General features: G+C 67.0%; 407 protein-coding genes, 5 tRNA genes, 2 pseudogenes and 2 riboswitches (2 of these 416 only partly in view). Of the genes and pseudogenes, 188 read left to right on the forward strand and 226 right to left on the reverse strand.

Annotation, left to right across the window (positions count from 1 at the left end; genetic code table 11):
- Positions 1 to 876 carry the 5' portion of a rod shape-determining protein gene (locus ACZLIF_RS17650; RefSeq protein ID WP_005411077.1) on the reverse strand. The gene continues 171 nt to the left of window position 1, outside the view, so the window shows 876 of its 1047 coding nt (coding positions 1–876); it begins with the start codon at positions 874 to 876; its stop codon lies off the left edge, out of view.
- Between the two features lie 283 nt (positions 877 to 1159).
- On the opposite strand from ACZLIF_RS17650, the gene ACZLIF_RS17655 reads away from it, so the two are divergent.
- The gene (locus ACZLIF_RS17655; protein ID WP_128989981.1) at positions 1160 to 2098 is read left to right on the forward strand and encodes a carbohydrate kinase family protein; all 939 of its coding nucleotides are present in this window, start codon (positions 1160 to 1162) and stop codon (positions 2096 to 2098) included.
- 130 nt (positions 2099 to 2228) lie between these two features.
- Here the strand turns inward: ACZLIF_RS17655 and ACZLIF_RS17660 are convergent, their stop codons facing one another.
- The 4 genes from ACZLIF_RS17660 to ubiE all read right to left on the reverse strand — a co-directional run bounded on the left by ACZLIF_RS17660 (position 2229) and on the right by ubiE (position 6597).
- Positions 2229 to 2849, reverse strand: a complete 621-nt coding sequence (locus tag ACZLIF_RS17660; RefSeq protein ID WP_128990019.1) for an HAD family hydrolase — start codon at positions 2847 to 2849, stop codon at positions 2229 to 2231.
- Positions 2849 to 3580: a hypothetical protein gene (locus ACZLIF_RS17665; protein WP_128989979.1), complete on the reverse strand. Its 732-nt coding sequence runs from the start codon at positions 3578 to 3580 to the stop codon at positions 2849 to 2851. Before ACZLIF_RS17665 ends, ACZLIF_RS17660 begins: the two co-directional genes overlap by 1 nt.
- Positions 3581 to 3672: 92 nt before the next feature.
- Positions 3673 to 5601, reverse strand: coding sequence for a M1 family metallopeptidase (locus tag ACZLIF_RS17670; RefSeq protein ID WP_128989977.1), 1929 nt, complete (start codon positions 5599 to 5601; stop codon positions 3673 to 3675).
- Positions 5602 to 5835: 234 nt separating this feature from the next.
- Positions 5836 to 6597 (reverse strand): bifunctional demethylmenaquinone methyltransferase/2-methoxy-6-polyprenyl-1,4-benzoquinol methylase UbiE, encoded by a 762-nt coding sequence (gene ubiE / locus ACZLIF_RS17675; protein ID WP_053520441.1) that lies wholly within the window; start codon positions 6595 to 6597, stop codon positions 5836 to 5838.
- Between the two features lie 80 nt (positions 6598 to 6677).
- Between ubiE and ACZLIF_RS17680 the strand changes: the two genes are divergently transcribed.
- The 5 genes from ACZLIF_RS17680 to ACZLIF_RS17700 all read left to right on the forward strand — a co-directional run bounded on the left by ACZLIF_RS17680 (position 6678) and on the right by ACZLIF_RS17700 (position 9126).
- Positions 6678 to 7130 (forward strand): nucleoside deaminase, encoded by a 453-nt coding sequence (locus ACZLIF_RS17680; RefSeq protein WP_128989975.1) that lies wholly within the window; start codon positions 6678 to 6680, stop codon positions 7128 to 7130.
- 197 nt (positions 7131 to 7327) lie between these two features.
- Entirely contained in the window at positions 7328 to 7588 is a 261-nt protein-coding gene (locus ACZLIF_RS17685; RefSeq protein ID WP_128989973.1) for a hypothetical protein, read from the forward strand.
- A gap of 74 nt (positions 7589 to 7662) precedes the next feature.
- Positions 7663 to 7989, forward strand: coding sequence for a hypothetical protein (locus tag ACZLIF_RS17690; protein WP_111186202.1), 327 nt, complete (start codon positions 7663 to 7665; stop codon positions 7987 to 7989).
- Between the two features lie 69 nt (positions 7990 to 8058).
- Entirely contained in the window at positions 8059 to 8481 is a 423-nt protein-coding gene (locus ACZLIF_RS17695) for a low affinity iron permease family protein (protein WP_053520445.1), read from the forward strand.
- Between the two features lie 192 nt (positions 8482 to 8673).
- Entirely contained in the window at positions 8674 to 9126 is a 453-nt protein-coding gene (locus tag ACZLIF_RS17700) for an REP-associated tyrosine transposase (RefSeq protein WP_128989971.1), read from the forward strand.
- A 285-nt stretch (positions 9127 to 9411) separates the two neighbouring features.
- Here the strand turns inward: ACZLIF_RS17700 and smeF are convergent, their stop codons facing one another.
- The 3 genes from smeF to smeD form a co-directional block, all read right to left on the reverse strand.
- Complete coding sequence (gene smeF / locus ACZLIF_RS17705; protein WP_128989969.1) at positions 9412 to 10797, reverse strand: multidrug efflux RND transporter outer membrane subunit SmeF; 1386 nt, start codon at positions 10795 to 10797, stop codon at positions 9412 to 9414.
- Positions 10798 to 10894: 97 nt separating this feature from the next.
- A complete protein-coding gene (gene smeE, locus ACZLIF_RS17710; protein WP_478462153.1) occupies positions 10895 to 14017 on the reverse strand; it encodes a multidrug efflux RND transporter permease subunit SmeE in 3123 nt (1040 codons plus the stop codon).
- A gap of 12 nt (positions 14018 to 14029) precedes the next feature.
- Positions 14030 to 15211, reverse strand: a complete 1182-nt coding sequence (smeD, locus tag ACZLIF_RS17715; RefSeq protein ID WP_065175174.1) for a multidrug efflux RND transporter periplasmic adaptor subunit SmeD — start codon at positions 15209 to 15211, stop codon at positions 14030 to 14032.
- A 221-nt stretch (positions 15212 to 15432) separates the two neighbouring features.
- Between smeD and ACZLIF_RS17720 the strand changes: the two genes are divergently transcribed.
- On the forward strand, positions 15433 to 16092 hold the full coding sequence (locus ACZLIF_RS17720; protein WP_065175175.1) for a TetR family transcriptional regulator: 660 nt from the start codon (positions 15433 to 15435) through the stop codon (positions 16090 to 16092).
- 56 nt (positions 16093 to 16148) lie between these two features.
- Here the strand turns inward: ACZLIF_RS17720 and hslU are convergent, their stop codons facing one another.
- The 8 genes from hslU to ACZLIF_RS17760 all read right to left on the reverse strand — a co-directional run bounded on the left by hslU (position 16149) and on the right by ACZLIF_RS17760 (position 23632).
- Positions 16149 to 17522 carry an ATP-dependent protease ATPase subunit HslU gene (gene hslU, locus ACZLIF_RS17725; protein WP_053520175.1) on the reverse strand — a complete coding sequence of 458 codons (1374 nt, stop codon included), beginning with the start codon at positions 17520 to 17522 and terminating at the stop codon, positions 16149 to 16151.
- An 88-nt stretch (positions 17523 to 17610) separates the two neighbouring features.
- A complete protein-coding gene (hslV, locus tag ACZLIF_RS17730; protein WP_053520176.1) occupies positions 17611 to 18162 on the reverse strand; it encodes an ATP-dependent protease subunit HslV in 552 nt (183 codons plus the stop codon).
- Positions 18163 to 18345: 183 nt separating this feature from the next.
- Entirely contained in the window at positions 18346 to 19218 is an 873-nt protein-coding gene (gene xerC / locus ACZLIF_RS17735) for a tyrosine recombinase XerC (RefSeq protein ID WP_053520177.1), read from the reverse strand.
- A 16-nt stretch (positions 19219 to 19234) separates the two neighbouring features.
- Entirely contained in the window at positions 19235 to 19909 is a 675-nt protein-coding gene (locus ACZLIF_RS17740; RefSeq protein WP_065175177.1) for a DUF484 family protein, read from the reverse strand.
- On the reverse strand, positions 19906 to 20757 hold the full coding sequence (gene dapF / locus ACZLIF_RS17745) for a diaminopimelate epimerase (RefSeq protein ID WP_128990377.1): 852 nt from the start codon (positions 20755 to 20757) through the stop codon (positions 19906 to 19908). Before dapF ends, ACZLIF_RS17740 begins: the two co-directional genes overlap by 4 nt.
- Positions 20750 to 20995 carry an LPS translocon maturation chaperone LptM gene (lptM, locus tag ACZLIF_RS17750; RefSeq protein ID WP_053520180.1) on the reverse strand — a complete coding sequence of 82 codons (246 nt, stop codon included), beginning with the start codon at positions 20993 to 20995 and terminating at the stop codon, positions 20750 to 20752. Before lptM ends, dapF begins: the two co-directional genes overlap by 8 nt.
- An 84-nt stretch (positions 20996 to 21079) precedes the next feature.
- Positions 21080 to 21502: a YbaN family protein gene (locus tag ACZLIF_RS17755; RefSeq protein ID WP_128990379.1), complete on the reverse strand. Its 423-nt coding sequence runs from the start codon at positions 21500 to 21502 to the stop codon at positions 21080 to 21082.
- Between the two features lie 54 nt (positions 21503 to 21556).
- Positions 21557 to 23632, reverse strand: a complete 2076-nt coding sequence (locus ACZLIF_RS17760) for a S9 family peptidase (RefSeq protein WP_478462155.1) — start codon at positions 23630 to 23632, stop codon at positions 21557 to 21559.
- Between ACZLIF_RS17760 and ACZLIF_RS17765 the strand changes: the two are divergent.
- A pseudogene (locus ACZLIF_RS17765) lies at positions 23610 to 23675 on the forward strand (hypothetical protein); the annotation flags it as partial. The gene ACZLIF_RS17760 and the pseudogene ACZLIF_RS17765 sit on opposite strands and share 23 nt — an antisense overlap.
- A gap of 145 nt (positions 23676 to 23820) precedes the next feature.
- Positions 23821 to 25005 carry a pyridoxal phosphate-dependent aminotransferase gene (locus tag ACZLIF_RS17770; protein WP_128990383.1) on the forward strand — a complete coding sequence of 395 codons (1185 nt, stop codon included), beginning with the start codon at positions 23821 to 23823 and terminating at the stop codon, positions 25003 to 25005.
- Positions 25006 to 25079: 74 nt separating this feature from the next.
- Here ACZLIF_RS17770 and ACZLIF_RS17775 read toward each other — a convergent pair whose 3' ends face one another.
- Together ACZLIF_RS17775 and ACZLIF_RS17780 are read right to left on the reverse strand one after the other, a co-directional pair.
- The gene (locus ACZLIF_RS17775; protein WP_128990385.1) at positions 25080 to 27176 is read right to left on the reverse strand and encodes a prolyl oligopeptidase family serine peptidase; all 2097 of its coding nucleotides are present in this window, start codon (positions 27174 to 27176) and stop codon (positions 25080 to 25082) included.
- Between the two features lie 68 nt (positions 27177 to 27244).
- Positions 27245 to 27565 (reverse strand): hypothetical protein, encoded by a 321-nt coding sequence (locus ACZLIF_RS17780; RefSeq protein WP_053519814.1) that lies wholly within the window; start codon positions 27563 to 27565, stop codon positions 27245 to 27247.
- 128 nt (positions 27566 to 27693) lie between these two features.
- Between ACZLIF_RS17780 and ACZLIF_RS17785 the strand changes: the two genes are divergently transcribed.
- Entirely contained in the window at positions 27694 to 28296 is a 603-nt protein-coding gene (locus tag ACZLIF_RS17785; RefSeq protein ID WP_128990387.1) for a lipocalin family protein, read from the forward strand.
- 84 nt (positions 28297 to 28380) lie between these two features.
- On the opposite strand, the gene ACZLIF_RS17790 is transcribed toward ACZLIF_RS17785, so the two are convergent.
- From ACZLIF_RS17790 to ACZLIF_RS17800, 3 genes are all read right to left on the reverse strand, one after another.
- Positions 28381 to 29070: a methionine ABC transporter permease gene (locus ACZLIF_RS17790; RefSeq protein ID WP_053519816.1), complete on the reverse strand. Its 690-nt coding sequence runs from the start codon at positions 29068 to 29070 to the stop codon at positions 28381 to 28383.
- On the reverse strand, positions 29067 to 30074 hold the full coding sequence (locus ACZLIF_RS17795; RefSeq protein ID WP_128990389.1) for a methionine ABC transporter ATP-binding protein: 1008 nt from the start codon (positions 30072 to 30074) through the stop codon (positions 29067 to 29069). The genes ACZLIF_RS17790 and ACZLIF_RS17795 overlap by 4 nt, the downstream gene beginning before the upstream one ends.
- Before the next feature lie 207 nt (positions 30075 to 30281).
- Positions 30282 to 31178, reverse strand: coding sequence for a DMT family transporter (locus tag ACZLIF_RS17800; RefSeq protein WP_065175182.1), 897 nt, complete (start codon positions 31176 to 31178; stop codon positions 30282 to 30284).
- Positions 31179 to 31297: 119 nt separating this feature from the next.
- Between ACZLIF_RS17800 and ACZLIF_RS17805 the strand changes: the two genes are divergently transcribed.
- Positions 31298 to 31780: a YajQ family cyclic di-GMP-binding protein gene (locus ACZLIF_RS17805; RefSeq protein WP_053519819.1), complete on the forward strand. Its 483-nt coding sequence runs from the start codon at positions 31298 to 31300 to the stop codon at positions 31778 to 31780.
- Between the two features lie 35 nt (positions 31781 to 31815).
- Here ACZLIF_RS17805 and ACZLIF_RS17810 read toward each other — a convergent pair whose 3' ends face one another.
- The 3 genes from ACZLIF_RS17810 to ACZLIF_RS17820 all read right to left on the reverse strand — a co-directional run bounded on the left by ACZLIF_RS17810 (position 31816) and on the right by ACZLIF_RS17820 (position 35641).
- The gene (locus ACZLIF_RS17810) at positions 31816 to 32913 is read right to left on the reverse strand and encodes a helix-turn-helix domain-containing protein (RefSeq protein WP_128990391.1); all 1098 of its coding nucleotides are present in this window, start codon (positions 32911 to 32913) and stop codon (positions 31816 to 31818) included.
- Positions 32914 to 33029: 116 nt separating this feature from the next.
- Entirely contained in the window at positions 33030 to 34157 is a 1128-nt protein-coding gene (locus ACZLIF_RS17815) for an NAD(P)-dependent alcohol dehydrogenase (protein ID WP_053519821.1), read from the reverse strand.
- A 17-nt stretch (positions 34158 to 34174) separates the two neighbouring features.
- Entirely contained in the window at positions 34175 to 35641 is a 1467-nt protein-coding gene (locus ACZLIF_RS17820) for a benzaldehyde dehydrogenase (protein WP_128990393.1), read from the reverse strand.
- 193 nt (positions 35642 to 35834) lie between these two features.
- Between ACZLIF_RS17820 and ACZLIF_RS17825 the strand changes: the two genes are divergently transcribed.
- The gene (locus ACZLIF_RS17825; protein ID WP_053519826.1) at positions 35835 to 36401 is read left to right on the forward strand and encodes a DUF1415 domain-containing protein; all 567 of its coding nucleotides are present in this window, start codon (positions 35835 to 35837) and stop codon (positions 36399 to 36401) included.
- A complete protein-coding gene (locus ACZLIF_RS17830) occupies positions 36398 to 37201 on the forward strand; it encodes an SDR family oxidoreductase (RefSeq protein ID WP_065175185.1) in 804 nt (267 codons plus the stop codon). The genes ACZLIF_RS17825 and ACZLIF_RS17830 overlap by 4 nt, the downstream gene beginning before the upstream one ends.
- An 83-nt stretch (positions 37202 to 37284) precedes the next feature.
- Here ACZLIF_RS17830 and ACZLIF_RS17835 read toward each other — a convergent pair whose 3' ends face one another.
- Positions 37285 to 39315 (reverse strand): M3 family metallopeptidase, encoded by a 2031-nt coding sequence (locus tag ACZLIF_RS17835; protein ID WP_128990395.1) that lies wholly within the window; start codon positions 39313 to 39315, stop codon positions 37285 to 37287.
- A gap of 169 nt (positions 39316 to 39484) precedes the next feature.
- Between ACZLIF_RS17835 and ACZLIF_RS17840 the strand changes: the two genes are divergently transcribed.
- Positions 39485 to 39889, forward strand: a complete 405-nt coding sequence (locus ACZLIF_RS17840) for a hypothetical protein (protein WP_128990397.1) — start codon at positions 39485 to 39487, stop codon at positions 39887 to 39889.
- A 602-nt stretch (positions 39890 to 40491) separates the two neighbouring features.
- On the opposite strand, the gene ACZLIF_RS17845 is transcribed toward ACZLIF_RS17840, so the two are convergent.
- The 5 genes from ACZLIF_RS17845 to ACZLIF_RS17865 form a co-directional block, all read right to left on the reverse strand.
- Positions 40492 to 41604, reverse strand: coding sequence for a PLP-dependent cysteine synthase family protein (locus ACZLIF_RS17845; protein WP_128988984.1), 1113 nt, complete (start codon positions 41602 to 41604; stop codon positions 40492 to 40494).
- A 97-nt stretch (positions 41605 to 41701) separates the two neighbouring features.
- The gene (locus tag ACZLIF_RS17850) at positions 41702 to 43513 is read right to left on the reverse strand and encodes a 2Fe-2S iron-sulfur cluster-binding protein (RefSeq protein WP_128988986.1); all 1812 of its coding nucleotides are present in this window, start codon (positions 43511 to 43513) and stop codon (positions 41702 to 41704) included.
- Positions 43510 to 44202: a PepSY domain-containing protein gene (locus ACZLIF_RS17855; protein WP_065181783.1), complete on the reverse strand. Its 693-nt coding sequence runs from the start codon at positions 44200 to 44202 to the stop codon at positions 43510 to 43512. Before ACZLIF_RS17855 ends, ACZLIF_RS17850 begins: the two co-directional genes overlap by 4 nt.
- Positions 44203 to 44257: 55 nt before the next feature.
- Positions 44258 to 46972, reverse strand: a complete 2715-nt coding sequence (locus ACZLIF_RS17860) for a TonB-dependent receptor (protein ID WP_080375310.1) — start codon at positions 46970 to 46972, stop codon at positions 44258 to 44260.
- Between the two features lie 94 nt (positions 46973 to 47066).
- Positions 47067 to 47441, reverse strand: coding sequence for a CopL family metal-binding regulatory protein (locus tag ACZLIF_RS17865; protein WP_128988988.1), 375 nt, complete (start codon positions 47439 to 47441; stop codon positions 47067 to 47069).
- A gap of 389 nt (positions 47442 to 47830) precedes the next feature.
- On the opposite strand from ACZLIF_RS17865, the gene gloA reads away from it, so the two are divergent.
- Together gloA and ACZLIF_RS17875 are read left to right on the forward strand one after the other, a co-directional pair.
- The gene (gloA, locus tag ACZLIF_RS17870; RefSeq protein WP_128988990.1) at positions 47831 to 48349 is read left to right on the forward strand and encodes a lactoylglutathione lyase; all 519 of its coding nucleotides are present in this window, start codon (positions 47831 to 47833) and stop codon (positions 48347 to 48349) included.
- Positions 48350 to 48496: 147 nt separating this feature from the next.
- Positions 48497 to 48925: a VOC family protein gene (locus ACZLIF_RS17875; RefSeq protein ID WP_053518717.1), complete on the forward strand. Its 429-nt coding sequence runs from the start codon at positions 48497 to 48499 to the stop codon at positions 48923 to 48925.
- 66 nt (positions 48926 to 48991) lie between these two features.
- On the opposite strand, the gene ACZLIF_RS17880 is transcribed toward ACZLIF_RS17875, so the two are convergent.
- Both ACZLIF_RS17880 and glmS read right to left on the reverse strand, forming a co-directional pair.
- Positions 48992 to 49423 (reverse strand): CBS domain-containing protein, encoded by a 432-nt coding sequence (locus ACZLIF_RS17880; RefSeq protein WP_053518718.1) that lies wholly within the window; start codon positions 49421 to 49423, stop codon positions 48992 to 48994.
- Between the two features lie 448 nt (positions 49424 to 49871).
- On the reverse strand, positions 49872 to 51710 hold the full coding sequence (gene glmS, locus ACZLIF_RS17885) for a glutamine--fructose-6-phosphate transaminase (isomerizing) (RefSeq protein ID WP_478462161.1): 1839 nt from the start codon (positions 51708 to 51710) through the stop codon (positions 49872 to 49874).
- A 203-nt stretch (positions 51711 to 51913) separates the two neighbouring features.
- On the opposite strand from glmS, the gene ACZLIF_RS17890 reads away from it, so the two are divergent.
- The 7 genes from ACZLIF_RS17890 (at position 51914) to ACZLIF_RS17920 (ending at position 59705) form a co-directional block, all read left to right on the forward strand.
- Positions 51914 to 53191 carry an efflux RND transporter periplasmic adaptor subunit gene (locus ACZLIF_RS17890; RefSeq protein WP_128988994.1) on the forward strand — a complete coding sequence of 426 codons (1278 nt, stop codon included), beginning with the start codon at positions 51914 to 51916 and terminating at the stop codon, positions 53189 to 53191.
- Between the two features lie 24 nt (positions 53192 to 53215).
- Entirely contained in the window at positions 53216 to 53938 is a 723-nt protein-coding gene (locus ACZLIF_RS17895; protein WP_128988996.1) for an ABC transporter ATP-binding protein, read from the forward strand.
- A 10-nt stretch (positions 53939 to 53948) separates the two neighbouring features.
- Positions 53949 to 55253, forward strand: coding sequence for an ABC transporter permease (locus ACZLIF_RS17900; protein WP_053518747.1), 1305 nt, complete (start codon positions 53949 to 53951; stop codon positions 55251 to 55253).
- 16 nt (positions 55254 to 55269) lie between these two features.
- Positions 55270 to 56493: an ABC transporter permease gene (locus tag ACZLIF_RS17905; RefSeq protein WP_128988998.1), complete on the forward strand. Its 1224-nt coding sequence runs from the start codon at positions 55270 to 55272 to the stop codon at positions 56491 to 56493.
- A gap of 1 nt (position 56494) precedes the next feature.
- Positions 56495 to 56887, forward strand: a complete 393-nt coding sequence (locus ACZLIF_RS17910; protein WP_128988999.1) for a PDZ domain-containing protein — start codon at positions 56495 to 56497, stop codon at positions 56885 to 56887.
- A gap of 122 nt (positions 56888 to 57009) precedes the next feature.
- Positions 57010 to 58356, forward strand: coding sequence for a sigma-54-dependent transcriptional regulator (locus tag ACZLIF_RS17915; protein ID WP_074899853.1), 1347 nt, complete (start codon positions 57010 to 57012; stop codon positions 58354 to 58356).
- Positions 58353 to 59705, forward strand: a complete 1353-nt coding sequence (locus tag ACZLIF_RS17920; RefSeq protein WP_128989001.1) for a sensor histidine kinase — start codon at positions 58353 to 58355, stop codon at positions 59703 to 59705. The genes ACZLIF_RS17915 and ACZLIF_RS17920 overlap by 4 nt, the downstream gene beginning before the upstream one ends.
- 83 nt (positions 59706 to 59788) lie before the next feature.
- On the opposite strand, the gene ACZLIF_RS17925 is transcribed toward ACZLIF_RS17920, so the two are convergent.
- Entirely contained in the window at positions 59789 to 60340 is a 552-nt protein-coding gene (locus ACZLIF_RS17925; protein WP_128989003.1) for a GNAT family N-acetyltransferase, read from the reverse strand.
- Positions 60309 to 61676, reverse strand: a complete 1368-nt coding sequence (glmU, locus tag ACZLIF_RS17930) for a bifunctional UDP-N-acetylglucosamine diphosphorylase/glucosamine-1-phosphate N-acetyltransferase GlmU (protein WP_065175197.1) — start codon at positions 61674 to 61676, stop codon at positions 60309 to 60311. Before glmU ends, ACZLIF_RS17925 begins: the two co-directional genes overlap by 32 nt.
- An 80-nt stretch (positions 61677 to 61756) precedes the next feature.
- Between glmU and ACZLIF_RS17935 the strand changes: the two genes are divergently transcribed.
- Positions 61757 to 62140, forward strand: coding sequence for a GtrA family protein (locus ACZLIF_RS17935; RefSeq protein WP_053518733.1), 384 nt, complete (start codon positions 61757 to 61759; stop codon positions 62138 to 62140).
- A 67-nt stretch (positions 62141 to 62207) separates the two neighbouring features.
- Here ACZLIF_RS17935 and ACZLIF_RS17940 read toward each other — a convergent pair whose 3' ends face one another.
- The 9 genes from ACZLIF_RS17940 to ACZLIF_RS17980 form a co-directional block, all read right to left on the reverse strand.
- The gene (locus tag ACZLIF_RS17940; RefSeq protein WP_005419509.1) at positions 62208 to 62630 is read right to left on the reverse strand and encodes a F0F1 ATP synthase subunit epsilon; all 423 of its coding nucleotides are present in this window, start codon (positions 62628 to 62630) and stop codon (positions 62208 to 62210) included.
- Positions 62631 to 62743: 113 nt separating this feature from the next.
- Entirely contained in the window at positions 62744 to 64150 is a 1407-nt protein-coding gene (atpD, locus tag ACZLIF_RS17945) for a F0F1 ATP synthase subunit beta (RefSeq protein WP_049429233.1), read from the reverse strand.
- A gap of 38 nt (positions 64151 to 64188) precedes the next feature.
- Positions 64189 to 65052, reverse strand: a complete 864-nt coding sequence (gene atpG, locus ACZLIF_RS17950) for a F0F1 ATP synthase subunit gamma (RefSeq protein ID WP_128989005.1) — start codon at positions 65050 to 65052, stop codon at positions 64189 to 64191.
- Between the two features lie 81 nt (positions 65053 to 65133).
- Entirely contained in the window at positions 65134 to 66681 is a 1548-nt protein-coding gene (gene atpA / locus ACZLIF_RS17955; protein ID WP_053518735.1) for a F0F1 ATP synthase subunit alpha, read from the reverse strand.
- A 44-nt stretch (positions 66682 to 66725) separates the two neighbouring features.
- Positions 66726 to 67253, reverse strand: coding sequence for a F0F1 ATP synthase subunit delta (locus ACZLIF_RS17960; protein ID WP_053518737.1), 528 nt, complete (start codon positions 67251 to 67253; stop codon positions 66726 to 66728).
- A 2-nt stretch (positions 67254 to 67255) separates the two neighbouring features.
- Positions 67256 to 67726: a F0F1 ATP synthase subunit B gene (locus ACZLIF_RS17965; protein ID WP_053518738.1), complete on the reverse strand. Its 471-nt coding sequence runs from the start codon at positions 67724 to 67726 to the stop codon at positions 67256 to 67258.
- A gap of 106 nt (positions 67727 to 67832) precedes the next feature.
- Positions 67833 to 68138 (reverse strand): F0F1 ATP synthase subunit C, encoded by a 306-nt coding sequence (gene atpE, locus ACZLIF_RS17970; protein ID WP_005411133.1) that lies wholly within the window; start codon positions 68136 to 68138, stop codon positions 67833 to 67835.
- A 73-nt stretch (positions 68139 to 68211) separates the two neighbouring features.
- Entirely contained in the window at positions 68212 to 69012 is an 801-nt protein-coding gene (gene atpB / locus ACZLIF_RS17975; protein WP_053518739.1) for a F0F1 ATP synthase subunit A, read from the reverse strand.
- 30 nt (positions 69013 to 69042) lie between these two features.
- Positions 69043 to 69408, reverse strand: a complete 366-nt coding sequence (locus tag ACZLIF_RS17980; RefSeq protein WP_180876808.1) for a hypothetical protein — start codon at positions 69406 to 69408, stop codon at positions 69043 to 69045.
- Between the two features lie 460 nt (positions 69409 to 69868).
- Here ACZLIF_RS17980 and ACZLIF_RS17985 point away from each other — a divergent pair, with 460 nt between their 5' ends.
- A complete protein-coding gene (locus ACZLIF_RS17985; protein ID WP_053518741.1) occupies positions 69869 to 70687 on the forward strand; it encodes a hypothetical protein in 819 nt (272 codons plus the stop codon).
- A gap of 1093 nt (positions 70688 to 71780) precedes the next feature.
- Here the strand turns inward: ACZLIF_RS17985 and lpdA are convergent.
- The 3 genes from lpdA to ACZLIF_RS18000 all read right to left on the reverse strand — a co-directional run bounded on the left by lpdA (position 71781) and on the right by ACZLIF_RS18000 (position 76092).
- Positions 71781 to 73589, reverse strand: a complete 1809-nt coding sequence (lpdA, locus tag ACZLIF_RS17990; RefSeq protein ID WP_065175199.1) for a dihydrolipoyl dehydrogenase — start codon at positions 73587 to 73589, stop codon at positions 71781 to 71783.
- 107 nt (positions 73590 to 73696) lie between these two features.
- On the reverse strand, positions 73697 to 75409 hold the full coding sequence (gene aceF / locus ACZLIF_RS17995) for a dihydrolipoyllysine-residue acetyltransferase (protein ID WP_478462165.1): 1713 nt from the start codon (positions 75407 to 75409) through the stop codon (positions 73697 to 73699).
- A 167-nt stretch (positions 75410 to 75576) separates the two neighbouring features.
- Positions 75577 to 76092 carry a DNA-deoxyinosine glycosylase gene (locus tag ACZLIF_RS18000; protein ID WP_128990603.1) on the reverse strand — a complete coding sequence of 172 codons (516 nt, stop codon included), beginning with the start codon at positions 76090 to 76092 and terminating at the stop codon, positions 75577 to 75579.
- Between the two features lie 187 nt (positions 76093 to 76279).
- Here ACZLIF_RS18000 and ACZLIF_RS18005 point away from each other — a divergent pair, with 187 nt between their 5' ends.
- The 3 genes from ACZLIF_RS18005 to glpK all read left to right on the forward strand — a co-directional run bounded on the left by ACZLIF_RS18005 (position 76280) and on the right by glpK (position 80148).
- Entirely contained in the window at positions 76280 to 76915 is a 636-nt protein-coding gene (locus ACZLIF_RS18005) for an OmpW/AlkL family protein (RefSeq protein WP_053520322.1), read from the forward strand.
- Positions 76916 to 77073: 158 nt separating this feature from the next.
- On the forward strand, positions 77074 to 78585 hold the full coding sequence (gene glpD / locus ACZLIF_RS18010) for a glycerol-3-phosphate dehydrogenase (RefSeq protein ID WP_128990605.1): 1512 nt from the start codon (positions 77074 to 77076) through the stop codon (positions 78583 to 78585).
- Between the two features lie 63 nt (positions 78586 to 78648).
- Positions 78649 to 80148: a glycerol kinase GlpK gene (glpK, locus tag ACZLIF_RS18015; RefSeq protein WP_128990607.1), complete on the forward strand. Its 1500-nt coding sequence runs from the start codon at positions 78649 to 78651 to the stop codon at positions 80146 to 80148.
- A 73-nt stretch (positions 80149 to 80221) separates the two neighbouring features.
- Here glpK and ACZLIF_RS18020 read toward each other — a convergent pair whose 3' ends face one another.
- Together ACZLIF_RS18020 and ACZLIF_RS18025 are read right to left on the reverse strand one after the other, a co-directional pair.
- Positions 80222 to 81016, reverse strand: coding sequence for a MetQ/NlpA family ABC transporter substrate-binding protein (locus ACZLIF_RS18020; protein ID WP_053520324.1), 795 nt, complete (start codon positions 81014 to 81016; stop codon positions 80222 to 80224).
- A 25-nt stretch (positions 81017 to 81041) separates the two neighbouring features.
- Positions 81042 to 82013, reverse strand: a complete 972-nt coding sequence (locus ACZLIF_RS18025) for a helix-turn-helix transcriptional regulator (protein ID WP_053520325.1) — start codon at positions 82011 to 82013, stop codon at positions 81042 to 81044.
- 83 nt (positions 82014 to 82096) lie between these two features.
- On the opposite strand from ACZLIF_RS18025, the gene ACZLIF_RS18030 reads away from it, so the two are divergent.
- Entirely contained in the window at positions 82097 to 82699 is a 603-nt protein-coding gene (locus tag ACZLIF_RS18030; protein WP_065175203.1) for a LolA family protein, read from the forward strand.
- A gap of 106 nt (positions 82700 to 82805) precedes the next feature.
- The gene (locus ACZLIF_RS18035; protein ID WP_065175204.1) at positions 82806 to 83582 is read left to right on the forward strand and encodes a DUF481 domain-containing protein; all 777 of its coding nucleotides are present in this window, start codon (positions 82806 to 82808) and stop codon (positions 83580 to 83582) included.
- A 68-nt stretch (positions 83583 to 83650) separates the two neighbouring features.
- On the opposite strand, the gene hemC is transcribed toward ACZLIF_RS18035, so the two are convergent.
- From hemC to ACZLIF_RS18065, 6 genes are all read right to left on the reverse strand, one after another.
- Positions 83651 to 84562, reverse strand: coding sequence for a hydroxymethylbilane synthase (hemC, locus tag ACZLIF_RS18040; RefSeq protein ID WP_065181615.1), 912 nt, complete (start codon positions 84560 to 84562; stop codon positions 83651 to 83653).
- Between the two features lie 559 nt (positions 84563 to 85121).
- On the reverse strand, positions 85122 to 85853 hold the full coding sequence (locus ACZLIF_RS18045; RefSeq protein ID WP_053517196.1) for a LytR/AlgR family response regulator transcription factor: 732 nt from the start codon (positions 85851 to 85853) through the stop codon (positions 85122 to 85124).
- A 10-nt stretch (positions 85854 to 85863) separates the two neighbouring features.
- Positions 85864 to 86907 (reverse strand): sensor histidine kinase, encoded by a 1044-nt coding sequence (locus ACZLIF_RS18050; protein ID WP_053517194.1) that lies wholly within the window; start codon positions 86905 to 86907, stop codon positions 85864 to 85866.
- Positions 86908 to 86910: 3 nt separating this feature from the next.
- Positions 86911 to 87570, reverse strand: coding sequence for an alpha/beta hydrolase (locus ACZLIF_RS18055; RefSeq protein ID WP_065174484.1), 660 nt, complete (start codon positions 87568 to 87570; stop codon positions 86911 to 86913).
- 50 nt (positions 87571 to 87620) lie between these two features.
- Positions 87621 to 89546, reverse strand: a complete 1926-nt coding sequence (gene mdoH / locus ACZLIF_RS18060; RefSeq protein ID WP_053517189.1) for a glucans biosynthesis glucosyltransferase MdoH — start codon at positions 89544 to 89546, stop codon at positions 87621 to 87623.
- Between the two features lie 383 nt (positions 89547 to 89929).
- Positions 89930 to 90100, reverse strand: a complete 171-nt coding sequence (locus ACZLIF_RS18065) for a hypothetical protein (protein WP_164972337.1) — start codon at positions 90098 to 90100, stop codon at positions 89930 to 89932.
- 215 nt (positions 90101 to 90315) lie between these two features.
- Between ACZLIF_RS18065 and ACZLIF_RS18070 the strand changes: the two genes are divergently transcribed.
- Positions 90316 to 90702 carry a DUF2628 domain-containing protein gene (locus tag ACZLIF_RS18070; protein WP_128987754.1) on the forward strand — a complete coding sequence of 129 codons (387 nt, stop codon included), beginning with the start codon at positions 90316 to 90318 and terminating at the stop codon, positions 90700 to 90702.
- A gap of 79 nt (positions 90703 to 90781) precedes the next feature.
- Here the strand turns inward: ACZLIF_RS18070 and ACZLIF_RS18075 are convergent, their stop codons facing one another.
- Together ACZLIF_RS18075 and ACZLIF_RS18080 are read right to left on the reverse strand one after the other, a co-directional pair.
- Positions 90782 to 93322, reverse strand: coding sequence for a methyl-accepting chemotaxis protein (locus ACZLIF_RS18075; protein WP_128987753.1), 2541 nt, complete (start codon positions 93320 to 93322; stop codon positions 90782 to 90784).
- Positions 93323 to 93532: 210 nt separating this feature from the next.
- Entirely contained in the window at positions 93533 to 94426 is an 894-nt protein-coding gene (locus ACZLIF_RS18080) for an NAD-dependent epimerase/dehydratase family protein (protein WP_053517184.1), read from the reverse strand.
- A 204-nt stretch (positions 94427 to 94630) separates the two neighbouring features.
- Between ACZLIF_RS18080 and ACZLIF_RS18085 the strand changes: the two genes are divergently transcribed.
- Positions 94631 to 94918, forward strand: a complete 288-nt coding sequence (locus tag ACZLIF_RS18085; protein WP_053517182.1) for a hypothetical protein — start codon at positions 94631 to 94633, stop codon at positions 94916 to 94918.
- A gap of 10 nt (positions 94919 to 94928) precedes the next feature.
- Here ACZLIF_RS18085 and ACZLIF_RS18090 read toward each other — a convergent pair whose 3' ends face one another.
- Positions 94929 to 95279, reverse strand: coding sequence for a VOC family protein (locus ACZLIF_RS18090; protein WP_128987752.1), 351 nt, complete (start codon positions 95277 to 95279; stop codon positions 94929 to 94931).
- A 223-nt stretch (positions 95280 to 95502) separates the two neighbouring features.
- Here ACZLIF_RS18090 and ACZLIF_RS18095 point away from each other — a divergent pair, with 223 nt between their 5' ends.
- Positions 95503 to 98856, forward strand: a complete 3354-nt coding sequence (locus tag ACZLIF_RS18095; protein WP_478462169.1) for an autotransporter domain-containing protein — start codon at positions 95503 to 95505, stop codon at positions 98854 to 98856.
- A gap of 83 nt (positions 98857 to 98939) precedes the next feature.
- Here the strand turns inward: ACZLIF_RS18095 and ACZLIF_RS18100 are convergent, their stop codons facing one another.
- Positions 98940 to 99392: a PA2169 family four-helix-bundle protein gene (locus tag ACZLIF_RS18100; RefSeq protein ID WP_053517176.1), complete on the reverse strand. Its 453-nt coding sequence runs from the start codon at positions 99390 to 99392 to the stop codon at positions 98940 to 98942.
- A gap of 458 nt (positions 99393 to 99850) precedes the next feature.
- Here ACZLIF_RS18100 and ACZLIF_RS18105 point away from each other — a divergent pair, with 458 nt between their 5' ends.
- Positions 99851 to 100348 carry a YciE/YciF ferroxidase family protein gene (locus ACZLIF_RS18105; protein ID WP_065174478.1) on the forward strand — a complete coding sequence of 166 codons (498 nt, stop codon included), beginning with the start codon at positions 99851 to 99853 and terminating at the stop codon, positions 100346 to 100348.
- 50 nt (positions 100349 to 100398) lie between these two features.
- Positions 100399 to 100677, forward strand: a complete 279-nt coding sequence (locus ACZLIF_RS18110) for a hypothetical protein (protein WP_053517173.1) — start codon at positions 100399 to 100401, stop codon at positions 100675 to 100677.
- Here ACZLIF_RS18110 and ACZLIF_RS18115 read toward each other — a convergent pair whose 3' ends face one another.
- The 4 genes from ACZLIF_RS18115 to ACZLIF_RS18130 form a co-directional block, all read right to left on the reverse strand.
- Positions 100678 to 101439 carry a DNA-formamidopyrimidine glycosylase family protein gene (locus ACZLIF_RS18115; protein WP_065174477.1) on the reverse strand — a complete coding sequence of 254 codons (762 nt, stop codon included), beginning with the start codon at positions 101437 to 101439 and terminating at the stop codon, positions 100678 to 100680. It abuts the gene before it with no gap.
- Entirely contained in the window at positions 101432 to 102202 is a 771-nt protein-coding gene (locus tag ACZLIF_RS18120; RefSeq protein ID WP_065181609.1) for a DUF72 domain-containing protein, read from the reverse strand. The genes ACZLIF_RS18115 and ACZLIF_RS18120 overlap by 8 nt, the downstream gene beginning before the upstream one ends.
- The gene (locus ACZLIF_RS18125) at positions 102199 to 102672 is read right to left on the reverse strand and encodes a BLUF domain-containing protein (protein ID WP_053517167.1); all 474 of its coding nucleotides are present in this window, start codon (positions 102670 to 102672) and stop codon (positions 102199 to 102201) included. Before ACZLIF_RS18125 ends, ACZLIF_RS18120 begins: the two co-directional genes overlap by 4 nt.
- A 253-nt stretch (positions 102673 to 102925) precedes the next feature.
- Entirely contained in the window at positions 102926 to 103264 is a 339-nt protein-coding gene (locus tag ACZLIF_RS18130; protein WP_241685920.1) for a hypothetical protein, read from the reverse strand.
- A 191-nt stretch (positions 103265 to 103455) separates the two neighbouring features.
- On the opposite strand from ACZLIF_RS18130, the gene ACZLIF_RS18135 reads away from it, so the two are divergent.
- Positions 103456 to 103848, forward strand: coding sequence for a response regulator (locus tag ACZLIF_RS18135; protein ID WP_053517160.1), 393 nt, complete (start codon positions 103456 to 103458; stop codon positions 103846 to 103848).
- Positions 103849 to 103890: 42 nt separating this feature from the next.
- Here the strand turns inward: ACZLIF_RS18135 and ACZLIF_RS18140 are convergent, their stop codons facing one another.
- From ACZLIF_RS18140 to ACZLIF_RS18150, 3 genes are all read right to left on the reverse strand, one after another.
- On the reverse strand, positions 103891 to 104319 hold the full coding sequence (locus ACZLIF_RS18140) for a BLUF domain-containing protein (protein WP_128987750.1): 429 nt from the start codon (positions 104317 to 104319) through the stop codon (positions 103891 to 103893).
- Between the two features lie 123 nt (positions 104320 to 104442).
- Complete coding sequence (locus ACZLIF_RS18145) at positions 104443 to 104937, reverse strand: hypothetical protein (protein WP_065181605.1); 495 nt, start codon at positions 104935 to 104937, stop codon at positions 104443 to 104445.
- Positions 104938 to 104944: 7 nt separating this feature from the next.
- Entirely contained in the window at positions 104945 to 106108 is a 1164-nt protein-coding gene (locus ACZLIF_RS18150; RefSeq protein ID WP_128987749.1) for a zinc-dependent alcohol dehydrogenase, read from the reverse strand.
- A gap of 157 nt (positions 106109 to 106265) precedes the next feature.
- Here ACZLIF_RS18150 and ACZLIF_RS18155 point away from each other — a divergent pair, with 157 nt between their 5' ends.
- The 5 genes from ACZLIF_RS18155 (at position 106266) to ACZLIF_RS18175 (ending at position 109498) form a co-directional block, all read left to right on the forward strand.
- A complete protein-coding gene (locus ACZLIF_RS18155) occupies positions 106266 to 106460 on the forward strand; it encodes a hypothetical protein (RefSeq protein ID WP_053517152.1) in 195 nt (64 codons plus the stop codon).
- A gap of 100 nt (positions 106461 to 106560) precedes the next feature.
- The gene (locus tag ACZLIF_RS18160) at positions 106561 to 107199 is read left to right on the forward strand and encodes a DUF6766 family protein (RefSeq protein WP_065174469.1); all 639 of its coding nucleotides are present in this window, start codon (positions 106561 to 106563) and stop codon (positions 107197 to 107199) included.
- A 3-nt stretch (positions 107200 to 107202) separates the two neighbouring features.
- Positions 107203 to 107775: a cysteine hydrolase family protein gene (locus tag ACZLIF_RS18165; RefSeq protein ID WP_128987748.1), complete on the forward strand. Its 573-nt coding sequence runs from the start codon at positions 107203 to 107205 to the stop codon at positions 107773 to 107775.
- A 74-nt stretch (positions 107776 to 107849) separates the two neighbouring features.
- On the forward strand, positions 107850 to 108491 hold the full coding sequence (locus tag ACZLIF_RS18170; RefSeq protein ID WP_128987747.1) for a glutathione S-transferase family protein: 642 nt from the start codon (positions 107850 to 107852) through the stop codon (positions 108489 to 108491).
- 251 nt (positions 108492 to 108742) lie between these two features.
- On the forward strand, positions 108743 to 109498 hold the full coding sequence (locus tag ACZLIF_RS18175; RefSeq protein WP_128987746.1) for an SDR family oxidoreductase: 756 nt from the start codon (positions 108743 to 108745) through the stop codon (positions 109496 to 109498).
- A gap of 52 nt (positions 109499 to 109550) precedes the next feature.
- Here ACZLIF_RS18175 and ACZLIF_RS18180 read toward each other — a convergent pair whose 3' ends face one another.
- On the reverse strand, positions 109551 to 109958 hold the full coding sequence (locus tag ACZLIF_RS18180; protein ID WP_065174466.1) for a hypothetical protein: 408 nt from the start codon (positions 109956 to 109958) through the stop codon (positions 109551 to 109553).
- A 234-nt stretch (positions 109959 to 110192) separates the two neighbouring features.
- Between ACZLIF_RS18180 and ACZLIF_RS18185 the strand changes: the two genes are divergently transcribed.
- Complete coding sequence (locus ACZLIF_RS18185) at positions 110193 to 110534, forward strand: DoxX family protein (protein ID WP_219631776.1); 342 nt, start codon at positions 110193 to 110195, stop codon at positions 110532 to 110534.
- Between the two features lie 178 nt (positions 110535 to 110712).
- On the forward strand, positions 110713 to 111330 hold the full coding sequence (locus tag ACZLIF_RS18190; RefSeq protein WP_111186239.1) for a hypothetical protein: 618 nt from the start codon (positions 110713 to 110715) through the stop codon (positions 111328 to 111330).
- Here the strand turns inward: ACZLIF_RS18190 and ACZLIF_RS18195 are convergent.
- From ACZLIF_RS18195 to ACZLIF_RS18215, 5 genes are all read right to left on the reverse strand, one after another.
- Entirely contained in the window at positions 111302 to 111679 is a 378-nt protein-coding gene (locus tag ACZLIF_RS18195) for a hypothetical protein (RefSeq protein ID WP_128987745.1), read from the reverse strand. The genes ACZLIF_RS18190 and ACZLIF_RS18195 overlap by 29 nt on opposite strands.
- Positions 111676 to 113880, reverse strand: coding sequence for an RHS repeat-associated core domain-containing protein (locus tag ACZLIF_RS18200; protein WP_128987744.1), 2205 nt, complete (start codon positions 113878 to 113880; stop codon positions 111676 to 111678). Before ACZLIF_RS18200 ends, ACZLIF_RS18195 begins: the two co-directional genes overlap by 4 nt.
- A complete protein-coding gene (locus ACZLIF_RS18205; RefSeq protein ID WP_241685919.1) occupies positions 113880 to 117107 on the reverse strand; it encodes a DUF6531 domain-containing protein in 3228 nt (1075 codons plus the stop codon). The genes ACZLIF_RS18200 and ACZLIF_RS18205 overlap by 1 nt, the downstream gene beginning before the upstream one ends.
- A 244-nt stretch (positions 117108 to 117351) precedes the next feature.
- The gene (locus ACZLIF_RS18210) at positions 117352 to 118134 is read right to left on the reverse strand and encodes an SDR family oxidoreductase (protein WP_128987743.1); all 783 of its coding nucleotides are present in this window, start codon (positions 118132 to 118134) and stop codon (positions 117352 to 117354) included.
- On the reverse strand, positions 118131 to 118457 hold the full coding sequence (locus tag ACZLIF_RS18215) for a nuclear transport factor 2 family protein (protein WP_128987742.1): 327 nt from the start codon (positions 118455 to 118457) through the stop codon (positions 118131 to 118133). The genes ACZLIF_RS18210 and ACZLIF_RS18215 overlap by 4 nt, the downstream gene beginning before the upstream one ends.
- A 99-nt stretch (positions 118458 to 118556) precedes the next feature.
- Here ACZLIF_RS18215 and ACZLIF_RS18220 point away from each other — a divergent pair, with 99 nt between their 5' ends.
- A complete protein-coding gene (locus ACZLIF_RS18220) occupies positions 118557 to 119492 on the forward strand; it encodes a LysR family transcriptional regulator (protein WP_128987741.1) in 936 nt (311 codons plus the stop codon).
- Positions 119493 to 119497: 5 nt separating this feature from the next.
- Here ACZLIF_RS18220 and ACZLIF_RS18225 read toward each other — a convergent pair.
- From ACZLIF_RS18225 to dtd, 4 genes are all read right to left on the reverse strand, one after another.
- Positions 119498 to 119573 (reverse strand) — tRNA-Ile (locus ACZLIF_RS18225).
- Positions 119574 to 119638: 65 nt separating this feature from the next.
- A complete protein-coding gene (locus tag ACZLIF_RS18230) occupies positions 119639 to 120469 on the reverse strand; it encodes a HipA domain-containing protein (protein ID WP_128987740.1) in 831 nt (276 codons plus the stop codon).
- A gap of 425 nt (positions 120470 to 120894) precedes the next feature.
- Positions 120895 to 122748 (reverse strand): RNA polymerase sigma factor RpoD, encoded by a 1854-nt coding sequence (gene rpoD, locus ACZLIF_RS18235; protein ID WP_053517130.1) that lies wholly within the window; start codon positions 122746 to 122748, stop codon positions 120895 to 120897.
- Between the two features lie 92 nt (positions 122749 to 122840).
- Positions 122841 to 123281 (reverse strand): D-aminoacyl-tRNA deacylase, encoded by a 441-nt coding sequence (gene dtd, locus ACZLIF_RS18240; protein ID WP_053517128.1) that lies wholly within the window; start codon positions 123279 to 123281, stop codon positions 122841 to 122843.
- Positions 123282 to 123343: 62 nt separating this feature from the next.
- On the opposite strand from dtd, the gene ACZLIF_RS18245 reads away from it, so the two are divergent.
- The 4 genes from ACZLIF_RS18245 to ACZLIF_RS18260 all read left to right on the forward strand — a co-directional run bounded on the left by ACZLIF_RS18245 (position 123344) and on the right by ACZLIF_RS18260 (position 127570).
- Positions 123344 to 124264, forward strand: a complete 921-nt coding sequence (locus tag ACZLIF_RS18245) for a lauroyl acyltransferase (RefSeq protein WP_065174456.1) — start codon at positions 123344 to 123346, stop codon at positions 124262 to 124264.
- 74 nt (positions 124265 to 124338) lie between these two features.
- Entirely contained in the window at positions 124339 to 125475 is a 1137-nt protein-coding gene (gene ribA / locus ACZLIF_RS18250) for a GTP cyclohydrolase II RibA (protein WP_065174455.1), read from the forward strand.
- 74 nt (positions 125476 to 125549) lie between these two features.
- Positions 125550 to 126050, forward strand: a complete 501-nt coding sequence (locus tag ACZLIF_RS18255; RefSeq protein ID WP_128987739.1) for a PH domain-containing protein — start codon at positions 125550 to 125552, stop codon at positions 126048 to 126050.
- Complete coding sequence (locus tag ACZLIF_RS18260; RefSeq protein WP_128987738.1) at positions 126047 to 127570, forward strand: PH domain-containing protein; 1524 nt, start codon at positions 126047 to 126049, stop codon at positions 127568 to 127570. The genes ACZLIF_RS18255 and ACZLIF_RS18260 overlap by 4 nt, the downstream gene beginning before the upstream one ends.
- Positions 127571 to 127670: 100 nt before the next feature.
- On the opposite strand, the gene ACZLIF_RS18265 is transcribed toward ACZLIF_RS18260, so the two are convergent.
- The gene (locus ACZLIF_RS18265) at positions 127671 to 128729 is read right to left on the reverse strand and encodes a CDP-glycerol glycerophosphotransferase family protein (protein WP_065181628.1); all 1059 of its coding nucleotides are present in this window, start codon (positions 128727 to 128729) and stop codon (positions 127671 to 127673) included.
- Between ACZLIF_RS18265 and ACZLIF_RS18270 the strand changes: the two genes are divergently transcribed.
- Positions 128728 to 129534 carry a glycosyltransferase family 2 protein gene (locus ACZLIF_RS18270; protein ID WP_128987737.1) on the forward strand — a complete coding sequence of 269 codons (807 nt, stop codon included), beginning with the start codon at positions 128728 to 128730 and terminating at the stop codon, positions 129532 to 129534. The two genes, ACZLIF_RS18265 and ACZLIF_RS18270, sit on opposite strands and share 2 nt — an antisense overlap.
- Positions 129535 to 129804: 270 nt before the next feature.
- On the opposite strand, the gene ACZLIF_RS18275 is transcribed toward ACZLIF_RS18270, so the two are convergent.
- The 5 genes from ACZLIF_RS18275 to def all read right to left on the reverse strand — a co-directional run bounded on the left by ACZLIF_RS18275 (position 129805) and on the right by def (position 135841).
- On the reverse strand, positions 129805 to 131070 hold the full coding sequence (locus ACZLIF_RS18275; protein WP_128987755.1) for an O-antigen ligase family protein: 1266 nt from the start codon (positions 131068 to 131070) through the stop codon (positions 129805 to 129807).
- 143 nt (positions 131071 to 131213) lie between these two features.
- A complete protein-coding gene (locus ACZLIF_RS18280; protein ID WP_128987736.1) occupies positions 131214 to 132926 on the reverse strand; it encodes an ArnT family glycosyltransferase in 1713 nt (570 codons plus the stop codon).
- A 22-nt stretch (positions 132927 to 132948) separates the two neighbouring features.
- Positions 132949 to 134280: a 16S rRNA (cytosine(967)-C(5))-methyltransferase RsmB gene (gene rsmB / locus ACZLIF_RS18285; protein ID WP_128987735.1), complete on the reverse strand. Its 1332-nt coding sequence runs from the start codon at positions 134278 to 134280 to the stop codon at positions 132949 to 132951.
- Positions 134281 to 134283: 3 nt separating this feature from the next.
- Complete coding sequence (fmt, locus tag ACZLIF_RS18290) at positions 134284 to 135207, reverse strand: methionyl-tRNA formyltransferase (protein WP_053517116.1); 924 nt, start codon at positions 135205 to 135207, stop codon at positions 134284 to 134286.
- A gap of 121 nt (positions 135208 to 135328) precedes the next feature.
- Positions 135329 to 135841, reverse strand: a complete 513-nt coding sequence (gene def / locus ACZLIF_RS18295; RefSeq protein WP_053517114.1) for a peptide deformylase — start codon at positions 135839 to 135841, stop codon at positions 135329 to 135331.
- A 126-nt stretch (positions 135842 to 135967) separates the two neighbouring features.
- On the opposite strand from def, the gene ACZLIF_RS18300 reads away from it, so the two are divergent.
- The 9 genes from ACZLIF_RS18300 (at position 135968) to ACZLIF_RS18340 (ending at position 145433) form a co-directional block, all read left to right on the forward strand.
- Positions 135968 to 137098, forward strand: a complete 1131-nt coding sequence (locus ACZLIF_RS18300) for a LysM peptidoglycan-binding domain-containing protein (RefSeq protein WP_128987734.1) — start codon at positions 135968 to 135970, stop codon at positions 137096 to 137098.
- 79 nt (positions 137099 to 137177) lie between these two features.
- Positions 137178 to 138305, forward strand: coding sequence for a DNA-processing protein DprA (gene dprA, locus ACZLIF_RS18305; protein WP_128987733.1), 1128 nt, complete (start codon positions 137178 to 137180; stop codon positions 138303 to 138305).
- Between the two features lie 43 nt (positions 138306 to 138348).
- Complete coding sequence (locus ACZLIF_RS18310) at positions 138349 to 138822, forward strand: DUF494 family protein (RefSeq protein ID WP_053517108.1); 474 nt, start codon at positions 138349 to 138351, stop codon at positions 138820 to 138822.
- 39 nt (positions 138823 to 138861) lie between these two features.
- Positions 138862 to 139599: a pilin gene (locus tag ACZLIF_RS18315; protein ID WP_053517106.1), complete on the forward strand. Its 738-nt coding sequence runs from the start codon at positions 138862 to 138864 to the stop codon at positions 139597 to 139599.
- A 48-nt stretch (positions 139600 to 139647) separates the two neighbouring features.
- Complete coding sequence (locus tag ACZLIF_RS18320; protein ID WP_053517104.1) at positions 139648 to 140580, forward strand: RDD family protein; 933 nt, start codon at positions 139648 to 139650, stop codon at positions 140578 to 140580.
- Between the two features lie 191 nt (positions 140581 to 140771).
- On the forward strand, positions 140772 to 143258 hold the full coding sequence (locus ACZLIF_RS18325; protein WP_128987732.1) for a DNA topoisomerase I: 2487 nt from the start codon (positions 140772 to 140774) through the stop codon (positions 143256 to 143258).
- Positions 143259 to 143363: 105 nt separating this feature from the next.
- Entirely contained in the window at positions 143364 to 143954 is a 591-nt protein-coding gene (gene tsaC / locus ACZLIF_RS18330) for an L-threonylcarbamoyladenylate synthase type 1 TsaC (protein WP_080375246.1), read from the forward strand.
- Between the two features lie 56 nt (positions 143955 to 144010).
- Entirely contained in the window at positions 144011 to 144685 is a 675-nt protein-coding gene (locus ACZLIF_RS18335) for a DUF4124 domain-containing protein (protein ID WP_128987731.1), read from the forward strand.
- 25 nt (positions 144686 to 144710) lie between these two features.
- Positions 144711 to 145433 (forward strand): hypothetical protein, encoded by a 723-nt coding sequence (locus tag ACZLIF_RS18340; protein ID WP_111186263.1) that lies wholly within the window; start codon positions 144711 to 144713, stop codon positions 145431 to 145433.
- Between the two features lie 38 nt (positions 145434 to 145471).
- On the opposite strand, the gene ACZLIF_RS18345 is transcribed toward ACZLIF_RS18340, so the two are convergent.
- A complete protein-coding gene (locus tag ACZLIF_RS18345; RefSeq protein WP_065181584.1) occupies positions 145472 to 146248 on the reverse strand; it encodes an SDR family oxidoreductase in 777 nt (258 codons plus the stop codon).
- 111 nt (positions 146249 to 146359) lie between these two features.
- Between ACZLIF_RS18345 and ACZLIF_RS18350 the strand changes: the two genes are divergently transcribed.
- On the forward strand, positions 146360 to 146572 hold the full coding sequence (locus ACZLIF_RS18350; protein ID WP_128987730.1) for a hypothetical protein: 213 nt from the start codon (positions 146360 to 146362) through the stop codon (positions 146570 to 146572).
- Between the two features lie 99 nt (positions 146573 to 146671).
- On the opposite strand, the gene sppA is transcribed toward ACZLIF_RS18350, so the two are convergent.
- From sppA to ACZLIF_RS18370, 4 genes are all read right to left on the reverse strand, one after another.
- Entirely contained in the window at positions 146672 to 148594 is a 1923-nt protein-coding gene (gene sppA / locus ACZLIF_RS18355; RefSeq protein WP_128987729.1) for a signal peptide peptidase SppA, read from the reverse strand.
- A 109-nt stretch (positions 148595 to 148703) separates the two neighbouring features.
- Complete coding sequence (locus ACZLIF_RS18360; RefSeq protein WP_053515745.1) at positions 148704 to 150068, reverse strand: MATE family efflux transporter; 1365 nt, start codon at positions 150066 to 150068, stop codon at positions 148704 to 148706.
- Positions 150069 to 150193: 125 nt separating this feature from the next.
- Positions 150194 to 150763 carry a DUF3106 domain-containing protein gene (locus ACZLIF_RS18365; RefSeq protein WP_053515743.1) on the reverse strand — a complete coding sequence of 190 codons (570 nt, stop codon included), beginning with the start codon at positions 150761 to 150763 and terminating at the stop codon, positions 150194 to 150196.
- Positions 150756 to 151763 carry a hypothetical protein gene (locus ACZLIF_RS18370; RefSeq protein ID WP_128987728.1) on the reverse strand — a complete coding sequence of 336 codons (1008 nt, stop codon included), beginning with the start codon at positions 151761 to 151763 and terminating at the stop codon, positions 150756 to 150758. Before ACZLIF_RS18370 ends, ACZLIF_RS18365 begins: the two co-directional genes overlap by 8 nt.
- 413 nt (positions 151764 to 152176) lie before the next feature.
- Between ACZLIF_RS18370 and ACZLIF_RS18375 the strand changes: the two genes are divergently transcribed.
- Positions 152177 to 154354: a primosomal protein N' gene (locus ACZLIF_RS18375; RefSeq protein WP_111186295.1), complete on the forward strand. Its 2178-nt coding sequence runs from the start codon at positions 152177 to 152179 to the stop codon at positions 154352 to 154354.
- A 59-nt stretch (positions 154355 to 154413) separates the two neighbouring features.
- On the opposite strand, the gene ACZLIF_RS18380 is transcribed toward ACZLIF_RS18375, so the two are convergent.
- Both ACZLIF_RS18380 and ACZLIF_RS18385 read right to left on the reverse strand, forming a co-directional pair.
- Positions 154414 to 155034, reverse strand: a complete 621-nt coding sequence (locus ACZLIF_RS18380; protein ID WP_053515737.1) for a glutathione S-transferase family protein — start codon at positions 155032 to 155034, stop codon at positions 154414 to 154416.
- 106 nt (positions 155035 to 155140) lie between these two features.
- Complete coding sequence (locus tag ACZLIF_RS18385; RefSeq protein WP_128987727.1) at positions 155141 to 155935, reverse strand: NYN domain-containing protein; 795 nt, start codon at positions 155933 to 155935, stop codon at positions 155141 to 155143.
- A 119-nt stretch (positions 155936 to 156054) separates the two neighbouring features.
- Between ACZLIF_RS18385 and ACZLIF_RS18390 the strand changes: the two genes are divergently transcribed.
- Positions 156055 to 157335 (forward strand): NAD(P)/FAD-dependent oxidoreductase, encoded by a 1281-nt coding sequence (locus ACZLIF_RS18390; protein ID WP_065174438.1) that lies wholly within the window; start codon positions 156055 to 156057, stop codon positions 157333 to 157335.
- A gap of 67 nt (positions 157336 to 157402) precedes the next feature.
- On the opposite strand, the gene ACZLIF_RS18395 is transcribed toward ACZLIF_RS18390, so the two are convergent.
- Positions 157403 to 157678 carry a GIY-YIG nuclease family protein gene (locus tag ACZLIF_RS18395; RefSeq protein WP_053515731.1) on the reverse strand — a complete coding sequence of 92 codons (276 nt, stop codon included), beginning with the start codon at positions 157676 to 157678 and terminating at the stop codon, positions 157403 to 157405.
- A gap of 39 nt (positions 157679 to 157717) precedes the next feature.
- Positions 157718 to 157807: riboswitch (glycine riboswitch) on the forward strand.
- A gap of 13 nt (positions 157808 to 157820) precedes the next feature.
- Positions 157821 to 157926, forward strand: a riboswitch (glycine riboswitch).
- Between the two features lie 82 nt (positions 157927 to 158008).
- On the opposite strand from ACZLIF_RS18395, the gene ACZLIF_RS18400 reads away from it, so the two are divergent.
- On the forward strand, positions 158009 to 158626 hold the full coding sequence (locus ACZLIF_RS18400) for a trimeric intracellular cation channel family protein (protein WP_053515730.1): 618 nt from the start codon (positions 158009 to 158011) through the stop codon (positions 158624 to 158626).
- 66 nt (positions 158627 to 158692) lie between these two features.
- On the opposite strand, the gene ACZLIF_RS18405 is transcribed toward ACZLIF_RS18400, so the two are convergent.
- From ACZLIF_RS18405 to ACZLIF_RS18415, 3 genes are all read right to left on the reverse strand, one after another.
- A complete protein-coding gene (locus ACZLIF_RS18405) occupies positions 158693 to 159739 on the reverse strand; it encodes a hypothetical protein (protein WP_164972335.1) in 1047 nt (348 codons plus the stop codon).
- A gap of 112 nt (positions 159740 to 159851) precedes the next feature.
- Positions 159852 to 160925, reverse strand: coding sequence for a 3-deoxy-7-phosphoheptulonate synthase (locus ACZLIF_RS18410; protein ID WP_053515727.1), 1074 nt, complete (start codon positions 160923 to 160925; stop codon positions 159852 to 159854).
- A 257-nt stretch (positions 160926 to 161182) separates the two neighbouring features.
- Entirely contained in the window at positions 161183 to 161443 is a 261-nt protein-coding gene (locus ACZLIF_RS18415) for a hypothetical protein (RefSeq protein WP_128987725.1), read from the reverse strand.
- 509 nt (positions 161444 to 161952) lie between these two features.
- Between ACZLIF_RS18415 and ACZLIF_RS18420 the strand changes: the two genes are divergently transcribed.
- Positions 161953 to 162309, forward strand: coding sequence for a hypothetical protein (locus ACZLIF_RS18420; protein WP_065174435.1), 357 nt, complete (start codon positions 161953 to 161955; stop codon positions 162307 to 162309).
- Positions 162310 to 162368: 59 nt separating this feature from the next.
- On the opposite strand, the gene ACZLIF_RS18425 is transcribed toward ACZLIF_RS18420, so the two are convergent.
- On the reverse strand, positions 162369 to 163103 hold the full coding sequence (locus ACZLIF_RS18425; protein WP_128987724.1) for a DNA alkylation repair protein: 735 nt from the start codon (positions 163101 to 163103) through the stop codon (positions 162369 to 162371).
- Positions 163100 to 163600 (reverse strand): MarR family winged helix-turn-helix transcriptional regulator, encoded by a 501-nt coding sequence (locus tag ACZLIF_RS18430; protein ID WP_128987723.1) that lies wholly within the window; start codon positions 163598 to 163600, stop codon positions 163100 to 163102. The genes ACZLIF_RS18425 and ACZLIF_RS18430 overlap by 4 nt, the downstream gene beginning before the upstream one ends.
- A gap of 166 nt (positions 163601 to 163766) precedes the next feature.
- On the opposite strand from ACZLIF_RS18430, the gene ACZLIF_RS18435 reads away from it, so the two are divergent.
- On the forward strand, positions 163767 to 164924 hold the full coding sequence (locus ACZLIF_RS18435; RefSeq protein ID WP_128987722.1) for a serine hydrolase domain-containing protein: 1158 nt from the start codon (positions 163767 to 163769) through the stop codon (positions 164922 to 164924).
- A gap of 32 nt (positions 164925 to 164956) precedes the next feature.
- Here ACZLIF_RS18435 and ACZLIF_RS18440 read toward each other — a convergent pair whose 3' ends face one another.
- The 4 genes from ACZLIF_RS18440 to ACZLIF_RS18455 form a co-directional block, all read right to left on the reverse strand.
- A complete protein-coding gene (locus tag ACZLIF_RS18440) occupies positions 164957 to 165685 on the reverse strand; it encodes a Fic family protein (protein ID WP_128987721.1) in 729 nt (242 codons plus the stop codon).
- The gene (locus tag ACZLIF_RS18445) at positions 165678 to 166148 is read right to left on the reverse strand and encodes a hypothetical protein (RefSeq protein WP_128987720.1); all 471 of its coding nucleotides are present in this window, start codon (positions 166146 to 166148) and stop codon (positions 165678 to 165680) included. Before ACZLIF_RS18445 ends, ACZLIF_RS18440 begins: the two co-directional genes overlap by 8 nt.
- 142 nt (positions 166149 to 166290) lie before the next feature.
- Positions 166291 to 167940, reverse strand: coding sequence for a chaperonin GroEL (groL, locus tag ACZLIF_RS18450; RefSeq protein ID WP_053515717.1), 1650 nt, complete (start codon positions 167938 to 167940; stop codon positions 166291 to 166293).
- 81 nt (positions 167941 to 168021) lie between these two features.
- On the reverse strand, positions 168022 to 168309 hold the full coding sequence (locus tag ACZLIF_RS18455) for a co-chaperone GroES (protein WP_006396661.1): 288 nt from the start codon (positions 168307 to 168309) through the stop codon (positions 168022 to 168024).
- Between the two features lie 312 nt (positions 168310 to 168621).
- Here ACZLIF_RS18455 and ACZLIF_RS18460 point away from each other — a divergent pair, with 312 nt between their 5' ends.
- The 4 genes from ACZLIF_RS18460 to ACZLIF_RS18475 all read left to right on the forward strand — a co-directional run bounded on the left by ACZLIF_RS18460 (position 168622) and on the right by ACZLIF_RS18475 (position 173757).
- On the forward strand, positions 168622 to 170412 hold the full coding sequence (locus ACZLIF_RS18460; RefSeq protein ID WP_065174432.1) for an endonuclease: 1791 nt from the start codon (positions 168622 to 168624) through the stop codon (positions 170410 to 170412).
- 68 nt (positions 170413 to 170480) lie between these two features.
- On the forward strand, positions 170481 to 170819 hold the full coding sequence (gene cutA / locus ACZLIF_RS18465) for a divalent-cation tolerance protein CutA (protein WP_478462180.1): 339 nt from the start codon (positions 170481 to 170483) through the stop codon (positions 170817 to 170819).
- Positions 170816 to 173194 (forward strand): protein-disulfide reductase DsbD family protein, encoded by a 2379-nt coding sequence (locus tag ACZLIF_RS18470; protein WP_128987716.1) that lies wholly within the window; start codon positions 170816 to 170818, stop codon positions 173192 to 173194. The genes cutA and ACZLIF_RS18470 overlap by 4 nt, the downstream gene beginning before the upstream one ends.
- Positions 173191 to 173757, forward strand: coding sequence for a redoxin family protein (locus ACZLIF_RS18475; RefSeq protein ID WP_128987715.1), 567 nt, complete (start codon positions 173191 to 173193; stop codon positions 173755 to 173757). The genes ACZLIF_RS18470 and ACZLIF_RS18475 overlap by 4 nt, the downstream gene beginning before the upstream one ends.
- A 37-nt stretch (positions 173758 to 173794) precedes the next feature.
- Here the strand turns inward: ACZLIF_RS18475 and ACZLIF_RS18480 are convergent, their stop codons facing one another.
- Positions 173795 to 174715: a bifunctional helix-turn-helix transcriptional regulator/GNAT family N-acetyltransferase gene (locus tag ACZLIF_RS18480; protein ID WP_065181626.1), complete on the reverse strand. Its 921-nt coding sequence runs from the start codon at positions 174713 to 174715 to the stop codon at positions 173795 to 173797.
- Positions 174716 to 175011: 296 nt separating this feature from the next.
- Here ACZLIF_RS18480 and ACZLIF_RS18485 point away from each other — a divergent pair, with 296 nt between their 5' ends.
- Complete coding sequence (locus tag ACZLIF_RS18485) at positions 175012 to 177558, forward strand: TonB-dependent receptor plug domain-containing protein (protein WP_128987713.1); 2547 nt, start codon at positions 175012 to 175014, stop codon at positions 177556 to 177558.
- A 161-nt stretch (positions 177559 to 177719) separates the two neighbouring features.
- Positions 177720 to 180236, forward strand: coding sequence for a PepSY domain-containing protein (locus ACZLIF_RS18490; protein WP_128987712.1), 2517 nt, complete (start codon positions 177720 to 177722; stop codon positions 180234 to 180236).
- Between the two features lie 36 nt (positions 180237 to 180272).
- Here the strand turns inward: ACZLIF_RS18490 and ACZLIF_RS18495 are convergent, their stop codons facing one another.
- Positions 180273 to 182807: a methyl-accepting chemotaxis protein gene (locus ACZLIF_RS18495; RefSeq protein WP_128987711.1), complete on the reverse strand. Its 2535-nt coding sequence runs from the start codon at positions 182805 to 182807 to the stop codon at positions 180273 to 180275.
- Between the two features lie 203 nt (positions 182808 to 183010).
- Here ACZLIF_RS18495 and ACZLIF_RS18500 point away from each other — a divergent pair, with 203 nt between their 5' ends.
- Positions 183011 to 183850, forward strand: a complete 840-nt coding sequence (locus ACZLIF_RS18500) for an arylamine N-acetyltransferase family protein (RefSeq protein ID WP_128987710.1) — start codon at positions 183011 to 183013, stop codon at positions 183848 to 183850.
- A gap of 23 nt (positions 183851 to 183873) precedes the next feature.
- Here ACZLIF_RS18500 and ACZLIF_RS18505 read toward each other — a convergent pair whose 3' ends face one another.
- The gene (locus ACZLIF_RS18505) at positions 183874 to 184029 is read right to left on the reverse strand and encodes a VOC family protein (RefSeq protein WP_164972334.1); all 156 of its coding nucleotides are present in this window, start codon (positions 184027 to 184029) and stop codon (positions 183874 to 183876) included.
- An 81-nt stretch (positions 184030 to 184110) separates the two neighbouring features.
- On the opposite strand from ACZLIF_RS18505, the gene ACZLIF_RS18510 reads away from it, so the two are divergent.
- The gene (locus tag ACZLIF_RS18510; protein WP_128987709.1) at positions 184111 to 184827 is read left to right on the forward strand and encodes a transporter substrate-binding domain-containing protein; all 717 of its coding nucleotides are present in this window, start codon (positions 184111 to 184113) and stop codon (positions 184825 to 184827) included.
- A 51-nt stretch (positions 184828 to 184878) separates the two neighbouring features.
- On the opposite strand, the gene ACZLIF_RS18515 is transcribed toward ACZLIF_RS18510, so the two are convergent.
- The 3 genes from ACZLIF_RS18515 to ACZLIF_RS18525 form a co-directional block, all read right to left on the reverse strand.
- Complete coding sequence (locus ACZLIF_RS18515) at positions 184879 to 185775, reverse strand: LysR substrate-binding domain-containing protein (protein ID WP_065174425.1); 897 nt, start codon at positions 185773 to 185775, stop codon at positions 184879 to 184881.
- A gap of 315 nt (positions 185776 to 186090) precedes the next feature.
- Positions 186091 to 186657 carry a GIY-YIG nuclease family protein gene (locus tag ACZLIF_RS18520; RefSeq protein WP_065174424.1) on the reverse strand — a complete coding sequence of 189 codons (567 nt, stop codon included), beginning with the start codon at positions 186655 to 186657 and terminating at the stop codon, positions 186091 to 186093.
- A 61-nt stretch (positions 186658 to 186718) separates the two neighbouring features.
- A complete protein-coding gene (locus ACZLIF_RS18525) occupies positions 186719 to 188269 on the reverse strand; it encodes an alkaline phosphatase (protein WP_128987707.1) in 1551 nt (516 codons plus the stop codon).
- A gap of 120 nt (positions 188270 to 188389) precedes the next feature.
- Between ACZLIF_RS18525 and ACZLIF_RS18530 the strand changes: the two genes are divergently transcribed.
- Positions 188390 to 189178, forward strand: coding sequence for a D-alanyl-D-alanine carboxypeptidase family protein (locus tag ACZLIF_RS18530; RefSeq protein WP_128987706.1), 789 nt, complete (start codon positions 188390 to 188392; stop codon positions 189176 to 189178).
- Positions 189179 to 189191: 13 nt separating this feature from the next.
- Here the strand turns inward: ACZLIF_RS18530 and ACZLIF_RS18535 are convergent, their stop codons facing one another.
- Positions 189192 to 189785, reverse strand: coding sequence for a TetR/AcrR family transcriptional regulator (locus ACZLIF_RS18535; RefSeq protein WP_128987705.1), 594 nt, complete (start codon positions 189783 to 189785; stop codon positions 189192 to 189194).
- Positions 189786 to 189801: 16 nt separating this feature from the next.
- Positions 189802 to 190356, reverse strand: coding sequence for an NAD(P)H-dependent oxidoreductase (locus ACZLIF_RS18540; RefSeq protein ID WP_478462653.1), 555 nt, complete (start codon positions 190354 to 190356; stop codon positions 189802 to 189804).
- Between the two features lie 220 nt (positions 190357 to 190576).
- Between ACZLIF_RS18540 and ACZLIF_RS18545 the strand changes: the two genes are divergently transcribed.
- Complete coding sequence (locus tag ACZLIF_RS18545; protein WP_128987703.1) at positions 190577 to 192625, forward strand: TonB-dependent receptor domain-containing protein; 2049 nt, start codon at positions 190577 to 190579, stop codon at positions 192623 to 192625.
- A gap of 64 nt (positions 192626 to 192689) precedes the next feature.
- On the opposite strand, the gene ACZLIF_RS18550 is transcribed toward ACZLIF_RS18545, so the two are convergent.
- Entirely contained in the window at positions 192690 to 193517 is an 828-nt protein-coding gene (locus ACZLIF_RS18550; protein WP_128987702.1) for an isocitrate lyase/PEP mutase family protein, read from the reverse strand.
- A 153-nt stretch (positions 193518 to 193670) separates the two neighbouring features.
- Between ACZLIF_RS18550 and ACZLIF_RS18555 the strand changes: the two genes are divergently transcribed.
- The 4 genes from ACZLIF_RS18555 (at position 193671) to accC (ending at position 196998) form a co-directional block, all read left to right on the forward strand.
- Entirely contained in the window at positions 193671 to 194405 is a 735-nt protein-coding gene (locus ACZLIF_RS18555; RefSeq protein WP_065174419.1) for a DOPA 4,5-dioxygenase family protein, read from the forward strand.
- A 232-nt stretch (positions 194406 to 194637) separates the two neighbouring features.
- Positions 194638 to 195081 carry a type II 3-dehydroquinate dehydratase gene (aroQ, locus tag ACZLIF_RS18560; protein WP_053515684.1) on the forward strand — a complete coding sequence of 148 codons (444 nt, stop codon included), beginning with the start codon at positions 194638 to 194640 and terminating at the stop codon, positions 195079 to 195081.
- Positions 195082 to 195140: 59 nt separating this feature from the next.
- Complete coding sequence (accB, locus tag ACZLIF_RS18565) at positions 195141 to 195620, forward strand: acetyl-CoA carboxylase biotin carboxyl carrier protein (protein ID WP_053515682.1); 480 nt, start codon at positions 195141 to 195143, stop codon at positions 195618 to 195620.
- 10 nt (positions 195621 to 195630) lie between these two features.
- Complete coding sequence (gene accC / locus ACZLIF_RS18570; protein WP_014648613.1) at positions 195631 to 196998, forward strand: acetyl-CoA carboxylase biotin carboxylase subunit; 1368 nt, start codon at positions 195631 to 195633, stop codon at positions 196996 to 196998.
- A gap of 132 nt (positions 196999 to 197130) precedes the next feature.
- On the opposite strand, the gene ACZLIF_RS18575 is transcribed toward accC, so the two are convergent.
- Together ACZLIF_RS18575 and ACZLIF_RS18580 are read right to left on the reverse strand one after the other, a co-directional pair.
- Complete coding sequence (locus ACZLIF_RS18575; protein WP_065174417.1) at positions 197131 to 197505, reverse strand: hypothetical protein; 375 nt, start codon at positions 197503 to 197505, stop codon at positions 197131 to 197133.
- On the reverse strand, positions 197502 to 198476 hold the full coding sequence (locus ACZLIF_RS18580) for a hypothetical protein (RefSeq protein ID WP_053515678.1): 975 nt from the start codon (positions 198474 to 198476) through the stop codon (positions 197502 to 197504). The genes ACZLIF_RS18575 and ACZLIF_RS18580 overlap by 4 nt, the downstream gene beginning before the upstream one ends.
- 151 nt (positions 198477 to 198627) lie before the next feature.
- Between ACZLIF_RS18580 and prmA the strand changes: the two genes are divergently transcribed.
- The 3 genes from prmA to fis all read left to right on the forward strand — a co-directional run bounded on the left by prmA (position 198628) and on the right by fis (position 200734).
- The gene (gene prmA / locus ACZLIF_RS18585; protein ID WP_053515676.1) at positions 198628 to 199548 is read left to right on the forward strand and encodes a 50S ribosomal protein L11 methyltransferase; all 921 of its coding nucleotides are present in this window, start codon (positions 198628 to 198630) and stop codon (positions 199546 to 199548) included.
- A gap of 42 nt (positions 199549 to 199590) precedes the next feature.
- Complete coding sequence (locus ACZLIF_RS18590; RefSeq protein ID WP_128987701.1) at positions 199591 to 200343, forward strand: DUF3426 domain-containing protein; 753 nt, start codon at positions 199591 to 199593, stop codon at positions 200341 to 200343.
- 115 nt (positions 200344 to 200458) lie between these two features.
- The gene (gene fis / locus ACZLIF_RS18595; RefSeq protein WP_005419706.1) at positions 200459 to 200734 is read left to right on the forward strand and encodes a DNA-binding transcriptional regulator Fis; all 276 of its coding nucleotides are present in this window, start codon (positions 200459 to 200461) and stop codon (positions 200732 to 200734) included.
- Positions 200735 to 200763: 29 nt separating this feature from the next.
- On the opposite strand, the gene ACZLIF_RS18600 is transcribed toward fis, so the two are convergent.
- Genes ACZLIF_RS18600 through ACZLIF_RS18625 form a run of 6 tightly spaced genes read right to left on the reverse strand, consistent with a single transcriptional unit; the run spans position 200764 to position 206571 of the window.
- Positions 200764 to 201759: a phosphatidate cytidylyltransferase gene (locus tag ACZLIF_RS18600; RefSeq protein WP_053515673.1), complete on the reverse strand. Its 996-nt coding sequence runs from the start codon at positions 201757 to 201759 to the stop codon at positions 200764 to 200766.
- Complete coding sequence (locus tag ACZLIF_RS18605; protein WP_111186286.1) at positions 201756 to 202385, reverse strand: lysophospholipid acyltransferase family protein; 630 nt, start codon at positions 202383 to 202385, stop codon at positions 201756 to 201758. Before ACZLIF_RS18605 ends, ACZLIF_RS18600 begins: the two co-directional genes overlap by 4 nt.
- Positions 202386 to 202397: 12 nt before the next feature.
- Positions 202398 to 202835 (reverse strand): hypothetical protein, encoded by a 438-nt coding sequence (locus tag ACZLIF_RS18610; protein WP_065181556.1) that lies wholly within the window; start codon positions 202833 to 202835, stop codon positions 202398 to 202400.
- Positions 202832 to 204166 carry a phosphatase PAP2/dual specificity phosphatase family protein gene (locus tag ACZLIF_RS18615; protein ID WP_478462182.1) on the reverse strand — a complete coding sequence of 445 codons (1335 nt, stop codon included), beginning with the start codon at positions 204164 to 204166 and terminating at the stop codon, positions 202832 to 202834. The genes ACZLIF_RS18610 and ACZLIF_RS18615 overlap by 4 nt, the downstream gene beginning before the upstream one ends.
- The gene (locus tag ACZLIF_RS18620) at positions 204166 to 205929 is read right to left on the reverse strand and encodes a bifunctional alpha/beta hydrolase/class I SAM-dependent methyltransferase (protein ID WP_128987699.1); all 1764 of its coding nucleotides are present in this window, start codon (positions 205927 to 205929) and stop codon (positions 204166 to 204168) included. Before ACZLIF_RS18620 ends, ACZLIF_RS18615 begins: the two co-directional genes overlap by 1 nt.
- A 24-nt stretch (positions 205930 to 205953) precedes the next feature.
- On the reverse strand, positions 205954 to 206571 hold the full coding sequence (locus ACZLIF_RS18625) for a CDP-alcohol phosphatidyltransferase family protein (RefSeq protein WP_128987698.1): 618 nt from the start codon (positions 206569 to 206571) through the stop codon (positions 205954 to 205956).
- 210 nt (positions 206572 to 206781) lie between these two features.
- Between ACZLIF_RS18625 and purH the strand changes: the two genes are divergently transcribed.
- Both purH and purD read left to right on the forward strand, forming a co-directional pair.
- Positions 206782 to 208365 (forward strand): bifunctional phosphoribosylaminoimidazolecarboxamide formyltransferase/IMP cyclohydrolase, encoded by a 1584-nt coding sequence (purH, locus tag ACZLIF_RS18630; protein WP_128987697.1) that lies wholly within the window; start codon positions 206782 to 206784, stop codon positions 208363 to 208365.
- Between the two features lie 61 nt (positions 208366 to 208426).
- Positions 208427 to 209713 carry a phosphoribosylamine--glycine ligase gene (purD, locus tag ACZLIF_RS18635; RefSeq protein WP_128987696.1) on the forward strand — a complete coding sequence of 429 codons (1287 nt, stop codon included), beginning with the start codon at positions 208427 to 208429 and terminating at the stop codon, positions 209711 to 209713.
- Positions 209714 to 209794: 81 nt separating this feature from the next.
- Here the strand turns inward: purD and rpoH are convergent, their stop codons facing one another.
- The 6 genes from rpoH to rhlB all read right to left on the reverse strand — a co-directional run bounded on the left by rpoH (position 209795) and on the right by rhlB (position 215996).
- Positions 209795 to 210670, reverse strand: a complete 876-nt coding sequence (gene rpoH / locus ACZLIF_RS18640) for an RNA polymerase sigma factor RpoH (RefSeq protein WP_128987695.1) — start codon at positions 210668 to 210670, stop codon at positions 209795 to 209797.
- Between the two features lie 277 nt (positions 210671 to 210947).
- Positions 210948 to 211661 (reverse strand): uracil-DNA glycosylase, encoded by a 714-nt coding sequence (gene ung, locus ACZLIF_RS18645; protein ID WP_128987694.1) that lies wholly within the window; start codon positions 211659 to 211661, stop codon positions 210948 to 210950.
- On the reverse strand, positions 211658 to 212500 hold the full coding sequence (locus ACZLIF_RS18650) for a response regulator (RefSeq protein ID WP_053515655.1): 843 nt from the start codon (positions 212498 to 212500) through the stop codon (positions 211658 to 211660). The genes ung and ACZLIF_RS18650 overlap by 4 nt, the downstream gene beginning before the upstream one ends.
- A 7-nt stretch (positions 212501 to 212507) precedes the next feature.
- Positions 212508 to 213455 carry a permease-like cell division protein FtsX gene (gene ftsX, locus ACZLIF_RS18655; RefSeq protein WP_053515654.1) on the reverse strand — a complete coding sequence of 316 codons (948 nt, stop codon included), beginning with the start codon at positions 213453 to 213455 and terminating at the stop codon, positions 212508 to 212510.
- 3 nt (positions 213456 to 213458) lie between these two features.
- Positions 213459 to 214145, reverse strand: coding sequence for a cell division ATP-binding protein FtsE (gene ftsE / locus ACZLIF_RS18660; RefSeq protein WP_053515652.1), 687 nt, complete (start codon positions 214143 to 214145; stop codon positions 213459 to 213461).
- A 123-nt stretch (positions 214146 to 214268) separates the two neighbouring features.
- Positions 214269 to 215996, reverse strand: coding sequence for an ATP-dependent RNA helicase RhlB (gene rhlB / locus ACZLIF_RS18665; protein ID WP_065174408.1), 1728 nt, complete (start codon positions 215994 to 215996; stop codon positions 214269 to 214271).
- A 523-nt stretch (positions 215997 to 216519) separates the two neighbouring features.
- On the opposite strand from rhlB, the gene trxA reads away from it, so the two are divergent.
- Positions 216520 to 216849, forward strand: coding sequence for a thioredoxin (gene trxA / locus ACZLIF_RS18670; RefSeq protein ID WP_025878607.1), 330 nt, complete (start codon positions 216520 to 216522; stop codon positions 216847 to 216849).
- 230 nt (positions 216850 to 217079) lie between these two features.
- A complete protein-coding gene (gene rho / locus ACZLIF_RS18675; protein ID WP_128987693.1) occupies positions 217080 to 218831 on the forward strand; it encodes a transcription termination factor Rho in 1752 nt (583 codons plus the stop codon).
- Between the two features lie 78 nt (positions 218832 to 218909).
- Here rho and ACZLIF_RS18680 read toward each other — a convergent pair whose 3' ends face one another.
- Positions 218910 to 221441 carry a glycoside hydrolase family 3 protein gene (locus tag ACZLIF_RS18680; RefSeq protein WP_128987692.1) on the reverse strand — a complete coding sequence of 844 codons (2532 nt, stop codon included), beginning with the start codon at positions 221439 to 221441 and terminating at the stop codon, positions 218910 to 218912.
- Between the two features lie 341 nt (positions 221442 to 221782).
- On the opposite strand from ACZLIF_RS18680, the gene ACZLIF_RS18685 reads away from it, so the two are divergent.
- The gene (locus ACZLIF_RS18685; RefSeq protein WP_053515642.1) at positions 221783 to 222790 is read left to right on the forward strand and encodes a LacI family DNA-binding transcriptional regulator; all 1008 of its coding nucleotides are present in this window, start codon (positions 221783 to 221785) and stop codon (positions 222788 to 222790) included.
- Between the two features lie 20 nt (positions 222791 to 222810).
- Here ACZLIF_RS18685 and ACZLIF_RS18690 read toward each other — a convergent pair whose 3' ends face one another.
- Positions 222811 to 224088: a sugar MFS transporter gene (locus ACZLIF_RS18690; protein ID WP_111186562.1), complete on the reverse strand. Its 1278-nt coding sequence runs from the start codon at positions 224086 to 224088 to the stop codon at positions 222811 to 222813.
- Positions 224089 to 224497: 409 nt separating this feature from the next.
- On the opposite strand from ACZLIF_RS18690, the gene ACZLIF_RS18695 reads away from it, so the two are divergent.
- The 3 genes from ACZLIF_RS18695 to ACZLIF_RS18705 all read left to right on the forward strand — a co-directional run bounded on the left by ACZLIF_RS18695 (position 224498) and on the right by ACZLIF_RS18705 (position 230317).
- Positions 224498 to 227491, forward strand: a complete 2994-nt coding sequence (locus ACZLIF_RS18695; protein ID WP_128987691.1) for a TonB-dependent receptor — start codon at positions 224498 to 224500, stop codon at positions 227489 to 227491.
- A 122-nt stretch (positions 227492 to 227613) separates the two neighbouring features.
- Entirely contained in the window at positions 227614 to 228630 is a 1017-nt protein-coding gene (locus tag ACZLIF_RS18700) for a cupin-like domain-containing protein (RefSeq protein WP_128987690.1), read from the forward strand.
- Positions 228631 to 228742: 112 nt separating this feature from the next.
- Positions 228743 to 230317, forward strand: a complete 1575-nt coding sequence (locus tag ACZLIF_RS18705) for a sensor domain-containing diguanylate cyclase (RefSeq protein ID WP_128987689.1) — start codon at positions 228743 to 228745, stop codon at positions 230315 to 230317.
- A 17-nt stretch (positions 230318 to 230334) separates the two neighbouring features.
- On the opposite strand, the gene aceK is transcribed toward ACZLIF_RS18705, so the two are convergent.
- From aceK to ACZLIF_RS18755, 10 genes are all read right to left on the reverse strand, one after another.
- Entirely contained in the window at positions 230335 to 232065 is a 1731-nt protein-coding gene (gene aceK, locus ACZLIF_RS18710; protein ID WP_128987688.1) for a bifunctional isocitrate dehydrogenase kinase/phosphatase, read from the reverse strand.
- Positions 232066 to 232157: 92 nt separating this feature from the next.
- Positions 232158 to 232517 (reverse strand): hypothetical protein, encoded by a 360-nt coding sequence (locus ACZLIF_RS18715; protein WP_111186564.1) that lies wholly within the window; start codon positions 232515 to 232517, stop codon positions 232158 to 232160.
- Between the two features lie 53 nt (positions 232518 to 232570).
- On the reverse strand, positions 232571 to 232987 hold the full coding sequence (locus ACZLIF_RS18720; protein WP_128987687.1) for a roadblock/LC7 domain-containing protein: 417 nt from the start codon (positions 232985 to 232987) through the stop codon (positions 232571 to 232573).
- On the reverse strand, positions 232980 to 233528 hold the full coding sequence (locus ACZLIF_RS18725) for a GTP-binding protein (RefSeq protein WP_065174394.1): 549 nt from the start codon (positions 233526 to 233528) through the stop codon (positions 232980 to 232982). The genes ACZLIF_RS18720 and ACZLIF_RS18725 overlap by 8 nt, the downstream gene beginning before the upstream one ends.
- Complete coding sequence (locus tag ACZLIF_RS18730; protein ID WP_053515628.1) at positions 233521 to 234486, reverse strand: hypothetical protein; 966 nt, start codon at positions 234484 to 234486, stop codon at positions 233521 to 233523. Before ACZLIF_RS18730 ends, ACZLIF_RS18725 begins: the two co-directional genes overlap by 8 nt.
- A 308-nt stretch (positions 234487 to 234794) precedes the next feature.
- Positions 234795 to 237017, reverse strand: a complete 2223-nt coding sequence (locus tag ACZLIF_RS18735) for an NADP-dependent isocitrate dehydrogenase (protein WP_128987686.1) — start codon at positions 237015 to 237017, stop codon at positions 234795 to 234797.
- A gap of 295 nt (positions 237018 to 237312) precedes the next feature.
- Entirely contained in the window at positions 237313 to 237819 is a 507-nt protein-coding gene (locus tag ACZLIF_RS18740) for a hypothetical protein (RefSeq protein WP_053515624.1), read from the reverse strand.
- Positions 237820 to 237866: 47 nt separating this feature from the next.
- Positions 237867 to 238160, reverse strand: coding sequence for a LysM peptidoglycan-binding domain-containing protein (locus ACZLIF_RS18745; RefSeq protein WP_053515622.1), 294 nt, complete (start codon positions 238158 to 238160; stop codon positions 237867 to 237869).
- 287 nt (positions 238161 to 238447) lie between these two features.
- Positions 238448 to 239266, reverse strand: coding sequence for an NADPH-dependent 7-cyano-7-deazaguanine reductase QueF (gene queF / locus ACZLIF_RS18750; RefSeq protein WP_065181541.1), 819 nt, complete (start codon positions 239264 to 239266; stop codon positions 238448 to 238450).
- 542 nt (positions 239267 to 239808) lie between these two features.
- A complete protein-coding gene (locus ACZLIF_RS18755; protein ID WP_128988411.1) occupies positions 239809 to 241128 on the reverse strand; it encodes a M20 family metallopeptidase in 1320 nt (439 codons plus the stop codon).
- Positions 241129 to 241313: 185 nt separating this feature from the next.
- Between ACZLIF_RS18755 and ACZLIF_RS18760 the strand changes: the two genes are divergently transcribed.
- The 9 genes from ACZLIF_RS18760 (at position 241314) to ACZLIF_RS18800 (ending at position 256790) form a co-directional block, all read left to right on the forward strand.
- Complete coding sequence (locus ACZLIF_RS18760; protein WP_053515617.1) at positions 241314 to 242555, forward strand: efflux RND transporter periplasmic adaptor subunit; 1242 nt, start codon at positions 241314 to 241316, stop codon at positions 242553 to 242555.
- Positions 242556 to 242629: 74 nt separating this feature from the next.
- The gene (locus tag ACZLIF_RS18765; RefSeq protein WP_053515615.1) at positions 242630 to 245863 is read left to right on the forward strand and encodes an efflux RND transporter permease subunit; all 3234 of its coding nucleotides are present in this window, start codon (positions 242630 to 242632) and stop codon (positions 245861 to 245863) included.
- Between the two features lie 31 nt (positions 245864 to 245894).
- A complete protein-coding gene (locus ACZLIF_RS18770; protein ID WP_478462185.1) occupies positions 245895 to 249017 on the forward strand; it encodes an efflux RND transporter permease subunit in 3123 nt (1040 codons plus the stop codon).
- A gap of 222 nt (positions 249018 to 249239) precedes the next feature.
- Entirely contained in the window at positions 249240 to 251297 is a 2058-nt protein-coding gene (locus ACZLIF_RS18775; RefSeq protein ID WP_478462186.1) for a TonB-dependent siderophore receptor, read from the forward strand.
- A gap of 96 nt (positions 251298 to 251393) precedes the next feature.
- Positions 251394 to 253574 carry a YccS family putative transporter gene (yccS, locus tag ACZLIF_RS18780; RefSeq protein ID WP_065174388.1) on the forward strand — a complete coding sequence of 727 codons (2181 nt, stop codon included), beginning with the start codon at positions 251394 to 251396 and terminating at the stop codon, positions 253572 to 253574.
- A gap of 75 nt (positions 253575 to 253649) precedes the next feature.
- Entirely contained in the window at positions 253650 to 255539 is a 1890-nt protein-coding gene (locus ACZLIF_RS18785; protein WP_065181538.1) for an MFS transporter, read from the forward strand.
- Positions 255540 to 255721: 182 nt separating this feature from the next.
- Positions 255722 to 256009 carry a CD225/dispanin family protein gene (locus ACZLIF_RS18790; RefSeq protein ID WP_053515606.1) on the forward strand — a complete coding sequence of 96 codons (288 nt, stop codon included), beginning with the start codon at positions 255722 to 255724 and terminating at the stop codon, positions 256007 to 256009.
- Between the two features lie 30 nt (positions 256010 to 256039).
- Positions 256040 to 256318 (forward strand): CD225/dispanin family protein, encoded by a 279-nt coding sequence (locus ACZLIF_RS18795; RefSeq protein ID WP_065174386.1) that lies wholly within the window; start codon positions 256040 to 256042, stop codon positions 256316 to 256318.
- Between the two features lie 52 nt (positions 256319 to 256370).
- The gene (locus ACZLIF_RS18800) at positions 256371 to 256790 is read left to right on the forward strand and encodes a DUF2752 domain-containing protein (protein WP_053515602.1); all 420 of its coding nucleotides are present in this window, start codon (positions 256371 to 256373) and stop codon (positions 256788 to 256790) included.
- Positions 256791 to 256858: 68 nt separating this feature from the next.
- Here ACZLIF_RS18800 and ampE read toward each other — a convergent pair whose 3' ends face one another.
- The 5 genes from ampE to ACZLIF_RS18825 form a co-directional block, all read right to left on the reverse strand.
- On the reverse strand, positions 256859 to 257746 hold the full coding sequence (ampE, locus tag ACZLIF_RS18805; RefSeq protein ID WP_053515600.1) for a regulatory signaling modulator protein AmpE: 888 nt from the start codon (positions 257744 to 257746) through the stop codon (positions 256859 to 256861).
- Positions 257747 to 257890: 144 nt separating this feature from the next.
- Positions 257891 to 258796, reverse strand: a complete 906-nt coding sequence (nudC, locus tag ACZLIF_RS18810; protein ID WP_065174519.1) for an NAD(+) diphosphatase — start codon at positions 258794 to 258796, stop codon at positions 257891 to 257893.
- A 118-nt stretch (positions 258797 to 258914) separates the two neighbouring features.
- Entirely contained in the window at positions 258915 to 259307 is a 393-nt protein-coding gene (erpA, locus tag ACZLIF_RS18815) for an iron-sulfur cluster insertion protein ErpA (protein WP_053515598.1), read from the reverse strand.
- Between the two features lie 31 nt (positions 259308 to 259338).
- A complete protein-coding gene (locus ACZLIF_RS18820) occupies positions 259339 to 259803 on the reverse strand; it encodes a bactofilin family protein (RefSeq protein ID WP_053515596.1) in 465 nt (154 codons plus the stop codon).
- A 4-nt stretch (positions 259804 to 259807) separates the two neighbouring features.
- On the reverse strand, positions 259808 to 260551 hold the full coding sequence (locus ACZLIF_RS18825) for a DUF6776 family protein (RefSeq protein WP_053515594.1): 744 nt from the start codon (positions 260549 to 260551) through the stop codon (positions 259808 to 259810).
- Positions 260552 to 260730: 179 nt separating this feature from the next.
- Here ACZLIF_RS18825 and ACZLIF_RS18830 point away from each other — a divergent pair, with 179 nt between their 5' ends.
- The 3 genes from ACZLIF_RS18830 to ACZLIF_RS18840 are packed head-to-tail and all read left to right on the forward strand — an operon-like array spanning position 260731 to position 265434.
- Positions 260731 to 261348 (forward strand): DUF4126 domain-containing protein, encoded by a 618-nt coding sequence (locus tag ACZLIF_RS18830; RefSeq protein WP_128988415.1) that lies wholly within the window; start codon positions 260731 to 260733, stop codon positions 261346 to 261348.
- Positions 261349 to 261392: 44 nt separating this feature from the next.
- Positions 261393 to 263270, forward strand: a complete 1878-nt coding sequence (locus ACZLIF_RS18835) for an EAL domain-containing protein (RefSeq protein WP_128988417.1) — start codon at positions 261393 to 261395, stop codon at positions 263268 to 263270.
- Position 263271: 1 nt separating this feature from the next.
- Positions 263272 to 265434: an ATP-binding protein gene (locus ACZLIF_RS18840; protein ID WP_128988419.1), complete on the forward strand. Its 2163-nt coding sequence runs from the start codon at positions 263272 to 263274 to the stop codon at positions 265432 to 265434.
- Between the two features lies 1 nt (position 265435).
- Here the strand turns inward: ACZLIF_RS18840 and bfr are convergent, their stop codons facing one another.
- The 3 genes from bfr to ACZLIF_RS18855 form a co-directional block, all read right to left on the reverse strand.
- Positions 265436 to 265906: a bacterioferritin gene (gene bfr, locus ACZLIF_RS18845; protein ID WP_005414691.1), complete on the reverse strand. Its 471-nt coding sequence runs from the start codon at positions 265904 to 265906 to the stop codon at positions 265436 to 265438.
- Between the two features lie 143 nt (positions 265907 to 266049).
- A complete protein-coding gene (locus ACZLIF_RS18850) occupies positions 266050 to 266259 on the reverse strand; it encodes a (2Fe-2S)-binding protein (protein WP_032951724.1) in 210 nt (69 codons plus the stop codon).
- A gap of 108 nt (positions 266260 to 266367) precedes the next feature.
- Positions 266368 to 266985, reverse strand: a complete 618-nt coding sequence (locus ACZLIF_RS18855; RefSeq protein WP_053515586.1) for an RNA pyrophosphohydrolase — start codon at positions 266983 to 266985, stop codon at positions 266368 to 266370.
- Between the two features lie 121 nt (positions 266986 to 267106).
- On the opposite strand from ACZLIF_RS18855, the gene ACZLIF_RS18860 reads away from it, so the two are divergent.
- Positions 267107 to 267183: transfer RNA gene (locus ACZLIF_RS18860), tRNA-Met, on the forward strand.
- Between the two features lie 52 nt (positions 267184 to 267235).
- Positions 267236 to 267310, forward strand: a tRNA-Gln gene (locus ACZLIF_RS18865).
- Between the two features lie 276 nt (positions 267311 to 267586).
- Here ACZLIF_RS18865 and rpsI read toward each other — a convergent pair.
- On the reverse strand, positions 267587 to 267979 hold the full coding sequence (rpsI, locus tag ACZLIF_RS18870) for a 30S ribosomal protein S9 (protein WP_053515585.1): 393 nt from the start codon (positions 267977 to 267979) through the stop codon (positions 267587 to 267589).
- 2 nt (positions 267980 to 267981) lie between these two features.
- A complete protein-coding gene (gene rplM, locus ACZLIF_RS18875; protein WP_005414692.1) occupies positions 267982 to 268410 on the reverse strand; it encodes a 50S ribosomal protein L13 in 429 nt (142 codons plus the stop codon).
- A gap of 195 nt (positions 268411 to 268605) precedes the next feature.
- Between rplM and coq7 the strand changes: the two genes are divergently transcribed.
- Positions 268606 to 269250 carry a 2-polyprenyl-3-methyl-6-methoxy-1,4-benzoquinone monooxygenase gene (gene coq7 / locus ACZLIF_RS18880; RefSeq protein WP_053515583.1) on the forward strand — a complete coding sequence of 215 codons (645 nt, stop codon included), beginning with the start codon at positions 268606 to 268608 and terminating at the stop codon, positions 269248 to 269250.
- Positions 269251 to 269311: 61 nt separating this feature from the next.
- On the opposite strand, the gene ACZLIF_RS18885 is transcribed toward coq7, so the two are convergent.
- The gene (locus tag ACZLIF_RS18885) at positions 269312 to 269632 is read right to left on the reverse strand and encodes a DMT family transporter (RefSeq protein ID WP_005411314.1); all 321 of its coding nucleotides are present in this window, start codon (positions 269630 to 269632) and stop codon (positions 269312 to 269314) included.
- Between the two features lie 167 nt (positions 269633 to 269799).
- Entirely contained in the window at positions 269800 to 270594 is a 795-nt protein-coding gene (gene speD, locus ACZLIF_RS18890; RefSeq protein WP_019661504.1) for an adenosylmethionine decarboxylase, read from the reverse strand.
- Between the two features lie 149 nt (positions 270595 to 270743).
- On the opposite strand from speD, the gene crp reads away from it, so the two are divergent.
- A complete protein-coding gene (crp, locus tag ACZLIF_RS18895) occupies positions 270744 to 271433 on the forward strand; it encodes a cAMP-activated global transcriptional regulator CRP (RefSeq protein ID WP_010482649.1) in 690 nt (229 codons plus the stop codon).
- Between the two features lie 62 nt (positions 271434 to 271495).
- Positions 271496 to 272257 carry a sulfite exporter TauE/SafE family protein gene (locus ACZLIF_RS18900; protein WP_065181533.1) on the forward strand — a complete coding sequence of 254 codons (762 nt, stop codon included), beginning with the start codon at positions 271496 to 271498 and terminating at the stop codon, positions 272255 to 272257.
- A gap of 312 nt (positions 272258 to 272569) precedes the next feature.
- Here ACZLIF_RS18900 and ACZLIF_RS18905 read toward each other — a convergent pair whose 3' ends face one another.
- The 9 genes from ACZLIF_RS18905 to ACZLIF_RS18945 all read right to left on the reverse strand — a co-directional run bounded on the left by ACZLIF_RS18905 (position 272570) and on the right by ACZLIF_RS18945 (position 280649).
- Positions 272570 to 273286 carry a haloacid dehalogenase-like hydrolase gene (locus ACZLIF_RS18905; RefSeq protein ID WP_053515578.1) on the reverse strand — a complete coding sequence of 239 codons (717 nt, stop codon included), beginning with the start codon at positions 273284 to 273286 and terminating at the stop codon, positions 272570 to 272572.
- Positions 273283 to 274077 carry an indole-3-glycerol phosphate synthase TrpC gene (gene trpC, locus ACZLIF_RS18910; RefSeq protein ID WP_065174378.1) on the reverse strand — a complete coding sequence of 265 codons (795 nt, stop codon included), beginning with the start codon at positions 274075 to 274077 and terminating at the stop codon, positions 273283 to 273285. The genes ACZLIF_RS18905 and trpC overlap by 4 nt, the downstream gene beginning before the upstream one ends.
- A 74-nt stretch (positions 274078 to 274151) precedes the next feature.
- A complete protein-coding gene (trpD, locus tag ACZLIF_RS18915) occupies positions 274152 to 275183 on the reverse strand; it encodes an anthranilate phosphoribosyltransferase (protein WP_128988929.1) in 1032 nt (343 codons plus the stop codon).
- 18 nt (positions 275184 to 275201) lie between these two features.
- A complete protein-coding gene (locus tag ACZLIF_RS18920; protein WP_074900025.1) occupies positions 275202 to 275789 on the reverse strand; it encodes an anthranilate synthase component II in 588 nt (195 codons plus the stop codon).
- A 106-nt stretch (positions 275790 to 275895) separates the two neighbouring features.
- The gene (trpE, locus tag ACZLIF_RS18925; protein WP_128988927.1) at positions 275896 to 277371 is read right to left on the reverse strand and encodes an anthranilate synthase component I; all 1476 of its coding nucleotides are present in this window, start codon (positions 277369 to 277371) and stop codon (positions 275896 to 275898) included.
- A gap of 175 nt (positions 277372 to 277546) precedes the next feature.
- Positions 277547 to 278476 (reverse strand): lipid kinase YegS, encoded by a 930-nt coding sequence (gene yegS, locus ACZLIF_RS18930; protein WP_128988925.1) that lies wholly within the window; start codon positions 278474 to 278476, stop codon positions 277547 to 277549.
- 638 nt (positions 278477 to 279114) lie between these two features.
- Positions 279115 to 279600: a GNAT family N-acetyltransferase gene (locus ACZLIF_RS18935; protein ID WP_053515753.1), complete on the reverse strand. Its 486-nt coding sequence runs from the start codon at positions 279598 to 279600 to the stop codon at positions 279115 to 279117.
- A gap of 12 nt (positions 279601 to 279612) precedes the next feature.
- Complete coding sequence (gene rpe, locus ACZLIF_RS18940) at positions 279613 to 280290, reverse strand: ribulose-phosphate 3-epimerase (protein ID WP_065174373.1); 678 nt, start codon at positions 280288 to 280290, stop codon at positions 279613 to 279615.
- Between the two features lie 29 nt (positions 280291 to 280319).
- Complete coding sequence (locus tag ACZLIF_RS18945; RefSeq protein WP_005411327.1) at positions 280320 to 280649, reverse strand: J domain-containing protein; 330 nt, start codon at positions 280647 to 280649, stop codon at positions 280320 to 280322.
- A 141-nt stretch (positions 280650 to 280790) separates the two neighbouring features.
- On the opposite strand from ACZLIF_RS18945, the gene ACZLIF_RS18950 reads away from it, so the two are divergent.
- The 8 genes from ACZLIF_RS18950 to ACZLIF_RS18985 all read left to right on the forward strand — a co-directional run bounded on the left by ACZLIF_RS18950 (position 280791) and on the right by ACZLIF_RS18985 (position 288559).
- On the forward strand, positions 280791 to 281717 hold the full coding sequence (locus ACZLIF_RS18950; RefSeq protein ID WP_053515559.1) for a phosphoribosylaminoimidazolesuccinocarboxamide synthase: 927 nt from the start codon (positions 280791 to 280793) through the stop codon (positions 281715 to 281717).
- Between the two features lie 117 nt (positions 281718 to 281834).
- Entirely contained in the window at positions 281835 to 282320 is a 486-nt protein-coding gene (locus ACZLIF_RS18955; RefSeq protein WP_128988923.1) for an Mpo1 family 2-hydroxy fatty acid dioxygenase, read from the forward strand.
- A gap of 331 nt (positions 282321 to 282651) precedes the next feature.
- Positions 282652 to 285480 (forward strand): monovalent cation/H+ antiporter subunit A, encoded by a 2829-nt coding sequence (locus ACZLIF_RS18960; protein WP_128988921.1) that lies wholly within the window; start codon positions 282652 to 282654, stop codon positions 285478 to 285480.
- Positions 285480 to 285857, forward strand: coding sequence for a Na+/H+ antiporter subunit C (locus ACZLIF_RS18965; RefSeq protein ID WP_053515553.1), 378 nt, complete (start codon positions 285480 to 285482; stop codon positions 285855 to 285857). The genes ACZLIF_RS18960 and ACZLIF_RS18965 overlap by 1 nt, the downstream gene beginning before the upstream one ends.
- Complete coding sequence (locus ACZLIF_RS18970; RefSeq protein WP_128988919.1) at positions 285854 to 287389, forward strand: monovalent cation/H+ antiporter subunit D; 1536 nt, start codon at positions 285854 to 285856, stop codon at positions 287387 to 287389. Before ACZLIF_RS18965 ends, ACZLIF_RS18970 begins: the two co-directional genes overlap by 4 nt.
- Positions 287386 to 287892 (forward strand): Na+/H+ antiporter subunit E, encoded by a 507-nt coding sequence (locus ACZLIF_RS18975; RefSeq protein ID WP_128988917.1) that lies wholly within the window; start codon positions 287386 to 287388, stop codon positions 287890 to 287892. The genes ACZLIF_RS18970 and ACZLIF_RS18975 overlap by 4 nt, the downstream gene beginning before the upstream one ends.
- Positions 287889 to 288173, forward strand: a complete 285-nt coding sequence (locus ACZLIF_RS18980) for a K+/H+ antiporter subunit F (RefSeq protein ID WP_053515548.1) — start codon at positions 287889 to 287891, stop codon at positions 288171 to 288173. Before ACZLIF_RS18975 ends, ACZLIF_RS18980 begins: the two co-directional genes overlap by 4 nt.
- On the forward strand, positions 288170 to 288559 hold the full coding sequence (locus ACZLIF_RS18985) for a Na+/H+ antiporter subunit G (protein ID WP_074900035.1): 390 nt from the start codon (positions 288170 to 288172) through the stop codon (positions 288557 to 288559). The genes ACZLIF_RS18980 and ACZLIF_RS18985 overlap by 4 nt, the downstream gene beginning before the upstream one ends.
- A gap of 64 nt (positions 288560 to 288623) precedes the next feature.
- Here the strand turns inward: ACZLIF_RS18985 and ACZLIF_RS18990 are convergent, their stop codons facing one another.
- A complete protein-coding gene (locus ACZLIF_RS18990) occupies positions 288624 to 289589 on the reverse strand; it encodes a sodium:calcium antiporter (RefSeq protein ID WP_128988915.1) in 966 nt (321 codons plus the stop codon).
- 73 nt (positions 289590 to 289662) lie between these two features.
- Positions 289663 to 290319: a hypothetical protein gene (locus ACZLIF_RS18995; RefSeq protein ID WP_053515542.1), complete on the reverse strand. Its 657-nt coding sequence runs from the start codon at positions 290317 to 290319 to the stop codon at positions 289663 to 289665.
- Between the two features lie 121 nt (positions 290320 to 290440).
- Between ACZLIF_RS18995 and ACZLIF_RS19000 the strand changes: the two genes are divergently transcribed.
- Entirely contained in the window at positions 290441 to 290965 is a 525-nt protein-coding gene (locus ACZLIF_RS19000; protein WP_128988913.1) for a hypothetical protein, read from the forward strand.
- 3 nt (positions 290966 to 290968) lie between these two features.
- Here the strand turns inward: ACZLIF_RS19000 and hmgA are convergent, their stop codons facing one another.
- A complete protein-coding gene (hmgA, locus tag ACZLIF_RS19005; protein WP_053515539.1) occupies positions 290969 to 292267 on the reverse strand; it encodes a homogentisate 1,2-dioxygenase in 1299 nt (432 codons plus the stop codon).
- An 83-nt stretch (positions 292268 to 292350) separates the two neighbouring features.
- Positions 292351 to 293463 (reverse strand): 4-hydroxyphenylpyruvate dioxygenase, encoded by a 1113-nt coding sequence (hppD, locus tag ACZLIF_RS19010; RefSeq protein WP_227255313.1) that lies wholly within the window; start codon positions 293461 to 293463, stop codon positions 292351 to 292353.
- A 129-nt stretch (positions 293464 to 293592) separates the two neighbouring features.
- Here hppD and ACZLIF_RS19015 point away from each other — a divergent pair, with 129 nt between their 5' ends.
- Positions 293593 to 294087 carry a MarR family winged helix-turn-helix transcriptional regulator gene (locus ACZLIF_RS19015; protein WP_065174367.1) on the forward strand — a complete coding sequence of 165 codons (495 nt, stop codon included), beginning with the start codon at positions 293593 to 293595 and terminating at the stop codon, positions 294085 to 294087.
- 43 nt (positions 294088 to 294130) lie between these two features.
- Here ACZLIF_RS19015 and ACZLIF_RS19020 read toward each other — a convergent pair whose 3' ends face one another.
- The 4 genes from ACZLIF_RS19020 to ACZLIF_RS19035 all read right to left on the reverse strand — a co-directional run bounded on the left by ACZLIF_RS19020 (position 294131) and on the right by ACZLIF_RS19035 (position 298572).
- Positions 294131 to 295270 (reverse strand): hypothetical protein, encoded by a 1140-nt coding sequence (locus ACZLIF_RS19020; RefSeq protein ID WP_128988911.1) that lies wholly within the window; start codon positions 295268 to 295270, stop codon positions 294131 to 294133.
- Positions 295271 to 295401: 131 nt separating this feature from the next.
- Entirely contained in the window at positions 295402 to 296001 is a 600-nt protein-coding gene (locus ACZLIF_RS19025) for a thioredoxin family protein (RefSeq protein ID WP_053519849.1), read from the reverse strand.
- A gap of 16 nt (positions 296002 to 296017) precedes the next feature.
- Positions 296018 to 297517, reverse strand: a complete 1500-nt coding sequence (locus ACZLIF_RS19030; RefSeq protein WP_053519850.1) for a peptide MFS transporter — start codon at positions 297515 to 297517, stop codon at positions 296018 to 296020.
- A 179-nt stretch (positions 297518 to 297696) separates the two neighbouring features.
- Positions 297697 to 298572, reverse strand: a complete 876-nt coding sequence (locus ACZLIF_RS19035; protein WP_053519851.1) for a tryptophan 2,3-dioxygenase — start codon at positions 298570 to 298572, stop codon at positions 297697 to 297699.
- Positions 298573 to 298907: 335 nt separating this feature from the next.
- Between ACZLIF_RS19035 and pdhA the strand changes: the two genes are divergently transcribed.
- From pdhA to ACZLIF_RS19055, 4 genes are read left to right on the forward strand one after another with little or no spacing between them, the layout of a single operon-like run.
- Positions 298908 to 299990, forward strand: a complete 1083-nt coding sequence (pdhA, locus tag ACZLIF_RS19040; protein ID WP_053519852.1) for a pyruvate dehydrogenase (acetyl-transferring) E1 component subunit alpha — start codon at positions 298908 to 298910, stop codon at positions 299988 to 299990.
- Positions 299983 to 301050, forward strand: coding sequence for an alpha-ketoacid dehydrogenase subunit beta (locus tag ACZLIF_RS19045; protein ID WP_053519853.1), 1068 nt, complete (start codon positions 299983 to 299985; stop codon positions 301048 to 301050). The genes pdhA and ACZLIF_RS19045 overlap by 8 nt, the downstream gene beginning before the upstream one ends.
- Position 301051: 1 nt before the next feature.
- A complete protein-coding gene (locus ACZLIF_RS19050; RefSeq protein WP_053519854.1) occupies positions 301052 to 301405 on the forward strand; it encodes an SH3 domain-containing protein in 354 nt (117 codons plus the stop codon).
- Positions 301402 to 302787 (forward strand): dihydrolipoamide acetyltransferase family protein, encoded by a 1386-nt coding sequence (locus ACZLIF_RS19055; protein ID WP_053519855.1) that lies wholly within the window; start codon positions 301402 to 301404, stop codon positions 302785 to 302787. The genes ACZLIF_RS19050 and ACZLIF_RS19055 overlap by 4 nt, the downstream gene beginning before the upstream one ends.
- Positions 302788 to 302956: 169 nt before the next feature.
- On the opposite strand, the gene ACZLIF_RS19060 is transcribed toward ACZLIF_RS19055, so the two are convergent.
- The 3 genes from ACZLIF_RS19060 to ACZLIF_RS19070 form a co-directional block, all read right to left on the reverse strand.
- The gene (locus ACZLIF_RS19060) at positions 302957 to 303343 is read right to left on the reverse strand and encodes a VOC family protein (RefSeq protein ID WP_065174364.1); all 387 of its coding nucleotides are present in this window, start codon (positions 303341 to 303343) and stop codon (positions 302957 to 302959) included.
- Between the two features lie 122 nt (positions 303344 to 303465).
- Positions 303466 to 304173, reverse strand: coding sequence for a helix-turn-helix transcriptional regulator (locus tag ACZLIF_RS19065; RefSeq protein WP_065174363.1), 708 nt, complete (start codon positions 304171 to 304173; stop codon positions 303466 to 303468).
- A complete protein-coding gene (locus tag ACZLIF_RS19070) occupies positions 304173 to 304808 on the reverse strand; it encodes a Rossmann-fold NAD(P)-binding domain-containing protein (protein ID WP_128988909.1) in 636 nt (211 codons plus the stop codon). Before ACZLIF_RS19070 ends, ACZLIF_RS19065 begins: the two co-directional genes overlap by 1 nt.
- A 105-nt stretch (positions 304809 to 304913) precedes the next feature.
- Between ACZLIF_RS19070 and ACZLIF_RS19075 the strand changes: the two genes are divergently transcribed.
- Complete coding sequence (locus tag ACZLIF_RS19075) at positions 304914 to 306452, forward strand: GGDEF domain-containing protein (RefSeq protein ID WP_053519859.1); 1539 nt, start codon at positions 304914 to 304916, stop codon at positions 306450 to 306452.
- A gap of 52 nt (positions 306453 to 306504) precedes the next feature.
- On the opposite strand, the gene ACZLIF_RS19080 is transcribed toward ACZLIF_RS19075, so the two are convergent.
- Positions 306505 to 307431 (reverse strand): DUF808 domain-containing protein, encoded by a 927-nt coding sequence (locus tag ACZLIF_RS19080; RefSeq protein ID WP_128990269.1) that lies wholly within the window; start codon positions 307429 to 307431, stop codon positions 306505 to 306507.
- A gap of 210 nt (positions 307432 to 307641) precedes the next feature.
- Here ACZLIF_RS19080 and ACZLIF_RS19085 point away from each other — a divergent pair, with 210 nt between their 5' ends.
- Positions 307642 to 309285 carry an ABC1 kinase family protein gene (locus ACZLIF_RS19085; RefSeq protein WP_241686012.1) on the forward strand — a complete coding sequence of 548 codons (1644 nt, stop codon included), beginning with the start codon at positions 307642 to 307644 and terminating at the stop codon, positions 309283 to 309285.
- A 283-nt stretch (positions 309286 to 309568) separates the two neighbouring features.
- On the forward strand, positions 309569 to 311674 hold the full coding sequence (locus tag ACZLIF_RS19090; RefSeq protein ID WP_128990265.1) for a phosphoglycerol transferase I: 2106 nt from the start codon (positions 309569 to 309571) through the stop codon (positions 311672 to 311674).
- Between the two features lie 396 nt (positions 311675 to 312070).
- Here ACZLIF_RS19090 and ACZLIF_RS19095 read toward each other — a convergent pair whose 3' ends face one another.
- Positions 312071 to 314464, reverse strand: coding sequence for a DUF3772 domain-containing protein (locus tag ACZLIF_RS19095; RefSeq protein WP_128988407.1), 2394 nt, complete (start codon positions 314462 to 314464; stop codon positions 312071 to 312073).
- Positions 314465 to 314604: 140 nt separating this feature from the next.
- A complete protein-coding gene (locus ACZLIF_RS19100; protein WP_053520409.1) occupies positions 314605 to 314853 on the reverse strand; it encodes a hypothetical protein in 249 nt (82 codons plus the stop codon).
- Positions 314854 to 315035: 182 nt separating this feature from the next.
- Here ACZLIF_RS19100 and ACZLIF_RS19105 point away from each other — a divergent pair, with 182 nt between their 5' ends.
- From ACZLIF_RS19105 to ACZLIF_RS19115, 3 genes are all read left to right on the forward strand, one after another.
- Positions 315036 to 315530: a lipocalin family protein gene (locus ACZLIF_RS19105; protein ID WP_053520408.1), complete on the forward strand. Its 495-nt coding sequence runs from the start codon at positions 315036 to 315038 to the stop codon at positions 315528 to 315530.
- Positions 315531 to 315539: 9 nt separating this feature from the next.
- On the forward strand, positions 315540 to 316748 hold the full coding sequence (locus tag ACZLIF_RS19110) for an NAD(P)/FAD-dependent oxidoreductase (protein ID WP_128988317.1): 1209 nt from the start codon (positions 315540 to 315542) through the stop codon (positions 316746 to 316748).
- Positions 316749 to 316873: 125 nt separating this feature from the next.
- Positions 316874 to 317356 (forward strand): hypothetical protein, encoded by a 483-nt coding sequence (locus ACZLIF_RS19115; protein WP_053520406.1) that lies wholly within the window; start codon positions 316874 to 316876, stop codon positions 317354 to 317356.
- 86 nt (positions 317357 to 317442) lie between these two features.
- Here the strand turns inward: ACZLIF_RS19115 and ACZLIF_RS19120 are convergent, their stop codons facing one another.
- Positions 317443 to 317877: a PepSY domain-containing protein gene (locus ACZLIF_RS19120; protein WP_128988319.1), complete on the reverse strand. Its 435-nt coding sequence runs from the start codon at positions 317875 to 317877 to the stop codon at positions 317443 to 317445.
- A 147-nt stretch (positions 317878 to 318024) separates the two neighbouring features.
- On the opposite strand from ACZLIF_RS19120, the gene ACZLIF_RS19125 reads away from it, so the two are divergent.
- From ACZLIF_RS19125 to ACZLIF_RS19135, 3 genes are read left to right on the forward strand one after another with little or no spacing between them, the layout of a single operon-like run.
- On the forward strand, positions 318025 to 318315 hold the full coding sequence (locus ACZLIF_RS19125) for a PepSY domain-containing protein (protein ID WP_053520369.1): 291 nt from the start codon (positions 318025 to 318027) through the stop codon (positions 318313 to 318315).
- A complete protein-coding gene (locus ACZLIF_RS19130) occupies positions 318315 to 318974 on the forward strand; it encodes a response regulator transcription factor (RefSeq protein WP_053520370.1) in 660 nt (219 codons plus the stop codon). Before ACZLIF_RS19125 ends, ACZLIF_RS19130 begins: the two co-directional genes overlap by 1 nt.
- Positions 318971 to 320314, forward strand: coding sequence for a sensor histidine kinase (locus tag ACZLIF_RS19135; RefSeq protein ID WP_128988321.1), 1344 nt, complete (start codon positions 318971 to 318973; stop codon positions 320312 to 320314). The genes ACZLIF_RS19130 and ACZLIF_RS19135 overlap by 4 nt, the downstream gene beginning before the upstream one ends.
- Positions 320315 to 320341: 27 nt before the next feature.
- Here ACZLIF_RS19135 and ACZLIF_RS19140 read toward each other — a convergent pair whose 3' ends face one another.
- Both ACZLIF_RS19140 and speA read right to left on the reverse strand, forming a co-directional pair.
- On the reverse strand, positions 320342 to 320662 hold the full coding sequence (locus tag ACZLIF_RS19140) for a DUF6122 family protein (protein ID WP_065174355.1): 321 nt from the start codon (positions 320660 to 320662) through the stop codon (positions 320342 to 320344).
- A 43-nt stretch (positions 320663 to 320705) separates the two neighbouring features.
- On the reverse strand, positions 320706 to 322595 hold the full coding sequence (speA, locus tag ACZLIF_RS19145) for an arginine decarboxylase (RefSeq protein ID WP_053520373.1): 1890 nt from the start codon (positions 322593 to 322595) through the stop codon (positions 320706 to 320708).
- 206 nt (positions 322596 to 322801) lie between these two features.
- On the opposite strand from speA, the gene speE reads away from it, so the two are divergent.
- A complete protein-coding gene (gene speE / locus ACZLIF_RS19150; RefSeq protein WP_128988323.1) occupies positions 322802 to 323653 on the forward strand; it encodes a polyamine aminopropyltransferase in 852 nt (283 codons plus the stop codon).
- Positions 323654 to 323728: 75 nt separating this feature from the next.
- Here the strand turns inward: speE and ACZLIF_RS19155 are convergent, their stop codons facing one another.
- Positions 323729 to 324634, reverse strand: a complete 906-nt coding sequence (locus tag ACZLIF_RS19155; protein WP_164972362.1) for an aspartyl/asparaginyl beta-hydroxylase domain-containing protein — start codon at positions 324632 to 324634, stop codon at positions 323729 to 323731.
- A 447-nt stretch (positions 324635 to 325081) separates the two neighbouring features.
- Here ACZLIF_RS19155 and ACZLIF_RS19160 point away from each other — a divergent pair, with 447 nt between their 5' ends.
- The gene (locus ACZLIF_RS19160) at positions 325082 to 325741 is read left to right on the forward strand and encodes an RIO1 family regulatory kinase/ATPase domain-containing protein (protein WP_128988327.1); all 660 of its coding nucleotides are present in this window, start codon (positions 325082 to 325084) and stop codon (positions 325739 to 325741) included.
- A gap of 147 nt (positions 325742 to 325888) precedes the next feature.
- Here the strand turns inward: ACZLIF_RS19160 and ACZLIF_RS19165 are convergent, their stop codons facing one another.
- A complete protein-coding gene (locus ACZLIF_RS19165) occupies positions 325889 to 326227 on the reverse strand; it encodes a P-II family nitrogen regulator (RefSeq protein ID WP_005411374.1) in 339 nt (112 codons plus the stop codon).
- Between the two features lie 154 nt (positions 326228 to 326381).
- Here ACZLIF_RS19165 and ubiK point away from each other — a divergent pair, with 154 nt between their 5' ends.
- Entirely contained in the window at positions 326382 to 326633 is a 252-nt protein-coding gene (gene ubiK, locus ACZLIF_RS19170) for a ubiquinone biosynthesis accessory factor UbiK (RefSeq protein ID WP_053518135.1), read from the forward strand.
- Positions 326634 to 326758: 125 nt separating this feature from the next.
- Positions 326759 to 327193: an NAD(+)--rifampin ADP-ribosyltransferase gene (gene arr / locus ACZLIF_RS19175; protein ID WP_065181514.1), complete on the forward strand. Its 435-nt coding sequence runs from the start codon at positions 326759 to 326761 to the stop codon at positions 327191 to 327193.
- A 93-nt stretch (positions 327194 to 327286) separates the two neighbouring features.
- Here the strand turns inward: arr and ACZLIF_RS19180 are convergent, their stop codons facing one another.
- Positions 327287 to 327895, reverse strand: coding sequence for a DUF998 domain-containing protein (locus tag ACZLIF_RS19180; protein WP_128988329.1), 609 nt, complete (start codon positions 327893 to 327895; stop codon positions 327287 to 327289).
- A gap of 585 nt (positions 327896 to 328480) precedes the next feature.
- Here ACZLIF_RS19180 and ACZLIF_RS19185 point away from each other — a divergent pair.
- Positions 328481 to 328837, forward strand: coding sequence for a hypothetical protein (locus ACZLIF_RS19185; protein WP_128988331.1), 357 nt, complete (start codon positions 328481 to 328483; stop codon positions 328835 to 328837).
- Positions 328838 to 328904: 67 nt separating this feature from the next.
- Here ACZLIF_RS19185 and ACZLIF_RS19190 read toward each other — a convergent pair whose 3' ends face one another.
- The 3 genes from ACZLIF_RS19190 to ACZLIF_RS19200 all read right to left on the reverse strand — a co-directional run bounded on the left by ACZLIF_RS19190 (position 328905) and on the right by ACZLIF_RS19200 (position 332713).
- Positions 328905 to 331898 (reverse strand): TonB-dependent receptor, encoded by a 2994-nt coding sequence (locus ACZLIF_RS19190; protein ID WP_128988333.1) that lies wholly within the window; start codon positions 331896 to 331898, stop codon positions 328905 to 328907.
- Positions 331899 to 332211: 313 nt separating this feature from the next.
- On the reverse strand, positions 332212 to 332415 hold the full coding sequence (locus ACZLIF_RS19195; RefSeq protein ID WP_128988335.1) for a hypothetical protein: 204 nt from the start codon (positions 332413 to 332415) through the stop codon (positions 332212 to 332214).
- Positions 332416 to 332419: 4 nt separating this feature from the next.
- Entirely contained in the window at positions 332420 to 332713 is a 294-nt protein-coding gene (locus ACZLIF_RS19200; protein ID WP_128988337.1) for a hypothetical protein, read from the reverse strand.
- Positions 332714 to 332801: 88 nt separating this feature from the next.
- On the opposite strand from ACZLIF_RS19200, the gene ACZLIF_RS19205 reads away from it, so the two are divergent.
- On the forward strand, positions 332802 to 334307 hold the full coding sequence (locus ACZLIF_RS19205; protein WP_128988339.1) for a YifB family Mg chelatase-like AAA ATPase: 1506 nt from the start codon (positions 332802 to 332804) through the stop codon (positions 334305 to 334307).
- Between the two features lie 354 nt (positions 334308 to 334661).
- Positions 334662 to 334952: a hypothetical protein gene (locus tag ACZLIF_RS19210; protein WP_128988341.1), complete on the forward strand. Its 291-nt coding sequence runs from the start codon at positions 334662 to 334664 to the stop codon at positions 334950 to 334952.
- 21 nt (positions 334953 to 334973) lie between these two features.
- On the opposite strand, the gene ACZLIF_RS19215 is transcribed toward ACZLIF_RS19210, so the two are convergent.
- The 3 genes from ACZLIF_RS19215 to ACZLIF_RS19225 are packed head-to-tail and all read right to left on the reverse strand — an operon-like array spanning position 334974 to position 342482.
- Complete coding sequence (locus ACZLIF_RS19215) at positions 334974 to 335786, reverse strand: hypothetical protein (protein WP_459062405.1); 813 nt, start codon at positions 335784 to 335786, stop codon at positions 334974 to 334976.
- An 11-nt stretch (positions 335787 to 335797) separates the two neighbouring features.
- Entirely contained in the window at positions 335798 to 339820 is a 4023-nt protein-coding gene (locus ACZLIF_RS19220) for an RHS repeat domain-containing protein (RefSeq protein WP_128988342.1), read from the reverse strand.
- A 13-nt stretch (positions 339821 to 339833) separates the two neighbouring features.
- Positions 339834 to 342482, reverse strand: a complete 2649-nt coding sequence (locus ACZLIF_RS19225; RefSeq protein WP_478462197.1) for an RHS repeat domain-containing protein — start codon at positions 342480 to 342482, stop codon at positions 339834 to 339836.
- Between the two features lie 347 nt (positions 342483 to 342829).
- Between ACZLIF_RS19225 and ACZLIF_RS19230 the strand changes: the two are divergent.
- A pseudogene (locus tag ACZLIF_RS19230) lies at positions 342830 to 343207 on the forward strand (magnesium chelatase subunit ChlI family protein); the annotation flags it as partial.
- Between the two features lie 25 nt (positions 343208 to 343232).
- On the opposite strand, the gene ACZLIF_RS19235 reads toward ACZLIF_RS19230, so the two are convergent.
- The 4 genes from ACZLIF_RS19235 to yidA all read right to left on the reverse strand — a co-directional run bounded on the left by ACZLIF_RS19235 (position 343233) and on the right by yidA (position 347692).
- Entirely contained in the window at positions 343233 to 343667 is a 435-nt protein-coding gene (locus tag ACZLIF_RS19235; RefSeq protein WP_128988346.1) for an NUDIX hydrolase, read from the reverse strand.
- Positions 343668 to 343731: 64 nt separating this feature from the next.
- On the reverse strand, positions 343732 to 344151 hold the full coding sequence (locus ACZLIF_RS19240; RefSeq protein WP_128988348.1) for a hypothetical protein: 420 nt from the start codon (positions 344149 to 344151) through the stop codon (positions 343732 to 343734).
- 109 nt (positions 344152 to 344260) lie between these two features.
- Complete coding sequence (locus ACZLIF_RS19245; protein WP_128988350.1) at positions 344261 to 346579, reverse strand: TonB-dependent receptor; 2319 nt, start codon at positions 346577 to 346579, stop codon at positions 344261 to 344263.
- A gap of 279 nt (positions 346580 to 346858) precedes the next feature.
- Positions 346859 to 347692 (reverse strand): sugar-phosphatase, encoded by an 834-nt coding sequence (gene yidA, locus ACZLIF_RS19250; protein ID WP_128988352.1) that lies wholly within the window; start codon positions 347690 to 347692, stop codon positions 346859 to 346861.
- Between the two features lie 149 nt (positions 347693 to 347841).
- On the opposite strand from yidA, the gene ACZLIF_RS19255 reads away from it, so the two are divergent.
- Positions 347842 to 348504 (forward strand): exopolysaccharide biosynthesis protein, encoded by a 663-nt coding sequence (locus tag ACZLIF_RS19255; RefSeq protein WP_128988354.1) that lies wholly within the window; start codon positions 347842 to 347844, stop codon positions 348502 to 348504.
- 130 nt (positions 348505 to 348634) lie between these two features.
- Here ACZLIF_RS19255 and ACZLIF_RS19260 read toward each other — a convergent pair whose 3' ends face one another.
- On the reverse strand, positions 348635 to 349945 hold the full coding sequence (locus ACZLIF_RS19260; RefSeq protein ID WP_128988356.1) for a PQQ-dependent sugar dehydrogenase: 1311 nt from the start codon (positions 349943 to 349945) through the stop codon (positions 348635 to 348637).
- Complete coding sequence (locus tag ACZLIF_RS19265; protein ID WP_128988358.1) at positions 349938 to 350378, reverse strand: DUF2231 domain-containing protein; 441 nt, start codon at positions 350376 to 350378, stop codon at positions 349938 to 349940. The genes ACZLIF_RS19260 and ACZLIF_RS19265 overlap by 8 nt, the downstream gene beginning before the upstream one ends.
- Before the next feature lie 286 nt (positions 350379 to 350664).
- On the opposite strand from ACZLIF_RS19265, the gene ACZLIF_RS19270 reads away from it, so the two are divergent.
- The 6 genes from ACZLIF_RS19270 to ACZLIF_RS19295 all read left to right on the forward strand — a co-directional run bounded on the left by ACZLIF_RS19270 (position 350665) and on the right by ACZLIF_RS19295 (position 356611).
- Positions 350665 to 352440 (forward strand): S8 family serine peptidase, encoded by a 1776-nt coding sequence (locus ACZLIF_RS19270; RefSeq protein WP_128988360.1) that lies wholly within the window; start codon positions 350665 to 350667, stop codon positions 352438 to 352440.
- Positions 352440 to 353036 carry a S8 family serine peptidase gene (locus ACZLIF_RS19275; RefSeq protein WP_053518156.1) on the forward strand — a complete coding sequence of 199 codons (597 nt, stop codon included), beginning with the start codon at positions 352440 to 352442 and terminating at the stop codon, positions 353034 to 353036. The genes ACZLIF_RS19270 and ACZLIF_RS19275 overlap by 1 nt, the downstream gene beginning before the upstream one ends.
- A gap of 180 nt (positions 353037 to 353216) precedes the next feature.
- Entirely contained in the window at positions 353217 to 354041 is an 825-nt protein-coding gene (locus tag ACZLIF_RS19280; RefSeq protein ID WP_128988362.1) for an AraC family transcriptional regulator, read from the forward strand.
- Between the two features lie 30 nt (positions 354042 to 354071).
- Positions 354072 to 355160 (forward strand): alpha/beta hydrolase family protein, encoded by a 1089-nt coding sequence (locus ACZLIF_RS19285; RefSeq protein ID WP_128988364.1) that lies wholly within the window; start codon positions 354072 to 354074, stop codon positions 355158 to 355160.
- Between the two features lie 90 nt (positions 355161 to 355250).
- Positions 355251 to 355934 carry a VOC family protein gene (locus tag ACZLIF_RS19290; protein WP_128988366.1) on the forward strand — a complete coding sequence of 228 codons (684 nt, stop codon included), beginning with the start codon at positions 355251 to 355253 and terminating at the stop codon, positions 355932 to 355934.
- A gap of 59 nt (positions 355935 to 355993) precedes the next feature.
- Positions 355994 to 356611 carry a YiiX/YebB-like N1pC/P60 family cysteine hydrolase gene (locus ACZLIF_RS19295; protein ID WP_128988368.1) on the forward strand — a complete coding sequence of 206 codons (618 nt, stop codon included), beginning with the start codon at positions 355994 to 355996 and terminating at the stop codon, positions 356609 to 356611.
- A gap of 52 nt (positions 356612 to 356663) precedes the next feature.
- On the opposite strand, the gene ACZLIF_RS19300 is transcribed toward ACZLIF_RS19295, so the two are convergent.
- The 3 genes from ACZLIF_RS19300 to ubiA form a co-directional block, all read right to left on the reverse strand.
- Positions 356664 to 356828 (reverse strand): hypothetical protein, encoded by a 165-nt coding sequence (locus ACZLIF_RS19300; RefSeq protein ID WP_164972363.1) that lies wholly within the window; start codon positions 356826 to 356828, stop codon positions 356664 to 356666.
- A gap of 241 nt (positions 356829 to 357069) precedes the next feature.
- Positions 357070 to 358494: a short-chain fatty acid transporter gene (locus ACZLIF_RS19305; protein ID WP_206733971.1), complete on the reverse strand. Its 1425-nt coding sequence runs from the start codon at positions 358492 to 358494 to the stop codon at positions 357070 to 357072.
- A gap of 105 nt (positions 358495 to 358599) precedes the next feature.
- Complete coding sequence (gene ubiA / locus ACZLIF_RS19310) at positions 358600 to 359493, reverse strand: 4-hydroxybenzoate octaprenyltransferase (RefSeq protein ID WP_128988370.1); 894 nt, start codon at positions 359491 to 359493, stop codon at positions 358600 to 358602.
- A gap of 149 nt (positions 359494 to 359642) precedes the next feature.
- Here ubiA and ACZLIF_RS19315 point away from each other — a divergent pair.
- Positions 359643 to 359719, forward strand: a tRNA-Arg gene (locus ACZLIF_RS19315).
- Between the two features lie 93 nt (positions 359720 to 359812).
- On the opposite strand, the gene ACZLIF_RS19320 is transcribed toward ACZLIF_RS19315, so the two are convergent.
- The 3 genes from ACZLIF_RS19320 to ACZLIF_RS19330 all read right to left on the reverse strand — a co-directional run bounded on the left by ACZLIF_RS19320 (position 359813) and on the right by ACZLIF_RS19330 (position 367682).
- Entirely contained in the window at positions 359813 to 361168 is a 1356-nt protein-coding gene (locus tag ACZLIF_RS19320) for a Gfo/Idh/MocA family protein (RefSeq protein WP_128988372.1), read from the reverse strand.
- 65 nt (positions 361169 to 361233) lie between these two features.
- A complete protein-coding gene (locus tag ACZLIF_RS19325) occupies positions 361234 to 364209 on the reverse strand; it encodes a TonB-dependent receptor domain-containing protein (protein WP_128988374.1) in 2976 nt (991 codons plus the stop codon).
- 119 nt (positions 364210 to 364328) lie between these two features.
- Positions 364329 to 367682, reverse strand: coding sequence for a TIM-barrel domain-containing protein (locus ACZLIF_RS19330; RefSeq protein WP_128988376.1), 3354 nt, complete (start codon positions 367680 to 367682; stop codon positions 364329 to 364331).
- Positions 367683 to 368004: 322 nt separating this feature from the next.
- On the opposite strand from ACZLIF_RS19330, the gene ACZLIF_RS19335 reads away from it, so the two are divergent.
- From ACZLIF_RS19335 to ACZLIF_RS19360, 6 genes are all read left to right on the forward strand, one after another.
- The gene (locus ACZLIF_RS19335) at positions 368005 to 369171 is read left to right on the forward strand and encodes an SIS domain-containing protein (protein WP_128988378.1); all 1167 of its coding nucleotides are present in this window, start codon (positions 368005 to 368007) and stop codon (positions 369169 to 369171) included.
- Positions 369164 to 370102, forward strand: a complete 939-nt coding sequence (locus tag ACZLIF_RS19340; protein WP_053518015.1) for an ROK family protein — start codon at positions 369164 to 369166, stop codon at positions 370100 to 370102. Before ACZLIF_RS19335 ends, ACZLIF_RS19340 begins: the two co-directional genes overlap by 8 nt.
- A 17-nt stretch (positions 370103 to 370119) precedes the next feature.
- A complete protein-coding gene (locus ACZLIF_RS19345; protein ID WP_128988380.1) occupies positions 370120 to 371454 on the forward strand; it encodes a D-tagatose-bisphosphate aldolase, class II, non-catalytic subunit in 1335 nt (444 codons plus the stop codon).
- 34 nt (positions 371455 to 371488) lie between these two features.
- Positions 371489 to 372265, forward strand: a complete 777-nt coding sequence (locus ACZLIF_RS19350) for a DeoR family transcriptional regulator (protein WP_053518011.1) — start codon at positions 371489 to 371491, stop codon at positions 372263 to 372265.
- Positions 372262 to 373377, forward strand: a complete 1116-nt coding sequence (locus ACZLIF_RS19355) for an N-acetylglucosamine-6-phosphate deacetylase (RefSeq protein ID WP_065181471.1) — start codon at positions 372262 to 372264, stop codon at positions 373375 to 373377. The genes ACZLIF_RS19350 and ACZLIF_RS19355 overlap by 4 nt, the downstream gene beginning before the upstream one ends.
- 102 nt (positions 373378 to 373479) lie before the next feature.
- Positions 373480 to 375267 (forward strand): MFS transporter, encoded by a 1788-nt coding sequence (locus tag ACZLIF_RS19360; RefSeq protein ID WP_128988382.1) that lies wholly within the window; start codon positions 373480 to 373482, stop codon positions 375265 to 375267.
- A gap of 59 nt (positions 375268 to 375326) precedes the next feature.
- Here ACZLIF_RS19360 and ACZLIF_RS19365 read toward each other — a convergent pair whose 3' ends face one another.
- From ACZLIF_RS19365 to ACZLIF_RS19380, 4 genes are all read right to left on the reverse strand, one after another.
- Positions 375327 to 376502 carry a hypothetical protein gene (locus tag ACZLIF_RS19365; protein WP_478462205.1) on the reverse strand — a complete coding sequence of 392 codons (1176 nt, stop codon included), beginning with the start codon at positions 376500 to 376502 and terminating at the stop codon, positions 375327 to 375329.
- Between the two features lie 266 nt (positions 376503 to 376768).
- Positions 376769 to 377320, reverse strand: a complete 552-nt coding sequence (locus ACZLIF_RS19370; protein ID WP_053518003.1) for an HdeD family acid-resistance protein — start codon at positions 377318 to 377320, stop codon at positions 376769 to 376771.
- Positions 377321 to 377378: 58 nt separating this feature from the next.
- Positions 377379 to 378074, reverse strand: coding sequence for a ComF family protein (locus ACZLIF_RS19375; protein ID WP_128988386.1), 696 nt, complete (start codon positions 378072 to 378074; stop codon positions 377379 to 377381).
- Between the two features lie 183 nt (positions 378075 to 378257).
- Complete coding sequence (locus ACZLIF_RS19380) at positions 378258 to 379598, reverse strand: chloride channel protein (RefSeq protein ID WP_128988388.1); 1341 nt, start codon at positions 379596 to 379598, stop codon at positions 378258 to 378260.
- Positions 379599 to 379801: 203 nt separating this feature from the next.
- Here ACZLIF_RS19380 and bioB point away from each other — a divergent pair, with 203 nt between their 5' ends.
- The 5 genes from bioB (at position 379802) to bioC (ending at position 384639) form a co-directional block, all read left to right on the forward strand.
- Complete coding sequence (gene bioB, locus ACZLIF_RS19385) at positions 379802 to 380845, forward strand: biotin synthase BioB (RefSeq protein ID WP_128988390.1); 1044 nt, start codon at positions 379802 to 379804, stop codon at positions 380843 to 380845.
- Positions 380846 to 380912: 67 nt separating this feature from the next.
- Complete coding sequence (gene bioF, locus ACZLIF_RS19390) at positions 380913 to 382136, forward strand: 8-amino-7-oxononanoate synthase (RefSeq protein WP_128988392.1); 1224 nt, start codon at positions 380913 to 380915, stop codon at positions 382134 to 382136.
- 18 nt (positions 382137 to 382154) lie between these two features.
- Positions 382155 to 382934, forward strand: coding sequence for a pimeloyl-ACP methyl ester esterase BioH (gene bioH / locus ACZLIF_RS19395; RefSeq protein WP_065181465.1), 780 nt, complete (start codon positions 382155 to 382157; stop codon positions 382932 to 382934).
- Positions 382935 to 382963: 29 nt separating this feature from the next.
- Positions 382964 to 383743 (forward strand): SDR family oxidoreductase, encoded by a 780-nt coding sequence (locus tag ACZLIF_RS19400; protein ID WP_128988394.1) that lies wholly within the window; start codon positions 382964 to 382966, stop codon positions 383741 to 383743.
- An 11-nt stretch (positions 383744 to 383754) separates the two neighbouring features.
- Positions 383755 to 384639 (forward strand): malonyl-ACP O-methyltransferase BioC, encoded by an 885-nt coding sequence (bioC, locus tag ACZLIF_RS19405; protein WP_053517990.1) that lies wholly within the window; start codon positions 383755 to 383757, stop codon positions 384637 to 384639.
- Positions 384640 to 384805: 166 nt separating this feature from the next.
- Here the strand turns inward: bioC and ACZLIF_RS19410 are convergent, their stop codons facing one another.
- Entirely contained in the window at positions 384806 to 385438 is a 633-nt protein-coding gene (locus tag ACZLIF_RS19410; protein ID WP_111187213.1) for a YdcF family protein, read from the reverse strand.
- A complete protein-coding gene (locus ACZLIF_RS19415; RefSeq protein WP_128988396.1) occupies positions 385435 to 386397 on the reverse strand; it encodes a pyridoxal-phosphate dependent enzyme in 963 nt (320 codons plus the stop codon). Before ACZLIF_RS19415 ends, ACZLIF_RS19410 begins: the two co-directional genes overlap by 4 nt.
- 156 nt (positions 386398 to 386553) lie before the next feature.
- Between ACZLIF_RS19415 and ACZLIF_RS19420 the strand changes: the two genes are divergently transcribed.
- From ACZLIF_RS19420 to ACZLIF_RS19460, 9 genes are all read left to right on the forward strand, one after another.
- The gene (locus ACZLIF_RS19420) at positions 386554 to 387030 is read left to right on the forward strand and encodes a hypothetical protein (protein WP_053517985.1); all 477 of its coding nucleotides are present in this window, start codon (positions 386554 to 386556) and stop codon (positions 387028 to 387030) included.
- Between the two features lie 490 nt (positions 387031 to 387520).
- Positions 387521 to 389410, forward strand: coding sequence for a tRNA uridine-5-carboxymethylaminomethyl(34) synthesis enzyme MnmG (gene mnmG / locus ACZLIF_RS19425; RefSeq protein ID WP_065181463.1), 1890 nt, complete (start codon positions 387521 to 387523; stop codon positions 389408 to 389410).
- Between the two features lie 90 nt (positions 389411 to 389500).
- Positions 389501 to 390031 carry a gamma carbonic anhydrase family protein gene (locus tag ACZLIF_RS19430; protein ID WP_053517982.1) on the forward strand — a complete coding sequence of 177 codons (531 nt, stop codon included), beginning with the start codon at positions 389501 to 389503 and terminating at the stop codon, positions 390029 to 390031.
- A gap of 122 nt (positions 390032 to 390153) precedes the next feature.
- Entirely contained in the window at positions 390154 to 390843 is a 690-nt protein-coding gene (locus ACZLIF_RS19435) for an RDD family protein (protein WP_128988398.1), read from the forward strand.
- On the forward strand, positions 390840 to 391832 hold the full coding sequence (locus ACZLIF_RS19440) for a stage II sporulation protein M (protein ID WP_053517980.1): 993 nt from the start codon (positions 390840 to 390842) through the stop codon (positions 391830 to 391832). Before ACZLIF_RS19435 ends, ACZLIF_RS19440 begins: the two co-directional genes overlap by 4 nt.
- Positions 391822 to 393411: a DUF4129 domain-containing protein gene (locus ACZLIF_RS19445; protein ID WP_065181462.1), complete on the forward strand. Its 1590-nt coding sequence runs from the start codon at positions 391822 to 391824 to the stop codon at positions 393409 to 393411. The genes ACZLIF_RS19440 and ACZLIF_RS19445 overlap by 11 nt, the downstream gene beginning before the upstream one ends.
- Positions 393408 to 394592, forward strand: coding sequence for a DUF4350 domain-containing protein (locus ACZLIF_RS19450; protein ID WP_128988400.1), 1185 nt, complete (start codon positions 393408 to 393410; stop codon positions 394590 to 394592). The genes ACZLIF_RS19445 and ACZLIF_RS19450 overlap by 4 nt, the downstream gene beginning before the upstream one ends.
- A complete protein-coding gene (locus ACZLIF_RS19455) occupies positions 394589 to 395575 on the forward strand; it encodes an AAA family ATPase (protein WP_053517976.1) in 987 nt (328 codons plus the stop codon). The genes ACZLIF_RS19450 and ACZLIF_RS19455 overlap by 4 nt, the downstream gene beginning before the upstream one ends.
- Positions 395572 to 396870, forward strand: coding sequence for a DUF58 domain-containing protein (locus tag ACZLIF_RS19460; RefSeq protein WP_478462208.1), 1299 nt, complete (start codon positions 395572 to 395574; stop codon positions 396868 to 396870). Before ACZLIF_RS19455 ends, ACZLIF_RS19460 begins: the two co-directional genes overlap by 4 nt.
- Before the next feature lie 92 nt (positions 396871 to 396962).
- On the opposite strand, the gene ACZLIF_RS19465 is transcribed toward ACZLIF_RS19460, so the two are convergent.
- Both ACZLIF_RS19465 and ACZLIF_RS19470 read right to left on the reverse strand, forming a co-directional pair.
- On the reverse strand, positions 396963 to 398141 hold the full coding sequence (locus tag ACZLIF_RS19465; protein ID WP_128988403.1) for a glutathionylspermidine synthase family protein: 1179 nt from the start codon (positions 398139 to 398141) through the stop codon (positions 396963 to 396965).
- Between the two features lie 7 nt (positions 398142 to 398148).
- Positions 398149 to 398721 (reverse strand): DUF1190 domain-containing protein, encoded by a 573-nt coding sequence (locus tag ACZLIF_RS19470; RefSeq protein ID WP_053517972.1) that lies wholly within the window; start codon positions 398719 to 398721, stop codon positions 398149 to 398151.
- Positions 398722 to 398955: 234 nt separating this feature from the next.
- On the opposite strand from ACZLIF_RS19470, the gene ilvD reads away from it, so the two are divergent.
- Complete coding sequence (ilvD, locus tag ACZLIF_RS19475) at positions 398956 to 400794, forward strand: dihydroxy-acid dehydratase (protein WP_128988405.1); 1839 nt, start codon at positions 398956 to 398958, stop codon at positions 400792 to 400794.
- 368 nt (positions 400795 to 401162) lie between these two features.
- Here ilvD and dinG read toward each other — a convergent pair whose 3' ends face one another.
- The 3 genes from dinG to aroE form a co-directional block, all read right to left on the reverse strand.
- The gene (gene dinG, locus ACZLIF_RS19480; protein WP_478462209.1) at positions 401163 to 403265 is read right to left on the reverse strand and encodes an ATP-dependent DNA helicase DinG; all 2103 of its coding nucleotides are present in this window, start codon (positions 403263 to 403265) and stop codon (positions 401163 to 401165) included.
- A 214-nt stretch (positions 403266 to 403479) separates the two neighbouring features.
- Positions 403480 to 403836 carry a hypothetical protein gene (locus ACZLIF_RS19485; RefSeq protein WP_053517969.1) on the reverse strand — a complete coding sequence of 119 codons (357 nt, stop codon included), beginning with the start codon at positions 403834 to 403836 and terminating at the stop codon, positions 403480 to 403482.
- A 3-nt stretch (positions 403837 to 403839) separates the two neighbouring features.
- Positions 403840 to 404685, reverse strand: a complete 846-nt coding sequence (aroE, locus tag ACZLIF_RS19490) for a shikimate dehydrogenase (RefSeq protein ID WP_065174307.1) — start codon at positions 404683 to 404685, stop codon at positions 403840 to 403842.
- A gap of 48 nt (positions 404686 to 404733) precedes the next feature.
- On the opposite strand from aroE, the gene ACZLIF_RS19495 reads away from it, so the two are divergent.
- Positions 404734 to 405597: a TolB family protein gene (locus ACZLIF_RS19495; RefSeq protein WP_128990708.1), complete on the forward strand. Its 864-nt coding sequence runs from the start codon at positions 404734 to 404736 to the stop codon at positions 405595 to 405597.
- 21 nt (positions 405598 to 405618) lie between these two features.
- Here the strand turns inward: ACZLIF_RS19495 and ACZLIF_RS19500 are convergent, their stop codons facing one another.
- The 4 genes from ACZLIF_RS19500 to ACZLIF_RS19515 all read right to left on the reverse strand — a co-directional run bounded on the left by ACZLIF_RS19500 (position 405619) and on the right by ACZLIF_RS19515 (position 408218).
- Positions 405619 to 405888, reverse strand: coding sequence for a hypothetical protein (locus ACZLIF_RS19500; RefSeq protein WP_053517966.1), 270 nt, complete (start codon positions 405886 to 405888; stop codon positions 405619 to 405621).
- Positions 405889 to 405921: 33 nt separating this feature from the next.
- Positions 405922 to 406911: a porphobilinogen synthase gene (gene hemB, locus ACZLIF_RS19505; RefSeq protein WP_053517964.1), complete on the reverse strand. Its 990-nt coding sequence runs from the start codon at positions 406909 to 406911 to the stop codon at positions 405922 to 405924.
- A gap of 19 nt (positions 406912 to 406930) precedes the next feature.
- Positions 406931 to 407848: a bestrophin family protein gene (locus ACZLIF_RS19510; protein ID WP_053517963.1), complete on the reverse strand. Its 918-nt coding sequence runs from the start codon at positions 407846 to 407848 to the stop codon at positions 406931 to 406933.
- A 121-nt stretch (positions 407849 to 407969) separates the two neighbouring features.
- A complete protein-coding gene (locus ACZLIF_RS19515; protein WP_006475755.1) occupies positions 407970 to 408218 on the reverse strand; it encodes a hypothetical protein in 249 nt (82 codons plus the stop codon).
- A gap of 182 nt (positions 408219 to 408400) precedes the next feature.
- On the opposite strand from ACZLIF_RS19515, the gene ACZLIF_RS19520 reads away from it, so the two are divergent.
- Together ACZLIF_RS19520 and ACZLIF_RS19525 are read left to right on the forward strand one after the other, a co-directional pair.
- The gene (locus ACZLIF_RS19520) at positions 408401 to 408859 is read left to right on the forward strand and encodes a hypothetical protein (protein WP_053517962.1); all 459 of its coding nucleotides are present in this window, start codon (positions 408401 to 408403) and stop codon (positions 408857 to 408859) included.
- A gap of 73 nt (positions 408860 to 408932) precedes the next feature.
- A complete protein-coding gene (locus ACZLIF_RS19525) occupies positions 408933 to 409400 on the forward strand; it encodes a hypothetical protein (protein WP_478462211.1) in 468 nt (155 codons plus the stop codon).
- Here the strand turns inward: ACZLIF_RS19525 and ACZLIF_RS19530 are convergent.
- From ACZLIF_RS19530 to ACZLIF_RS19545, 4 genes are all read right to left on the reverse strand, one after another.
- Entirely contained in the window at positions 409346 to 411148 is a 1803-nt protein-coding gene (locus ACZLIF_RS19530; RefSeq protein WP_128990830.1) for a DUF885 domain-containing protein, read from the reverse strand. The two genes, ACZLIF_RS19525 and ACZLIF_RS19530, sit on opposite strands and share 55 nt — an antisense overlap.
- Positions 411149 to 411227: 79 nt before the next feature.
- On the reverse strand, positions 411228 to 411746 hold the full coding sequence (locus tag ACZLIF_RS19535) for a Coa1/Tim21 domain-containing protein (RefSeq protein WP_053519580.1): 519 nt from the start codon (positions 411744 to 411746) through the stop codon (positions 411228 to 411230).
- A gap of 25 nt (positions 411747 to 411771) precedes the next feature.
- Positions 411772 to 414000 carry a S9 family peptidase gene (locus ACZLIF_RS19540; protein WP_128989911.1) on the reverse strand — a complete coding sequence of 743 codons (2229 nt, stop codon included), beginning with the start codon at positions 413998 to 414000 and terminating at the stop codon, positions 411772 to 411774.
- A gap of 193 nt (positions 414001 to 414193) precedes the next feature.
- Positions 414194 to 414883 (reverse strand): glutathione binding-like protein, encoded by a 690-nt coding sequence (locus ACZLIF_RS19545; RefSeq protein ID WP_128989913.1) that lies wholly within the window; start codon positions 414881 to 414883, stop codon positions 414194 to 414196.
- A 109-nt stretch (positions 414884 to 414992) separates the two neighbouring features.
- Here ACZLIF_RS19545 and ACZLIF_RS19550 point away from each other — a divergent pair, with 109 nt between their 5' ends.
- Positions 414993 to 415598 carry a TIGR00645 family protein gene (locus tag ACZLIF_RS19550; protein ID WP_053519577.1) on the forward strand — a complete coding sequence of 202 codons (606 nt, stop codon included), beginning with the start codon at positions 414993 to 414995 and terminating at the stop codon, positions 415596 to 415598.
- A gap of 201 nt (positions 415599 to 415799) precedes the next feature.
- Positions 415800 to 416798, forward strand: coding sequence for an energy transducer TonB (locus ACZLIF_RS19555; RefSeq protein ID WP_053519576.1), 999 nt, complete (start codon positions 415800 to 415802; stop codon positions 416796 to 416798).
- Positions 416799 to 416857: 59 nt separating this feature from the next.
- Here ACZLIF_RS19555 and ACZLIF_RS19560 read toward each other — a convergent pair whose 3' ends face one another.
- Positions 416858 to 417112 (reverse strand): hypothetical protein, encoded by a 255-nt coding sequence (locus ACZLIF_RS19560; RefSeq protein ID WP_128989915.1) that lies wholly within the window; start codon positions 417110 to 417112, stop codon positions 416858 to 416860.
- Between the two features lie 77 nt (positions 417113 to 417189).
- Here ACZLIF_RS19560 and ACZLIF_RS19565 point away from each other — a divergent pair, with 77 nt between their 5' ends.
- A complete protein-coding gene (locus ACZLIF_RS19565) occupies positions 417190 to 417975 on the forward strand; it encodes an AraC family transcriptional regulator (RefSeq protein ID WP_065181450.1) in 786 nt (261 codons plus the stop codon).
- Between the two features lie 156 nt (positions 417976 to 418131).
- On the opposite strand, the gene ACZLIF_RS19570 is transcribed toward ACZLIF_RS19565, so the two are convergent.
- Genes ACZLIF_RS19570 through ACZLIF_RS19580 form a run of 3 tightly spaced genes read right to left on the reverse strand, consistent with a single transcriptional unit; the run spans position 418132 to position 421582 of the window.
- Positions 418132 to 419316 (reverse strand): ABC transporter permease, encoded by a 1185-nt coding sequence (locus ACZLIF_RS19570; protein ID WP_128989917.1) that lies wholly within the window; start codon positions 419314 to 419316, stop codon positions 418132 to 418134.
- Entirely contained in the window at positions 419313 to 420059 is a 747-nt protein-coding gene (locus tag ACZLIF_RS19575; protein WP_128989919.1) for an ABC transporter ATP-binding protein, read from the reverse strand. The genes ACZLIF_RS19570 and ACZLIF_RS19575 overlap by 4 nt, the downstream gene beginning before the upstream one ends.
- Positions 420056 to 421582, reverse strand: coding sequence for an alpha/beta fold hydrolase (locus ACZLIF_RS19580; RefSeq protein ID WP_128989921.1), 1527 nt, complete (start codon positions 421580 to 421582; stop codon positions 420056 to 420058). The genes ACZLIF_RS19575 and ACZLIF_RS19580 overlap by 4 nt, the downstream gene beginning before the upstream one ends.
- 211 nt (positions 421583 to 421793) lie before the next feature.
- Between ACZLIF_RS19580 and ACZLIF_RS19585 the strand changes: the two genes are divergently transcribed.
- The gene (locus ACZLIF_RS19585) at positions 421794 to 422294 is read left to right on the forward strand and encodes a DUF1203 domain-containing protein (protein WP_053519570.1); all 501 of its coding nucleotides are present in this window, start codon (positions 421794 to 421796) and stop codon (positions 422292 to 422294) included.
- 213 nt (positions 422295 to 422507) lie between these two features.
- Positions 422508 to 423677 carry a lytic polysaccharide monooxygenase gene (locus tag ACZLIF_RS19590; RefSeq protein ID WP_128989923.1) on the forward strand — a complete coding sequence of 390 codons (1170 nt, stop codon included), beginning with the start codon at positions 422508 to 422510 and terminating at the stop codon, positions 423675 to 423677.
- Between the two features lie 50 nt (positions 423678 to 423727).
- Here ACZLIF_RS19590 and ACZLIF_RS19595 read toward each other — a convergent pair whose 3' ends face one another.
- A complete protein-coding gene (locus ACZLIF_RS19595) occupies positions 423728 to 424477 on the reverse strand; it encodes a ferredoxin--NADP reductase (protein ID WP_128989925.1) in 750 nt (249 codons plus the stop codon).
- Positions 424478 to 424561: 84 nt separating this feature from the next.
- On the opposite strand from ACZLIF_RS19595, the gene ACZLIF_RS19600 reads away from it, so the two are divergent.
- The 4 genes from ACZLIF_RS19600 to ACZLIF_RS19615 all read left to right on the forward strand — a co-directional run bounded on the left by ACZLIF_RS19600 (position 424562) and on the right by ACZLIF_RS19615 (position 428257).
- A complete protein-coding gene (locus ACZLIF_RS19600) occupies positions 424562 to 425530 on the forward strand; it encodes an ABC transporter ATP-binding protein (protein ID WP_164150561.1) in 969 nt (322 codons plus the stop codon).
- Positions 425527 to 426318, forward strand: a complete 792-nt coding sequence (locus ACZLIF_RS19605; protein WP_128989927.1) for an ABC transporter permease — start codon at positions 425527 to 425529, stop codon at positions 426316 to 426318. Before ACZLIF_RS19600 ends, ACZLIF_RS19605 begins: the two co-directional genes overlap by 4 nt.
- Positions 426319 to 426389: 71 nt before the next feature.
- Positions 426390 to 427328, forward strand: a complete 939-nt coding sequence (gene panE / locus ACZLIF_RS19610) for a 2-dehydropantoate 2-reductase (RefSeq protein WP_128989929.1) — start codon at positions 426390 to 426392, stop codon at positions 427326 to 427328.
- A complete protein-coding gene (locus ACZLIF_RS19615; protein WP_128989931.1) occupies positions 427325 to 428257 on the forward strand; it encodes a Rossmann-fold NAD(P)-binding domain-containing protein in 933 nt (310 codons plus the stop codon). The genes panE and ACZLIF_RS19615 overlap by 4 nt, the downstream gene beginning before the upstream one ends.
- Here ACZLIF_RS19615 and ACZLIF_RS19620 read toward each other — a convergent pair.
- Positions 428248 to 429060, reverse strand: a complete 813-nt coding sequence (locus ACZLIF_RS19620; protein WP_065174512.1) for a TatD family hydrolase — start codon at positions 429058 to 429060, stop codon at positions 428248 to 428250. The genes ACZLIF_RS19615 and ACZLIF_RS19620 overlap by 10 nt on opposite strands.
- 67 nt (positions 429061 to 429127) lie before the next feature.
- Between ACZLIF_RS19620 and hrpB the strand changes: the two genes are divergently transcribed.
- Entirely contained in the window at positions 429128 to 431632 is a 2505-nt protein-coding gene (gene hrpB, locus ACZLIF_RS19625) for an ATP-dependent helicase HrpB (RefSeq protein ID WP_128989933.1), read from the forward strand.
- Between the two features lie 118 nt (positions 431633 to 431750).
- Positions 431751 to 432140 carry a hypothetical protein gene (locus tag ACZLIF_RS19630; protein ID WP_053519564.1) on the forward strand — a complete coding sequence of 130 codons (390 nt, stop codon included), beginning with the start codon at positions 431751 to 431753 and terminating at the stop codon, positions 432138 to 432140.
- A 59-nt stretch (positions 432141 to 432199) separates the two neighbouring features.
- Here the strand turns inward: ACZLIF_RS19630 and ACZLIF_RS19635 are convergent, their stop codons facing one another.
- The 3 genes from ACZLIF_RS19635 to ACZLIF_RS19645 all read right to left on the reverse strand — a co-directional run bounded on the left by ACZLIF_RS19635 (position 432200) and on the right by ACZLIF_RS19645 (position 434011).
- The gene (locus ACZLIF_RS19635) at positions 432200 to 432739 is read right to left on the reverse strand and encodes a pseudouridine synthase (RefSeq protein WP_128989965.1); all 540 of its coding nucleotides are present in this window, start codon (positions 432737 to 432739) and stop codon (positions 432200 to 432202) included.
- Positions 432740 to 432807: 68 nt separating this feature from the next.
- On the reverse strand, positions 432808 to 433068 hold the full coding sequence (locus tag ACZLIF_RS19640) for a hypothetical protein (protein WP_128989935.1): 261 nt from the start codon (positions 433066 to 433068) through the stop codon (positions 432808 to 432810).
- 85 nt (positions 433069 to 433153) lie between these two features.
- A complete protein-coding gene (locus tag ACZLIF_RS19645; RefSeq protein WP_128989937.1) occupies positions 433154 to 434011 on the reverse strand; it encodes a class I SAM-dependent methyltransferase in 858 nt (285 codons plus the stop codon).
- 170 nt (positions 434012 to 434181) lie between these two features.
- On the opposite strand from ACZLIF_RS19645, the gene ACZLIF_RS19650 reads away from it, so the two are divergent.
- The 4 genes from ACZLIF_RS19650 (at position 434182) to ACZLIF_RS19665 (ending at position 438617) form a co-directional block, all read left to right on the forward strand.
- Positions 434182 to 435138 carry an aldo/keto reductase gene (locus ACZLIF_RS19650; RefSeq protein WP_128989939.1) on the forward strand — a complete coding sequence of 319 codons (957 nt, stop codon included), beginning with the start codon at positions 434182 to 434184 and terminating at the stop codon, positions 435136 to 435138.
- A gap of 647 nt (positions 435139 to 435785) precedes the next feature.
- Positions 435786 to 435859: transfer RNA gene (locus ACZLIF_RS19655), tRNA-Gln, on the forward strand.
- 356 nt (positions 435860 to 436215) lie between these two features.
- On the forward strand, positions 436216 to 437340 hold the full coding sequence (locus ACZLIF_RS19660) for a slipin family protein (protein WP_128989941.1): 1125 nt from the start codon (positions 436216 to 436218) through the stop codon (positions 437338 to 437340).
- A gap of 56 nt (positions 437341 to 437396) precedes the next feature.
- The gene (locus ACZLIF_RS19665) at positions 437397 to 438617 is read left to right on the forward strand and encodes an RtcB family protein (RefSeq protein ID WP_128989943.1); all 1221 of its coding nucleotides are present in this window, start codon (positions 437397 to 437399) and stop codon (positions 438615 to 438617) included.
- A 49-nt stretch (positions 438618 to 438666) separates the two neighbouring features.
- Here the strand turns inward: ACZLIF_RS19665 and ACZLIF_RS19670 are convergent, their stop codons facing one another.
- Both ACZLIF_RS19670 and ACZLIF_RS19675 read right to left on the reverse strand, forming a co-directional pair.
- Entirely contained in the window at positions 438667 to 439569 is a 903-nt protein-coding gene (locus ACZLIF_RS19670; RefSeq protein ID WP_128989945.1) for an NAD(P)/FAD-dependent oxidoreductase, read from the reverse strand.
- Complete coding sequence (locus ACZLIF_RS19675) at positions 439559 to 440014, reverse strand: Rrf2 family transcriptional regulator (protein ID WP_065181437.1); 456 nt, start codon at positions 440012 to 440014, stop codon at positions 439559 to 439561. The genes ACZLIF_RS19670 and ACZLIF_RS19675 overlap by 11 nt, the downstream gene beginning before the upstream one ends.
- Positions 440015 to 440198: 184 nt before the next feature.
- Between ACZLIF_RS19675 and ACZLIF_RS19680 the strand changes: the two genes are divergently transcribed.
- On the forward strand, positions 440199 to 442319 hold the full coding sequence (locus ACZLIF_RS19680; RefSeq protein ID WP_128989947.1) for a methyl-accepting chemotaxis protein: 2121 nt from the start codon (positions 440199 to 440201) through the stop codon (positions 442317 to 442319).
- Positions 442320 to 442411: 92 nt separating this feature from the next.
- Here ACZLIF_RS19680 and ACZLIF_RS19685 read toward each other — a convergent pair whose 3' ends face one another.
- On the reverse strand, positions 442412 to 443314 hold the full coding sequence (locus ACZLIF_RS19685) for a LysR family transcriptional regulator (RefSeq protein WP_053518115.1): 903 nt from the start codon (positions 443312 to 443314) through the stop codon (positions 442412 to 442414).
- Positions 443315 to 443418: 104 nt separating this feature from the next.
- On the opposite strand from ACZLIF_RS19685, the gene ACZLIF_RS19690 reads away from it, so the two are divergent.
- Both ACZLIF_RS19690 and dkgB read left to right on the forward strand, forming a co-directional pair.
- Complete coding sequence (locus ACZLIF_RS19690; protein WP_053518114.1) at positions 443419 to 444633, forward strand: MFS transporter; 1215 nt, start codon at positions 443419 to 443421, stop codon at positions 444631 to 444633.
- 128 nt (positions 444634 to 444761) lie between these two features.
- On the forward strand, positions 444762 to 445571 hold the full coding sequence (dkgB, locus tag ACZLIF_RS19695) for a 2,5-didehydrogluconate reductase DkgB (protein ID WP_128989949.1): 810 nt from the start codon (positions 444762 to 444764) through the stop codon (positions 445569 to 445571).
- Positions 445572 to 445685: 114 nt separating this feature from the next.
- Here the strand turns inward: dkgB and ACZLIF_RS19700 are convergent, their stop codons facing one another.
- The 3 genes from ACZLIF_RS19700 to mgtE all read right to left on the reverse strand — a co-directional run bounded on the left by ACZLIF_RS19700 (position 445686) and on the right by mgtE (position 450658).
- Positions 445686 to 446387, reverse strand: a complete 702-nt coding sequence (locus ACZLIF_RS19700) for an alpha/beta fold hydrolase (RefSeq protein ID WP_053518111.1) — start codon at positions 446385 to 446387, stop codon at positions 445686 to 445688.
- A gap of 76 nt (positions 446388 to 446463) precedes the next feature.
- Positions 446464 to 449190 (reverse strand): bifunctional acetate--CoA ligase family protein/GNAT family N-acetyltransferase, encoded by a 2727-nt coding sequence (locus ACZLIF_RS19705; RefSeq protein WP_128989951.1) that lies wholly within the window; start codon positions 449188 to 449190, stop codon positions 446464 to 446466.
- A 97-nt stretch (positions 449191 to 449287) separates the two neighbouring features.
- Positions 449288 to 450658: a magnesium transporter gene (gene mgtE / locus ACZLIF_RS19710; protein WP_128989953.1), complete on the reverse strand. Its 1371-nt coding sequence runs from the start codon at positions 450656 to 450658 to the stop codon at positions 449288 to 449290.
- A 317-nt stretch (positions 450659 to 450975) separates the two neighbouring features.
- On the opposite strand from mgtE, the gene ACZLIF_RS19715 reads away from it, so the two are divergent.
- Positions 450976 to 452429 carry the 5' portion of a monovalent cation:proton antiporter-2 (CPA2) family protein gene (locus ACZLIF_RS19715; protein WP_065181433.1) on the forward strand. 334 nt of this gene lie beyond the right edge of the window, so 1454 of the gene's 1788 nt are visible here — the first part of the coding sequence; it begins with the start codon at positions 450976 to 450978; its stop codon lies off the right edge, out of view.

Genomic DNA, 452429 nt, shown 5'->3' on the forward strand with positions numbered 1-452429 from the left:
GATGCCGCGCTCGGCGACGTCGGCGCACAGTTCCGGCGGCGTCTGCTCCAGGGCCAGCTTGACCGCGCTGACGATGCCCGACAGGGGTTCGTGCAGGGCTTCGAGCACTTCGTTGGAGCTGATCTTGATCATCTTCGGCACGCCCTCGGCGAGGTTGCGGCCGGAAATCTCCAGCTCCTGCACCTCCGCCTGCGGGTAGGCACAGCCCAGCTCCACCTTGATGCGCTCGGCCGTGGCTTCACCGATCAGCATGCCGTGGTTGCGGCGCACGTAGTTGGTGATCGACTCGTCGAAGCGGTCGCCACCGATGCGGACGGAGGCCGAATAGACGATGCCGTTGAGGGAGATGACCGCCACTTCGGTGGTGCCACCGCCGATATCGATGACCATCGAGCCACGGGCTTCGGTGACCGGCATGCCGGCGCCGATCGCAGCGGCCATCGGCTCTTCGATCAGGTACACGTCACGGGCACCGGCTTCCTCGGCCGATTCCTTGATCGCACGACGCTCGACCTGGGTCGAGCCGGCCGGCACACAGACCAGCACGCGCGGACTCGGGCGCAGCACGCGGGACTTGTGCACCTTCTTGATGAAGTGCTTGAGCATCGCCTCGGTATAGGTGAAGTCGGCGATGACGCCATCCTTCATCGGGCGGATGGTGGTGATGTGGCCCGGGGTACGGCCCAGCATCTGCTTGGCCTCGGCACCGACGGCTGCCACCGAGCGGGTGCCACCGATGGCACGGTCCTGGCGCACGGCCACGACCGAAGGCTCATTCAGCACGATCCCCTGCCCGCGCACGTAGATGAGGGTGTTGGCCGTGCCCAGGTCGATGGACAGGTCATTGGAGAACATGCCACGGAGTTTCTTGAACATCTGAGGAAGGAGTCCTGAGGGGTGTCGTGCCCGCCGCGGGATGGCGAAAAAATGGGCAGAAATCGAGGCCGACAAGCCTAGCAACCCGCCTGCCGCCGAGCAAGGAAAAATCCAGCTGAACCCGCGTCTTCACAGGCTTTGGGCCTGATCCGGCATCACCCGCTTCTGGCCCTGAGCGGCACCAGCGGGTAACCTTTGCGCCGTCGGGCGCCCAAGGGCGCCGTTTGCTTGCCCGTCGAAGCGGGCAGGCCCACCCCAAAATTCACCGCATAGGCTTACATCGATGTCCGCTCTGATCTGTGGTTCTCTTGCCTTCGACACCATCATGGTGTTTCCGGACCAGTTCAAGAATCACATCCTGCCGGACAAGGTGCACATCCTGAACGTGTCGTTCCTGGTCCCGCGGATGCGCCGCGAGTTCGGCGGCTGCGCCGGCAACATCGCCTACAACCTGCATCTGCTGGGCGGCCACCCGATCCCGATGGGCACGGTCGGCTCGGACTTCGGCCCGTACCGCGAGTACTTCGATGGCCTGGGCATCGACCTGTCGCGCGTGCGCGTGATCGATGAGCTGTTCACCCCGCAGGCCTTCATCACCACCGACCACGACAACAACCAGATCACCGCCTTCCACCCGGGCGCGATGATGCGTTCCTACGAGAATCACGTGCGTGGCGTGCCGGGCGTGACCCTGGGCCTGGTCGGCCCGGACGGCCGCGAAGGCATGATCCAGAACGCGCTGGAATTCCACGAGGACGGCATCCCGTTCATCTTCGACCCGGGCCAGGCCATGCCGCTGTTCAACGGGCCGGAGCTGCGCCAGTTCATCGAGCAGGCTGACTACGTGGTGGTCAACGACTACGAGTCGAACCTGCTGCAGGAACGCACCGGCTGGGACGAGAAGGAAATCGTCAGCCGCGTGCAGGCCTACATCACCACCCGTGGCCCGAAGGGTGCGGTCATCCACACGCCGGACAAGAGCTACGACATCCCGCCGGCGCACGAGCGCCGTGTGGTCGATCCGACCGGCTGCGGCGATGCCTTCCGCGCCGGCCTGATCTACGGCATCCAGAAGGGCTACGACTGGCTGACCATCGGCCGCATGGGCAACCTGATGGGCGCACTGAAGGTCGAGCACCCGGGCACCCAGAACCAGCGCTTCACCTTCGATGAGTTCAACGAGCAGTTCAAGCAGCAGTTCGGTTACGCGCTGAACGCGTAAGCCTGCCGGCACTACCGGAACTTCCGACCGACACGTTGCCTGCTCTCTGTACAGCCGAGCCATGCTCGGCTTGCGCGCGCCAGCGCGATCTGACCGCAGAGCAGCCGAGCGTGGGCTCGGCTCTACACGGTCATGCGCCCTGCCACGCTGCCAACAGCGCGCGGCAATCGGCGAAATGCCAGTCGGCCCGGCCCGGCCATGGGTTCTCCGGCAGATTGACCAGCACGGTGTGCGTGCCTGCGGCACGGCCGCACTCCAGATCATAGGCATGGTCACCCACCATCACCGCCTGCGCGGCGGCAATGCCCCAACGCCGCAGGTGCTGCTGCAGGCCATCCGGCGAAGGCTTGGGCACCGCTTCTTCGCGGCCGATGATGTCGGCATCGTCGAACAATTCGCCGACCCCGATCGCCTCCAGCGTCAGCTTCGCCAGCGCATGGTCGTTGCGGGTCAGGATGCCCAGCCGGCAGCCAGCCGCCGCCAGCGCGCGCAGCAGCTTCACCGCGCCCGGTGCCGGCAACGCCTCCTCGGCCAGCCCGCGCTCGTGGTCCAGCAACCACTCACGCTTGGCCTGCGCCGATGCGTCGGGCAGCGCCGCGATATGGTCGAGGATGTCTTCCTCGGCGGCGATCTCCAGTGCGCGGCGGATCGCGGCAAAATCATGCACGGCCACGGTCAGCGTGCCGTCCATGTCGAACACCCAGTGGCGGATCGCGGGCAGCGCCTGCGCGGCCGTGGCCGCGCCCGGCATCACTGCCACCACGACGGCATGCGGCTTGCGTCCACGCCCCCGGTCTCGAACACCGCCGTGCGGGTGCCGCCGGCCTTGACCGGGAACTCGATGCTGATCGACCTGCCCTTGCGGGCAAGCTTCCACAGCGCCTTCTGATCGGTGATGAACAGCGCAATCGCTTCATCGGTCTGCGGCCGCCAGGCGGCCATCGACACCGGCTTGCCGTCGTCCACGGTCACCTTCACCGTGCACTTCGGGCAGCGGAAATCGCCCGCCTGCAGCACCAGGTAGGCGTGCCGCTTCCACTCCGGATGATCGCGGAACACCAGCTGCACCGGCTTGGCGCCACTGCCATCCACGTCCACCCGCTCCTTGCTGTAGATCTGCGCCGACACCTGGTTGCCCTTGTTGCCGACCGGTATCTGGTTGTACTGCCACAGCGCCTGCATGCGGCGCAGGTCGCGCGCGGCATCGCCCTTGGCCTTGACCTCGTCGAAGCCTGCGGCGATGCGCTCGGCGGCGGCCGTGTCCTTGTACTCATCCAGCAGCGCGGCGCCATGCAGTCGCGCGCGCTCCCAGTCCTGCGCGGCGACGGCCATGTCGTACTGCCTGGCCACGTCCTCGGCCTTGGCTTCCTTCTGCGCCTGAACGGCGGCCGCGGCGGCTTCCTGCGCCTTGCGCTCTTCTTCGGGATTGCTGCAGGCGGCCAGGGCTAGGGTGCAGGCGGTGAGCAGGATCAGTCGTTTCATGGCAGAGGTCCTTCGTGTTTTTCGCATGCTTGCAAAGTCGCGCATGGCTCGACTCTACAAAAAAAGCGCCGGGCAGTGCCCGGCGCTTGTTCTTACTTGGCTTCGGCCTTGGCCAGCATGTCCTGGACCGAGGCGGTGGTGATCGGGTGGTAGCCCGGCTTGGCCTTTTCAAAGGCCTGCTTGGCCAGCTGCAGCCCCTTCGGCGTCTTCACCAGTTCGGCGTAGATCGGCAGGATCAGCTTGCGACGGCCGACACGCTCGATGAATGCCGCCGCGGCCTCATTGGCCGGCTCGTAGCCGCTGCGGATGGCCAGCGGATACCAGCGCATGGCGATCTCGCCATTCGGCGTGCCCGTGAAGTGGAAGGCCTTGTCCAGCGTGGCCAGCGTGTCCAGCGGCTGGGTCGTGCCCAGGCCGTCGATGAAGCGCACCCACTCCTGGGTGCTCCAGTCAGCGATGACCTGGCTGCTGGGCACGGTGCCTGCGCTGGTGAAGGCGATGCGCGCGGTATCGACGCTGCTGAAGTTGCGCGACTGCGCCTTGGCCGCGAACGCCGGGATGCCCGGCTCATCCAGCCATGCCTTCAGTTCGGCTTCCGTCACTGCCGACGGGTTCTTCGGCAGCAGGTTCTTCTTCAGGTACTCGACGAACTGGTCGGTATTCGCGCTCTGGAAGGCGTGGTCATCGAACCAGCCGCGCAGGAACGGATCGAAGGTCTCGCGGCCGAAGCGCTGTTCCAGGAACTCCAGGAACCAGGAACCCTTGACGTAGGCCACCTGGCTCAGGGCTTCATCGGGGTCACGCTCGTTCAGCGGCGGCAGCGCCAGTGCCTGGTCGGCGGGGCTCATGTCCTTCACTTCCGCCAGCAGATCGGTCTGGTCGATCTGCCGCTCCATTTCGGCCATCTCCTTGCCGTACAGCGCTTCGGTGATGCGGCCCTGGACGTAGGTGGTGAAGCCCTCGTTGAGCCAGATGTCCTTCCAGCTCGCGTTGGTCACCAGGTTGCCCGACCAGCTGTGCGCCAGTTCGTGGGCGACCAGCGACACCAGCGATTTGTCGCCGACGATCACGGTCGGGGTGGCGAAGGTCAGGCGCGGGTTCTCCATGCCGCCGAACGGGAACGACGGCGGCAGCACCAGCATGTCGTAACGGCCCCAGCGGTACTCGCCGTACAGCTTCTCGGCGGCACCGATCATCTTCTCGGTGTCCTCGAATTCCTTGGCCGCCTTGCCGACCATGGTCGGTTCGGCCCAGACGCCGGAGCGGCCGGAGATCGGCTCGAACACCAGATCGCCGGCGGCGATCGCCAGCAGGTAGGACGGAATCGGCTGCGGCATCTTGAAGGTGTAGTCACCGTCACGCGCGGCCTTCGGATCGTTGTCGGCGCTCATCAGCACCATGACGTCAGGGCGCGAGACCACGTGCGCGCTGTAGGTGAAGCGCACGCTCGGGGTGTCCTGCAGCGGCACCCAGGAACGGGCATGGATGGCCTGCGACTGGCTGAACATGAAGGGCAGCTTCTTGCCTTCGGTCATCGAGGGCGCCAGCCACTGCAGGCCCGAGGCGGTCGGCGCGGTGTGGTAGGTCACCTCGACCTTGGCCGGCTGCTGCGGGGCCTCGATGGTCAGCTTGCTGCCGAACACCTTGTCGGCCGCCGCCAGCTCGAACTTCAGCGGGCTGCGCGCGCCGTCAGCGGCAACGGCTTCGACCTTGGACACGGTCAGCTCGCGGGTGTCGAGCACCAGCTGCGTGGCGTCCTTCTGCTTCCATTCCAGGGTGTAGGTCGCGGTACCGCCGATCTGCTTCTGGTCGAAGTCGAGCTTCAGGTCCAGCGCGATGTCCTTGATGACGACCTTGTCCGGCTCGGCGTACGAGCTTTCGTCGTGGCTGCGGTTCTCGGCGTTCACGGGAGCGGCGGGGGCCTTTTCGGCAGTCGGGGCGGCGGCGGGCGCGGCCGCCTCCTGGGAGCAGCCAGCGGCCAGGGCCACGGCCAACGGAAGGAGCATCAGCGGATTGCGCATGAATCGGGACCGTTACGGGGAGCAAACCCCAATGGTACCTCCCTCCGGCCCCGCAGGCGTTGCGCGGTGCGGGGTAAGGCAGGGCGGCCGGCGTTGCCGGGTAGCGCCGGGCCATGCCCGGCGAGCGCGCAGCGCGGCCTGCGTCGGACCTTGCGACCGTCTGATCGAACAGCCGCCGGGCATGGCCCGGCGCTACCGACGGATGCCGGGCCACGCCCGGCGGCCCTGGATGCCTTACAGCTTGTAGCCGGAGTGGATCGACACGATGCCGCCGGTCAGGTTCTTGTAGTGGCAGCGCTCGAAACCGGCCTCGCCCATCATGGCCTTCAGCTCGTCCTGCGGCGGATGCTTGCGGATGCTCTCGGCCAGGTACTGGTAGCTGTCCGAATCATTGGCGAACAGCTTGCCCAGCTTCGGCAGGATCTTGAACGAGTGGAAGTCGTAGATGGGCTTGAACCAGTCGGCGGTGACCTCGGAGAACTCCAGCACGCGCGCCTGGCCGCCGACCTTGAGCACGCGGTACATCTCGCGCAGGCCGGCATCCTTGTCGGTCACGTTGCGCAGGCCGAAGGCGATGGTGACCAGGTCGAAGCTGTTGTCGGGGAACGGCAGGGCCTCGGCATTGCACTGGACGTAGTCCAGGCCCAGCACCAGGCCGCGGTTGGTGAGGCGATCACGACCCACCGACAGCATGCCGGCATTGATGTCGCCCAGAACCACCGAACCTTCGGCGCCGACGCGCTCCTTCAGCAGGGCGGCAATGTCGCCAGTGCCCCCCGCGAGGTCAAGCACGCGGTCACCCGGCTTCACCTGCGCGGTGGCCACGTAGTAACGCTTCCACGCCCGGTGCACGCCCAGGCTCATCAGGTCGTTCATCAGGTCGTAGTTGCGCGCGACCGAGGTGAACACCTGCCCGACCAGCTTCTGCTTGTCCTTGGCGGCGACGTCGCGGAACCCGAAATGGGTGGTACCGGATTTGTAGGGGGATTCGCTCATGCCCCGATTATCGCACCGCCAGGGCCGCTGCGGGGGAATGGCGCCTTATCATGGCAGCCCATGACCTTCCGGAGCCCCGCATGATCACCACACCTGATTACCAGGCCCTGTTGCAGACCGCCATCGCCGAAGCCCGCCAGGGCCTGGCCGAGGGCGGCGTGCCGATCGGCGCGGCGCTGTACCACAACGACGGTCGCCTGCTCGGCTGCGGCCACAACCGCCGGGTGCAGGAAGGCGATCCCTCCGTGCACGGCGAGACCGACGCCTTCCGCAAGGCCGGGCGCCAGCGTCGCTACCGCGACACGATCATGGTGACCACCCTGGCCCCGTGCTGGTACTGCTCGGGACTGGTGCGCCAGTTCAACATCGGCACCGTGGTGGTCGGCGAGTCCCGCACGTTCCAGGGCGGCATCGACTGGCTGCGCGGAAACGGCGTCAATGTGATCGACCTCGACAGCCAGGAATGCGTCGACCTGCTCGGGGGCTTCATTGCGCAATATCCCGAGATCTGGAACGAAGACATCGGCGAATGAGTGCCGTGGACTGACCCCAGCCCGCGTTTAATGAATGCTTCATCCGCGGCAGGCCCTTGTGCAGTCAGCGTCTGCGGCGTTCGATGTGACGCGCTGCGCACTCAGTCAGCACGCATGCACACGCTGCGGTAACACCCCATCGCTCCGGTGCGCCTACGGTGGGGTTACCGGGGCCTCCTACCCCGGCGGAGCCAGCCATGTGCGCGCACGCCGCAAGCCCCACGCCCGATCCGATCCTTGACGCAATCCGCACCCGGCTGCGGAACCAGTATCGGCTGCACCGGCGCGGTGCGCTGTTCTGGACCGCTTACCAGGGCATGCAGCTGGAACTGGTGCGCGACCATCCACACGACCACGTCCGCCTGTGCAACGCGATGGCGGACATCGCTGAAGACCTCGGCGTGGTCGAGCACGCCCAACTGATCGGTCATCGCAACGCTGTTTCCACATTGCGATGACACCGCTTCCACCGGCGGCCGGGGCACACTGCGATGCCCCCCACTCCACGTCCACCTCAACCGATTGGATCGACATGCACACTGAAGTCCCTGCCATTCCCCCGGTCATCGACGTCGATGCGGAACTCGACCACTGGCGCCGCCAGCACGCCGACGGTGCGCTGCCTCACAATTCGTTCGGTTCCTACGTGCCCTGGATCAAGTTCGCCTGCGATTCGCTGATCACCCAGCCGCGCGCCAGCAACGCGCAGCGTGATGAGATGTTCCAGACCCAGTATGCGCTGCAGATCATGCCGCGGCTGAGCGAAGCACAGGCCCGCGAGTTCGTCGACCGCTGTTGGCAGCACGTCTACCAGGCCAGCCGCGTGCGCCTGCAGGACGCTCCGCGCCTGCGCGCCTGAGCAGGCCAGCTCCACGCAGGCTGCACGGCCACGCGCCGATCATCGCGTCACCCCAGCGGGACGACGACGATGAAAGCAAGAAACCTGTTCAATACCATCGCCAAGAAGGCCGCGGCCGCCACCGGCTCTCCGTGGACCTTTCTGGGCGCAGTAGCCATCGTGGTGGTGTGGGGCATTTCCGGCCCGGTGTTCGGTTTCAACGACACCTGGCAGCTGGTCATCAACACCGGCACCACCATCATCACCTTCCTGATGGTCTTCCTGATCCAGCACACGCAGAACGCCGATACCGCGGCGATGCAGATCAAGCTGGACGAGCTGATCCGTGCCACCGCGGAAGCCAACAACGAACTGCTGGATCTGGAAGAACTGGACGAACAGCGGCTCGAAGAGATCCGCGCCGAATATGAGCGGATGGCACGCGAAGCCGGCGACGCGCTGGCCCGTGTGCGGGCCTGCCACACGGTGCGCCGTGATGACGAAGCGGTGTAGCCCTGACGACCTGCGAACACCTGATCGAAGCGCCGCCGGGTATGACCCGGCGCTACCGGAATCCGCGCCGGGCCATGCCCGGCGAGCGCGCAGCGCGGTTCCTCAAGGTAAAGCTGCAACACGGCGGTTCCCCACCTGGTTCATTGGCAATCGCTGATAAACGCATGCATCCCTCCGGCACAGACTGGCCGCATGTCCAGTCGTCACCTAACGCGCGGCCGCGATTCGCGCATCGAAGGCTACTATGTGCTCACGACCGTCGTGCGGCAACGTCGGCGTGTTTTTGCGGATCCCCGTTGTGCTGCATGCCTTGTGGATTCGCTTCGCTACGTCGAACACATGGGACTCAGCCATTCATTCGCATGGGTCGTCATGCCCGATCATCTGCATTGGCTGGTGCAACTCCGTGATGGAACACTTGCGCGCCTGATGGGAACGCTGAAATCACGCAGCAGCAGGCTGTTGGGGCAGCAATTTGGCGTGCAGACGCCGCTATGGCAGCCGAGCTACTTCGATCATGCGGTGCGCACTGAAGATGCAATCAGGCGCCATGCGCTGTACATCCTTGGCAATCCCGTTCGTGCGGGGCTGGCGATTCAGCTGGACGAGTATCCATTCGCCTGGTGCCGCTGGTCCCTGCGGTAGTACCGAGCCCCGCGAATGTCTGATCGAAGCGCCGCCGGGTATGACCCGGCGCTACCGGGATCTCACCGACAGGTGTGGCCTGCGTCAGACTTTGCGAATGTCTGACCGAAAAGCCGCCGGGTATGACCCGGCGCTACCGGGATCCCGCCGACAGGTAGCGCCGGGCCATCCCCGGCGAGCGCACAGCGGGGCCTGCGTCAGGCCCTGCGAACGCCTGATCGAAGCGCCGCCGGGTATGACCCGGCGCTACCGGAATCCACGCCGGGCCATGCCCGGCGCGTCCCGTCAGCTGCGTTCGTGCCAGCCGCCGCCCAGCACCTTGTACAGGGTGATGCGGTTGGCCTGCTGGGCCAGCTGCGCCTGCAGCCGCGTCTGCTGCGCGCTGTAGGCCGTACGACGCGCGTCGAGCAGACTGACGAAGCTGTCCAGGCCGGCGTCATAGCGCGCCTGCGACAGCCGGTTGGCCTGCTCGGCCGCGTCGACCAGACGCTGCTGCGCGCTGACCTGCTCATCCAGGCTGACGTTCATCGCCAGCGCATCCGCCGCTTCGCGGAAGCCGTTCTGGATCGCCTTCTCGTACTGCGCCAGTGCAATGTCACGATCTGCATTGGCGATGTCGAGATTGGCACGCAAACGGCCGCCCTGGAAGATCGGCAGGGTGATCTTCGGCAGGAAGCTCCACACGCGCGTGCCGCTGTCGAAGAGGTTCGACAGTTCATTCGATCCGCTGCCGATGCTGCCTGTCAGCGAAATGCTCGGGAAGAACGCTGCGCGGGCAGCGCCGATGTTGGCGTTGGCGGCCAGCAACTGGTGTTCGGCCGCCATGATGTCCGGGCGCAGCAACAGCACGTCGCTGGGCAGGCCGGCCGGCGGTGGGGCCAGTGCCAGCAATTGCGGCTCGATGCCATCCGGCAGCAGAGCCGGGTCGACCTGGCCACCGGCCAGCAGCGCCAGGGCATTGCGGTCCTGCGCGAGCTGGCCGCGCAGGCGTGCGGCGTCGGTGCGCGCGGTTTCGACCAGGGTGCGGGTCTGGGTCAGTTCCAGTGCTGAACTGCCGCCACGTTCATGGCGTGCTTCTGCCAAGCGCAGTGAATCCTCATAGGTCTTCAGCGTCGCTTCGGCGATCTTCAGCTGCTGGCTGTCGGCGCCGTAGGTCAGCCACGCCGTTGCCGTCTCGGCCACCAGGCTCAGCTGTGCATTACGGCGGTTGGCAGCGATGGCGAAGTACTGCTGCAGTGCTGCTTCGCTGAGGTTGCGCACGCGGCCGAACAGGTCCAGCTCGAATTCGGCCACGCCGACGCCGGCAGTGAACTGCTCGGTGACTCCCGCATCCGTACCCGTGCGCTCCATCTGCCCGGTGATGGCCACACCCGGCACGCGGTCGGCGCGCTGCACCCGGTACTGGCCGCGTGCGCGCTCGACATTGAGCACGGCCACGCGCAGGTCGCGGTTGTTGTCCAGCGCCTGGCCGATCACCTGCTGCAGGCGTGGATCGCTGAAGAAGTCACGCCAGCCCAGCGTGGCCACATCGGCAGCCTGGCCCTGCGTGGCCTCTGCCGGCCATTGCGCAGGAATCGCCGGGGCAACGGCCGTGTCCTTCGGCGCGAGGGTGGAGCAGCCGGCGACCGTGAGCACGGCGGCCAGGGATACAGCAAGAGAAGAGAATTTCATGGCGACACCTTGGGGGTCACGGTGGTAGCGCCGGGACGTTCCCGGCAGCTACGCGGTAAGGCATCCGCCGGGCATGGCCCGGCGCTGCCGGATTCCATCACTCGGCGGTCCTGCGTTTGAACACGCGCTGCACCACCACGAAGAACAGCGGCACGAAGAACACGCCCAAAGCGGTGCCGACGATCATGCCGCCCAGCACGCCGATGCCGATGGCCTGCTTGGCGCCGGAACCGGCACCGGTGGAGATCGCCAGCGGCACCACGCCCATGCCGAACGCAAGCGAGGTCATCACGATGGGACGCAGGCGATCGCGCACGGCATGCATGATCGATTCGATCAGGCCGGCCCCCTTCTCCAGGTTCTCCTTGGCGAACTCGACGATCAGGATCGCGTTCTTGCTGGTCAGGCCCACCGTGGTCAGCATTGCCACCTGGAAGTAGATGTCGCGCTCCAGGCCCTTGAAGGTGTTGGCCAGCACCGCGCCGAGGATGCCCAGCGGGGCAGCCAGCAGCACGGCGGTCGGAACACTCCAGCTTTCGTACATCGCGGCCAGGCACAGGAACACGATCATCAGCGACAGCGTGTACAGCAGCGGAGTCTGCGAGCCGGCCTGGCGTTCCTGGTAGGACATCGCGGTCCACTCGATGCCGAAGCCCGCCGGCAGCTGCTTGGCCAGCTGCTCGATCTCGGCCATGGCGTCACCGGAGGCGACCCCCGGGGCCGGTTCGCCCTGGATTTCCATTGCCGACACGCCGTTGTAGCGCTCCAGGCGCGGCGAGCCGTAATCCCAGTGCTTGCTGGCGAAGGCGCTGAACGGAACCATCTCGCCCTTGTCGTTCTTCACCGACCAGAGATCGAAGTCCTCAGGCGCCATGCGGAACGGCTGGTCGGCCTGCACGAACACGCGCTTGACGCGGCCACGATCGACGAAATCATCGATGTACGCGCTGCCCCATGCGGTGGCCAGGGTGGTATTGACCTGGGCGATCGACAGCCCCAGCGACGTTGCCTTGGCCACGTCGATGTCGATGCGGAACTGCGGCGTGTCTTCCTGTCCGTTCGGGCGGACGTTGGCCAGCTTCTTGCTGCCGGCCGCCAGGCCGAGCAGCTGGTCACGCGCGGCCACCAGCGCATCGTGGCCCTGGCCGCTGTTGTCCTTCAGGAAGAAGGTGTAGCCCGAAGCAGTGCCCAGCTCCGGGATCGCCGGCGGCGGGAAGGCGAAGATGAAGGCGTCCTTGATCCCACCCAGCGCAGCCATGGCGCGGCCGGTGATCGGCATCACGCCGTTGTCGGCGTCACGCTCGCTCCAGTCCTTCAGCTTGACGAAGGCCATGCCTGCGTTCTGGCCCATGCCGGCGAAGCTGAAGCCCTGCACCGAGAACACCGACTCGACCGCCGCCTTCTCGTTCTCCAGGAAGTGGTTCTCCAGTGCCGCGATCGATTCCAGGGTACGTTCCTGGGTGGCGCCGACCGGGGCCTGCACCAGCGCCATCAGCACGCCCTGGTCTTCATTGGGCAGGAACGAGCTGGGCAGGCGCATGAACAGAACCGCCATCAGCACGAACAGCGCGGCGACGATGCCCATGAAGCGCCACGGACGGTTCAGGATGCCGCGTACACCACGCTGGTAGCTTTCGCTGGTGCGGTCGAACCCCCGGTTGAAGCCGTTGAAGAAGCGACCGGCCAGGCCGCGGTGGGCGACATGATGCTCGCCCTTCTTCAGCGGCTTGAGCAGGGTGGCGCACAGCGCCGGGGTCAGTACGATCGCGACCAGCACCGACAGCGCCATCGCCGAAACGATCGTGGCCGAGAACTGCCGGTAGATCACGCCGGTGGAGCCACTCATGAAGGCCATCGGCACGAAGACGGCCGACAGCACCAGGCCGATGCCGACCAGTGCACCGGTGATCTGACCCATCGACTTGCGGGTGGCCTCCAGCGGCGACAGGCCCTCCTCGGACATGATGCGCTCGACGTTCTCCACCACCACGATGGCGTCGTCCACCAGCAGGCCGATCGCCAGCACCATTGCGAACATGGTCAGCATGTTCACCGAGAAGCCGAGCATCGCCAGTACGCCGAACGTGCCCAGCAGCACCACCGGCACGGCGATGGTCGGGATCAGGGTGGCGCGGAAGTTCTGCAGGAACAGGTACATCACCACGAACACCAGCACGATCGCTTCGATCAGGGTCTGCACGACGCCCTTGATCGACACGCGTACGAACGGCGTGGTGTCGTACGGAATCTCGGCCTTCAGGCCGGCCGGGAAGAAGTTCTTCAGGTCGTCCAGCGCAGCATCCACGCCGGCGGCGGTGTCGAGCGCATTGGCGCCGGTGGCCAGGGTGACGGCCAGGCCGCTGGCCGGCTGGCCGTTGTAGCGGGTGACGAAGTCGTAGGATTCCGCGCCCAGCTCGACGCGGGCGACATCCCCCAGGCGCAGTTCGGCACCGTCCTGCGCGCCGCGCACGACGATGTTGCGGAACTGCTCCGGCGTCTGCAGGCGCGACTGCGCATTGATCGTGGCGTTGAGCTGCTGGCCCTTGACCGACGGCGCGCCGCCCAGCTGGCCGATCGCCACCTGTGCGTTCTGTGCCTGGATCGCTGCGGTCACTTCCGGCACCGACAGGCCATAGGTATGCAGCTTGTTCGGGTCCAGCCAGATGCGCATGGCGTACTTGCCGCCGAAGACCTGGATGTTGCCCACGCCCGGGACTCGGCTCAGGCGATCGACGACATTGGAGCCGACGTAATCGGCGATGTCGTTGGCATCCATGCTGCCGTCTTCGGAGACGAAGGCGATCACGTTCAGAAAGCCCGAGCTGGACTTGGCCACGTTGATGCCCTGCCGCTGCACTTCCTGCGGCAGCAGCGGCATGGCCAGCTGCAGCTTGTTCTGCACCTGCACCTGCGCGATGTCCGGATTGGTACCGCTCTCGAAGGTCAGGGTGATGGTCGCCTGGCCGTTGGCCGAGCTGTTGGAGGAGAAGTAGATCAGGCCATCAAGGCCCTTCATGTTCTGCTCGATGATCTGCGTCACCGAGTCTTCGACCACTTTGGCCGAGGCACCCGGGTAGGTGGCGCTGATTTCCACCGCCGGCGGAGCGACGTTGGGATACATCGAGACCGGCAGCTTGAACAGGGCCAGGCCGCCGGCGAGCATGATGATGATGGCGATGACCCACGCGAAGATGGGTCGATCGATGAAAAAGCGTGCCATGGAATTCTCCGCTTACTTCGCGTCGCCGGCCGGAGCCGCAGGCGGGGCAGCGGCCGGCTTGGCCGGTGCGGCGCCCTTTTCGGTGGCGTTGACCGGCATGCCGGGGCCGATCTTCTGCAGGCCTTCGACGATGACCTTGTCGCCGGGCTTCAGGCCATCCTCGACCAGCCACTTGTCGCCGATGGTGCGGCTGACCTTGACCGGGCGGACTTCGACCTTGCTGTCCTTGCCGACCACCATCGCCGTGGTGTCACCCTTGGCATCCCGGGCGATGCCCTGCATCGGCACCAGCACCGCGTCGCTGCGCACGCCGCCACCGATCACTGCGCGCACGTACATGCCCGGCATCAGCAGGCCATCGGGATTTTCCACCTTCACCCGCAGGCCGAAGCTGCCGGTGGCCGGATCGACGCTGACTTCGGAGAACTCCAGCGTGCCCTTGTGCTCGAAAGCGCTGCCGTCTTCCAGCAGGATGCTGACCGGCGTCTGCTGGTTGTCCTGCAGGCGGCCGGCGGCCAGCTCGCGACGCAGCTGCAGCAGCTCGGCCGAGGACTGGGTGAGGTCGACATAGATCGGATCCAGCTGCTGCACCGTGGCCAGGGCGTCGGCCTGGCCGGCGTTCACCAGCGCACCCTGGGTGACGCTGGACTTGCCGATGCGGCCGCTGATGGGCGCGGTGATGCGGGCGTAGCCCAGCGTGACGTTGGCCGAATCCAGCGAAGCCCGGGCGGCACCGACATCGGCCTCGGCCTGCTTCTGCGCGGCTACGGCGTTTTCCAGATCCTGCTGGCTGACCGCATCGACCTTGGCCAGCTCGGTGATGCGCTTGGCACTCAGGCGCGCGGCGTTGGCCGTGGCTTCGGCGCGGGCCAGCTGTGCGCGGGCACTGTTGGCCTGGGCGCGGTAGCTGGCGTCATCCAGCTGGTACAACGGCTCGCCGGCCTTGACCATGCCGCCCTCGGTAAACAGGCGCTTGGCCACGATGCCGCTGACCTGCGGACGGACTTCGGCCACCAGGAAGGCATTGGTCCGGCCCGGCAACTCGCGGGTCAGGCCCACGGTCTCGGACTTCAGCGTGACCACGCTGACCTGGCCGGGCCCCTGTTCGGGGGCCTGGGGTTCGCCGCCACAGGCGGCCACGGTCGTGGCGATGGCCAGCGACAGCGCAAAGGGTCGGATTCGGCTCAGCAACATGGGGAAGGCTCTTGGAAGGAAGAATCTCAGTAGGCACTGATACGGCGGACACTTCCCGGGAACGGGTTGAGGCCTCTCGTACAACGCCCACCCGGGCAGGCATGGGTGCCGGAACAGGACAGCCACGCACACGACGGGAACGATGGAGGTGAAATATACATACATGCGTATTTGTTTGTAACCAGGTACAATTCAGCCACGTTTCACCCGTACTCGTACCCATGGCCCGCAAGACCAAAGAGGACACCCAGGCAACCCGGGAAGGCATCCTTGACGCCGCCGAAGCCTGCTTCCATGAACATGGCGTGGCCCGTACCACGCTGGAGATGATCGGTGCCCGCGCCGGCTATACCCGCGGCGCCGTGTACTGGCACTTCAAGAACAAGGGCGAGGTGCTGGCCGCGATCATCGAACGGGTGCACCTGCCTTTCATGCAGGAGCTGGAGCGCACCTCCACCGAGCAGCGCGATACGCCGGTGCATGATCTGCGCGCGGTGATGATCCATTCCTTCATCGAGCTGTCCGAAGACGAGCGCCTGCGCAAGACCATGGAGATCATGCTGCGCAGCGATGCGTCGGCCGATACCAAGGTGCTGACCGAACTCCAGCAGGCCGGTTTCCGCGACGCGCTGGACCGGATGGAGCGTGCGCTGCGACGCGCGCAGGCGCTGGGCCAGCTGCGCGAAGGCGCCGACCCGAAGATCGCCGCGCGCATGCTGCACGCGACCGTGCTGGGGGTGCTGCATGGCGCGATGGTCGAGCCGGATCTGATGGATCTCCAGCGCGACGGCATGCTCGCGCTGGACATGACCCTGGCCGCCTACGTGAAGGAAGGCGTGTTCGAGCCGGGCACCGTACCTGCGCCGTTGCCGGAGGCCTGAGCGCACAGGGGTCGGATCCCTCAAACAAGAAGGCCGCCTTTCGGCGGCCTTCTGCGTTACAGGATGTAGCGGCTCAGGTCCGGATCCTGCACCAGTTCACCCAGATGCGCATCGACGTAAGCGCTGTCGATGGCCAGGGTCTCGCCATCGCGGTCAGGCGCTTCGTAGCTGAGCGAATCCAGCAGGCGCTCCAGTACCGTATGCAGGCGGCGGGCACCGATGTTCTCCTGGCGCTCGTTCACCTGGAAGGCGATCTCGGCCAGGCGGTCGATGGCGTCGGCAGTGAAGCTGACCTTGACGCCTTCGGTGGCCAGCAGCGCTTCGTACTGCTTGGTAAGCGCCGCCTTAGGCTCGGTCAGGATGCGCACGAAATCACCCTTGCTCAGCGCGCCCAGTTCCACGCGGATCGGGAAACGACCCTGCAGCTCCGGAATCAGATCGCTCGGCTTGGCCAGATGGAAGGCACCGGAAGCGATGAACAGGATATGGTCGGTCTTGATCGTGCCGTACTTGGTCGACACGTTCGAGCCTTCCACCAGCGGCAGCAGATCGCGCTGCACGCCTTCACGCGAGACGTCGCCACCACCCACGTTGTCACCGCGCTTGGCAACCTTGTCGATCTCGTCGATGAAGACGATGCCATGCTGCTCGCAGGCTTCGATCGCCGCAGTGCGGATATCGTCCTCGTTGACCAGCTTGCCGGCTTCTTCCTCCAGCAGCAGCGGGCGTGCCGCCTTGATGGTCAAGGTGCGCTTGTGCGCCTTGGCACCACCGCCGAGATTGGCGAACATGGACTTCAGCTGCTGGCCCATCTCCTCCATGCCCGGCGGCGTCATGATGTCCATGCTGACGTTGGCGGCCAGATCCAGTTCAATCTCGCGCTCGTCCAGCTCACCATTGCGCAGCATCTTGCGGAACTTGATGCGGGTTTCGTTGTCCTGTGCCGACGGCTCGTTGCGCGCCACTTCCGGGTCGAAACCGATGCCGCCGCTGCGGCGTGGCAGCAGCGCATCGAGAATGCGGTCTTCGGCACGTTCTTCTGCCTGGGTGCGCACGCGCACCTTGGCCTGCTCGCGGTACAGCTTGACCGCGGTATCGGCCAGATCACGGATGATCTGTTCGACGTCCTTGCCGACGTAGCCGACCTCGGTGAAACGGGTCGCTTCGACCTTCACGAACGGCGCATTGGCCAGCGTGGCCAGGCGACGCGCGATCTCGGTCTTGCCGACGCCGGTCGGGCCGATCATCAGGATGTTCTTCGGCATGACCTCATTGCGCAACTCGGCCGGCAGCTGCATGCGGCGCCAGCGGTTGCGCAGGGCGATGGCCACGGCACGCTTGGCGTCGTGCTGGCCGACGATGTGCCGGTCCAGCTCCTGCACGATTTCGCGCGGTGTCATGGTGGCAGAGGAAACTTCGATCTTCGACATGGATGGGCTCACGAATGCGTTGTCGATGACACCGGAACCAGACGGCCCGGCCGGTAGCGCCGGGCCATGCCCGGCGGATCAGGGAGCGTCACAGCTCCTCGACCACCACGTTGCGGTTGGTGTAGATGCAGATGTCGCCCGCGATGTTGATCGCTTCACTGGCGATGGTGCGCGCATCCAGCGCCGTGTGCGCCATCAGCGCGCGGGCCGCCGACAGCGCGTAGGAACCGCCGGAACCGATGGCGATGATGCCGTCTTCCGGCTCGATCACGTCGCCGGTACCGCTGATGATCAGCGAGGTTTCCTTGTCGGCCACGGCCAACAGTGCTTCCAGCTTGCCCAGGCGACGCTCGGTGCGCCAGTCCTTGGCCAGCTCGACGGCGGCACGCTGCAGCTGGCCGTGCTTTTCCAGCTTGGCCTCGAACAGCTCGAACAGGGTGAAGGCATCGGCGGCCGCGCCGGCGAAACCGGCCAGCACCTGGCCATCGCGACCCAGCCGGCGCACCTTGCGCGCATTGCCCTTCATCACGGTGTGGCCGAGCGTGACCTGGCCGTCGCCGGCAATGGCCACATGCTCGCCGCGACGCACGCAGACGATGGTGGTGGCGTGGAAAACGTTGGGGTTCTGACTGGGGTCCATGCGGCCTCCGATAGCTGTTCCCGGGACATGGGGACAGCGCCGGGGCCGATCAAGCCTGCGCGGATGGCTGCCGTTCAGGGCTCGGGCGCCAGCGGCCGCTGCATCCGCCGGGCATGGCCCGGCGCTACCACGGCGATAGCCCACGAAACCGGTAGCGCCGGGCCATGCCCGGCGGACGGTCGGCTACCGGCGGCGCTTGGCGCGCGGATGCGCAGCGTCGTAGACCTTGGCCAGGTGCTGGAAATCCAGATGGGTGTAGATCTGCGTGGTGGCGATGTCGGCGTGCCCCAGCAGTTCCTGCACGCCGCGCAGGTCGCCGGACGACTCGAGGATGTGGCTGGCGAAGCTGTGCCGCAGCATGTGCGGATGCACGTGCTTGAACAGCCCTTGCCGCTGCGCCAGCTGGCGGATGCGGATCTGCACCGCGCGCTGGCTGATCGGCCCGTTGCGGCCCGGAAACACCGGGGTGGCCGGGGCGCCGCCGCTTTCGCTGCGCCAGGCGAGCAGTGCCTCGCGCGCCGGCTTGCCGAACGGTACCCGGCGCTGGCGGTTGCCTTTGCCCATCACGTTGACCAGTCCGCTGGCAAAATCCAGGTCACGCCAGGTCAATGCGCAGACCTCGCTCAGGCGCAGGCCGGAGGAATAGAACAGCTCCAGCAGCGCGCGGTCGCGTCGCCCCAGCTCGCCTTCCGGTTCCAGTTCGACCAGTTGCACTGCTTCATCGGCGTCGAGCACCTGCGGCAGCCTGCGCGGCGCTCGCGGTGCCTTCAGGGTGGCCGCTGGACTGACCTCGATGCGGCCATGCCTGAGCAGCCACGCATAAAAGCTGCGGCAGGCAGACAGCCGCCGCTGCAGGCTCTTGGCCGACAGGCCCCGGCGATGTTCATCGGCGACGAACTGTCGCACGGCGTCAGCATCCAGCGCCTCCACCGGCACGCCCCGCGGCTCGGCCCATGCCGCCAGCGCATCCAGGTCGCGACGGTAGGCGTCCAGCGTATGCGCCGACATCCGCCGTTCCACCTGCAGGTGCTGCAGGAACGCCATGACCGCGCTCATCGCCGCCGCGCTCCGCTCAGTCCTGGAAGCGCTTGAGGCCGGTGGCCAGGGCCTCGCCCATCATGCGCAGGAACAGCGTGCCCATGCCCGGGTAGAAGCGGTTCGGGTCATGGCTGCCGACCGCGATCAGGCCGACACCCGGCAGCGGCAGCAGGGCGGTGGTCTGCACCTCCTCACTGCGCGCGCCATACAGCACCGCGTTCTTTTCCGGCTGCAGGCGGCCGCAGATCGGCTCACCGTCCTTCAGGCAATCACGGAAGGGGCCCAGTCGTGGATCGTCGGCCGCGATGACCTGCAGCCATTCGGCCTGTTCCAGCCCGGCCACCGGCACGTGCACGACCAGCCGCACCAGATCACCCGCAAAATCCTCCTGCAGCGAGGCGGCCATCGCACGCAGGGTATCGGCGGCACTACCCTGCTTCATCAGTGCCAGCGTCAGCTGGTGGGTGCGCACCGCCAGCCGTTCGTTGACCTGGGCGGTCGCGCCCAGATCGGCCAACCGTCGCGCCAGCTCGCGGTTCTTTTCCCGCAGCAGCTCCAGCTGGTAGCTGGCCAGCGATGCGGTCGGGCCGTCATCGCGCGGCACCACCAGGGTCAGCGCCAGGTCCGGAAACTGCTTGAGGAAGGCCGGATGGCGCCGCAACCAGGCAGCGACTTCATGGGCCCCGAGCTTGTCGACGGTCTCAGTCATGCGATCCACTCCCCTTCGAAGACGAATGCGGTGGGGCCGGCCATCACCACGGGCTGCCCCTCGCCCGGCCACTGGATGCGCAGTTCGCCGCCGGGCAGGCTGATGCGTGCATCGCGCTGCAGGCGACCGCGCTGCATGAGGGTGACTGCGGCTGCACAGGCGCCGCTGCCGCAGGCGAGGGTCTCGCCGACGCCCCGCTCGAACACGCGCAACCGCGCGTGGTCCGGCGCGATGACCTGGGTGAACCCCACGTTCACCGACTTCGGGAACGAGGCATGCTGCTGCAGCAGCGCGCCGACCCGCTCGACCGGCGCCGCATCGATCAGGCCCACCTCGATCACGGCATGCGGATTGCCCATCGACACCGCAGCAAACCGCACGCTCTCGCCCTGCAGCGGCAGCAGATACTCCTCGCGCGGGTGGGCAAAGCCGACCAGCGGCACGCTGGCAGGTTCGAATGCGGGTACGCCCATGGTCACCGCATACTGGCCCTGGCCCAGCACCTGCACCGCATGGCTGGCCAGTGGGCTGTCGATGACGAATGCATCGCCCTGGGCACTGCCCTCGCGCACCAGCCAGGCCGCGATGCAGCGCGCGCCGTTGCCGCACTGCTCGGAATTGGAGCCATCGGCATTCCAGATCCGGTACGAGGCGACCGAGCCTTCGGCGCGCGGGGCCTCGATGGTCAGGATCTGGTCGCAGCCCACGCCGGTGTGGCGGTCGGCCAGGCGCGCGGCCAGCTGCGGCGTGGGCGGCGCGATGCCGTCGCGCAGGTCGATCACTACGAAATCGTTACCCGCGCCGTGCATCTTGCTGAAACGCAGCGCGGTGGAACCGGTCTTACTCATTCCCGTCGTCCACCTTCTTCACCGGGTCCGGGGTCACCGACGGACTGCCGTCACCCGTGTCCTGGGTGGCAGGCGGGGTGGCTTCGCCGTCGGCATCGGTGGCCGGCTCGACGGTCTCTTCCACCGGCACCGGCTTCTGCGGCAGCACCAGCGGGCCCTTGTTGCCGCAGGCGGACAGGAACAGCAGCGAGGCCGCTGCCAGCGGAATCAGGATGGCGTTTCGATGGGGAATCTTCATGCCCCGAGTATAGCCACTGCCGGCTGAGCGGTTGGTGGAGGGTACGGCCCCCATGGCAGCGCCGGGCCATGCCCGGCGGAAGGGTCAGTCCTGCGGCGGCAGCGGCCGCGTCCACAGCCAGATCGCCACCACGGTCATGCTGCCGATGGAAAACCATTTCACCCAGGCGATCGGCACGCACCACAGCATGATCCCGGCGCAGACCGCCATGGTGATCGTGGCCATCCATTTGCCGTAGCGGCTGACCGCGCCATGCGCCTGCCAGTTGCCGATGGCCGGCCCGAATCGCGGGTGCTGCAGCAGCCAGGCGTGCAGCCGCTCGGAGCCGCGCGAGGCGGCCCATGCCGAGATCAGGATGAATACGGTTGTCGGCAGTCCCGGCACGAAGATGCCGACAATGCCGGTGCCGAGACTGACATAGGCGAGCAGCCACCACGCCCAGCGGAAACGCACCGGCCGGCGGGTCGGGGCTGCGTCCTGGGCGGCAGGCGGTTCAGGCAGGCTCATGACCGCAAGGATAACGGTTCGGGGTGCCCGGCAACGCCCGGCACCCCGCCGCGATCACGGTGCTGCGATACCCAGCTGCTGCAGCACGAAGGCATACGATTCGGACAGCTCGCGGTAACGCTGGAAGCGACCCGACTTGCCGCCATGGCCGGCCTCCATGTTGGTGCGGAACAGGATCGGGTAATGGCCAGTGTTGTCGTCGCGCAGCCTGGCCACCCACTTGGCCGGTTCCCAGTACTGCACCTGCGAATCCCACAGGCCGGTACCGACGAACAGCGCCGGATAATCCTGCTTCCTGACATTGTCGTAGGGCGAGTACGAGAGCATGTAGTCGTAGTACTGCTTCTGCTCCGGGTTGCCCCACTCGTCGTACTCGTTGGTGGTCAGCGGGATGGTCGGATCCAGCATGGTGGTGACCACGTCCACGAACGGCACCTGCGCCACCATCACCCGGTAGTCCTGCGGCGCCTGGTTGGCCACCGCCCCCATCAGCAGGCCACCGGCACTGCCACCGGACGCGGCCACACGATCCTTCGCCGCCCAGCCCTGCGCCACCAGTCCACGGGTAACGTCGATGAAGTCGTTGAAGGTGTTCTGCTTGTGCAGCAGCTTGCCGTTCTCGTACCAGTCGCGGCCCATCTCCTGGCCACCGCGGATGTGGGCGATGGCATACACCACGCCGCGATCGAGCAGGCTCACTGCCGTCTGGTTGAAGTACGGGTCCATCGACATGCCGTAGCTGCCGTAGGCGTACTGGAACAGCGCGCCCTTGCCGTCCTTCTGGTAGCCCTTGCGGTAGACCAGCGACACCGGCACCTTCACGCCATCGCGCGCGGTGATCCAGACGCGTTCGGTTTCGTACTTCGATGCGTCATAGCCGATCACCGGCTGCACCTTCAGCTGGCGGCGCTCGCCGGTGGCGGTGTTCAGCTCGAACACGGTGGTCGGGGTGGTCATCGAGGTGTAGACGTAGCGCAGCCATGGCGTATCGGCCTCGGTGTTATCGCCCAGGCCCATCGAGTACGCTGGCTCATCGGCCTTCACGTAGTCGCTGCGGCCATCCTTGAACAGCAGGCGGATGCGCTCCAGGCCTTCGGAGCGCTCGGCAATGGCGGTGAAGCCATCAAACAGCTCGAAGCCTTCGATGAACACCGCATCGTCATGCGCGATCCAGTCCTTCCACTGCGCACGCGAGGTGGCATCGGTCGGTGCGGTGACCAGTTTGAAGTTTTTTGCACTGTCGTTGGTACGTATCACCCAGCGGCCATCGTAGTGGTCGGCGTCGTACTCGACGTCGCGCTGGCGTGGCGCCAGCACGGTGAACGTGGTCGGGTCGCTGGCCGGCGCGTAGCGCTCTTCCGACGACACCGTGCTGTGCACGCCGATGGTGATGAAGCGGTCGTCGCGGGTGCGGCCGATGCCCATGTAGAAGCTGTCGTCCTTCTCTTCGTAGACGACGGTGTCGGCGCTGGCCGGGGTGCCCAGCACGTGCTTCTTCACGCGCACGGTCAGCAGCGTTTCCGGATCGTTCTCGACGTACAGCACGGTGCGGTTGTCGTCGGCCCAGACCAGGTCGCCGGAACTGCCGGTGATCACGTCGGGCAGCACCTGCCCGGTCCGCAGGTCCTTGAAGCGGATCGTGTACTGGCGACGGCCCACGTCATCGTCGGCCCAGGCCAGCAGCTGGTTGTCCTGGCTGACTTCCATCGAGCCGACATTGAAATAGCCCTTGCCGGCGGCCATTGCGTTGACGTCCAGCAGCACTTCTTCGGCAGCGTCCATGCTGCCCTTGCGGCGTGCGTGGATCGGGTAGTCCTGCCCGCTCTCGAAGCGGCTGTAGTACCAGTAGCCGCGCTCGCGCGCCGGCACGCTGGAATCATCCTGCTTGATGCGGCCGACGATCTCCTTGTACAGCGCGTCTTCCAGCGGCTTCAACGGCGCCAGCACCTGGTCGGCATAGGCGTTCTCGGCCTGCAGGTAGGCCAGCATGTCCTTGTTCGCGCGCTTGTCGTCACGCAGCCAGTAGTAGTCGTCGTTGCGGGTCGCGCCGAACGGGGCCTTGACCTCGTGCGGATGCCGGGCGGCGTCCGGCGGAACAGGCAGGGGGGCGGCGGTAGCGGTGCTGGTCATCAGGCTGGCGAGCAACAGGCAGAGGGTGGACTTCATGAGATAAGGCTCCAGGCGCTTCAATGCAATGGTCTTCGACGGGATCGGTTCCCTTCCCCGAACAGCGATCTGACCCCAATCCCGTCGGCACCACAACCCTGCAGGTCGTCACGGTGCGGACCCGCCGGCAGCGGTCGGCGTACCATGGGCGCATGAGTACCCTGCCCCACCCGCCGGTCTACAGCCGGCGCAGCCATGAAATCGCTCCGTTCCACGTGATGTCCCTGCTGGCCCGCGCGCAGGCGCTGGAACAGGCCGGCCACGATGTCATCCACCTGGAGATCGGCGAACCGGACTTCACCACGGCCGGGCCGGTGGTGCGTGCCGGCCAGGCGGCCCTGGCCGCCGGGCACACGCGCTACACCGCCGCACGCGGCCTGCCTGCGCTGCGCCAGGCGATCAGCGGTTTCTATCGCAGCCGTTACCGGCTGGATGTGGATCCGGAACGCATCCTGGTCACTCCTGGCGGCTCCGGCGCGCTGCTGCTGGCCAGCAGCCTGCTGGTCGACCCGGGCCGGCACTGGCTGCTGGCCGATCCCGGCTATCCCTGCAACCGGCATTTCCTGCGCCTGGTGGAAGGTGCCGCACAGCTGGTCCCGGTTGGTCCGCAGACCGCCTACCAGCTCACACCCTCGCTGGTGCAACAGCACTGGAACACGGACAGCGTCGGCGCACTCGTCGCCTCGCCGGCCAACCCCACCGGCACGGTGCTGTCGGCCGATGAACTTGCGGCGCTGTCACGCACACTGCACGCACGCGGCGGGCACCTGGTGGTGGACGAGATCTATCACGGCCTGACCTACGGCGTGGACGCCGCCAGCGTATTGCAGGTCGATGACAGCGCGTTCGTGCTGAACAGTTTCTCGAAGTACTTCGGCATGACCGGCTGGCGCCTGGGCTGGCTGGTGGCGCCGCCCGCAGCGGTGCCCGAACTGGAGAAGCTGGCGCAGAACCTGTACATCAGTGCGTCGAGCATCGCCCAGCATGCAGCCCTGGCCTGTTTCACCGATGAATCGATGGCGATCTTCGAACAGCGACGGGAGGCCTTCCGCCAGCGTCGCGATTTCCTGCTGCCGGCGCTGCGCGAGCTGGGCTTCCGCATCGAGGTGGAGCCGCAGGGCGCGTTTTATCTGTATGCCGATGTCAGTGCGTTCACCGATGATGCCCAGGCGTTCTGCGCACACTTCCTCGAAACCGAGCATGTGGCGTTCACCCCGGGCCTGGATTTCGGCTTCCACCGCGCCAACCAGCATGTGCGCCTGGCCTATACCCAGGAAATACCGCGGCTGCAGGAAGCGGTGGAGCGCATCGCGCGCGGGCTGCAACATTTCCGCTAGCGCCGGGCCATGCCCGGCGAGCGCGCAGCGCCGCCCATGAAAAACGCCGCCCGGGGGCGGCGTTTTTCATTTCGTCATTTACCGCCCAGGCGCTCCCACAGGAAGCTGTAGGCCAGGGCCGCCATGTGCGCGGCCTGCGCGTTGTTGGCTGCGCCGCCATGACCACCTTCGATGTTCTCGTAGTAGGTCACGTCCTTGCCGGCGTCGATCATCTTCGCCGCCATCTTGCGGGCATGGGCCGGGTGCACGCGGTCATCACGGGTAGAGGTGGTGAACAGCACCGGCGGGTAGTTCTTCTTCGCGTCGAACAGGTGGTACGGCGAGAAGGCCTTGATGAACTCCCAGTCGCTGGTATCGGGGTTGCCGTACTCGGCCATCCACGATGCGCCGGCCAGCAGGTGGCTGTAGCGCTTCATGTCCAGCAGCGGAACCTGCACCACCACCGCACCGAACAGCTCCGGGTACTGCGTCAGCATGTTGCCGGTCAGCAGGCCGCCGTTGCTGCCGCCCTGCACGCCCAGGTGCTTGGCACTGGTGATCCTGCGCTTGACCAGATCCTGTGCCACCGCGGCCATGTCCTCGTAGGCCTTGTGACGATTCTGCTTCAGCGCCGCCTGGTGCCAGCGTGGGCCGTACTCACCGCCACCACGGATGTTGGCGACCACGTACACACCGCCCTTCTCCAGCCAGGCGCGGCCCATGCCACCGGAATAGCTGGGTGTCAGCGAAATCTCGAAACCGCCGTAGCCGTACAGCAGGGTCGGATTGGAGCCGTCCAGCTTCATGTCCTTGGCATGCACCACGAAGTACGGCACACGGGTGCCATCCTTGCTGGTGGCGAAGTGCTGCTCGATCACCTTGCCCTCGGCATTGAAGAAGGCCGGCATGGTCTTCAGCGTTTCCGGTGCCTTGCCGATCTCGGCCAAAGCCAGGGTGGTCGGCGTCAGATAGTCGGTGGCGGTCAGCCAGACCGCATCGCTGTCGTCGCTGTCCACTGCGCCCACGGCCAGAGTGCCGAATGCCGGCGCGCCGACAAACGCGCTCTTCTGCCAGCCATTGGCGCCCGGGGTCAGCACGGACAGGCGATTCTTCACATCGTCCAGCACGTTCAGGACGAGGTGGTTCTTGGTCCAGGTCGCACCGGCCAGCGAGGTGGTCGCGGTCGGGGTGAACAGGACCTCGAAGTCACGCTTGCCGGCCAGGAAGTCATCGAGCCGGGTCGCCAGCAGCGAGCCGGACGCGTAGGTCTTGCCGCCCACGGTCCAGGCGTCGCGCAGCTCCAGGGTCAGCCACTGCTTGTGCAGGCCCTTCTCGGCGGAGTTCGGCGCATCGATCTTGGTCAGCGTGCCATCGTCGCCGCGCAGGTAGACCTCATTGTTGTAGAACGCCAGCGTGCGGCTGACCAGGTTGCGCTCGAAGCCCGGGGTGTCATCGTGCACCGCCGCGATGTACATGTCCTCCGGCTTGCCTTCGTACACCACGCTGGCCGACGACATCGGCGTCCCACGCTTCCACAGCTTGGCCACGCGCGGGTAGCCAGAGGTGGTCATGGTGCCGGCACCGAAATCGGTGTAGACGAACACGGTATCGCGATCGATCCAGTTCAGGCCGCCCTTCGACTCGGGACGGAAGAAGCCATCCTCGATCCAGCGCTTCGTCGACAGATCGAACTCGCGGGTGACATCGGCATCCGCGCCGCCGCGTGACAGCGCGATCAGGCAGCGGCTGTAGTCCGGGCGCAGGCAGTCGGCGCCGTGCCAGACCCAGTTCTCGCCCTCGGCCTTGTTCAGTGCGTCCAGGTCAAGCACGGTTTCCCACTGCGGCGAGGCCTTGCGGTACTCGGCCAGGGTGGTGCGCCGCCACAGGCCACGTTCGTGCTGCTTGTCCTTCCAGAAGTTGTAGTAGTAGTCGCCGATCTTCTGCACGCCGGGAATCTTGGCATCCGAATCGAGCACCTCACGGATGCTGGCCTCCATCTGCCTGAAGGCCGGAGTCTGCGCCAGGCGCGCCTCGGCCTTGGCGTTCTGCTCCTTGACCCAGGACAGCGGCTTGTCGCCGGTGACGTCCTCCAGCCAGGCATAACGGTCGGTATCTTCAGCAGCCACGGCGGTCCCCACCGAGGCAGCGGTCATCATGCCAGCCAGCAGGCAGGCGGAAGCGAGTCGTGACATTGCAGCTCCAGGCAGTCATAAGCCGTGGAACGCTAGCACGGATCCGGACACCGCCCCCGTGTCGAAGGTCAGGCCGCCGCCGTTGCGCCGCGCCGGCCGCGCGCGCCGGCTGCCCTGCGGCGGCGCGCCTGTCCACCGGTACGACGCGACGACCGCCGCCGCAGCGACGGCAATGGGCAGCGCAGCAACGCCCACCAGGCCACCAGCGGCATGCCGATCAGCCACAGGGGCAGCCAACCCAGCCAGGCACTGCTGCCACGGGCGGCCGGCCACACCAGGACCAGTGCGACGCCGGCCAGTGCCAGATGCTGTACACCCCGCAGCAGGCGCGGATCGGCGCGTTCGCTGACGCGTTCAGTCGAGGGGCGGCGTGTGAGGCGTGCGCTCATGCGGGTTTCTCCGGTGGACAATGCAACACAGCTTGGGCAAGGGCCTTCTCATACGCTGCGACACCATTGACGGACCGCGTGCACACAGTCGACCATGCGCGTGCAAGCCCACTGGAGCCCGCTCCCGCATGACTTCGATCCGCCCGCTCTGCGCCGTGCTGCTGGCCCTGTCCCTGGCGGGCCCGGTGCTGGCTGCCAGCGATCCGCCGTCGCCGCGTGCCGCGGCGCCCCGCGCCCCCGATCCGAACGCGCCGATCGACCTGCAACGTTTCATGGGCACCTGGTATGTGATCGGCCGCGTGCCGAACTTCGTCGAGCGCGGTCACGTTGCCAGCGTCAACGAGTACGCGCTGCGCGACGATCACAAGGTTGCCATCACCTACCGCTACCGCAACGGCTTCAGCGAACCGCAACAGGAGATCCGCGCCCGTGCCAGCGTCGACCCGGACAGCGGCAACCATGGCTGGCGGACCTGGTTCTACCGCGTGGTGCCCACCCATTCGCGCGTTCTGGAAGTGGCGCCGGATTACTCCTGGGCACTGATCGGCTATCCGGGCCGCGAGATGGCGTGGATCTTTGCCCGTCGGCCTGACATGGACAAGACGCTGTACAAGGAGCTGGCCGAGCGCCTGCGCGACGAGTACGGAGTGAATACCGACAAGCTCAAGCGGGTGCCGCAGCGCCCGGACCAGGTCGGCAAACTGGGCTATGAAGTGCCCAACGCGCGGTGAGACGGCGCCGCCGGGCATGGCCCGGCGCTACTGGAACGTCCGCGTGGCAGGGTAGCGCCGGGCCATGCCCGGCGGACGTGCCGGTTACCTGCGGGTGTAATGTGCGACCAGCCGGTCGCCGAGCATCTGCAGCAGCTGCACCAGCACCAGCAGCAGCACCACGGTCACCAGCGCGACGTCGGTGTGCGAACGCTGGTAGCCATCACGGAACGCCAGATCGCCCAAGCCGCCCGAGCCGATCGCACCGCCCATGGCGGTGAAGCCGATCAGCGCAACGGTCGTGACCGTGGCACCTGCGATCAGGCCCGGCCGCGCTTCCGGCAGCAGCACACGGGTGACCAGCTGCCAGGTGGTTGCGCCCATCGCCTGGGTCGCCTCGATCACCCCACGGTCCACTTCGCGCAGCGCGGTTTCCACAAGCCGCGCATAGAACGGTGCGGCGCCGATCACCAGGGGCACGATCGCACCGCGAACACCCAGCGACGTCCCCATCATGAACAGCGTCACCGGAATCAGCACGATCATCAGGATGATGAAGGGCACCGAGCGCAGCAGGTTGACCACCAGCGCCAGCACGCCATAGGCGAACGGACGACGCTTCATCTGCGGCGCACCGAACAGGTACAGCAGCACGCCCAGCGGCAGCCCGATGGCCAGGGTCAAGGGCAGCGAACCGGCCAGCATCAGTAGGGTGTCGATGGTGGCCTGGCCGATATCGGCCCACTTGCCGGCGTCCAGGTGGCGGAAGAATCCGTCCGCAGCAGCAATGATCATCGACGCAGTTCCTCGACATGCACGCCAGCGGCCACGAACGCGGCCTGCGCGGCGGCGTGATCGCCACCGACCAGGGCTACGACCAGTTGGCCATACGGCGTGTCCTTGATCCGGTCGATACGCCCGGACAGGATGTTGTAATCGACCCCGGTCTGGCGCGCGATGCTGCCCAGCAGGGGTTCGTAGGTATCGCCACCGAGGAAGGTCAAGCGCACGATGCGCCCACTTACGGCGTCGAAATCACGGTGCAGCGTTCCTTCGTCCACATGCTCCGATTCGCTGACGAAACGGCGGGAGGTGGGATGCTGCGGATGCAGGAACACCTGGGTGACCGGACCGGTCTCCACCAGCTGGCCGGCATCGAGCACCGCCACCCGGTCGCAGACGCGGCGGATCACATCCATCTCGTGGGTGATCAGCACGATGGTCAGGCCCAGCTCGCGGTTGATCTTCGACAGCAGCGCCAGCACCGACGCGGTGGTCTGCGGGTCGAGAGCACTGGTGGCCTCGTCGCACAGCAGGATCTGCGGGCGGGTGGCCAGGGCACGGGCGATGCCCACGCGCTGCTTCTGGCCTCCGGACAGCTGGGCCGGGTACTTCTGTGCGTGTGCCTGCAGGCCGACGGTCTGCAGCAGCTCGGCCACCCGGCTGTCGATCTCCGCCTTCGGTGTACCGGCCAGCTCCAGCGGGAAGGCGACGTTGCCCGCCACCGTGCGCGAGGACAGCAGGTTGAAGTGCTGGAAGATCATGCCGATTCGCCGGCGCAGCGAGCGCAGGCCGTCGGCATCCAGCGCGGTGATGTCCTCGCCTCCGATCAGCAATCGGCCACCGGAAGGCTCTTCCAGGCGGTTGATCATGCGGATCAGCGTCGATTTGCCGGCACCGGAATGACCGATGATGCCGAAGACCTCGCCGGCCTCGATGGTCAGGTCCAGCGGTTGCAGCGCGCTGACCGCGCGGCCGGCAACGGCATAGGATTTGTGCAGGCGCTGGAACTCGATCACGGGAGCGGCTCACCGGCAGGCGACAGAAGGGGGCGTGCAGCCTACCAGCGCCGGCGGTCGCGCGCCCGCGCCATGGGCCAGAATGTTATTCCTTTTGGTTCTAAGACACCTACTCCGGCCGGGTTCCGGGGCCAGAGCCCCTGTGGGATCTGACCCCGGGGTCGGATCCCCGCAGGGGCTCCGACCCCGCTCCCCGGCCAAACCGGTTCAGGGATGATCCAGCGGCTTCGGCGGCTGCTGGCGGTTCACCCGCTCGCGGTGCAACAGGTACAGGCCCGACGCCACGATGATCGCCGCCCCCACCCAGGTGTAGCCATCCGGCAACTGCCCCCAGAAAGCCAGATCCCATCCGATCACCCAGACCAGGCCGCTGTACTCCAGGGGCGCGATCATGGATGCCTCGCCCAGCTGGAAGGCCTTGGTCAGGGCGATCTGACCCAGCGCACCGGCCAGCCCCATGCCCGCGATCAGCGGCGCGTGCGCCAGCAGCAGCGGCCTCCAGCCGGGAATCGCCAGCAGGCCCGCGCCGATCGCCATGATGACCAGGAACCAGACCACCATCGACTGCGAGGTGTCGGTACGGGTCAGCAGGCTGACCGTGATCGCGGCAACGGCGTAGGCGGTGGCCGCGGCCAGCACCATCAGGCCCGGCACCGAGATGAACCCATCCACGCCGGGCCGCAGCACCACCAGCACGCCGACCAGGCCGATGCCGATGGCCACCCAGCGACGCGGTCCGACCCGTTCGCCCAGCAGCGGCACCGACAGGGCCGCGATCAGCAGCGGCGCGACGAAGTAGATGGTGTAGGCGGTGGACAGTGGCAGATCGCGCAACGCGAACACGAAGCAGCCGATCATCGCCATGCCCAGCGCGCCACGCAGCAGATGCAGGCCCCAGCGACGTGGCACCAGCGAACGCGGGCCCGCGCTGACCAGCACCCAGACCAGCACGAACGGCAACGACGCCGCGCCGCGCAGGAAGGTCACCTGCAGGGTGGGATAGCTGGCCGCCAGCTGCTTCATGCCGGCGTCCATCAGGGAGAAGCAGGCGACCGCGGCCACCATCCAGGCCACCGCGCGCGAGGGGGAGCGTTGCACGTTCATGGCCCATTATCGCCGAGCCAGCGGCGGGATGCCGCTGCAGCGACGTCCGGCGCCACGGAAGGCGGGCAGGCTGGCCGGCGCGATAGAATGTCCGCACTGAATTCTGTGGAGCATCGCCCATGCCTTCCTTCGACGTCGTTTCCGAAGTCGACACCCACGAGCTGACCAACGCCATCGACCAGGCCAACCGCGAACTGAGCACCCGCTTCGATTTCAAGGGCGTGGACGCCAAGTTCGAGCGTGATGGCGATGTCATCAACCAGTTCGCGCCGACCGAGTTCCAGCTCAAGCAGATGAACGACATCCTGCGTGCGCGTCTGGCAGCGCGCGGCATCGACGTGCTGAGCCTGGAGTTCGGCGACATCGAGACCAATCTGGCGCAGGCGCGGCAGAAGATCACCGTCAAGCAGGGCATCGAGCAGAAGGTGGCCAAGAAGATCGCCGCCGCACTGAAGGACGCCAAGCTGAAGGTGGAAAGCCAGATCAATGGCGACAAGCTGCGCGTGCAGGGCAAGAAGCGCGACGATCTGCAGGACGCGATCGCAGTACTGAAGGCCGGCAAGTTCGAGCTGCCGCTGCAGTTCAACAATTTCCGCGACTGACTGCTCCGCCGGGCGTGGCCCGGCACCGCGCTCGATCAATCACGCAGCAGCTTGTACAGCGTGGTGCGCGAGATGCCCAGCTGACGTGCGGCCAGACTGAGATTGCCGTCCGCCGCCTGCGCCGCCCGGCGCGCCGCTTCACGCTGCTGATCGCGCAGCGCCGGCGCCGCCATCGTCGCCGGTGAAGACCGTCGCACGCTGTTGCCAGCGACCTTGCGCGGCGCCTGCACATGCTGCAGGTAGACCGCACTGCCCTCGCCCAACCGGACCCGATGCGGCGCCCCCGGCTGCAGCAGGCGCCGCCGCTGTGCGGCACTGGCGCCGGCAAACACCGCTGCAATATCCAGCAACGGCAGTGGCCCGCGCCGCGGCAGGCCCAACAGACGCCGGGCCACACGGTTGGCGGCGCGCAGCTGGCCATCCTCCTGCACCGCCAGCAGCCCCTGCAAGGGTGACGCCAGCCAGCGCGGATCATGCTGCAGCGCCAGCAGGTGCACATCGGCAAGCGTGTGGAACAGGCGATTCTCGCTGGCCAGTGCGGCCTGCCGGAAATAGCCCTGCAGCAGCGAAGGATCGCGCTCACCCAGCCCGGTGATATCGATCACTCCGCATACCCGCCCGTCGAGATCGTGCAGGGGTTCACTGAGGCAGAACACCGGAGCGAAACGCTGCAGGTAATGTTCATTGCCGCGCACCAGCGCTGGCAGGTCGTCGGCCAGGCTGACCGCCGGCGCGGTGGTGCCGATCTCGCTTTCGCCCAGCCGCCGCCCGACCTGGATCGGCCGCAGCAGGGGCGAGTCTTCCAGGCCATGCGCCTGCTGCGCGATCACCATGCCCTCGCGGTTGGCGCAGAACATCGTCCAGCCACGTCCGCCGAAAGCGGCCCACAGCTGTTCCAGCTCCGGCTGCACGCAGCGTGCCAGGCGACGGTCGTCGCGCTGTGGCAGATGCCGGCCATCGCTCTGCAGCGGCAGGTAGACCGGTTCCTGCCCGGGCTGCAGGCCAGCCGCGCGCGAGCGCATCCACGACTGCTGCAACGGCTGCGGCAACACGCTCAATGAACGCGCGTCGCCCTCGGCAAAGGCCGCGCGTGCCGCTACCAGCTGCTGCTGCCCGACGGAGGTTGCGATCATGGGTGCAGCGTACACCCGCCAGCGGCAACGCCACGTTACGCTCCGATGAGGCATTGGCCTGCGGTTGCCGCCCATCCGGCAGGTGCAGGGCGAAGCCCTGCAGCCCTGCCCTCAGATCACGCTGCGATGCGCAGGATCGGCTTCAGGGTGATGCCCCGGGTGCTGTCCTCGGCCGCCTGGTTGATCTGCTCCAGCGGGTAGAACTTCACCAGCCTGTCGAACGGGAAGCGGCCCTGCTGGAACAGCGTGACCAGCTGCGGAATGAACACCTGCGGCACACTGTCGCCTTCCACGATGCCACGGATGCTGCGGCCACCCAGCAGCAGGTTGTTCACGTCGAAACTGGCGGTGGTGCCCAGCTTTGGTGCACCGACCACGCCCATCATGCCCAAGCCCCCCAAGGCCTCGATACCCGCAGAGAGCACCTCCGGGCGACCGGTCGATTCCAGCGCGAAATCAGCGCCACCGCCGGTGATGGCGCGCACGGCCTCGACTACATCGGTCTCGCGGCTGTTGACCACGTGGGTGGCGCCCAGCTCCAGCGCGAGTGCCAGCCGCGACGGCACCACATCGATGGCGATGATGGTCGTGGCACCGGCCACCTTGGCCGCCATCACCGCACTCAGACCGACTGCGCCGGCACCGTAGCTGGCAAAACTGCTGCCCGAGCGTACCTTCAGCGAATTGAGTACCGCGCCGGCACCGGTCTGGATGCCGCAGCCCAGCGGGCCCAGCAGTTCCAGAGGCGCATCGTCGGGCACTTTGATCGCATTGATCTCGCGCGCCAGCGCATAGGTGGCAAACGAAGACTGCGCGAAGAAATGGTCGTGCAACGGCTGACCCTGCGCATCGGTGATGGCGGTATGGCCGTGGCCATCATCGCCCCCGAAGTTCAGCGCGAAGAAATCCCTGCAGTAGGCGCCATGACCGCCCCGGCACGGATTGCAGTGGCCGCAGGCGCCATAGGTCAGCACCACGTGATCCCCTGCTTTCAGTTCCTTTACGTTGGGGCCGACCGCCTCCACGACGCCGGCGCCTTCGTGACCCAGCACCGCGGGCAACGGCACCGGGTAGTACTGATCGCGCACGATCAGGTCGGTGTGGCACAGGCCGGTGGCTACCACCTTCACCAGGACCTCATCCTCCTGCGGGCCGCGCAGCCGGGCCTGCTCGATGACGAAGGGTTGTTCCTTGCCGCGGACCACTGCGGCGGTGATCTCGCGTGTTGCCGTATTGTCGTTCATCGTGATGGCTCCTTCGGTCAGATCGGGTAAGCGGGCGCCTCGCCCTTGACGGTCAACCACTGCCACTGCGTGAACTCCTCCCAGTTGGCGGGGCCGCCGATACTGGTGCCATTGCCGGATGCTCCGACGCCGCCAAAGGGATTGATCACCTCGTCGTTCACGGTCTGATCGTTTATGTGCAGCAGCCCGGTACGCAGGCGCTCACCGAGCTTCAGTGCGCGGCCGACATTGCTGGAAACGATGGCCATCGACAGGCCGTACTCGCTGTCGTTGGCCAGGCGCACGGCATCGTCGTCATCGTCGAACGGCACCACCACCGCCACCGGCGCGAAGATTTCTTCGTTGAACGCCGGATTGTCAGCAGATACGTTGCCAAGCACGGTCGGCGCGAAGAACAGATCGCGATGGGTACCTCCGGCCTCCAGCGAGGCACCGGCCTGCACTGCCTGCTCGACCACGCGCGTGGCGTGGTCGCGCTGGCCGGCATTGATCAGCGGACCGATCGCCACGTCTTCGCGCGCCGGATCGCCCACCTTCAATGAATTGGCCTTGGCCACCAGCTTCTGCAGGAACGCGGAGTGGATCTTCCGCTGCACCAGCACGCGGCCGGTCGCCATGCAGATCTGGCCCTGATGCAGGTAGACCCCCCACGCAGTGTTGGCCACCGCCAGGTCGAGGTCGGCATCATCGAGGATGATCAACGAGTTCTTGCCGCCCAGCTCCAACGAGACCTTCTTCAGATGCTTGCCCGCCGCTTCTCCGACCTTGCGCCCGGCGGCGGTGGAGCCGGTGAACTGGATCATCGCCACGTGCGGATCGCTGGTCAGCGCAGCGCCGGCCACGCCATCACCGGGCAGCATGTGCAGAACGCCTGCCGGCAGGCCGGCCTGCTCGAACAGGCGTGCGATCACCGCCCCGCCGCACACCGCTGTGCGCGGGTCAGGTTTGAGTACCACCGCGTTGCCCAGCGCGATGGCCGGCGCCACCGCGCGCATGGCCAGATACAGCGGGAAGTTGAAAGGCGAGATGACCCCCACCACACCCAGCGGTCGGCGCCGCGCCAGATTCAGCCGGCCCGGCTCGGAAGGCAGAATCTCGCCGGTGCTGCGCGACGGCAGCGCCGCAGCCTCGTGCAGTGCCTTGATGGTCACCTTGGCTTCAAAACCTGCCTTCAGGCGGGTGGAGCCGCTTTCGCGTACCAGCCATTCGACCAGGGTGTCGATGTGTTCTTCGGCCAGGCGTGCCGCTTTGCGCAGCACTTCAGCGCGCTGTTCGTACGGAGCCGCCGCCCACGCCTGCTGCGCCTGCGCAGCGGCCGCCGCCGAGCGCGCCACCTGCGCCGCGTCGGCCAGGCCGATCTGGCCGAGCGTGTTACCGGTGGCCGGCTCGATCACCGGCTGCCGTTGCGCGGCCGCCTGCCACCGGCCATCGAAGAGGGCGCCGGCCCAAAGGGCGTCCGGCAGCCACGGAGAAGATGCAGTCATGGGTGTCCTCCTGTGTCGTGCGTCCATTCCACGCCTACCGCCCGCAGCAGGCAATCGGCCATCTGCCGGTGGCCTGCAAAGGTTTGAATCGGCGGGGATTTGCAGCATGGCGACTGTCCAGTTCCTGCACAGTGAACAGCGCAGCGGCGGCACACTGCCTACAATGGCGACCTCGCCCGCCGATGTGCCCGCCATGACCGATATCGCCCTGCCCACCGACGACCCGATCGCCGCCACCCGCCTGTGGCTGGAGCGCATCGTCATCGGCCTGAACCTGTGTCCGTTCGCCAAGGCCGTATATGTGAAGGACCAGGTCCGCTTCGTGCTCAGTGATGCCACCACCCCCGAAGCATTGGTCGAACAGCTGGCCGAGGAACTGGTGCTGCTGCGGGACACGCCGGCCGAGCAGATCGACACCACCCTGATCGTGCACCCGCAGGTGCTGACGGATTTCCTGGACTACAACGACTTCCTCGACAACGCCGACGCGGCGATCGAGGCGCTCGATCTGCAGGGCATCCTGCAGGTGGCCAGCTTCCATCCGGACTACCAGTTCGAAGGCGTGGCCGCCAACGACGCCAGCAATTACACCAACCGCGCGCCCTATCCCACGCTGCACCTGCTGCGCGAGGACAGCGTGGCACGCGCGGTGGACGCCTTCCCCGATCCGGACGTGATCGTCGAGCGCAACATCCAGACGCTGGACCGCATCGGCGTGGACGGCTGGCATCGCCGCCTGCGTGGCGAAGACCTGTCATGAGCGCGGTTCCGCCGATCGCTGCCTGGCCTGCCGCGCCGCTGGCGGGCAAGGTGGTGCTGGTCACCGGTGGCGCCAATGGCATCGGCCGCGGCATCGCCCAGGCCGTGCTCGGTGCCGGCGGCCGCGTGCTGATCGGTGATCTGGATACGGAAGCCGGCCACGCCTGCCTGGCCGAATGGCAGCGCGATGACGATGCGGCGTTCCAGCCCCTGGACATCACCGACGAAGCCAGCGTGCGCGCGTTCATCGCCACGGCGGTGCAGCGGTTTGGCGGCATCGATGGCCTGGTCAACAATGCCGGCATCGCCGGTGCGCACGGTACGCCGCTGCAGGACATGGCGTGGGACGAATGGCAGCGCCGCCTGTCATCGCTGCATGGCGCTTTCCTGTGCAGCCGGCATGCCCTGCCGGCACTGTCATCCGGTGGCGCCGGCGCCATCATCAACATCGCCTCGACCCGCGCCCGGCAGTCCGAAGCCCATAGCGAAGCCTATGCCGCGGCCAAGGGCGGACTGGTGGCATTCACCCACGCGCTGGCAATCAGCGCCGGACCGGCGGTACGGGTGAACAGCATCAGTCCGGGCTGGATCGGCACCAGCGAGTGGCAGGCGCCCTCCCGGCGCCATGCGCCCGAGTATTCGGCCATCGACCACGCACAGCATCCGGTCGGCCGCGTCGGCCGCCCGGAAGACATCGGCGCGCTCGCGGTGTATCTGTTGTCGCCGCTGTCCGGATTCACCACCGGCCAGGATTTCATCGTCGACGGCGGCATGACCCGCAGGATGATCTACGCCGAATAGAGCACCGCTTTCCGGTGGGTGCGGACCTTGGTCCGCACCATTGCCAGGAAGTGCCAACCAAGGTTGGCACCTACCAGAGCGGCTTACGCCATGCCCGAATGGCGCAGTAGCGCATCGATCTGCGGCGCACGGCCACGGAAGGCCTTGAAGTTCTCGGCCGCTGGACGGCTGCCCCCGCGCGAGAGGATCTCGTCGCGGAAACGCGCACCGGTGGCGGCCAATGCCTGCGGTGCTTCCTCGAACGCCGCATAGGCATCGGCACTGAGCACCTCGGCCCATTTGTAACTGTAGTAGCCGGCCGCATAGCCACCGGCGAAGATGTGGCTGAACTGATGCGGGAAGCGGTTCCAGGCTGGCGGATGATTCACCGCCACTTCGCCGCGCACGCGCTCCAGCAGTGCCAGCACACTGTCCTGCGTGGGCTCGAACTGGCTGTGCAGCAGCATGTCGAACAGACCGAACTCCAGCTGGCGGACAGTCGCCATGCCGCTGTGGAAATTGCGCGCGGCCAGCATGCGCTCATACAGCGCCCGTGGCAGCGGTTCACCCATCTCCACGTTCGCAGTCATGCGCTGCAGGTGGTCCCATTCCCAGCAGAAGTTCTCCATGAACTGGCTGGGGAGCTCCACCGCATCCCACTCCACGCCATTGATGCCGGCCACGCCCAGCTCACCAATGCGGGTCAGCAGCTGGTGCAGGCCATGGCCCATTTCATGGAACAGCGTGGTCACTTCATTGTGGCTGAACGTAGCCGGCCTGCCGCTGGCACCGCGACCGAAGTTGCACACCAGATACACCAGCGGCGTCTGCACGCTGCCATCGGCACGCTCGCGCCGGTTGCGGCAATCGTCCATCCACGCACCGCCGCGCTTGCCCTCACGGGCGTACAGATCCAGGTAGAACTGGCCTACCAGCGCGTCCCGCGCATCGACCAGGCGGAAGAAGCGTACGTCCTCGTGCCAGACCGGCGCGCTGTCCTCCTGCACGCGCAGGCCATACAGCTGCTCGATCACCGAGAACAATCCACCCAGCACCTTCGGCTCGGTGAAGTACTGTTTCACCTCCTGCTCGGAATAGCTGTAGCGCGCCTGCTTCAGGCGGTCGGCCGCGAACGCCAGGTCCCAGGCCTGCAGGCTGTCGATGCCCAGGTGGTCACGCGCGAATTGCTCCAGTTCGGCACGGTCCCTGGCCGCAAACGGCTTGGCGCGCGACGCCAGGTCACGCAGGAAGCCCAGCACTTCGGCCGGGTCCTGCGCCATCTTGGTGGCCACCGAGTAGTCGGCGTAGGAATCAAAGCCGAGCAGTGCGGCCAGTTCGGCCCGCAGGGCCAGGATGCGGTCGATGTTGCCGCTGTTGTCCAACGCGTCATCGCCGAATTCGGAAGCGCGCTGCGCGCTGGCCCGGTACAGGATCTCGCGCAGGTCACGATCTTCGGCCCAGGTCTGTACCGGCAGGTAACACGGCATCTGCAGCGTCAACTTCCAACCGTCCCTGCCATCGTTCGCCGCTGCCGCACGCGCGGCAGCCTTCACGTCGTCCGGCACGCCGGCCAGGCGTGCTTCGTCTTCCACGATCAACGACCACGCATCGGTGGCGTCCAGCACATTCTGCGAGAACTTCGCGGACAGCGCCGACAGTTCTTCCTTGATCGCGGCGAACCGCTGCTGGGCGTCCGGCGCCAGCTCCGCGCCCCCCAGGCGGAAGTCGCGCAGCGTATTGTCCAGCACCTTGCGCCGGGCCTCGTCGAACGACCCCGCCTCCGGGCCGGTGGCCAGTGCCTGGTACTGGCGGTACAGCGCCAGGTTCTGGCCCAGCGCACTGGCGAAGCGGGTCACCCGCGGCAGGTTGCTGTTGTAGGCCTCGCGCAGTTCCGGCGTGTTGACCACGCCCTGCAGGTGGCCGACCAGGCCCCAGGCGCGCCACAGCCGCTCGGTGGCATCGTCCAGCGGGACCACGAAGGTGTCCCAGCGGACCGGCTGCACCTGCTCGGCTGCGTTGACGGCGGCCTCGGCCTCGGCCAGCAGCACGTCCAGCGCCGGCGCCACGTGCTCGGGGCGGATCGCCTCGAAGCGGGGCAGGCCGGAGAAATCGAGCAGGGGGTTGGCAGCGGTCACGGCAGATCTCCAGTTACGGGCCCGAGGGGCGGGCAGCCCAGTGGATATGGCGCTGGCCGGGGCCGCAGACAAGGGGGGCGCGCCGATCATTCACGTCGGCCTTACGGTGTCGCGCGGAAGCTCTGGCTGCGGGGGAGTCCGCAGCGGAACATGCCGATAGAGGCCCCACATGGAAGGTCTGGCTCAGGTTGCAACCGCATTGCCGGCCCGGTCGCTGGCGCTGTCTGCCAGCGCGGAGGAGTTGTCCTGGATCGCCACATTGTGCGATCCCGGCGATGATGCCCCGCGCCATCTGCAGCAGCTGCAGGTGCTCATGCAGCAGGGCGGCATCCTCAACGATGAGCAGGAGTGGTACCCGTTCGAGGTGATCGAACGCGGTGCCCGCCACCTGCACCCGGGGCACGAGCGCGAGTTCGTGATCTGCGTGCTGCTGTGGCTGCAGGCGCTGGCCCAGGACCGCATCAGCAGCCTGGACCCACGGCTGCACCTGGATGATCGCGCGATGGACATCGAGGCGCTGCCTGATGCGCTGCGCGATGTGGTGCTCGACGCGTTCACTGCGGCGGGATACTGATCGGGATGCGCCGCTGCGCTCGCCGGGCGTGGCCCGGCGCTACCGCGATCGACGGGCTCTGATACGCCGCTGCGCTCGCCGGGCGTGGCCCGGCGCTACCGGGATCGACGGGCCCTGATGCGCCGCTGCGCTCGCCGGGCATGGCCCGGCGCTACCGCGATCGACCGGCTCTGATGCGCCGCTGCGCTCGCCGGGCATGGCCCGGCGCTACCGCGGTTGACGGGCCCTGATGCGCCGCTGCGCTCGCCGGGCGTGGCCCGGCGCTACCGCGGTTGACGGGCCCTGATGCGCCGCTGCGCTCGCCGGGCGTGGCCCGGCGCTACCGGGATCGACGGGCTCTGATACGCCGCTGCGCTCGCCGGGCGTGGCCCGGCGCTACCGGGATCGACGGGCTCTGATACGCCGCTGCGCTCGCCGGGCGTGGCCCGGCGCTACCGGGATCGACGGGCTCTGATACGCCGCTGCGCTCGCCGGGCGTGGCCCGGCGCTACCGGGATCGACGGGCCCTGATGCGCCGCTGCGCTCGCCGGGCGTGGCCCGGCGCTACCGCGGTCGACCGGCTCTGGTAGCGCCGGGCCATGCCCGGCGGACGCAGCGCAGGCTTACAGCGCTTCCAGGCTGCAGCACGGCAGCGCAGGCAGGCCCTGCCCGGCCACCGCCGCGGCCAGCTGCGCATCGGCAGCGTCCACATCGATGCCCTGTCGTGCGTACCACGCCGGGTCGTAATAGCTCTGCGCGTAGCGCTCGCCACTGTCGCACAGGATGCTGACGATGCTGCCGTGGCGGCCGGCTTCGCGCATCCACTGCGCCGCCTGCAGCACACCGATGAAGTTGGTGCCGGTGGAGCCTCCCACGCGCCGACCGAGCTGCCGGCTGACGTGGCGCATGGCTGCCAGGCTCAATGCATCCGGCACCTTCACCATCGCATCGACGCTGGTTGGAATGAAGCTCGGCTCCACCCTCGGTCGGCCGATGCCTTCCACACGGGAGCCACCGCTGCAGGTCAGGTCACGCCACTGCTGCTCGCCCGCCACCGCCGCCTGGTAGCCCTCGAAGAACACCGAGATCTCCGGATCCGCGCAGAGGATGCGGGTGTCGTGCCGCCGGTAGCTGACGTAGCGGCCCAGCGTGGCCGCAGTGCCGCCGGTGCCTGGGCTGCACACGATCCACTCGGGTACCGGGCTGGGCTCTTCGGCCATCTGCTTGAAGATGGACTCGGCGATGTTGTTGTTGGCGCGCCAGTCAGTGGCCCGTTCGGCGTAGGTGAACTGGTCCATGAAGTGACCGCCGGTTTCGCGCGCCAGCCGTTCCGATTCGCAGTTGAGATCACAGGCGCGCTCGACCAGGTGGCAGCGGCCACCATGGAATTCGATGGCAGCGATCTTTTCCGGCGAGGTCGTGGCCGGAATCACCGCGATGAAGGGCAGCCCCAGCAGGCGTGCGAAATACGCTTCGGACACCGCGGTCGAGCCGCTCGACGCCTCGATCACCGGCCGCCCTTCGCGCAGCCAGCCGTTGGCCAGCGCGTACAGGAACAGCGAACGCGCCAAGCGGTGCTTGAGGCTGCCGGTGGGGTGGCTGGATTCATCCTTCAGGTAGACATCGATGCCTTCGAACCCGGGCAGCGCCATCGGGATCAGGTGGGTATCGGCGGACCGGTTGAAATCGGCTTCGATCTTGCGGATGGCCGCAGCCACCCAGGCGCGCTGGGACATGGAACGCCACTTCGGTGAGTACAGCTGCGCATTCTACTCCGCCCGCACCGCTGCAACGGGCGCCGCGGCCGCCCTGCACGGCCACGGCGCCTCCACTTCAGATCTTGAAATCGTCGTATGCGATCCGCTCTTCCGTCACCCCCAGCCGCTGCAGCAGCTGCCGGGTCGCGGCCAGCATCGGTGGTGGCCCGCACAGGTAGAACTCGCAGCCGGAAAGATCCGGATGCCGCTGCAGCAGATCCTCATGGATGGCGTCATGCACGCGCCGGCCAGTTCCCTGCCCGGACCAGACGGGATGCCAGCTGAAGTTCGCGTGCGCTGCCTGCAGGGCCTGCATCTGCGCCATGTAGGGGCAATCGCGGTCGCTGCGGGCACCGTACCAGTAGTGGATGCGCTCCTGCCCTCCCTCGGAAAGCCGATGTTCGATCATCGCCCGCAGCGGTGCCATGCCGGCGCCGGCTCCGATGAAGATCTTTTCCCGGGACACGCCGCTGAGCGCGAAATCACCGAACGGTCCGCTGTAGCGGACGGGATCGCCGGGGCGCAACGCGTACAGATAGCTGGACCCTTTGCCCGGCGGATGCCGCTTGCCCTGCTGCCAGCCGGGGCTGAACCGGGCCAGCAGCACCAGGCGCCCCGCTTCGGCGGCAACCGGCATCGCCAGCGAGTACGAACGACGCACCGCCGCCTTGTTGTGCAAGGTTTCCGGCAGGGCCAACGGTGCCCAGTCCTGCCGGTGTTCGTCCGGATGCCAGAGCGCGGAACGGGGCAACTCGTATTCGGGCACATGCAGCTGCAGGTAGCAGCCGGGTTGATAGAGTGCGTCGGCGGCTTGGTCGGGACGCAGGTGGATCTCGCGCAGGAACGGGGTCACCGCTTCGATCCGCTCGACCGTTGCCTCATGCTCGGTCCACAGGCTGGCACCGCCGGACACCTCGATCTCCATATCCGCCCCCACCTGCAGGTTGCAGGCGAGCCGGCAGCCGACCTTCAGCCGCGATCCGGCCAGGTGCGCCCGATCTGCGGCGGAAGGGGTTCCGGCCTGTCCACGGACCCGGACTTCGCACAGTCCACAGCTCTGCCCGCCGCCGCAGTTGGAGGGCAGGTTCACGCCTTCGCGGGCCAGCGCCAGGTAAACACTGTCCCCCTGCGCCGCAGCCACCGTGCGCAGGTGCGTGCCTCCTGGGGCGAACACTGCCAACTGCCGGCGGCTGCGCCATCGATGTGGAACGAACTCATGCAGGCGGACGCTCGCCAGCAGCAGCCACGCGCCGGTCAAGGCCATCCACAGCCCCCCCAGCCCCATCCCCACCACCAGCGGATTGTTGAAGTTGGCCCGCGCGGCGTAGTCCATGATGTGCAGCATCCAGAACACATCGAACAGCCGCCACGTTGCGGTGCGATGCTCGAGCACCTGTCCGCTGTCGGCGGAGACGTAGACGGTGGTGTCCTGCGCATCGCCGAAGTCCACCCGCCACACCGCGTCGGGATGGCCGCGCGTCTCCAGACTGTGCGCCAGATGCACCGGCGCTGCGGGCACGCCCTGGCCACGGTAGGCGGCCTGCGCGACGCGCAGCGCGATCACCGGATCGATGGTGATGCGCCTGCCATCACGCGCATCGATCACCTCGGTGCCTTCCGCTGACTGCAGTCGATACACCGGCGCCTGCAGCAGCCAGCCGCTGTCCAGGGTCGCGGCCGGCCACCGCGCAGCACGCAGCGCATCGGCCGGTGAGACGGTATCTGCCGGCCATGCCAAGGGCGCCGCGGGCGCAGCCCGCTGCGAAGTGCCGGCGATCCGGTCCGGGTCAAGCAGGCTCATGCCCAGTCCACTGCCGAGCCAGACCAGGAACTGCAGTCCCACCAGCACCCCGATCCACCTGTGCAGCCGGCGCAGCCACGGCGTCATGCGCGCCTCCTCTGGCCGAAGCTGTAGAACAGCAGCCACACGCCACTGAGGCCGAATGCCAGCCCGATCACCGATGCGACGCGCAGCAGGCCATTGTTGACGTCGGTGCGCTGCTCGTAGTCCATGATGTGGAACATCCACAGGAAATCGAACCAGCGCCACAGGCTGTGCCGGCGCGCCAGCAGTTCACCGCTGTCCGGTGACAGGTACAGCGTGGTGCTTCCGCGGTCAGCGAAATGGACGGCCCACATCGGTACCGGTCGCGTCTTCACTTCCGACGGCGCACGGGTCACCCATTCCACCCGCGCGACCTCACCTGCGCCCTGGTACAGCGCTGTGGCCAGCGCGATGGCGCCATCCCGGTCCAGCCGCGGCAGGCGCTCTCCACTGCGGGCATCGACCAGGAAGCGTTCCGGTCCGCGCTGCACGTCGTAGACCTCACGCTCCAGCAGCCGCTTGAGGCGGAACGACTGCAGGCCGGGATAACGCGCGGCCAGCACATCGACGCCGACCCGATCATGCACCGGCGCCAGCGGTTCGCCACGGACATGGGCCAGGTGGTCGCCATGGATCACCTGCAGCGGCACCACGGTCATGTAGACCCCGCTGAGCATCCACAACAGCGCCTGCACACCGATCACCAGTCCGATCCATTTATGGGCGCGGCGCGCCCAGAATGCGGGTTTCATCTACCTTGTCTCCCTTGCGGAGCACCCCCGCCGCAGGCGACGGGGGCGCGTGCGATCACCAGCGGTAGCCGATGCGTGCATACCAGCGACGACCGAGCAGGTCGTAGGTCATGGTGTCTGTGTTGGCGTCGGTATAGCTCTGGATGAACGGCGCCGAGCGATCAAAGACGTTGTCCACGCCCAGCGCCACATCCAGCGCCTTGCTGACCGCGTACCTGAGCTGGAGATTGTGATAGAACACCGATGGCGCATGATCACCGATGTCGCCACGCGCGGCATTGATGTCGTCGGCCCGGCCGATGTACTGGGTGGTCCAGGTACCGGACCATTGCCCACGGGACGCGTTCATCGACATCAGTCCACGCCACTTGGCATAGCTGCCACGGCCGCCGGTGATCCTGCCGGCATACGTGATCACCTCTGCTCCGGCATACGGGCGCACGTCATAACGCTGAAGGTAGGAGATGTCGGCACTGATGCTGGCGTCCATGCCCCACGGCTTGAACTCGTAGAGTGCGCCCAGGTCGTAGCCACTGACCTGCTCATCGGCCGTGTTCACCGGCTGCGATGAGAGGTAGTTCACTTCGCCGGTGCGCGGGTCGCGGGTGAAGTTGCTGGCGTCGCAGAACGGATGCGCCAGCGACGGAGTGTTGTAGCAGATGGCCAGCTTGGTGGAGCCGGCGATACGCTGGATCGCGTTCTCGATGCGGATGCGGTAGTAGTCCAGGGTGAGCGTCAGCCCGGGTGCGAACGTGGGTGTCCACACCACCCCGGCGGTGAAGGAGGTCGCATCTTCCGGCTCGAGATCCGCATTGCCGCCGGACGTGGTCAGGATGGTATTGCCCGGCTGCACGTAACCAGCCGGCACGCCATCGGCCTGGCAGTTCGCACGCACGATCGAGCTGGCCGGCAGTCCGCTCCAGCCACTGCAGGGGTCGGTGGTGGTGAGGTTGCCCTCGGACACGCCACCGAACAGTTCGGGGATGTTGGGAATGCGGAATGCCGTAGCATAGGTGCTGCGCAGCTTCAGCGAAGGGCTGACCTGCCAGTCCAGCCCGGCCTTGTAGTTGAAGTCGCGCCCGAACAGGTCGTAGTCGGACACGCGGCCGGCCAGGTTGAGGTACAGCGAATCTGCGATGACCGCGTCCTGCAGCAGCGGCACCGCCAGCTCCATGTACGCTTCCTTGGCCGTGTATCGCCCGGCGATCGGATCCTGCTGGTTGGTGTTGCCGATGCCGAGCACGGTCAACGGATCCGGATCACGCCAACCGCGCTCCCTGCGCACCTCCACGCCCGCGGCGAATCCCACCCAGCCTGCCGGCAGCTCGAAGATCTGCCCGCTGAGATTGGCGGTGAAGCTCTTCTGCTCGTTTCCGCCGGTATCGCGCGAGGTGTACAGGATGTAATCCAGCACGTCACGGCTCAGGTCCCCGTAGCCGAGATAGTCGCCGCAGGGAATCGCTGCGCCGGGCGCGGTACTGCACAGGGACCGGTCCAGCGTCTGGTCGACGCGATCGAGGTTGGCGACATTGTCCGAACCATCCACGCCGGTGTTGCGCCCCCAGTTGAAGGCCACCGACCAGTCCCAGCTGGTGCCGAACTGGCCTTTCAGGCCCGCTACCACCCGGTAGGTGTCGGTCTCCTGGAAGAAGTGGCGGGGACCGGCCTCTTCCAGGCGCCGGCGCTGCAGCAGCAGATCCTGCCCGGTGGGATTGGTCGGATGGTCGGCGGCGATGTTGATCGGCCGGTAGACGCCCAGCCCACCCGAGGTCGCCAGCTGCCTGGACTGGCGGTTGGTGTACATCGCTTCGATGAACGCGCGTGTGCTGTCATTCAACTGGCTGTCGCCGAACACGCTCAGGCTGAGCCGCTCGATCGGGTTGACCGCGTTGAGCGTGGGATTGCCGTTGTAGTTGTGCTTGGCCGCCGAATAGGGCTCGTAGAAATCGCCGTCGCCTCCGGGCACCTGGTTGAAGTTGACCCGTCGGCCATCCGCCAGCAGTGCACGACCACCGATGGTGGACGAACTGCCGGAGCAGACCAGCCGGCCATCGGATTCGATCAGGCCGCAGGGCGCGCGCGAGGCCATGTTGACCGCGCCGCTGTCGAAGTAGCTGACCGCAGCCATCAGCGAGCCGCGTTCGCTGCTGACACCCCAGCTGACATCGACCGAGGTTTCCTCGCCGTCGCCCTGGCTGGTCTGGCCATAGCGCACCACCGCTTCGGCACCCTCGAATCCCTGCTTGGTGATGATGTTGACCACGCCAGCCACCGCATCGGCGCCATAGATTGCCGATGCACCGTCCTTGAGCACCTCCACGCGCTCGATCAGTGAGACCGGAATGACATTGAGGTCGACCGAACTGTTGGCGCCAGTGCCGCCATTGACGATGCGCCGGCCGTTGAGCAGGACCAGGGTCCGGTTGATGCCGAGACCGCGCAGATTGACCTGGGTGGTGCCGTAGCCGTTCTCGGCCCAGTACGCATTGCTCTGGCTGCCCGCGAACCCTGCCGAGGCCGGCAGGCGCTGCAGCAGGGTTTCCACCGAGGTGGCGCCGGAACGTTCGATGGCCTCGGCATCGACCACGCTCACCGGGCCGACGCCTGACAGCTGCGCGCGCTTGATGTGGCTGCCGGTCACCTGCACGGTATCCAGCGTGCGTGCCTTCGCATCGGGCGACTGCGCATCCTGCGCGGCGACGGAGTGGACAACGCAGACGCACAGCAGACTGCCGATGGCCGCAGCCATGGCATTGGACTTCAGATACATGTTCTCTCTCCCGCAGGAATACTGTCTCTGGGTGCCCCCGCCACGATTCGGGCAAAGGGACACGACGGCGTCATGTCGACGCGGGGACAGCCGCTCAGGCGATGGGAGGTCGGAATACGCGGGAAAGTTTGCTGGCAGGCAGGATCAGTGCCGGCAGCGCAATGTCCAGCGCGATGCGCGGATGGGCGCTGGGCAGCAGCAGCGATGGCATCGGAGGGTAGAGACTCAACAGGCAGCGGCAGTCGCAGCCGGCCGCGTCGACACAGCTGCAGTGATCCTTGTGCACGTCGCCGGCGGCCACCGGCGCCTGATCATGGCGGGTGTGGCCCGACGCCGGTGCCGCGCTGCGCGGTGTTGCCTGGCAGCCCGCAATCGCCCGGCCCGCGGAGCCTGCAGCGTCCCCGCCAGGCAGCGCCATGCGCGTCCCCGCCCACGCTCCGAAGACACCTTCGAAGAGGAGCACGGCCATCAGCAGCAGCGGCAGCCATCGGCGGTAAGGCATGGGACCCCTGAAGACCCTCGGTTATTTGTATATACATACAATCATTAGCGCGGCAGGCAACGGGCTGTCAACCGCCCGCGACAATGCGCGGGCGTCTCGCCATCCCTGCCGGATTCCCCTGCGTCCCACTGCCGCGCCGTACTGCTCTGGTTGCAGGCATTTCACCCGGCGTTGCGGAAGCGCTCATCCCATTGCGGACGCACACCGATTATCCTGCGCTGCAACATGACCCGACGATCCCAGATCGACAACGAGGATGCAAGCGAAGTGCGGGTTCCGGCAACTGCCGGTTTCAGATGCAACTTCCAGCCACTCTCCGCGGGTCATTTCCCCCCATTGCTGACAGGACGCGAATCATGAGCCTTTCTTCCCTCCAACAGGTCCCCGGCGTCGCCGCCCAGCCCCCGGCCGAAACCACCGGCTTCGTGTTCAACCACACCATGCTGCGGGTGAAGGACATCACCGCCTCGCTGGACTTCTACACCCGCGTGCTGGGCTACCGGCTGATCGACAAGCGTGACTTCGCCGAAGCGCAGTTCAGCCTGTATTTCCTGGCCTACGTGCCGTCCGGCGCCGTGGTGCCGGAAGACGATGCCGAGCGCCGCCTGTGGATGGCCGGCCTGCCGGGCGTGCTGGAGCTGACCCACAACCACGGCACTGAAGCCCTGGATGGCCCGGTCTACCACGACGGCAACAGCGATCCGCGCGGCTTCGGCCACATCTGCGTCTCGGTGCCCGAGCTGGAAGCTGCCTGCCAGCGCTTCGAAGATCTGGGCGTGCCGTTCCAGAAGCGCCTGACCGACGGTCGCATGAAGAACATCGCCTTCATCAAGGACCCTGACGGCTACTGGGTGGAAATCATCGCCAACGCCTGATCCGGAAAGGGGCACAATTGCGCTGGCGCCAGGCCATGCCCGGCGGCCTTGCTCCGATATTCATCGCACGGGAAGCAGGCCGCGCTGCGCGCTCGCCGGGCGCGGCCCGGCGCTATCCACACTGTCCCCTTTTCTGTAGAGGTACGCATGGAAACTATGGAACTGCACCGCGGTCGATTGATCGATCACCTGCAGCTGGTGGTGCGCGACCTGCCGGCCAGCCGCCGTTTCTACCAGGCGGTATTCGACACGATCGGCATTCCGGTTGCCGGCGAAGGGCCGGACTATTTCTGGGCTGACGAGCTGTTCATTTCCACCGCCAGCAGCGAAGCCGCTGCCGGCCAGCTGACCGGACGCCACCACCTGGCATTCCAGGCGCGCGATGCGGCGACCGTCGATGCGTTTCATGCTGCCGCCATCGCCGCTGGCGGCACCGACAACGGCGCACCGGGCGAGCGCCCCTATCATCCGGGCTACTACGGCGCGTTCGTGCTTGACCCGGATGGCAACAACATCGAGGTGGTCTATCACGGCCCGGCGCGCTACAGCGCCGACTCGGTGAAGGTGACGTTCTGATTCCATCGATGCCATGAACGAAGAAGCCGGGCAGTGCCCGGCTTCTTTTTTTCTACTGCGCCGGCGTCAATGCGCGGCCATGTAGATGTCCTGCAGCACGGCCTTTTCCAGCTCCAGCTCGCCCAGCAGATTCTTCACGATGTCGCCCAGGCTGAGGATGCCGACCAGGCGCGTGCCATCGGTGACCATCAGATGACGGCGCCGCGAGTACGTCATCAACGACATGGCCTGCTTCAGGGTGGCCTCCGGTGCGATGCCTTCCAGTCCCGTGGACGGCAGGGTGGAAATCACCCGGCGGCCCGCCTGCGGGCCATCGTCAGCCAGGGTACGCACGATGTCTTTCTCGGAGATGATGCCGACCGGCGCATCATCCTTCATCACCACCAGGGCAGCGATCCTGTTCGCGCTCATCTTGTGGGCGGCGGCACCGATGGTGTCTTCCGCATCGATGGTGATGACAGCTTCTTTCTTGGATTGCAGGAGTTCGCGGACGTTCATTCTTGTTTCCTGTTGCAGGTCACTGAAGTCAAAAAAGTGTGCTCTTCCGATTCGCCCCCTCCCCGGGAACAGACCTTTCAGCGCACGTCTGGCGCACCGGTCTGCCCATGGGGAATGCATCGGCAAGGCGAGGTGCTGCAACGCGAACGAGGCGGGTCCGGCAACGCAACCCGTATCTCGGTCGGCTCGATTCTACGACTGCGATCCTCGGTCACTAACGGCATCGATAGGACAGTACGTCGTGGGAACCTGCCGACGATCCAGAGAATGGCACTGCGGCTGAAACCGCCGCTGAACACGCGCGGTGCCGCGCGTTAAAGATTGATGGCCTGCTGCCGAACGCGGACAGAACACCCTGCGGGTGTCCCACTTGGCGCTGTGAGCGGCGCAAACGAAAGGGGGCCACGCGGCCCCCTTCACCTGAAGCATCCCATGCAGCCGATGGCGGTTACTCCACCGTCACGCTCTTGGCCAGGTTGCGCGGCTTGTCCACGTCGGTGCCACGCGCCAGTGCGGTGTGGTAGGCCAGCAGCTGCACCGGAATGGTATGCACCACCGGACTGAGCACGCCCGCGTGGCGCGGCGTACGGATCACATGCACGCCTTCGCTTTCGGAGAAGTTGCTGTCCTGGTCGGCGAACACGAACAGCTCGCCACCGCGCGCACGGACCTCCTGCATGTTCGACTTCACCTTCTCCAGCAGGCTGTCGTTGGGGGCGATCACCACCACCGGCATGTCCTCGTCCACCAGCGCCAGCGGACCGTGCTTGAGCTCGCCCGCCGGATACGCCTCGGCGTGGATATAGGAGATCTCCTTGAGCTTGAGCGAACCTTCCAGTGCGATCGGATAGTGCAGGCCACGGCCCAGGAACAGCGCGTTGGATTTGCGCGCGAAGCGCTCGGCCCAGGCCGCGATCTGCGGCTCCAGGTTCAACGCGTGCTGCACGCTGCCCGGCAGGAAGCGCAGCTGCTCCAGATAGTCGGCTTCCTGTGCGGCATCGACGCGCCCATGCAGCTTGCCCAGCACCACGGTCAGCTGGAACAGCGCGGCCAGCTGGGTAGTGAACGCCTTGGTCGAAGCCACGCCGATCTCGGCACCGGCACGGGTATAGCAGACCAGTTCACTGGCACGCGGAATCGCGCTTTCCGGCACGTTGCAGATCGAAAGCGTATGCCGGTGGCCGAGCGACTTGGCGTACTTCAGCGCCTCCATCGTGTCCAGCGTTTCGCCGGACTGGGAGATCGTCACCACCAGGTGCTTCGGGTTCGCGTACGCCGCGCGGTAGCGGTACTCGCTGGCGATCTCCACGCTGCACGGCAGGCCGGCGATGGACTCGATCCAGTAGCGCGCGGTCAGGCCGGCGTAGTAGCTGGTGCCACACGCCAGGATCTGCACGCCTTCGATGCCCGCCAGCACCGCCTCGGCATTCCTGCCGAACAGCTCGGCCGGGAAGCCACCGGCGTCGATCGCCGCCTCGATGGTGTCACCCAGCGCGCGCGGCTGCTCGTGGATTTCCTTCTGCATGAAATGGCGGTAAGGGCCAAGTTCCAGCGAGGCCAGCGACACGTCGGACAGGTGCACCTCGCGCTGTACCGGATGATCGTGCTCGTCGAAGATGCGCACACCCTCGCGGCGCACCTCGGCCGTGTCGCCCTCCTCCAGGAAGATCACCTTGCGGGTGGCCGAGATCACCGCTGAGACATCGGAGGCAACGAAATTCTCGCCCTCGCCCAGGCCGACCAGCAGCGGGCAGCCCATGCGTGCGCAGACGAAGCGCTCCGGCTCGGCACGGCTGACCACGGCCAGTGCATAGGCGCCGGTGAGTTCCTTCACGGTGCGCTGCAGCGCCACCAGCAGATCGTCACCGCTCTGCAGATGATGATGGATCAGGTGGGCGATCACTTCGGTGTCGGTCTGCGACTCGAAGGTGTAGCCCAGCGCGCGCAGCCGCTCGCGCTGTTCTTCATGGTTCTCGATGATGCCGTTGTGGACCAGGGCCACGCCCTGGCTGATGTGCGGATGCGCATTGGCCTCGGTGACGCCGCCATGGGTGGCCCAACGCGTATGGCCGATACCCAGCTGCGCATTGAACCCCTCGGCGGCGGCGGCAGCGGCCATCTCGGCGACCCGGCCGGTGCGGCGGACGCGGTGCACGTCAGGGCGATCGGTCGCGTCGATCACCGCGATGCCTGAAGAATCGTAGCCGCGGTACTCCAGTCGCTTCAGACCTTCGATAAGCACCGGCACCACGTCGCGATCAGCGATCGCTCCCACGATTCCACACATGTCACGCATTTCCTTGAAGACGGTCGCGGCATTCTAGCGTGCGTGTCCGGTTTCCCCCTCCTGTCCGCTTAATGAATGTGTCCGCACAGGTGTCCGCGGACACCCGGACACCGCCACTCGAATTGCAACTCATTGATGAGAAAGGAAATAAAGTTGGCACGCTACGTGCTTGGTATGGATCACCACCGTCAGGCACGAACCCGATGATCCGCGACACTTCCGCCCAGGACCAGATCGTTTCCTCCACCTCGTCCCGCCCGACCGCCGCCGCCTGGCATCGCTACCGTTGGCCGGCACTGGGCAGCATCGCCCTGCTCGCCGGCATCGGCTGGGCCGTGTACGCCTGGGCCAACGCCAGCCGCTCGTTCGACAGCAGCCGGGTGCGCATCGCCGAAGTGCAACGTGGCGACCTGGTGCGTGACATCGCCGCCGACGGCCGCGTGATCGCCGCCAACAGCCCGGTGCTGTATGCGATCTCCGCCGGCACCGTGGACCTGAAGGTTGTGGCCGGCGACGTGGTCAAGAAGGGCCAGGAGCTGGCGATCATCGACAGCCCGGAACTGCGCAGCAAGCTGGCCCAGGAACAGGCCACCCTGGCTGGCCTGGAAGCCGAGGCCAGCCGCGCCGCCCTGGACGCGACGCTGGCCCGCGCCAAGTCGCGCAAGGAAACCGATCAGGCCACCATCGAGCGCCAGGCTGCCGATCGCGACCTGCAGCGCTACCAGCGCGGCTTCGACGGCGGTGCCGTGCCGCAGATCGACCTGGCAAAGGCCCAGGACAGCCTGAAGAAAGCCGACATCAACCTTGCCAACGCCACCACCGATGCCCGCCTGCAGAGCCAGGGCGCCGACCTGGATGCACGCAACAAGCGGCTGCTGGCCGATCGCCAGAAGGCGGTGGTGGCCGAAGTGCAGCGCCAGGTCGATGCGCTGACCCTGCGCGCGCCGTTTGATGGCCAGGTGGGCCAGGTACAGGCCACCCAGTCCACCAACCTGGCAGCCAACGCGCCGGTGCTCGGCGTGGTGGACCTGTCCAAGTTCGAAGTCGAGATCAAGGTTCCGGAGAGCTTCGCTCGTGATCTGGCCATCGGCATGCCCGCACAGCTCACCGGCGGCAACGGCCAGCCGTTCCCGGGCGAGATCAGCGCGGTGTCGCCGGAAGTGGTGAACGGCGAGGTCAATGCCCGCGTGCGCTTCGCGGACAAGCAGCCCGAAGGCCTGCGCCAGAGCCAGCGGATGTCGGTCCGGGTGCTGCTGGATACCCGCAAGAACGTGCTGAAGGTCGAGCGCGGCCCGTTCGTCGAACAGGGCAACGGCGTGGCCTACGTGATGGATGGCCGCACGGCGGTGCGCCGTCCGGTGGAACTGGGCGTCAGCAGCCTGGGCGAAGTGGAAATCAAGTCGGGTGTGCAGCCGGGCGACCGTATCGTGGTCTCCGGCAGCGACCTGTTCAAGGACGCCGAACGCGTCTCCGTCAACTGATACATCCTGGAGAGAGGACACCCCATGTACATGCTCGAAATGCGTTCGGTCGCCAAGGTCTTCCGCACTGAACAGGTGGAAACCCATGCACTGCGCTCGCTGGAACTGCAGGTCAAGGAGGGCGAGTTCGTCGCCGTCACCGGTCCCTCCGGCTCCGGCAAGACCACCTTCCTCAACATCGCCGGCCTGCTGGAGACCTTCACCAGTGGCACCTACCTGCTTGATGGCGAGGATGTCAGCCAGCTCGGTGATGATGCGCGCAGCCGCCTGCGCAACCAGAAGATCGGCTTCATCTTCCAGGGCTTCAATCTGATTCCGGACCTGAACCTGTTCGACAACGTCGACGTGCCGCTTCGCTACCGCAAGATGAGTGCCGGTGAGCGCCGTGAGCGCATCGAGAAGGCGCTGACCCAGGTCGGCCTGGGCTCACGCATGAAGCACTACCCGAACGAACTGTCCGGCGGCCAGCAGCAGCGCGCGGCGATTGCCCGTGCCCTCGCCGGCAGCCCGCGCCTGCTGCTGGCCGACGAACCGACCGGCAACCTGGATACGCAGATGGCACGTGGCGTGATGGAGCTGCTGGAGGAAATCAACGCGGCCGGCACCACCATCGTCATGGTCACCCATGATCCGGAACTGGCCGCGCGTGCGCAGCGCAACGTGCACATCGTCGATGGCCAGGTCACCGACCTGGTGCGCGAGCCGGTGCTGTCCACCCCGCGCCGCATCGCCGCCGTCAACGAGTGAGGGCATGCCCATGTTCGCCTACTACGCACGACTGGCGGTACGCAGCTTCCGCCGCAACAAGGTACTGACCGCGCTGATGGTGGTGGCCATCGCACTGGGCATCGGTGCCTCGATGACCACCCTGACCGTGTTCCATGTCCTGTCCGGCGATCCGATTCCGGAGAAGAGCGACCGCTTGTTCTACGCGCAGCTCGATCCGCGGCCGCGCTCCGGCTACCTGACGGACGAGGAGCCGGAAGGCCAGATGACGCGGTTCGACGCCGAAGCCCTGCTGCGCGAGAAGCGCGCCGTGCACCAGGCGATGATGAGTGGCGGCAGTGCCATCGTCGAGCCGGAGGGCAGCACCCTCAAGCCGTTCTCGGTGGATACGCGCTGGACCTCGGCGGACTTCTTCCCGATGTTCAACGTGCCGATGCAGTACGGCCGCGCCTGGTCTGCCAGCGACGACGATGCGCACAGCCGCGTGGTGGTGCTGTCCAAGGCCATCAATGAAAAGCTGTTCCAGGGCGCCAACAGCGTGGGCCGCGAGATCCGCGTGAACAGCCAGTCGCTGCGCGTGATCGGCGTGATGAAGGAATGGAATCCCGAACCGCAGTTCTTCGACCTGACCACCGGTTCCTACGGCAAGGACGAGGACCTGCTGGTGCCGTTCTCCACTGCCATGGATCTGGATTTCGGCAACAACGGCAACATGAACTGCTTCCGCGACGGCGGCCCGGGCGGCGACAGCCACTCGCTCAGTGCGGCCTGCACCTGGATCCAGTACTGGGTCGAGCTGGAGCCGGGCAAGGTCGATGACTACCGCCGCTATCTGGTGAACTACTCCGACCAGCAGCGCGCTGCAGGCCGCTTCGAGCGTCCCGCCAACGTGCGTGTGCGCAGCGTCATGGAGTGGCTGGACTTCAACGGTGCGGTGCCCAGCGACGTGCGCCTGCAGATGTGGCTGGCGCTGGGCTTCCTGGGCGTGTGCCTGGTCAATACGGTCGGTCTGCTGCTGGCCAAGTTCCTGCGCCGCAGCGGTGAGATCGGCGTGCGGCGTGCGCTGGGTGCCAGCCGTGGGCAGATCTTCCTGCAGTGCCTGGTCGAAGCCGGTGCCATCGGCGTGGTCGGCGGTGTGCTCGGCATCGGCCTGGCCCTGATCGGTCTGGCCGCAGTGCGCAGGCAGCCGGTGGAGTACGCCCAGCTGGCCCATCTGGACGGCAGCATGCTGCTGCTCGCCCTCGGCCTGACCCTGCTGGCCAGCCTGGCCGCCGGATTCCTTCCGGCCTGGCGTGCCATGCAGGTCACCCCCGCCATCCAGCTCAAGTCGCAGTAAGCACAAGGACACTGCCATGGATATCCGCCCCATCCTCAGCACGCTGCGCCGGCACAAGACCGCCGCTGCCCTGATCGTGCTGGAAATCGCGCTGACCTGCGCCATCGTCTGCAACGCGTTGTTCCTGGTCAGCCAGCGCGTGGAGAAGATCACCCAGCCCAGCGGCCTGGCCGAGAACGAACTGGTGATCGTCCGTACCAGCGGCATCGGCACCCAGACCAATGCCATGGCGCGTACCCAGGAAGACCTGGCCGCGCTGCGCGCCGTTCCCGGTGCGACCAGCGTGACCAAGGTCAACCAGCTGCCGTTCCGCCCCAGCTCGTCCAATACCAGCATCTCGCGCGAGCGCGACCCGGAACGGCCGACGACCTCGGCGACGCTGTACATGTTCAACGAAGGTGCGTTGTCCACCCTGGGCCTGCAGCTGGTGGCCGGCCGTGACTTCCTGCCCGGCGAGTACATCGACTTCGAGGACGCACGCAAGTCGGCCAGCACCACACCGGACAAGGCTTCGGCGGTGATCCTCAACCAGGCCGTGGCCGAGAAGATGTTCCCGGGCCAGAACCCGCTGGGCAAGACCTTCTACATGGGTCGGCAGGCGCTGCACGTGGTGGGCGTGGTTGCCCACCTCGCGCCGCCGACGGACTGGAACAACAACACCACCCTGTCGATGATCCTGCCGGTGCGCACCGACTTCGCCAGCGGCGGCCCGTACATGCTGCGCACCACGCCTGAACGCCGCGATGAAGTGCTGAAGGGTGCCCTGGCGGCCCTGGAACGCAACGATCCCAACCGCCTGGTGCGCGAGAAGCTCAGCTATGAGGACCAGCGCAACGACTACTTCAAGAACGACCGGGCGATGGTCGGACTGCTGGTCACCGTGTGCATCGCCCTGCTGGTGGTGACGGCGCTGGGCATCGTCGGCCTGGCCAGCTTCTGGGTGCAGCAGCGCAGCAAGCAGATCGGCATCCGCCGTGCGCTCGGTGCCACCCGCGGCCAGGTGCTGCGCTACTTCCAGACCGAGAACTTCCTGCTGGCCTCGCTGGGCATCGTGCTGGGCATGCTGGCGGCCTACGCCATCAATCTGTGGTTGATGAACATGTACGAGCTGCCTCGCATGCCGCTGCTGTACCTGCCGCTGGGTGCGGTGCTGCTGTGGGCACTGGGCCAGATCGCCGTGTTCGGCCCTGCGCGCCGGGCGGCCGCCGTGCCCCCGGCCGTCGCCACGCGGGGGGCGTGACATGCGCGCGCGCTTCCTCACGATGATGCTGATGCTGCCGCTGCCGGCCCTTGCCGGCAGCAGCAACCAGCAGACCCTGAGCTGGCAGGACGACGGCGCCCATGTGGCGCTGGCTTCCTCGGGCGGCCACGTGCGGGTCGATGCGGCGCATCCGGAGGCGCGCTTCGGCGTGCGCCGTGGCGACCGCATCCTGCGCGTGGACGATACCGCCGTGCAGCAGGTCGACCAGCTGACAGCCGCGATGCAGGCCACCGACGCATCCAGCGTACGGCTGCTGCTGCAGCGCGATGGAAAGACGCTGACCGTGCCGGTGTCCCTGGCGGGCTGGCGGCCCCTGCTGTCACCGCCCGCCGCACCACCACCGCCGCCGGCTCCGCCGCCGCCACGGCGGTGATCCGGCGTCGCCTGCAGGGCCGCAGGTTTTAGCTATGCTTGATGGGTGGCGCCGGCTCCTGCCGGCGCCCTGGAACCTACGGCTCTCTCCGGCGCTGCCCATCCCTTTTCCAGAACCGTTCCATGCCCGCGATCCTCATCATCGACGACAACGCCAGCGTGGGCACCGCGCTGGACGTGCTGTTCTCCCTGCACGACATCGACACGCTGCAGGCACAGAGCCCGGCCGAAGGCCTGGCCCTGCTCGAATCGCAGCCGGTGGACCTGGTGATCCAGGACATGAACTTCAGCGAGGACACCACCTCCGGCGAGGAAGGCGAAGCCCTGTTCGCGCAGATCCGCGCACGCCACCCCGACCTGCCGGTGATCCTGCTGACCGCCTGGACCCATCTGAGCAGCGCGGTGGACCTGGTCAAGGCCGGCGCGGCCGATTACCTGGCCAAGCCCTGGGACGACCGCAAGCTGCTGACCACGGTCAACAACCTGCTGGAACTGTCCGAAGCACGTCGCGAACTGGACCGTCGGCGCGAACGCGAGCAGCGTCAGCGCACCGCGCTGGAACAGAAGTACGACCTCAGTGGTGCCGTCTTCGCCGATCCTGCCAGTGAACGCGTGATCGCCCTGGCCTGCCAGGTCGCACGCTCCGAACTGCCGGTCCTGATCACCGGACCCAATGGCGCCGGCAAGGAGAAGATCGCGCAGATCATCCAGGCCAATTCGCTGGTGGCAAAGGGACCGTTCGTCACGGTCAACTGTGGTGCGCTGCCGTCCGAGCTGATCGAAGCCGAGCTGTTCGGCGCCGAGGCAGGTGCCTACACCGGTGCCAACAAGGCGCGCGAAGGCAAGTTCGAGGCGGCCGATGGAGGCACCCTGTTCCTGGATGAGATCGGCAACCTGTCGCTGGGCGGGCAGATGAAGCTGCTGCGCGTGCTGGAGACCGGTCGCTTCGAGCGCCTGGGCTCCAACCGCGAACGCCAGGTCAAGGTACGCGTGGTCAGCGCCACCAATGCCGACCTGCCGGCGATGATCCGCGACGGCACGTTCCGCGAGGACCTGTACTACCGCCTCAACACCGTGGAGTTGGTGCTGCCGCCGCTGGCCGAGCGGCCCGGCGACATTCTGCCGCTGGCCGAACGCTTCCTGGCGGGCGGCAAGCCGTTGTCCAGCGCCGCCGCTGCCGCGTTGCAACGGCACCCGTGGCCGGGCAACGTGCGCGAACTGCGCAACGTGATCCAGCGCGCCGAGCTGCTGGCCACCGGCAACCGCATTGAAGTGACCGATCTCAACCTGCCACGCGCTCCGGCTGCGCCACGCCCGGCGCCGAGCGCCGGCAACGATCCGGACCGCACGCGTATCGAGGAGGTACTGGCGCGCAATCATGGGGTCATCGCGCAGGCGGCCGCCGAACTCGGTCTCAGCCGCCAGGCACTGTACCGGCGCATGGACCGCCACGGCATTCCGCGCGAATGAAGCGACGCGCGTTCACCTTCCGCCTGTTCCTGCGCCTGCTGCCGGTGCTGGCGCTGGCTGCCGCGCTGCCCTGGCTGCTGGCCTACTGGCTCGACCACGGCTGGGCGGTGGCCATGGTATCCACGGTGATCCTGCTTGCCCTGATGTGGTGGGCGCTGCGCCGCGCCACCGCACCGGTCCGCTCGCTGATGCGTGCGTTGTCCGGCACCACCAGCAGCTACCGCGATGGCGAGTACAACTTCGGCGTTCACTGGGAAGGCAACGACGAACTGGGTGACCTGGTGAAGGCACATCGCGAGTTGGGCGACGTGCTGCGCGAGCAGCGCCAGGGTCTGGTGCAACGCGAACTGCTGCTGGACACAATGGTGCAGAACACGCCCGTGGCGATGCTGCTGATCGCATCAGGCGGCGATGGCATCGCCCGTGTGGTGTTCTCCAACCTGGCTGCGCGCAAGCTGCTGCATGGTGGCTGGAAGCTGGAGGGCCAGCGCCTGGAGGAGGTGCTGGAGCAGGTGCCGGTGGAACTGCGCGACGCCATCGCCCGCGGCGGCGACAGCCTGTTCGCGGTGCAGGCCGAAGGCGAAGACGGCGACGAGGATGACGAGCAGGTCTACCACCTGTCGCGGCGCGCGTTCCATCTCAATGGACGGCCCCATGATCTGCTGCTGGTGCGTCTGCTCACCGCCGAGCTGCGCAGGCAGGAAGTCCAGACCTGGAAGAAGGTGATCCGGGTGATCAGCCACGAGCTGAACAATTCGCTGGCACCGATTGCCTCGCTGGCGCATTCCGGAGGGGAACTGGTCAAGCGTGAGCGGTTCGACCGCCTGCCGGAGATCTTCACCACCATCGAAGATCGCGCCCGCCACCTGGAGGGGTTCATCCGCGGATACGCACGCTTCGCCAAGCTGCCACAACCCCAGCTGCAGACCGTGCACTGGGCCCCGTTCCTGTCCAGCCTGCGCCAGCAGATTCCGTTCGGCATGGAGCAGGAACCGGACGAGGAGATGAGCAGCCGCATCGATATCGCGCAGTTCGGGCAGGCACTGCTGAACCTACTGAAGAACGCGCACGAAGCCTGCGCGGAAGCCGATCCGCCCAACGATGACGTGCAGGTGCAGTTGACCCGCCTGCCCCAGTGGCTGCGTCTGGATGTGCTTGATCGCGGCAAAGGCATGAACGAGCAGGTACTGCAGAATGCGTTGATGCCGTTCTATTCGACCAAGCGCAACGGCACCGGGCTGGGACTGGCGCTGACCCGGGAGATCGTGGAGGCGCACGGTGGACGGGTGTCGCTGCAGAACCGCAGTGAGGGTGGGTTGTGTGTTTCGATCCTGCTGCCGGCGGGGTGAGGTGACGCTCGGGTGATCGGAAGCAGGAGTGGCCGCTCCGCTCGCCGGGCATGGCCCGGCGCTACCCGACCACGGAACGACCTTCAGCCATCCATCGAAGACAGGACACGCCGCATCGCCACCCGTAGATGCATCGGGAACCCCAATGCGGCTTCCTCCGCCATCACGGCCTGCAGCCCGTCACCCCATTCCTCCTGCGCAAGCCCCACGAATCCCTCGCCGGCATAGAACGGCGCATTCCACGGCACGTCTGCCAGCGTGGTCAGCACCGCAGAGCGATAGCCCTGGGTCCTGGCCAATGCCAACGCGTGCCGCAGCAAAGCACGACCATGGCCACGACGCGCATGCGTCGGGTCCACATCCATCTGCAGCACATGGAATTCGCCGCACAGCCCGCCTGCCAGCAGGTAACCGGCGATGCCGCCGCCGTCGGCGTCATCCACCACCCACAGCTGGCCGCGCCGGAGGCCGTCCCGCAGCGCCTGCAGATCCAGGCCGTGGCCGGCGAACACCGGATAGGCTTCGTGGCCCTTCAGCAGTTCGCCGGCACGCTGTTCGATCGCCGGCAGCACGCCGAGCTCGTCGGCATGCGGAATCCGTGGCTCAGGATTTCTTGACCGGCCGCTTCCAGCCATCGATGGTTTCCTGCCGTGCGCGTGCCAGCGTCAGCTTGCCGTCCGGCGCGGTGCGGGTGATGACCGAACCGGCGGCGATGGTGGCGCCCTCGCCGATCAGCACCGGCGCCACCAGCGAGCTGTTGGAACCGATGAAGGCATTGTCGCCGATGGTCGTGGTCGACTTGTTCACGCCGTCGTAGTTGCAGGTGATGGTGCCGGCGCCGATGTTCACCTTGCTGCCGATCACCGCATCGCCCAGATAGGTCAGGTGGTTGGCCTTGCTGCCCACGCCGAGGGTCACTTTCTTGGTCTCCACGAAGTTGCCTACGTGGACGCCATCGGCGAGCACCGTGCCCGGACGCAGCCGGGCGAACGGGCCGACCGATGCGGCACCTTCGGTGACCACCCCTTCCAGGTCGCAGTGCGCGCGCACTTCGGTGCCCGGCCCGAGCGTCACGTCCTTGAGTCGATTGAACGGGCCGATGGTCACGCCATCCCCCAGCACCACCTTGCCCTCAAGAATGACATCGACATCGATGAGCACATCGCTGCCGACCGTCACGCTGCCGCGGATATCCAGCCGTGACGGGTCCAGCACGCGCGCGCCCTGCGCGCACAGCGCACGTACTGCGCGGCGCTGCCACGCGCGCTCGAGCTGCGCCAGTTGCCAGGGATCGTTCGCCCCTTCTGCTTCCTGCACATCGGCCACCAGAGCCATCTCGGCCGGGGTGAACTCACGGGCTGCAAAGGCAAATACGTCGGTCAGGTAGTACTCGCCCTGCGCGTTGCTGTTGGACAGCTGCGAGAGCCACCGGCGCAGCGCGGTCGATTCGGCGGTGATGATGCCGGTATTGATCGTGCGCACGCGCAGCTGGTCATCGCTGGCGTCCTTCTGTTCGACGATGGCGCCGACCCGGCCCTCGGCGTCGCGCAGCACGCGGCCATAACCGGTCGGGTCATCGACATCGGCCACAAGCACGGCCAGCCGGCCCGGCTGCGCCAGCAGGTCGCGCAGCGTCTGCGCGCGGATCAACGGCACATCGCCGTACAGCACCAGCACCTGCGCGGCGTCGGGCACCTGCGGCATCGCCTGCGCGACGGCGTGGCCGGTCCCGAGCTGCTGTGCCTGCTCGGCCCATTGCAGGTCGGTCTGGTCGGCGAAGTGGCGCCGCACTGCCTCGCCACCATGGCCATACACCACGTGGATCGCAGCGGGGTCGAGCTCGCGGGCGGCAGCGATGACATGCGCGAGCATCGGCTGCCCGGCGATCGGCTGCAGCACCTTCGGCAGCACCGACTTCATGCGCTTGCCGGCACCTGCGGCCAGGATGATCACGTGCAGGGGTTGGGTCATGGGGGGAATCCGTGGTTCGATGACACCGATTCTAGAGCGTGGCCCGTTAACATGGATGCCCCTCCTTCTTCAGCATGCCGATGAGCCTCATCCGCCAGGGAAGCACCTACCTCGTCATCGGGCTCGTGCAGCTGCTGGTCGACTGGGTGGTCTTCGTGGCGGCCACCGCACTGGGGTTGCCGGTTGCACCGGCCAACGTCACGGGCCGGCTGGCGGGGATGCTGCTGGGCTTCTGGCTCAACGGTCGCTACACGTTCGCCGAGCCGGGCACGCACAAGCTGGGCTGGAAGCGCTTTGCGCGCTTCTGCGCGCTGTGGCTGCTGCTGACGGCGGCCAGCACGCTGCTGGTCAGCCTGGTCGACCAGGCTCTGGGCCTGCGCTACGCGTGGCTGGCCAAGCCGCTGGTCGAGGGCGGACTGGCGGCGGTGTCGTTCCTGCTGATGCGCCACGTGGTCTACCGCTGACCGGCGGTGATGGCGCACAAACAAAAACGCCGGCACGAGGCCGGCGTTCCTGTGGGTGTGGCGAGCCTCAGTGCTTGAGGTTCTTGCGCAGGCGCTCCAGCGCCTGCAACTGGACCACGGCTTCGGCCAGCTTCTGCTGGGCTTCGGCCACTTCCATGGCTTCACCACGGTTGGCCAGGATGCGCTCGGCTTCTTCCTTGGCCTTGCGGACCGAGGCTTCGTCGATGTCCTGCGCGCGGATCGCGGTGTCGGCCAGCACGGTCACCACCTGCGGCTGAACCTCCAGGATGCCGCCGGAAATGGCGAAATCCAGCTGCTCGCCGTTCGGCGTGGTCACCACCACCTTGCCCGGCTTCAGGCGGGTGATCAGCGGTGCGTGCTTGGGCGCGATGCCCAGTTCGCCCAGCTCACCGGTGGCCACGACCAGGGTCGCTTCGCCACGGAAGATTTCCTGCTCGGCGCTGACGATGTCGCAACGGATCGTGCTCATGCAAATCTCTTCGCTGTTCGCGGTGGCGCGATGCCACCGTGGAGGTCCACCGGCCCGGGCGGCTGCCCGGCGCCGGCGTCAGGTCGGGCAGGATCGCTCCCGCCCCTCCCGGATCAGGCCTTCTCGGCCATCTTCTTGGCCTTCTCGACCGCTTCTTCGATGCCGCCGACCATGTAGAACGCCTGCTCCGGCAGGTGGTCGTACTCGCCATCGACGATGGCCTTGAAGCCACGGATGGTGTCCTTCAGCGGCACGTACTTGCCCGGCGAACCGGTGAACACTTCGGCCACGTGGAACGGCTGGCTGAAGAAGCGCTCGATCTTGCGGGCGCGCGACACGGCCTGCTTGTCTTCTTCGGACAGTTCGTCCATGCCCAGGATGGCGATGATGTCCTTCAGTTCCTTGTACTTCTGCAGGGTCTGCTGGACGCGCTGGGCGGTGTCGTAGTGCTCGTGGCCGATGACCAGCGGGTCCATCTGGCGGCTGGTGGAGTCCAGCGGATCGACGGCCGGGTAGATACCCAGCGAGGCGATCGAACGCGACAGGGTCACGGTCGAGTCCAGGTGGGCGAAGGTGGTCGCCGGCGACGGGTCGGTCAGGTCGTCCGCGGGAACGTAGACGGCCTGGATCGAGGTGATCGAACCGTTCTTGGTCGAGGTGATGCGCTCCTGCAGGACGCCCATTTCCTCGGCCAGGGTCGGCTGGTAACCCACGGCGGACGGCATACGACCCAGCAGTGCCGACACTTCGGTACCGGCCAGGGTGTAGCGGTAGATGTTGTCGACGAACAGCAGCACGTCCTTGCCCTTGCCGTTCTCGTCCTTCTCGTCGCGGAAGTACTCGGCCATGGTCAGGCCGGTCAGCGCGACGCGCAGGCGGTTGCCCGGCGGCTCGTTCATCTGGCCGTACACCATCGCCACCTTGTCGAGGACGTTGGAGTCCTTCATTTCGTGGTAGAAGTCGTTGCCCTCACGGGTACGCTCACCCACGCCGGCGAACACGGACAGACCGCTGTGCGCCTTGGCGATGTTGTTGATCAGTTCCATCATGTTGACGGTCTTGCCGACGCCGGCGCCGCCGAACAGGCCGACCTTGCCGCCCTTGGCGAACGGGCACATCAGGTCGATGACCTTGATGCCGGTTTCCAGCAGCTCGGTGGCCGGGGACTGGTCTTCGTACGACGGTGCCGCACGGTGGATTTCCCAGTTGTCGCTGGCAGCGACCGGGCCGGCTTCGTCGATCGGACGGCCCAGCACGTCCATGATGCGGCCCAGGGTGCCGGCGCCGACCGGCACCGAGATGCCACGACCGGTGTTGGTGGCGACCAGGTTGCGCTTCAGGCCATCGGTGGAACCGAGGGCGATGGTACGCACCACGCCGTCGCCCAGCTGCTGCTGGACTTCAAGGGTGATTTCGGTGTTGTCGACCTTCAGTGCGTCGTACACCTTCGGCACCGACTCACGCGGGAATTCGACGTCGACGACCGCGCCGATGATCTGAACGATCTTGCCCTGACTCATTGCTGCATCCTCTAAATGTGTGCTTTGAACGAACGCGGTCAGACTGCTGCCGCGCCGCCGACGATTTCGGAGATTTCCTGGGTGATCGCTGCCTGGCGCGCCTTGTTGTAGACGAGCTGCAGCGTACCGATCAGCTTGTTGGCGTTGTCGCTCGCCGCCTTCATCGCGACCATGCGTGCGGCATGTTCGGAGGCGACGTTTTCCAGCAATGCCTGGTACACCAGCGACTCGATGTAACGCGTCATCACGTGCTCGAGCACGGTCGCGGCATCGGGTTCGTACAGGTAATCCCAGTCGTGGTGCGCGACCTGCTTCTCGGCCGCCGGCAGCGGCAGCAGCTGATCGAAGCTGGCCTTCTGCGTCATGGTGTTCACGAAGCGGTTGTAGACCAGGTACACGCGGTCGACCTTGCCTTCAGTGAAGGCGTCGAGCATGACCTTGATCACACCGATCAGCGATTCCAGCTTCGGCACGTCGCCGATGTGGGTCACGCTGCCGACCATGTTGACCTTGACGCGGCGGAAGAAGGTCGATGCCTTCTGGCCGATGGTCACCAGATCCACTTCCGCACCCTTGTCCTGCCATGCCTTGGCTTCGCCCAGCATCCTGCGGAACAGGTTGTTGTTCAGGCCGCCGGCCAGGCCGCGATCGGAGGAGATCACGATGAAACCGACCCGCTTGACCTGCTCGCGCTCGACCAGGAACGGATGCTGGTAATCGGTGCTGGCCTGCGCCAGGTGGCCGATCACCTGCTTCATCGCCTGCGCGTACGGACGCGAGGTCTTCATCCGATCCTGCGCCTTGCGGATCTTGGAGGCCGAGACCATCTCCAGGGCGCGCGTCACCTTGCGGGTGTTCTGCACGCTCTTGATCTTGGTTTTGATTTCGCGTCCGCTTGCCATCTCTTGTTTCCCGTGGCGCGGGGCTGATGCCCCGCGTTGTTCAACGGTGGAACGGGGCCAGGCCCCGTTCCCCATGCGCTGTTACCAGCTGCCGGTGGTCTTGAAGTCGGCGATGCCCTTCTTGAAGGCACCTTCGATATCGTTGTCCCAGCCGCCGGTGGCGTTGACCTTGTTGATCAGCTCGCCCTGGGTGTTGGCGAAGTGGGCGTGCAGGCCCTCTTCGAACGCCAGCAGCTTGTTGACCGGCACGTCGTCGAGGTAACCCTCGTTGACGGCGTAGATCGACAGCGCCTGGTTGGCGATCGACATCGGCGCGTACTGCTTCTGCTTCATCAGCTCGGTGACGCGCTGGCCACGTTCCAGCTGCTTGCGGGTGGCTTCGTCCAGATCCGAAGCAAACTGCGCGAACGCAGCCAGCTCACGGTACTGGGCAAGCGAGATGCGGATGCCGCCCGACAGCTTCTTGATGATCTTGGTCTGCGCCGAACCACCGACGCGCGACACCGAGATACCGGCGTTCACGGCCGGGCGGATGCCGGCGTTGAACAGGTCGGTTTCCAGGAAGATCTGGCCGTCGGTGATCGAGATCACGTTGGTCGGAACGAAGGCGGACACGTCGCCGGCCTGGGTTTCGATGATCGGCAGCGCGGTCAGCGAACCGGTCTTGCCAGTGACCTTGCCTTCGGTGAACTTCTCGACGTACTCCTCGGACACGCGGGCAGCGCGTTCCAGCAGGCGCGAGTGCAGGTAGAACACGTCACCCGGGTAGGCTTCACGGCCCGGCGGGCGCTTCAGCAGCAGCGAAATCTGGCGGTAGGCAACGGCCTGCTTGGACAGATCGTCGTAAACGATCAGCGCGTCTTCGCCGCGGTCCATGAAGTACTCGCCCATGGTGCAGCCCGAGTAGGCGCTGATGTACTGCATCGCAGCCGATTCGGACGCGGTGGCGGCCACGACGATGGTGTGGGCCAGGGCGCCGTTCTCTTCCAGCTTGCGCACGATGTTGGCGATGGTCGATGCCTTCTGGCCGATCGCAACGTACACGCACTTGATGCCGGTGCCCTTCTGGTTGATCACCGCGTCGATCGCCATGGCGGTCTTGCCGGTCTGGCGGTCACCGATGATCAGCTCGCGCTGGCCACGGCCGATCGGGATCATCGAGTCGACCGACTTGTAACCGGTCTGCACCGGCTGGTCGACCGACTTGCGCCAGATCACGCCCGGAGCAACACGCTCCACCGGAGCGGTCACGTCGGTGCCCAGCGGGCCCTTGCCGTCGATCGGCTCGCCGAGCGCGTTGACGACGCGGCCCAGCAGTTCCGGACCGACCGGCACTTCCAGGATGCGGCCGGTGGTCTTGGCGACATCGCCTTCGCGCAGGTGCTCGTAGTCACCCAGGACCACGGCGCCGACCGAGTCGCGCTCCAGGTTCAGGGCCAGGGCGAAGGTGTTGTTCGGCAGTTCGATCATTTCGCCCTGCATCACGTCGGCCAGACCGAAGATGCGCACGATGCCGTCGGACACGCTGGTCACGGTGCCTTCGTTGCGCGATTCCGCGGCCAGCTTGACCTTCTCGATGCGGTTCTTGATCAGTTCGCTGATTTCGGAGGGGTTGAGCGTGGTTGCCATCGTCAAGTCCTAGTGCCGGCAGCGGAGCCGGACGTTAAATGAATTCAGTTAGCGAGCGCGGTCTGCAGGCGGGCCAGCTTGCCCTTCAGCGAACCATCGATGACCACGTCGCCGGCGTCGATCACGGCGCCGCCGATCAGCGAGGCATCGACCGCAGTGGTCACATCGACCTCGCGGTTGAAGCGCTTGCGCAGCGCGACCTTGATCGCGTCCAGCTCGCCGGCCGACAGTTCGGCGGCCGAGGTCACGGTGGCCTTGACCACGTGCTCGGCTTCGGCGCGCAGGGCGTCGAACATGCCGGAGATCTCCGGCAGCAGCGGCAGACGATGCGATTCGGCCAGGATGGCCAGGAAGCGCGAGAAGCTTTCGCCGTGGGTCGCCGGCGCCAGCAGGGCGACAGCGTCGTCACGACCGAGCTCCGGGTTGGCGAGCAGGGCCGCCACGCGCGGGTCGGCGGCGACGTGGGCGGAGAACGCCAGGGCGTCCGACCACGGCGCGAACGCGCCTTCGTCGCGCGCGGTCGCGAACGCGGCGCGGGCGTACGGGCGGGCAAGCGTGAGGGCCTGGCTCATCCTTAGATCTCCGAGGCCAGCTCGTCGAGCAGCGCCTTGTGGGCGTTGGCGTCGATTTCGCGCTTGAGCAGCTTTTCGGCACCGGTCACGGCCAGCGCGGACACCTGCTTGCGCAGATCTTCACGGGCACGGTTGGCGGCGGCGTCGATCTCAGCCTGGGCCAGTTCCTTCTGACGGGTGGCTTCGGTGATCGCTTCGGTACGGGCTGCGTCGACGATCTGGTTGGCGCGCGCGTGGGCCTGGTCGATGATCTCGTTGGCCTTGGTGCGGGCTTCCTTCAGCGCTTCGTTGACCTTCTCCTGCGCCTGGGCCAGATCTTTCTGGCTGCGGTCGGCAGCAGCGAGGCCTTCAGCAATCTTCTGCTGGCGCTCTTCGATCGCGTTCATCAGCGGCGGCCAGATCTTGGTCGCGATGATCCAGATCAGACCAGCGAAGGCGAGCGCCTGCGCAAGAAGGGTGAAATTGATATTCATGGTTAGCTCGATCGCTGGTTTCGGGGTGGACGCGCCGCCGGGGCGGCGCATCCGGCCTTCATCCGAAACCGGGTGCATCAGCACCCGGTCGTCTCAAACCGCTGTATCAGCCGGCCAGAGCCTTGGTGACGGCACCGGCGAAGGCGGCCGACAGCGGGTTGGCGAAGGCCAGCAGCAGGCCGACGGCGACCGAGATGATGAACGCGGCGTCGATCAGGCCGGCGGTGATGAACATGCGGACCTGCAGGACCGGGATCAGTTCCGGCTGGCGGGCGGCCGACTCCAGGAACTTACCAGCCATGATGGCCAGACCCAGACCGGCGCCCAGCGCGGCCAGGCCGATCATGATGCCGACGGCGAGGGCGGTGGAGCTCTGAATCTGCGCGAAGTTGGTCAGGACGGCGAAGTACATGGTTATCTCCAGGAACTTAAGTTGCTAAGGGTGATGAAACGGATGAAGGTTGAAACGCGTTGAAGCTTGAAACTCAGTGAGCGTCTTCCGACAGGCTCAGGTACACGATCGACAGCATCATGAAGATGAAGGCCTGCAGCGGGATCACCAGCAGGTGGAACAGCATCCAGCCGAGGCCGAACGCACCACCGGCAATGGCGCCGAAGAAACCGGCACCACCCAGCACCCAGATCAGCAGGAACACGATTTCGCCGCCGAACATGTTGCCGAACAGTCGCATCGCCAGGGAGATCGGCTTGCTCAGCCACTCGACGATGTTGAGGATCAGGTTGAACGGCATCATCCACTTGCCGAACGGAGCCGTCAGGAACTCCTTGATGAAGCCGCCCAGTCCCTTGGACTTCAGCGCGAAGAACAGCATCAGGAAGAACACGCTGATGGCCATGCCCAGGGTGGCATTGACGTCGGCGGTCGGCACCGGCTTCCAGTAATGGATGCCCGCCAGCTCCAGCGGCTTGGCGATGAAGTCGGCCGGGATCATCTTGATGAGGTTCATCATCAGGATCCAGAAGAAGATCGTGATGGCGATCGGCGTGACCAGCTTGCTCTTGCCGTGGTAGGTGTCCTTGGCCTGGCGGTCGACGAACTCCAGGCAGATCTCCACGAAGGCCTGCCACTTGCCCGGCACGCCAGCCGTGGCCTTGCGGGTGCCCAGCCAGAAGGCAACCACGATCACCAGGCCCATCAGGACCGCGGTGAGGAAGGTATCGACGTGGATATGCCAGAACATCCCGTCGCCGTTGCCGACCGGTGCGGTCAGGTTCTGCAGGTGATGCTGGATGTAGCTGGTAGGGGTTAGAGCCTCGCCCGCCATGTGTCCGGAACCTTAGTTAATTGAATTCTGTCAACGCCTGGCCATCGCCAGGACCTGGAACATCAAGCCGACGGCGATACCGGCCAACAGCGCCAATGCAGGCAGCTTGAAGACCAGGAACCCCACCAGCAGGACGCCGAAAACGACTACCCACTTCGCCACGATCGCAATGATCAGCCGTGCCATTGCCGACCCCGCAGCCAGGGCACCCCCGCCCAGCGCCATCCGTGCCGCGACCCAGCCACCGGCCGAGATCGCCACGCCGGATGCCAGGGCACCGAGCGCGTACTTCGGCCCTACCAGCAGGAAGGCCAGGGCCAGGACAGCCACTGCGGCCAGCGGGTAGACCGCGGCGCGCAGCATCAGTCGCCGACCCGCTTCAACGGAGTTCAGCACAGGACGTCCCGCGTGGTTGCAAGTGGAGGGCTGAGGCGGCTACAGCAGGGGGGCCTCATCGAGCCGCCAAATTATAGCAATGGGACAATTTGCGAGACAACCGCTGCCTGTTCATCCCGGAAGGGCGCAAGTTGCGGTAACGGTTACATTTTTGCGTGCCGCCCAAGGGACAATGACGTCCACATGATGCTGCGGTGCAGCGTATTGAACTTTGGTCGCACGCCTGGGAACTTTCCGCGACCTTGCCGGTCCGACCTTCCGACCTGCCTGCAGCAACCTCGTCGACGCTTCGCCCCGCAGGTCCACGATGGCCCCGAAGCCCGGCTCCGGGGCCATCCTTTTTCATGGTCGTGACAGCGCTGAACCGTGCACACGCCATCGACCATACGTTCACGCATGGTGGACGAGTGCGTCCTGCACAGTGGGCTTCATTCTGATGAACCACTGCAAGGACTCTTCGATGCGCTCCGTCCCCACCCTGCTCGCCCTCTCCCTGCTTGCCGCCGGCGCATCGTTCGCCAGCGCCGCCCATGCCGCCGAAGGCGATGACCGTTTCGCCCTGCGCCTGGGTGCGATGAACATCGATTCGGACAACACGCTGCGCGGCAACACCACTGTCGCCGGCCAGGACGTCGGTTTCTCGGAAGATTTCAAGCTCGGCGGCAAGGAATGGGAACCGCGGGTAGACGGCATGTTCCGCCTCAGCGACCGCCAGCGCTTCCTGTTCAACTACTTCAAGTACGACAAGGACCGCCGCGAGACGCTGGGCCAGGACATCTCCTTCGGCGGCGTCAACGTGCCGGCTGACAGCTTCGTCAAGGCCGAGCTGAAGTATCAGGTGGCCAGCCTGGTCTACGACTACTCCGTTGTCGACACCGACACCTTCGATCTGGGCCTGCAGCTGGGTGCGGAGTACGCCAAGGTCAGCACCAAGGGCTATGCGGACCTGGGCACCGTGTATGAAGGCCAGTTCCTGGACGAGAAGACCGACGGTGTGGCACCGGTGGTCGGTGCGCGCCTGAGCTTCACCCCGTCCGAGAAGTGGATGATCACCCTGCAGGGTCAGTACCTCAACACCCGCTGGGGCAGCTTCGACGACTACAAGGGTGACCTGAGCCGCGCCAATGCCATCGTCGATTACCGCCTGACCAAGAACTTCGGCCTGTTCGCCGGCTACGACTGGTTCAAACTGGATGCGGACAAGAAGGGCAGCGACGGCACCATCGGTCTGAAGCAGGAATTCAAGGGCCCGGTGGCCGGCGTCAGCTTCGTGTTCTGATTCCTGCCCCTTCCATCGCACTCTCTCCTGGCGCGGCCTCCGGAACATCGGGGGCCGCGTTTTTTTGTGCTGCTTTGTCCTGCCGGGGTAAAAGCGGCATGGTCGAAGCGCTGGAGGGAGAGGGGGCTGCATGCGAATGTCCCCCGGCGCCGGCCTGCGGCCGTCACCTCCTCCTTTACTTCGCACGCAGCCCCCTCTCCCTCCGCGTGTCAGGCCTCCACGCGTCTGATGAAGTGGCGCTGTGGCTGGACCCTCCACAAGCCGAGCCGCTGCGTGAGTGGCAGGCGTTTGGACAAAGTAAAGGAGGAGGCGACCGCCGCAGGCGGACGGCGGGGGACATTTGTCCAAGCGCCTGCCGCTCACGCAGAGGCCCGGACGCTCGCGATCACACATGCCGCACTCGCAGGATCGCTGGCGCGCTGGAGGGAGAGGGAGCTGCATGCGAATGTCCCCCGGCGCCGGCCTGCGGCCGTCACCTCCTCCTTTACTTCGCACGCAGCCCCCTCTCCCCCGCGTGTCAGGCCTCCACGCGTCTGTTGAAGTGGCTCTGCGGCTGGACCCTCCGCACGCCGAGCCGCTGCGTGGGTGGCAGGCGTTTGGACACAGTAAAGGAGGAGGCGACCGCCGCAGGCGGACGGCGGGGGACATTTGTCCAAGCGCCTGCCGCTCACGCAGAGGCCCGGACGCTCGCGATTACACAGGCCGCAATCGCAGGATCGCGGGTGCGCAGGAGTGAGAGGAGGCTGCATGCGAATGTCCCCCGGCGCCGGCCTGCGGCCGTCACCTCCTCCTTTACTTCGCACGCAGCCCCCTCTCCCTCCGCGTGTCAGGCCTCCACGCGTCTGCTGAAGTGACTCTGCGGCTGGACCGTCCGCACGCCGAGCCGCTACGTGGGTGGCAGGCGTTTGGACACAGTAAAGGAGGAGGCGACCGCCGCAGGCGGGCGACGGGGGACATGTGTCCAAATGCCTGCCACCCGCGCAGCGGCCCGGAAGCTCGCGACCACAGTCACCGAAGCCACAGAAGCCACCAACAAAAAACCCGGCTTTCGCCGGGCTTTCCGTTTCACCGGGCATGGCCCGGCGCAAGCGCCTTACTTCTTCTTCGGCATGTACAGATCGGTGATCGTGCCGTCGTAGATTTCCGAAGCCATCGCCACCGATTCACTCAGCGTCGGATGGGCATGGATGGTGTGGCCGATGTCTTCAGCTTCCGCGCCCATCTCGATGGCCAGACCGATCTCGGCCAGCAGGTCACCGGCATGCACACCGACGATCGCGCCACCGATGATGCGGTGGGTCTCTTCGTCGAAGATCAGCTTGGTGAAGCCCTCGGTGCGACCGATGCCGATCGCGCGGCCACTGGCCGCCCACGGGAACTTGGCCACGCCGACCTTCAGGCCCTTGGCCTTGGCCTCGGTCTCGGTCACGCCCACCCAGGCGATCTCCGGATTGGTGTAGGCCACCGACGGGATCACGCGGGCCACCCACTCCTTCTTGTGGCCGGCCGCCACTTCAGCCGCCAGCTTGCCCTCGTGCGTGGCCTTGTGGGCCAGCATCGGGTTGCCGACGATGTCACCAATGGCGAAGATGTGCGGCACATTGGTACGCATCTGCCGGTCAACCGGGATGAAGCCACGCTCGGTGACCTGCACGCCAGCCTTCTCGGCATCGATCTTCTTGCCATTCGGCGAACGACCCACGGCGACCAGCACGCGGTCGAAGGTCCCCTGCGCCAGCGCCGGCGACTGCCCTTCCTCGGCCGCCTCGAAGGTCACGGTGATGCCCTTGGCATCGGCGGTCACGCCCGACGCCTTGGTCTTCAGGTGAACGTCGATGCCCTGCTTCTTCAGGCGGTCGGCCAGCGGCTTGACCAGGTCCTTGTCGGCGCCCGGCATCAGCTGGTCCATGAATTCGACCACGGTAACCTTGCTGCCCAGCGCACCGTACACGGTCGCCATTTCCAGGCCGATGATGCCGCCACCGACAACCAGCAGCGAACCCGGCACTTCGGCCAGCTCCAGCGCGTCGGTGGAATCCATCACACGCTTGTCATCCCACGGGAAGTTCGGCAGCTTCACCGCCTGCGAACCGGCGGCGATGATGCACTTCTGGAAGCGCAGCAGCTGCGTGCTGCCGTCAGCGGCGGTGATCTCCAGCTCGTTGGCCGACAGGAACCGACCGACACCCTGCACGTTGCGCACCTTACGCTGCTTGGCCATGCCGGCCAGACCCTTGGTCAGCTGGTTGACGACCTTTTCCTTGTACTGGCGCAGCTTGTCCAGCGTGATCGTCGGCTTGCCGAACTCCACGCCGAAATCGCCGGCATGGGCGACTTCATCGATGACCGCCGCCGCATGCAGCAGTGCCTTGGACGGAATGCAGCCGACGTTGAGGCAGACGCCGCCGAGGCTGGCGTAGCGCTCGACCAGTACCGTATCCAGGCCGACATCGGCTGCGCGGAACGCGGCGGTGTAGCCGCCCGGGCCGGAGCCCAGCACGACCATCTCGCATTCGATGTCGGCCGGCTTGCCGCTGGCCAGTGCCGGCTTCGGTGCGGCCGGTTCGGCCGGGGCACGATGCGACGGGGTGACCGGCGGCTTGCTGGCCGGGGCGGCGGCCGCAGGCGCAGGTGCGGCTGCCTTGGCCGGGGCCTCGGCGGCTCCTTCGGTGTCCAGCAGGACCACCACGGCCCCCTCGGACAGCGTATCGCCGAGCTTGACCTTCAGTTCCTTGACCACACCGGCGGCCGAGGACGGCACTTCCAGCGTGGCCTTGTCCGATTCCAGGGTCACCAGGCCCTGGTCCTTCTTCACCGTATCGCCGACGGCGACCAACACTTCGATCACCGGCACATCGCTGTAATCGCCGATGTCGGGAACCTTGACTTCAATCGTGGCCATGGTGGTTTTCCTCATGCCCGGCCGGGGTGGCCGGCGGGCTGTCACTGCGTTTCGTCAGGCGGCCGCGCCAAGGGCGACGGCCACACGGTGGGGGCGAAGCGGGTGCCTTACAGCAGCACGCGACGCATGTCGGCCAGTACCTGCGACAGGTACGTGGTGAAGCGTGCGGCCAGGGCGCCATCGATGACGCGGTGGTCGTAGCTCAGCGACAGCGGCAGCAGCAGCTTCGGTGCGAATTCCTTGCCATTCCAGACCGGCTGGATGGAGGACTTGGACACGCCCAGGATGGCCACTTCCGGCGCATTGACGATCGGGGTGAACGCGGTGCCACCGATCCCGCCCAGCGAGCTGATCGAGAAGCAGCCGCCACTCATGTCGGCCGGGCCCAGCTTGCCGTCGCGCGCCTTCTTGGCCAGCTCGCCGGTTTCCTGCGCGATCTGCACCACGCCCTTCTTGTCGACGTCGCGGATCACCGGCACGACCAGGCCGTTCGGCGTATCGGCGGCGAACCCGATGTTGAAGTACTTCTTCAGGGTCAGGTTCTCGCCGCTGGCGTCCAGCGAGGCGTTGAACTCCGGGAACTTCTTCAGCGCTGCGGCGCTGGCCTTGATCAGGAAGGCGAGCATGGTCAGCTTGATGCCGGCCTTCTCGTTCTCCTTGTTCAGTGCCACGCGCAGTGCTTCCAGATCGGTGATGTCGGCCTGGTCGAACTGGGTGACGTGCGGAATCATCGCCCAGTTGCGGGCCAGGTTCGCGCCGGAGATCTTCTTGATGCGCGACAGCGGCTGCACTTCGGTCTCGCCGAACTTGCTGAAATCGACCTTCGGCCACGGCAGCAGGTTCAGCCCACCGCCTGCGGCGGCAGCAATGCCGCCCGCGGCCGGAACGCCACCACTGAGCGCGGCCTTGACGAATTTCTGCACGTCACCCTTGGTGATGCGCCCGCCCTTCTCGGTACCGCTGATCTGCAGCAGGTCCACGCCCAGCTCGCGGGCGAACACGCGCACCGCCGGGGTGGCATACGGCACCTTGGCCGGCAGCACGCCATCGGCGTTGAACTGTACGGGCGGGCTGGACGGAGCGCCGGCCGACGCGATCTCACGAGCCGCCAGCTTGTCCGGCTGGGCGGGCACAGCGACCGGCTCGACCTTGGTGGCGGTCTCGGCAGCGGCCGGGGCCGCCGCAGCCGCTTCGCGGGTCGGCGCCGGCGCAGCAGCACCCTCGGCTTCGATGATGGCCACCACATTGCCCTGCGACAGGGTGTCCCCCACCTTGACCTTCAGTTCCTTGACCACACCGGCCACCGAGGACGGCACTTCCATGGTCGCCTTGTCGCTTTCCAGCGTGACCAGGCCCTGATCCTTCTTCACGGTGTCGCCCACGGCGACCAGCACTTCGATGACCGGGATGTCGGTGTAGTCGCCGATGTCCGGCACCCGGGCTTCAACCGCACCGCCACCGGCAGCCGGGGCGGCCGGCGCGGCAGCCGCCGGGGCCGGGGCGCTCTGGGTGGCAGCCGCCGGGGCAGCGGCCTTGGCCGGGGCCGGGGCCGGAGCGGCCGGCGCTGCGGCCTCGTCTGCCGCCACTTCGATCAGCGCCACGACCTTGCCCTCGGACAGGGTGTCACCCACCTTGACCTTGATCTCCTTGACCACACCGGCCACCGAAGACGGCACTTCCATGGTCGCCTTGTCGCTTTCCAGCGTCACCAGGCCCTGGTCCTTCCTGACCGTATCGCCAACGGCGACAAGCACCTCGATTACCGGGATATCGCTGTAGTCACCGATATCGGGGACAAGTGCTTCCTTGATTTCGGCCATGGGGATAACTCCGGCAATCTGGTGTAGGGAAACGTCTATTGTGCGGCCAGCGGGGGCCAGCGCCAACCGTTACAGCTGTTTTCAGTACGCACGCAGCCGGGACACGCTGTTGCCCATGGGGCGCAGGCACCTCCAGTGGGTAGCGTATTGTCCGCACGATGTCCGCTTCATGTCGCCAGTGCATCGGCCACCGGCTGCCAGGCCTGACGCAGGCGCTGCAGCGACCAGGCCGCATTGGCCGGGCTGGTCGAGGGCAGCGCCAGCACACGCGGTGGCGCCCCCAGGACAGGCAGCACCCAGCGCTGGAATGCCTGCATCGACGCAGCACCATTGCAGCCGATCAGCTGCAGCTCAGGCAGCAGGGCGATCAGTTCCGGCAGCGCGTTGGCCACTTCCGTGCCACGCACGATGTCCGCATCCAAGCTGCCCCGGCGCTCGCATCGGCCGATCACATCCCACACCCCGATACCGGCGGCGTTCAGCGCGCGCATGCGTTGCGGATAGGGCAAACCGGCGTCAAAGCCGCAGATATCGGACATGAGCGGCCAGAAACGATTGCGTGGATGCGCGTAGTACTGGCCAGCGTGCAGCGACGCAGCACCCGGCATCGAACCAAGCAGCAACACGCGCGATCGCGTGTTCACCTGCGCGGGCAGGCCGGTGCAGAGCGTTGGCGCGCTCACGATTTGTGCAACTGCATGAACATTCCTCCAGAGCAGAAACCCCATGAAAACAGGCTTTTCGAACTCATCGCTGAACAGAGCGAACTATTTTTTAACGCGCGTCGGATTCGATTCATGTTGAGGCGACTACGGTGTGCTCGCCCCGCAACCGGGGGCCCAAAAACAAGAAACATTAGGAGATACCCCCATGCGCTCCATCCGTATCCTGAGTCTCGCCCTGCTGACCTCCGCCGCCTTCGCGCCGGCCGCTTTCGCCCAGGACAGCAGCACCACCGACACCGCCTCGGGCAAGCATTTTGCCGTGGTTGGCGGCGTCACGCTGCTGCAGCCGAAGAATGACCCGATCACCGGCGTCAAGAAGCTCGATGGCGGCCCGGCGCCGACCGTCAGCTTCAGCTACTACGTCAACGACAACTGGGCCGTTGAGCTGTGGGGCGCTGCCGACAAGTTCGATCACCGCGTCAAGGGTCCGGGCAACACCCGCCTGGGCAGCGTCGAGCAGCAGCCGGTCGCACTGAGCGGCCAGTACCACTTCGGCCAGGCCGACAACGTGTTCCGTCCGTTCGTGGGCGTGGGCTACTTCCAGTCGGCCTTCAGCAACGAATCGCTGGCTGACGGCAGCAGCTCCGACATCCGCCTGAAGGATGCCAAGGGCGTGATCGGCACCGTCGGCGTCGACATGAACATCAACTCCACCTGGTTCGCCCGTGCTGATGCCCGCTACATGCGCGCCCGCCCGGACGTCAAGGTGGGCGGCGAGAAGATCGGCGAAGCCAAGCTGGATCCGTGGACTGTCGGCGTGGGTATCGGCGCCCGCTTCTAAGCACCGCCTGCTTCACTGTCTGTACGCGACGGGCCCTTCGGGGCCCGTCGTCGTTTCCGTCACCCGCGTTCTGTGTAGAGTCGGGCCGTGCTCGACTGCTTTTTTCCGGACGTCGAGCAGGGCTTGACTCTGCAAAGGACGGAAGGCCGGTGATCGGGATGGACAACGTCGACCTGCTGGTGATCGGAGGTGGCATCAACGGCGCCGGCATCGCACGCGACGCTGCAGGCCGCGGCCTGCGCGTGCTGCTCTGCGAGCAGCACGATCTTGCGTCACATACCTCCAGCGCCAGCAGCAAGCTGGTCCATGGCGGGCTGCGCTACCTGGAACAGGGCGAGTTCGGCCTGGTGCGCAAGGCGCTGGGCGAACGCGATGTGCTCCGCAGGCAGGCGCCCTGCCTGGTCCGGCCGCTGCGCTTCGTGCTGCCCTGGGAACCCCACCTGCGGCCACGCTGGATGCTGCGGCTCGGCCTGTGGCTGTATGACCACCTCGGCCATCGCGGCGCAGCGTTTCCGGCTTCGCGCGCACTGCACCTGCCACACGACCCGTTGGGCACGTGGCTGTCGCCATCGTTGCACCAGGCCTTCAGCTATGCCGACGCGCAGGTGGACGATGCACGCCTGGTCCTGCTCAACGCGCTGGATGCCGCGCAACGCGGTGCCCGTGTGCAGGTCCGCACCCGCTGCGTCGAACTGCACGGCGAGCAGGGACACTGGCGGGCGGTACTGGTCGATGCAGCGGGACAGCAGCAGACGGTGCATGCACATGCCGTGGCCAACGCGGCCGGTCCCTGGGCCGGAGGCCTGCTGCAACGCATGCAGGCGCGCAGCGGCACACCGGCCCTGCGCCTGGTGCAGGGCAGCCACATCGTGCTGCGCCGGCCCTGGCCCGATGACAGCGCCTGCCTGCTGCAGCAGCCCGACGGACGGGTCGTATTCCTGCTGCCCTTCACCCACGACCACCTGCTGGTGGGTACCACCGACACCGACTATCAGGGCGATCCGGCGCGCTGCCACGTGCTGCCTTCGGAAGTGACATACCTGTGCGAGGCGGCCAACCGCTATCTGCGCCAGCCGATCACGGCGACGGAGGTGGTCTGGCAGTTTGCCGGCGTGCGCCCGCTGCTGGCCGACCCGGATCCGCGCGCGGCACGACTCAGCCGCGACTATCGCCTGCAGTTGCAGGTGCAGGGCGCGCCCGCCGTGCACGTGCTGGGGGGGAAGCTGACCACCTACCGCGTTCTGGCCGAAGAAGCGCTGGATCTGCTGCGGCCCCACCTGCCGCAGATGGGGCCGGCATGGACGGCAGCCGGCACGCCGCTGCCGGGCAGCGACTGGGGCGATGCCGTGCAGGCACGCTCTCACCTGCGGAGACTCGCACCGTGGTTGCCTGAGGACACTACGCGGCGCTGGGCCGAGGCCTATGGCAGCCGCAGCACCGAGCTGCTGCACGGGGTGCAGGGCATGGACGATCTCGGCGAACACTTCGGCGGTGGGCTGCACGCCCATGAGGTCGTGTTCCTGCGCGATCACGAATGGGCGCATACCGCCGAGGACATACTGTGGCGGCGGAGCAAGCTGGGACTGCGGCTGGACACCGCACAGGTGGCACGCCTGCAGGACTGGTTGGAGGAACAGCAGCACCAGGCCATGCCCGGCCGATCGCGGTGACACCCGACATGGCCCGTCGCTGCCGATGCAGTAGGATTTCCCCATCGCTACCGGAGACGCCGCATGACGCCCCGCTACGTGCTGGCCATCGATCAGGGCACCACCAGTTCGCGCGCGATCCTGTTCGATCACGCCGGCGACATCGTCGGCAGCGCGCAACGTGAGTTCGCCCAGATTTTCCCGCAGCCCGGCTGGGTGGAACATGACCCGCGCGAGATCCTCACCAGCGTCTACGCCACGCTGACCGAGCTGCTGAGCCGCGAACAGATCGACCCGCGCCACATCGCCGCACTGGGCATCACCAACCAGCGCGAGACCACCGTGGTCTGGGAACGCGCCACGGGCCAGCCGATCCACAACGCCATCGTCTGGCAGTCCCGGCAAAGCCAGGCCATCTGCGAGCGGTTGCGCTCGCAGGGGCACGAAGCGCTGATCCGTGAACGCACCGGCCTGCTGATCGATGCCTACTTCTCGGCCACCAAGGTGCGCTGGATCCTCGATCACGTGGAAGGCGCACAACAGCGCGCGGAGCGTGGTGAACTGCTGTTCGGCACCATCGACAGCTGGCTGGTCTGGAATCTCAGTGGCGGCCAGGCACACGTGACGGACTACAGCAACGCCGCACGCACGCTGCTGTTCAACATCCACACCCTGGACTGGGACGACGAGCTGCTCGCGCTGCTGGACATTCCGCGCGCCATGCTGCCGCAGGTGCGTGACTCCAGCGCGGTGTACGCGCACACCCGGCCGCAGTTCTTCTTCGACCACCCGATTCCGATCGCCGGTATCGCTGGCGACCAGCAGGCCGCGCTGTTCGGCCAGGCCTGCTTCCAGCCGGGCATGGTGAAGAACACCTACGGCACCGGCTGCTTCATGCTGATGCACACCGGAACGCAGGCCGTGCGTTCGCACAATGGCCTGCTGACCACCATCGCCTGGGGCCTGGACGGGCGCGTTGAGTACGCACTGGAGGGGTCGATCTTCATCGCCGGCTCGGTGGTGCAGTGGCTGCGCGATGGCCTGCGCATGATCGATCGGGCCAGCGACAGCCAAGCGCTGGCCGCGAAGGTGGACAACAGCGCGGGCGTCTATCTGGTGCCGGCATTCGTGGGCCTGGGGGCGCCGTACTGGCGCAGCGACGTGCGTGGAGCGATGTTCGGCCTGACCCGGGGCACCAGCAGGTCGCACTTCGTGCGTGCAGCATTGGAAGCAATGGCTTACCAGACCCGCGATGTGCTCGATGCGATGCAGTCCGATGCAGGTATCGGCCTGAGCGAGCTGCGTGCCGACGGCGGCGCGATCGGCAACGACTTCCTTGCCAGCTTCCAGGCCGACATTCTCGGCGTTCCGCTGCTGCGGCCACGGCTGACCGAGACCACGGCGCTGGGCGCGGCCTACCTGGCCGGGCTGGCGGTGGGATTCTGGGAAAGCCGCGAACAGATCGCCGCGCAATGGGGACTGGACCGCCGTTTCGAGCCGCAGATGCCGGCAGCACGGCGCGAGGCGCTGTATGCCGGGTGGCAGCAGGCGGTCGCCGCCACTCTGGCCTTCCACGTCGATTGAGGGCGGTAGCGCCGGGCCATGCCCGGCGAATCAATCCCCAATCCGCCGGGCATGGCCCGGCGCTACCCCAACATCAGAACGCCGGCAGCACGGCACCCTTGTACTTGGTCTCGATGAACGTCTTCACCTGTGCGCTGGTGAGCGCCTTGGCCAGCTTCTGCACGCGCGCATCATCCTTGTTGTCGGGCCGGGCCACCAGGAAGTTCACGTACGGCGAGTCCTTGCTTTCGATCGCCAGCGCATCCCGGGTCGGGTTCAGACCCGCATCCAATGCATAGTTGGTGTTGATCAGGGCCAGGTCCACCTGATCCAGTACGCGGGGCAGCATCGCCGAATCCAGCTCGCGGAACTTCAGCTGCTTCGGATTGGAGACGATGTCGCGCTGGGTTGCCAGCGCATTGGTCGGATCCTTCAGCTCGATCACACCGGCCTTGTGCAGCAGGATCAGCGCCCGGCTGTTGTTGCTCGGATCATTCGGGATGACCACATCCGCGCCTTCGCGCAGTTCGGCCAGCGACTTGATCTTGCGCGAGTATGCGCCGAACGGCTCGATGTGCACGCCGATCACCGTCACCAGATCGGTCTTGCGGTCGCGGTTGTAGGCGTCCAGGTACGGCTCGGTCTGGAAGTAGTTCACGTCCACCTGCTTCTGCACCAGCTGGTCGTTGGGCTGCACGTAGTCGTTGAACACGCGCACGTCCAGTTCCACGCCTTCCTGTTTGAGGATCGGCTTGACCACCTCGAGGATTTCGGCGTGCGGCACGGCCGTGGCGGCCACCACCAGCTTCTGCGAAGGCTCGCCGGACTTGCCGCAGGCGGTCAGGGCCAGCGCAGCGGCGAGCAGGGGCAGCAACAGGGTCTTCTTCATGGGCGGAATGATTCTCGGGGGGAGGTCAGGATCTATCGTAGTTGCTCAGGGCCAGCTCGAGCAGTGCCTTGGCCTGCTCGCGCAGCATCGTCGGTTCGACGATCTCGGCATCCGAGCCGTAATGCAGCACATCCATCAGCAGTTCGCGTGACACGCTGTAAGGCACTTTCAGTTCATAGCGGCCGTCGGCCAGGAAACGGCCCTGCTGCTTGGAATGCCAGTGCTCATCGGCGACCCAGCGCGCAGCCTTGGCGCTGAACAGGATGGTGGCCCAGCCCTTCGGCGCACCGGAGAAAATGCCGTAGCTGGCACCCAGCTGCTCGTCCAGTTCGCTGTCGGCCACGTCACGGGCCGTGTGGTCGATCACCCGCGCCTTGTGGATCCGGTCCACCGCGAAGCTGCGGAGGGCCTCGCGGTCGTGGTCCCACGCATCGAGGTACCAGTTGTCGCGGTAGTGGGTCAGGCGCTGCGGCGAAACAGTGCGCTTGGTCGGTTCGTCGGTGGAACGGGCGCGGTACTCGAAGCCCAGCTGGCGCCGCTCGAGCACGGCCGAAGCCACGCTGCGGAAGCTGCCTTCGTCGAATTTGCGGCCGCGATGCGGAATGACCCGCACCCGGTCCACCGGCCAGCTGGAGACCCCCGCCTGCGCGGCCAGCAGGCTTTCGATGCGCTGCTGCAGCGGTGCCAGCACCGAAGACAGCACGCCCCCGCCGGTACGGGCCAGCAGGTGCTGCGATGCCAGCAGGGCATGCAGCTCCTCCGAGCTGAGCCAGAGGCCGGGCAGTTCGAAGCGGTCGCTTTCGTCGGCGTGATAGCGGAAGCCGGCCTCGCCATCGCCCTCGATCGGCGCCATCAGCGCGTCGCGCAGGAACGCCAGGTCGCGGTAGACGGTGGCACGGGAACAACCGAGCTTGTCCTGCAGGGTCGCCACCGTCACCGGATAGCGCGCGGACTTGAGCAGACGATGCAGGGCGGTGATGCGTTCGTATCGGTCCATGCCCCCGATTATGTCCGAGTCGCGGGTCTTGTGTGGGGGGTTTGGGCTATCGTGGGCGCCCCGCCCTCTGCGAAAGCCCTCCCATGCGCCGGTTGCCCGCCCTGCCCCTGCTGGCCTGCCTGCTGCTGGCTGCCTGTGGTCGCCCCCCAGCGCCGTCCGGCGGCGACGCGGTCGTTCCGCAGGCCGACCCGGCGCAGGCGGTACTGGCCGCCAGCCAACGGTTCGCCGCCCTGCGCAGCTTCCACGCGGAACTGGAAGTGCTGGGTACGCCACAGCCGGTCCGCAGTGCGATGGACTTCGTGGCCCCGGACCGATTCCGGGTACAGACGGCGGCCGGTGCACAGACCATCATCGGTGACACGATGTTCCTGCAGGCCGACGGGGCCATCCGCCAGGTGCCGACGCCGCCCGGTCTGCTCGAGCAATGGCGGACGCCGCTGCCGGCCGACGTCGCGCCCGCGGCGCTGCAGGCCGAGGATCTGGGCAGCCAGACGCTGGACGGGGTCCAGACCCGCCGCTACCGGTTGCGTGGCGCCGGCCCCGGCGAGCGCCTGGAGTACTGGGTGGATGGGCAGGGCCTGCCACGCCAGATCGTGCGCAGCGGCAGCAGCAACGGCAAGGTGTTCCAGCTGCGCCTGCGCTATTCGCGCTTCAACGACCCCTCCCTCCGCATCGAGCTGCCCTGAATGGGGAGCGGTGACAACGCCTGCTGAAGCGGCCAGCGCCATGGGGCGGACGGCCATCACGCTTCCAGTATCATCACGGGTTGTTAACCGCTTCGGAGAAGCCTCGATGTCCCTGCGCGTGTCCCTGCTGATTCCCCTGCTGCTCTGCGCCCCGCTGGCATACGCGCAGGATGCATCCGAACTGGCGGCGATGTCCTCGCCCTGGAGCGGCAGCGGCGGCGAGCTCGGCTTCGCCTCGGCACGCGGCAACAGCAGCACCGAGAGCTTCAACGGCCGCCTGCGCCTGCGCTACACCGACGGTGACTGGGTGCACAGCATGGACCTGTTCGGCCTGCGTTCCAGCTCCAAGGTGACCGAGACCAACGACGACGGCACCACCACCCGCCGCAACAACACCACCGCCAACCGCTACACCGGCAGCGCCGGCAGCGCGCTGCAGCTGGGCGAGCACCGCCAGCTGACCGCCACGGTGCGTACCGAGCGCGATGACTTCGCCACCTACGACCGCCAGAGCTCGTTCGGTCTGGGTTACGGCACCCGCCTGTGGAGTACCGAGCGCTTCTATTTCGATGCCCAGGTCGGCCCCGGTGTGCGCCGCACCCACAGCACCGAGGATGATCGCACCCGTACCGGGCTGATCGGTCGTGGCCTGTTCGACATGAAGTACTCGCTTACCGAGAACACCGATCTGGTCAACACGCTGCTGGTCGAATCGGGGTCGTACAACACCTTCGGCCAGAACGATTTCGGCCTGTCGGTGAGCATGAATGAACACCTGGCCTTGAAGGCCGGCTGGCAGGCCCGCTACAACAGCGACGTCGCGGTGGACAAGCGCAAGACCGATACGCTGACCACCATGAACGTGGTCTACAAGTTCAAATAAGCGAAACGGGCGCCTGGCGCCCGTTTTCGTTTCTGTTCCGCAGCGCCTGGCCGAGGGAATCGGCCGGGTCAGGCGTTCAGCAGCTCACCCGCCCCGCCATCGAGCAGCCTCTGCGCCACGCGCTGGCCCAGCGCGTCCGGGTCGCTGGCCGGGCCCACGCCTTCGGCGCGCACCGCACGGCCATCGCTGGCGCTGCCAACCAGCCCCTGCAGGTGCAGGTCCTGCCCCTGCCACTGCGCGATCGCCGCCACCGGCACATGGCAGCTGCCATGCAGCGCGCGGTTCATTGCCCGCTCCGCTTCCACGCAGGCGCGCGTCGCGGCGTCATCGAGCACAGCGAACAGGGCCATCAGCGGCGCATTGCTGCCATCGCACTCCACGGCCACGGCGCCCTGCGCCGGCGCCGGCAGCCAATGCGGCGGCTGCAGGCGCAGCACGATCCGATCACCCAGTCCCAGGCGCTCCAGCCCGGCGACGGCCAGCACGATGGCGTCGTAGCCCCCGTTGTCGAGCTTGGCCAAGCGCGTATTGACGTTGCCACGCAGGTCCAGCAGTTCCAGGTCCGGGCGCAGCGCACGCAGCTGGGCCTGGCGGCGCAGCGAGGACGTGCCGACGCGCGCGCCGATGGGCAACGCATCAAGCGAGGCATAGAGGTTGGAGACGAAGCCGTCGGCCGGGTCATGACGGGGCAGCATGGCCGGCAGCACGAACGGCGCATCCAGTTCCATCGGCACATCCTTCAGCGAATGCACGGCGCAGTCGGCGTCGCCGCGCAGGATGGCCAGCTCCAGTTCCTTCAGGAACAGGCCCTTGCCACCGATGGCGGCCAGCGAGCGGTCGAGCACTTCATCGCCGCGCGTGCTCATCGGGACCAGCTCCACATGCAGGCCGGGATGGGCCTGGCGGAGGCGGTCGGCGACGTGTTCGCTCTGCCAGAGGGCGAGCGGGCTCTTGCGGGTGGCGATGCGGACGGTTTCCATCCGGTCATTATCGCGCCTTCGGCGCGGATACGGCCAACGGCGGAGCCCCTCGTGGCTGGTGCGGACTACTGGATCATTGCGCTTGGCCGGGCGGGATGGGCTGCGCAGGGGCCGCTGCAAGTACGTCCATGTAAGCTCGGTCGCCGCATCCATGCGGCTCACGCCCCTGCGCAACCCACCCCGCCCGGCCTCTGACAGTTTCCGTGTGCGCCAGCCACGGAAGATCAAAAGAAAGAAGCAGAAGCAACAGCCAGCGGCTCCTGGGGTCAGATTGCTTTTCCGCAGGAAAAGGAATCTGACCCCTCTCTCCCATCCGATATCACCAACGCTTTTGCCGTCCGTCACCGGGAAATTCGCGAGGGTGAGTCGGGATGGGCGGGCGGGACCGTTGGCGCCATGGATGGCGCCATCGAGCCCCCATGGATGGGTTTACGGCGTGTCTCGCCCGCCCATCCCGACTCACCCAACACGCAACAACTCAGAGCCGAACACAACCTGCAGTTGCTGTTGCTTCAGACGTTGCCCGCAAGCAGTCGCGGCCGCAGGCCGCGCCGGACACTCACAGATGCCGCAGTTCCTGCTTCAGCGTCGCCACACAGCGGCGGCTGACCTCCAGCGGCTGCTTGCCATGCCGGAGCACCGCCTGCACCTGCCCGCCCACGCCACGACGCAGTTCCACCAGTTCGTGCCGCGCCACCAGACAGTTGCGGTGGATGCGCACGAAGCGGCTGGCGAATTCCTCCTCCAGCGACTTCAGCGACTCCTCGATCAGGTCCTCACCACGCGCGTGGTGCACCACCACGTACTTTTCCTCGGCCTGCAGGTAATGGATGTCATCCAGTGGAATCAGCCGCAGGCTGCCCCGCAGCCGGGCGCACAGCATGCTGCGTGCCTGTTGCCCCGCGTCGTGCTGTGGCTGCCCCCCGCGCCCGGCCAGAAAGGTCCGTGCGCGCGCGATGGCCGCTGCCAGCCGCTCGGCACGCACCGGCTTCATCAGGTAGTCGATGGCCGCCGCTTCGAATGCCGACAAGGCATGCGCGTCATATGCCGTACAGAACACCACCGCCGGGCGTGGCTCGAAGCTGGCCAGGTGACGGGCCGCTTCCAGCCCATCCAGTCCGGGCATCGCGATGTCCAGCAGCACCAGGTCCGGCTGCAGTTCCGCGCAGGCGTGCAGGGCCTGCTCGCCGTTACCGGCCTCGGCCACCACGTCCACCCCCTCCTGCGCGGCCAGCAGGCTGCGCAGGCGCTCGCGCGCCAGCGGTTCGTCATCGGCGATGACTACCCTCACGATCGTTCCCTCACTGGATCGGCACCGTCACCTGGCAGGCATAGTAGCCCTCGCTCCAGCCGGCCGTCATCCGTGCGGCACTGCCGAAGCGCCACGCCAGGCGATGACCGATGCTGTGCTGGGCATGCCCGGCGCCGCGTGCCAGGGCCAGCCCCGGCATCTGTGGATCGGGAGCGGGATTGCGTACGCGGATGTGCAGCTCGTTGCCTTCGCGCGCCACGTGCAGCTCGACGGTGCCACCTTCCGGCAACCGCGAAATGCCATGCAGCACTGCATTTTCCACCAGTGGCTGCAACACCAGCCGCGGCAGCGGCTGCTCCCACGGCAGCGGCTCGTCACGCTGCCAATGCACCTGCAGGCGCTCTCCCAGGCGCAGCGACTCGATCGACAGGTAACGCTCGGCCAGCTCGCATTCGGCCTGCAGGGTGGAATCTCCATCGCCCGCCCCCAGCGCCGCGCGGAACAGATCGGACAGGTCCAGCACGGCGCGTTCGGCCACCGCCGGATCACGATGCAGCAGACTGGCGATCAGATTCATGCTGTTGAACAGGAAATGCGGACGGATCCGGGCCTGCAGTGCATCGGCCTGTGCACGTGCGTTGGCCTGCACCTGCGCGGCCCAGCGGTCGCTCACGTAGAAGTAGCGCAGGGCCAGCGCGCTGATCAGTGCGCTGGTGGCCGCACTGCCAAGGGTGAAGCGCCAGAAGCTGATGCCACGGGCGAAGCTGTCGCCCAGCACGGCATACAGCGCGTGGATGATGCCCGCGCAGACCACGGCGATCAGCGCCGCCAGTGCGATCGCCGCAGCGGCGCCCAGCAGCGGTGGCAGCCTCGACAGCGCCTGCCGCAGCATGCACAGGCTGGCGGTCACCGCCAGCGCCAGCCAGAGTGCGAAACCGCTGGCCGAAAGCAGCTCGCCCACCGTCCAGTGACGGCTGCCATCGGGCGCCAGGGCCAGCAGCACCACCACCAGCTCGGCCAGGCCGAGCATCGCCGCCAGCCGCCGCAGGCGGCACAGTTCCGGCATCCAGGGAGGCGTGCTGGCCGGAGACATGGGTCAGGCGACGCCCAGGCGTTCCTGCAGCCAGTCACCCAGGGCATCGATCTCCTCGGCACAGACCTGGTGCGCCATCGGGTAGCTGTGCCACTGCACCTGCAGGCCCAACGCGCGCAGCGCCTGCGCGCTGTGTGCGGCTACCGCCTGCGGAATGACCGGGTCGCCGCTGCCGTGGGCCATGAACACCGGCACGTCCACTGCGGTAGCCACGCGCTCGGCGCTGTCCGCGTCGGGCAGGTAGGTGGACAGCGCGATCAGCCCGGCCAGCGGCGCCGTGCGCGACAGCGCGGCGGTAAGAATGATCGCGCCCCCCTGCGAGAAGCCGGCCAGGAAGATCTGCTCCGGCGTGATGCCCCGCTCGATCTCGCGGGCGATCAGGGCCTCTACCTGGGCCACCGATTCGCGCACGCCGGCCATGTCGGCGCGGGAACGGAAATCCATGCCGACAATGTCGTACCAGCCGCGCATCGGCACACCGTTGTTGATCGTGATCGGCCGCACCGGGGCGTGCGGGAACACGAAGCGCAGCGCCGGCCAGTGCGGACGCACCAGCTCCGGAACGATCGGGGCGAAGTCATGGCCATCGGCGCCGAGGCCGTGCAGCCAGATCACCGACCACTGCGGCGAGGCGCCGGTTTCCTGTTCCACCGTTTGCAGCATGTTGCGGCTCCTTCAGATGCGAGCCGCATTATGCCGCCGGTGTGGGGCGATCAGTACAGCGGTGGCTGTTCGGCCGCTTCCCGGCGCAGCTGCGCGGCGCGTACCAGCACCGGCGGCGGAATGTTCTCCTCGGGGATGTCGAGCAGGCCCAGCCGGTGCAGGAACGCACCGGGACCGCGCGACGAGGTCAGTGCGACCACCGGGATGGCCAGCACCATGCCGATCACCACCGGCGCCATCCATGCCGCCAGCGACGGCGAGACCAGCCAGGCCAGCACGCCCATGAAGGCGCCGAACAGGCCCAGGCCGCCGTAACCGCGCACCAGCGCCATCCAGGAAATGCCACCGTCGTCGCGCTGCTGGGCGTCCCACCCCGAGTCGCGTCCGGACAGCACTTCGGCCACGCCGCGGGACTGCACATACATGACCACCGGCGCCATCAGTGCCGCCAGCACGGTCTCCACCAGCATCGACACGAAGGCACGGAACGCACCGCCGCAGCCACGACGATCCACCGGGTCCAGCAGCATCGCCAGGTAGCCCAGCACCTTGGGCATCAGCAGTACCGCCATGGTGGCGGCGAACAGGCGCACCACCTGCTGCTCGTCCTGCGCGCGCCAGTACACGCCGGGCGCCAGGTGCAGCACGGCATTGAAGTCGATGCCTTCCTGGAACAGCGGGATGGCGATGCCGATCAGCATCAGCATCGCCCACATGGGCGCAGTGAAGTAGTGGCCGATGCCGATCAGCATGTGCATGCGGCTGATCCAGTGCAGGCCGCGGCTGCCGACCACCTTGCCGTGCTGCAGGTTGCCCTGGCACCAGCGGCGGTCGCGCACCAGCAGGTCGGTCAGGGTCGGCGGGCCTTCCTCATAGCTGCCCCCCAGGTACGGCACCATGTGCGCGGCCCAGCCGCCACGCCGCATCAGCGCGGCTTCGACGAAGTCGTGGCTGAGCACGTGGCCGCCGAACGGCTTGCGCCCAGGGAGCGATGGCAGGCCGGCATGGTCGGCGAAGGCACGGGTGCGGATGATGGCGTTGTGGCCCCAGTAGTTGCTTTCAGCGCCGTGCCACCAGGCCACGCCCCGGGCGATCACCGGCCCGTAGACGCGGCCGCCGAACTGCTGCATGCGGGCGAACAGGGTGCGTCCGCCGATCACCGACGGCAGGGTCTGGATCAGGCCGACGTCAGCGTTGTGTTCCATGCCGGCCACCAGGCGCACGATGCTGTCGCCGGTCATCAGGCTGTCGGCGTCCAGGATCAGCATCTGCGGGTAGGCCCCGCCGAAGCGGCGCACCCAGTCGGCGATGTTGCCCGCCTTGCGGCCGCTGTTGTCGCCACGACGGCGGTAGAACAGCCGCACGCGGCCGTCGGGCACCTGCTCGCGGAGCTCGGCGAAGACCTGCTCTTCGGCCCGCGCGATATCGTCACGGCGGGTGTCACTGAGCACGAAGAAGTCGAAACGCTCCAGCTGGCCGGTGGCCGCCACCGATTCGTAGATCGCACGCAGGCCGGCCAGCAGCCGGCGCGGATCCTCGTTGTAGGTCGGCATCAGCAGCGCCGTGCGGCTGTGCACGGTGGGCAGCGGCTTGTCCGGATCAATGCCCAGGCGATAGCCACGGTCGAACACGGCGGTGAGGAAGCCTGCCACCGCGCTGGCGAACGACAGCGCGATCCAGGCGAACAGGCCCACGAACAGCACCAGCAGGCAGGCTTCGAGCACGCTGATGCCGTTGACCGACAACACCCGCCACATCATCCGGGTGGCCGCTGCGGTCATCACCAGCGTGCCGCCCAGGATGTACAGCCGACGCAGGCCGATCAGGCGTGGCGAGGTGCGGTGCCGGCGCACCCTGAGCTGCCCTTCGCGCAGGGTCTGCTCGGGCATCGGCAAGGGCACTTCGGCAGGCAGCAGCGCCCAGCCGGCGTCAGGCCCGGGCGATTCCGCCTCCGCATGGATGGTCTGCACCCCCATCGGCGCCTACTCCGCGCAGTCGGCATGGCCGGCCGTCCCGGCCAGGCTGCATGCACGAAGGTTCCCGGCGCGCCTTCCCGGCGCCCGCACTTGTCCTGGCTGCGTCGGCCTGAGGCTGCGCAGTCGCTGTCTGTCACTACCGGAACCCACACGATCTCCAACGGGGCGGAATCGAAAATGCGGCCCAGTCTAGGCCGCTACATGTAAGCCGGGTGCGAAGGCCTACGCCGGGATTTCTCCCCATTCAGCAAACAGCAGGCGAGGCTGCCGACGGCCTGCCGGATCGACCACAATTGGATCGAGCAAAACGGGCGGCGGCACATCCCTCGGCGATCGCGCTGGCGACGGGGCCAACGCGATCGATCGTACTTCAGCAGCGCGCGTTACTCGTCCTGCAGGACGACGCCGGCCGCGTCCTGCAGGGCAGCGGTGCGCGCACGGTCCATCGCCACCGCCAGTTGCTGGCGGGCGAGCAGTTGTTGGGCCTGCACCACTTCGGGTGTGGGCAGAAGCACCGGTCCCGGTGCGTTTTCCGGTGTAGCGGGTGTGGTCATGCAACCTCCGTGGACATCCCCGCTGCCGCGCGGGTCCAACCGGGCGGCAGCGGAACTGCGCACCCTATCCTAAAAACAAGGCGGATGGGTGACGTGCAAGCCGGTGAGGCCTGCGCCTGCAAAGGGCATGCGTCACGTTCCAGGCACGCAGCGCTGGATCCTGAATAGGCATTTCCGGTAGCATGAAAACGTTTTCTCACAGGGAAGTTCCTCCCATGAATACCGTCGACCTCACCCACTTCAGCCCCAAGTGGCAATTCCGCTTCAACTTCTACCGCCAGCACGGCGCGCCCAAGGAGCCCGGCTTCAAGCAGGCCTGGCGGGCCCTGTCCTTCGGCGACCGCCTGAAGATCAACCTGAACATCTTTGCCCTGTTCTTCGGCCCCATCTACCTGCTGATCCTGGGCATGTGGCGCAAGGCGCTGGTGGTGATCGGCATCGCCATCGCCCTGGCGGCCATCACGATGTTCCTGCCCGACATCGTCGGCCGCGCGGTGTTCATCGCCTTCAATGTCCTGGTCGCCTCCAGCACCAACTACAGCTATTACCTGGAGAAGGTGGAAGGCCGGACCGGCTGGAACCCGTTTGAAGGAATGTTCTGAGCCACTCAGACCTGCGCACGGACGCGCGGCAAGGATGCAACCGACGCCCGGCCCCCGCCGGGCGTCTTCGTTTCCGGCATCAGGCAGCGCGCAGCGTGGCCGTCGTGCCCGTGCCCGCTTCCGACTGCAGCCGGAAGCGGGACACCGCCACCGCAAGCTGCTCGGCCTGCTCTTCCATCGCGCGCGCGGCAGCACTGGCCTCTTCCACCAGCGCCGCATTCTGCTGGGTGGTTTCATCCATCTGCACCACGGTCTGGTTGACCTGCTCGATGCCGGCCGACTGCTCGCGCGAGGCGGCCGAGATCTCGGCCATGATCTCGTTGACCCGCCCGACCTGGCCGACGATCTCCTGCATGGTGTTGCCTGCACGGTGCACCAGCTGCGCACCGCTGCCGACCTGGGCCACCGATGCGTCAATCAGCCCCTTGATCTCCTTCGCCGCTGCGGCCGAGCGCTGGGCCAGCGCGCGCACTTCGCTGGCCACCACGGCGAAGCCGCGTCCCTGCTCGCCCGCACGCGCGGCCTCAACGGCGGCGTTCAGGGCCAGGATGTTGGTCTGGAAGGCGATGCCGTCGATCACCGAGATGATCTCGGCGATGCGCTGCGATGAGGTTTCGATCTGCTGCATGGTCTGTACCACCTGGCCGACCACCTTTCCGCCTTCGCTGGCCACGTCCGCCGCCGATGCGGCCAACGTGTTCGCCTGCAGGGCATGATCGGCATTCTGGCGCACGGTGGAGGTCAACTCCTCCATCGACGCTGCCGTTTCTTCCAGGTTGGCCGCCTGCAGTTCTGTGCGACGCGACAGATCGCTGTTGCCCGCGGCGATCTCGCCGGCCGCCAGGCGGATGCTCGCCGCTGACTGCTGGATCTGGCCGACGATATGGGTCAGCTGTTGCGCGGTGCTGTTGGCATCGTCGCGCATCACCGCGAACACACCATGGAAGTCGCCCTGCATGCGTGCACTGAGATCGCCGGCGGCGATGGCGCGCAGCAGCGTGGAAAGCGCCGCGAGGTTGTGGTCGCTGGCCTGCATCATCGCGTTCAGCGTGGTCACCATGCGGCGGAAATCGTGCTCGAACCGCTCACTGTCACCACGCACGGCAAAGTCGCCGGCGGCAGCAGCGGCGGCCAGCTGCTGGATCTGCTCGTTGATCGCCGCAAGGTTGCTCTTGGTGGTGGCCATGGCGGCGGTGAACACCGCCTTCTCGCCCGGCAGCGGCTCCATGTCCACGCTCAGATCGCCCACCGCGTAGCGCTGCATCACGTCCACCAGCCGCTGGGTGACCGCATTGCTGGACGCCACCAGCTGATTGCTGTCGGCCACCATGCGACCGTACTCCCCCGGGAAGGCCGCCGCGTCCATCCGGTAACTGAGCTCGCCCGCATCATGGCGGCGTGCCATCTCCGCCTGCGCCGCCATCACAGCCTGCAGCTGTCCCCGCATGCCCTGCATCGCCTCGAGCAGGCGCCCGACCTCATCGTTGCCGCGCGCCGGCAGCGCGGTGTCCAGCTTGCCCGCCGCCACGTCACCTGCAATGCGTACCGCCTGCGCCAGCGGCCGGATCGCCATGTGACGCAGCAGCAGGTAGACGCCGGCGCTCAATGTCAGCGCGGCCAGCACGCCGACCAGCAGCGTCAGCCACAGCAGCTGGCGAGCCTCGGCCACGATCACGGCATGCGGCACCACCACACCCAGCGCGAAGCGCTGCGGGGCATCGCCAACCCGCAGTGGCACGTACAGGCGCACATTGCCGGCGGCATCCGGCTCGAACGCTTCGACGGTCCTGTCGGCCGCGATTGCGGCCAGCATGTCGCGAGTGAAGGCATCGGTGCGCGGCTTGCCGATCTCGGCGGCGTCGGCCGAAGCCAGGACTACGCCCTTGGGCGAAAGCAGTTCAACGCGGCCTGCTCCCATCGGCGCAAGCGTCGCCAGATGCTTCTGCAGCGCCGCCAGCGAGAAATCGACGGTGAACACGCCGAGGAACGTGCCGTTCTCCACGATGGGCGTGCTCAGGGTGCTCATCAGCACCTTCTGGCCGGCGATCTCATAGGCATAGGGCTCGCTCACCTTGGGCAGCTTGTCGCGGCTCGGCCCCATGTACCAGTCACCGGACCCGCTGGCGGTGTCGGTGTAGTCGGTCATCACCGACTGCTGCGGTTTGCCATCCTGCCAGGCCCAGTAGCTCATGTAGCGACCCGTGGCGTCATGGGCCTCGCTGTTGACGAACTCCGCGTCCTTGCCATCGAAGGCATCGGCCTCCCACATGGTGCTCTTGCCCAGCCACTCCGGGTGCGCGCGCAGCTGTTCGCCGAGCACGGCCGCCAGGCTGGCACGATCAGGCTGGTCGCCCCGCGAGCGCTGGGCCAGGACGGCCTCGACCATGGCATCGTTACTGGCGAAGGCGGTGCCCAGATCGGCCGCGACCTGGCGTGCTTCGGCCTGCGCCTCGCTGGCCATGGTCTGCCGCGACGCGTTGATCAGGCTGGCACTGGCCTGGCGGTAGATCAGAAAGGCGGTCAGGCCGAAGCACAACAGCGCGATGGCAGCGGTGCCCAGCATCAGCTTGTGGGCGATGCTGCCCGGACGACGGGCAGCGGCGGAGCGGGAAGACGGCATGGGAGGGTCCGCAAGGCAGGTCAGGACATCCGGCACCGCGTTGGCGCCGCGCTGGTGCGCGATCCCTCGCGCGGCGACCTGTCTGAGCCGGGCGATGCCCGGCACCGCAAGGGCGCACCGGGTTAGCGGCCGTTCCGCGGCGGGGTTGAGTCGTTGCCCTGCGTCAAGCTGAATGCACTCAGTTTGGGATGGCTCATACGTGCGGCGAACCTACTCGACCACCCGGTCCTTCAACCACTGCGTGCGTGGCAGCACTTCGATGCTGCCTGCCGCGTACTGCTGCAGTACATCGTCCGGACCGTAGCGCGGCTGCCAGCCCAGCACCGCAACCGCACGGCTGCCGTCGTACACGCGGTCGATGCTCAGCGGCAGTGGCCAGCCGCGGCGCTCGAACTCGGCCAGCAGCTGCGGTGCGCGCCGCGCCAGCACCCGGCGTGGCTGGGTGGCCAGTTCCAGGCAGTCCTCGCGCCGGAAGGGGGTCGGCGCGCAGGCGATGTAGCGCTGGAACGGTGCGCCCCCGTTGTGCAGCAGCGCGGCATGCGCGCTGGCCACATCGCGTGCATCCAGGCCCCGGTGCAGGCGGAACATCGCCATGCGCTCGGGAGGCTCGGGGAAGCAGCGGCCCATGCGCAGCACGCGCACGGCGAATGCCTCCGATGCCGCGGCTTCGGCCAGCGCCTCGGCCTGCAGCTTGGTGCGGTGGTAGATGGTCCTGGGCAGGGGTTCAGTGTCTTCGTCGATCCAGCGACAACCGCCTGCCACCACGGCATGGCCATACAGGGCGGTGGTGCTGGTCAACACGAAGCGTCCGACGCCGGCGTCACGCGCCAGCCGCAGCAGCTGCGCGGTCGCCTCCACGTTGATCTGCTGGAACACCGTGTCCGGCACCAGCCCGACATGCGGTGCATGCAGCGCAGCGGTGTGGATCACCGCATCCACGCCGCGCACGGCACGCTCCAGTGCCTTCGTGTTGGTGACATCGGCAATGATGCGTGTGGTGGCGAACGGGCTGCGATCCAGCCCGATGACTTCATGGGTGGCCGCCAACGCGCCGAAGATCGCGCGCCCGATCCGCCCGGAACTTCCGGTCAACAGAATCTTCATTGAGTCCATTCACTCAACAGCGCCCGGGAGCTACCGGGATGAACCGATTCTAGGCGTGGCCTGTGTCCAGGGCGATAGCGGCGCTGCGCAAGTGCAGCGTCAACGACAGGCAGGCAGAACGTGAAGACCACGCGCCATCTGCGGACGTACCGTTAGCCTGCCGTCCGCAAGCATGAGGCTCCGCCACGCCGAGAGAGATCCCCTATGGCCAGCAGCAACCGCGGGTTCGCGTCGATGGACCAGCGCATGCAGCGCGCGATCGCCGCCAAGGGTGGGCGCGCCGCCCATGCCTCCGGCAACGCCCATGAATTCAGTCCCGCCGAGGCGCGCATTGCCGGCCGCAAAGGAGGCGAAGCCATCAGCCGCGATCGCCAGCACATGGCCGCGATCGGTCGCGAAGGCGGGCATGCACGCCACGCCCGCGCACAACAGCAGCGCCAGCAGTCCGATCAAGGTCCACAGGGCCGCGACGAACCGGGTCAGCAGGACTGAGCGACGCACCTCAGCCGTGGCTGAGGAGGTTCAGCAGGCGCCCGAACGGGTCGCGGACGAAGAACCGACGCACGCCCCATGGCTCCTCGACGGGGCCATACACGACGTCGATGCCGGCGCTGCGGATCCGTTGCAGGACGTCATCCAGATCGTCCACCTCGATCGACAGGTCCGGCACCGGCGTACCCGATCCGCCCTCGCTGGCGAAACTGAGCTGCGCAGGTGCAGTGTCCTGCCCGGCGTAGGTGACGATCCAGCCATGATCCATCACCACCGGCATGCCGAGGATGCCACCGTAGAACGCGGCGGCGCGCGCCGGATCGGGCGTGGCGATGTTGGCGACGATGCGTCTGACAGCCATGACGTTCCTGTTCAATGAGGGGCAAAAACGAAACTGCGCGACCGGCCGGCACACCGTCAATCTTCAGGGACGCGTGCACAGACTGATGCGGCAGGGTGCGAAAAGTGTGGCTTCCGTCACGAAACATTAACGCGTTAACAAAATTCCCGTCACATCGCTGGGGGTGAAACGCATTCAGGACAGTTAGCGGCTGGGTAGACCGTCAATCAAGGAAGTTTGCCTGATGAATCACCCGCTGCATGGCCGTTCGTCCCGCTCCCGTTCCCCCTTGCAACGCCCGCTGGCACTCGCGGTGGCCAGCTCCCTGCTACTGGCAGCCGCCCTGCCGGCGATGGCCTCCGATTCACTCGATGCCTGGCAGCAGCAGCGCCAGCTGCAGGCGGCGTGGGCCCAGCCGGGCCATGCACAGACGGACGCAACCGTTGGTCCTTCGGCGCAGGCCACGTCCACCCCGGTCCTGGGCAACGCGGGCGATGCCGCCAGTTGGCACAGCGACGAGTTCAATGCCGACTGGGGCCTTGCCGCGATGGGGGCCGACCATGCCTATGCCCGCGGCCTGACCGGCCAGGGCGTACGCCTGGCGCTGTTCGATTCCGGCTCGGCGCTGGCCCACCCGGAATTCGCCGGCCGCAACACCACCAGCATCACCATCGGCCCGGACTGCGCGACGGCGGGGATCGTCGCCGGCGAAGGGGCCTGCTCGCAGACCCGCGGCGAACAACCCGGCTACAACTATTACGGCCTCGGTGCCGGGGTGCCGGCGGCGCTCGCCGGTCGCCTGATCGCGGCCGGCCTGCCCTACGGCTTCAGCTACGCCGATCATGGCACCCACGTGCTGGGCACCATCGGCGCCAACCGCGACGGCACCGGTATGCATGGCGTGGCCTTCGGTGCCGACCTGACGGCAGCGCGCGTGTTCGGTGACACCTACTATGAGTGGCGCCTGGATCCGGATGGTTTCTATCGCCCCCGCGCGGTGTACCGCACCGACCCGGACGACGACGCCGTACTGGACATGTATGCGCAGGTCCAGGCGCAGGGCGTGCGCGCCATCAACCACAGCTGGGGCATCTCGACCCGCAACATGAGTGCCGCGGCGCTCGACCGCCAGTACGCCGCGATTGGCGCGGATTACGACGTCTACGGCAGCATCTACGCAGGCAGCGACGCTGCCCCCGGGTCGACCCTGATCCAGGTGTGGTCGGCCGGCAACGGCAGCGGGGCCGTCGCGGGCATCACTGCGGCCCTGCCGCGCTGGAAGCCGGAGATCGAACCCTACTGGCTGGCCGTGGCCAACGTGCGCCAGCCGGTCGCCGACGATGGCGAAACCGACTATGTGCTCGACGACAGCTCCAGCATCTGCGGTGCCGCCGCCAACTGGTGCATCTCCGCCCCGGGCACTGACATCGCCAGCACCATCGTCTCCGGTGAGATCCAGGGACGCATCGAGGAAACCAGCGAGTACCTGCGGCTGATCATCGACAGCGAGAACACCGAGTACACCTACGGCCTGAAGACGGGCACCTCGATGGCGGCGCCGCACATCACCGGCGCCCTCGGGCTGCTGTTTGAGCGCTTCCCCTACCTGGACAGCGCACAGGTCCGCGACGTGCTGCTGACGACCGCCCGCGATCTGGGCGATCCGGGCATCGATGAGATCTACGGCTGGGGCATGGTCGACCTGCGCAAGGCCATCGAAGGCTTCGGCTCGCTGCGCGTGGACACCGATGTGGTGATGAACCAGAAGGCCGGTGGCCTGAAGGTCTGGGAAGGCGAGGCCTGGGATGACTGGACCAACGACATCGGTGGCCCCGGCAAGCTGACCAAGTCCGGCATCGGCTGGCTGCGCCTGAGCGGCGACAACAGCTTCAACGGTGCGGTGGTGAACGAGGGCGTCCTGGAATTGAATGGCGCCAACACGCTCACCTCGGCAGTGGAGGTGAAGGGCGGCCAGTTCCTGCTCAACGGCTCGCTGGTCTCCACCGCCCTGAACACCACCGGCGGCGTCAGCACGGTCAGCGCCGGCGGCGTGCTGGACCACAGCAATCTGGTGGTCGATGGCGGCGTGATCTCCTTCAACGGTACGCAGACCGGCGGTAATACCACCGTAGGCGCCAATGGCCTGCTGAAGGGTGTCGGCACCCTGGGCACCACCCGGGTCGACGGCATCATCGCGCCGGGCAATTCGATCGGCACGCTGACCGTCAACGGTGACTATGTGCAGGGCGCTACCGGTGTGTTCGCGTCTGAACTGGCGCCGGGAGGCCGCAGCGACCAGCTGCACGTCACCGGCACCGCCACGCTGGACGGCACACTGGTCGCGCTGCCCGAACCGGGCGTGTACTACCTGGGTGAGCAGTTCAACATCCTGCGCGCCGACGGTGGCATCAACGGTCAGTTCGCCCGTACCGACTTCAGTGCATTCTCGCCGTTCCTGCAGTTCAGCCTGGCCTACAGCGCCAATGGTGCGCGCATCGACGTGGCCCGGGGTGCGCTGCTGGCCACCGCGGCCACCACGCGCAACCAGCGCGCCGTCGCTGGCGTAGCCGATGGCCTGGCGATCAACCAGGGCCTGCCCCGGCCGCTGACCCAGCTGTTCCCCGCACAGGTCGGCGCCGCGCTGGACGGCCTGAGCGGCGAGCTGCATGCCGCCACGCCGCTGGTACTGGTCGAGAGCAGCCGCTACGTGCGTGATGCAGCCTTGTCGCGACGTGCGGGCAATGCGTCGCCGGGCAGCACCGGCGACGCGACCGGTGCGTGGGTACAGGCGATCGGCGGCAACGGCAAGCTCGATGGCGATGTCGAAACCGCGCGCACGGACGCCAACAGCAACGGCCTGCTGGTCGGTATCGACCGCGAGTTCGATGGCTGGCAGGCCGGCGTACTCGCCGGCACCGGCCGTACCGACGTCAAGCAACGCGACCGCCGTGCCAAGTCGAAGATCGACAATACCCACTTCGGTGCCTACGCCAGCCACAGCTGGGGCGGCTTCGGTCTGCGCGGTGGCGTGGCCTGGAGCAAGCACGAGGCAGAGAGCACCCGCGAGCTGGCGTTCGCAGGATTCAGCGACACGCTCACCGGCCGTTATGACGCCCGTACCCGCCAGGCTTTCCTCGAAGCCGGCTACCGTTTCGGCTCTGCTGAAGGTGGCTTGGAGCCCTACCTGCAGGTTGCCCGCGTCGAAGTGGACCTGAAGCGCATCAACGAGCGGGGCGGCGCCGCCGCACTGCAGGGCGAAGTGAAAGACACCCGTACTACCGTGGCGACCGCTGGGCTGCGCTTCGACAAGGGTCTGAAGGCATCCTTCCAGCAGGACAGCTGGCTGCACCTGCGTGGCGCGGTGGGTTATCGCCGGGCCTCCGGCGACCGCAGCCAAGTGGCCAACCTCGCCTTCGCCAACGGTGGCGGCGCGTTCGCCGTCAGCGGAGCGCCGATCGCCGACAGCGCTGTCGTGGCCGAGCTGGGGCTGTCCGCGTGGCTGACCCCGCGGCAGTCGCTGGAGCTGGGCTACAGCGGCCAGTTCGGCAGCGAGAGCCGTGACCATGGCGCCACGGCGCGCTGGTCCGTGCGCTTCTGATCCACGTTCAACTTACCTGCTGAAGAGCATTGGGGCGGCCTGGGGCCGCCCCTTTTTTTCTCCGGAGAATGCAGCCCGCGCGATCAGGCTGCCTTCATCGCGTGCTTACGCGCACGCATCACATTGTGGCATTCCTGCACTTCCGGCAGCAGCTGGGTCACTTCCTGGCGTACCGCCGGCGGCAGGCCCTCATCCTTCAGCGCGTCCTTGAAAGCTGCCAGCAGGCGGTCTTCCGATTCTTCCAGCTCGGCCACGTAGCCATAGTTGGTGTCGCCGAACGCTGCGCGCACCTTGCCGTAGAACTGCTGCATCGAGCCGACCAGGGTGCCGTGCTCTGCGGGCTTGCCACCGGTGGCCGCAACCGCGCCACTGAGTGCCGACACGATGCGGCCCTTGACGCCGGCAATGCGGGTGAACAGTGCCGCCAGCTCGGCATCCTTCACCTTCGTGGCCGCCTCTTCGTAGAACGACTTGCCGTCGCGTGCGATCTCGATCAGGTCGTTGAGACGATGTTCGATGGTGGACTGGGTGCTCATGTTCTGCTCCTGAAGTTCAGATTCGTTGGGAACCGACAACGGTGTGCGTTGCCTGCATCACTACCTTGGACAAAGGAATGTGGCCCCGGGGTGAGCGTCGTTTGATGCATGCATCACGTCGCTCAACGCGGCCTGACCGCCGCTACCAGGGCACGAAAAGGATGATCCCGGTAATCACCAGCACGGCGGCCAGCACTCCCAGCAGCACCTTCCCTTGTCGCCAGCTCGGCGTCGGTTTTCCTGGCGTGTTCATCGTGTTTTCTCCTGTCGATGCGGACGCTGGCAGCCTGATGCATACGCCAGCGTCAGCACGTGCACGCCATGTGCATCGCGCGTGCACATGTGAGGGCCCTGCATGGACCATGCCGGTGGACAGCGATATCGCGCTCACCGCATGTACGCCGGGCATCAACGCCGGGACCGCTACGGTCAACATTCCTTCCCGACTGGAGCCGCACATGGCCATCAAGACTGCCGAAGACCTGTTCATCCACGAACTTTCGGACATCTACAGCGCCGAGAAGCAGCTGACCAAAGCCCTGCCCCGCCTTGCCCGTGCGGCCGAGAATCCGGATCTCGCCGCCGCCTTCGAAACCCATCTGGAGGAAACCCAGGGCCAGATCGAGCGGATCGACCAGGTGGTCGAGACGCTGGGCATCCGTCTCAAGCGCATCAAGTGTGCAGCGATGGAAGGGCTGGTGGAGGAAGGCAAGGACGTCATCGACAGCATCGACAAGGGACCGGTGCGTGATGCCGCACTGATCGGTGGCGCCCAGAAAGTCGAGCACTACGAGATTGCGTCGTACGGCACCATCGCCGCGCTGGCCAAGCAGCTGGGCTACAAGGACGCGCTCCCCCTGCTGCTGGAAACACTGGCCGAAGAAAAGTCGACCGACGAGAAGTTGACCCTGCTGGCCAAGGGGGGTGGCAACGCCAAGGCAGCACAGGCCGCCTGAGTTCCACTGCGATACGCCGCCAGGGACGGCGGCGGCAACAGGAGATCCCGATGCATCCGGATATCATCGGCTGGATGGCGACCCTTGTGCTGGTCGCCACCTTGCTCAGGCAGATGGTCAAGCAGTGGCGTTCGCCACATCCCGAGACACTGTCACGATGGTTGTTCGCAGGCCAGATGGTGGCCTCGGCGCTGTTCACCCTCTACAGCCTGATGCTGGGCAGCAGCGTCTTCGTGGTGACCAATCTGCTTCTGTTGGCGACGGCTCTGCTTGGGCAGGTGTTGGCGCGGCATCGCCAGAGGCAGGCCCCCCTCCCTCCCCCCTGTTGATTACCGCTGGCGGATACCGGCCGGCCCGGGATCGCCGAACAGGACCTGATCGCGGGGACAGAAAAAGCTGCGTCGCCGGGTTCTGCCCAGATACTGCTTGCTGACGGGGCCGCCACATCGCGGACAGCTGCGTTTGGCATGCACCTGCCAGTGCCTCTTGAGCTCGTGGCGACGCTTCCATTCCAGGAACTCGTAGCTGTAGGTCCTGGCTTCGCGGATCAGTGATCCCAGCCTGCGCGGCGGCAGGTCACCCACACGCGTGGCCGGGTGTACGCCGATCCGGAACAGCACTTCGTTCTTGATGATGTTGCCAACGCCGGCAAAAACGTTCTGGTCCAGCAGTGCGTCGCACACCAGGACGTCAGCCATCGCTTTCAGGCGGCGGCGCGCGAGCCGGGGGTCCCACGCATCGCTCATCACATCGGTGCGCCAGTCGTAGGCTTCTTCCAACGGGCCGTCGATGAGTTTGACCGAACAGGCATAGAGGTTCAGTTCGCCGGCATCGAACCTCAGCGATACGCGCGGAGGCGAAGGCTTGCGCTCATCGATGCGCCAGCTGCCGAACAGCATCAGATGGATCCGCAAGGTATGCGTGCCGAACTCCAGCAGGAAGTGCTTCCCCCAACTACGCACGGATCGCACGCGCTGCCCTGCAAGCATGGACAGGTCAATCCGGCTGTTGCCCCCGACATGTCGCAGTATCTGGCCGGTGAACATCTCGGCGGCCTCGCGCAGCAGCACGATGGAAGGGCCTTCAGGCATGGCCGTGTTCTCCGAGCAGTGCCTGCAATCGCAGTGCATTGCTGACCGCATGGCCCTGCGCCGTGTTGTCCAGGATCATCCAGGCGCAATGGCCGGCACGCGCGCGGTCCCTGAGCAGCCCGGCCAGCCGTGCCAGTGTGGTCTCGTCATAAGCGCTGCGATAGATATCCGGCTGGCCGTGCCATCGCCAATAGCTCCAGCCGCGGGCCCCGCCCGGCTCGCCCGCCTGCGCGACCCGCGCCGGGTCCGCCGCCACGCGCGCGATGTCATGGACCGCCAGCAGCGCATCCACCTCGGCACTGAACCAGGACGGATGTCGAGGCTCGCACGCCACCTGCCTGCGCGTGCGCCGACGCAGATCGTGCAGAAACGGTTCGACGTGCTGCGGCTCGTACGCCAGGCTGGGAGGCAACTGCAACAGCAGCGCACCTAACCGGCTGCCGAGTTCTTCCACCGCAGCCAGGAACGGGTCGAGCAGCGGGCCGGCACCGCGCAGCCGCTGCTCGTGCGAGATGGAACGCGGCATCTTCACCGTGAAGCGGAAATCGTCCGGAACGGAAGCGGCCCAGCGCCGATAGGTCTGGGGCAGGTGCGGGCGATAGAACGAGGAGTTGATCTCGACCAGAGAAAGGCGCGTGGCGTAGCGCTGCAGCAGACTGTCACCTCCACCGAAACTGGAGCGATCCGCCGCCGACAGGGACCATCCTGCGCAACCGATGCGTATCCGCGTTCCGGCAGGGTGCGGTTCCACCCCAGCGCTCATGACCCGCTCCCACCAGCAGGCGCAGCCTGCATCATCGGTCCGCCCTGATCGGCTCGCAGAAGAGGCGCCGTCAACAGCTGCAGCCTGTCCAGCGCGCTGGTCGGAATTCCGCTGGCCGTGCTGCGCACGAACCCGGTCCAGTCGGACAGGGCCACCCTGCCGAGTGCCGTGTGCTCCACCTGCAGCCAACCCATCCGCCAGTGCGAGAACTGGCGGCGACCGATACGACCACGGTTGAGCTCGACCACACTGTGATGGCTGCTGCTGTCGAGGATGCGCCGCCACGCGGCGTCCACGCCCTGCTGTGGCCCCTCCAGATACTGAAGGAAGCGATGACCATCGAACAGAAGCACGCCGGTGATGTCCGCTGCTTCATTGAATGCCACCGCGTCGTTGACGAGACCGCGCAGCCGTTCCGCGCTCAATGAGGCAACGGCTTCGCTCGCATAGGCAATGGCACGCAGAGGCATGGGGGCACCGACGGTTGCAATAGGCTCTACCTTAGGCTTCGCCGCCGAAGGTCCAGTGACTTCGGCGTGGAGGCTGCGTTCAAGTGTGGGGTCGACTCTGCACTCGAGGAGATGGCACGAGGTATACGGCAGCCCAACACGGGAGACACTCCAGGGTCGCCTCGAACCGGAACCCGGGCAACAGCGATCCCGGTTTCGCTTCGTTGCAGTGGTGCTCCAGCCCGTCACCCTGCCCGTTGCCGCCGATGCGCGCTCAGGCCTGCAACACGGATACGGGAGCCGTAGGCGGCATCGTGTGCATACGCGCGGCATCGGCCGAGCGACCCTCCGCAGCAGACAGCACCTGCATGACCCGATGCTCCGCTCGACGCTGCGCGGCCTCCACGCCCACCACGTAGACGAAGCGGCCATCGAACTTGGCCTGTGCGCCGTCGAGACCGTCTGCCAACAGCAGTGCCCGCTTCAGCAACTTCATCCAGGCGCGGGAGGGCACCCTGTCAAGTTCGACGACAACTGCCATCCCACCGCAGGCGAGCGGCATGCTTTCCACGCGCAGCACCTGGGGCGCAGACAGGGATCCGGAAGCGTTCATTGGGCGACTCCTCGTGCGGGGACGGCGGCAGTATCCACAGTGATCGCCAAGGCATCGTCAACGTTGCCGGCCCATCCGTGCACGCTGCCTGCACGGCACGCGCGGCTTCGCGTCGACACCACATCATCTCCGCATCGCCTTGATGGCCTGCGGCGGACACTGTCGTCCCCACGGCTCTATAGACCTACCTCATGCCTCGCACGACCGGCCAGCCTCCCTGCAATCTGCTTCTGGTGGAGGACCAGTTCGATCTGGCGGCACTGATGGAACAGGCACTTGAGGACAGTGGCGACCACGTCACCCATGCCTACAGCGTGTTTGATGCCCTCGGCCTGCTGGACCGTCAACGGTTCGATGGCGCGGTACTGGATGTGGAACTGCGCGATGGCGTGGTGTTTCCGGTAGCCGACCGCCTGGCCGAACTGAAGATTCCCTACCTGTTCGTCTCCGCGGTGTACGACCAGCTGGTACCTGCACGCCACCGGCGTGCCCCCTTCGTCGCCAAGCCGTTCCACATCGAGGGCCTGCAACGCGCTGTCCGTCAGACACTCTGCAGCGATACGGCGGCGGGAGGCCAGCGCTGAACCAGATCGTGCAGCAGCGAAACGCGCTCCGCCGAGGGCGGCTCAGGCCGCGCGGGCGTAGGGCTCGACCACGGCAAGCAGCCGCTCCATCGCCGTTGCATCCTCGTGACTGTCGGCAGCGCGCAGGATGAAGCTGGTCCAGTCCGCCCGGGCGATGTCCCGCAGGATGTCCGACTCTGTATGCAGGCATCGCATTGGCCAGAACGGCAACCGGCGCTGACCGACTCGACCGTGGGCCAACTCGATGATGCCGCCATGGCTGCTGGCACCGGTCACCCGTGAGTAGGCCACCTCCAGTCCATCCGGTGGGCCTTCCATGTACTGCAGGAACCGCTGCCCATCAAACAGCAGCACACCGGTTACGCCCGCGCCTCGATTGAAACGCGCGGCGTCGGCCATCAGGGATTCCAGCTTCCCGGTCGTGAAGTCCTCGCTGGCCTCACTGATGTAGACGATGGCTCTGTTCGGCACGCTCCGGCTCCTGCTCCCACAAACGCCGAGCGTATCGTGCCTCCCGTTCACCGCCTGTGTACGCGCACCGTGACCCGGTCACACTCCGCTGCATTCATACTCGTGTCGGCGGCCGCAACGCGGTCATCGCGAAAGAGACCGGTCTGCGCGCAGGCAGTGCCGCAGTTCCCACAGCCATGACAACGCAACCACCATCGCCGGCAGCAGCGTGAGCACCCAGTCCTGCGCCGGCGCCGGGCGCCATTGCAGTGCCCACGCCGGTTCAGCGTGATGGGCCACCCAAAGCACGAACAGCCACGGTGCCACATCCAGCACGCTGTGCACATGCTGCTCGGCCGGACTGATGCGTCGCCGGCCATCCGCGCTGGCGGTATCGAGATACCCCGCGATCGCATGGGCGGCCGCCAGCACGGCAAGCAACACCGCCAGCGCCCGCGTATCGGCCAGCAGCAACCAAGCCAGCACACCAGTCCCCACAAGCCCCAGCTGCACCCCATGCAGCGTGCTCTCGCGCAGGCCCGAGGTGTGGGGCAGATCGGTGCGGCGATGAAAATGGAAGTCCAGCGTGCCTGCGGCAAGCCACAGCACGTACAGGACCATCATGGCCGAGGCGCTCATGCTGCTCTCACGGCGTAAGCACGATCTTGCGGCAGTCATCGTCCTTGGCATCGAACATCGCGTAGCCCTGTGCGGCGTCGGCCAGCCGCATGCGGTGGGAGATGATGTCGCCCGGGTCGAGGCGGCCCTCCATGATGGCATCCAGCAGTTCCGGCATCAGGCCCTGCACATGCGTCTGTCCCATCTTGAAGGTCAGGCCCTTGTCAAAAGCATCGCCGAGCAGGAAGCCGTGGATGAAACCGGCATAGACGCCGGGAATACTGATCACGCCGCCTCTTCGCGCGGCCGCGATGCACTGCCGGATCGCCACGCCACTGCTGCCTTCCAGCTTGACGGTGGTCAGCGCTGTTTCCAGTGCACTGCCTTCGGCCTCGAATCCGACGGCCTCGATGCAGGCATCCACGCCCCGGCCACTGGTCTGGCTGAGGATGTAATCGGCAGGATCCGGAATATCCCTGAAATCGATCGGAATGACGCCGTAGGCATCCCGTGCATAGTCCAGCCGGTAGGACAGATGGTCGACCATGAAGATGGTTTCCGCACCCAGCAGGCGGCAGCATGCTGCGCTCATCAGGCCGACTGGACCCGCTCCGAAGATGGCCACGGTCGAGCCCGGCCTGATGCCGGCGTTGAGTGCAGCCTGGTAGCCGGTGGGCAGGATGTCGGACAGGAACAGGACCTGCTCGTCCGCCACACCGTCCGGAATCCGCAGCGGGCCGATGTTGGCCTTGGGCACGCGGACAAATTCAGCCTGCCCCCCGGCCACGCCCCCGTACAGGTGGCTGTAGCCGAACAGCGCTGCAGGAGGCAGCAGGCCTTTCTGGTTGAGCGCCGCCCCCTTGCCGGGATTGGTGGTCTCGCAGGCGGCATACTCGGCCAGGCGGCAATGGAAGCATTCACCGCAGGCGATCACGAACGGGATCACCACGCGGTCACCGGCGCGCACCTGAGTGACGGCGCCGCCGACCTCTTCCACGATGCCCATGAATTCATGGCCGAGCACATCGCCATCATGCAGGTCCGGGATCTTGCCGCGATACAGGTGCAGGTCCGAGCCACAGATGGCTGTCGCGGTCACGCGCAGGATGAGATCGTCATCCTGCGCCAGCACCGGATCGGGAACTGTCTCGACGCGCACATCCCTGCGGCCGTGATAGGTCAGTGCCTGCATGGTGCTTCTCCAGGGGATTGGACCTGCAGGATCGCAGCACTCCCCCTGCGGCCAGAGTGACCACACGGTGTGCAGGATGTTCATTCGGCTGCGCCATTGCGTTAACCCTCACGCGCGCACGCTGCAGCCTCCATCCACCATCCACGGAAAGACTGCCATGAGCAACAAGCTGCCGTTCAACCCCACCGTCGATGTCGATGACCAGGCCAAGGCACATACACCCGACAAGCGCCGCAACGACAACGCCAGATGGAAGGAGCACGACATGCCCGACGATGGCGATGGCCCCAAAGCGCGCCCGGATGACTATGAACGCCTCGATCCGGACCCCACCGGAAAGCGCCATCGCTGAGTCCGCCTCACGGACCGCATGCGCCGGATTCACGGATGTTTCGTGACCGGCCACGCAAGCTCACCGCATCCCCCATAGGATCTGCATGGCGAGGTGCTGCATGTGGAAGCGGAACGGTCTGTCACTGGTGCTGCTGGCTCTGACCGTGCTGTTCATTGCCGGCCAGGCACTGTCAGGACTGCAGGTGCACAACGAGGAGCTGGTCCACCACGGCCGCGCGCCGCTGGATCTGTGGCATTACCTGGCCAGCGGCCACTTCATCAGTGCCACCTTCGAGAACTGGGAAAGCGAATTCCTGCAGATGGGCATGTACGTGCTGCTCACCGTCAGCCTGCGCCAGCGCGGCTCTGCGGAATCGCGCCCGCTTGACCCTGCACAGGAACACGCACGGATCGAGCCCGGCCCGACACCCTGGCCGGTGCTGCGTGGCGGTATATGGAAGACGCTCTATGGACATTCACTGGCGATCGCCTTCGGACTGCTCTTCCTGGTCAGCTTCAGTCTGCATGCCGTCGGCAGCTGGAAGGCAGAACAGGTGGAGCAGCAGTTGCAGGGGCTTCCGCCACCCTCTTTCCTGGAACATCTGACCAGCAGCACGTTCTGGTTCGAGTCCATGCAGAACTGGCAAAGCGAATTCCTGGCGGTACTGGCCCTGGTCGTGCTGACCATCTTCCTGCGGCAGAAGGATTCCCCGCAGTCCAAGCCCGTGCAGGCGCCGCATGCGCAGACCGGAGACTGAGCCATGCCACGCCGGAATGCCACGACCGCACTGCTGGTCATCGACATGTTCAGCCGCTTCGATTTCCCCGACGCTGGCGCGCTGGCGCCCTTGGCGGAGCGGGCGGCGACCCGCATCCGCAGGGTGCGTGACCATTGTGATGCCCGCCGCTGGCCGGTGATCCATGCCAACGACAACTTCTCCGACTGGCAACGGGATTTCCGCCAGCAGGTGGAGCAGTGCAGGCGGGACGGTGGCAGTGCCGCGCGCATCGCGGACATGTTGGCGCCGGCCCCTCACCACTATTTCGTGCTCAAACCGAAGCACTCGGCATTCCTCGCCACGCCCCTGCCGATCCTGCTGGCCAAACTGGGGGTCCGCCACCTGTGGCTCACCGGCATGGCGACCGATTCCTGCGTACTGGCGACCGCGCTGGATGCCAACGCGCGGGAGTTCAAAGTAACCGTGGTGGCTGATGCCACCGCGGCGCTGCCAGCACGCAGGAGAGTGGCACTGCAGACGCTGGAGCGTTCAGGCGCCGCACGGATCGAGACGGTTGCCGGGCTGCTGTCCTCGCCGCGGCGAGCGCAGCGCTGAGCAACGGTCGATTTCCGGTCCTGCCGTTCGTCGAAACAGGGAAGGCAGGCCTCCCGCCGGCCGGAGCACCTCCGATGACCCCGATCCTCACTGCCTTCGCCACCTCGCCCGATCGCGGCCAGGGCCTGGCCCGCGACATGCGCGTGCGCTGGGCACTGGAAGAACTGGGCGTGGCCTATGACGTCCAGCTGCTGTCCTTTGCCGAGATGAAGCAGCCGGCCCATCTGGCGCGCCACCCCTTCGGCCAGATCCCCACCTACCAGGAAGGCGAGCGGGTGCTGTTCGAATCCGGCGCGATCCTGCTGCACCTGGCCGAGCGCCATCGCGGCCTGCTGCCGGCCGGGGACAGCGCCCGCATGCGCGCGATCATGTGGATGTTCGCTGCGCTGAACACCGTCGAGCCGCCCATCGTCGAGCGATCCATGGCATGGCTGCTGGAACGCGAGCAGCCCTGGTATGCGCAGCGGCAGGTGATGCTGGACGAGCGCGTGCACGCACGGCTGTCCCAGCTGTCGGCATGGTTGGGCGACAGGACCTGGCTGGAGGACGAATTCAGCGTTGGCGACCTGATGATGGTGGCGGTGCTGCTGCGTCTTCAAAGCAGCGGCATGATCGGCGGGTATCCGACGCTGGCCGCCTACCTGGCGCGGGCCACGGGACGCCCTGCCTACCAGCGCGCATTCGCCGCCCAGCGGGCGGTCTTCCAGAGCCGGTAGCCCTGCATCGGGCGGGACCCCGATGCGCCGACACGGTTGACGCCTCACCAGGCTGCGCCTACAGTCTGCGCCGCAGCCCCGCAACGGCGCTGCCGCAGGCGTTATCGTCATCCAACGCGCCCACAGCCGGGAGGGCCTCAGCAGAGGAAACCCGGGCGACAGGCGCCACGGTACTGCCCTGCCCTTCGCTCCTGCGGGAGTGGATGCATCACGCCGTGGCCTTTCCCAAGACCCTCTGGAAAGGCACTCCCATGAACCTCACCGGCAACACCATCCTCATCACCGGCGGCAGCCGCGGCATCGGCCGTGCGTTGGCCGAGGCGCTCCACGACCGCGGCAACCAGGTCATCATCACCGGCCGCGACCGGGCACTGCTGCAGGCGATCGGCGAGCAGCGCCCGGGCCTCGTCGCCCTGCCGCTGGAGCTGGGCGATCCTGCATCACTGGCGGACCTGGCCGACATCGTCCATGCCCGCTTCCCCGGCCTCAACGTGCTCATCGCCAACGCGGGCATCTCCCGCCCGGAAAACCTGGCCAGCGGCCACTGGGACGACTTCGATGCCGAAGCCATCATCGACACCAACATCCTGGGGGTGCTCCGCACCGTGGCCACGTTCCTGCCGTTGCTGACACAACAACGCAGCGCCACCTTGATGGCCACCGGTTCTGCGCTCGCCTTCCTGCCACTGGCCAGCTTCCCGACCTACTGCGCCAGCAAGGCGTTCCTGCATTCGTGGCTGGTATCGCTGCGTCATCAGCTTCGCCATCTGCCGGTGGAGGTGCTGGAACTGTCGCCCCCGTATGTGCAGACCGAACTGACGGGTGAGGCGCAGGCGACCGACCCGCGCGCGATGCCCGTGCAGGAGTACGTGCAGCAGGTTCTGCTGAAGCTCGAGCGCGGGGACCACCCGCGGGGAGAGCTGCTGCTGGAGCCGGACCAGGCACGACGCTGGGCCGAACGCGATGGCACCTACGACACGCTCTTCGCACTGATGAATCCAGCCTAGTGCAAGCACGGAATGCAATGGAGGCCGCCGCCGGCAGACGCCGGCGGTGGCTTCAGCGCGCGCTGCGCCGGCAGGCCGCCTGCACCAGCATCAACTGCGCGACCAGGATCAGCATCGCGCATCCCGACAGCAACCACGGGTCGATGTACCACTGCGCGTTGAAGCTGAAGCTGCCTGAGGAAATGCGCTTCCAGCCGTTGAAGTGCTGCATCGCCGCCACCACGAACGCGAAGCCTCCCGCGGAGAAGGAGAGCCAGGGCACGACGATGCCGCCGGGCCGCGCGAACAGGGTCAGCACCCCCAGCACGCCGATGACCGTGCGCTGCACACGGCAATAGGGACAGACGTAGGCCAGCCCGCTCCACTCCACCGACCATGCCAGCAGGCTCACCAGCACAGCCACGGCGCCTGCGATGTACAGGGTCTTCGCTGGAATCGTCATGCCGCCATCGTCTGCCATCCTGTGCCTCCTTCGTCGCCGGACCCGCGCAGGGTAGCGTGAAACGCGCCGTATGACCCAACCCCGCAGCCCTGTGCCCGCAATGCTCTCAACGCGGGCTTCACCGGCTCTGGAGTCCGATCGGCCCATCTCCTGTGCCCTCGCGCACGGCCACCCTGCCTGTCTCCGCCTGAGGATATCGACGTGAACCACTCATCGCCTCCCCTTGCCATCCTCGTTGCACGCGTACTGCTGATGCTGCTGTTCCTGGTCTCCGGCCTTGGCAAACTCGGCAACCTGGCCGGCACACAGAGCTACATGGAGACGATGGGCGTGCCCGGCATCCTGCTGTGGCCGACCATCGCGTTCGAGATCATTACCGGCCTGTGCATCCTGCTGGGCTTCCAGACCCGTCTGGTCGCCGCGGTCCTGGCCGCCTTCAGCCTGGTGACCGCCTTCATCTTCCATCACCAGTTCAACGATCCCACCCAGCAGATCATGTTCCTGAAGAACATGGGCATCGCCGGTGGCTTCATTCTGCTGGCCTGCACCGGCGCCGGCCGCTACAGCATCGATGGTCGCCGGCGTCGCGGATGAGGGCACCCTCGTCCATCTGAGGCTGACGGGGGTGGCAGCGTGTCGTTTTTCACCGCTCCCCCGCCTTCGCGATCTGCGCCGGCGCCCGACACCGCGCCGGTTGCGGGCCCCTGCCTTGCCTGCATCGGCGGGCCTGTGATTACGTGGTGCTCCAGATCGGCAACGCGCAAGGTCCTGCATGAGCGACACGGTGGATACCTTCTGCCCCTGGATCATCGGCCGTCCCTGCCTGCCGGTCGGCGAATGGGCGGACTGGTCACAGGTGCTGGTGGCAGTGGTGATCGGCTTCGCTGCCATCTATGTGCCCTGGCAGATGTCCCGCGCGCAGACCCAGCGCCGCATCACCACCTCGCTGACACTGTGCGGCATCACCCTCTTCCAGTTCCTGCAGGCGGCGAAGCTGGCCACGGATCGATCCGGCGACACGCAGCTGTATCGCTACCACCGCACCTGCGGCATGGACATGCTCAACTCGCTGCGTCAGATTCCAACGCACGAGCTGATCGACTGGGATGTGATCCACGCACGTATCCATCTGGAGATGCGCTGCGTGCAGCTGATCGAGTACGCCGACAACTGGCATATCGAGCAGGAGGGCTTCGCGCGCCTGCCCGACAGTACGCTGGAGGAGCTGGCGCACCGCATCGGCCTGCTCCATGCAAGCCTGGATGAGGTGCGCGGCCTGCTGTTGCGCAGGCGGATGTTCTGGCCATGGCTCTCGCGCCGGGTCGTTGCCTTCGAGCGGCTGCCGACAGCGCCCGGGCCGGTCAGCCGGAGCGCATCAGCGATCCAATGAGGGCGGCCGATGCAAGGCCTCCCCAGGACAACAGCGCCACCGCGATCAACAGCACCTTTCGATACATCGCCTGCGCCTCATTCCGGTAGGGCGCGTCGCGGCTGTACGGCCTGGCCAGACCGAACAGCTCGCCGGTGACCGTCAGCGCCCCCAACAGCAACAGGGCCAGCATGCAGAAGCCGAATACCGTGCCCACGTCGCCCACACGAGCGCCGTCGGTTGCTGCACCGGAATGACCGGCCAGGGCTTCGAAGAACGTCCCGACCCAGCCGGCCAGCAGCCCAGCCAGGATCGCGACGAGCGCCAGGTGGCTGAGAAGATGCACCCAGAAGCGGACCGGCAGTTTCATCGCGTGTTGTCCTTCATCCAGTCACCGGCTGCCTTGGTCATTGCCTCCACTCTCCGGGTTGCGCTGCCATCGGCCGCGAAGATGCCTATGGCGGCGCCGATCACCGTACACGGCTTGATGCCGATCGCGCCTGATACCACCGACATGGCCATGGTTGCCTTGAACGACGCCCCCTGGTCGGAGAAGGCGCTGGCCGCGTCCGCCACAACCCCCGCCGCCTTGGCCAGCGCAGGATTGCTCGCACCGGCACGCGTGGTATCGCTCTTGGCATCCTCGCACGCCTGCTTCTCCGCAGCCTCGGCTCTGGCCTTCTGCATCGCATCGAAATCCTGCTTGGCGGCCTTGATTCCGTCCACCGTCATGTAGCCTCCGGCGGCGCCTGAGATGCACAGCACAACAGATGCCACTGTAGGCTCAAGCCCCAGCGGATCGGTGCGTTGGATTGGGTTTGCGGCAGCATAGGCGTAGGTGTTGAGGCCGCCTGCCAGGCCGATCGGATCGCTCTGGACATAGCGTGCAATGGACGCATCGTAATCGCGGAACCCGTTGTACCAGAGTCCACTTTCGGCATCGTAGTACTGCCCCGGGAAGCCGATGTTGAGGCCTCCAATATCATCCTGCTGCACACTTCGACCGTAGGCATAGTTGTAGGCCTTCCAGACGGTCGCCTGCTGCGGGCTGCTGACGAAATCGGGACGGCCCAGGTGGTCGGTATGGACGAAGTTGAGCTGGCCATTGCGCGAAAGACCCACCAGCTCACCGTTGAACCACAGGTAGTTGGTCCAGGTGTTGTTGCTGAGCTCGGCCAGCATCTGGTTCTGGTCGCTGTAGAAGTATCGGCTGGTAGCGGTGGCATTGGCCTTGGCCACACGCTGCCCCTGCGCATTGATCAGGTAATCGGTGACCTGTCCCGCGATGTTGGCACGGCTCATCCGGTTGAACGCGTTGTATTCATACGTACTGACCCGGCTGCCTGCCGTCTCGCTGATGCGATTGCCCAGCGCGTCATACTGGTACTGCCGTGTCCCATCCTGGTTGGCGTAGCCCAGCACCCGGTTGCTTGCCGGGTCGATGGTGTACTGCGTCAACTGGTTCCCGGCCTGGTAGCGGTCATGGTTGCCACCGGCATCATAGGAAAGCTGGTTGTCGATTCCGAACCGCCTCAACTGGGTCAGCCTGCTGAGCGCGTCGTAACCGATCGTCTGGGTCAGGTCGGGCACTGCGGCATCGATGATTGCAGTCATCTCGCCGTCCGCGCTGTACTGATAATCCCAGTAGCTCAACCGGGCGCTGTTGGGGCCCCACACCGACATCGCGGTCAGTCGGCCATCGGCATCATGATTGTAACCGCGGGCCAGTCCATTGCCGTACGCCAGCCAGCCCGACGCGCCGGTCGCTTTCCAGCTGGCCTGGGCGATGACCGCACGCGAAACGCCGTCGATCGTTGCGGTCATCGACGCCAGTCGTCCGCCGGCGCCGTACGCGTAGTTGACGCGGTCAGCGTTGGGATAGGTGATCTGGTTCGGGCGCCCAATGCCGTCGTAGAGAAATTCCGTGCTGTGATCGGTCTGCTGGCCGGCAACAGTGATGAAGTCCCGCCGGATCCACAACTGCCCGCTTGGAACGTAGGCGAAGTGGGTCGCGGTGTCGGGGCCGGAGAGGCCGCACAGCATGCCCTTGCCCCAGGCACACCAGTCGTAGCTGAAGTCCTGCCGCTGGCCATCACTCTGCATCGATGCCAGTCGACCCAGTCCGTCGTAACCCATCGCCACGGTGCTGCCGTCGCTGCGGGTGGTCGACACCCGCAGCCCGACCGCATCGTACTGATGTAACGTAATGCCCGTATCCGGGCTGGCCTGCTTCCACAAGTTGCCCAGTCCGTCGTACTCGTAGGTCGTCACCAGCCCCCGCGGGTCGCTGACCCGCGCAACGCGGCCACCCGGATCGTAGGAGACGTGGGTGGTGCCATTGGCCGGGTCCACTGCCTGCACCATCTGCCCAAGCGCGTCGTAGCTGAGTTGCCTCACGCGGTTCTGCGAATCCGTGATCTGGACAAGGCGGCCTTCGGCGTCGTAGGCATACCGGATGTTCTGTCCATTATTGCCGCGCTCGCCAATGAGCCGTCCCAGTTCGTCGTAGTCGTAGTTGACGCTGAACGTCACAGCGTTCAATCCCATCAGGGTCAGAGTGATCACAGACATCAGCGGACTCCTTCCTTAGCGTCCAACCAAATGGGCGGCGTGACCCGCATCGGCTCTTGGCAGTTGGGACCATTTGGACCATTGGGGCAATGCCAGTCCCCGTTTTCCACCACGATGGTGACGTAGGGACGGGGGCCCCACGCTGTTCCGCTCGTAGCCATCTGCGCGACATAGGAATAGCCGCCGATGCCTACGCCGTCGTGATAGGGCGCGATATCGAAGCTGAAAGTGGCGATCCCCCCTGGCGGAACAGGTGCCGACAATCCATGTGATTGCGTCGGGAAATCATGGCCCCAGGCGAGATAGGTGTTGCCGTCCCAGGTGACATTGCCGGTGTTGCGCACCTGCGCTGTGAGGGTCACCCGGTCGCCGTTGTAGATGTGATACGAACTGGAGTTGAAGGTGATGAATTCGGCACTGCGCACAATCGATGGAACCGTGAATGCGCCCGAGCGGTTGATGGTCAGGTTGGCCTGGCCGACCGGCGAGATGCCGTGGATGTAGATCGGTTTGCCGCCATGGTTCTGGCGCAGCGCAGCGTCCAGCGGCAGCTTGAACCAATAAGCCGTACCTCTCGCCTGGCAGGCGTTGGCAACGTTGCCATCAGTGGGAAGGTTGGCAGTGCCGGCGATCGCGAATGCGCCGCCGCCGGCGGAACCGCCGACGTAGGCATGCACATCGATGGAACTGTCCACACCCACCGAGCAGGCCCAGCCTTCTACCGCGTAGTTGCCGTTGCCGTCATGAGTGACGCCACCGATGTCTCCCACCACAGTCGCCTGCGGTACCGCGAACACGCCCGAATTGGCGAGCGCACGATTGTGGGCGCCGCCCTGTGGCGACAGGCCGTACAGGGTGATCTTGCGTCCGCCCAGCTGCTGTCGCTGGGCCAGCGACACCGGCAGCTGGAAGCGGTAAGCGCTGCCGCCCGCCTGGCAGGCAGAGGCGACACCCGGTTCACTGGCCAGGTTGGCCTGCGCAGCGGCCAGGAACTGACCTTCCGCGTAGCCATGGACCTCGATGGAGGCGTTGGATCCAGTACTGCAGGCCCAGCCACGCAGGAACCAGTTCCAGTTGCCGTCGTGGGTCAGTTCGTCGATCACGCCGGTAACCGTGCTGCCCAGTGGGAAGTCGGTGTGTGCCACCTCCTTGCGTGTGATGTTCGAGGCGGCGTCATAGCTGTAGCGCGTCCATGCGTAGGTGCCGTCACCCAAGGGAACCACCTCCGCCAGGCGGCGCCGTGCTGCGTCGTACTCGTAGCGCTCGATCACTCCATCGGGCCGGGTGGCGCTGGCCAGATTGCCCGTCGCGTCATAGCCGAAGGTCGTCGTGGCCCAGCTGTCGCCGAAGCTGTCGCGCTGGCTGACCACGCGGCCACGCGCGTCGTAGCTGTACTCGCGAACCTGGCCATTGACCTGGATGATGCGGGCCGGTTGGCCCAACCCGTTGTAACCACTGAACGCAATGCTGTGTCCCAGCGCGTTGGTCACGCTGACCAGATCGCCATTGGCGTCATAGACCGAGGTGGCGTCATCCTGCGCCAACGGGCCATCCACCTTCATGGAGGCCTTCAGCCCATTCGGGTGATACGTGTAGGTCAGCGTGGTCGTACGGCTCTGCCCCGGGGCACCATGACTGGAGAGGTTCTTCTCTGTCACCGATGCAACATTGCCGCGCGCGTCGTAGGTGTAGCTGGTCTCCTTGTCGTTGGCGACCGACACCTTGGTCCGGCGATTGCGTGCCGTGTCCCATTCAAAGGTCGTAGTCCGCTGCACGGCTGTACCTACCGCATCAACACGCTTCAGCAGATAGCCCTGGGGGCTGTAGTCGAAGTCGGTCAGGTTGTCGGCGAAATCGTGGACCAGATCAGGATAACCATTGGCGTCGTAGCTGCTCTCCTTGTAGCTGGCTGCGCAGCGCGGCGAGGCGGCGCCGGTCACCGACACCGGGCGACCATCTTCGTAGGCGTGGGTTGTCCTGCGACCCAGTGGATTGGTTTCGATCGCTTTGATCTTGACAGGGCGCGCCTTGCCTTCAGGTGTCGAGGACAGCTGGATGCTGCCGATTCCCGTGCCGGCGCCCGTGCCTGCCATGGGAACACTGCCACCCGGCAAAGAGCGCGGCTGATAGCACATCATCCCGTTGCGCGTGTCCTCGCACCAGCCCCGCTCTGCTTCCACGAAGATGCCACCCGGCCGTGCCGGCGCGGGTGGCGGCAGCACCTGTTCCGTGCTTTCCACCACGTAGCTGATGGTGTGGCGTTCGACGCCACCGGCATGCTCGGAGAGAACCGCACGGCGATTCTCGTCGTAGGCAAAGGTGGAATAGCGCACACCATTGAAGGACTTTCCGGTGAAGCCGCCGGGATACCGCGCGTCCTCATAGTGATAGGTAATGGTGGTGGCTGGCGCGCCTGGCAGCGTGGTCGATGCCAGACGCCCCCGCCCAGTCCCGAACACGTTGGGTGTATAGGCGTACTGGAAGATGTTTCCGGCCGGATCGGTCACCTGCGTGACCTGGCTGCCGCTCCAGGTGAACTTCACCTGGCGGCCGGAAGAGTGCGTGACCGTCTGCAGGTACTTGTTGCTGTAGACGAAGTTCCAGGCGATCCCCTGCTCGTTGCGAAGCTGGGTGATGTAGCCCTCTGCGTTGTAGTTCTCCGCACCATTCTCATCGTTGTGAAGCGTGAAACTGCCGTCCGCATTCTTGACGATGTAGGCAATGGGCTGTGCCTTGTCCTCGTTCCAGTGGCCGCTGGCGGGATCGCGCTGGAACTTGATCCGGCGACCGTCCGGCCGTTGGTTCCAGAGAGTGTTCTGGCCATCAGAGAACGCCAGCGAGTAATCGAAGTTGCTCAGCCAGTGATTGCCGAAAAGGCCGGTCGCACTCCAGTGATGGTTGTAGCTGCGTCGCAGGAACAAGCCCATCTCACTGGCACTTGCGAAGTCCAGCTCGTGCTCGACCTTGTTGCCGGTGTACAGGACGATCGGATTGCCGGTCGTTCCATCGCACTGCTTCTCGCGGTCGTCGGTCTCCTGCTCCTTGGCGGTCTGGTTGGGGGCTGCACCGCCACCACCACCGCCGAGGAAGTCCCAGCGTCCGCCTCCTCCCCCCATGTCGAACAGATGCCACGGGATGATCTCGTTCTGTATGCGCTTGGCGCGCACTTGAACTGTGTCGATATCGGTGGGCTTTTCCGCCGCTTTCACCGAAGGCGCGATAGCCACGCCGGCGCAGAGGGAAACAAGGGGAAGAAACAACAGTACGTTGGAACGGGACCTGCCTGTCACGCGGAGCTTCATGCTCTCTCCAATTCCTGTATGCGGGCTGTTCAGCGGGGACTTTGGTACCTGAATGAGACGACCTTCCGCCCGGAGCCTAACAGCTGATTCAGGTAGATGGAAGTTTTGTGAAACGGCGGCCCATAGACGCGTGCAGCCTGGCGCCCGATACGACCGCCAAGCCCGTTCATCACACGGTGGGGACCGTACCCCCATCGATCCGATACTCCGTCCCGGCGATCGACGCGGAGCGCGGGGAGGCCAGGAAAGCGATCAGGTCGGCCACCTCCTGTGGCCTGGCAGGTCGACCCACCGGAATCCCGCCCAGCCAATCCATCACGATCTTCCTGCCACCTTCGTAATCCGTTCCGGCCTCTGCGGCCATCCTCGTCGCGAACGCCACGGACGCCTCGGTCTCGATCCAGCCCGGCGCAACGCTCAGTACGCGCACTCCCTTGGGTGTCACCTCTCTGGCAAGCGACTTGCTGTACGTGGTGAGAGCGCCCTTTGCCGCAGCGTACGCCGTGGTGGACTCCGGCAGCGGCAGCACGCGCTGGATGGAGCTGACATGGATCACCACGCCCGACCCCTGGTGCAGCATCGCAGGCAGCAGTGCACGGTCCAGGCGCACCGCGGACATGAGATTCAGGTTCAGCTCGGCGAACCAGTGCGCATCGCTAATGGCAGCGAAGCCACCACCGGGCGTGTTCGAGCCTCCGAGCACATTGATCACGATGTCCACACCTCCCCACTGCCGGAGGACGGCCTGCGCAAGGTGATCCGTGCCTTCCGCGGTCGACAGGTCGGCAGCGACGTAGGTGACGCCCTCGCGCGTCTGGGTGGGAACGGTGCGCGCGGACGTCGTCACGCGCGCTCCGGCCTCCGTCAGGGTTTTCACAACGGCAGCCCCCAGTCCCAGCGTTCCTCCTGTGACCACTGCCCTCAGGTCCTTCAGTTGGAGGTCGAAGTTCATGCCGTGATCTCCAGCGATGCGATCCGGCCGCGCTCCAGTCGAAAGCGGTACGTCAGAACCGTCGGGCTGCCGGGAAAGTCACCGGTGACATCCGCCTGCACCCTGTGGATGTCGTCCTGCCGCTCGATGGCAAACGGCACACTCGTCGCGTGGTACCGGGCCGCTGCCTCGGCCATGAACGCCTTGATGGCGTCGATGCCCACGTAGGTATGTCCGTCGTCCTTCATCACCGCGTGTGTCGTGAAGCACTGCGTCAAGGCGGTCGGGTTCTGCTCTGCCGCGAAGTACGCCGCAATGGGCTCGGGAAGGGTCAAGGCGCTCACGTTTCTGTCTCCTCGGGTGGATGGCCCGTAGGATGCGCACCCCGGCTAATTTATTGAATATCCTAGAATCCGGATGGGCTCTTTAGAAACGAGTACATAATGCGCGGATCCGACTTTGCTGAACTCAGAGCCTTTGTTGCCGTCGTGGAGCGTCAGAGTTTTGTGCGAGCCGCAGAGCATCTTGGCCTGTCGCCTTCGGCGCTGAGCCAGACGATCCGCCAGCTCGAAGGTCGCATCGGCGCCCGCCTTCTGAATCGCACCACGCGCAGCGTCGCACCGTCGGCAACGGGCGAACTGCTCTACAGGCGCATCGCCCCGCTGTTCCGGGAGATGGCTGCTGCAGTGGCGGATGCCGGTGAGGCGACGGGGCGGATGAGCGGCACGCTGCGCATCAACACGCTGGGCATCGCGGCAAGGACGGTCATCGCCCCACGGCTTGCGCGCTTCCATCGCACGCATCCTGATGTCGTGCTCGACATCGTGGTCGACGATGCGCTGGCCGATATCGTCCGGGGCCGCTTTGATGCAGGCATCCGCGTCGGCGGCCAGCTGGAAAAGGACATGGTGGCCGTCCGCCTCACTCCCGACATGAAGATGATGGCGGTGGCATCGCCCGACTACCTCTCACGTCGAGGCACCCCCACCTCGCCGGCCGAGCTGCACGAGCACGCGTGCATCAACTGGCGACTCGAGATGGATGGCAGGCACTATCGCTGGGAGTTCGAGAAGCAGGGGCATCGGCTCGATGTAGCCGTCGATGGCCCTGTCATCACCAATCACGCTGACGTCGGCATTGCTGCTGCGCTGGGTGGGCTCGGCATTGCCTATCACTTCGAGCAGGACGGCGTAGGCGAACTCCTGGCCCAGGGGCGGCTGGTCCGGGTCCTGTCGGACTGGTCGATCTCGCGCCCCGGGCTGTTCCTCTACTACCCGAGCCGGCAGCATCGACCCGCCCTGCTGGGCGCCTTCATCGACTGTCTTCTGGATCAAGGGCCATTCGATGAAGGGAAGCAGACGGAGCTGCGGTTGCGCTGAGAATGTGGTGGGCCCACCAGGATTCGAACCTGGAACCAAAGGATTATGAGTCCTCTGCTCTAACCGTTGAGCTATAGGCCCGTGCAACGGGAAAGTGTAGTTGAGTCAGGCCTTCTCTCGCCACCGACCGGCCGCAGACGCGTGCCTCAGCCGAAACGATTCCCCATGGCCCGGACCCGCGCTGCATTCTGTCCGGCCACCTCCAGCAGCACCTTGGACCGCAGCAGGCCAGACGCTGCAACCCGCTCCCAGAAATCTACCGCGAGCGGAGCCGCCCATTGCAGATGATCCAACTGGCCTGCGCGCCGTGGTGCGACCGGGGGAAGCGGCGTTGTCGCCCGCAGAACGCCCGTTCGCGAGGGGGCCAGGGACATCGGCAGCATGTCGTAGGCAGGGGCAAGCGGCAACGCCCCCCGATCCAGCAGATGGAAGCCGACGTTGCCCTGATGCATATCGGTATTGCCGATCAACTGCCCAAAGGCGTGCAGCCGCGACAGGGCGGTCGCGGTCTCCTGATGGATCCACCGCTGCGCCCGCAACTGCTCATCCGCCTGTCCCCAATCCATGGTCACGTCACCCACATACGCGGAGGACAGGGCCAACAGCGACACGAATCCACGCCGTCCCAAGGTGCCCGGCGAGCGATCAAACCGCTTCACCTCCAGGAAGGTGTGGCTGTCGGTCTGGATGAGCGACGATTCTGCTGCAGACACACCCGCCTCGCGCAGAACCTCAAGCGCCAGATGCTCGCAGGCCAACAGGTCTGCCCACCGCTCGGCAGCCTCCCCCGCGCCGGGCAGGGCGAACTTCACCAGCGCGGCATAGCGGCCGCCATCGTGCTCGACCGTCGCAGTGAACTTGGGCTGTTCGCCGCCGGGCGAGGAGCCGACGTCTTCGCCTTCCAGCGCAGCAGTTGCCCATTCGGGATAGCGCTGCTTCCGATCCTCGCTGCGCACGCGGTCCGGCGGTGTGTCCATCGTCGCAAGAGCAGACGCAACCGCGTCCGCGCCCAGCAGCAGATCGCCGACATCGGTACCACCTGCGCGCGGCCCAGCCGCACGACCGCGCCCCCCGCGTCGGCGACCAGCCGTCCCAGGGTCGGGCGAGTGATCCCAAGGCCCGCCAGAAGATCGCCCGCCGGCACCACCTGCCGGGGGGAAGGCGCTCCAGCAGGTCGTTGACCATGTGAGTGCGGGGACGGGCCCTGCACCGATATCGTTACGAGTTAATTTACGTATTCACGCCACATGATGAGGCCATGTGCAAGGCACAGGTCAAAGCAACCCGTTGATTTTCATGGGGCCACGCGGTTTCACCACCTGAATTAAATTACGAATTAATTTACGAAAAAAGAAAACCCCGCCGAGGCGGGGTTTTCCAGTTCACGACACAACCGCTGGAATCAATCGATATCCAGGAAGCTGCGCAGCTGTTCCGAGCGGCTCGGGTGACGCAGCTTGCGCAGCGCCTTTGCTTCGATCTGGCGGATGCGCTCGCGGGTCACGTCGAACTGCTTGCCGACCTCTTCCAGCGTGTGGTCGGTGTTCATGTCGATGCCGAAGCGCATGCGCAGCACCTTGGCTTCCCTCGGGGTGAGGCCGGCCAGCACGTCACGCACGGTTTCAGACAGATTGATGTTGGTGGTGTTCTCGATCGGGGACTCCACATTGGTGTCCTCGATGAAGTCGCCCAGATGGGAATCCTCGTCGTCGCCGATCGGGGTTTCCATCGAGATCGGCTCCTTGGCGATCTTCATCACCTTGCGGATCTTGTCTTCCGGCATGTCCATTTCCTTGGCCAGCTCCTCCGGCGTGGCCTCGCGGCCGTACTGCTGGAGCATCTGGCGGGAAATGCGGTTCAACTTGTTGATCGTCTCGATCATGTGCACCGGAATACGGATGGTGCGCGCCTGGTCGGCGATCGAGCGGGTGATGGCCTGGCGGATCCACCAGGTCGCATACGTGGAGAACTTGTAGCCGCGGCGGTACTCGAACTTGTCCACGGCCTTCATCAGGCCGATGTTGCCTTCCTGGATCAGGTCGAGGAACTGCAGGCCGCGGTTGGTGTACTTCTTGGCGATCGAGATCACCAGGCGCAGGTTGGCCTCGACCATCTCCTTCTTGGCCTTGCGCGCCTTGGCTTCACCGTAGGCCATGGCACGGCTGATTTCCTTCAGCTCTTCCAGGTCCAGCTGGGTCAGCTTCTCGATGTCGATCGTGGCCTGCTGTTCGGCAATGATCTGGTCCTTCACCTCACGCAGCGCCGACGACCACTTCTGCTTGCGCTTCAGTGCGTCTTCCACCCACTCCAGGTTGGTCTGGTTGCCTTCCCAGGAGCGGATGAAATCCTTGCGCGGCATGCGCGCGGTGACGGTGGCCAGGTTCAGCACGCGGCGCTCATGGCTCTTGATCTCGGCCATGGTGTCGCGCAGCTGCTTGGTCAGCACGTCGGTCAGCGGCAGCGGCAGCTTCAGGGTGACGAACACGGCCGACATCTCTTCGCGCAGGCGCGGCAGGTTCTTCTTGTCGCCCTTGCCGGCGGCCTTCTTGAAGGCATTGAAGGCATCGCTCAGCGCCTGCATGCGCGCGGCGACTTCCTCCGGGTCCGGACCGGTCGGTGCGGCTTCCTCATCGGCGCCGTCGACATCATCGTCCTCGTCCTCGTCGGCTTCGGCGTCGGCATCGTCGCTGTCATCGGCGGCGGCCGCCGGCGGAGCCGGCTCTTCGTCGGTCAGGTCGTTGAAGCCGACGATCACTTCGGCCAGGCGCTTCTTGCCTTCCTTGTGGGCTTCGTAATCGGACAGCAGCGATTCGACCGACACCGGGAACTGGCCCAGTGCGGCCTGTACCTGGCCCAGGCCTTCTTCGATGCGCTTGGCGATGGCGATTTCGCCTTCGCGGGTCAGCAGCTCGACAGTACCCATTTCGCGCATGTACATGCGCACCGGGTCGGTGGTGCGGCCACCTTCGGTGTCGAGCGCGCTCAGCGCGGCAGCGGCTTCTTCGGCCGCGGTGTCGTCGACTTCGCGGTTGCCGGTGTTGCCGTCGTTGAGGAGGAGAGTCTCCACATCCGGCGCAACTTCATGGACATCAATGCCCATGCCGTTGATCATGCCGATGATGTCTTCGATCTGTTCCGGGTCGACCATGTCGTCCGGCAGATGGTCATTGACTTCGGCGTAGGTCAGGTAGCCCTGTTCCAGGCCCTTGCTGATCAGTTGCTTGATTTCGGATTGGGCAGGACGTTCGTTGGCCATGTAGTGCTCGCGCCACCGGCTGGGTAGGAAATAGGGAACGTAGCATTATACCAGCCCGGGGCCCCGCCTGCCGGGCGGTGGTCCCGGCGGCTTCAGGGCCTGAGAAGGAAGGTCACGGGACCATCATTGACCAGGCTGACGATCATATGGGCACCAAAGCGGCCCGTTTCCACCCCTGGCGCGTGATTTTCACGGCAGATGTCGACAAATCGATTGAACCCGCGTTCAGCCTCGGCCGGCGGCGCCGCAGTGGTGAAGCTGGGGCGCATGCCCGACCGGGTGTCGGCCGCCAGGGTGAACTGGCTGACCAGCAGCAGGCCGCCGCCGGTATCGCGCAGCGAGCGGTTCATCTTCCCGGCTTCATCGGCAAACACCCGGTAGCCCAGCAGGCGCTCGGCCATGCGCTGCAGCTGCGGCTCGGTGTCGCCCGGCTCCATCCCCACCAGGGCCAGCAGGCCAGGGCCGATCTGGCCGACGGCCTCGCCATCGACGTGGACGGCGGCCTGGCTGACGCGTTGGATCAGGACGAGCATCTGTGGGTTTCCGGTCAGGGGGGCCGGCCACGATAGCAGCGCCCTTGGCTAAACTTGCGTGGATGAACCCGCAACGCAAAGCCCGGCTGGCCTATCGCGCCACCACCCTGTTCACGCGCCTGCCCTGGCCGCTGCTGCGCGGCGTCGCGCAGGCCCTGGCCTGGGCCTGGATCCGTCTCAACGCCCGTGAGAGTCGCGTCACCCGCCGCAACCTGGAGCTGGCCTACCCGGATCTGGACCCCGTTGCGCGCGAGCGCCTGCATCGCGATCTGCTGCGCTCCACCGCCCTGCAGGCCATCGAGACCCTGCGCCTGTGGAGCCGCCCGCCGGCCGAGAACCTGCGCCTGCACCTGAAGCAGCGCCACGGTGAAGCGCTGTATGACGCGGCGCTGGCCAGCGGCAGGGGCGTGATCGTGGCCGCGCCGCACTTCGGCAACTGGGAGCTGCTGAACCAGTGGCTGGCCTCGCGCGGGCAGATCGCCATCGTCTACAAGCCGCCGGAGGATGAAGCCAGCGACGCTTTCCTGCAGCTGGTGCGGGGTGGCCAGAACGTGCAGCAGGTGCGCGCCGAGGGCCCGGCGGTGCGCCAGTTGTTCAAGGTACTCAAGGACGGCGGCGCCACCGGCATCCTGCCGGACCAGCAGCCGAAGGCCGGTGACGGCGTGTTCGTTCCGTTCTTCGGTGTGCCGGCGCTGACCATGACCCTGGTCAACCGCCTGGCCGAACGCACCGGCGCCATCGTCCTGTATGGCTGGTGCGAGCGCATTGGGCCGGACATGGAATTCGCCCTGCACGTCGAGCCGGCCGACCCCGCAGTGGCCGACCCGGACCCGCAGACTGCGGCCACCGCCCTGAACGCCGGGATCGAACGCATCGCCCGCCGCGATCCGGCACAGTATCAGTGGACCTACAAGCGCTATACGCTGCGGCCACCGGGCAGCGGCGAGGATGATCCCTACGCGACCGAGGAACACCCGCACTGAGTCCCACCGTGCCGCCCTGCGACCGGCGGCCGCAGCACGTTGAATACGACGCCGGCGCCCCCATAGAGACTGCGATGTCCGCCTCCCCCGGTCCTGCCATGCCTGCTGCCTCCTCCCTGTTCGGCGACCCGGCCGCGATCCGCTGCGAGCGCGCGGTCGCGGAACTGCGCGCCGGTCGCCCGGTCCTGCTTCACGACGGCCAGGGCCAACGCCTGGCCGTGATCGCGCTGGACAGCGCCACCGCCAGCAGCTTTGCCGCCTTTGCCAGCGCAGCGCGCGAGCGTCATTACCTGTTCCTGACGGCGACCCGCGCCCGCGTGCTGGGGGTGGAGGCACCTGACGGTGTGCGCCTGCCGCTGGCCGGTATCGCCTTCGACGCCCTGCCGACGCTGGGCTACCTGCGCGAGCCCGGGCCGATGCCGGCTCACTGGACCGCAGGCGATGCCTTCGATGCCGGCGCGGTTGAACTGGCCCGCCTGGGCCTGCTGCTGCCGGCCATGGTCGCGGTGCGCCTGGATGTGGATGATGCGACCTTCGACGGCGCCGCCGACGTCGCCCTGTGCGACCTGGCCGAAGGTGCGGCGCACGCCGCCCACGACTATGAGCTGGTCGCCCGTTCGCCGGTACCGCTGCGCGATGTCGGCATGACCACCTTCGCGGTGTTCCGCGGCGGCGTTGCACAACGCGACCAGGTGGCGATCATCGTCGGCGACCCGGACCTGTCTGCCGTGGTGCCGGTACGCGTGCACTCCTCGTGCCTGACCGGCGACCTGTTCGGTTCGCTCAAGTGCGACTGCGGGGACCAGCTGCGACGCGGTCTGCGCAAACTGAAGGAACTGGGCGGCGGCGTGCTGCTGTATCTGGACCAGGAAGGCCGGGGAACGGGCATCGCTGCAAAGATGCGCGCCTATGGCTACCAGCACGACGGGCTGGACACGATCGACGCCGATGCACAACTGGGCTTCGGCGCCGATGAGCGACGCTATGGCAGCGCCGTGGCGATGCTGCGCGGCCTGGGCATCAGCCGCGTGGCCCTGCTCAGCAACAATCCGACCAAGGCACAGCGCCTGCGCAATGCCGGCATCGAAGTGCTGGACTGCATTCCGGTCACTGGCGAGATCACGGCCGAGAACGAACACTACCTGCGCACCAAGGCCGACCGTGCCGGCCATCTGCTCGATGTCGATGCACTGATCCAGGCGGCGCAGTAGCGCGCCCGACCTGCTACCGTCTGCGCGGTGCGGCTGCGGCCGCCCCGCCTGCCCTGCCGCCCGACGGAGCCCGTGTGACCGACCTGCCCCTTCCTGCTGTGCCCATCAACGACTGGCAGCCGCTGCCGGCCCGCGCCGCACGCCTGGCTGCGCTGGAAGGCGCATTCGGCGGACTCTTCGTGCCAGGCGCACCGCTGGCGGCCGCGTGGTGGTCCTTCGATCTGCCTGCCGGGCTGTGGGGTGCAGCGTCGGGCCTGCTGGTCGGCGCCCTGTTCGGCGCGTGGCTGGGCCATCGCCGCCTGACCCGCACACGCTGGCGCCTGGACGCACAGGGCCTGGGCCTGCGCAGGGACCTGATGTGGCAGACCGAAACGCAGGTACCGGTCTCGCGCGTGCAGCACCTGGATCTGCGCCGTGGTCCGCTGGAGCGGCGTGCCGGCCTGGCGACGCTGATCGTGCACACCGCAGGCACCCGCCTCAGTGCCGTGACTGTCAGCGGCCTGGATGATGCCGACGCCGAACGCCTGCGCGACACCCTGGCCCACCAGCTCGATCAGGACGCCGACGCCCTGTGAGCCAGCCACCGCCCCTGCCGCCCCCGCTGCCACGCGGCGGCGACGAACAGCGCCTGCACCCCTGGTCATGGCTGTTCGTGCTGCTGATGCAGCTGCGGCACTACTTCCTGCCGTTGGTCGCGCTGCTGGTGTTCGGCCGGCGCGGCGACCGCGACCCGCTGTGGGCGCAGCTGATGCCGCTGCTGGCCATCGCCGCGCTGGTGGTGGTCTCGGTGCTGCAGTACCTGAGCTACCGCTACCGCATCGGCAGTGATGCGATCACCGTGCGCAGCGGGCTGCTTGCGCGCAACCGCCGGGAAATTCCCTTCGCCCGCATCCACAACGTGGAAGTGCGGCAGAACCCGTTGCACCGGCTGTTCGGCGTGGCCGAGCTGCGCCTGGAGTCGGCCGGCGGCGTGCGCCCGGAGGCAGAGATGCGGGTGCTGCGGTTGGACCAGGCATTGGCACTGGAGCAGCTGGTGAAGCAGCGCGGAAAGGCGCCTGGCAACGCACCGGCTGCCACCGCCGACCCGACCGATGAAGTGCTGCTGCGCATGTCCACCGCCGAAGTGATACGCCTGGGCCTGCTGTCCAACCGCGGCTGGGTGCTGTTCGCCGCCGCCATCGGTGCGCTGCTGCAGGTGATCCCGCGCCGTTCGCTGGACGGCGTGATCTCCAGCGGAGGACGCGAGGCGTTCGGCTACGCCAGCCAGCTGCACGAGGGCCTTGCCGGCCTGCTGATCCTGGCCGCGCTGGTGCTGGTCGCAGGCTGGCTGCTGATGCGCCTGCTGTCGGTGGTGCTGGCCCTGCTGCGCTATGCCGGCTTCACCCTGACCGAGCAGGAACACCGGCTGACGGTCGCGGCAGGCCTGCTCAGCCGCACGCGCAGCAGCGTGGCGCGCCGGCGCATCCAGGCCTGGACCCTGCGCGAAGGCACCCTGCAACGCTGGTTCGGGCGGCGCCAGCTGCAGATCGACAGCGCTGCCGGCGGCCCCACCCGCGAGGAAGATCGGGCGCTGCGCGAACTCGCGCCGCTGGCACCGGCCGCCGACTGCGATCATCTGGTGCAGCGCCTGCTGCCTCAGCTGCAGTGGCCGCCCGCGCACTGGCAGCCGGTGCCGCAGCGCGGCTGGTGGCGGTTGTGCCTGGGCAGCGTACTGCTGGTGCCGTTGCTGGCCGCCGCGATGTACTGGCGCTGGGGAACACCCGGCCTGCTGGTGCTGGGCTGGCTGCCGGTCGCGCTGTGGGTCGCCCATCGGCAGATGGGCCGCATGGGCTGGCATCTGGATGATCGCTACGTCGCGGTGCGCGGCGGATGGTGGAGGCGCTGGTGGCGCTGGGCGGAACTGGACAAGCTGCAGGGCCTGCGCCTGCAGCGCTCACCGCTGGACAGGCTGCTGGGCACGGCCAGCCTGCAGTTGGACACCGCAGGCGCGCATGGTGATGTGGCCCTGGCGCTGCATTACCTGCCGCACGCACAGGCACGGGCGCTGATGGCGCAGCTGGCCGCCGCGCTGCCGCGCCGCAAGCTGCGCTGGTGACCCGTTGCCGCCCTTCCACGCCTGGCGTGGATCTACTGTAGAGCCGAGCCCATGCTCGGCTTGCCACAGCCGAGCGTGGGCTCGGCTCTACATCCCCCGATCACCGCTGTGATGGCCCCCAGTAGCCCAGATCCCTGCGGATCTGCAGGTCACGCATCCAGCTGCCGAAGGGTTTGCGGCGCAGCGCGCCCATCTCGCCGGACAGGAAATCCTCGGTTGCGGCAATCACCCGCTCACTGGAGCGGCCGTCACGGTACGGATGGATCGCGTCGGCATAGCGCACGATCTCCGCCTGCAGGGCGGCATCCGGGTGCAGCGCGCGCTGCAGCATGACGGGCAGCTGCGCCGGCACGTCGAAATCGATCATGTGCGGTTTCGGGACGCGGTTGCGGAAGGTCACCACCGGCTTGTGCTGGACGATGAACTCCGAAACGATCGAAGACGTATCGGACACCAGCACATCAGCGGCGCGCTGTGCGGCCATGACCTGCTCCGGTTCGATGAAGCGGGCATTGGCGCCGGCCAGCGCACGGTAACGCTCGAACAGCTCCGGCGGGCACTTCGGGTGCAGGGTCAGCAGCCAGTAGCGCTCCCCGGCCGCGATGTCGGCGGCGATCTGCGCATGCAGGTGCGGGGCGGCGCTGAGCCGCTCGGTGAAGGTCGAGCCGAACAGGATCACCGGACGACCGCCCGCCGCTGCGCGCAGCGCGGCGCTTTCGCCACCATCGTCGCGGAACAGCGGGTCCAGCTTCGGCCAGCCGGTCTCGGCCACCGCGAAGTGACCCTGCAGGGCGGCGATGTCGCGGAACGGCGCGGTGGTGGCCGGGCCCTGGGTGCAGTACAGGTCGAACATCCCGCGTACCCGGAAATGGCCACGTGCGCTGTCGCGCTTCTCCACGTTGAAGCCATGGAACAGCTGCACCTTGGCACCGGACAGGAACGTCGGCACCCAGTTGGCCGCGCTGTACACCGCGCGCGGGCGCATCGCCAGGGCCTGCTTCAGGCCGATCACGGGCACGCCCGGCAACTGGCTGCCGGCGGCGCCACCTTCGAACCAGGCAGCCACCTCCTGCCCGGACGCGTGCAAGGCCTGCGCCAACGGGGCGAGAATAGGCAGCGCATAGCGCTCCGTCGCAAACAACAGGTACCCGGCCATCATGTCCTCCACGACCGCTCCCATCGAACGGCCTCGCATCTCGGCGTGCATTATCGCGTTCAACGAGGCCGGCCGCATCGGCGACTGCCTGGCCTCGCTGGCCTTCTGCGACGAGATCATCGTGGTGGACTCGTATTCCAGCGACGCCACCGTGGCCATCGCCGAGGCTGCCGGTGCCCGCGTGCTGCAGCGGCCGTTCGATGGCTTCCGCAGCCAGAAGGCGTTCTGCGTCGAGCAGGCAGCACATGACTGGGTGGTGTGCCTGGATGCCGACGAGCGCATCAGCCCGGAACTGCGCGCCTCCATCGAACAGGCCCGCGAGGGGGGATTCAGCGGCCACGCGGGCTACCGCTTCGCCCGCCTTTCAGAGTATTTCGGCCGCTTCCTGCGCCACGGCAACGCCTATCCGGACCGGGTGATGCGCCTGTTCGACCGCCGCCGCGGCGGCTGGCGCGGCACCCGTGAGATCCACGAGGCCGCCAGCGTCGATGGCAGCGTCGGCACCCTGCGCGGCGACCTCATCCACTACCCCTACCGCTCGCTGCAGCAGCAACTGGCCAAGACCGAGAAGTACGCGCGGATGATGGCCGAGCACGAGTTCGCACGCGGCAAGCGCGCCACCCTGGGCAAGCTGGTGCTGGCACCGGCCTGGCGCTTCTGGCGGGGATTCGTTTTCCGCGGCGGTTTCCGCGATGGTTGGCACGGCCTGGTCTATGCCTACGTGCGTGCCAACTACGTGCGGCAGAAGACCATCATGCTGTGGATGCTCGGCAACGGTCAGGCGGTGGCCGACCCGCCGCAGCCCTGATCCGCCGGGCATGGCCCGGCGCTACCGCTCCCGCGCACCTGCATCCGCCGGGCATGGCCCGGCGCTACCGCTCCCGTGCACCTGCATTCGCCGGGCATGGCCCGGCGTTGCCGCTCCAGTGCACCTGCATCCGCCGGGCATGGCCCGGCGCGACCGCTCCCGCGCACCTGCATCCGCCGGGCATGGCCCGGCGTTGCCGCTCCCGTGCACCTGCGTGCGCCGGGCATGGCGGTGCAGGGGTAGCGCCGGGCCATGCCCGGCGGCGGGGCGTCAACCCGCGTTGGCCACGCGGTGGCGGGCACCTTCCAGGATCGACAACCCGGCCAGCAGGCCGACGATGGTGACGTAGAAGCTGGCCGTCATCTGGTGCGCGAACATCGACTGGGTCAGCCCGCACAGCACGTACGTGGTCACGATCATGATCCCGGCCGCGGCAGGCCCGCGGAACGTACTGCGCCCGCTGCGCCGATGCAGGCGCACGAACACCCACAGCGGAACGCCATACACCGCCAGCAGCAGCAGCAGGCCGGGCATGCCCTGGGTGGCGGCCCATTCGGCTACGTCGTTATGGGCATGGCCAAGGTGGCAGCGCTGTTCGTCCGGGTTCTCGCGGCAGACCGGCACACGCTGCATCGCGTCATCGAAGTGGCCGATTCCGACACCGACCAGCGGGTGGTCCAGGAAGGTATCCCAGGCAACCTGCAGACGCTCCACGCGGGCACCGGCGGAAGAGTCGCTGTCGCCCTGCTCCATGCGCTGCATGTCGCTGTGCAGCTCGCTCAGCCGCACCTGGTGACGCAGCTCGGGCACCGACAGCAGCAGGGTGGCGCCAATCGCCAACATGCCTGCCAGCACCGACAGGCGGGCGGTGCCGGTCCGCCAGCGCAGGCTCAGCGCCAGCACCACCAGCAGAGCCAGCAACGCCGCGAACACGCCACGGCTGCCGGTCAACACGATGGTTCCACAGCCGGCCGCCATGCCGACGATCACCAGCGACCAGCGTCGCGAAGGTCGGCAGAACACCAGCAGTACCATCAGCACCATCACGATGTCGGCCAGCACGATGGCATTGGTGAACAGCTCCGCACGCGGAGCCCCCTGCAGTACCTGCCACAGCGACATCGCGAAGGTGACCAGCAGCCCGGCCAGCGCGCCACGCCAGAGCCAGCGCAGGTCCGGGCGCAACGCGCAGACCCACAGGGCGATCCAGGGGATCACCACGAAGCGCGAGCGGTTGTCGACATCGCGCAGCCCCTGCTCGAACAGCAGCACCGACAGCAGGCCCAGCGCCAGCACCGCGAGCATCAGCCAGGTCAGCACCTTCACCGGCTGCCCGCCCATGTGCCGGGCGCGCCACAGCAGTTCCGGCGCCAGCAGCGTGCTGGCCAGCAGCAACAGTCCATACGGAAGCAGGTTGATCGGCACGGTAAGCACCAGCGCCGGGAGGCAGAACAGACCGATCTGCGCCAGCCAGTGCGCCGCGCGCTGCCGACCGCCGACGGGGGCTCCCGGCAGGTCGCCGGCCGCGGGGTTCAGGTTGTCCGGTGGAGCTGGCACGTCGGAAGTTTCGCTGCGGGTGTGCGGGAAGAACGGGGGCGGCCACAACGGCCGCTCCCAGTGTGCTGTTTTACTGCCTTTGTCGCCTGTTGGGCAGTCTGGACAAGCGTGGACACAGGCCGTTATCCCCGTTCCTGCAAACGCCGTTCACGTTCGCGCTCGCGATCGCTGGCCTGGCAGGGCGCGATCACCGCCTCTGCCGGCACCAGCCACCAGCGGCGACGGTTGGCCACGCCCGCCGGTTCGGCCCGGTCGCGGTCCACGCATGGCAGCAGGGCGTCCTCCTGCACCAGCAGCCAGCGCCGCGCCGGCACCAGCCGCTGCCAGCGCGTCGCCGCCTGCAGTTGTTCATCCCAGGGGGTGTTGAAGCCGAACGTGGCCGCCGGTCGATCGGCCATCAGCAGGTTCTGTTCCTTCCAGGCCACCAGGCCCAACTCGGCCTGCGGGCCGATGCGCTCCCCCACATGGCGCATCAGGCCCCGCGCCGAACCCGAATCGTTCAACAGCGGGTAGCCCACCAGGCTGTACAGCACCCACACCGTGGCCAGGGTCGACACCATGGCCAGATGACGCCGGCCACGGCCAGACAGCAACAGGCTGGCCACACCGCAGGCGCCCATCGCCAGCGCCGCCCAGGCCAACGCATCCATCACGCCCGGTGCCAGACCACGTTCGTGCTCCAGCCTCGACTCGAATCCCGGCTCGCCCAGCAATGCCAGTGCGCCTGCCAGCAGCGTGCCGAGAGCCAGGGCCAGCGTGAACAGCCCCAGCAGTGCCTGCACGTCGCGACGGCGCAGAAGGCCGGGCAGCAGCGGCGCCAGGGCAAGGCAGAACATCGGCAGCGCAGGGAGAATGTACACATCGCGCTTGCCCTCGGGAATCGAGAAGAACAGCACGATCAGCAACCACCACCCCAGCAGAAGCAGGTAGCGCGCGTCGCGTCGCTGCAGCCGGCGGCGCCAGGCCGGAATCGCCCACGGCAGTGCCAGGAACGCGGGAATCCACATCGACGGCATGATCGCCAGGAAGTACCACCACGGCTGGTGATGGTCCCAGGACTGGGCATAACGCCCTGCGGTCTGCTGGAACAGGATGTCGTCCATGTAGGCGCGGTACTCGTCCAGCCCGGTCGCCAGCGCCGCCAGCACCATCGGCAGCAGCCACAGCGCCACGGCCAGCAGGAACGCCAGCGGCGCCAGCCAGAAGCGCAGGTCGCGCGCATGCAGGCGCACACCGTTCCACCGCAGGGCCGAGCCGATCACGGCCGGAACGAGCATCAGCAGGGCGATCACGCCCACGCCCTTGGTGATGACGCCGATCCCGGCGAAGAACCAGCCCAGCCACCACCAGCGCCATGCCGGGCCCAGCAGCAGGTGGCGCAGCAGCCCGTAATTGGCCAGGGTGATGAACAGCACCACCAGCGGATCGATCTGTGCCTTCTTCGCCTGGAAGGTGAACTGCAGTGCGAACAGCAGTGCCCAGCCTGCGTACAGGCCGACGCGTCGCGTCCACAGCCGACCACCGAGATCGACCACGCACCACAACGTGCCCAGCGCGGCGATCAGCGAGGGCAGCAGGAACGCCAGCCGCCAATCGCCGATCAGGTGATAGAGCGTGGCCTGCCACCACATCAGCATCGGCGGCTTGTCCGAGTACAGCTCCAGGCCGCGATGCGGGAACAACCAGTGACCGCTGTCCACCATCTGCTTGGCGACGAGCGCGAAGCGCGGCTCATCCGACGGCCAGGGATCGCGCAGGCCGAGTCCAGCCCCCAGCACCAGCAGGGCCATCACCACGAACAACCACGTCTCTCGCGACGCGCGGGTTTTCAGCATGAGGACTTGAACGGCAGCGGATTCACACCGCTTTTAGCAGACGCGCGTAGAAGAATCCGTCAGCGTCGCTGTCACCGGGCAGTCGTTGGCGTGCAATGCCTTCGCAATCCAGCCCGAACGCCTCGTCCAACGGCTGCGCCACCGCATCCGGGTGCCACCTCAGGAACGCGCGGATCTGCTCGATGTTCTCCGCACGCAGGATCGAGCACGTGGCATACAGCAGGACGCCACCGGGGCGCAGCATCGACCAGCATGCCTCCAGCAGCCGGGCCTGAACGCCGACCAGCGCATCGATGTCCTCGGCGCGGCGGTGGAACATCACATCCGGCTGGCGGCGGATCACGCCCGTGGCCGAACAGGGCGCATCGAGCAGGATCGCATCGAACGGCGTGCCGTCCCACCACGCGCCAGGATCGCTGGCGTCTGCCGCCAGGGTCTGTGCGCCCTCACCGACACCCGTGCGCGCGTACGTGTCACGGGCACGCGCCAGGCGACGGGCGTCGATGTCCAGCGCCAGCAGGCGCAGGCTGGGATCACGCTCCAGCAGGTGCGCCGACTTGCCGCCCGGTGCGGCGCAGGCATCCAGTACCCGCGCCCCGGCGGCCGGCGCCAGCGCATCGGCCGCGCACTGCGCCGACAGATCCTGCACCGAGAGCGCGCCCTCGGCGAAGCCGGGCAGCTGGTTGACAGCGACCGGCGTCGCCAGCCGCAACGCGTCCGCACTGAGCGGACTCGGCTCGGCGACGATACCGGCCTCGGCCAGCACGGCCAGGACTTTCTCGCGGCCACCGTGCTGGCGGTTGGCGCGCAGCCACAGCGGCGCAGGCTGCAGGCTGGCGCTGAAGATCGCCTCGGCCTGCGCCGGCCAGTCGCGCTCGATGGCCTCGGCCAGCCAGGCCGGAAATGCATCGCGGGCCGGCTGTTCCGGGAATCCCTCACGCTGGGCGCGGCGCAGGATGGCATTGACCAGGCCCGCCTGGCGCTCACGGCCCAGCGCACGCGCTGCGTCGACGGTGGCCGACAGGGCCGCGTGCGCCGGCAGTTCCAGCACGTCCAGCTGGGCGAAGCCGACCATCAGCAGCGTGCGCAGGTCTGCATCGCGCGCCGAGAGCGGCTTCTGCATCCACGCCTGCAATGCCGCGTCATAGGTACTGCGACGGCGCAGCACGGCAAAACACAGCGCTTCCAGCAACGCCCGATCACGGCTGTCGGCCAGCTTCGGCAGGGCCCACGCCAGTTCCGCCTTCAGCGAACGGCCACGGGTGAACACCTGGGCCAGCACGCGTGCGGCCAGCATGCGGGTGGCTGCACCCGGCGCCGCCCTGGCGATGGAGAAGTCATTCTGTTTCGTCACCGCTTACGCTCCCACGCGCAGGTCGCGACGGGCGTTGAGGTAATCGGCGGCAGTGATCGCCTTGCCGCCTTCGCGCTGCAGCACGCGCAGGCGCAGCGCGCCCTGGCCGCAGGCAATGTCGATGCCTTCGCGGCCGGCAGCAAGTACCGTTCCCGGTGCCTGGCCGTGCTCCATCGCCTGCGCCACGGCGCCATGGATGCGCACGCGCTCACCGGCCAGCGTTGCTTCGGCGACAGGCCACGGGTTGAACGCACGCACGGTCCGCGCCAGCACCGCTGCATCCTGCGCCCAGTCCAGCTTCGCCTCGGCCTTGTCCAGCTTGTGTGCGTAGGTCACGCCCTGCTCCGGCTGCGGCCGCGCGATCGGCTTGATGCCGGCGCGCAGCAGTCCCAGGCCATCGGACAACACCTGCGCACCCAGCTCGGCCAGCTTGTCGTGCAGCTGGCCACCGGTATCGGTGGCCGCGATCGGCAGCGCCTGGTGCAGCAGCACCGGGCCGGTATCCAGTCCGGCTTCCATCTGCATCAGGCACACGCCCGTGGTCTCGTCACCCGCCTGGATCGCGCGCTGGATCGGCGCCGCACCGCGCCAGCGCGGCAGCAGCGAAGCGTGCACGTTCCAGCACCCGTAGGTCGGGATGGCCAGCACGGCCTTGGGCAGGATCAGGCCGTAGGCCACCACCACCATCAGGTCCGGCTTCAGGTCACGCAGCTGCTGCTGGGCCGCTTCGTCCTTCAGCGATTCGGGCTGGTACACCGGAATGCCGCGGGCCACCGCCTCGAGCTTCACCGGCGAGGGGGCCAGGCCGCGACCACGGCCTGACGGACGGTCAGGCTGGGTGTAGACGGCCACGACCTCGTGGTGGCGCGCCGCTGCGCGCAGCGATGACACCGCGAATTCCGGCGTACCGGCAAAGACAATCCTCATGGCTACCCCACTTGCAGGATGGATTCGTGCAGGAAAGAAAACGGCGCCGTCGGCCGGCGCCGTACAGCCCGCGCGCTGCGCGCGGGCACGGGCCACCCCCGCGGGCGGCCCGGAGCGGCGATCACGCCACGTGCTTGCGCTGCTTGGCCAGCTTCTTGCGGACCATCTCGCGCTTGAGCGGCGACAGGTAATCGATGAACAGCTTGCCGTCCAGGTGATCCATCTCGTGCTGGATGCAGGTGGCCAGCACTTCACCGGCCTCCATCTGCTGTTCCTGGCCATTGCGGTCGAGGAACTTCACGGTGATGGTGTCGGCACGGGTCACGTCGGCGAAGATGCCCGGCACCGACAGGCACCCTTCCTGGTACACCCGGCCCCCGTCCTTGGCGACGATCTCCGGGTTGATGAACACCAGCGGCTGGTTCTTCTCTTCGCTGACATCGATGACCATGAAGCGCTTGTGCACGTCCACCTGGGTGGCGGCCAGGCCGATGCCCGGCGCGTCGTACATGGTCTGGAACATGTTGTCGACCAGTTCCTGGAAGGCCGGCGTGGTCACTTCGGCGGCGTCGATCAACGCGGCCTTGGTACGCAGGCGCGGATCGGGGAACTCAAGAATCGGGAGGAGGGCCATGGCAGTTTCCGGATAGGGGGCCGGCACGCCGGCATACGTCGCAGATTCTAGCTGCAACGCTTGCCTTGCGCCCCGGTTTCTGGACTATAGTGCGCGGACCTGTTGGGGAATCAGGGCTTCACACCTATGTTGCTTCGTTTTCGTACGGTCGTCGCCGCGGCGATGCTGACCGTGGCTGCCTATGCTACCGCCGTGGAAGTGAATGGCGGGCACCCGGATACCTATGTGGTCCGAAAAGGGGACACGCTGTGGGATATCGCCGCGCGTTTCCTGCAGAAGCCCTGGCTGTGGCCGGAGATCTGGCAGGCCAACCCGCAGATCGCCAATCCGCACCTGATCTATCCGGGTGACGTGCTGAGCCTGGCCTACCTGGACCGTGTGACGGCCCAGCCCGGGCCCCGCCAGGAGGCCCCGATCGATGCCATTCCGCTGGCCCAGGTCGAGCCGTTCCTGAAGCAGCTGAGCGTGGTCGACCGCATCGACCACCTGCCCTACGTGGCGGGCCTGGAAGAAGACCGCCTGCGCGCCAGCAGTGGCGAAGCCGTGTACGTGCGCCTGGCCGATGCCCAGGTCGGGCAGCGCTGGGCCGTGGTCCGCCCGACCGTGCGCTATGGCGTGCCCAAGCCCACCGAGGACCTGACCGCCAATGGCGAGGTCACCCCCGGCAGCGGCAACCTGTGGCGGGCCTACAACGCCCCGACGCGACGTGCGCACCAGATGCTGGGCTACGAGCTGATGCAGGTCGGCACGGGCACCATCACCCAGGTTGCCGGCGGCAAGGTCGAGGCATCCACCCTGGTGCTGGACAAGAACAGCGGCGGACGTGAAGTCCGCGCCGGCGACCGGCTGGTGCCGGTGGAGGCAAAGCCCTACGACCTGCAGTTCGTCCCGCATGTGCCGGCAGCGGGCGTCGAGGGCGTGGACGTGCGCGTGCTCGCGGTGACCGACATGTTCAGCGTTGGCGGGCCACGCGATGTGATCGCCATTTCGGCGGGCCGCGCGCAGGGCGTGGACAACGGCACTGTGTTCTCGCTGTGGCGGCCGGGCCGCCACGTCGCGCACCGGATGAAGTATCCGGGGTCCTCGCGCATGGATGATTCGCTCAGTACCGGCGCCGGCCGGGTCTCGCTGCCCGACGAGTACGCCGCGCATGCGATGGTGTTCCGCACCTTCGAAAACGTCAGCTATGCGCTGGTGATGCAGGGTGTGAAGCCCGTACGGGTGGGCTACAGCGCGCTGCATCCGGACGCGAAGTAGGGTTGCCGGGAACATCCCTGACAGCCGCACGCGAAGGCGCCCTAGGGCGCCTTTGTTGTCTGCGGTCGATAGTGGGGGGATGACCAAGCAGGCAGATGAGGCGCTGGTGCGCCTGGTGATGGCGGGAGGCGCGCTGGCGCCGCGGCGGGCACTGCTGCAGGGCGCGGGCAGCGCCGAAGCGGCCCTTGCGCTGGGCGTGGCCGGCTGGCGCGCCCATGGCTGCACCCCGGAGCAGTGCGCGGCACTGGAACGCCCCGATGCGCAGCGGTCGAAAGCCGCCCTGCACTGGCTGCAGGACGACCACCATCACCTGCTGGCCGTTACCGACCCGGCCTTCCCGCCCCTGCTGCCGGAGGTCCCCAACCCGCCGCTGGCGCTGTTCGTGGCCGGCGACCCCGGCCTGGCCTGGCGCCCGGCGGTGGCGGTGGTTGGCAGCCGCTCACCCACCCCGGCCGGTCGTGCACTGGCGGCGCGTTTTGCCGGCAGCTTCGCCGAAGCCGGACTGGCGGTCGCCAGCGGGCTGGCAGCCGGCATCGATGCGGCCGCCCATCTGGCCGTGCTGGACGCCGGCGGCAGTACCGTTGCCGTCATCGGAACGGGTCCCGACCGTGCCTATCCGGACCACCATGCGCCGCTGCAGGCCCGGATCGGCGCCGAGGGTGCCGTGCTCAGCGAGTACCTGCCCGGTACGGCTGCCCGTCCCGGCCACTTTCCGGCGCGCAACCGGCTGGTGGCCGGGCTGGCCCTGGCCACCGTGGTGATCGAGGCGGCGCACCGGTCCGGTGCCCTGATCACGGCGCGCCTGGCCGCCGAGGCCGGTCGCGAGGTATGCGCCGTGCCCGGCTCGGTGCTCAATCCGCGGGCAGCCGGCTGCCATCGCCTGATCCGCGAGGGAGCCGCCCTGGTGGAACGGCCCGAGGACGTGCTGGAGCTGCTGGCCCCGGCCCTGCGCCAGCAGCTGCCGGCCTTGCAATCGCGGCTGGCCACCCCCACTGAACAGGCAGTGCCAGCCGACCTGCCGGCACGCTGGGTCGGCGACCCTGACTACCAGCGGTTGTGGCAGGTCCTGGACCTTGACCCAATCAGTATGGATTCACTGATCACGCGCTGTGGATTGACGGCGCCGCAGGTGTCCTCCATGCTGCTGGCCATGGAACTTGCGGGAATCGTGGTCTGCGTACACGGCCGCTACTGTCGAACTCCCTAGTTTCTTCACCTCCACAGCGTCGCGCGACGCAGGCCGAGGGGCAATGAAAGAGAGCATCCTGGATGTACTGCTGTACCTGTTTGAACACTATTTCAGCGAAGATGCGGACCTGATCCGTGACCGCGATTCGCTCCAGAACGGCCTGATCCAGGCCGGATTCAGCCCTACCGAGATCAACAAGGCATTCGACTGGCTCGATGCCCTGGCGGCACAGCGTCCGAGTGTGGCCCAGGCGCGGGTCGATGGCCCGGTGCGCATCTATCACGGGCCCGAGCTGGACAAGCTGGACGTGGAATGCCGCGGTTTCCTGCTGTACCTGGAGCAGCACGGCATCCTCGATGCCGACCAGCGCGAGCTGGTGCTGGACCGGGCGATGGCGTTGGACCAGGACGAACTGGACCTGGACGATCTGAAATGGGTCGTGCTGATGGTGCTGTTCAACCAGCCCGGCGCCGAGGCGGCTTACGCCTGGATGGAAACGCAGATGTTCATGGACGAGCCAGAACCCCTGCACTGACCGTACACTTGGGGCATAGCGCATTCAGGAGCGTGCCCCGTGAGCGAGTGGTTCCATGCAGAAGGCAACCGGCAGCAAGGCCCGCTGCCGGCAGAACAGCTTGTCGAGCTGTTCCGCAACAATCAGATCAGCCTGGACACCCTGGTGTGGCGCGATGGCCTGCCGCAATGGCAGCCATTGCGCAGCGTGGTGGATGAGCTCGGCCTGATCGTACCGGCCGTCGATGCCGCCCGCGACGACCCCGGGCTGCAGCCCCCTGCCCCGCAGCCTCCGGTACTGCCGGCGGCAACCCCCTATGCCCACAGTGCGCCCGCGGCCGCGTTGCCGCCACCGAAGAAGGGCCTGTCCGGCTGCGCCCTGACCGCCATCATCGGCGGGGCACTGCTGCTGGTGGTGGTACCCATCGTGGCGATCCTGGCGGCCATCGCGCTGCCTGCCTACAACGACTACACCCTGCGCTCCAAGGTCGCCACGTCGCTGACCGCACTGCAACCACTGAAGGACCAGGTGCAGCATTTCGCCGACGAGGAAGGACGCTGCCCGGGTGCCAACGATGCCGGTTTCCCGGCGCCGGGGGACTTCTCCGCCGCAGGCCTGTCAGCGGTCCACATCGGCCGCTTCAACAACGGTCATTGCGGTATCGAAGCCACGCTGGCCGCGCCCGGCAAGACCATCGATGGCGATCTGCTGTGGCTGGAATACGACCGCGACAGCGGCCGCTGGGAATGCAGCGGCGAAAGCAACGACAAGTATCTGCCGCAGCAGTGCCGCGGCTGAGCCATCGGCACTGCACCCCAAGCAAGGACGACCCAGGAGGGACACACAATGACTGAGTGGTATTTCGCCGAAGGACAGCAACGCCAGGGACCGCTGCCGGTCGAGGACATCCGCCAGCGCTTCCAGCGCGGCCAGCTGACACTGGATACGCTGGTCTGGCGTGAGGGCATGGCGCAATGGGCCGCGCTGCGGCAGGTGGTCGACGAGCTCGGCCTGCAGACCCTGGCCAGCGCCACCACGGCCGCTGACAGTGGCGGCTTCGACCTGCGCAGCGACTACCAGGCCATCGACAACGGCACGGCGCCGCTGCCCGGCACCGGCGCGCTCAGCAGTTCGCCCTACAGCGCGCCGGGCACCGCGGCCATGGCCGGCCACGCGCAGCCGGTGATGGGCGGCGAAGTGGTGTACGCAGGCTTCTGGAAGCGCGTGGCTGCCTATGTGATCGACTACTTCGTGCTGCTCATCCCCGGCACGATCATCGGCGTCATTTCCGCCCTGGCACTGGGTGCGGGCATGGGGGCCGCCGGCAGCGGCGAGTCGGCCATCGAGATCATGGGCCAGCTGGTCAGCGGCCTGCTCAACCTGGTGATCTCCATGGTGTACTACACCTGGTTCCACGCCTCGCGCGGAGGAGCCACCCTTGGCAAGATGGCCGTCGGCATCAAGGTCGTGCGCAGCAACGGTGACCGGCTGACCGTGGGACGTGCCTTCGGACGCTACTGGGCCGCCGTGCTGAGCGGCCTGATCCTGTGCATCGGCTACCTGATGGCCGCGTTCACCGAGCGCAAGCAGGGCCTGCACGACATGATGTGCGACACCCTGGTGGTGGACCGCTGGGCCTTCACCGACCAGCCGCAGCTGCAACGCCGCGAGCTGGGCGTGGTCACCATCGCCGTCCTGGTCATCACCGCCCTGCTGGCCCTGGCCGGCCTGGTGCTGATGGTGGCGGCCATCGGATTCATCGCCAAGATGGCCTCCTGACCGGCCATCCTCACGCCTGGGCGCTTGACATGGAGCGTCCGGGCGTGATTCCTCTAATAAGGAAACCTGAACGCCCGGCACCCAACCGGGCGTTCAGTTTATGGATTTGCCCGTGGCCGCTTCACTAATGCGGCCGTTTGCTCCACCCTAGCGGCCCCTCCCCTGCGGCTCGCCCCACAGACACTGCTGCCATGCCCAAGCACCTGCTCATCGTCGAATCGCCGGCCAAGGCCAAGACGATCAACAAATACCTCGGCAAGGACTACACCGTCCTGGCCTCGTATGGGCACGTGCGCGATCTGATCCCGAAGGAAGGCGCGGTCGATCCGGACAACGGGTTCGCCATGCACTACGACGTGATCGACAAGAACGAGAAGCATGTCGATGCGATCGCCAAGGCGGCCAAGGGTGCCGATGACATCCTGCTGGCGACCGACCCGGATCGCGAAGGCGAGGCGATCAGCTGGCACATCGCCGAGATCCTGAAGGAGCGCGGGCTGGTCAAGGACAAGCCGATGCAGCGCGTGGTCTTCACCGAGATCACCCCGCGCGCCATCAAGGAAGCGATCAACCAGCCGCGGGCCATCGCCAGCGATCTGGTGGACGCCCAGCAGGCACGCCGTGCGCTGGATTACCTGGTCGGTTTCAACCTGTCGCCGGTGCTGTGGCGCAAGGTACAGCGCGGCCTGTCCGCCGGCCGCGTGCAGAGCCCGGCACTGCGCATGATCGTCGAGCGCGAGGAAGAGATCGAAGCCTTCATCGCGCGCGAATACTGGTCCATCGCTGCCGAATGCGCGCACCCGTCGCAGCACTTCAATGCCAAGCTGGTGAAGCTGGACGGACAGAAGTTCGAACAGTTCACCATCACCGACGGCGATACCGCCGAGGCCGCCCGCCTGCGCATCCAGCAGGCGGCGCAGGGCTCGCTGCACGTCACCGACGTGGCCAGCAAGGAGCGCAAGCGCCGCCCGGCGCCGCCGTTCACCACCTCCACCCTGCAGCAGGAAGCCTCGCGCAAGCTCGGCTTCACCACCCGCAAGACCATGCAGGTGGCGCAGAAGCTGTACGAAGGCGTGGCGATCGGCGATGAAGGCACGGTCGGCCTGATCTCCTACATGCGTACCGACTCGGTCAACCTGTCTCAGGATGCGCTGGCGGAAATCCGCGACGTGATCGCCCGCGATTACGGCATCGGTTCGCTGCCGGACCAGCCCAACACCTACCAGACCAAGTCCAAGAACGCCCAGGAAGCGCACGAAGCGGTGCGACCGACCTCGGCGCTGCGCACGCCGGCGCAGGTGTCGCGGTTCCTGACCGACGACGAGCGCAGGCTGTACGAACTGATCTGGAAGCGCGCGGTAGCGTGCCAGATGATTCCGGCCACGCTCAACACCGTCAGCGTCGACCTGTCGGCCGGCAGCGAACACGTCTTCCGTGCCAGTGGCACCACCGTGGTCGTGCCCGGCTTCCTGGCCGTGTACGAGGAAGGCAAGGACAGCAAGAGCGCCGAAGACGAGGACGAAGGCCGCAAGCTGCCGGCGATGAAGCCCGGCGACCGCGTGCCGCTGGAACGCATCCTGGCCGAGCAGCACTTCACCCAGCCGCCGCCCCGCTTCACCGAGGCGGCACTGGTCAAAGCGCTGGAAGAGTACGGGATCGGTCGTCCCTCGACCTACGCCTCGATCATCCAGACCCTGCTGTTCCGCAAGTACGTGGAGATGGAAGGTCGCAGCTTCCGTCCGTCCGACGTCGGTCGTGCAGTGTCCAAGTTCCTGTCCAGCCACTTCACCCAGTACGTGGACTACGACTTCACCGCCAGGCTTGAAGACGAGCTGGACGCCGTCTCGCGCGGCGAGGAAGAGTGGATCCCGCTGATGTCACGCTTCTGGGAGCCGTTCAAGGAGCTGGTCGAGGACAAGAAGGAATCGGTCGATCGTGCCGAAGCCAGTGGTGCGCGCGAGCTTGGCACCGACCCGAAGACCGGCAAGCCGGTCAGCGTGCGCCTGGGTCGCTTCGGGCCGTACGCCGCCATCGGCAGCACCGCCGAAGATGCCGAGGAGAAGCCGAAGTTCGCTTCGCTACGCCCGGGCCAGTCGATGCACACCATCACCCTGGAAGACGCGCTGGAGCTGTTCCTGATGCCGCGCGCGCTGGGTGAGGACAAGGGCGAACCGGTCAGCGTCGGCATTGGTCGCTTCGGCCCGTTCGCCAAGCGTGGCAGCACCTATGCCTCGCTGAAGAAGGAAGACGACCCGTACACCATCGACCTGGCCCGCGCCGTCTTCCTGATCGAAGAGAAGGAAGAGATCGCGCGCAACCGGATCATCAAGGAATTCGAAGGCAGCGACATCCAGGTGCTGAATGGCCGCTTCGGCCCGTACATCAGCGACGGCAGGATGAACGGCAAGATTCCCAAGGACCGCGAGCCCGCCTCGCTGACGCTGGCCGAAGTGCAGCAGCTGATGGAAGAAACCGGCAAGCCGGTGCGCAAGGGCTTCGGCGCGAAAAAAGCCGCTGCCAAGAAGGCACCGGCGAAGAAGGCGGCGGTGAAGAAGGAAGCCGCGCCGAAGAAGGCAGTGGCCAAGAAGGCGGCCGCGAAAAAGGCGCCGGCAAAGAAGGCCGCCGCCAAGAAGGCACCGGCGAAGAAAGCGGCAAAGAAGGTCGTCAAGAAAGCCTGATGCGGGACAGCGCCCGGCCATGGGTCGGGCGCAGGCAGTGCAGTACCCGGTCCGTCGCCGCCTCGATGGCGCCGGTCCACCCCATCTGCACGCGGTGGGAGGATAATGAAGGCCCATGCCGGGCCGGTCGCCACCATGAAAGAACTCACCCTGGATTCTGCCGTCACCCTGCTGCGCTCCGGCGGCGTGATCGCCTATCCCACCGAAGCGGTCTGGGGCCTGGGATGCGACCCGTCGCACGAAGCGGCGGTGCACACGGTGCTGCGGCTGAAGCAGCGGCCGATCGAGAAGGGCATGATCCTGGTGGCCGCCGAGCTGGCGCAGCTGGAGGGCTGGGTACGCCTGCAGGCGTTGCCCGACGAGCGTCAGCGTGCAGTGCTGGCCAGCTGGCCCGGCGCCAACACCTGGATTCTTCCTGCCGGATCACGCGCGCCAGGCTGGATCACCGGCGAACACAGCGGCATCGCGGTGCGCATCAGCGCCCACCCGCTGGTGGCGGCACTGTGCCACGCGTGGGGCGGGCCCCTGGTCTCCACCAGCGCCAACCTGGCCGGCGAGCCACCGGCACGCAGCCGCGAGGAACTGGATCCGCGCCTGCTGCGCCTGCTGGACGGCATCCTGGACGGCCCGACCGGCGGCCTGGCCCAGCCGACGCCGATCCGCGATGCGCTCAGCGGCAACGTCCTGCGATCCTGAGCCGCCCTGTGGACGCGCGGATTGCGCCGCTCCGCCGGATCCCGCACGCTGCCTCCATGAGCCCGCTGCGCGCCGCCCTCTGCCTGAGCCTGCTGCTGCCATTGACCGCCACCGCCGGCGACGATGTGCGTGTCTACCGCTGTGTCGGCAGCAATGGCGCCGTGGCACTGCAGGACACGCCGTGCAGCAGCGGCCGCCAGGAAGTGCGCGACCTGCAGCGGCCGCGTGATCCGGCGCCGCAGGTGGTGCGCAGCGACGCCGCGCCCGCAACCAGCACGCCGCCGGCCGTGATCGAGCGCGAGGTCCGGCACGTCTACGTCCAGCCTCCGCAACCGATGTACGAATGCGTTACCGCCGACGGCGAGCGTTACACCAGCGACAGCAACGAAGGCAATCCACGCTGGGTCCCGCTGTGGACCACGGTCTGGTCGCCGCGCGGCCATTTCGGGCCAGGCCATCCCGGGCCCCGCCCGGCCACGGGCGCATCGGCCGGAGGTCCGCCGATCTACCGGCCACCTGCGGTCGGCGTCGGCGTGCAGGTGCCGGCAGGCAACATCCTGGTCCGCGACACCTGCCATGCGCTGCCGCCGCAGGAAGTCTGTTCGCGCCTGCGCGATCGCCGCTGGGAGCTGGACCGCCGCTACAACAGCGCGCTGCAGAGCGAGCGCACCGCGATCAGCAACGAACAGCGCGGTATCGATGCGCGCCTGTCGCGCGACTGCGGGCGTTGAGCCCCTGCCCGTGTAGGCTGCACGCATGAGAAAAGCACTCTGGCTGGTTCTGGCGCTGCTGCCCGCAAACGCGTTCGCCGAGGACATGGTGATCTACCGCTGCACATTCAGCAGCAGCGACGTTCCTACCCTGCAGCGCACGCCCTGCCCCGAAGGCAGCACGCAGCAGATCCAGCGGGTACCGGAGCCATCAGCGACTCCGGCACCGCGCGTGGAGCCGCCCGCCGGCCAGGAAATGGAGCTCGCCCCGTCGTCAGCGCCGCCGCCGGCAGCGGCGGACACGCCGCGCGGGCTCGACCAGGCGCGCACCATCATGGAAGCGGGCATGGTTGAACCCGCTGGCGGCGGCGACGCCATTCTGGACAGCGCAGCGCTGCCGCTGCGGACGGACCCGGCAAGCCGCAGCGACACCGCGCCACGGGCACCGCTGCCGCCGATCTTCCAGTGCAGCAGCGAGGAAGGAAGCCGCTACCTGCACGAGTACGAGGCGGCGCCACCGCACTGCGTGCTGCTCGACGTACAGGGTCTTGGCGGTGTCACCCCGGCCAATGCCGCCAGCTGCGAAGTGGTACGCGACCGCTGCGAGGAGGTTCCCGAGATCCAGCGCTGCGGCAGCTGGCAGCAGCGCCTGCGCGACGCCCGGGGGCGCGAGCGCTTCGCCGCGCCGGAGAACCTCGACGCCGCGCGCAGCGAGCGCGAGCGTCTGCAGGCCGTGCTCGAGGCCAGCGACTGCCCGGTACCGGGGTGAGGACCTGCCGGCGTGGCGCGGGCCCAACGCGGTGACGGTCAGAACCCGTAGCGCAGGAAACCGCCGTCCACGGCGATGCATTCGCCGGTGACATAACTCGCCGCCGGCAGGCACAGGAAGCCCACGGCCGCAGCGACTTCCTCCGGCTCACCGATGCGGCGCATCGGCGTGCGATCGATGACTTCCTCGTAGTAGTCAGGGTCGGACAACGGCCCGGAGGTGCGGCGCGTGCGGATGTACCACGGCGCCACCGCGTTCACGCGGATGCCGTCCTCGGCCCATTCCACGGCCAGGTTGCGGGTCATCTGATGCATCGCCGCCTTGCTCATGCCGTACACCACGCCACTGCGCACATGGGTCAGGCCGGAGACGCTGCCGACGTTGACGATGGCCGACGAGGCGTGACGTGCCAGCAGCGGATGCGCATAGCGCGACAGTTCAAACGCCGAGAACAGATTGGTCTCGAAGATGCCGCGCCACTCGTCCTCGGTATAGTCGATGGCGGCGCGGGTGATGTTGCCACCCGCATTGTTGACCAGCACGTGCAGGCCATCGGCATGGTCCTCGACCCAGTCCAGGATCTGCCGGCGATCCTCGTCGTCGGAGACGTCGGCGGCAAGCGCGCGCACCTGCTGGTCGGGATAGGCGTCGGCCAGCTCGTCGCGCGCGGTTTCCAGCGCGTCGATGTCGCGCCCGACAATCATCAGGTCGGCACCGAAGCCGGCCAGTTCACGCGCGATGGCCAGGCCGATGCCGGCGCTGGCGCCGGTGATCAGTGCGGTCTGCCCGTCCAGTCGCCACCGTTGCTGGGTCATGTGTCCTCCCGGGCTGCGCCCGCTGTGTTCCGATGCAGAAAGGATACGCGCTCACGGCACGCCCCTGCCGGCGGTGCCACACTGGCCGCACGCCCGTCGTGGAGAGCCACCATGCGCATCCTGATCCTGTCCGTACTGCTGTCGGCGACTGTATTGCTGGCCGGCTGCCAACGCCCACCGGCACCGGACCCGGAACGGCCACCGGAGCCCCAGGCCCTGGCCCGTGCAGCCAAGCAACCGATCGATCGCGCGCGCGCCGTGCAGAAGACGGTCGATGATGGCGCCGAGCGCGAGCGCAGCGCGGAGGCCGACGCAGCGCGCTGATCGCAGCGATGGCGCCGTCAGCGGAGCGCCCGAACGAAAACGCCCGGCCAGGGGCCGGGCGTTTTCCGTGAATCCACGCCCCGCGTGGCTGGCCGTGGGTCAGAACCCGCAGAAGCAGTACGCCAGGGTCTTTACCGGAGCACCGTTACCCTTCTCGCGTGCGGCGTTCTCGACGAAACGCAGCTGGGTATCCACTTCCGGCATCGTGCGCGCCAGCATCATCCGCGCCACGCCCGAATCGGACAGCATCCAGGCACCAGTACGGCTGCCGGCAAACCCACTGACGAACTGCGCGAACGGGGTCGCGGCCTTTTCGATGTAACGCACGCGGAACTTGTCTTCGCCGCCCAGCTTGGCGCGGCTGGCGGCGTCGGACACGGCGTCTTTCAGGCCACCGAAGGCATCGACCAGACCACGTTCCTTTGCCTGCGCGCCACTCCAGACACGGCCACGGGCCACCTCATCAATGGCCTCGACCGGCTTCTTGCGTGCTTCGGCGACACGTCCGGTGAAGTCGGCGTAGCCCTTGTTGATGACGGTCTGGATGACCTGGCCCACCGCCGGATCCATCGGACGGGTGACGTCGAACGCACCGGCGAAGCGCGTGGTGCCGACACCATCGGTATGCACGCCGATCTTGTCCAGCGCGCGGCTGAAGTTCGGGATCATGCCGAAGATGCCGATCGAACCGGTGATGGTCGAGGGATCGGCGTAGATGCGATCGGCATTCATGCTGATCCAGTAACCACCGGACGCGGCCAGGTCACCCATCGACACCACCACCGGCTTGCCGGCGGCCTGCAGGGCCACCACTTCACGGCGGATCTGCTCGGAGGCGAACACTTCGCCACCCGGCGAATTCACGCGCAGCACCACGGCCTTGACCTGCTCGTCGTCGCGCGCAGCGCGCAGCAGCGCCGACGTGGACTCACCACCGATGCGGCCGGCCGGCAGGTCACCGCCACTGATCTCGCCGGCGGCCACCACCACGGCCACCTGCGGGCGTGCATCCACCGGACTGCGGCGGGCGTCGAGCAGGGCCATGTAGCGACCGAAATCGACATTGCGGAAGCCGCCCTCAGCGTCTTCATCGGCCACGCCGCGTTCGATCATCAGGTCTTCGAACTCCTCGCGGGTCTTCAGCGCGGTCACCAGCTTCTGCTGCAGGGCGAACTTGGCCAGATCGCCACCGGCAGCCGCCACACCTTCGGGCAGCGTATCGATGCCGGCGGCCAGTTGCGCCGGATCCAGCCGGCGCGCCTTGGCGATGTCGCCCAGATAGCGCTGCCACACGTCGTTCATCCAGTACAGGTCGGCTTCCTTGGCCGCCGGCGAAGCAGCATCAAGCACATAGGGCTCGGCCGCGGACTTGTACTCGCCCACCTTGAACAGGTGCACGTCCACGCCCAGCTTGTCCTGCAGGCCGGAGCGGAAGTACTGGCGGTAGCGGCCCAGACCCTCGAGCACCACCGATCCCATCGGATCCAGGTAGACCTCGTCGGCCTGCGCAGCCAGCAGGTACTGCGACTGGCCCATGCTTTCGCTGTAGGCCACCAGCTGCTTGCCGGACGCGCGCAGGCTCTGCAGCGCGGCGGCGACTTCACGCAGCGAGGCGAAGCCGGAGGGCTGCAGCTTGTCCAGTTCCAGCACCACGCGCTCGATCTTCTTGTCGTCGCGCGCCGACTCGATCACCCGGACCAGGTCACGCAGCTGGACCTCTTCGGCGCTGTTGTCGCCCACGGCCTTGGCCAGCGCGCGGCTGACCGGATCAGCGCTGAACTGCTCGACCAGGCGCCCTTCCGGTGCGATCACCAGGGTCGTGCGGTCCTGCAGCGATTTGCTGGCGCCGGCGCCCATGCCGGCGGCGATGACGAACACCACCAGCAGCAGGAACAGCAGGCCGAAGAACACCAGGTTGAGGATCAACCGGCGGGTGAAATTCATGACGTCCCACAGCCCGATGAAGAAACTGGCGACGGGATTGCGACGCGCCTGGGGCAGCGGGGGCACGGGTTGATTCATGGAGCGCTCCGGATGGCTTCTTGCCGTGGTACCAGCATAGCCGGTGCCGTGTGAGGCGGCATCGGACACAAGTCAGGGGATCGCCCGTCACGGGGTGACGGGCGGAGGGTCAGGACAGCGCGGACTGGCCGATGCGCTGGCTGCTGCGACGCAGGCGCCAGCCCATCAGGATGGCGGCGGCAGTGAGGCCGACGATCAGGCCGATCCACATGCCCTGCGGGCCCATGCCCAGCCCCAGGCCGAGCCCGGCGCCGAGCGGCATGCCCAGGCCCCAGTAGGCGAACATGGCGATGAACATCGGCACGCGGGTGTCCTTCAGGCCACGCAGAGCTCCGGCCGACAGCACCTGGATGCCGTCCGGGAACTGGAAGGTGGCCGCGTACAGCAGCAGCGTGGAGGCCAGGCCGGCCACCGCCAGATCGTTGGTGTACACCCCGACGATGGCATCGTGGCCGAACAGCAGCACCAGCGCGGACAACGTCTGTGTACCCATGATGATCGCGTAGCCGGCCCAGGCTGCACGACGCACACCGAAGCCATCACCCCGCCCCACTGCATGACCCACGCGCACCGTGGTGGCCTCGGCCACGCCCATCGGGATCATGAAGCACAGCTGCGCCACGTTGATCGCGATCTGGTGGGCTGCCGCCTCGTTGGCGCCGAGGCGGCCGATCAGCAGCGCGGTGACGATGAACAACCCACCTTCCATCAGCACGGTGATGCCGATCGGCAGACCGGTGCGCAGCAGGTCCCAGATCGCCTTCCAGCGCGGCCACTCGAAGTGCGAGAACAGCTGCAGATGGGCGAATCGCCGGGTACGCCACAGATAGAGGGCAAATGCGCTTGCCTGCAACCACATCATCACCGCCGAGGCGATGCCCAGGCCCTCGGCACCCAGCTCCGGGAAGCCCAGCTTGCCGTTGGCCAGCACGTAGCCCATCGGCGCCAGCACCACCAGGCCGCCGAAGCCGATCAACATGGTCGGCAGCGTCCAGTGCATGCCCTCGCTGAGATAGCGCATGCAGAAGTACAGCGTCAGCGCCGGCCCGCCCCAGCGCACCGCATGCAGGAACGCTGTTGCGCCGGGCACGATGTCCGGCGCGATGCCGAAGGCGGGCAGCAGCGGCGGCACCACCGTGAGGAAGGTGAACATGATCAGGCCCAGGCCCAGCGCCAGCCACAACGCCTGCCGGAACAGCGGACCGATCTCGCGCTCGCGGCCGGCGCCGTGCAGCTGTGATACCGAGGCGGTCAGCGAGATCAGCGTGCCGATCGGAATCAGCATCGGCAGCCAGAGCAGGGCCGTGCCGATGGTCACGGCCGCCAGGGTTGAGGTGGCGTGATGACCGGCAATCACGTTGTCGACGAAGGAGATCAGGCCGGTGGAGACATGCCCGAGCACGAGCGGCAGGGCGAGCAGACCGGTGGCGCCGACTTCCTTGCTGAAGCGCGGCGTGGAGGTTGCGTTGGACATGGGATGCAGAACGCGAACTGCGGTTGCGCGCGAAGGGCACAGGCACCGGGTTGCGGGCCGTCATCTTACGCGCGCGGTGCGTTCATTCCCATGACATGGCGTGAACGCTGGGTTTGACCGCGCGCTTACTGGCCGGCCTGGCGCTTGAGCCAGGCGTCTCGTTCCGCAGCAGGTACGGCGAGGAACGCGCTGCGCACCGCATCGCGTTCCTGCGGCGGCGTGCGCTGGGCCACCAGCGCCAACTGCGCCAGCTGTGCCGGGCTGAGCTGGTGCAGCACGGCCAGTGCACTGTCGCGCTGCTGCGGTGGCAGGAAGCCGAACAGCCCATGCAGCTTGGGAAACTCCACGCCCAGTTGCGGCCCCAGCCGCCAGCCATCGCGGAACGCCTGGTCCTGTGCCTGGAATTGCGAGCGCAGGCGCTCCTGCTGTGCGGCCGGCAGTGCGGCGAACCGCGTGGCCGCCTGACGGATGCGTTCGCGCTCGCTTTCCGGCAGCGCGCGCCAAGCGGCGTAGTCGGCGCGGCGCTGCCGCTGCTGCTGCGCGTCGAGCTGGACGAACGCGGTGGGTGCCGCCGATGGCGGGACCGCGGGCGTGGCCGCCGGCGCGGGTGGCAGTGGAACATTCAGGGTCTGGGGCGTTGCGGACAGCGACAACGGGATGGCCAGCAGCAGGCTGGTGATCACGGACTTATTCATCGGCGGCGGCGGTTTCCAGCACTGCGCTGGCCGGCTCTGGCCGGCTCGGCTTGGTCTGCGACTCGTCCACCGGCAGCGGACCACCGGCGGCCGTCCAGGCATACAGATCGGCCTCGGCCAGCAACGGATAATCGCGGTCGGCCAGCATTGCTGCGTCATCGCTGGCCGGGGCGCTGTCCGCCTGCGGCGTGGCAGCGACCGTGCTCGGCGGCAGCGCCTCGACCGTGACCGGGCCGGCCTCGGCAACCACCCCCTCCGGCAGCGGCGCATCGCTCACCAGCGACCGACCGCTCCAATGGCGCCAGCCCAGAGCGGCTGCCAGCAGTACTGCCACCGTCAGCAGCAGGATCGCCGGCCCGCGCCAGCGCGGTCGGGCATCGGGGCGCCGGCGCCGGGGGCTGGCAGCGCTCCGTTCATCGCGCTGCGGTGCCCTCCAGCTGGACGTCGGCGCCTGCGGATTGCTGCTGGTGGCAGCTGCCGGCTGCTGCAGCTGCTGCAGCCGCTGCGCCGGCAGGTCGCGGATGCGCTGCTGCACCTGTTCGGCCAGGCCGCGCCAGGCAACGGCATCCGGCTGACCCTGGGCATCACGCGGGCAGGCATCGGCCAGCAGCTGCTGGTAGCCGGCCTCATCACGATCGAGTACCCGCGTGGCGATGTTCTCATCCAGGCTGCCGCCCACCCGCAGCAGCAGGGCCAGCCGTGGCAGCGGTGCCATGCCGCCCAGTGCGGCGAGTGCCGGCGGCCACTGGCCCGGGGCCGGCTCGCGCAGTGCCTGCCGCTGCCCCAGCAGGGTCCAGAAGCGGGTCGGCCACTGTGCCATCGGCAGATCGCTGGCAACGGCCGAGAAGGCGCGCATCACCGCCACCAGGGTCTGCTCGGCCCGGGCCGGGTCGCCGCATTGCAGCTCCGCCACTACCAGGGCACGGCGCTCTACGCCACGCAGAAACGCCGACAGCGCACCGGCCGCGGTCGAGGAAACAGGGGCGGGCACAGCGGTCATCGGTCACTCCAGAGGTCTGCCGGCATGATAGCGGCAGGCCATCGGCGCCCGGCAGGACTTGCGTCCGTGGGCACTTCATGCTGCAGGTTGTGCACAGCACCACGCTGGCGCCCGGCAAAACCGCGACATCTCGCTGAATTCACTCTGTTTCAGCAATGTTTCACATATAACATATTGATTTTAATACATTTTAAAGTATGGCGATTTTTTGACCAACCCAAGGGCGAGGCCGTCGCCATCGGCGTCCTGCGCAGCCGTTGACCGGTAACGCACAGTGTTATCCACAGAACGTGTGGATAAGACTGAATCTCCAATGGACACCGATATTTAGGTGACATTTATGATTCGGCGACGTCCCCCGTGTGGGCCTTCCGGGCGGCATGCGGGTGCACACGGCCCGTTACACTGCCCCGATGCTCGACCCGATTCCGACCCTGCAGGTCGCCCTGCCCGTCCCCCTGCCCCGCCTGTTCGACTATCTGTCGCCGCAGGGCGATGCCCCGGACGTGGCGGTCGGCTGCCGGGTGAAGGTGCCGTTCGGCAACCGCGAACTCATCGGCGTGGTGGCCGGCCACGGCCAGGCCGACGACGGCCAGGGCCTGCGTCAGGCGCTCGCGTGGTGCGACCCCGCGCCCCTGCTGCAGGGCGAACTGTGGCAGAGCCTGCAATGGCTGGCCCGATACACCCACGCGCCGCTGGGCGAAGTGCTGAGCACGGCCCTGCCGGGGCCGCTGCGGCACGGCGAAGCCCTGCCCGACACCCACCATTGGGGCTGGCAGCTGACCGCCGCGGGCCACGCGCAGCGCGGCACGCTGCGCGCAGGCAGCCGCCCGCGGCAGTTGGCGGAACTGCTGGCCGATGCCGTCGTGGACGAGGACGTGCTGGGGGCGCGCATGGAGGACTGGCGCAGCGCGGCGCGCAGTCTCGGCAAGCGCGCACTGGCCGAGCGCGTTGCACTGAGCGTGGCGCCACAGCACGCGCAACCGCTGCCCGGCCCGACCCTCAATCCGGACCAGGCCGAAGCCGTTGCCGCGATCAACGCCGCGGAGGGGTTCCAGCCCTTCCTGCTCGATGGGGTGACCGGCAGCGGCAAGACCGAGGTCTACCTGCAGGCGATCATCCACTGCCTGGCCCAAGGCCGGCAGGCGCTGGTGCTGGTGCCCGAAATCGGACTGACGCCGCAGACCCTGGCGCGTTTCCGCGGCCGCCTGGGCATCGCCGTGCATGCGCTGCATTCGGGATTGAATGACAACGAGCGCGCGCGCGTCTGGGCCGCCGCCTCGCGCGGCGAAGCGCGGGTGATCGTCGGCACCCGCTCGGCGGTGTTCACGCCGCTGCCGCAGGCCGGCCTGCTGATCGTGGACGAGGAACATGACGGCAGCTACAAGCAGCAGGACGGCATCCGCTACCACGCGCGCGATTTCGCCCTGGTGCGTGCCAAGGCGCTGGGGGTTCCGGTGCTGCTGGGCAGCGCGACACCGTCGCTGGAAACCCTGCACAACGCCTATGCCGGTCGTTACCTGCACCTGCGCCTGAAGCAGCGCGCCGGCGACGCGCGGCCGCCACGCGTGCGCATCCTGGATGTGCGCAAGCGTCCCCTGCAGGACGGTCTCTCGGCCGAAGTGCTGGCCGGCATCGGCGAGCACCTGCAGCGCGGCCAGCAGGTGCTGGTGTTCAAGAACCGGCGTGGTTACGCACCGGTACTGCTGTGCCATGACTGCGGCTGGACGGCGCCTTGCCAGCGCTGTGATGCGCCGATGACCGTGCATGGCGGCGGCCGTCGCCTGCAGTGCCATCACTGCGGTGCGCGGCAACCGGCGCCACTGGCCTGCCCCGCCTGCGGCAGCCTGGCCCTGCAGCCACAGGGAATCGGCACCGAGCGGCTGGAGGAGCACCTCACCGCCGCCTTCGCCGAGTACCCGGTGGTGCGCATCGACCGCGGCACCACCGCCCGCCGCGATGCGCTGGAACAGCAGCTGGCCAAGCTGGGGGACCAGGCCGGCATCCTGGTCGGCACGCAGATCCTGGCCAAGGGCCACGATCTGCCCAGACTCACGCTGGTGGTGGTGGTCGGCATCGACGAGGGCCTGTTCTCGGCCGATTTCCGCGCCAGCGAGAAACTCGCGCAGCAGTTGATCCAGGTCGCCGGCCGCGCCGGGCGCGCCCGCGATCCGGGCGAGGTGTGGCTGCAGACCCACCATCCGGGTCATCCCCTGCTGGAGACGCTGGTCAACGGCGGCTACCACCCGTTCGCACAGGCCGAACTGAACCAGCGGCAGGCCGCCGGCTTCCCGCCCTTCGCGCATCTGGCACTGATGCGTGCCGAAGCGCAGCAGGTGGAGCACGCCAACGCGTTCCTGCTGGCTGCACGGCGACTGCTGGGCGAACAGGCGCTGGTGGAGGCGTACGGACCGATGCCGGCACCGATGCCGCGCCGGGCCGGCTACCAGCGCACGCAGCTGCTGCTCTCATCGGCACAGCGCCCGCCTCTGCACGGCGTGCTGGCGCAGCTGGTACCACAGCTGTATGCCTTGCCGGAAGCCCGCAAGGTGCGCTGGTCGCTGGATGTGGATCCGACGGATCTGTATTGAATGCAAGCAGAATCCGCCGGGCATGGCCCGGCGCTACCGTTACCGCGCGCGATTCCCGCTTACGTCAGCGGTGACATCACGCCGCGCTGGTAAGCGGGTCGCTCACGCAGGCGTGCGTACCACTCGGCCAGGTGGGGCAGGTCCGGACGCTGGATCGGCAGTTCATACCAGGCGTACACCAGTGAACCCAACGGGATGTCGCCCATCGCGAATGTCGCGCCCGACAGCCACGGCTGCGTGGCCAGCGTCGCATCGGCCATCGCCAGGTAATCGGCGGCGCGCACGATGGCGGCATTGATGCGCGATTCGTCGCGATCTGCCGGCGCGGTGCGCATGATGCCCCAGATCAGATCGCTGTACAGCGGCGCCATCCGCGAGGTGCTCCAGTCCATCCACTTCTCGGCCTGTGCGCGTTCCATCGGATCCTCGGCGTACAGTGTCCCCAGCGCGTAGCGCGCGCTCAGGTAGCGCACGATGGCGTTGGACTCCCACAGCGGCAGGCCGTGGTCCTCGATCACCGGCACCAGGCTGTTGGGGTTCATCGCCAGGTATTCCGGCGTCTGTGTGCCACCGTGGCTGCCGCCCACTTCGATGGACTCGTAGGGCAGGCCGATCTCTTCGGCACACCACAGCACCTTGCGGACGTTGCTGGAATTGCGACGGCCCCAGATCTTCAACATGCGGGTATTCCTTGCGGGCAATGCGAGCGGCAACGATACGCCTGATCGGTGTACATGTGGGCGTGCGGAATGATGCGCGGGGGCGTCGGCCGGGCATGGCCCGGCGCTACCGGTTCTTCTTCGGCAGCGCGCGCACGTAGGACGACTTGCCATCCTTCTTCAGTTCGAACAGACCGATCGCCGCCAGCAGATCACTCAGCTTTCCATAGCCATAGTTGCGCGAATCGAACGAGGCCTGGTTGGCGATCTGGCTGCCCACCGGCCCGAGGTGCGACCAGCCGTCCTCGCCTTCCGCGGCGGACACAGCGCGGCGCAGCATCTTCACCAGACGTGTATCGCTGCGCATTTCCGCGCCGCTCTTGCGCGGGCGCACTTCGTCGCCGCTGCCCGTTTCACCGATGGCCGGCTCGATGGCTCCCGGCTCTGCCGTGCCCTGTTCCACTTCCGGCACGCTGGCATGGGCCTGGCCCAGTGCTTCCAGATAGGTGAATTTGGAACAGGCATTGACGAAGGGTTCCGGCGTCTTCTTTTCGCCGAAGCCATACACCTTCACCCCGTCGGTCAACAGGCGCATCACCATTGGAGTGAAATCAGCATCGCTGGAGACGATGGCGAAGCCGTCGAGGTTGCGCGCGTACAGCAGGTCCATCGCATCGATCACCATGGCCATGTCCGAGGCGTTCTTGCCCTTGCTGTAGGCGAACTGCTGGATGGGCCGGATCGCGTACTCGTGCAGCACCGCCTCCCAGCCTTTCAGCCGTGGGCTCTTCCAGTTACCGTAGGCACGGCGGACATTGGCCACGCCGTAGCGGGCCACCTCCGCCAGCACTTCGTCGATCTTCGATGCGGGCGCGTTGTCGGCGTCGATCAACAGGGCGATGCGCTTTTCCGGTTCGCTCATGGGCCTCTCGCTGGCGGTTGCCTGAATCCGAGTATCGCCGATCCGCGCGCACGCTGACGTGACAGGCCGCCGCCGTGCGAAGATGCCGGACGGTTCCCCATGCCCCCTGGAGTGAGTCGATGAGTCGTGAGCGCGTTCCCCACCTGGTCGTTGTCGGCGGCGGTTTTGCCGGCCTCTGGGCCACCCGTGCGCTGGCACGCGAACGCATCCGCATCACCCTGGTCGACCGCCGCAACCATCACCTGTTCCAGCCGCTGCTGTACCAGGTCGCCACTGCAGGCCTGTCAGCGCCGGACATCGCCGCACCGCTGCGCCACATCCTCGGCCACCAGCGCAACGTGGAAGTGCGGCTCGGTGAGGTCGTGGCCATCGACAGGCAGCTCCGCCAGGTGCGGCTGGCCGACGGCAGCACGCTGGACTACGACAGTCTGCTGCTGGCTACCGGCGCCACTCACGCCTACTTCGGCAACGACCAGTGGGCCGATGATGCGCCCGGCCTGAAGACCCTCGACGATGCCATTGCCCTGCGCCGCAAGCTGCTGCTGGCGTTCGAGCGCGCCGAAGCCGAACCGGACCCGGCCAGGAAGGCGGCATGGCTCAGCTTTGCCGTCGTCGGCGGCGGCCCGACCGGCGTCGAACTGGCGGGCACCCTGGCCGAGATTGCGCGCCATACGCTGCGCAATGAATTCCGCCACATCGATCCGGCCAGCGCCAAGGTGCGCCTGGTGGAAGCCGGTCCACGCGTGCTGTCCTCGTTCCCGGAAGTGCTCTCGCTGAAGGCGCGCCGGCAGCTGGAAAAGCTGGGTGTGGAAGTGCTGACCGGAACGCCGGTGAGCAACATCGACAGCCAGGGCTTCACGCTGGGTGACCAGTTCGTGCCGGCGCGCACCGTGGTGTGGGCGGCCGGCGTGGCCGCCTCGCCGCTGGCGCGCACGCTGGACGTGCCACTGGACCGTGCCGGGCGCGTGCAGGTGCAGCCGGACCTGACCCTGCCCGGGCATCCGGAACTGTTCGTGGCCGGCGATCTGGCCGCGGTGAACCAGGCCAACGGCAAGCCCGTGCCCGGCGTGGCGCCCGCGGCCAAGCAGATGGGCAAGTACGTGGCCGAGGTCATCCGTGCACGCCTGCACGGCAGGCCGGAGCCCGGGCCCTTCAAGTACGCGGACTACGGCAACCTGGCCACCATCGGCCGCATGGCCGCCATCGTGCACCTGGGGCGCCTGCAGCTGTCGGGCGTGCTGGCCTGGTGGTTCTGGCTGGCCGCGCACGTGTTCTTCCTGATCGGCTTCCGCAACCGCATCGTGGTGCTGCTGAACTGGGCGGTGGCGTATTGGAGCTACCAGCGCAGCGCACGCATCATCTTCGGCGATGACCAGGATGACCGCCGGCCGAAACGGTAGCGCAGGTCTGCAAGGGGTCAGATCCCTTTCCTGCGGAAAGGGATCTGATCCCACGTTGGGCACGGCGCTACAAAGATGCGGAATCCAATGCCTGCAACCACGCCAGCTTGCGCTCGCGCGGCAGCTGTTTGAGCTGCCATTCGGCGCGCGAGGCGGCGGAGCGGTCCGGGTACTCGCGCACGGCCAGGATGCGCAGCGGCGGGCGGGCCCGGGTGTAGCGCGCCCCCGTACCGGCGCGATGGGCGGCGAAACGCGCGTCCACGTCGGTGCTGATGCCAGCGTAGTAGCTGCCATCGCGGCATTCGAGCAGGTACAGGAACCACGGGCGGTGGGACGGGGCCATGCCGGGATTATGCCGTGCTGCACCGCAGCGGATATACTGCGCGCGAATGCAGGAGAGAGGCGCCGCGCTGGCGCCCGCCGAAGGCGCAGGCTCCCATGATCGCTCAGGCCGGTGGGCTGGAATCCCACCAACCATGCATTCGACTCGCCGAGCTGGAGAGAGGTCACCGGGCATGCCCGGTACGATCCGCCGAAGGGGCACGCGGCCTACGCCGCTGAACTCTCAGGCAAAAGGACAGCGGGAGCGGCACCGGTCATCGTCATCCCGTCATTGCGCAGGCAATGGCGGCGTCCGCGCATGGCCGGCCCCACCGCGTCCGGAGCCTGTTCCATGTTGCTGTCCATCATCTACCTGATTGCCATTTCCGCCGAAGCCATGACCGGCGCACTGTCCGCGGGACGCCGCCGCATGGATCTGTTCGGCGTGGTCATGATCGCCTGCGTTACCGCGCTCGGCGGTGGTTCACTGCGCGACATCCTGCTTGGCCACTATCCGCTGGGCTGGGTCAAACATCCCGAGTACCTCGGCTTCACCGTGTGCGCGGCGCTGATCGCCACCTGGGTCGCACGCTGGATGCACCACTTCCGCCGCACCTTCCTGGTGCTCGACGGCCTGGGCCTGATCGCCTTCACCCTGATCGGTTGCTCGATCGCACGCGAGGCCGGTCATGCCACGCCGATCGTGCTGATCGCCGGCATGCTGACCGGCGCGTTCGGCGGCGTGCTGCGCGACATTCTGTGCAACGAAGTGCCCCTGATCTTCCAGAAGGAGCTGTACGCGATCATCGCGCTGCTGACCGGCGCCGCCTATCTGCTGCTGCTGCACTGGAACGTGTCCGATGCCACGGCCATCCTGTGCTGCCTGGCGGGCGGCTTCGCCCTGCGCCTGCTGGCGATCCATTACCGCTGGGAAATGCCGAAGTTCGTGTATCACGACGAAGTGCATTGAACGATGGCGTGTTCGCCGGGCATGGCCCGGCGCTACAGAAGAGCGGTATCCACGCATAGCGTGGATCTAGAGCCTGAACTTCATAGGGCTGCCCCCCGCGCGTATCCGCTCTGGATAGTCATCCGACGGATACAGTTGGGGTTCGCATCCCCAACCGCTGTCGGAATCGTGGGCTTCCAGCAACGCAGGATCGATCCATTCGCACAAGTAGTCGCTATCAGATCGTCTTTCGAAGCCTGGACAGTTCACTTTGCCCTCCACTTCAATGGAGTTGTGGGTGCTGCCGAGGTAGCTAGCGCTCAGGTGCCCCGCCACTTGGGTGTAAGTCCCCGTCTCGAGGAAAGTCTGAACAGTCAGATCGCCACCTACGGCCAAAATCCCATCATTTAGTGAGCACGCGTGGAGATGCTCACACACAAGATCGTCGCGTACGAAGACATAACCACCACAGTCAAGATTGCGGGCGCTGAGACTGCCCAGGACGATCACACACCGCATCTCGCCCAGATCATTGAGCACCAGCGTGCCTTCTACGCTCAGATCTCCGTCAACGATCACGCAGTCCGTTTCCCAGTCCGAGCGCCAGTCGCCAACGAGGGACGCCGCAGGCACCACCTTGTACGAAGAGGGGGACTCACGATCATCGCTCGGTTGGTCGGCAGAGGCCGCGATCATCGCCCTGGCCTTCAACGTCGTACGCAGAAGTGCCTGGTCTCCTTCGTTGCGGTAAAGCTCGATTCTTTCATCAAGCTCCGCCAGCAGACTTGCCGTCGTCGCGGGAGACGAGGGTTCAAACCAGTCCTCGATGACGGAGATCGCATCATCGGCAATCGGGCCGCCCTTCAAGCGAACGAGGGCCGTTGCGGCCTCTCCGGAAACTGATCGGCATTCTGGCCCCAGCGGGCTGTCGTCGGGGAAAACGTACATCGGCGGGGTCCAGCCAGGCGAGGCCCCGATCTTCGGCCCAAGCCGCAAGCAGGTTCCATGCAATTCTTCCGAAATCGTGCCGTGGCCTGCCCCTATCCACGCATGGCGTGGATCTACCGCGTCAACCGCATCGTGAATGGTCGGGGTTCGCACCACCCCGGCGATGGACCTGGCGCTGTCGCTCATGCGCAGCGCCAGGCGCATCGCCGGTGCGGACGGGCCGGTCTCCAACTCCGACCGGCCCTGATCGCGGCCGCACCCCCGCAGGCGCAGGCCGCCATCCACACACATGCCGCGCTCAGGCGGCTTCTGACACCGTCACTTCGCGACGGGCGCGCACGGCCGCAGCCAGTCGCTCCAGCACCGTCACCGTGGTGTCCCAGTCGATGCAGCCATCGGTGATGCTCTGTCCGTAGACCAGCGGCTGGCCTTCCACCAGTTCCTGCCGGCCTCCCACCAGATGGCTCTCGATCATCACGCCCACGATGCGCTGTTCGCCGTCCTCCAGCTGAACGGCGATGTCTTCGATCACCTTCGGCTGGTTTTCCGGGTTTTTCAGGCTGTTGGCATGGCTGGCATCGATCATCAGCCGCGTCGGCAGCCTGGCCTTGGCCAGTGCCTGGCAGGCATCGGCCACGCTGGCCGCGTCATAGTTCGGCTGCTTGCCGCCGCGCAGGATCACATGGCAATCCGGGTTGCCGGTGGTCGAAACGATGGCGGTGCCGCCCTGCTTGGTCACCGACAGGAAGTGATGCGGGTTGGAGGCCGCGCCGACCGCATCGGCCGCGATCTTGACGTTGCCATCGGTGCCGTTCTTGAAGCCCACCGGGCACGACAGGCCGGAGGCCAGTTCGCGGTGCACCTGGCTTTCGGTGGTGCGTGCGCCGATCGCGCCCCATGCCACCAGGTCGGCGATGTACTGCGGCGAGATCACGTCGAGGAATTCAACGCCGGCCGGCAGGCCCAGCTTGTTGATGTCGCGCAGCAGGCCGCGGGCAATGCGCAGGCCCTTGTCGATCCGGAAGCTGCCGTCCAGGTCCGGGTCATTGATCAGGCCCTTCCAGCCCACCGTGGTGCGCGGCTTCTCGAAGTACACGCGCATGACGATCTCGAGCTCGCCGGCCAGCGCGTCGCGCAGAGGCTTCAGGCGCTGTGCGTACTCGATGGCCGCATTCGGATCGTGGATCGAACACGGGCCGACCACGACCGCCAGGCGATCGTCGCGGCCATGCAGGATCTGGTGCAGGGCCGCGCGCGAAGCACTGACGGTGTCGGAGGCTTCATCGTCACACGGCAGCATCGCCAGCAGCTGGGCAGGCGGTGTGAGCGGTTCGATGGTGCGGATGCGCAGGTCGTCGGTATGGGGGGGCATGGGGGAGGTCTCCGGTACGTTGGGGGTCCCCAGCGAGGCGGCATGAAAAAAGCCGCCAGGTTCGCTGGCGGCTTTCGGGAATGCGTCTGAAGCTTTCTTCAGGGTGAGCGCAGTCCTTCCTCCGCCAGTGGCTTCGGAAAGTAATACCAGTAAAAGCGGGTAGCGGCTGCGTTCATGGGATGTATTGATAGCACAGCTTCTGCGCAGCACAAAATGTTTCATCCGCAACTGGGGAAGCGGTTCAGCAGCACGGCGATCTAGCGGCTGCCATGCACTTCCACGTCCAGCAGCAGGCCCTCGTGGATATCGGCCCAGCGCTCCAGCACCTGGTCCAGCTCCCGCCTCGCGTCCTCCAGCTGCTCGGGGTTGAGCAGGGACCGCGCCGTGTAGAGATCGGAGACCAGCCGCCGCAGGGTCGATTCCGGTATCGCCACCGAGGGCCCGTCCACATCCGGCAACTGCAACGCCGGGGTGTCGCCGGGAGGGCCGAACAGCGTGACCTGGAGCGTGCTCTGCATGATCGACTTCCCTGCGGGTGGACGTGGGCAATGCACTGTTTACCGCGTCCGGATGACCGGCGCATGTGCCGATGTGCGGATCGATGGTGTCGCGACTGGACCGATGGTGCCACCGCGTTGAGATCTTCCTTCCAGGCTTCTCACCCTCCGGCCGGGAGGGGCCTGCAGGCGCTCAATGCGCGGTTATACGGGCAACGGCATATGCGATACTTCCTCCGTCTCCATGACGTGTCGCGTACTGCCTTGGCATCCCACGCGGACATGTGCTCAAGATGGTTTGCCACCGGAAAAGGGTGGCCGGGTCGGCAAAGCCCGTGTGTCACTGAAGTTCGCGTTTGTCAGCCGGCGTCGCCTTGGGCGGCGCCGGCTGGCAATCCGTCCGCGTTCCATGGCGGGCGGTGCGGGGGGGCGCTTGCGCCCGCCGGATCAGTGACCCGGTCTTTGCCGCCACGTACCGTCCGCCACCTCTTCCGGTGGCGGTGTCGTCTGTCCTGTACGGAGCACACGCCATGAACACACCACACGTTCCCTTCCCCGGTGCCCACCCCGATCCGGCCAATGCCGATCAGGCGCCGTTCGATCCCAACGGTCTGGTCGCCCACCTGCAACGCATCGGCAGCGGTGCGGCCGCCGATGGCCAACCCTGGCCCGAGCGCCATCCAGCGAACGGCCGACGCATGATGCTGGCCGATGCCGATGGCGCACTGGCCGGCCTGCGCATCGTGCAGGAGGTGCTGCTGGCCGCCGAACGCTGCCGCCAGAATGCCGCGCCCGAACATCACGTGAGCGACCGGGTGATGGAAGGGTTGATGCTGGCATCCCTGGGGCTGGCCACGCATGCGGCCGAACGCCTGCAGCCCCACTAGCCGCGTCCGCGCAATGTGACCGGGCCCGATGGCCCGGTCATGGGCCGGCACCCGCCGGATCACAGTGAACGCAGTGCGCGCCTGCGGATGTAGGCGTTGGCAGGGCTGTCGCGCTCGCGTTGCCAGCGTGTGCACAGGTCACGCAGCCACTGCGGCTGGGTCTTCCCGGCATCGTTGAGCCAGTTGCCGACGGAATCCTGCACATAGCGTTCGGGATCATCAGCCAGTGCCTCCAGCAGCGAATGCGCGTGTTCGGGATGCTGCTTGAAAAGAGCGATGTGCGCCGCCCAGACGCCACGGGGACGCAGTGCTTCACAGGCAAACCGGCGCAGATGCGCGGACGGTTCCTGCGTCCACGGCTGCAGGCATTCAAGCGCCAGCAGTGGCCCGGCAACGATGTCGGTGCGCAGCGCCAGCCACGCCCATTCGCGCACGCCGAAATGCGGATCATCGGCCAACGGGCGCATCTTCTCCAGCTTCACCGGCAGGGAGGCGGTGGCATCGCCACCGATCAGGTAGCAGGCCCAGCCGCGCACGGTGTCGGATGCATGCGACTGCCACTGTGCAGGATCACCCTGCCTGGCCTCACGCAACAGCGTTGCCGCCAGAATCATGCGCTGGGTAATGCCTTTGCTGGCGGCATCGCGCATGCATTGAATGGCAGTCTCCGGCAGCACCGCAACGGTCTGCAGCAACACCGCGAAGTCCACGGCCAGACATTCCGCCAGATGCGTGCTGGCGGCTGCCCCGGTATCCAGCTGATGCTTTCGCGCCGGGCTGATCGCTGCGCTCACTGCAGGTCCTTCCGTCCGCCGCCGGTGTGCTGCCACACCTTGGCCAGCAGCTGTGAGAGCTGCACCTGCTCGGCAGTGTCCAGGCCGTTGAACAGGCCCGCGATCCACTGCGTGTGCTGATTGAAGAGGTCTTCGGCCAGGCGCTTGCCCTGCGCGGTCAGCACGATCTGCAGGCGACGACCATCGTCCGCATCGCTGCGCCGCTGCAGCAGACCTTCGCGCTGCAGGCCATCGAGCAGGCCGCTGATGGTGGCGCGGGTGACGCCGGCGCGCTCGGCCAGCGCATGCGGCGACAGTGTGCCGCCGGCACCGTGCAGCAGGAACAGCACGATGAAGCGGCCCTCACTGAGCCCGTGCGGTGCCAGCCGGCTGGCGCAGTCGCGATCGATCGCCGAGGACAGCGACAGCAGCTGGAAGCACAGATGCAGGAGGGCGACATTGGCGTGGCCACGTCGCCGGGCCTCATCCAGAAGGGCGCCATGTTTTGCCTCAAGCACGGTGATTTCCAATATGTTTAGGTGCCTAATCATATTCATGACGGGATGGAGCGCAACACCTACGGGGCCTGCCGCCGGGCCCGGCCGGGCGCACTCCTCGCGCAGGGGGCTGCAAGCAGCCGAAGCTGCGGTAGCATCGCGCCACGTCCCGCCAGGAGTTCCACGCATGCGCCGTGCCGTCCTGCTGTTGCTGACGCTGTTCCCCGCCGCCGTAATGGCCGCTCCCCCTCCCGTGCCCTCCCCGGCCCGGATCGATGCCGAAGCCAAGCGCCTGATGCAGGTCGCCCACGCCCGCGGGATGGCAGTGGCCGTCGTCGACGGTGGCAAGGTCGTGCACGTCGCCGCCTATGGCGAGCGCAACGCTGCCGGCGAACCGCTGCAGACCGACACGGTGATGTATGCGGCATCGCTGACCAAGATGGCCTTCGGCCACCTGATCGCGCAGCTTGCACAGGACAAGGTGATCGATCTGGATGCCAGCATCGCCAGCGCGCTGGACAGACCGCTACCGGACTATCCGGCCGAGCCGAAGAAGTACGCCGATTACACCGTGCTGGCCGGCGACGAACGTTGGCGCCGGCTGACCCCGCGCCTGCTGCTCAACCATGCCAGCGGCTTTGCCAACTTTGCATTCCTGGAGCCGGACGGAAAACTGAAATTCCACTTCGATCCGGGCAGCCGCTATGGCTATTCCGGCGAAGGCCTGATCCTGCTGCAGTTCGTGCTGGAGCGCGGGCTGGGCCAGGACGTGGGTACGCTCATGCAGCAGCGCGTATTCGACCGCTTCGGCATGCCCCGCACCAGCATGATGTGGCGCGAGGATTTCGCCACGAATCTGGCCGACGGCTGGACCGCCGAAGGCACGACGGAACCGCACGATGAACGCAGCCGCGTGCGTGCCGCCGGTTCGATGGACACGACCATCGCCGACATGGGCAATTTCGCGGCCGGCTATGTCAGTGGCCAGGGGCTGTCGGCATCGATGCGCCGGGAGCTGGTGCGGCCGCAGCTGCCGATCACCACCGCCAGCCAGTTCCCGACGCTGCAGCCGGAACTGCCGGTGGCGCAGCGGCGCAGAAACCTGGCTGCGGGACTGGGCGTGGTGACATTCACCGGTGCACAAGGCGCAGGCTTCTACAAGGGCGGACATGACGATGCGGTGGGCAACACGCTGGTGTGCGTCGAGCAAGGCCAACGCTGCGTGGTGATCCTGGGCAACGATGTGCGCGCCGAAGCGGCCTTTCCGGCACTGGTGCGCTTCGTGCTGGGCGAGACGGGGGTGCCGTGGGAATGGGAATACGGCAACAAGAGCTTTGTCAGATGACGACAAAGATCCCCACCTCGCGGCGGGGGCCACTACTCCGGAATGTGGTAATTGCGGGCTTGATCGAACGCGTCGTACCCAGCAGCGACAGCTGGATCTTCATACGCTGCAACCCGGTCTTCACCTGTGCGTACTCCATCCAATCCGCGGAGCCCATCGATACGTTGGGACCACACATGACGATCGAGTTGCGGGCCAATATAGGGCCGCAGGTATCCGTCAAGATGCCCTTGGTCCGGCGACTCGATTTCCGCAGTCAATGCGGCGAGATAGGAATCTTTCCGGGTAGCAGTCCAGTTCACTGAAAACCCGGCGCGATGACAGAGCTCTGCGTGCACCAGCAGCATCGCGCGCCCATTGCCATCGAGAAAGGGATGGGCGTATGCGAACAATCCCATGATGAGACCCGGTGCATCAGCGATCCGCCCCTTCTCCTGCGCCAGATGTAGCGCATGCACCACTGCCCGCTGGGACTCGAATGGATGACAGAAGTGAACGTGCCCCTTGGTTACGTGCTTGTCTGGCGCGACCGTTGCGCGGTCCATTCCCGCCCACGGATACAGGCCTTCGAACAGAATCTGATGGACCCTGAGGAAGGCGGCATAGTCGATATGCGCAGCTTGCTCGAGATACTTCAAGGCCTTGGGCAGCTGAGCGCGAAACAATTGATGCTCCGCGATCTTGATCAACTCAAGGTCTTTCTCGCCTGCATGATTTCGCAGGTATCCCACCGCCTCATAGTCACCGAACGGATCAAACACCTTTGAGCCTGTGATGCGCCATCACCAGCTTTACCATTTCCTGACCGGAGAGCTTGTCCTCGCGGGTCAATGCGACCAGCAGATCATCGGTGTCATCACTCTGCACGGTGTCGCCCGCCAGTGATGTCACTGCACTGGCCCAGCTATCCATGTAACGCGCCGCGTACTGTACGCCTTCACGTTTGGCGAGCCGACGCGCCAATTTGGTAATCGCCGTAACAACGTTGCCGCGCGCCGAGCCATGCTCTTTCGTTGCCAGAAGACCAGCGCGTCCGAGCCGCGCCACAGTGCCCGGATGCGCATAGATACCGCGCTCAAGACGCTCAAGCTGGTGGCTCTCAACCAAGGCCCGCAAGGCTTCAGTGACCTGCGTACGTCCACCCAGATCATTGAACTCGGAACGCAAGAAAACCCCCGGCCTAGCAGGGTCAATCTGGCGCAGGATCCGGCCCTTGATATCCATGTAACCATGCTAGCACATCCGAATTAAGGCGCCATGTATCAATAACTTAAGCATCATCCAGGCGTCCGGCCTGCCCCCAGCCGCCCACAAAAAAAACCCCGCCTTGCGGCGGGGTTTTTCACTTCATCGGGAACAGCGGACCTTAGAAGTCCATGCCGCCCATGCCACCCATGCCGCCCATGCCACCGGCGCCGCCCAGGGCCGGCTCGTCCTTCTTCGGAGCTTCGGCAACCATGGCTTCGGTGGTGATCATCAGGCCAGCGATCGAGGCCGCGTTCTGCAGCGCCGAACGGGTCACCTTGGTCGGGTCCAGGATGCCGAACTGCAGCATGTCGCCGAACTCACCGGTGGCGGCGTTGTAGCCGAAGCTGCCGCTGCCTTCCTTGACCTTGTTGACGATGACGGACGGCTCTTCGCCGGCGTTGGCGACGATCTCGCGCAGCGGGGCTTCCATCGCGCGCAGGGCGATCTGGATGCCGTGGTTCTGGTCTTCGTTGGCGCCCTTCAGGCCGGCCAGCGCGGTGACCGCACGGACCAGTGCAACGCCGCCGCCCGGAACCACGCCTTCTTCAACGGCTGCACGGGTAGCGTGCAGGGCGTCGTCGACGCGATCCTTCTTTTCCTTCATTTCGATTTCGGTGGACGCACCCACCTTGATCACGGCAACGCCGCCAGCCAGCTTGGCCACGCGTTCCTGCAGCTTCTCGCGGTCGTAATCCGAGGAGGTGTCCTGGATCTGGGTCTTGATCTGCGCAACGCGCGATTCGACCGCAGCCTTGTCGCCCACGCCGTCGATGATGGTGGTGTTCTCCTTGGAGACCTGCACCTTCTTGGCGCGGCCCAGGTCCTTGATGGTGGCCTTCTCCAGCGACAGGCCCACTTCTTCGGAGATCACGGTGCCGCCGGTCAGCACGGCCATGTCTTCCAGCATCGCCTTGCGACGATCGCCGAAGCCCGGGGCCTTCACGGCCACGACCTTGACGATGCCACGGATGGTGTTGACCACCAGGGTCGCCAGCGCTTCGCCTTCGACTTCCTCGGCCACGATCAGCAGCGGCTTGCCGGCCTTGGCGACGCCTTCCAGCACCGGCAGCAGGTCACGGACGTTGGAGATCTTCTTGTCGTGCAGCAGGATGAACGGGTCATCCAGGTCAGCGGTCTGCGACTGCTGGTTGTTGATGAAGTACGGGGACAGGTAGCCGCGGTCGAACTGCATGCCCTTGACCACGTCCAGCTCGTTGTCCAGGCCCGAGCCTTCTTCAACGGTGATCACGCCTTCCTTGCCGACTTCCTTCATCGCGTCAGCGATGATCTGGCCGATCGACTCGTCCGAGTTGGCCGAGATGGTGCCGACCTGGGCGATCGCCTTGTCGTCAGCGGTCGGCTTGGAGATGTTCTTCAGCTCGGTGACGGCAGCCACGACGGCCTTGTCGATACCGCGCTTGAGGTCCATCGGGTTCATGCCGGCAGCAACGGCCTTGGCGCCTTCGCGGATCAGGGCCTGGGCCAGCACGGTGGCGGTGGTGGTGCCGTCGCCGGCGTCGTCGTTGGTGCGCGAAGCAACTTCCTTCACCATCTGCGCGCCCATGTTCTCGAACTTGTCAGCCAGTTCGATTTCCTTGGCGACGGAGACGCCGTCCTTGGTGATGGTCGGGGCGCCGAAGCTCTTCTCGAGCACGACATTGCGGCCCTTCGGGCCGAGGGTGGCCTTGACGGCATTGGCGAGAACGTTGACGCCGCGCACCATGCGCGAACGGGCGTCTTCACCGAAACGGATATCCTTGGCAGCCATTGCAATTACCTCATTGGTCGCGCCGGGCCGTGCCCGGCGGCTGGGATGTGGGGATCAGGTTGAAACAGGTCGCGGCGGGGCTCAGCCGATGACGGCGAGCACGTCGTCTTCGCGCAGGACCTTGTACTCGACGCCTTCGCTCTTGTACGAGCTGCCGGCGTACTGGCCGTAGATGACCTTGTCACCGACCTTCAGGGACGGCGCGCGCACGCTGCCGTTGTCCAGCGGCTTGCCGGGGCCGACGGCCACGACTTCACCCTTGGTGGACTTTTCCTTGGCCGAGTCGGGGATGACGATGCCACCGGCGGAGATTTCGTCGGCTTCGATCGGCTTGACCACAACGCGGTCGTGCAGCGGCTTGATGCTCATAGGAGACCTCTTAAGTGATTGATTGGTCTAAAAAAGTCCGGCGATGTTAGCACTCGCACCAGGCGAGTGCCAGAACCGCACGTGAAGAAACCCGACAAGGTCGGGAGCACGGCAGAGATGGAGCCCCCCGGGAGGCTTTCAAGGGGCGTCGCGAAAAAAGTTTCCGCGCCGGACGCTGCGGCAGTGCGGTGGGGTGGCCCCGCATTAGGTGACCAACGTCGCACTGTCAGATATCTGACGTTCATTTACGACAAAGTGTCACTGGATCGGCCTTAGGCTCGGCCGCGCATTCCCAATCACAAGGAGTCGTCGATGCGATTGCTGTCCCCGCTCGCCACCGCCTGCGTGCTGGCCCTGGCCACCGCGCCGGCCCAGGCCGAGGTCTTCATCAACGAACTGCATTACGACGACAGCACCGCAGCCGGTGACGTCGGCGAGGCGATCGAGGTCGTGGCCACCGCCGGCGAGGATCTGTCCGGCTATCGGCTGTATCTGTACAACGGCAGCACGCCGTCGGCCGCTTCGGTGTACGCCAACACGGCCGTCCCTGCCGGCAGCGCGGCCGGGTGCGGCAGCGCCACCCTGGCCGTGGTCAGCTATCCGACCAACGGCATCCAGAACGGTCCCAACGACGGCATCGCGCTGGTCGACGCCAGCGGCAAGGTGGTCCAGTTCCTCAGCTATGAGGGCACGATCACTGCCTCCGGCGGTCCTGCCGCAGGCATGACCAGCCAGAACATTCCGGTGGCCGAGACCAACAGCACGGCCCCCGGCACCTCACTGCAGCTGACGGGCAGCGGCAGCCAGTACGCCCACTTCACCTGGGCCGAATCGGCGACGCAGACCTTCGGCAGCTGCAACAACGGCCAGACCTTCAGCGGTGGGGGTACGCCCGGTCCCAATACGCCGCCATCGGTGTCCACCACCACCCCCGCCCAGGGCAGCAGCACGTTCCCGGCCGCGGCCGATCTGGAAGTGGTGTTCAGCGAGACGGTGAACCTGGCCAGCGGCGCCTTCGCGCTGAGCTGCGGCGCCTCCGGCAGCGTACCGCTGACCCACCCGGCCAGCGGCAGGAGCGTGAAGCTGTCCACCAACACCGCGCTGGTGGCCGGTGAGGCCTGCCGCTTCGACATCCGCGCCGCGCGCATCACCGACCTGCAGGGCGCGCATCCGGCTGCCGACAGCCGCATCGCCTTCACCGTGGCCAGCGCCACGGGCAACCCCGATCCGGGCAATCCTGGCGTACCGGCGGGCTACTACTCCAGGGTCAATACCTCCAGCCCGAGCCAGCTGCGCTGCTCGCTGCACGCGACCATCAAGGGCCACACTGCCTATCCGTACAGCGGCTCGGGCACCAGCACCTGGACCATCCTGGAGATCGCCGACGAGGATCCGAACAACCCCAACCGCATCCTCGATGCCTATCGCAACCGCAGTTACGCCAAGGTCAGCGATCGCGCTGGCACGGGCAGTGGCCTGACCTACAACCGCGAGCACACCTGGCCGAACTCGCTGGGCTTTGCCAGCACCACCGGCGACAAGGGCCTGCCCTACGCGCCCTACACCGACACCCACATGCTGTACCTGACCGATGCGCAGTGGAATGCCGACCGCGGCAACAAGCCGTTCGGCAAGTGCGATGCCAACTGTGGCGAGCGCGCCACCGAGGCCAACAACGGCCATGGCGGCGGCAGCGGCGGCTACCCGGGCAATTCCAACTGGGTGCGCACGCCGGACGGCAACACCGGCACCTTCGAGGTGTGGGGCCATCGCAAGGGCGACATGGCGCGCGCGGTGATGTACATGGCGATCCGTTACGAGGGCGGCAAGGATGCAGCCACCGGCCAGTCCGAGCCGGACCTGGAGCTGACCGACGACCGCAGCCGGATCGTCAGGACCAGCAGTTCGCCGGCCTACATGGGCCTGCTCTCGACCCTGATCGACTGGCATCTGTCCGATCCGCCGGACGACGCCGAGCGCGCGCGCAACGACGTGATCTACAGCTTCCAGGGCAACCGTAACCCGTTCATCGACCACCCCGAGTGGGCGACGCCGGCGTTGTTCACCTCGGCCAAGCCGGCGACCTGCCAGCTGGCCAACTGACCGCGCAACGCAGCGGTCCATCGCCGCCGCCGGACCTTGATCCGGCGGCGGCCCTATACTCGACGGTCATGCCGACCGTCGATCCCGTCCTGCTGCTGTTGACCACCTGCCCGGACCGGGCCAGTGCCGAGCGCATCGCGCATGCGCTGGTCGGCGAGCGCCTGGCCGCCTGCGTGACGCGCCTGGAAGGGGCGCAGTCGACCTACCGCTGGCAGGGCGAGGTCACTACCGATGCCGAGCTGCAGCTGCTGGTGAAGACCACGGCCAGGCGCGTGGAAGCAGCGATGGCACGCATCGTCGAACTGCATCCGTATGAACTCCCCGAGTGCATCGCGGTCGAAACCCGGGCCGGACTGCCGGCCTATCTGGATTGGATCCGGGCGCAGACCCGGGAGGACACCGCTTGATGAATCTGTTTGCCCGTGCCGCCGCGCTGTGCGCCCTGCTCTCGCTGGCCCTGCCTGCATTCGCCCTGGACGAGAAAGATCTGCTGCCGGTGGACCAGGCGTTCGCGCTGACCGCCAGTGCGCCGGAGCGGAACCAGATCCAGCTGCAGTTCAAGATCGCGCCGGGGTACTACCTCTATCGCCACCGCACCAGCGTCAAGGCCGACCCGGCCTTCAATGCCGGTGCGCTGCAGATGCCCAGCGGCACCAAGCACCACGACGATTTCTTCGGCGAGGTCGAGACCTACCGCGAACGCCTGCAGGTTTCGCTGCCGGGCGCCCCGACGGATGCGGCCGGCACCCTCAGCCTGGAAGTGCGCTACCAGGGCTGCGCCGATGCCGGTGTCTGCTACCCGCCGCAGAAGCGCGTGGTCCAGGTGACTCTGCCCGGTGGTGGCGGTGGCGCCGCAGCCGCCCTGCCAACCGCGCGGGTCACCGGCGTGAACGCGTTCAACACTCCGCTTGCCGGGGCCGGCAGCGGTGGTGGCCTGCGCCTGCCCGGCAGCAGCAACAGCCAGGCGCTTCCGCTGCCCTCCGAACAAGCCTTCGGCTTCGACGCGATCGCCAGCGATGGCAACACCCTGCTGCTGCGCTTCAGTCCCGCGCCGGGCTACTACCTGTATCGCGATCGCACTTCACTGAAGCTGGAAGGCAGTGCCGGTGTGCTGGCTGATACGCCGCGCTGGCCCGCCGCGCAGTCGCATCGCGACGAGCACTTCGGCGATGTGTCGGTGTACTTCAACCAGGTCGAAGTGCCGCTGCCGCTGCGCCGCACGGTGACCGACGCGGTGGACAGCACACTGGTGGTGACCTTCCAGGGTTGCCAGACCGATGGCATCTGCTACCCGCCGATGACCCGCCGGGTGAAGCTGTCGATCCCCGCGGGAAAGATCAGCGCCCACGCCGGCCAGCCTGCGCCACGCAGCGAAATGATCCGACCGCTGCCGGCGGGAAGCGCCGCACCGCGCGAGGCTGCCAACGGCACCCCGTTGCGCCTGCTGCCGACCGTGCCGAACAGCGAACCGGCGCGTACCGATGTGGACGGCGCGCAGGCAGGGTTCGCCGCCGATGCGCGGGGCGACAACGCGCTGCGTACCCGCCCGCCGGCCACCACCCCGGATCCGGACCGTTCGTTCCTGTGGGTGCTGCTGCTGGCACTGGCCGGTGGTCTCGTACTGAACCTGATGCCCTGCGTGCTGCCGATCCTGTCGCTGAAAGTGCTGGGCCTGGCACAGAGCGGTGAGAGCGCCGAGCGCGCCCGCAGCCACGCCATGTGGTACACGCTGGGCGTACTGGTCGCCTTCGCGGTGATCGGCGCGCTGATGGTCGGCCTGCGCATGCTTGGCAATGCGGTGGGCATCGGTTTCCAGCTGCAGCACCCAGGCGTGGTCGCGGCACTGGCCTACATCATGTTTGCGGTTGGCCTGAGCCTGTCCGGCGTGTTCACCCTCGGCGGTGGCCTGGGCAACCTCGGCCAGTCACTCGCCCGTCGCAGCGGTCCGGCCGGCGATTTCTTCACCGGTGCGCTGGCCTGCGTGGTCGGCAGCGCGTGCGTCGGTCCGTTCATGGGAGGCGCGGTCGCCTATGCCTTCGTTGCCACGCCCGTACAGGCGATGGCCGTGTTCCTGTTCCTGGGTCTGGGCCTGGCCCTGCCGTTCCTGCTGATCGGCTTCGTACCGGCGCTCGCGCGGCGCCTGCCCAAGCCCGGCCCGTGGATGGAAACGCTCAAGCACGTGCTGGCGTTCCCGATGTATGCCACCGCACTGTGGCTGCTGTGGGTGCTGGGCAAGCAGCGTGGCGTGGACGGCATGGCGCTGGCGCTGGGTGGGCTGCTGCTGCTGTCCCTGGGCCTGTGGTTGTTCGAGCGCAGCCGCTGGCGCAGCCAGCGCGCGGCCGGCCTGCTGGGCGTGCTGCTGGCAATCGCCGCGCTGGTACCGGTGTGGGGCGTGACCCAGCTGACGCCACCGGCACGTGCGGCACAGGCCACCAGCGAGAACGTCGTGGAGTATTCGCCGCAGCTGCTCGACCGCCTGCGTGCCGACAACCGCGTGGTGTTCGTCAACATGACCGCCGACTGGTGCGTGAGCTGCAAGGCGAACGAGCGTGCCGTGCTGTCGCGACCGGAGTTCAGGGAGCTGCTCAGGCGCACCAACGCGGTGTACATGCGCGGCGACTACACCAACGTGGACCCGCAGATCACCGCTTTCCTCGATGAGCACAAGGCCGTGGGCGTTCCGCTTTACGTGGTGTACGGCCCCGGCGCACCGCCGACGGTGCTGCCGACCCTGCTTACCCAGGCCGTGGTCGAAGAAGCGCTGCTGCGCACCGCACGATGAGGTGGCAACGGCCAGCGCTGCTGTGGACCGCGGTGCTGGCTGCCGGCCTGGGCCTGTGGGCCGGCCATCGGCTGACGCCGGTGCCGGCGGCGGACGCTGGCGATCCAGACGCGCAGCCACCTGCAGCACCGCTGCCCGTGCTGCAGGCAGGCGATGCCCTGCCCGCACTGGTGCTGCCGGACCTGCAGGGACAGCCGCTCGATCTGCGCCAGCGTTTTGCCGGCCGGCCGCTGCTCATCAATGTCTGGGCCAGCTGGTGCGGGCCCTGCGTCGAGGAAATGCCGGAACTGTCGCGCTTCGCGCAGGCGCAGCAACCTGACGGCGTGCAGGTGCTGGGGCTGGCGCTGGATACACCCGAAGATGTGCGGCGCTTCCTGCAGCGGGTGCCGGTGGACTACCCGATCGTGCTGGAGACGCCCGGTCCGCGCGATGCCAGCGTGCAGCTGGGCAATGCCCAGGGGCTGCTGCCTTACAGCGTGCTGGTGGATGCACAGGGCCGCATCGTGAAGCAGAAGCTGGGGCCGTTTGCCGCCGGCGAAGTGCAGACGTGGGCCCGGCTGTAAGCTGGCCGCGGCCGGCATCCACGCGTCCTGATCCCGGTCAGACCAGTGAGCGCGCCCAGAGCTGGGACACCTGTGGCTGGCCGAACAGCTGCTCGTGCTGCTCGGTCATCAGTTCGAAGCCGGCCCGTTCGTACAGGCCGCGGGCGTCGATGAGCGCGGCATTGGTCCACAGCACCATGCGCTTGTAGCCCACCGCGCGCGCGAAGCTCATCGCCTCGTCCACCAGTCGCTGCCCGATGCCCCGCCTGCGCGCGCTGGCATCGACGTGCAGCAGCCGCAGCTTGGCATTGTGCGCGTCGTGCCGGACCACGAACACCGACCCCACCGGGGTGCCGTCCAGTTCAGCGATCCAGCAGCGCTCGGTCTGCGGGTCGTGTTCGCGCAGGTAGCGGGTGACGATGTCGGCCACCAGCGCTTCAAACTCCGCGTTCCATCCGAATTCGCGTGCATACAGCGCGCCGTGCTTCTGGATCACCCAGCCCATGTCGCCGGGGCGGGGATCGCGCAGCACGCAATCCGACGATGCACCTCCCAGCAGTGCCTGGATGTGCGCCATCGCCTCCAGAAGGCGCTGGCATCCTGCTTCGCTGATATCTCCCAGCATGGCAGCGACGCTTTCGCTGGACGCTGCATCCAGCTGTGCGAAGGCGGCGCGGCCCGCCTCGGTCAACACCAGCCGGTTCGCGCGCGCATCCATCACCGACGGTTCGCGTTGAACCAGACCGCGCGCCTGCAGCCCGCTCAGCAGCCGGCTGAGGTAGCCCGCGTTGAGGTCCAGCCGATGGCCCAGCTGCGCAGCCGTGATGCCCTGGCCCGCCGCCAGTTCGAACAGCACCCGCGCCTCGGTGAGGGTGAAGTCGCTGTGCAGCAAACGCTCCTCAAGCACCGCGATCCTGCGGGTGTAGAAGCGGTTGAAGGCGCGGACCTGTGCAACGGGATCGGAAGTGAGCGCAGACACGGGACGTTCCTGATGGTTGCCTTGGGCACATAGTACATGCCCCGAGCAACTATATAACGCTGTTTTGCGATCCATTCCGCGCCTTGACGCCTTAAAACGAAAGATTCGTTGCAGTACGGTTTACGTTCTGTTAATTCTGCGTTTAGCGACCAGGGCCCCTGGCTGCAAGGAGAACCAACAGGATGAACGACTGACCGACAAACCACTCAAATCGACTGCAGGGTGCATGCATGAAACACGGAATTCGCAGAAGTGTTCAGGCTCCAGACGCAATCACGCCATTGGCATCCGCAGTAATGGTGGCCCTCGCCACCGCGCTGCTGTCCACCAGCCCCGTTGCCCGGGCGCAGGACAGCGGCACATCGACGACGCCCGACGCGGCCACCACCACCCTGGATACCGTTTCGGTACTGGGCAGCCGCACCAAACCGCGCACGGTGTCCTCGTCGGCGGTGCCGATCGACATCATCAGCGGTGAAGAGTTCCGCAACCAGGGCGCGACCGACGCCCTCGACCAGCTCAAAGTGCTCGTGCCTTCCTTCAACGTCAGCACGATTCCCATCGACGATGCGGCCAGCCTGGTGCGTCCGGCCAACCTGCGTGGCCTGCCGCCGGACAACACCCTGCTGCTGGTCAACGGCAAGCGTTTCCACCGCTCGGCGGTGATCACGTTCCTCGGCCACGGACTGTCTGACGGCGCACAGGGACCGGACCTGTCCGTGTTCCCCTCGCTGGCGCTGGAACAGGTGGACGTGCTGCGCGACGGCGCAGCGGCACAATACGGCTCGGACGCCATTGCCGGCGTGCTCAACTTCAGCCTGAAGAAGCTGCGCGAAGGCGGCACCGCCGAGGTGTTCGCCGGCCAGTACTACGAGGGCGACGGGCTCACCACCCAGTACTCGGCGCAGATCGGCCTGCCGCTCACCGAGCACGGCTTCGCCACCCTTACGGCCGAATGGCGCAACGCCGACGACACCTCGCGCAGTGTGCAGCGCGACGATGCCGCCGCGGCCGCAGCGGCAGGCTATCCCGGGGTGAAAGATCCTGCGCAGATCTGGGGATCGCCGAAGGTGGACGACGACCTCAAGCTGGTCGCCAACCTCGGTTACGACACCGAGAACGTGGAGTTCTACCTGTTCGGCAATTACGCCAAGCGTGAAGTGGATGGCGGGTTCTACTACCGCGACCCCACCGCACGTTCGGGCGTCTACTCCAACGATGGCGGCCAGACATTGCTGGTGGGCAACCTGACCGGCGTGGGCGCATGCCCCACCATCGCCCTGCGCGATGGCGCCGGCAACCTGCTGCCGTACGGCACCGTGAGCGGCGCGGTGGCTGCCCTGCCCGCCAACTGCTTTACCTTCCTGTCCAGCCTGCCCGGCGGCTTCACCCCACGTTTCGGCGGCAAACTGGAAGACGCCTCGGTGTTCGCCGGCGCCAAAGGCACCTGGGGTGAGTGGTACTGGGACGTGAGCGGCTCCTGGGGACGCAACGACATCGAGTTCACCATCTACAACACCGTCAACGCCTCGCTCGGTCCCGACCAGCCGGCCGGGCTGTTGTTCCGCCCGGGTGGCAATACCCAGACCGAAAAGAACCTCAATGTGGACGTCAGCCGGGACATCCCGGTCAGCTTCAGCAGCCAGCCGCTGCGCCTGGCGATGGGTGCCGAATGGCGCGAGGAGAGCTTCAGGATCAGCCCCGGTGACGGCCCGTCCACGGCCATCGGGCCGCTGACCGAGCAGGGCTTCGCGCTGGGCTCCAACGGGTTCAACGGCTTCAGCACGCGCACCGCCGGCACCTTTGATCGTCGCAACTGGGCCGCCTACGCCGACCTGGAAGCACAGCTCACCGAGCGGCTGCTGCTGGCCGGTGCGCTGCGCTACGAGGACTACGATTCGTTCGGCAGCACCACCACCGGCAAGCTCACCGCGCGCTTCGACTTCAACGAGCACTTCGCTCTGCGCGGCGCCTACAACACCGGCTTCCGTGCGCCGACTCCCGGCCAGGCCAACATCAGCCAGATCAGCACCGTGTTCGGCGGTACCGCACTGGAAGACATCGCCACCCTGCCGCCGACCAATCCGATTGCCCAGCTCAAGGGCGCGCAGCCGCTTACTCCGGAAGAGTCCAGGAATGTGTCATTGGGCGCGGTGTGGACCGAAGGTGACTGGCTGGTCACCCTGGACGGCTATCAGATCAAGGTGGAAGACCGCATTGCCCTGAGCACCAGCTTTGCAGTCACTCCGGAGGAGCGTGCGGCGCTGGTGGCCGGCGGCAATGCAGAAGCCGCTTCCATCTCGCAGGTAACCTACTTCGGCAACGCCTTCGATACCACCACCACCGGCGTGGACCTGGTGACCAGCTTCAAGAGCAACGACTTCGGCGGGGTCACCACCTACTCGCTGGCGGCCAACTGGAACCGCACGAAGGTGGACCGCTACGACACCGACTTCATCGACGAAGCGCGCGTGTACAAGCTGGAGAAATCGCTGCCCAGGACCAAGGGCTACTTCAGCATCAATCACCAGCGGCAGATCTTCCACGCCAATCTCCGGTTCAACTATTACAGCAGCTGGTACGAGGATCACCTGGACAGCGGCGTGATCTCCGCCGAGGACGGCGGCCTGCCGATCTACGGGGGCAGCGCGTTGATCGTGGATGCGGAGGTGGGCTGGAAGTTCGATTCGGGCCTGTACGTCAGCGTGGGCGCGCAGAACCTGTTCGACCGTGTGCCGGCCAGCAACCCCTGGGGGGGCGTGGCCGGTGCGCAGTATCCGGTGCATTCGCCCTACGGATTCAACGGCGGGTTCTATTACACGCGGGTGGGCTGGAAGTTCTGACGCAGGTACAAGTGCGCGCAACGGTGGCCATGGAAGGCCCCGTCGCTGGCGCCACCCCACCGGCTTGACCGCAGGCAGGGCGCCCCCGAGAATTACGCGACTAATTCTCATTTGCTGTTGCGCAGGATGCGGGCGGCAGCCCTCCTGGCTTTCATCCCCAGATGTTCAAGAACGTCCTGTTCCAACTGCACTGGCTGCTGGGCATCACGGCCGGCACCGTCCTGGCCATCATGGGCCTGAGCGGCGCAGCCCTGTCTTTTGAAGATGAACTGCTGCGCGCCGCCAACCCCGGCTTCGCCGCCATCGCCGAACATCATGCCGAAGGCCAGCAGCCGCTGCCCCTGAGCGAGCTGGTGCCGATGCTGCAGGCCGACAGCAAACGGCCGTTGCAGCGGCTGCGCGTGGATGCCAGCGGCCAGCGCCCATCGGTGGCCCGTTTCGCCGGCGGCAAAGCGCACTGGGTGTACTTCGACCCCTACAGCGGCGAGCGCTTCAGCGCCCTGCGCGGGCAGGCCTTCTTCGACTTCGTCGAAGACCTGCACCGCCACCTCGCCGCGGGCGAGCGCGGAAAATGGATCACCGGCAGCTGCGCGATCGCCCTGCTGTTCTTCACGCTGTCCGGGCTCTACCTGCGCTGGCCCCGCCGCTGGTGGCACTGGCGAAGCTGGCTGGCCGTGGAATGGAAGCGCAGCGGCCGCGGCTTCCTGTGGAGCCTGCATTCGGTGGCCGGCACCTGGGTGCTGCTGATCTACCTGATGAGTGCCCTGACCGGCCTGTGGTGGTCGTTCGACTGGTATCGCAGCGCGGCCAATGCCCTGCTCGGCGTGGCGCCACCGGCCAAGCAGGTGATCGATGCCGGCGCCGTGCTCGACCTGCGCCGCGTGGAAACGACGCTGTACGCGCAGGCCGGGGTGCGCACCGGTTACATCGACCTGCGGCTGCCCGAGAAGCCCGGCCAGGCACTGAATGTGCGGACCATGGCGGGCGATCCAGCATTGCGCGGCGGCCATCATGACCGCGCGCACGATCTGCTGCAGCTCGACCCTGCCAGCGGTGCGATTCTGGACGCGCGTCCCTACGCGCGCCAGGGCGCTGGCGGTCAGCTGGCCACCAGCGTGTTCGCGCTGCACTCGGGCAGCTACTTCGGGATTCCCGGGCGCATCATCGTGATGCTCAGCAGCCTGGGCATGAGCCTGTTCTTCATCACCGGCTGGCTGCTCTATCTCGACCGTCGCCGCAGCCAGCGCGCCGCACGTGCGCTGCGCCAGCCGCTGCCGGCGGCCGCAGCCAACGGCGCCGCATGGCTGGTGGTGCATGCCAGCCAGAGCGGCCTGGCCGAACAGCTGGCGTGGCGCGCGGCAGCGCAGCTGCAGGCCAGCGGACAGGCGGTGCAGGTATTGCCGCTGGCAAGGATCGACGCGCACCGCCTTCAGGCGGCGAGCCACGCGCTGTTCGTGCTCAGTACCTTTGGTGACGGCGAACCGCCGGATTCGGCACGACGTGCCTCGCGCCAGCTGCTGGGCCGATCCCTGGACCTGGCCACACTGCAGTTCGGCATGCTCGCGCTGGGCGACCGCCAGTACCCGCACTACTGCGCCTTCGGCCGCCAGTTCGATGCGTGGCTGCTGGGCAACGGTGCCCGCGCGAAGTTCGACCGCATCGACGTGGACGCTGCATCGGTCACGGCACTGCGCCAGTGGCAGCAGCAGCTCGGCCTGTTGACCGGCATTGCTGCCGACGACAGCGTGCTGCCGGCGGCCACCCGTATGCACGACTGGCAGCTGCTGGATCGCCAGCAGCTGAACCCGGGCAGCGTCGGTGGTCCGATCTGGCGGATCCGGCTGGCCGCGCCGGATGACGTGCAGTGGCAGGCCGGCGACATCCTGCACATCGCGCCGCGGCACAGCGCCGCGCATGCCCGTGCGGTACTGCTGGCGCATGGACTGGACCCGCTGCAACCGCTGCTGATCGAAGGCGGCACGCAGACCCTGCAGTGCCTGGCCAGCGAACGCGAACTGCCGGACGCGGCCAGTGCGCTGCAGGTGCAGGATGCCGGACGCTGGCTGACGGCCCTGCCCGTACTGCCGGGCCGCGAGTATTCGATCGCCTCGTGCCCGGCCGATCGCGTGGTGGAACTGGTCGTGCGCCTGGTGCACGACAACAACGGGCGCCCGGGGCTGGGTTCGGGCTGGCTGTCGCTGCATGCGCCGGCAGGCGCGCACATCGCCGCGCGCGTGCACCGCAACCCCGGCTTCCATCGCGTGCCGTGCGCACCCATGGTGCTGATCGGCAACGGCACCGGCATCGCCGGCCTGCGCGGCCTGCTGCGCGAGGCGGCACACGCAGGCGAGCACGGCCACTGGCTGCTGTTCGGCGAGCGCCAGCGCGCTCATGACTTCCTGTTCGCCGATGAGGTGAGCGCATGGCAGGCGCAGGGCCATCTGATCCGGGTCGACCTGGCGTTCTCGCGCGACGCAGCGGGCGGTTACGTCCAGGACCGCCTGCGGTCGGCCTGCGATGAACTGCGGGAATGGATGCAGCGTGGCGCCGTGATCCATGTCTGCGGCTCGCTGCAGGGCATGGCCGAGGGCGTGGATCAGGTACTGCGGGGCGCGCTCGGTGACGAGGTGGTGGAAACGCTGCTCGAGAGCGGTCGCTACCGGCGCGACGTGTATTGAGCCGCGCCGCCGGGCTGGACCCGGCGGCGGACGCGATCACGCCGCCGCGCGGGCCTGACGGTCCGGCTGCAGGCGGAACGCGGACACGGCTTCGGCCAGCGCGCGCACCTGCGCCTGCATCTGCGCGGTCGACGAGCCGGCTTCTTCCACCAGGCTGGCATTGCGCTGGGTACTGGCCTCCATCTGCACGATGGCGTGGTTCACCTGGGCGATGCCTGCGTGCTGATCCTGCGAGGCGCTGCGGATGCCGGCGAGCAGGTCCGCCAGCTGCTGCACGCTGCCGACGATCTCGTCCATGGTGGTGCCCGCCTGCGCGGCCTGCACGCTGCCTTGGCCGACGCGTGCCACGGAATCCTCGATCAGCGCCTTGATCTGCCTGGCTGCCTCGGCACTGCGCTGCGCGAGCAGACGCACTTCCGCCGCCACCACCGCGAAACTGCGGCCCTGCTCTCCGGCACGCGCAGCCTCCACGGCGGCGTTGAGCGCAAGGATGTTGGTCTGGAATGCGATGCCGTCGATCAACTGGGTGATGTCCCCGATGCGGTGCGATGCTTCACTGATGCCCTGCATGGTCTCCACCACCTGACCGACGGCCACCCCACCCCGCTGTGCAACCGCTGCAGCCCCCTGCACCAGCGCGTCGGCACGTCCGGCGGCGTCGGCGTTGCGGCCGACGGTGTCGGTCAGCTCATGCATCGAGGCTGCGGTCTCTTCCAGATTGGCCGCCTGCTGCTCGGTACGCTGCGAGAGGTCGTGATGGCCGGCAACGATTTCACCGACACCGCTGTCCAAGCTGGCGGCGGCGCGCTGGATGCGGGTCACGATGCGGCCGAGCTGTGCGACGGTTGCATTGGCGTCGTCGCGCATGCGTGCGAACACGCCCTGCAGCTCACCTTCCATGCGCACGCTGAGATCCCCACGGGCCAACGCCGCCAGCAATGCCTGCAGGTCCCCCAGGTTGGTTTCAAAGGTGGACAGCAGGCGGTTGATGCTGGTGGACAGCGTATGCACGAAACCGTGCTTGCCCTGCAGCGAAATGCGCCCGTGCAGGTCACCCTGCGCGGCAGCGTCGACCAGTGCCGCCACCTCGGTCTCCAGCAGCGTTTCCAGCGCACGGCTGCGCCACTCCAGCGCCACGCCCAGGAACTGGTCGTCATCGACGATGGCATTGGCGATCAACTGATAGCGCACACCGGCATGACTGATTTCCCGCTCCTGGCGGTGGGGCGCGTCGACCAGGCCGGCCAGGGCCGGATGCAGGTCCCGCGCGTCAGTGCCGACCAGCGCGTCGGCCTGCAGGCCCAGCACGTGCCGCAACGCAGGATTGGCGTAGGCCACCTGGCCTTCGGCATCGACCACCATCAGCCCGGTCTGCGCGCAGTCCAGGGCCTGGCGTACGCGCGTGTTGCCACGGGCCATCGCACGCTCGGTCTCGATGCGCGCACGCAGCCGCTGCTGCATGTCCACCAGGCGCTGTGCCAGCTGGCCGATCTCGTCGTTGGCGTTGTGCACGCGCAACGTGGTATCGAGCCGGTCATCGGCGATGTCGCTGGCGAACCGCAGGGTGTCCTGGATCGGCCTGCGCACCGCGCGCAGCACCAGCAGCAGGCTGGTGATCAGCACGCCGGCCACCAGCAGCAGGGTGAGGGCGAACAGCACGCTCATGGTGCGTGCACCGGCCTGCTGCCGCGCCTGCGCCAGGGCCAGCGCATTCACCTGTGCCTGCTGGAAGGCGGCGAGCGCGGGCGCCACGCCGGCAGCCGTCTCCATCAGCGATTGCGTCTCCACGTCAAGGCCGACGCGGGCAGCGGTATAGCCGAGCAGTGCCGACTGATAGGCGTCCATGCCGCTGCGGAGCGCCTCCTGCACGTCGGGCGGCAACCCCGCCAGCGCCAGATCGAACGGCAGCTTCTCTTCGCTGGCGCGGTCGGCATGAGTCGAATCGCCATCGAGCAGCAGCAGCGCTTCCTGGCGCCGCATCTTCTGCAGGTGCAGCGCCAGTGCCGGCCGGTCCAGGCCATTCACCTGCTGCTGCAGGGCATCGGCGGCCTGCTGCAGCTGTGCAGCCAGGCCGGCATCACCACGCCCCATCTCGTCCACACGTTCGAACAGCGCAGCCACTCCCTGCGAGAATCCCTCGGCGGCCTCGGTGAGCGCCTGCAATGCCTTGCGGCGACCGGCATCCATCGGCATCGCCCTGAGCGCCTTCAGATCGACCTGCAGTGCCTGCTGGGCCGCCTGCAGCTGGCTGCGGTCAGCATCGTCGAAACTGCGTGCATACTGGGTCTGCAGGCGACGCGCCTCCGCCACCCGCGTCGCCAGGCGTGCGGCCAGATCGCTGCCACGCTGGTAACTGGCCTGGCTGCGTGCGGCCTGGCTGCTGGCATGGCCGGTCCAGGCATGGACGGCGGCGATCGCCACCAGGCCCGCGCCGCAGACCAGCAGGGTGGCCTTGAGTTTGTTGGCCACGCTGAGTCGATGCGGCTGCAGCCAGACCAGCAGGCGTGGAAACGCCGAGCGCATCGCGATGAGACGGGTGCGCAGGGACCGAAGGGGGACGGCGGCCGACATCACAGACTCCAGGCGGAAGGACGCACCTGTATCGGCCTGACCGGCGGCAACTTTAGGCACATTGCCGATGCCGTGGCACGCACCGTGCCGGTTGCGCTCTTTGTACCGGCCCCAGGCGACGGAGACGTGACACAGCGCCCGCGCTTGACCTCAACCCCGGTTGTGGTTGCACAGTGGGATTGTTCCCACCGGCCGCCCTCGCCATGACCCCGCTCGACGTCCCCCGTTATCTGCAGCGCCTGCAACTGGATGCTCCGCCGTCGCTGGACCTTGCCGGACTGACCCTGCTGCTGCAGCGCCACAACGCCCTGCTCCCCTTTGAAACCCTCAGCAGCCTGCTGCGCGACGCGGTACCGATCGATCTGGACAGCGTGCAGCACAAGCTGCTCGACCAGCAGCGCGGCGGCTACTGCTTTGAACTCAACGGCGGCCTGCTGGCGCTCCTGCAGGCAGTGGGCTTCGACGCACAGCCGCTGAGCGCGCGCGTGCTGCTGGCGGCACAGGACAATGCCCCGACGGCGCGTACCCACCTGCTGCTGCGCGTGCACGTGGAGGGAGAGGACTGGCTGGTCGATGCCGGCTTCGGTGGCCTGACGCCGACGGTGCCGCTGCGGCTGTACGAAACGGCGCCGCAGGCCACGCCGCACGAGTCTTTCCAGCTGCAGCAGCTGGCGGGTGAGGACGACTTCGTGCTTTCCGCCCAGGCGGGCGACGCATGGCGGGCGATGTACCGCTTCGACCTGCGGCCGCCAGCGCCGATCGACAACGTGGTGGCCAACTGGTACGTGTGCACGCACCCGGATTCGGGTTTCCCCGGCCAGCTGCGCGCGTCACTGGCCGGCCCGGACTGGCGGCGCACCATCGGCAGTGGCAACTACACCGAGTACCGCCCCGGGCAGGCGCCGCTCAAGCGTCCGCTGCGCGATGCCGCCGACGTGCGCGACGTCCTGCAGTCGGCATTCGGCCTGCGCGTGCCGGACGATGCGCGGCTCGACCCGGCGATCACCGATTGGCTGCAGCGCTCGCACGCCGCATCACGGTAGCACCGCGCGGCACGGTGCCCGGGTTACAACGTCACCGGCGCCTGCAGCGCAATGCGGTTGCCCTCGCTGTCGCAGATCTCGGCCACCCGCCAGTGGCCGGCATCATGCAGTTGCAGGTAGAAGGCGATGGCGCGAGCCAGGTCGCTGGACGGAATCTCGACATGCGCGATGGGGTTCATCGTCGCAGGATGGCGCCGCCCTGACATTCCGTGCGCATCGTTGCGGGCATGCTGGCCTGCCCACCCTTCGCGGAGCGCTGCATGACCCTGGCCGATCACCGAAGTGCACTGGCGCCACTGGGCCATCTGCGCGTCGCCATCAATCTGGGGAATCCGGTCCTCGCGCAGGGCGACACACGATCGCCGCGCGGCCCCTCGGTGGAGCTGGCCACCGCGCTGGCGCAGCGGATGGGCGTGCAGGCGCGATTCACCTGTCACGATGCGGCCGCATCGGTGGTCGCGGCGGCAGCCGACGACGCATGGGACCTGGCTTTTCTCGCCATCGATCCCGCACGTGCCGACCGCATCGCCTTCAGTGCACCGTATGTGGAGATCGAAGGAACCTACCTGGTGCGCGAGGACAGTCCCGCGCGGCAGGTGGCCGATCTGGATCGCGGTGGGCTGCGTATCGCCGTTGGCCGGGGTGCCGCCTACGATCTGTTCCTGAGCCGGGAACTGCGGCACGCCACGATCGAGCGTGCCGACACGTCGGCGGCGGCCATCGATCTGTTTGACGCACGGCGCCTGGATGCCGCCGCTGGCGTGCGCCAGCCACTGCAGGCCTGGGCACTGCAGCATCCGGGACACCGCGTGCTCGCCGACCGCTTCACTGCGATCCAGCAGGCCGTGGCCGCACCTGCGGCGCGCCCCGCTGCCGCCCTGCGGGCCCTGTTCGACGAGGTCGAGGCGATCAAGGCAGGGCCCCTGCTCGAGGACGCTTTCGCACGTTCCGGACAGGCGGTCACCCTGGTGCGATGACGCAGCAGTGGCCCGCAGCACGCGACAGGTGGCTGCGTGCGCCGGGCCGGATCAGCCCTGCGTCTCCATGTGCCGCGCATGCTCGCTGGCCTGCGCATGCAACCACTCACGGAAGGCGAGGAATCCACGGTGGCGCGCCGAGCGCTGCGGATACACCAGCCAGTGCGGCCAGGCGGTTTTCAGCCGCTGCTCCGACAATGCGACCAGCTGGCCGGAATCCAGCAGCAGGCGCGCGCGCGTCAGCCGGCCCAGGGCCACGCCGACACCATCGAGCGCTGCACGGTGATGCGCTTCCGAATCGTCGAGCACCGCCACGAACCGCGAAGGGGGGCTCTGCCCGATCAGGGCAAACCACGCGGCCCATGCGCCATCCGGATCGCCCAGCAGCGGCCACTGCGCCAGTGGAGCACGGTCGATGCCGCCCATCCGCGCGATCAGCGCCGGGCTGGCCATCGGCACCAGCCACTCATCGAACAGCCGCTCGACCACCAGCCCGGCCCATTGCCCGCCGCCTACGCGCAACGCCGCGTCGAACTGCAGCTGCCGATCGAAATCGACAAGACGTTCGCTGGACTGCAGGTTGATCTCGATCTGCGGGTGTGCGGCGACGAAATGACCCAGCCGTGGCACCAGCCATGCGGAGGCCATCGACGGTACGGCGCTGATCGTCAGCACATGTTCGGCGCGCGCGGCGTAGCGTTGGAACACCTCGTTGATTGCATCCAGGTGCGGCCCGACCCGATCGAGCAGGCGCTGGCCCTCCAGGGTCAGTGCGACCCCGCGCGCCTGGCGGACCAGCAGCGGCTGGCCGAGGCGTTCTTCGAGCTGCCGCATCTGGTGGCTGAGCGCGCTGACGGTCAGGTTCATCGACGCCGCGGCGCGTGACAGGTTGCCCAGGCGCGCGGCAGCCACGAAACCCTGCAGGGCATGGAGGGGTGGGCGGGACATGAGGCTTGAATCCTGTTCAAGTCAAACTTGCGGAAATGTCGCTTTTTACGTCCTCATGCTGCCCGTATCGTTCAATCCACTCAAGTGGAGCGACGATCATGAACATCTTCAGCAGTCTGTTGTTCCTGCACGGTCACATCGCAAGCGCCGAGCTGGCCCGCCGGTTGGCCACGCCGGTGGCCAGCACGACCGGGGCACCGGCAAAGCCGTACCGGAGCACACACCTCGACCGTCCAGCTGCAGCAAAGGTGACTTGCCCCACCTGCCCCGCCCCGCGCTGAGCGCGGCAGCGGCGGGCTTACCAGTGCCGGGGCGCTAATGCCCGTACCAGGCCTGCACATGGGGCGGTAGCGATGGCAGCGGGTCGATGTCCAGCGCGCGATAGCCATCGAGGGTATCGCGCAGCAGCGCCGGTCCGGGGCTGCCCGGCATGCGCAGGCTTTCCTCTTCCGGCAGCTGCAGGGCGGCCCAGTCATGCAGGCGATCCAGCCGCTGGACCATGGCGGCGCGCAGCCAGGGGCGCAGCGGGAAGGTCCGATATCCGCGCCCATCCAGCGTACGCACAGCATCGGACAGGGCCTGGTTCGCGCCACGCACCCATTCGGTGCGTCCGCCGGCCTTGTCCTGCACGGTCATCGGTGCCGGCGCGCGATGTGCTCGGAAGGGGGCACGCAGCTCCAGCTCCAGGTCACGCGCATCGCGCTCGGTTTCCGCCTCCACCAGCGCCCCGGCGCACAGATCGAAGAACTCGAACCAGCGCCGATGCAGTGCGCTGATGCGACCGAGCGGGTCACGCGAGAAGCCGATCTTGGCGTAATCCTCCCAGGCGCAGGGAAAGACGTAGGCGAAGACACGACCATCGATGCGGATCTGCGGTTCCATCGGCGCAGGCTGCATCGCTTCGGACGCGATGGCAACCGGGCCGGACCGTGCGCCGTTCGGGTCACGGCCGCTGCAGCACGTCCTGCATCGCGGCAGCCACGTCGGTGTTGTCGATGTAGCTGCCATCGTTCCACCGCACATGCTGGCGGTAACCGGCGTCGATGCCGCGCACGCGGGCGCCGAGCCGCTCCGCGCCGGCGCCCTTGGCCCACAGCGGTACCAGTGCATTGGAATGATTGCCGGTGGGGCGGAAGCTCATCCCCGGCATCCGCCCGCGCCCGTTGTTGCGCACCGGCTCGAACGCCACCTGCTGCGCGTCGGGCCCCATCGGCATGCTGTTGTCGTGGTCGGTGGTGACGATCAGCAGATTGCGCTGCCATCCGCCGTTGCGCTCGATCCACGCCACCACCGCCGATACCGCATCGTTGAACTCGACCGTCTCTTCGATCAGGCGGCCGTACTGCGGCTGGTCGCCGCACTGGCCGTAATGCCATTCGGTGCCGCACGCACTGGTATGCGCGGCCCAGTCGGTGGCCCCACCTTCCACCATCAGGAACAGGCCCTTGGACGAGCGCTGCTGCAGGAACTGCAAGGCGCCGCGGGTCATGGTCGCCAGGTCCGGCACGCTGTCGATCTTCCTCACGCCGGAGGGAGTGGTCTCATCCCTGCCCAGGACCTGCAGCTGACGCGCCTGCTGCAGGGTGCTGGCCACACGCGGTACGCCGATCAACGGGCGGTCGGCTGGCACCCTCCCCTGTGCAAGCGCAGCGAACGCTTCCTTGCTGCGGATCAACCGCCACGGTCCGGCAGGATTGCCAGCGATGGGGGTGCCTGCTTCCAGCTGCTGCCAGTCCTGCTGCGACACCCACTCCCAGGCGTTCGCGCAACCCTCTTCCTTCACTGCGCCTGCATCGTCATCGCAGGCGCGGCCATCGACGCTGTAGCCGGGGCCGCCGGTTCCCATGACCAGGTCCATGTGGCCCTGGGCCAGCATCTGGTGGGCGATGGCATGGTAGTTGTTGCGCGACGCGTTCTGCGCGGCGAACGCGGCCGGTGTCGCGTGCGAGAACGGCACCGAGGTGACCACACCGGTTGCCATGCCCAGGCGCTTGGCGCGCAGGGTGTTGAACTCTACCGCGACGCCGTCGTTGTTGACGTTGATGGCGTTGTTGTACGTCTTGATGCCCGACGACAACGCCGTGCCCGCCGCGGCGCTGTCGGTCGCCACCGCGGCCAGGTACTGATAACCGGCGAACGGAAGATCCGCTGCCGGTACCGGGGTGGCATCCCATGCTTTCGCGGCGTCGTAGCCGAGCGTCTGCGCCGAATCGTGCGTGGGCTGGCTGCTGGCGTTGAGCGGGAACGTGGCCACCGCAAGGCGCTGCGGGAAGTGCGCGTACGGAGCGCCTTCGCGACTGCCATACTGCCAGTACGCGGCGGCATCCCAGGTTCCCCAGCCCGCGCCGTCGTTGATCATCACGATCACGTTGTGCGGGTAGCCGCCGGTCGCCACCGGCGCCTGCGCACGCGGTGCCGGCTGGCAGCCGGCGAGGGCTGCCAGCGCGGCCAGAATCGAAGGGTAGAGCCAACGGCGCGGCGTGTGTGCGGTCATCGTGCATCCTGTGGGGTCGGGCAGGTGGCCCGGAATGCGCGACGTTATATCATTGCAATATTGCAGATTCACGCATCCTGGCAGCGGTATCCTGTGGAACGTCTCCCCTGCCGCGCCACCATGCCGTCTCCACGTCCCCCGGTCTCCTCGATCACCCTGGATGCCGGCAGCTTCGCGGTCATCCACCAGGAGAACGCCGACCTGCAGCGTCCGCCTGCTTCACTGACCAAACTGATGACCGCGTACGCAGCCTACGAACAGGTCGCATCCGGCGCCGCCGCTTGGGAGATGCCGGTGACGGTTGCCGCCGAGGACGTGCAGGCGGTTGCTGACGATGAAACGCGCATGGGCCTGGTGCCCGGCGAAACGGTCACGCTGGGCCGGCTGCTGCAGGGCATGCTGGTGGTATCGGGCAACGACGCGGCCCTTGTGCTTGCCCGCCATCTGCACGGCTCGCAGGCGGCGTACCTGCAGCGCATGAACGCGCTGTCGCGGCGTCTCGGCCTGGGCAGTACCTGGTTCGCGTCGGTGTCCGGCATCACCACGCCGCGGCACGTCTCCAGCGCACGCGACATGGCGGTGCTGGCGGGCCGCCTGCTGGCAGATCATCCGCAGGTGCTGGCCATCACCGCACAGCCGGCGTTCGCGCACGGGACGTTCAGCCGCAGCAACCAGAACGCACTGCTCGCCGATGAAGGTGTGGACGGCCTGAAGACCGGCTATACCCGCGCGGCCGGGTTCTGCCTGGCGGCTACGGCGCGCCGCCCCATCGCCGGACACGCGCAGCCGGTGCGATTGATCACCGTGGTGCTTGGCTCGGAAGACCGCGAAGCACGCGATGCGCGGGTGCGCAGGCATCTCGCCAGTGGATTCGCCGCGTTGGCCGGCAACACCGTCGCAGAAGCCTGAGCTGCGCGGGCAGTCAGTCCCGTACAACGGTGGATACGATCACCCGCTGCAGTTCGCGTTCCGCGTCGGCTTTGCCGATCGCGCCATTGGCCACCGCTTCGGACAGCGCTTCGGCAGCGCCGAGGATCGCCCAGCGCCCCTCCACCGGTACCTGGCCGTCACCGGCGAACGGGCCCAGCCAGTCCGCGCAGTTGTCGATGAACTCCTGCTGGTAGCAGTGCCGCACCTCGCGCAGCTCCGGCGCGCCGACCAGCGCTGCGAGGATGCTCTGCACGTCGCTGCCCTGGCTCAGCACGCAGTCGATGTAACCGGACGCGATGGCCGCTGCGCGCGCGGTCAGTTCTGCCGGCGCCGCGGCGATACGGTCATTGAAAATGAGCGTCTGCCGCTGGTCGTAGTCATGGTAGAGCGCCGCCAGCAGGCCGTTGCGCGTCACGAAGTGATCGTAGGCCACCGGCTTGGTCACGCCCGCCGCTTCGGCCAGGCGCCCCAGGGTCAAGGCATCGGTGCCTTCGGCGCCCACCAGCGCCCATGCGACCTCCAGCAACTGGCGGGCCCGCTGCTCGCGGGTCAGTCGGCGACGCGTGGGGGTGTCGGTGGCAGGCATCGGCGGAACACGGCTGTCAGCTCGTTGGATGTCCGATTTTACGGCCGATCTCCATCGCGGTCTGCAGATGCGCTGCGGCCGCCCCGGTGTCCGCCTCCAGCAGCAGGGTGGAGGACAGCACGCGCGCGCCGCAGTAATCGAAGATGCCCATGTCGATCTGCGTGTTCATGGCCGCGCCATAGCCACGGCGTTCAATCATCGCGGCATCGGCACCCCCGATGCCGACCAGATGCACCTGCAGCCGCTGCAGCCGCTTCTCCACTTTGCCATCGGCACCCTCGGCGTAGGCCCAGCCCTGGGTGAAAACGCGATCGATCCAGCCCTTCAGCAGCGCCGGGAACGACCACCAGTAGAGCGGATAGACCAGCACCAGGGTGTCGGTTGCATCCAGCCGTGCGTGCTCGGCCGCCACATCGGCCGGTGGCGGCGCGATGCCGCGGAACAGGGCCTGGTCCTCCCCATTGAAGCGCGGGTCGAAGCCTTCGGCCATCAGATCGGCAATGGCCGTGGTATTGCTCTCACCGGCATCGGCGATGGCCTGCGCGATGCGCGCGGCTACCGCGTGGGTCAGCGAGGCAGGATCGGGATGGGCAACTCCTTGGTTATTAGTTACTGATGGTAACTAGCGCATCGAGCCCGGTCAGCACTCCCAGCAGGACACTGTTTCTGGCGTTCTGTATCGCCTCAATTCAAATGCAAATGATTCGTGATACGATTGTTAAGGAAATATGAAACCCCACACGGACGTCCCAGCCATCGCCAGTGGACCCCCTCACCCGGAGTACCGCGCGATGTTGCATGCCAGTCTGAAGTCCCGTCGTTCCGTTGCCACGCTGGCCGTGGCCATCGGCCTTGCCCTCGCCTCCCAGGCCCACGCCGAGGCGTCAGCCGATGCCGCCGCCAAGCAGATGGACACCGTGGTGGTCACCGCCACCGGCGCCCAGCAGTGGATCCGGGATGCCCCCGCCAGCATCAGCGTGATCACCCGCGAGGACATCGAGCGCAAGCCGGTCAGCAGCATCGGCCAGCTGTTGAGCACCGTGCCCGGCGTGACCGGCGGTTACGCGCTGTCCGGTGCGCAGTCGAAGATCCGGCTGCGCGGCCTGCCCGAGCAGTACACACTGATCCTGATCGATGGCCGCCGCCAGGGCAGCTCGGCCGGCGTGAACTATCGTGATGACCTGGGCCCGCAGGATCTGAACTGGCTGTCGCCGGACATGATCGAACGCATCGAAGTGGTGCGCGGCCCGATGTCCTCGCTGTACGGTTCGGACGCGATGGGGGGTGTGATCAACATCATCACCCGCAAGATCGCCGACCACTGGGGCGGCTCGGCCACCTTCAACTACAGCAAGCCCGATTCGGACACCCGCGGCAACACCACGCAGATGGGAGCGCTGTTCAGTGGCCCGCTGACCGACAACCTGGGCGTGCGCATCGGCGCCAACGTCACTGACCGCGAATCCGACCGCGGCGCGCGGCAGACACCGGGCAACAAGGCAGAGAACGCCAACGTGCTGTTCGACTGGCGCATCAGCGACAGCCACGTCGTGGGCGTGGAGGCCTCGCGCGGAACGCAGCGCAACAGCGGGGCCGGCCAGGTCAACAGCTGGGGACTGTCCAAGCTGGTGCAGACCGGCTACGTGATCCGCCATGACGGCACCTACAGCGACGCCACCACGTCCAAGACCACGCTGGTGCAGAACGAATACGAAGACAAGGGCAGCGACGTCGGCAACCGTTCGAAGGAAACGGTGTTCGATACCGCCTTCAACACCGGCTTCCACTGGGGCGTCGAGCACAGCCTGAATGTGGGCGGGCAGTGGAAACGCGAGGAGTTGGAGAACAGCGACACCATCGGTACCGTTCCGGTCACCTGGACGGGCAGCGGCCGCATCAGCCCGACCAGCGAGGCCGACTCCTGGGCGCTGTTCGCCGAGGACCACCTCACCCTGCACGAGCGCTTCGTGCTGACCCTGGGCCTGCGCTGGGACAACACGGAAAACTACGATGACAACCTGAGCCCGCGCATCTACGGCGTCTGGCACCCGGCCGATGCATGGACCGTGCGCGGCGGCATTTCCAAGGGCTTCCGTGCCCCCAACCTGAAGCAGGGAACGGCCGGCGCTGCGACCCAGTCCGGCGGCAACGGCTGCCGTGCCCTGACCGCCGAAGGCTGGAGCAGCCGTTCGGTGAATGCCGACGGCACGCGCGGCTGCTACATGGCCGGCAACCCGAACCTGGAACCGGAGACCAGCACCAACTACGAGCTGGGCGTGGGCTTCGACCGCGAGGGCTGGTCGGCCTCGGCCACCTACTTCCTGACCAACTTCGACGACAAGATCGAACAGGTGCCGCTGAGCCAGATCCCCGGCCAGACCACCAGCTTCGTCAACGGCTACTGGTGGACGGTGGCACAGAACATCCAGAAGGCACGCACCCGCGGTGTGGAAGCCAGCGTGACCGTGCCGCTGCACGAACGCCTGAGCTGGACCACCCACGCCACGCGCATGCTGGAATCGAAGAACCGCACCACCGGCGCTACCCTGCTGGTAGTACCGGAGCTGACCGCCAACACCTCGCTGGAATGGCAGGTGACCGATGCCTGGTCGTTGAATGCCAGTGCGCAGCACATCGGCAAGCAACTGGTATCGGCCACCAGCGCGACCTTCGCCAAGGCGTACACCACCTGGGATCTGGTGACCGGCTTCGACGTGAACGAGAACCTGACCCTGCGTGCCGGCGTCCTGAACGTGGGCGACGTGTCCACCATCGACGAAGGCAACAACTACGACGGCGGCGCGCGCACCTTCTTCGTGGGCGCCACCGCACGGTTCTGATGCAGCACTGGCTCGGATCCCTTCGCGCAGCGAAGGGATCCTGCCGTGCATCCGCGGCCCTGCCTCAGCGGAACAGCGCGTTCAGCGCCGCACCCGATGCTGCCGCCTGCAGGCCATCAAAGCGGCCTTCCTGCTGGATGGGATCGGTGGCCCGCATCAATCCCCCCCACGCCGCACGGGCCAACGCCCCGCCCAGGCTGACCCGGCGTACCCCCATCGCAGCGATGTCCTGCAGCGTCAGTGACGTCGGTCCGCCCGCCAGCAGGTTCACCGGCTTGCCGCCTGCCGCGGCCACCACCGCCTGGATCTGTTCGGCCGTGGTGATGCCCGGTGCGTACAACACATCGGCACCTGCGGCCGCGTAGGCACGCAGGCGCTGCAGCGTGTCTTCCAGATCCGGTAGGCCCACGAAGAAGTTTTCCGCCCGGCCCACCAGCAGCACATCGGCCGCGGCGCGATCGATGGCCGCACGCGCCGCACGCAGGCGTTGCACGGCCTCCTCCAGCGGGCGCAGCGGCGCGTCGGCCAGACCGCTGGCATCTTCAATCGACAGAGCGGCGATGCCCGTATCCAGGGCCGCCGTCACGGCCTCAGCCACGTCCTGTGGCGTGGCGCCGAAGCCATCGCCGAAGTCTGCGTTCACTGGCAGGTCGGTGGCGGCCACCATCAGCCGCAGGTGGTCAAGCGTCGCCTGCAGCGATACCGCACCATCGGGGCGACCTTCGCTCCATGCACACCCCGCGCTGGTGGTGGCCAATGCCAGGAAGCCCTGCCGCTGCAGGTAGCGCGCGCTGCCGATGTCCCACGGATTGGGCAATACGAAGCAGCCCTGCGCATGCAACTGCCGGAACGTGGCACGTCTGCGGGCAGTGGTGGCATCTGCGCTGTTCATGGCGGGTATCCGTGCGGTGAGCTGACCACCCTATCCGGGCCGCGCACAGGACTCAACGCACCTGCGGCGCAGCATCAGGTGATGCCACCGGATCATTGGACGCGGCCCCCGCATCCGTCCGACGGTGACGGTCCGCCGTCCACGGAAACAACCATGCCGCGCTCACCGCATTCTTCTGACGCCATTGCTGGCGACGACACCGATGCACACCAGGCCGCGCCGTTCTCACCCAGCCGGCGCCGCCTGATCGCATCGGCCGGCCTGGCCGCAGGTGGCCTGGCCGGCGCCACGCGTCCGGCCGCCGCAACACCGGCCCGAGAGGTGGCGAACACGACCGCACCGGGGCGTCCCGGATTCCAGGCGATCGTCCCGCCGCCGGCGCAGGGCCGCAGTCCCTGGGGACAGGACACCGCCAGCGAACCGACCCCACGACCGCGCAGCACACGCCCGGGCGAATCGCCATTGCCGACCCACCCACGCCCCTACACCGACATCAAGAGTTACCACGCCCACATCTATTTCGACGAGGACACCTCGGCCAAGGCCGCACTGATCCGGCGCTGGGTGGCGGAACGCTTCCCGGTGGAACTGGGCAACTGGAATCCGGAGCCACGCGGCCCCCATGTCACTCCGTCGTTCTATTTCGGCTTCACCAACGATCTCCTGCCGGTCGTGGTGCCATGGCTGCAGCTCAACAGCCTGGGCCTGACGATCCTCATCCACCCCAACACCGGCGATGGGCGCGCCGACCACCTGCATTACGCGCTGTGGGTGAACCGCGCGCAGCCGGTGAACGCCTACGACTGGCCCGCGCCCCGGCCGGGCGAACAGGAGCCGCTGGAACAGGTGTTCCCCAACGTCGTGCCGACGCGGCCGCTGGAAACCTGAGCAGACCCGCCCGGCCTGGCCGGGACAGGAGCGGCTGGCCGCCATCGTCGGCGTACGTGCGGGTATCAGCAGCCGTCGCCACGTTCAGCGCGCCTTGAGGCGCTGCCCGGCATACGGGCACAAGCGCTTCCAGCGATTTCAAACAATCGATTGAAACGCGGCAAACTTCGCCGAACTGGACAGCATCGGCCGCTTCCGCCAGACTGCCGCCCTTTCCAGTCGATCGGATCCCATGGCGAAGCTGCTGGTCCTGCACGGCCCCAACCTCAACCTGCTCGGTACCCGCGAGCCGGAGGTCTACGGCCACACCACCCTGGCCGACATCGACCAGGCGCTGGCCCGCCAGGCCGACGCCGCCGGGCACGTGCTGGAGAGCCTGCAGTCCAACGCCGAACACGCGCTGGTGGACCGCGTACAGGCCGCCCGCACCGACGGCACGGCGTTCATCCTGATCAATCCGGCCGCGTTCACCCACACCTCGGTCGCCCTGCGCGACGCGCTGGCGGCCGTGGCCGTGCCGTTCATCGAAATCCACCTGTCCAACCCGCACGCCCGCGAACCGTTCCGCCAGCACAGCTATTTCAGCGACAAGGCGGTCGGCGTGGTGTGCGGCTTCGGCGCCGACAGCTACCGCTACGCGATGGATGCGGCGCTGCTGCGGCTGTCCGCCACCTGATTGTCGACCCGGGCGCCCACGGCGCTCTCCTCACCTAGATAGAAACCCAAGAGGCCCTCATGGATCTGCGCAAAATCAAGAAGCTGATCGACCTGCTGGAAGAGTCGAACCTGGCCGAAATCGAAATCAAGGAAGGCGAAGAGTCCGTGCGCCTGTCGCGCGCGCCGGTCGCCGGCTATGCCGCCCCGGTCGCCGCACCGGTCTATGCCGCCCCTGCCGCGCCGGCGCCGCAGGCAATGCCGATGCAGTCGCCGACCGAAGCCTCCACCGGCGGCACCGCCAAGCCGGGCCCGGCGCTGCCGGAAGGCCACGTGCTGCGTTCGCCGATGGTCGGCACCTTCTATGCCTCGTCCGCTCCGGACAAGCCGGCCTTCGTCACCGTGGGCCAGCAGGTCAAGGAAGGCGAAACCCTGGCCATCATCGAAGCGATGAAGATGTTCAACCCGATCGAAGCCGACGCGTCCGGCACCATCGTCGCCATCCTCGGCGAGAACGGCCAGCCGGTGGAGTTCGACCAGCCGCTGTTCGTGATCGGCTGAGGGGCACGCCATGCTCGACAAAGTCGTCATCGCCAACCGAGGGGAGATCGCGCTGCGCATCCTGCGCGCGTGCCACACCCTGGGCATCCGCACGGTGGCCGTGCACTCCACGGTCGACCGCAACCTCAAGCATGTGGCCATGGCCGACGAGTCGGTCTGCATCGGCCCGGCGCCGTCGCCGCAGAGCTACCTCAACATCCCCGCCCTGATCGCCGCGGCGGAAGTCACCGATGCCCAGGCCATCCATCCGGGCTACGGCTTCCTGTCGGAGAACGCCGATTTCGCCGAGCGCGTGGAGGAATCCGGCTTCATCTTCATCGGCCCCAAGGCCGACACCATCCGCATGATGGGTGACAAGGTCGAAGCCATCCGCGCCATGAAGGCCGCCGGTGTGCCGTGCGTGCCCGGCTCGGGCGGCCCGCTGGGCGAGGACATCGTCGCCAACACCAAGATCGCCCGTGAGATCGGCTACCCGGTCATCATCAAGGCAGCGGGCGGCGGCGGCGGTCGCGGCATGCGCGTGGTGCACGCCGAAGCCTCGTTGAAGACCTCGATCGAAACCACCAAGAGCGAAGCGAAGGCGGCGTTCGGCAATGGCGAGGTCTACATGGAGAAGTTCCTGGAGAACCCGCGGCACGTGGAGATCCAGGTGCTGGCCGACGGCCAGGGCAATGCCATCCACCTCGGCGAGCGCGACTGCTCGATGCAGCGCCGTCACCAGAAGGTGGTCGAGGAAGCGCCGGCACCGGGCATCACCGCCGAGCAGCGCGAGCAGATCGGCAAGGTCTGCGTGGAGGCCTGCATCCGCATCGGCTACCGCGGCGCCGGCACGTTCGAGTTCCTGTACGAGGACGGCCGCTTCTACTTCATCGAAATGAACACCCGCATCCAGGTGGAACATCCGGTCACCGAAATGGTCACCGGCATCGACCTGGTGGCCGAGCAGCTGAAGATCGCCGCCGGCCAGAAGCTGTCGATCAAGCAGAGCGACGTGGTGCTCACCGGCCATGCCATCGAGTGCCGCATCAACGCCGAAGATGCTGAAACCTTCGTGCCGAGCCCGGGCACCATCACCGGCTTCCATCCGCCGGGCGGCCCCGGTGTGCGCGTGGATACCCACATCTACAGTGGTTACCGCGTGCCATCGAACTATGACTCGATGATCGGCAAGCTGATCGTGCACGGCCCGGACCGCGAAACCGCGATCGCCCGCATGCGGGTGGCGCTGAGCGAAATGGTGGTCGACGGTATCAAGACCAACATCGCCCTGCAGCAGCGGATCATGCGCGACAAGGGCTTCCAGGCCGGTGGCCAGAACATCCACTACCTGGAAAAGCGTCTGGCCGAGCGCAAGAACAAACCGATCGCGCTGACCTGATCGGCACAGGTGCCGGACACGAAAAGGGCGGGGGATATCCCCGCCCTTTTCTGCTTTCTGCAGCGCCTTCCCCGCGCCCGGCGTGCCGGGAAAAGCAGCCGCGCGTGAGGGCCCGGCGCTGCAGGATCGGTGTCAGTGCCTGTCGGCCGCGGTTGCCGGAATCTGCGAGTTCGGCAGCGGGCGCACACCATTGGGCGAGGTCGGATCGACGATCACCATGGTCTCGGTCGAGCCATCGGGCCAGACCACCTGGAAGGTGCTGCCCGCCGGCAGCGATGCGAACGGCACGCCGCTCTGCGCGCGATAGACCGCAGCGACCTGGCTGGCGCCGGCGCGGCGCAGGTCTTCCTGTGCCTTCACCGTGGTCAGCTCCACCTTCGACAGATGCCGGTAGCGATCCTCGTAGGTATCGATCATCAACAGGCCCACCGCGCCGGCCGAATAGGCCACGAACAGTGCCACCCAGAACCAGAACTTGGCCCCGTGAAGGAATCGACGGTAGTTCATGGCCTGCTCCCCCTTCCAATCAATCGCTTGATCCATTCGTTCATCTTCCCAGCACCTTGCCGCGAAACCGCAGCGTCATACACGAAATCCCGGAAATCCTGCGTCTCATCCTGCGAACAGATCCCTCCATTCGCACAAAAACTGTTGACCAGCACGCTGTCGGCCCCACACGGTAGACCGAGTTCGCAGGCCGCAAGCCGCCACGCCATTTCGCTGAGCTGCTCGCCGGCCACCAGCCCGTCCAGTGCACTGTCACCGGCGGCGCGCACGCCCATTCCCGGAGCGAGGGCCATGAATGCCTCCGGATCGCGCGACAGGCGCACGCGCTCGACCAGACCACGGCGGTAGTCCGCGCTGTCGTGCAGCGGCTCACCTTCAGCGAACAGCGCAGCTTCGGCCGCCAGATTGCCCTGCGCGGCCGCCTTGCGACGCTCCGCCAGCACCAGTGCCGCGCCCAGTTTGTCGCCGGGCACGAACCCGCCGCAGCGCTGGGCCACGCGCTCGCGCGCATCGACCATGGCCGGTGCGGCACTCAGGCCCAGCCCCGCCAGCACGTTGTTGTCCAGGCGATACCCCCCGGGATCGACCGCGTACTGCGCGCAGTAGTCATACACCCGGCTGAGCATCCAGCGCGCTTCGTGGTTGCCACCGTCGGCCTGCGCACGCAACCGCTGCGCATAGGCGAACAGATCGGTGGCGCCCTCGATGTCGGCCCGGATGTCCAGCGGCAGGCCGGACGGCAGTGCGCCGCCCCGCTCGAAGGCCGCCAGACGCCGCGCCAGCGCCTCGGGCATGACCGGCATCGTCGTCCCATCCTCGTTGCCCGCCACCTGGGCCGTCGGCAGCCCGGAGGCCGCGACCGGAGACGATACCGAGCCCACGTGCCCGCTGGCCCGATACCCGGCCACGCCCAGCACGGCCACCGCCGGCAGCACGAGCAACCAGGTTTTCAGGGTCGGAGCGAGTGCCATCGGCAACGGAAAGCGTCGGGGGCGCACAGGAAAGCGCGCAGTTTAGCAAGGCCCGGCAGGCCTGTCTGAACGGGGGCCGTTCATCTCAGAGCATACGGAGACGCCCCGATGGTCTAGCATGGCCCCCTTTCCCGCGATTGCCCCCGATCCCATGCCGTTCCTGGAACTGACCCTGCGTTGCACCGAAGCCACCCAGCCCCGCTATGAGAATGCGCTGGAGGACGTCGGGGCGTTGGCCGTGACCCTGCTCGATGCCGAGGCCGACACCAGCAACGAGCAGGCGATCCTGGAACCGGGCGTGGGCGAGACGCCGCTGTGGGACAGCCTGGTGCTGACGGCGCTGTTCCCGGCTGACAGCAACGCGCTGTTGCTGCTGGCGGCGCTGGAAGCGTTCGACCCGGAACTGGACTGGAGCGGTGGCAGCTTTCGCGCCGTCGAGGACGAGGACTGGGAGCGTGCCTGGCTGGACCAGTTCCAGCCGATGGACTTCGGCAGCCGCACCTGGATCGTGCCGTGGAACCATGAGCTGCCGGAGGCGGCGCAGGCCGCCGACGCGGCCGTCGTCCGGCTGGACCCGGGCCTGGCCTTCGGCTCCGGTACTCATCCCACCACCGCGCTGTGCCTGCGCTGGCTGGACCAGCTGGCCGTGGACGGCCAGCTGCAGGGCCAGCGCGTGCTCGATTTCGGGTGCGGCTCGGGCATCCTCGCCTTGGCTGCGCTGAAGCTGGGCGCCGCCGAGGCGATCGGCGTGGACAATGATCCGCAGGCCCTGGTCGCGACCGCCGACAATGCCGAGCGCAATGGCGAGCAGGGCCGCATGCAGGTCTATCTGCCACAGGACGAGCCGGTGGCAACCTATCCCATCGTGGTCGCCAACATCCTCGCCTCGGCCCTCGATGCGCTGGCCGAGCTGCTGGCCGCGCGCGTGGCCGGCGGTGGCCGCATCGCACTGTCGGGCATCCTGCATGGACAGGAGCACGAACTGCTGCAGCGTTACAGTGCCTGGTTCGACGACCTGCAGGCGACCCGCGATGGCGACTGGATGCGCATCACCGGCGTGCGCCGCGCCTGATCGTGTTTGAATGAGCGCTCGACCCGAACCCGCACCGTGAGCATGTCCGAGCCGACCCCCGCACGACGTCCACTGGCCACCTTCCTGCGCCCCGCGCCGGAAGGCGGAACGGCACCTGCCGTCGAGGCGCACGTCGATATGCCTGCACAGGCCGGTCCGGCGCCCGAACCCACTGCGGCGGAGATCGAACATGCGCCGGCAGCGGCGGTGATCACTGCGCAACCCGTTCCGCAGCACACCGATGATGTGCCCCCGCATGCCGCGGCGGTGGCATCACCATCGAACCATGACGCACCCGGTTTCCTCGCCCGTGCACCTTCACGCTCGCGCCCGGCGCCGCGCTGGCACTGGCTGCTGGTGGCGGGGCTGGCGGCGCTGCTGATCCTGCAGAGCGTGCTCGCCGACCGCGCGCGGCTGGCCGCCGATGCCGGCCACCGCACATGGCTGGTGGCGCTGTGCAGCGTGCTGCGCTGCAGCCTGCCCGCCTGGCACGAACCCACCGCCTTCACCATGACCAGTCGCGACATCCGCCCGCTGCCTGGTCAGGCCGGCGTACTGCAGGTGCAGGCCAGCATCCGCAATGACGCGCGATGGCCACAGGCCTGGCCCGACCTGCGGCTTTCGCTGTCCGATGCGGACGGACGGGTCATCGGCAGTGACGTTTTCAGCCCCACGCAGTACCTCGGCGAGAACCCGGGTACCTCCGTGCTGGAACCGGGTCAGAGCGCACACATCGCGTTCCGCGTGCAGGAGCCTGCGGCGTCCACTGTCGCATTCACCTTCGAGTTCCTGTGATCGGGACGAAGGCGACCAGCCATGGCAGGTCGGGCACGCTCGCGCTAGACTGACCGCCACCACCTCATCCGGCCGCGCGCTCCGCGTGCACGGGCCAACCAGATCGGGAACCCCCTTGAACGCTGTCCTTTCTCGTCCTGACAACAGTCGTGGCGCTCCCCGGCCACCGCTGCGCGAACACGTCGCCCAGTCCGTGCGCCGGTACCTGCGCGACCTTGATGGCTGCGATGCAGACGACGTCTACGAGATCGTGCTGCGCGAGATGGAGATTCCGCTGTTCGTGGAAGTGCTCAACCACTGCGAAGGCAACCAGAGCCGGGCCGCGGCGATGCTGGGCATCCACCGTGCCACGCTGCGCAAGAAGCTGAAGGAATACGGCATCAGCGCCTGAGCGCGGATGGCGACGTCGTGGAAGCGGGGTCACCCGCCGCCGCCCGCCTTCCAGTAATACCGCACCACGTGGAAGAACACCGGTGCGGCGAAGCACACCGAATCCAGCCGGTCGAGCATGCCGCCATGGCCCTCGATCATGTGGCCCCAGTCCTTGATGCCACGGTCGCGCTTGATCGCCGACATCACCAGGCCACCCCAGAACCCCATCAGGTTGATCAACAGCGACAGGCCGAACGCCTGCAGCGGCGTGAACGGCGTGATCCACCACAGCGCAGCGCCCACCACGCTGGCACTCAGCACGCCACCGATGAAGCCCTCCACTGTCTTCGACGGCGACAGCCTGGGCGCGATCAGGCGCCTGCCCAGCAGCTTGCCCCAGATGTACTGCAGCACGTCCGAGGACTGCACCACGATCACCAGGAACGCCAGCAGCAGCACGTTGCGCGCGGGCTCATGCCCGGGCACACGCAGGTTCAGCAGCAGGGGCACGTGCGAAATGCAGAACACGCAGATCATCAGCCCCCACTGCACCTTGGCCGTGCGCTCCAGGTAATGCGTGGTGTCACCGCCGATGGTGGCCAGGATCGGCAGGAACAGGAACGCGTAGACCGGAATCAGCAGCGTGTACATGCCATACCAGTCGATCCACACCAGGTAGTACTGCCAGGGCAGCACGATGTAGAACGCCGCCAGCAGCGCGTAGTAGTCACCTGACCGGGTGGGTGCCAGGGTGATGAATTCGCGCAGGGCAAACAGCGAGATGATCGCGAACAGCACGATCACCCCGGCCCGGCCGAACAGCAGCGCCAGGCCGACCACGATCGCCATCACCCACCAGGCGCGGATGCGCGAGACCAGGTTGGCGATGACCGCGCTGGGCCGTCCACGCTGCCGCCAGCGCAGGGTCTCGGCCACCAGCGTCGCCAGCACCAGCACCGCGCCGACCCCGGCGAACAGCAGCCCGGTCTGCTGGCCCACGCTGCGCGCGGCGAGATCACCCGATACGGCGATCAATCCGCTCATGCGCGTCCTCCGCCCGGTGCCAGATCCAGCAGCGCCTGGCGGCTGCGCTGGAGGAATGCCGCCTTGTCCTCGTCGGCCTGCAGCCGCAGCGGAGTACCGAAGGTGGCCGTGCACAGCAACGGCAATGGCAGGAACCGTCCCTTGGGCATCACCCGCTTGAGGTTGTCGATCCACACCGGGACGAATTCCAGTTCCGGACGCTGCCGCGCGAGATGGTAGATGCCACTCTTGAACGGCAGCAGCGGCTCATCGCCGACGTTGCGCGTGCCTTCCGGGAACAGGATCAGTGAGCACTCCGCATCCACCGCCTCGCGCAGCGCCTGCAGCGGATCCTGCTGGCGGCGCGCCGCTTCGCGCTCGACCAGCACGCCGTTGAACACCGCATCGATCAGGTAGCGACGCAGGGCGTCGCGCTGCCAGTATTCGGCGGCCGCCACCGGACGCACCTGCCGCCGCAGTGCCGGCGGCATCGACGACCAGATCAGCACGAAATCCCCGTGGCTGGCGTGGTTGCCGTAGTAGACACGGCGCTCGCTGGAGGGCGCGCATCCGACCCACAGCGCCCGCGCGCCGGTGAGCACATGGATGGCGCCACTGCAGGCGCGGGCGATCAGTTCAGCAAACATCGATGTCTCCCCTCAGGTCTGCGGCCACAGCACGGCCAGCAGCAGCGTGGCGAACTGCAGCAGCGCTGCCGCGTACTGGCGCAGCAGCAGGCCCCGCATGCCCGCCCAGCGCACATCCCATCCGCGCGTAGGCGCCTGTGCGTCGCGGCGGCGCAGGCCGGCGACATGCAGGGCCGCGTCCACCCGTTCGGCCGCCGCCTCACCGTGCAGATTCTCCTGCAGCAGCAGCTGCAGGAGGCTGGCGTCCAGCTGTACGCGCACCGCGTAGTACGCCTGCACCATCCCCGCCGCCACGCTCAGCAGCAACAGGCCGGCCGCGAACATCGCCAGTCCCGGCTCGATGCCCAGCAGCAGCAACGCCACCAGCAGCAGTCCCAGTGACAGCGCAGCGGGCAGCCGGCCCTGGCGCAGCAGCAGGCGCATCATCGGCAGGTCGACAGCGAGGCTCATGCGGGGCTCTCCGAGGTGATGGCGGCCTGGATGGCGCGCAGGTGGTCGTCACGCAGAACGATGGAGGGCCGCGCGGCACGTATCCGTGCCACCGCCTCGGCTGCGTCCCGTGCCCGGCCGCTGCACAGCAGCCAGGTCGCTACGCTGGCCGCACTGCGCGAATAGCCCAGGGCACAGCACACCAGTACTGGCCCCTGCATGCGCAGGCGTTCGATGGCGGCAGCGGCCTCGCGCAGCTGCGCCGGCGAGGGCACCACCATGTCCAGCATCGGCACGCTGGCATACGCAGCACCTGGCGCCCGGCACGACAGCTCTGCGCAGGTATCGACCACGCCGTGCAGTGGCGACGCCAGGGCCGCCCGTGGAATCCGTCCCAACCACACGCCATCGGCCACCGCCGAGGGCTGCGGTGCCCGCCATGTCCATAGCCGCGAATTGATCCAGGCGGCGCCCAGGTAAGGCGCGAGCAGCCAGCGCGCGGCCATGGTCAGGCGCCCGTCGTCGCGCTTCTGGAACATGGCCGTGCCCAGTCCGGCGTACGCCAGCGCCACCAGCAGCAGCGAGATCGCCGGCCACAGCAGCCACAGCGCAGTGCCTCGCAGCGCCAGCGCCGGCACCAGCAGCACGGCGGCACCCAGCAGGTAGAGCAGCGCCAGCCGCCACCGCGCAGGATCCTCCGCGGACTGCCAGGCACGCAACGGCGGTGTTCCCTGGTCCGGCCACAGCCACACGCACAGCCAGCCGACCAGCAGGCCGGTGGGAATGTCGATGAAGTGATGCTGGAAGGTGGTCAGCACCGAAATGCCGATCAGCAATGCCCACGCATGCAGCACCCGCCGCCAGGCGCCCTGCAGGTAGTGGGCGAACTTCACCCACAGCACGATCAGCAGCACGATGTGCAATGACGGCGCCTGGTTGAAAGGCTTGTCGAACCCCAGCAGCACTTCGAACAACCAGCCATAGGCGCCGCCCGTCTCCGGCCGCTCGAAGCTGAAGCGCAGCGGCCACAGCAGGAAGCAGGCCACTGCGATCACCTGTGCACTGAGCAGCCGCAGCGCATGGCGGTCCAGCTCCAAGCGCTGCCGGCACAGGAAGAACGACACCGCGTAGAACAGATCGATCGACCAGTACGGCACGATCGTCCAGGGCACGAACGGAATGCGCGTCTCCCAGTCGAACACGACAACCGGCACCACGTCGTGGCGGCCGGCCATCCAGTTGGCAAAGCCATAACTGGCGAAGAAGAACGGGCCCAGCACCGCCAGCCACAGCAGCGCGCGGCGCCACGGACGCGGTGCATCGGCAACGATCGGCGTTGCGGTGATGGCCATCAGGCGACCCGACGTGCCAGCGATACGGTGAAAATGCCGAACGCATCGATGCGCTGGGTCACCTTCTCGAAGCCCGACAGCCGCACCAGCTCGTCCATCTCCTGCTGGGTGCGCCGTCGCATGACCCAGGCCGCGCCCCCGCGATGGCTGGTGAGTGCACGGGCGATGAATTCCAGCTGCGGGTGCCAGGGCTGGCCGGTATAGGCCAGGTAACCCCCCTCCGGCACCACCGCGGCAATACCCTGCAGCGAACGCAGCACAGCGTCGTTGTCGGGGAACAGCTCGTACAGCCCTGAGACCACAGCCAGCGTCGGCGCGGGTTCCACCGTCGCCAACGACGCCGGATCGAACGCGTCGCCCTGCTCGAAGCGGGCGATGTCGGTGGCTCCCAGCCGTTCGATCAAGGCCTGGCCCTGGGTCACATTGAGCGGGCTGAAATCACGCAGCACGATGCGGTCGGCGCGCTGTTCGCCCTGGCCCAGAGCTTCCAGCACATAGCGGCCATGGCCGGCGGCCACGTCCAGCACCTGCACCGGCAGATCCTGGCCGCGCAGGCGCATGGCCGCATCACGCAGCAGTTCCTGCAGGTGCTGGCCACGCACGCGGATGCCGCGCCAGCCGATCGCATCGAGGTAGTTGCGGTCGATCATCCGCCCCAGCGGCCCCTTGCCGCGCGCTTCGTCGCGGTAGATGTAGTCCAGCGTGCTGCCGGAGTCGAAACCGGTCTGCAGGCCCAGCGCGATGCCTTCGGACAGGGTGCCGCCCAGGCGCAGGCCCGCACGCACCCCGCGCCAGCGCAGGTCGGCCAGGCTGTTGCGTTCCGGAGGCCAGGCCAGGATCTCCGACTCCTCGAACGTCGGCCCATGCCGATGCGCGTCGCGCCGCGACAGCGTGCGCAGCGGTTCGGCGAAACGCGCCTGGATGAAGTCGCGGATGCGCGCCAGTGCCGGTGCACGATCGCGCTCGCCCAGCGTGTCGTGGAAGAAACCCGCCAGGTACACGCGCTCCTTGATCGGACTGGACAGGCGCTCATAGAAGCGGTCCTGCGGACCACGGTGCACCACGAAGTCGGAGCCGGACACCAGCAGTTGCACCGGCACGCTGATCGCCTGCGCGTCGGCCACGATGCGGTCGGCGGCTTCATACAGGCCCAGCAGCACGCGTACCGAGATCGGCCGGGTGATCAGTGGATCGGTGCGGTAGCTCTCCACCCGTGCCGGATCATGCGTCAGCCACTGCGGCTTGACGTAGCTGTTGACGAAGAAATTGCCGCGCAGCTTCTGCATCAGGGCCAGGCCTGGACGTGCGAACGGCACATACAGCTTCACCTTGAATGCCGGTGACGCCAGCACCAGCGCGCGCAGGCGGGGGGCATAGTCGTGTACCCAGGTCGCAGCGATGACCGCGCCCACGCTCTGCGCGACCACGACGATGTCCTCGACCGCGATGCCGTGCTCGCTGCCGATGTGGGCGATGAAGCTGTCCAGGTCGCGCACCAGCGCAGGGAAGCCCGGTGCGTCGCCACGCTCGCCCGGCGAACGGCCATTGCCGCGCGCGTCCCAGGCGAAGAAGGCGATCTCCGGCAGGTCCAGCTCGTCGACCAGGTGGGCGACCCGCCCTGAATGCTCGTGGCCACGATGCAGCAGCACGATGGCCCGGACCGTGCGCCCCGGTGGTGTGCCTGCGGCCGCAACCGGCCAGTGCCGGTAGAACAGCGGTACTTGGTCGAAGCTGTGGAATTCCCGTTCCTGCACCTGACGCATGCCTTCTCCTGGTGGGCTGTTGACTTATCGCTGCGCTGTGGCCGCTTCCTTCAGTCCCCGCCGGACGCGGTTGACCGCCGTTACCCCGCACAGCAGCGCCATCGCTGCGGCCACGCCGCCGACCGTCAAGGCACCGGCCCAACCGAACGCCAGCAGCAGGCCCAGCAGGCCGATGACGAAGGCACGGTCGCTCTTGCCCATCGGGCCGTCATAGCGGCGGCTGGCACCGACCATCAGGCCCAGCACGCCGGCGTACTCGCTCAGTGCTGCGCCCCAGGCCAGCAACCACAGCGCTTCCGGGCGAACGCCCGGCACGCTGAGCAGACTCAGGTACAGCGCCGCATCGGCCACCACATCGCACAGCTCGTTCAGATAGGCGCCCAGCCGCGACTGCTGGCCGAACTCGCGGGCCAGCATGCCGTCCACGGCATTGAGGGCCATGCGCAGCAGCATCCACAGCGGCAGGGCCAGATACAGCAGCGGTTGCTGTGGCGCACAGCACCAGACCACGACGGCGACCAGCAGCGAGACCACGGCAGCGGCCACGGTCACCACATTGGCGGTGATCCCCGCGCGATGCAGGCCGCTTACGGCCGGACGCAGCAGGTCCTGGAAACGTCCTTTCAATGCATAGATCGACACGATCCGAACCCGCAGCTCCCTGGCAGTTCCGGCACAGCCTACCCGATCGGGAGCGCACCTCCGTCGAAATGTCCGCGGCGCGGCGCCGGCCAGGGCATACCGAAGGCGGCCGCAGGGCCGTTGGGGCCGGTCAATTTTGCCGCCGCCGCCCGCCGTCGGCCCCCACCGCCTACAATATCGGCCCCGCTCCGCTGCCGATTGCCCTGTCCCATGACTGCTGATCTGTTGCCCGTCCGTCGGGCCCTCCTCTCCGTTTCCGACAAGACCGGCCTGGTCGAGCTGGCCACCGCTCTGGCCGCCCGCGGCGTCGAGCTGCTGTCCACCGGCGGCACCGCCAAGGCGATCCGTGATGCGGGCCTGGCCGTGAAGGACGTCGCCGAGGTCACCGGTTTCCCGGAAATGATGGACGGGCGGGTCAAGACCCTGCACCCGATGGTGCACGGCGGCCTGCTGGGCCGCTCGGGTCTGGATGACGCGGTGATGGCCGAACACGGCATCGGCGCCATCGACCTGCTGGTACTGAACCTGTACCCGTTCGAATCGGTCACCGCCAAGGCCGACTGCACCCTGGCCGACGCGGTGGAGAACATCGACATCGGCGGCCCGGCCATGCTGCGCTCGGCGGCCAAGAACTTCGCCCGCGTGGCCGTGGCCACCGACCCGTCACAGTACGCCGAGCTGCTGGGCGCCCTGGACACCCATGATGGCCAGCTGCCGGCGGCCACCCGCTTCGCCTTCTCGGTCGCCGCGTTCAACCGCGTCGCCCAGTACGATGCGGCGATCAGCAACTACCTGTCAGCGGTCACCGCCACCGACGCCGCCGTGCCGGTGCGTGCCGAGTACCCGGCGCAGATGAACTCCACCTTCGTCAAGGTGATGGACCTGCGCTACGGCGAGAACCCCCACCAGAGCGGCGCGTTCTACCGCGACCTGTACCCGGTGCCGGGCACCCTGGCCACCTTCCAGCAGCTGCAGGGCAAGGAACTGAGCTACAACAACCTGGCCGATGCCGATGCCGCCTGGGAATGCGTGCGCCAGTTCGATGCGCCGGCCTGTGTCATCGTCAAGCACGCCAACCCGTGCGGCGTGGCGGTGGGTGCCGGCAACGGCGATGCCTACGAGCTGGCCTACGCCACCGACCCGACCAGTGCCTTCGGCGGCATCATCGCCTTCAACAAGCCGCTGGACGCCGCCACCGCACAGGTCATCCTGGACCGTCAGTTCGTGGAAGTGCTGATCGCACCGGACTACGAGCCGGCGGCGCTGGAATACGCGCAGAAGAAGGCCAACGTGCGCGTGCTGCGCATTCCGCATGGCGATGGCCTGAACAACTTCGACAGCAAGCGTGTCGGCTCGGGCCTGCTTCTGCAGTCCTCGGACAACCGCGGCATGACCCGTGACGAACTGAAGGTGGTCAGCAGGCTGGTACCGACCGACAAGCAGTTCACCGACCTGCTGTTCGCCTGGAAGGTCGCCAAGTTCGTGAAGTCCAACGCGATTGTGTACGCCAAGGACAACCGCACCATCGGCGTCGGTGCCGGCCAGATGAGCCGCGTGTATTCGGCGCGCATCGCCGGCATCAAGGCGGCCGACGCGAACCTGGTGGTTGAAGGGTCGGTGATGGCGTCTGATGCGTTCTTCCCGTTCCGCGACGGTATCGATGCCGCCGCCGCCGCCGGCATCAAGGCGGTCATCCAGCCGGGCGGCTCGATGCGCGACGCCGAGGTGATCGCCGCCGCCGACGAGCATGGCCTGGCCATGGTGTTCACCGGCGTGCGCCACTTCCGGCACTGATCCGCATCACCAAGCCGGGCCCTGCCCGGCTTTTCTCTTCTGCTTACGAGAACCCTGTCCCATGAAGATCCTCGTCATCGGCTCCGGCGGCCGCGAACACGCCCTGGCATGGAAGCTGGCCCAGTCCTCCCGCGTCGATGAGGTACTCGTGGCACCCGGCAACGCCGGCACCGCCACCGAAGACAAGTGCCGCAACGTGGCGGTGAAGGTCACCGACATCGATGGCCTGCTGGCCCTGGCCCAGGCCGAAGGTGTTGAACTCACCGTGGTCGGCCCGGAAGTGCCGCTGGTGGCAGGCGTCGTTGATCGGTTCCGTGCCGCCGGCCTGCGCATCTTCGGGCCAACCGCCGCCGCTGCCCAGCTGGAAGGCAGCAAAGCCTACGCCAAGGACTTCCTGGCCCGGCACAACATCCCGACCGCGTTCTACGCCGTGCACACCGACGTGGAGGCGGCACTGGCCTACATCCGCGAGAAGGGTGCGCCGATCGTGGTGAAGGCCGATGGCCTGGCCGCCGGCAAGGGGGTGATCGTTGCAATGACCCTGGCCGAGGCCGAGGATGCGGTGCGCGACATGCTCTCCGGCAACGCATTCGGTGACGCCGGCGCACGCGTGGTGATCGAGGAATTCCTCGACGGCGAGGAAGCCAGCTTCATTTCGATGGTCGATGGCGTGCATGCGCTGCCGATGGCCACCTCGCAGGATCACAAGCGAGTCGGCGACGGTGATACCGGGCCGAACACCGGCGGCATGGGCGCGTACTCACCGGCCCCGGTGGTCACGCCGGAGGTGCACGCGCGGGTGATGCGCGAGGTGGTGAACCCGACCGTGCAGGGCATGATCGCCGACGGCATTCCGTTCACCGGCTTCCTTTACGCCGGCCTGATGATCGATGCCAGCGGCGCACCGAAGGTGATCGAGTTCAACGTGCGCTTCGGTGACCCGGAAACCCAGCCGGTGATGCTGCGCCTGCAGTCGGATCTGGTCGAGCTGGTGGAAGCCGCCATTGATGGCTGCCTGGACCAGGTGCAGGCACAGTGGGATGCGCGCCCATCGCTGGGTGTGGTGCTGGCCGCGAAACCCTACCCGGAATCGCCAGTCACCGGCGATGTGATTTCCGGCCTGGATGAGGTGCCGGCCAGCGCCAAGGTCTTCCATGCAGGTACTGCACTGGACGCGCAGGGCCGGGTGGTCAGTGCCGGCGGCCGCGTGCTGTGTGTGGCGGCGCTGGGTGACAGCGTGCGTGATGCGCAGGCCAATGCCTACGCCGGTGTGGCCAAGGTCAGCTGGGCCAACGAATTCCACCGCAACGACATCGGCTGGCGCGCGATCGCGCGTGAGCACGCGTAAAAGGCAGCGGACTGCTGCCTGGCAGGCCCAACAAAAAACCCGGCAATGCCGGGTTTTCTGTTGGATACCTGTGATGTCACATCACGCGGTGAACAGCGCCTTCATCTTCTTCAGGGCATTCGCCTCGACCTGGCGGATGCGTTCGGCCGACACACCGTACTTGTCTGCCAGTTCCTGCAGCGTCACCTTGCTGTCCGCATCCAGCCAACGGCGGCGGATGATGTCACGCGAACGCGCATCCAGTTCGGCCATGCCTTCGCGCAGCAGCTGCAGCTGGTTGTCCTCGCTGTCGGCACGCTCGTAGGCCATCGACGGATCTTCATCGTTGGCCACCAGGTATGCGGCCGGCGACGGCGGCGCATGATCATCATCCTCGTCGCTGGGCGCATCGAAACCGATATCGCGACCGGACAGGCGCGACTCCATTTCCATGACCTCGCGCTCGGACACGTTCAGATCCTTGGCCACCGCGCTGACTTCCGCGGCGTTCATCCAGCCCAGGCGCGTCTTCGACTTGCGCAGGTTGAAGAACAGCTTGCGCTGCGCCTTGGTGGTGGCGACCTTGACGATGCGCCAGTTCTTCAGGATGAACTCGTGCATCTCGGCACGGATCCAGTGCACGGCGAAGGACACCAGGCGCACGCCCATGTCCGGGTCGAAGCGCTTGACCGCCTTCATCAGGCCGATGTTGCCTTCCTGGATCAGGTCGCCCAGGGCGAGGCCGTAGCCGTTGTAGCCGCGGGCCACGTGCACCACGAAGCGCAGGTGCGAATGCACCAGCTCACGGGCAGCGTCCAGATCGTTGCCGTCGCGGAAGCGACGGGCCAGGTCCTGTTCGTCATCGACCGACAGCACCGGGATCTGGTGCACGGCACCGATGTAGGCGTCCAGCGAACCGAGCGCACTGGGAATCGGGAGATTGTTTGCCACAAGGGCAGTAGAGGTGTTCTGGCTCATAGGCACCCATCTTAGCAGTCCGGGATTTGGACTGCTAAAGGAGGAAAAAGTTCCAGCATCCTATTGATGCAACACTGGTCCCAAACAGAGCCCTACCGTAGCGCGATTTGATGACAGTGGCGAGCGCGCTTTTCGGGATTCACAATCCCTTGGAATTCAAGCAATTACCCAGCAGAAACCCGCCGATTCCGGTCAAACGGAGCTGAACGGGCCGCTCCGGAGGCCCATTCAGGCCAGGAAACGTTGCCCGGTGTTCAGGCCCGGCCGCCTGTGGAGGTCAAAGCGCCGCGCGCGGCGGCAGCGACCAGTCGATCGGCGCCTGCCCGCGACGCTGCAGATAGTCGTTGGCCATCGAGAAATGCCGGCAGCCGAGGAAGCCACGATGGGCCGACAGCGGCGACGGGTGCGGTGCCTTCAGCACGCGATGGCGACGGGTGTCGATGACCTTGCCCTTCTGCTGCGCGTAGGCCCCCCAGAGCATGAACACCAGGCCTTCGCGTTCGCGGTTGAGCACGTCCACCACGTGGTCGGTGAAGCCTTCCCAGCCGCGGCCCTGGTGGGCGCCGGCCTTGCCCTCCTCCACCGTCAGCACGGCATTGAGCAGCAGCACGCCGCGCTGCGCCCACGGCACCAGGCAGCCGTGATCGGGACGGGAGATGCCCAGGTCGCCCTCGATCTCCTTGTAGATGTTCAGCAGCGATGGCGGCACCGGAACGCCGGCGGGCACCGAGAAGCTCAGTCCATGCGCCTGGCCGCGCCCGTGGTACGGGTCCTGGCCCAGGATCACCACTTTCACCTGCTCGAACGGCGTGGCGTCGAACGCCGCGAAGATCTGCGGCCCCGGCGGGAACACCGCCGCGCCGGCCGCCTTGCGCTGGCGCAGGAAGGTGGAGAGTTCGCGCATCTGCGGCTGCAACAGGTAATCGCCGACCTGCTGCTTCCAGCTCGGTTCCAGCTGGATCGTCGGGGTGTCCACTACGTCATCGGTCATCGCAACAGGGGTCCATCGTTCAAGCGGGCCAGGCGCAGCTGGAACAGCACCTTGGTCACCAGCAGGCGCTCCTCGATCGGCTTCAGCACCAGATCATTGGCACCGGCCTGCAGCAACCCGGTCTGGTTGTGTGGATTGCCGTCGCCGGTCATCACCAGCACCGGCAGTCGGCGTTTGCCGTAGCCGAAATCCACGCGCACGCGCTGCACCACGTCGCGTCCGCTCAATTCGCCCTTCAGGGTGACGTCGGTCAACACCAGGTCGATGCGGTGGCGGCTGCGGCCCAGCGATTCGGCCGTGAGCAGGGTGAAGGCCTCTTCGGCACTGACCACGTGCAGCACGTTGAGCTGCTGGCGTTCGAGCATGCGCTTGGTCGCCTCCGCCACCACCCGGCTGTCCTCGATGTAGAGGATGGTCGCCCCGGGAATGGTCTGCGGCTGCACATAGCCACGGATGAAGGTCGCCAGCGCCTCATGGCCCAGCGCCTTGTCGAAATAGTCGGTGACGTACTCGGTGAAGCGCCGCTGCTCCAGATGCTGCTGCGCATCGCCGGAGACCACGATCACCGGCACGTACGCCTGGCCGGCAGCTTCGCGGACCGTCCGCGCCAGCGCCAGGCCGTCGCCGTCACGCAGGGTCAGCGAGGTGGTGACCAGATCCACCGGCCCCTGCGCCAGCGCCTGCTGGGCATCCTCGATGCTGTCGCAGCCGATCACCTCCACGCCCGGCAGATCACGCTGCAGCACGTCGGCGATCAGCTTGCGCACCAGTTTGGAACCGTCGACCACCATCACCCGCGTAGCGGGCCCTTCAAGGTGCTTCAGCGCTTGCGGTTGCATGCCGGTCTCAGGTGTCGGTCGGGCGGGTCTGGCGGAGGAAGTGGCCGGTGACCAGCCACGCGCCCAGCCATCCCAGCAGCAGCGTGCCCAGCAGGACCAGGCTGCCATGCAGCAGGTCCAGGCCGTGCAGCACGAACGGGCTGCCGTAGCTGCGTGACAGGTCAGCCAGCGGCGCGCGCAGGGCGGCGCCGGCAACACCGATCAGGGCCAGCGCCACCGCGCCGGCGCCCAGCCCGTACCAGGCGCCCAGATACAGGAAGGGCCGGCGGATGAAGCCATCGCTGGCGCCGAGCAGCTGCAGCACGCCGATTTCCTCGCGCCGTGCCTGGATGTCGAGGCGTACGGTGTTGCCGACCACCAGCGCAGCGCCGACGCCGAGCAGCACCGAAAGCACCTGTACCAGCCGCGCGCCGAACGCCAGCCACGCATCCAGACGCTGGCGCCACAGCGCATCGTGCTGCACCAGATCGGCCTCGGGCAGGCTTTCCAGCGCACGCGCCAGACGCGCATCGTCCTTGCCCTGCCCCGGGGTGATGACCAGCAGAGACGGCAGCGGATTGTCGTTCAGCGCGTCGATCGCCTCGCCAAGGCCGGCGTCGCGCAGCTCCTGCAGCCCTTGCTCGGGCGTGCGCACGGTCACCTCGCCGACGTCATCGCGGTCGCGCAGCTGGCCGGCCAGGCGCAACGCACCGGGGCCATCCACCGTGCCCTTGAGGAAGACATTGATGTCGCGCGACTGCTGCACGCTGCCGGCGAAATGCTTGAGGTTGTCCAGCGCGATCGACAGGCCCAGTGGCAGTGCCAGCGCCAGCGCCATGACCATCACCGTCAGCAGGGTCGCCCACGGCTTGCGGCAGGCGCGGCCCAGGCTGAACACCACGCTGTGCACGTGGTGCTGGAACCACACGCCGAGACGCGAGGGTGCGGCGGCTTCGCTGTTTTCGTTCTTCGCCATGCGTTACTCCGCCAGATCCTGCGGCGAGATGTCGTCCACCAGCCGGCCGTGGTCGAGAATCAGCACACGCTTGCGCATGCGACGCAGCAGGGGAAGGTCGTGGCTGACCACCAGCACACTGGTGCCGCGCGCGGGCAGCTCGGCAAACAGGGCCATGATCTCCGCCGCCAGGGTCGGGTCCAGGTTGCCGGTCGGCTCGTCGGCAACCAACAGCTTGGGTTCACCGACGATGGCGCGGGCGATGCCCACGCGCTGCTGTTCGCCGGCCGACAGCTGCGATGGCAGCGCCTTCTCGCGATGGCCCAGGCCCATCCGTTCCAGCACGGAACGCACGCGCTTGCCGATGTCGCCACGGCGCGTACCGCGCAGGATCAGCGGCAGTGCCACGTTCTCGGCGATGGTCCGGTCCATCAGCAGGCGATGGTCCTGGTACACCGCACCGACCGCGCGCCGATGGCGCGGGACGTCGCCGCCGCGCACCTTCAGCAGGTTGCGCTCGTCGAAGACCACCGCGCCGCGGCTGGGCCGCTCGTCGAGGTGAATCAACTTGAGCAGGGTGCTCTTGCCCGCCCCGGAATGGCCGGTGACGAACAGCATTTCGCCCGGCGCGACCTCGAAGCTGACGTCGATCAGTGCTTCGTGGCCACCGGCGTACTGTTTGCTGACATTGTCGAAGCGCAGGACACTCATGCCCCGATTATGCAGGACCGGCGCGAAGTATCGATAGCGCCGGGACGCGCCCGGGTGGAATCGTTGATCTGCCGCTGCGCGCGCCGGGCATGGCCCGGCGCTACCGCTGACCGGGTGCGCCGATCAGCCGCCCGACAGCATCCGGCGGATCTTGCGGCCGATGCGGGTCAGGAACGAGTCGGCGGCGTCGGTGCTGCGCACCGGCTTGGCCACCACATGAACCGGCGTCACCGGCGAGGCACCGTTGCCAGCGCTGCCGTTGGCGACCATCGCCTCGCCACCCTCGACCGGACGGCCATGGCGACGACGACGGCGCTTGCGCGGCTTGCGCTCGCCGTCCGCCGCGAGCTCCGGAGCACCTTCGGCACGCGGCGGACGCGGCGGACGCGGCGCCTGGGCCGGGGTGCCGGACCCGGCACCTTCCACCGGCGCGGTCGCGCCCTGCTCGCCTTCCACCCGCGGCTTGCGCGGACCACGCGAGCGGCGTTCGCCGCTGCGCTCGCCATCGCGGCGCTCGCCACGGCCGGCACCGGAGCGACCACCGCTGCGGCCACCGCCACGACGCTCTTCCTCGGCGGCGCGGGCTTCGCGCGCCTCGCGGAAGATCTGGCCGACGCTCTCGTTCTCGTCACCGTCCTCGCCAGCGACCGTGGCCGGGCGTTCCGGACGCGGCAGTGCGGTCATCAGTTCCTTGGTGACCGGCTCGGACGGAATCTTCTGTTCGATGTAGGCCTCGATGTCCGGCAGGCTCATCGCATAACGCTCGCAGGCAAAGCTGATCGCGTCACCCTCTTCGCCCAGGCGTGCGGTACGGCCGATGCGGTGCACATAGTCTTCGGCGTCGAACGGCAGGTCGTAGTTGTAGACGTACTTGATGCCGTCGATATGCAGGCCGCGGGCAGCCACGTCGGTGGCGACCAGGATTTCCAGCTGGCCCTTCTGGAAGCGGTTGAGCAGGCTCTCGCGCTTCTTCTGCGGCACGTCGCCGGACAGGACGCCGACCCGGTACCCGGCCTTTTCCAGCGAACGCGCCACGCGCTCGACGAAGACCTTGGTGTTGACGAAGACCATGGTGCGGGCGCCTTCGCTGCGCGAGAGCAGGCCCAGCAGCAACGGGATCTTCTCGTCGTCGGCCGGGAAGTAGATCTTCTGGCGCACGCGCGCGGCGGTCACTGTTTCAGCTTCGACCACCAGCTTCTGCGGCTCGTTCATGTGCTCGTAGGCCAGCTCCAGCACGCGATGGCTGAGGGTGGCGCTGAACAGCAGGGTCTGCCGGGTGGTGCGCTCGGGCATGCGGCGCAGCAGGAAGCGGATGTCCTTGATGAAGCCCAGGTCGAACATGCGGTCGGCTTCGTCCAGCACGCAGATCTCGCAGGCGTGCAGCGAAACCACCTTGTGCTGCTTGACGTAATCGATCAGGCGGCCGGGGGTGGCGATGATCACATCCACGCCCTGCTGCAGGATCTCGCGCTGCTTGTCGTAATCCACGCCACCGTAGACGAGGGCGAAACGCAGGCCCAGGTCGGAACCGAACTTCACGGCGTCCTTGTGGATCTGGATCGCCAGCTCGCGGGTGGGCGCCAGGATCAGCGCGCGCGGGTCTTCCGCCTTGCGGTCGGCCAGCGCCGGGCGGCTCAGCAGGCGGTTGACCACGGCAACCAGGAACGCCAGCGTCTTGCCGGTGCCGGTCTGGGCCTGGCCGGCGACATCACCACCGGCCAGCGCGACCGGCAGTGTCAGCGCCTGGATCGGGGTGCAGCGGGTGAATCCGGCTCCTTCAAGGCCGGCCTGCAGGGCCGGATGCAGCTCAAAGGAGGAAAAGGTCAAATCGGTCAGCGGTTTGTCGCTCATGAGTCCGTCTTGGTATGGCCACCGGCCAGCGGGCGGGCGGCACTGCATCGTCTGGGGGCACCGTCGCAAACTGCGGCCCCTGCGGCGGGTCGGCGGACCGGGGACCACCGGGTCCGCGCGCCGCTCAATCTCCCAGTTTAACGCACTCCGGCGGCCAAACCGGAATGAGCCGTCTCACGCAACCGCGAGACCGGCCCGTGCGGGACGCCTCTTCACCCAGCCACACCGCGCTTGAACAGCCCTGCCGGGGTCGCTGGAGTCCGCGGCTGCCGGCCCCCACTTCAGGAAGACAGTGAAATCCGACACATACCGCGCTTCGAAGCGATCACGATACGCTGGGTTCCAGCCGGCCACTGTCCATGCCCCGCGATAGGGGTACACTGCCGGCCGTGAGCGTCCAGGCATCCCGCCGAACGCACCGCGGCAGGACGCCGCGAGGCAACGACGAGGGTCGCGCCACCGGGCAAGGCCCAGTTCACCCACCTCCGGCCTGGCCGGGTGCAATCCAAGACGAGAAACCAAGATGAGCGACAAGGTTGTACACGTCGGCGATGCCGACTTTGATAGCGCCGTGCTGAATTCCAAGGAACCGGTGCTGGTCGATTTCTGGGCCGAGTGGTGTGGCCCGTGCAAGATGATCGCCCCCGCGCTGGACGAGCTGGCCGATGCCTACCAGGGCCGCGCCAAGATCGCCAAGGTCAACGTCGACAACAATCGTGCGCTGGCCGCCAAGTACCACGTGCGTTCGATCCCGTACCTGGTCGTGTTCAAGGATGGCGAGAAGGTCGGCGAGCAGATCGGCGCGGTGGGCAAGGCCCAGCTGGCCGGCCTGCTGGACAAGGCCCTGGCCTGACCCTGTAACGACTCCGGCAGCCGCCCGGTGCGGCTGCCGGCAGGCGCGGACCGCGCCTGCATGAATGCTGTTCCCGGCGACCCTTGCACGGCGCCGCGGGCCGATGATAGTGTCGGCACATCCGGCCGCGTTCGCGTGCCGCACCTTCTGGACGCAGTTTCTTCCAGACCCATCCCCAACGTTCGCCGCCCCAGCCGGGCGCTCGCACCTTCAAGCGAGGAATAACGCTCTTGTCCGATAACACTCCCGAAACCGGCAGCGCAGAAGCGCCCGCCGAAAAGCGCGTGCGCAAGGCCCGCGTGACCAAGGCTGCCGCACCGGCCGCCGCCGAAACCAGCGCGCCCCCCGCGCAGCCGACCCTGCCGCTGGCCGCCGCGCCCGAAGCACCGGCGCCGGCCGCAGCCGCTCCCGCGCCGAGCGCGCCCGCCGCCGAGGCCCCTGCCAGCAGTGGCGGCGGTGAAGGCGGTGAGGGTCGCGAATCCGGCCAGCCGCGGCAGCAGAACCCTCAGGGTGGCGGCCAGCATCAGCACAACCAGAATGGCCAGCAGGGCCAGCAGGGCCAGCAGGGCCAGGGTCAGGGCAACCGCCGTGACCGTTTCCGCAACCGCCGCGACCGCGACCGCAACAACCGCTTCCGCGATGACGGCATGCCCAACGAGGGCGGCGAGCAGCAGGCGTTCGTGCCGCGCGTGCAGCCGACGGTGCCGGAAGGCTTCCCGGTCTATTCGCTGAGCGATCTCAAGCGCATGCCGGCACAGAAGCTGCTGGAAATCGCCGAACAGCTGCAGATCTCCGAAGGCGTGGCGCGTGCCCGCAAGCAGGATGTGATCTTCGCCCTGCTGAAGGTGCTGACCCGCCACGGCGACGGCGTTGCCGCCGATGGCGTGCTGGAGATCCTGCCGGACGGCTTCGGCTTCCTGCGCGCGGCCGAAGCCAGCTACCTGGCCGGCCCGGACGACACCTACATTTCGCCCAGCCAGATCCGCCGTTTCAACCTGCGTACCGGCGACCACCTGTCCGGCCGCATCCGCTTCCCGAAGGACGGCGAGCGCTACTTCGCGCTGTCGATCGTGGACACCATCAACGGTGAGCCGCTGGAAGCGTCGAAGAACAAGGTGCTGTTCGAGAACCTGACCCCGCTGTTCCCGCGTCGCCGCTTCACCCTGGAGCGCGGCAACGGTTCGTCGGAAGACATCACCGGCCGCATCCTCGACCTGATGGCCCCGCAGGGCAAGGGCCAGCGCTCGCTGATCGTCTCCCAGCCGAAAGCGGGCAAGACGATGATGATGCAGCAGGTCGCCACCGCGATCACCACCAATCATCCGGACGTGCACCTGATCGTGCTGCTGATCGACGAGCGCCCGGAAGAAGTGACCGAAATGCAGCGCACCGTGCGCGGCGAGGTCATCAGCTCGACCTTCGACGAGCCGGCCGCACGCCACGTGCAGGTCGCCGAAATGGTGATCGAACGGGCCAAGCGCCTGGTCGAGCACAAGAAGGACGTGGTGATCCTGCTGGACTCGATCACCCGCCTGGCACGCGCCTACAACAACGTCGTGCCGAGCTCGGGCAAGGTGCTGACCGGTGGTGTGGACGCCAACGCCCTGCACCGCCCGAAGCGCTTCTTCGGTGCCGCGCGCAACGTTGAAGAAGGCGGCAGCCTGACCATCATCGCCACCGCGCTGGTCGACACCGGCTCGAAGATGGACGAGGTGATCTACGAAGAGTTCAAGGGCACCGGCAACAGCGAAGTGCACCTGAGCCGCCGCATCGCCGAGAAGCGCGTGTTCCCGGCCATCGACATCAACCGCTCCGGCACCCGCCGCGAAGACCTGCTGATCGAGCCGGAACTGCTGCAGAAGATCTGGATCCTGCGCAAGCTGCTGCATCCGATGGATGAAATGGCCGCGATGGAATTCCTGCTGGACAAGATGAAGAACACCAAGTCCAACGACGAGTTCTTCGGTTCCATGAAGCGATAAGAAAAAAGCCCCGCACTGCGGGGCTTTTTTTGCTCGGGAACGGCGCATTCGCCGGGCATGGCCCGGCGCTGCCTTCGGTTACGGGCAGGCCACCGCGCCTTCGGCGGTAGCCGTGTTGGCCGTCAACCTGACCCGGGTGAAGGCCGCGGCGAACGGCGCGTCGGCGCTGACCACGAACGGGGCTTCCACCGCGCCCAGGTCCACGCCGCGCTTTGCAAAGCAGGCCAATGGCACGGTCACCGTCTGCTTCTGCCCGGGCGCCAGCGCGACCAGCTGCGGGGCGATGTCCACCCCACCCTCACAGCCGCTGCCACACTGCATGGTCACCCTCACCGGCGATGCCGGGTGCTTCACCAGCTGCACGTCGAACTGCAGCGCGCCGTTGCTGCGCGCCAGTGCGCCGAGATTGCGGCGCGAGGTGCTGCGTGCGATCAGCTGCGCCGGGGCTCGCCAGGTCACCTCCTTGGCGTCCTGCTGGGTGTTCACCTGCACGGTGCGCACCTGCACCACCGGCTTGGCGGTGGGCCAACGCAGCGTAGCGTTCAGATCATTGCCAAGCGGTTGGGTCGCTCCCGCGGCGGCAACGTGCAGGGCGAATGGCGGCGTGTCGGCGCGGTTGAAGATCGGCAGCACGGTGACTTCGCCGCAGCTGTCCGGGTCAGCTTCCTCGAGCCTGGCGACCTTGCCGCCCTTGGCGTAGCTGAGGCCATAGCCAAGCGCGAACAGCGCCGGCTTCTTCGCGTCGGGCTGGTCGATCGGTGCCGGGCACGGAACGCCCGGCCACGGGAAGCTGAGGCGTCCACGGAAGTCGTGTGCCGGCTTGCCGCCCTTGCCCGCCACCAGCACATCAGTCACGCCCTTGCCTTCGGTGCCCGGCAGCCAGGCGGCGACGAAGGCGCTGGACAGATTGAGCAGGTCGTTGACATACATCGGGCGACCGGACAGGTAGACGGTCACCACCGGCTTGCCGGTTGCAGCTGCGGCCTTCAGCGCGGCCAAGTCCTGCGGGTAGGCCCGGCTGTGGCTGACGGTATCCGAAGCGAGAATATCGCCGTTGGTTTCCGCATAGGGCGTCTCACCGATCACCGCCAGCACCACATCGAAAGCCTTCGGATCGACGCCTTGGCCATCGGCGCTGAAGCTGACCTTGTCCGCACCCAGTTCGGCGCGCAGCGCGCCCAGCACGGAATCGGCGTTGGGAAAATCGGAATTCCTGTTCTCGGTGCCCTGCCAGGTCAGCGACCAGCCACCGGACTGGTCGCCGATGCTGTCGGCGCTCTTGCCGACCACCAGCACCCGTGCATCGCGGCGCAGCGGCAGCACCTTGCCTTCATTCTTCAGCAGCACCAGCGATTCGCGCACGGCACGCCGGGCCAGGTCACGGTGCTGCACGGCACTGGCATCGCCGGCGTAGCGGCTGTCGGACGGCTTGTGGTCGAACAGGCCCGCGCGCAGCTTCACCCGCAGGATGCGGGCGACCGCATCGTCGATGCGCGTCAGCGGAATCTCACCGCTCTTGACCTGCGCGGTGGTGTTGGCGATGAACGCTTTCCAGTCGTCGGGCACCATCACCATGTCGATGCCGGCATTGATGGCCTGCGCACAGCTGTCGTTGCGGCAGCCCGGCACCTGCGCGATGCCGTTCCAGTCGGAGACGACGAAGCCATCAAAACCCATCTTGTCCTTCAACGCATCGGTCAGCAGCGCCTTGCTGCCGTGCATCTTGCCGTAGTCCACGCCTGCGGCGCGGTCGTTCCAGCTGTTGAACGAGGCCATCACCGTCTGCGCCCCCTCGGCGAGCGCACCATAGTAGCCCTGCGCGTGGACGTTGATCATGGTGTTCTTGTCGACCAGCGCCTCACCCTGGTCGCGGCCGTTGTCGGTGGCACCATCGCCGAGGTAGTGCTTGGCGGTGGTGACCACGTTACCGTCGTCCTTGAAGGTGCCCTGTGCTCCCTTCACGTAGGCGTGGGCGTAGCTGCGGATCACCGCCGGGTCGGACGAATAGCTCTCATAGGTGCGGCCCCAGCGAGGGTCATGGGCCACGGCCAGGGTGGGTGCGAACACCCAGCCGATGCCGGTGGCGCGCACCGAGCGCGCGGTCGCCTCGCCGATGCGTTCGATCAGTTCGGCATCGCCGGCCGCGCCCAGGCCGATGTTGTGCGGGAACAGGGTCGCACCCAGCACGTTGTTGTGGCCGTGCACCGCATCGGTGCCCCAGATGACCGGCACCGGCGTCTTCGCATCGGTTGCCAGCGATGCAGCGTGGTAGGCATCGGCCAGCTGCAGCCAGTCCTGCACGCTGGCGTGCTTGTCCATGCCCGGCCAGGAGCCACCGCCATTGAGGACCGAGCCGATGTAGTAGCGGCGCACCTCGTCCGGCGTGATGGTCTTGATCTCGGCCTGGGTCATCTGCCCGATCTTCTGCGCCAGCGTCATCTGCGCAAGGATCTCCTGCACGCGCCTTTCGATATCCGCATCAGCAGCGATCACGCTGTGGACGCGCGGCCAGTCCTGCAGGCGTTCGCCCGTGGACGGCGCGGCACCCGCCGATGCGGCCAGGGCGGCCAGCAGACAGCCGGAAAGAAGGGTCTGGGTGGGGCGCTTCACTGGGTACTACCTCCGTGGATGACGTTCCTGGCGTGCGGGACTGCAGCGGCACGTCGGTATGGGCGATCGGACGCCTGTCCTGACAGCGCTGTCATATAAGCCTGCCTGCATCGTGTCAATGAGCGATCGCACATCCTGTGGCGGCAATCGCGTAACGGCGGGCTTTGCGGCCGACGCAGCACACGGCCCGCGGCGGTGGGTGTTGCGACGCGACAAGAATTCAGGACGTGCCAGTCCCCCTCGCGTCGTGGCACCATCCGCCTGCTCCGGCAACACCGACATCGCAGGTACGCACTACCATCGGCGCGTCGCCGCCGCCTTCCAGGAGGATCCACCGCATCATGCGCAGTCGAATCGAGGATGTCGCCGCCGTTGCCGGGGTATCGATCAAGACGGTGTCCCGCGTGCTCAACCGCGAGCCGAACGTGCGCGAGCAGACCCGCGAACGGGTGCTGGCGGCCGTGGCGCGCCTGGGCTACAAGCCCAATCTCTCCGCGCGCAGCCTGGCCGGACAGCGCTCGTACGCGCTGGCACTGGTCTACAACAATCCTTCGCGCAACTACCTGATGGAAATCCAGAACGGCATGCTCGAGGCCTGCCACGCACAGCACTACAACCTGATCCTCGGCCCGGTGGGCACTGGCCGGCGTACCCTGCCCGACATGACCGCGCTGTTCGAGAACTCGCGTCCGGATGGCGTGGTGCTGATCCCGCCGCTGACCGACGACGAAGTAGTGCTGTCGTACCTGGAAGAGCATGACATTCCCTTCGCCTGCATCGCCCCGCGACACCCGGAGGGACGCATCGGCGTGCGCATGGATGAAACCACTGCGGTGGTCGAGCTGATCGGTCACCTGGTCGCGCAGGGCCACCGCCGCATTGCCCACATCAAGGGGCCGCGCGCGCATGGTGCCTGCCAGTGGCGCTACGCCGGTTACCGCCAGGCCCTGCGGCAGGCAGGTATCGCCTACGATCCGGCGCTGGTGGTCAACGGCCAGTTCTCGTTCGAGTCCGGCGTGGACGCAGCCAACCTGCTGCTCGACATGGATGAGCCTCCCACGGCAATCTTCGCCGCCAACGACGACATGGCCGCGGCCGTGTATCGCGTCGCGGGCGAACGCGGCCTTCGCGTGCCGCGCGACCTTTCGGTGTGCGGGTTCGACGACACCCCGATCGCAGGGCACATCTACCCTGCACTCACCACCGTGCGCCAACCGACCTCGCACATGGGGCGGCTGGCCACCGAACAGCTGATCGAGCACATCCGTGCCGAAGCCGCTGGCCGCATGATCACGGTCGAGCACGCGGTACTCGAACGCGAGTCGACCGCCGCACCACGGCGACGTTGAGCCAGCGGCGAACCTGCGGCTCACGCGGCAGGCAGCCGCGAACCCTTCCATGCATAGAAGGCAATGTAGAGATAACACAGCGCCGGCAGCAGGAACGACAGCTGCAGGCCATGATTGTCGGCAAGCCAGCCCATGGCCAGCGGGATGACCGCACCGCCGACGATCGCCATCACCAACAGGCTTGAAGCCTGTCCGGTGAGAGCTCCAAGGCGGGTGATCGCCAGCGCGAAGATGGTCGGAAACATGATCGAGTTGAACAGTCCGATGCTCACCACCGCCCACTTGGCCAGGCCACCCGTGGTGGAGACGGTGATGCCGAGCAGCAGCACCACCGCGAGCGCGAAAAGACCGAGCAGCCAGCGCGCATCCAACCGCGCCAGCAGCGCCGCGCCAAGCAGGCGCCCGACCAGCGCACCGCCCCAATAGAGCGAGACATAACCGGTGGCCTCCTGCTCGGTCATGCCCTGGCCGATGCCCGGCGAGGACAGGAAGTTGACCAGCACGCTGCCGATGGAAACTTCCGCGCCCACGTAGCAGAAGATGGCCAGCACACCCAGTCGCACATGGCGGTGGCGCAGGACGTCCCACGGCCGGCTTCGCGCGCCGGTGCGTTTCTCCACGCCGGGAATGGTGGGAAGACGGAACATCCAGATCGCTGCCGCCAGCAGGAACAGGACCACGGCCAGGCCGAAGTACGGCAGCTGCACCGATTGCGCTTCGGCTGCACGGTAGGCCAGTGCTTCGGCCTGCGGCAACAGCGCCAGCTGCTCCTCGCTGCGCGGCTGCGCCGACAGGATCAGCAGGCCACCGAACAACGGTGCCAGCGTGGTGCCCAGCGAGTTCATCGATTGCGCCAGGGTCAACCGGCTGGAGCTGGTGCGCTCCTCGCCCAGCAATGCCACGTAGGGGTTGGCTGCCACCTGCAGCACGGTGATGCCGGTGGCCAGCACGAACAACGCTGCCAGGAACAGCCCATAGACATGGGCGGCCGCAGCCGGCCAGAACAGCAGCGAGCCGACGCCTGCAATGGCCAGCCCGGCGACGATGCCGCGCTTGTATCCCACCGCAGCCACCAGCCGGCCAGCAGGCAGCGACATCAGGAAGTAGGCGCCGAAGAAGGTGAACTGGATGAGCATCGCCTGCACCCAGCTCAGCGCGAACGCCGCTTTCAGGTGCGGAATGAGGATGTCGTTGAGGCAGGTCAGGAAGCCCCACATGAAGAAGATGGCGGTGACCACCGCCAGTGCGCGGGTGGTGCCCTGCACGTGATGTCCTCGAATGGTCGTTGCTGTGTCCATTGCTTGTCCTTCCAGTCAGTGATCGAAGCCATCCTGCGGTCATGCGTGACATTTGCAGCCATTGTGATTGTCCAGCGCTGTCAGTCCGACGAATGCCCTGACACGTGCGGGCTGAAAGCTGATCCGCGCAGTTTTGTTCTGCACCGCACAACACTTTCCTGCCCTCGTGTTGGCAGCGCTGTCATCCCTGCAAAACCGCTGCAGATGCCGTCGCACAAGGCGTTGTTTCCGAAGCGACGAGGTTCTGGCAACGATTTCACAGCGCGCCTTGCGACCGCCGACGCGGCGCACTTCATGGCAGTTTGTTGACAACGCTGTCAAGCGTCGCTCCAATCCGGGCCACATGCAGTAGTCCGTGATTGAACGAAGCAGGATCGCCATTACCGAATTCCCTGGGGAGGGAGCTTCCATGAAGACGTACAAGGCAGTACCTCGCAAGACGATGCTCACTTCCGCGCTGCTGGCTGCGCTGGCCGCCCCGGCATGGGCACAGGACGCACCCGGCACCAACGAACCAGTCGATCCGACCACGCTCGATGCGGTGCAGGTCACCGGTATCCGCGGCAGCCTGACCTCATCGATGAACCTCAAGCGCGACAGCCAGGGCGTGGTTGACGGCATCGTCGCCGAGGACATCGGCAAGTTCCCGGACACCAACCTGGCCGAATCATTGCAGCGCATCAGCGGCGTTTCCATCGACCGCACTTCCAGCGGCGAAGGGTCCAAGGTGACCGTGCGCGGCATTGGTCCGGACTACAACCTGGTGCTGCTGAACGGGCGGCAGATGCCGGCGTCGAATCTGGGCAACGGCGGCGGTGGCCTGTCCGGCTCGCGCTCGTTCGACTTCGCCAACCTCGCTTCCGAGTCGATCTCTGCGGTGGAGGTATACAAGACCAGCCGCGCCGACAATCCTGCCGGTGGCATCGGTGCCACCATCAACATCAAGACACTGCGGCCGCTGGAGTCCGAACCAGTGATCAGCCTTGGTCTGAAGGCGGTCAACGATTCGTCCAACGACAACCTGCCGCGGACCCTGCGCGGCTCCAACGTCACCGGTGAGCTCTCGGGCATCTTCAGCCAGCGCTACGCCGACGATCGCTTCGGCGTGACGTTCAGCGCCAGCCACCAGGAACGTGATTCCGGCTTCAACCAGGCCACCGTGGCCGAGGGCTGGGCCACGTTCAAGGGCGACGAGAGCGCGGACTGGCGGGCACTGCCGCTGCCGGGCCAGGGGTATTCCGACCGCATCACCAACCGCCCCGGCCCCGACGACGTCTACGCACGTCCGCAGAACACCGCCTACAACGTCAACGGCGTGCAGCGGCAGCGCACCAACGCGCAGGCGACGTTCCAGTGGAAGCCGGCCGATAATGTCACCACCACGCTGGACTACACCTATGTCGAGAACAAGGTGCAGCAGCAGCGCAGTGAGCTGTCGGTCTGGTTCAACTATGGTCCGGGCGACAGCATCTGGACCAACGGCCCGGTGTCCGCGCCGATCATCTACAGCGAGGACATGACCAATTCGGACGTGTCGATGGGCGGCGCCAAACTGGCCACCAAGACCGACATGCACTCGCTGGGCTTCAACGTCGACTGGGAAGTGAACGACGCGCTGGACCTGTCCTTCGATGTGCACAACGCCGAGTCGGAATCGCGGCCGGACAGTCCTTATGGCTCGGCGGGCGTGCTCGGCGTGGCCGCCTTCGTGCGTGGCACCACCACCGTCGACTACAGCGGCGACCTGCCGATCATCAACATCGCACTGCCGCCGGGCGGCGTGCAGGCCTCCGACGCACTGGTCACCGGCTCGGTGTTCCAGAACAGCTACAACAAGTCCAAGGTGCAGCAGTACCAGGGCCGCGGCACGTTCCGCTTCGCCGACTATTCGGCGCTGGACTTCGGCGTGGGCCACACCCAGGTAGAGAACCGCTCTGCCTCGGCCATCATGCAGCGCAACAGCTGGGGCGGTCTGGGCTCTCCGGCCGACTACGCCGATGACATCTGGTACGCCGACAACATGGGCAAGTACTTCAAGGCATTCTCCGGCCACAACGATCCGCGCCTGACCGGCCAGTTCCTGGTGTTCGACTTCGACCGCCTGATCGATCGCGCGGCCCAGGTCGGCACCGATTCCGATCCGGCCTGCCCGAGCTGCTACTACGCACCGACGGAGTACTCCGAGGACATCCGCACCACCGAGAAGTCGAAGAGTGCCTACCTGCAGTACCGCACCACGTTGGATTGGTCGATGCCACTGCACGTGGCCGTCGGCGCGCGCTACGAGCAGACCGAGGTGGAGTCGAATGCGCTGGTGCGCGTACCGACCGGCATCAGCTGGAGTTCGGCCAACGAGTTCAACATCGACTACGCCGCCGATCGCGGCTTCGTCGGTGGCAAGGGCAAGTACGACTACGTGCTGCCGAACGTTGATCTGAAACTGGACCTGGCCGAGACGCTGGCGCTGCGCGGCAGCTACAGCCGCACCCTGGGCCGGCCGAGCTGGACGCAGATCCAGAGCGGTCAGTCGCTGGCCGACATCGTGCGCACCCAGGGCGGCAGCGGCACCCGCGGCAATCCGGGTCTGGAGCCGCTGATCTCGGACAACTTCGATCTGTCGCTGGAGTGGTACTACGGCGAGGCCAGCTATGCCTCCGTGGGCTTCTTCCGCAAGAACATCAAGAACTTCATCAGCGACACCATCGTGCGCGAGAACGCCGGCACCCTGCATACGCCGGTCGGTGGCGCGTACTGGAACGAGGCACTGGCATCGGGCTGCGGCACCACCGACATGCCCTGCATCCGCGACTACATCTTCACCAACCATGCCGGGGATCCCGGCGTAACCTATACCGGGCGCAATTCGGCCGGGCAGATGACCGGCACCATCGTCGGCCAGCCCAACGACCCGGTGGCCGGTTTCGACATCACGGTACCGGCCAACCAGCACTCGGATCACCTCGACGGCTGGGAAGTGGCGGTGCAGCACCTGTTCGGCCAGTCCGGATTCGGCGTGGCCGCGAACTACACCAAGGTGAAGTCGGGGCTGACGTTCAACAACCTCAGCCTGGGCGACCAGTACCCGATGATCGGCCTGAGCGATTCGGCCAACGTGGTCGCGTTCTACGACAAGAACGCCTGGCAGATCCGCGCGGCCTACAACTGGCGCGACAAGTTCCTCAACGGCATCGGTGGCCAGGGCCCGAACCCGAACTACACTGCCGCGTACGGTCAGCTCGATCTCAACATCAGCTACGCGGTCAGCGAACAGCTGACGCTGAGCCTGGAAGCAATCAACCTGACCGACGAGACCATGCGCACCTATTCGCGGCATACCAACATGCTGCGTTATGCCACCCAGACCGGTCCGCGCTACATGTTCGGCGTCCGCTACAAGTTCTGACCGGTAAATGAGGCTCGTGGAGCCGGGTTCATGCCCGGCCCACGCCGCACGGGTGCATGATGCGCGGACCCAAGGCCGCCGGGCACGGGCCCGGCTCTCCATCACGCCCAGGATGTCCACGCATGCTGCCCCACCCCCGACCCATCGATGACGTGCGGGACCTGGACCCGGATGAGCTGCCGGCGCGGCTGCACACCTGGACCACGCCGAAGGTGATCCGCGGGCTGGTCGCGCACTGGCCCCTGGTCGCGGCCGCGCGCCGCTCGCCTGCGGAGGCGGTTGCGCACCTGGCCGCGTTCGACCACGGGCAGATGCCGGTGACCGCGACCACGGCAGCACCCGACGCCGGCGGCCGGCTGTTCTACAACGCGGACATGAGCGGCTTCAACTTCCGCCGCGAGCAGGTACCGTTGAAAGTGGTGCTGGCCACGCTGCTGAAGTACGCCGCCGATCCGGCGCCGCCATCGATCTACGTGGCATCGACGACGCTGGACAGCTTTCTGCCCGGCTTCACCCGGGCCAATCCGCTGCAGCTGGGCGTGGACGAACCTCTCAGCAGCATCTGGATCGGCAACCGCTCGCGCATTGCCGCCCATCAGGACGTACCGGACAACCTGGCATGCGTGGCGGCCGGGCGCCGCCGGGTGACGCTGTTCCCACCGGACCAGATCGACAACCTGTACATCGGCCCGCTCGATTTCACTCCCGCAGGGCAGGCGATCAGCCTGGTCGATTTCCACGCACCTGACCTTGATCGCTTTCCGCGCTTCCCGCAGGCGCTGCAGCAGGCGCTGGTGGCCGAACTTGAACCGGGCGATGCGGTCTTCATCCCTTCACTGTGGTGGCACCACATGGAAGGTCTGGAAACATTCAATGTGCTGGTCAACACCTGGTGGCGGCCGGTGCCGGCCTGGATGGACTCGCCGATGAATGCCCTGATGCTGTCGATCCTGGCCCTGCGCGGATTGCCCGCGGCACAGCGCGCGCAGTGGCGCGCGATGTTCGACCACTATGTGTTCGCCGACAGCGAGGCAGCGACCGCACACATCCCGATGCAGGCGCAGGGTGTGCTGGGAACACTCGACGCAGCGGCGGCCGCGCACGTGCGCCAGACCCTGCTGCGCCGCCTGCAGCGCTGAGGCCCCGGTCACGCCGGGCTTCACCCGCGCCGACGCCGATTCTGGCGATAATGCTGCCTGCACCCGCCTGCGCCTGCCCGCATTGCGGTCCCTTCGCCCGATCCTGCTCCGCATGCGCCTGATTTCGCCCCGCCTCAACCTGGGCAAGCTGATCCTGGCCCTCGCCCTGCTCAGCGCCATCATCGCCCTGGCCAATACACTGCTGGCCAGCTACCGCGTGCAACGCGACCAGCTGGTCGGCAACACGCTGGAAGCCAACCGCGTCTATGCCAGCAAGCTGGCCGAGACGACCCAGAACTTCCTGCTGTCCGCCCAGCAGCAGCTGGCATACAGCGCGACCCGGCTGGGTGAGGCCGACATGGACCCGCGCCGGGCGCAGGGCGAAGCCAGCCGCCTGCAGCTGCAGTCGAGCAGCTTCAACTCCTCGCTGGTCGTGGATGCCGATGGCCTGGTGATCGCCACCTCGCCCCAGACGCTGCAGCTGCAGGGCGAGATCCTGCACAGTGCGGGCAACAATGCGGCACTGGCGTCCCGTCAGCCGATGATCAGCGACCCCTACCAGTCGGCCACCGGCAAGCTGCTGGTCTCACTGTCGCATCCGATTTTCGACGGCCAGGGCCGGTACCGCGGCTATATCAGCGGCACCCTGTACCTGCGCCAGCGCAGCGCGCTGCATACGCTGCTGGGTACGCATTACTACCGCGACGGCTCGTACCTGTATGTGGTCGACCGCCATGGCCGCCTGCTGTACCACGTCGAAGGTGAGCGGGTGGGTGACTATGTGGTCGGCAATCCGGCGGTGACGGCGGTGATCCACGGCGAGCGGGGAGCGCAGCAGGTACGCAACAACCGCGGTGTATCGATGCTGGCCGGCTATGCCCCGGTCGCTGTCACCGGCTGGGGCATCGTCGCCCAGCGGCCCACCGAAGCCACCCTGCAGCCACTGTCGCGGCTGATGTCGGCGGTGATCTGGAACGCGATCCCGCTGGGTGTGTTGTCACTGGTGATCACCTGGTGGTTCGCCCGGCGCATTTCGCTGCCGCTGTGGCAGCTGGCGCGCAACGTGCAGGCGGGCGAAGATACCGGCAACGCGATCAGCCATGTCAATGGCATCCGCGCCTGGTACTTCGAGGTTGCCCAGCTCAAGCATGCGGTGCTGCACAGTTTCAACGCACTGCAGGACCGGATCGGCACGCTCAACCGCGCCAGCCGCACCGATCCGATGACCGGTCTGTTGAATCGTCGAGGGCTGCAGCACGCACTGGATGCGCTGCAGGCGCAGGGCATTCCCTTCGCGATCCTGGCGCTGGACATCGATCGCTTCAAATCGATCAACGACGGCCATGGGCATGACGTCGGTGATGCCGTCATCGTCCATATCGCCGAGCAGATGCGCCGCCACTCGCGCGAGAGCGATCTGTTGTGCCGCGCTGGCGGCGAGGAGTTCCTGCTGCTGTTGCCGGGTATCGGTACCGAGCCTGCGCGCCAGGCCGCCGAGCGCCTGCGCCAGCACATCGCCGATCACCCCTTCGCACCGGTCGGCACGATCACGGTGTCGCTGGGCGTGGCCCATTTCCCCAGCTTCCATGCCGATGCCGAGCAGGCCCTGCGCCTGGCCGACAAGGCCCTGTACTTGGCCAAGGAACAGGGGCGCAACCGGGTAATCGTCTACCCCCACGCAGACTGAAGCGCAGGCGCGCGGGGCTACGCCAGCCGGTGGCTGGCGGCATAGGGCGGCGTGTCCGGATAGTCGCCACTGGCGAAGCGGGCCTGCAGGGCCTGCCACCAGCCGGGATCGAACAGGTGCCGATAGTGCTCACGCACGGCCGCCAGTTCGCCGGCCGGCAATCCCATGAAGGGGCCGAAGCGTTCGGGGAACACATCGCGCGGGCCAACGTGGAACCAGGGCTCGTCGGCCATCGCCTCTTCCGGCGAGCTCGGCTGCGGCCAGGCACGGAACACACAGTCGCTGACCAGGCACAGTTCGTCGTAATCGTAGAACACCGCGCGGCCGTGACGTGAAACACCGAAATTCTTCGGCAGCATGTCACCGGGGAAAATGTTGTTGCGCGCCATGTCGGTGATCGCCTGCGCGTAGTCGAGCACCGCAGCGCGCACCGGCTCTGCGCCCTGCTCGCGCAGGTACAGGTTCAACGGGCGGAAACGGCGCTGCACGTAGCACAGCGCCACTTCCACTTCGTCGCCATCGACGCGGATGCTCTGCGCGCACTGGCCCAGCAGTTCGTCAAGCAGCGCCGGCGCAAAGCGGTCGCGCGGGAAGCGCAGGTGCCGATAGGGTTGCGCGTCCAGCAGGCGGCCGACACGGTCCAGGTTGAACACCAGCGCGTACTTCTCTTCCACCTGCTGCCGTGACATCGCCTTCGGCCAGGCGAAACGATCGCGGATGAGTTTGAACACGAGCGGGTAACTGGGCAGGGTGAACACCGCCATGACCATGCCGGGGGTGCCTTCGGCGTGGACCAGGCGCTCGTGTGGATGTTCATTGAAATGGCGGAAGAAGGTGCGGTAGCGCTCGGTCTTGCCCTGCTTGGCACGGCCCAGCACGGTGTAGATTTCGTCGATCGGCTTGCCCGGCAGCAGGCTGCGCAGGAACACCACGGCGTCGCCGACGGTGGCCAGGTCGGCCTGGAAATAGCTGCGCGACACGCCGAACAGATGGGCGACATCGCGGCGACGGGTCAGCACTGCATCGGCACGCAGGCCCTGTTCGTCGTTGACCAGCGCGATCACGCAGGGCGAGAAGCGATGCTCGCCGAAGACGCGCCCTACCAGATAGGCGCGACGCTCGCGGTAGAACACGGTATCCAGCAGTTCGATGCTGCGTACCGGCGTATCGCCCCAGTGCGCAAGATCATCCTGCAGCCGTACGGCGATGGCGGCGGCACAGCGCAGCTGGTGCGCATAGGGAACATCGAAGCGATAGTCAGCCAGCACCCGCTGCAGCGCCTCCACCGGGCGCGTCGGCGAGACCGCATAGGTGTGGCGGGCGACCGGATGGGTGATCGCATCGGACGGCTCGACATCGAAGGCGATGAATTCCACCGCCGGGTCCACGCCGCGAGTGGCGAACAGCCGCCGCGACAGCGTGTTGTAGAACGTCTTGTACAGCTCGGCGTCGATCAGCCCCTGCAGCAGGGCGCTGTAGGCGCCGTGCACCTGCAACCACAGCGAGCGCTCGCCGATTGCCTCGCCGGCAAGCCTGCGCAGTGAATCCATCTGCTCGGCGATGCACAGGTCGTACAGGGCGATGCGCTCGACGGCGTCCTGGCGGGCACCGTTCCAGTCGCGCTGCTCGAAGCGCTGCCGCGCGCGGGCGGTGATCGCCGCGAAGCGGGCATGGTACTGCTCGAATCCATCGCGGATGGCGCCTGCGATGCGCGGCGCCAGCTCGGCAGCGATGTCAGGCGTGGACATGCAGGGCTCACCGGGGAAGATGGCTCAACCATACGCCGGCGTGGGGTGGAATGGGTAGAGCCGGGCCATGCCCGGCTCCAACAGGCATCGGCTCAGATGGCCAGCTCGGCCTCCACTTCCTGCACCTTGCGCCGGGCCAATGCCAGATTGGATTTGCTACGGTCCAGCACGATGTAGAAGAACAGGCCCTTCTTCCTGGCCACCGGGCGCATGATGTGGTACGCCCTGCCCAGCGAGATCAGGATGTCCTCGATGCTGTCGTTGAGGTTGAGCGACGCTGCGGTTTTCATCTTCGCGCGGATCACTTCGGTGTTGCCGGCTGCCGCCACTTCCATGTCCATCCCCGCACCGGCTTCGCCCAGCAGCATGCCGCTTTCATAGTCGACCAGCGCCACGGCCTGCGCGCCATCGATACCCATCAGTGCATTCAACGATTCAGTCAATCCAGACACGTTGCACCCCTTGTCGGTGTAGGTTCGAGCCCCTCGTTCCCCTGCGGCCGGGCTCACGGTCCGCCGAGTTCGGCCAGGATCGCCTGGCCACATTCCCTGCTCTGCCACAGCACCTGGCCGATCACGCTGCGCTGGTCGCAGGCTGCCATCAGCAGCAGCGGCACACGCCCTTCACCGTGAATGGCCAGCATCAGCACCTTGCCGCCCGCGGCTTCCAGCATCAGCGTCTGCAGGTCTCCCAGGACCAGCTCGCGCCCTACTGCTGCCGCCAACGCCAGCATTGCGCTGGTCATCGCGGCCAGGCGTTCACCACGCCCTTCGGCGCCGGCGCTGACCAGCGCGAAGCCATCGACACTGGCCAGCACCACGGTGCGCACCCCTTCCACCCGTTGCTGCAGGTCCTGCAGCAACGGCTGCAGGCGTTCGCGCTGGCGCGCATCGGGCAGCAGTGCGGCCTGTCCGTCAGCCATGCGCGGTCACCAGCGCGTACGCTTCGATCTCGCTCATCAGCACATCCATCAGCAACAGCCCCTGTTCGCGGTCGCGCGCATCCAGCGGCAGCAGCGGCAGCGGTTGGCCGTCGATCTGCGCATGTGCTGCCCAGTGTTCCATCGCGGCCGCCGGTGCCTGGTCCAGATGGGTCACCGCCACCACCAGTGCCAGCGCCGGTCCGAACGGCCGCAGCACCTGCAGGTAGCCGTCCAGTTCGGCAGCCACGCCGGCACGTCGGCCATCCAGCAGCAGCACCGCGCCGCGCGCGCCCTGCAGCAGGATCGGCCACAGGAAATCAAAACGTTGCTGACCCGGCGTACCGTACAGGCGGAGACGCTCGCCATTGGGCAGATCGATGTCGGCGTAGTCGAGCGCCACCGTGGTCGATGCCTTGTCGGCGCCAAGCCGATCGCTGTTGGCGACGTCGGTGTCCACCACCGTGCCGGCGGCGATGCTGCGCACCAGCGTCGACTTGCCGCTGCCCATGCCACCCAGCACGACCACCTTGTGCTCACGCATTGCGTTCGCTCCCGCGCAGGTGGCGCCACAGCCGGGCCAACAGCCCGCTGTCGTTGCCCGTGCCGCGCATGACCGTCACCGTCGCCGCAGGCGCCGGTTGCAGCTGCGCATAGCCACACAGATAAGCGGCGTGCACGAAATCGCGTACTGCAGCCTGCGGAAGGTCGAGCAGCACGGCACACTCGTCCACCGTACAGGCGCGCTTGAGCAGCAGCGAGCACAGGCGGAAGCCATCGTGATCGTGGCCCAGTACGCGGAAGTCAGGCCAGCGCAGCAGTTTCACCGAGGCGACGCGCAGGCGCTCGTCCAGGGCCTGCCAATGCGGGCTGCGCTGCGCCCACTGCCACAGCAACGGGCGCAATGGCTGCCGGGTGCGATCTGCCGCCTGGGCCTGCAGCTGCGCTGCTGTCAGCGCATCGAGCCAGAGCTGTTCGAACCCCCGCGCAAGGCGTTCGACCAATGCCACGACGGGCTCGTGCAGTGCGATGGCCTGGTCCTGCTCCAGGTCCAGCAGCAGCAGGGGCGCAGCGGCATCCCCCAGCAGCGCGTATCCCTGCCGCAGTGGCAAGCGCTCGCGCAGCAGGCGGGTGATCGCGTGTGCACCATCGGCCAGGCGGATCGGCGCGGGCACGTGTGGAATTACGGGTTCCGGTGGGCGCTGCATGCCACGCAGTGCGCGGCCGATCGCGCCGTCATCGAGCACACGCTGCTGGCCATCGCCGTCGCGCAGCTGGCCACCGGGATCTTCGATCCAGCACTGCAGGCGGGGCCGCTGCTGGCGCATGCGCAGGGCCGCGTTGCGCAATGCGGGTGTATCGCGGATGACCAGCAGATCACAGTCGTCCAGATCCTGGCTGCGGCGGATCTGGCCGTCAGGCAGGGCCGAAGCGATGCGCAGGCGCCTGAGCAGGGCCTGCTCTCCCTGGATATCGGTTCCCACTACCAGCACGCGTGCCATCCGTGTTCCCCGTGCGACCGCCTCCCCGGCGATCTCGCGTCGCCAAGGCTAGGTCATCGCCCTCGGCGTCCGTCGTGATCGACCGCTCAGATTGACAGTGCCCGCGCGTACGCACGCATCGGTTCTGCGACGGCCATCGCGGGCAAGTTTCATGCCGTATTGACGGCATTCCGACAGCTGACGGAAGTCACGTTTTCATCGCTTGGGGTCAGATCCCTTTTGCATGGCAAAAGGGGATCTGACCCCGGAGCCAAAAAGAAACCCGCGCCGAAGCGCGGGTTCCGGGGTCACGACCGAAAGGCGATGGATCAACCGCGCAGCTGCTCCAGCGCGGCGTTGAAGGTCGCGCTCGGGCGCATCGCCTTGCTGGCCTTTTCCACGTCCGGACGGTAGTAGCCGCCGATGTCCACGGCCTTGCCCTGCACTGCGATCAGCTCTTCGACGATCTTATGCTCGTTGTCGGTCAGGGCCTTGGCCAGCGGGGCGAAGCGTGCCTTCAGTGCGGCGTCCTCGTCCTGCGCGGCCAGGGCCTGCGCCCAGTACAGCGCGATGTAGAAGTGGCTGCCACGGTTGTCGATGCCACCGAGCTTGCGCGAAGGCGACTTGTCGTTGTCCAGGAACTGGCCGTTGGCTTCGTCCAGCGCCTTGGCCAGTACACGGGCTGCTGCATTGTCGTAGCGGTTGCCCAGATGCTCCAGCGACGCTGCCAGCGCCAGGAACTCACCCAGCGAATCCCAACGCAGGTAGTCCTCTTCAACGAACTGCTGTACATGCTTGGGAGCCGAGCCGCCGGCACCGGTCTCGAACAGGCCACCACCGGCCATCAACGGCACGATCGACAGCATCTTGGCGCTGGTGCCCAGCTCCATGATCGGGAACAGGTCGGTCAGGTAGTCACGCAGCACGTTGCCGGTCACCGAGATGGTGTCTTCGCCCTTGCGGATGCGGGCCAGCGAGAACGCGGTGGCTTCCACCGGCGGCAGGATGCGGATGTCCAGGCCGGCGGTGTCGTGGTTCTTCAGGTACTGCTCGACCTTGGCAATGACCTGCGCGTCATGGGCGCGGGCAGCGTCCAGCCAGAACACGGCGGGGGTGCTGCTGAGGCGCGCGCGCTCGACCGCCAGCTTGACCCAGTCCTGGATCGGGGCGTCCTTGGTCTGGCACATGCGCCAGATGTCACCGGCCTCCACCGCGTGCTCGAACACCACGCTGCCCGCGTCATCGGTGACCTTGACCACGCCGTCGGCGGCGATCTGGAAGGTCTTGTCGTGCGAGCCGTACTCTTCGGCCTTCTGCGCCATCAGGCCGACGTTCGGCACCGAGCCCATGGTGGCCGGGTCGAAGGCGCCGTGCGCCTTGCAGTCGTCGATGACGGCCTGGTAGACGCCGGCATAGCAGCGGTCCGGGATGACCGCCTTGGTGTCCTGCAGCTTGCCTTCGGCATTCCACATCTTGCCGGAGTCGCGGATCATCGCCGGCATCGAGGCGTCGACGATCACGTCGCTCGGCACGTGCAGGTTGGTGATGCCCTTGTCCGAGTTGACCATCGCCAGGCCCGGGCGCTGCGCGTACTCGGCCTTCAGGTCGGCTTCGATGGCGGCGCGGGTGGCCTCCGGCAGCGACGGCAGGCGCGCGACCAGGTCTCCGATGCCGTTGTTGGCATCGAAACCGGCCTGCCGGATGGCGTCGGCGTGCTTGGCCAGCACGTCCTTGTAGAACTCTTCCACGACCACGCCGAACATGATCGGGTCGGAGACCTTCATCATGGTCGCCTTCAGGTGCAGCGAGAACAGCACGCCCTGGCTCTTGGCATCGGCGATCTGCGCGTCGATGAAGGCAGCCAGCGCCTTGCGGCTCATCACGGCGGCATCAACGATCTCACCGGCCTTGACCGCGGTCTTTTCCTTCAGCACGACGGTGCTGCCGTCATTGCCATGGAAGGTGATCTTCAGGGTGCCGGCGTTGGCGAGGGTTGCCGACTTTTCGCTGCCATAGAAGTCGCCCGCGTCCATGTGCGAGACGTGCGACTTCGAATCGGCGGACCAGGCGCCCATGCGATGCGGATGCTTGCGGGCATAGTTCTTCACCGACAGCGGCGCGCGACGGTCGGAGTTGCCTTCGCGCAGCACCGGATTCACCGCGCTGCCCTTGACCTTGTCGTAGCGCGCCTTGTAGTCGCGCTGCTGGTCGTCGGCCGGCGTTTCCGGGTAATCCGGCAACGGATAGCCCTGGTCCTGCAGCTCCTTGATGGCCGCCTTCAGCTGCGGCACCGAGGCGGAGATGTTGGGCAGCTTGATGATGTTGGCGTCCGGCGTGGTCGCCAGCTGGCCCAGCTCGGCCAGGTCGTCACTGACCTTCTGCTCCTCACCCAGCAGTTCCGGGAACTGCGAAAGAATGCGCCCGGACAGCGAGATGTCGCGGGTTTCCACCACGATGCCAGCGGTGGCGGTGTAGGCATCGACGATCGGCAGCAGCGACTGGGTGGCCAGGAACGGGGCTTCGTCGGTCAGCGTGTAGAGAATCTTGGACATGGGGGACTTGGACTCTGTAGCAGTGCTCAGGGAAAGCCCGGCGGCAGCGCCGGACCACGTGCAACCGTGTCTCGCGCGGGGCCTGGCCCCACGCTTTCCCCCGTCGCCGTCAGGGTGGGCGCGCGGCGGGGAAACCCCTGCATTGTCGCGTTTTCAGCCGCGCGGGGCAAAGCCGCGCCATACGCGCCGGTACTGCAACGCAGTGATTCACCCGGCTGGGGGTGTCACGCAAAAAAAAGACGCAGCCTCGCGGCTGCGTCCATCGTGAGCCCTGCCGGGAGAGAGTCGGCAGGACTTACTTGACCTCGAACTCCTGCGGCGTTCCGGCCGCCTTACCATCAACCATGACTTCGGCGCGGTACTTGCCGGCCGGCCAGCCATTGGCATTCTTGAAGGTGATGTTGGTGGTCTCGGCACCGCTGGTGTTCAGCGTGGCATTCTGCTCGCCGGCGACCTGACCGTCCTGGAAGGTCAGCTTGGCGCCGACGTTGACGTTGTTGGCAGCACCGTCTGTGCGGACCGACACGATCACATCGTCCTTCGGCGCGAACAGTGCTGCCGGAGCGACGGACTTGTCCGCTGCCGCCGTCTTGCCGACGGAGACGGAGGAGACGGCTACTGCCGCCTCAGACATCGGCGGCGGCGCGCCGGTCATCGGTGCCGGGGCCGTTTCGGCCGGGGCGGTGGCAGCGGGCGCTGCATTGCTGTCGGTCGACTCTTCCTTCTTCTTGCAACCCACCAGGGCGACGCTGCCCAACAGGGCGGTCAGCAGGGCGGTCTGGAGCGGCGTGGTCTTGATCATTCGGTGTTCCTCCCAGGATTGTCGGATGGCGTGCGGGCGCGGCCGGCTTACTTCGGTGGCAGTTTCAGGGTCTGGCCAGGGAAAATCTTGTCCGGGTCATCGAGCACGTCCCGGTTGGCTTCGAAGATCTTCTTCCAGGCATTGGCGTCGCCAAGATGCGCCTTGGCGATCTTCGACAGCGAGTCCCCCTTCTGCACGGTGTAGGTGCCGCCGCTGACCACCTCGGCGGTGCTGTCCACCGAGCCGCTGACGCCGGAGAAGTCCGCCTTCGGTGCCTGCTGGGCGGTACTGTCGACGCTGGCGCTGACGCCGGAGAAATCAGCTTTCTTCTCGGTACTCATCCACAACTCCCGTCTGCATGACTACGTGGTTCGCACGGTGCCATGGCGGTTGTTAAATGGGGATGGTGCAGATGTGAAGCCGCCCCCCGGGGGGCTGAACAATCGGGAGATGGACACCCCCTGCCCGCTGCTCCACCGGTAGCGCCGGGCCATGCCCGGCGGCGGTGGCTGGGACCGCTGCGCTCGCCGGGCGTGGCCCGGCGCTACCCGCAACCGCCTGCGAGGGGTTGGTGGGCCCGCTGCGCTCGCCGGGCGTGGCCCGGCGCTACCGTAACCGCCTGCGGCGGTTACTGGCGCAGCTCGCGGTAGGTCGCGGCCGGGGCCGCGATGCCGGGGCTGGCGCGCCATGGATTGATGTCGAGGCCGCCGCGACGCGTGTAGCGCGCTTCCACTTCCAGCCACTGCGGCCGGCAGCGCGCGGAGACCTCGCTGAAGATCCGCTCCACGCACTGCTCGTGGAATTCCGCGTGCTCGCGGTAGCTCACCAGATAGCGCAGTAGGCCGGCCCGGTCGATCTTCGGCCCCCGATAGCGCAGGCTGACCGTGGCCCAGTCCGGCTGGCCGGTAACCGGGCAGTTGGATTTCAGCAGCGCGGAGACCAACGTCTCCTCCACCGGCTGCGCAGCGTCGGCCGAGAGGAAGTCCGCCTGCGGGGGGCCGTAGCAGTCGATCTCCAGGTCCAGGCCGTCGATGGATTCGCCCAGCGGTACCGGGCGCAGTTCGGGCAGGCCGAACGCCACCTGCACGGGTGCGCCGGCACAGGCTGACAGATCGTCGACAAGACGCGCATGCAGTGCCTCGGCACTGTCGATGCGGGTGCTGTTGAGGGAATTCAGGTACAGCTTGAACGACTTCGATTCGATCAGGCACGGCGAGGTGCAGGGCACCTGCACGGTGGCAACGGCCACCTGCGGCTTGCCACGCGGGTCGAGCCAGCTCAGCTCGAACGCATGCCAGCGATCATGGCCGACGAACGGCAGCGCGGTGTCATCGAGGCCGATCTCGGCGCGGGCGGCGCGGCGGGGGATGGGAAACAGCAGGCCGGGATCGTACTGCGACGGGTAACTGACCTCGCGACCGAGGCTGGAATCCTGGGGGGTGTTCATGGTGCGCATTGTATCGCGACGGGGCCGGGCCTCCGGCCGGGCCGGCCAACGGCGGAGCCCCTCCGTGGTGGTTTTGTCGGTTGGTCGTGGAAGGCGGTCTATCGGCTTGGCCGGGTGGGTAGGCGGGTCGGGGGACGCCGTAAACCCGTCCTTGGGGGCTTGGCCGCGGCATCCATGCCGCGGACACCCCCGCCCCGCCTACCCACCCGGCCCCTGACAGTTCCCTGCACGCAGCCACCACCACGGGAAAGATCAGAAAAATCAAAATCAAAAGCCAATCCTTCAGACATTCCCGATGTCTGCCTGTGTCGACCAAGGTCGACACCTACCAACAGCCGCGTGAACCTGTCGGGGCCGGGGCGGTGTGGGCCTGCAGGACCGATGGCGCCATGGATGGCGCCATCGAGCCCCCATGGACGGGTTTACGGCGTGTCCTGCAGGCCCACACCGCCCCGCCCAACCAACAGAAATCCAGCACCGCTTTTGCCGTTGACGTTGCCGTTGCTTCAGGGGTGCAGGGCTGCAAGCCCTGCCGCAAAGCCTCACCCTGCCGGGGTGCCGGCACCATGCAGGTAGTCCAGGCTCACCTGCAGCAGTGCACGCAGTCCCACGTCCAGCGCCTTCTCATCCAGCAGGAACTTCGGCGAATGATTGGCCGGTGCCGTCGCCGGATCGATGCCCACGCTGGTGGAGCCGACGAAGAAGAACATGCCCGGCACCTCCTTGGCATACAGCGAGAAGTCCTCCGCGCCCATCTGCAGGGGCGGTTCGTACACGTTGTCCTTGCCCACCACCGCCTGCAGGCTCGGCAGCATGCGCGCCGTCAGCGCCGGATCGTTGACCGTGGCCGGGTTGCCTTCTGATTCGTAGATGTCGGTGACCGCCTTTGCCCCGTGCGCGGCCGCAGTGTGCTCTGCGACGTTGCGCAGGTCGGCGAAGATCTGCTGGCGCATGCCCTCGTCGAACGTGCGGATGGTGCCGACCATCTCCACCTCGTCCGGAATGATGTTGTAGCGGATGCCGCCGTTGATCGCACCGAAGGTGAGCACCGCCGGCTGCTTGGACAGATTCACGCGACGGCTGACGATGGTCTGCGCGGTACCGACCAGATCGGCCGTGGCAACGATCGGGTCGACACCGTTCCACGGCGCGGAGCCATGCGTCTGGCGACCGATCACCTTGATGCCGAAGCGGTCCGAGGCGGCCATCAGCGGACCGCCACGCACGGCGATCTGACCGGCCTGCACGCTGGAGAACACATGCAGGCCGAACACGGCTTCCGGCTTGAAGTCGGCGAACAGGCCCTCCTTCAGCATCAGCGCGGCACCGCCTTCTTCCGGCGGCGGCGCGCCCTCCTCTGCCGGCTGGAAGATCAGCATGACCTGGCCCGGCAGGTCCTTCTTCATTGCCACCAGCGCCTCGGCCACACCCAGCAGGGTGGCGGTATGGGCATCATGGCCGCAGGCATGCATCACGCCCACCGTCTGCCCGCGGTACTGATCGGTCGCCTTCGAGGCGAACGGCAGGCCGGTCTGTTCGGTCACCGGCAGCGCGTCCATGTCGGCGCGCAGGGCGATCTTCGGACCCGGCCTGCCGCCTTCGATGATCGCTACCACGCCATGATGGGCAATGCCGGTCTTCGGCTTCAGGCCCATTGCGCGCAGGTGCTTGGCGACCTCGGCCGAGGTCCGTACTTCGCGGTTGGACAGCTCCGGATGCTGGTGGAAATCACGGCGCCACTCCACCACTTTGGCCTGCAGCCGCTGTGCGGCCGCGGTCACCTCGGGGCGCTGCCCGTCCTGGGCATGGGCAAGGGCCGGCAGGGCCAGGATCAGGGCGGACAGCAGCAACGAACGGCGCATCTCGGTACTCCACGGCAGGGTTCTGCACCTGAATGTAGGGCAACGCTGCCTTTACGGGAACCTCCACGGCCGGCACCGGTCCTAGCGCCCGTCCCATCCGTCATGCAGGAAACGTGATGTGGCACAGGTATGCTTTGCGCATTGCCCACCGGGCCCCGCCCGTCCAGCCCTCTTGGAGTCCTTGAATGTCACGTGTTTGGAAGATCGTGCTGCTGGTCGTGGCCGTACTGGTGCTGGCCGTGGTGGGCCTGCGCGTGCTGGGCGGTGGCAAGGACAAGGCCGGCAGGCCCGGCGTCGCCGCCGGCCAAGGTGGCGATGACGCCGATGCCGCACCGGTACCGGTGACCGTGGTCGACGCCGTGCGCCAGGACGTGCCCGTCTACGCCAGTGCGCTCGGTACGGTCACCGCGATGAATACCGTCACGGTCAGCCCTCAGGTCGGCGGCCAGCTGATGAGCCTGAACTTCCGCGAAGGCCAGGAAGTGAAGCAGGGCGACGTGCTGGCGGTGATCGACCCACGTACCGCCCAGGCCAGCTATGACCAGGCCGCTGCCGCCAAGCGCCAGAACGAGGCGCTGCTGGCGACCGCGCGCTCCAACTACCAGCGCTCCAATGCCCCCGAGTACCGCCAGTACGTCGCCAAGACCGATCTGGATACACAACGCAACCAAGTGGCACAGTACGAAAGCGCAGTGGCCGCCAACGAGGCGAGCATGCGCTCGGCGCAGGTGCAGCTGCAGTACACCAAGGTCACTGCGCCGATCTCCGGCATCGCCGGCATCCGTGCAGTCGATGCCGGCAACGTGGTCAACGCGGGCACCGCCCTGGTCACCCTGACCCAGATCCACCCGATCCACGTGCTGTTCAACCTGCCCGAACGCCAGCTCGGCGATGTGCGCCAGGCACAGGCGGCCGGCAGCGTTCCGGTGGCCGCGCTGGACCGTGCCGATTCGCACGTGCTGTCCGGCGACGGCAAGCTCGATGTGGTCGACAACCTGATCAGCGCCGACAGCGGCACCTTCAAGGCACGCGCGGTGTTCGACAATGCGGACAACGGCCTGTGGCCCGGCCAGTTCGTCAATGTGCGCATGCAGCTGCGCACCATCGGCGGCGGCGTGGTGATTCCGACCCAGGCCGTGCTGCGTGGCCCGGACGGCGAGTATGTCTACGTCGTGCAGGGCGACAACACGGTGAAGATGCAGACCGTGCGCAGCGGCGTGGAAGTGGGCGACAGCCACGTGCAGATCGCCGAGGGCCTGAAGGGCGGCGAGCGGGTGGTCAGTGAAGGCCAGTTCCGCCTGAAGCCCGGCAGCAAGGTCACGGCCCTGAAGCCCGGCGAGACCCCGGCTGCACCCACCGAGGCCGAATTGAAGGCCGCCGAACAGAAGAGTGGCGGTGCAGGCCGCCGCGGTGGTGGCCCGCGCTGAGCGCAGGCCACCGATTCCTTTCGCGCCGGCATCGACGCCGGCGCTGCCATTGAAGCGCCAGCAAGGATCAGTCCGTGGGTTTTTCGACGATCTTCATCCGCCGCCCGATCGCCACCTCGCTGCTGATGGCGGGCCTGTTGCTGCTGGGCATTCTCGGTTATCGCAAGCTGCCGGTGTCGGCACTGCCGGAAATCGATGCGCCCAGCCTGGTGGTCACCACCCAGTACCCGGGTGCCAATGCCACCACGATGGCCTCGCTGGTCACCACCCCGCTGGAGCGGCAGTTCGGCCAGATCTCCGGCCTGGACCTGATGACGTCCGATTCGTCGGCCGGGCTGTCGACGATCATCCTGCAGTTCTCGATGGACCGCGACATCGATATCGCCGCGCAGGACGTGCAGGCGGCGATCCGCCAGGCCACCCTGCCCTCGTCGCTGCCCTACCAGCCGGTCTACAACCGGGTGAACCCCGCCGATGCGGCCATCGTCACCCTGAAGCTCACCTCGGACACGCGCCCGCTGCGGGAGGTCAACAACTACGCCGATTCGATCCTGGCCCAGCGCCTGTCGCAGGTGCAGGGCGTGGGCCTGGTGTCGATCGCCGGCAATGTCCGCCCGGCGGTGCGCATCCAGGTCAATCCGGCGCAGCTGTCGAACATGGGCCTGACCCTGGAAGAACTGCGCAGCGCGCTCACCCAGGCCAACGTCAATGCGCCGAAGGGCTCGCTGAACGGCAAGACGCAGTCCTACAGCATCGGCACCAATGACCAGCTGTCCAGTGCCGCCGAATACCGCGACACCATCATCAGCTACAAGAACGGCCGCCCGGTGCGGCTGTCGGACGTGGCCGCGGTGGTGGACGGCGTGGAGAACGACCAGCTGGCCGCATGGGCCGACGGCAAGCCGGCTGTCCTTCTCGAAGTGCGCCGCCAGCCGGGCGCCAACATCGTGCAGACCGTCGAGCGCATCCGCGCGATCCTGCCGCAGTTGCAGGGCGTGCTGCCGGCCGACGTGCATCTGGAGATCTTCAACGACCGTACCGAGACCATCCGCGCCTCCGTGCACGAAGTGCAGTTCACCCTGGTACTGACCATCGGCCTGGTCGTGGCGGTGATCTTCGTGTTCCTGCGCCGCCTGTGGGCCACGATCATTCCTTCGGTGGCGGTACCGTTGTCGCTGGCCGGCACGTTCGCGGTGATGGCGTTCACCGGCATGTCGCTGGACAACCTTTCGCTGATGGCACTGGTGGTCGCCACCGGCTTCGTTGTCGACGATGCCATCGTCATGATCGAGAACATCGTCCGTTACATCGAGCAGGGCAAGAGCGGCAAGGAAGCGGCCGAGATCGGTGCGCGCCAGATCGGCTTCACCGTGCTGTCGCTGACGGTATCGCTGGTGGCAGTGTTCCTGCCGCTGCTGCTGATGCCCGGCGTCACCGGCCGCCTGTTCCATGAGTTCGCCTGGGTGCTGAGCATCGCGGTCGTGCTGTCGATGCTGATCTCGCTGACGCTCACCCCGATGATGTGCGCCTACCTGCTCAAGCCCGACGCGCTGCCGGAAGGCGAGGACGCGCATGAACGGGCGCACGCGGCCGGCAAGCAGACCGTGTGGAGCCGCACCGTCGGCCTGTATGAGCGCAGCCTGGACTGGGTGCTGGACCACCAGCGCCTGACCCTGGCCGTGGCCGGCGGCGCCCTTGTGCTGACCGTTCTGCTGTACGTGCTGATTCCCAAGGGCCTGCTGCCCGAGCAGGACACCGGCCTGATCACCGGCGTGGTGCAGGCCGACCAGAACATCGCGTTCCCGCAGATGGAGCAGCGCACCAGGCAGGTGGCCGAAGCGCTGCGCAAGGATCCGGATGTGACTGGCGTGTCGGCTTTCATCGGCGCTGGCAGCATGAACCCCACGCTCAACCAGGGCCAGTTGTCGATCGTGCTGAAGGAGCGCAGCCAGCGTGATGGGCTGGACCGGATCCTGCCGCGCCTGCAGGAGGCCGTCGCCGGGATTCCCGGCGTAGCGTTGTATCTGAAGCCGGTGCAGGACGTCACCCTCGACACCCGCGTGGCCGCGACCGAGTACCAGTACTCCCTGTCGGACGTGGACGCGGCCACCGTCGCCACCCAGGCCACGCGCCTGACCGAGGCCCTGCGCCAGCGGCCGGAGCTGGCCGACGTGGACAACAACCTGTCCAACCAGGGCCGTGCCCTGCAGCTGACGATCGATCGTGACAAGGCCAGCGTGCTGGGCGTGCCGATGCAGACCATCGATGACACGCTCTACGATGCGTTCGGCCAGCGCCAGATCTCGACCATCTTCACCGAGCTCAACCAGTACCGCGTGGTGCTGGAAGTGGCACCGGAGTTCCGCACCAGCACCGCGCTGATGGAGCAGCTGGCGGTGGCCTCCAACGGTGCTGGCGCGCTGACCGGCACCAACGCCACCAGCTTCGGCCAGGTCACCTCCTCCAACTCCTCCACGGCCACCGGCATCGGCGCGCAGAACACCGGCATCACGGTCGGTGCCGGCAACATCATTCCGTTGTCGGCGCTGGCCGAAGGCCAGGTGACCAGCGCGCCGCTGGTGGTCAGCCACCAGCAGCAGCTGCCGGCCGTGACCGTCTCGTTCAACGTCGCGCCGGGCTATTCGCTGTCCGAAGCGGTACGCGCGATCCAGGAGACCAAGGACAGTCTGGACATGCCCGCGCACCTGCATGCCGAGTTCATCGGCAAGGCCGCCGAGTTCACCGGCAGCCAGACCGATGTGGTGTGGCTGCTGCTGGCCTCGCTGGTGGTCATCTACATCGTGCTGGGCGTGCTGTACGAGAGCTACATCCATCCGATCACGATCATCTCGACCCTGCCGCCGGCAGGCGTCGGCGCGCTGCTGGCGCTGATGCTGTGTGGCCTGAGCCTGTCGGTGGACGGCATCGTCGGCATCGTGCTGCTGATCGGCATCGTCAAGAAGAACGGCATCATGATGGTGGACTTCGCGATCGAAGCACGCCGCGCCGGTGCCAACGCGCATGAAGCGATCCGCCGCGCCTGCCTGCTGCGCTTCCGCCCGATCATGATGACCACGGCTGCGGCCATGCTCGGCGCGCTGCCACTCGCGCTGGGTACCGGCATCGGCTCGGAACTGCGCCGTCCGCTGGGCATCGCCATCGTCGGCGGCCTGCTGCTATCGCAGCTGGTGACGCTGTACACCACGCCGGTGATCTACCTGTACATGGAGCGCTTCTCCGAGTGGCTGGCGCGCCGCCGCGAGCAACGCGCACTGCGCGAGGGCACGCTGCAGGAGCCGCAGGCATGACCCCTGCCCCGCTGCTGCGGGGGGCCGCGCGATGAACCTGTCCGGCCCCTTCATCCGCCGCCCGATCGGTACCGCCCTGCTGGCCATCGGCCTGTTCATGGTGGGCCTGATCTGCTACCTGAGGCTGGGTGTTTCGGCACTGCCGAACATCCAGATTCCGGTGATCTTCGTGCACGCCAGCCAGGCCGGTGCCGACGCGGCGACGATGGCCTCCACGGTCACCGCACCACTGGAGCGTCATCTGGGCCAGCTGCCGGGCATCGACCGCATGCGCTCGTCGAGCTCGGAAGGCAGCTCGCTGGTGTTCATGATCTTCCAGAGCGACCGTGACATCGATTCGGCGGCGCTGGACGTGCAGACCGCGATCAATTCCGCGCAGGCCGATCTGCCCTCGGGCATGGGCTCGCCGATGTACCAGAAGGCGAATCCGAACGACGACCCGGTGATCGCCATCGCACTGACCTCGCAGACGCAGTCGGCCGATGAGCTGTACAACGTGGCCGACTCGCTGCTGGCCCAGCGCATCCGCCAGATCAGCGGCGTGGCCTCGGTGGACATCGCCGGCGCGTCGACGCCGGCAGTGCGCGTGGACGTCAACCTGCGGCTGATGAACGCGCTGGGCCTGACCGCCGACGACCTGCGCAACGCGGTGCGCGCGGCCAATGTGACCTCGCCGACCGGCCTCCTCAGCGATGGCAACTCCACCACCGCGATCATTACCAACGATTCGGTGGCCCGCGCTGCGGACTTCGCCAACCTGGTGGTGAAGACCGAAGGCGACGGCCGGGTGATCCGCCTGAAGGACGTCGCCAACGTCTACGACGGCCAGCAGGACGCCTACCAGGCGGCATGGTTCGACCACAAGCCCGCGGTGGTCATGTATGTGTTCACCCGCGCCGGCGCCAACATCGTGGAGACCGTCGACCGGGTGAAGGCGCAGATCCCGACGCTGCGTGACTACCTGCAGCCGGGAACCACGATGACGCCATACTTCGACCGCACGCCGACGATCCGCTCGTCGCTGCACGAAGTGCAGATCACCCTGCTGATCAGCCTGGCGATGGTGGTGCTGACCATGGCGCTGTTCCTGCGCCGGCTCGCCCCGACCCTGATCGCGGCCGTGACGGTGCCGCTGTCGCTGGCCGGCGCCGCACTGGTGATGTATGCGCTGGGCTTCACCCTGAACAACCTGAGCCTACTGGCGCTGGTGATCGCGATCGGCTTCGTGGTGGACGATGCGATCGTGGTGATCGAGAACATCATGCGCCACCTCGACGAAGGCATGCCGCGCCTGCAGGCAGCGTTCACCGGCGCACGCGAGATCGGCTTCACCATCGTCTCGATCACCGCCTCGCTGGTTGCGGTGTTCATCCCGCTGCTGTTCGCCAGCGGCATGATGGGCGCGTTCTTCCGTGAGTTCACCGTCACCCTGGTGGCGGCGATCGTGGTCTCGATGATCGTCTCGCTGACGCTGACGCCGGCGCTGTGCAGCCGGTTCCTCAGTGCGCACGACCATCGCGCGGCACCCTCGCGCCTGGGCCGCTGGCTGGACGCCGGCCACGAACGCATGCTGCGCATCTACACGGTGTTCCTCGATTTCTCCCTGCGCCACGCGTTGCTGCTCTCGCTCACGCCGCTGATCCTGATCGGCGTGACCGTCTTCCTGTTCGGCGCGGTGAAGAAGGGCGCCTTCCCGCCACAGGACACCGGGCTCATCTGGGGCCGCGCCAACTCCAGCGCGACCGTGTCCTTCGAGGACATGGTCAACCGCCAGCGCCGCATCACCGACATGCTGATGGCCGACCCGGCGGTGAAGACCGTCGGCGTGCGCCTGGGCAGTGGCCGCCAGGGTTCCAGCGCGCAGTTCAATGTCGAACTGAAGTCACGCAAGGAAGGCCGCCGCGAGACCACCGCGCACGCACTGGCGCGACTGAGCGCCAAGGCCGACCGCTATCCTGACCTGCAGCTGCGGCTGCGCGCCATCCAGGATCTGCCCAGCAACGACGGCGGCGGCTCCAGCCAGGGCGCGCAGTACCGCATCTCGCTGCAGGGCAACGATCTGGCGGCGCTGCAGGAGTGGTTGCCGAAGCTGCAGGCGGAACTGAAGAAGAACCCCAAGCTGCGCGATGTCGGCACCGACGTGGACAACGCCGGCCTGCGCCAGAACATCGTGATCGACCGCGCCAAGGCCGCGCGACTGGGCGTCTCGGTCGGTGCCATCGACGGTGCGCTGTACGGTGCATTCGGCCAGCGCCAGATCTCGACGATCTACTCGGACATCAACCAGTACAGCGTCGTGGTCAATGCCCTGCCTTCGCAGACGGCGACCCCCACCGCACTGGACGAGGTCCATGTGCGCGCAGGCAATGGCGAGATGGTGCCGATCACTGCGGTGGCCACCCAGGTACCGGGGCTGGCGCCTTCGCAGATCACGCAAGAGAACCAGTACACGACGATGGACCTGAGCTACAACCTCGCCCCCGGCGTCAGCATGGGCGAGGCAAAGGCGATCATCGATGCGACCGTGGCCGGCATGCGCATGCCGGGCGACATCCGCCTGGCCGACGATGCGGGCTTTGGCTTCAATTCCGATCCCAGCGACATGCTGATCCTGGTATTGGCGGCGATCCTGACCGTGTACCTGGTGCTGGGCATGCTGTACGAAAGCCTGATCCATCCGGTGACGATCCTGTCCACGCTGCCGGCGGCAGGCGTAGGCGCGCTGCTGGCCCTGTTCGGTACCAACACCGAGCTGTCGGTCATCTCGATGATCGCGCTGGTGCTGCTGATCGGCATCGTCAAGAAGAACGCGATCATGATGATCGACTTCGCGCTGGTGGCGCAGCGCGAGCACGGACTGACCCCGCGCGAGGCCGCACGCGAGGCCAGCATCGTCCGCTTCCGGCCGATCATGATGACCACGATGGTGGCCATCCTGGCTGCGGTTCCGCTGGCAATCGGCCTGGGCGAAGGGTCGGAGCTGCGCCGGCCGCTGGGCATCGCGATGATCGGTGGCCTGCTGTTCTCGCAGAGTCTGACCCTGCTCAGCACGCCGGCCCTTTACGTGATCTTCTCCTGCCTGGCCGAGCGTTGGCGGGCGCGGCGCGCGCGCAGGCGCGAGGCGAAACTGCTCAAGCGCGCGCAGCGCGCCTAGCCTCGGTAGCGCCGGGCCACGCCCGGCGCGCCGCTACCACCCGGGCGACGCTCACGGTTTGACGCGCTGTAACGAAAAGAGAACAATTCGCAACCAGCCATGGTCCTGCGCCCCTACGGCGCCCCGCTCCCAGTTCACGGACAGCCTGCGTGATCCCAGCCACTGCCTCTTCCCCCAACCATGGGTGGATGGCCTGTGGCCGTCCGCCGAGGAATCCGATCGATGCCTTCGTTCCGCACCCCGCGCCTGGCCCTGCTGGCCGCCGCCCTGTCCACCGCCTGCGCAGCCCATGCGCAAGCCCCGGCTGATGCCCGCAGCGCCACCAACCTGGACGCCATCAAGGTGGTCGGCGAACGCACCCACACCGAAGCCGGCGCGCTGGGTGACCGTGCCCTGCGCGATACCCCGTTCGCCATTACTGCGGTCGGCCGCGAACAGCTCGAGCAGCGCCAGGTTGTATCGCTGGGCGAAGCCTTCCTGTTCGATCCATCGGTCACCACCCAGGTAGGCGCCTACGCCAGCGGCTGGAGCTCGCCCATCCGCAACCGCGGCATCGATCTGAACTACGACAGCTACCGCGTGAACGGTCTGCAGGTATCCTCGTGGGGCACCGAATGGCCGCTGGAAGTGATGGAACAGGTGGACCTGCTGAAGGGCCCCGGCGGCTTCCTGTACGGCTTCGGCGCGCCCGGCGGCATCGTCAACTACATCACCAAGAAGCCGACCGATACCCCCACCTTCTCGGCGCAGCTGGGCTGGCGCGAACAGGCCATCATCAGTGGTGGTGTCGATGCCGGTGGCCGCTTCGGCAACGAAGATATGTTCGGCTATCGCTTCAACGCGTATCAGGAGAAGGGCGAAACCTTCAACGGCGGCCATGTCGACCGCAAGGTCGGCGCGCTGTCGCTGGACGCGCGCCTGAGCGATGCGCTCACCTGGACCTTCGACGGCGTGTTCCAGTCCCGCGACCTGAGCGAAGAGTCGCCGCAGTACTACTTCATCGGCATGACCTCGCTGCCGCGGCCGATTGCCGGCGACGTCGACAACAGCGTGCCGGGCACCTACTACGATACCCGTTCCAGCCTGCTGTCCACGGCGTTCACCTGGCAGATCAACAGCGGCTGGAAGGCCAGCCTGAGCTACGGCGTCACCACCTCCTGGAACGACGTCAACAAGATCTTCGCCTACATCGACGATCCGAACGGCGACTACAACGTGAATGTGTATGAGCTGGGCGGCAAGAGCCAATGGAAACTGGCGCAGGCGCTGGTGCAGGGCGGCTTCCGCACCGGCCCGCTGCAGCACCAGCTGGTGGCCGGCGTCAGCCACCAGACCGGGCTGGGCTGGGACCGCCCCTACGAGTGGAACACCATTGGTCGCGCCAACCTGTACCAGCGTTCGGCCATCCGCCACGACGCGGTGGGTTCGCGGGTGATGACCCGCGGCGATGAAACCGTGCAGCAGGCCGTATTCGCCAGCGATACCGTGGACTTCGGCGGGGGCTGGTCGGTGCTGGCCGGCTGGCGCTACAACGACTTCGAGACCAAGGGCCGTTACCACACCTACCCGGTCACCCCGACCTATGCGGTGATGTTCAAGCCCAGCGAGGCCGTGACCCTGTACGCCAGCTACATTGAATCGCTGGAAGCCGGCAGCCGCGTGGGCAACCCCTACATCAACGCCGGTGATGTGCTGGGTCCGACCATCAGCAAGCAGTACGAAGTCGGCGCCAAGGTAGAAGCCTCGCGCTGGAATGCGAACGTGGCCGCATTCCGCCTGGAACGCGGTGCCAACATCGACCAGCCCACCGACGCCGGCCTGCGCCTGGTGCAGGATGGCATCACCCTGTACGAAGGCGTGGAAGCCAGCGCCGACCTGCACCTGACCGATGCGCTGACCGTGGGTGGCGGCGTGACCTGGCTGGACCCGACCTACGACAGGCTGTCGCCCGACAATGCCGCGCAGGAAGGCAACCGCACCGTCGGCGCCGCGCGCTGGAGCGGTGTGCTGCATGCCAGCTACCAGCTGCCGTGGGTCGATGGACTGGAAACCTATGCTGCCGTGCGCTACTACGGCGATGTCTGGTACGACGCCGACAATACCCTGAAGCTGCCCGACTACACCCTGGTCAATGCCGGTGTGGGCTACCGCCTGATGGCGTCGGGGCACCCGGTCACCCTGCGCGCCAGCGTGGAGAACCTGGCCAATCGCAGGTACTGGTCGAACGCGGGCGTCGGCCTGCCGCGCACCTTCGCGGTGAGCGTGCGCTGGGAGATGTAACCCGGCTTGTGCGGGTGCGGACCGTGGGTCCGCACATTGAACACCGCACCCACGCGCACACCGCCATAATGGAGGCAATCCGCCGCCCGAGCCTGCATGTCCGCGTCCCATTCCCGCCTCAGCCGCCTGTGGGCACACGAGAAAGCCAGCTATGGCCTGCGCGTGTTCATCGCCCTGTCGGCTGCGATGGCCGTGTGCTGGCAGCTGGACGCGCTCCCCGCGCTGCCCGGGGCGTTCCTTGGCATCATCGCCAGCGCGATCGCCGAAACCGACGACAACTGGTGGGGCCGCACCAAGGCGGTGCTGCTGTCGCTGCTGTGCTTCTGCATCGCCGCCGCCTCGGTGATCGCGCTGTTCCCGTGGCCGTGGCTGTTCATCGGCGCACTGGCGCTGTCCACCTTCGGCCTGACCCTGCTGGGCGCTCTGGGCGAACGCTACGCCTCCATCGCCCAGGCCACGGTCACCCTGGCCATCTACACCATGATCGGGCTGGAACAGCATGGCGGCGCCGGAGATCTGCCACGTGCGTTGCATGCGGTCAGCCACCTGCTGGCCGGTGCGGTCTGGTATGGCCTGCTGTCCATCGTCTGGACCGCGCTGTTCGCCAACCGTCCGGTGCGCGAACGCGTGGCCCGTCTTTACCAGGAACTGGGCCGCTACCTGCAGCTGAAAGCCGCCTTGTTCGAGCCGGTGCGTGAGGCCGACCTGCAGCGCCGCCAGCTGGACCTGGCCGAACAGAACCGGCGTGTGGTGGGAGCCCTGAACGAAGCAAAGACGGCGATCCTTGCGCGCTTCGGCCGTTCCGGCCGGCCCGGGGTCAACTCCGGCCTGTACCTGCGCCTGTACTACATGGCGCAGGATTTCCACGAGCGCGCCAGCTCCTCGCACTATCCCTATGGCGCACTGGTGGATGCGTTCTTCCACAGCGACGTGCTGTACCGCTGCCAGCGCCTGCTCGATCTGCAGGGGCAGGCCTGCGCGCGTCTGGGCGAAGCCATCCGCCTGCGCCGCCCGTTCGTGTATGGCGAGAGCAACCAGCAGGCCGGACGCGACCTCGCCGACGCGCTGGCCTACCTGCGCGACCAGCAGCGCCCGCAATGGCAGCGCCTGCTCGGTTCGCTGGATCTGCTGGTGCACAACCTGCGCAGCATCGAGCGCCGGCTGCTCGACGCCGAACGCTCCGAGGCCAGCCTGGACAATGTCGACACGCGCCTTCGTGACAGCAACCCGCACACCCTGCGCGAGATGGGGGTACGGCTGCGCCAGCAGCTCACGCCCGGCTCGGTGCTGTTCCGCCATGGCCTGCGCATGGCGCTGGCGCTGATCGCCGGCTTCCTGGCGATCCGCCTGTTCAATGCCCAGAACGGTTCATGGGTGCTGTTGACCATCGTCTTCGTGTGCCGGCCGAACTTCGGCGCCACGCGCCAGCGCCTGGCACAGCGCATCGTCGGCACCCTGGCCGGCCTGGTATTGACCTGGGCGCTGCTGCAGCTGTTCCCACAGCTGCACGTGCAGCTGCTGATCGCCTTGCTGTCGGCGCTGCTGTTCTTCTTCACCCGCACCGATCGCTACCTGGTGGCCTCGGCCGCGATCACGGTGATGGCGCTGACCTGCTTCAACCTGATCGGCGATGGCTTCGTACTGATCGTGCCGCGCATGGTGGACACGATCCTGGGCTGTGCGATCGCTGCGGCGGCCGCCTTCCTGATCCTGCCGGACTGGCAGGGACGTCAGCTGCATCGGGTCCTGTCACGGGTACTGGATACCGCCGCGCGTTACCTGGATGCGGTGCTGGGCCAGTACCGCAGTGGCATGCACGATGACCTGGCCTACCGCATCGCCCGCCGCGACATGCACAATGCCGACGCGGCGCTGTCCACTGCACTGTCGAACATGCTGCGCGAGCCCGGCCATGTACGCCGCAACCTGGATGCCGGCTTCCACTTCCTGGCGTTGTCCAACACCCTGCTCGGTCATCTGTCGGCACTGGGTGCCCACCGCGACCAGGTCGACAGCTACGCCGGCGACCCGCTGGCACTGGCCGCCGGCGACCGGGTGCGCAAGGCGCTGCAGCAGCTGGCCGGCGCGCTGGCCGCACGGCAGGCGGTTGCGGAGGATGACAATGATGCCGACCGCGCAGTCGCTGCGGAGCTGGAGCAGATCGAGGACGTGATGCCACCGAAGCTGCAGTTGATCCGCACCCAGATGGCGCTGGTGCTGCGCCTGCTGCCGAAGCTGCGTGCCGCCGCCAACGAGGCCGTACGCAGCCTGACCTGACCGCCGCCCGGCAGCACTGGATCCGGGCCCGGCCGGCGGGCAGGAATGCTAGGCTGCGCCGGTCAAGGAGATTCCATGTCCGGTCACAACCAGTTCGCCCTGCTGCGCCAGCGCCGCTTCCTGCCGTTCTTCATCGTGCAGGCGCTGGGCGCTTTCAACGACAACGTATACCGGCAGGCCATCATCGGCCTGCTGTTCTACCTGGGCGTGTCCGAAGAGCAGCGTTCGCTGTACACCACGCTGGCGCCAGCGATCTTCATTCTTCCCTATTTCCTGTTCTCGGCATTGGCCGGGCAGATCGCCGACAAACTGGAGAAGTCGCGGCTGATCGTGATCACCACCACGATGGAGATCGTGATCATGTCGCTGGCAGCGATCGGCTTCCTCACCGAGAACCTGCCGTTCCTGCTGGTGGCGCTGTTCTGCACCGGCATGCAGTCGACCCTGTTCGGTCCGGTGAAATACTCGGTGCTGCCCTCGGTACTCAAACCCGAGGAGCTGACCGGTGGCAACGGGCTGGTGGAGATGGGCACATCGATCTCGATCCTGTCAGGGATGATCATCGGCGGCGCCGTGTTCCTGCTGGCCGGCAGCCACGGGCCCGTGTTCGCGGCATCGCTGGTCATCGCTCTGGCGGTCTGCGGCAACATCGCGGCGCGGTTGATTCCCAGGGTCGATGCCGGCGACCCGGGCCTGAAGATCAACTGGAACCCATTGCCGGAGTCGCTGGTGGTGCTGCGCATGGCACGCCAGCAGAAGGCGGTGCGCAACGCGATCCTGGGCGTGTCCTGGTTCTGGTTCGTCGGCACCGTGCTGACTTCGCAGCTGCCGAATTATGCGCTGGCCAACCTGGGCGGCGAACCCAAGCTGTACCTGCTGGCACTGGCGCTGTTTTCCATCGGCACCGGCGTTGGCTCGCTGCTGTGCGAGAGGCTGTCGGCGCGCACAGTGGAGATCGGCCTGGTGCCGCTGGGCGCGTTCGGCATGACCGCGTTCCTGCTCGATCTCTACTTCGCCCGCAGCGGCGAGGCCACCGTGCAGGGGCTGAGCATCACCCAGTTCCTGCAGCAGCCCGGCAGCGTGCGCATCGTCATCGACCTTGTCGGAATCGGCCTGTTCACCGGCATCTTCGTCGTTCCGCTGTTCGCCCTGATCCAGAGCCGCACGCCGAAGGCGCAGATGTCACGCGTGTTCGCCGCGTTGAACATCCAGAACTCCGGTTTCATCGTGTCCGCCGCACTGCTGTCGCTGGCCGCGCGCGAACTGCTGCACTGGAGCATCCCGCAGCTGTTCCTGGCGCTGGCGATCGCCAATGCCGTGGTGGCGATCTACATCTTCACCATCGTCCCCGAATTCCTGATGCGCTTCCTGAGCTGGGTGATGGTGCGCACCCTGTACCGGCTGCGCCCGCATGGCATCGAAGCCAATGTGCCGGATGAAGGCGCAGCACTGATCGTCTGCAATCATGTCAGCTACATGGATGCACTGATCCTGTCGGCGACGATTCCGCGCCCCGTACGCTTCGTCATGTACTACAGGATCTTCAACATCCCGGTGATGCGCTGGATCTTCCGCACCGCCAAGGCCATCCCGATTGCCGGGGCTCGCGAGGACGAGGCCTTGATGCAGCGCGCGTTCGAGGAGATCGATGCGGCGCTGGCCGAGGGTGAGCTGGTCTGCATCTTCCCGGAGGGAGCACTCACCCGCGATGGGCAGATGGCGCCGTTCAAGTCCGGCGTCGAGAAGATCCTCGAACGCCGGCCGGTGCCGGTGGTGCCGATGGCCCTGCGCGGGATGTGGTCGAGCATGTGGAGCCGGCGCGACAGCCGGCTTGGCCGCATGCGGGTTCCGCGCCGCTTCCGCGCCACCGTCGAGGTGGTGGCGGCGCCTGCCATCGATGGTCGCAGCACCGACGCGCCGGCACTGGAAGCCCAGGTCCGCGCCCTTCGCGGCGATCACGCCTGACGGAATCCCTCCGTTCGCGCATAGCCGGGCCATCCCCCACATACGCCAGCGTCAAGCGCCGTGCCCGTCATTGCCGGGCTGAAAACGCATACATGCGACGCAGGTTGCGGTAGATTACGCACCCACAGGGGGGAGGTCCGGCCCGTTCACTACGGTCGGCCACCAAGGAATGGAGTCTCACGTTGAATCAACCGCCACCACTCGGCCGTCCGGTCTACATCCCCAACCATCTGGTGTGGGCGATCCTGACGACGCTGTTCTGCTGCCTGCCGTTGGGCGTGGTGTCGATCGTGTATGCCGCCCAGGTCGACGGCCGCCGCGCGGCCGGCGATCTGGCGGGAGCCTATAGCGCGTCACGCAAGGCGGGCTGGTGGGCGGCGGCTTCGGCCGCGGCCCTGCCGGTCCTGTTGCTGTTGTGGTTCGGGCTCTTCGGCGGCCTGGCCGCACTGGGCGCTCTTTCCGACCATTGATCCACCACCACCCATCAAGGAGCTTGAATCATGAACACCGCTACTCCGCAGGTCCCGAACAACCTGGTCTGGGCGATCCTGAGCACCCTGCTCTGCTGCCTGCCGGTCGGCATCGTGTCGATCGTCTATGCGGCACAGGTCAACGGCAAGCTGGCCGCTGGCGATATCGCCGGTGCACAGGACTCGTCCGCCAAGGCCAAGAAGTGGGCCATCTGGTCGGCCATCGCCTGGGTCATCATGGTCGTGCTGTATGTGCTGTTCTTCGTCGTGCTCGGTGGCATCGGCGCGATGAGCAACGGCAGCTACTGAGGCCTGCGGACGGATCCGGCGGCGTCCGCGCCGGATCCGTCTTCGCCTGATCGTGTCCGCTCTTCCTTCCCGGCTCGCCCGCTGGGCACCCTTGCTGGCCTCCACCGGCCTGGCCGCAGGCGCGGCCGTGGTGCTGCGCAACGTCAATCCCTACGTGGCCGGCAATCCCCTGCCGGGCTGCCCGCTGTACGCACTCACCGGCCTGTATTGCCCCGGCTGCGGCAGCACGCGCTGCCTTTACTCGCTGGTCCATTTCGATCTGGCCGGCGCGATGGCGATGAACCCGCTGCTGGTCATCAGCCTGCCCCTGCTGCTGCTGATGCTGCTGAACATCGCCGGCATCCGCCCGCGTGTGCTTGATCCGCTGATGCGGATTCTGGCCAATCCCATGTTCTGGCTGTGGCTGCTGCCCGGTTACGCACTGCTGCGCAACCTGCCGTGGGCACCGTTCACCGCACTGGCGCCGGTCTAGATTCCCACTTCGCGTCCAGGCGCGTCGCGACGCGTGCTGCGGTCAGGCCGCACGCGCCTGGCCAGCGGCTATGTCACCCAGCCGGCGATCACCAGCACGGCCAGCACCGCCAGCCACAGCAGCAGCATCCGCCACACCAGACTCATGGCATCGCGCAGGTCGGGCAGACGTTGCCAGACCGGCAGCAGGCCCGCCTCGGTGTAGTCATGCGCGTCCTCGCGCAGCTCGGCATTGACGCTGGCCCGCGCCACCGCACCCAGGAATCCGATGCCTCCGACCAGGCGCTCGCCATGCGCTTGCCGCCATGCCTTCCACGCCGTGTCGAAGTTGCCGACCAGTGCCATCGAGAACGCCATCAACTGTGCCACCGGCCATTCGATCCAGCCCAGCAGGCGCTGGGCCACTGCCAGCGGTTCCACCGGTACGCGTGCACGCATCGGGCTTTCGGACATCAGCGCCAGCAGGCGATAGCCCAGCGCGCCCACCGGGCCCAGCAGCAGGAACCAGAACAGCACCGCAAACCAGCGGCGCAGCGCATTGAGTACGGTCGCCTCCACCAGCGAGGGTACATCCTCGCGCAGGCTGCCACCGGCCGCCTGCAGATGGCGCACGGCCGCCTGCCGGGTCGGTGCGTCATCGGCATCGATGATCGCTTCGATGTCACGGTCCAGGTCGCGCGGCCCCCAGCACCAGGCCAGAACCGCCACGCCCAGCAGCAACGAGGGCAGCCCGAACAGCACGCCCCGCAGCAGCCAGGCCAGCAGCGCCATCAACACCAGCGGCGGCAGAAGCGCCAGCACCACGCCCATGGGGCCCTGCCAGGCCTTGCCGCCGTGCGCATCCAGCCAGCCCAGCCAGCGCCGGAAGCTGTCAAAGCGGCGCAGCGAGGCGGCAGCGGCCGGGGCGACATGGCCCAGGGCCAGTGCAACCAGCACGGCAGCCAGAGTGGTGAACATGGCAGGTCTCCCTACGAAACAAGGCGCTCGGCGTCGCTACCTTACCCGTCGCGACGCCGCCATCAGCGGTCTGCCGCACTGTAACCCGGGCCGTGTTCAGGTGGCGGCAATGGTCGCCGCCGTTCTGACAGGCCGGTGCGTTCTTCAACCCCGCTGTTGGCGATACCAGTGCTCGATCAGCCCCCGCGAAATCGAGATCGGCGGCGACAGGCGGATGCCCTGGCCATCATCTTCGACATCACGTGCCAGCGCCGCGCCCACCTCGTCGGCACTGAACCAGCGCGCATCCTCCAGTTCGCCATCCACGGTCGGCACATCGTCCTGCGCCTGCGCGCGGAACCCCACCATCAGCGCGCCCGGGAACGGCCAGGGCTGTGAACCGAGATACTGGCAGGCAGTGATGCGCACCCGGCTCTCCTCGTGCACTTCCCGCACCACGGTCTGTTCGAAGGTCTCGCCTGGTTCGACGAAACCCGCCAGTACCGAATAGCGGCGCGGCGCCCAGTTGGACTGCCGCCCCAGCAGCAACCGGCCCTGGTTTTCCACCGCGACGATCACCGCCGGGTCCACCCGGGGATAGTGTTCGGTCGCGCACTGCCCGCAGCGGCCAACGAAGCCACCGCGGGCAAAGGCCACCGCCCCCCCGCAGACGCCGCAGAAGCGCGTGCGCGAATGCCAGTAGGACATGCCGCGTGCGTAGCTGAAAGCGGTCGCATCGGCCACCGGCCACAGCAGTGCCGCCTGGCGCAGGTCGAGCCGGCCAGGCGCAGTGACGGCAACCGCGGACGCTTCCACCGAGAACCAGGCCTGCTCACCCCGCAGACCCAGGAAGATCGCGGCACCGGGGCCGCCCCCGATGTCGGCGCCGGTCAGCGCCAGTGGCTGGTCATCAGCACCAGTGAAGGCACTGCCGTCCTGGTCAAGCACGAGAACCCGCGCATCCGGCCACAGGCGTGCCAGCACATCGGCATCTTCGCGCAGGGCGTCGGCGCGCTCCAGCGGTTCGCCAATGAAGGCGAAACCGGACAGCGGCGAAAGAATATTGGACATCCAGCAAGCCTGCCGCCATTCGATGCGGGTGGCAAGGTCGGCGCTGTGCGCATTCTGCTGTGAGGTGTGGAGACCGCTCGACACACCTGGCGCGGAGCGCAGGCCCCGCGCCCTGCAATCACATGCTGAAGCTGCTGCCGCAACCGCAGGTGGTCTTCGCGTTCGGATTGCGGATCACGAACTGCGCGCCGGTCAGGCTCTCGGTGTAATCCACTTCAGCCCCCATCAGGTACTGCAGGCTGAGCGGGTCGACCAGCAGGGTCACCCCGCTGGTCTGTACCGCCAGATCGTCCTCGGCACGGTTCTCGTCGAACTCGAAACCGTACTGGAAGCCCGAACAGCCGCCACCCTCGATATACACACGCAGCGCCAGATCGGGGTTGCCCTCTTCCTGGATCAACGACTTGACCTTGGAGGCCGCTGCTTCGGTGAAGTTCAGCGGCCGCTCCAGCGACTGGTAATCGGGCGCGGCCGCCGTGGGGGCGCCGGGCAGGGAGACTAGCGTGCTCATGGCATCAGCATGGGGGCACCGGCGGTGGCTTTCAAGCCATCGCTTCGGCCAGCTTGCGTCGCGCCGCAGTGTCGCCCTTGCCACTGGCGGGATCCCCGCTTTCGGGTGCAGGCAGGGCCGCCAGCGGTGCGCTGGCATGGATCAGGCGTCCATTCAGCTGGGCCCCGGCGTTCATCTCCACCACCTCGTAGTGGACATTGCCGTTGACCCGCGCGCTCGGGGTCAGTTCGACCTTTTCGGTGGCGTGGACATCCCCCTCCAGGCGGCCGCTGATGACCACCACCTGGGCACGGATCTCCCCTTCGATCACGCCATGCTCGGCGAGCGTCAGGGTCGCGGTGCTGGCGCCTTCGGCGGCGATCACCTTGCCATGGATGCGACCTTCCACGTACAGGCCACCACTGAACTCCACATCACCGCGGATCACCACCTGGTTGCCGATCAGGGCATCCACCACCAGCTGGCCGTCACGGTTGGATTTGCTGTTTCCGAACATCTGCCTACTCCCCTTTGCTGGCCGGCGCGCCGGCCTGTTTCCAGTCGAATACCTGGGTGGCGCCCCCCGCACCACTCCCCAATGTCACCCGCACGCGTTGCGGAGTGAAGTCAGCCGGCAGCATCACGCTGCCGGTGAGCTGCTGGAAGTACCGGAACGAGTAGTCCTGTCCCGGCACCTTGCTGCGCTGGTGCAGATCATCCCAGCTGATCGTGGCCAGCTTGCCGTTCTTCACGCCTTCCACGGTGAAACGCATCTGCCCCTGGCTGATGGCCCCGCGGTTGAGGTTCTGGGTCAGCACGGCGGTGTACTGCCAGGTGCCGGCCGATTCCGGGCTGAACTCGATCGAGTGGGTGTTCAGGCCCTTGCGCTGGCTGGTCGAACCGACCAGGCGCTCATAGAAGGCGACGTCCGCGCGCAACCCGGCGATCTCTTCGTCGCGCTCGGCGAGCGAGGACTGCACTTCGTTGTTGGCGGCGCGGCTGATACGGTCGGAGGCTTCCAGCGTGGCCTGCTTCTGGCGCAGTTCGGTCAGCTGCGCCTGCAGGCTCTCGGCACGCTTCTCGGCTGCCTGCAACCGTTGTCCCTGCTCGCCACGCGGCGCCCCCATCCAGCAGCCTCCGATCGTGGCCAGCACCAGGCTGAGCAGCCAGATGCCTCCAATCACCCACAGGCGACGGCGGTCCGCGGGCGGATGTGACGCGCCGGGCAGGCGGACCTGCACGCGCATGGGAGGACGGTTGGTCATGGGTAGATCCCGTGGCATCGCGGGCGCGACACCGGCACGGCCCGTGTGGCAAACGACGGGCTAGTGTATGACAGGATCGGCAGGATTCCTGCGCTGGCGGCGACCGAGGTCTGTGGCGTTCAGGCACGCCATCGTCGATAGTGTGGCCCCTCGCACAGTTCCGCCATCGGAGCATCGCCATGACCGAAGCCCACCTGTTCGTGATCGGCATCCTGCTGGCCTGGCTGGCCGGCATCCGTGTCTACCTCACCGTCTTCGGTGTCGGCCTGGCCGGCCTGCTCGGCTGGGTCGACCTGCCGCCCGCCCTGCAGGCGACCGAGTCGTGGTGGGTGCTGGGTACCTCAGCGGCGCTGGCCGTGACCGAGTTCTTTGCCGACAAGATTCCCGGCGTGGATTCGGTCTGGGACCTGGTGCAGACCCTTGCCCGGGTCCCCGCCGGAGCCTTCCTCGCCGCCGCCACCCTGTCGCCGGATGGGCAGCTGGATACCGGTGCGCTCGCTGCCGGCGCCGGCGTTGCCCTGGCCAGCCATGGCCTGAAGGCGGGCACCCGTGCCCTGCTCAACACCTCGCCGGAGCCGGCCAGCAACTGGGTCGCCTCGATCGCCGAAGACACCGTGGTGGTTGGCGGCCTGGCATTGGCCCTGGCACACCCCTGGATCGCGCTGGTCGTGGTGCTGGCATGCAGCCTGGCCGGCGCATTGCTGGTCTGGCTGGCATGGCGCGCTCTGTGGCGCGGCGTGCGTTGGCTTGCCCGTGCCGGCAACGGCACTGACCGGCAACAGCCACGCACCAGATGAACGCCGGGCGTGTCGCATAATGGCTGCGATCATCAGGAGCCCCCATGGCCGCAATTGAATCCCCCGCAGGCGTCCGCCCGGGTCGCGCTGAAACGCCACCGGCCGATCATTGGCAACGCTGGGCCACTGCGGTGGTGGACGCGGGTGCCTCCCCATCGGTTCCGTCCAGCGTCGCTGACAGTGGGCCTGCCTCCGGCGGTGCTCCGCCGCCGCTGCCGGGCGTCACCTCACAGCCCGAGGCGGGCAACCACGACCCGGCACCGGCGCCGGCGGATTCACCCTACCGCGTGCTGATCGTCGAGGACGACCGTGCGCAGGCCCTGTTCGCGCAGAGCGTGCTGCACGGCGCCGGCATGCAGGCCATCGTGCTCAGCGATGCCGAAGGCGTCCAGCAATCGATCAAGGACCATCGCCCTGACCTGATCCTGATGGACCTGCACCTGCCCGGCCTGGACGGCATGCGGCTGACGGCGATGATTCGCCAGCAGCCCGGCCTGCAGTTGCTGCCCATCGTGTTCCTCAGCGGCGATCCCGATCCGGAGCGCCAGTTCGAAGTGCTCGACAGCGGTGCCGACGACTACCTGAGCAAGCCGATCCGGCCGCGGCACCTGATCGCGGCGGTCGCCAACCGCATCCGCCGTGCCCGCGCGCAGGCGGCAACCTTGCCCGGCGCCGCCGGCACGCCGGCCACCAGCAATCCTGAAACCGGCCTGCCGACGCGCCATCATGTGCTGCAGCAGCTCAATGCCGCCCTGGCCCACCATGATCGTGGCGGCCTGTTCTTCATCGAGGTGGCCAGCGCGCTGGGCCTGCGCGAGCGCTATGGCTACGCTGCGTTCGAACGGCTGATGGTGCAGGCCGGACAGCGCTTGGCCGAAGCCGGCCATCCGCACCTGCTGGCGCGCCTGAACGACAACAGTTTCCTGCTGCTGGCGCGTGATGCCGATGAGGACAGGCTGGAGAGCGTGGCCGCCACCCTGCGCGAGCAGCTCTCCGCGAGGGCCTTCGTGATCCGCGATGACGAATCGGTGCACCTGCGTGGCGTGGTCGGCTATGCACCGCTGTCGCCCGGCTTCGAGGATGCCGCCAGTGCGCTGGAAGCCGTCGAGCGCACGACCCTGCAGGCGCGCCTGCTCAGTGCCGGCGTGGCCGGCCACGTGCATCGGCAGGCCATCAGCGAACAGGAGCATCTGGCCCTGCTGGAAGGCCAGCTGGAACTGGCTTACCAACCCATCGTCGCCGTCGCCGGTGGAGGCAGCGCGCAGTACCAGGTCCTGCTGCGGCTGCGCCAGGCCGACGGCACCGTGCTGACCGCCGGCCAGGTGATTCCGGCCGCTGAAGCCGCCGGCCGCATCGCCGACCTCGACCAGCAGGTGCTCGATCATGCGCTGGGCCTGCTGGATCTGTACCGGCATGCCACCCAGCCGCTCAATCTGTTCGTCTCGCAGTCGCTGCGTACCCTGCAGCGCGACGCCTTCGCCGACTGGCTGCTGGAGTCGCTGCAGCAGCGCGACCTGCCAGGCAGTGCGCTGGTCATCGACGTGCGCCTGCCCGATGCGCTGATCCACACCGTGCCGCTGCAGCAGTTCTGTCAGCGCATGGCGCAGGCCGGCGTGCGCTTCTGCCTGAGCCAGTTCGAGCCCGGCAACGATGCCGACGCGCTGCTGGGCCAGCTTCCGCTTTCGTTCGTACGCATGGCTGCACGCTTCTCCAGCAGCCACGCCAATCCGGGAACGCGCGAAGAACTGCGCAGGGCGATCGAGCGGGCGCACGGCGCCGGTCTGCAGATCATCGGGCAGCAGATCGAAGATCCGCAGGCAGCGGCCGCGATGTGGGTGGGAGGGGTCGACTACATCCAGGGCAACATGGTGCAGTCCGCCGGCAGCGACCTGAACTTCGACTTCCACAACGCGGTGCTCTGACATGCCGCTGTGGGCGGTGCTGCTGGTGGCCCTGGCCGTGGCGGCCATCGCGCTGCTGCTGGCGGGGCTGCGCCTGCGCACGCGCAGCCAGGCGCTGGCCGCACTGCAACGGGATCGTGCCGCGCTGGCCAGCGAGCGCGACCAGCTGCGCCGCACCACCGAGCGCCAGGGCCAGCTCGAACAGCAGTTGCTGCAGGCCAAGCAGGCGGCCGAGGCGGCGGTGCTGGCCAAGGGCGAGTTCCTGGCCACGATGAGCCACGAGATCCGCACGCCGCTCAACGGCATCCTGCCGATGCTGGAGCTGATCGCGCGTGGCCCGCTGGGCGAGGACCAGCGGCAGATGCTGGCCACCGCATCGGCCAGCTCGCAGCAGCTGCTGCGTATCGTCGACGACATCCTCGATTACTCGCGTTTGGAAGCACAGGCACTGGAGCTGGAGATCACCAGCTTCAATCTGCGCGAGCTGCTCGACGCCGTGGTGCAGCTGATGCAGCGCGCTGCCGACGCCAAGGGACTGGCACTGGTGCTGCAACTGGATCCGACGGTCCGCCTTCCCGTGCGCGGCGATCCGGTGCGCCTGCGGCAGGTGCTGAGCAACCTTCTGGCCAATGCCATCAAGTTCACGGCACGCGGCCAGGTGCAGCTGCGCGTGCAACGGCTGGGCGAAGGTCCGGCCCAGCACCAGTTGCGCTTCGAAGTGATCGACACCGGCATCGGCATCGACGAGGCCCAGCAGGCCCGCCTGTTCCAGTCCTTCAGCCAGGCCGATGCGTCGACCACCCGCATCTATGGTGGCACCGGCCTGGGCCTGGCCATCTGCAAACGCATCATCGACCTGATGCACGGCCACATCGGCGTCCAGTCGACCCCCGGCCAGGGCGCCCGCTTCTGGTTCGAGATTCCGTTGTTGAAAGTTCCCGGCGACCTGCCGGCGATGGCACGCGCACCGGCCACCCTGCTGCTGTTCAGTGCCGACAGCCACCTGAAGGCGCGCATCGAACGCATTGCCGCCCATCACGAGCTGCAGGTGCAGGTCATCGACGGGATGGACGCGCTGGCCGAGCGGCTGCGAGCCGTGCCCCGCCCCGGGCACGCTGCGCCGGCCTGGCTGCTGATCGATGCGCCTGCGCGCCGCAGCGGCGGAACCCGTCTGCGGCAGGCGCTGGCTGCGCGCGGTGCGGACGACACGCTGCAGGTGCTGTGGCTGCAGGAGGAGCCGCTGCCCGCGCAGGAGCGCCATCGCCAGTTGCCGGTCGCCTTCGAGGATGCCGCCCTGCACGCCCTGCTTGCCACGCCCAACGCCAGCGCGCGCCCGTCCGCCTGGCTGGCTGCCGCCGAAGAGGGCCAGGCACCGGCTGCCCTGCCAGCGCTCGGTCTACGCGTGCTGCTGGTGGAGGACAACACGGTCAACCGCATGGTGGCCGAACACCTGCTGCGGGTATTCCAGTGCGAGGTCCGCAACGCCGCCGATGGCGAGCAGGCACTGGTCGCGCTGCGCGAAGGCGGTGTGGACGTGGTGCTGATGGACTGCCAGATGCCGGTGCTGGACGGTTACGCCGCGACGCGCCAGTGGCGCGAGGAAGAGATCGCAGCCGGAGGCCGGCGCCTGCCGATCATCGCCATGACCGCCAATGCCATGGCCGGTGATCGCGAACGCTGCCTGCGAGCAGGCATGGACGATTACCTGTCCAAACCGATCGCGCGCGACACGCTGCACGCGCTGCTGCTGCGCTGGGGCCCCAAAGCCCTCCCCACGCCGGCAGCTCCGGCGGCGGCAGCGAAGGCCGGTCCAGAACCTGTCGCCCACCCGGTTCTGGACCGGAACGTGCTGGACGAGCTGCAGGCGGTCATCGGTGATGCCGCCACGCAGATCGTATCGGTGTACCTGGAAGACGCACCGGCGATGGTGCAGGCGCTGCAGCAGGCGGCGCAGGACCACGATGGCCAGCGCCTGCAGGCAGTCGCGCACAGCCTGAAGTCCTCTAGCGCGAATGTCGGCGCGATGTCGCTGTCGGCGGTCGCACAGCGGATCGAGCACGAGGCCCGCGCCGGCAGTCTGCAGCGCCCCGCCGTTGCGGTTGCGCTGCTGGTGGCCGAATTCGCCCGGGCACGGGTGGCGCTGGGCGGGTACCTGGCACAGCATCGCGCCGGCCAGGCGGGCTGACTCACTCTTCGAGCTTGCTCAGCAGGTACTTCGGTTCGCCGATGCGCTCGATCAGGTCCAGCTGCGTTTCCAGCCAGTCGATATGCTCTTCCTCCGAATCGAGGATCTTCACGAACAGCTGGCGGCTCACATAGTCGCCGACCGAATCGGCATAGGCCACCGCCTCGCGCAGGGTGACCACGCCATCACGCTCGAGCGAGAGGTCACACTGCAGGATCTCGGTCGGGTTCTCGCCGATGCGCAGCTTGCCCAGCGCCTGGAAGTTCGGCAGTCCTTCAAGGAACAGGATGCGGTCGGCGAGCATGTCGGCATGCTTCATCTCGTCGATCGATTCCTTGTACTCATGCTCTGCGAGTTCCTTGATGCCCCAGTTCTTCAGCATCTTGGCGTGCAGGAAATACTGGTTGATCGCGGTCAGCTCGTTGTAGAGGACCTTGTTGAGGAATTCGATGACCTTGGTGTCGCCCTTCATGGGGATACTCCTGCACGCTGAAAACGCAGGCACTTTACCGCCTTGCGTGCGGTCGTGAAGGAACGCGAATCGTGCGCATTGGCCTGTGCGGCCGCACGTGAGGGATGGGCAGGCGCGGTATCAACGCACCGCGGAAAAGACAGTCAGGCGACCTGGGCCAGACCGAGTACCGGCAGCGGCAGATCGTGGGTGGCACGTGCCTTGGCCAGCAGCTCGCCGGCCATGTCCAGACAGGACCCGCAGGTCGCGCCGCATCCGGTGCGCATGGTCAGCTCGGCCACCGACGTCACGCCATGGCTGGCGGCTTCGCGGATCTGGTGGTCGGTGACTCCGTTGCAGATGCAGACGTACACAGGCGGGAACCGGGCTGACAGGCCAGAAGCGGCCTGGTCGCTATTCCAATGGAAACGAGAATGGTTGTCAATCAGAGACCTGAACCATTCTCGATACCGTTCAGGCGGTCAGCTCGTCGGTCCTTCCTGCGCCTTTTTGGGCCAGTAGCCCCTGCTGCGCGGCCGCTTGCGCGGACGGTCGTGGCCCGCGGTGTTGCCGGGCATCCACGCTTCCGCTGCGCTCTTCGGCATGGCAGTGACGCCCTGCCCCGCCACCCCGCGCGCCAGCGGCGCCAGGTGTCGCAGCGCGCGCGCGTAGACGCCGCGCTTGAACATCACCACATGCTCCACCGGATACCAGAAATCCACCCAGCGCCAGTGATCGAACTCTGGCGAATCGGTATGGTCCAGGCACACATGGGATTCGTCACCGGTCAGGCGCAGCAGGAACCAGACCTGCTTCTGGCCGATGCAGACCTGCCGTTCATTGCGGCGGACCGCCCGCGCCGGCAGCTTGTAGCGCAGCCAGCCGGGCGTTGCCCCCAGCACTTCCACGTGCTCAGGCAGCAGGCCGGTCTCTTCCTGCAGTTCGCGATACATGGCCTCGACGGGCGTCTCGTCGGTGTTCATCCCACCCTGCGGGAACTGCCAGCCATCCCGGCGCACGCGTCGTGCCCAGAACACCTGCCCGTCCTGCCGCATCAGCACGATGCCGACGTTCGGTCGATAGCCGTCCGGATCGATCACGATGCGGACTCCTAAAAAAATCTACTGGTCAGGACTATCCCACGCCGCCTGTCAGGCGACAAGCGCGGCACAAATGTGTTGACAGTCCCACGGCGTATCAGCAGAATAGCGGGCTCACCAAGGCTATGTAGCTCAGCCGGTTAGAGCACAGCACTCATAATGCTGGGGTCGGTGGTTCGAGTCCACCCATAGCCACCATGCTGAAGTTGTTTTTCAGCGTGAAAAGTGAGAAAATAGTTACACGATACATTGCCCCGTCGCCAAGCGGTAAGGCACCTGACTCTGACTCAGGCATTCGGTGGTTCGAATCCATCCGGGGCAGCCAAATTAAACGCAGAAGGCCAGATCGAAAGATCTGGCCTTCTGCGTTTAATTTGGTCGCGCATTCCACCTTATCCCCGCGCCTGTCGGCGCACCCCCTTGAACATCAAGGGGGCTCCCCTCCAGAGAGAACCCCGGGGTCGGATCCTTCTCGCAGGCAAAGGCCCTGACCCCACCCTTTCCAATGCACAACCCCGAAACGGCAAAAGCCCGGCCAAAGCCGGGCTTCTGCTTTTTCCAACCAGCGGGCTCCCGGAGGAGCCCAGCCAGGCGCAGTGGATCAGCGCTTGGAGAACTGGGTGGCGCGACGGGCCTTGTGCAGACCGACCTTCTTACGCTCGACTTCACGGGCGTCACGGGTCATGAAGCCAGCCTTGCGCAGCTCGGACTTCAGGGTTTCGTCATACTCGACCAGCGCACGGGCGATGCCCAGACGGATCGCACCGGCCTGGCCGGTGGTGCCGCCGCCGGTGGCGGTGACCAGGATGTCGAAGCTTTCGGTGTTCTTGGTCAGCTCGAGCGGCTGGCGCACGATCATGCGCGCGGTCTCACGACCGAAGAACTCGTCCAGCGGACGGCCATTGACGGTGATGTTGCCCGAACCCTTGCGCAGGAACACGCGAGCGGTGGAGGACTTGCGGCGGCCAGTGCCGTAGTTTTGAGTGATAGCCATGATTAGATATCCAGAACCTGCGGCTGCTGTGCGGCGTGCGGATGCTCAGTGCCGGCGTAGACCTTGAGCTTGCGGTACATCTGGCGACCCAGCGGGCCCTTCGGCAGCATGCCCTTCACGGCGATCTCGATCACGCGCTCCGGGTGGCGCTCCAGCGCCTGGGCCAGGGACTCGGTCTTCAGGTTGCCGATGTAACCGGTGAAACGGTGATACATCTTGTCCTGCAGCTTCTTGCCGGTGACGGCAATCTTTTCTGCATTGATGACGACCAGGTAGTCGCCGGTATCAACGTGCGGGGTGTAGACCGGCTTGTGCTTGCCACGCAGACGGCGGGCCAGCTCGGTGGCGAGACGGCCCAGGGTCTTGCCCTCGGCGTCGACGAGGTACCAGTCGCGCTGGACGGTCTCGTTCTTGGCAGTGAAAGTGCTCATGAAGAACTCTAGGTTAGGTCGGGCTCATTGCGGCGAAGGACTCGCCGGAACTCTGCCACGCGTTGTGAAAGGTGAAGCGCAAGAGGCGGGATTGTACGCAGGTCCAGGCCCCGGCGCAAGCCGCCCCCTGTCCCGGGTTGGCAGGGGCGCGGGCGCGGGCGAGAATCGGCGGGTCTCCCGCCCCACCGTATCGCCATGACCGTGCTCCGCCAGACCACCCCGCTGGACCACCTGCTGACCGAAGCCCAGCGCGCCCTGGACACGGTGTTCGGCAACCCGCCGGCCAGCCGCCCCTATCCGGCGGTGGACACCGACGAGCCGGGCATGGACGCCCGCCAGCGCCGCCATGCGGCCGGGCTGATGCGGATCAACCACGTCGGCGAGGTCTGCGCGCAGGGCCTGTATTTCGGCCAGGCCGCCGTGGCCCGCGACCCGGCCACCCGCGAGCATCTGCTGGAGGCAGCGCAGGAGGAAACCGACCACCTGGCGTGGTGTGCCACCCGCCTGGCCGAACTGGACAGCCGGCCGAGCCTGTTCAACCCGCTCTGGTACGCAGGCAGTTACACCATCGGCACCCTGGCCGGGCTGCGCGGTGATGGCTGGAACCTGGGTTTTGTCGTCGAGACCGAACGCCAGGTAGAGGCCCACCTGGATGAGCATCTGGTCGATCTCCCGGCCGCCGACCTGCGCAGCCGCGCGGTCATCGAAGTGATGAAGCAGGACGAGGCCCGGCATGCGGACCATGCCGAGCAGGCCGGCGCCCGCCGCCTGCCCTTCCCGATTCCGGGGGCGATGGCGCTGGCCTCGAAGGTGATGAAGACCATCGCGTACCGCCTCTGAACGGCCGCCGCGCATGGCCCGGCGCTGCCGGCAACGCGGCATCGGACGCCTCAGCGCCGGCTCAGTTCGGCGACACCAGCTTCAGGCCGATCACACCGGCGACGATCAGGCCCACGCAGGCCAGGCGGGCCGGTGAAGCACTGTCGTTGAACAGGTAGATGCCCAGCACTGCCACGCCCATGGCCCCGATGCCGGTCCAGATGGCATAGGCCGTGCCGACCGGAATGCTCTTCATGGCCTGGCTCATCAGGTACAGGCTGATCAGCGCGGAAACGACCGTGGCGGCCGTGGGCAGTGGCTTGCTGAAGCCTTCGGAGTACTTCATTCCAAGCGCGAAGCCGATCTCGAACAGGCCGGCCAGCAGCAGGTAGATCCAGGGCATGGGTGGGGTCCTTACCTAGTGGTTGAAAAACGAAAACGGCCCGGTGTCTTCACACCGGGCCGTAGGTCGGTACATCGCCGTGGAACCATGAATTGCGCAGCACGCAGGTTCCACGGGGCGGGTCGTCCCGCCTGGGTGACGATGCCTGCCGGCATCGCACAGGGGTGTTACTCGGACAGGTTGCGACCGTGGAACAGCTCTTCGATCTCGCGCTTGAGCAGCGCCTCGATCTTCATGCGTTCCTTGAACGACAGGTTCCTGGCCTTTTCCTCGAACAGGTACTGATCCAGGTCGAAGTCCTTCAGGTGCATCTTCGTGTGGAAGATGTTCTCCTGGTAGACGTTGACGTCGAACATCTCGTAACGCGACTTGATGTTCTTGGCCAGGAAGTTCTGGATCGAATTGATCTTGTGATCGATGAAGTGCTTCTTGCCCTTCACATCGCGGGTGAAGCCACGGACGCGGTAGTCCATGATCACGATGTCCGATTCCAGGCTCTCGATCAGGTAGTTCAGGGCCTTCAGCGGCGAAATGACGCCACAGGTGGCTACGTCGATGTCCGCGCGGAACGTCGCGATGCCTTCCTGCGGATGGGTTTCCGGGTAGGTATGGACGGTGATGTGGCTCTTGTCCATGTGCGCGACCACGGCGTCGGAGATCAGCTCCTTGCCCGCCAGCTTCTTGTCGATCACCGGCTCTTCGGAGATCAGGATGGTCACCGAGGCACCCTGCGGATCGTAGTCCTGGCGGGCCACGTTCAGGATGTTGGCGCCGATGATCTCGGCGACATCGGTCAAGATTTGAGTCAGCCTGTCGGCGTTGTACTCTTCATCGATGTATTCAATGTAACGCTGACGCTCCTCTTCGGTGCGCGCGTAACACACGTCATAGATGTTGAAGCTCAGCGCCTTGGTGAGGTTGTTGAAACCCTGCAACCTCAGGCGAGGCAACGGCTTGACCACGGCGGTCGATTCCTGTGTAAGAAGAGAAAGGGTGAATTATGGGGCAAACCGCCCCCGGGGGGAACGTGAAGACGCAAGAGTTCTGGCACACTGTTTGCCCTTAACAATTGCGCTGGTTAAGCTCCGCTATCGACCCCGTGAATCCGTTCATGCGCAGAGGGAGCGCCCCTATCGTGTCAACCGTGCGCCTAGCTAGCAGTCCACTGGCCCTGGATATCGCAACAATCGATCGTTTCCTGGCGCACAGCCACAGGCGGCGATATCCCACCCGGACCGACGTCTTCCGACCAGGAGACCCGGCGGGAACCCTGTATTACGTCATCAGCGGCTCGGTTTCGATCATGGCCGAGGAAGATGACGATCGTGAGCTGGTGCTGGGCTACTTCGGTGCCGGCGAGTTCGTCGGCGAGATGGGCCTGTTCGTGGAATCGGACCGCCGCGAGGTGATCCTGCGGACCCGCACCGCCTGCGAGCTGGCCGAGATCAGCTACGAGCGCCTGCATCAGCTGTTCCTTGGCCCGCTGTCGGCCGACGCCCCGCGCCTGCTGTACGCGCTGGGCCAGCAGATCTCCAAGCGTCTGCTCGACACCAGCCGCAAGGCCAGCCGCCTGGCGTTCCTGGACGTTACCGACCGCATCGTTCGCACCCTGCACGATCTGGCCCAGGAGCCGGAGGCGATGAGCCACCCGCAGGGCAGCCAGCTGCGCGTTTCGCGGCAGGAGCTGGCGCGCCTGGTCGGCTGCTCGCGTGAGATGGCCGGCCGCGTGCTGAAGAAGCTGCAGACCGACGGGCTGCTGCATGCCCGCGGCAAGACCGTGGTGCTTTACGGCACCCGTTGATCGTTGAGCACCCGGTGGGTGCGGACCTTGGTCCGCACTCCTTCGCGCGCTAGGCTCGGTGCATGGAACTGAGCAGCGAATTCTGGTGGTTCATCCTCATCGGCCTCGGTGCGCAGCTGGTCGATGGCGCGCTGGGCATGGCCTTCGGCCTGGTCTCCTCATCGGTGATGCTGAGCATGGGATTGCCGCCGGCCCAGGTCAGCGCCAGCATCCACACCGCCGAAGTGTTCACCACCGGCGCCTCCGGTGTGTCGCATCTTGCGGCTGGCAATGTCGATAAACGCCTGTTCGTGCGCCTGGCGCTGCCCGGCGCGATCGGGGGTGCGATCGGTGCCTATGTACTCGCCCAACTGCCCGGCGATTTCATCCGCCCGTTGATCTACCTGTACCTGCTGGTGCTTGCCATCGTCATCCTGGCCCGTGCTGCCGGGCGCTGGATGCCCAGCGGCGAGATCCGCCGCGTGCCGGTTCTGGGCTTCTTCGCCGGCCTTCTGGACGCCAGCGGCGGCGGTGGCTGGGGCCCGATCGCCACGTCCACCCTGCTGGCGCGTGGCGGCCAGGCCCGTACCACGATCGGCACGGTCAACGCGGCCGAGTTCGTGGTCACCCTGACCATCTCGGCCACCTTCCTGCTGTCGATGGGGGTGCAGCACCTGCAGATCGTCGCCGGGCTGCTGATCGGCGGCATGATGGCCGCGCCGGTGGCCGCGATCCTGGTCAAGCGGGTCAAGGAACGCTGGGTACTGGTCGCAGTCGGCGTGCTGGTGCTGGGCATCAGCCTGTTCCAGATCGGCCACGCGGTGACCGGGTACCTGGCGCGCTGACCGCGCTCCGCGCTCGCCGGGCATGGCCCGGCGCTACCGGATGGCCTGCGGATTCGCCGGGCATGGCCCGGCGCTACCGGATGGCTTGCGGATTCGCCGGGCATGGCCCGGCGCTACCGGACGGCCTGCGGATTCGCCGGGCATGGCCCGGCGCTACCGGATGGCCTGCGGATTCGCCGGGCATGGCCCGGCGCTACCGGATGGCTTGCGGATTCGCCGGGCATGGCCCCGCGCTGCGGGATGGCGTGCAATGGCACGGCACCATCGGGCGGCAAGGGGTAGCGCCGGGCCATGCCCGGCGGGCCTGGTGGATCAGGCCTTGTCACCGCCGCGGTCGACGCAGCCCCAGTTGAGGATGCGGGTGCCCGCCGGCAGTACGCTGCGGAAGAACGCCACCTTGCCCGGCTTCGGGTTGACCACTACCGGCGCCTTCGCCGCCAGCAGCAGCGGCAGATCCGCAGTGCTGTCGGAGTAGGCAATGTCGATGTCGCCGTAGCCACGTTCACGCAGCATGCGCATCTTCTCTTCGTTGTGGCAGTGACGGGTCGGCCCCACCCCTCCCAGGCGCGGCCCGACCTCCGTGCCGATGACCGGCACGTCCTGGTGCGCAACGAAGGCCAGGATCGCGCGGGCCAGTTCGGGCGGGGCGCCCGTGGCCACCACCACGCGATCCCCCTTTGCACGGTGCGCGGCGAACACCTCCAGCGCCTGCGGCAGCAGCTTGGCGCGCATCTGCGCCTCGTTCCTGATCACGTAGGCGTCGATCACCCGGTTGAACTCGCGCGCACGATGCAGGCCGAAGCTGCCGATCCACACGTAGATCGAAATGCCGGCACGGCGGGTCGGCAGCATCGCCACCATCGGCCCGGCGATCGGGGTGACCAGCAGCGCCGCGAGCATGCGCAACGGGTTGCGCTTGATCAGCGAGGCGAACAGGTGCGTGCCCGAATCACCGTCGTACAGGGTGTGATCGAAGTCGAAGACCACCAGCGGCGCATCCGCGCGTGGCGTCGGGTAATGCGTTTTCATGCCGCGAAGAATAGCTGACGCAGGCCCTCGCCCGGCTCTTCCACGCGCATGAAGGCCTCGCCGACCAGGAACGCGTGGATGCCGGCATCACGCATCAGCGCCACGTCCTGGGGCCCGAGGATGCCGCTCTCGGTCACCAGCAGGCGGTCGCGCGGCACGGCCAGGCGCATGTCCAGGGTGGTCTGTAGCGAGACCTCGAAGGTGCGCAGGTTGCGGTTGTTGATGCCGATCATCGGCGCCGGCACCTGCAGCGCACGCTCCAGCTCGTCGATGTCGTGCACTTCCACCAGCACGTCCATGCCCAGCGACAGTGCCAGTTCCGACAGCGTGGCCAGCTGGGTATCGTCCAGCGCCGCCACGATCAGCAGGATGCAGTCAGCGCCCAGCACGCGCGCCTCGTACACCTGGTAGGCATCGATCACGAAGTCCTTGCGCAGCACCGGCAGCGTGCAGGCCTCGCGGGCCTGCTGCAGGTAGGCGTCGGCGCCCTGGAAGAAATCCACGTCGGTCAGCACCGACAGGCAGCTGGCGCCGCCGAACTCGTAGCTGACCGCAATGTCGGCCGGACGGAAGTCCGGACGGATCACGCCCTTGGAGGGGCTGGCCTTCTTCACCTCGGCGATCACCGCCGGATCGCCGTTGGCCACGGCGGCCTGCAGCGCACGCACGAAACCACGCACCGGCGGGGCGCCGGCCAGGGCGGCCTGCAGCTCCTCGAGCGGGCGCTGGGCGCGGCGCTGGGCTACTTCTTCGGCCTTGCGGGCCAGGATCGTCTGCAGGATGTCGCTCATCGTCTTCGGTTCGGTGCGGGGGCGGTGAGGACGGCCATTATCGGCCATCGACGGGGTCAGGCTGAACCACGCGCTCAGGCAACCAGCGCGCGGGTGGTCTCAACATACTGCTGCAGGCGCTGGCGGGCGCTGCCATTGGCGATGGCGGCGCGGGCACGGGCCAGGCCGTCACCGATGTCACTGGCCACGCCGGCCACGTACAGCGCGGCGCCGGCATTGAGCGCGACGATGTCCAGCGCCGGGCCGGGCTCGTTGTCCAGCACCGCGCGTAGCAGGGCAATGGACTGCTCCGGGCCATCCACGCGCAGGTTGCGGCTGGCCGACATGGCGATGCCGAAGTCCTCCGGGTGGATCTCGTACTCGCGCACCCTGCCGTCGCGCAATTCGCCGACCAGGGTGCCGGCGCCCAGCGAGATCTCGTCCATGTTGTCGCGGCCCCAGACCACCATGGCGCGCTCGGTACCCAGTTCGCGCAGCACGCGCGCCTGGATGCCCACCAGATCGGGGTGGAACACGCCCATCAGCACCGACGGTGCGCTGGCCGGATTGGTGAGCGGGCCGAGGATGTTGAAGATGGTGCGCACGCCCATCTCGCGGCGCACCGGCGCCACCACCTTCATCGACGGGTGGTGGATCGGCGCAAACATGAAACCGATCCCGGTCCGCTCGATGGCCGCGGCCACCTGCTCCGGCTGCAGCTCGATCACCGCGCCCAGCGCCTCCAGCGCGTCGGCGCTGCCGGACTTGGACGACACGCTGCGGTTGCCATGCTTGGCCACGCGCGCGCCGGCAGCCGCCGCGACGAACATCGCGCAGGTGGAGATGTTGAAGGTATGCGAACCATCGCCCCCCGTGCCGACGATATCGACCAGGTTGGAGGTATCGGCCACCGGCACCGGCCGGGCGAATTCACGCATCACGGTGGCCGCCGCGGCGATTTCGTCCACGGTCTCCTTCTTCACGCGCAGGCCGGTGAGGATGGCCGCCGTCATCATCGGCGAAACATCGCCGCGCATGATCTGCCGCATCAGGTCGACCATCTCGTCGAAGAAGATCTCGCGGTGCTCGATGGTGCGGTGCAGGGCTTCCTGGGGGGAGAAGCTCATCGGGATTGCTCCTTGGACTCAGGCGGCCGGTCGCTGCAGGAAATTGCGCAGCAGGGCGTGGCCGTGTTCGGTGAGGATGGATTCGGGGTGGAACTGCACGCCTTCCACCGGGAAGTGGCGATGGCGCAGGCCCATGATCTCTTCGATCGAGCCGTCGTCGTTCTCCGTCCAGGCGGTCACTTCCAGCACATCGGGCAGGCTGTTCTTGTCCACCACCAGCGAGTGGTAACGGGTGGCCTGGTAGCGGTCCGGCAGGCCGGCGAAGACACCCTTGCCTTCATGGCGGATCGGCGAAGTCTTGCCGTGCATGATGTTGCCCGCGCGGATCACCGTGCCGCCATAGACCTGGCCGATGCCCTGGTGGCCCAGGCACACGCCAAGGATCGGCGTGGTCGGACCGAGGCGCTGGATCAGTTCCAGCGACACACCCGCCTCGTTGGGCGTGCACGGGCCGGGCGAGATGACGATGCGTTCGGGCTTCTGCGCGGCGATCTCATCCACGCTCATTGCATCGTTGCGCACCACCTTCACCTCGGCACCCAGCGTCTGCAGGTACTGCACGAGGTTGTAGGTGAAGCTGTCGTAGTTGTCGATCATCCACAACATGGTCGGGTTCCGTCGCTTATCGAGTGGGCGTACACCTGGGTGCCGCACAGGGAGAGGGTCAGGTACAGCGGAGGGTGCCGCAGCGCAGGCCACGGCACGGAGTGCCTTACAGGCCCTTGGCAGCCTGGGCGACGGCGCGGAACAGCGCGCGGCCCTTGTTCATCGTCTCGTCCCATTCCTTGTCCGGGTCCGAGTCGTAGACGATGCCGGCGCCGGCCTGCACGTACAGGCGGCCGTCCTTGATCACCGCGGTGCGGATCGCGATCGCGGTATCGGCATCGCCGTGCCAACCGATGTAGCCGATGCTGCCCGCGTACACGTTGCGCTTGATCGGCTCCAGTTCGCGGATCACTTCCAGCGCGCGGATCTTCGGTGCGCCGCTGACGGTGCCGGCCGGGAAGGTGGCGCGCAGCACGTCGGCATAGCTAAGGCCCGGCTGCAGCTGCCCGGTCACCTCGCTGACGATGTGCATGACGTGGCTGTAGCGTTCAATCACGAACTGCTCGCCCACTTCCACCGTGCCGGCCTTTGATACGCGACCGGCATCGTTGCGGCCGAGATCGATCAGCATCAGGTGCTCGGCACGTTCTTTCGGATCGGCCAGCAGCTCGGCTTCCAGTGCCAGGTCCTGCTCGACGGTGGCGCCGCGCGGACGCGTGCCGGCGATCGGGCGTACGGTGACTTCGCCGTCCTGCAGGCGCACCAGGATTTCCGGCGAGGAGCCAACCACCTGCAGGTCGCCGACATCGAGGAAATACATGTACGGCGACGGGTTCAATGCGCGCAGCGCGCGGTACACGTCCACCGGGCGTGCCTTGAACGGCACGCTCAGGCGCTGGCTGAGCACCACCTGGAAGATGTCGCCGGCGCGGATGTATTCCTTGCTGCGCTGGACCGCATCGACGAAGCCATCGCGGGTGAAACCGGAGACGAAATCGGATTCATCCAGCACATCGCTGTTGAGCGGTGCGGGATAGCCGGCACCCGGTGCACGCAGCTTTGCGGTGAGCGCATCCAGGCGCGCCTGCGCCTGCTCGAACGCGCCGTCGAGGCGCGGGTCCGCGTGCACGATCAGGTACAGGCGGCCCTTGAGATTGTCGAATACCGCCAGCTCGTTGGAGTGCAGCAGCAGGATGTCCGGCGTGCCCAGTTCATCGCGGCCGGCCGGCGGTGCCAGGCGCGGCTCGATATAGCCGATGCACTCGAAACCGAACCAGCCGACCAGACCACCGGTGAAGCCCGGCAGGCCCTCCAGCTTCGGCACCGAGTGGGCGCTGCGCAGCGCCTCGACTTCGGCAAACGGGTCGGCCACCTCGCGGGTTTCCACCACCTGGCCGTCTTCGCGCACGGTCAGCGTATGGCCATGGAAGGCATACACGCGGCGCGCCGGCAGGCCAATGATCGAGTAACGACCAAAGCGTTCGCCGCCTTCGACGGATTCAAACAGGTAGGTATTGGGGCCGTCGGCGAGCTTCAGATAGACCGAAAGCGGCGTGTCCAGGTCGGACAGCACTTCGCGGACAACGGGAATGTGGGTGTGGCCTTCAGCGGCCTGCAGCTGAAACTGAGCGTGCGAGTTCAAGACGACTTTCCTTCCGGGACACAGCGTTATGGGGGCGGACGACGGCAACGGGCCACCATCGCCACCAACGGCGTGCGGAAGAAAGGGTATGCGGGGTCGTCAGGCTGGACACCCCTTGACTGTATCGCAGCTTGGACGGGAGTGGAACCCCGCAGCGCCAGGCGTGGCAGCCACCTTACGTGGCCAGCAGCGGGCAATCGGCCGGCAGATGCATGCGCACCCGGCCAGCCACGCAGTCGATGCGGAACCGCCGCGCCTGCACGGGCTCACCGTCCAGGTTCAGGGTCAGTGGCTGCGCCGACTCGAGCTGCAGCCAGGGCAGCCGGACGCGGGTGGCCACCCGTTCCAGCGCCGCTTCCTTGCCACCTGTCAGCATCTGCCCCAGCGTCGACGCCACCTCCCCCTCCAGTTCGGGCACGACGGTGACATCCAGCAGGCCGTCATCGATCAGTGCCTGTGGGCACAGCTGCTGGCCACCACCGGCCTGCCGGCCGTTGCCGATCCCCAGCGCGATGAAGCCGCCTTCCCAGGCGAAGTCCGGACCGTGCAGACGCGCGGTAATCGGCTCGATCCGCCCCAGCTTGGCGATGCCGGTGATCACGTAGGCCAGGCCACCGAGCATCTTCTTCAGGCCGGCATCGGTTTCCACGGTGACCTGCGTGCCGAAACCGCCACTGGCCAGGTTGGCGCACCACCAGGACGTGCTATCGGCATCCACGCGCAGCAGATCGATGGCATGTGCCGTGGTCTGCCCGATCAGTGCGAGCGCGGCCTCCGGCTCGGTCGGAATGTTCGCCGAGGTGGCGAAGTCATTGGCCGTGCCCATCGGGACCAATGCCAGCGAAGGCAGGGCATCGGCGGATTCATCGCGGTGGGCCAGCGTTTCGGCCACCGCACTGAGCGTGCCGTCGCCGCCTGCCGCCACGATCACGTCTACCCCGTGGTCGATCGCCTCAGCCACGTAACGCTCGGCGTCACCTTCTTCCCAGGTGACACGTACCTCCAGCTGCACGCCCCGCTCCCGCCACTGGCGCACCGCGTCGCGCAGCTCGTCATTGCCTGCGGACTTGCCGTTGAGGATCAGGCGCCAGCGCGGTGCGGTCATGCGGGGATTCCGGTGTGGGGTGGCACAGGCTAGCAACGCACCGTTTGCCGGCAGTGAATGTCACATGCGTGTCATTCAGCTCCCGGAGAATGGAAGGCCATAGCAGGGACGACGGATGGAGGCAGGATCAGCCTCCGACAGCTTTTAGGGCCGCACTCGCAGGAGTGCGGCCTTCCTGCTTCAGGCCCGGTCAACCGCTGGGGCATCGGCGACCCCGACACCTCGGGCTACCTCTTGTTACCCATTCTCCGATGAATCGCGCGACACAGGAAAGTGACCAAGCCTGCAACGGCAGCCAGATACCAGACGAGCGATCCCTCGGAGACGATCGGCGACAACACCGCGGAGGCCAGCACCACCGACGCGGCGACAAGAAGACAGCAGATGATGTTCATACGCGTTCTGCAGCCGGGACCCTTCGTGGTTACTGGACTGACGGCAAATCAGCGGGCCATCGTCAGGATTGCCAGTGCCTGTGTGCCGCTACAGTGGCACCGACGGCCTTTCCAAGGAATCAGGAGAATCCTGCTTGAAAACCAGGAGTTCTCTGTTCTGCGCATCCTGCGCCGTCGGACCTGCCTACGTAAGGAATCACGACGCGGGATGATGACTTTCTGCTGGCCGGCCGCCGGTCGGCGCTACCGGCTTCCCGCAAACGCCTTCAGTGCGTCGCCGTCGAGCCGGTATACAGTCCACTCATCCTGTGGTTTCGCGCCCGCTGCGGTGTAGAACTCGATGGCCGGCGTGTTCCAGTCCAGCACCGACCATTCGAAGCGACCGCAGCCTTCGGCGACCGCCTGCCGCGCGATGTATTTCAGCAGCGCCTTGCCAGCGCCCGCGCCTCGCTGCTGCGGGCTGACATACAGGTCTTCCAGGTAGATGCCCTTGCGGCCCAGCCAGGTGGAGTAGTTGTAGAAATACACCGCATAGCCGATGGCCTCGCCATCGGCTTCACAGATCAGCGCGCGGGCAGTTGCGTCGGGACCGAACAGGCTTTCGGCGATGCCGATCTCGTCGGTCTGCACCGAATGCTCGGCCCGCTCATAGATGGCCAGCTCACGGATGAAGCGCAGGATCAGGCCCGCGTCGGCGGCAGTGGCCGGGCGGATGTTCAACACGGCCACCGTGCTCATGCCTCAGCCCCGCGCCGCAGCGACGTTGGCGCGCATCTGCGCGATCACGTCCTGGTAGGGGGTCTTGGCATTGAAGATGGCCGAGCCGGCGACGAAGGTGTCGGCGCCCGCAGCCGCGATCTCGCCGATGTTGTCGGCCTTCACGCCACCGTCGATTTCCAGGCGGATGTCCTTGCCGCTGGCATCGATCTTCTGGCGGACCACGCGCAGCTTGTCCAGCGCCGAAGGAATGAAGGCCTGGCCGCCGAACCCCGGGTTGACCGACATCAGCAGCACCAGGTCCAGGTCGTCCAGCACCCAGTCGAGGATGTCCACAGGGGTGGCCGGGTTCAGCACGATGCCCGGCTTGCAGCCCAGCGAACGGATCAGCTGGATCGTGCGGTGCACGTGGCGGCTGGCCTCCGGATGGAAGCTGATGTAGGTGGCACCGGCTTCGGCGAAGTCCGGGATGATGCGGTCCACCGGCTCGACCATCAGGTGCACGTCGATCGGCGCGGTCACGCCGTGCTTGCGCAGTGCCTGGCAGACCATCGGGCCGATGGTCAGGTTGGGTACGTAATGGTTGTCCATCACGTCGAAGTGGACCCAGTCCGCACCAGCGGCCAGGACATTGTCGACTTCCTCGCCGAGGCGGGCGAAATCGGCGGACAGGATGGAGGGGGCGATGAGGCAGTGGGACATGGCCGGGCCTTGCAACGAGGGGAAAGGGGTCAGCGCTTGCGCAGGGTCTTGATGCGGTCGTAGGCGGCGTTGATGCGCCGCGACTTCTGCTCGGCCTGCTGCTGCAGCTCGGGGGCGGCGCCGCCAAGCTTGTCCGGGTGGTACTGCGAGATCAGCTTGCGGTAGGCGCGCTCGACCTCGGCATCGGTGGCCTCGGAGGTCAGCCCCAGCTCCCGGTACGGGTTCTCCTTGTTCAGGCGGAACCAATCCGAATCAAAGGCATGGCCGATCAGCAGGCCGACCACCGCGCCGAACAGCGGATTGGGCCGGAACAGCAGGGCGCCGGCGATGAATCCGAGCAGTTTTCCGTACCAGCGCATGGCGCTCCGGGGTCGACCGACGAAATGGACGCTCATTTTACGTCACAGCGGGCCCGGACGGCTTTACACTAGGCCGCCCGCTGGTCAGCGGGCCCGCCGGGTCCGTTGGGCAGCCGTATCGACAACGCCCCAGGAGTGCCCGTGCCAACCACGCTGTTGCAATCCGATCTCCCCGGCCTGCCCTTGCGCCACCGCGGCAAGGTGCGTGATGTGTTCGATATCCCGCGCGAGCGGCTGCCTGCAGGGACCCCGCCGGGCGACTACCTGCTGATGGTCGCCACCGATCGCCTGTCGGCGTTCGACGTGGTGCTGCCCGACCCGATCCCCGGCAAGGGCGAAATGCTCTGCCAGGTCTCCAATTTCTGGTTCGCCAAGACCGCGCACCTGATGCCCAATCACCTGACCGGCATCGACGTGGCCAGCGTGCTGCCTGAAGGCGTGGACCCGGCGCTGTACGCCCGGCGCGCCGTGGTCACCCGCAAGCTGAAGCCGGTGCCGGTGGAAGCGATCGCCCGCGGCTACCTGATCGGCAGCGGCTGGAAGGACTACCAGCGCACCGGCAAGGTCAGCGGCATCGACCTGCCCGATGGGCTGCGCCAGGCTGAGCAGCTGCCCGAACCGATCTTTACCCCCTCGACCAAGGCCGCGGTGGGCGACCATGACGAGAACATCGATTTCGATGCGATGGTGCGGCAGGTCGGCGCCGAACTGGCCGAGCGCGTGCGCGATGCCACCCTGCGCATCTACAAGTTCGCCGCCGATTACGCCCGCGAGCGCGGCATCATCCTGGCCGACACCAAGTTCGAGTTCGGCACCGATGCCGACGGCCGCCTGTACATCATGGACGAGATGCTGACGCCGGATTCATCGCGTTACTGGCCGGCCGACGAGTACGAAGTGGGCACCAGCCCGCCCAGCTACGACAAGCAGTTCGTGCGCGATTACCTGGAGACGCTGGACTGGGGCAAGACCGCCCCGGGCCCGAACATCCCTGCGGAGATCATCGAGCGCACCCGCGCCAAGTACGCCGAGGCGCTGCAGCGCCTGGCCGGGATCAGCGTCGACTGATCCCCTGCGCCCCCGGTCGCGGCGACCGGGGGCGTCGTGCCCGGCAGCGCCCAGGGTGGCGCTGTGCGAAGGCGCCCGGGAGTATGCTGTCGGCCTCACCGGAGGAAGCGAAGAAGCATGCAGACCACCACCGAGCTCGCGCGGCCGATCGACCGCTACTTCGCCAGCTACTCCGACGATCACCGCAATACGATCAACCAGCGCATCCACGTGGTCGCGGTACCGGCCATCCTGTGGTCGGCCGTGGCCCTGCTGTGGTGCCTGCCCCCCCTGATCACCTGGTTCCAGCACGGCATCTGGTCGGCGTTCGCGATGTTCAGTGCCTGGTGCTTCTACAACAAGCTGTCGCGTCCGCTGGGCATCGGCATGCTCATCCAGTTCTTCGTGTTCGGCTGCCTGTGCCGCCTGCTGGAGGCCGAGATCGGCCTGCACAACCTGTTCTGGCTGGCGGTGACGGTGTTCGTGGTGGCCTGGATCGCGCAGTTCATCGGGCACAAGTTCGAGGGCCGCAAGCCCAGCTTCCTGACCGACCTGACCTACCTGCTGATCGGCCCGGCCTGGGTGATGGCCAAGCTCTATCGCAGGCTCGACTGGCGTTACTGACACGCCTCCGGGCGGGCGTCACCCTCGCTTCCTGAACGGGCGGATTTCCTCACCTGCGGTCCACCGCCGGCCTGCCAGCCTGCACGCTCTGCCCCTCTGGCGGGGCGCCTGCCGCAGCGGCAGCCCCTGTGCGACAGGGCCTGCGGTCGCCGTGCGCGGGCGTAGGGTGCAGCCGGCCGCAGCCCCTGGCCGGCACCGCGGAGCAGATGCTGCACTGCAAAAAAATGAATCAGCGAACGTTACAGGCAATTGATCGCCGTTCGATGGCTTTCGGCGACATTTCGCAGCCTGTTATCCTCACTGACCTGCTCGTGAATCATGGATTCCCTGCATGCTCCCCAGCCTGCCTCTGCTGCTGGCCCTGCCGTTCCTGATGGCAGCGGCTGTTGCGGCCTTCCCCCGTAGTTCGCGCTCGACTGCTGCCTGGCTGGCGGCGCTGGCGCCGTTGGGCGGCTTGGCCATTGTCGGCTGGCTCACCCCGGCGGTGCTCGACGGCCAGATCGTCCGCACCCTGCTGCCTTGGCTGCCGCAGATCGGCCTGGACTTCCATCTGCGGCTGGACGGCCTGGCCTGGATGTTTGCCGGCCTGGTGCTGGGCATCGGCGCGCTGGTGGTGCTGTACGCGCGGTACTACCTCAGTGCGCAGGACAATGCCCACCGCTTCTACTGCTACCTGCTGCTGTTCATGGGCGCCATGCTCGGCATGGTGCTGTCGGGCAACCTGCTGTTGCTGATGATCTTCTGGGAAATGACCAGCATCAGCTCGTTCCTGCTGATCGGCTTCTGGTCGCATCGCCAGGATGCGCGCGAGGGCGCACGCATGGCGCTGGTGATCACCGGCGGCGGCGGGCTGGCCCTGCTCGGTGGCGTGCTGCTGATCGGGCGCATCGTCGGCAGCTTCGACCTGGATGTGGTGCTGGCGGCCGGTGAACAGATCCGCGCCAGCGCGCTGTATCCCTATGCCCTGTTCCTGGTGCTGGCCGGCATCTTCACCAAGAGCGCGCAGTTCCCGTTCCATTTCTGGTTGCCGCATGCGATGGCGGCGCCGACACCGGTCTCGGCCTACCTGCACTCGGCCACCATGGTCAAAGCAGGCGTGTTCCTGCTGGCGCGCCTGCATCCGGCACTGGCCGGCAGCGACCTGTTCTTCTATACGGTGAGCGGCATCGGCGCGCTGACCCTGCTGATCGGCGCCTGGAACGCGATCTTCCAGCACGACCTGAAAGGGCTGCTGGCGTATTCGACGATCTCCCATCTGGGCCTGATCACCCTGCTGTTCGGCCTGTCCACGCCGATGGCGGTGGTCGCCGGTGTGTTCCACATCCTCAACCACGCCACCTTCAAGGCCTCGCTGTTCATGGCCGCCGGCATCATCGACCATGAGACCGGCACGCGCGACATGCGCAAGCTGGGCGGGCTGCGGAAACTGATGCCCTTCACCAGCGCACTGGCGATCATCGCCTCGCTGGCCATGGCCGGCATTCCGCTGCTCAACGGCTTCCTGTCCAAGGAAATGCTGTTCGCCGAGGCGATCAGCGCCGGCGGCACCGGGACCATGCGCATGGCGGTGTCGATCGCGGCGTTGCTGGCCGGCGTGTTCGGCGTGGCCTACAGCCTGCGCTTCGTGCACGACACCTTCTTCGGCCCCGGCCCGCACGGTCTGGACCGCGTTCCCCATGAACCGCCGCGCTGGATGAAGGTACCGGTGGAACTGCTGGTGGTGGTCTGCGTGGCGGTCGGTATCGCGCCCGCGCTGACGGTGGCGCCGGTCCTGCATGCCGCTGCCGCCTCCATTCTCGGCAGCGCCATGCCCGAGTACAGCCTGTCGGTATGGCATGGCTTCAACCTGCCGCTGGCGATGAGCGCGATCGGCGTGGTGGGCGGTATCGCCCTGTACTTCGGCCTGCGCAAGCTGATCAACCTGCATGCCGTGACCAATACCACCACCGGCCGCAACGTGTTCCATGCGCAGCTGGATGCGGTTTCCGCACTGGCCATGCGCCTGACCAACGGCATCGCCAACGGCAGCCTGCAGCGGATGCTGCTGGGCCTGGTGCTGGTCGCGATCGTGGTGGCCGCCGCGCCGTTCGTGGCGAATCCGGCGTCCCCGAACTGGACCGCGCCGCAGCCGATTCCCCTGCTGGGCTGGGCGTTGTGGCTGGTGATGATGGGCTGCGCGATCGCCACGCTGCGCGTGTACAAGCAGCGCCTGCTGGCGGTGCTGCTGGTGGGCGGCGTCGGCCTGATGGTGGCGCTGACCTTCGTGTTCCTGTCGGCACCGGATCTGGCACTGACCCAGCTGCTGGTGGAGATGGTGACCCTGGTCCTGATGCTGCTGGGGATGAACTATCTGCCCGCGCAGTCCGGACCGGAGCGGCCGCGCTGGCGCAAGCGCCGCGACGCGCTGATCGCGGTCATCGCCGGTTCCGGTCTCGGCGCGCTGGCCTATACCGCGATGACCCTGCCGCCGAACACCATGGCCGGTGAGCTGGTGGCGCGTGCCCTGCCCGAAGCGTATGGCCAGAACGTGGTCAACGTGATCCTGGTCGACTTCCGCGGCTTTGATACCTTCGGCGAGATCACGGTGTTCGGCATCGCCGCGCTGGTGGTGCACGCGCTGCTGCGCCGCACGCGGATGGCCCCGGAGCAGATCATGCCCGGGCCGCCGATCAAGCTGCCGGTACCGGCCGACCTGGCGCAGATCATGTTCCCGCTGACGCTGACGGTCTCCATCTTCCTGTTCCTGCGCGGTCACAACGCCCCGGGCGGCGGGTTCATCGCCGGCCTGGTACTGGCGGTGCCGCTGCTGATCCAGTACGTGATCCAGGGTACGGCATCGGTGGAGTCGCGCTTCGGCTTCGACTACATCCGGTGCATCGGCACCGGCCTGCTGATCGCCCTGCTCAGTGGCAGTGCTTCGATGCTGTTCGGCGTGCCGTTCCTGACCAGCGGGCACCTCGACCTGCACCTGCCGCTGATCGGCGACGTGCCGCTGGCCAGCGCGATCGGCTTCGACATCGGCGTGTACCTGGTGGTGTTCGGTGGCGCCATGCTGATGCTGTCGATGATGGGCACGGTCAAGCCCTCTCGAACCCGCACCGCCCGCAAGGGCGAGATCGATCTGCAACGCCGTTCGGCCCGCACCGGGGAGATGCACTGATGGAACTGGCCCTGGCCACCGCGATCGGCGTGCTGACCGCCATCGGCGTGTACCTGCTGCTGCGGGCGCGCAGCTTCGACGTGATCCTTGGCATGACCTTCCTGTCCTACGCCACCAACCTGCTGATCTTTGCCGGTGGGCGCCTGGTGCAGGGCAAGGCACCGGTGCTGCAGGAAGGCGTCGAAAGCCACCTGGGCAACTACACCGACCCGTTGCCACAGGCGCTGGTACTGACTGCCATCGTGATCGCATTCGCGATGACCGCAGTGAGCATCGTGCTGGCCATGCGCAGCCGCAGCGACAACCACAGCGACCACGTGGACGCGCACGAGCCCGATGACGATGCGCCGCCGCGCCAGGGCGAGGACCGCGCATGAACCATCTGGTGATCCTGCCGATCCTGGTTCCCCTGCTCGGCGCCGCACTGTCACTGTTCGTCGAGCATCGCCGCTATGGTCCGAAGGTACAGCGGACCGTGGCCTGGACGGCACTGGCGGCCCTGGCCGTGGTGGTCGGGCTGCTGTTCGCCGATACGGCAGGCGGTGACATCCGCGTCTACCTGCTGGGTGACTGGCCCTCGCGCCTGGGCATCGCGCTGGTGGCCGACCGGCTGTCGGCGTGGATGCTGCTGACCACCCTGTTGCTGGCCATCCCCTGCCTGCTGCATGCCTGCTCGGGCTGGGACCGGCGCGCGCCGCACTTCCATGCGCTGTTCCAGTTCCAGCTGGTCGGCCTCAACGGTGCGTTCCTCACCGGCGACATCTTCAACCTGTTCGTGTTCTTCGAGGTGATGCTGATCGCCTCCTACGGCCTGCTGCTGAGCGGCGGCCGTGGCCTGCGCATGCGCATCGGCCTGCACTACGTGGTGTTCAATGTCACCGCCTCGACGCTGTTCCTGATCGCACTGGGCCTGCTGTACGCCTCGCTCGGCTCGTTGAACATGGCGGAGCTGTCGCAGCGCATCGCCGAGGTTCCGCCGGCCCAGCTGACCCTGGTGAAGGCCACGATGGGCCTGCTGCTGCTGGTGTTCTGCGCCAAGGCCGCCCTGATGCCGCTGTACCTGTGGCTGCCCGAATCGTACGCGCGCGCACCTGCTGCGGTCGCTGCGCTGTTTGCGATCATGACCAAGGTCGGCCTGTACGCCGTGCTGCGCGTGCAGATGCTGTGGTTCGGCGAGGACGCCGGCGCGATGGCTGGATACGGACGCGACTGGCTGCTGTGGGCCGGCGTGGCCACGCTGGTACTGGGTGGCCTGGGCGCGCTGGCCGCCGCGCGCCTGCGCGTGCTGATCTCCTACCTGGTGATCGTCTCGGCCGCGACCCTGTTCATTGCCTTCGCGGTGGGCACGCCGAAGGTGCTCTCCGCCGGTCTGTACTATCTGCCGCACAGCAGTTTCGTCGCGGCCGCGCTGTTCCTGGTGGCCGACCTGATCCGGCGCCGGCGCGGCGGTGCCAGCGACCGCAAGGAAGTGATCGCACCGATGCCGGGCAAGGAAACGCCAGCGGTACTGTTCCTGATCGGCGCCGTGTCGGTCGCCGGACTTCCGCCGCTGTCGGGCTTCCTGGCCAAGGCCGCCCTGCTGGCCGGGATGCCGGCGCAGTACACCGGCGCGGTATGGACGGCCGTGCTGGTCAGCAGCCTGCTGGTCATCATGGGCCTGACCCGAGGGGGCATCCGCCTGTTCTGGCGCGTGCCGCTGCCCGAGCCGGACGCGCCGCCGCCCCGCAAGGCCAAGCTGCGCAGGGTCGAGCTGTTCGCTGCCTGCATCCTGCTGGCCTACGGCATCGGCATGACCCTGGCCGCCGCCCCGCTGATGCGCCATACCGACGCCACCGCCGCCCAGCTGCTGCAGCCGGGCGAGTACGTGCAGCAGTTGCGCGCGACCACACCGGAGATCCGCCAGCCATGACCGCGCAACGCCCCCTTTTCCGCCGCCTGGTACCGTCGCCCGCACTGAGCATGATGGTGGTGGCGTTCTGGCTGCTGATGTCCGACAGCTTCAACCTTGGCCAGATCCTGCTGGGCCTGGTGCTGGGCGTGGTCGTGCCGCTGTTCGCCGCGCGCCTGGACCGCGAGTTCGCCCGCATCGGCACGTTGCGCCCGGTACCGAAGCTGCTGTGCGTCACCCTGTGGGACATCCTGATGTCCAACATCCGGGTGGCCCTGCAGGTGCTCGGCCCGGAGAAGAACATCCATCCGGGCTTCATCTGGCTGCCGCTGGACATCGCCAACATCCACGGCATCGCCGCGCTGACCAGCATGATCACCCTGACCCCGGGTACGGTGTCGGCGGCACTCAGCGACGACCGCAGGTTCCTGCTGGTGCACGTGCTGCACCTGGAGGATCCACAGACGCTGATCGACACGATCAAGCAACGTTACGAAGCCCCGTTGATGGAGATCTTCCCATGACCGGTTTTGAAGTCATCCAGACCACCCTGGTGGTATGCATGCACGTGGTCGGACTGGCCATGCTGCTGGCGACCTGGCGCCTGCTGCGCGGCCCGAGCGTGCCCGACCGCATCCTCGCCCTGGACACACTTTCAGTGACTGCCATCGCCGAACTGATGCTGTTCGGCATGTACCTCAACTCGCCGATCTACTTCGAGGCCGCACTGGTGATCGCCATGCTCGGCTTCGGCAGCACCGTGGTGCTGAGCAAGTTCGTGCTGCGCCGGGACATCGTCGAATGATCACCGCGATCCAGATCGGCCTGTCGGTCCTGCTGCTGTTCGGCTGCTTCTTCATCCTGGTCGGTGCGCTGGGCCTGGTGAAGCTGTCGACCTTCTTCAAGCGGCTGCATGCGCCGACCAAGGCCAGCACGCTGGGCGTGGGCTGCGTGCTGGTGTGTTCGGTCTGCTACCACATCTTCCTCGGCCAGGATCCGCAGCCGCGCGAGCTGCTGATCACCGTCTTCCTGTTCATCACCGCGCCGATCAGCGCGCACATGATGGCCAAGGCCGCGTTGTCGCTGCTGATGGAAACCCGTCCTACCCTGCCCGGCAACGAACGGGCTGCCGAAGAGCAGCTGCCACCGCCGGAGCCGGTGCGGAAAGAAGAGCAGAGCCCGACACGCTGATCACCCGACTCCCCGCATCCACCCAGGGCGGGGATCTGCTGCAGAGCCGGGCATGGGCTCGGCGCTACAGTGCCGGTGCCCCCACCAGCAGCAGTTCCAATACGAACCAGCCGACGAACGCCACCAGCAGGATCACGCCTTCGCCACGGCTGATCTTCAGGTCGCCACGCAGCATCGGATACAGCACCAGGGCAAAGGCCAGCAGCGCGGGCAGTTCCAGGCGCACGAACGATGCCGGCAGGGCCAGCGGCTGCAGCGCCGCCATCGCGCCGATCACCAGCAGCAGATTGACCGCGCTGGAGCCCAGCACGTGGCCCAGCACCATATCGCCATGGCCACGCCGCGCGGCGGCGATGGCGGTAGCCACCTCCGGCAAGGCGGTGCCGATCGCTAGCGGCAGCAGGCCGACCAGCAGCGGCGTCCATCCAAGTGCGACGCCGAAGTCGGCCGCTGCGCCAACGACCAGCCGCGCCCCCCAGTAGAGGGCCACCACGGCCACCAGCACACGCAGCACATTCAACGGCAGGCTGGTGCGGCTCAGCGCGGATCGTGCGATGGCCGCCTGCACATCGGCGGTCTCACTGCGGCCACGGCGCATCAGCACAGCCTGCATGACGACGAAGCCGGCCAGCAGTACGACACCTTCCCAGCGCGCAATGCGGCCATCCAGCCCGAACAGGATCAACAGAGCGCCGGCCCCCAGCAGCGACCACCAGAGCACGGTCTGCAGGCGCGCGCGCAGCAGCAACGGGGCCGCGATCGCCGCGATCGCCAGGGTCAGGCCCAGGTTGGCGATGCTGCTGCCCACCGCGTTGCCCAGCGCCAGTTCCGGCTGGCCCACGGCCAGCGCGCGGGCGTTGACCACCAGCTCCGGCATCGACGTCGCCACGCCGAGCAGCAGCAGACCCGCCGTGAACGGGCGGGCACCGAAGCGCTGGGCCAGGCCGGAAACGGCCTTGACGATGGAGTCTCCGCCGAGCCCCAGCAGCAGCAGGCCAAGCAGAAACCAGGCGATGGCAATGGCGATCATCGAGCACTCCCCCAGCGGTCGTCGCGCGATTCTACGCTTGGCCCGGCCGCGAGGCTGGGCGCTGCATCAAGGATCAGCCACAACCTTCGGTGTAATCGACCTGCGGGGTCTGGCCGACCCGCCACGCGCTGACCCGGCCGTCGGGCCCCAGGGCGAAATCGATCACCGCCGCACCTTCCTGCGCCGGACGCACGCGCAGGTGCTGGGCCTTGTCGTCGTACTTGTCGGGACCGACATCGGCACGCTCCGGATACAGCACCTGCAACTCGCCCAGGGTCATGCCGACCCTGCCGCCGCCTGGCGCGGTGATGGCGGCGCTGCGCACGTCATAGCGGACCAGCTTGCGGCCTTCGATCATCAGGCGTGGGTCATCGGCCTGCTGCGGACGCAGGAAATAGCAGTCCTCGTTGCCGTCGTCGGCCGGCAATGGCCTGCCTGCCGCATCGCTGCCCAGCCCCTGCAGCGGCGCGCCGAAGCCGCTGCGCACCTCGGCGATGCCCGCACCCAGCGCCACCCCGCCGAAACCGTCCAGGCGCGCGGGGCTGTCGGCGCGGGCATCGTTGGCCGGCCGTGACGCCAGGTCCGGATCGGCCGATTGCGCCGGGCCGGTGGCACTGGCGGTCTCGGCCGGCGAGTCGCTGCCGCTGCCGGCCGCTCCCTGTTTGTCCGAACCACCGCCACAGGCGGTCAGGGACAGCAGCATCAGGCCAGCCAATGGCAGCAGCTTCATCGGTATCGCTCCAGGAGGGATGGGCGGACGCTACCGCAGGCCGCGTGCAGGCGCTGCATTGTCATCGCTGTTTCATCGCCTTCGTTCAGGCTCGGCGTGCACCGTCCTGGCTGTCCCATCCATGCAACCGCGCAAGACCGATCTCGCCCGAACCGCGCTGCAGGCGCACCGCGCGCCGCTGGACATGCGCCAGCGCCGGTTGCTGATCCTGTGCGATGGCCAGCGCAGCGTCACCGAGCTGAGCGGGCTGATGGGCCAGGAGACGCCGGCCATGCTGATCCAGCTGATCCATGCCGGCTATCTGGAAGCCGACGCCCCTCCTCCCGCAGTGGCGGCATCCGGGCCCACCCCTGCACGGCCGCAGGCACACGCGACCGCGGCCACGCCGATCGAACGGCGTCGCTCGCTGGTCGCCTCACGGATCTATGTGCTGGGCATCCTGGAGATGCAACGGCATCCGCAGGCAGCGGCGCTGTTCCGCGACCTGCAGCAGGCACGCGCGCAGACCGATGTGCTGCAGGTGCTGCACTCGGCGTTGCAGGTACTGCCCACGCTGACCTCCGAAGGCTACTGCGAACGCGTACGGCAGCGGCTGCTGGAAGTCCTGCCGCTGGAGCACTGCGACGCCTTCACCGATGCCGCATGAGGCTCATCGGAAGTTGTTGCGCAGCCCTGCCCAGCACTGCTGGTAATCGGCCTGCCGGTGCCCGGCATCAAGCGCCTGGGCGGTCGGGCGGATCACCGCGCGGGTCTCGAACATGAAGGCCATGGTGTCCTTGACCACGTCGGGCTTGGACAGATCGGCACTGGAGGCCCTGTCGAAGGTCGGTGCATCCGGTCCGTGGCCGCTCATGCAGTTGTGCAGGGAGGCGCCGCCCGGCACGAAGCCTTCGGCCTTGGCATCGTAGGCACCGTGCACCAGGCCCATGAACTCGCTGGCGATGTTGCGGTGGAACCACGGTGGCCGGAAGGTGTTCTGCGCCACCAGCCAGCGCGGCGGGAAGATGGCGAAATCCATGTTGCTGGTCCCTGCTGTGTCGCTGGGCGAATGCAGTACCAGGAAGATCGACGGGTCCGGGTGGTCGTAGCTGATCGAACCGAGGGTGTTGAAGCGGCGCAGATCGTAGCGGTACGGCGCGTAATTGCCGTGCCAGGCGACCACGTCCAGCGGCGAATGGTCGATCGGCGCGCGCCACAGGCGTCCTTCGAACTTGGCGATGAGTTCGAACTCACCGTCGAGGTCCTCGAAGGCCGCATGCGGGGTTTCAAAGTCGCGCGGATTGGCCAGGCCGTTGGCGCCGATCGGCCCCAGATCGGGCAGCTTCAGCAGGGCGCCGTAGTTCTCGCAGATGTAGCCCCGGCTCGGGCCATCAGGCAGCTCGACGCGGAAGCGCACGCCACGCGGAATCACCGCGATCTGCTGCGGTTCGATCTCGATCACGCCCAGCTCGGTCAGCAGGCGCAGGCCACCCAGCTGGGGCACGATCAGCAGTTCGCCGTCGGCATCGTAGAAGTAGCGGCCAACCATGTCCCGGTTCGCGGCATACAGATGAATGCCGACGCCGGCGTGGGCATCCGGCGAACCATTGCCTCCCATGGTGTACAGCCCTTCGACGAAGTCGGTGGGCAGTTCCGGCAGCGGCAGCGGGCTCCAGCGCAGCTGGTTCGGCGAGGCCGGCTGCGAGCCGAAATCGCACTGCAGGCGCGATTGCGCGAACGGGGTGAACTCACCATGGGTCACCGCCGGGCGGATCCGGTACAGCCAGCTGCGCCGGTTGCTGCCGCGCGGCGCGGTGAAGGCGGTGCCGGACAGCTGCTCGGCATACAGGCCATGGGCCACCTTCTGCGGCGAGTTCTGCCCGACCGGCAGCGCGCCGGCCACGGCTTCGGTGGCGAATTCGTTGCCGAAACCGGACTGGTAGCCACGGGCGGTGATGGAGGTGGACATGGGGGCTCCTGGAACGGCAAGGCCGGAACGGAAAGCCGCCGGGCATGGCCCGGCGCTACCGCTGAGGGTGCAGGTCTGAAACGTTACAGCACGCCGCGGCGGATCTGGTCGCGCTCGATGCTCTCGAACAGCGCAGTGAAGTTGCCTTCGCCGAAACCTTCATTGCCCTTGCGCTGGATGATCTCGAAGAAGATCGGGCCGATACAGTTCTGGGTGAAGATCTGCAGCAGCTTGCGCTGGTGGGTTTCCGGATCGGCGTCGATCAGGATCTTGTTCTTCGCCAGGCGCGGCACGTCCTCGCCATGGTTCGGCACGCGCTGGTCGATCACGTCGAAGTAGGTGTCCGGTGTGTCGAGGAAATCCACACCCTGCGCACGCATCGCCTCGACGGTCTCGTAGATGTTCTCGGTGAAGCAGGCGATGTGCTGGATGCCCTCGCCCTTGTAGGCGTCCAGGTATTCGTTGATCTGGCTCTTCGGATCGGACGATTCGTTGAGCGGAATGCGCACGATGCCGTCCGGCGCGGTCATGGCCTTGGACACCAGGCCGGTCTTCAGGCCCTTGATGTCGAAGTAGCGGATCTCGCGGAAGTTGAACAGCCGCTCGTAGTAGTCCGACCACTGCTGCATGTTGCCGAAGTACAGGTTGTGGGTCAGGTGGTCGATGAAGGTCAGGCCGAAGCCCACCGGATGCTGATCGACGCCGGCGATCGGCTCGTAGTCGCCGTCGTAGATGCTGCCGGCGCTGCCATAGCGGTCGACCAGGTACAGCATGCAGTCACCGATGCCCTTGATGACCGGCGCGCCGACCGCCTTGCTGTCCGGCTTGAAGCCGATGGCCTCGGCACCGTTGCCCAGCGCGGTCTGGTAGACCTCCTGGCCCGGCTTCTTGAAGCGGATGGCGAAGCCGCAGGCGCACGGACCATGCTTTTCGGCGAAGTCGGCAGCGAACGAATCCGGGTCTTCATTGACCAGGAAGTTGACGTCGCCCTGGCGATAGACGGTAATCGGACGCTGCTTGTGCCTGAGCACCGCCGTGAAGCCCATCCTGCGGAAGTAGTCGTGCAGCTCCTGGCCGCGGCCGGCCGGGGCAGCAAACTCGACGAACTCGAAACCATCGATGCCCATCGGGTTCTCGAAGGTGGTGACCTGCATGCCCGGATTGGGATGCGAGGAGGGCTGGACTGCGGTATTCATGGCGGGGCTCCGAATCGGTACCGCATCGGTACAAACCAGGTGCGGGCAGGTAACGACCCGGCGAGAATGCAGGGTCTGGACCCAACCCTTATAGTTACACTTGAAACCACCAGCAAGGTGCACCGCAACATGAGCCCCGCCGATCCCGCTTCGACACGCCTGCGTGCATCGCACGTCCTGCTCGACCTGGAACAGTTCCTGCCCTACCGGCTGAGCGTGCTGTCCAACCGGGTCAGCGGCAACATCGCCAAGCTGTACGGTGATCGCTACGGTCTGGCCATTCCGGAATGGCGGGTCATCACTATCCTGGCGCTGTATCCCGGGTCGTCGGCCAGCGAGGTCTCCGACCGCACGGCGATGGACAAGGTGGCGGTCAGCCGCGCGGTGGCGCGCCTGCTCGAGCGTGGCTTCATCAAGCGCGAGACCCATGGCGACGACCGTCGCCGCTCGGTCCTGGCCCTGTCGGCAGCGGGCTTCGAGGTGTACGAGACCATCGCGCCGCTGGTGATCGAGATCACCCGCAAGCTGATGTCGGTGCTGAGCGAGGAGGAGGAACAGCTGCTGGAGACGCTGATCCTGCGCCTGGCGGGCGATGGCCTGGAACGGATGGGCGAAGGCGTCTGAGGCGTGCCGCCGGGGCTCGGCCCCGGTCTCAGGACAGCACGGTTCAGCTCAGGTGCTTGCGCCGCGCATGGATCCACGGCACTGCGAGTGCACCGATCGCGCCACCGGCAAAGCCCAGCGACGCGGCAACCGTGGCCGCTTCGACCGCCCCCGGCAGAGCCAGCGCGGCAGCCACCAGCAGCAGCGACGGCACGCCGACGAAGGTGCCGAGGAAGAAATGCCAGCGCGGCGACCACGTGTTGAGCTGCAGCAGGCTGACCGGTTGCCATGCTTCGCCGGCTGCGTCTTCGGCCATCTTCGCCACCACCTTGCCCAGATCCACCTCGGGCAGCGCGCGTCCCTGGCGCGCGGTCGCCAGCGCCTCGGCAACGGCGTCCACGGGCGGGAACGCGGACGGCCATGGCACCGGTGCGGGCACCCCGTACGCCGTCAACAGCGGCACGCTCAGCCATGGCGCGACCAGTGGACGCATGCGACGGCGAGCGTGCACGCACCAGACCTGCGACTGGCCATGCGCGACCACGCTGTACAGCGCCAGCTCGGTGGCCGCCGGATAGCCCAGCATGGTCACCCGCGCGGCCAGGCTGTCCTGCCCCACGGCACGCAGGAAGCCCGCGCGGCTGCGCCCCTCCTGCATCCACGCCACGCCCAGCGCCCCGACCAGAAAGGCTTCGGCCACGTCCCTGCCGCCCGCAGTGGCGCGTTCGTCACTGGCCAGGTACCACGCCAGCGACTTCGGTTCGGCCACATCCGGCAGGCCCCAACGGCTGTCGTCGCCCAGCACATGACGCACCGGCAGGCGTGCGGCCGCGGTCTCGCCACGTTCTCCCGGCTGCAGGAACGGCAGCACGCCCTGGATGAAGGTGGACAGCTCGATGGCGCGTACGCCGTTGCCCTGCCATTCCGGCGGCAGCAGGCCGGCCAGCTGGCCCTGCGACGCCAGCGCATCGAGTCGCGATTTCTGTTCCACCAGCGTCTGCACCGCGCCCTTCAGCACGACGTTGTCAGGCAGTGCGATCTGCGGCAGGCGATGGTGCGGCGGGGCCGCTTCGGGGGCACTGTCGCCGATGCCGACGTCATCCAGCAGTGCGTCCTGCGCCGGCAGGGTCACGCCCTCGCCAGCACCACCCTCGCCCAGGCTGCTGGCAGGATCGGGCAATCGTTCGGCGTGGTCGCTGTGCATGGGCGTTCCGGTAGGGTGCGTCGACGTCGGGTCGACCGGGAGCCTTGCCGGTAACGGCGTGCGTGCGATGAAATTGAGGCGGCGATGCTGGGAATGTGACGGCGCGCGCATCCACCGGGCATGGCCCGGCGTTATCGATCAGGCGCCCACTGCTTGAGGAAGGCCATCACCTGCGCCGGCAGGTAGGTCTCGCCCCTGCGCATTGCCGCCGTCGCCTGCGGTGCCAGCAGGGTGCCGTCGGCATCGAGCACCAGCAGGTAGGGGTAGTCGCGGCCCATCTCCGGGAACTGGCCGAGGAAAGCGCTGTTGGGCTTCTCGTCGCTCTCGTTGACCTTCACCCACACGTAGTGGGCATCGCGGAAACGGCGCAGGTCGCCATCCCCCTCCACGATCTGGTCCAGCGCATGACAGCGGTCGCAGCCGGCGTTGCCGACCTCGAGGATGATGCGCTTCTTGCCACGCTGGGCTTCCACCTTGGCGGTGGCCAGATCGTCGGCGGGGTCGCGGGCCGGGTCGAACTGTGCACTGAGCCCGGCGATGGCGGCGATATCCGCCGCCACCGGGGTGTTGCCCGAGGCCACCGGTTCGCTGGGGTCAGCGACCGGTGGCTCGGTGGGACGGGTATCCAGTGGCTGCGTCGGCCCGGTGGCGGCGGGTGGCGGGGGTTGCGAACACGCGCCGATCAGCGCCGCACAGACCATCCCCATCGCACCACCGAGCTTCGTACGCATGCCAGCTACCCTCTCATCACTTGACGCCGTGCATCAGCTTGTTGATCAGCGGGGCGATCAGGAACAGCACCACGCCGGAGCCGATCAGGGCCCAGAAGCCGAAGGTATACCCCTTCAGTGCCGAATCGATCGTCATGCCGCCTTCACCGCTGACGGCGCCGGCGAAGATGCCCGACAGGTTGTTGCCGATGCCGGTGGACAGGAACCAGCCACCCATGCCGAAGCCGACCAGGCGGACCGGGGCCAGCTTGGTCACCATCGACAGGCCGATCGGCGACAGGCACAGCTCACCGACGGACTGGATGACGTAGACCATGAACAGGGTCCAGAACGGGATCTTGCCGTCCACGACCATCTGCGACAGGGCAAACATCAGCAGGGCGAAGGCCGCGCCGTTGAACAGCAGGCCCAGGCCGAACTTGCGCGGGATGGAAGGATTGGCGCGACCCAGGGCCACCCAGATCCAGGCGATCAGCGGCGCCAGGGTGATGATGGCCACCGAGTTCACCGACTGGAACCACGCGGTCGGGAAGGTCCAGTTGCCGAAGTCACGGTTGACGATGTTCTCGGCCAGGAAGGTGAACGAGCTGCCGGCCTGTTCGAAGAACATCCAGAACATGACGTTGAACGCGAAGATGATCAGCATGGCGATCACGCGGTCGCGCTGCACCTTGCCCTCGCGGATGCCTTCGACCAGCAGCAACACGGCCAGCGCAGCGAACATCACGCCCAGGATCCAGGCCAGCGCGGTGGCGCCGGTCGCCAGCAGGAAGTAGGCGACCGGGATGGCCACCAGCGCGCCCACCAGCACCATCACGATGCGACCGAAGCCTTCGGCACCGGCCGGCGGTGCGCCGATGCCCTTCAGGCCGGCCCGGCCGATGTAGAACCACACCAGCGAGATCAGCATGCCCACGCCGGAGGCGATGAACACGACCTTGTACGACGGCATTTCCGAAGTGCCGAACACCTTGCGGGCCAGGTACTCGGTCAGCACCGGGGCGATCATCGCGCCGATGTTGATGCCCATGTAGAAGATGGTGAAGCCCGAATCGCGGCGCTCGTCCTTCAGGCCATACAGCTTGCCGACCATGGTGGAGATGTTCGGCTTGAACAGGCCGTTGCCCACGATGATCGTGGCCAGGCCGAGCTTGAACAGATGCTCTTCCGGCAGCGAGATCATGAACAGGCCGGCCGCCATGATGATCGCGCCGGTCAGGATCGAGCGCTGGTAGCCCAGCACCCGGTCGGCCACGTAGCCGCCGAAGATCGCCGCCGCGTACACCAGCGCCAGGTAGGCACCGTAGATGCGGCTGGCATCGCCCTCGCCGGCGGCGTTGCCGTTGTAGAACTGGGCGACGATGTACAGCACCAAGGCCCAGCGGATGCCGTAGAACGCAAAGCGTTCCCAGAACTCGGTCATGAACAGCATCCACAGCGGGCGCGGGTGGCCCAGCGTGGTCTTGAAGTCCGGCAGCGCCGGCTCCGGGGTGTTCGCAGTGGCGTTTACGCTCATGCGGGATTCCTGGTTCGGTGGATGACGAGCACGTCCGATGTGCAATGGAGCAACGCGCGAGGATCACCGACTTGTGGCGTTCACGTCAAATACACGCCGTTTGAGGCAGGTGGCCGCCTGCTCGCTGAACTTGCATCTGAAACGATCCAGCCGCCGGCCGGGATCCGGATGAATGGGGATCAGCCCAGCTCCGGCGGGGGCGCGGCCTGCAGCGTGGTCCGCACCTGGAACAGCTCGGGGAAGAAGGTCAGCTCCAGCGCCTGGCGCAGGAAGCCGACCCCGGACGAGCCTCCGGTCCCGCGCTTGAAGCCGATCACCCGCATCACCGTACGCATGTGGCGGAACCGCCAGAGCTGGAAGGCCGTCTCCAGGTCCACCAGGTCCTCGCACAGCGAATACTCGCGCCAGTAGCGGTCGGTGTCCTGGTAGATGCGCTCGAAGACCGGCTGCAGGGCGTCGTCGGCCACGTGCGGCTGGGTCCAGTCGTGGGTCTCGTACATTGCCGGCACGGCATGGCCGAAGCGGGCCAGGTACTTCAGGAATTCCTCGTACAGGCTGGGCGCCTCCAGCACGCTCCGCAGCTGCGCCTGCCCGGCCGGATCATGCTCGAACACCTGCAGCATCTGCGCGTTCTTGTTGCCCAGCAGGAACTCGATGTAGCGGTACTGCAGCGACTGGAAGCCCGAGGAAGGCCCCAGCACGTCGCGGAAGCCCATGTACTCGGACGGGGTCAGGGTTTCCAGCACCGACCACTGCTCGGTGAGCTGGCGCAGCACCTGCTTGCTGCGGGCCAGCACCTTGCGGCACTGCCAGACTTCATCGCGCTGCAGGAAGCCGATGGCCGCGCCAAGCTCGTGCCCCAGCAGCTTCAACCACAGCTCCGACGTCTGGTGCTGGATGATGAAGAGCATCTCGTCATGGTGCGGCGGGTTGGACAGCGGCTGCTGGGCACTGAGCAGCTGGTCCAGCCGCAGGTAGCCGCCGTAGGTCAGCCGGCCGTGCAGGTCGGTGTGGATGCCGGCTTCGAGATCGCGTTGGTTGTTGTCGACGGACATGGGCGGGACCAGATCGGGGGCGGCAAGGGTAGCGCGTTGCCGCCGCGCTGGCAGCGGGAGGATCCATACCGGGCCGTGCGGTGAGCCGTGGATCACCCGGCAATGGCGCGCCCGCGCGTGGAACCGTTTGCGACGTTGCGCCGGCAGTCAGCCGGAGGCGTATTCTGATGCTATGCAGCAACGACTGAATACGTTGTTGTTATTGGCCCTCCACCCGCCGGCAGGGGTACAACGGGGAATCGCCGTGTTGCGCCGCAGGAAGGCTATTTCGTACGCGTTCCTTAACATGGCGATTCATATCATTTGTAACTTCTCTGTCGAAGGTGCAGTACGCGATGACGGTTGCCGCTGAATTCAAGATCGAATACCTGCAGTATCTGGATGCGGACGGCACGCTCGTCCGCGACGACCTGCCCGAATCCCTGAAGGATCCGCGCGTCCTGGTGCCGCTGTTCAAGCAGATGCTGTACGTCCGCACGTTCGACAGCAAATCCATCGCCCTGCAGCGCACCGGCAAGCTGGGTACCTATGCCGCCTGCCTGGGTCACGAGGCGGCGCATGTGGGCATCGGCGCCGGCATGCGCGAAGGCGACGTGCTCGGCCCGAGCTACCGCGAGTACGGCGCGATGTTCATGCGTGGCGTGCGCCCGTACGACGTGCTGATGTACTGGGGCGGCGACGAGCGCGGCAACGACTTCACCGGCAATGCGGTGAAGGACTTCCCGTTCTGCGTGCCGATTTCCACGCAGTGCCTGCACGCTGCGGGCGCCGCGCTGAAGTTCAAGCTCAACAACGAGCAGCAGGTCGCGGTGGCGGTGTGTGGCGATGGCGGCAGCTCGAAGACCGACTTCTATGCCGCGCTGAACTCTGCCGGTGCCTACAAGCTGCCGCTGATCCTGTGCATCGTCAACAACGGCTGGGCCATCTCGGTGCCACGCTCGGCGCAGACCGGTGCCGAAACGCTGGCACAGAAGGGCCTGGCCGGCGGCCTGCACTGCCTGCAGGTGGACGGCAACGATCTGATCGCGGTGCTGGCGGCGATGGAACAGGCGCGCGAGCGCGGCCTCGCCGGCGAAGGCGGCACCGTGCTGGAACTGATGACCTACCGCCTGTCCGACCACACCACCGCCGACGACGCGCGCCGCTACCGCGACGACGCCGAAGTGAAGGATGCCTGGACCCGTGAGCCGATGCTGCGCCTGCGCAAGTACCTCACCGCCCAGGGCGTGTGGAGCGAGGACGAAGAAAAGGCCTGGGTGGAGCAGTGCGGCGCCAGGGTCGACGAGGAAGTGAACCAGTACCTCAATACCCCGGTGCAGCCGGTCGAGGCGATGTTCGACTACCTGTATGCCGATCCGCCGCCGGATCTTCTGGCCCAGCGCGCGGCCGCCATTGCCCTGGAGCAGCGCCATGGATGACATCAAGACGGGCGCTTCCGCTTCCCAGGCCAATGCCGCCGACAGCGCTGCTGTCGCCGGTGGAGACATCGCAATGACCGCTACCCCCATCACCCTGATCGAAGCCATCACCCAGGCGCTGGCCTGGGAGCTGGAACACGACCCGTCGGTGCTGGTGCTGGGCGAGGACGTGGGCGTCAACGGCGGCGTGTTCCGCGCCACCGCCGGCCTGCAGCAGCGCTTCGGTGCGCAGCGCATCCTCGACACCCCGCTGGATGAAACGACCATCGCCGGCCTCACCGTCGGCCTGGCCGCGCAGGGCATGAAGCCGGTGGCCGAAGCCCAGTTCGATGGCTTCGTCTACCCGATGGTCGACCACATCATCTGCCACGCCGCGCGCCTGCGCACCCGTACCCGTGGCCGCCTGCACTGCCCGATGGTGCTGCGCGTGCCGTGGGGCGGTGGCATCCGTGCGCCGGAACACCACAGCGAAGCCAACGAATCGATCTTCACCAACGTGCCGGGCCTGCGCGTGGTGCTGCCGTCCAGCCCGCAGCGCGCCTATGGCCTGCTGCTGGCCGCCATGCGCGATCCCGATCCGGTGATCTACATGGAGCCCAAGCGCATCTACCGCCAGTACAAGGAAGTGGTCGTCAACGACGGCGAAGCCCTGCCGCTGGACGTGTGCTTCGTGCTGCGCGACGGCACCGACGTGACCCTGGTCGCCTGGGGTGCGCAGGTGAAGGAAGCGCTGGAAGCGGCCGACAAGCTGGCTGGCGAGGGCATCAGTGCCGAAGTCATCGACGTGGCCACGCTGCGTCCGCTGGACTTCGCCACCATCGCCGAGTCGGTGTCCAAGACCGGCCGCTGCGTGATCGTGCAGGAGGCCCCGAAGACCGCGGGCTTCGGTGCGGAAATCGCCGCGCGCCTGGCCGAGGAATCGATGTACGACCTGCTGGCCCCGGTCGAGCGCGTTACCGGCTACGACACCCACATTCCGCTGTTCCGCCTGGAGATGAAGTACCTGCCGAGCGTGGACCGGATCGTGACCGCGGCCAAGCGCGCGGTGGCGGCAGGCTGACATGCGGGCCCGCCTCCTTGGGGCTTACCGCAGCCAGTATCCCAACCCGCTCCGGTTCCGCACCGGCCAGATCGTCGAAGTAGGCGTACGTGACGAGGAATGGCCGGCGTTTGCCTGGGTACGCACCAGCGATGGACGCGCCGGCTGGGCGCCCGTCGCCTGGCTGCAACTGCTGGACGACGGTCGCGCCGAAGCCCTGCGCGATTACGACGCCCGCGAGCTGGATGTGGAAAGCGGCGAGATGGTCAAGCTGCATCACGAACACGGCGGATGGTGGTGGTCCGAGCGCGCCAATGGTGCGACGGGCTGGCTGCCGGCCCGCGAACTGGAACTGCTGGAAGAGAACTGCAAATGAGCCAGACCAAGAATTTCAACCTGCCCGACCTGGGCGAAGGCCTGCCGGACGCGACCATCGTCGAGTGGTTCGTGAAGGAAGGCGATGTGATCAAGCTGGACGAGCCGCTGGTGTCGATGGAGACCGCCAAGGCCGTGGTGGAAGTGCCGTCGCCGGTCTCCGGCAAGGTGCTGAAGCTGTCCGGTGCGGCCGGTGACATCATTCCGACCGGCTCGGTGCTGGCCAGCTTCGAGATCGACCCGAACCTGCCGCAGCGTGCCGATGGCCAGGACACCGGCCACAGCCACGGCCATGCGCCGGCACCGGCTGCGGCCGCAGCACCGACCCCGCCGCCGCTGCCGACTCCGGCACCGGCCGCCGCCGAGGACGCCAAGGCCGAGCGCGATGACGCCGGCACGGTGGTCGGCGCGATGCAGAGCTCCAATGCCGTGCACACCGAGCAGGCGCTGGCCGTCGGTGGCGTCAAGGCCGTACCGGCGGTGCGTGCGATGGCCCGCAAGCTGGGCGTCGACCTGAGCCGCGTGCGCGCCACCGGCAGCGATGGCGCGGTGACCATGGCCGACGTCAAGCAGGCCGCCGCCAACGGCACCGCCAAGCTCGGCGCCGCGCCGGCCCCGGCTGCCGCTGCGGCCTATGCCGCGCCGGCCCCGGCGCAGGTGTCTGCGCCGGTACAGAACGAAACCCGCACCCCCTTGTCTGCGGCGGGCAAGCCGATGCGCACGCAACCGCCGGGCGTGGTCGCCAAGGGCCAGCCGGAACCGCTGAAGGGCGTGCGCCGCAACATGGCGCGGGTGATGGCCGATGCGCACAGCAAGGTCGTACCGACCACGCTCAACGACGACGCCGACATCCATGCCTGGCTGCCCGGCAACGACGTCACCGCCCGCCTGGTGCGTGCCATCGTGGTTGCCGCGCAGAAGGTGCCGGCGATGAACGCCTGGTTCGACGGCGAAGCGCTGACCCGCACCCTGCACGCGCAGGTGGACATCGGCATCGCCGTGGACACCGACGACGGCCTGTTCGTGCCGGCCCTGCGCAACGCCGACATGCTGGATGCCCGTGGCATCCGCGAGGGCGTGAACCGCCTGCGCGAGCAGGTGGAAGCGCGCTCGATCGCGGCCTCGGAACTGAGTGGCTATACCATCTCGCTGTCCAACTTCGGCATGTTCGCCGGCCGCTACGCGACCCCGGTCGTGGTGCCGCCGTGCGTGGCCATCGTCGGTGCCGGCCGTGCCCGCCATCAGATGACCCCGGTGATGGGCGGCGTGGAAGCGCACAAGGTCATCCCGCTGTCGGTCACCTTCGACCACCGCGCAGCCACCGGCGGCGAAGCTGCCCGCTTCCTGCGCGCGATGATGGACGACCTGGCCCTGGCCAGCTGATCGACCACCACCTCTGAAACACAGAAGACGCCGGGCAGTGCCCGGCGTTTTTTGTGCGCGCTCTACGGTAGAGCCGAGCCCATGCTCGGCAGCTTCCTGCTGGTCAACCGAAGGTGGGCGGAACCACATCCGGGAACAGCGGAACCGGCAGGTACCGGCTCCCCTCATTTCAACCGCGCGCGGGCAGGCCCTCGGCGCGGCTGTACACACGCAGGCGGTGCCCATCCGGATCAACACCCACGAAGGTATGCCCGAATTCCAGGGTGACCGGGGCCTGCACGATCTGCACGCCGAGTGCGCGCCACGCGTCGTGCATCTGCTGTACAGCCTCCGGGTTGGCGACCACCATCGCCAGTTCCGCGGCGCCGGCCTGCGTGGACACCGGCGGCTGCACGTCATCGCGCTGCCACAGGCCGAGCGCGGCGCCGTCGCCGAGCAGGAACAGAGCAAAGCCGGGCGACTGCTCGACGGGGGGCGTGCCGAGGATGCCGCTGTAGAAGGCGGCGCTGGCAGCGACATCACTTGCGTACTGCAGCAGGGTGCTGGGCCTGAACATGGGGACGCTCCGTTGTTGGGAGCCTTCATGGTGGTACCGCCCTGCTGACAGATTCTGTCAGCAGCATCGCGATTGTTCGCCCGCTGTTCGCCAAGCTCGAAGGCCGTCGAGCAAGCCCGATGCTACGAACGATCCAACCAGTCCGGTGCGATGCCCTGGGCCTTCTGCCAGCGCCGCAGCAGGATGGCGCGTGGCACGTGATAGCGATCCTCCAGCGCGCGCACCTGGCGGATGCGGTCCAGCCGGAAGTGGCGGAAGTCTTCGCGGCTCTCGCACCACGCCGCCAGCATCGGAACTTCGTCGAAGTAGCCCAGCGCGAAGGGCCAGACGATGCGCTCGCTTCGCTGGCCGTGCGCATCTTCGTAGCCGAACTTCAGGCGCTGCTGTGCGCTTACGGCTTCGCGCACCGCCTGGAGCCGGGCCGCCGGCACCTTCGCCGCTGTTCGTGAAGGGCCCACGCGCAGACCGCTGTCACGCAGTGCCTCGCGGCGGGCGGCGGGCAACACATGCGCGATGCGCGCCAACGCATCACGGGCAGCCTCGGCCAGCGCCGGCTCGGTGCGGGCCGCCACCCAGCGCAGGCCCAGCACCAGCGCGTCGATCTCGGCCGGTGGCAGGGTCATCGGCGGCAGCGTGTCGCTCGGCGCGAGCTGGTAGCCGACGCCGGCCTCGCCGCGCAGGTCAGCGCCCTGCCCGCGCAGCGTCTCGATGTCGCGGTACAGCGTACGCAGGCTGATACCCAGCGCATCGGCCAGCACCTGTCCGGCCACCGGCCGTCGATGGCGGCGCAGCAGCTGCAGCAGCTGGGTCAGGCGCAGCGCACGCGACATCAGCCGACCAGCGCGCTTGATGTCACCACGTGCTCACCCGGTTGCGGGGCCAGCGCGGCTCCGGTCAGTGCCTTGGCGATCTCGGCGGCTGGATTGATCCGCCATGCCCGCGGCAGTGCCGGCCCCAAGGCACCGAGCACCGCCAGTGCGAAACGCTCACCACGACGGACCTCGGTGCGCTCGCCGCCGATCAGTCCAGGCCGCACCAGGGTCAGCGAGGCGAAGCCCAGCGCGCGCAGGTCACGCTCCAGCTCGCCCTTCACCCGGTTGTAGAAGATCGACGACTGCGGGTTGGCACCGGCTGCGGAATTCAATACATAGGTCTTCGCGCCCTGTGCCTGCGCCAGACGGGCGAACGCCAGCGGATAGTCATGGTCGATGCGGTGGAAGGCCTCGCGGCTTCCGGCCTGGGCGATGGTGCTGCCCAGCGCGCAGATGACCGCGTCCACGCGCGCCCACTCGGGCGAGGCGGGCAACGCGTCAAAGGCCAGCACCGGGTTCTGCAGCTTCCCATGGGTCAATGCCAGCGGACGCCGGGTGGGCGCGACCACGGCGCTGCAGCGCGGGTCGTCCAGCAGCCCGGGCAGGGTCAGCCCGCCGACCAGGCCGGTCGCCCCCAGCAACATCACGCGCATCACCACCTCCCGTGCGGCATCCTGTCGCCCATCCTAGCCGTTCAAGCCATCGGCAGCCGCGCCGATATGCTGGAACCAGACCCTGCCAGCCCCAGGATTCGCTCCATGACGGACCACCCCGACCCGCGCCCCGCCCCCGGCACCGCCCTCGGTCCGCCGGCACGCGTGCGCGCGGTTGCCGACGCGGGTGAGGGCGAGCGCGTGGTCCTGCAGGGCGGCAGCAGCGCAAGCCTGCAACGGCTCTTTGCCGGTGCCGATGCGCCGGAGCCGCTGCTGGCCGCGTTCGCCAATGGCATGGCGACGCTGCCGGGCGAACTGGGCGACATGGGTGATCGCCTGCAGTCCGCGCAGGCCAGCGCCGACTGGCCACGCTACGGGCGGGCGATGCGGCAACTGATCGACAAGTACATCCGCACCATCGACCAGCATTCACCGGATGGGCAGCCCGACAGCCTGCGCCTGTCCGAACAGCTGCGCCTGCTGCTGGGCGGCGCGGTAGTGGCGCTGCTGCAGCACGACCCGGACCTGCGCGAGCAGGCGCAGGCGCTGTCCCTTCGCCTGCGCCACTGGCAGCCGGGCAGCGCCCTGGAGCCGATCGAGCAGGGTGTGCGCGAGCTCGGCCATCAGATCGGCGTGCGTGCCGGCAGCTGGCAGGAACAGCAGGCGCTGCTGCTGGAGCTGTTCGCACTGCTGCTGGAGAATGTGAGCGAACTGCTGGACGATCGCAGCTGGCTGCAGGGCCAGATCGCGGCGGTGCGGCAACTGCTGTCCGGCCCGCTGCAGGCCGAGGCCGTTGAACGAACGCGTGCCGAGCTGCGCGAGGTGATCTACCGGCAGGGCCTGCTGCGCCAGGGCATCGACGACTCCAAGGCGGCGATGCGCGGACTGATGGGGGATTTCATCGAACGCATGGATGGCATGGCCACCAGCACCGGTGAATACCATGACCGTATCGGCAGCTACGCACTGCAGCTGCGCGAGGCGCGCAGCATCGCCGATCTGAACCAGCTGCTGCAGGAGGTGATGCGCGATACCGGCAAAGTGCAGCAGCAGGCCGCGCAGGCACGCGACCACTTGGCTGCCGCACGGCTGGACGTGGAGCGCGCTGAACAACGCATCGCCGAGCTGGAACAGGAACTGCGCATGGCCGGCGACCTCGCGCGCATCGATCCGCTGACCCAGGCACTGAACCGCCGGGGCCTGGACGAACTGCTGCAGCGCGAGCTGGCGCGCGCCGAACGCAACAACACGCCGCTGGGCGTGGCGGTGATCGATCTGGATGACTTCCACCAGACCAACAACGCGCATGGTCACGCCGGCGGTGACGCGCTGCTGCAGCACATGGTGGCCGTGTGCAGGCTGCTGCTGCGCGCCACCGATGGCATCGCGCGGCTGGGCGGCGACGAGTTCGTGCTGGTGCTGCCGGAGACGCCCGGTGCGGACAGCATGGCCACCGTGCAGCGCCTGCAGCGCTCACTGGCGCATCGGGTACTGACCGTGCAGGACCGGCGCGTGCCGGTGCATTTCAGTGCCGGACTGGCGCAATGGCAGCCCGGCGATGACAGCGAGGCGCTGCTGCGACGCGCCGACGAGGCGCTGTACGCGGCCAAGCGGCAGGGCAAGAACCGCGTGCAGGCGGGCTGAAGCGCTCCGCCGGGCATGGCCCGGCGCTACCGCCGCCCGTCCGGCGACGCGGCTACTTCCCGCGCAGCTTCTGGATGCCGGTCACCGCCGCCAGCACGATGGCGCCAGCGACGATACCCACCACCATGTTGGCAACCGCGCCGATCAGCCAGCCCCACTGGCCCTCGCTACCGAGCGCCTGCACCGCGTGGTGCAGCGCCGGCACGTTGTGCACCAGAATGCCGCCGCCGACCAGAAACATGGCCACGGTGCCGGCGATCGACAGGAACTTCATCAACCACGGCGCCGATGCGACCAGGCCGCGTCCGAACGCTGCGACCGCTCCGCCCTTGCCCGAGAGGTACAGGCCCGCGTCGTCCAGCTTGACGATGCCGGCAACCAGTCCGTAGACGAACACCGTCATCGCCAATGCGACCACCACCAGGGTGAGCACCTGCTGGGAGAACGAGGCGGCGGCAACCACGCCCAGTGTCAGGACGATGATCTCGGCAGAGAGGATGAAGTCGGTACGGATCGCACCTTTCACCTTGTCCTTCTCCCACGCCACCATGTCCACCTGCGCATCGGCCAGCGCCCTGCGCCGCTCGGCCTGGTGCTCGGCGTCCTCGTCCGCCGAATGCAGGAAACGGTGCGCCAGCTTTTCCACGCCCTCGAAGCACAGGAATGCGCCACCGATCATCATCAAGGGCACGATCAGCGGCACGTTCCAGCCACGACCATGCAGCCAGGCTTCCAGGGCGCTGATCGCCAGCGCGGCCGGAACCAGGATCACCTTGTTGAGCAGCGAGCCTTTGGCCACCGCCCAGACCACAGGCAGTTCACGGTTGGCGGAAACACCGGTTACCTGCTGCGCGTTCAGCGCCAGGTCGTCGCCAAGCACACCGGCCGTCTTCTTCGCGGCCACCTTGGTCAGGATCGAGACGTCGTCGAGCAGCGTCGCGATATCGTCGAGCAGGGCAAACAGGCTGGCACCGGCCATGGGGGTTCCAGGAGGGAGGATGGACGGATTCTGACCGATCCAACGGCCCGGGAGGAAGTGGATTCACCGCGTGCCTACCCTGCCCCGGCCAGACTGGCGAGGTGATCCCGTTCCGCCGGGCATGGCCCGGCACTACCGGTCGTTGTCCACAAGGAGTGCCGTTTGAACAATCCGCCCACCGCCACTGGCAATCCACCGCTGGTAAAAGGCATGAGCCGACGCAGCCAGATCCTGCGCCTGCTGATGCGCTACCGTCATTCGGGGGTGTTCTCCGGCATGAACCTGGACGCAGCCGGCAGCCAGGCCGAGGTGCCGGCCGACGGCAATCCCGAGCAGTTCGTCAGTGACCTGGAAGCGCTGGGGCCGACGTTCGTCAAGCTGGGCCAGATGCTGTCCACACGTCCAGACATGGTGCCGGTGGAGTTCGCCACGGCACTGGAGCGCATGCAGGAGAAGGTGGCCGAGATTCCGGTCGAACGCATCCATGCCATCGTCGAGCAGGAGCTGGGGGCACCGGTGAGCAAGCTGTTCGCGGCCTTCGACCCCGAGCCGCTGGGCTGCGCCTCGATCGCCCAGGTCCATCGTGCGGTGATGCATGACGGCCGGCAGGTCGCGGTGAAGGTGCAGAAGCCGGAGGTCGCCGCGCAGCTGCGTTCGGACCTGGAAGCGTTGCGCAGCTTCGCTCTGGCCGCCGATCACCTGACCCAGGTCGGCCGCCGGGTCCGCCTGCGCGACTGGCTCAACGAGTTCGCCAAGACCCTGATGCAGGAGCTGGATTACCACGCCGAGGCCGAGAACCTGGCCCGCTTCGGCCGCCATCTGCGGCCCTTCCGGCGCCTGTGGGTCCCGCAGCCGATCTGGGATTACAGCAGCCAGCGCGTGCTGACCATGGAGCTGGCCACCGGCGTTCGCGTGGACGCGATACCCGGCGTACGCCGTACCGAGCAGTCGATGGACCCGTTGGCAGCCGCGCTGATCCGGGGCTACCTGGACCAGATCTTCGTGCATGGCGAGATCCACGCCGATCCGCATCCGGGCAACCTGCGGGTGATGCCCGATGGTCGCCTCGCCATCTTCGATCTGGGCATGGTCGCGCACATGCCACCGCGGCTGCGCGAGCGCCTGCTGAAGATCCTGTTCGCCGCCGTCGATGGCCGCGGCGAAGAAGTGGCGGACGATCTGATCAGCATCAGCACCCGGCTGGAAGCCTTCGACGAGGAGCGTTACCTGCGCGAGACCGGCCAGTTGATCGCGCGCTATGCCGCCAGCGGCAATTTCTCCGAGGGACGCGTGGTGCTGGACATGGTGCGCATCGCCACGGCCTGTGGATTGCGTACGCCGCCGGAACTGAGCCTGCTGGGCAAGGCGCTGCTGAACCTGGAGACGGTCTGCCGCCTGCTCGCGCCCGAACTGGACACGCGCCGCATCGTCGAACGCCAGCTGCAGCATGTGATGCGCGCGCGCCTGAAGAAGTCGCTGTCGGCCGCCAACCTCGCCAGCGAGGCGATGGAGCTGCAGCAGCTGCTGCGCGATGGGCCGCGCAAGCTGTCGGACATCATGGCCCTGCTGGCCGAGAACCGCCTGCAGATGAAGGTGACCGGGCTGGAGGAATCACGGCTGATGGAGAACCTGCAGAAGATCGCCAACCGCGTGGCGGCGGGCATCATCAGCGCAGCGCTGATTCTGGCCGCATCGCTGATGATGAAGCTCGATACCGGCTGGCATCTGTTCGGTTACCCGGCGATCGCGCTGGTGCTGATGCTGATCGGCGTGGCGTTGGGGCTGGGCATCGTCACCAGCGCGCTGTTGTTCGACCGGCGCGCGCGGGCACGCGAGGAACGCGGCCATCGATGAGCGGAGTGCGTGGTGCGCGACATGTGCACCTGCGCCATACGTCCGTCTCTGAAGTGCCGCATTCATGCGGTTCTTAATGCAATCCAACGCGCATTTTCACGCTCGTTTTACTTGATCGCGCTGTTACCACACGCGCTCGATCAACAAACATTTCAGTCAGGTTCGTGCATGCACTATCGGGTCATCGGCCTGTCATGCACACGTGCTAGCGGCAGCGCCGGTCGGATGGACACGCGTCGGTACGACGTCCATCGCACCACCCCGTTCACTGCCGAAGCCGCCTATGCTCTGGATCCTTCTGCTGTCGTTGTTGCTGCTGGCCTGGCTGTTCCTCGCTTCCGACAAATGGATGTGGTGGAAGGCCGGTTCGTTCTCACTGCTGTTGCTGGCGCTCAGCACGTGGTGGCTGATCGACAAGCTCTCCGGTGACGGACTCAACGCCGCCACGCTGTACCACCTGGGTGCGGACATGGAGGGTGCCGGCGTCGCCGACTTCAAGGGCTACATCGCCGGCTTCATCGTGCTGGCCCTGGTTTCGCTGCTACCGCTGTTCGCCACGCGGGTCCGCCGCTGGCATCGGCCCGGACGGGGTGCGGCCTGGTTCGCCGGCTTCGCCGTCGCATGGGTGGTCACGCTCATGGTCAGTCCGCTGGCGCGCGACGGCCAGCGTCTTTACCAGCAGCTGCGACCGGTTGATTTCGCGCGCATCGCGCCGGAATACCAGGTGCCTACCCAGCCGTTGCAGCGGCCGCGCAACATCGTCTGGATCTACGGCGAAAGTCTTGAACGCACTTATCTGGACGAGAACGTGTTTCCCGGGTTGATGCCCAATCTCAATCGTCTGGCCGCCAGGTCGTTGGATGTGCGCGGCCTGGCATCGGCCGAAGGCAGTGGCTGGACCATCGCCGGGCTGGTGGCATCGATGTGCGGCGTGCCGCTGACCACCTCGCAGGGCGATGAGAACAGCATGGACCGGATGGGCAGCTTCCTGCCCAAGGCCGTGTGCCTGGGCGACTACCTGAAGCAGCAGGGCTACACCAACCATTATCTGGGCGGCGCCAACGGCCAGTTCGCCGGCAAGGGCCAGTTCCTGGCCAGCCACGGCTTCGACGAAGTACATGATCTGGCGTGGTTCAAGCAGCAGAAGAAGATCGGGCGCATTCACTACTCTGCTTGGGGCGTACACGATGACGTGCTGCTGGACACCGCCTACCAGCGCTTCGAGCAGCTCTCGCGCGCCGGCGCACCGTTCATGCTGACCACGCTGACCATGGATACGCACCATCCCGCAGGCCACCTGCCGGTGTCGTGCAAGGGCGAACGCTACCAGAGCCAGTACGGCAACATCGGCCTGCTCAACGCGCTCAAATGCACCGACCGCCTGATCTCGCAGCTGGTCCAGCGCATCCAGGCCAGTCCGTACGGCAAGGACACACTGATCGTGATCGCCTCGGACCATCTGGCGATGCCCAACGATCTCAGTCACGTGCTGGCCAGGCAGAAGCGCGAGAACCTGCTGCTGTTCCTCGGTGCTGGCGTGGCGCCGCGCCAGCTGGCGGCGGAGAACGGCTCGACGCTGGACTCCGGCGCCACCCTGCTGGGCCTGCTCGATCCGGGCCTGCGCACGATGGGCTTCGGCCGCTCGCTGCTGGACGAAACGCGTGCCCCCAGTGCCAGCGTCGCGGCGCGTCGCGATGGCGGCCGCGATTACCCGCAGTACCTGGCATTCGCCCGGTCGCTGTGGCTGGGCGAGCCGACCCGCGAACTGAGGATCGACAACGACGACCAGGTGGTGGTGGGCATGCAGCACGTGCAGCCGCCGGTCCTGCTGGAGTACGACAAGGACTGGGGCCTGAAGTCGGTGTATCTGGAGAACACGTCCCGCCAGTTCGACGATGCCGATCCGGACAACACCCTGGCCTATGTGGATCGCTGCACCGCATTCGAGGATGGGTCGGCCGACGGCGACTGGTGCGCCTTGCTGGTGAACCGCGACAACGGCATCAAGCTGTACCGCGACGACGACCTGCGTGGTGGCATCGCGGTGGACGCGCCGCTGGATGCGTTCCAGGGCCCGCGCCCGAGCGTGCGCCAGGCCCACATGATCACCCAGAAGGGCCGCCGCACCCGCGCCGGCCAGTACATGCTGCAGCTGGTGGCAAGCACGCGCCCGGATCGCGGTTTCTGGATCGAGGCCGTGTCATCGCAGCGCAAGGTGGTGCTGGCCCAGCAGTGGGTCCAGCCTGATGCCGACGGCAAGATCAATGTGTCCTTCGGACTGGATCATGAAGTGGACGATCTGGAGATCCGCGCCTGGTTGAATCACGCCGAGAAGCTGGCCGTGGATACCTTCGCGCTGGTGCCTTCGCGCAGCCGACCGCGGGGATAGGGTTTTCTGCAGGGCTGCGCCCTGCACCTGCCGAGGCCGGAGCAACAGCAACAGCGTGCATTCCGTGGGATGGCGGGGCGGTGTAGGTTGGCAGGACACGCCGTAAACCCATCCATGGGGGCTCGATGGCGCCATCCATGGCGCCAACGGTCCTGCCAACCCACACCGCCCCACCTCTGACGGTTTCCGGCAGGTGTGGGTAGGTGTCGACCTTGGTCGACACTTCTGTCAGATATCGAAATCAATCTGGGGTCAGATCCGTTTTCTGCGGAAGAAAACGGATCTGACCCCAAAAGCAATTCCAGCAGATCGCGGAAATCTGTCGAAGGCGGGGTGCGCGCTGTTGCTGTTGCTCCGGCCTCGGCAGGTGCAGGGCGCAGCCCTGCCGGGAATCCCCTACTCCTGGGGATCGCGGGTGATGTGGATGTCCGTTGGCGTGGACAGCGGAATGTTCCGCTCCGCCAGGATCTGCAACAGACTGAAATACAGATCGCTGCGGGTGCCGTACACCTGCCGCGGGCTGGCCACGTAGGCGAAGCTGTTGATGGTGATCTGGCCGCCGGCAATGCCGTCGATGTACACCGTGGGCGCGGGCGTCTGCAGCACGCTGGTGTGCGCGCCATAGGCATCCAGCATGGCCTGCCGCAGGCCGGCGACGTCGGTGCTGGTCGGTACCGCGAACTGGATCTGGATGCGGCCCTGGTTGTTGCCCATCGTCATGTTGCGGATGGTCTTGGTGATCAGCTCCGAGTTGGGCACGATCAACGTGGACTTGTCGCCCACCTGGATCTCGGTCGAGCGCACATTGATGCGGCGGATGTCGCCTTCCTGGTCACCCAGCTTCACCCAGTCACCGATCTTCACCGGTCGCTCGGCCAGCAGGATCAGGCCGGAAACAAAATTCTGGGTGATCGCCTGCAGGCCGAAACCAATACCCACCGACAACGCACTGACCAGCAGCGCCAGCTTCTGCAGATTCAGGCCCATCACCGTCAGGGCCCACAGCACCGCGATGATGATGCCAAGATAGCGGGCGACGGTGCTGATTGAATTGCGCGCGCCCAGATCCAGTTCGGTCTTGGGCAGGTAGGTGTCGGCCAGCCAGCGCTGCACCACCTGCATCACCCCCAGCCCGGCCAGCAGCACGCCGATGGCCAGTACGATGCGGCCCGGCTCCAGCGTCAGGTCCTTGGCGATGGGAATGCCATCGGCCAGCGACGCGAAGCGCTCCACGATCGAGCCGACATTGCCGAAGGGCGCGGCCAGTGCCAGCAGCGCGATCAGGACCACGAAGGTGCGCAGCACCGCCGACAGCAGCACGCCGGCCTGCTCCAGCCTGGAGACGCTCAGGCCGGTGCTGAGCAGGATGGTCTGGCCAACCTTGCTGTCGGCGTTCAACAGCCAGGTGCAGAAATCATCGACAAACTTGAACAGCAGGGTGGCTGCCAGCACCACGATGCTGCCGCCGATCAACTGCTGGTTCACGAACTTGGCGAAGTTCACATAGCCCAGCAGCGTGGCGATGATCGCCGCCACCACCGCGATGTTGCCGGCCACGCGCGCCAGTACCAACCAACTGCTGCGGCGCACCGGCTGCTGTGCGCCGAGACCCTCGGCCTGCGCTTCCAGCTTCGCTTCGGCTTCGGCCGTCTGCCGCCGGTGCAGGCGTGCCAGGGTCACCAGCATGGCCATGATCAGGCCGAGGTAGGTCAGCGCAATCACGCCATCCAGGGCCACCGTGGTCACGTCGCTGGTACGGGTGGCACGGTCGATGGCCACCAGCACGTTGCTCAGCCAGGCCAGCGCAGCGGCACCCCAGGCGTACTTGCGCAGCTTCAGCGCGGCCGTGTCATCCAGGTTCAGCAGCCGCCAGGAGGGGCGTCTGGGCATCAGCAGGCACGCGCTGAGCGCAGCGATGAAGGCCGCAGCGAAGGTCGCCGCCACCAGGCCATCGGCCACGTTCTGCAGCCGCGGGGCGATGCCACCGATGGCATTCAGCGAAGCCACCAGCACCACTACCGCATAGCCCGGCAGCAGGGTGCCCACCAGCAGCAGCCACATGGCCAGGCCGGAACGGCGCAGGCGGCCGTCCGGCGCGCGTTCCGAGGCGGCAAACCGGCGCCCCAGCGCGCGCAGCCACAGGCGCAGCGGGAACATCATCACCAGTGCTGCGGCCAGGCCGAGCAGCAGGGTGCCCCAGCCGTGCGTGTCGATGGCCTTGGCCAGGGTGTCACGCCCCTGTTGCGCCAACGGGCGCACGCGGGCGATGTCATCGGGAAGCTGATCGGCCACCTGCCGCCAGAGCGACGGCGACAGCGGTGAATCGACCTTGCGGCCCAGTTCCTCGCTGATCTGCGCGGAACGTTGCTTGTCGATGTCCGCACTCAACTGCTGGGCACGCACCGCGATGGATTTTGCCTGGGCCACCGAGGCCGCCAGGGCATCGCGCTCGCGGGTGAGCGTGCGTCGCTGCGCGGCCAGGTCGGGGGGCTCGGTGGTGCCCTGCGGCGCTTCACCCAGCTGGGCCAGCTGCTCATTGAGCTGATCCAGCTGTGGCTGCAGGGACTTGTCCAGCGCCTCGGCATCCCGCTTGGCCTTCGACGCGTTCTCTGAAAGCGTGCCGAGTGTTTCGGTGGCTTCGGCGTCGTCACGCTTGCGCTCGATCTCCTTCAGCGCGCTGTCAATCTGTGCCAGCTGCTGCTTCGGCGTAGGCGCCTCGTTCTGCGCGAGCACCGGCGCGGACAGCAGAAGGACGGCACCCAGCAGCAGGCCCAGCCAGGGCCCGCGCATGCGGATCGATTGCAGGAAGGAAGACACGCCAGATGCACACCGGTTCGCGCGGACCACCGCGCCTGCGCGCGACTATACGGCACGACCGGTCAAGGTCGGATGCCCGCGGCGGCACCGCCCGCAGCACCCGCCCCCGCGGTTCAGTACTTCAACCGCAGCTCCTCCACCGTCGGCTGCTGCAGCGCATACCAGTCCTGGAACTCTTCCTCGGTGATTTCGTCCGGGGCGTACACCGCCACCGGCGGCCAGTCGTGGTCGGTCGGCAGCGGCTGGCGCGGACCGGCGCGCAGGCTGTAGCTGACGCCCTCATAGTCCACCAGATCGTCGACCTGCGGCCATTGCTCGCGCGCGAACGCGGTTTCACTCTTCAACAGGATCACCTGGTACATCGGCACCTCCACTTCAGGTTGGATCGGAACACCCGGCGCTGGCGGCAGGATACCGCCGCGCCGATGACAGCGGGAATGACGCCGCGGCGACGCAATGTTCTGGACACCGCCATCGCTCCGGCTTCACCCGCTCGTGGCGAGCCCGTCGGCATCGTGGAGGCCCGTTCCCGCTGCGCCTGCCGATGACCGAACAGCTGCCACTGAAGACCGTCGCCGACCTCAAGCTGCCCCGCTACCTGGGCACCTGGTATGAGATCGCGCGCCTGCCCATGCGCCACGAGCCGGAAGGCTGCACCGATGTCTCGGCGCACTACAGCCTGCTCGACAACGGCAACGTCAGCGTCCACAACCGCTGCCGCATGGACGGCCAGGTCGAGGAGGCCAGCGGCGAGGCCTGCCCCGTCGACAACGACAGCGCGCGCCTGGAAGTGAGCTTCCTGCCCAAGGGCCTGCGCTGGCTGCCCTTCGCCAAGGGCGACTACTGGGTCATCCAGATCGCTCCGGACTACAGCGTGTCGCTGGTTGGCAGCCCCGATCGCCGCTACCTGTGGCTGCTGGCACGCGAGCCGAAGCTGGACGCCACCGTGCGGGACCATTATCTGGCCACGGCGCGGCTGCAGGGCTTCGATCTGTCCGAACTGATCCACACGCCGCACACCGGCCATCCCACCGCCTGACCCATCACCATGGACCTGAAAAGTGGCTATCCCTGGTGGGCCGTACGCAATGGCCTGATCCAGGCATTTCCCCCGCTGGAGGGCGACCTGCGCTGCGATGTGCTGGTGGTCGGCGGCGGCATCACCGGCGCACTGATCGCCGATGAGCTGTCAGGTCACGGTCACGAGGTCGCCCTGATCGAGCAGCGCGACATCGGTTGGGGCAGCACCGCCGCCAGCACCGCGCTGTTGCAGTACGAGATCGACACCCATCTGCTGGAACTGGCCCAGCGCTATGGCCACGACGCGGCCACGCTGGCCTACCGGGCCTGTGCCGAGGCGATCCCGGCACTGGGCGAAGTGGCGCGTGGCCTGAAGGACGTGGACTTCCGGCGCATGGACAGCCTGTACCTGGCCAGTCGCCACCGCGACGTGCCCCGCCTCATGGCCGAGGGCCAGGCACGCCGCAGCGCCGGCCTGGACGCCCGCTGGCTGGACCCGGAGGCGCTGGCGGAGCGCTTCGATGTGGACGCCGGCGGCGCATTGCTGACCCGGCAGGCAGCGCGGGTCGACCCTTACTGCCTCACCTATGGATTGCTGAAGCGGGTGCGCCAGCGCGGCGGCCACATTCACGATCGCACCGTGCTGCACACGCTGACGCCAGGCACACGGGGCGTAACCGCCCAGACCGAATCAGGCGCGACGATCCGCGCAGGCCACGTGGTGCTGGCGATGGGATACGCCAACCAGCGCTGGCTCTCGCAGCGCGTCGCACGCAACCGCAGCAGCTATGCCTTCATCACCGACCCTGTCGATGCCGCGGTGCTGGGCCCCCTGCAGCGCACGATGGTGTGGGAAAGCGCGCGCCCCTATCTGTACCTGCGGGCCACCGGCGACCGTCGCCTGCTGGTGGGCGGGCTGGACGATGCCATCGATATTCCGGCACGGCGCGACCGGCGGGTGGAAGGCAAGGCAGACAAGCTCATGAAGCAGCTGCTGCACTGGTTCCCCAAGCTCGACCCGGTGCCGGCATTCTCATGGGCCGGTACCTTCGCCGAGACCGCCGACGGATTGCCGTTCTTCGGCCCGCATGAACAGTGGGGGCCGCGCGTGCACCTGGCAATGGCCTACGGCGGCAACGGCATCACCTATTCCATGATCGGCGCACAGCTGCTGCGGGCCCGCATCGAGCGGCGCAAGCATCCGCTGGCGGAGCTGTTCGGGTTCGGGCGGCTGTGACCTGCAGCCGGGCATGGCCCGGCTCTACCCCAATCCGGTGCCGACAGGCATCATTCAAGCACGCCCTGCTAGCGTCGGCCTGTAACGCCGCGTGTGGCGTGGTCCCTGTCCGCTGGAGCGCCAAGATGATCCGCCCCCTGACCCTGCTGTTGTGCCTGGCCCTGCCCGGGACCGTGCTCGCCCAGTCCGCTGCCGGCGCCACCGCACCGCAGGCATCCGGGTTGGACCTGACATTGCCGCAGGCGCCGATGCGTTACCTCAACGATCCGACGTTGCAGCAGGACCCGCCGGGCACCTACTACGGTGACAAGAGTGGCCCGCGCGTGCACGACGATGCCGGCATCGCCGACGTGCAGGACGACAAGGTGAAGGTCTCCGGCAGTTTCACCACCGGCATCGGGTACTCCAAGCGGGGTGGCAACAGCCACTACAACGCCGCCACCCTGAATCTGAGCAAGAACTACACCACCGACGAGGGCAAGACCCGCGGGGTGAACCTCAACATCCACGTCAGCGAAGGCGAGGGCCCGGGGTTCTTCGGCCCGTATGGCGGCTACTACGGTCGCGGCCCGGGCTACTGGGACTACCCGCCGCCCTACGGCTGGTAAGCACCTGCGGGTAGCGCCGGGCCATGCCCGGCGAGCGCAGCGCATGCATCAGGCCGCCGGGCATGGCCCGGCGCTACCCGAGGCGGTCAATCCAGCCAGCCGTCGCGTTCGCTGTGCAGGATGCGGCCGTCATAGCCGCTCAGGCGCACCTCGACCTTCTGGTTGCGGGCGTTTCGCGCTTCCAGCGACCAGGTGGCGCCATCGCGCTCCAGCGAGTGGATCTCGCGCAGGCCCTGCGACTGTGCCTTGGCCAGCACCTGCTCGGTCGGCAGCAGCGCGCGGCCGTTGTGTTCATCGAAGATCTCGCCGGTCTTCGGGTCCACGTAGACCTCGCTGAAGCGGCCATCGGCGCGGCTGACGTCGGCTTCCCACAGGCCGTCATCGCGTTCGATCTCGTGGATCTGGGTGTAGCCGGCCTTGCGCAGGGCCTGCTCGGCCTGGGCCATGCCCAGCGGTGCAGCGTGCGCGGCCGGAGCGATGGCCAGCGCGGCGACGGTGGCGAGGGTGAGCGACTTCAGCATGGGAGTTCTCCTGTTCGTGGCCGGACCATTCCGGCAGCACCACGATGCCGCGGTCGGCTAACAGCCCCTTAGCGGCCATCGTTAGTCGGCTGTTAGTCGGCGGTGCCATGCTCGCGCCTGTCGCCATCGCCCGAGGATCCGTCACCGATGCTGGTCTCCCTGCCCCTGCTGCTGGCCCTGGCCACTCCGGGCTCCGCTGCCGGCCCTGCGCCGGACCCGGCGCAGCAGGTCGCGCGCCGCGCCGTGCAGCAGGGCCGTTACGTGCCCCTGGAACAGGTGGTGCGCGACGCGCTCAGGCGCCAGCCCGGCCAACTGCTGGAGGTGGAGCTGGACGACGCGGTGTACGAGGTGGAGATCCTGCGTGACGACGGCGCAGTGGTGGAGCTGGACTATGATGCGCGCAACGGGACGTTGTTGAAGATGGAACTGGACGACTGATGCGGATCCTGCTTGCCGAGGATGACACCGAGCTGGCCAAACGCCTGCAGCCCCTGCTGGAGCAGGCCGGCTACGTGGTCGATGTGGCCACCGATGGCCGTCGTGCGGAAGAGATCGGACAGATCGAGGACCTGCATGCCGCGGTCGTCGATCTTGGCCTGCCCGGCCTGGATGGACTGAGCGTGATCGAGCGCTGGCGTGCTCATGGCCGCGATTTTCCGGTGCTGGTGCTGACCGCACGCAGCCGCTGGCACGACAAGCTGGCCGGCTTCGATGCAGGCGCCGATGACTACCTGACCAAACCGTTCCAGGCCGATGAACTGGTGCTGCGCCTGCGTGCCCTGATCCGCCGCAGCCGGGGCCACGCCAGCCCGCGCCTGCAGTGCGGCCCCCTGCAGCTTGACGTCAACGCCGGTCGCTTTGAACTGGACGGGCAACCGTTGCCGCTGAGTCCCCAGGAGTTCCGCGTACTGAGTTACTTCATCCATCACGCCGGCCGCGTGATCAGCCGCGACCGCCTCGGCGAACAGGTCTTCGAAGGCGGTTACGATCCGGACTCGAACGCGCTGGACGTGCTGCTTGGCCGGGTGCGGCGCAAGCTGGGCGTGGAACTGATCCATACCGTGCGTGGCCAGGGTTGGCGGCTGGCCGAGGCATGAGCGCGCGCCAGCCTTCATTGCGGCGGCGGCTGCTGCTGGTGGGGGGCATCGGCCTGGTGCTGGTGTCGGTGCTGGCCAGCGTGCTGCTGGGCGAGCTGTTCAAGCGCAGCGCGCGCGACCGTCTTGACGGCGAGTTGCAGCAGGACATGCTGACTCTGCTCGCGCAGGCGGAGATCGATCCCGACGGACAGCTGCGGCTGCGCCAGGAACCCAACGACGCGCGCTTCCAGCGTGTGTTCTCCGGCGCCTACTGGCAGATCACCGACCGCAACGGCAAGGTGCTGCTGCAGTCGCGCTCGCTGTGGGACCAGACGCTGCCGGTCACGGCCACCGGCCCGGCCGAGCGCAATCTGAGCGGGCCGATGCAGCAATCGCTGCGTGCCCGTGTGCAGCAGGTGCGCCTGCCACGTGCATCGCAGCCCTACATTGCGCTGGTTGCCCATGATCGCAGCGCGCTGGACGCGGACACCGCCGCCTTCCGTCAGCGCAGCGCGCTGGCGCTGGGCCTGCTGGTCGCGGCTTGGCTGGCGGTGCTGGCCAGCCAGGTGCATTTCGGCCTGCGCCCACTGCGCGGCCTGGGCCAGCAGCTGGAACGCATCCGCCGTGGCGATGCCGAGCGCATCGACCGCAGCCGGCTGGATCTGGAGATCGCGCCGCTGGCCGATGAGCTCGATGCCCTGCTCGATCACCACCAGCGCATGGTCGCGCGCGCGCGCAGCAGCGCCGAGGACCTGGCGCATGCCCTGAAGACCCCGCTGAGCGTGCTGGTGGCCGAGGCGGAGGGTGAAGGACGCGGCTGGCGGCGCACGGTGCACGAACAGGGCGCGCGCATGCGAGCGAGCATCGACCGCTACCTGGCCGCCGGCCTGGCCGTGGATCACCACCAGCGCAGCGATGTGGCGCCCGCGGTGGAGGCACTGTGCCGGTTGATGACCCGCGTGCATGCCGGCCGCCGCATCCGCTTCCAGATGGACGTGGCACACGGGCTGGCCTTCGCCGGCGCAGCGACCGACCTGGAGGAGATGCTGGGCAACCTGCTGGACAACGCCGGCAAGTGGGCCGCCAGCGAAGTGCGCCTGCGAGCCCTGGCCAAACAGGACCGGCTGCATATCGAAGTGCGCGATGACGGCCCGGGGCTGGACGAAGCCAAGCTGGAGACGGTCCTGCAGCGTGGCGTACGCCTGGACGAGCGGGTGGAAGGCAGCGGCCTGGGCCTTGCGATCGCCGCGGAGATCGCCGCCAGCCACGGCGGCTCACTGCGCCTTTCCAACGAGAACCCGGGACTGCGCGCACGGTTGGAACTGCCGCTGGCCCCGACGGACGCCCCGCCTCCCCGGTAGAGCCGCCCCGGCGCTGCACGACCCGCCTCAGCGGTGATGCATCCACCAGCAGTCGATGGCGTCGAGCACGATGTGGATCACCAGGCCGATGCCCACCAGGCGGGTCTTCTTCGGCACGCACAGCCCGGCATACACCGCGATCGCCGGCGCGGTGTGCAACGGGTGGAAGCCGATGCTGCAGCGGTTCGGCGCGTAGATCGGATCGGCCAGCAGATGGTCGAGGTCGATGATCCAGCCCAGCAGCATCAGCAACCACGCCGACGCAAAGCGCTTGCGCCAGAACAGCCATGCCAGCAGGGCTGGCACGGCGGCATGCAGGAACAGGTGGAAGATCGCGCGGGCGCTCATCAGGACCGATAGCGCCGGGCCATGCCCGGCGTTGCCGCGGGCATCAGACCAGCGGCTCGTCGGACAGGTAGGTGTAGCCGGTCAGGCCCGCCTCCAGCGCCTGCGACAGTTCCTGCGCACGCTCCGGCGACAGCCCGGCGGCAGCCACGCGCTGGGCATAGGCCGCGCGCAGGTCGTCCAGCCGGTAGCCCACGTAGTCCAGCATCACGTCGGTGGTGTCGCCACGACGCTGCTGGGTGATCGCGTAGCCGTCCGCGTCAGCCACCACTTCCACCGCGTCGGTGTCACCGAACAGATTGTGGATGTCGCCCAGGATCTCCTGGTAGGCACCGACCATGAAGAAGCCGATGCGGTAGCTCTCGCCATGCTTGATCGCGTGCAGCGGCAGCGAACTGTCCAGGCTCTCGTTCTCGACATAGGTCTTGACCATGCCGTCCGAGTCGCAGGTCATGTCGGCAATGATGCCGCGACGGTCCGGCACTTCGTCCAGCCGCTCGATCGGCACGATCGGGAACACCTGGTCGATGGCCCACGCGTCGGGAATCGATTCGAAAACGCTGAAGTTGACGAAGTACTTGTCGACCAGGCGCTCGTTCAGTTCATCCAGCGCCGGACGGTGGCTCTTCTCGTCATAGCTCAGGCGCGCACGCACGCCGTGGGCGATGGCGTAGAACAGGTCGTCGATGCGCGCGCGCTGCGGCAGGTCGATCTGGCCCAGCGCGTAGCTGGACAGGCCTTCGGCATGGAAGTGCTGCGCCTCCTGGAACAGTTCCACCGCCGGGCGCACGTCCAGTTCCTCGTGGATCTCGCGCAGATGACGGATCGAAGCCGGCTCGTCATCGTGCTGGTCCGGCACGCGGCCCTCCTGCGCCTGCTCCACTTCGGACACATTCGCGATCAGCACCGCATGGTGCGCGGTCATCGCACGGCCGCACTCGGTAACGATGCGCGGGGGGGGCAGGCCGTGCTCTTCGCAGGCGTTGGCCAGCGGCTGCACGATGTTGCTGGCATACGAATTCAAGCCGTAGTTGATCGAGCAGAAGCTGCGCGAACGGGTGCCCTCGTAATCAACGCCCAGGCCGCCGCCCACGTCCACATGGGTGATCTTCGCGCCCAGCTGCGACAGTTCAACGAAGTAGCGGGTGGCTTCGCGCATGCCGTTGGCGATGTCGCGCACGTTGGAGATCTGCGAGCCCATATGGAAGTGCAGCAGGCTCAGGCAATCGGCGTACTCGGTATCGCGCAGCGACTTCCACAGGTCCAGCAGCTGGCGCGGGGACAGGCCGAACTTGGCCTTGTCGCCCCCGCTGTTCTGCCACTTGCCGGCGCCCAGCGACGCCAGCCGCATGCGCACGCCCAGGCCGGGCTTCACGTCCAGCGCCTTGGACTCTTCCAGCACCAGCTTCAGCTCGGACGGCTTCTCGATGACGATGAAGGTCTGCAGGCCCAGCTTGCGACCGATCAGGGCCAGGCGGATGTACTCACGGTCCTTGTAGCCGTTGCAGACGATCAGGCCGCCCGGGCGCGACAGTGCCAGCACCGCCATCAGCTCCGGCTTGCTGCCCGCTTCCAGGCCGAAGCCCTCGCCGTGGTGGCTGGCCAGGGTACCGGCCACGCCGCGGTGCTGGTTGACCTTGATCGGGTACACCGCGGTGTAACCACCCGCGTAATCCCAGTCCTGCTGGGCCTGGGCGAATGCCGCCTGCAGCTTGCCCAGGCGCTGGCCGAGGATGTCCGGGAAGCGCACCAGCAGTGGCAGCTTGGCGCCCGCCTCGCGGGCGGCGTCCACCACCTTGGGCAGCGACACCACCGGGCCGTCCGCCCCGGTCGGTCTCACCACCATGTGCCCGGCCTGATCCACGTCGAAGTAACCATCCGCCCAATGCGGGATCGAGTAGGTCTTGCGGGCTTGGTCGAGGGACCAATCGGTCATTTCAGTCGGCCTTGTTGGCAATAAAAGGGGGGGCATGATAACGCCTATATGCCCACAGGTTCGTTATCATGCGCGCCCGCGCCCGTGACCCGGCTCCTGCCGGACCTGAACAGGCCGATCCGTCCGGATGTGGCTTGCGCCACGCGGCCCCGTGCCGCCAACCCGGCTCTACCCCCTCCGAACAGGACCCCAGAAGGACACGTCCCATGACTGACAGCAACAACTGGTACATCGAGCATTTCGAGCGCACCGGCTCGGCCATCGGCTACCGCATCACCGGCAAGCTGGACGAGGTGCAGTCGCCCTTCCAGAAGATCGAGATCTTCCAGACCACCGACTGGGGCAACCTGATGACCATCGATGGCGCCATCATGCTGACCAGCAAGGACAACTTCTTCTATCACGAGATGATCAGCCACCCGGTGCTGTTCACCCACGCCGCCCCCAAGCGCGTGGTGATCATCGGTGGCGGCGACTGCGGCACCCTGCGCGAAGTGCTCAAGCACAAGGGCGTGGAGAGCGTGACCCAGTGCGACATCGACGAGCAGGTCACGGTGATGGCGCGCAAGCACTTCCCGGAGCTGTGCGACTCCAACGACGATCCGCGCGCCGAACTGCTGTTCGACGACGGTGTGGCCTACATGGCCAACTGCCCGGCCGGCAGCGTGGACGTGGTGATCGTGGACTCCACCGACCCGGTCGGCCCGGGCGAAGGCCTGTTCAACAAGGCCTTCTACGAGAGCTGCTTCAAGGCGCTGAAGGACGATGGCATCCTGGTGCAGCAGTCCGAATCGCCGCTGATGCAGCTGGAACTGATCAACGAGATGCGTACCGAGATGGGCAAGGCCGGCTTCGGTTCGTTCAAGACCCTGCCGTTCCCGCAGCCGTGCTACCCGACCGGCTGGTGGAGCGTGACCATGGCGCGCAAGGGCGACAGCAGCTTCGACTTCCGCCAGGCCGATTCGGCCGCCAAGACCTTCACGACCCTGTACTACACCGCCGCGCTGCACACCGGCGTGCTGGTGACCCCGCCGTTCGTGCAGGCGGCATTGAAGTAAAGAAAAACCCGCGCTGGCGACAGCGCGGGTTGTTCGTGTTCCGGTAGCGCCGGGCGATGCCCGGCGGCCGTTCGATCAGATCGCCCAGATTCCGGCAATCACCGCCGCCACCAGACCCCACTTGATGACCTGGTAGGCCACCACGCTGCGCTCGCGCAGCGCCTTGGCCTTCAGACGCACCTTGTACAGGCTGCCGAATGCCTTGTTGACACCCCCGGTCGGATCACCTGGCAGGTTCGGCGAAGCGCCACCGGCCAGCAGCGTGGCGGCCACCGCACGGTTGAACAGGCCCGGCAGGCCGAAGCGCAGCGGGCGCGCGATGTCGCAGAACAGGATCACTCGGTCCTGCTCGGTCTCGTTATGCGCGTGGTGGATGTAGGTTTCGTCGAACATCATCCACTCGCCGTCGCGCCAGCTCTTCCGGATGCCGTCCACTTCGATGTAGCAGGCATCATCGTTGGGGGTGCTCAGGCCCAGGTGCAGGCGCAGCGAACCGGCGAACGGATCGCGGTGCGGACGCAGCTCGCTGCCCGGCGGCAGCTGCGCGAACATCGCTGCGCGAACATCCGGAATCGACTCGATCAGGGCCACGGTCTTCGGGCACAGCGTCTTCGCTGACGGGTGCGAGGGGCCGTACCAGCGCAGGTAGAAGCGCTTCCAGCCACGGCGGAAGAACGAGTTGAAGCCCGCATCGTTGAAACTGCTGGACGCAGCGATCTTCTGCGCATCGCGCAGCGCCAGCGCCTCGTCACGGATCATCTGCCAGTTCTGGCGCAGCGGTTCCAGCTGCGGAAACTCCTTGCCCGGGTCCAGAAACGGCGTGGTCGGCACCTTCGAGAACATGTACATGACCACGTTGATCGGGGCCATGAAACTGGAGTGGTCCAGCAGCTGGCGCGACCAGCGCGCGCGGACCTTGCCACGGAAGTGGATGTACAGCACGCAGGCCACGAACAGCACTGCCAGTACGATCTTGATCATCAAAAACTTTCCTCCGGCGGCAGCCGGAACGGGAATCAGGGGGCGATGCACGGCGCAGGCGGCCGGCATCGGTGGCAACGCGGCAGGGGACGGGGACGTGCCGGAACGGGGCGGCCGCCGATGTCGCGGATGAACAGCTTATGGTCGGCAGGCCGTGCGCCGGGGTCAAGCCACACGTGCGCCATGTTCAGCGGCGCTTGGCTGAACGGGTGTATTTCTTCTTCAACTTATTGATTTTCAACGCCTCAAACCGAAAAGTGAGACGAAATTGTCCGCCCGTGCGCGACGAACTGTTCCAGCCACGGCCCCGACATTTCTCCGACAGAACGTGGATTAGCGAACTTGCCGGTACTAAAATTGACTTAACGAAAGTTTAGCCAGCTTCCCCCGCCTCACCGGTTCGCTTGACGCTTCAGCGCCGCCCACCGGGTCGTCCGAGACCCCGCCATGCCCCTTCCTGCCTCCCCCTGCCAGACCTGCGGCGATGACGCCACCACGCCCCTGCTGCTCAAGCGTGGCGAACGCCTCCTGGCCCCCGATGTCTACCGCACCTGCCTGGATGGCCGCGAGGCCGTCATCAAGGACTACTCCCGCTATCGCGGTACGCCGCTGTCGCTGGTCGCACGCCTGATGGTGCGCCGTGAAGCGCGCATGCTGCAGCGCCTGGGCGGCTGGAAGCACGCGCCGGCGCTGCTGGGAACACTGGGAGGCCTGGCACTGGGCATGGAGTTCATTCCCGGCCAGACCCTCAGCACCGCCCAGGCAGTCGGCAATGAAGTGTTCGAGCAGCTGCAGCACGCACTCAGCCGCCTGCATGCGGCCGGCATCACCCATAACGATCTGCACGGCACCAACGTGGTGGTCAGCGGCGGCGTACCGGTGCTGCTGGACTTCACCTCGGCCTGGCGCGCACCGCGCTGGCTGCGCCGCAATCCGCTGACCCGGCAGATGCGCCGCAGCGACATGAAGAACCTGCTGAAGATCCGCCAGCGCGTGACCGGACAGGCGCCCAGCGCCACCCAGGCCGCCCTGGTAGCCGACCCCGGCTGGGTGGCCGCAGTGCGCCAGAGCTGGAAGCGGTTCTATAAGTGGGCGAAGCGCCGGTAAGCGTCGCTCCGCTCACCGCTTTACCGCTCCTTGTAGAGCCGAGCCCATGCTCGGCTGCTCTTTGTAGAGTCGAGCAAGCTCGACTCTACATGACGGCGGAACGGCAGCCGAGCATCGGCTCGGCTCTACAACATCCCGCCGGACGGCTTACAACGCGTCTGCGTCCAGCTCGCCGGTACGGATACGCACCACGCTGCCCAGGTCATACACGAATACCTTGCCGTCGCCGATCTTGCCGGTACCGGCCGCCTTGACGATGGCTTCCACCACCGCCTCCACCTGGTCATCGGTCACGGCCACTTCCAGCTTCACCTTCGGCAGGAAGTCGACCACGTACTCGGCGCCACGGTACAGCTCGGTATGCCCCTTCTGGCGGCCGAAGCCCTTGACCTCCGTCACCGTGATGCCGGTGACGCCACGCTCGGCCAGCGCTTCGCGCACGTCGTCGAGCTTGAACGGCTTGATCACCGCCATGACCATCTTCATCGTCGATCTCCTGTCTTCCGGCGTGGAGGATAGCGCCTGAACGCGCCCGGTGCGACGCCGCGGCTGCCTGTCCGGGCAGCGCGCGCCGGCAGTATCCTTGTGGCTGAACGGCCTGCCCGCGCCTGATGCGCGGGCGCCACCCACGGAGCACCCCATGATCGACCTGAACCAAATCGATGACCTCGCCCGCCGCCTCAGCGACCTGGTGCCGCCGGGCCTGCGCGAATCACGCGAGGAACTGCAGGCCACCTTCAAGAGCGCGCTGCAGGCTGGGCTGGCCAAGCTCGATCTGGTCACGCGCGAGGAATTTGAGGTGCAGCGCGCGGTGCTGCTGAAGACCCGCCAGAAGCTGGATGCGCTGGAAACAGCGGTGCGCGAGCTGGAAGGGCGCCGCGCCGCAGAATGAAAAAGGAGGCGCGCTGCGCCTCCCACTTACAGATTATTTCCCGGATGGGGCCTTGCAGCAAGGCCCACCTGGCCCCCTAGACTCGCCGGCCTGTCGATCCGGCAGGACAACCTGGGGGTATCGCGATGACGCAGGACACCGAATGGACACCCGTTTCGCAGGACACCTGCGATCAGGTCGCCGGGCCGTTCTATCACGGCACCCGGGCCGACCTGGCCACGGGCGATCTGCTGGTAGCCGGCTACGGATCCAACTATCGCGATGGCGTGGTGATGAACCACATCTACTTCACCACGATTGCCAAGGGCGCCGGGCTGGCCGCGGAGATGGCCCGGGGCGAGGGACCGCCGCGTGTGTACGTGGTGGCACCGACCGGGCCGTTCGAGGACGATCCGAACGTCACCAACAAGAAGTTTCCCGGGAACCCGACACGGTCGTATCGCAGTGCGCAGCCGCTGCGGATTGTCGGTGAGATCACCGAGTGGGAACCCTACGATGCGGACTTCATCCGGCAGTTGAGGGAATTCGTCGCATCGGGGAGTGGCGAGATCATCAACTGATCGTGGGAAGACGCCGACGCGATACGTCGGCGTCTTCCAACAGCCGCGCATGTACGTAGCGTGCTTCCATCATCAGAACCTGATGTGATGGCCTTAGAGGCGCTGCTCGGGCTGCGTCCGCAGTGCATTGGGGCCGTTGCGCAGCAGGTACAGCGCGACCAGGAAGGGCCACAGGGAGTTGATGGAAGAGAACAGGCGCTGGGTGAGTCCCCTGAAACCCTGCGGATCCGCGCCCACCAGGTTCAACCATAGATAGACCACCGCCGCGATGCTCACCACGGCAGTCACGGCATAGGCCCTTCGGTTGGCCGACCAGGCCCTCAGTTCGATATGCGACATCGCCGGCGCAATGATGTTCGCGATACCGATGGCGTAGAAGCCGTGCATCGGATGACCCATGGGCCAGAGCCCATTGGTCAACATGGAGACGCCAAAGATCATCCAGCAGGCGGCACCCACGGCGATCCGGCGACCGGATTCCCGCCATAGCGCAATGGCAAACAGTACGAACCCCAGCCCGCAGCCGATGGCGGCGATCCGTCCGCACAGGCTTGCGAGCGCGGGTGCCTGCAGCAGCTCGCTGGCGTGCTGTGCAATCGGGTTGTAACCGGGTGCGAGCATCGCAGCAACGGTAGTCCAGAACAGGAACCACGGCAGGGGTATCAGACCCGCGAAAAGAAGAGGTCGGCTGTGGCGCAACATCTGCAATGATCCTTGTCGGGGTCTGCGCGGGTCGGCGAATCCATTCAAACACCACCGCCTTCTCGTCCTAAGGGCAGTGCCGCGGCAGTCAGACTCGCCGTGGCGCGCTGGACGGTCAATAGGTGGAAAGTCACTCGCACCTTCGCAGACGCGCGCCGCACGCTGTCGCAATCAACGCACTCTTCTCCCTCCAACAGACGAATCTGACGGATCCGTCCCAGAAATGCCGAAAGCCCCGCCGTTCAAGCCTCTCGCGCCACTTCCCCCTATGCGACAATGCCAGAAACGTCTCGGGCTTTGGCGGCATTGGCCCCGATCCCTTGGCATTCCCCACAACGGCGGGTAATCGTTGCTCCGCCACCGTGCATCGGTGGCCGGGCCTCGAAAACCCGTCGTTGGGAAGTAGTTTGCGCCTGCCAGCCGGCACCACCGCAAGTGGTGTCGGCTGGCAGTCCGTCTGCCGGCTATGGCGGGCGGTGCGTGGGGGCCTCGTGCCCGCCGGTTCCCAACAGCCCGGTTTTCGAGCCACGCATCGTCCGCCACCTCCATCGGTGGCGGCTTCTGTCTGCTTTCAAGGAGCCTGCCATGACCACACCGCATTCCCCGCCGCCGCGCCCCATCCAGGAAGCGCCCTCGCCCGAACCCACCCAGGACCCCAACACCCTCATTGCTGCCCTGCACAGCATCGGGTCCGGTGCAGCATCTGATGGCCGGCCCTGGCCCGAACGCCATCCCCTGCGAGGTCGGCAGATGGCACTGGCCGACGCCGACTGTGCGTTGGCAGGGCAGCGCATCGTGCAGGAGGTCGCGCTGGCGGCCGAGCGCACGCGCCAGAACGGAGCGCCCGAACAGTTCGTGGGCGATCGGGTGATGGAAGGCTTGCTGATGGCCAATCTCGCGCTGACGTCCCTCATCCAGGAACGAGTGCGACCACCGGCCTGAGCCTGCGCTGGCCCCCATCCAAGGCCGGCACGGGCGGGCGGCCACCCGCCCGTGCCGGCGCATTCCCTCAGTAGTCGTAGCTCACGCTGACGCGCAGCGAGCGCGGTGCCTGCCGCACCGTCGCTGCGCCGTACAGCGGGTCCGGCTGCCCCGGATCCAACTCGGAGTACGGCGATTTCCACAACGCCACCTGGCTGTTGAATACGTTGAACACATCCAGGTTGAAGCCCAGTCGCCCAGCCGCCACCGAAGGCCGGTAGGAGACACCCAGATCCAGCTGTTTCAGCCAGGGCAGCCGCCCCTGGCTGCCCGGAGGCGCGGGCTGGCCGTTGTAGAAGTGGTAGGCAATGCCGTAGCCGGAAGGGTCTTCGAAGTTCGGGCCATACGAACCCAATGCGCTGAAGGGCGCGCCGGAAATCACCTTGAGGTTGGCCGAGACCAGCCATTCCGGCGTCAACTGGTAGTAACCATGCAGCTTGAACTGGTGGGTGTGGTCGTTGCTCTGCGGCCCGTTGGTGTGCTCCATCAGCTGCGCGTAATCCCAGGCCTGCGTGGTCGACACCGCCGTCTGGCCGATGCCCGACAGCAGCTGGCCTTCGGTGGTGCCATAGCTGCGCGACCACGTGTAGTCCGCCCGGCCATACCAGCGGCCATCAAACGGGTGCTCCAGCGACAGGTTCACCGCGTAGTAGTTGCGCTTGAACCTGGGGAAGCCCATCTCGGCATTGGTCAGCGGCACGCTTACGTAGTTGCCGCTGGTATCGACCAGATTGAAGGTGTTCGCACGGCCAGGATTGATCAACCAGCAACTGACCGGATTGCTGTCCTTGGTGACGTCATACCCCAGGCTGTCGGCCTTGGCCAGCACCGCGCCGATATCGCAGTAGTCATCCACGCCGCTGCGCAGCACCCGATAGGTCGCCTTCGCGCCGTACACCCAGTTCTGGCCGAGCGCCCTGCTGAAGCCCAGGATGAACTCGTCCTGGTAGGACGGCTCGATGCCGGAGGTCGCCACCGTCTTCGGATCGGGCAGCACGCCGTAGTAGTTGTTGGCCGACACCGCGCCGGAGAACGCGGTGAGGTCGGTTGGATAACCGTTGCTGTCGATGCCGCCATAGGTGTAGTACGTCGAGGTGGCCAGCGTCGCGCCCGCCGCGTTGAAGGCTGGGTTGAGCGGCAGCGCGAGGTAGTAGCGACCCGCGTTGCCGAACACCTTGAAGCGCCCGTCGCCGTCGACGTCCCAGCTGAAGCCCAGCCGCGACGCCCACTGACCGCTGGTCTGCTTGATGTAGGCGTCGCCATCGCGGTTGTAGTTGGTGAACTGATCCAGGCGCAGGCCCAGGTTCAACAGCAGGCGGTCGGTCACCTGCCAGTTGTCCTCGATGTACTGCGCCCGCTGCGAGGCGCGTACCGACGCCAGTGCGCTGTAGATGTACTGGCGCACGTAATAGCCGTCCTCACCATTGCGGATGCCGCCGGTGGCCGGCACGCCCAGGCCGGTATTGAGGGGCACGTTCGGGTTGGACTGGCCATAGATCCAGTAGTAACCGTCGGCGGAGGCCACCGAGCCACGGTTGAGCGCACGGGCATTCTGGTTGTCGATGCCGACCGTGATGCTGTGGTTGCCCCATCTGTAGTTCGCATCCAGTCGCAGGTTGTTGGTGCGGTTGCCGCGATCCGGGTTGACCAGCAGCGACGTGGTCTGCGCATTGGTGATCGGCGTACCACCGTTCAGCGCCGGATTCTGAAGCGTGGCGCTGCTGATGTAGGTCAGGCTGCCGTCGTAGGCCGGGTTGCCGATGTAGTCATCGGTACGCATTTCGCCATACTGCGCGCTGACGGTAAGCCGGCCGGTCAGGTAGCCGGTGTACTTGGCCGTCCACAGGTCGCCACCGGTCTTGGTGGTGTCTTCCTTGCCACGCTGCGCACCGCGGGTGAGCGTGTCGTAGTCGTAAGCGAAGCTATCGCCCCGGAAGACATTGCGGCTGGAGGCTCCGGTCAGTTCCAGCAGGTGGTTGTCGGTGATGTTCCAGTCCAGCTTGGCGTACCAGCGCGGGCGGTCGTACTCATAGCGGGAGTAAGCATTGGTCGCCTCCACATTCTTGACGTCGGTGCCCTCACGGCGCTCGAGCTCGTACGAGCCGAAGAAGAACAGCCGGTCTTCCAGGAGCGGGCCACCGGCGTAGATGCTCTGCGTGGTCACCCACTCGCGGTCCTGGCTTTCCGGTGAATACAGCGCGCCATTGCCCGGGTAACGCACATCGTCCTTGTCCGAGCGCGTGGACGCTGGTTCCCAGGTGACCTGGCCACCGAATCGCCACTCATTGGTGCCGCGCTTGCCCACCGCATTGATGACGCCGCCATCGGAGCGGCCGTACTTGGCGCTGTAGCCACCGGTGTAGATTTCCTGCTGGTCGATGCTGCCGTAGGGCAGCGTGAGGCCACCCAGACCGCGCAGTGGATCGGTGCTGTTGAAGCCATTGATGTAGTAGGCGTTCTCGGCAGCGGACGAACCACCGAAGCTCACCAGCTGTGCACCGGTCGGGCCGGCATAGGTGCCATTGCCACTGTTGCCGTTGACCCCGGGCGCAAGCTGCGCGATCGCCTCGGCCGAGCGACCCAGTGGCAGGCGCTGCAGCTGCTCGGCCGTGATCACCGTGCGCGAGTCCACGCTGCTGACATCGATCGCCGCCGCGGCCCGGTCGGCGCTGACCTGCACACCGTCCAGCCGGGTGACGTCAGTGAAGGACACCTCGGTACTGGCGCCTACCGTCAGCGAAATGCCCTCGCGGGTCTGCAGCACGTTCCCTTCGGCATCGCGTGCTTCCACCACGTAGCGGCCCAGTGGCAGCTGGCCGACGGTAAAGCGGCCTCGCCCATCGACCGTCACCTCGCGGGTGAGGCCGGTATCGCTGCGAACGAAGATGCGCTGGGCGGTGGCCGGCGCCTGTCCGGCGATCGCGCCGGTGGTGGACTGTGCATGAAGTCTGGGAGACGCGGTGGCAAGCAACACCGCCAACGCCAGCAATCGCGGGCGCAGTGAAGAACGAGCTGTCGTCATCGTGGGCTGTACGGGTAGTGGGGGAAGCAATGCCAGCCGCAATCGGTGGACCAGACATCGCACATTCATTAACCCCGCCCGCGCCCCAATGCAGAAATGCTCAGTGGTTATCTGCTTTTGGCCGACGGTCATACCCGCCCGCGAGCGTGCCCGATGCCCACCCGCCTCGTGCCACGCAGCTTCGATGAAGTGAGCTTCAACCAGCTGAGCACCGACGACACGGTGCCGCCACTTGCTAGCGAAAATCAGGAGGTCGGCGCCCGTCGCGCATGGACACCACCCGCCGCATACGCGCCGGTTCGGCGTTGCGCGGTCAGCGTGGCGCGGAACGCTTGCCGAATACCGCCATCAGACCGACGCTGGTGCCGATCAATGCGCCGAAGCCACCCCACTTGGCCGGTTCGCCGACTGACAGCACGATGCCCCCCATGTTCATGTCCATGCCCAGGCCGATCAGGGCACAGAGTATGCCGACGGCAACCCAGTAGGCCGGTTTGCCGGGCAGTTCGAACTTCATCCGGTCAATCATTCTTCTTGCCTCTCTTCATTTGGAATACATGAGGTTGCGGCCTTTCATACGACGTTCCCTTCGCGAACTGCTTGCTATCAGCGAAGTCGCCGACGCGATGATTCGCCATCGACTGTCGCATGAACACCGATGCCTCGGCCAGTGCTTTGGACGACGCTCCATTGCTCAGGCAGTCGTCGATCAGCGTCGCACGCTCAGCAGGTTCGCGTGGGTCCGGTTCTATCGCCGGATCGAAGCGGACCATGCGGCGCAGGCGCACGTCGCTGAGCGCCAGCTTGCGCAGCAAAGCCCTAGGCGCCTGGCCAGCAATGCCTGATGGCGACGGACAGAGTGACGGCCGCACCATCGAGCCTCTCTCTCTGCAGGAAGCACACATGAGCCTGGCCCTGGTCTACAGCCGTGCCCGCGCCGGGGTCGAGGCCCCGCTGGTGCGGGTGGAAGTACATCTTTCCGGTGGCCTGCCCGCCACCCAGATCGTCGGTCTGGCCGAAACCAGTGTGCGCGAGTCGCGCGAACGCGTACGTGCGGCGCTGCTCTGCGCGCGCTTTGATTTCCCGCAACGGCGCATCACCCTGAACCTGGCGCCCGCCGACCTGCCCAAGGAAGGTGGGCGCTACGATCTGGCCATCGCCCTGGGCATTCTTGCCGCCAGTGGCCAGATCCCGCCGCAGTCGCTGCTGCCGTACGAGTTCCTGGGCGAGCTGGGCCTGACCGGCGAGCTGCGCCCGGTTGCAGGCGCGCTGCCCGCCGCCATCGCGGCGGCCGAAGCGGGCCGCATCCTGGTGGTCCCACCGGGGAATGCGGCCGAATCGGCGCTGGCCGAACACGCCGACGTGCGCGTGGCCCGCACGTTGCTGGAATGCTGCGCCGGGTTGGGCAATCCGCGCCTGCTGCCGCAGGTTGAGCGGGTGGACACCACGCCCCTGCCGCTGCCGGATCTGGCCGATGTGCGCGGGCAGGTGCATGCACGGCGCGCGCTGGAAGTGGCTGCGGCCGGCGGGCACCATCTGCTGCTGATCGGCAGCCCCGGTTGTGGCAAGACCCTGCTTGCTTCACGCCTTCCCGGGCTGCTGCCGGCGTCCACCGAGATCGATGCCTTGCAGCTGGCGGCCATCGCCTCGGTCAGCGGCGAAGGGCTGGACCCGAAGCGATGGCGGCAACGACCGTTCCGCGCGCCACACCACAGCGCCAGCGCTGCGGCATTGGTGGGCGGCGGCAATCCGCCCTGCCCCGGCGAGATATCACTGGCGCACCATGGGGTGCTGTTCCTGGACGAACTTCCCGAGTGGAACCGCAGCGCGCTGGAGACCCTGCGCGAGCCGCTGGAATCGGGCCACATCCGCATCGCCCGCGCTGCACGCAGCGTGATGTTTCCGGCGCGGTTCCAGCTGGTCGCGGCGATGAACCCCTGCCCCTGCGGTTGGGCCGGCGACCGCAGCAACCGTTGCCTGTGCACCGATGAGCGGATTACCCGCTATCGCGCCCGAGTCTCCGGCCCGTTGCTGGACCGCATCGACCTGCACATCGCGGTGACGCGCATGGATGCGGTGGAGCTGCGTGAGAGCACGCCGCTGGGCGAGCCCAGTGATGCGGTGCGCGGGCGGGTGGAGGCTGCGCATGCGCGGCAGCAGATGCGCGGGGGACTCAATGCGCATCTGCCGCCCGCTGCGCTGCGCGCGTGCACGCGGTTGAGCGAGGCCGACCAGGATCTTCTGGAACACGCCATCGAGCGCCTGCAACTGTCAGCGCGCGCGATGCATCGCATTCTTCGCGTGGCACGCACGATTGCCGATCTGGCCGGGTGCGAGAACATCCAGACCGCACATCTGGCCGAGGCGATTGGCTATCGACAGCTGGATCGGGGAAAGACTGGGCCGTGACAATTTCGTAAGCGGCCTGACCTGCCGGCCTGACCAACGTGGGTCCATCAAGGTCTGTGTTGCGGACCAGCTCAAGTTCTCCAGTCCATTAGGTCTCTCTGCAACCCTGGTAGACCGGAACATGACCCGCTGTGCGCGACGTCGAATGCCCCTCCCTGCCTGTAGAGCGGAGCGCCTCAGTCTACCAATCAATGGCGGACCTCTATTGCTCCGACAATGCGACTGCGATGAGAACTAAAAACGCGCATCCAACCCAACAAAATCACGTGGTCGGACTAATGGAGGGAACAACTCCCCGCATTCTGAGTAGCACGGCGAACTGGAGTTCAATCCCCAACGAGACGGAGATTAGACATGAAGAAGCGCATTTCCGAAGATCATATCATCGGCATTCTGCTCAGCCTCGGAATTCTCAATGTTTTTCTCCAAAGCTTGTTACCCCTTCTGCACGGAGTTACACAGGGCGACCGCACAATGGCAGACGCGATCAGCGTGCCTCGAGAGGTAGCTGCGATCGCAGATGTGATCGGCCTAGGTATCGCTGAGTACCTGCCTTGGGATGCAGTCGAGCTGAAAGGCAACAATCTCAACGAGACCGTTCGTCGCCGCTACGATGAGCTCAATCGAAGCTCAATTCATGCCTAACGCGCTCCTTCCATAATTTCATTATGAAGGAGCGCACGGCCACAATCTAACACCCCTCAATCCAGACGCCTGAATGGCTGCCACAACTTTGGCACTCACAATTATTTCATTAAACGATCTGTGACCTGAGCCGAAATATTCCGCGCTACGGAAGATCGGTAGTTCGGAGCGCTCAGCTGGGGCTGGGAAAAACCCTCGGGTATGAGGCTCATAGCGCTCTCTGCCGCAACTACTGCACACTACCCCAGACACATCCTCCATCGTCAGGGGCACACGAGCATCGGCCACCAGCTGAACCATGTTTTCCAAGCGGTGACCTTGCGTGTCTTCAACACTGCACGACTGAACTCCTAGCGGCGCCAAGTAATCCCTCCACGCTGAGGCCAGCATAAAGCACACGCCGCCCACCCAGTTCAGCTGAAGGAATGAATTCCTCCCCCATTTGAGCGTCTTCTTTACTCTAAACGAACTATTCTGACGAGCCCCCAATCCACACTCAGCACAATAATCGCCCAGATCGAATGTTTGCTCAAGGAATCCGAAATCCTCCTCCGGCTGAGGGTAGCCACTTATGTGGGTCGGGCGCAGTACGCAATAGGAAGCGCCCGAAATTTCACCCTTCGAAAACTCAGTATCTACGGTAAAGAATCCACCCCAACTCTCAACGAGATCGGAAATTTCCTGCCAGACTTCCGACCCCTCCTCCGCATGGCAGACTCCAATTCCCAATCCAATTGGTGAAGGCTTAGGCGCCTCGTACTTCACACCAAGCCGCTCCAATGGTGATCGATAGCTCTCGTCCCAATTAAATACGTATCGATACTTAATCTTCATTTCACTTCCAACTAAAGTCCGAGCGATTTGAGAATTGCCGGGTAATTCGCATAGATTCGACGGGCCGACGCCATGACTTGCTCTCTTGTAGCGTTTGCCGTGCCGGCTCCTCGCGGTATTGCGGCCTGCCAAGCATTGGTGAATACCTGATGCTCTTCCTTGGTCAACACAACTGAGAGCATTTCTCTTTCCTTCACTCCCAGCATGCTGGCGAAGCGCTTTTCTAATAGGTGATGAACCTGTAGTTTCGTCCCGGGTCCGACGGACCTACGTAGTGCATTGTACGGGGCAATACCAAATTCCGCTGCTCGTGAAAGATTGCCAAAGCCTCTCGCTGCATTCGCCCCACGCAGCACTACCAGAGCAGAGGCTAGCTTGAGACCACCAGCAGCGGTTGATCCCGCTGGAGAGTTCATCAGCGGAACGACGATCGCTTCAGACACTGCGTCAAAATCGGTAAAGCTCCCCTGCCCGGTGAAGATGTTCCGCTCAGCGAAGTATTCAGCGACCGCGTCCAGGCCTGTAGCCTTGACGGTCTCTGCAGGTGGGGGGGCATTGGGATTGTGCTGGGGTACTCCACCCGGCGTCGGCGACGGCGCACCGGTAAGGTTGGCCCCAGCGAACCAGCTGCCGTTACACATATGGGACCCGGTTGCCTGATCGCACGCGCCTGTAGGATCAGAGAATCGGAATGGGTTGTTACTGGCGTACCGATAGCGATTAGAGTTTGGCCCACCGGAGGTACTGGATGCCAGCGGATCAGGAGAAATGAACCTGGCCAGTTGCGGATCGTAGTAGCGTCGCCCCATGTAGACGAGCCCCGTGTCTGTGTCCGCAAGGTGACCCGAGTAGCCTGGGATTTTCGCAGCCGGCGCCACGTCTGCCTCACCATATGGCGACCAGAAGTGACGGGTCAGAACCGCACCCGTGGCGCTACTGGTGGCCACCAGGGTGTTGAGCGCGTCGTGGTGTAGGTAGCTGAGCGTTGCTCCCGCAGCAGAGCTGGTGCGAATCGCCAGCAGTCGCGTGCCTAGGTAGATGTAGTCGGACGTTTCCCCGCCTTGGGTGGATTCGATCAGCTCCCCGCCCATCAAGTACTGCCAAGTGCGATCTGGAATGTCTGACACATCTATGGAAATCTCGGACGCTCCTCGCTCCACAGGCGGTAGGATCGGGCTTCCACCCAGAGGACCCTTAATCGGTACCTCCAGCCCTGGGATTTGTGATGTGCGGCCTGAACTGCCCGATGCAGCTGCGCGCAGTCCTGTTCCGTCGTAGAAGTACTTCTGCACATTCCCTGCGGCACGGAGCTGACCGCCTACGTCGTACGTGAAAGTCTGGCCATTACGGATCGCCAGATTGCCTGCCGTGTCATAGGAGAAGCCAGAGACGCCATTGCCACTGGGGTCCCTCAGCAACTCCAAGCGATTGCGGAGGTCGTAGTGGAACGTACGCTCCCTCTTTCCCGGCAACCGCATCGAGACGATGTTGTCTAACGTGTCATAGCCGAACGTGTACTGCCCATTGCCACCATAGGCTGGAGCGCTGGCTTGAGTCAGTCGGTCGAGGCGGTCGTAGCCTAGACTGATCGTCGCAGAATCTCCGCGCACGCTATCGCGGATCTGAATTATGTTTCCTACTGCGTCGTAGCTATAGTTTAGGTTAACCACGCCACTCTCAACGATGCGGCTGGTCAGCTGTCGCACGTTCTCGGTTACGCTACGTGCGATGCCATTACCATAGGTCAGCGCGGTGGCTTCGCCACTGGGAGAATAGGCGATGTTGCTGGCGAGTACGCTGCCAGATCCATCTTGCAGCACTACGGGCTGGCCCAAGGCGTTTAAAGACTGACGGACGGAGTAGCCATCGGGATAGTCCGTACGGATATGCTGCCCCAAGGGGTCGTAGCCAAATGCGAGGGTTCTGGCGCTGGCGCTGCCCACTACACGGCTTTGACTGGTAATCGACCCGAGAGAATTGTAGGTACGCGTGGTCACTACTGGCACCCGATCTTGATTGAAGACCCTTTCGGTCTTCACTTGACCGGTGGCGGTGTATTCAATCAGCTGATCTCCCAATCCGTCGGGATAGACCACGGTCTGCAGGCGATTGTTGGAGTCGTATTCGCGTGAAACGCGGCGAGCCGCAATCTGGGGCGCATCGCGGTTGCACTCGGACAGACTGGGCAAATCCAACCCTATCGCGCTCCAGGCAATGTTCCCGGCCGCATCGTAACCAAACACGGTCGCCCCGGTTTCAGGTTCGATAACCTTGCACAGCCGCAGGTTGTCGTCGTAAACGTATCGCCGGGCAACCGTTGGGGCTGGATTGTCTGGGTTGGCTGGTGTGGTTGGCGCTGCCTTTGCCGTGGCAACCGCCGTGGCAATCGTGTCTCCGGCAACTGAGAGCGTAAACCGGCTAGTTCCCGCACTGAGCGGCACAACAACAGAGCCGCTGCCACCACTGCCCACAGTCGCGCCGCCATCACGCCGTAGCTCTGCACGCGAATCCGTTGCGGACCAGGCCAACGTGACGTTACAGGTTTGAGCGCCTGATGCGATTTCGCACATCGCCGGCGCCACAGAGACCGTACCACTAGGAGCGGCGGGAACTACAAAGGCGCCAGAGCCGCCGATGGTATAGTTGGGCTGCCCAACGGGGGAGATTCCATGAACGTGGATTGATTGCCCAGCACGTTGGCGTCGATTTTCGTTGCTCATGGCAAGGGAGAAGCGATGATTGCCGCCTGCCTTGCAGGCCGTGGCCACGGCAGGCTCGCTTGCCTGATTCGCCTTGCCGGTCAGGAAGATCGTTCCACCGCTGCCGGCGGCTCCACCCGTGTAGACATGAAGGTCAATTGAAGATTCAATGCCCGTTGAGCATGCCCATCCGCGGATCTGACCGTCGCTGGTGACAGCGTCGATATTGCCGATCACCTTGGACGGCGGTCCAGTCACCGTGACCTGGATATTGTCGCTTTCCCGACCAAACCACTCTTTGCCTTCTTCCAGCATGTGCCATTGGAAGCTGTAAGTACCTGGCAGTGACGGCGCGACTACGTCAAACTCAAAAAACGCAGCCATCTGCGGACTCACATCCTTCGGGACCGGGACGCGGTGCCTGGACCATCGCATGTTGTCATTGGGGTTCCACGAACCAAGTGCATAGCCCGCCGACGCCGTCCACGTCGTATTCCCCGTGTTGACAAAATTCAGCTTCACGCGGTAGGTCCGTCCAGCCTCCATGCTGGTCGGCACGTCCTGTCCAGACATGACACCGTTATTGAGTCTGCCGGTCGTTTCGAAGGTTTGCTCGCTGCTGGTGCCCCCGAAACGCACACCGTTGCGATTCATCTGCCACTGAAGCGTAGTCGGTCCGTTCTGGGCAGCTGCTGTGCCACTGAAGGAGAACGTCGCTGTGCCACCCGGGCCCACATCGTGTGGAACGGCTACCTCGGCAATCCCCAACCTGACGGCGCTTGATGCGTAACGCTCAGCCTGTCCGAGTCTGTAACCCTCCCCCGCCCTCCAAGTTGTGTTACCGGCATTCCGGAATGTCACCGTGCCACTGAATGGCGTTCCCCGGTCGGCCGACCTCGGCCAACTGGCAGAAACATACTCAGCTCCGTCGAAGGGGGCCGGTGGCGCTTCCACCGTAATTGTGACCACAGGCGACGTCAGCTGGCGCGTGAATTCATCACCGTTGACATTGCGCACGGCGACCGCTCTGTAAACATACTGATAGGTTCCCGGAGAAATTCCATTCTCGGTGTATGTCCCGCTGGGAAGCCTTGAAATTACTTGTCCATTTCGTGTCAGTTTGATGTCTGACAGATACTCTGCTTTGGGTCCGGTCCCTATGACGCCGCTGTTGAGCTGCAACTGGTAAGTTGCGGGCGCCGTGTAAGAGGTCTGGGCGGGACCTACAAGCTGAATCCAAGCCTCCGCATGTGCCGCAGAGCAGAAGACGGTGATTACCAACCCCAGCAGGGCGGCCGCAGCCGCGCGCAGTTTCTCAGCGTTCACGAGTGCCATCCTTGACATGTCTTCAGTTTGCAGACTGGGCTACTTCTGTCGTAAGACCAAAGGCGTTCCGCTTGATATTGACTTTACTACCGTCGGCGCGAGTAATCTGCGCGGGCTTTTCATAGTCAGGCCCTTCAAAGGCGTCGAACCGGGTGATGGTCTGACGACCGAGTGGATCAATCACTGTGGTCGTCGCATTGCTGCCATAGGCAATAGTCGTGATAAGCAGACCCTGCTCGCTGTCCTGCGATGTGGAGGTCTTTCTTCCGAGCGCGTCATACTCGGTCCAGGTGCCCGTCGCCACGTTGCTATCGCCTGAAGGATAGGACGTAAACGTCAGACGACCTTCGCTGTCGTAAGCACTGCGGACCCACCGCTGTGTGCCGGCGACGTTGTTCGAATCGTATTCGCGAACCAAGTGTGGGCGCCAAAGCGCGTCCAGATAAGTCTCTTGACGGCGCGCACCTTGGGCGTTGTCGACCCGCCAGTGCCCCGGCGAGAGGCCGTACTCATCAGATGAGATCTGCCGGAACGAGATAGTTGTCTTGGTCCACTGGTTCTCATCGACCGGCGGCTGGACTTCCCGCACACGCCCCATCGGATCGTGCAAGTAGGAAGTGGTCCTCTGCAGCGCATCGGTCGTCGAAGTGATCCACCCATTCCCATCTACCGACATGCGATTGGTGGTGCCATCCGGATTGATGACCAGCCGCGGTACGCCCCGATACCAGTCCTGGATCTGCGTCGAGTTTCCCTTCCCGTCACGCACCGTGCTGATCGTGCCATTCGTGGCATAAGTAACACTCTGCAACAATGCCCCAGCACGATAGACCGCATTCGGCTTGGCCTGGGCGTCATAGCTGTATTGGGTGGTGGTCTTCCCGGACCCTGCCTCCTTGACACTCAGCACCTGATCCAGAACCCAGGGGCTGGCCGTATCCAGATACTCTCTTATCTCGCCCTTGGTTCCAGAAGGGCCAGTGTAGGTTACGCGTGCTGCACGAGCACTGCGATTGAAGTCGCTGTAGACCACGCCGTAGGTATCACCATCCTGGGAGTACTGACTTACACTCAGCGCACTGAGCGTGCCAGCCAAGAACTGACCTGACTGGATCCCGATCGACCGTCCCACTCGGACGACAAACGGTCCCGTCGGAGAACCAAATGTATAGGTGAGGTTCTCCTCACGCTGCAATTGGCCTGCGGCGTTCAGAATCTGCTTCTGAAGCAACTTTCGCTCGTTCTGGGCCGGATTGGCACCATAGCGTTCGCGAATCTGCGTCCCATCCGGCTTAATCAGACTGGACCACCGACCACCGCCCGGCAGCTGCAAATTGTAGCTTCGCGTGCTGACCAAAGACGCCAAGCCCGGCCCAGTGATAGTCCGCTTCTTCAATGACCATGCGTTGTAGTGCGAAGGCGTGAGCCCCGTGCAGGGATCCGAGCGGATGAACAACTCCATTTCAAAGTCAAAGATCCCTCTGGCACCTGAAGGCGCCACCACAGTCATCTGCGTGGGAGGGGGCGCGCTGCCAGCGCGGATCTCACACCCGCCCTCATCGTCGGCTTTACGGATGGGAAGGCTGGATCTGAGGCGCCCGCGATGGCTATACGTCCATGCTGATCCATCTGGAAGTGTCACTTGCGACAGTCCGCCGTCGTTGCTCTCTGTGTCACCCACATACGTGTATCGCCAAACTCTTCCATTGGCCGTTACGGTGGTCACTCTGCCATTCCCGTCGTAACTCAGGTCGATCCGGCGAGCGTCACTGGACTCGATCTTGGTGAGTCTGTAACCGTCATAACTGTAAGATACCCAGTTTCCGTAACGGTCCTCCACTCGTGAAGCCAAGAGATAAACCCGCTTACGTGCCACCATTCGATTGGCAGCACCGTCGCTGAACTTCGCAAGTGCGTAGGGCTTTTCCACGCCCCAGTCGAAGAAGTATTTCTTCCCATCAGGGGTTAGCCCAACGAACGCTTCGCCTGGATAGCCGTTGCGCGTCGCGGGAAGACAGGAAAATCGGGCCTTGGAGGCTGTCATCCACTTGGGGGATTCCAAGCCTGGAGCAGAGGCGTAGGACGGATCATCAGGGATCAGAAGTTCCTCGCCATTTCCACCATTCCACTTCACATCAATGCCGAAGCCGATGTCGGAATAGCCCCAAGTCTCCAGAAGTGTGGGGGCGGTGTTGACCGAGCAGCGCTGTGTGGTCTGGGCCCCTGGCTGGCCAGTAATCCAACCGGCACCCTTGGTCCAAACGCCCGACATATAGGGAACGACGATCTCCCAGTCATCGAACAGTGTCAGCCCCTTTGCTTCACTGTCACCAAGTCCTCGATTGACTGCTTCCACACCAAAGCGCCGAGCGACGCTAACCGGAAGGTCGAAATTTCCAGGAATGGAGACGTCTTCAACTAGGAATTCAGTGCTGCCATCGAATGCAGAGGTTCGATCTCCAAATACATCGTCTGCGGATATCGCAACAAGCGACTGTGCGTTCTTTACTCTTCTCTCATATTCTTGATAACTGAAGAGTCCATCTTGAGCCGAGACGTGGAACGCAGCTCCCAGCACAAGTCCCACACCCGCAACGAGCGAGCAAAGCCGAGAGGTCAAATGGGTGCTGGAGGAAGCTGCTGCCTCCCGCCTGTCCTTGGCAGAAATCATGTCCGCTACGTCCTTGAGTAATGGGTAACAAGCGACTCAGCTGCTGTTCAGGCGAACATTTACTTTAAATGATGTGTGTTGTCAAACGCGCAGCACCTAGGCGGAACGGCTCGGCCAAAATCGCTGACGCTTGGCCGCTAACAGAGCCCGCGAGCGTTCAGAGCCCCCTGTGCAAGTCTATCCGGCAGGCACCGGACCCCAGTCCCATTACCGAGCACGGGCAGTCTGGTCGCGGTGTTACATCCCTTAAGCTACGGGTTCCTGGAGAAGGTCGCCCCGGCATGTTCCGCATCTTCATAGTTGCCGCGCGCACGTAGCATTCGAAATGACTGCCCTAGCGTGACTTCCTAAACGACATCGACCTGCACATCGCGGTAACGCGCATGGATGCAGTGGAGCTGCGTGAGAGCACGCCGCTGGGCGAGCCAAGTGATGCGGTGCGCGGGCGGGTGGAGGCTGCGCATGCGCGGCAGCAGATGCGCGGGGGACTCAATGCGCATCTGCCGCCCGCTGCGCTGCGCGCGTGCACGCGGTTGGGCGAGGCCGACCAGGATCTTCTGGAACACGCCATCGAGCGCCTGCAGCTGTCAGCGCGCGCGATGCATCGCATTCTGCGCGTGGCACGCACGATTGCCGACCTGGCCGGGTGCGAAACGATCCAGACGGCGCACCTGGCCGAGGCAATTGGCTACCGACAGCTGGATCGCGGGAAGGCGAGCACGTAATTACATCGGCCGGGATCAGGGTGCGTCATGCGGGCACACGTTCAAAGAGATCCGGCAGCCATTCCGGCTTGAACAGGGAAGCTGGCTGTTCTCTCATCTCTTCTGCGCGCCACCATTTCCACGCCCTGATCGTGGCACTTTCCTCCTCCGTCCACCCATCACGCGGGATGTCGGGCTGGTTGGGGCTGCGGACCAGAAAATACTCTTCCAGCCATCGCGCAGGCGTTGATCGGGCGACCGCGTAGACGGCATCGCGCTTTTCCAGCCGCTCTCCTATCGGCAGATCCAATCCGGTCTCCTCCCGAAGCTCACGCCGTGCGGCGTCCGCATATCCTTCCCCGGGCAGAAGCTCCCCGCCCGGTGTAGCCCAGAAGGGAGCGTGGTGTTCATCGTGATACCGGAACAGCAGCACCGCATCCTCACCAACGATCACAAGGCGTGCAGATCGTCTGATTTCCATCGTTTCCTGTCCTTACCGGCCCACCCCAGAATAGGCCAAAAGCAGGCGGACCGAGAGAAAGCCATCAACGCGTGTCGATTCCTGGCCAGTGATTCGCTTTCCTGGGGATGGGCGCCTGTCGCCGGACGGCAACGGACGCCATGCGACGGCTGACAAGGCCGAAGAGGTCCCGCAGTTCGGCTGCGCGCTCGGGCGTGCTGTTGCTGCCGAATAGCACACGCGCCAGCGCGGCTTCACGTGTGTCATGCGGGAACCGCAGGCGGTCCCGGTACACCTTCTGGCATACCAGCCAAGCCCGGCGCAGCCCACCGCCGGGCAGCGGGCGGACCACGCGTTCGTAGACCTGCCAGAACTGGTATTCGCCCTGCAGGTCGATCGCCGGCGCCACGGACAGCGCCTGCCGGGGCCGTCGTGGGCCGCCTATGCCGAACAATCGGGTTGGCGGGGTGTGCTGTGCCATGCGAACAGAATGACCCAGCAACATTGTGGGAACCTTGCGTCACTGCCGGAAAATCGCTGCCGGCCGCGCAAAGGTGGGTCTGGGGTCAGAGCCCTTTGCTGGGCAAAGGGCTCTGACCCCGACCATCATTGCCTCAGAACGCCATCGAGGTGCTGAACATCAGCTGCCGGGGCGCGCTGCGCTGCAGGGTCTGGTAATCCCCCGAGAATGACGAGCCGGCGATGGTGGCGGTGCCGATGTTGTGGCGATTGAACAGGTTGCTCACGTCCAGCCGCAGTTCCAGCCCCGGTACCGCGCTGTCCGCACCGAAGCGGTAGGCGGCATAGGTGTTGACCTGCCAGAAGGTCGGCACGCGGATGTCGTTCTCGTAGGTGAAGGGCTGGCGCAGGTAGGAGGTGCTGGTGGCGCCGAGCCGCCAGTCGCCGATGTGTGCGGACAGATCGCTGACCAGTGATATCTGCGGGTAGCCCGGCTGCGCGTTGCCCTTGATCGGATACACCGTGTTACCCACCACGAAATCGCTGTCGTAGTACGAGCGTGCCACGGCCACGCCCTGGTAGAACTGCAGGTGGTCGGTCAGGTCGGCGGTGATACCAAGGTCGGCGCCGATCACATGCATCTTCGGCATCAGCCGCACGGTGTTGATCTGCGCGAACTGGGTACCGATGGCGGCCGACAGCAGTCGGTTGCGGATGTCGTTGTAGAACACGTCGCCGGTGATCGTCAGTCGGTCGAAACGATGCGAAGCACCGATGGTCAGGTTCCAGTTCTTCTCCGGGCGCAGCGTGCCGGCTACGCGGTCGAACTCATCCTGGTCGGTGATGGTCCACGCCGAGGCGGTGTAGCCGATGTTGCCGCGCTGGGCCACGCGGTAGCCGTTCATGGTGTTGACCAGGTCGATGAAGGCATCGGTGGATTCAGTCGGGCTCCAGAACAACGATACATGCGGCAGGAAGTTGCTCTTCGCGCGCAGCGAGCCGTTCACCGGCCGGTCCTTGGCATCACCGAGGCCGCCACCGCTGGTGCGGAAATCCACGGCCTTGAAGCCGACGCCCAGCTTCAGCGTATCGTTCAGCACGATGTCGTCCTGCAGGTAGAACTGACGCGAGCGGGTCACCCAGCACGATGCGTTGTCGGTCCTGAACGCCGGGCCGTACACATCGAACGGACCGGTGGCCTTCAGCGGCGGACCCTCGCCCAGCAGCGGCTGCTGGTACCACTCGGTCTTGGCCGCGGCCTTGCTCTTCTCCTGCCAGAAACCGGCAGTGAAGGTGTGCACGCCGGCCTCGAACTGCAGGTTGAGCATGCCACCCAGCCGGTTGAGGTGCGGCGTCTGCACCTGTTCGGAGAACGGCGCGCCGTTGGGCGACGGCACGTTCGGGTCGGTCAGCGTGGCCTGGGTGTGGCTGTTGGCGTTGTACAGCTGCACGTTGGCACCCAGCGCCGGGCTGATCTGGAAGCGATGGTTGATCGAAGACACCCGGTCGCGGGTGCTCTGGCCGGTGTCGTACGGAATCAGTTCGGACAGCTCACCGCAGGTGTAGGCACCGCAGGATCTGTCCGCATTCTCTGGCGAGGCCACGTACCAGGCCCACGCGTAGTCCGGGTAGAAGATGTCGGCCTTCCAGCCCAGCCTGCGGATCATGTCGAAGGAGATGTTGTTGTAGCCCCAGACCTTGGCCTTGCTGTCGGTCAGGAACACAGTGAAATCGCCCCAGGCGACGTCCTGCTGCAGCTTCAGGTCGCCGCGCAGGAAGTTCTGCGTGCCCTCGCCCTGGTACTTGTCGGCCGACACCCGCTGCAGGTCGACCAGCACTTTCGGGCCATGTTCGCCGAGCTGGCCAGTTTGCCCGGACACGGTGGTGACCAGGGTGCGGTTGCTGCCCACGCCCTGTTTCACGCCCAGGCTGGGCGTATCTTTCAGGTCGCGCAGACGGTATTCGAGACTGCCGCCGTTGACGCTGCTGGAGAACACGCTGACCGGTGCACCGCCGGGGCTGACCGTGATCGCGCCGATGCCATCGGGCACGCCGATATTCACGACGCTGGTGCCGGTAAGCGAGAGGAAGCCGTTGTCATTCAACGGCACGCCTTCGAAGGTGATGCCCATTTCATTCATGCGGAAGCCGCGCACGAACAAGCTGGTGGCCGAGATGTCCAGGCCCAGCCCATCGGTGGCGGTGTAGCTGGCACCGGGCACCTGCTTCAGCATGGCCAGGCCGTTGTTGCCGGTGACCATCGCGTCTAGGTCTTCGGCCTTGATGAGGTAGCGGTTGGGGCCGACCACCTGGGTCGGTGCAACGGCGGCGCCGCGCGGCGTGGCGATCACCTGCAGGGCATTGAGCGTAGTGGGCGTGTCGAGCGCAGCGTCGTGCGTGTCTGCGGCGTACGCAGGGGCTGCGATGGCCGCGATGATAGCCAGGGCGAGGCGCGTCGTGGGTGGGGTATTCATGGGCAGATCCAGGGTGCAGAGGGAGAGGGGCGCAGGCGCACGCCCAGCGCGTTGCAGCACCGGTGTCGGCGCCCTGGCTGGCGGTGCGATTGCGTTGAAGGGGAGACGACGCGGTGCGCGCCGGTCAGCAGCAGAAGACGATCATCTGCCGCATCATTCGATGGCGTGATTTCGACGTGCGGAATTCTTGCATCGCACTGCCGCGTCCGCCATTGCGCCGTGGTACAGCGGTCATGGCGGTGGGAGTATGTGGGCTATACGCGGGTATAGCCGGGCGCCTTACCGCAGCACGAAGCGCTCGATCGCGCGTGCCACGCCCTCGTCGGCATTGGTGGTGGTCTCGAAGCGCGCCACGGCCTTCACCGCATCGATCGCGTTGCCCATCGCCACGCTGGTGCCGGCGTACTGCAGCATGGTCAGGTCGTTCTCCTGGTCGCCGATGGCCATGACGTTGGCACGGTCGATCCCCAGGTGCTCCGCCAGTTTCTGCAGGCTGGGGCCCTTGCCTGCACGATGATCGAACACCTCCAGGAAGAACGGTGCGCTCTTCAGCACCGCGAAACGCTCGGTCAGCTCACTGGGCAACCGCGCAATGGCCGCATCCAGTACCTCCGGCTCATCAATCATCATCAGCTTGATGAAGGACATGGTGGGATCCATGTCGGCCACTCGGCGGTACGACAGCGGCATGCGCGAGAGGTGCGAGTCGGCCACCGTGTAATAGCTGATGTCCTGGTTGGGCGTGTACATGCGCTGGCTGTCCAGCGCCTGGAAGTGCACGCCCAGTTCGCGCGCCACCTGCTCGCAGAACAGGAAATCGTTAAAGCTGAGCGGGTACTCGACCACCGTTTCACGCGTGCCGATGCGCTGCACCAGGCCGCCGTTGCAGGCGATGCAGTAGTCGTCGTTGCCATCGATGCCCAGTTCGTGCAGGAACGGCGCCAGGCCGGGGACCGGGCGGCCACTGGTCAGCACGATGTGCACGCCCAGCGCGCGCGCCTGCGCGATAGCCTGCTTGGCGCGTGCGGTGAGCGCGTGGGTGGGATCCAGCAGGGTGCCATCCATGTCGATGGCGACCAGTTCGACGGTCGATTGCCTGCGGCCCATGTCCATTGCGTTCAACTCATGCGGGGCACGCCAGTTTACCCCCTCATGCCCGGTTCACCTCTTTGCCCACGTTGGCCGGGATACTGCCAGAGCCTGTGCGTCCCACACCGCAGGACGGCCCGTTGACCGCCCTTCCCTGGAGAAGCTTGCGACGCATGACCTACCGTGCCCCCGAAACCAACGACAGCGCCCCCTTGGCCCAGCAGATCGAGCAGATGATCGACGAGCTGCCCGGTGACCAGGTCAGCGTCGGCACCTTGCTCGGCGCGCTGGGCGATGAAGGCCTGCTGCTGATCGTGATCCTGCTCTCGGCCATCTTCATCATTCCGGTGTCGATTCCCGGGCTGAGTACCATATTCGGTGCCTCGATCCTGCTGATCGGCCTGAGCCGGGTGCGCAACCGCCCGCTGTGGGTGCCCCAGAAGCTGGCCCGTCGCGAGATCGCCACCGACAAGCTGAAGGCCAACCTGGGCCGCGCATTGAAGTGGGTGCACCGCATGGAGCGCCTGTCGCGGCCGATGCGGCTGGCGGTGATGGTGCGCTCGAAGAAGATGATGCGCCTGAACAATCTGGCGCTGGTGTTCGCCACCCTGTTGCTGATGGCGCCGGCCGGGCCGATTCCCTTCAGCAACACGCTGCCGGCACTTGCCCTGATGTCCTTCGCCATCGGCTTCATCCAGCGTGATGGCGCGGCGGTGGCAGCCGGCTATGCCTTCCTGGTCGCCACGGTTGCGTACTTCGGCGTGCTGCTGGGCGGCGTCGGGTTTGCGGCCGAATCGGTGTTCAGCGGGTTCCGCAGCGGTACCACGGAACTGTAGAGCCGAGCCCACGTTCGGCTGCTCTTCGACCTGTACGCGGAAACCCAGCGCTGCGCGCGTAGGCCGAGCATGGGCTCGGCCCTACAGAAGCCAGATCCAGAGCAGTCGAGCATGGCTGGACTCTGCAGAGCTACCTGGCCGACACACGCCACACCACATCGCCGACGTCGTCGGCCACCAGCAGGGCGCCCTCGCTGTCGATGGCCATGCCCACCGGTGCGCCCCTCAATGTCTTCTCGTCCTCCGAGGCAAAGCCACTGACCACGGTCTGCGGACGCCCCGTCGGCCTGCCATCCTTGAACGGCACATACACCACTTCATAGCCGCTCAGCGGAGAGCGGTCCCAGCTGCCATGTTCGCCGATGAAGGCGCCGCCGTGGTACTTCGCCGGCAGTGCCTGGCCGGTATAGAACAGCAGCCCCAATGGTGCCACGTGCGAACCGATGGCGTAGTCCGGGCGGATCGCTTTGGCCACCAGATCCGGCCGCTGCGGCTGCACACGCTCGTCCACATGCTGGCCGTAGTAGCTGTACGGCCAGCCGTAGAAACCATGTTCCTGTACCGAGGTGAGATAGTCCGGCACCAGGTCGGCACCGATCTCGTCACGCTCGTTCACCACTGCCCACAGCCTGCCGGTGCTGGGTTCCCAGTCCAGGCCGGTGGGGTTGCGCAGGCCGGAGGCATAGATGCGGCTGCCGCTGGTCGCCACGTCCACCTCCAGCACCACCGCGCGCCGGTACTCGATGGCCAGGCCGTTTTCGGTGATGTTGCTGTTGGAGCCCACGCCCACGTACAGCTTGCTGCCATCGCGGCTGGCCAGCAGATCCTTGGTCCAGTGGTGGTTGACGGTGCTGGGGAGGTCGGTGAATTCGCTGCCCTTGTCGGACATGCGCGTTTCGCCGGGCACGTAGTGGTACTTCATGATGTTGTCGGTGTTGGCGACGTACAGCGTGTCGCCGATCAGGGCGATGCCGAATGGCGAATGCAGGCCCTCGATGTAGACGTGCTGGCTCCATGTGGCAGTGCCGGGCGCGCGCCGCAGCAGCGTGACCCGGTTGCCTCCCTTGCCGGCCTTGCCCGAGCGCGCCTTCACCTTGCCGGCAATCCATTGCTTGGGGGTGGTGACCGGCTCGGTGCCCGGACCGTTGCCTTCCACCACCAGCACATCACCATTGGGCAGGGTCAGCAGGCGGCGCGGGTGCTGCAGGTTGGCAGCGATGCGCTCGATCTTCAGTCCGTCGGCCACCGACGGCGCCTGCCCATCGGCCCAGCCCACCCCGCGCGGTACCTGCATGGGCGGCATCAGGTAGTTCTCCGGCGCCGGCAGCGGCGGATGCGCACCGGATTGTTCGCTGGGGTGATATTCGGCTTTGCCGGCACAGGCCGACAGGATTGCGGCCAGAACCAGCCCGCCTGCGACGGGCACGATGCGATCAACCATGACGGCCTCCTTGCGGCACCGGCGGCTGCAGTGACAGCAGGACATGGCCAAGACCGATCAGTGCAACGGTCAGCGCCGACAGGATCGTGCCGGGAACGGCCACCGCATAGGCATCACGGCTGTGCACGAAGGCGTTCCAGATGGCCAGGGCGACCGCCACCAGATTGAGCAGGAAATCGAGGCGGTCAATGCGCGTGGCAGTGTTGCCCCGGCGCCAGACGGCGAACAGGTTGATCAGTCGCGGCACGATGGCGATGAGCAGGCCGAACGTGATCAGCCACGCCGCGGATTTGCCCCACATCACCTCGGCAGAGTTGAGGTAGATGGCATCGAAGATCAGGGCGCCGACGAAGAAGCCGAACGGGATCGGATTCAACAGGCTGAACAGCGTCGTGCCAAGGCCACGATGGGCCTGGGCCAGCGGATTGACCATCGTCCTGCTCCATTGCGGGGAAGTGCACGTGCCTTGGTAGCACAGTCGGTGGTGAGGGCGCGCGATGAGCCTTCGGTTCTGCGGCGAGCCCGGGCTCGGCCTTACAACAGGAATGCGCAGTCGTCATTACCGCGAGGCATGAGTGTTTGTGACGCAATCGGCACATCTGCAGATTGCTGCCGTGAAGAGGTAGGGGGTTCTCGGTTGTGTCGCGTTTGGCTCGTTGCGATGGGGCAATTCCGCCCCGCCGTCCTGCCATGCCGATTCACAACAGAAGGATTCGTGTATGAAGCGACACACGCACCACTCCGCGCCACCGCGCTCCGCGCGGCTGGCCCTGGCCACTGCCCTGGTACTGGGCAGTTTGGCCGTGACCGCCCAGGCCCAGCAGGCCGATCCGCTGGCCGGCATCCAATGGCATCTGCTCAACACCGGGCAAGCGGTACAGGGCGACACGCGCCCGGTTGCCGGCAATGATCTGAACGTGGATGGGCTGTTCCGCAATGGCATCCGCGGCGAAGGAGTGATAATCGGCATCGTCGACGACGGCCTGCAGATCGCCCACCCGGACCTGGCCGCCAACGTGGCAGCCGTGGCGGGCAAGAACTTTGCCAACAACTCCAACAACCCCTCCCCCTCCGCTCCGGATGTGGACAATCACGGCACCATGGTCGGCGGCATTGCCGGCGCGGTGGGCGCCAACGGCGTAGGCGTGCGCGGCGTGGCCCCGGCCGCCACGCTGAAGGGCTTCAACGTACTGGCCTCCGATGCAAGCGGCAGCCAGACGGCCAACATCGAGTACTCGTGGTGGGACGGCGCCGAGGCCGCCGACGTGCAGGTGTTCAACAACAGCTGGGGCGCAGGCCCGGGCAATCCGAACCTGCCGTTCGCGTTCAGCGAGAACGACATCCGCGCGTACGAGCAGGCGCTGTCCGGCACGCGCGGCGGCAGCGGCGGCATCTACGTGAAGTCCGCCGGCAACAACTTCAACAACGCATCGATCAGCCAGACGCAGGATGTCTGCACCACCGACACCAAAAACCGCGGCACCGGCTGCGTGCCTGCCGGCCGCGACCCCCGCAACAATCTGTTCAATGTGATCACCGTGGGTGCGGTGCGCGCCGACGGCGTGCGTTCGTCCTATTCGTCCACCGGTGCCGCGCTGTGGGTGTCCGCATTCGGTGGCGAGTACGGCTGGCAGCGGCAGGTCGTCCCGGGCCAGCCTGCCGTCCGCTACGATCCGGCCATCGTCACCACCGATGTCACCGGCTGCGCGCAGGGCAGCAACAAGAACGCGAGCCTGCGCAACACACTGGACGGCAATCAGTCCGCTGTCGACAGCACCTGCAATTACACCGCCAAGATGAACGGCACTTCGGCCTCGGCGCCGATGGTGTCGGGCGTCGCGGCGCTGGTGCTGGAAACCAATCCGAACCTGACGTACCGCGACGTGAAGTACATCCTGGCCACCACGGCCACCCGCAACCATCCCAACCAGCCTGCCGTGACACTCGCCGATGGACGCACGCTGGTGCCGGGCTGGACCGTCAACGCTGCGAACCGGGCCTACAGCAACTGGTACGGCTTCGGCGTGGTCAACGCAGCGCGCGCGGTGCAGGTCGCAGAGAACTTCCAGTCGCTGGGCCCGCTGGTGGACAGCGGGTGGCGCAACACCACGCGCCGGGTCGCCATCGGCAACACCTCCGCTGCGGCAGCGCGGCTGACGGTGCAGCTGGCCAATGTCGCACGCAACGTCGAATCGGTGCAGCTGGGCTTCCGGGTGAATCACAGCAACACCCGCCAGCTGCAGTTCGTGCTGGTTTCGCCCAGCGGTACGCGCAGCGTGGTGCAACCGGCGTTCACCTCGATCGGCTCCGGCCTGTCGGGTTCCGTGGCGATCCAGCGCAACTTCACCAGTTGGGACCTGCTGTCCAGCAACGCCTTCCTGGATGAGACCGGCAACGGCACCTGGACCCTGGAAGTGACCGACATGGGGCAGTCCGCGAACGCAGCGTCGCGCGGCAGCCTCGAATTCTTCAAGATCCGCGTTCTGGGGCACTGATGATGAAGACGACCATTCTGTTGACCACCCTCGCCGTCGCGGCGATCTCCTCTACCGCCTGGGCGCAGAGCTCGACCCAGGCCCCCACAGCCCGGAGCCTGTCTGCCGTGGACGCACAGGAACTGAAGGCCAGGGCCACGGGCCGCGCGTTCAACGTGGGCGCGACCCGCTTCCAGCTGGCGCCGTCGGCTACCGTGCAGCAGGCCAAGGGCGGTGAGTTCCGCATCACGCCCTCGACCGACGCACCGGCGCCCGCCACCGGTACCCGCAGCAAGCGCTCCACCGACGCCAGCAGCACCGGTGCCGCTGCACGTCTGGATGCTGGTGCCGGCAAGTTCGCCGCCGCCGTTTCAAGCGACGGCGCGCCGGTGGTGGCCACCTCCCGGGTAAAGGTCTTCTTCACCGATGCGGCCTCCGCACAGCGCGCGGCAACGGCCACCGGCGGCACCGTGGTGAAGGTGTCCAAGGCCTCCGGCCGTGCGATCGTCGAGTACCCATCGGTGAACGCCGCACTGGACGCGACCACACGACTGCTGTCGACCGCCGGCATCCGCGCCGCCGAGCCCGACGTCGTGCAGTGGGAAGAAACCAAGTAAGGCGGTAAAGCGTTGTGTGGTATCCCCGGCGGGCCGGCTCTCCCGGCCGGCCGGGGACTTTGCCGGAGTCGACCGGCGGCCCGGTTCTCTCCCCATGTCAGCCATCCACTGCGCAAGAACTGCTAAGCGCAGCGGCAGCCGATCCGCTACCGTGCCGGACAGTGCAGCGGGGATGGCGGGATGAGCGCGGCAGGCAAGGCGTTGTGGTACATCGAAACCCATGCGGGCCGTCCGCTGGCGTTGGCCGATATCGCGGCAGCCGCTGGCCTGTCGCCCTTCCATCTGTCGCGTCTGTTCCACGCGCGCACCGGCACGTCGGTGATGCGCTACCTGCGCGGCCGCCGCTTGAGCATGGCGGCGCAGCGGCTGGCCGACGGTGCCGACGAAATCCTGCCGGTGGCGATGGACGCCGGTTATTCCACGCATGCCGCGTTCACCCGTGCCTTCTGCGAGCAGTTCGGGCAGACCCCCGAACGGGTGCGCGAGTCCGGCACTGCGGATCTGGTCCTGGTGCAGGCGGTGCGCGTGGACGACATTCCCACCGCCTGCAGCGTGGCACCGCGCCTGCTCGACACGCCTTCGTTCCAGGTGGCCGGAATCGGCATGCGCCACACCCGCCACAGCAGTGGCGCCATCCCTGGCCAATGGGCGCAGCTCAACCGGGAGTGGCCCAAACCCGCACCGGTCAGTTTTGGTGTATGCCACGACAGCGATGACGACGGCGGATTCACCTACCTGGCCGCCTTGCCCAGCGCCGCGCTGACCTCGATTCCAGCACATTGGCAGCGCCTGCAGATTCCCGCGCGCCGCTATCTGGTGGCCTGGCATGACGGCCACATCTCGTCCATCCGCGCCACCTGGTTCTGGTTGCTGGATCACTATCTGCCCACCTCCGGATTGAGTCTTGCCGCGGCGCCGGACCTGGAACGCTACGACGCCCGCTTCGACGAGCACAGCGGCAATGGCGGTGTGGAGATCTGGCTGCCCGTGGACCCCCACCCCTGATGAATGCAACACACTGAAAGGAGTCGTGCGATGCGCTTGATGCACCTGCTGCTGGGCCTGGTCCTGATTGCCCCCGCGTCGCTCGCCGGCGTCCCCGGCAGTGGCCTGGCCGGCGAACACCAGGCAGTGACCACCGTGTCCAGCGCTGCGGTACGCGACGCGCAGCAGCGCGATACGCTTCGCTACACCGTCTGGTATCCGGCTATGGCGGGCAGCAGCGAAGTGCCTCTGCGTATCGGTCCGCCCGATGCACCGTTGTTCGTGGTGGGCCAGGCGGCGCCGGAAGCCGCCATTGCCGGTGGCCGCCTGCCGACCTTGCTGCTCTCCCATGGCAACGGCGGCAGCGCCCGCATGATGGGCTGGCTGGGCACCGCGTTGGCGCGCGCTGGTTATCTGGTGATCGCCGTCGACCATCCCGGCAACAACGGCGTGGATGAATTGACCCTGCAGGGCAGCATGCTGAGCTGGCTGCGTGCGGATGATCTGCGCGCCGCATTGGCCGCCGTGCAGGCCGATCCCAAGCTGGGGCCGCACGTGGATGCGCAGCGGATCGGTGTAATGGGCTTCTCGGCCGGAGGCTACACGGCCCTGCTGGCGGCGGGGGCGCGACCGGACCTGCGGCGGTTGCGTGATTTCTGCGAAGCCCATCCGGATGACGGTGTGTGCCAGCCCCAGAGCGAGGCGCCGTCGCACACCCTGGAGGCTCGCAAGGCCGCGGCGGCGGCGGCGGATCTGGCGCCGTGGATGGCCCACGCCGATGATGCCCGCCCGGTCCCGGGTGTGCGCGCCGTGTTTCTGATGGCACCGGCGATCATGCAGGCGTTCCCGCCTCAGCAGTTGCAGGCGCTGCGGCAACCGGTGTCGATCATCCAGGGCGCGGCGGACACGGTCGCTCCTGCAGCCACCAACGCGGAGGTCGCCAAGGCGTCCATCACGGAGGCGAGACTGGATGTCCTGCCCGGGGTCGGCCACTACGACTTCCTGTCCGAATGCACGCCGCTGGGCCAGCAGCGACTGCCCGCCCTGTGCAGCAGCCAGACGCCAAGAGCGCAGACGCATGCACGCACCGTGGCGGAGGCGCAGCGGTTCTTCGAGGCCGCCCTGAAGCCGCGCCCGTAGCGCTTCGCGACGCCGTGTTGCAGGGATGACGACGGCGCGCCAAGGCCGGTGCCACTACACTGTCAGCGCACGCTTCGAGGCGGAGAGACCATGCGTCTGTTGCATCTCACCCTGCCGGTATCCGACGTCACCGGGGTGGCGGCCTATTTCCGCGATGTGTTGCAGCTGCCGGTCAGCGGCAACCGCATCCGCATCGGCTGGAGCACGATCGAGCTGCGGCTGGCCGAGGACGTCGCGGTTGGCGGCGTGCACCTGGCCTTCAACGTGCCGGACAACCGTTTCGCGGCCGCAATGACCTGGCTGCGCGAGCGTACGCCGCTGCAGCGCAACCCGGCAGGACTGGACTACTTCGCGCTGGAAAGCAGCTGGCAATCGCAGTCGGTTTATTTCACCGGCCCGGATGGACTGATCCTGGAGCTGATCGGTCGGCGCCGGCTTCCGTGCAGTCCGCAGGAGGGCGCCTTCCATGGCAGTGAGATGACCTGCCTGAGCGAAGTCGGTCTGCCCAGCCACGATGTCGATTCGGTGCGCCTGCAGGCCGCCGGGCGCTTCGGCCTGCAACCCATCAGCGCGCCCTCGGCCCAGTTCGCACCGATGGGCGATGACGAGGGCCTGCTGATCGTCGTTGCCGCCGACCGCCGCTGGTTCCCCGAACAGAAGGACCTGCCCAACGCACGGGGATTGCAGGTGCTTCTGGGAGATGTACCCGCGGGCGAGTTGCGGGATGCGGGATTGGGCTGGGAGGTACGCGCCGTACCGCATCGGCGGGGCTGAACGGACCGTGTGCCGTGCAGGAACCTACAATGGCGCTCCCTCCCGTTGCCGGACCCTCCATGCGCCGCATCCTGCTGTTGTTCGCCCTGTTGTTGCCCGCTGCCGCGGCGACGGCCGTGGATCTCCAGGAGGGCGACCTGCTGTTCGTCACCGCAGGGCAAAGTGGCCTGAGCGCTGCCATCGATGACGCGACCGGTACTCAGGCTCATCCCGGTTTCGATCATGTTGGTCTGGTGGCCGCCACGACGCAGGGCTGGGAAGTGCTGCATGCGGACGAGAAGGGCTCGCGCCGGCAGACGTTGGCTACGTTCCAGCAGGAGGCGCGCGCCCGGCTGCGGCAGATCGTGGTCTACCGCCTGCGCGCACCGCACAACGCTGCCATCGGCGACGCCGTCGCCACCGCGCGTACCCTGCTTGGAGGGCCCTACAACGCCTCCTACGTGCCGAACGATGACAGCTACTACTGCTCGGACTTCATCGAACGTGCCTTCCGTGCCCACCATGTATTCGCGCTGCAGCCGATGAACTTCCGCAATCCGCAGACCGGGAAGATCGCCCGGCATTGGATCGACCTCTACCGCAGCATGGGCATGGACGTACCGCAGGGCGTACCGGGTACCAATCCCAACGACATGTCGGCGGCGCCCGTGCTGGAGCGGATCGGCACACTGGAATGAGAAGCCCCGCGCAAGGCGGGGCTTCAGGCGATGCTGGACAGGGACGCGAGGGTCACTCTTCCTCGTCCTGCCCGCCCTGCTGCTGGTTGCGCTGGCCGCGCTGCTGCTGTTCCTGCTGCTGTTGCTGCTGCTGATCGCGACCGCGCCCCTGCTGATCCTGCTGCTTCTGGTTCTGCTGGTTCTGCTGGTTCTGCTGGTTCTGATTGTGCTGGCCCATTGCGGTGTCTCCAGTGCCACTCGCGGAATGCGGTGGTTGCGGCCATCGTCTGCAGCGGTGGGTTAACCATGCGTTGTGACGCAGCTACAGAAATGTGCATGCGCGTGAATGAACCGGCGTGGCGCCTTGTGCCGCAAGCGGCTGAAGGATTCATGTGGGTTCGGCATGTGCTCATGCCCGCAGAGGCTGTGACCCATTCAGCGGCGCCCGCCCGGCCCGGCCGCGCAGCGGGCGCTGCACCTCATGGCATCACAGGCGGCACGTACTCCAGCGTCATGCCCAGCAACCACAGCAGGCCCAGCACCAGCGGGATGTGCACCAGCAGCTGGATGAAGGTGAAGCCGACGATGTCGCGGGCCTTCAGGCCCAGCACGCCCAGCAGCGGCAGCATCCAGAACGGATTGATCAGGTTCGGCAGTGCTTCGGCGGCGTTGTACACCTGCACAGCCCAGCCCAGGTGCGCCTTCAGTTCGTTGGCCGCCTGCATCACGTACGGTGCTTCGATGATCCACTTGCCGCCGCCGGAGGGAACGAAGAAGCCCAGGACCGCCGAGTACACGCCCATCACCAGAGCGAACGTATCGGTGCTGGCGATGTGCACGAACAGGCTGGACAGCCGGTGCGCCAGCGTCTGCCCATCGGCGCCGGCCGCGTGGGTGAGGATCATCGCGATGCCGCCATACAGCGGGAACTGGATCAGCACACCGGTCGTGCTGGGCACCGCCTTGGCCACCGCGTTCAGGAAGCTGCGCGGGCGCCAGTGCAGCAGCAGGCCGAGCGAGATGAACAGGAAGTTGTAGGTATTGAGGTTGGCGATTGCGGTCACCACCGGCTTGTTGGCGAACTCGTTGAACAGCCATCCGAAGGCCAGCAACGAGAGCAGCACGGTCAGCAGTGGGCTGTATTCGAGCCATTCGCCGGGGCGCGTGCGGCGCTGCAGCGGCTCAGGCTCGGCCTGCGCCGCACCGGGAAACGATTCAGCGGTGCGCGCACTGCCAGCCGCCGGTGCGGTCAACCAGGCAATCAGCAGTGACACCAGGATCAACGCCGCGGTCAGCACGATCGACTGCCACAGGAAGATGGTTTCAGTGAAGGGCAGTACGCCGGTGATCTCCACCAGCCCCGGCGGCATGCTGGCCGGGTTCGCCTGCAGCTGCGCAGCCGAAGAACTCAGGCCCATCGCCCAGACCGCGCCCAGGCCGAGGTAGGCGGAGGCACCCGCTGCGCGGTAGTCCATGCGCAGATCGGTCCGGCGCGCCAATGCACGCACCAGCAGACCGCCGAACACCAGCGAGAAGCCCCAGCTGAGCAGCGAAGCCAGCATGCTGACCAGGCCTACATAGACCACCGCACCGCGCCCCGTGCGGGGCACCCGCGCCAGCAGTTCGATGAAGCGCGCCACCACAGGCGCGGTGGCCACGGCATAACCGCCGATCACCACGAAGGCCATCTGCATGGTGAACGGAATCAGGCTCCAGAAGCCATCGCCAAAGGCACTGGCCGTGGTCTGCGGCGTGGAACCGAAGCCGATGGCTGCCAGGGCGACGATGACCACGCCCAGCACCGCGAACACGTAGGCATCAGGGAACCACTTTTCCGCCCAGGAGGCCGAGCGCAGCGCTGCGCGCGCCATCCAGCCATCCTGTACTGCTGCCGTCGAGGCCATCACCTACCCTCCCAGGTTCGATGGCTCGATTCTCGGCCTCGCGGCGGGGACTGTCAGTCGCCTATTGGTCGTAGGACGCTACGCGCCCCTTCCCGGCTGCGCCTGTCAGCGCAGCGCCAGATCCAGCGCGATACCGGCGAACAGCGCCGCGCCGACCCAGTTGTTGTGCAGGAACGCCTTGAAGCATGGCCCCCGCTCGCGGTTGCGGCAGATCCAGAATTCGTACACCACCAGCGCCGCAGCCACCGCCAGGCCGGACAGGTACCAGCTCCCCAGGCCGGCGCGCACACCGACCAGCGCCATGGTCGCCAGGAACAGGGCGTAGAGCACCCCTTGGATCACCAGATCCAGGTCCCCGAACAGGATCGCCGTGGAGCGCGAGCCCATCTTGAGGTCGTCCTCGCGGTCGACCATGGCGTACCAGGTGTCATACGCGGTCGACCAGAGGATGTTGCCGGCGTACAGCAGCCAGCCCAGCAGCGGCACTTCGCCCTGCACCGCGGCGAATGCCATGGGAATACCCCAGCCGAACGACATGCCCAGATAGACCTGCGGCAGGTGCGTATAACGCTTCAGGTAGGGATAGCTGGCGGCCAGGAACACGCCGATGAAGCTCATGCCGATGGTCAGCCCGTTCAGGGTCAGCACCAGTCCGAATGCCACCAGCATCAGTACCGCGAACAGCACCAGCGCGGCACGGCCACTGATCGCCCCCGTCGCCAGCGGACGGGCCTTGGTGCGCTCCACATGCGGGTCGAGCCAGCGATCGGCGTAGTCATTGATGACACACCCCGCCGAGCGGGTCAGCCAGACACCCGCGGTGAACACAAACAGGGTCCACAGCGGCGGCATGCCACCTGCCGCCAGCCACAGTGCCCACCAGGTGGGCCACAGCAGCAGCAACGTGCCGATCGGACGATCCGCGCGCATCAGACTCCAGTAATGCCGCCAGCGCGGCGTCGCCGGCGAATGCGGCGAAGTGAGGGGGGTATCGGCCATGGGGATAGGATACTCCGGCGCTGCTGGAACGACTTTGCCAGCCGGGGGGAGATTTGTGCGGCAAAACTGGATAGAATGCCCCTCCCGCACCGCCTCATGGCGATGCGATGCCCGCCTCGGTCAACCCGATGGCGTGGCGGTTCTACAACGCGCCCGTAGCTCAGCCGGATAGAGTAGTGGCTTCCGAAGCCATTGGTCGGGGGTTCGAATCCCTCCGGGCGCGCCATCTTTCCCTGCTCAGGCCACCGATTGTCGGGGCGAGCACACCGGTCCACACAGCAACGCCGGGCATGGCCCGGCGCTACCGTGGGTGTACGGATCAGTACGTGCCGTCGAAGGCGAAGATCGGCTTGCGCTGCTTCCACGCGCCAGCGGTGAAGTCAGGGAACTCCAGCGTCTGGAAGCCATTGGCAATGGACTGCTCGGACAGCGGGGTGATCGCGCTCCAGGTCACTGCATCGTAGATGTCGATCGGCATCGGCGCCTTGGCCTTCAGAGCCTCGACGAACGCATGGATGACGAACCAGTCCATGCCGCCGTGACCGGCGCTGGCCGCGGTGTCGGCATGCTGCTTCCACAACGGGTGCTCGTACTGATCCTGGTAGGTCTTGAATTCTTCCCACTGGTGCGGCGGGCTGCGGCCTTCAATGTGGATCGAGTGGTTGACGTCCATCCACAGACCCTTGGTGCCCTGCACGCGGAAGCCCATCGAGTACGGTCGAGGCAGCGAGGTGTCGTGCTGCAGCAGGATGGTCTCACCGTTCTCGCAGGCAAGCGTGGTGGTCACGATGTCACCCAGCTTGAACTTCACTTGGGTGCTGGGGTGGGTGGTGCCACCGCTCTTGGCCACGGTGTACTCGTGCAGGCCGCGTGCCTTGGTCGCGAAAGCGTTGATATGGGTAAAGCGGTTGCCGCGGTTGATGCCGGTGTACATCGCGCACGGGCCGATGCTGTGGCTGGGGTAGAGCTCGCCGTTGCGCTCCACCGAATGCTCGGTGCGCCAACGTGCCTCGCTCCAGCCCTTGGGACCGAATTCCACGCCACTGTCGTAAGGCTGGTTGGGATCACCGGAGTTGAACTTCACCCCGCGCAGGTCATGCTGGTAGCCGGCCTGCAGATGCACCAGCTCGCCGAACAGGCCCTGTCGCACCATCTGCAGGGCGGCCATCACATCGCGGCGGTAGCAGACGTTCTCCAGCAGCATGTACGGCGTGCCGGTCGTGAGCTGGGTCTTCAGCACATCCCAGTGGTCCTGCAGGGTGATGCCGGCCACCACCTCGCAGCCTACGGCCACGCCCGCCTGCATGGCGGCGATCGCCATCGGCGCGTGGTATTCCCACGGCGTAGCGATGATCACGCCATCGATGCCCCTCTGTTCCAGAAGGCGCTTCCAGGCGTTGCTGTCGCGATCCTGGCCATAGGTTTTCGGCGCAGGCTTGCCGGCCTTGGTCACCATGTCCACGGCACGACCCAGCATGATCGGCTCGATGTCGCACAGTGCAATGACCTCGACATCGTCGCGGCGCACCAGCTCCTTCAACAGCACCTGGCCGCGCATGCCGGTACCGATCATGGCCAGGCGGAGGGTGCGCCCGCGCGCCCAGGCCGGGGTCTGTGGCAACAGGCTGCTGGCGGCGACGGCGGCACTGGCCGCGATGAACTCCCTGCGTTTCATGGCAAACATCTCTCCTCTTGGAAGCGCGCCGGCCGCAACCGGCGCGCTGGATCACTCGAACCTGCTTACTTGAATCGATAACCGATGGTCACACTGTAACCACGGCCGAAGATCGTCGCGTAGTCACTGGAGTCACCCAGGAAGCTGTTCGGATCGTAGAACGGCAGCCGATCGAACAGGTTCTTGACGGTGAAGCTCAGGTTCCAGGCGTCATCGGGGCGCCAGGTGACACTCAGGTTGGCGGTCCACCAGGACGGCGCGCCGTCGCACTTGCTGGCCTGCAGCGCCAGGTAGCCGGCGGTGCAGGTCTCCTTGTTGTTATCCACTTCATCCACGCGGTCACGGGCCCACTTGGTACCGCCCACATAGTTGACGAACATGCTGGTGGTCACCTGCTTGTAGGTCCAGTCGGCGTTGAGCGTGGCGCGCAGGCGCGGGTTGTTGTAGTAGCCCACCACGTCGCCGTAGTACCAGCCGCTCTCCTCATCCATGTAGTAGCGGTTGCGATTGGCGATGGTGGCGGCCAGGCCCACGTTCAGCCCGCCCCACTCGCCCAGCGAGAAGCGGCTGCGTGCGTCCACGTCGAAGCCGTCGACCAGGGTCTTGCCGCGGTTCTTGTACTGGCCGACCACGCTGGCCACGTTGCCCACGCTGTAGCCGGGCAGGACCGAGGGGCAGCTCACACCGCTGGCCGGGTCGGCGCACATCGCCGCCAGCTGGGCCAGGTTTGCGCGATCGGCATCAGTGATCGGCGAACGGGTGGAGGAGATGATGTCGGTATCACGGCTGAAATCCGGGGCGACGATCTCGTTGTTGCGGTAGATGAACCAGTAGTCGGCCGACACCGACAGCCAGCTGGCCGGCTCGTAGACGAAGCCCAGGGTGGCGATCTTGGCCTTCTCCGGCTTCAGGTCCTGGTTGGGCTGGGTCATGCGGGCCACGGTGCGGCTGCAATCGACGTTGGCCAGGCTCTTGCCCAGGTCCACGTCACCGGCGCGCTGCGACTGCCGCAACAGGTCGGCGATCGCGTTGGTCTCGGCGCAGCGCACCTCATCGCGGTAGCCACCGAGCTGGGCGAACACGCCACCGCTGCCGGACTCGGCCAGGCTCGGCGCACGGAAGCCGGTCGAATAGGTGCCGCGCAGCATCAGTTGATCGAATGCCTGGTACTTGAAGCCGATCTTCGGTGCGACGTTGGCGCTGAAGTTCGGGTATTTGTCCACGCGGACCGCGGCATCCAGTTCCAGCTTGTCGGTGATCGGCGCCACCGTTTCGGCGAACAGTGCATAGGTGTTGCGCGCACCGTCGAACCACGAGCCGCCCTGCTGGGTGATCAGGCCGGCGGCTGCGTCGGCATTGCCCGGCGTGTAGAAGGTTTCGCGGCTGGCATTGAAGCCGAACGCGGCGCGCATCTCACCGGCCGGCAGCTGGAACAGCGGGCCTTCGATCTTGCCGTCCAGGGTGTGCAGGCGCGTCCAGGACTGGATGTCGAAGGTCGGGAACGCCTCGCGGATCAGCGCTGCGTTGGCTTCGCTGATCTCACCGAACTTGTATGCCGGATGGTCGGAAATGATCACCCGCCCGGTACCCGGATCCACCGAGTAGGGGCCGAAGGCCTTCTCGAAGCCCTTCAGGTTGACGTTGATGGTCTGGTAGGTGGTGGAGTGCGTGCCGGCGGTGGCGAAAGCAGTTTCCCAGTTCCAGTCACCCATGTTGCCACGTGCACCGGTCAGCACGCGGTAGCTCTTGTCGGTGTTGCGCTGGCCGAAGTAGTTGGCGCCGGCATCCTGCAGCAGGTACTGCAGGCCGACTACGCCGCCCATCATCGCCTTCAGTTCAGGGCTGGCGTGGTTGTACTCGTTGTTCGGCCCCAGGTAGGGATACAGGAACTGGTTGACCGTAGTGCCGGTATCGCGGGAGAACCAGCTGGTCGGATTACCGGTGGTGGTGCCATAGCTGCGGGGTGTACCGCCATTGGCACGCAGATCGATGTCGGTGTAGGTCGCCTCGGCGAAGATTTCGGTCGAGTCGCCCACCAGGAAGGTGCCATTGAGGTAGGCGGTGTTGCGCTCGGACTTGGCGCCGGCGTCGATCTCGTTGTTCATCCAGGTCTCCCAGACACAACGCGGACCGGCGGCCTCGCCCTGCAGCACGTTCTTGCACCCGGGTGCGGCCTCCTGCACGCGGCGGCCGGTGACCGGATCGAAGGCGAAGTAACTGCCCGGGTTGAACTCACCCGGCTTGCTGCCCACGCCCAGGCGCAGGTTCGTCAGGTAATTGGGATTGTTGACGTAGTACTGCTCGGGACGCTTGTCGTAGAAATCACGCAACGGGATCGCGTCACGGCGGTACATGTTGACCGCACCGTAGATGTTGAAGCGGTTCTCGGCCAGGTCGCCGAAGCCGGCGGTGATGCTGGCCTGGCGCTCACCGTAGGAGTCGATGCGCGATGACGTATCGTTGGTGAAGGTGATCTCCGCGCCCTGGAAGTTGCGTTTGGTGATCACGTTGATCACACCGGCCACGGCGTCGGTGCCGTACACCGCCGAAGCACCATCGGTGAGCACTTCCATGCGTTCGATGGCGGCAGCCGGGATCGCATCGATATTGACGAACTGGGTCTGGAAGCCGGCGGGTGCGCCGTAGTACGACAGGCGACGACCGTTCAGCAGCACCAGCGTGCCCTGTGCGCCCAACCCACGCAGATTGGCCTGCGAAGCACCGTCGGAGCCGGTGAACAGCGAGCGCGAATCCTGCTGCGCCGGGCGGGCAGCCGGCAGGTTGTCGAGCACCTGCAGCAGCGTACGCGCACCCATGTTCTGGATGTCCTGCTTGCTGATGACCTGGACCGGCGAAGCGGTTTCCACATCGGTACGGCGGATGTTGGAGCCGGTGACCTCGATGCGGGCCAGGTCGGTGGCGTTGTCCTTGCTGTCCTGCGCAGCGGCAGGCAGGGCGACCGACAGCAGCGCGCCGGCAATGGCCAGCGTCAGCGGAGCGATCGTGCGACAGGGGGGGCGGCGGTAGCGTGCGGGCAACATCGGGGTTCTCTCCTGGCAGGGGTGCGGCGCGAATGTGGATCAGCGGGCAAAACGCTCCCGGGCCACGGCCAGCAGGCCGCAGTCGGTATGGGCGGGGGAGGAGCGGTGTTACGAAGGGGTCATGGGGCGACGATGCTGGCGGAGTCGCCCTCCTGGCCGATCAGCACGGCGTTGGCCCAGTTGGCACAGACCTGGGCGGGTTGACTGCCCTGCGCACCCAGCGTGCGCAGGCTCAGGGTGGTAAGGCCACGGATGTCCAGCTCCGGCTTGACCACGCCGGGCGCCTTCACCAGGCCGCTGTCGTAGAGCAGGCGGTTGTCGCCCCAGACCTGGAACTGCAGGCCGCCTGCGCTGCGGCAGGCATCATCGATGCCCAGATCCGCACGCAGCAGGCGCCAGCCGCCCTGCAGACGCAGGTCGATGCGGCTGTTCGCGCCCACTCCCAGGCCACGGCGGAACTGCAGGCCGTTCATGCGCATGCCGGCCTCGCCACGGAACGCCTGGTCGGCGCGCATCTGGCTGGCCAGCGCGGCCGGCACCGGCAGCTCGGAGAGATAGCGCTGCCGGGCCGGTCGCTCCGGTTCCTGGTGCTCGAGGATGTGGAAGGTGGACAGCGCGATCGGGCCGACATCGCGTGGCTGCAACGCGTCGAACGCGCGGGCGCTGCCCTGTGCCGCAGTGACCATCGGGTCGGTGCTGCTGGCGCCGTCACCTTCGGGGTTCTGCACGCTCAGCACCCGGAAACGTAGCAGGCGACCAGCGTGTGCGGGGAAGTCGATGCGCTGCATTCCTTCCTTCAACTGCAGCCGGCCCCGGGCGATCGGCTCGCCCCATTCGCCATTGCTGTCGCCCAGGTACACCTCGTAGTCGCGAACCTGGCCATGCTTCCAGTTCTTGTCGTTGCGTGGCGCCAGCTCGATGCCGTCGATCATCCGGCGCTCACCGAAGCCGACCACCCATTCGTGGGCGCCGGTGCGCACGGCCTGGTTGCGCACGCTGCGGAACCAGGTGGACGGGTCATCGTCGAACGCGTTCTCCAGCGGATGGCCGGGCTCTTCCGCCGGGCGGTTGACCACCAGCAGGCTGTCGGCCGGCAGCTCGCGGCCGAGCACCGGCGCGGCCGGATAAGCATCGTCCGCAGCGGCCGCGGTCACGGCGAAGTCCAGCTGTATCTGCAGTGGCTGGCGGATATCCTGCGTGGCGGTACGCACATGGACGGTACCGCCACGCTCACGGGCATCGAAATACCAGCCTTCGTCGGCACCGTTGAAGGCTGCCGCGTCGGCCACCGCGGGCAGCACACGAGCGCCGGCCTGCACTGCGCGCGGGGCCTGCCGGCTCAACACGCGCAGGCCGTAGCGACGCTGCGCCAGCTGGCCTTGGTAGGTGCCCTGCACGGCCGCGATCTGCACCTGGACCGGGCCACTGCCCTGTGCCGGCGCCTGCACGCGGATCTGCTGCGTGCTCGATTCGCCCTGCTGGTAGCGGCGGGTGTTGCCGTCGTCTTCGTACAGCGTGTACTGCGAATCGCCCTGCGGATAGAGATCGAAGGTGACCTCGTCCAGCGGCTTCTCGCCATCGAACAGCATCGACGGATACATCGGCAGGATGGCCCCGGCGCGCACGAACACCGGCAGCGTGGCAAGGTCGACCTGGCGGTCGAGCTGACGGCCCTCGGCGCCGGCCTGCACGCGGCGGCCATCCCAGTAGTCGATCCATCCACCGGCCGGCAGATGGATGTCGCGCCGCCAGCCGCGGCTGGCCGCCTGGCTGCGGTAGACCGGTGCGATCAGCAGATCGCGGCCCAGCAGGAACTGATACTTGTAGGTTTCGTCCTGCGCGTGCGGATCGCGGGGGTAATCCCACATCAAGCCACGCACCGGCGGCGCGCCGGTCTGCGCGGCGTCGTGCACCAGCCCGTACATGTACGGCGTCAGCCGCATCTTCAGTTTCAGATAATCGCGGTTGATGCTGCGGTAGGGTTCGTCGTACCACCACGGGTGCTTGCGCGCGTTCGACGACCAGCCACTCATGCCCATCAGTACCGGAGTGAAGGCCTTCCACTGCAGGTCGCGGGTGTAGGTCTCGGCGCTGCCGCCGAAGATCGCATCGACATCGCCACTGGCATAGGCCATGCCGGACAATCCCGAGCCGACCAGGGTCGGCACGTGCCAGCGGATGTAATCCCAACTGCTGCTCTGGTCACCGGTCCAGGCAACCGCGTAGCGCTGGATGCCGGCCCAGCCCATCACCGTCCACAGGAAGGGACGCGAATCGGAATTGTCGACGATGCCATTGAACGCCTGGCGGTTGGCGTCCATCGCGAACTGATAGCCCTTGCCGGTCCAGGCCACATCCAGCTTCTGTACACGGCTGCCGGCCTTGCCGACTTCCCAGGCGATCTTGTCGACACCGTTCTCCGTCCACAGGCCGGTGCGGAAGCCGTATCCGGCCAGACCCTTCACCGTCTCGGGCAACTGCTTGTAGCCGCAGCCATAGCCGTCGTTGGGCAGGATCCAGCCACCGGGCATGTCGTGTGCCCGGTACTGCTTGGCCACGCTGTCGACCACGTCAGGCGTGGTGCCGGTCGGGCCATCGCTCCAGCCCTCGGGCACGGTGCCCGGCTTCTTCGCGTTGTCGCCGTCGTTGTAGCAATCGGCATCGCCATAGGACAGCGCCCAGCGAGCGACCATGTTGGGGCGGCCGGTCAGCTGCGTGTAGCGCTCGATCAATGCCGGCAGATCGGCACCGACGAAGTAGTAGGCGTCGAAACGATCTTCGCGATGCAGCAGGGTGGACTGATCGGGCTGGCGCAGGTCGTAGCTGCCGTCGCTCCACGTATTGCGCAGCATGCCCCAGCCGCGGCTGCTCAGCAGCATCGGCGCCGGGCTCGGTCGATCACCCTCTTCCCAGCCGCCGGAGTAGGACACCTCAAGCTCGCGTCCCTTGAACTGGTAACGGCCGTTCTGCTGGCCGCCGCCGAAGAACCCTTCGTCGGGCTGCGACGAGAGTACCTGCACGCTTTGTGCAGCATCCAGGTCCAGCGGCTGCAGCTCCTGCCACAACGCAGTGGGCTGGCCATTGTCCAGACGCTCCAACCGCAGGCGCAGCGGCTGGCGCTGTACGTGCAGCACCAGTGCGCCGGTGCGCAGACGGATCTCCTGCGCATCTTCTTCCAGCTGTGCCTGCACGTCGGCACTGGGCTGGGGCAGCACGATCGGCGCGGCCTTGTCGCCGGCTCCGGTCAGTACCCCCTTGCGCCCCGCCTGCACACGGACAATGTCGGCAGCCGGCAGTTCGATGCGCACACGCGCGCCGGTGTCGGTCTGCAGGTCCCAGGCGGGCGTGCCCGCCTTGCTGGCGGTGACCGAGCGCAGGTTGCCGATGGGTTCGGCGTGGGCCGACATGGACGCCAGCAGCAGCACCGGCAACAGGGCCAGCATCAGCGGCGAGCGACGAATGCAGATTTCCACGCGGACTCCCAACCCGTTCACCGGGCGTTTCGAAAGCGGTTGGGCCGACTCTAGGGCAGGGATTCGAAAGATGTCAACAAATGGAAAGCAAAAAGTAAGATAAGTTCGACTGAAACGAAAGGTGATGCGGCGCAGTACTTTGTGTAATCGCTTGCACTCCCCTGTTAAGCTTGGTGCGATACGGCATTCTTCGATTCCTTTCGTTTTGGACGATTGCGGTCTACCAGAAACGCCAAGCGCTCTTTATCTTTCTTTTTGCTTTCGGTATTTGACATTTCGAAAGAAAACACAGATCGTGCGATGGCCCAACTGGAACCTCCGAATGGACGTCACCCTGCTTTCCGATGTGTCCGCCTGGCAGCGCCGGGGCGGAGCCGATACCGCTACTGAAATCGCCCAGCAGCCAGCACTGTGGGACGCGCTTGCACAGGATCTGCTGCAGGCCCGCGAACGCCTGCAGGCCTTCCTGGGCGACCGCCTCGACAATCCCGATCAGCGCGTGTTGTTCACTGGCGCCGGTAGTTCCGGCTTCATCGCCGAGATGGTGGCCGATGCGATCAACGCGCAGTGGGCCGCTGACGTCCGTGTGGTGCATACCACCAGCCTGCTGACCCATCCGGCGCTGTATCTGCAACGCGACCGCCCCACCCTGCTGGTTTCGTTCGGCCGCAGTGGCTCCAGCCCGGAAAGCGTGGCAGCGGTGGACCGTGTGCGCAGCGACGTGGATGACGCACGCTTCCTCGACATCACCTGCAACGCTGATGGCGAACTGGCCCGGCGCGGTGCCGGCCGTGCCGATACCTGCACCCTGTTGATGCCGTCGGCCAGCTGCGACCGCGCCTTTGCGATGACCAGCAGCCTGACCTGCATGCTGCTGGCCGCGCTGACCGTGTTCGACCGCTCACCGTGGCAGACGCGGGTGGCGCGCCTGACGCAGCTCGCTGCGCTGGCCCGCGAAGGCCAGGCGCAGTGGGATGCACCGGTGGCCGCGCTGGCACAGCGCCCCTTCAACCGCGTCATCTACCTGGGCAGCGGTCCGCTGGAAGCGCTGGCGCGCGAGTGCGCGCTGAAGGTGCTGGAGCTGACCGCCGGCCGCGTGCTGGCGCTGGCCAACACGCCGCTCGGCTTCCGCCACGGCCCGAAATCCACGCTGGATGGCAGCACCCTTGTGATCGTGCTGCGCAGCGTGCAGCCGCTTGCACGCCGCTACGAGCAGGATCTGCTGGACGAGCTGCGCCGCGACGGCGTGGCCGGCCAGGTGCTGGCCATCGGCCCGCATTCGGACATCGGTGCCGACGATGACTACACCCTCGCCGTACCCGTCCTGGAGCCGGTTCTGGATGATCCCTGGCTGGCGCCGGTGTGGCTGGCCTTCGGCCAGCTGTTCGCACTGCAGCGCTCGGCCGCGCTGGGGCTGACCCCGGACAATCCATTCCCCGACGGCACGGTGAACCGCGTGGTCAAGGGTGTCACCATCCACCATGGCTGAGTTGATCGCCCATGCCTGCTACGGCATCGATATCGGCGGCACCAAGATCGAGCTGGTGGCGTGCGATGCGGCGATGCAGGTCACCTGGCGCCGCCGGGTGGCCACTCCGCAGGGTGACTACGATGGCTTTCTGCGGTCGGTGGTGGCGCTGGTCGCCGACGCCGACGCCGCACTGGGCCGCAACGATGCGGCCATCGGCATCGCGCTGCCCGGCGTGCGTGACCGCCGCACGGGCCGCCAGCTAAGTGCCAACGTGCCGGCGCTGACCGGCCACAGTGTGGCGGCCGACCTGCAGGCACGCCTGCAGCGTCCGCTCCATTTCGGCAACGACCTGCAGTGCTTCGCCTTGTCCGAAGCCCATGGCGGCGCAGCCGACGGCTACCCCAGCATGTTCGGCGCGATCCTCGGCACCGGCGCCGGTGGCGGCTTCTGCCTGCAGGGCCGCCTGCTGTCCGGCTTCAACGGCCTGGCCGGGGAGTGGGGCCACTGGAGCGTGCCGGGCCACCTGCTGCAGCGTCACGGCCTGCCGTTGATCGACTGCGCGTGCGGCCTGCAGGGCTGCGTTGAGCGCTATGTATCCGGCAGCGGCCTGGCGATGATCGAACGCCACCTGGGCGGCGCGGCCGTCGATGCCAGTGCGGTGATCGCACTGGCCGAAGGCGGCGATGCGCGTGCACGCAGCGCGCTGGACATCCACCGCGACCTGCTCGGCCACAGCCTCGCTGCGCTGGTGCTGGCCCTGGACCCGCATGTGATCGTGCTCGGCGGCGGCCTCTCGCAGTACACCCCGCTGTACCAGCAGCTGCCGGCGGCAATCGCTGCCCATCTGTTCAACGGCGTGCAGGTGCCGCCGATCGTGCCCCCGCGCTTCGGCGATGCCGGTGGCGCGCGCGGTGCCGCGCTGCTTGCCTGCCAACCCTCGTTTTCCTGATTGTCCGGAGCATGACCATGTCCCCGTTGCAGACCCTGCTTGCCTCCCACCGCGCCGGCCACAATGTGGGCCTGTACAGCGTCTGCTGCAGCAACGAACAGGTGCTGCGCGCGGCCATGCACGTGGCACTGGCACACGACACGGTGCTGCTGGTCGAAGCCACCTCCAACCAGGTCGACCAGTTCGGCGGCTACACCGGCATGACCCCGCCGCAGTACCGCGACTATGTCGGCACGCTTGCGGATGAGGAAGGCTTTCCGCGCACGCGGCTGATCCTGGGCGGCGACCACCTCGGTCTGAACGCCTGGCAGAAGCGCCCCGCCGCCGAAGCGATGGCCCACGCGCGCGTGCTGATCGAAGCCTACGTGGCCGCCGGCTTCCACAAGATCCATCTGGACTGCAGCATGTCCTGCGCCGACGATCCGGTGCCGCTGCCTGATGCCACCGTGGCCGCGCGTTCGTCGGAACTGGCGACGATCGCCGAGCGCACGGCTGCCCGGCTCGGCCTGCCGGCGCCGGTGTACGTGATCGGCACCGAAGTGCCCGTTCCCGGCGGCGAAGCCTCGCTGGCCGGCGGCCTGCAGGTGACCACGCCGGCCGCCGCCGCGCAGACCCTGGCCATCCACCAGCAGGCATTCGATACCCCCGAACTGCGCGATGCCTGGCAGCGCGTGATCGCGATGGTGGTGCAGCCGGGCGTTGACTTCGATCACAGCAGCGTGCACGAGTACGACCCGGTCGCCGCCAACGCGCTGGCCGACTTCCTCGAGCAGCAGCCGCGCATCGTGTTCGAGGCGCACTCCACCGACTACCAGCGCGAAAGCGGACTGCATGCGCTGGTCCGCGATCATTTCGCGATCCTCAAGGTCGGCCCCGCCGCCACCTTCGCCTATCGTGAGGCACTGTTCGCATTGGCGGCGATCGAACAGGAGCTGCTGCCGGCTGCGCAGTGCTCGCGCCTGCCGCAGGTGCTGGAAGAGGTGATGGTGGCGCAGCCGAAGTACTGGCAACCCTACTACCAGGGTGACGAGGCGACACTGCGCCTGTTGCGCAGTTATTCCTTCAGTGACCGCTGCCGCTACTACTGGGGCGAGCCGCCACTGCTGCGCGCCGTGCAGACCCTGTTCTCCAACCTGGAGCAGCACACGCCACCGCTGGTGCTGCTGAGCCAGTACCTGCCGGAGCAGTACCGCGCCGTGCGTGACGGCCGCCTGGCCAACACGCCGACGGCCCTGGTGCAGCACCGCATCGGCCAGTGCCTGGGCGAGTATGCCCGCGCGTGCAGCGCCAACCAGGCAGGCAAACGCGGTCAGGACACACGATCCGCTGCCGGCATTGCTGCGAACGGCTAATCTCTACCCCTCACAGCAGACCCGAGACTCCGCCATGCGCAACACCCGCTCCCGCCGGCAACAGATCCTGCAGCTGCTGATCGAGCACGGCTCGGTGCAGGTGGCCGATCTGGTCGAGCGCTTCGGCGTGTCCGCGGTGACGATCCGCGCCGACCTGACCCACTTCGAGTCGCAGGGCCTGGCCAACCGCACCCACGGTGGCGCCAATCTGGTGCGCACGCCTCCGCAGGAGCAGGACATCCATGAAAAGGATGCGCTGAATCTGCCCCTGAAGGAGTCCATCGGCGCCTGCGCGGCGAACCTGGTGCAGGCCGGTGACAACATCATCATCGACTCCGGTTCGACCACCATGACACTGGCCCGCCATCTGCGTGGCCGCCGCGATGTGACGGTGATGACCAATGGCCTGAACATCGCGTGGGAACTGGCCAATGCTGCCGGCATCAACGTGCTGCTGACGGGCGGACTGCTGCGTCAGCAGTCGTTGTCGCTGCAGGGCAGCCAGGCCGAGGCCAGCCTCAATTCCTACAGCTTCGACACCCTGTTCCTGGGCGTGGACGGGTTGGACCTGCAGTTCGGCCTGACCACCCACGATGAGGCGGAAGCGCGCCTCAACCACCGCATGGTCGAGCGCGCGCGCCGCATCGTCGTGCTGACCGACGCCTCCAAGTTCGGCCGTGTCAGCCTGCATCGCATCGCCCGACTGGATCAGATCCATACCGTCATCACCGACGCCGGCATCGACGACGCAACCCGCGAGGGCCTGCAGCGGCTGGGCATCGAAGTGATCATCGCCGAGCCGCCCGCATGACCGACACCCGTTCCCTGCATGGCCGCATCCTCACCCCGCTGGGGTGGCGACGTGGCCATGTCCACTTCGACTCGCATGTGCGCCAGCTGCAGGTGGACGACCACAGCGGCGGTGATGACCCGCAGCTGCAGGTGATCCTTCCCGGTTTCATCGATCTGCATGTGCACGGCGCTGCCGGTGTGGACCTGATGCAGGGCGGCGACGTCGCCCGCACCATCGCCCGCACCCACCTGCGCTTTGGTACCACCACCCTGCTGGCGACCACCATGACCGCCGGCCTGGACGAGATCGAGTACGCCCTGCAGGGCGTGGCCGCCACCATGGCAGCGCCGGACGACGAGGCCGCATGCATCGCCGGCGTGCATCTGGAAGGGCCGTTCATCAGCCCTCAGCGCCTGGGCGCACAGCCCAACCGTACGATCGAGGCGACGCTGGCGCTGGTGCAGCAGCTGCATGCGCTGGCACCGATCCGGGTGATGACGCTGGCGCCGGAGATCGGCGAACACACGGCGCTGATTCCTGCGCTTTCGGCGATGGGCATCCGTGTGCAGCTCGGCCACAGCGCGGGTACTTACGAAGAAGGTGTAGCCGCTCTGCAGGCGGGTGCATCCGGCTTCACCCATCTGTTCAACGGCATGACCGGCGTCGATCACTATCGCCCGGGCATCGCGGCGGCGGCGCTCGCCCATGCACGTTACGCCGAGATCATTCCCGACCTGCAGCACATCCATCCCGGCGTGATCCGCCTGGCCGCGCGCGCGATTCCGCGCCTGTACGCGGTGACCGACGCTACGGCCGCCACCGGCATGCCGGATGGCGAGTACGCGCTGGGCGAACAGCGCGTGCACAAGTGTGGCGGTTGCGTGCGGCTGGCGACCGGTTCGCTGGCCGGCAGCGCGCTGACCATGGACCAGGCACTGCGCAACCTGGTGCGTGTGGGCCTGGATCTGGCCGACGCCTCGCAGCGCGTTTCCACGTTCCCGGCCGACTACCTGGGCCTGGGCGATCGCGGTCGCATCGCGCCCGACGCCCGCGCCGATCTGGTGGTGCTGGACGCTGGACTGCGCCTGCAGCAGGTGGTGGTGGGTGGCCGGGTGGTCGAGCTGCACTGAGCAACATCCCTGCCGTAGAGCCACGCATGGCGCGGCGCCACAGAACGCAATCTGCGAAGAACCGCCGCCGGGCAGGGTCCGGCGCTACCACAGGAACTGCCGATGACTGCAAGCACCGCTCCGCGCTGGCCCGTACGCTATCTGCTCTTCATCGGCGGCCTCGGCGGCCTGCTGTACGGCATCGATATCGGCATCATTGCCGGTGCCCTGCCCTATCTGGAAGCGACCGCCAGCCAGGCCTGGCAGCTCAGCAGCCAACAGCTGGGATTCGTCGTTGCAGCCGTTCTGCTGGGCAGTGTGCTGTCCTCGTTGTTTGCCGGCATGGTGGCCGACCTGATCGGACGCCGCGGCGCGATGCTGCTGGCTGGCGTTCTGTTCACCGCCTCCATTCCCATCATGGCGCTCGCTTCGGGCTACACGCCGCTGCTGCTGGGCCGACTGCTGCAGGGCATCAGCGGCGGCCTGATCGGAGTGGTGGTACCCCTGTACCTGGCCGAGGTGCTCAGTCCGGAGCGGCGTGGCCGGGGTGCAGCGATGTTCCAGCTGCTGCTGACCATCGGACTCGTGCTGGCAGCGCTGATCGGCCTGTACCACGCCCAGGCCGTGGATGCCGCTGCCGAAACCGTGCGCTCGCTGCCGCTGGCACAGCAGGCGCAGGAACTGTTCGCCGTGAAGGACCATGCGTGGCGGACCATCTTCTGGAGCTGCCTGACGCCGGGCCTGGTGTTCTGTGCCGGCATTTTCTGGCTGTCGGAGTCGCCGCGCTGGCTGGTCCGCCGTGATCGGGTGGACGACGCCCGTCGCAGCCTGCAGCGGGTGCTGCCCGCCGCCGAGGTCGAGCCCACGCTCGCGCGCATCCAGGCACCGGAATCCAGTGGCACGGACGGCAGGCGTGATCCGCTGCTCAGCCGCCGCTACGTGGTGCCGTTCCTGCTGGCCTGTGTGGTCCTGGCCTGCACCCAGGCCACCGGCATCAACTCGGTGCTCGCCTATGCGGTGAACATCCTCAACCAGGCGGGCCTGTCCGGTTCGGTGGCCAATGGCGCCGATGTGGCGATCAAGCTGCTCAATGCGGTGATGACCGTGGTCGCGCTGCTGCTGGTCGATCGCAAGGGCCGCAAGTTCCTGCTGATGCTCGGCAGCGGCGGCATCTGCGTGGCGCTGCTGGCCGCCGCCACCCTGTTTTTCCAGGCCGAACGCGGCCGCGCCGATGTGCAGCCCCAGCTGCAGGCCGCAGCCAGCGGCGATGGCCTGCATCTGGTACTGGACGAGGCACAGTGGCAACGCCTCACTGACGGCATCGACAGCGCAGGCCGTCCGATGCAGTTGACCGTGTCCTACGCCTATGGCGACTTCACCAACGTGCGCGCACTGCGCAGTGACAACCTGATCGATCGCGAGCTGCGCATCGACCGTGCCGGCACCGTGCAGCCGGACAGCGTCATCGGCGCCTTCTTCCGCACCCTGCACCTGAATCCGTTCGCAGACCCGGCCGGCGCCGCGCACGCACCACTGCGCATCGAGCAGGCGCGGATCGGACCGGTGCCAACGCCGGCCCACGGTTGGGCGGTGGCCGCCTGCATCCTCGTGTTCGTTGCCTTCTTCGCGGTGGGCCCTGGCGTCTGCGTATGGCTGGCACTGTCCGAGCTGATGCCCAACCGGATCCGCTCCAATGGCATGAGCATCGCGCTGCTGATCAATCAGTTCGTGTCCACCACCATCGCCGCGATCTTCCTGCCGACCGTAGGCCACTATGGCTACGCCAGCATGTTCCTGTTCTGGGCGGGATGCACATTCGTGTTCTTCCTGGTGGCTGCGTTCTGGCTGCCGGAGACCAAGGGCAGGTCGCTGGAGGAGATCGAGGCGCGGTTTGCAGGAAGGCGGGGCTAGCGCCGACGGTAGGGCCGCAGTCGTTGGATCAGGACGCCTGGACCCGCAACGCTGCCGATTCAGGTCGTCCGCTGATTGTCCCTGCCCAGCTGATAGCGATCCCGCAGCAGCGCGACCGCCTCCATCAGCCCGTGCCTGATCATGTGAGCGGCCACCGTCTCGTCGTCCACAGCCGATGCATGCCTCTCCTGTGGAGGCCCCGCATCCTCGACATCCGCCAGCACCACCCTCAGCTCGCCGGTGTCCATCCGCTGCCTGGCACGGAACTGTACCGGCACCGAGTGCTCGAGTTGCCTGACCAGAACGTGGCAAGGTACCGCTGCGCCGTCGATGATCTCCTCGGCTTCGTAGTAGATCGCATGGGTACCGAAGGTCGAGGCGCCACCAACCTGCAGCCGGTCCATCGCCGTTCGCTGCAGGAAACGCGAGAACTGCTCCAATGCGGTCGCGAGCTTGGCAGGAAACTCCGCATGGACGCACGCGATCTGCTCCGCGCTGCGAAGCAGCCGCTGCGGTCCCTGCTGCTGGTGAAGTCGGTCATGCGTCAGACGGGTGCGCTTGCACGGATCCGTGTGCAACCACTCCGGGGCCACCACCTCGCAAATGCGATGCGTCGGGGTCAGGAAGCGATAGCCCTGCCGCCATCTGACCATGACCCTGCTTCGATCCGGATCGATATCATCGGCAACGTGCTGCACGATATGCGGCGGCACACGACAGAAAAGATCCGCACCTGCGCTGATCAGGCAGTCGATACGTGCACGCTGGGTCAGCAGAACCCTGCAGCGGTAGTGGGCGCAGACCAGGACCCGGCAATGAACGTCCCCGGTGAACGCGTGCTGGCCCGCGGGCAGAAGCGCCAGGCCGATCCGCGCAGGTCCCTCGACGACCAGGCAGGACCGCCAGGGTTCGTACGCGTCATCCGTGGTCACGGTTCCGGTCGGCGCAGGAAAGGCCAGGACATCCGTCTCCAGGCCCTGTCCGCAGATCCAACCATCAACGCGCAGCTGCGGGCATCCGGGAAGCGTGCGCTGCAGGGTCAGGTGTGACGTCACCACCGGCGCATCGGCCACCAGGAACACGGCATGCGTGGCCTCGTCCTCGGGATCCGGGTAATCCAAGGCCTGGTCGAGCAGATCAAAGTCCTCGCGGTTGGCCTTGCGCCGGATCTGTGCCAGGTGTGCCTGGGCCTGGGCGAGATTCACAACGCGCCACGAGATGCCCTGCCACGTCACCAACGGCACGGGTGGCGGCCGCTGTGCTCGTTCCCGCCGAAGTTCCAGAGCATGATGATGCCGCTGCAGCGCCGCCTCTGCATCGCGGCTGTCCTGCTGGCGTTGTTCGCGCTGCTGCTCACGCCATCGCTGTCGTGCGTCCTTGCCTGACATCATTTCACTTGCCCTTTGACCATCCAGATCGACTCCTTGTCGGCACAATCAAACGTGCCGCACTGCAGGAACAGGATGGCACAGGGCTGCACAGTCTGCAGCCGTGACCGGCCTCACTTCAGCTTTCTCAGCTTGAATGCCACCAGCACCTGCAGCAGCCCATACAGCAGGCTGCCAATGCCGATCCACAGCGTGGTCACGGCCACGCCCGCGTAGGGATTGGCCGCAAACAGCAGGCCCAGCACCACCGCCAGCACACCACTGAGTATCAGCAACCACTCGCCCTGGATCTGCCTGCGCACGCGGATTGCGTACACGATGCGATAGATGCCGGCCACCAGCAGCCACGCCGCCAGGAACAGCACCAGCACACTGGCGGTGGCGAGCGGATTGATCACCGCCAGAATGCCGAAACCGAGCGAGGCGATGGCATACAGCGCCAGCCAGCCACGCGAGGCACCGCTGCCACCGCTGATCAGCGCGAACAGGCTGATGACACCTTCGATGATGGCCATCACGCCCAGCGTCCAGGCCAGGGCCGTCGCCGCCGACAGCGGCCAGCCGATCGCGATGATGCCGAAGCCGAGTGCGACCAGGCCATACAGCAGCAGGATCCACCAGCTGCGACCGACCGCCGACAACAGGGGAGACAAGGGGGAATTCATGACCACTCCTTCGATCCGGAATCGGCTTCATCCTAGCCCCTGGCGATGAAGAGGGCGATCACGGAACCCGTGCGCAGACCCACACACGCACCTCTGCGGCACCCACGCAGCGCAGTGTCTCAGCGATTTCCATCACGGTGCTGCCGGTGGTCATCACATCATCGACCACGGTCAGCCGCGGCGGCACCGGCGCATGTGCATCGAAGGCGTCGAACAGGTTGTCCCTGCGCTGTTCGGCCGTGCGTTCGGATTGTGGTGCCGTATGCCGACGACGGTACAGGCCCTGCCAGACCGGCATCGGCAGCAACCGGCATAGTTCGGCGGCCTGGTTGTAACCACGCAGGCGCAGGCGCCGATCATGCAATGGCACCGGCACCAGCGGCGCGCACGACCAAGGGGGCGGCGCGCGCTGCATCAGCTGCGCGAGCAGGCGTCCGGCCGCCAGGTCCTGATGGAACTTGTAGCGCACCAGCAGATGGTCCACCGGCGGCAGGTACAGCAGGCTTGCGTGCGTGGCCAGCTGCGGTGGTGCCTCCTCGCGGCAGCTGCCGCAGACGATCAGGGCCGCATCCGGCAGCGGCAGCGCGCAGCGCAGGCAGGCGCGACCCGACCACGGCAGTCCGGCGTAGCAGGCCGAACAGAGATCCAGCTCGTCGTGACCCGGGTCATTGCAGACCAGGCAGCGTAGTGGAATTAGCAGGCGCAGCAGCCGTTGCAACGGGGCCCCAGCGACGATGCGGTGGACGATGCGCATGCGGCAGGCTCGCGCATGGCAGGCAGCGACGCCATCGGCGGAAGGACCAGACATGGGTCGGTGAAATGCCCGTCATCGTGTGCCGACGGGCATGACCGGCCATGCCTCCTGCTGCATGGCCTGCCAGAGTGGCTGCTGGTCGCCTCTTCCAGGCAGCATCTGCCGGGCACGTACGCCGATCACCTACTTTCGACCGGGATCGACGGACGTGGCATCGGCCGATGGGCCAGGCACCATCAGCAGCTCGGCCAGACCACGATAGATGGGCACCCGGCACACCAGACCGGATACCCCGCGGGCAATCAATACCGTGGCCAGAATCGGCAGCAGCAGGTCACCGCTGTCCGTCAGTTCCAGCGAGATCACGGCAGAGGTCAGAGGGGCCTGGGTGACGCCGGTCAGGTACGCACACATGCCGAGCAGCACGAACGCGCGTGGATCCACGCCGGGCATCAGCACCGCCAGGTTGTGGCCCAACCCGGCACCGACCGCCAGCGCGGGCGAGAACAGGCCCCCGGGGATACCGGCCACATAGGAGGCCAGATTGGCCAGCAGCTTCATCAGCCCGAACTCATGACCCACCAGCGCGTGGCCCTGCACCAGGCTGCGCGCCTGTTCGTAGCCGGTGCCGAACGCACCTTCACCAAACAGCATCGCCAGCGCCACCACCACCAGGCCGCAGCCGGCGGCCAACAGCACGGGATGGCGCTGGCGCAGTTGCCCCAGCCAGCGCGGACGGCCTGCCGCGCTCGCCAGTACGGCGCGCGCGAACAGCCCTCCCAGCAATCCTGCCACCACACCGCACAGCAGGATCGCCAGCCAGCCCTGGCCCAGCGGAAGCCGCGCCGAAACATGGCCGAAGTAGGTGTAGTTACCCAGCAGACCCAGCGATACCACACCACCGACGATCACCGCCGTCAGCAGCGTGCCGGAGAACCGGTGCTCGAAGCGGCCACTGAGTTCCTCGATGGCGAACACGATGCCTGCCAGCGGCGTATTGAAGGCTGCCGCAATGCCGGCGGCGCCGCCCGCCAGCAGGAAGTGCGACAGCTCACGCGGGTCCTTGAAACCAAACCAACGACCGAACAGGTACATCAGGCTTGCACCCACGTGCACGGTCGGACCTTCGCGGCCGACCGAGGCACCGCCCAACAACGACAGTGACGTCAGCAGCAGCTTGCCGGCCGATACCGCCGGTGAAAGATTCGTGTCGCGGAACGATGCATCCGGCTTGTCCAGCGCAGCGATGACCTGGGGAATGCCGCTGCCGCGGGTAGGCTTCAGTACGCCGCTGGTCAGCCATGCCAGCAGCGCGAAGATGCCTGGCGTCAGCAGCAGCGCCCACCACGGCGAATGCGTGGTGATGCGCTGGAAAAGATGGAACGCCGCGTCGCTGGCCTTGGCGAACAGGATGGCCACCAGCGCCACGGCCACGGCACCGCCCCAGAGTGCGGCGCGGCGGCGCCAGGCCTCACTGAGGACCAGCGCGCTGATGCGGCCGCGAAGGCGATGGAGATCGGTCATGGGACAGAGTCTGCGCGCCAGCGCTTCCGTTGGGCAGTGGCTACTGTGGCCGGCTGCCTTGCACGAAGCGGTGAAACGCCGCCCATCCGCTCCAGTCTGATCAGCGGGCTGCACTGTAAACCCTAAATCAATGTATTTGGTTGACAGCCGCTTCAGCTCTGCCCACACTGCCGCCCTCGCTCCACTCGTACCCGGGTCCCGCCATGGCCACTGCCGTCCGCCACGACTGGCAACACGATGAACTGCAGGCGCTGTTCGAACTCCCCCTCACCGACCTGTTGTTCCGCGCCGCTGCGGTCCATCGCGAGCACTTCGACCCCGCCCGGGTGCAGGTCTCCACGCTGCTGTCGGTGAAGACCGGCGGCTGCCCGGAGGACTGCGCGTACTGCCCGCAGGCCCAGCGCTACAGCACCGGCGTCAACGCACAGAAGCTGATGGACACCGAAGCGGTGCTGGCCAAGGCGCGCCAGGCCAAGGCTGCCGGTGCGTCGCGCTTCTGCATGGGCGCGGCCTGGCGGTCGCCGAAGGATCGCGACATCCCGAAAGTGGCGGCGATGATCGCCGGGGTGAAGGCACTGGGCCTGGAAACCTGCGCCACGCTGGGCATGCTCAGTGGCGACCAGGCACGGGCACTGAAGGACGCCGGCCTGGACTACTACAACCACAATCTCGACACCGCGCCGGACTACTACGACTCGGTCATCCATACCCGCCAGTACCAGGACCGCCTGAACACGCTGGAACACGTGCGGGATGCAGGCCTGAAGACCTGCTGCGGCGGCATCGTCGGCATGGGCGAGACGCGGGCGCAGCGCGTGGGACTGCTGCTGGCCCTGGCCACGCTGCCGGCCCATCCGGATTCGGTGCCGATCAACAGACTGGTGCAGGTGGCCGGTACGCCGCTGCACGGCAGTGCAGAACTGGACCCGTTCGAGTTCGTGCGCATGATCGCGGTGGCACGCATCGCCATGCCGCGTTCGATGGTGCGCCTGTCGGCCGGCCGCGAGGCAATGAGCGACGAACTGCAGGCGCTGTGCTTCCTGGCCGGCGCCAACTCCATCTTCTATGGCGACAGGCTGCTGACCACCGGCAACCCGGAAAGCGAGCGCGATCTGGCATTGTTCGCGCGGCTGGGCCTGCAGCCGATGGCGATGCAGGTGGACGCCCAGGGCCACGACCACGGCGGTACCGCACATGCCGATATCGGCAGCGTTGGACCCGGCTGCGGCTGCGCTCACGCAGCCTGAGACGGGGCCCGAGCAGGCGTCGCGGCAACGCGCTACCCTAGCCGCCCCGTCGCCGCCTCCCGCCGCCATGGCCCGCCCCGACCTCACCGCCCGCATCCAGGACCAGCGCGCGCTGCGCGATGCCCAAGGTCGTCGCCGCCCACGGCGCACGGTCACCCGCCGCGATGGCGTCTGCCTGGAAGTGGAAGGCCGCTGGCTGACCGGCTTCTGCAGCAACGACTATCTGGGCCTGGCCCAGCAGTTCAGCGTGGTCAATGCATTGCAGGACGCGGCCGCCCGCGAAGGCGCCGGGGCCGGCGCATCGCACCTGGTCTGCGGTCACCACGCGATGCACGATGCTCTGGAACGCGAAGTGGCCGAGTGGCTGGGCTACCCGCGCGCACTGCTGTTCGGCAGCGGTTTTTCCGCCAACCTGGCGGTGCAGCAGGCGCTGCTGAGCGAAGAGAACGACGTCTGCGTGCAGGACAAGCTCAATCACGCCAGTCTGCTCGATGCCACGCGGCTGGCGGGCGCACGCCTGCGCCGCTATCCGCACCTGGATGCGGAAGGGGCCATGCGCCAGCTCAGGCACGCAGCCGATGGCGCAGCGATGCTGGCCACCGATGGTGTCTTCAGCATGGACGGCGACGTCGCGCCGCTGCGCGCACTGTCACTGGTCGCGCGCCTGCAGCAGGCACTGTTCTATGTGGACGATGCACATGGCGTTGGCGTGGTCGGCGATGGCCGGGGCACGGTGGCGGCCGCCGGTCTGGGCGTGGACGACGTGCCGTTGCAGCTGGTCACCCTGGGCAAGGCGCTGGGCAGTGCCGGCGCGGTGGTGCTGGGCCGCGAAGACCTGATCGAGCATCTGGCCGAAACCGCCCGCCCCTACATCTACACCACCGCGATGCCGCCGGCGCTGGCGGCGGCGGCACTGGAAGCAGTGCGCCTGGCACGCCGCGACAACTGGCGCCGCACCAAGCTGGTCGACCTGATCGCACTGTTCCGCGGCGAAGCGCGCCGCCACGGGCTGGACCTGATGGCATCGGAGACACCGATCCAGCCCCTGCTGTGCGGCGATGACCACACCGCACTGGCGCTGTCCAAGGCGCTGGAGCAGGCGGGATGGCTGGTCGGAGCGATCCGCCCGCCGACCGTTCCGGAGGGCAAGGCGCGCCTGCGCGTCACCCTCTCTGCCCTGCACACGGCAGACCAGGTGCGGGGGCTGGTCGAGGCCATCGCCAGCGCGCGTGATCGCCTCTCGATCACGCCGCGCGAGGCCGCGCCACCGCCGTTGCCGGCCCTGGCCTGAGGTTCGGCTGGTTTCCGCATGCATATCGAAGTCGCCGGCCAGGGGCCGGACCTGGTACTGATCCACGGCTGGGCCCTGCAGGGCGGTGTGTTCGCGCCGCTGGTCCAGCGCCTGGCGCAGCAGTTCACCCTGCACCTGGTCGATCTTCCCGGACACGGCCACAGCCGCGGGGACACCACGCCGTTGCGCCTGCCCTTCGTGGTCAACGCGATCGCCGCCGCCACGCCACCGGCGGTGTGGTGCGGGTGGTCGCTGGGCGGGCTGTTCGCACTGCATGCCGCGGCGACCCTGCCGAAAGTGCGGGGATTGGCGATGATCGCTGCCACGCCGCGTTTCGTGCGCGGCGACGACTGGCCGCATGCGGTGGAGCCGGCCGTGTTCGAGCAGTTCGGCCGTGAGCTGGCCAGCGATTTCGGTGGCACGCTGGAACGATTCCTGGCCCTGGATGTAATGGGTTCGGCACACGCCCGCGAGGAACTTCGCACCCTGCGCCAGCGCCTGGTGGAGCGCGGTGCACCGACCGCACGCGCCCTGCGGGAGGGTCTGCAGCTGCTGGAAAGCACCGACCTGCGCGGCGCCCTGCCGGCACTGGGCAAGCCCAGCCTGTGGATCGCCGGTCAACGCGACAGGCTGGTGCCACCGGCCGCCATACAGGCTGCAGCGGCGCTCGCGCCCGGCGGACAGGCGCTGACCATCGCTCACGGCGGCCACGCCCCCTTCCTCGGCCACGCCGACGAAGTGGCCGCCGTCCTGCAACGCTTCGTTGCCGGCCTGACACCGGCGGATGACGGACAATGACGTTCCTTCGAACTGCGCAGGGCTGACGCATGGATCTGGGTATCAAGGGCCGCTGGGCCCTGGTCTGCGGTGCAAGCAAGGGGCTGGGCCTGGGATGCGCGCGCGCACTGGTGCGCGAAGGCGTGAACGTGGTGATCGTTGCGCGCGGCGAGGCAGCCCTGCAGGCCGCCGCCGAGCATCTGCGCGCACTGCCCGGCGCCGGTGAGGTGCGCGCGGTCGGTGCCGACGTCAGCACCGAAGCCGGACGTGCCGCTGCGCTGGCCGCCTGCCCGCAGGTGGACATCCTGGTCAACAATGCGGGCGGCCCGCCGCCGGGCGATTTCCGCAGCTTCGAGCGTGACGACTGGATCGCTGCACTGGACGCCAACATGCTGGCGCCGATCGCGCTGATCCGCGCCACCGTGGACGCGATGATCGAACGCGGCTTCGGCCGTATCGTCAACATCACCTCGTCGGCGGTGAAGGCACCGATCGATATCCTGGCGTTGTCCAACGGCGCGCGCAGTGGCTTGACCGGCTTCGTCGCCGGCCTGTCGCGGCGCACGGTCGCCCACAACGTCACCCTCAACAATCTGCTGCCTGGCCAGTTCGACACTGATCGCCTGCGCGCCAACTTCGCCCACATCGCGGGCAAGGATGGCGATGCCGGAGAGATCGCCGAGCGCCGCCGCCAGCAGATCCCCGCCGGTCGCTTCGGCACCGCCGACGAATTCGGCGCGTCCTGCGCTTTCCTGTGCAGCGCACAGGCCGGCTACATCACCGGGCAGAACCTGCTGATCGATGGCGGCGCCTACCCCGGTACGTTCTGAGAGATCCTGCAATGCCGTCCCACTTCGATCCCCGCCATGTGCGCCGTGCGTTCTCCCGCGCCGCCAGCAGCTACGACGCCGCCGCTGCCCTGCAGCGCGAAGTGCAGTCACGGCTGGTGGAATCGCTGGACTACCTGGAGGCACGCAGGCCCGAGGTGGTGCTGGACATCGGTGCCGGTACCGGCCATGCCAGCGCACTGATGAAAAAGCGCTGGCCGAAGGCACAGGTGATCGCGCTGGATATCGCCCTGCCGATGCTCGATCAGGCCAGGCGCCAGGCCGGCTGGTGGAAGCCCTTCCAGCGCCTGTGCGCCGATGCGGCGGCGTTGCCGCTGGCCGACAACAGTGTGGATGTGATCTTCAGCAATCTCTGCCTGCAATGGGTGGACGATCTGCCTGCAGTGTTCGCCGGCTTCCGCCGCGTGCTCAAGCCCGGCGGCCTGCTGTTGTGCTCGACTTTCGGGCCGGAAACCCTGATCGAGCTCAACGAAGCGTTCGCTGCTGCCGATGATCGCCCGCACGTCAGCCGTTTCGCGCAGATCGCACAGTTCGGCGACGCGCTGATGATGGCCGGCTTCCGCGACCCCGTGCTGGACCGCGACCTGTTCACCCTGACCTACGAGGATCTGCCCGCCTTGATGCGCGAACTGCGGGCGATGGGCGCGACCAATGCACGGGTGGACCGTCGGCATACGCTGACCGGCCGCGGGCGCTTCGCCGCTGCGGCGGCCGCCTACGAGCCGATGCGCCGTGCCGATGGCACGCTGCCCAGCAGTTGGGAAGTGATCTATGCCCATGCCTGGGCACCGGACCCGGGCGCGCCGATCCGCGAAGGCGGCCACGACGTGGCCTCGGTACCGGTGTCGGCCATTCCGATCCGCCGCAAGCAGACCTGATCGATCGATCACGGGTGATACGCCGACCAAGGTCGGCGACTACCGACTCATGCACGGAATCCCTTCTGGTAGGTGCCGACCTTGGTCGGCACAATGCCTGCGGCATCGCGATCTGGCAGGTTGTGCCGACCAAGGTCGGCACCCACCCAAAGCAGGCGGCAGCCGCTCAGGTATTGGCCGGCGAACTCAGCGGTGGCCGCACCAGATCGCGATGGAAGAAATAGATTTCCTGCAGCAGGAAACGCCAGCTGGTATGGAAGCTGCGGAAGCGGGTGCTCGGCGTCGATGACGCCAGCGCATCGATGCCCAGCGCCCGGCTCAGGCGCAGCGCGCGTGCCATGTGCAGCGGATCGCTGACGATGATCACCCGGTGCAGGTTGCGCTGGTCCATCAGCCGCTTGGCCTCGATCAGATTCTGCACGGTGTTGCGCGAAGCGGTTTCAATCAGGATCGCGTCGTCCGGAACGCCGTGCTTGAGCGCATAGCGCCGCGCCACCTGCGATTCGGAGAAGCGGGCGCCGCTGCCGCCATACCCCCCGGTGAAGATCAGCAGCGGTGCATACCGGGCCTCGTACAGGTCCAGGCCATGACGGATGCGCTCCTCGAAGACCGGCGACGGCTTGGCGTCATAGGCGGCCGCACCGAGCACGATGATCGCATCGGCCTGGGCGGCCTGATCGCGCTCTCCCACCCAGACGATCCATGCGGTCACGCCCAGCAGCCAGATCACCAGCAGCACGAACAGCCGCCACGCCCAACCGAACAGGCCGGTACGCTCGCGGTGCCGGCCGCGGCTCAAGGCATGCCCCAGCGCAGGGCGGGAAGATCGACGTTGCCACCGGACAGCACCAGGCCCACCCGCTGCCCGGCAAACCGTTCCGGCTGGGACAGCACCGCCGCCAGCACCGTCGCCGAAGACGGTTCAACCACCTGCTTGAGCACCTCCCACAGCAGGCGCATCGCAGCCAGAGTGGCGGCGTCGTCGACCACGATGACCTCCGCACCGGCAGCACGCAGCAGCGCGAAGTTGGGCGCACCGATCAGGGTGCGCAGGCCATCGCAGACGGTGTCGGGGGTGAACGCGCCCTGCCGCTCGCCGGCGGCCAGTGAGCGGGCGGTATCGTCGGCACCAGCCGGTTCGGCCAGCACCAGCCGGGTCTGCGGGCCGCCCAGCTGCAGCGCCAGCGCAGTACCGCTGGCCAGGCCGCCACCGCCCACTGGCACCACCAGCACGTCGAACGGCCCGTCGCTGTGCAGCAGTTCCAGCGCAGCGGTGCCCTGCCCTGCCATCACCGCCGGATCGGCATACGGGTGCACCAGGGTTGCACCGGTGTCGGCCTGCACCCTGGCGCAGGTGGCCTCACGCTCGGCAATGGTCGGCGCGCAACGCCAGAGCGTGGCTCCATGGCGCGCGATGTTGGCCAGCTTGGCGGCGACGGCCCCCTCGGGCACCACCACATGGCAGGGAATGCCCCGTGTCCGTGCCGCCAGCGCCAGGGCCGCGCCATGGTTTCCCGATGAATGGGTGACCACACCCTGGGCAGCGTGCTCGTCCGACAGCGACCAGACGGCGTTGCAGGCGCCCCGGAACTTGAACGCGCCGCCCCGCTGCAGGTGCTCGGCCTTGAAGGCCAGGCGTGCGCCGGCAAGCGTGTCGAGGGTGCGCGAGCGCAGCACCGGCGTCACACTTGCGTGCGGCGCGATCCTCGCGGCGGCAGCCAGGACATCTTCGGCACGGGGCAACAGTGAATCGCTCATGACGCAAGATTAACGTATGCCCTCGTGCTGGCGACCCCGGCACAGGTCATGCCAGCATGCAGGCCTTCGCCGCCATTCATCCTGGGTGGTGGAATTAAGGGCCGATTCAATGCCCACGCCCGAAGCTGACTGCACACCCGTTCTGGGGGGACCCACATGAAAACGCGCCTGATGCTTGCCGGTGGCCTGTTGCTGGCCCTGACCGGCTGCACCACCTACGACTATGTCGGCGGTGGCCGCAGCGGCAGCTACTACCACGGTGCGCCGTCGGTGGAGTACCGCTACCCCGCCGGCTATCCCTACAACTACGGCCCGTACTACGGAGGCTATGGCGGCTATTACGGCGGCTATGGCTACCCGTACTACTCGCGTCCGATCTATCGTCCACCGCACAATCACCGCCCGCCACCGCGCCCGCCGGGCAATGGCGAGAACCGTCCTCCGCGTCCGCCGCGCGAGAACAATGGCGGCTCACCGTGGCGGAACATGGACTCGATGCGACGCCCGCCGCAGCCGAGCGTGCAGCGCCCGGCACCGCCGGCCCGCCCGGCGCCGGCACCGAGTGCGCCCAGGATGAACGGTTCCCCCTGGCGCAACATGGATCGTGCGACGCAGCGCACACTTGAGCGCTGAACCGTCTTGCATTTCACACGGTCCAAGCGGCAATCTAAAGCGGTTGTGACGGCCCGCGTCACAAAGTGACAAGAAGCGGTATGGGCCGTCGCGGAAAGCTCTACGTCGATATCCGACAGGAACATCTGGATCCCCCCTGTTCCGGCCCTGTCGGATGTCGGCACCTCTGAAGACAGACGGCCCCGCAATGCGGGGCCGTCTGTTTTTGCGGATGCCTTCCGCGAAGAAAAACAGGGCCGGACAGTCCCCCGACTGCCGGCCCTCTGCTCCCCCATCGTGCGCCTGTACCGGCCCCTGTTCCAATTCCGGTCACGGGCGCCTTCGGCGCCAGCCACGATGGGTGCTATTGGGTTATCTGCAAAAATCCTGCCAACTTTAGGGTCAATTTCGTCCGGCCCTGGCTTCTCCGGGCGTCGCCCTGCCGAATGGCGCTAAAATCGCCACCCCGGCACCGCCTCCGGCCGCGCCCGCCCCCATCGACTCCGCCCCCATGACCCACTCCTTCCATCGTTACGACGTCATCGTCATCGGCGGTGGCCACGCCGGCACCGAGGCCGCGCTGGCCGCGGCCCGCACCGGCGTGCGCACCCTCCTGCTGACCCACAACATCGAAACGGTGGGCGCGATGAGCTGCAATCCGGCCATCGGCGGTATCGGCAAGGGCCATCTGGTCAAGGAGATCGACGCGCTTGGCGGGGCGATGGCGCATGCCGCCGACCGCGCCGGCATCCAGTGGCGCACGCTCAATGCCTCCAAGGGTCCGGCGGTGCGCGCCACCCGCTGCCAGGCCGACCGCAACCTGTACCGCATGGCGATCCGCGCCCTCGTCGAGGGCCAGGCCAACCTGACCGTGTTCCAGGCGGCCGTCGATGATCTGGTCATCGAGGGCGACGCCGTGCGCGGCGTCATCACCCAGACCGGCCTGCGCTTCGATGCGGAGGCGGTGGTGCTGACCGCCGGCACCTTCCTGGCCGGCAAGATCCACGTCGGTCCGACCCAGTACGCCGCCGGCCGCATGGGCGATCCGCCGGCCACCACGCTGGCCGCACGCCTGCGCGAGCGCCCGTTCCAGGTCGACCGCCTGAAGACCGGCACGCCACCGCGCATCGACGGCCGCTCGCTGGATTACAGCGTGATGGACGAGCAGCCCGGTGATACGCCGCGGCCGGTGATGTCCTTCCTCGGCTCGGTGGACGAACATCCGCAGCAGGTCAGCTGCTGGATCACCCATACCACCGAGCAGACCCACCAGATCATCCGTGACGCCCTGCACCGCTCGCCGCTGTACAGCGGCCAGATCGAAGGCATCGGCCCGCGTTACTGCCCCTCCATCGAGGACAAGGTGGTGCGCTTCGCCGAAAAGGCCAGCCACCAGATCTTCGTCGAGCCTGAGGGGCTGGGCATCGTCGAGATCTATCCCAACGGCATCTCCACCTCGCTGCCGTTCGACGTGCAGCTGGAGATGGTGCGCAGCATCCGGGGCTTCCAGAACGCGCACATCACCCGCCCCGGCTACGCCATCGAGTACGACTTCTTCGATCCGCGCGGGTTGAAGGCTTCGCTGGAAACCAAGCTGGTCAACGGCCTGTTCTTCGCTGGCCAGATCAACGGCACCACCGGTTATGAAGAGGCGGCCGCGCAGGGCCTGCTGGCCGGCCTCAATGCGGCCCGCCAGGTGCGCGGCCTGGATGGCTGGTGCCCGCGCCGCGACGAAGCGTATCTGGGCGTGCTGGTGGATGATCTGATCACCCACGGCACCAACGAGCCGTACCGCATGTTCACCAGCCGCGCCGAGTACCGGCTGCAGCTGCGCGAGGACAACGCCGACCAGCGCCTGACTCCGGTTGGCCGCGACATGGGACTGGTCGATGATCGGCGCTGGATGACGTTCGAGGCCAAGCAGGCTGCCGTAGCCGCCGAACGTGCGCGGCTCGGTGCGCTGTGGGCGACCCCGGCCAATGCCCTGGGGCGCGAAGTGCAGGACACGCTGGGGGTGACCGTCAGCCGCGAAACCAATGTGCTCGACCTGATCAAGCGCCCCGAGCTGGATTACGCGCAGCTGATGCAGGTGCCCTCGCTCGGCCCGGCAGTGGCCGATGGCAAGGTGGCCGAGCAGGTCGAGATCGGCGTGAAGTACGCCGGCTACCTGGACCGCCAGCGCGACGAGATCGCGCGCCAGCAGCGGCACGAAGCCACGCCGATCGCTGAAGGCTTCGACTACGCCAGCGTGCGTGGCCTGTCGGCCGAAGTGCTGCAGAAGCTGGAACGTGTGCGTCCGCAGACCATTGGCCAGGCGCAGCGCATCCCCGGCATGACGCCGGCCGCGATCTCGCTGCTGCTGGTGCACCTGGAGCGTGCACGGCGCGGACGCGTGGCGTAACGCAGCATCGACGGTGGCGCCGGGCCATGCCCGGCGAGCGCAGCGGCCCGCGTATCATCGTCGCGATCGCCCTGATTTCCGGAGACACCGATGACCCCGCTGCGCCCTTTCCGCGACAAGATGCCGGTGCTCGGCGCACGCGTATACGTCGACCCGGCGTGTACCCTCATTGGTGACGTGGAGCTTGCCGACGATGTTTCGATCTGGCCGGGTACCGTCATCCGTGGCGACGTCAATTTCGTCCGCATCGGCGCCCGCACCAACGTGCAGGACGGCACCATCATCCACGTCAGCCATCACAGCCCGTACAACAAGGCCGGCCATCCGACCCTGATCGGCGAAGGCGTGACAGTCGGCCACGGCTGCATCATCCATGCCTGCAGCATCGGTGATTACAGCCTGATCGGAATGGGCGCCTGCATCCTCGATGGCGCGCGCGTGGAGCGCCACGGCTTCGTCGGTGCTGGTGCAGTGGTGGGCCCGGGCAAGGTGGTCGGCGAAGGCGAACTCTGGCTGGGCAATCCCGCCCGGCCGGCGCGCATGCTGAGCGACAGGGAGATCGAGTCGCTGCATTACTCGGCCGACCACTACGTTCGGCTGAAGGACGAATACCTGGGCTGAGGCCCTCGACTGCCGGCGCGCTCTGCTAAAGTCTGGGCCCGACCAGGAACTGTCGAGACCCCCATGCCTGTGGTTGCCAGCCGGAGAGGACTCCAGCGCCCACAACGAAGGCCGTCGCTCTGATGGCCGCACCGATGCTCGACACCTACCGCGAGGTGGTGACGCCGGAAGGCGTGCCGCTGCAGCTGCCGGCCGCCGGTCCGGTGCCACGTGCGCTGGCCTGGCTGGTCGATCTGGCCATTCGTTTCGCGATTCTTGCCGCGCTGTCGATCCCGCTGGCACTGTTGAAGGAATTCGGCAGCGGCCTCTACCTGGCCCTGATGTTCCTGGTGTACTGGGCGTATCCGATCGTCTGCGAGGCGCTGTGGGGCCGCACCCCGGGCAAGCGCGCGCTGGGCCTGCGCGTGCTGGCCCGTGATGGCGCGCCGGTGGGCTGGATGGCGGCGATCACCCGCAACCTGCTGCGGACCGTCGACATGCTGCCGTTCGCTTACGCGCTGGGCCTGCTCAGCAGCCTGTTCGACGCGCACGGCCGCCGCCTGGGCGATCTGGTCGCCGGCACCGTGGTGGTGCACGCGCCGGCGCTGTACCTGCCGCCGCCGGCCACCATCGACAGCGTGCTGGCGCCGCCGCAGCCGCTGCGGCCGGAGGAACAGGCGGCGCTGCTGGCCTTCGCCGAGCGTGCCCCGCGGCTGGCACCGCTCCGCCAGCAGGAACTGGCCGCCATCGCCGAACCATTGACCGGCACCCATGGCCAGGTCGGCGTGCTGCGCCTGTATGCGATGGCCAACTGGTTGCTGGGACGGCGATGAAGCAGGAACAGTTCGTCGCCCGCCATCAGCAGGAATGGCTGGACCTGGAGCAGTGGCTGCTGCTGCGTGCCGGCGCCTCCCGCCGTCGCCGCCGCCAGCCCGCGGCCACCACGCTGGACGACACTGCGTTTCCACAGCGTTACCGGCGGCTGTGCCAGCAGCTGGCACTGGCCCGTGAGCGGGGCTACAGCCCGCAGTTGGTGCAGCGCCTGCAACAGCTGATGCAGCAGGGCCACAGCGTGCTGTACCGGACGCCTCCCACGCGCTGGCGGCGCGCGCTTGAATTCCTGGTGGCCGATTTCCCGCTGCTGGTGCGCAGCCAGGCACGCAGCATGTGGGCCGCCCTGGCGATGTTCGCGCTGCCGGCGGTGGGCTGCTTCGTGCTGGTGCAGCTGTACCCGGACCTGATCCACCAGGTGATGGACAACCGCCAGATCGCCGAAATGGAACGCATGTACGACCCGGCTGCCGAACGCCTGGGCCGCGACAGCGGTACCGACTGGATGATGTTCGGCCACTACATCATGAACAACATCAGCATCGCCCTGCGCACTTTCGCCAGCGGCCTGCTGGCCGGGCTGGGCACGCTGCTGGTGCTGTTGTTCAACGGCGTCATCATCGGCGCGGTGGCCGGCCACCTGCAGCACATCGGCCATGGTGATCCCTTCTGGCGCTTCGTGGTCGGCCACGGTGCATTCGAGCTCACCGCCATCGTCATCGCAGGCGGCGCCGGTCTGCAGCTGGGCATGAAGCTGCTGGCGCCCGGACGCCGCAGCCGCCTGGACGCACTGGTCGAAGGTGGCCGCATCGGTGCCCGGCTGTGCCTGGGCGTGGCCTTCATGTTGCTGGTCGCGGCTTTCGTGGAGGCGTTCTGGTCGTCCATTGCCGAAGTGCCGGCGTGGGGCAAGTTCAGTGTGGCCGGGGTGCTGTGGGCCGGCGTGCTGCTGTGGTTGTGGCGTGGCGGACGCGGAGGCGGCGATGCGCATTGATCGCCTGGACGTCGTGCTGCGCGCACGCAGCGGCTGGGAAGCGATGGAGCTGGGCAGCGCGCTGACCCGCCGGCATGCGCGTGCGGTGTGGGGCAGCTGGCTGCTGGCCAGCGCACCACTGTTCGTGATCGCCAACGCACTGGGCTGGTGGCTGGACGCATTTGGCCTGGCCTGGCTGCTGATGTGGTGGTGCAAGCCCGTGTTCGAACGCGCGCCGCTGTATGTGCTGTCACGCGGTGTGTTCGGCGAGCCGGTCACCGCCCTGGCCGCCCTGCGGGCACAGCGGCAGTGGGGCAACCGTGGTTTCTGGGGCTACCTGGGCTGGCGTCGCTTCAGCGTGCTGCGCAGCCTGTGCCTGCCGGTCAACCTGCTGGAGGGCAACACCGCCGAACAGCGTGGCCCGCGCCGGCGCGCGGTCGCAGCCGGCGCGGCGGGTCCGGCGCTGGTGCTGACCGTAGCCTGCATGGTGTTCGAGGGCGTACTGGTCGCAGGCGCGATCGGCGCGGTGTTCATGTTCATCCCGTTCGAGCTGCTCTCCGATTCCTGGCGCGCGGCCTGGGACATGATCGGCAAGGACACGCCCGCCTGGGCGAAGCTGGGATTCAATCTGGCCTGCTGGCTGGCCTCCGTGCTGATCGGGCCGTTCTACGTCGGTGCCGGGTTCGGCCTGTACTTGAATCGACGTACACAGATGGAAGCCTGGGACGTGGAGATCGCCCTGCGCCGGCTGCGCGAACGCCTGCTGCCGGTTGCCTCGTCGCTGGCGCTGCTGCTGTGCCTGGCACTGCCGCTCACCTCCATGCCGGTGCACGCGCAGGAGGGTGACGCATCGAGCAACCGCAAGAGCGACGCGCGCCGGGCACCGCAGATCAGCCCCGGCGATACACCCGCCATGATCTTCGGCGACACCCCGGTGGATACCGCGGGCTTCCGCCAAGCCGTGAGCCGCGCCTACGAGGATCCGTTGCAGCGCCCGACCCGCCAGGTCACGCAGTGGAAAGCGATCGAAGAGGCGGAAGAGAAAAAGGACGCACGCAAGGAACTGGAACGCGACGGCAGCAGCCAGAGCCAACGCACGTCGCGCAGCAGCAGCATCGCCTGGCTGGCGCGATTGGCCGAATGGGGCCTGTGGGGCCTGCTCGGTGCCCTCCTTCTGGTGCTGGTGCTGACTGCACGGTTGTGGCTGCCGTGGCTGCGCGGCTCGGGCCGCCGCCGGGCCGCAGCGGCGCCGCACGTGGTCGAGGAACAGGTCGAGCTGCCGGTGGTGCTGCCGCCGGACGTGGCGACCCAGGCTGGTCTGCTGTGGGACCAGGGCCGGCCGCGCCAGGCGCTGGCCCTGTTGTACCGGGCCAGCGTGCGCACGGTCAGCGAGCGTGCCGGCATCGCACTGCCTCCGGGCGCCACCGAATCGCAGTGCCTGCGTGCCTCGCGACGCATGCCCGACAGCGTCGACCGTGAACTGTTCGCGCGGATCGTGCGGATGTGGCAATACGCCGCCTACGGTGGTCACCTGCCCAGCCGCGGCGATTTCGATGCGCTGGCCACGACCCTGCGCCAGCAGTACGGGTGGCAGGCATGAACCCGCGCCTGTTCTGGTCACTGTTGCTGGGGACGCTGCTGCTGCTCGGCGTGCCACTGGCGATCCTGTTCATGCGTACCCATGAGCGGGTCACCGAAACGGTCACGCTGCCGCCGCAGGGCGAGGCCCGTTACAACCCGCTGTACGTACTCGGACAGGCGCTGCGCGCCGATGGCATCGAGGTGCATGCGCGGCCGCGGCTGGACCTGCAGCAGATGGCGCTGGGGCCGCAGGACACGGTGGTGCTGCTGCAGGACAGCAGCGAGCTGCCGACGCCGGCCGCCAGGGCGCTGTTGGCGTGGGTCGACGGCGGTGGCCATCTGCTGCTGCGCACGCCGCCGCCGGCCGAGGACGATGCCGGCAGCACGCAGGGGCCGCTGCTGGATGCACTCGGCGTGGACAGCCTTTACCAGCGCAGCGACTGCCAGCCCTTCCATGTTCAGGACGATCCCGGCCACGTGGAATTCTGCAAGGGCCGGCGCTTCACGCTTGGCTTCGCCGCTGAGGCGCGGACCGAACGCCGGTGGGGCAGCGGGCACGACCTGGTGTTCGCGCGCCTGCGTCACGGCCAGGGCCGGGTGAGCGTGCTGGCGGACATGGATTTCATGCGCAGCGAAGTGGAGTCGCAGGCCGCGCGGATGGCCGCAGCCAAGGGCCAGGCCAGCGACGGCCTGCACGACCGCTCCCACCGCGATCTGACCCGCTACCTGCTCGATCCCAATTACGGCAAGGGCGCCATGTGGCTGGTCTATGCCAGTCGTCCGCCGTCACTGTGGGTGCGCCTGTTCTACCAGGGCTGGCCGCTGTGGGTACCGCTGCTGATGGCACTGCTGGCCTGGCTGTGGGCGCGCTCGCAGCGGTTCGGCAGCCTGTTGCCATCGCCCGTGATCGAGCGCCGCTCGCTGCTGGAACATGTGCGCGCCAGTGGCGAACTGCTGCTGCGCTTCGGCCAGGGCGTGCGCCTGTACCAGGCCGTGCATGCCCTGTTCGTGCATCGCCTGCGCCTGCGCGCGCCACTCGCTGCTGCGCTGGAAGGCGCGCCACGCGAACAGGCCATCGCCGAACTGCTGCAGTGGCCGCGCAGCCGCGTTGCCAGTGCCCTGACTCCGCCTCCGCCGCACGATTCCTCCGCCCTGCGCGAGCGCATCCGCTTGCTGCTCCAGATGAGATCCCTGCTATGACCGAAGTCCCCGAACGTCCGGCGGCCGCCAATGCCCGCCTGATCGAACGCGTCGACGCCATCCGCCAGGCCGTCGGCCACGCCTTCATCGGCCAGGCCGACGTGCTTGACCAGATCCTGGTTGCCCTTCTGGCTGGCGGCCATGTCCTGATCGAAGGCGTGCCCGGACTGGGCAAGACACTGCTGGTGCGCGCACTGGCGCAGGCACTGGAACTGGACTATGGCCGCGTGCAGTTCACGCCGGACCTGATGCCCAGCGATGTCAGCGGCCACGCCGTCTACGATCCGAAGAGCGAGAGCTTCAAGATCCGTCGCGGGCCGGTGTTCACCAACCTGCTGCTGGCCGACGAGATCAACCGTGCACCGGCCAAGACCCAGTCCGCACTGCTGGAAGTGATGCAGGAGGGCCAGGTGACCATCGAAGGCAAGGCGTTCACCCTGGCGCCGCCGTTCATGGCCCTGGCCACGCAGAACCCGCTGGAACAGGAAGGCACCTACCCGCTGCCGGAAGCGCAGCTGGATCGCTTCCTGTTGAAGGTGCTGATCGACTATCCGCAGCTGGAGGACGAGAAACGCATGGTCACGGCCATCACCCGTGGCCGCGCCGCCAGCGATTTCGACCTGAGCCGGGTGCCGCGCGTACTGGGCGCTGGAGAACTGCTGCAGCTGCAGCAGGCCACGGCCGCGATCACCGTCGATGACGAAGTGATCGACTACGCCGTGCGCATCGTCGCTGCCACCCGGCAATGGCCCGGCATCGCCGTGGGCGCCGGACCGCGTGGCAGCATCGCGCTGGTGCGTGCTGCGCGCGCGCAGGCCGTGCTGGCAGGTCGTGACTTCGTCACCCCCGATGACGTGCGCGACATCGCGCGTCCGGCGCTGCGCCACCGCATCGCGCTGGCACCGGAACTGCAGATCGAAGGCCAGGACGCCGACGATGTGCTGGGTGCGCTGCTGGCCAAGGTGGAAGCACCGCGCCGATGAGGCCTGCGCCGCTGCTGCTGGTCCTGCTGCTGGCCTGGGCTGCGCTGGGAGGCGTGGTGCTGGCCGGCGCGTTGCCGCGCTGGAGCTGGGCACTGGTCGCCACGGTGATCGGTACGCTGGCGTTGCTGGACCTGTGGCGGCAGGCCCGGCGACCGTCGCCACAAGTGCAGCGCGAGCTGCCCGAAGCGCTGGCCCTGGGCGTGCGCCGCGAGGTGGGCCTGCGCCTGCAGACCACAGAGCCGATGCGGGTGCAGGTATTCGATCTGGTGCCGGGTGGTTGGCCGCTGGAGTCGCTACCCCAGCGCGTGCAGCTGCGTCCCGGGCATGCCTGCGCGCTGCACTACACCCTGCAGCCGCAGCAGCGCGGACGCTTCCGCTTCGAGGGCGTGCAGCTGCGCATCCGCTCGCCATGGCGCCTGTGGTGGCAGCAGCGCACCCTGCCCCCTCTGCTGGACGTCCGCGTCTATCCGAACTTCGTGCCGCTGACCCGCTTCGCGCTGTTCAGCGCCGATCAGGCCTCACGTCTGGTGGGCGCCCACGTGAAGCGCCGGCGTGGTGAAGGCACTGACTTCCACCAGATGCGCGAGTACCGCGTCGGCGACAGCCTGCGCCAGCTCGACTGGAAGGCCACCGCCCGCGCACGCAAGCTGATCTCCCGCGAGTACCAGGACGAGAAGAACCAGCAGTTGCTGCTGATGCTCGACAGTGGCCGCCGCATGCTGGCCAGCGAAGGCGGACTCTCGCACTTCGACCATGCCTTGAACGCCTCGCTGGTGGTCGCCTATCTGGCGTTGCGGCAGGGCGATGCGGCTGGCCTGTTCGCCGTCGGCGGCGAGCGTCGGTGGGTGCAGCCACAGCGCGGCATGGGCACCGTCGAGCATCTGCTGCGGGCCAGCTACGACCTGCAGCCGCAGCCGGTAGCCACCGATTACCTGGCCGCCGCCACCGAAGTATCCCTGCGCCAGCGACGCCGTGCGCTGGTGATGCTGGTCAGCAACGTGCGCGACGAAGACATCGAGGACCTCCTGGCCGCGGTGCGCCTGCTGCAGCGCCGCCACCTGGTGTGCGTGGCCAGCCTACGCGAGCACGAGCTGGACGGCGCGCTCGAAGGCGAGGTGCATACGCTGGAGGACGCCGCGCAGGCCGGCGCCGCGGCGCTGTACCTGCAGCAGCGCACGAAGGCGCACGAAGCACTGCGCAGCGAGAAGGTGATGGTGCTGGACGTGACCGCCGATGCCCTGCCGGCCGCGCTGGTGGAACGCTACCTGGCCGTGAAGCGCGAAGGCCTGCTCTGACCGGTAGCGCCGGGCCATGCCCGGCGGATCACCGCACACGCCGGGCATGGCCCGGCGCTACCGTCCACTACGTGTGCGGGTGCGCACCGTGCTCAGACGTAGATCCGCGTCGGCGCCTCGTCAACGATCGCGTGCGGTACGAACCGCGCGCTGTCGCGGGTGATCGCGCTGTCGTCCTCGCGGATGCCGATGCCGCAGGCGTGGTCACCGATCACCCAGCTGCCGATCAGCGGATAACCGCCTTCGAAGCGGGTCAGCGGATGCGCGCGCTGGATGATCGCCGGTCCATCGTAGGGGCCATCGCTGCGCTGGGTGCTGCCATCGGCCAGGTGCATTTCGATGTTGGCGCCCTCGCGCGAGAACAGCGGCTTGCGCACCCAGCCGGTGGCCAGCGCGCTGCCGTCGTCGAAGTGCGCCTCCAGCAGGTTCGGGTGGCCGACATTGCGCTGCCACAGCAATGGCAGGATGCCCTTGTTGCTCAGCACCGCCTTCCATGCCGGTTCCAGCAGCTGCACGCCCGAGCCGGGCAGCGCGCGGCCAAACTCCTCGGCCATCAGGTCTTCCAGCGGATACAGCTTGAACAGCGTGCCGATCACCGAATCGTCCAGCGCGGTGAAGCGGCCATCCGCGGACAGGCCGATGTCTTCGATGGCGATGCCCTGCCCGTGCAGGCCTGCCTGCGAAGCACAGTCGCGCAGGTATTCCACCGTGCCCCGGTCCTCTTCCGAACTGCCCACGGCGCTGAAGTACAGCGGTGGCGGCAGGCGGCCGGCGAGCTCGCCGAAACGTTCGACCAGTGCCTCATGGATGGCGTTGAACTGGTCGGCATGCTGCGGCAGGCGGCCGGCGTTGCGCTGGTCCTCCAGCCACTGCCACTGGAAGAAACTGGCCTCGAACAGCGAGGTCGGCGTGTCGTAGTTCAGCTCGTACAGCTTGGCCGGACCGGTACCGTCATAGGCCAGATCGAGCCGGCCGTACAGATGCGGCTGGCGCTGGCGCCAGCTGTCGGCGATCCAGTCGCGGTAATGCGCGGGAATCGCCAGCTGATCCATCAGCCGCTCGCTGGCCACCACGTCGCCGACAAGGTCGAGCGCCATCTGGTGCAGCTCGGCGCTGGGATCTTCGATGTCCTGTTCGATCTGGCGCAGGGTGAAGGCGTAATACGCGCTTTCATCCCAGTACGGCTGGCCGTCGATGGTGTGGAAGCGGAAACCGGCTTCCTCCGCGCGCGCCCGCCAGTGGGCGCGCTCGGCGATACGGATACGCTGCATGGGTCGATCAGCCGCCGTAGCTGCCGCTGGTGCTGCGACGCGCGCTGGTGTTGCCGAAGCCACCCCGGCTGGCGGTAACGGCACGGTTCGGCTCGCTGGTGACCGGTGCCAGGCCAGCCTTGCCGGCGCCGATGCCGCTGGCGGTGTTCAGGCCCCCCGTACCGCCCGGGGCCGAACGCGCCCAACCCGCATTCTTGTCCTGGTAGGCCGGTGCCGACGCCGGCGCCTGCGGGGCCAGGCCACCGCGGTTGCTCAGCATCTGGGACATGAAGAAGCCCATCATCATCGGGCCGATGAACGAGGTACCTGCCGACGTGTGCTGCTGCACGCACTGCTCGGGCTTGTAGTCCTGCTCGCAGGCTTCCTTGGTGGCGTACTTCGGCGCAGCGTCGGCGGCCTGCTTCTGCGCCTCGGCGAACGCGTTGCGGCACGACGACGGATCACCGGTGGCCTCGGTGCAGGCCTCGACCGAAGTGAACAGGCCTTCCTGCACCTTCACCTCCGGCTCCTTCTGGCAGGCGGTGAACAGCAGCGGTGCGGCGCTCATCAGCAGCAGCGCGGTGGTGCGGGAACGTTTCATGGCCTCATGCCTCAAGCAGCGGATCAATACCCCAATGATGCCCGATCCGGGCCAACAACCGGAATCGGCAAAGTCCGAAAGATGAACGGCGTTTCATTTTCGTCAGGCCCGATCCGCCATCGCCGCATCGCCCGGCGGCGCCGCGCAGACGAGCGGTGGTTGCAGCAGCAACCGAAAAAATTGGCGATGATCGTCCGACACCCCATGTCGTACGGCCCGCCCGTTCCGCCAGCCATGCCCGAATACCGCTCCCGCACCTCCACCGCCGGCCGCAACATGGCCGGCGCCCGCGCCCTGTGGCGTGCCACCGGCATGAAGGACGGCGATTTCCACAAGCCGATCATCGCCATCGCCAACTCGTTCACCCAGTTCGTACCGGGCCACGTGCACCTGAAGGACCTCGGCCAGCTGGTCGCGCGCGAGATCGAGAAGGTCGGCGGCGTCGCCAAGGAGTTCAACACGATCGCCGTGGACGACGGTATCGCGATGGGCCACGACGGCATGCTGTATTCACTGCCCAGCCGCGAGATCATCGCCGACGCGGTCGAGTACATGGTCAACGCGCACTGCGCCGATGCGCTGGTGTGCATTTCCAACTGCGACAAGATCACCCCTGGCATGCTGATGGCCGCACTGCGCCTGAACATCCCGGTGGTGTTCGTGTCCGGCGGGCCGATGGAAGCGGGCAAGACCCGGCTGTCCGAGCACAAGCTGGATCTGGTCGATGCGATGGTCATCGCCGCCGACGAGAGCGCCAGCGATGAAAAGGTGGCCGAGTTCGAGCGCAGCGCCTGCCCCACCTGCGGCTCCTGTTCAGGCATGTTCACCGCCAACTCGATGAACTGCCTGACCGAAGCGCTGGGCCTGTCGCTGCCCGGCAACGGCTCGACCCTGGCCACCCATGCCGACCGCGAACAGCTGTTCCTGCGCGCGGGCCGCCTGATCGTCGAACTGTGCCACCGCTGGTACGGCGGCGAGGAAGAAAGCGCGCTGCCGCGAGGCATCGCCACGCAGGCCGCGTTCGCCAATGCGATGACCCTGGACATCGCCATGGGCGGATCGACCAATACCATCCTGCACCTGCTGGCCGCCGCGCAGGAAGCCGAAGTGGACTTCGACCTGACCCACATCGATGCGCTGTCACGGCGCGTGCCGCAGCTGTGCAAGGTGGCGCCGAACACGCCCAGGTACCACATGGAAGACGTGCACCGCGCGGGTGGCGTGTACGGCATCCTGGGCGAACTGGCGCGCGGCGGCCTGTTGGATACCACCGTGCCGACCGTGCACAGCCGCACCCTGGCCGATGCTCTCGAGCGCTGGGATGTGGCGGTCAGCAGCGAATCAAGCGTGCACGACTTCTTCCGTGCCGGCCCGGCCGGCATCCCCACCCAGGTGGCTTTCAGCCAGGCCACGCGCTGGCCCACGCTGGACGTGGACCGCGCCGAAGGCTGCATCCGCAGCGTCGCGCATGCCTACTCGGCAGAAGGCGGACTGGCCGTGCTGCGCGGTAATCTGGCCGAAGACGGTTGCGTGGTGAAGACCGCAGGCGTGGATGAATCCATCCACGTGTTCGAGGGCAGCGCGCGCGTGTTCGAGAGCCAGGACGCGGCCGTGGCCGGCATCCTCGCCGACGAAGTGAAGGCGGGCGACGTGGTGGTCATCCGCTACGAAGGCCCGAAAGGCGGCCCCGGCATGCAGGAGATGCTGTACCCCACCAGCTACCTGAAATCGAAGGGACTGGGCAAGCAGTGCGCGCTGCTGACCGACGGGCGCTTCTCGGGCGGTACGTCCGGGTTGTCGATCGGGCATGCCTCGCCGGAAGCGGCGGCGGGCGGTGCGATCGGGCTGGTACGCGACGGCGACCGCATCCGCATTGATATTCCGGCGCGGCGGATTGATCTGCTGGTGGATGCGGCGACGTTGGATGCGCGCCGTGCCGAGCAGGATGCGTTGGGATGGAAGCCGCGTGAGGCGCGCCCGCGCAAGGTCACCAGCGCGTTGAAGGCCTACGCCCTGCTGGCCACCAGCGCCGACAAGGGCGCCGTACGCAACACCGCGCTGCTGGGCGATTAGGCGCCGCCGGACCGTACCCGGCGGCGTTCCGATCTTATCGGTCATGGCACCTGACACAGGCCGCGCTTCGCGCTCGCCGGGCATGGCCCGGCGCTACCTTCCGATCGTCAGCCGATCACGCGCTCGAGCGGCGGCGGCGCGTCGCTGCCCGGAGATCCGGTAGCGCCGGGCCATGCCCGGCGGCATTCCGATCGTCAGCCGATCACGCGCTCGAGCGGCGGCGGCGCGTCGCTGCCCGGAGATCCGGTAGCGCCGGGCCATGCCCGGCGGCGTTCCGATCGTCAGCCGATCACGCGCTTGAACGGCGGCGGCGCGTCGCTGCCCGGAGATCCGGTAGCGCCGGGCCATGCCCGGCGGCGTTCCGATCGTCAGCCGATCACGCGCTTGAACGGCGGCAGTGCGTCGATGATGCGCTTGCCGTAACGGCGGGTCAGCAGCCGCGAATCGAGGATGACCACGCGCCCGGTATCGGTGGAGGTGCGGATCAGGCGGCCGGCGAACTGGGTCAGCGTGCGCAGCGCGTGTGGAATGGCGATCAGGTTGAACGCGTTGAGTCCACGCGCCTCGAACCACTCGCTCAGGGTAGCGGTCTGCGGATCGGTCGGCACCGCGAACGGTACCTGGGTGATCACCACGGTGGTGCAGGCTTCACCGGGCAGGTCGAGGCCCTCGCCGAACGAGTTCAGCCCGAACAGCACCGAGCCCTCGCCCGCCGCCACGCGCCGCAGGTGTTCGTCGATCAGCCGGGTCTTGGACATCTCGCCCTGTACCAGCACCTGCTTGCGGCGCGAGGCAGGCATCAGTCCGGCGACCTTCTCCATCTTCCAGCGCGAGGTGAACAGCACCATCGAGCCCTTGGCCCAGTCCAGCTCCGTGTCGAGGTAGCGCGCCACCTCGCGGGGATGGCCTTCGCGGTCGTCGGGCGTGACCGGAAATTTCGGCACGATCAACTCGGCCTGGTTCGGCAGGTCGAACGGCGAGGACAGCGAAACCATCTCGGCTTCCTCGGGAATGCCATTGTCGATCGCCAGCGACTGGAAATCGCCACCGCCGGTCAGCGTCGCCGAGGTCATCACCACCGAATCCACCTCGTCCCACAGCAGCTTGCGCAGCACATGCGCTGCCGAGACCGGTGAGCCATGCAGGACCAGATCGCCGTCGCGGGTGGCGGTGACCCAGCGCGCCATCGGCGGCGCACCGTCCTTGTCCTCGCGGCGCCAGGCCTGCCAGAGGTTGTACTGCTGCTCGATCATCTCCAGCGCCATGCCGAGGTTGCGCTGCAGGCGCTCACGCGCCGGGTCGTCCGGCTTGCCCTTGGCCACCTGCGCGGTGGCGGCATGCGCCCAGTTGTAGAGGCTGCGGGTATCGTCGGCCAGTGCTTCGATCGGTTCGCGCCACGCTTCCGGCAAGCGACCGTTGGCCGCGCGCCACATCGGTTCCTCGTCGGCCGGCGCTGGCATCCACACCGCTTCGACATGGTCGCGGAATGCGCGCAGCTGCTTGGCCACGTTGCTGGCGACGTCGATGGCTTCGTTCGGCAGCAGGTTGCCGAGGCGGTCCTTGTCGACCGCACGATACGCGCCGGCAATCAGGATCTGCAGGCGGCCGGTGCGTTTGGCCATCTCGTCCAGCGCCAGGCTGGCCGCGCCCTGGTCGATGGCGACGTTGCCGATGTGATGGCCCTCGTCCAGCACCAGCAGCATCTCCGAGGGCGCGGCGATCAATGGCTGGCCATTGTCACTGTCGCCGATCGACAGCGCCGACAGCAGCAGCGCGTGATTGGTCACCACGATCTGCGCATCACGCACGGTGTTGCGCGAGCGCAGCACCGCGCACTGCGCCGAATACGCACAGCGCCGCCCGGCACAACCCGACGCCGGCGTGGTGATGCGGCCACGCAGGCCCGGGCTGATGGTCTCCGGCGCATTGTCGATGTCACCGTCCCACTGACCGCTGGTGAAGGCGTCGGTCAGGCGCTTGGCGATGTCCATTTCGATCGGCGCCAGCGGCCGGTCGAACAGGGGCGCGTCATCCTCGAACATGCCGCCCTGCGAGCCCTCGCCCTGGGCCTCGGCGGCATTGCGCGTGCACAGGTAGCGGGTGCGGCCCTTGGCCAGGGCCACGGTCGCTTCCAGTCCGGTGGCCTTGAGGAAGTTCGGGATGTCGCGCTCGACCAGCTGCGACTGCAGCGCCACGGTACCGGTACTGATCACCAGCTTCTTCTTGCTGGCCAGCGCGATCGGCACGCCGGCAGTCAGGTAGCCCAGGCTCTTGCCGACGCCGGTGGGTGCCTCGACCACGCCCACGCCACCGCTTTTCGACAACGCGCGCGACACCACGCCGATCATCTGGCTCTGCGAGCGGCGCGTTGAGAAGCCGGGAGTGTTGGCCTGCAGCGTCGTATAAGCCTTGCGGATCGCGTCCTTCAAGGGCTCATCGAGCGTGCGCGGAGCGGCGACGGTTTCGGTCACGCCGGGAACTACCGTGGCTGGATCAGGCCGGTCATTGTCGCATGGCCGGCGGCCGGGACCGAGGCGCGTGCGCTGAACAGGGTCAGCGGCGTCGGGCCTTGGCGGTCATGGGCTGGATGGCGGTACAGCGCCGGGGCAGATGCGGCGCTTCCGCCGGGCAGATGCGGCTCTACCCGCCCATCGACGGTAGCGCCGGGCCATGCCCGGCACGACCTTACCGGCCTGCCACAGGCGGCCGCTGGCGCAGCAGGCGCACCAGCGCCCAGACCAGCAGCACCATGCCGATCGCTTCCACCATCGCCAGAGCGAAATGCAGCACGCCCAGGATGGCGCTCATGCTCGAAACCGCGCTGAAGTCACCGCTGCTGACCATCCACATCGGCAGGATGCCCGCTGCCATGCTGCCGAGGCTGGCCAGCAGCAACAGCAGCAGCCCGGCCAGCGCGCCGCTGCGGGTGGCATCACGCGGCGCACCCACCACCCACACCAGGCCCACGCACAGCGCGATCAGCACCGGCAGGCGCACGCCCACCATGCTCAGCACCGTCACCAGCAGGGTCATGTTGTCCATCGCTCAGTCCTCGCCGGCCAGCGCCAGGGCGCCCTGCCGCAGCTGCTGGTAGACCTCGTCGGTCTGCGGGCGCACACCGTGCCACTGCAGGAAGCTCTCGGCGGCCTGCTCGACCAGCATGCCCAGGCCATCGACGGTATTGCGGCACTGCGCCGCGCGCGCCCAGGCCAGGAACGCGATGGCCGCCTCGCCGTAGTTCAGGTCGACCGCGGTGGTCATCGAATTGACCAGCGACAGCGGCAGCTTGAACTCCACATCGCGGTCACGGCCGGCCGAGGTGGCGTTGACGATCAGCTCGAAGTCACCCAGCTCGCGCAGGTCTTCCCAGTAGCGGCTGATGGCGCGGCCCGGCTCGCCCATCGCGTCGATCAGTTCATCGGCGCGTTCCGGCGTACGGTTGACCACCACCAGCTCGGTGATGCCGGCATCGAGCAGCGCCGGGGCGACGCTGCGGGCCGAGCCGCCGGCGCCGATCATCAGCACCCGGCGGCCGCGCAGGTCCAAGCCATGGCGGTCGGTCAGGTCGCGCACCAGGCCGATGCCGTCGGTGGTGTCACCATGCCAGCGCTCGCCCTTGCGCAGCAGCGTGTTGACCGAACCGGCGCGGCGCGCACGGGCCGTCAGCGTGGTGCAGACCGCAAACGCGGCTTCCTTGTGCGGCAGGGTGACGTTGGCACCGACACCACCTTCGGCGGCGAATGCTTCCAGGCCGGCGAGGAAGGCGTCGGGGGCAAGGTCGATCGTGCGGTAGTCGATGGCGATGCCTTCCTGGCGACCGAACGTCGCGTGGATCTGCGGCGACTTCGAGTGGGCGACGGGGTGTCCGAAGACGGCGTAACGGTCGGTCATGGATTCCTCAAGCTGGCTAGACTGATGCTCTTTCGTGCACGGACCCGGATGATGCGCATCACCCCGACCCTGCTGGTGCTTGCCGCCAGTCTACTCTCTGCCCCCGTGGCGATGGCGTTGAACGAGTACGGCATCGAAGGCATGGGCGTGGTCTCGACCCGTGCCGACGAGGCTCGCGGCACGATCAGTGCCGACGGCCAGCGCATCGTTTTCGCCCGCCGCGGCGAGGGCGGCTGGGGCCTGTGGCAGGCCCGCCTGATCGATGGCCGCTGGCAGCAGGCACAGGCCCTGGCGGTCGATGTCAGCGGTGAGGCCCGGGATCCCTACTACAGCCGCGATGGCCGCTGGCTGCTGTTCGCGGCGGGCACCGAAGGCCAGCTGGCGCTGTACCGTGCCGCCGTGACCCGCGATGGCCAGCTTGGCAACGCACAGGCCCTGCGCGGCGAGCGTGGGCGGTACGAAGAGCGCGGTCCAGCGCTGAGCATGGATGGCCGGCGGCTGTTGTTCGCGCGCCAGCAGGGCCGTGACGCCGGTTGGGATCTGTTCGTGGCCACCCTGGATGCCGAGGGCGCGCGGGGCCCGGCCACCGCGTTGGCGGCATTGAACAGCGCCGATGACGAGACTGACGCTGACTGGCTGGGCAACGATGGCGCCGTGGTGTTCAGTCGTGGCAGCGGCACGAGCGCGCAGGTATGGAGCAGCGGGTGCGCCTGGAGCGGCGTGGCGCTGCAGCCGCTGGGGCTGTCCTTCAACCAGGCAGGCGGCTGGACCGGTGCGCCGGTGATCGACAACGCCAAGCCGGGGGAAATGCTGGTCGCCAGCAGTGCGGCGAAGGCGCCGCGTGCCGGGGGCGTGGATCTCTACCGGTTGGCGGTACCGAAAGTGCCTGCCGTGGCCGGGTGCATGCGGTAGATCCCGGCCCGGGCACCGCAATCAGCGCGACAGCACCTTGGCGCGCTGCTGTTCGTAGTCCGCCTCGCTCAGCTGGCCCCTGTCCTTGCGCTGGTTGAGCGCGGCCAGTTCGGCCTGCACGCTGTCCGGCAGGGACTGTTCACGGGCGATCCGACGGGCGGCGGAGAGCTGCTCGGGAGGGCGTTTGCTCGCCCGCCAGGCTGCGATGAACACGCCGACGATGACGGCACCGAACACCAGCGTGCCGACGCCCCAGATCAGCCATTGCATCCATCCCAGTTCGGGTCCCATCAGCCGTTCCTCCCTCCATCGATGGCGCTATTGTCAGCGCTCGCGCAGCCAGCGCGCCACCTGTGGCGCGAAATAGGTCAGCACGCCATCGGCGCCGGCGCGCTTGAAACCAAGCAGCGACTCCATCACGCAGGCGCGCTCGTCCAGCCAGCCATTGGCGAACGCCGCTTTCATCATCGCGTACTCGCCACTGACCTGGTAGGCGAAGGTGGGCACGCCGAACTGTTCCTTCACGCGACGCACCAGATCCAGATACGGCATGCCCGGCTTGACCATCACCATGTCAGCGCCCTCTTCCAGATCCAGCGCGATCTCGCGCATCGCCTCGTCGCCGTTGGCCGGGTCCATCTGGTAGGTCTTCTTGTCCGCCTTGCCGAGGCTGGCCGCGCTGCCCACCGCGTCGCGGAACGGGCCGTAGAAGGCCGAGGCGTACTTGGCCGAGTAGGCCATGATGCGCACATTGAGGTGATGGTCGGCATCGAGCGCACGGCGGATCGCGCCGATGCGGCCATCCATCATGTCCGACGGCGAGACGATGTCCGCGCCGGCTTCGGCATGCGACAACGACTGCTTGACCAGCGCTTCGACCGTGATGTCGTTGAGCACGTAGCCCTTGTCATCGATGATGCCGTCCTGGCCGTGGGTGGTGTAGGGGTCCAGCGCCACATCGGTCATCACGCCCAGCTCCGGGAAGCGCGACTTCAGGGCGCGGATCGCACGCTGCGCCAGTCCGTCCTCCGCCCATGCCGCCGAGGCATCCAGCGACTTCTGCGAGGCGTCGATCACCGGGAACAGATCGATCACCGGGATTCCCAGCTCCAGCGCCTCTTCGGCCACTTTCAGCAGTTCCTCGATGGACAACCGCTCCACACCGGGCATCGACGGCACAGCGGTGCGGCCGGCCGGTTCGTGCACGAACACCGGATAGATCAGATCGTCGGTGGTCAGCGTGTTCTCGCGCATGAGGCGGCGTGAGAACTCGTCATGGCGCATGCGCCGCGGGCGGTAGTGGGGATGAGGCATGGCAGGCTCCGAGGAGTGGCTAGTGCAACAGGTAGCCCTGCGGCAGCAGGGGTTCGGGCAGGGGGCGTTCACCGAGCGCGTCGAGCTGGTCGATCTCGATCGTGCGCACCAGTGCGTCCAGCGGCAGATCGTTCGGCTCCAGGCCGAACGGATCTTCCATTTCTTCGCCAAGCTGGTCCAGGCCGAAGAAGGCGTAGGCCAGCACCGCCGACAGCACCGGCGTGCCCCAGCCCAGCGAACTGGCCAAGCCGAACGGCAGCAGCACACAGAACATCCACGCGCAGCGGTGCAGCAGCAGGGTGTAGGCGAACGGCAGCGGCGTGGTCAGGATCCGCTCGCAGCCTGCCTGGATCGAGGACATCGCATGCAGGCGGTCTTCCAGCTGGGCGTACAGGATCGGATCGAGATCGCCGCTGCGCAGCGCCTGCGCCAGTTCGGCGGCGATCATCGCCAGCAATGCATCGGGGACGTTCTCGCGCTCGGCCAGCTGCGCACGCTGGCGCTTGTCCAGCCACGGCAGGGCCGCCAGCGCCACGATGCGGCCGCGCAGGCGGGCGGCCAGCGCATGGGCGAAGGCGGTGGCCAGATAGGCGATGCGACGGCGGCGGCCTGCGTCATCCACCAGCAGCAGGTTCACCTGCCGGGCCAGTGAGCGCGATTCGAACACCAGCTGCCCCCACAGCTTGCGGCCTTCCCACCAACGCTCGTAGCAGGCGCTGTTGCGGAAGCTCAGGAAGATCGACAGGACCAGGCCCAGCAGGGTGAACGGCGTGACCGAGACGCGCTCGATGCCGATCGGCGGCGCCAGTTCCACCACCGCGGCGACGGCGATGGACAGGATCAGGATGGCCAGCACCTTCGGTGCGATCGCCGGAACGATCGATCCGCGCAGGATGTACAGCAGTTGCCAGCCGTGGGGACGAGGTCGGATGATCATGGGGCAGCCGCGCCGGGCGCGGATTCACAGGCACGCGCAGGCTCGCGCAGCCGTTCATTGTACGCCCCTGCCCGGCTGCGGGCCGCAGCCCTGCGACGCCCGGTCGCACCCGGCCACAGGTTCAGATCACGCCACCGCCCAGGCCCAGGCGCAGGATGCCCACCACCACCACGATGCCGTTCAGGACCAGGCCGGCCCAGGCCCGGCCGCGCTTGCTCGGGTGGGTGAACAGGATGCCCAGCGCGGCGATCACCGCGCCGACCGCAGCGAACGGAATCAGGAACCAGTTGCCCCAGCCCAGCAGCGGTATCAGCGCCAGGATCATCCACAGCAGCGCCAGTACACCCCACAACAGACTGATCACACCCATCGCCGCTCTCCCGCAGTTGGTTCCTGGCCTCAACCATAGACGTTCCGGCCGCCGTCGCCTACTCCCGTTGGCGGGCCGCTCACCTCGGCCGTGCTAGCGTCTGGATGCCCAGCGCACAGGGCGTTGGCGCCGATTCAGAGTGGCCCACCGATGATCCCATCCAGTCCTGCAGGGGTATTGCCATGAACATCCGTTGGGCCGCACTGGCGGCCATGCTGCTGGCCGCCGCCGGTTGTGCCAGCACCTCCAAGGTCATGCTGGGCCGCGCACGGGCGCCAATCGACCCGGCGCAGGTGCAGATCTATTCAACGCCGCCGGCCGGCTCGCAGGAGATCGCCCAGCTGGAATCCGCCTCGGCGGTGGGCTTCGGCACCCAGGGCCAGACCGACGCCGCCGTGGCGCGGCTGAAGCGCGAAGCCGCAGCACTGGGCGCCAACGGCGTAGTGCTGATGGGCGTGGGCAGCAGCGGCTCGCCGGTGGGCATGTCCGTGGGCGCCGGCAGCTATGGTTCGCATGTGGGCGGCGGTCTCGGCATTGGTATTCCGACCACGCAGAAGCGCGCCGCAGGCGTGGCGATCTGGGTGCCGAACCCGGCGCCGCCGGCACGGTTGCCGACCCAGGTGATCACGCCGCAGCGGTGACGCAGCAGCGTCACCGCGGATAGCGCCGGGCCGTGCCCGGCGGCATTTCGCTCTCCCGCTGCGCTCGCCGGGCATGGCCCGGCGCTACCGTTATTTCTTCCGGTACTTTCGGCGCGAACACCGGGCCTCGGCGTGGCATTCCGACCATGCGGTAGCGACGGGCCGTGCCCGGCGGCATTTCGCTTTCCCGCCGCGCTCGCCGGGCATGGCCCGGCGCTACCGTTACTTCTTCCGGTACTTTCGGCATGAACACCGGGCCTCGGCGTGGCATTCCGACCATGCGGTAGCGACGGGCCGTGCCCGGCGGCATTTCGCTTTCCCGCCGCGCTCGCCGGGCATGGCCCGGCGCTACCGTTACTTCTTCCGGTACTTTCGGCATGAACACCGGGCCTCGGCGTGGCATTCCGACCATGCGGTAGCGACGGGCCGTGCCCGGCGGCATTTCGCTTTCCCGCTGCGCTCGCCGGGCATGGCCCGGCGCTACCGTTACTTCTTCCGGTACTTCGGCACGAACACCTGGTTCACTGCGTCGGCCAGCTGATCCGGCGGCAGCAGGCCCTGGTCGAGCAGGAAGTTGTTGAACGCCAGGCGGTCGAACTTCGCACCCAGTGCCAGTTCGGTCTGCATGCGCAGCTCCAGGATGCGGGTGTAGCCATAGAAGTAGCTGCCCGCCTGGCCGGGCATGCGCACGGTGTAGCGGTCCAGCTCCTGGGTGGCCATGGCCTTGGACAGGCCGACCTGTTCGATCAGCACCCGTTCGCCGTTTGCACGGTCGGTCAGGCCGAGGTTGAGCATCGGATCAAGCATCGCGCGCGCGGCGCGAAGCAGGCGGAACTGCAGGGCGATCATCTGCCCGTCCAGAGGCTCGTACGGCACCATCTCCGCTTCGGCGTACAGCGCCCAGCCTTCCACGTTCACCGAATTGAACGCGAACATGGTGCGCGCGAGCGAGACGCCGCGCTCGACCATCGCGGTGAACTGCAACTCGTGGCCGGGACGGCCCTCATGTGCGCTCAGGGTCCACGCGGCCGCACCGAAGTTGAAGTCGTCGTACTGGGCGCCGGCACCGGCCGCCGGGTTGCCCAATGGCAGTACGAAGGTGCCCTGCTGCCCGGTGTTGTTCACCAGCGGTGCCGGCAGGAAATGCGGTGCCGGGCTGGCGGCGCTCTCGGCAGCCGAACCCAGGCGCATCTGCATGGCGCGCTTGGGCACGTCGACAATGCCATGCTCGCGGATCAGTGGATCGATGGCGTCGATCACCTTGCGATAGTGGCCTTCGAGCTGGTCGTCGGCGATCTTGTCGGCCTTCAGTGCGCGGATCACGGCGACCGGATCGGTCGGGTCGGCGACCTTCAGGCCCTTCTCCTTCACCACCAGCGGCGCCAGCTGCTGCATCGCCGAGCGGGTTTCCATGAACTCCAGTTGGGCACGCTGCATCAGCAGCTTCGGGTCGATGTCGATGCCGACCTGCTTGAGCTGGTATGCGTAGAGCGGCGCCGGCAGGCGCGTGTCGGTACGCGCCTTCGGCAGCACCTCCTTGCGCGTCCAGGCCGCGTACTCCTTCATCTGCCCCGCCAGGGCCCCCATCGCTTCATCGGCACCGCTGATCTGGTACTTCTTCAGCAGCGACTCGATGCCGCTGATGTAGGTCTCGACGTTGTCCAGCGACTGCTGCACTTCGATCTTCGTCGGCTGCAGCAGCGCGCTGTCCTTCAGGCGTTCTTCGTAGCGCTGGCGCGCCAGCGTGGTGAAGGCGGTGCCGCCCGGCGTCAGCCCGGCGTACGCCTTGAGGCGATCAAGCGCCTTGGCCCGGCGCTCGGCCGGCACCTGGTCGGACAGCAGAAGATTGAGGCCGCTGAACACCGTCTGCGGCGCATCGGTCCACGGCAGCAGGTACTTGTCGTTGAGCTCGCTGCCCTCGATGTTCTGGTTGGCGGCGTGGATCATGATCTGCAGGTCCTGGCGGACGTTGGGATCCTTCTCCGTGGCCAGCCTGGCCTGCAGCTCGTCGCGCGCCTTGGCGGTCGCGGCACGGAAGCGCGCGCCGTTGTCCGGGCCGAGGTCGGCCACCTTGTCGTCATAGCCCGGCACGCCGAAGAAGCCGGTCTGCTCGGGCTGGAACGGTCCCTGCGCGTCGAGCAGGATCTGCGCCAGCGCATTGCTGCGCGCGACCCAGGCGGGGCTGGCAGGCGTGGTGGCCTTGGCGGCCGGTGCGGCCAGGGCCGGGGGGGCGGACAGCAGCGGTGCAGCGGTCAGGGCCAGGGCGACGGCCAGCGCGATCGGCTTCATGAAGCACTCCAGGACAGGGTTGCCCGCACCCTACGCGCTCATGGCGATGGCGACAATCGGTGGGAAGTCATGGCGCCGGTCAGAACGCGGCCGTCATCGGGCAGCCACCGCGCTCGCGGCAGGCCTGCAGTTCGCACTCCTGCGCAGCCTCCTCATCGTCCAGCGCGGTCAGATCGAAGGTCTGTTTGTCCGCACCCAGCACATACATCACCGGGTAGTCCCAGACATCGTCGCGGCGGATGCCCTGCACGAACAGGCGACCGTGCGCATGGGCCCCTTCCAGCGACACGGTCAGGCCCACATCGCGCTCACCGGTGATCGCGGTCTGCATGCTGCCCAATGGCAGCGAGCCGGCGCGCAGCGGTTCGCCGAAGGCCTCCACCAGCTCGATGCTGCATCCGGCGCGCCGCATCGCCTCACGCATCGGCGGACTCTCGCGTGCGGCTTCGCCCCAGCGCATCACACTCCATGCCGCGGAACCGCCCAGTACGCCCAGGAACACCACCACGGTCAGTGGCATCGCCCATCGCCAGTGACGGCGCCACCAGCCGGGGGGATGGGCGGGATGGCCAGGAACAGGGGGGGGCAGGTGGTTCATCGGCGGGCTCCTTCCCGGTTGTGACTCAGGGTTTCAGGCAACGTCCCAGGAACGCTTCCGCCACACGGTAGCGGTGCAGCGCATCGGCACCGGACAGGCCATGCTTGGCGCCCGGGTAGGTCATCAGTTCGAAGGGCTGGCCGCGCTTCTGCAGCGCACTCATCAGGCTGGTCGAATTGGTGAACAGCACGTTGTCATCGGCCATGCCGTGGATCAGCAGCAGGGGTGAGCGCAGTCCGTCGATGTGGGTCAGCACGCGCGCTTCGCGATAACCGGCCTCGTTGCGTGCCGGCAGATCCATGTAGCGTTCGGTGTAATGGCTGTCGTACAGCCCCCAGTCGGTGACCGGTGCACCGGCCACGCCGCAGGCATAGCTGTCGGACGCCTTGGCCAGCAGCATCAGGGTCATGTAACCGCCGTTGGACCAGCCCTGCACGCCGATGCGCGCGGGGTCGACCCAGGGTTGCTGCTTCAGCCATGCCACGCCGCGCAGCTGGTCGGTCACCTCCACCGTGCCCTGCCTGCCATAGAGCGCGCCGCCGAACTCACGGCCACGCCGTGGGGTGCCACGGTTGTCGAGCGAGAACACCACGTAGCCCTGCTGCGCCAGGTACTGGTTGAACAGATGATCGCCACGTCCGGGCCAGCTGTCGGTGACGGTCTGGCTGGCCGGGCCGCCATAGACGTACACCGCCACCGGATAGCGCTTGGAGGGATCGAAGCCGGCAGGCTTGATCAGGCTGTAGTTGAGCGGCGTCCGGCCATCGGCAGCGGTCAGGGTGCCGAATTCGACCGGTCGCTGCGCATCGCGATAGCGCGCGTAGGGATGCTTGGGATCGGCCAGATCATTGTCCACCAGCGTCGCGATCTTCTCACCGTTGGCGCGGTACAGCTCGATCTGCGGCGGTGTGGTGCTGTTGGACCAGCTGTCGACATAGACACTGGCGTTGCGCGCGAAGCTGGCGCTGTGCATGCCCGGCGCCTTGGACAGCCGCTGTGGCGCCTGTCCGCCCTGCAGCGGGACGGAGTAGATCTGGCTCTCGCGCGACGTCTCGATGCCGGCGCGGAAATAGGCCTTGCCGGCCGCTTCATCCACAGCCAGCAGTTCATCCACGGGCCAGTCACCGTGGGTCAGCGCGGTGGCCTTGCCCGTGCTGTCGATGCGGTACAGATGCTGGAAGCCGGTACGCTCGGACGACCACAGCATGCTGCCGTCCTGCAGGAAGCGCAGGCTGTTGTGCAGTGGCACCCAGGTGGGGCTGGTTTCATGGGCAAGCACGCGCTGACGGTTTGAGTCCAATGCCACTTCCACCAGATCCAGCTGCCTCTGGTCACGCGACTGGCGCTGGAACGTCAGGTGCTGGGCATCACGCCAATCCACGCGCGCCAGGTAGATGTCCTGTTCATTGCCCAGGTCGATCCAGCGCGGCTGTGCCGCGGCGGCCGGCGCGATCACGCCCAGCTGCACGCGCACATTGGCATCGCCGGCGGCCGGGTAACGCTGTTCGATGACATCGGTGCGGTCTGCATAGACCTCGTAGCGCTTCTGTACCGGTACCGGTGCCTCGTCGATGCGTGCGAAGGCGATGGCCGAATCATCCGGCGCCCACCAGTAGCCGGTGTGGCGGTCCATTTCCTCGTCGGCCACGAACTCGGCCACACCGTTGCCGATGGTGGCGCTGCCATCGCCGGTCAGCTGCAGCTGGCTGCCATTGGCCAGATCGATCACCCACAGGTTGCGGCCGCGGATGAAGCTGACGAAGCCGCCTTTCGGCGACAGCTTGGCGTCGGTGGCAAAGCCTTCGCCGTGGGTCAGCTGGCGTACTGCTGCCGGACCCTGCTGCTTCAGGTCGTACAGGTAGAGCTCGCCGCCGAGCGGGAACAACAGGCGCTGTGCGTCCGGCGACCACTGGTAATCGACGATGCCGGTCATCGCCGCGATGCGCTGGCGCTCGCGGCGGGCCTTCTCCTCGTCGCTGAGGGTCTCGGTGCCCGGCAGCACCACCTTGGAGTCGACCAGCAGGCGGGTCTGGCCGCTGGCGATGTCGTAGGTCCACAGATCCAGCTGGTTGCGGTCGCTGTCCTTGCCGCGCAGGAAGCTGACCTGCGAACCGTCCGGAGCGACCTTGGGCTTCATCAGGGTCGGCCCGGACAGCGGCAATGGACCGGTGATGGCTTCCAGCGTCAGTTTTTCAGCGTGGGCGGCAGTACTGGTGGCGAGCATGAGGGCAAGCGAAGCGAACAGGTGGCGCATGGAGGATCCCGGCAAACGGCAGGTCCGCCACCGCAGCATGTGCGGTGGCGATCAGCCCCCATCCTAACCAAGCCCGTGCGGGAAGGCAGCATGACCTTCTGCCCATGGCAGGGACCGGGCACGGCACATCGGCCGTTGACGGGCGGGTAGCGCCGGGCCAGGCCCGGCGAGCGCAGCGGCCTGCGCAGGACCCTCAGCGCTGGCCGAACAGATGCTTGCGCTCGTCATCGCTGAGCGGCTTGCCGGCGTTCGGATTGACCTGCTGGCGCAGCGCATACGCCCGCTGGGTGGCCGGGCGGGCGGCGATGGCCTGATGCCAGCGCTTGAGGTTCGGGAAGGCATCGAAATCTACCGGCAGCGCATCGTAGGCACCGACCCACGGATAGCTGGCCATGTCGGCGATGGTGTACTCCTCGCCGGCCAGGAAGGCATGCCCGGCCAGACGCTTGTCCATCACCCCATGCAGGCGCCGCACCTCGCTGTCGTAGCGCTCGATGGCGTAAGGAATCTTCTGCGGTGCGTAGACATTGAAATGCCCCATCTGGCCGCTCATCGGGCCCAGCCCGGCCATCTGCCAGAACAGCCATTCCAGCGTGGCGATGCGCCCACGCGCATCGGTGGGCAGGAAGCGACCGGTCTTCTCGGCCAGGTACAGCAGGATCGCACCGGATTCGAACACGCTCTGCGGCGCGCCGCCGTCAGCCGGCGCATGGTCGACGATGGCCGGCATCTTGTTGTTGGGCGAGATCGCCAGGAAGTCCGGCTTGAACTGGTCACCCGATCCGATGTTGACCGGGTGGATGCGGTACTCCAGCCCGCTTTCCTCCAGCATCAGGGTGACTTTATGGCCGTTCGGGGTAGGCCAGTAATACAGATCGATCATGGCAGCGGCTCGGGTGCGGTAAGGAACCTGAAGTCTAGTGCGGGAGTTGGCTTGGCACCGTCATGGCGGGCCGGTAACCTCGCTCCTCCCCCGCAACGCACTGTCCTGCATGTCCCCCCAACGCCCCCTCTCCCCGCTGTCCTCGCTGATCTTCGCCTCGCGCTGGCTGCAGCTGCCGTTGTACCTGGGCCTGATCGTCGCCCAGGGTGTCTACGTGTTCCTGTTCGGCAAGGAACTGTGGCACCTGATCTCCCACTCGGCCTCGATGGGCGAACAGCAGATCATGCTGATCGTGCTGGGCCTGATCGACGTGGTGATGATTTCCAACCTGCTGGTGATGGTGATCGTCGGCGGTTATGAAACCTTCGTCTCGCGCCTGCGGCTGGAAGGCCATCCCGACCAGCCGGAATGGTTGAGCCACGTCAATGCCAGCGTCCTGAAGGTGAAGCTGGCGATGGCGATCATCGGCATTTCCTCGATCCACCTGCTCAAGACCTTCATCGCCAGCGGTTCGCTGGGCGGCCTGCCGCTGTGCGCGCCGGAACTGATGAACGTCGCCGCCGCCAACATCGGTGCCGCCAGGTGCTCGACCTTCACCGAGCAGGGCGTGCTCTGGCAGACCATCATCCACTGCGTGTTCATCCTCTCGGCGATCGGCATCGCCTGGACCGACAAGCTGATGTCCAACAGCCACGACAAGGCGCAGGCGCATTGAGGCGCTGGCCGGTGGTGGCGCGCACGCCACCGCCGGTCGTCGCTGCCGCCCTTGTACGCAGCGCTGGCGGGGATGCTAGATTGCTTCCTCGCCGTTGCCGGCGGTGGCGTCGGGAAACGCCACCCTGCCGTGCTCGGACCCACGGTCCCGGCCATGCATATCAATGATTTACGTAACGTCGTCTTCTTAGAGGGGAGCAGGATGTCGCACGTCACAACGATCACCGCCGCGCGCCGGTGGCTGCCGGTTGCCTTGGTACTGGCCCTGGCCGCCTGCTCGGGCAAGGAAGAAACGCCTGCCCCTGCCCCGGCAGGATCGCCTGCCGCTGCGGCGCCGGCGACACCGGTAGTGGCCGCCAAGGTGCAGTCGATGGGCACCGAGCAGCTGCGCGAGTCGGCCAGCCAGGCGTTGCGCGAGAACCGCATGTACGCCCCGGCCGGCGACAACGCCATCGAGTACTACCTGGCCCTGCGCGACAAGACGCCGGACGATGCCGCGGTGAAAAGTGCGCTGACCGACCTGCTGCCCTACACCCTGATCGCGGCCGAGCAGCATCTGGGCCGCGAGGACTTCACCGAGGCGCAGCGCCTGGTCGCCCTGATCGAGAAGGTGGATGCCTCCGCACCGGCCCTGCCACGCCTGAAGGAAGGCCTGGCCAAGGGCGTGGAGAACGCGGCCAAGCGCACCGAGTCGGAAGCGGAGCGGGCCAAGAAGGACGCCGAGGACCGTACCCGGCAACAGGCCGAGCAGCAGCGCCTGGCCGAGCAGCGCGCCAAGGAAGCCGATGCGGCCAGGCAGATCGCCGCACAGCAGGATGCCGCCCGCCGTGACAGCGAGCGCGAGGAAGCCGAGCGCCAGGCCGCCGCGCGGCGTGAAGCGGAGCAGAAACAGCAACAGGCCGCTGCGCAGCAGGCCAATGCCGCACGCCAGGCACCTGCCGCCGCGCCCAGCCTGCGTCCGGTCAGTACGCCGGCCCCCCGCTATCCGGCCGACGCCCTGCGCGCTGGCACGTCCGGCGAGGTACTGGTGGAGATCACCGTGGGTACCGACGGCTCGGTGGTGAACGCCCGCGTGCTGCGTGCGACGCCCGCGCGCATCTTCGACCGCGAAGCCATGAACGCCGTGAAGCGCTGGCGTTTCGAGCCGGTCAGCGCTCCGGTCACCACCCGCCGCACCCTGGTGTTCGCGCCGGGCGGCTGAGCCGGGACATCCCCGCCAACGATCACGACAAGGCCCGGTCTGTCCGGGCCTTGTTCGTATCAGCGCGCGCCGTCGATCAGGTGCTGCAGGGCCGGTTCGCGTGCCCTCAGGATGCGGAACAGGCCCAACGCATGCAGACCCGGCAACAGCGCGCGCAGGTCGGCTTCCGCCGCTGCCCGGGACGCAGGGCTGCCGGCGGGATCCTGCCAGTCGCGGACGCTGGCAAGGAAAGCGCCCACGCTGCCCTTGCGCACGGTGAGGCCGTTGGCGACCACGTCGTTCTGATGGTCAGGGAGGATGTCTTGAGGCTGCATGAGGAACTCCTTTCGGCGGGTGGAGTGCAGTGTGGACGCTGCTGTCTGCCGGATCTGCCGTATAACTGCCAGTTGATATGGCATATCAGACATCCCCCGCCCTGATTGACCCGCCCCTGGTCGACACCGCCCGAGGGCCGGTGCTGCTGACCGCGCAACTGGCCCTGGACCGTCCACGCCGGACCGCCCGACACCAGCACGCCCGCGGGCAGCTGCTGGGGGCGCGACAGGGCCTGCTGCGGATCGAGGCAGGCGACCTGCACTGGCTGCTGCCAGCCGGCCATATGGCGTGGGTTCCGCCCGGACTGCCGCATGCGCTGGCCAGCATCGGCCCGTTCGATGGCTGGAGCCTGTACCTCGACGCGGCGACCTGCACGCGACTCCCGGCACGCCCACGCATCGTGCAACCGGGCGCCCTGCTGCAGGCGGCCGTGGATCGCGCGCTGCGCTGGGCGCCCGCACCGCTCGACGCGGTGCAGGAGCGTCTTGCCGGCGTCATTGCCGATGAGATCGACGCCAGCACACCGCTGCCGCTGGCCTTGCCGCAGCCACGCGATCGGCGCCTGCGGCGCGTTGCTGCGGCGTTGGCGCGTGCACCACAGGACACCCGCAGCGTCGAGGCCTGGTCCCTTGCCATGGGACTGTCCAGCCGCACCCTCGCGCGCCACTGGCGCGCCGAAACCGGCATGACACTCAGCCAATGGCGCCAGCGCCTGCGCGTCCTGCTGGCGCTGCCACGCCTGTTGGCCGGGGAACCGGTGATCAGCGTGGCGCTGTCGCTCGGCTACGACACCCCAAGCGCCTTCATCGCCGTGTTCAAGCGCGAGATGGGGGTGACGCCTGCGCGATATGCAGAGGGCTGACGTCGCCGACAGCGGGGCGACGTCGATCGACCGGCACCGGGGTTCACCCAGCGCGTCGCTACTTGGCAGGCAACGCGAACCTGAAAACAGCGAGGCCCGGAATGACCGGGCCTCGTTCCCTATCCGCCGGGCAGGGCCCGGCGCTTCCAGTGGCGGTCAGCCGGAAATCGCCAGGCGTTCGTTGTGGTAGCGGCGCACGGCGGCAAACCACAGCAGTGCGGCCAGACCGAGACTGGCGCCCAGATAGATCGCCCAGACGCTGGGACTGATCACTTCGTGGCGGATGACCTTCAGCAGCATCTGGTTCTGCGACAGGAACGGCACCGCGTACTGCCACAGCTCGCTCTTCAGCGGGTAAGCGACCAGCGCGTAGCCGGGCAGCATCGGCAGCAGCATCAGCCAGGTCATGTGGCTCTGCGCTTCCTTCATGCTCTTGGCCGCAGCCGACAGGAAGGTCAGCAGCGAGGTACCGATCAGCAGCATCGGCAACATCACCAGCAGCATCTGCAGCATCGAGCCGACATTCATGTTGAACTGGCGACCGATGTTGCCCGGGGCGATCTGCGCGCTGACCTTGAAAGCCACCAGGGTCAACAGCAGAGACGCGAAGCCGACCACGCAGGCGGCGGCGATCTTGCCACTGACGATCGCGCTGCGTGAGCCGGGTGTCGCCAGCAGGGGCTCGAGTGACTGCCGCTCACGTTCGCCAGCGGTTGCGTCCATCACCAGATAGGCGCCGCCGATGAACGAGGTCAGGGTCAACAGCACCGGCAGCAGCATCGACAGGATCATGCCCCGTTTCGCTTCGGCACTGGCCAGATCCTGGCTGCCCACGTCCAGCGGACGCGCGACCTGGGCATCCACGCCGCGTGCCATCAGCCGCAGTGCGCCCACCTGGCCGTTGTAGGTGGCCAGCGCCGCTTCCAGGCGTGCGCTGGGCACTTCGGCGGCACGTCGGGTGCTGTCCTTGATCACCTCCACCAGCGCCGGCCTGCCCGCGGCCCAGTCCTCGCCGAAGTCATCGCTGATGCGCAGGGCAACGTCGATGTCCTGGCTGCGGATCGCCCCGGCCAGATCCTTCGGCGCAGCGCTGGCATTGAGTCCCTGCGCGGCCAGGAAGCGGACCAGGTTCGGTGCGTTGTCCGCGCCGATGGTCGGGATCTGCAGCGGCTGCTCGATCTGCGTGCGCACGCGGCTCTCGGCCAGCTTGCCCATGCCCAGCAGCAGCACCGGGTACAGCAGCGGACCGAACAACAGGGTCAGCAGCAGCGTGCGACGATCGCGGGAGAGATCACGCAGCTCTTTGCGCATCACCGTCATCAGGGTCGACATCATGCTCATGCGTGCAGGCCCTCTTCACTGCCGATCAGTTTCACGAACGCATCTTCCAGATTGGGTTCACCGGACTGCGCGCGCAGCTCATCGGCACTGCCGGCGGCCATGACCGTGCCCTTGGCGATGATGACGATGTGGTCGCACAGCGCAGCGACCTCCTGCATGATGTGGCTGGACAGAATCACGCATCGCCCTTCCTCACGAAGTCCCAGCAGGAACCGGCGCAGTGCACGGGTGGTCATCACATCCAGGCCGTTGGTCGGCTCGTCGAGAATCACATTGCGCGGATCGTGCACGAGTGCGCGCGCGATCGCGGTCTTGGTGCGCTGGCCCTGCGAGAAGCCATCGGTCTGGCGGTCGAGGATGTCACCCATGTCCAGCGCCTGCGACAGCACGTCGATGCGCTCGCGGATGCGTGCTTCGGACAGGCCGTGCAGCCGGCCGAAATAGGCGATGTTCTCGCGCGCGGTCAACCGCTTGTAGACGCCCCGCGCATCGGGCAGCACGCCCAGGTGGCGACGGACCTCCACGGGATTGCACGCGGCATCGATGCCATCGACGCTGATGCTGCCCTGGTCAGGCGTCATCAGGGTGTACAGCATGCGCATGGTGGTGGTCTTGCCGGCACCGTTCGGGCCAAGCAGACCGGTGATGCGACCGTCCTCGGCGCGGAAGCCGACATCGGCCACTGCCTGGATGCGGCCGGTGCGGGTATCGAAGGCCTTGTGCAGGTTGTCAGCGACGATCATGGTTCCCATCCGTTGAACGAGGTGAACGCCGGCACGTAGCTCAGCGTATCCAGGCAGCTGGCATCCAGCGCCTTGGCATCGGTGCTGTCGATGAACTGGCCCAGCAGGCGGGGCATGCAGCCGGCGGAAAGCGTGCCGTGGCCCTGGCCGCGCGCGACCAGTGCGCGCCCCTGCGGCAGCCCCTTGAGCACCTGTGCGGCGTAGCGCGGTGGCGTGACCGGGTCCAGTTCACCGGACAGCAGCAGCGCCGGCACCTCACTGCGCAGCGGTGCGGCATCCGCGGCGGGGGCCGCGGTGTGCGGCCAGACAGCACACGGCGCGAAGAAGGCGCTGGCCACCTCGTTGCCGAACAGGCGCTCGGCATTGGCGGCTGGCGCGTGGTAGCGCGGAGCGTCCTCGCTGCAGATCACCGACCACTGCATGCCGCGGTTGATCTGGAAACCCATGCTGCGGTTGGCACCGCGTGCCAGCGAGGCGAGCGGCGCGTAGCGGCCCTGCGCAGCCTCGTCCAGCACCAGCGGCAACAGCGAGGCGTACTGCGGAACATAGGAGAAGGCGAACGCCAGCCCCATCACGCTGTCCGGCGTCAGCACGTCGCGCCGCGGCGCATTCGTGCCGGGGTCACGGTAGTCGACGGTCACCGGCGCGGCGCGCAGCGTATCGAGTACGCCGCGCAGCTGTTTGCCGGTGTCGGTCGGAAAGCGCTTGCTGCACGCCGGGTCCTTGCGGCACTGGGCCGACTGCAGATTGATCGCGTCTTCGAAGGTATTGGCGAAGTCCCCCCCGACCACCAGCTCGTTCGGAACGACGCCGTCGATGACGATGCTGCGGGTGTGCTGCGGATAGGCCGCGGCATAACGCTGGGCCACGCGGGTTCCGTAGGAACCACCCACCAGGTTCAGCGCATCCACGCCCAGCGCCTGGCGCACGGCATCCAGATCGGCAACGGCGTCGCGGGTGGTGTAGAACCGCGCATCGGCACGTCCCTGCAAAGAGCTTGCGCAGCGCTGGGCGTAGTCGCGCAGCAGCGCCTCGCTGGGGGGGGCCTCTTCGTCGAACGCCAGTTCCTTGCCATCTGCGCCCAGGCAGTTGAGCGGGTTGGAGCCACCGGTGCCGCGCTGGTCGATCAGGAAGATGTCGCGTTGCTTGCGAACCTGGCGCAGGGCGGTATCGACGATGACCGCCACCTCGCTGGCCGCCTGCCCGGGCCCGCCGGCGAGGAAGAACACCGGATCCGGTTGGCCGGAGCCACTGTTGCCCGATTCCAGCCAGGCGATACGGAGGTTGATCTTCCGCCCTTGCGGCTGCGCCCTGTCCTCGGCCACCTGCAGGGTGGCGCACTGTGCCTCGACGTTGGCGCTGGCGCCCATCGTGGTCAATGTGCAGGGCTGGAAGTCGATCTGTCCGTAGCGGCGGCCGGGCGTTTCCGCCGCCGCATCGGCGCTGCCGGAAGGCGCTGCGCCGCAACCGGCAAGCAGCAGGCTGGCCAGCGCGCCGGCCAGTGCGAGGTGGTGTCTTTGCATCGTGCTCGTTTCCCCTGGAAGACGTTCCTGTCGACCACGACGGGCTGCCGCGGAAGATGTGACCCAACTTACACGGGCAGGAGGCTGGCGGCGATGGGCAATCGTCACTGGAAAGCCAGGCCCATGTCGGCCGGATCGAATGCGGCGTCGCATCATGGCGAGCAGCGCAGCGGTCGGCCACGCAGACTCATGGCGAACCCAGGAGATTCCCATGAACGCGTGGTACCTCAGCGGCCTCGATCACCGCCCCTTCCAGCACCTGTTCGAACAGAGCGACCGCGCGCTGGCTGCGCAGGGCATCCTGCGACGCTGGGCCGGGGATCGCGGCGGCCATCCGTGCCGGGTCAGCCTGTCCGACCCCCCAAGTGGCGCCGAACTGCTTCTGCTGCCCCATACCCACCTGGCCACGCACTCGCCCTATCGCGCGTCCGGTCCGATCTTCGTGCAGCGCGGCGCTACGCGCTGCGTCCTGCCCGCCGGGGTCGTTCCGCCCTACGTCGAGCGACGGCTTATCTCACTGCGCGCCTACGACGAGGATGCACTGATGATCAGCGGGCAGGTCTGCCCCGGCAACGAGGTCGGGGTGCAGCTCGATGTGCTGTTCGCCGATCCCGCGGTGGCCTTCGTGCAGTTGCACAACGCAGGCCACGGGTGTTTTTCGTGCCAGGCGGACCGGGTGGATCAGGACGCGCTGACACACGGCGTCGCGTGATCGGCACCACGCACGACGCGTGACCTTCTGCGCATCCGTTCAGGCCTGCGTGAAGCCTGTGGGAAAGGCTTCACGCAGGCAGTCACGGAACGGCACTTCCAAGGTACCGCGCGATGCAGCGCACCTCGATACTCGCCGAGGTGCCGCCGACCGTCCGCTGCGCAGCGCAACGCCTGCGGTCACCGTTCCCATCGACGACCACAAGGATGCGCCATGTCATTCCGATCCACACGTGTTGTGCTGGCCAGCTCATTCGCAGCCGCCGGCCTTATCTGCCTGGCCAGCAGCGCATTCGCGCACGGCACCATGACCACGCCGGCCAGTCGCGTCTACGCCTGTTTCCAGGGCAATCCGGAGAATCCAACCAACCCGGCCTGCGCCGCCGCGAAAGCACTCGCCGGCTCGCAGGCGTTCTACGACTGGAACGGCATCAACCAGGCCAACGCCAATGGCAACCATCAGGCCGTCGTACCCGACGGCACGCTGTGCAGCGGCAACAACCCGACCTTCCGCGGCCTGGATCTGAACCGCAGTGATTGGCAGACCACGCCGATCCAACCCGATGCGAACGGCAGGTTCACCTTCGTGTTCAAGGCCACCGCACCGCATGCCACGCGTGACTGGCGATTCTTCGTTACCCGCGAAGGCTGGACACCGGGCAGTCCTCTGCGCTGGGCGGACCTGCAGGAGTTCTGCACACTGGGCAACACCCCGCTGTCCGCCGATGGCACGTACAGGCTGCAGTGCCCGCTGCCACAGCGCACGGGCCAGCACGTGATCTACAACACGTGGCAGCGCGCGGATTCGACCGAAGCGTTCTACACCTGCATGGATGTGCGTTTCGAGGGCGGCAGCACTCCCCCGGCATCGCAGTGGCAGGATGCCGGCCCGCTCACCGCGCGTGGCGATCTGCCGGTCGGCACCGTCCTGGCGCTGCGCGTGTTCAACGCCAGCGGCAACGATGTGGAGCGGGTGGAGGCCACACTGGGCAGCGGCCAGACGGCGGCCGCGCAGTGGCCGCTGGTGCTGGCCCGCAAGGTCAATGGCGCCAGCCAGCACGCTCGGGTGGGCGTACTGTCCAACGGCACGATCACGCCGACGGCGTCGGCGACCGGCAACCGGGTCTATCTGAAGGAGGGCAACCGCTTCCAGCTCGACACCCGGGTACCCGATCCGGGCACGCCTTCGCCGGGCGGCGACTTCGACTACGTGTACCCGGCAGGCATCGGCAGCTATGTGCCCGGGCAGACCGTGGTGAAGGGCAGCGATGGCCGGCTGTATGCCTGCCGCCCGTTCCCTGAAGGCGCGTGGTGCAACGTCAACGCCGACGCGTACCGGCCGGGCGTGGGCGCAGCCTGGCGTGATGCCTGGGTGCCGTACTGAGACCGGCGCGGCCTGCGGGAGGCGGCTGGCGCCGCCTCTCCGCAGCGCACTCACTTGCTGCTGACGTACTTCTCGCGGCGGATCTGCGGGTTGCCCAGCCCGGCCGCCTTGAGCAGCTCGGCGCAGGCATCGACCATGTCCGGGTTGCCGCACAGGTAGGCGATATCGGTGGCCGGGTCCGGCGTGAAACCAGCCAGGGCCTGCTGCACGTAGCCATGATGGACGTCGGCATGGGCCTGTTCCGGCAACTCCCGCGACAGGCACGGAACATAGCGGAAGTTCGCGTGTTCTTCGGCGAAACTGTAGAAATCTTCGCTGTACAGCAGTTCGCCCGGGCTGCGTGCACCCTGCAGCAGGACGACCTGCACGCCGCGTTCGGTCATGGCCTTTTCCAGCAGCGGCAACATCGAGCGATAGGGAGTCACGCCGGTGCCGGTGGCGATCAGCAGATAGCGCGCGTTGTGATCGCCGGGGTTCAGGCAGAACCGCCCGTACGGGCCGGACGCGCTGATCTGGCCGCCGGTTTCCAGCGCCTCGAACAGCGCCGTAGCGGCGCCGCCGGGCACGAAACTGACCGCGATATCCACGGCTTCGCCGGGCCCCAGTGCGTGATCATGCACGGTGGCCAGGGAATAGCTGCGCTTGGTCTCGGTGCCATCGGCGTAGCTGAAATGGACCTGGATGAACTGGCCGGGCTGGAAATCCAGCGGCTGGCCATCGTCGCGCACGAACTGGTAGTGGCCGACGGTCGGGGCCAGCATGCGGCGGCCGACCAGCTTGAGGGGGAATTGAACAGGCACGACTTTTCGGGACAGTGTGTAGCCGGGGCAAGCCCTCGGGGTCTTCTATAATAGCCCTTCCCCGCCCCTCTCCAGCGCCAGCCCATAGGCGCGAAGGCTTCGAGCTTGGCATCCCTGAACGATACGGCGCCCGCCCTGCGCGTGCGCGACCTGCGCAAAACCTACGACAACGGAACCCAGGCCCTGAAGGGGGTCTCGCTGGAGGTCGCCCCGGGCGACTTCTTCGCCCTGCTGGGCCCCAACGGGGCTGGAAAGTCCACCCTGATCGGCATCATCAGCTCCCTGGTCAACCTCAGCGAGGGCCAGGTGGAGGTGTTCGGCAGCGACCTGGTGCGCAACCGCAGCGCGACCATGCGCCTGATCGGCCTGGTGCCGCAGGAAATCAACTTCAACCTGTTCGAAAAACCCTTCGACATTCTTGTGAACTACGCCGGCTTCTATGGCGTACCGCGCGAGGAAGCGGAGCAGCGCGCGGAAGAGGAACTCAAGCGTGCCCATCTGTGGGAGAAGGCGCAGGTGATGAGCCGCACCCTGTCCGGCGGCATGAAGCGCCGGCTGATGATCGCCCGCGCGATGATGACGCGTCCCCGCCTGCTGATCCTGGATGAGCCGACCGCGGGCGTGGACATCGAGATCCGCCGCGACATGTGGCGGGTGCTGAAGGAGATCAATGCCGCTGGCACGACGATCATCCTTACCACCCACTACCTGGAGGAGGCCGAGTACCTGTGCCGGCATCTGGCGATCATCAACCACGGCCGGATCGTCGAGCAGGGGCCGATGCGTGCGCTGCTGGCCAAGCTGGACGTGGAAGGCTTCCTGCTGGACATCGATGGCGATCTGCCGGTGCAGCTGCCGGCGATCGAGGGCGCAACCCTCAGCGCGCCCGACGCGCACACCCTGGACATCGACATGCCACGGGCCATGGATCTGAACCGCGTGTTCGCCGCGCTGAATGAAGCCGGCATCCGCGTGCGCTCGATGCGTACCAAGAGCAACCGACTGGAGGAGCTGTTCGTGCGCCTCACCGGCAACCAGGAGAAATCCGCATGAGCACCACCGAGCTGACCGACGGCCAGCGCAACCGCGTCGCGCTGCTGACCATCGTGCGCCGCGAAGTGACCCGGATCATGCGCATCTGGGGCCAGACGCTGGTGCCGCCGGCGATCACCATGACCCTGTACTTCCTCATCTTCGGCGGCCTGATCGGCTCGCGCGTGGGCGAGATGGGCGGGTACAGCTACATGCAGTTCATCGTGCCCGGGCTGGTCATGATGAGCGTGATCCAGAACAGCTACGGCAACATCAGCTCGTCCTTCTTCGGCGCCAAGTTCGGCCGCCACGTGGAAGAGCTGCTGGTGAGCCCGATGCCGAACTGGGTGATCCTGTGGGGTTACGTCGCCGGTGCGGTACTGCGCGGCCTGATGGTCGGCGTGATCGTGCTGATCATCGCGATGTTCTTCACCCCCGTGCGCATCCCGCACCCGCTGGTGACACTGACCACGGTGCTGCTGGGCGCCACCATCTTCTCGCTGGCCGGCTTCATCAATGCCGTGTACGCGAAGAAGTTCGACGACGTGGCGATCGTTCCGACCTTCATCCTGACCCCGCTGACCTATCTGGGCGGCGTGTTCTATTCGGTGAAGCTGCTGCCGGGCTGGGCTGAAGCGGCGACCCATGCGAACCCGATCTTCTACATGGTCAACGCGTTCCGCTACGGCCTGCTGGGCAGCAGTGACGTGCCGCTGTGGGTCGCGTACGCGCTGATGATCGGCTTCGTGGTGGTGCTGACGGCGGTGGCGCTGTGGCTGCTGCGCCGCGGCGTGGGCATGCGCAGCTGAGCGCCGATCGCCGGGGTCGCGATCCCCGGCACACCCGCAACATTGGTTCCGCAGACAACGGTGAACGTGCAATGCGCATCCTGATTCTCGGCGCCGGCGGTACCGGCGGTTACTTCGGCGGCCGCCTGGCCCAGGCCGGTGTGGACGTGACCTTCCTGGTCCGCCCTGCCCGCGCCGGGCAGCTTGCACGCGATGGACTGGTGATCCGCAGTCCGGTCGGCGATGCCGCCTTCCCGGTGCAGCACGTGACAGCCGATGCGCTGCCCGCGCTGGCCCGGGAGAGGCCCTTCGACCTGGTCATCCTCAGCTGCAAGGCCTACGACCTGGACAGCTCGATCGAGGCCATCGCGCCGGCGGTGGGCCCTCGCACCACCGTGCTGCCGATCCTCAACGGGCTGCATCACTACAACGATCTGGATGAACGCTTCGGCCGCGAGGCGGTGCTGGGCGGGCTGTGCTTCATCAGTGCGACCAAGGCACCGGACGGTGCGGTGGTGCATCTGGGGAAACCCGCCAAGCTCACCTTCGGGGAACGCGACGGTGGCGCGCTCTCGGCGCGCGTGCGTGCCTTCGCAGCCGCCTGCACGCAGGCCAACCTCGATCACCTGGCCAGCGAACGCATCGGCCAGGAGCAGTGGATCAAGTACACCTTCCTCACCGCGCTTGCCGCGGCGACCTGCCTGTTGCGCGCGGACATCGGCACGATTGTCGCGACCGATGATGGCACGGCCATCGTGCAGGGCCTGTACGACGAGTGCCTGGCCGTGGCGGAGGCGGCCGGTGAGGCAGTCCCGGCGGCAGCGCAGGACACTGCGCGCGGCACGTTGACCCAGGCCGGCTCGGCATTGAAGGCCTCGATGTTGCGTGACCTGGAGGCCGGGCAGCAGGTGGAGGCCGGCCACATCGTCGGTGACATGCTGGCCCGTGCACGCAGCGCCGGCCAGCAGGGCGTGCTGCTGCAGGTCGCCTACAGCAGCCTGCAGGCCTACCAGGCGCAGCGCCGGGCGTGAGCCTGACGCTGCCGGCCGGTCCGTTGCCCGGACGGGTGCTGATCCTGGGCATGGGATGGAGCGGGCGCGTACTGGCGGCTTGCCTGGAAGCGCTGGGCGTGCAGGTCGCCGGCACCGTACGCGATCCGGCCACGGCAGCCGTCGATGGCCTGCGCTGCCATCGACTCTGCGCTGGAACAGCACCTGCACCCGCGCTTCTGGATGACATCGCGCGCGCCGATGCGGTGCTGGGCAGCATACCGCCCGATGCCGACGGCGACCCGGCAGTGCGCATGCTGCGCACGGCACTGGAAGACAGTCCCGCATTGCAGTGGGTGGGCTATCTGTCGTCGACGTCGGTGTACGGCGACCGCCAGGGCGGCTGGATCGATGCGGACAGCGTGGCCGACGCCACCGGGCCTGCGGGCCTGCAGCGCCTGCGCGCGGAGTCGCAATGGCGCGCACTGGCCAGCCGGCGCGGCATCGCCTCGGCAGTGTTCCGGCTGCCCGGGCTGTATGGTCCCGGCCGCAATGCACTGGTGCAGCTCGCGCAGGGGCGTGCCCGCCATGTGCTGAAGCCGGGCCTGCTGTTCAACCGCCTGCATGTACAGGACCTGGTCGCGGTGATCATCGCGGCGATGCGGCGACCCGCCCTGCAGGCGCTGTACTTGCCCAGCGACGATGAGCCGGCACCGCCACAGGACGTGCTGGCCTTCGCCGCGCAGCTGGGAGGCTTTGCGATGCCACCGGCAATGGCGTGGGACGACCCGGCGCTGAGCCCGGCCCTGCGCCGCTTCTACGAAGGCAGCAAGCGCATCGACAGCCGCGGTACGCGCGAAGCGCTGGGGTGGGCGCCGCAGTTTCCGACGTATCGGGAAGGGCTGACGGATCTTGCCGCTTCGCTCGCCGGGCATGGCCGAGCGTTACCGGATCCGGGCATTCACGGCTGACGTGTAGTGTCGGCGTCGGGCAGCCGGAAGAAGGCACGGGCCGCCGCCGTTGCATGGGCTGCGGTCAGCACGACATCCTCGCCACGATCACGGGCCAACTCCTCGACGATGTGCGAAAGGAACATCGGTTCGTTGCGGCGATCCTTCGGCATCGGCTTGAGCGTGCGCGGCAGCAGATACGGCGCATCGGTCTCGATCATCAGGCGATCGGCCGGGATGCTCTTCACCAGCTCGCGCAGGTGCGCCCCGCGACGCTCGTCGCAGAGCCAGCCGGTGATGCCGATGTACCAGTCCTGGTCGAGGTAATCAAACAACTCCTCCCGTTCACCGGTGAAGCAGTGCACCACCGCCGGCCCGAGGCGACCCTCGAAGTTCTTCATCTGCGCCATGAAGTCGGCGTGCGCGTCGCGCTGGTGCAGGAACAGCGGCTTGCCGTTCTCCGCCGCCAGCTGCAGCTGGCGCTCGAACGCACGGTGCTGGGCAGGTCGCGGCGAGAAGTCACGGAAGTAGTCCAGTCCGCACTCGCCGACCGCCACCACTTCCGGGTGGGCATGCAGGGCGCGCATCTCTGCATCGCATTCTTCGGTGTACTCCACCGCATGATGCGGGTGTACGCCGGCCGTCGCATACAGGAATCCCGGATGCTGCTGGGCCAGCTGCAGCGCCAGCGGAGAGTGCTCGCGGCTGGCCCCCGTGACCACCATCTGCACCACCCCGGCCTGGCGGGCACGCTGCAGCACGGCGTCGCGGTCGCGGTCGAAGGAGTCGTGGGTCAGATTGGCGCCGATATCGATCAGGTGCATGGTCATCGCGGAGGAAATATGCCTGCGCATTGTACCCGCGCCCAGCGTGGCCCCTTATCCTTTGCGCATGAACGCCCCGCACTTCCCCATTTCTCCGCTGCTGCCGCAGATCCAGCAGCATCTGGCCGCACAGCCACGGCTCGTGCTGGAGGCACCACCGGGCGCCGGCAAGACCACCCAGGTACCGCTGGCGCTGCTCGATGCACCGTGGCTGCAGGGCCGCAGGATCATCCTGCTGGAGCCGCGCCGGGTGGCCGCGCGCAGCGCAGCGATGTTCATGGCAAGGCAGCTCGGCGAGGAGGTCGGCGATACCGTCGGCTACCGCATCCGCTTCGAGAACCGGGTGTCCGCGCGCACCCGCATCGAGGTGGTGACCGAAGGCATCCTGACCCGCATGCTGCAGGACGACCCGCTGCTGGAACAGGTGGGCGCGATCCTGTTCGACGAGTTCCATGAGCGCCACCTCAGCGGCGACCTGGGATTGGCACTGGCGCTGGACGTACAGGCACAGCTGCGCCACGACCTGCGGCTGGTGGTCATGTCGGCGACCCTGGATGGCGAGCGGCTGGCACGCTTCCTCGACGCACCCCGCTTGAGCAGCGAGGGCCGCAGCTACCCCGTCACGGTCAGCCACTTCCCGGCGCGTCGCGAAGAATCGCTGGAACTGCAGGTCCGACGCGCAGTGCAGCAGGCGCTGGTCGAGCATCCGGGTGACGTGCTGGTGTTCCTGCCTGGCCAGCGGGAGATCGCCCGCGTGCAGGCCGGTCTGCAGGAATCGATCGGCGGCAACACCGAGGTCCTGGCACTGCATGGCGAACTGCCGGTGGAACAGCAGGCGCGCGTGCTGCAACCTGCAGATGAGGGCCGCCGCCGCGTGGTGCTGGCCACCAACGTGGCCGAATCCTCGGTGACCCTGCCCGGCGTGCGCGTGGTGATCGACAGCGGCCTGGCACGCGAGCCCCGCTATGACCCGAACAGCGGCTTCACCCGCCTGGACGTGGTGGCCATTGCGCAGGCCTCGGCCGACCAGCGTGCCGGTCGTGCCGGCCGCGTGGCCGAGGGCGTGGCCTGGCGCCTGTGGCCGCAGTCGCAGCGGCTGGAGCCTCAGCGGCGTGCCGAGATCGACCAGGTCGAACTGGCAGGACTGGCGCTGGAGCTGGCGGCGTGGGGCAGCAGCGACCTGCGCTTTCTCGATCCGCCCCCAAGCGGACCGATGGGTGCGGCGCGCGAGCTGCTGCACCGTCTGGGCGCGTTGTCGGAGTCGGGCGCGATCACCGCCTTGGGCCGACGCGTGCTGGCGCTGGGTACCCATCCACGCATGGCCGCGATGCTGCTCGCCGCCCCTGACCCGCACGCACAGGCGCTGGCGGCCGATCTGGCGGCGCTGCTGGAAGCACGCGACCCCCTGCGCCAGGGCGGCGATGCACTGGCGGCACGCTGGCGCGCGCTGGCCGCGTTCCGTGCTGGCCGCGCGCCGGCCGATGCCAGTCGTGGTGGACTGGCTGCCATTGATGCCGCCGCGCACCAGTGGCGGCGTCGGCTGCGCTGCGATGCCGCGCCCCCTGCCAGCATCGAAGCGCACGCGCTGGGCGATCTGCTGGCGCACGCTTTTCCCGATCGTATCGGCTTCCAGCATCCGGGCGATCCGCTGCGCTACCTGCTCGCCAACGGGCGCAGCGCGCGCCTGCATGAACTGAGCGATCTGCGTGGCGAACCGTGGCTGGTCGCCAGCGAACTGCGTTTCGAGGCCCGCGATGCGCTTCTGCTGCGCGCCGCGCCGGTCGATGAGGACCATCTGCGCAGGATCTACCCGCAGCGCTTCGTCACCGCCGACACGGTGCGCTGGGACGGCGAACGGCGTGCGCTGGTCGCACTGCGCGAAACCCGCTTCGATCGCATCATGCTGGACAGTCGCTCGGCGGGCCGGGTCGACCCGGAACACGCGGCCGGCGCCTTGACCGAGGCTGTTGCCGAGCTCGGCCTGCAGGCACTGCCGTGGACCGAGGCCCTGCGCCAATGGCAGGCACGGGTGGAGGCGCTGCGTCGCTGGATGCCCGAGCTGGAGCTGCCCGACTGCAGCGATGCCACGCTGCTCGCCACCCGCGCGCAGTGGCTGCAGCCTGCGTTTGCCGGCAAGAGCCGCCTCGATGCGCTGGACGAAGCCAGCTTCGCAGAAGCGCTGAAGTCGCCCCTGGCATGGTCACAGCGGCAGCTCGTGGAGCGGCATGTGCCAACCCGCATCACTGTGCCCTCCGGGCTGGAGCGGCCCATCACCTATGCACTGGACAGCGAGTCCGGCGAACCGCTGCCACCGGTGCTGGCCGTGAAGCTGCAGGAGTTGTTCGGACTGGCAGACACTCCCCGCATCGCCGATGGGCGCGTGCCACTGACCCTGCACCTGCTGTCACCCGGCGGTCGTCCGCTGCAGGTCACCCAGGACCTGCGCAACTTCTGGGAAAACACCTATGCCGAGGTGAAGAAAGAGATGAAGGGCCGCTATCCCCGCCATCCCTGGCCGGACGACCCGTGGACGGCCACCGCCACCCACCGGGCCAAACCACGGGGAACATAGCAATCCTGCCTGATCCTGAATGGAGCGCGTAGAGTCACGTCGTGTGACTGCCCGACTGACATACCGTTTACGGGCAACGCGCCACACTGGACTTCGACCCGAGGCAAAGGACCCCCGCATGAGCAGACTGACCGTGATTACCGACCGCGCCCTGGAGCGCGCCCTGGACCTGGCCCACACCGCGGGCGACGGCCTGAAGAGTGCCGGCGGCAGCCTGCGCCATCTGGGCCCGCAGGCCAGCGACTGGATCAAGACGGGAGCGGCACTGGGCGCAGTGAAGACCGGTGGCAAGGTTGCCACCAAGTTCGCCCGCCGCAATCCGGCAGTGACCATCGCCGCCGCGGCAGTGGGTGTGGGTCTGCTCGGCTATGCCCTGTATCGCAAGCAGCAGAAGAAGAAGGCGGCCAATGGTCACGTCGTTGATGGCCAGGCGCAGCGCATCAGTGCCCGCGACCGCCGCAACGACACCGTGGTCGACGAGCACAGCGATATCGGCAGCGACGCCTGAGGCAGGCGGCTGCATCCGGGCCGGAGATCGCCTGTGGGTGATCTCCGGCCCGTTTCGTTTCAGCCGATCTGCCGCCACTGTCCGGGGCGCAGATCATCCAGCCGGTAAGGACCCATTGCCACCCGCACCAGGCGCAGGGTGGGCAGGTTCACGGCGGCGGTCATCCGCCGTACCTGGCGGTTGCGCCCTTCGCGGATCGTGATCGCCAGCCAGGTATCGGCAACGGTCTTGCGGAAACGCACAGGCGGATCGCGCGTCCACAGCTCCGGCGCGGGATCGAGCCGTTCGACCTTCGCCGGCAGGGTCGGCCCGTCATTGAGGATCACGCCGCTGCGCAGGCGCTGCAGCTGTTCCTCGCCAGGCGTGCCTTCCACCTGCACCCAGTAGGTCTTGTCGGCCTTGTGCTTCGGGTCGGTCAACCTGTGCGCCAAGGGACCGTTGTCGGTCAGCAGCAGCAGGCCTTCGCTGTCATGATCCAGCCGACCGGCCGCATAGACACGCGGCGGCAGGCCGAACCCCGCCAGGGTGGGGCGCGGCGGGATGCTGCGATCGGTGAACTGACACAGCACGTTGAACGGCTTGTTGAAGGCAATCAGCATCGCAGGCACGGCAGGCGGTGAATGCGGCATTGTCCCATCCCGGCGCCGCCATCGCGATCACCGGCGCCTCAGCCGAAGACCTTCCACTTCAGCAGGAACGAAACCAGCACCAACGCAATGCCACAGGCCGATGCGATCGCCGCCCGCCGCCGCTGTGACGCCGATGGCGGGCTCGCACGGCGCGCGCGTTCATCCTGCAGGATGCCGATCAACAGCACCGCGAACCCCACCGCGCCCAGCAGGTCATAGGTATTGCCGCCATGGAAGGTGAAGTCGAACAGGCGTACCAGCACCAGTACTGCGATCACGATGTACAGGATCTTCTTCAACCGCTCACTCCTTTGACTGTCGCGCCGGGCCAGGCCCGGCGGATACACGTGTGTCCATTGCCGCTTGCGGCTGCGGGGCTTCGCCTCAGGGCTTGATGAAGCGCAGGGTCATGCGATCGCTTTCGCCGATGGCCTGGTACTTCGCGGCGTCGGCCTTGTCATGCTGGTTGGTCGGCGGCAGGGTCCACACGCCGTTGGGATGATCCTTGGTGTCGCGCGGGTTGGCATTGATCTCGCTGCGCGCATCCAACCTGAAGCCGGCGGCCTCGGCCAAGGCGATCACCTGCTGCTGGCCGACATAACCAGTGTCATCATCGTCGGCCACATCGGCCTTGGCGCGGTGCTCCACCACGCCCAGCACGCCGCCCGGCTTGAGCACGTTGAAGAAGCCCTGGAACATGCCCTGCGCCTGGCCGGCCTTGCGCCAGTTGTGCACGTTGCGGAAGGTCAGCACCACATCGGCCGAGTTGGCCGGTCCGAACACCGGCTTGGCCGGATCGTAGGCGACCACGACTGCTTTGCCGAACTGTGCCGGCGCACCGGCGAACTTCTTTTCCAGGCCATCGCGGCTGCGCTGCTGGTAGTCGCGGCCACGACCTTCTGCCACCGCCATCGGGTCGACCACGGCTGCCACGTACCGGCCCTTGTCATGCAGCAGCGGCGCGAGAATTTCCGAATACCAACCGTTGCCCGGAGTGATTTCGATGACGGTCTTCTCCGGTGCCACCGAGAAGAAGGCCAGCGACTGTGCCGGATGACGGTAGCCATCACGCTTGACGTTGGCCGGATCACGGGTCGACGCCTTCACCGCAGCGTCGATGGCGGGCGATACCTGGATCTGCGCCGGCGCCAGCAAGGTCGGCGCAGCGTACGCGGGCACGGCAGCAAGCAGGGCGGAAGCAAGCAACAGGCGGCAACCACGCAGGGACGAAGCAGGCATCATCGGGGCGACTCCAGCGGAATGATGCGGCGAGACTAGCAGTCACCGCGCGCCAGGTGTTCACAAATCGTTAGCCGCGCGCCCGTCGCGGAACACTGTTTTGTGGTCAGCGCCGCAGCGCGGTAACACAACGCGTTCTATTCTGGAGCACTTCCCCCAAGGAGACCGTGCCCATGACGGCAACCCGTGAACTGGGCCGTTCCGGCCTGCATGTACGTCCGCTCGCCTTCGGAGGCAACGTATTCGGCTGGAGCGCCGACGAGAAGGCCAGCTTCGCCCTGCTCGATGCCTTCGTCGACGCCGGCTTCAACCTGGTCGACACCGCCGACGTGTACTCGGCCTGGGTGCCCGGCAATGCAGGCGGCGAATCGGAGACGCTGATCGGCAGGTGGTTCGCCCGCAGCGGCAAGCGCGAGAAGGTGGTGCTGGCGACCAAGGTCGGCAAATGGGCCGAGCACCCGGGGCTGACCCCGGACAACATCAATGCGGCGGTGGAAGACTCGCTGCGTCGCCTGCAGACCGATGTGATCGATCTGTACCAGGCCCACGAGGATGATGAGTCGACACCGCTGGAAGCCACGCTGGCCGCGTTCGGTCGCCTGATCGAAGCCGGCAAGGTGCGCGCCATCGGTGCCTCCAACTACAGCGCCACCCGCCTGGCCGATGCGCTGAAGGTATCCACCGATTACAAGCTGCCGCGTTACGAAACCCTGCAGCCGGAGTACAACCTCTACGACCGCGCCGGCTACGAGACCGCGCTGGAACCGCTGGTGCAGCGCGAACAGATCGGCGTGATCGGCTACTACGCGCTGGCCAGCGGCTTCCTCAGCGGCAAGTACCGCACGGCAGCCGATGCGGGCAAAAGTCCGGCGCGGGGCGAGAACGTGGTGAAGCGTTATCTCAACCCGCGCGGCCTGCGCATCCTGGAAGCGCTGGATGACGTGGCCAGCAAGCACACTGCCAGCCCGGCACAGATCGCACTGGCATGGCAGATCGCACGGCCGTCGATCACCGCGCCGATCGTCAGCGCCACCAGCGTCGAACAGCTGCACGACCTGCTGGCCGCGGCGAATGTATCGCTGAGCGTGCAGGATGTCGCGCAGCTGGACGCGGCAAGCGCGGAAGGCTGAGATTGGCCGGAGCCGGTCGCCGGCCGGCTCCGGCATGGGGCAGAAGAAAATAATTCAACAAAATGGTTGCGCACGACTAAATCGTGGTTTATCGTGCGCACCTCGTTTCAACACCCGCCTGGATGTTTCCCTTGAACGCGCATTTCTCCGCCATCGCCACACTGCTGCCATGCCTGCGCATGGATGTGCTGGCGCGCGCGTCCGGCAAGGAAGCACTGCCCACAACGGCCTGATACCCGCCCTGCGGAGATCGGCCACCCCGATCTCCGAGGCTTGACGACGCCCTCGGAACGCATGTCCCGGGGGCGTTTTCGTTTGCGTCGGCACAAGGACCCGCGATGCCAGAACTGCACCCCGCGCGGCATTCCGCCGCACACTGATCGGCCATTACCTGCACGCCGGAGTTTATCTTCGCGCGGGCGGCCGTGCCCGGACATTATCTGCATCGCCTCACAACATTATCGCCCGCCGATAATGTCGATGGCCTGCACCCTCGATTTTCCAGCGGTCCCGCTTCAATGGCGGGCTGGTGCGCGCGGCGCTGCCGTAGCGTATGCCGGAGGTCGCGGACATGCCCTCGCCTGGATCGCCTGCTGGTCGCAGGCGCCGGTTCGCCGGCACGCGGTTCGATTCCGCGCGGTTCCCAACTGGATAGCTCAGCCTGGTCAGAGCAACGGATCCTGAGTCCGTCTGTCGTGGGTTCAATTCCCACTCCAAACCACATGACCTGTCACGTCATGACTTGAAGCAACACCCGGGACGCACGTCCCAGCGGCCATCGTCGCCATCCACGGACATCGCCTTCGGGCGGAGAAGTGGAAGCAACGGACCGCACGCCGGGCCCCGGTCCGCCGTCACTGCCCGCCTTGGTCCACCCCGGTGCTGCCTGCCGGCGGCGCCCATGGCGGTACTGCCGGCGCACCGAAGGCTCCGCGCGCGGACCGTCCACCGGTGGCCGCCCTCTTCCGCGGCCTGCACGGGGTGTGCAGGCCGCCTCGCCACGACCTGATCGGCCCGGGTCGCGGCGATGGATTTCCATCGGGTCGAACCACCAGAGCCATACAAGGAGAGACTCCCATGTTCTGGACCATCAAGGTCGTGATCGGCGACGGCGAGCGCGGCCTGGTGTATCGCAACCGTCGTTTCCAGCAGGTGCTGCTGCCGGGCGTGCACCGCCTGTCGCGGTTCGGCGGCTCGCCGCACGTGACCGTGCACAACGCATCGAAGGGCAGCGCCTACAGCGGCAGCGACCAGGACAGCCTGATCGACGCGCTGGGAGCACAGCTGCACGAACACTTCGTGCTGGCCGATATCGGCGCTGCACAGGTGGGTCTGCTGCTGCGCAATGGCCGTATCGACGATGTCCTGCCGCCCGGCAGCCGCCATCTTTACTGGCGGGGTTCGGTCGACACCGAGGTGCGCGTGATGGCCCTGGGTGACGAACCGCGCGTGCCGGCGGACGTGCAACAGCGCCTGGGCCAGCTGGGCGTACTGCCGCGCGTGGCGGTGATCAGCACCGTGCCGAGCGAATCGGTCGGCCTGCTGTTCGTCGACGGTACGCTGCGACAGACCCTGGATGCCGGACTGCACGCGTTCTGGAATTTCAACGGCAACGTGTCGGTGGAGCGCGTCGAACTGCGTGCGCGTTCGCTCGACGTATCCGGCCAGGAGCTGCTCAGCCGCGACAAGGTGACCCTGCGGGTGAACCTGGCCGCGACCGTGCAGGTGGTCGACCCGGTGCGTGCACACCGCACGCTCAGCAACGCCGACGAGTTCATCTACCGGCAGCTGCAGTTCGGCCTGCGCCAGGCGATCGCCACGCGCAGCCTGGATGAGCTGCTGGGCGAGAAGGCGGCGCTGGACGGTGAGATCGCCGCGCACGTGCGCGCCGCGATCGAGGGCCACGGTGTGCAGCTGCTGGGTGTCGGCATCAAGGACGTGATCCTGCCGGGCGAGATGAAGGAGATCCTCAACGGCGTGGTGCTGGCCGAGAAGCAGGCACAGGCCAGCGTGATCCGCCGCCGCGAGGAGGCCAACGCCACCCGCTCGCAGCTCAATACCGCCAGGCTGATCGAGGACAACCCGGTGCTGATGCGGCTGAAGGAGCTGGAAGCGCTGGAGAAGGTCACCGAGAAGATCGACAAGCTCACCGTGTTCGGCGGCCTGGATGGCGTGCTGAAGCAGCTGGTGACGATGAAGTAGGGGGCTGGGGCGGCGCAGGGACGCGCCGCCGGCCCATCATGGAGATTGATTTCAACATGGATACTCAACACACCTATCAATGGCTGCATGCCGAGGGCACCACGCCGATCAAGGGCTGGGTGAACGGCGTGCCGCTGGAGGCGCAGGCCCATGAGCAGCTGCGCAACATCGCCGCCATTCCATTCGTCGGGCCCTGGGTGGCCGTGATGCCGGACGTGCACCTGGGAAAGGGCGCGACCGTCGGCTCGGTGATCCCGACCCGCGGGGCGATCATTCCGGCGGCGGTGGGCGTGGACATCGGCTGCGGCATGGCCGCGGTGCGCACGACGCTGCAGGCCAACGACCTGCCCGATGACCTGCGGCAGCTGCGCAACAGCATCGAGCGCAGCATCCCGGTCGGCAACGGTCGCGGTGGCGAGCATCACCGCATGCCCGACAGCATCCACACGCGGCTGGTGCAGTCCGGTCTGGCCGCTAGCCTGGAGAAGATCAAGGACAGGCATCGCCGGATCCGCACCGACAAGCTCGACCGCCAGCTGGGCACGCTGGGAGGTGGCAACCACTTCATCGAGCTGTGCCTGGACGAAACGGATGCCGTGTGGGTGATGCTGCACAGCGGCTCGCGTGGCACCGGCAACCTGATTGGCACGTACTTCATCGAGCAGGCGCGTCGCGAGCTGGAGCGCCGCGTGCTCGGCTTCCATCTGCCGGACAAGGACCTGGCCTTCTTCATGGAAGGCGAGCCGCTGTTCGACGACTACGTGGAAGCGGTGTCCTGGGCGCAGGACTACGCGCGGCACAATCGCGAGGCGATGATGGCGCGCGTGCTGGCCGAGATGCGGCATCGGCTGCCGCCGTTCCGGCTGGCGGCGATGGCCGTCAACTGCCACCACAACTACGTGCAGAAGGAAACGCACGCCGGGCAGGAACTGCTGGTCACCCGCAAGGGTGCGGTCAGTGCACGCCAAGGCGAGCTGGGCATCATCCCCGGCAGCATGGGCACGCGCAGCTACATCGTGCGTGGCAAGGGCAATGCAGACAGCTTCCACAGCTGCAGTCACGGCGCAGGCCGGGTGATGAGCCGCGGCACGGCACGCGAGCGGATCACCCTGGCCCAGCACCGCGAGGCGACCGCGCATGTGGAGTGCCGCAAGGACAGCGGCGTGCTGGATGAATCGCCGGCGGCGTACAAGTCGATCGACGATGTGATGGCCGCCCAGCTCGACCTGGTGGACGTGGTCCACACACTGCGCCAGGTGCTGTGCGTCAAAGGCTGATGGGGCGGGGCCGGATGCCGTTCAAGAGAGTGGAATCCGGCCCTTTCCGTCACCCGATGCTGTCTTCGCTGACCAGCGCGTGATGTACGCCGATCCCGGCACGCACCCCTTCGGCGGCGGCCAGGGTGATGTTGCCGACCGTGGTCGCGTCGCCTGCGGCATACACGTTCGGCACCGAGGTCTGCTTCATCGCGTCCACCTCGATCAGCACGCCGAGCGGGCTTTCGACCAGCGCGCAGCCCAGCTGCTGCACCAGCGGCGTGGCCATCGCCTGGGTGGCTGGAACGAACAGCGCGCGCTGGGCGATGCGGCGGCCATCGGCCAGTTCCACTTCCAGCCAGGTCGGCTGGTCGCCCTGCACGGCAATCACCGGCGAGATCTCGATCTGCACGCCACGCTGCTGCATGGCCACGCGTTCCTCCTCACTGATCTCCCCCGCCTGGCTGAAGAAGGTGACATTGCCCCAGTCGGCGAACAGCGGTGCCTTGCCGGCCGACATCGGATGGCCGCCGAGCACGCCGATCGCTCCGCCGCCGACTTCGTAGCCATGGCAGTAGGGACAATGCAGCACGGTGCTGCCCCAGCGCTCGGCCAGGCCGGGCAGGTCCGGCAGTTGGTCACTGATGCCACTGGCCAGCAGCAGCTTGCGTGCGGCCAGCACCTGGCCATCCGCGGTGCGGACCTCGACACCGTCGGGGCTGGCGGTGGCGTGCGCGGCCTCGGCATGGATCCAGCGCACGCTGGGATAGTCCAGCAGCTGCTGGCGCGCCGTCTTCAACAGCTCGGTACCACTGATGCCGTCCAGGCCGAGGACGCCATGCGAATGGCTGGCCGCACGGTTGCGGGGCAGGCCGGCGTCGATGACGGTGACCGCGCGGCGTGCGCGGGCCAGGATCAGGCCCGCGGCGATGCCGGCGTAACTGCCGCCGACGATGATCACTTCAGGATTCATGGTGTCCTTCCAGGGTGCGGTGATGGGCGAGGTGGCGCGCGAACTCCGCGCCGAGCTGGTCGAGCGTGGTGGACTGCAGGCGGTGTTCCAGCAATCGCTGCGCTTCGCGGGCACCATCGAGCAGCGCCGAATCGACCAGTTGCTGGATCGGGCAGCCACGACCTGCGCCGCGTGTGCCGATCTGCACCAGCGGCGGTGCGCCGACCGCCAGGTAGATGTCGTGCAGCGTGATGCGGGTGGCATCGCGCGCCAGCTGGCTGCCACCGCCGTGCCCGCGTGTGCTGCGCACCAACCCGGCCTTGTGCATCTGTGCCAGCAGCCGGCGGATCACCACCGGATGGGTCGGCAGGCACATGGCCAGCTGTTCGGAGGTGCGCGGCCCCTGCTGGCCCACGAGATGGGCCATCACGTGCAGCGCGTCGGAAAGCGGGTTCGAGGATTTCATGTAACAACCATAGTTACATTTATATCCCCTGTCGAGCGTCCTGTTTCGTTCCATATGGACACATCTGTCCTATGAAACATTTCCTTCACCTCGTTGAACGAAACGATAATGTGATCCTTATCGCACTTCAGAGTGTGCGAGATCAGGTCGATACCGCATCGCCCCCCTTCCGAGATCTCGCCCCATGAATGCCTCTCCCCATGCGCCGCGACTGCAGACGAAGCTGCTCGGCGCCGTATCCCTTGGCCTCGCCGTCATCCTGCTGTGTGCCTTGGCCGGTCTGGCGTCGGCCTGGCTGAAGCTGTCTGCCGAGGTGCCTGCCGAAGTCGCGCATGGGCGCGATGCGGAACGCCTGCAGCGCGAGTTCCGTGGCCAGGTGCAGGAATGGAAGAACGTGCTGCTGCGGGGCCACGATCCGGTCCTGCGCCAGCGTCATCTGGATGCATTCGACAGCGAAGGCAGAATCGTCGATGGACTGGCACGCGGGCTGGCCAGCAGCCCCGATTCGCGTACGCGCGAGCTCGCCCTCGCCTTCGCTGGCCTGCACGCGCAGCTGCAGAAGGACTATCACGCTGCCCTGCAGGCGTTTGCTGCTGCCGGCTACGATGCCACTGCCGGCGATACCCTGGTGCGGGGCAAGGACCGCGCGGTGGCCGCATCGCTGGACGCGCTGAGCACGCAGGCCACCCGGGTGGCCGAGGCCGCGGTGGCCACGCGCGCGCAGCAGGCAAGGCAGATGCTGCTGCTGTGCGCGGTGCTGACCGTGGTCGCCGCTGCGCTGCTGCTGATGGGCCTGGCCTGGTGGCTGCGCCGCGCGGTGGTGCAACCGGTGCTGGCGGTGGAGGCGGCGGCGCGCGCCGTGGCCGCTGGCGACCTGCAGCACGTCGTGCAGGTTCGCAGCCGCGATGAAGTGGGCCGGCTGGCGCAGGCCATGCAGGCCGTGCAGGCCACGGTGGGCGGCGTGCTCGAGGCGCAGGCGGCAATGGCGAAGGCGCATGACGCCGGCGCGATCAGCTACCGCATGGATGCCAGCGCCTTCCCTGGCGCATTCGGAACCATGGTGGCCGACAGCAACGCGCTGGTCGACGCGCACATCCGGGTGAAGATGCGCGCGATCACGATCATGGGCCGCTATGCGGTGGGCGATCTCAGCGAGGACATGGAGCGCCTGCCAGGCGAGAAGGCCGTCATCACCGAAGCACTGGATACTGCCAAGGCCAACCTTGGCACCATCAACGGCGAGATCCGCCGCCTTGCCGCCGCCGCTGCGGCCGGGGATTTCAGCCAGCGCGGTGACAGCGCGCGCTTCGAGCATGACTTCCGCGCGATGGTGGAGGGCCTGAACCAGCTCATGCAGACCACCGAGCAGAATCTCGGCGAGGTCTCAACGATGCTGCGCGCGATTGCCGATGGCCGGCTTGGCGCGCGCATGCACGGCAGCTTCCAGGGCGTGTTCGCCCGCATCGCTGGCGATGCCAACACGACTGCGGCGCAGCTGGCCACCATCGTCACCGACATCAAGCACACTTCAGGCAGCATCCATGCCGCGGCCGCCGAGATCGCCGCCGGCAACAACGACCTGTCGCGCCGCACCGAGCAGCAGGCTGCCAACCTGGAGGAGACGGCAGCATCGATGGAGGAACTGACCTCCACCGTGCGCCAGAACGCCGAGCACGCACGCCAGGCCAACCAGCTTGCGATCGGCGCGCACGAGGTTGCCTCGCAGGGCGGCGAGGTGGTCACGCAGGTGGTGGCGACGATGGGGGCGATCGAGGCCTCTTCGCGGCAGATCGCCGACATCATCAGCGTGATCGATGGCATCGCCTTCCAGACCAATATCCTGGCGTTGAACGCAGCGGTGGAGGCTGCGCGTGCCGGTGAGCAGGGCCGGGGCTTCGCCGTGGTGGCCAGTGAGGTGCGTACGCTGGCGCAGCGTTCAGCCAATGCGGCCAAGGAGATCAAGACGCTGATCGATACCTCGGTGGACCAGGTGGCCGATGGCGCACACCGCGTGCGCCAGGCGGGCATGACCATGGCCGAGATCGTCGCCTCGGTGCAGCGCGTGACCGACATCATGGCCGAGATCTCCGCCGCGTCGCAGGAACAGAGTGCAGGCATCGAACAGGTCAACCAGACCGTGGTGCAGATGGACGGCGCGACCCAGCAGAATGCCGCGCTGGTGGAAGAGGCCAGCGCCGCCGCGCGCAGCCTGGAGCAGCAGGCGGACCGGTTGATGGACGCGGTGGATGTGTTCGATCTGTCGCCCCCCGCGGCGAGCGGCGATGCGCTGGCGCGCGCGGCCTGAAGGACTGCATGGACCCTGTGCAGCCGAGCATGGGTCCAGCTCTGCGGAACGCGCAGGTAACGCCGGGCCATGCCCGGCGAGCGCGGCATGCCTCAGCGCAGGTAATCCGACTGCACCATCGCGTCACCGAGATGGTCCAGGAACGAGCTGATCCGCGCCGAGACCGCCGTGTTGCGGTAGTACACGGCGTGGATCGGCTGGTAGACATCCAGCGTCTGTGCAGCCAGTACCGGCACCAGCGTGCCGGCAGCACGGTCGCGTTCGGTGACGAAGTCCGACAGGCAGGTGATGCCCACCCCTTCCACAGCCAACCGGCGCAGGGTCTCGCCGCTGGATACGGCGATGTCCGGCCGTACCAGCAGCTGGCCGTCGGCGTCGCCCGGCACGGGCCAGCGGTTCAGCGATTCGGGTTCATTGAATCCCAGCAGCGTGTGCTGACCCAGCGCCGCCACGCTGGCCGGTTCACCGTGCTCGGCCAGGTAGCCCGGGCTGGCCAGCAGCTGCAGCCGGCAGCGGCCCAGCGAGCGCGCGTGCAGCGTTGAGTCGGCCAGTGGGCCGATGCGGATGGCCACGTCGGTGCGTCGTTCCAGCAGGTCGATGTAGCGTTCGGAACTGTTCAACTCCAGCTGCACCTCCGGGTATCGCGCGCGGTAGCCCGCCACCAGGGGGACGATCACGTGCAGCACGAACGGCATGGCCGCATCCACCCGGAGGCGTCCAGCCGGGCGCTCGCGGCGCGCCGCCATCTGCTCTTCGGCCGACTCCACCGCGTCGATGATCGCCCGTGCATGGCGCAGGTAGGCCTCGCCTTCGGCGGTCAGGTGCAGCCGGCGCGTGGTACGGGTCAGCAGGGTGGTGCCCAGCTTGTCCTCCAGCCGCCCCAGCGCCCGGCTCACCCCGGAAGGGGTCTGACCCAGCTGCTCGGCGGCGGCACTGATCGAACCGCTGTCGATCACGGCCAGAAAGGCCTGCATTTCATCGAGGGTGGTCTTCATGGCGCCATTATTGACCACCAGGCAAGAGTGATTGGCGTGAAGACCGGTTTTTCGGCAAAGGTGGGCCGCGCACACTGCGCGCCTTCCTTCCTCCGGAGCCCGCCATGATCCGCGGCATTCCTCTCGCCCTGCTGGCGCTGACCCTGGGCGCCTTCGCCATCGGCACCACCGAATTCGTCATCGTCGGCCTGATTCCGACCATTGCCGCCGATCTGCAGGTCAGCCTGCCTTCGGCCGGCCTGCTGGTCTCGCTGTACGCCCTGGGCGTAGCCATCGGCGCGCCGGTGCTGACCGCGCTGACCGGCCGCGTGCCGCGCAAGACCCTGCTGGTGGCACTGATGGCGCTGTTCACGCTGGGCAACGTCATCGCCTGGATGGCACCGGGCTACGCCTCGCTGATTGTCGCCCGCATCCTGACCGGCCTCGCCCATGGCGTGTTCTTCTCGATCGGCTCGATCATCGCCACGGCGGTGGTGCCGAAAGAAAAGGCCGCCAGCGCGATCGCGATCATGTTCACCGGGCTGACCGTCGCACTGGTGACCGGCGTGCCGCTGGGCACCTTCATCGGCCAGCACCTGGGCTGGCGCGCGACCTTCCTGGCCGTGGCCGGCCTGGGTGTGATCGCCCTGGTCGGCGCGGCGCTGTTCGTGCCGCGCACTGTGCCGCAGAGCGCGCCCGCCCGCTTCCGCCAGCAGCTGGCCGTGCTGGCCCAGCCGCGCCTGCTGCTGGTCTACGCGATGACGGCACTGGGCTACGGCGGCACGTTCCTGGCCTTCACCTACCTGGCGCCCATCCTGCAGGACGTCACCGGCTTCTCGGCCAACGCGGTCAGCCTGGTGCTGCTGGTGTATGGCGTGTCGGTGGCGATCGGCAATCTGTGGGGCGGCCGCATGGCCGACCGCATGGGTCCGGTTCCGGCGCTCAGGCGCATCTTCGCCCTGCTGGCCATGGTCCTGTTGGCGCTCACCTTCACCGCCTACAACACGGTGTTGATGTTGCTGACGGTGCTGGCCCTGGGTGCGGTGGCCTTCGGCAACGTGCCCGGACTGCAGGTCTATGTGGTCAAGCAGGCGCAGCGCTATGCGCCGCAGGCCACCGACGTGGCATCCGGACTGAACATCGCTGCATTCAACATCGGCATCGCCCTGGGCGCATCGCTGGGCGGCCTGGTGGTGGAGAACGTCGGCCTGATGCATACGCCGTGGCTGGGCGCGCTGGTGGTGGTGGGTGCCTATGCATTGACCGTGCTCAGCGGCCGCCTGGACCGTCGGGACGGCATCGACGACCGCGCCGAGGGCACCGCGATCACCGCACACTGATACGACGCCGCTCACTACCGACGCATCTCCACGCCTGCGCAATGCACCGTTGCCGGCATGCATGCAGGCCCTGCCCTACCCTTGTGCGGATCTACCGCGCCCTTCCCCCCATTAGCTGGAGTTCCCCCATGACTGTCCCCGCTTTCGGTCTCGGCACCTTCCGTCTGAAAGGCCAGACTGTGATCGACTCGGTACGCAACGCACTGGACGTCGGTTACCGCGCCATCGATACCGCGCAGATCTACGACAACGAGGCCGAGGTCGGCCAGGCCATCGCCGAATCCGGCGTGCCGCGTGACGAGATCTACCTGACCACCAAGGTCTGGATCACCGAGTTCAAGCGCGATGCGCTGCTGGCCAGCCTGCACGACAGCCTGAAGAAGCTGCGCACCGACCATGTCGACCTGGCGCTGATCCACTGGCCCTCACCGAACGACAAGGTCGACGTGCCGATGGAGGAGTACCTGCCAGCGCTGGCCGAAGCCAGGGCGCAGGGCCTCACCAGGGAGATCGGCATCTCCAACTTCACCATCGCGCAGACGCGCAAGGCAATCGGCATCCTCGGCGCCGACGCCATCGCCACCAATCAGGTCGAGATCCATCCATACCTGCAGAATCGCCTGCTGGTGAAGTTCCTGCAGGAAAACGGCATCCCTGTCACCGCCTACATGAGCCTGGCCTATGGCGAAGTCATCAAGGACCCGGTGATCCAGGCCATCGCCGGCCGCCACCAGGCCACGCCGGCACAGATCGCACTGGCATGGGCACTGCAGCAGGGCTTTGCGGTGATTCCGTCCTCGACCCGGCGCGAGAACCTGGCCTCCAATCTGGAAGCGGCGGCCATCCGTTTGACCGAGGAGGACATGGCACAGATTGCCAGGCTCGACCGCGGGCATCGGCTGGCCAATCCGGAAGGCATCGCGCCGGCCTGGGACTGAGCCGAAGCCGCCGGGCACGCTCCGGCGCTACCAGACGTTGCGATGGGGCCGCCGGGCGCGCTCCGGCGCTACCGGATCGCCACAGGTAGCGCCGGGCCATGCCCGGCGGGCCCTTCAGTCCTGCAGCAGCCACCCGCGCATCGCCGCACTGACCTCATCCGGCTTCTCCATCGGCGCCAGGTGCCCGCAGTCGGGCACCACCACCAGCTGCGAGTGCGGTACCAGCGCGTGCATCTCCTCGCTCACCGCCAATGGCGTGATGCGGTCGTTGGCACCGCACACGATCAGCAGCGGATCGCGATATCCGGCCAGCACATCGTGGCCGTCACGACGTTCCAGCGCGCTCTGTCGCAGGAACACCTCCGCGCCAAGACGCGCCGTCATGTCGCGCACACGCTGCACCAGTACATAGTCGTCCAGCCGCGAGGCATCGATGTAGCTGCGCATCAGGGCGTCACCGAATCCATGGAACTTCCCGGGCAGGCGCACGCTGGCGCGCTGGCTGCGACGCTGCTCGGCGCGCTCCGGCGAATCGGCGTGGATCGAGGTGTCGATCAGCGCCAGCCGCAGCACCCGCTCCGGTGCGACGCGCAGGATCTGCTGGGCAACGAAGCCTCCCAGCGAGAAACCGGCCAGCGCGAAGCGCGCAGGTGCCTGCGCCAGCACATCCTCGGCCACCGCCTGCAGGGTCGCGCCGCGGGTCTGGTCGCCCACGCTGCACTCGGCGATATCGGCCAGGTCGGCCAGCTGCGCGCGCCACAGCTCGGCATCATTGAGCAGGCCGGGGAGCAGCAGCAAGGGGATGCGGTCAGTCATGGCCCGTATTGTCGCAACCGCATGGGCGGCATGCCACGTTCGGCGCTGCGTTGTGACGCCACCGATGAGGTGACGCTCACGCCACCGGCGGTACCTCGGGAACGTCCACCTGCTGCACCGGCAGGGTCACCACCATCACCGTCGGGTCGTCCGGGTCCAGCCGGGTCTTGAAGCCCAGGCTCTGGCACATCGCCAGCATGGTGCTGTTCTCGCGCAGCACCTGTCCCTCGACCACGTGCAGCCCCAGCCACTTCGCATACTCGATCATGATCGCCATCAGGCGCCAGCCGATGCCATGGCCCTTCAGGTCGGAGCGGATCAGGATGCCGTACTCGCCGCGGTGATAATCCGCATCCGCATGCAGGCGCACGGCGCCGAGCATCTCGCCGCTGCGCGGTTCGATGGCCACCAGCGCGATCGAGCGCGCATAGTCGAGCTGGGTCAGACGGGCGATGAACTCGTGGCTGAAGTGCTTCACCGACTGGAAGAAGCGCAGGCGCAGATCCTCGTCGCTGACCCGGGCAAAGAACGCGCGGAACAGCGCGTCGTCCTCGGGGCGCACCGGGCGCACGAAGGCGTGACCGCCATCGGACAGCTCGATGGTGCGCTCCCACTCCTTCGGATACGGGAACACCGAGAAGCGCGGATGGCCGCGACCCTTGTGCAGGATGCGCGAAGGCGCGATGGCGACGCGTGCATCAAGAGCGAGAATGCCCTTGCCATCGACCAGCAGCGGATTGATATCCAGCGTGCGCACTTCCGGAATGTCGGCGGCCAGCTGCGCCAGTTTCACCAGCGCCAGGGCCAGTGCGCGCTCATCGGCAGCGGGAACATCGCCATAGGCCTTGAGGATCCGCGACGCACGGGTACGCCCGATCAACTCGTGGGCCAGGCGCAGATCCAGCGGCGGCAAGGCCAGTGCCTTGTCGTTGATCACCTCCACCGCCGTGCCGCCGCGACCGACCACGATCACCGGGCCGAAGGTCGCGTCATCGGCGATGCCCACGATCAGTTCACGCGCTTTCGGGCGGACGATGGTCGGCTGCACCAGCAGACCGTCGATGCGTGCATCCGGGCGCAGCTGGCGTGCACGCGACAGGATCGCCTTGGCCGCAGCCTGCACTGCCGGCAGCGTCGACAGGTTCAGGCGCACGCCGTCCACTTCGGACTTGTGCGGGATGTCCGGTGACAGGATCTTCAAGGCGACGGTCGCACCCCGCTCCAGCAGCGGCTGCGCCAGATCCATGGCCTCGTGCGCGTCGCGCGCATGCATCACCGGCGCGGAGGGAATGCCATAGGCCTTCAGCAGCTCGTGCGTGGCCAACGGGTCCAGCCACTGCTGGCCGTTGGCCAGCGCGGCCTCGACCAGCGTGCGCGCCGCGGCCGCATCCACGCTGAAGTCCTGCGGCAGGCTCGGCGGGGTTTCCATCAGTGCGTTCTGCGCTTCCCGATAGCGCACCAGATGCTGGAAGCCACGTACCGCTTCGGCTTCGGTGGGATAGGTCGGCACGCGCGCCGCATTGAGCGTGGCGGTGGCCTGGTCGTCGTTGCCCAGCCACACGGCGAACACCGGCTTGTCGCGATGGTGGCGCGGGCGCAGGCCGAGCGTGCGGGTCAGCGCCTGCGCGGCGTCGGCCGAGGAGGTGAACGCCGTCGGTACGTTGACCACCATCACCGCATCGTTCTCGTTGTCGGCCAGCAGGGCCTCGATGGCCGCGGCATAGCGATCACCATCGGCATCCACCACGATGTCCACCGGATTGCTGCGCGACCAGCCCTGCGGCAGCACCGCATCGAGCTTTTCGACCGTGCTGTCGGACAGGTTCGCCAGGGTTCCGCGCAGCGCGGCCAGCTGGTCCACGGCCAGCCGGCCGACGCCGCCCCCATTGCTGAGGATGGCCAGCCGACGGCCCGGGAAGGTACCCAGCCGGCCCAGGGTCTCTGCGGCGGTGAACAGCTCGTCCAGGGCACCCACGCGCAGCAGGCCGGCGCGGTTGAACGCGGCGCCGTAGACATCATCGGCTCGTGCAAGTGCCTGCACATGGGTATCGCGGCTGCCCGGCTGCACGCGCTCGCTGCGGCCGGACTTTACCACCACCACGGGCTTGGCGCGCGCGGCCGCACGCGCCGCCGACATGAATTTGCGCGCGTCCTTGATCTGTTCGACGTAGAGCAGGATGGCGCGCGTGCGGTAATCGGTGGCGAAATAGTCCAGCAGATCGCCGAAGTCGACGTCCAGCGTATCGCCCAGCGAGACCACGGCGGAGAAACCCACCGAGCGCGCCACGCCCCATTCCACCAGCGCCGCGGCGATCGCCGAGGATTCGGAGATCAACGCAAGATCGCCAGCCTGCGGGAAGTGTGCGGCGATGCTGGCGTTGAGCCGTGCATGCGGCGCGATCACACCCAGGCAATGCGGGCCCAGGATGCGCAGACCGTGCCGGCGGGCCACGGCCTCCACCTGCGCCGACAGTGAACCCGGGCCATCCCCCAGATGCGCGGTGAGGATGATCGCCGCCTGCACACCCCGCTCGGCCGCGGTACGCACCACCTGCGGCACGATGGCGGCCGGCGCGGTGATCACCACGAGATCCGGCACCCAGTCCAGTTCCTTCAGCCGCTTCACCGTGCGGATGCCATCGATTTCGGCGTGGCGCGGGTTGATCCACGCCACCTTGCCGGGGAAGCCCGTACCGCGCAGGTTGCGCATCACCGCGCGGCCGGCCGAGCGCTCGCGCGGACTGCCGCCGATCACTGCGACCGACTGCGGGCGGAACACTGACTGCAGGTGGTAGGTACTCATGCGCCTACGGTACACGCACCCGCGCAACAGGCGCATGATCCAGCGCAACAAAGCAGGCGGCGGATGCGGCGCCCCGCCGCATGCGGGGCGACAGGCCCTACAGCAGCGTGCCGCGCAGGATCATCGCGGCGATGCTGAAGTAGATCACCAGCCCGGTCACGTCGACCAGCGTGGCCACGAATGGGGCGGATGCGCTGGCCGGGTCGAATCCCAGCCGCTTGAGCACGAACGGCAGCATCGAACCCGACAATGACCCGAAGGTGACGATGCCCACCAGCGCCGCACCGATCGTGATCGCCAGCAGCACCCAGTGCTCGCCGTAGTCGTGCAGGCCACCCAGCTGCCAGATGACGATGCGGACGATCGCCAGGGCACCGAGAATGGCACCCAGCACCATGCCGGTCGGAATCTCGCGCAGGGCCACCTTCCACCAGTCGCGCAGGCGCAGCTCGCGCAGCGCCAGGCTGCGGATCAGCAGCGAGGTGGCCTGCGAGCCGGAGTTGCCGCCGGAACTCATGATCAACGGGATGAACAACGTCAGCACCACCGCGCGTGCCAGTTCGTCCTCGTAGTGCTGCATGGCGCTGGCCGTCAGCATCTCGCCCAGGAACAGCACGCTCAGCCAGCCGGCGCGCTTGCGCAGCATCTCCAGGAAGCCGATCTGCATGTACGGCTTGTCCAGCGCTTCCATGCCGCCGAACTTGTGCGCGTCTTCGGTGGATTCCTCGATCAGCGCATCAAGCACGTCGTCCACGGTGACGATGCCCAGCATCCGCTGGCTGGCATCGACCACCGGAATGGCCAGCAGGTCGTGGCGACGGATCAGCCGCGCCACCTCTTCCTGGTCCATCAACGCGTCCACGGTTACTGGCGGATTGACCTGGGCCACCTCGAGGATCGACTCCTCGGGCAGGCCGGTGATCAGGCGGCGCATGGTCACCACCTGCTGCAGACGCTGGCTGACCGGGTCCAAGACATAGATCGCGTACACGGTCTCGCGCGTGCGCTCGACCTGGCGGATGTGCTGCAGCGTCTGCGCCACGGTCCAGCTGGCGGGCACGGCGACGTACTCGGTGGTCATCAGCGCACCGGCCGTGTTCGGCGGGTAACCGAGCAGCGTCTGGATGGCCTGGCGGGCATCGGCACCCAGCAACGGGATCAGCCGCGCGCGCTCGTCCTCATCCAGTTCGTGAACGATGTCGGTGGCGCGGTCGTCGGCCATCAGCCCGAGCAGCGCAGCGGCCCGCGCCGGTGGCAGCGCGGCCACCAGCTCGCCGCTGCGATGCAGTTCGGGGGCTTCCAGCATCTTCACAGCACGCGGCAGCGGCAGCGCCGCCAGCGTGTCGGCAGCGCGCTGCAGCTCCAGCGTGTTGAGGAACTCCACCGCGTCGGCGGTGTTGTAGTCCGCCAGCGGTGCCGCCAATGCGGCGGCATCGGCCACTGGACGCAGCAATTGCTTCTGGTTCATCGGTTTGCCTTGTGGGGTGCGACCTCGCGCAACGCCAACGCAGGCGAACCGTCCCGATGTCAGGCGGTGGCCATCGCTGGCGTCGAACGAGGTCGACTTCTACTGTCGCTGGACATGGGTTGGGAACTCCGGGATGCGTGTGCCGGCGGCAGGCCGCCAGCGGCGGGCAGTCTGGACCTGCCGGCCGCGCAGGTCAACCGGCAGCGGCCATTGCCGCGCGTGCACGATGCGGCGCGCATAATGTCGCAGCGGCGTCCGCCGCCCCTCTCCTCCCCGCACCCATGTACGGCAGGCCTCTGCGATGACCAGGTATTCCCATGCATAGCGGCGGTCTGGAACTGGCCCTGGTCCTGCTGCTGGCGGCCGTCATCGCGGTGCCGGTGTTCAAGCGCTTCGGCTTCGGCGCGGTACTGGGCTACCTGGCCGCGGGGGTGGTGCTGGGGCCGGATGGGCTGGGCTTCGTGCAGGACGCCGACCGCATCCTCGGTGCGGCCGAGATCGGCGTGGTGATGCTGCTGTTCGTGATCGGGCTGGAACTGTCGCCGGCCCGCCTGAAGGTGATGCGGCGCTCGGTGTTCGGCGCCGGTGCCGCGCAGGTGGCGCTGTCCGGCCTGGTACTGGGCGGCCTGCTGCTGCTCGATCACTTCCAGTGGAAGAGCGCGCTGGTGGTGGGCGTGGCGCTGGCGCTGTCCTCCACGGCCGTGGGCCTGCAGCTGCTGTCCGAGCACAAGGCGATCAACAGCGACCACGGCCGGCTCGGCTTTGCCATCCTGCTGTTCCAGGACCTGATCGCGATCCCGCTGCTGGCGGCCATCCCGCTGCTGGGCGGCGTCAAGAACCAGACGCTGCGTTGGGAGGATGCCGCAGTGGCGCTGGGCGCGCTGGCCGTGGTGATCCTGTGCGGACGGCCGGTCCTGCGCCGGCTGTTCGGTGTCATCGCCCGTACCCGCAGCCCGGAGGTATTCACCGCCACCGCCCTGCTGGTCGTGCTGGGCACGGCGTGGTTCATGCAGGAGGCCGGCCTGAGCCCCAGCCTGGGTGCGTTCCTGGCCGGCGTGCTGCTGTCCGATTCCGAGTTCCGGCACGAGCTGGAAGCGCAGATCGAGCCGTTCAAGGGCCTGCTGCTGGGCCTGTTCTTCATCGCCGTCGGCATGGGCATCGATCTCGACCGAATCGCCGCCGAGCCGTGGCTGATCGCCGCCGGCGTGGCCATCCTGCTGGTGGTCAAGTTCAGTCTGCTGTATGCCATCGGCCGCATCGCCCGGCTGGGTTCGCGGCAATCGCTGCTGCTGGGCAGCGTGCTGTGGCTGGGCGGCGAGTTCGCCTTCGTGGTGTTCAACGAGGCGCAGCGCGCGCATCTGCTGGGCAACGCCAACCACGACCGGCTGGTGGCCATTGTCGGCCTGTCGATGGCGATCACGCCGCTGCTGATGATCGCCCTGATGCGGCTGCTCGGGCAGGAGAAGGTGGCCCCGCGCGCCGCGGCCGACGCCGACAAGGTCGCGCCGGACAACCGGCCGAAAGTCCTGATTGCCGGCATGGGCCGCGTCGGCCAGGTGATCGCGCGCCTGCTGACCGCACAGAAGGTACCGTTCGTGGCACTGGAAGCGAACCCGGACACGGTGGCCGACCTGCGTCGCTTCGGCAACCAGCTCTACTATGGCGATCCGACGCGCCCGGAGATGCTGCGCGCCGCCGGTGGTGAACATATCGATGTGTTCGTGATCACCGTGGACGACCCGGAGACCAATCTGCGTGCGGTACGGATGGT

Source organism: Stenotrophomonas sp. 2201_Sma, from assembly GCF_056486685.1.

Excerpts from the sequence above, each read along its gene's own strand:
- ACZLIF_RS17985 (WP_053518741.1), top strand. The coding sequence starts at position 69,869 with ATGCGCTCCGTCCCCACCCTGCTCGCCCTCTCCCTGCTTGCCGCCGGC.
- coq7 (WP_053515583.1), top strand. The coding sequence starts at position 268,606 with ATGACCGTGCTCCGCCAGACCACCCCGCTGGACCACCTGCTGACCGAA.
- ACZLIF_RS18395 (WP_053515731.1), bottom strand. The coding sequence starts at position 157,678 with ATGGCCCCGTCCCACCGCCCGTGGTTCCTGTACCTGCTCGAATGCCGC.
- ACZLIF_RS18340 (WP_111186263.1), top strand. The coding sequence starts at position 144,711 with ATGAGAAAAGCACTCTGGCTGGTTCTGGCGCTGCTGCCCGCAAACGCG.
- ACZLIF_RS18900 (WP_065181533.1), top strand. The coding sequence starts at position 271,496 with ATGGAACTGAGCAGCGAATTCTGGTGGTTCATCCTCATCGGCCTCGGT.
- arr (WP_065181514.1), top strand. The coding sequence starts at position 326,759 with ATGACGCAGGACACCGAATGGACACCCGTTTCGCAGGACACCTGCGAT.
- ACZLIF_RS19445 (WP_065181462.1), top strand. The coding sequence starts at position 391,822 with ATGCGCATTGATCGCCTGGACGTCGTGCTGCGCGCACGCAGCGGCTGG.
- ACZLIF_RS19560 (WP_128989915.1), bottom strand. The coding sequence starts at position 417,112 with ATGCAGCCTCAAGACATCCTCCCTGACCATCAGAACGACGTGGTCGCC.
- ACZLIF_RS17965 (WP_053518738.1), bottom strand. The coding sequence starts at position 67,726 with ATGAATATCAATTTCACCCTTCTTGCGCAGGCGCTCGCCTTCGCTGGT.
- ACZLIF_RS19435 (WP_128988398.1), top strand. The coding sequence starts at position 390,154 with ATGGCCGCACCGATGCTCGACACCTACCGCGAGGTGGTGACGCCGGAA.
- ACZLIF_RS18735 (WP_128987686.1), bottom strand. The coding sequence starts at position 237,017 with ATGTCCAAGATTCTCTACACGCTGACCGACGAAGCCCCGTTCCTGGCC.
- bioH (WP_065181465.1), top strand. The coding sequence starts at position 382,155 with ATGCATATCGAAGTCGCCGGCCAGGGGCCGGACCTGGTACTGATCCAC.
- ACZLIF_RS17770 (WP_128990383.1), top strand. The coding sequence starts at position 23,821 with ATGAGTACCCTGCCCCACCCGCCGGTCTACAGCCGGCGCAGCCATGAA.
- ACZLIF_RS17665 (WP_128989979.1), bottom strand. The coding sequence starts at position 3,580 with ATGAAACGACTGATCCTGCTCACCGCCTGCACCCTAGCCCTGGCCGCC.
- ACZLIF_RS18075 (WP_128987753.1), bottom strand. The coding sequence starts at position 93,322 with ATGCCGTCTTCCCGCTCCGCCGCTGCCCGTCGTCCGGGCAGCATCGCC.
- speE (WP_128988323.1), top strand. The coding sequence starts at position 322,802 with ATGACTGACAGCAACAACTGGTACATCGAGCATTTCGAGCGCACCGGC.
- ACZLIF_RS18575 (WP_065174417.1), bottom strand. The coding sequence starts at position 197,505 with ATGAACTACCGTCGATTCCTTCACGGGGCCAAGTTCTGGTTCTGGGTG.
- ACZLIF_RS18775 (WP_478462186.1), top strand. The coding sequence starts at position 249,240 with ATGCCTTCGTTCCGCACCCCGCGCCTGGCCCTGCTGGCCGCCGCCCTG.
- ACZLIF_RS18555 (WP_065174419.1), top strand. The coding sequence starts at position 193,671 with ATGCCGCGCTCACCGCATTCTTCTGACGCCATTGCTGGCGACGACACC.
- ACZLIF_RS18760 (WP_053515617.1), top strand. The coding sequence starts at position 241,314 with ATGTCACGTGTTTGGAAGATCGTGCTGCTGGTCGTGGCCGTACTGGTG.
- dkgB (WP_128989949.1), top strand. The coding sequence starts at position 444,762 with ATGACTGTCCCCGCTTTCGGTCTCGGCACCTTCCGTCTGAAAGGCCAG.
- hemB (WP_053517964.1), bottom strand. The coding sequence starts at position 406,911 with ATGCCTCATCCCCACTACCGCCCGCGGCGCATGCGCCATGACGAGTTC.
- ACZLIF_RS19115 (WP_053520406.1), top strand. The coding sequence starts at position 316,874 with ATGATCCGCCCCCTGACCCTGCTGTTGTGCCTGGCCCTGCCCGGGACC.
- ACZLIF_RS18685 (WP_053515642.1), top strand. The coding sequence starts at position 221,783 with ATGCGCAGTCGAATCGAGGATGTCGCCGCCGTTGCCGGGGTATCGATC.
- ACZLIF_RS18055 (WP_065174484.1), bottom strand. The coding sequence starts at position 87,570 with ATGCTGCAAACGGTGGAACAGGAAACCGGCGCCTCGCCGCAGTGGTCG.
- speA (WP_053520373.1), bottom strand. The coding sequence starts at position 322,595 with ATGACCGATTGGTCCCTCGACCAAGCCCGCAAGACCTACTCGATCCCG.
- ACZLIF_RS18400 (WP_053515730.1), top strand. The coding sequence starts at position 158,009 with ATGTTGCTGTCCATCATCTACCTGATTGCCATTTCCGCCGAAGCCATG.
- ACZLIF_RS18820 (WP_053515596.1), bottom strand. The coding sequence starts at position 259,803 with ATGTTCGGAAACAGCAAATCCAACCGTGACGGCCAGCTGGTGGTGGAT.
- ACZLIF_RS19415 (WP_128988396.1), bottom strand. The coding sequence starts at position 386,397 with ATGAGCGATTCACTGTTGCCCCGTGCCGAAGATGTCCTGGCTGCCGCC.
- ACZLIF_RS18545 (WP_128987703.1), top strand. The coding sequence starts at position 190,577 with ATGTTGCATGCCAGTCTGAAGTCCCGTCGTTCCGTTGCCACGCTGGCC.
- ACZLIF_RS19205 (WP_128988339.1), top strand. The coding sequence starts at position 332,802 with ATGAGCCTGGCCCTGGTCTACAGCCGTGCCCGCGCCGGGGTCGAGGCC.
- ACZLIF_RS18990 (WP_128988915.1), bottom strand. The coding sequence starts at position 289,589 with ATGATCGCCATTGCCATCGCCTGGTTTCTGCTTGGCCTGCTGCTGCTG.
- panE (WP_128989929.1), top strand. The coding sequence starts at position 426,390 with ATGCGCATCCTGATTCTCGGCGCCGGCGGTACCGGCGGTTACTTCGGC.
- ACZLIF_RS18180 (WP_065174466.1), bottom strand. The coding sequence starts at position 109,958 with ATGGCAGACGATGGCGGCATGACGATTCCAGCGAAGACCCTGTACATC.
- ACZLIF_RS19565 (WP_065181450.1), top strand. The coding sequence starts at position 417,190 with ATGGCATATCAGACATCCCCCGCCCTGATTGACCCGCCCCTGGTCGAC.
- ACZLIF_RS19705 (WP_128989951.1), bottom strand. The coding sequence starts at position 449,190 with ATGAGTACCTACCACCTGCAGTCAGTGTTCCGCCCGCAGTCGGTCGCA.
- ACZLIF_RS18510 (WP_128987709.1), top strand. The coding sequence starts at position 184,111 with ATGACCCTGGCCGATCACCGAAGTGCACTGGCGCCACTGGGCCATCTG.
- ACZLIF_RS18245 (WP_065174456.1), top strand. The coding sequence starts at position 123,344 with ATGAACCCGCAACGCAAAGCCCGGCTGGCCTATCGCGCCACCACCCTG.
- ACZLIF_RS19060 (WP_065174364.1), bottom strand. The coding sequence starts at position 303,343 with ATGTTCAGGCCCAGCACCCTGCTGCAGTACGCAAGTGATGTCGCTGCC.
- rpe (WP_065174373.1), bottom strand. The coding sequence starts at position 280,290 with ATGTCCCACTGCCTCATCGCCCCCTCCATCCTGTCCGCCGATTTCGCC.
- sppA (WP_128987729.1), bottom strand. The coding sequence starts at position 148,594 with ATGAATCAACCCGTGCCCCCGCTGCCCCAGGCGCGTCGCAATCCCGTC.
- ACZLIF_RS18460 (WP_065174432.1), top strand. The coding sequence starts at position 168,622 with ATGCGATTGCTGTCCCCGCTCGCCACCGCCTGCGTGCTGGCCCTGGCC.
- ACZLIF_RS17935 (WP_053518733.1), top strand. The coding sequence starts at position 61,757 with ATGAGCCTCATCCGCCAGGGAAGCACCTACCTCGTCATCGGGCTCGTG.
- ACZLIF_RS19045 (WP_053519853.1), top strand. The coding sequence starts at position 299,983 with ATGGATGACATCAAGACGGGCGCTTCCGCTTCCCAGGCCAATGCCGCC.
- ACZLIF_RS19080 (WP_128990269.1), bottom strand. The coding sequence starts at position 307,431 with ATGGCCGGTGCCAGCCTGTTTGCCCTGCTCGACGATATCGCGACGCTG.
- ACZLIF_RS18690 (WP_111186562.1), bottom strand. The coding sequence starts at position 224,088 with ATGGACACAGCAACGACCATTCGAGGACATCACGTGCAGGGCACCACC.
- ACZLIF_RS17780 (WP_053519814.1), bottom strand. The coding sequence starts at position 27,565 with ATGAGCGCACGCCTCACACGCCGCCCCTCGACTGAACGCGTCAGCGAA.
- ACZLIF_RS19295 (WP_128988368.1), top strand. The coding sequence starts at position 355,994 with ATGCGCCGCATCCTGCTGTTGTTCGCCCTGTTGTTGCCCGCTGCCGCG.
- hslV (WP_053520176.1), bottom strand. The coding sequence starts at position 18,162 with ATGGACCCCAGTCAGAACCCCAACGTTTTCCACGCCACCACCATCGTC.
- ACZLIF_RS17925 (WP_128989003.1), bottom strand. The coding sequence starts at position 60,340 with ATGGCTGGAAGCGGCCGGTCAAGAAATCCTGAGCCACGGATTCCGCAT.
- ACZLIF_RS17840 (WP_128990397.1), top strand. The coding sequence starts at position 39,485 with ATGGAAGGTCTGGCTCAGGTTGCAACCGCATTGCCGGCCCGGTCGCTG.
- ACZLIF_RS19300 (WP_164972363.1), bottom strand. The coding sequence starts at position 356,828 with ATGGGCCAGCACAATCAGAACCAGCAGAACCAGCAGAACCAGCAGAAC.
- dtd (WP_053517128.1), bottom strand. The coding sequence starts at position 123,281 with ATGCTCGTCCTGATCCAACGCGTCAGCCAGGCCGCCGTCCACGTCGAT.
- yegS (WP_128988925.1), bottom strand. The coding sequence starts at position 278,476 with ATGACCGCACCGCGCTGGCGCCTGATCCTCAACGGCAAGTCCGCAGGC.
- ACZLIF_RS18050 (WP_053517194.1), bottom strand. The coding sequence starts at position 86,907 with ATGTCTCCGGCCAGCACGCCTCCCTGGATGCCGGAACTGTGCCGCCTG.
- ACZLIF_RS18740 (WP_053515624.1), bottom strand. The coding sequence starts at position 237,819 with ATGATCAAGACCACGCCGCTCCAGACCGCCCTGCTGACCGCCCTGTTG.
- ACZLIF_RS19030 (WP_053519850.1), bottom strand. The coding sequence starts at position 297,517 with ATGAGCGTAAACGCCACTGCGAACACCCCGGAGCCGGCGCTGCCGGAC.
- ACZLIF_RS19000 (WP_128988913.1), top strand. The coding sequence starts at position 290,441 with ATGCAACCGCGCAAGACCGATCTCGCCCGAACCGCGCTGCAGGCGCAC.
- ACZLIF_RS19195 (WP_128988335.1), bottom strand. The coding sequence starts at position 332,415 with ATGAAGTTCGAACTGCCCGGCAAACCGGCCTACTGGGTTGCCGTCGGC.
- gloA (WP_128988990.1), top strand. The coding sequence starts at position 47,831 with ATGAGCCTTTCTTCCCTCCAACAGGTCCCCGGCGTCGCCGCCCAGCCC.
- ACZLIF_RS18085 (WP_053517182.1), top strand. The coding sequence starts at position 94,631 with ATGGCCAGCAGCAACCGCGGGTTCGCGTCGATGGACCAGCGCATGCAG.
- ACZLIF_RS18230 (WP_128987740.1), bottom strand. The coding sequence starts at position 120,469 with ATGGACACACCGCCGGACCGCGTGCGCAGCGAGGATCGGAAGCAGCGC.
- aroQ (WP_053515684.1), top strand. The coding sequence starts at position 194,638 with ATGGCGAAGCTGCTGGTCCTGCACGGCCCCAACCTCAACCTGCTCGGT.
- ACZLIF_RS17850 (WP_128988986.1), bottom strand. The coding sequence starts at position 43,513 with ATGACGCCGTGGCTGCGCCGGCTGCACAGGTGGATCGGGGTGCTGGTG.
- lpdA (WP_065175199.1), bottom strand. The coding sequence starts at position 73,589 with ATGGCCACGATTGAAGTCAAGGTTCCCGACATCGGCGATTACAGCGAT.
- ACZLIF_RS18025 (WP_053520325.1), bottom strand. The coding sequence starts at position 82,013 with ATGGACCGATACGAACGCATCACCGCCCTGCATCGTCTGCTCAAGTCC.
- ACZLIF_RS18190 (WP_111186239.1), top strand. The coding sequence starts at position 110,713 with ATGAGCGACACGGTGGATACCTTCTGCCCCTGGATCATCGGCCGTCCC.
- ACZLIF_RS19035 (WP_053519851.1), bottom strand. The coding sequence starts at position 298,572 with ATGTCCGTCGACAACAACCAACGCGATCTCGAAGCCGGCATCCACACC.
- ACZLIF_RS18590 (WP_128987701.1), top strand. The coding sequence starts at position 199,591 with ATGTCCGAGCCGACCCCCGCACGACGTCCACTGGCCACCTTCCTGCGC.
- ACZLIF_RS18700 (WP_128987690.1), top strand. The coding sequence starts at position 227,614 with ATGCTGCCCCACCCCCGACCCATCGATGACGTGCGGGACCTGGACCCG.
- ACZLIF_RS18120 (WP_065181609.1), bottom strand. The coding sequence starts at position 102,202 with ATGAGCGCTGGGGTGGAACCGCACCCTGCCGGAACGCGGATACGCATC.
- ACZLIF_RS18650 (WP_053515655.1), bottom strand. The coding sequence starts at position 212,500 with ATGCAACCGCAAGCGCTGAAGCACCTTGAAGGGCCCGCTACGCGGGTG.
- ACZLIF_RS19540 (WP_128989911.1), bottom strand. The coding sequence starts at position 414,000 with ATGCGCCACCTGTTCGCTTCGCTTGCCCTCATGCTCGCCACCAGTACT.
- ACZLIF_RS19545 (WP_128989913.1), bottom strand. The coding sequence starts at position 414,883 with ATGATCGATCTGTATTACTGGCCTACCCCGAACGGCCATAAAGTCACC.
- ACZLIF_RS18505 (WP_164972334.1), bottom strand. The coding sequence starts at position 184,029 with ATGAACCCCATCGCGCATGTCGAGATTCCGTCCAGCGACCTGGCTCGC.
- ACZLIF_RS18200 (WP_128987744.1), bottom strand. The coding sequence starts at position 113,880 with ATGTCTGTGATCACTCTGACCCTGATGGGATTGAACGCTGTGACGTTC.
- lptM (WP_053520180.1), bottom strand. The coding sequence starts at position 20,995 with ATGAAGATTCCCCATCGAAACGCCATCCTGATTCCGCTGGCAGCGGCC.
- rpsI (WP_053515585.1), bottom strand. The coding sequence starts at position 267,979 with ATGGCTATCACTCAAAACTACGGCACTGGCCGCCGCAAGTCCTCCACC.
- ACZLIF_RS19470 (WP_053517972.1), bottom strand. The coding sequence starts at position 398,721 with ATGAAACGTTCCCGCACCACCGCGCTGCTGCTGATGAGCGCCGCACCG.
- atpA (WP_053518735.1), bottom strand. The coding sequence starts at position 66,681 with ATGGCAACCACGCTCAACCCCTCCGAAATCAGCGAACTGATCAAGAAC.
- ACZLIF_RS19090 (WP_128990265.1), top strand. The coding sequence starts at position 309,569 with ATGCTCTGGATCCTTCTGCTGTCGTTGTTGCTGCTGGCCTGGCTGTTC.
- bioB (WP_128988390.1), top strand. The coding sequence starts at position 379,802 with ATGGCCACTGCCGTCCGCCACGACTGGCAACACGATGAACTGCAGGCG.
- ACZLIF_RS19520 (WP_053517962.1), top strand. The coding sequence starts at position 408,401 with ATGAACATCCGTTGGGCCGCACTGGCGGCCATGCTGCTGGCCGCCGCC.
- ACZLIF_RS18755 (WP_128988411.1), bottom strand. The coding sequence starts at position 241,128 with ATGCGCCGTTCGTTGCTGCTGTCCGCCCTGATCCTGGCCCTGCCGGCC.
- prmA (WP_053515676.1), top strand. The coding sequence starts at position 198,628 with ATGCCGTTCCTGGAACTGACCCTGCGTTGCACCGAAGCCACCCAGCCC.
- smeE (WP_478462153.1), bottom strand. The coding sequence starts at position 14,017 with ATGGCACGCTTTTTCATCGATCGACCCATCTTCGCGTGGGTCATCGCC.
- ACZLIF_RS19305 (WP_206733971.1), bottom strand. The coding sequence starts at position 358,494 with ATGGCCTCGACGGCAGCAGTACAGGATGGCTGGATGGCGCGCGCAGCG.
- ACZLIF_RS19450 (WP_128988400.1), top strand. The coding sequence starts at position 393,408 with ATGAACCCGCGCCTGTTCTGGTCACTGTTGCTGGGGACGCTGCTGCTG.
- ACZLIF_RS18435 (WP_128987722.1), top strand. The coding sequence starts at position 163,767 with ATGCGCCGTGCCGTCCTGCTGTTGCTGACGCTGTTCCCCGCCGCCGTA.
- ftsX (WP_053515654.1), bottom strand. The coding sequence starts at position 213,455 with ATGGCGAAGAACGAAAACAGCGAAGCCGCCGCACCCTCGCGTCTCGGC.
- ACZLIF_RS17820 (WP_128990393.1), bottom strand. The coding sequence starts at position 35,641 with ATGACTGCATCTTCTCCGTGGCTGCCGGACGCCCTTTGGGCCGGCGCC.
- ACZLIF_RS17740 (WP_065175177.1), bottom strand. The coding sequence starts at position 19,909 with ATGACTGAGACCGTCGACAAGCTCGGGGCCCATGAAGTCGCTGCCTGG.
- aceF (WP_478462165.1), bottom strand. The coding sequence starts at position 75,409 with ATGGCCGAAATCAAGGAAGCACTTGTCCCCGATATCGGTGACTACAGC.
- ACZLIF_RS18980 (WP_053515548.1), top strand. The coding sequence starts at position 287,889 with ATGACCGGTTTTGAAGTCATCCAGACCACCCTGGTGGTATGCATGCAC.
- ilvD (WP_128988405.1), top strand. The coding sequence starts at position 398,956 with ATGCCCGAATACCGCTCCCGCACCTCCACCGCCGGCCGCAACATGGCC.
- yidA (WP_128988352.1), bottom strand. The coding sequence starts at position 347,692 with ATGGACATGGGCCGCAGGCAATCGACCGTCGAACTGGTCGCCATCGAC.
- ACZLIF_RS17825 (WP_053519826.1), top strand. The coding sequence starts at position 35,835 with ATGACCGATATCGCCCTGCCCACCGACGACCCGATCGCCGCCACCCGC.
- ACZLIF_RS18030 (WP_065175203.1), top strand. The coding sequence starts at position 82,097 with ATGCGCCGGTTGCCCGCCCTGCCCCTGCTGGCCTGCCTGCTGCTGGCT.
- ACZLIF_RS19525 (WP_478462211.1), top strand. The coding sequence starts at position 408,933 with ATGGCCCGGCGCTACCGTTATTTCTTCCGGTACTTTCGGCGCGAACAC.
- ACZLIF_RS19155 (WP_164972362.1), bottom strand. The coding sequence starts at position 324,634 with ATGATCAAGATCGTACTGGCAGTGCTGTTCGTGGCCTGCGTGCTGTAC.
- ACZLIF_RS19135 (WP_128988321.1), top strand. The coding sequence starts at position 318,971 with ATGAGCGCGCGCCAGCCTTCATTGCGGCGGCGGCTGCTGCTGGTGGGG.
- ACZLIF_RS18335 (WP_128987731.1), top strand. The coding sequence starts at position 144,011 with ATGAGCCCGCTGCGCGCCGCCCTCTGCCTGAGCCTGCTGCTGCCATTG.
- ACZLIF_RS17660 (WP_128990019.1), bottom strand. The coding sequence starts at position 2,849 with ATGCCGGGCGCGGCCACGGCCGCGCAGGCGCTGCCCGCGATCCGCCAC.
- purH (WP_128987697.1), top strand. The coding sequence starts at position 206,782 with ATGACTGCTGATCTGTTGCCCGTCCGTCGGGCCCTCCTCTCCGTTTCC.
- ACZLIF_RS19020 (WP_128988911.1), bottom strand. The coding sequence starts at position 295,270 with ATGCACAGCGACCACGCCGAACGATTGCCCGATCCTGCCAGCAGCCTG.
- ACZLIF_RS18375 (WP_111186295.1), top strand. The coding sequence starts at position 152,177 with ATGCTCGACCCGATTCCGACCCTGCAGGTCGCCCTGCCCGTCCCCCTG.
- ACZLIF_RS17700 (WP_128989971.1), top strand. The coding sequence starts at position 8,674 with ATGTCCAGTCGTCACCTAACGCGCGGCCGCGATTCGCGCATCGAAGGC.
- rpoD (WP_053517130.1), bottom strand. The coding sequence starts at position 122,748 with ATGGCCAACGAACGTCCTGCCCAATCCGAAATCAAGCAACTGATCAGC.
- ACZLIF_RS18965 (WP_053515553.1), top strand. The coding sequence starts at position 285,480 with ATGGAACTGGCCCTGGCCACCGCGATCGGCGTGCTGACCGCCATCGGC.
- rpoH (WP_128987695.1), bottom strand. The coding sequence starts at position 210,670 with ATGAGCCAGAACACCTCTACTGCCCTTGTGGCAAACAATCTCCCGATT.
- glmS (WP_478462161.1), bottom strand. The coding sequence starts at position 51,710 with ATGTGTGGAATCGTGGGAGCGATCGCTGATCGCGACGTGGTGCCGGTG.
- ACZLIF_RS17680 (WP_128989975.1), top strand. The coding sequence starts at position 6,678 with ATGATCACCACACCTGATTACCAGGCCCTGTTGCAGACCGCCATCGCC.
- ACZLIF_RS17775 (WP_128990385.1), bottom strand. The coding sequence starts at position 27,176 with ATGTCACGACTCGCTTCCGCCTGCCTGCTGGCTGGCATGATGACCGCT.
- ACZLIF_RS18720 (WP_128987687.1), bottom strand. The coding sequence starts at position 232,987 with ATGGCTGACGGACAGGCCGCACTGCTGCCCGATGCGCGCCAGCGCGAA.
- ampE (WP_053515600.1), bottom strand. The coding sequence starts at position 257,746 with ATGTTCACCACTCTGGCTGCCGTGCTGGTTGCACTGGCCCTGGGCCAT.
- tsaC (WP_080375246.1), top strand. The coding sequence starts at position 143,364 with ATGAAGGCCCATGCCGGGCCGGTCGCCACCATGAAAGAACTCACCCTG.
- ACZLIF_RS19065 (WP_065174363.1), bottom strand. The coding sequence starts at position 304,173 with ATGTCGCGTGCGCTGCGCCTGACCCAGCTGCTGCAGCTGCTGCGCCGC.
- ACZLIF_RS18350 (WP_128987730.1), top strand. The coding sequence starts at position 146,360 with ATGCGCATCCTGATCCTGTCCGTACTGCTGTCGGCGACTGTATTGCTG.
- trpD (WP_128988929.1), bottom strand. The coding sequence starts at position 275,183 with ATGAGCTTCTCCCCCCAGGAAGCCCTGCACCGCACCATCGAGCACCGC.
- ACZLIF_RS17810 (WP_128990391.1), bottom strand. The coding sequence starts at position 32,913 with ATGATCGCAACCTCCGTCGGGCAGCAGCAGCTGGTAGCGGCACGCGCG.
- ACZLIF_RS19535 (WP_053519580.1), bottom strand. The coding sequence starts at position 411,746 with ATGAACCACCTGCCCCCCCCTGTTCCTGGCCATCCCGCCCATCCCCCC.
- ACZLIF_RS19215 (WP_459062405.1), bottom strand. The coding sequence starts at position 335,786 with ATGAAGATTAAGTATCGATACGTATTTAATTGGGACGAGAGCTATCGA.
- ACZLIF_RS19620 (WP_065174512.1), bottom strand. The coding sequence starts at position 429,060 with ATGCACCTGATCGATATCGGCGCCAATCTGACCCACGACTCCTTCGAC.
- ACZLIF_RS18325 (WP_128987732.1), top strand. The coding sequence starts at position 140,772 with ATGCCCAAGCACCTGCTCATCGTCGAATCGCCGGCCAAGGCCAAGACG.
- smeF (WP_128989969.1), bottom strand. The coding sequence starts at position 10,797 with ATGAAATTCTCTTCTCTTGCTGTATCCCTGGCCGCCGTGCTCACGGTC.
- ACZLIF_RS19185 (WP_128988331.1), top strand. The coding sequence starts at position 328,481 with ATGACCACACCGCATTCCCCGCCGCCGCGCCCCATCCAGGAAGCGCCC.
- hppD (WP_227255313.1), bottom strand. The coding sequence starts at position 293,463 with ATGAATACCGCAGTCCAGCCCTCCTCGCATCCCAATCCGGGCATGCAG.
- ACZLIF_RS19110 (WP_128988317.1), top strand. The coding sequence starts at position 315,540 with ATGGACCTGAAAAGTGGCTATCCCTGGTGGGCCGTACGCAATGGCCTG.
- ACZLIF_RS18420 (WP_065174435.1), top strand. The coding sequence starts at position 161,953 with ATGAACACACCACACGTTCCCTTCCCCGGTGCCCACCCCGATCCGGCC.
- ACZLIF_RS19635 (WP_128989965.1), bottom strand. The coding sequence starts at position 432,739 with ATGCTGATTGCCTTCAACAAGCCGTTCAACGTGCTGTGTCAGTTCACC.
- ACZLIF_RS18070 (WP_128987754.1), top strand. The coding sequence starts at position 90,316 with ATGAATACCGTCGACCTCACCCACTTCAGCCCCAAGTGGCAATTCCGC.
- ACZLIF_RS17655 (WP_128989981.1), top strand. The coding sequence starts at position 1,160 with ATGTCCGCTCTGATCTGTGGTTCTCTTGCCTTCGACACCATCATGGTG.
- atpD (WP_049429233.1), bottom strand. The coding sequence starts at position 64,150 with ATGAGTCAGGGCAAGATCGTTCAGATCATCGGCGCGGTCGTCGACGTC.
- ACZLIF_RS17890 (WP_128988994.1), top strand. The coding sequence starts at position 51,914 with ATGATCCGCGACACTTCCGCCCAGGACCAGATCGTTTCCTCCACCTCG.
- ACZLIF_RS19380 (WP_128988388.1), bottom strand. The coding sequence starts at position 379,598 with ATGACCGATCTCCATCGCCTTCGCGGCCGCATCAGCGCGCTGGTCCTC.
- ACZLIF_RS19335 (WP_128988378.1), top strand. The coding sequence starts at position 368,005 with ATGGACGTCACCCTGCTTTCCGATGTGTCCGCCTGGCAGCGCCGGGGC.
- ACZLIF_RS17760 (WP_478462155.1), bottom strand. The coding sequence starts at position 23,632 with ATGACCAGCACCGCTACCGCCGCCCCCCTGCCTGTTCCGCCGGACGCC.
- ACZLIF_RS19280 (WP_128988362.1), top strand. The coding sequence starts at position 353,217 with ATGAGCGCGGCAGGCAAGGCGTTGTGGTACATCGAAACCCATGCGGGC.
- ACZLIF_RS17900 (WP_053518747.1), top strand. The coding sequence starts at position 53,949 with ATGTTCGCCTACTACGCACGACTGGCGGTACGCAGCTTCCGCCGCAAC.
- ACZLIF_RS19455 (WP_053517976.1), top strand. The coding sequence starts at position 394,589 with ATGACCGAAGTCCCCGAACGTCCGGCGGCCGCCAATGCCCGCCTGATC.
- ACZLIF_RS19340 (WP_053518015.1), top strand. The coding sequence starts at position 369,164 with ATGGCTGAGTTGATCGCCCATGCCTGCTACGGCATCGATATCGGCGGC.
- ACZLIF_RS19345 (WP_128988380.1), top strand. The coding sequence starts at position 370,120 with ATGTCCCCGTTGCAGACCCTGCTTGCCTCCCACCGCGCCGGCCACAAT.
- ACZLIF_RS17790 (WP_053519816.1), bottom strand. The coding sequence starts at position 29,070 with ATGATCATTGCTGCTGCGGACGGATTCTTCCGCCACCTGGACGCCGGC.
- ACZLIF_RS18100 (WP_053517176.1), bottom strand. The coding sequence starts at position 99,392 with ATGAGCACCCAGTCCACCATCGAACATCGTCTCAACGACCTGATCGAG.
- ACZLIF_RS19240 (WP_128988348.1), bottom strand. The coding sequence starts at position 344,151 with ATGTTGCTGGGTCATTCTGTTCGCATGGCACAGCACACCCCGCCAACC.
- mgtE (WP_128989953.1), bottom strand. The coding sequence starts at position 450,658 with ATGAACCAGAAGCAATTGCTGCGTCCAGTGGCCGATGCCGCCGCATTG.
- ACZLIF_RS17880 (WP_053518718.1), bottom strand. The coding sequence starts at position 49,423 with ATGAACGTCCGCGAACTCCTGCAATCCAAGAAAGAAGCTGTCATCACC.
- ACZLIF_RS19270 (WP_128988360.1), top strand. The coding sequence starts at position 350,665 with ATGAAGCGACACACGCACCACTCCGCGCCACCGCGCTCCGCGCGGCTG.
- atpE (WP_005411133.1), bottom strand. The coding sequence starts at position 68,138 with ATGTACTTCGCCGTCCTGACCAACTTCGCGCAGATTCAGAGCTCCACC.
- ACZLIF_RS18795 (WP_065174386.1), top strand. The coding sequence starts at position 256,040 with ATGAACACCGCTACTCCGCAGGTCCCGAACAACCTGGTCTGGGCGATC.
- ACZLIF_RS19050 (WP_053519854.1), top strand. The coding sequence starts at position 301,052 with ATGCGGGCCCGCCTCCTTGGGGCTTACCGCAGCCAGTATCCCAACCCG.
- mdoH (WP_053517189.1), bottom strand. The coding sequence starts at position 89,546 with ATGGGGGTGCAGACCATCCATGCGGAGGCGGAATCGCCCGGGCCTGAC.
- ACZLIF_RS19630 (WP_053519564.1), top strand. The coding sequence starts at position 431,751 with ATGAGCAGACTGACCGTGATTACCGACCGCGCCCTGGAGCGCGCCCTG.
- ACZLIF_RS18300 (WP_128987734.1), top strand. The coding sequence starts at position 135,968 with ATGTTGCTTCGTTTTCGTACGGTCGTCGCCGCGGCGATGCTGACCGTG.
- ACZLIF_RS19075 (WP_053519859.1), top strand. The coding sequence starts at position 304,914 with ATGACGGACCACCCCGACCCGCGCCCCGCCCCCGGCACCGCCCTCGGT.
- erpA (WP_053515598.1), bottom strand. The coding sequence starts at position 259,307 with ATGAGCACGCTAGTCTCCCTGCCCGGCGCCCCCACGGCGGCCGCGCCC.
- pdhA (WP_053519852.1), top strand. The coding sequence starts at position 298,908 with ATGACGGTTGCCGCTGAATTCAAGATCGAATACCTGCAGTATCTGGAT.
- hslU (WP_053520175.1), bottom strand. The coding sequence starts at position 17,522 with ATGTCGAAGATCGAAGTTTCCTCTGCCACCATGACACCGCGCGAAATC.
- ACZLIF_RS18695 (WP_128987691.1), top strand. The coding sequence starts at position 224,498 with ATGAAGACGTACAAGGCAGTACCTCGCAAGACGATGCTCACTTCCGCG.
- ACZLIF_RS18995 (WP_053515542.1), bottom strand. The coding sequence starts at position 290,319 with ATGAAGCTGCTGCCATTGGCTGGCCTGATGCTGCTGTCCCTGACCGCC.
- smeD (WP_065175174.1), bottom strand. The coding sequence starts at position 15,211 with ATGTTGCTGAGCCGAATCCGACCCTTTGCGCTGTCGCTGGCCATCGCC.
- hrpB (WP_128989933.1), top strand. The coding sequence starts at position 429,128 with ATGAACGCCCCGCACTTCCCCATTTCTCCGCTGCTGCCGCAGATCCAG.
- ACZLIF_RS18165 (WP_128987748.1), top strand. The coding sequence starts at position 107,203 with ATGCCACGCCGGAATGCCACGACCGCACTGCTGGTCATCGACATGTTC.
- ACZLIF_RS18600 (WP_053515673.1), bottom strand. The coding sequence starts at position 201,759 with ATGAGCGGATTGATCGCCGTATCGGGTGATCTCGCCGCGCGCAGCGTG.
- ACZLIF_RS19235 (WP_128988346.1), bottom strand. The coding sequence starts at position 343,667 with ATGGAAATCAGACGATCTGCACGCCTTGTGATCGTTGGTGAGGATGCG.
- ACZLIF_RS19400 (WP_128988394.1), top strand. The coding sequence starts at position 382,964 with ATGGATCTGGGTATCAAGGGCCGCTGGGCCCTGGTCTGCGGTGCAAGC.
- ACZLIF_RS17855 (WP_065181783.1), bottom strand. The coding sequence starts at position 44,202 with ATGAAACCCGCATTCTGGGCGCGCCGCGCCCATAAATGGATCGGACTG.
- ACZLIF_RS19325 (WP_128988374.1), bottom strand. The coding sequence starts at position 364,209 with ATGTTGCCCGCACGCTACCGCCGCCCCCCCTGTCGCACGATCGCTCCG.
- yccS (WP_065174388.1), top strand. The coding sequence starts at position 251,394 with ATGTCCGCGTCCCATTCCCGCCTCAGCCGCCTGTGGGCACACGAGAAA.
- accC (WP_014648613.1), top strand. The coding sequence starts at position 195,631 with ATGCTCGACAAAGTCGTCATCGCCAACCGAGGGGAGATCGCGCTGCGC.
- ACZLIF_RS19665 (WP_128989943.1), top strand. The coding sequence starts at position 437,397 with ATGGATACTCAACACACCTATCAATGGCTGCATGCCGAGGGCACCACG.
- ACZLIF_RS18550 (WP_128987702.1), bottom strand. The coding sequence starts at position 193,517 with ATGAACAGCGCAGATGCCACCACTGCCCGCAGACGTGCCACGTTCCGG.
- ACZLIF_RS19530 (WP_128990830.1), bottom strand. The coding sequence starts at position 411,148 with ATGAAGCCGATCGCGCTGGCCGTCGCCCTGGCCCTGACCGCTGCACCG.
- ACZLIF_RS18475 (WP_128987715.1), top strand. The coding sequence starts at position 173,191 with ATGAGGTGGCAACGGCCAGCGCTGCTGTGGACCGCGGTGCTGGCTGCC.
- ribA (WP_065174455.1), top strand. The coding sequence starts at position 124,339 with ATGTCCGCCTCCCCCGGTCCTGCCATGCCTGCTGCCTCCTCCCTGTTC.
- ACZLIF_RS18125 (WP_053517167.1), bottom strand. The coding sequence starts at position 102,672 with ATGCCTCTGCGTGCCATTGCCTATGCGAGCGAAGCCGTTGCCTCATTG.
- ACZLIF_RS19265 (WP_128988358.1), bottom strand. The coding sequence starts at position 350,378 with ATGGTCAATCCGCTGGCCCAGGCCCATCGTGGCCTTGGCACGACGCTG.
- ACZLIF_RS17960 (WP_053518737.1), bottom strand. The coding sequence starts at position 67,253 with ATGAGCCAGGCCCTCACGCTTGCCCGCCCGTACGCCCGCGCCGCGTTC.
- ACZLIF_RS18360 (WP_053515745.1), bottom strand. The coding sequence starts at position 150,068 with ATGTCCAACGCAACCTCCACGCCGCGCTTCAGCAAGGAAGTCGGCGCC.
- ACZLIF_RS19180 (WP_128988329.1), bottom strand. The coding sequence starts at position 327,895 with ATGTTGCGCCACAGCCGACCTCTTCTTTTCGCGGGTCTGATACCCCTG.
- ACZLIF_RS19500 (WP_053517966.1), bottom strand. The coding sequence starts at position 405,888 with ATGGGACCCGAACTGGGATGGATGCAATGGCTGATCTGGGGCGTCGGC.
- ACZLIF_RS17800 (WP_065175182.1), bottom strand. The coding sequence starts at position 31,178 with ATGAACGTGCAACGCTCCCCCTCGCGCGCGGTGGCCTGGATGGTGGCC.
- ACZLIF_RS19690 (WP_053518114.1), top strand. The coding sequence starts at position 443,419 with ATGATCCGCGGCATTCCTCTCGCCCTGCTGGCGCTGACCCTGGGCGCC.
- ACZLIF_RS19025 (WP_053519849.1), bottom strand. The coding sequence starts at position 296,001 with ATGCGTACGAAGCTCGGTGGTGCGATGGGGATGGTCTGTGCGGCGCTG.
- fmt (WP_053517116.1), bottom strand. The coding sequence starts at position 135,207 with ATGAGGATTGTCTTTGCCGGTACGCCGGAATTCGCGGTGTCATCGCTG.
- ubiE (WP_053520441.1), bottom strand. The coding sequence starts at position 6,597 with ATGAGCGAATCCCCCTACAAATCCGGTACCACCCATTTCGGGTTCCGC.
- ACZLIF_RS18135 (WP_053517160.1), top strand. The coding sequence starts at position 103,456 with ATGCCTCGCACGACCGGCCAGCCTCCCTGCAATCTGCTTCTGGTGGAG.
- hemC (WP_065181615.1), bottom strand. The coding sequence starts at position 84,562 with ATGGAAACCGTCCGCATCGCCACCCGCAAGAGCCCGCTCGCCCTCTGG.
- ACZLIF_RS18885 (WP_005411314.1), bottom strand. The coding sequence starts at position 269,632 with ATGCCCTGGATCTACCTGCTGCTGGCCGGCCTGTTCGAGATCGGCTTC.
- bioF (WP_128988392.1), top strand. The coding sequence starts at position 380,913 with ATGGCCCGCCCCGACCTCACCGCCCGCATCCAGGACCAGCGCGCGCTG.
- ACZLIF_RS18080 (WP_053517184.1), bottom strand. The coding sequence starts at position 94,426 with ATGAAGATTCTGTTGACCGGAAGTTCCGGGCGGATCGGGCGCGCGATC.
- ACZLIF_RS19680 (WP_128989947.1), top strand. The coding sequence starts at position 440,199 with ATGAATGCCTCTCCCCATGCGCCGCGACTGCAGACGAAGCTGCTCGGC.
- ACZLIF_RS19575 (WP_128989919.1), bottom strand. The coding sequence starts at position 420,059 with ATGATCGTCGCTGACAACCTGCACAAGGCCTTCGATACCCGCACCGGC.
- ACZLIF_RS18185 (WP_219631776.1), top strand. The coding sequence starts at position 110,193 with ATGCTGCTGTTCCTGGTCTCCGGCCTTGGCAAACTCGGCAACCTGGCC.
- ACZLIF_RS17690 (WP_111186202.1), top strand. The coding sequence starts at position 7,663 with ATGCACACTGAAGTCCCTGCCATTCCCCCGGTCATCGACGTCGATGCG.
- ACZLIF_RS19275 (WP_053518156.1), top strand. The coding sequence starts at position 352,440 with ATGATGAAGACGACCATTCTGTTGACCACCCTCGCCGTCGCGGCGATC.
- ACZLIF_RS18160 (WP_065174469.1), top strand. The coding sequence starts at position 106,561 with ATGTGGAAGCGGAACGGTCTGTCACTGGTGCTGCTGGCTCTGACCGTG.
- ACZLIF_RS19430 (WP_053517982.1), top strand. The coding sequence starts at position 389,501 with ATGACCCCGCTGCGCCCTTTCCGCGACAAGATGCCGGTGCTCGGCGCA.
- ACZLIF_RS17785 (WP_128990387.1), top strand. The coding sequence starts at position 27,694 with ATGACTTCGATCCGCCCGCTCTGCGCCGTGCTGCTGGCCCTGTCCCTG.
- ACZLIF_RS19375 (WP_128988386.1), bottom strand. The coding sequence starts at position 378,074 with ATGCGCATCGTCCACCGCATCGTCGCTGGGGCCCCGTTGCAACGGCTG.
- ACZLIF_RS18105 (WP_065174478.1), top strand. The coding sequence starts at position 99,851 with ATGGCCATCAAGACTGCCGAAGACCTGTTCATCCACGAACTTTCGGAC.
- ACZLIF_RS17720 (WP_065175175.1), top strand. The coding sequence starts at position 15,433 with ATGGCCCGCAAGACCAAAGAGGACACCCAGGCAACCCGGGAAGGCATC.
- aceK (WP_128987688.1), bottom strand. The coding sequence starts at position 232,065 with ATGTCCACGCCTGACATCGCTGCCGAGCTGGCGCCGCGCATCGCAGGC.
- ung (WP_128987694.1), bottom strand. The coding sequence starts at position 211,661 with ATGACCGATGACGTAGTGGACACCCCGACGATCCAGCTGGAACCGAGC.
- ACZLIF_RS18535 (WP_128987705.1), bottom strand. The coding sequence starts at position 189,785 with ATGCCTGCCACCGACACCCCCACGCGTCGCCGACTGACCCGCGAGCAG.
- glpD (WP_128990605.1), top strand. The coding sequence starts at position 77,074 with ATGGACAACGTCGACCTGCTGGTGATCGGAGGTGGCATCAACGGCGCC.
- ubiA (WP_128988370.1), bottom strand. The coding sequence starts at position 359,493 with ATGGCCGATACCCCCCTCACTTCGCCGCATTCGCCGGCGACGCCGCGC.
- ACZLIF_RS19465 (WP_128988403.1), bottom strand. The coding sequence starts at position 398,141 with ATGCAGCGTATCCGTATCGCCGAGCGCGCCCACTGGCGGGCGCGCGCG.
- ACZLIF_RS18265 (WP_065181628.1), bottom strand. The coding sequence starts at position 128,729 with ATGATGGCCGGGTACCTGTTGTTTGCGACGGAGCGCTATGCGCTGCCT.
- ACZLIF_RS18020 (WP_053520324.1), bottom strand. The coding sequence starts at position 81,016 with ATGAAGAAGACCCTGTTGCTGCCCCTGCTCGCCGCTGCGCTGGCCCTG.
- ACZLIF_RS18610 (WP_065181556.1), bottom strand. The coding sequence starts at position 202,835 with ATGAGCCTCGCTGTCGACCTGCCGATGATGCGCCTGCTGCTGCGCCAG.
- ACZLIF_RS18390 (WP_065174438.1), top strand. The coding sequence starts at position 156,055 with ATGAGTCGTGAGCGCGTTCCCCACCTGGTCGTTGTCGGCGGCGGTTTT.
- ACZLIF_RS19285 (WP_128988364.1), top strand. The coding sequence starts at position 354,072 with ATGCGCTTGATGCACCTGCTGCTGGGCCTGGTCCTGATTGCCCCCGCG.
- ACZLIF_RS18365 (WP_053515743.1), bottom strand. The coding sequence starts at position 150,763 with ATGAATAAGTCCGTGATCACCAGCCTGCTGCTGGCCATCCCGTTGTCG.
- ACZLIF_RS19605 (WP_128989927.1), top strand. The coding sequence starts at position 425,527 with ATGAGCACCACCGAGCTGACCGACGGCCAGCGCAACCGCGTCGCGCTG.
- ACZLIF_RS17895 (WP_128988996.1), top strand. The coding sequence starts at position 53,216 with ATGTACATGCTCGAAATGCGTTCGGTCGCCAAGGTCTTCCGCACTGAA.
- ACZLIF_RS18455 (WP_006396661.1), bottom strand. The coding sequence starts at position 168,309 with ATGAGCATCAAGCCGCTGCACGACCGCGTTGTGGTCAAGCCGATCGAA.
- ACZLIF_RS19140 (WP_065174355.1), bottom strand. The coding sequence starts at position 320,662 with ATGAGCGCCCGCGCGATCTTCCACCTGTTCCTGCATGCCGCCGTGCCA.
- ACZLIF_RS19190 (WP_128988333.1), bottom strand. The coding sequence starts at position 331,898 with ATGACGACAGCTCGTTCTTCACTGCGCCCGCGATTGCTGGCGTTGGCG.
- ACZLIF_RS18405 (WP_164972335.1), bottom strand. The coding sequence starts at position 159,739 with ATGAGCGACAGCGCCAGGTCCATCGCCGGGGTGGTGCGAACCCCGACC.
- ACZLIF_RS17685 (WP_128989973.1), top strand. The coding sequence starts at position 7,328 with ATGTGCGCGCACGCCGCAAGCCCCACGCCCGATCCGATCCTTGACGCA.
- ACZLIF_RS18410 (WP_053515727.1), bottom strand. The coding sequence starts at position 160,925 with ATGCCCCCCCATACCGACGACCTGCGCATCCGCACCATCGAACCGCTC.
- ACZLIF_RS18525 (WP_128987707.1), bottom strand. The coding sequence starts at position 188,269 with ATGACCGCACACACGCCGCGCCGTTGGCTCTACCCTTCGATTCTGGCC.
- ACZLIF_RS18520 (WP_065174424.1), bottom strand. The coding sequence starts at position 186,657 with ATGGAACCGCAGATCCGCATCGATGGTCGTGTCTTCGCCTACGTCTTT.
- ACZLIF_RS19245 (WP_128988350.1), bottom strand. The coding sequence starts at position 346,579 with ATGAATACCCCACCCACGACGCGCCTCGCCCTGGCTATCATCGCGGCC.
- ACZLIF_RS18985 (WP_074900035.1), top strand. The coding sequence starts at position 288,170 with ATGATCACCGCGATCCAGATCGGCCTGTCGGTCCTGCTGCTGTTCGGC.
- ACZLIF_RS18495 (WP_128987711.1), bottom strand. The coding sequence starts at position 182,807 with ATGTCGGCCGCCGTCCCCCTTCGGTCCCTGCGCACCCGTCTCATCGCG.
- ACZLIF_RS18130 (WP_241685920.1), bottom strand. The coding sequence starts at position 103,264 with ATGAACGCTTCCGGATCCCTGTCTGCGCCCCAGGTGCTGCGCGTGGAA.
- ACZLIF_RS18970 (WP_128988919.1), top strand. The coding sequence starts at position 285,854 with ATGAACCATCTGGTGATCCTGCCGATCCTGGTTCCCCTGCTCGGCGCC.
- ACZLIF_RS19125 (WP_053520369.1), top strand. The coding sequence starts at position 318,025 with ATGCTGGTCTCCCTGCCCCTGCTGCTGGCCCTGGCCACTCCGGGCTCC.
- ACZLIF_RS19685 (WP_053518115.1), bottom strand. The coding sequence starts at position 443,314 with ATGAAGACCACCCTCGATGAAATGCAGGCCTTTCTGGCCGTGATCGAC.
- ACZLIF_RS19670 (WP_128989945.1), bottom strand. The coding sequence starts at position 439,569 with ATGAATCCTGAAGTGATCATCGTCGGCGGCAGTTACGCCGGCATCGCC.
- ACZLIF_RS19555 (WP_053519576.1), top strand. The coding sequence starts at position 415,800 with ATGTCGCACGTCACAACGATCACCGCCGCGCGCCGGTGGCTGCCGGTT.
- ACZLIF_RS19055 (WP_053519855.1), top strand. The coding sequence starts at position 301,402 with ATGAGCCAGACCAAGAATTTCAACCTGCCCGACCTGGGCGAAGGCCTG.
- crp (WP_010482649.1), top strand. The coding sequence starts at position 270,744 with ATGCGCAGAGGGAGCGCCCCTATCGTGTCAACCGTGCGCCTAGCTAGC.
- ACZLIF_RS18115 (WP_065174477.1), bottom strand. The coding sequence starts at position 101,439 with ATGCCTGAAGGCCCTTCCATCGTGCTGCTGCGCGAGGCCGCCGAGATG.
- ACZLIF_RS18385 (WP_128987727.1), bottom strand. The coding sequence starts at position 155,935 with ATGAGCGAACCGGAAAAGCGCATCGCCCTGTTGATCGACGCCGACAAC.
- ACZLIF_RS19320 (WP_128988372.1), bottom strand. The coding sequence starts at position 361,168 with ATGAAACGCAGGGAGTTCATCGCGGCCAGTGCCGCCGTCGCCGCCAGC.
- ACZLIF_RS19700 (WP_053518111.1), bottom strand. The coding sequence starts at position 446,387 with ATGACTGACCGCATCCCCTTGCTGCTGCTCCCCGGCCTGCTCAATGAT.
- ACZLIF_RS17815 (WP_053519821.1), bottom strand. The coding sequence starts at position 34,157 with ATGAACGACAATACGGCAACACGCGAGATCACCGCCGCAGTGGTCCGC.
- nudC (WP_065174519.1), bottom strand. The coding sequence starts at position 258,796 with ATGTCCAATATTCTTTCGCCGCTGTCCGGTTTCGCCTTCATTGGCGAA.
- atpG (WP_128989005.1), bottom strand. The coding sequence starts at position 65,052 with ATGGCAAGCGGACGCGAAATCAAAACCAAGATCAAGAGCGTGCAGAAC.
- trpC (WP_065174378.1), bottom strand. The coding sequence starts at position 274,077 with ATGAGCGACATCCTGCAGACGATCCTGGCCCGCAAGGCCGAAGAAGTA.
- ACZLIF_RS18195 (WP_128987745.1), bottom strand. The coding sequence starts at position 111,679 with ATGAAACTGCCGGTCCGCTTCTGGGTGCATCTTCTCAGCCACCTGGCG.
- ACZLIF_RS18615 (WP_478462182.1), bottom strand. The coding sequence starts at position 204,166 with ATGGCCATCACCGCAACGCCGATCGTTGCCGATGCACCGCGTCCGTGG.
- ACZLIF_RS19160 (WP_128988327.1), top strand. The coding sequence starts at position 325,082 with ATGCCCCTTCCTGCCTCCCCCTGCCAGACCTGCGGCGATGACGCCACC.
- groL (WP_053515717.1), bottom strand. The coding sequence starts at position 167,940 with ATGGCTGCCAAGGATATCCGTTTCGGTGAAGACGCCCGTTCGCGCATG.
- ACZLIF_RS17845 (WP_128988984.1), bottom strand. The coding sequence starts at position 41,604 with ATGTCCCAGCGCGCCTGGGTGGCTGCGGCCATCCGCAAGATCGAAGCC.
- ACZLIF_RS19460 (WP_478462208.1), top strand. The coding sequence starts at position 395,572 with ATGAGGCCTGCGCCGCTGCTGCTGGTCCTGCTGCTGGCCTGGGCTGCG.
- ACZLIF_RS19255 (WP_128988354.1), top strand. The coding sequence starts at position 347,842 with ATGACCTACCGTGCCCCCGAAACCAACGACAGCGCCCCCTTGGCCCAG.
- dprA (WP_128987733.1), top strand. The coding sequence starts at position 137,178 with ATGACCAAGCAGGCAGATGAGGCGCTGGTGCGCCTGGTGATGGCGGGA.
- ACZLIF_RS18515 (WP_065174425.1), bottom strand. The coding sequence starts at position 185,775 with ATGTCCCGCCCACCCCTCCATGCCCTGCAGGGTTTCGTGGCTGCCGCG.
- ACZLIF_RS17875 (WP_053518717.1), top strand. The coding sequence starts at position 48,497 with ATGGAAACTATGGAACTGCACCGCGGTCGATTGATCGATCACCTGCAG.
- ACZLIF_RS19100 (WP_053520409.1), bottom strand. The coding sequence starts at position 314,853 with ATGTACCAGGTGATCCTGTTGAAGAGTGAAACCGCGTTCGCGCGCGAG.
- ACZLIF_RS19660 (WP_128989941.1), top strand. The coding sequence starts at position 436,216 with ATGTTCTGGACCATCAAGGTCGTGATCGGCGACGGCGAGCGCGGCCTG.
- ACZLIF_RS18500 (WP_128987710.1), top strand. The coding sequence starts at position 183,011 with ATGACCCCGCTCGACGTCCCCCGTTATCTGCAGCGCCTGCAACTGGAT.
- ACZLIF_RS18065 (WP_164972337.1), bottom strand. The coding sequence starts at position 90,100 with ATGACCACACCCGCTACACCGGAAAACGCACCGGGACCGGTGCTTCTG.
- ACZLIF_RS18725 (WP_065174394.1), bottom strand. The coding sequence starts at position 233,528 with ATGCGTGAGCACAAGGTGGTCGTGCTGGGTGGCATGGGCAGCGGCAAG.
- ACZLIF_RS19290 (WP_128988366.1), top strand. The coding sequence starts at position 355,251 with ATGCGTCTGTTGCATCTCACCCTGCCGGTATCCGACGTCACCGGGGTG.
- trxA (WP_025878607.1), top strand. The coding sequence starts at position 216,520 with ATGAGCGACAAGGTTGTACACGTCGGCGATGCCGACTTTGATAGCGCC.
- ACZLIF_RS18005 (WP_053520322.1), top strand. The coding sequence starts at position 76,280 with ATGCGCTCCATCCGTATCCTGAGTCTCGCCCTGCTGACCTCCGCCGCC.
- ACZLIF_RS19105 (WP_053520408.1), top strand. The coding sequence starts at position 315,036 with ATGACCGAACAGCTGCCACTGAAGACCGTCGCCGACCTCAAGCTGCCC.
- aroE (WP_065174307.1), bottom strand. The coding sequence starts at position 404,685 with ATGACCGACCGTTACGCCGTCTTCGGACACCCCGTCGCCCACTCGAAG.
- ACZLIF_RS18955 (WP_128988923.1), top strand. The coding sequence starts at position 281,835 with ATGCAGACCACCACCGAGCTCGCGCGGCCGATCGACCGCTACTTCGCC.
- ACZLIF_RS19130 (WP_053520370.1), top strand. The coding sequence starts at position 318,315 with ATGCGGATCCTGCTTGCCGAGGATGACACCGAGCTGGCCAAACGCCTG.
- ACZLIF_RS18975 (WP_128988917.1), top strand. The coding sequence starts at position 287,386 with ATGACCGCGCAACGCCCCCTTTTCCGCCGCCTGGTACCGTCGCCCGCA.
- ACZLIF_RS18095 (WP_478462169.1), top strand. The coding sequence starts at position 95,503 with ATGAATCACCCGCTGCATGGCCGTTCGTCCCGCTCCCGTTCCCCCTTG.
- ACZLIF_RS19675 (WP_065181437.1), bottom strand. The coding sequence starts at position 440,014 with ATGAAATCCTCGAACCCGCTTTCCGACGCGCTGCACGTGATGGCCCAT.
- ACZLIF_RS17830 (WP_065175185.1), top strand. The coding sequence starts at position 36,398 with ATGAGCGCGGTTCCGCCGATCGCTGCCTGGCCTGCCGCGCCGCTGGCG.
- ACZLIF_RS19510 (WP_053517963.1), bottom strand. The coding sequence starts at position 407,848 with ATGATCATCCGACCTCGTCCCCACGGCTGGCAACTGCTGTACATCCTG.
- ACZLIF_RS18370 (WP_128987728.1), bottom strand. The coding sequence starts at position 151,763 with ATGACCGCTGTGCCCGCCCCTGTTTCCTCGACCGCGGCCGGTGCGCTG.
- hmgA (WP_053515539.1), bottom strand. The coding sequence starts at position 292,267 with ATGTCCACCTCCATCACCGCCCGTGGCTACCAGTCCGGTTTCGGCAAC.
- ACZLIF_RS18840 (WP_128988419.1), top strand. The coding sequence starts at position 263,272 with ATGCCGCTGTGGGCGGTGCTGCTGGTGGCCCTGGCCGTGGCGGCCATC.
- ACZLIF_RS17910 (WP_128988999.1), top strand. The coding sequence starts at position 56,495 with ATGCGCGCGCGCTTCCTCACGATGATGCTGATGCTGCCGCTGCCGGCC.
- mnmG (WP_065181463.1), top strand. The coding sequence starts at position 387,521 with ATGACCCACTCCTTCCATCGTTACGACGTCATCGTCATCGGCGGTGGC.
- ACZLIF_RS18785 (WP_065181538.1), top strand. The coding sequence starts at position 253,650 with ATGTCCGGTCACAACCAGTTCGCCCTGCTGCGCCAGCGCCGCTTCCTG.
- rplM (WP_005414692.1), bottom strand. The coding sequence starts at position 268,410 with ATGAGCACTTTCACTGCCAAGAACGAGACCGTCCAGCGCGACTGGTAC.
- ACZLIF_RS19650 (WP_128989939.1), top strand. The coding sequence starts at position 434,182 with ATGACGGCAACCCGTGAACTGGGCCGTTCCGGCCTGCATGTACGTCCG.
- ACZLIF_RS19015 (WP_065174367.1), top strand. The coding sequence starts at position 293,593 with ATGAGCCCCGCCGATCCCGCTTCGACACGCCTGCGTGCATCGCACGTC.
- xerC (WP_053520177.1), bottom strand. The coding sequence starts at position 19,218 with ATGAGCGCGGTCATGGCGTTCCTGCAGCACCTGCAGGTGGAACGGCGG.
- ACZLIF_RS18830 (WP_128988415.1), top strand. The coding sequence starts at position 260,731 with ATGACCGAAGCCCACCTGTTCGTGATCGGCATCCTGCTGGCCTGGCTG.
- ACZLIF_RS17920 (WP_128989001.1), top strand. The coding sequence starts at position 58,353 with ATGAAGCGACGCGCGTTCACCTTCCGCCTGTTCCTGCGCCTGCTGCCG.
- ACZLIF_RS18280 (WP_128987736.1), bottom strand. The coding sequence starts at position 132,926 with ATGCTGAAAACCCGCGCGTCGCGAGAGACGTGGTTGTTCGTGGTGATG.
- ACZLIF_RS19165 (WP_005411374.1), bottom strand. The coding sequence starts at position 326,227 with ATGAAGATGGTCATGGCGGTGATCAAGCCGTTCAAGCTCGACGACGTG.
- atpB (WP_053518739.1), bottom strand. The coding sequence starts at position 69,012 with ATGGCGGGCGAGGCTCTAACCCCTACCAGCTACATCCAGCATCACCTG.
- ACZLIF_RS17940 (WP_005419509.1), bottom strand. The coding sequence starts at position 62,630 with ATGAGCACGATCCGTTGCGACATCGTCAGCGCCGAGCAGGAAATCTTC.
- rhlB (WP_065174408.1), bottom strand. The coding sequence starts at position 215,996 with ATGAGCGACAAACCGCTGACCGATTTGACCTTTTCCTCCTTTGAGCTG.
- ACZLIF_RS19085 (WP_241686012.1), top strand. The coding sequence starts at position 307,642 with ATGAGCCGACGCAGCCAGATCCTGCGCCTGCTGATGCGCTACCGTCAT.
- ACZLIF_RS18920 (WP_074900025.1), bottom strand. The coding sequence starts at position 275,789 with ATGTTGTGGATGATCGACAACTACGACAGCTTCACCTACAACCTCGTG.
- ACZLIF_RS19570 (WP_128989917.1), bottom strand. The coding sequence starts at position 419,316 with ATGAGCATGATGTCGACCCTGATGACGGTGATGCGCAAAGAGCTGCGT.
- ubiK (WP_053518135.1), top strand. The coding sequence starts at position 326,382 with ATGATCGACCTGAACCAAATCGATGACCTCGCCCGCCGCCTCAGCGAC.
- ACZLIF_RS18730 (WP_053515628.1), bottom strand. The coding sequence starts at position 234,486 with ATGGCACGCGTGCTGGTAGTGGGAACCGATATCCAGGGAGAGCAGGCC.
- ACZLIF_RS18310 (WP_053517108.1), top strand. The coding sequence starts at position 138,349 with ATGAAAGAGAGCATCCTGGATGTACTGCTGTACCTGTTTGAACACTAT.
- queF (WP_065181541.1), bottom strand. The coding sequence starts at position 239,266 with ATGAACACCCCCCAGGATTCCAGCCTCGGTCGCGAGGTCAGTTACCCG.
- ACZLIF_RS18580 (WP_053515678.1), bottom strand. The coding sequence starts at position 198,476 with ATGGCACTCGCTCCGACCCTGAAAACCTGGTTGCTCGTGCTGCCGGCG.
- ACZLIF_RS18320 (WP_053517104.1), top strand. The coding sequence starts at position 139,648 with ATGACTGAGTGGTATTTCGCCGAAGGACAGCAACGCCAGGGACCGCTG.
- ACZLIF_RS19350 (WP_053518011.1), top strand. The coding sequence starts at position 371,489 with ATGCGCAACACCCGCTCCCGCCGGCAACAGATCCTGCAGCTGCTGATC.
- ACZLIF_RS19585 (WP_053519570.1), top strand. The coding sequence starts at position 421,794 with ATGAACGCGTGGTACCTCAGCGGCCTCGATCACCGCCCCTTCCAGCAC.
- purD (WP_128987696.1), top strand. The coding sequence starts at position 208,427 with ATGAAGATCCTCGTCATCGGCTCCGGCGGCCGCGAACACGCCCTGGCA.
- ACZLIF_RS19440 (WP_053517980.1), top strand. The coding sequence starts at position 390,840 with ATGAAGCAGGAACAGTTCGTCGCCCGCCATCAGCAGGAATGGCTGGAC.
- ACZLIF_RS18415 (WP_128987725.1), bottom strand. The coding sequence starts at position 161,443 with ATGCAGAGCACGCTCCAGGTCACGCTGTTCGGCCCTCCCGGCGACACC.
- ACZLIF_RS18620 (WP_128987699.1), bottom strand. The coding sequence starts at position 205,929 with ATGCGTCAGGTGCAGGAACGGGAATTCCACAGCTTCGACCAAGTACCG.
- ACZLIF_RS17670 (WP_128989977.1), bottom strand. The coding sequence starts at position 5,601 with ATGCGCAATCCGCTGATGCTCCTTCCGTTGGCCGTGGCCCTGGCCGCT.
- ACZLIF_RS18345 (WP_065181584.1), bottom strand. The coding sequence starts at position 146,248 with ATGACCCAGCAACGGTGGCGACTGGACGGGCAGACCGCACTGATCACC.
- ACZLIF_RS19515 (WP_006475755.1), bottom strand. The coding sequence starts at position 408,218 with ATGGGTGTGATCAGTCTGTTGTGGGGTGTACTGGCGCTGCTGTGGATG.
- ACZLIF_RS17695 (WP_053520445.1), top strand. The coding sequence starts at position 8,059 with ATGAAAGCAAGAAACCTGTTCAATACCATCGCCAAGAAGGCCGCGGCC.
- ACZLIF_RS19220 (WP_128988342.1), bottom strand. The coding sequence starts at position 339,820 with ATGGCACTCGTGAACGCTGAGAAACTGCGCGCGGCTGCGGCCGCCCTG.
- ACZLIF_RS17755 (WP_128990379.1), bottom strand. The coding sequence starts at position 21,502 with ATGAGCCTGCCTGAACCGCCTGCCGCCCAGGACGCAGCCCCGACCCGC.
- ACZLIF_RS19645 (WP_128989937.1), bottom strand. The coding sequence starts at position 434,011 with ATGATGCCTGCTTCGTCCCTGCGTGGTTGCCGCCTGTTGCTTGCTTCC.
- ACZLIF_RS18490 (WP_128987712.1), top strand. The coding sequence starts at position 177,720 with ATGTTCAAGAACGTCCTGTTCCAACTGCACTGGCTGCTGGGCATCACG.
- ACZLIF_RS18530 (WP_128987706.1), top strand. The coding sequence starts at position 188,390 with ATGCCGTCTCCACGTCCCCCGGTCTCCTCGATCACCCTGGATGCCGGC.
- dapF (WP_128990377.1), bottom strand. The coding sequence starts at position 20,757 with ATGAGTAAGACCGGTTCCACCGCGCTGCGTTTCAGCAAGATGCACGGC.
- accB (WP_053515682.1), top strand. The coding sequence starts at position 195,141 with ATGGATCTGCGCAAAATCAAGAAGCTGATCGACCTGCTGGAAGAGTCG.
- ACZLIF_RS17860 (WP_080375310.1), bottom strand. The coding sequence starts at position 46,972 with ATGTATCTGAAGTCCAATGCCATGGCTGCGGCCATCGGCAGTCTGCTG.
- glmU (WP_065175197.1), bottom strand. The coding sequence starts at position 61,676 with ATGACCCAACCCCTGCACGTGATCATCCTGGCCGCAGGTGCCGGCAAG.
- ACZLIF_RS19420 (WP_053517985.1), top strand. The coding sequence starts at position 386,554 with ATGAAAACGCGCCTGATGCTTGCCGGTGGCCTGTTGCTGGCCCTGACC.
- ACZLIF_RS18090 (WP_128987752.1), bottom strand. The coding sequence starts at position 95,279 with ATGGCTGTCAGACGCATCGTCGCCAACATCGCCACGCCCGATCCGGCG.
- bfr (WP_005414691.1), bottom strand. The coding sequence starts at position 265,906 with ATGAAGGGCGACACCAAGGTCATCGAATTCCTCAACAAGGTCCTCTAC.
- ACZLIF_RS18150 (WP_128987749.1), bottom strand. The coding sequence starts at position 106,108 with ATGCAGGCACTGACCTATCACGGCCGCAGGGATGTGCGCGTCGAGACA.
- ACZLIF_RS18905 (WP_053515578.1), bottom strand. The coding sequence starts at position 273,286 with ATGAAAACGCATTACCCGACGCCACGCGCGGATGCGCCGCTGGTGGTC.
- ACZLIF_RS18220 (WP_128987741.1), top strand. The coding sequence starts at position 118,557 with ATGCGCGGATCCGACTTTGCTGAACTCAGAGCCTTTGTTGCCGTCGTG.
- ftsE (WP_053515652.1), bottom strand. The coding sequence starts at position 214,145 with ATGAGTGTCCTGCGCTTCGACAATGTCAGCAAACAGTACGCCGGTGGC.
- ACZLIF_RS19580 (WP_128989921.1), bottom strand. The coding sequence starts at position 421,582 with ATGCAAAGACACCACCTCGCACTGGCCGGCGCGCTGGCCAGCCTGCTG.
- ACZLIF_RS18035 (WP_065175204.1), top strand. The coding sequence starts at position 82,806 with ATGTCCCTGCGCGTGTCCCTGCTGATTCCCCTGCTGCTCTGCGCCCCG.
- ACZLIF_RS19485 (WP_053517969.1), bottom strand. The coding sequence starts at position 403,836 with ATGGACAACATGACCCTGCTGGTGACGGTGCTGAGCATGGTGGGCGTG.
- ACZLIF_RS19260 (WP_128988356.1), bottom strand. The coding sequence starts at position 349,945 with ATGGTTGATCGCATCGTGCCCGTCGCAGGCGGGCTGGTTCTGGCCGCA.
- ACZLIF_RS19360 (WP_128988382.1), top strand. The coding sequence starts at position 373,480 with ATGACTGCAAGCACCGCTCCGCGCTGGCCCGTACGCTATCTGCTCTTC.
- ACZLIF_RS19120 (WP_128988319.1), bottom strand. The coding sequence starts at position 317,877 with ATGCTGAAGTCGCTCACCCTCGCCACCGTCGCCGCGCTGGCCATCGCT.
- bioC (WP_053517990.1), top strand. The coding sequence starts at position 383,755 with ATGCCGTCCCACTTCGATCCCCGCCATGTGCGCCGTGCGTTCTCCCGC.
- ACZLIF_RS18110 (WP_053517173.1), top strand. The coding sequence starts at position 100,399 with ATGCATCCGGATATCATCGGCTGGATGGCGACCCTTGTGCTGGTCGCC.
- ACZLIF_RS19550 (WP_053519577.1), top strand. The coding sequence starts at position 414,993 with ATGTCCCCCCAACGCCCCCTCTCCCCGCTGTCCTCGCTGATCTTCGCC.
- ACZLIF_RS19095 (WP_128988407.1), bottom strand. The coding sequence starts at position 314,464 with ATGCGCGGGCCCTGGCTGGGCCTGCTGCTGGGTGCCGTCCTTCTGCTG.
- ACZLIF_RS17915 (WP_074899853.1), top strand. The coding sequence starts at position 57,010 with ATGCCCGCGATCCTCATCATCGACGACAACGCCAGCGTGGGCACCGCG.
- ACZLIF_RS18770 (WP_478462185.1), top strand. The coding sequence starts at position 245,895 with ATGAACCTGTCCGGCCCCTTCATCCGCCGCCCGATCGGTACCGCCCTG.
- def (WP_053517114.1), bottom strand. The coding sequence starts at position 135,841 with ATGGCCCTCCTCCCGATTCTTGAGTTCCCCGATCCGCGCCTGCGTACC.
- ACZLIF_RS18745 (WP_053515622.1), bottom strand. The coding sequence starts at position 238,160 with ATGAGTACCGAGAAGAAAGCTGATTTCTCCGGCGTCAGCGCCAGCGTC.
- ACZLIF_RS18835 (WP_128988417.1), top strand. The coding sequence starts at position 261,393 with ATGGCCGCAATTGAATCCCCCGCAGGCGTCCGCCCGGGTCGCGCTGAA.
- ACZLIF_RS18825 (WP_053515594.1), bottom strand. The coding sequence starts at position 260,551 with ATGACCAACCGTCCTCCCATGCGCGTGCAGGTCCGCCTGCCCGGCGCG.
- ACZLIF_RS18270 (WP_128987737.1), top strand. The coding sequence starts at position 128,728 with ATGTCCTCCACGACCGCTCCCATCGAACGGCCTCGCATCTCGGCGTGC.
- ACZLIF_RS17865 (WP_128988988.1), bottom strand. The coding sequence starts at position 47,441 with ATGGCCGTGCTCCTCTTCGAAGGTGTCTTCGGAGCGTGGGCGGGGACG.
- ACZLIF_RS19355 (WP_065181471.1), top strand. The coding sequence starts at position 372,262 with ATGACCGACACCCGTTCCCTGCATGGCCGCATCCTCACCCCGCTGGGG.
- ACZLIF_RS18380 (WP_053515737.1), bottom strand. The coding sequence starts at position 155,034 with ATGTTGAAGATCTGGGGCCGTCGCAATTCCAGCAACGTCCGCAAGGTG.
- ACZLIF_RS18705 (WP_128987689.1), top strand. The coding sequence starts at position 228,743 with ATGCGCCTGATTTCGCCCCGCCTCAACCTGGGCAAGCTGATCCTGGCC.
- ACZLIF_RS18145 (WP_065181605.1), bottom strand. The coding sequence starts at position 104,937 with ATGAGCGCCTCGGCCATGATGGTCCTGTACGTGCTGTGGCTTGCCGCA.
- ACZLIF_RS18170 (WP_128987747.1), top strand. The coding sequence starts at position 107,850 with ATGACCCCGATCCTCACTGCCTTCGCCACCTCGCCCGATCGCGGCCAG.
- ACZLIF_RS19070 (WP_128988909.1), bottom strand. The coding sequence starts at position 304,808 with ATGCGCGTGATGTTGCTGGGGGCGACCGGCCTGGTCGGCGGGCTGACC.
- ACZLIF_RS19495 (WP_128990708.1), top strand. The coding sequence starts at position 404,734 with ATGATGCGCATCACCCCGACCCTGCTGGTGCTTGCCGCCAGTCTACTC.
- ACZLIF_RS17805 (WP_053519819.1), top strand. The coding sequence starts at position 31,298 with ATGCCTTCCTTCGACGTCGTTTCCGAAGTCGACACCCACGAGCTGACC.
- cutA (WP_478462180.1), top strand. The coding sequence starts at position 170,481 with ATGCCGACCGTCGATCCCGTCCTGCTGCTGTTGACCACCTGCCCGGAC.
- ACZLIF_RS19225 (WP_478462197.1), bottom strand. The coding sequence starts at position 342,482 with ATGATTTCTGCCAAGGACAGGCGGGAGGCAGCAGCTTCCTCCAGCACC.
- ACZLIF_RS18175 (WP_128987746.1), top strand. The coding sequence starts at position 108,743 with ATGAACCTCACCGGCAACACCATCCTCATCACCGGCGGCAGCCGCGGC.
- ACZLIF_RS18960 (WP_128988921.1), top strand. The coding sequence starts at position 282,652 with ATGCTCCCCAGCCTGCCTCTGCTGCTGGCCCTGCCGTTCCTGATGGCA.
- ACZLIF_RS18210 (WP_128987743.1), bottom strand. The coding sequence starts at position 118,134 with ATGAACTTCGACCTCCAACTGAAGGACCTGAGGGCAGTGGTCACAGGA.
- ACZLIF_RS19210 (WP_128988341.1), top strand. The coding sequence starts at position 334,662 with ATGAAGAAGCGCATTTCCGAAGATCATATCATCGGCATTCTGCTCAGC.
- glpK (WP_128990607.1), top strand. The coding sequence starts at position 78,649 with ATGACGCCCCGCTACGTGCTGGCCATCGATCAGGGCACCACCAGTTCG.
- ACZLIF_RS18945 (WP_005411327.1), bottom strand. The coding sequence starts at position 280,649 with ATGCGCTGGTACGGAAAACTGCTCGGATTCATCGCCGGCGCCCTGCTG.
- ACZLIF_RS18445 (WP_128987720.1), bottom strand. The coding sequence starts at position 166,148 with ATGGATATCAAGGGCCGGATCCTGCGCCAGATTGACCCTGCTAGGCCG.
- ACZLIF_RS18485 (WP_128987713.1), top strand. The coding sequence starts at position 175,012 with ATGGTGGCCCTCGCCACCGCGCTGCTGTCCACCAGCCCCGTTGCCCGG.
- ACZLIF_RS17905 (WP_128988998.1), top strand. The coding sequence starts at position 55,270 with ATGGATATCCGCCCCATCCTCAGCACGCTGCGCCGGCACAAGACCGCC.
- ACZLIF_RS19590 (WP_128989923.1), top strand. The coding sequence starts at position 422,508 with ATGTCATTCCGATCCACACGTGTTGTGCTGGCCAGCTCATTCGCAGCC.
- ACZLIF_RS19370 (WP_053518003.1), bottom strand. The coding sequence starts at position 377,320 with ATGAATTCCCCCTTGTCTCCCCTGTTGTCGGCGGTCGGTCGCAGCTGG.
- ACZLIF_RS18155 (WP_053517152.1), top strand. The coding sequence starts at position 106,266 with ATGAGCAACAAGCTGCCGTTCAACCCCACCGTCGATGTCGATGACCAG.
- ACZLIF_RS18605 (WP_111186286.1), bottom strand. The coding sequence starts at position 202,385 with ATGTTTGCTGAACTGATCGCCCGCGCCTGCAGTGGCGCCATCCATGTG.